The organism is Lentzea atacamensis (assembly GCF_003269295.1).
Lineage (GTDB): Bacteria > Actinomycetota > Actinomycetes > Mycobacteriales > Pseudonocardiaceae > Lentzea > Lentzea atacamensis.
On record NZ_QLTT01000001.1, the window covers coordinates 577,789 to 1,039,161 of the forward strand.

The following is a 461,373-nucleotide window of genomic DNA, read 5'->3' on the forward strand; positions in this document are numbered from 1 at the left end:
CTGGCGGTGTACAGCCACACCACGCTCGGGCTGCGCGAGTTCGAGGCGGCGCGGCTGCGGATCGCGCAGATCAACGGGTGCATGTTCTGCATGGACTGGCGGACCGAGCGCGACGGGCAGAAGGTCGAGGAGGGGTTCCTCGACGCGGTGACCCAGTGGCGCACCACCGACACCTTCGACGACCGCACCAGGCTGGCCGCGGAGTACGCCGAGCGGTACGCACTGGATCACCACGGTCTCGACGAGGAGTTCTGGTCCCGCATGACCGCGCACTACAGTCAGGTGGAGATCGCGGAGCTGAGCATGTGCATCGGCTCGTGGCTCGCGTTCGGCAGGTTGAACCACGTGCTGGGCCTCGACGCCATGTGCGTGCTGCCCAAGTTCTGAGTCCTCCGCACCGGACTCACAGATCAGTCGCGATGATCTTCTCGATGTTCCGCTCGGCCAGCGCGGTGATGGTGACGAACGGGTTCACGGTGGTGTTGCCGGGAATCAGCGCACCGTCCATCACGTACAGACCGCTGTAGCCGTGCAGGCGGCCGTGGTTGTCGGTGGCCTTGTTCAGCACGGCGCCGCCGAGCGGGTGGTACGTCAGGTGGTCGCCCCAGACCTTGTAGACGCCGAAGAGGTCGGTCCGGTAGATCGTCCCCTCCTTCGCGTTGATCTTGTCGAAGATGGTCTTGGCGGCGTTGATGGACGTCTGCTTCCACGCGGTCTGCCAGTTGAGGTCGACCCTGCCCGCGGCGGCGTTCCACGAGAACTCGGCGCGGCTCGGCGTCCTGGTGATGGACAGGTAGAACGAGGCGTACGTCTCGATCCCCGTCGGCAGCGGGGCCACCTCCGCGAACGTGCCGCCCGCAGCCCAGTTGTCGATGCCCGCGGTGGGGATGGACGACTGCAGTGAGCCGGTCGGGTCCCACATGTGGTTGGCACGGCCGCACATGACGTTGCCGTTGTCGCCCCAGCCCTTGCCGATCTCGCCGTTGAGGTTCGGCAGCGCTCCGGTGGACTTGAGCTTCACCAGCAGCTTGCTCGTCCCGACGCTGCCCGCCGCGAAGAACACCTTGGCCGCCGTGACGCTCTTGGTCGCGACCGTGGCACCGGTGGTGTTGATCTGTTCGATGGTGACGGTGTAGCCGCCACCGGACGCGGGTGCGACCGACGTGACCTTGTGCAGCGGGGAGATCGTGACCCGGCCGGTCGCCCTGATCTTGCGCAGGTAGGTCTGCTGCAGGGACTTCTTGCCGTGGTTGTTGCCGTAGAGGATCTCGCCGGCCAGCGCCGACTTCGGGACGGTGCCGGCCGCCTCCTGCTTCATGTAGTTCCAGTCGTACACGTTGGGCACGTAGACGAACGGGAAACCGGACCGCTGGGCGTGTTTGCGGCCGACCCTGGCGTACTGGTAGCACGCGGTGGTGTCGAACCAGGCCGGGTCGATCATCGTGACCCCGAGCTCGGCGTTGGCGCGCGGGTAGTAGACGTTGTACATCTCGTCCGGGTTGACCGTCGGCAGGACCTCGCCGAAGTACTCACGGCGTGGCGTGACGGCCATGCCGCCGTTGACGAGCGACCCGCCACCGACACCGCGTCCCTGGTAGACGGTGATGCCGCCGAACTCCTCCGCGTCCAGGATCCCGGTGTAGCGCGGGACGTCCTTGTCGATCGGGAAGCCCAGGAAGTTGCTGATCGGCTGTTTCGTCCTGGTCCGCAACCAGTACGACCGCTGGTCCGGTGTCGTGGTGTTGGCGAAGATCTTGCCGTCCGCACCGGGCGTGTCCCACGCCAGACCCATTTCGATCATGTGGACGTCGACACCGGCCTGCGCGAGACGCAGGGCCGTCACGCAGCCGGCGTAACCGGTACCGATGACCAGAGCGGGCACGACGGCGGCGTCGGAGATGGTCGCGGAAGCGGAGGCTCGTGCCGCGGGACTCAGGCCGCCGAGGGCCACCGCTCCAAGAATAGAACCGGTTCCTGCGATGAACGTGCGTCGAGAGGGACCCTTGAAACCGTTGTCACACCTCATTGTGTGGGCCATGTGATCTTCCTCACTCTTGCCGTATGAGAACAAGTTATACCTGTGGTTCGGGGGCAAGTCACTACCTCGCCGTTCCGGTTCTCTGCGCCCATGAGGTGAAGGTCGGCCACCCTCGGCCGGATGCCGGACTCCCGGTTGATCCACTCTCGTGAGGTCTTTGCGCGGCAAGGAACCTCGGAGTGCCGCATTGGAGACTTCTCGCCGAGCGCCTGCACCGCCGGGGAAGCCCCCGCATGGCCGGGGCGAGCTGCTGGTGGCGTGCGCCGCGCCGTCCCGCTTCGCCCGGCGTGTCCGGCGGTCCTCGCTGAGGACACCCCGCCCGGCATCGAGACACTCGCGACCGTCGTAGGTGGACGAATTGAGCACTGTGCTGAACGAGTGATGGATGCGAACATGTGTTCGTGAGCCTCACGCCGATCCTGCACGCCGACCTGGACGCGTTCTACGCCGCCGTCGAGCAGCGGGACGACCCGCGCCTGCGCGGCCGCCCGGTGATCGTGGGCGGCGGCGTGGTGCTGGCGGCGAGCTACGAGGCCAAGGCGTTCGGCATCCGCACCGCGATGGGCGGCGCACGTGCACTGCGCCTCTGCCCTCACGCCGTCGTCGTGCCGCCGCGCATGTCCGCGTACTCCGCGGCGAGCAAGGCGGTCTTCGAGGTGTTCCGCGACACCACCCCGCTGGTGGAGGGCCTGTCGATCGACGAGGCGTTCCTCGACGTCGGCGGCCTGCACAGGATCGTCGGGCCACCGGAACTGATCGCCAGCCGGCTGCGTGAGCGCGTGCTCGGCGAGGTCGGCCTGCCCATCACCGTCGGGGTGGCCCGCACGAAGTTCCTCGCCAAGGTCGCGAGCGCCGTGGCCAAACCCGACGGCCTGCTGGTCGTGCCGGCCGACCGCGAGCTCGACTTCCTGCACCCGCTCCCGGTGCAGCGGCTGTGGGGCGTGGGCAAGGTGACCGCAGCCAAGCTGCACGACCTGGGCATCCGCACGGTCGGCCAGGTGGCCCGCCTCGACGAGACGGACCTGGTCTCGATCCTGGGCAAGGCGGCGGGCCGGCACCTGCACGCGTTGGCGCACAACCGCGACCCGCGCCCGGTCCTGGCCGGACGCCGCCGCCGCTCGATCGGCTCCCAGCGCGCCCTGGGCCGCGCGCCGCACGACCTCGACGCCATTCTCACCTCGCTCGTCGACGGCATCACACGACGGCTGCGCAACGCCCATCGCGCCTGCAGAACCGTCGTGCTGCGCCTGCGTTTCGCGGACTTCACCAGGGCGACGCGCTCGCACACGCTGATCCACCCGACAGCGGAGACCGGCCTCCTGCTGACCGCCGCACGGCTGCTTCTCACCGCCGCCCTGCCGGAAATCGCGAGCCGCGGCATCACGTTGCTCGGCGTGTCCCTGACCAACCTGAGCGACGAGGACACGATTCAGTTGATGCTGCCGTTCGACGACCACTCGCCCGGCGCGCTCGACTCCACATTGGACCGGCTGAAGGACCGGTTCGGCTCATCGTCGGTGACGCGGGCCGCGATGCTCGGCCGCGATCCCGGCATCTCGGTGCCGCTGCTACCGGACTAGTCGAACCTTCCCGGGATCGGCGCCAGCGGGTACTGGCGCCAGAAGAACGCGTCGGCGGCGTGCTGGTCGGCGGCGAAGTTCACCGCCTCCACGATCTTGCCGCCACGGATCCGGTACGCCAGCGTCCACGTGATGTCCAGACCCGCAGGCGTCGTGCTCCCGAGCGGAACGTGCTGCGGGTCGGGTTCACCGCCACCGGTGGTGGCACTTTCGCGCGCAACGCCCGAGAGGTGTTCAAGGAACGGTTTCCGGGCGTGACCGTTGAGCCGAAACGGTTCGACTGGGGCGGTGAGCCCCAGGCGCTGCGGGACGGCTTGGCGGACGTCGCTTTCGTGTGGTTGCCCGCGAACCTCCGGAAGTTGCACTCGGTGGTCGTCGCGACCGAACCGCGGTGGGTGGCCGTGCGCAAGACACATCCGTTGGCGGAAAAGGAGGAAGTCGGTATCGGCGACCTCCGGGACGAGCCCCTCATGTGGACGAAGCTGGCGCCGCGGGAGTGGGTGGACTGGTGGGCGGTCAACCCGCGGCCGGACGGGTCGGCGCCGGTGTGGGGGCCGGAGAACGAAAACGTCGAGGAGATGCTGGAGCACGTCGCCACCACGTCCGGGGTGTGCATCGGGCCGGAGTCGATGAAGAGCTTCTACGTGCACCCGGACCTCACCTGGCGGCCGATCGTCGGCGTCGAACCGCTGCGGATCGCGCTGGCCTGGCCGGAGCAGTCGGCCAACCCGCTGGTCCGGGAGTTCGTCGGCGTTGTGCGCCGACTGGAGTCTTGATCGCTCCACACCGTCAGGCCAAGGTGAGGGAAGTTCAGGTACCTGAACACCTCGGAAGCCGACGGCGTCAGACGAGGAGCACGGATGCGGAAACGCGCGACAGTCGCCCCCCTGCTGGCCCTGCTGGGGCTGGTCCTTCCCACTCCGGCAGCGGCCCAGCCGACCAACACGGTCGTGTCCGGGCAGGCCAGGTTCCAGGTCCTCTCCCCCACCCTCGTGCGCAGTGAGTACGCGGGAGACCGCAGGTTTGAGAACGCGCCCACTTACAACGTTGTAAATCGCACCGGCTTTCCCCGAACCCCCTATCGCACGCGGGTCGAAGACGGCTGGCTGATCATCACCACCTCGGCTCTGACCTTGCGTTATCGCGTGGACTCCGGGCCGTTCCGCGCGGACAACCTCGAACTGACGACCAACGGCACGACCGCGTCCCCGTGGCGGCGGGTGGTCTGTGCGACCGGTCAGCTCTGCGAGGCTGAAGACCAGCAACGAGAGGGCATGCTGGTCGCGCGGGAGCATCCCGGCCACACCGGCGCGGGCTTCGTGGCGGGTTTCTCCTACGCCAACAACGGGATCACTGCGACGGTCAGAGCCGCCGCCCCGGGAAAGCACCGGATCGCCGTCAAGTACGCGAACGGGCGTGGCGGTGACGGCAGGCACGAGAACCGCACGCTCAGCCTCAGCGTCGACGGCCGGTTCTCGCGGCAGATCACCTTGCCGGCGACAGCGGACTGGCGCGACTGGAAGCCGGCCGAGGCCGAGGTCGACCTGCCGGCGGGCGAACACCGCGTCTCGCTGACGAAGAACCTCACCGACTCGGGCAATGTCAACGTTGACAGCCTCGCGCTGCTCGGACTCGGCCAGCCGTACCCGGCCACACCGGACCGGGCGCTGGACGACTGCCGGTTCGGCACCACGTGCGAGGCCGAGAACGGCGCGCTCACCGGCGCGGCCGCCATCGCCGACGAGCACGCCGGCCACACCGGCACCGGGTTCGTCGCCGAGCTGGTCGGCGGGACCAAGCTCAGCCAGCGGGTGAGCGGTGTTCCGGCGGCGGGCACCTACACCGTGAACCTGCGCTACGCCAACGGTGTCGGCGGCGACGGCAAGCACGAGCCGCGAACCGTGCTGCTCAACGGGCAGGCGATCACGTTGCCCACGACGGCGAACTGGGCCACGTGGGCCACCACAGCCGCGCGGATCCCTTTGCCGGCAGGCACTTCCGACCTCGCCGTCACGTGTCCGGACACCGGCTGCCACGTCAACCTCGACACCATCGGCGTCAACGCCACCCAGCAGCACCTGGCCCTCGGCGGCTACCGGCGCTCGCTCGACGGCTACACCGGCAACAGCGGTGCCCCGCAGCTCTACCCCGGCCTGTTGTACCGCGACGGCTGGTACCTGCTGGACGACACGGGTTCCGCCTACGCCAACGGCACGCCGCGACCGGACCGTGGAGCGCAGCCGTACCAGGACGGCTACGTGTTCGGATATGGCCAGGACCACAAGGCGGCACTGGGTGACCTCGCGCGGCTGACCGGCGGGCCGAAGCTGTTGCCGCGCTGGGCTTTCGGCGTCTGGTACTCCGAGTACATCGACCGGACCGCCGCCGACTACCGCGACCGGATCCTGCCCGCGTTCCGGCAGCACGGCGTGCCGCTGGACGTGCTGGTGGTGGACACCGACTTCAAGGCGCACAACACGTGGAACGGCTGGCGCGTCGACACGAACAAGTTCCCCGACCCGCAAGGCTTCCTGGACTGGGTGCACGGCGAAGGGCTGCACAGCACGCTCAACATCCACCCGAGCATCCAGGGCAACGATCCGGACTTCCCGCAGGCTCAGGCCACCGCCAAGGGCAAGCTCGCGAAGGGGCAGGGTTGCACGGACTGTTACGTCTTCGACTGGGGCGACCCGGACCAGCTGCGCGCGTACATCGAACTGCACCAGAAGATGCCGACGGACTTCTGGTGGCTCGACTGGTGCTGCGACGGTTCGGGATCGTCGTTGCGCGGGGTCACGCCGGACTCGTGGATCAACGAGCAGTACGCGAAGCTCGGCGGGTTCGCGTTCTCGCGCGGCTTCGGGTCGTTGCAGGCGGGCGGCTACAGCGGATCCGGGCCGCTGCCGACCGGACCGTGGGCGGAGAAGCGCACCACCCTGCACTTCACCGGCGACACCTCGTCGACGTGGGGCGCGCTCAAGGCGACCATCGGCTACACCTCGGCCGAGGGGGTGTCGACCGGGATGTCCGCGATCAGCCACGACATCGGCGGGCACAACGACACCACCGGGCTACGCGGCTCGGAGACGTACCTCGACAACGGTCAGCTCCGCTACACCACCAAGCTGCCGGACGATCTCTACGCGCGGTGGGTGCAGCTCGGCGCGTTCCAGCCGATCACGCGGCTGCACAGCAACCACGGTGATCGCCTGCCGTGGCAGTACGGTCCGGCCGCGCAGGCGTCGGCGACCAAGTTCCTGAACCTGCGCGAACGCCTGGTGCCGTACCTCTACACGCTGGCGGAGCAGGCCAGCCGCACCGGAGTTCCCATGGTGCGCCCGGCTTTCATCGACCACCCCGGCAGCCCGGAGGCGTACTCCACCGTGGACACCCAGTTCCTGCTCGGCCCGGACGTGCTGGTCGCGCCCATCACGACGCCCGGAGACACCGGTGAGACGCGGGTGTGGTTTCCCCCGGGCCAGTGGACCGACTACTTCACCGGCCGCGTGTACCAGGGCAACACGTGGGCGACCGTCAGCGCGGGCTGGGACACCATGCCGGTGTTCCTGCGCGCCGGCGGAATGCTGGTCGAACGCACGAACAACGTCACCAACGACGTGCAGAACCCGACCGACGCGCTCACGGTGCACGTGACCGCCGGAGCGACGGGCGAGTTCACGTTGTACGAGGACAAGGGCCGCACCCGGATCACCCAGCACAAGGGCGTGATCACGGTGCAGCAGAGCAAGGTGTCCAAACGGGACTGGACGGTCGTCGTGCACAACGCCGACGGGTTGAGTCGTGTCGTCCGGGCGCCGGGAGTGCGTCAGCTGGCGGTGATCGACATCCGCTGATCAGTCCTCCGGCACCCAGTCCAGCAACCGCACCTTCGCGACCGTGCGGACGTGCTTGCGCATGGCGGCCGCCGCCTTCTTCGGATCGCCCGCGGCGATGGCCTCGTAGATCGCCGTGTGCTGCGCCAGCGAACGGGACGGGCGACCCGGCTGGCGCAGCGACTCGGTGCGGCTCTCGGTGATCTGGCCGGCGATGGTCTTCATGAAGTCGGCGAGCAACGAGCTGTGCGCGGCGGCGGTGACGGCGGCGTGGAAGCGGCGATCTCCTTCCACGCCGAAGTCACCGCCGGCGATCTCGTCGCGCATGAAGTCCAGGGCCTGGCGGATGTCCTCGAGCTCGGCGTCCGTGCGGCGTTCCGCGGCGAGCTCGGCGAGCTTCGTCTCCAGCGCCTCGCGCGCCTCCAGCACCTCCGGGAGGCGCTTGCGGCGTTCGACGAGCTGCTCGACCGGTTCGACGTCGAGGGTGTCGCGGACGAGGTAGGTGCCGCCGCCGTGACGTGCTTCGACGAGGCCCTGAACCTCCAGCACCACGATCGCCTGCTTCACCGACGCGCGGCTCACTCCGAGGCTCGCGGCGAGCTCGCGCTCGGCGGGCAGCTTGTCGCCCGCGCTCAGGCCCGCTTCGGCCACGTACGCGCGCAGGCGTTCGAGCACCTGCTCGTACAGGCGGGACTTGACCATGGGCCGCAGTGCCTCCGACATCGGTCCAGGATATCCGCTGAAGTGGCTCAGCCACTAGGCCACCTCTTGACAGCCGGTGGAGCGTGGGCGGAAAGTGGCTCAGCCACTTAGCCACCTCTGGGAGAGCCCAACGACGGGAGCCCTGCATGTCCGCCGAACTGATCTCCATACTCGTGCTGGTCGTGGTCTTCGTCATCGCCACGACCAGGTCGATCAACATGGGCGCGCTCGCGTTCGCCGCCGCGTTCGGCGTCGGCACGCTGGTCGCGGACATGAAGACCGACGACATCTTCAAGGGCTTCCCCGGCTCGTTGTTCGTCGTGCTGGTCGGGGTGACGTTCCTGTTCGCCATCGCGCGGGCCAACGGCACCACGGACTGGCTGGTGCACCTGGCGATCCGGCTGGTGGGCGGGCGGATCGCCCTGATGCCGTGGGTGATGTTCGCGATCACCGGCGTCCTCACCGCGATCGGCGCGGTGAGCCCGGCGGCGGTCGCCATCGTCGCGCCGATCGCGATGGGCTTCGCCGCGAAGTACAAGATCAGTCCGCTGCTGATGGGCGTGATGGTGGTGCACGGCGCGCAGGCCGGCGGCTTCTCCCCCATCAGCATCTACGGCACGATCGTCAACGGCATCGTGGCCAAGGAAGGCTTACCGGGCAACGAGATCGTGCTGTTCCTGGCGAGCCTCGTGGTGAACCTGCTGATCTCCTCCGTGGTGTTCGTGGTGTGCGGCGGCATGAAGCTGGCCCGGCACCCCGTCGCGGCACCCGCGCTCGTCCACGCGGGCGGTGGAGGAACCGCGGACGACGCCGAGGACCCGATCACGCTGACCGCGCCGCGCATCGCCACCCTCGTGGGGCTGGCCGCGCTCGTCGTGGCGGCGCTGGTGTTCGACCTCGACGTCGGCCTCGCCGCGATCACGGTGGCGGTGCTGCTCAGCGTGGTGTGGCCGGAGACCTCCAAGCAGGCGATCACCCAGATCACCTGGCCGACCGTGCTGCTGATCTGCGGCATCCTCACCTACGTCGCCGTGCTGCAGACGATGGGCACGATCAAGTGGGCCGGCGACTCGGTCGCGGGCGTCGGTGCTCCCCTGCTCGCCGCCCTGCTGATCTGCTACATCGGCGCGATCGTGTCCGCGTTCGCCTCGTCGGTCGGCATCATGGGCGCGCTGATCCCGCTCGCCGTGCCGTTCCTGCTGCAGGGTGAGGTCAGCGCGGTCGGGCTGATCGCGGCGCTCGCGGTGTCGGCGACCGTGGTCGACGTGAGCCCGTTCTCCACGAACGGAGCGCTGGTGCTGGCCGGTGCGCAGGACGTCGACCGCGACAAGTTCTTCAAGCAGCTCATGGTTTACGGCGGGATCATGGTCGCGGCAGCGCCGCCGCTGGTCTGGCTCGCCCTCGTCGTCCCCGGAATCTGGTGAGCCCGTGATGTTCCCCTTGTCCTCCGACCGCGTCGCGCTCCGCTTCGGCGACCGCACCCTCACCCACACCGAGCTCGCGTCCTGCGCGGGAGCCCTGGCACGCGAGTTGTCCGGGCTGCCCCGCGTGGCGATCTGGGCCACGCCGTCGATCGAGACGTGCGTCGCCGTCGTCGCGGCTCTGCTCGCCGGGGTGCCCGCCGTGCCGCTCAACCCGAAGGTGGGCGAACGCGAACTGGCGCACATCGTGGCGGACAGCGCGCCCGCCAACGTGCTCGCAGCACCGGGAGCGCGGTTGCCCGAAGGACTGCAGTCGGTGCCGCGGCGGGACGTCACGCTCGACGTCTCGTCGGACGAGCCGTTCGCGGAGCCGGATCCCTCCTCGCCCGCGCTGATCGTCTACACCTCGGGCACCACGGGAGCGCCCAAGGGCGTCGTGCTGCCCCGCCGGGCGATCGTGTCCACACTGGACGCCGTGGCCGAAGCGTGGGAGTGGACCTCCTCGGACGTGCTGGTGCACGCGCTGCCGCTGTTCCACGTGCACGGCCTGATCCTCGGCGTGCTCGGCCCATTGCGGCGCGGTGGCACGCTGCACCACCTGGGCAAGTTCTCGACGACCGCGTTGACCGAGGCGCTGGACGGCGACGGCACGATGATGTTCGGCGTGCCGACGATGTACCACCGCATCGCGGAGGAGGTCGGCTCGAATCCCGGCCTCGCTCGCGCGCTGCGCTCGGCACGGCTGCTGGTGTCGGGCTCGGCCGCGTTGCCCGTGCGCGACCACGAGCGGATCGCGGCGGCGACCGGCCAGCGGGTGGTCGAGCGCTACGGCATGACAGAGACGCTGATGAACACCAGCGTGCGCGCCGACGGCGACCGCCGTCCCGGTACCGTCGGCGTGCCGCTGCCGGGGGTCGAGGCCCGGCTCGTCGACGACAACGGCCAGACCCTGGAAGAAGCCGGTGCGGTGGGCGAGATCCAGGTCCGCGGGCCGAACCTCTTCACCGAGTACCTGAACCGCCCGGACGCCACCGCCGAGGCGTTCGCGGACGGCTGGTTCCGCACCGGCGACGTCGGCACGCGCGACCCCGACGGCTACTACCGGATCGTCGGGCGCAAGGCCACGGACATCATCAAGAGCGGCGGCTACAAGATCGGCGCGGGCGAGATCGAGAACGCCCTGCTGGAACACCCGGGAGTCGCCGAGGTGGCGGTGACCGGCGAACCCGACGACGACCTGGGCGAGCGGATCATCGCCTGGGTCGTGCCCGCCGGCCCCGCGCCCGACGAACGGGAGCTCGCCGACCACGTGGCCCGCCTGCTCACCCCGCACAAGCGGCCGCGGCTCGTCCGGTTCGTGGAGTCGTTGCCGCGCAACGACATGGGCAAGGTCGTGAAGCGTGCGCTCCGGGCCTGAGCCCGCCCGCGCGCTGATCGGGCGGCTGGCGTCGGTGTTCACCGAGCTGCCTGATCCGGAGGTGGCCTCGGGATCGGGCAGGCTCGGGTGGGGCGACGTGCCGGCCGCCGCCGGGTGCTCGAGTGGCGGTCCTCTTGACCGCGCCGGTCACGACGACACCTCAACCACCGCCACCACCACACACGACCGCTCCAGCCACACCGACACACCCACCACCGCGCACGACGGCCCCCTCGGCTGGCCCGGCTACGACGACCAGCTGGCCCAGGCCACCGAGCGAACCGGCGAACGCGAGTCCGTCGTGTGCGGCATCGCGGAAATCGGCCGCGTCACCGCGATGGTCGTGGCATTCGAGTTCGGCTTCTTCGGCGGCTCGCTGGGAACCCGCACCGGCGCACGCATCGAGCAGGCGTTCGAGCGGGCCCGCGCGCTGCGGCTGCCGGTGGTGTCGCTGGTCAGGACCGGAGGCAGCCGGATGCAGGAGGGCACGCCCGCCTTGCTGCAGCTGCAACGCATCGCGCGCCAGCTCGTCCTGACGCGTGAGGCGGGGCTGCCGCACATCGCCGTGCTGCGCGACCCCACCACCGGTGGCGGCTGGGCGACGCTCGGGGCCGGCGCCGACGTCGCGCTGGGCCTTCGCGGTGCCCAGGTCGGGTTCGCCGGGTCACGGGTGCGGCCGCCGGGATACTCGGTGACCCAGCAGTTCGCGGCCGGTCTGGTCGATCAGCTCGTGCCGCCGGACGAGCTGCGGGTCCGGCTGGAACGCTGGCTGCGGCTGCTCACCCCGGCCGAGCTCGAGCCCGCTGCCGTGCCGGCGGCGCTGGGATGTGCGGAGTTGCCGGACACCGGCTGGGACGCGGTGCAACGCGCCCGTGCACCGGACCGGCCGCGTGCCGCCGCTTACCTCGCGGCCTACTTCGACTGGCACGAGCCGGTCAGCGGAGACCGTTGCGGCGGCGTCGATTCCGGTGTGCTGTGCGGGTTCGGGCAGCGTTCCGGCACGACGATCGCGTACGCCGCGCAGTGCGGCACGGCCACGCGGCCGGCCGGGTTTCGCACGGCGGCGCGCCTGGTGCGGCTGGCCGACCGGCTCGGGATCCCGGTGCTGACGCTCGTGGACACGCCCGGCGCGGCCAACGACGCGGCCGCCGAGAAGGCGGGTGTCGGAGCGGCCATCGCGGACATGTTCACCGCGGTCGCGGCCGCTCAGGTGCCGGTGACGACGCTGCTGATCGGCGAAGGCGGGTCCGGTGGAGCACTCGCGTTCGCGGCGCCCGGCCGGTTGTGGGTCACGCCGGACAGCTACCTCGCGGTGATCTCGCCCGAGCTCGCGGCGGCGATCCTGAAGCGCGATCCGTCGCGGGTGCGGGACACCGCCGACCAGTTGCGGCTGCGGCCGCAGGACCTGGTCGAGCTCGGGATCGCGCGCGGAGTCGCTAGGCCGCGGGAACGGTGAACACCCGCAGGAACGTGTCGAGCAGCTTGCGGCGGCAGCTCACGTCGACCCGCCCGCTCTTCGCCGCCCGCACGATCGCGCGGTAGGAGGCCAGCTCGTCGTCGGCGAGGTTGGCCGTGATGACCAGATCCGGCTTGCCGGGGTGCGGACCGACACCGGTCTCGAGCTTGCCGTCGGTCAGCACGGCGTGCAGCGCGAAGTCGCGCGCGTGGATCTCCCAGCTCGCGGCCACGGCAACGGGTTTCGGCGTGGTCACCGCGGTCGTCGGCCTGTCCGGTGCGGTCCTCACCGTCCGCGAGCGGTGACCCACCTGCCCGGCCTGGGCGACAGCACGGGCATGGTCATAGCCGCCCTGGGGCAGGCCGATGCGATCCGGGGCACGGCAGTCCCGCGGATGACGAACATCGGCTGCTGCGCGTCCTCAGCGAATGACCGCCACCTTCTCCGACCACGGCAGCGCTTCCTCCAGCTGGGCCGCGAGCCGGATCAGCAGCGACTCGCCCGCGAGCGGCGCGACGAACTGCACGCCCAGCGGCAACCCGTCCGCCGTCCAGTGCAGCGGCAACGAGATCGCCGGACGCCCCGTCAGGTTCGCGAGCTGCGTGTACGGGACCCAGCCGAGGTTGTCGGAGATCATGTCGTCGAGGATCTTCGTGTAACGCAGGAGATGGGCCGTGCGGGTCTTGAGCAGCACGTCGGTCGCCCGCCGCAACGACTGCGGCAGGTCGAACGCGCCGACCTCGGGAGGCGGGGTGGCGAGCGTCGGCGTGAGCAGCAGGTCGTAGGACTCGAAGAACACGCTGAGTCTGCGGGTGTGCTCGTGCCGCCGGTGGACGGCGTCCACGTAGTCGACGGGGCTCGTTGCCCGTCCCAGCGCGGCCATGAGCAGTGTGTCGCGCTCGAACGCGATGTCCGGCGCCTTGGACACCCGCTTGGCGTCGGCGACCTTCCAGGCGAGGTTCACGAACCACTGCAGCAGGAAGTCGCGGGCGAGCGCGGCGTCGTCGAACGGCGCCTCCGGCAGTTCCTCGACCTGGTGGCCGAGATCGGTCAGCACCCGCACGGCGTTCTCGACGGCCGCGTACGCCTCGGCGTGCGGCTTCGGGGTGATCGCGGACGGCACCCGCACGCCGATCCGCAGCTTGCCCGGACTCTCGCCGACGCACGACGCGAACGACGCTTCCGGCATAGCGGGCGAGAACGGCCCGAACGGCTCGCCGCCGCAGATGACGTCGAGCATCGCGGCCGTGTCCCGCACGGTCCGCGACACGACACCCTGCACCGCCGCGCCGTGCATCATCTCTGCGGTCTCCGGGCCGAACGGGGTGAGCCCGCGGCCCGGCTTCAGCCCGACGAGCCCGCAGCACGCCGCGGGAATCCTGATCGAGCCGCCACCGTCGTTCGCGCCGGCGCACGGCACGATCCCCGCGGCGACCGCGGCCGCCGATCCGCCCGACGACCCGCCGGGCGTCCGCTCCAGGTCCCACGGGTTGCGCGCGGGTCCCCAGGCGAGCGACTCGCTGATCGCCTTCGCGCCGAACTCCGGCAGGTTGGTCTTGCCGAAGATCACCAGGCCCGCGTCGAGCCAGCGCTGGACGACGGTCGAGTGCTCGGCGGCCGGATGCGCCTTCAGCGACCGGGACCCGTTCGACGACGGCAGGCCCGCGTAGTCCTGGCCGAGGTCCTTGATCAGGAACGGCACCCCGGCGAACGGGCCGGTGAGGTCGTCCGACGGCTCGGCGGGAACGTCCCTGACGATCGCGTTGATCCGCGGGTTGACCGCGGCGGCACGGTCCCGCGCCGCCGTCAGCAGTTCAGCCGCGGACACCTGCCGGTCCGCGACCAGCCGGGCCAGCCCGGTGGCGTCGTACTTCCGGTACTCGTCGAAGTCCACGCGATCAAAGTAACCGCTATCGGGGCTCCAGGACGCAGGTCGCCAGTTCGTTCATCGCTGCCCGGTCGCCGGTGTCGACGACGGCGCGCAACACGTCGGGACGTCGTTCGGTGCGGCCGACGCGCAGGCTGCCGAGGGGCGGGCGGATCTGCAGGCACGCGGGATGCGACGCGAGCAGGTCCTCCTCCTCGAGGCGGATCTCCAGGTGACGCAGCCAGGTCTGCGCGACTCCCGGCGCGTGGCGGGCGAACCACCGCGTCAGCACGATCCGTTCGCCGCGGGACGGGGCGGACGGGATCTCGTCGCTCCGGCGCGTGCGCAGGGCGACGATGTGCGTGGCCTTCTGGGCGAGTGCCGTCCGCACGCCGAACGACTCGCTCAGGCCCGCGTCGACGTACGGGCGGCCTTCGATCACGACGGGCCTGCCGGTGAGCAGCGGCATCGCGGTCGACGCCCTCAGCGCGGCCTGCAGGCTCGGGATGTCGTGGATCAGCGGGTGCAGGTCGGCCGGCTCACCGGTGCGGGCGTCGGTGGCGATCGGGTGGAACTCGACGGGGTTGTCGAGGATGTCCTGGAAGCCCATCGGCATGACCCGGGTGTAGACGGTGTGGATGAGGTGCTGGGTGTCCACGACCGGTTGCCGGCGGAAGGCGCGCATCGGGTTGATCGTCGTCCGCATGACTCTCGGGTCCCACCACGCGTGTTTGGTGCTCTCGGCACGGCCGCACAACAGCCACGCGCCGTTCAGGGAACCCGCCGAGCTGCCGTAGACCGCGTCGAACGTCGGCAACAGGCCGAGTCGCTCGATGGCGACGGTCATGCCGCTCGAGTAGGCACCGCGTGAGCTTCCACCTTCGATCAGCAGCACCAGGCGCGCGTCGTCGGTTCGCTGTCCTGGAGTGCTTCGGTGCTGCACGCGGTCGCGCAGCAGCTGTAGAACGGCGTCGGACACCTGTCCCCCTTCGTGCGAGTGCGAGCAGTACCAGTGTCCCCCGCCGAATTGCGCGGTGCTGCTAACGTGGAAGAGAGATCAACGCCTCGACGAGGAGCTCGACGTGCTGCTGGTGGGTGAAGACGACATCTCAGGGTGAGCCCGAGATGTGACAGGCCATCGCTCGTGATGGCCGTTTCGTCGTCCCCTTTTCCACTCGCGCGATCGGTTCGCGCGCAGCACATCCCGAGGTTTCACCCATGCCCGACGCAGGCATCGTCGTGTCCGCCCTGTCCTTCGCCTGGCCCGACGACACCCCGGTGTTCGACGGCCTCTCCGTCACGGTGCCCAGCGGCCGCACCGGTCTCGTCGCCCCGAACGGCGCGGGGAAGTCGACACTGCTCAAGCTCATCGCGGGAACGCTGACGCCCACCGGTGGCAGCGTGTCCGTCGACGGCGTGCTCGGCCACCTGCCGCAGGACCTCCCGCTGACCGCGGAGCTGACCGTCGCCGAGGTGCTCGGCGTGGCGGACGTGCTGCGGGCGATCGCGGCCGTCGAGTCCGGTGACGTCGACGAGGAGCACTTCACCGTCATCGGCACCGACTGGGACCTGGAGGAACGCACCCGCGCCCAGCTCGACCGGCTCGGGCTCGGCGACCTCGCGCTCGACCGCAGGCTCGGCACGCTGAGCGGCGGGCAGATCATCTCGCTCGGGCTCGCGGCCCAGCTGCTCAGGCAGCCGGACGTGCTGCTGCTCGACGAGCCGACCAACAACCTCGACCTGGAGGCCCGGCACCGGCTGTACGACGTCCTGGACGACTGGCGCGGGTGCCTGCTCGTGGTGAGTCACGACCGCGCGCTGCTCGACCGGATGGACCGGATCGCGGAGCTCGACGGCGGCGAGATCCGGTTCTACGGCGGCAACTTCAGCGAGTACGAGGAGGCCGTCGCCGCCGAACGCGAGGTCGCGGAGAAGAACATCCGCAGCGCCGAGCAGGAGGTCAGGCGCGAGAAGCGGGAGATGCAGCAGGCTCGCGAACGCGCGGCCAGGCGGGCGAGCAACGCGCAGCGCAACCTCTCCAGCGCCGGTCTGCCGCGGATCTTCGCCGGCAACATGAAGCGCAACGCCGAGGTGACCGCGGCCAAGGCCGACGGCACGCACGCGGCGCGGCTCAGTGCCGCCAGGACGCGGCTGGACCAGGCCGAACGGGCGTTGAGGGACGAGCAGAAGATCAGCCTGGAGCTGCCGCAGACCGCCGTGCCGGCCGGCCGCACGCTGTTCCTCGGCACGGGTCTCCGCGTCCGTGACCTGTTCGACGGTGTGGACCTGGCGATCCGGGGTCCGGAACGCATCGCGCTGGCCGCCCCGAACGGTGCGGGCAAGTCGACGCTGCTGCGCGTCGTCCACGGGTCGCTCGCACCGGACAGCGGCGAGGTGAAGCGCGCCGACGGCCGCGTCGCCTACCTGTCGCAACGGCTGGACCTGCTCGACGACGCCCGCACGGTGGCCGAGAACCTCGCCGCGTTCGCCCCGGCCCTGCCACCGGCGGAACGGATGAACCTGCTGGCGCGCTTCCTCTTCCGCGGCCCGCGGGCCCACCTGCCGGTCGGCGTGCTGTCCGGCGGCGAACGGCTGCGGGCCACGCTGGCGTGCGTCCTGTTCGCCGAGCCCGCGCCGCAGCTGCTGTTGCTCGACGAGCCCACCAACAACCTCGACCTGATCAGCGCAGGTCAGCTGGAAAGCGCGCTTAACGCGTACCAGGGCGCGTTCGTCGTCGTGAGCCACGACGAACGGTTCCTGAACGAGGTGAGGATCGACCGCCGGCTGCGCCTGGACAACGGCAAGCTGCTGGAGGCCGGCAATGGCTGAGGCCGCGCTGGTCGCCTCCGAGCTGGTGCGCGTCTTCGGCGACCGGCGGGTGCTCGACGGGGTGTCGCTGACCGCGGCACCCGGCAGGCGGATCGGGCTGATCGGGGAGAACGGTGCCGGCAAGTCGACGCTGCTGCGGCTGCTCGCGGGCACCGACCAGCCCGACGGTGGCACCGTGACCCGCCCGCACGATCTGGGTTTCCTGCACCAGGAGATGCCTTACGCGGAGTCCGCCACGGTCGCCGACGTCGTCGACGACGCGCTCGCGGAGGCACGGGCGGACCTCGCCGAGCTGGACCGCCTCGCATCGTTGCTCGCCACCGAAGACGTTTCAGCCGCCTACGCGGAACGACTCGAACTGGCGCAGCGGCACGAGGCCTGGGACGCGGACCGCCGGGCCGGGATCGTCCTCGCCGGCCTCGGTCTCGCCGACGTGGCGTGGGAACGCCGGCTCGGTTCGCTCTCCGGTGGCGAGCGCCGCCGGCTCGCGGTCGCCGCGCTCGTGGTCCGCAGGCCGTCGGCGTTGCTGCTCGACGAACCGACGAACCACCTCGACGACGCCGGGGCCGAGTTCCTCGCGGAGCGGCTGCGGGAGCTGCCCGGCACCGTCGTGCTGGCGAGCCACGACCGGGCGTTCCTCGACGCGGTGTGCACGGACCTCGTCGACCTCGACCCCGCGGTGGACGGCCCGGTCCGGTTCGGCGGCACCTACAGCGAGTACGTGCGGCACAAACGCGCCGAGCGCGGGCGCTGGGAACGCCGTCACCTCGAAGAGCAGGAAGAGCTCGCCGAGCTGCGCGAGTCGCTCGGCATCACCGCGCACCGGGTAGCGCCGAACCGCGCGCCGCGGGACAGCGAGAAGATGGGCTACGGCGTCCGCGCCAACCGCGTGCAGAGCCAGATCTCCCGCCGGGTCCGCAACACCACGCGCCGCATCGAGGACCTGCAACGCCGCCGCGTGCCCGCTCCCCCGCACCCGCTGAGCTTCACCCCCGACGCGCTGACGTCGTTCGCCGAGGACGAGCTTCTGGTGTCACTGCGACAAGTCCACGTGTCCGGACGCCTCGAGCTCGACCACCTCGACGTGCGCGACGGCACGCGGCTGCTCGTGACCGGCCCCAACGGCGCGGGCAAGTCGACCCTGCTGCTGGTGCTCGCCGGTCAGCTCCAGCCGCCGGGCGTGCTGCGGCATCCTCGGCTCCGCGTCGGCCTGCTCGCCCAGGACACCGAGTTCGCCAACCCGCGCCTCACCCCGCGCGGCACCTACGGCCGGGCGCTCGGCGCCGAACGGGTCGCGCGGGTGCCGCTGGAGTCGTTGGGGTTGCTGCACAAGCGGGACCTGGGCAAACCGGTCGGCGCGCTGTCGGCGGGCCAGCGACGCAGGCTCGCGCTCGCGCTGCTCGTAGCTGATCCACCGCACCTGCTGCTGCTCGACGAGCCCACCAACCACCTGTCGCCGACGCTGTGCGACGAGCTGGAGGACGCGCTGGGGGCGGGGCCGGGCGCGATCGTGCTCGCGAGCCACGACCGGTGGTTGCGGCGGCGGTGGGAAGGCAGGGAGATCAGCCTCTGACCGGCCACAGTGGACAGTCGCGCACCGGCGGGAGCTGTGCCAAGCTGCGAGACGTGACCGAGCCCGAAGAGCCGCCCACCCACCGCAACGAGATGAGCGGATCGGCTCAGAACGTGGTGCAGGCCGGCACGGTTCACGGCGGGATCCACGTCTACGGGTCGAGCACACCTCCCCGCCCGCCAGACTCCGGTGACGCGTTCACGGCCGTCGTCAACGCGCTGCTGGAGGTGCCTTCGGTGCGTGACGAGTCGAGCCGCAAGCTTGTCCTGGCGAGATTGCGACGGGAGATCGCCGAGGCGGTGCCGCACCACCAGCGCGCCCGGCTGCACGTGATCGAGCTGGTGCGCACCTGCCAGGACTACGACGGCGGTCTCGACGATCTGCTGCGTGTGCTGCGGGAATTGGAAGGCGAGTCCAATCCGGTGCGCCGTTCGGAGGAAGCCGTGCGCGCACTGGTGGACGACAGTCCGCGAATTTGATTGCGGTCTGTAATACACGACGGTGACAAACCGACACCCTGAGGGCGGGCGATCGCTGCCATACTCCGAACACCGACCTCGACCGGGGAGGCCAGGATGGTGTGGGCGGAGGAGAGTGCTGAACGCGGTACTCTGTGGCCTCTTGTCGACGCCATGCGGAAAATCACCTGTCTGGCGGATCGCAGTGGCCGCAACCTGGTAGCCCGGATGGTGTGTGACGAACTGCGCGAGCAATTGCCGTTCGAGGAGCACAAACAGGCGGTCGGACACCTGTACAGCCTGGCAGAGGTGTGCACGCAACACCCGAAAGGGCTGACCGCGTTGCAGCGCGTGCTCGAACGGATTGAGCAGGGCTCGAAGCCGATGGCAGCGCTGCGGGCAATCGTTGCGGAGATGACAGCACTCGAAATCCTTCCGGCGGAGGAAACCAAGAGGCTGTTCACGTTGCTGCACGGCGTCGTGGTGGCCGACATCGCCGATATTTACGAGACCATCGCGGGTCCGGCGGCGCCCCGGCTCCGCGAGCAAACGACCTATCTCGAGGTGTTCCGCGCACTTGAGACCATGAATTCCGATCCGAGCGGAATACCGAAACCGCTGCTGCTCGTCGAGCACATCGCGGCCAGGGTGCGACCGGAGCTCGCGATCGAGCTGCGCCGGTGGGTGGAGCACCAGGCCATCCGGATGGATCTCGCGCACGAGCTCAAAGCCGTGCGGGACAACGCCCCGGACACGCCGGACCTGCTGGCGCCCCCGCCCCGCTCCGCGGCCTATCTGTTGCTGCAGCTGCAACGCGAGGGCGCCACGGGCGACCGGTACCGCCTGTCGCACTGGCGGCAGCTCGACCTGTCCCAGGGCTGGTCGCCGCACCGCGGCCGGGACCTGGTCGACGATCTCGAGGCGATGAAGGAACACGTCGCCGCGCTCATCGAAGAGGTCGAGGAGAACTGGGGGCAGTACCGCCCCGACATCCACATCGAGATCATCCTGCCCAGCGAGATCATCTCGCTGGACGTGGACCAGTGGCCGTGGGAGACCGACAGCCTGATTCCGGAACCGATCGGCTGCCGGTACCCGTTGGTGGTGCGCAGCCTCGACCGGATGGTGCGGCGCAAGTGGCACCGGTCCTGGCACGCCCGCTGGGAAGTGCTGGTGACGCAGCTCAAGATCAGCCATGCGATCAAACGCGACTCCGCGTGCTGGAGCCGTGCCTCCACGGGCGACGGGTTGCGCGAGCTGATGTCGAACTTCGAGCGCAAGCCGAAGCTCGTGTCGCTGGTGCTGAGCGCGCCGCCCCAGGTCGAGAAGGCGGGCCAGGACGAGGTCGCGGTCGGGCTGAGGGCGGGCGTGCCGCTCATCGTGTGGCATCGGGAGAAGTGCGACTCGACCGAGTTCGTCGCGATGGTCGAGGAACTCCTGCACGGCGAGGACGATCCCCATCACCTGCTCGAACGGGTCCGCTTGGCACGTGCGACAGCCTTCCAGGAGGGCTCGGCGGCGAGGCACGTCTGCGAGAAGTTGACGATCTTGTTCGATGACCCGGCAAGGGTGGTGGTGCCGGTCCCGCCGGCAGCGCCAGAAGGGGTGTCGGTGGCCTGAGTATGAGCGAGCAGCTCGATCCGTCCGGATGGCACGTGTACCGCGGCACCGGGGATGCCGCCGAGTCACCCATCGCCGAACTGCCCGAGCCGCCGCCGTGGCGCAGGTTCACGGGCACCGGCGAGGTCACCCGTCCTCCCGACGACGGGTCCGAGGTCCACCGCCGGATCGGCGCGTTGCTGCGGACGCCGCGCAAGCCGCAGCCGCTCGAGGTGCTCATGGTCAACGCGGCGATCTACCTGCGCAGGCCGTTGCTGGTGACGGGAAATCCGGGTACGGGCAAGTCGTCGCTGGCGTACCTGATCGCCAGAGAGCTCGGACTGGGTCCAACGTTGCGGTGGCCAGTCACGAGTCGCACGGTGCTCAAGGACGGCCTGTACCTGTACGACGCGATCGGACGCGTGCAGGCCGCGGCGAGCCAGGGGCCCGGCAGCGAGTCCGACATCGGCGACTACGTCCACCTGGGTCCGCTCGGCACCGCGCTGCTGCCGTTCGACCTGCCGCGGGTACTGCTGATCGACGAGCTGGACAAGGGCGACATCGACCTGCCCAACGACCTGCTGAACGTCTTCGAGGAAGGCGAGTACGACATCCCGGAACTCGTCCGGCTGGCGAGGAGGCAGCCGGACGTCTCCGTGTTCACCGCCGATCGCGGCGGCTCGGCGGTGGTGCGCAACGGTGTCGTGCAGTGCAGGCAGTTCCCCATCGTCATCATCACCAGCAACGGCGAACGCGAGTTCCCGCCCGCGTTCCTGCGCCGATGCCTGAAACTCCACTTCGAGGCACCCGACTTCGACCAGCTCGGCGGCATGATCGCCGCTCATCTCGGCGAGGCGGAGGGTGTCGACGTCGCCCTGCTCATCGCCGACTTCCTCGAGCGCAGCGCGCAGCTCGGCGGGCTCGCCTCCGACCAGCTGCTCAACGCCGTGCACCTGGCGACCCAGCTCGCCACGTCCGGCTCGTACCAGCTGGACCAGGACTGGAACAAACTGCTGACCGCGATCTGGCACCCGTTGTCGTCGGAGGTGGGATGAGCCGGCTGCCCAGGGACGAACGGACCCCGGTCGACGCGTCGACCGGGTTTGACGCTGTTGTCCTGCAACAGTTCGTTCAGACAGGCGGCCAGGACCAACCACTGTCCACATCGGACCTGACCTACCGCGAGGTGCGGGACGCGCTCTGGCTCGCCCGGCAGCTGCACCGGCCGGAACCGGCGACGCCACCGGCCCCGCCGGACGACCCGGTTCCTCCCGCGGCAACCGAGCAGGACGAGCCGGACCGGGAAAGCCCGGCGGCGGCGGAAGAAAACAAACCGGAACCCCGCGACATCACCACCGCACCCGCTCCGCCCGAACCTCCGAAACTCGCCGAGGAGGAGAACTGGACACCGGGACCGGCCAACGTTTTCCCGATCCCGGTCGGCGATGGCGCCACGACGAACGGCGACTCCGCGCTCGCCTGGCCCACGGTGCCCGCGCTGTCGGAACCCCGCCGGATCGCGGGCGCGCTGCGGCCGTTCATGCGGCCGGCGCCGTCGCCGTGGCGCCGGGTCCTGGACGAGGAGGCCACGGCGGTGCGCGCGGCGCAGGAAGGCCTGTGGCTGCCCGAGTGGCGACCGGCGCCCTCGCGCCAGTTCGACGTGGTGCTGGTCGCCGACACCGCGCCGTCGATGGAGATCTGGCGGCAGACGGTCCAGGACTTCTTGGTCCTGTTGCAACGCCAGGGAGCGTTCCGCGACGTGAGGCTGCTGCGTCTCGACTGTTCCAAGGCCTCGCTCGCGGACCTCGTGCTGCGACCGGAAGGCCAGCAGGAGCGCGGACATCACTGGTCTGACCTCGTCGATCCGACGGGCCGCCGGATCGTCCTGGTGATGACGGACGCCATCGGCCGCGCGTGGCACGAAGGCGCGGCGAGCGAGCTGCTGTTCCGGTGGGGACGGGTGATGCCGACCGCCGTCGTGCACGTGCTGGAGCAACGATTGTGGCGGTGGGGCGGTATCGCGACCCGCCGCGTCCGGCTGTGCGCGCCTGCACCGGGATCGGCCAACAAGGACCTGCGCGTGCGCGTGGTCGAGCCGGACCTCGCACTCGACGTCGGCGATCCCGCCGCGATCCCGGTGCCCGTCCTCGGGCTGTCGGCCGAGTGGTTCGCCGGCTGGTCGCGGCTGCTCACCGCGCCGGGCTCGGAATGGGTCGAGACCACGGCGGCGATGGTGCAGCCACGCCCGGACGAACCCGTGGTGAGCACACCGGAAGAGCCTGCCGAGAAACTGACGGCACGCACCAGGGTCATGCGCTTCCGGACGCAGGCGTCGGTGCAGGCGTTCCACCTCGCGGGTCTGCTGGCCGCGACACCGCTGAGCCTGCCGCTGATCAAGCTCGTCCAGCGGATCATGCTGCCGGGCGCGAGCCTCTCCGTCCTCGCCGAGGTCGTGCTCGGCGGGCTGCTGAAGAGCGTGCCCGCCAAAGGATCCTCGCCGGATCCGACCCGCGTGGCCTACGAGTTCCACGACGGCGTTCGTGAGGAATTGCTCTCGGGAGTGCGCCGGTCGGACACGATCCGGGTCGCGCGAATGGTCGGCCAGTACGCCGATCGCATCAACGCGACATTGCGAAATTTCGCCGCCGCACTCGATGCGCCGAACGACACCGCCGATCCCACGCCGAACGCCGAAAACCTTCCGTACATCCGGGTGCAGGAGGCGGTGTTCCGCGCACTCTCCGGCCCGTACAGCAGGCGAGCAAAGCGTCTTGCGACCTCTAGACTTCGCTTGGAATACGACGTTCCTGTATCGATACAGCAGCTTGAACGGCAAGCGGAGCAGGAGAAATCCAGCGTGCAGCTGACCGAACCCCCGAACGTGACCGCTTCGACCGGCGGCGCGTTCTCGGCCGAGGGAGAAGACGTGACCGCCCCAGAATTCCCTCTTTCGGTGGAACAACGACGCGAAGGTATGAGCAAACCTCAGGTGTGGGGCTCGGTTCCGCTGCGAAATCCCGACTTCGTCGGCAGGAAACAGCTGCTGGAAAGCCTCCGCCAGCGCCTGCTCGAACCCGGCGCCACTGCCGTTCTTCCCGAAGCACTGCACGGCATGGGCGGTGTCGGCAAGTCCCAGACGGTCGTCGAATACATCTACCAGCACGCTGCCGAGTACGACATCGTCTGGTGGATCTCGGCCGAGCACCCGGCACAGATCACGGCCAGCCTGGTCGAGCTGGCGAAGAAGATGGGCCTGCCCACGGCGGCGACCGCGGACACCGCGATTCCCGCCGTGCTGGACGCGCTGCGGCGCGGCGAGGAGCCCTACTCCCGCTGGATCCTGGTGTTCGACAACGCGGACCGCCCCGAGACCGTCCGTCAGTTCTTCCCCGCGGGTTCCGGTCATGTCGTGGTCACGTCGCGCAACTCCGAGTGGGGCAACATCGCGCGGCCGGTCGAGGTCGACCTGTTCACCCGCGCCGAGAGCAAGCAGCTGCTGAACCGGCGCGGTGGTGAGCTGACCGACGCCGACGCCGACCGGCTGGCCGAGGCACTGGGCGACCTGCCGCTGGCCATCGAGCAGGCGGCCGCCTGGCGGTCGCAGACCGGCATGCAGGTCTCGGAGTACCTCGACCTCCTCGAGCAGAACCGCATCGAGCTGCTGGAGGCCGGTACGTCGAGCGACTACCAGCTGCCGGTCGCCGCGGCGTGGAACGTTCCGCTGAACCGGTTGAAGCAGGAGCACCGCGCGGCTCTGCAACTCCTGCAGGTCTGCGCCTTCTTCGGCCCGGAACCCATTTCCCGCAAGCTGTTCAGCGGCGCACGCGGCACGCCCGTGCCCGAGGCGCTCGCCAAGGCGTTCGCCGACCCGATCAAGCTCAACCGCGCGGTGCGCGAGATCAGCCGGTACAGCCTCGCCAAGATCGACCACAGGAACAACACGTTGCAGCTGCACCGGCTCGTCCAGACCGTGCTGAAGAACCGCCTGAACGCCGACGAGCAGGACGTCATGCGGCACGCCGTGCACGAGCTGCTGGTCAAGGGCGATCCCGGCGACCCCGACAGCGCGGCCAACTGGCCGCAGTACGCCGCACTCCTTCCGCACGCGACCATGTCGAAGGCGGTGAACTGTCATGACGACTGGGTGCGCGAGCTGATGATCAATCTCGTTCGCTACCTGCTCGCCAGCGGTGACTACGGCGGCGCGCTCGACTTCTCCGAGCAGTGCATCTCCGTCTGGCGGGACAACCTCGGCGAGACCAACCTGGGCACGCTGAAGATGTCCCGCTGGCACGCCATCGCACTGCGCAGGCTCGGCAAGATCGACCAGGCGATGGAGCTCAACGAGAAGACCCTCGGCCTGCTGCGCAGCGAGGTCGGCGAGGACAACGACGCCTTCCTCAGCATGCTCGACACCGTCGCGGCCGACCGGCGCACGAAGGGCAGGTTCACCGAGGAACTGGAACTGCAGCAGCAGGTGTACGAGCGGTCCAAGATCATCCTCGGCGAGACCGAACCGGACACGCTCTACTACGCGGCCAACCTCGCGAGCTGCTTCCGGATCATGGGTGACTTCTTCCGCGCACGTGAGCTCGACCAGGAAACGCTGAGCCGCCGGAGCGTCGTGCTGGGCGAGGACCACATCCTCACGTACCGCTCCCGCAACGCGCTCGCCATGGACATCCGCGAGTCCGGGGACTACGTCGCCGCGGGCAAGCTGCAGGAGGAGACGCTCGAGAAGCAGAAGGAGCTCTTCGGCGAGGACCACCCGTTCACCATCGGCGCCATGCGCAACCTGGCGGTCGCCCTGCGCAAGGCGGGTGACCACGAAGGCGCGCGGCAGCAGTCCGAGCAGTGCGTGGCCCTCTACAGCCGCCGTCACGGCGAGAAGCACATCGACACCGTGACGTCGTTGATGTGTCTGTCCGCGGACCTGCGGCTCATACCCGACCTGGCGAGGTCGCTCGAACTGGCGGCGCAGAGCCACCGCCTGTTCAAGGACATTCGCGGCGAGGACCACCCGTACACCCAGATCGCGGCCACGAACCTCGCGGTGACGTGCCGGCTCGCCGGTGACCCCGGCAGGGCCCGTGCGCTCAACGAGGAGGCCGTGGCGAAACTGCGGGAGTTGTTCCACAACGACCACCCGTTCACGATGGTCGCGGCGACGAACCTCGCCAGTGACCTCGCGGCGCTCGGCGAGCACGAGAACGCCATGACGCTCGACGAGGACCTGCTGGCCCGGTCGACCGAGGTGCTCGGCGCAGAGCACCCGTCGACGCTCGCCGTGGCGCTGAACCTGTCGATCGACCTGACGAACGTGGGCCGGGCGGAGGACGCGGCGATCCTGCACTCGACCACGATGGCCGGATTCCGCAGGGCGCTCGGCGACAACCACCCGGCCACGTTGGCGGCGAGCCAGTCGGTGCGGGCGAACTGCGACTCGGACACGATGGAGCTCTGAGGGATCAGCTCGCCGTCATCCAGGCGGCGAGCTCTTCGGGTGCAGGCGGTGCACCGGTGCGTGCTGTTACGCACGCGTGCACCGCACGCACAGTCGCGGGCTGATCGAGCAATGCGGCGACCTGAGAGGCGAGACCCAACCCGATCCAGGCGTCCACGTCACGCGGATCCCTCCGCACCCGGCGCGCGTACGCCGCTGCCGCACTGCCGCGCTCCCCGCGGGCGAACATGGCTTCCGCCGACTCCAGCGACACCGCCCGTTCGAACCGATCCGGCGCCAGTGCCCGCATCTCCAGCAGCACACTTCTCGGCCTGGCAGCGGTGGTACCGCCCGGCACGACCTCACTGCGCGCCCGGCCAGGACACGGCGCATCCCGCATCCAGGCGTCCGCCAGCACCACGACGTCGGCGGGTTCCGGCCGCAGGTGGTGCATCCGCCACACCGCGCGGTGCTCTGCCAGCAGATCGGCGACGGTCCCGGCCAGGTCGTCCGGCACGGGCGCCGTCTCGCACACCGACACCCGCACCGAGGCCGCCGCGACGAACGCACGTCCCAGATCGGTGAGTCTCGTGTTGCCGCGCAACGAGTCGACGGCAGCACGTACCTGAGCGCGCCGCAGCGCGAAGGAGAACCAGGCGCGGCGGGCCTCGGCGGGAGGGACGAGGTCGCGCTGCACGTGCCAGAACTCGACCACGGCCGTGAACGCGTAGATCCCGTGCAGCAGGCCGACGAGCCCGCGCGGATCGTCACGCCACGGCGCGTACACCCAGCCCGGCTCGGTCGTGGTCAGGTCGACGAGGTCGACCAGCGCGTTGAGCTTCGAGTGCTGGATCTCGTGCACCAGCGCCTCGGCGAGCTGGGTCGCCGTCGCCTTGGCGGACATGGCGATCCCGCCGAACGCGTTCGACGACGACGCGGCGAACACCGAGGTGCCGGCACCGAGCGGGATCAACGCGCGCAGGCCCGCCGCAAGCTCGTCCGCGCACCCCGGGTGCCACCGCGTCAGCAGGTGCCAGGCCTCGTCGAGCAGCTTCGCCCACTCCTCCCGCTCGACCGCGTCGAGCGGGGCGGGAGCAACGGGCGTGGTGAACTCGCGATGCGGGTCCAGGTCCTCGAACGTGATCGCCAGCGTCCGGCCGCCCGCCGAGACCCGGTGATCCCTGGCGCGCAGGAAGGTGCCGCCGTGCGCCACCGCGACCTCACCGCCTCCGATGCTCAACTCGGCCTGTCCGGCGGGGAACCCGGTGGACGGCAGCTGCCACTGCCCCACGGTCGGCAGCATCACCGCGCCGTGCACGACGGGGACCGAGATGGCGCACTCCAGTCCACTTCGGACGGCTGCCGCGGCGGCGACCGTGTGCAGCACCCCGGCTTCCCGCCAGGACGGTGCCGCACCGGCGATGTCGTGCAACGCCTTCGCCAGACGGACGCCCACGGTCGGATACATCACCACGTCTTCAACCACGGCTGGCGCGATGTTTTCGGCGTCAGCGAGCAAATTCCACGCGTGCTCGACATCGTGCAACGCCCCGACGGATGCCTCGAACAACGACTTCAGCATCAACCTCCGAATGCTGTACTGGCCTTTTCGCAACGCCGCCGTGCTTTCGGCGTCGATTTGCCCGGCGCAGATCTGTTCGAAGACCGAACGCGGTAGCCGGAGTGTGGCCGGGGTGCCACCACTCAACGTTGTTCCTGGACGGCGTCGCCAGGAGTACAGCTACGGGCGTTCGACATCATCCGCGCAATCGCGTCGTCGAGCTCCGGTCCCCGGAAATTGCGAAGCGCCGAGAGGGGAATCCCGGTCAGATCCATCTGGTGGGTCAAGAGATCCGGTCGCGAATCCATCGTTGGCCCTCCCTCGCCCCGACAGCAATTCCATCATGCCCGCCAGGAGACGGTATGGGGAGCGCCCAGCGCGGCGAATTCCTCTCGTCCGAACGGATTCGTCACCCGTGCGGGGCGGCCGCCCTGGCGAGAACGCGCCGCCGCCCGTCGGAGGCCGCCGGCACCCGCCGCGAGCACCGCGTCGACGGAGGCCGTGCCGAGCCCGATGTCCGTGAGCTCACCGACCCCGAACTCGGTGGGATCGCCAGCTCCACAGCGCGCTGCCGGGCCTGGTCGATCGCGACGGCGGAGAAGTCCACGCCCATGAGCCGGCAGCCGGTGCGCCGGACGATCTCCAGGCCGTGGCCGCTGCGGCCGCACGCGAGATCCAGCAGGACCTGGCCGGGCGCGGGTCGAGGATCGCCACGACCTCGTCCAGCCCCGGCCGGCTCAACAGGCTCGTGGACTGCAGATCGGGAGGAAGAGCGAGCATGCGCCGTACGAGCTCGTCGGCCACCGGAGACTCGACCCGGTCGGCGTACCAGTGGTCGAAGTCCTCAGCACTCCTCACACCTCGACCATGCCACAGCCGGCCAATTCGGTTGATCTCCCCAGGCGGCCACCGGTCCACTGTGGCGGGTGAAGATCCGTTCCACCGCCGGCATCACCACCGTGGGGGTGCTGCCCACGCACCGCCGTCAGGGCGTGCTGACCGAGATGATGCGGTTCCAGCTCGCTGACCTGCGCGAACGTGGCGAGTTCTTCGCCGTGCTGCTGGCGGCCGAGGGGCAGATCCACGGCAGGTTCGGCTACGGGCCGGCTACGTTCGCACTCGACCACGACCTGGTGACCGAGGTCGCGTTCAAGCACTTCCCCACCGACCATCCGCTGCGCTGGCGGCTCGCGGACGTCAACGCCGGTCAGCTGAGCGGTGAGATGGACTGGCTGTGGGTGCGACTGCTGGACGTTTCGCGGGCACTCGCGACGCGTGGCTACCGCACCGGCGGTGACCTGGTGCTGGAGGTGCACGACCCGTTCCTCGGCGAACACGACCGCTACCTGCTGAGCGTCCGCGGCGGCGAGGCGGAGTGCGTGGGGACGGACCGCGAGCCGGACCTGTCGCTCGACGTGCGCGACCTCGCCTCGATCTACCTCACGCGAGCAGCGCGCAGGCGTCCGCGAGGGCCGACGTACTCTTCGGCGCAGCACATGCGCCGCACTGCCCGCAGTGGTTCTGATCGATCTCTGGCCCAAAGTATGACGGCGCGTTAGGCCCAGGTATGACGACGTGTGATCGGCGTCGTCGTTATTGTCCGTTCCGGTGGCGACCAGGCGCCACGAAGACCCTTTCCGCCGAAGGGACAGCCACCTCATGAGGGAAGTTCTGCAGTCAGCGACGGACATGCGTTCGCGGGTGACCGGATGGATGAGCAAGCGGCTGCTCGCTCACCTCAGCCGGACCGGCTTCGACCTCGAGTCGTCGTGGTTCGTGCCGTCGCGCGTGCTGGCACCACTGCGGCGCAACGGGCTGAACCCGGTGCCCGAGCTGGCGCGGATGCAGGCACAGGGGCCGATCACGCGTTTGCCGCTGCCGGTGACGGTGTGGCTCGTGACCGGCTACGAGGCGTCGAAGCGCGTCCTGGTGGACGTCGAGTCGTTCAGCAACGACTTCGGCCACTTCAAGGAGCTGGGGCTGTTCGCGGAGGAGGCACCCGGCGGGCTCGGGTTCAGCGACCCGCCGGAGCACACGCGGCTGCGCAAGGTGCTGACGCCGGAGTTCACCATGCGGCGGCTGTCCCGGCTCATCCCGCGCATCGAGGCCATCGTCGCCGACCAGCTGGACCTGATGTCCATGAAGGACGGCCCGGTCGACCTCGTCGAGGACTTCGCCATGCCAGTGCCGGCGCTCACGATCTGCGAGCTGCTGGGCGTGCCCGCGAGCGAGCGCGAGGAGTTCCAGCGGCGCAGCGTCGCCCGGTTCGACCTGGGTGGTGCCGCGACGGCGTCGTTGTCCGCGGTGTCGGAGTCGGTCGTCTACTTCCGGGAGCTGGTGCGTGCCCAGCGGCTCGCGCCCACCGACGGGCTGCTCGGCGAGCTCATCCGCAAGCACGGTGACGAGCTGGAGGACGACGAGCTCGCGGGCCTGGCCGACGGGCTGCTCACCGGCGGGTTCGAGACGACCGCGAGCATGATCTCGCTCGGCACGCTCGCGATGCTGCGGTCCCCCGGCCTGTTCGGCCGGGTCCGCGACGACGACGAGGCCGTGGGCGGCGTGGTCGACGAACTGCTGCGCCACCAGTCCGTCGTGCAGGTGGCGTTCCTCCGCGTCGCGCGCAAGGACGTCGACGTCGCGGGAACGAAGGTGCGGGCGGGTGACATCGTCGCGTGCTCGCTGTCGCAGGCCAACCGCGACCCGGGCGTCTACGCCTCGCCGGACGACATCCAGCCGGACAGGGCCGCCGGCCAGCACCTCGCGTTCGGCTACGGCGCGCACCGCTGCATCGGCGCCGAGCTCGCGAAGATGGAGCTGCGGATCGCGTACCCGGCGCTCGTCCGCCGGTTCCCCGAGATGCGGCTGGCGGTGGACCCCGCGGCGCTGTCGTTCCGCAAGCTCTCCATCGTCTACGGGCTGCACTCGCTGCCGATCCACCTCGGCAAGCACGCCAGCCCGATCCATCCGGATCTTTGACAGAGGCGGGTGGGGGATGGCCTGATACACCCAACTTTTGCAGATCGGGGTTGAGGGTTCATCCCTCATGCCTTCGTGTTCGCGATCCAAGAGTCTTTACCTACCAACGCAAACCGCGACCGGAAGGTAAAGACAATGATCCGCAAGGCCATCATCGCCGCCGCCACCCTCTCGACCATCGCGCTCCCGGCCGTCGCCGCCGCCGACCCGGTCATCGGCCAGCCGACGCCGTGCGTGAAGGTCACCGACCTGGTGGGTCCCGACTTCTCCGTGAAGCAGTGCGGGATCAGCGACGTCGACCAGCACCGCGCGGGTCTGGAGAGCAACGGTGGCGCGTACTGCGGCCCGGCTTCGCTCTACAACGTGCTGCACTACTGGGCGCACGAGAAGAACGCGCCGGTCGGCTGGCTGACCACGAAGGTCAAGGAGCTCGACCCGCAGGACCAGACCGACTACAACGTCATCACCAACTCGATCTGGCGAATCGGCGTGGACGCCAAGTACGACGGCGGCACCAGGATGAGCAACCTGCGCAACGCCTGGATGATCGCCACCAAGCCTGCCCGTGACGCCGGTTGGGCCGCGGTCACCGCGGGGGTGGACAGCAACGGCGCCGCGGACTTCGGCGGCGACCTGGCGAAGAAGCTGGCCCGCGGACCCGTGCAGATGGTCTACGGCCGCTACTCGGAGGGCCCGCAGAACAGCCTGCAGCGCGGCGGTGGCCACATCGTCACGCTGGTCTCCGTCGACGGTTCCTTCGGCGGCAACACCCTGCAGGTCCGCTACATGGACCCGGGCCGCGCCTCCGACCACGGCGTGGGCGACTACCTGAAGACCCAGTCCGACTACGCGACGCTCAACGCGACGCTGACCAAGAAGGCCGTCTACGAGTACATCCCGGTCAAGGACAACCCGGACACCGCGATGGACGAGAGCCTCACGCCGGGCACCTACCGCTGGGTGACTCGCTGGCAGCTCACGACGCCGGGCTCGACCGCGCCGACCACGCAGCTGGTCGAGGGCTACAACTGGTTCGACATGGCGCCGCCGGTCGGCTGATCACCGCGACGAGGCCACCCCGGACTCGGGGTGGCCTTTCGGCGTTCACTCACGGACACCGATCGTGTGGATGGGTGTGGGGCGCAACGACAAGCGGGTGGACACCGCGATCGACACGGCGCCCAGCAGGGCCGCTCCGGCGAGCACGCCGAGGTAGACCCAGATCGAGCCGCTCGGCAGCGGGACACCGGTGAAGCCGATCGCCAGCAGGGTGAGGGGCAGTGCGGCCACCGCCGTGCCGAGCACCGCGGCGAGACCGACTGTCACCAGCGCCTCCGCCCGCATCATCCGCACGATCTGCCGGCGTCCGGTGCCGACCAGGCGCAGCAGGGCGAACTCACGCCGCCGTGCCGCCGTGGACATCACGAGCGTGTTGGACACCGAGATCGCGAAGTCCGAGGATGACGCCGACGGCGACCAGGTTGAGCAGGAACTGGGTCCGCTGGTCGCCCTGGTCCTGCGCCGCCACCCGCTCGGTCACCGTCAGCCCCGGATAGCGGCTGACCAGGTCCTTCAGCGCGGAGGCGGTGCCGGACCTCACGGGCACCGCGCTGTCCAGGCCGGCGCTGGTGTGGGCGCGGGCGTCGGCGGCGGACAGCACGTGATCGCCGAACCCGGGCGTCCGGAACGATCACGCAGGCTGCCCGGACCGAGGTAGAGCCTGCTCCACCCCGGCGCGAGTTCGTCGGCACGGACAGATCCGGCCACCCGGATTCGTCGGCTACGACGAGGTGACCGCGGGGGCGCCGGACCTAACGTTGGCATGATCGTGGAAGAGGGTGCGGCCGAACTGACGAGGGGACCCGGATCGTGACCACCATCGAAGACCTGTACGGCCACGCGCTGCCCGAGCAGCCCGCGGTGTCGCCGGACGGCACCGAGATCGTCTACGTCCTGCGCACCACCGACCGCGAGGGCGATCGCGACGTGCGCGCGCTGTGGCGAGTCTCCGGTGGCAGCACGAAACAGCTGACCAGAGGCACGTCCGACACGTCTCCCGCGTGGTCGCCGAACGGCAGCCGCATCGCGTTCCTGCGCGCCCAGGACGGGCCGGCGCAGGTGTGGCTGCTGCCCGCGCACGGCGGCGAGCCCGAGCAGCTGACGTCACTGCCGCTCGGCGCCGGCGCACCGGTGTGGAGCGCGGACGGCAAGCACCTCGCGTTCCCGGCGCCGGTCGACGTCGCGGACGCCTCTGCACCGGTCGTCGCGAGCCGGCTCGACTACAAGTCCGACGGCTCCGGCTTTCTCCGCGGCATCCGCACTCATCTGCACGTGCTCGACGTGGAAAGCCGTGAGGTCCGGCAGATCACCGACGGCGACTGGCACGCCGGTGCGCCCGCGTGGTCACCGGACGGCACCAGCCTCGCGTTCCCGGCGTCCCGTGACGAGGACGCCGACCTGACGTTCCGCGTGGCGGTGCACGTCGTCGAGGTCTCCGGACGTGCGGAACCGAAGCTGGCCGGGCTCGCCGAGGGCCAGGCCGCGACGGTCACGTGGACGGAGGACGGCCTGCTCGTCACCGGACGGACCACCGCCGGAGCCGGACACCTCAGCCTGCTGCACCTCTCGCTCGACGGCCAGGTGCGCGACCTGTCCGCACCGCTGGACCGCAACGTGATGCCCGGTGAGGCCGGCTACCCCGGCGGACCACCAGCGCTGAACGGAAACGCGGTGCTGTTCTGCGCTCGCGACCGCGGATGCACGCAGCTCTACTCGGTGGACCTCGGCGGCGGCACGCCTCAGCTCGTCGTCGGCGGAGATTCCCGAGTCGTCGCAGGGCTTTCGGTCGGCAGCGGGATCGCGGCGATCGTGCTCGGCACGCCGACCTCGTACGGTGAGGTCGCCACCGTCGACCTGACGACCGGCGAGCTGACCGTCCACACCGAACACAACAGGACCGATCTCTTCGTCCGCGAGGAGCGCGAGTTCACCATCTCCGACGGCACGGTCGTGCACGGCTGGCTGGTGCGCGACCCGTCCCGCACCGGTCCGCGACCGCTCCTGCTGGACGTCCACGGCGGCCCGCACAACGCGTGGAACGGCGCCGCCGACCCGGTGCACCTCTACCACCAGGTCCTCGCGCGGCAGGGCTGGACGATCCTGGTCCTCAACCCGCGCGGCAGCGACGGCTACGGCGAAGCCTTCTACACCGCCGCGATCGGCGCCTGGGGCAAGGCCGACGCCCGGGACCTCCTGGAGCCGATCGACCAGCTGGTGGCCGAGAACCTCGCCGACCCGGCGAAGCTCGCCGTCACCGGATACAGCTACGGCGGCTACCTGACCTGCTATCTGACCAGCCGCGACACCAGGTTCGCCGCGGCCGTCGCCGGTGGTGTGGTGAGCGACCTGAGCAGCATGGCGGGCACGTCCGACGGCGGGCGTTACCTGACCGAGCTGGAGCTGGGCGGTCCCGGTGAGCACATCGCCGAGCTCTCCCCGTTCACGCTCGTCGACGAGGTCCGCACGCCCACGCTGATCTATCACGGCGCGAGTGACGACCGGTGTCCCGCCGGTCAGGCCGAGCAGTGGTTCAGCGCGCTGCGCCAGAACGGTGTGCCGAGCAAGCTGGTGCTCTACCCCGGCGAGTCGCACCTGTTCATCCTCGACGGCAAGCCGTCGCACCGCGAGGACTTCAACCGCCGGGTCGTGGACTGGGTGCGCGAACACGCCGAGAAACGCGTCCCGCTCGACGCGAAGCACTGGCAGCGCAGGCTTTCCGCGCTCGCGAAGAAGCACGGCGTCCCCGGCGCGGCACTCGGCATCCTCCGGGACGACGAGATCGTCCAGGCGCACCACGGCGTGCTGAACACCGCGACCGGGGTTGAGGTCACCGACGACTCGATGTTCCAGATCGGCTCCATCAGCAAGGTGTGGACGACCACCGTCGTCATGCAGCTCGTCGACGAGGGACTGCTCGACCTCGACGCGCCGATCATCGACGTGCTGCCCGAGCTGAAGCTCACGGATCCCGTGGCGGAGCGGAAGGTGACGATGCGGCACCTGCTCACGCACACCAGTGGCATCGACGGCGACGTCTTCACCGACACCGGCCGCGGCGACGACTGCCTGGAGCGCTACACGGAGCTGCTCGCGGACGCCGCCCAGAACCACCCGCTCGGAGCCACGTTCTCCTACTGCAACTCGGGTTTCGCGCTGGCGGGCCGGGTGGTCGAGAAGCTCACCGGCCGGACGTGGGACGCGGCGGTGAGGGAGAGGCTCTTCGCACCGCTCGGCCTCACCCGCACCGGCACCCTGCCGGAGGAGGCACTGCTGCACCGCGCCGCCGTCGGTCACGTCACCGAGGACGGCAGGACCGAACCGGTGTCGGTGTGGGCGCTGCCGCGCTCGGTCGGCCCGGCCGGGACGATCTTCGCGACGGCCGCCGACGTGCTGGCGTTCGCGCGAATGCACCTCGGCGGCGGGATCACGCGGGACGGCACACGGGTGCTGACGGGGACGGCGGCCAAGGCGATGACCGAGAAGCAGACCGGCCTGCCCGACCCGAACGCGCTGGCCGACTCGTGGGGTCTCGGCTGGATCCGGTTCGGCTGGGACGGCCAGCGGCTGGTCGGCCACGACGGCAACACGATCGGCCAGTCCGCGTTCCTGCGGCTGTTGCCGGAGCAGGGCCTGGCGGTCACGTTGCTGACCAACGGCGGCCACACGCGCGAGCTGTACCTGGACCTGTACCGGGAGATCTTCGCCGAGCTGGCAGGTGTCGCCATGCCCCGTCCGCCGGAGCCCGCCGAGGCACCTCCCGCCGTGGACCACGCGCGGTACGCCGGCCGGTACGAGCGTGCTTCCGTGCGCTTCGACATCACCGAGGGCGAACACGGGCTGCGGCTGAAGACGACGGTGACGGGGTCGTTGGCCGGACTCCTCCCGGAGCCGCCGGAGGTCGACCTCGTGCCGATCGGCGACTCGACGTTCCTGTGCCGGGACTCCGAGGACGAGAGCTGGAGGTCCGTCGTGTTCTACGAGCTGCCCACCGGTGAGCGGTACGTGCACGCCGGTCTCCGCGCCACTCCGAAGGTGTCCTGACATGAACCTGCTCCACGACGTCGAACGGCTCGTGTCCTGCGAGTCGCCGTCCACCGACCTCGCGGCGGTCGCCCGCAGCGCGGACGTCACCGCCGAGGTGGGCTCCGCGCTGCTCGGCGCACCCGCGGAACGGATCGTGCTCGACGGTCACACGCATCTGCGGTGGCGGCTGGGTTCCGGGCCGCGCAGGGTGTTGCTGCTCGGCCACCACGACACGGTGTGGCCGATCGGGACCCTGGAACGGATTCCGTTCGAGGTGCGCGACGGCGTGCTGCGCGGGCCGGGCTGCTTCGACATGAAGACGGGACTCGCGATGATCTTCCACGCGGTGGCGGCACTGGGTTCTCCCGACGGCGTCACGGTTCTGGTCACCGGCGACGAGGAGATCGGATCGCCGTCGTCGCGCGGGCTGATCGAGGCCGAGGCACGGGAGCACCGGGCCGTGCTGGTCACCGAGGGATCGGCGGACGGCGGCGCGCTGAAGACCGAGCGCAAGGGCACGTCGATGTACGAGGTCACCTTGCACGGCCGGGCCGCGCACGCCGGTCTCGAACCCGAACGCGGTGTCAGCGCGACGATCGAAGCCGCGCACCAGGTCCTGGCCGTCGCGCGGCTGGCGGATCCCGCTGCCGGCACCACCGTTGTGCCGACCGTGCTTTCGGCGGGCACGACTGCGAACACCGTGCCCGCGCAAGGGAAGTTCATGGTCGACGTGCGCGTGCGGGACCTCGCCGAGCAACTTCGCGTGGACGAGGCGATGCGCGCGCTGCAGCCGGTGGTCGACGGGGCGAAGATCGAGGTGACCGGTGGCCCGAACCGCGCGCCGATGGAGCTCTCGGCCTCCGCGGGACTGTTCGCACTGGCGTCCAGGCTCCTTCCGGGGATCACCCAGGCCGCGGTCGGCGGTGCGTCCGACGGCAACTTCACCGCAGGCGTGGGGGTTCCGACGCTCGACGGACTTGGTGCCGTCGGTGGTGGCGCACACGCCGAGAGCGAGCACGTCCTGGTGTCCGAGCTCGTCCCGCGCACCACGCTGCTCACCGCACTCGTGAGGGAGCTGACATGATCATCCGGCAACTCTCCGAGCACAAAGAACTCCTTGCCGCGCAACGGTTGTACGAGTCGATCTGGCGTTCTGCCACTCCCCCGATGACCGCCGAGCTGATGCGCGCGCTGCTCAAGTCCGGCAACTACGTGGCCGGCGCCTTCGACGGCGAGGACCTCGTCGGTGCGTGCGCGGCGTTCTGCTCGCCACCCGCAGAGAGCTCGTTGCACAGCCACATCGCCGGGGTTGCGCCGGGCATGCGCGGACGCGACATCGGGTACGCGTTGAAGCTGGACCAGCGGGAGTGGGCACTGGCACGCGGGATCAAGACGATCACCTGGACGTTCGACCCGCTCGTGCGCCGCAACGCCCACTTCAACCTCGCCAAGCTCGGCGCGGACGCCACCGACTACGTGCCCGACCTGTACGGCCCCATGTCCGACGACATCAACAGCGGCGGGGAGAGCGATCGGCTCCTCGTCACCTGGGACCTGACAGCCAACCGGCCGCGCGGCGTCAGCGCGGCCGGCGTGGTCGGGCTGGGGATCTCCGCGGACGGCCTGCCGGTGCCGGGCACCACCGCGGGCCACACCGTGCTGGTCGCGGTGCCGCCGGACATCGAGACGGTGCGGGCCACGAACCCGGCCGCGGCGAACGAATGGCGTCACGCCGTGCGCGACGTGCTCGGCGGGCTGCTCGCCGCGGGCGCCCGCGTCACCGGGTTCGACAGGTCCGGGTGGTACGTCGTCGAAAGGAACGATGCGTCATGAAGCTCACCGGTGTGGAGCTCCGCTGGGTCGAGATGCCCTTGAAATCACCGTTCCGGACGTCGTTCGGCACGCAGACCGTGCGCTCGTTGCTGCTGCTGCGTGCCGTCACCGACGAGGGCGAGGGCTGGGGCGAGTGCGTCGCGATGGCCGACCCGGTCTATTCGCCGGAGTACACCGAGGGCAGCGCCGACGTGCTGCGCCGGTTCCTGGTCCCGGCTTTGACAGGACCTGTCGACGGGGTGTCGGTCGCTCCCCGGCTGGCCAGGTTCCACGGGCACCGGATGGCCAAGGGCGCGCTGGAGATGGCGGTGCTCGACGCCGAGCTGCGCGCGCGTGGGGTGTCGTTCGGCCGTGAGCTGGGCGCTGTCCGCGACCGCGTGCCGTGCGGGGTGTCGGTCGGGATCATGAACTCGATCCCGGAGCTGCTCGACGCCGTCGGCGGTCACGTCGACGAGGGGTACGCCCGGATCAAGCTGAAAATCGAACCGGGCTGGGACGTCGAGCCGGTGCGCGCGGTCCGCGAGCGGTTCGGCGACGTGCTGCTGCAGGTCGACGCGAACACCGCCTACACGCTCGCCGACGCCCGCCACCTCGCCCGGCTCGACCCGTTCGACCTGCTGCTGATCGAGCAGCCGCTGCCGGAGGAGGAGATCCTCGCCCACGCCGAGCTCGCGAAGATCGTGCGCACGCCGATCTGCCTGGACGAGTCGATCACCTCGGCCCGTTCCGCCGCCGACGCCATCAGGCTCGGCGCCTGCCAGGTCGTCAACATCAAGCCGGGCAGGGTCGGCGGCTACCTGGAGGCCCGCCGCATCCACGACGTCTGCGCGGCGCACGGCGTCGCGGTGTGGTGCGGTGGCATGCTCGAAACGGGCATCGGCCGTGCCGCGAACGTGGCGCTGGCGGCGTTGCCCGGCTGCACGCTGCCGGGTGACACCTCCGCGTCGGACCGCTACTACCAGGTGGACGTCACCGAGCCGTTCGTGCTCGACGAGGGCCACCTGACCGTGCCGACCGGACCGGGCCTCGGTGTGACGCCGTTGCCGGACGTGCTCGACGCCGTCACCGTGAAGACGGAGTGGATTCCTCTGTAGACGGTTGGCAGGGTGTCGGTATGAGTCCTCGAACAGGCCTCGCCCGTGTGCTGGACGACCTCGGCACCACGCTGATCGACCTGGTCCGTGGTGACCCGGACCGGGCGACGGACATCAGTGGCGTGGTGATCCACGACCCGCACGACGACCAGGTGCTGCCGCCATCCGCGCTGGTGCTCGGAGTCGGCGTGCGGGAACCGGCGGAGATCCTCGGCCTGTTGAGCGAGCACGGTGCCGCGGCGCTCGTCGTCCGAGGCCCGGTCGACCTGACCGAGGAGATCATCGAGGCCGTCGACCGGTCCGGCGTGGCGCTGCTCGGCCTCGCGCCGGGTGCGTCCTGGACGCAGCTCGCGGCCATGCTCCGGTCGCTGCTGGCCGAGGGCGAGGTGGACCCGTCCGGAACGCTCGGCGGGGTGCCGGCCGGTGACCTGTTCGCCCTGGCCAACGCCGTGGCGTCGCTGATCGGCGCCCCGGTGACGATCGAGGACCGCAGCTCGCGCGTGCTCGCGTTCTCGGGGCGCCAGGACGAGGCCGACTCGTCCCGCGTCGAGACGATCCTGGGCAGGCAGGTCCCCACGCGCTACTCGCAGGTGCTGGAGGCGCGCGGGGTCTTCCAGCAGCTCTACCGCAGCGACGAGCCCGTGTACGTCGACGGCCTGCCCGCCGACGACGGCAGCCTGTGCCTGCCCCGCGTCGCCGTGGCGGTCCGCGCGGGCGACGAGTTCCTCGGCTCGATCTGGGCCGCCGTTCGCTCGCCGCTGCCCGCCGACCGGTCGCAGGCGTTCCGCGACGCGGCCAAGCTCGTGGCGTTGCACCTGATGCGCCAGCGGGCGGGTGCCGACGTCGAGCGGCGGCTGCGGGCGGACCTCGTGTCCACCGCGGTGGAAGGCGGACCGGGTGCGGCCGAGGCGGTGCGCCGGCTGGGGCTGGCGGACCAGGCGTGCGTCGTGCTCGCCCTGGCGCTGACCCACCCGCACGGCGACGATCCCGCCGAGCACGCCCGCCTGCTCGCCGAACGGCAGCAGATCGCCGACGCGTTCGCGATGCACCTGACCGCGGTCCATCCGCGCGCCGCCGCCGCGTTGATCAATGACGTCGCCTACGCGATCCTGCCGGCGGAGTCGGAGGACCGGGCGCTGCGCATCGCCACGGACTTCCGCGGCCGCATCGGGAACCGTGTCGTCGTGGGGGTCGGTCCGGTGGCCGATGGCAGGTCGCTGTCCCGGTCTCGTGCGGGTGCCGACTTCGTGCTGCGGGTGTTGCGCGCCGGGCGGGCACCTCACTCGGTGGCGCGAGAGTCCGATGTGCACAGTGAGGGACTGCTGCTGGAACTGTCCGACCTGATCGCCTCGCGCGGTGACACGGTGAGCGGGCCCCTCGCGCGGCTGATCGAGTACGACCGCAAGCACAGCGCCTGCCTGGTCGAGACGCTCAGCGCGTGGCTGGACGCGTTCGGCGACGTGACGGCCGCGTCCGCCGCTGTCTTCGTGCACCCCAACACCTTTCGCTACCGGCTGCGGCGGCTGGCCGAGGTCGGCGAGATGGATCTCGGCGATCCCGGTGTGCGGTTCGCGGCGATGCTGCAGTTGCGGTTGTGGCGGCCGGACCGCTGAACGGGGCAATGCCAGCACACCTCGGATGACCTCGGCCCCTCCGCAGCGCATCACAGCGACTGCAGCCGTGCCTGAGGGACATAGATCGGACCACTGCTACCGTATGCCTGGGCGCAAGGACTACTAAACCTTATTTAGTATTTATTCTTGACTCGATCGGGCGGCCACCGCATGCTGTGGCCCTCGACGAGGAGAGGTACGGGTATGCCCAGAACCTTGCTGACCGTGGCCACCATCGCGCTCGCCCTGCTGGCGCCCACCGCCGCCGCGGCCGCCCCGCCCCCGATAGAACACGCTGGCGCCGACCAGGGCGCTCCCACCTACTACGACTCCGGCCTCGCCCGCACCCCGTACATGGGGTGGAACTCCTACTTCGCCGTGGGTGCGGCGTCTGAGGAGAAGGTGCTCGGGGTCGCCGACTTCCTCGTCAGCAGCGGGCTCGCCGAGGCCGGCTACGACATCGTGTGGATCGACGGCGGGTGGAACGCGAGCCCGCCGCGCAACGACCAGGGCAAGCTGCTGCCCGACCCCGTGCGGTTCCCGTCCGGGTTCACGAGCCTCGTGGACACGTTGCACGGCAAGGGTCTCCGTGCCGGCATCTACACCGACGCCGGTGCGTGGGACGGCAAGAACTGCGCGGCCGGCAGCGGTGGCGGCTACTACGAGGCGGACGCCAGGCAGTTCGCCGCGTGGGAGTTCGACGCCATCAAGATCGACTTCCTGTGCGGCATCGCGCAGAACATGGACCCGGCGGTCGCCTTCACGCAGTTCAGCGCCGCGGTGCAGAAGGCGGGGCGCAAGATGATCCTCAACCTCTGCAACCCCGTGACCGACGAGTGGAGCGTCCCGCACCGGTGGGACCAGACCGCTTACGTGGCCTACACCTACGGGCCGCGCGTGGGTGACTCGTGGCGCACGAGCACCGACGTCGCGTTCGGCACGCCGTACGAGGGCATCTGGCGTGACGTGTTGCGGAACATGGACCGGAATTTGTACCGGCCCGGCGCGCAGGGGCCCGGCCACTACAACGATCCCGACTACCTGATTCCGATGCGCAAGACGGAACAGGGGACGTACGAGCTCAACGAGGAGGAGTCGACCTCGCAGCTCGTCATGTGGTCGGTCATGGCCTCGCCGCTGATCATCGGGTCGGACCCGCGCACGCTGCCGCCGTCGATGATCGAGACGCTGAAGAACCCCGAGATCATCGCGGTCGACCAGGACCCGCTCGCCATCCAGGGTGTCCGGGTCGCGGGCGCGAACAACGTCGACGTGTACAGCAAGGTGTTGTCCGGCAAGGGTGAGCGCGCCGTCGCGGTGCTCAACCGCAACGACCAGCCGGCCGAGTTCACGGTGAGCTTCGCCGACGCCGGACTGAAGGGTGCCGTGCAGATCCGCGACCTGCGGGCCCGCGCCGATCGCGGCACGGCCACCGGGACGTACACCGTCACGGTTCCCGCGCACGGCACCGCGTTCCTCAAGCTGCGCGGCGAGACGGCTGTGCCCGGCACCGACCTCGGCGGCGACGTCTCCGCCAGCCCGGCGCTCGTGCGGCACGACGACCAGAACATGGCGGTGTTCGCGCGGGACAGGTCCGGACGGCTCCAGCAGCGTTCGATGACCGGCGGCACGTGGCGTGGCTGGGTCACGCTCGGCGGCCCGAAGAACGGCCGGATCCTCGGCCAGCCGTCCGCGTTCGCGAGCCCGGGTGGCCGGATCGACCTGTTCGTCCGCGGCACCGACAACGTTGCCTACCAACGGACCTACTCGGGTGGCCGATGGGGCGCCTGGATCTCGCTCGGCGGCACGCTGACCGACTCCGTGTCGGTGGCGTTCACCGGGCCGGACAGCTGGAGCCTCTTCGGCCGCGGTGCCGACGGTCGCGTGTGGACGCGCGACCAGAGCAGCGGCTGGACCTCCGTCGGCTCGCCCGGCAACCAGCAGATCTACGGCAGGCCGGGTGCCGCGACGGTGTCCGCCGGCACGTTCGTCACGGTCCGGCTGCAGGACGACTCCGCGTGGTACCGCAAGCGCACCGCCAACGGCTGGTCGGCGTGGACCTCGCTCGGCGGCGTGATCAGCGGCAGCCCGACGGCGCTGGCGAACGGCGACAGGGTCAACGTCTTCGTGCGCGGCAGCGACTACACGGTGTGGCAGCAGGATCTCGTCGACGGCGCGGGCACCTGGTGGTTCAAGCGCGACCAGTTCCCGAGCAACGCGCTCACCGGCGCGGCCGGTGCGGCCGCGGGTGCGGACGGGTCGTCGTGGGTCGCTGTTCGCGGCCCTGACAACGCCGTGCACGTCGCCCACCTGTCCTGACCCGCCTCTTCGAGGAGCACCACGATGACGACTCGTCGCGCCTTCCTGAAGGCCTCCGGCGCGCTGGGCCTGGGCGCACTCGTCCTGCCCGCCTTCACCGCCCACGCGGAACCCCGGCGGCCCACCTGGAATCCGCTCAACACCAACCCCACGACCCTCTGGTACCCCGCTCCCGCCGACGAGGCGATGATCATCGAGCAGGGTCTGCCGATCGGCAACGGGCGCCTCGGCGCGCTCGTCGGCGGCAGCGTCGAGAAGGACTTCCTGTACCTGACCGACGTGACGATGTGGACCGGAGAGCTCAACGACGCGCTCGACGGCGACGGCCAGTTCCCGTACGACCCGACGCACTTCGGCACGTTCTCGTTGCTGGCCAAGCTGTACGTCGAGATGCCGGCCCACGCGGGCGCCACCGGGTACCGCCGCGCACTCGACCTGAGCAACGGCATCGTCACCACCACGTACACCCACGGCGGCAAGCAGTACCGCCGTGAGGTCTACGCGAGCCACCCCGACGACGTGGTGATCGTCCGGCTCACCGGCCCGAGCCAGACCGGCACGATCACGCTGGCCGGCGCCCACGGCGAACCGTCCGTCGGCGACGCGCCGCACACCGCCGCCGTGTTCACCGGCTCGTTCCAGAACCGGTTGGCGTACAGCGGGGTCGTGACCGCCTACAGTCCTGATGGGACAGTCGCGGTCGACGGCGCGAAGCTCGCGTTCACCGGCTGTTCGGACCTGGTGATCGTGTTCTCCGGCGGCACGAACTACGTTCCGGACGCCTCGAAGGGCTTCCTCGACCCGTTCGTGGAACCCGCCGCCATCGCGCTGGGCAAGGCGGCCGTCCGCGCGTCCGGCAGCGCTCTGCTGCGCACCCACGTCGCCGACTACCGCAAGCGCTACGACCGGCAGAAGGTCGATCTGGGCCGGTCGACCGACGCCCAGCGCGCCATGGACACCTGGACCCGGCTCAGGGCGCGGGCGTCGAGCGGCACGCCGGACCCGGAGCTGGAGGCGAGCTACCTGCAGTTCGGCCGCTATCTCACGATCACGGGGTCGCGCGACAACCTGCCGATCAACCTGCAGGGCCTGTGGCTCGCGAACAACAACCCGGACTGGTACAGCGACTACCACTCCGACATCAACATCCAGATGAACTACTGGCTCGCGGACCGGGCCGCGCTGCCGGACAGCTTCGACGCGCTCGCCGACTACTGCCTCGCCCAGCTGCCGGCGTGGACGAACTCCACTCAGGCGTTGTTCCAGGACCCGCGCAACAGGTTCCGCAACACCAACAACCGCGTCGCCGGGTGGGCGATCGCCTTCTCCACCAACATCTACGGCGGCAGCGGCTGGTGGTGGCACCCCGGCGGCAACGCGTGGCTGTGCATGTCGCTGTTCGAGCACTACGAGTACACGCTCGACCGCGACTACCTGGCCAAGATCTACCCGTTGCTCAAGGGCGCCTGCGAGTTCTGGGAAGCCCGCCTGGTCGAGACCCCGCAGGGCCTGGTCGACGACCACGACTGGTCACCGGAGCACGGCCCGCAGGACGCACGCGGCCTCACCTACGCACAAGAGCTGGTGCACAACCTGTTCGGCAAGTACCGGATCGCGACCGACGTGCTGCGGCGCGACCAGTCCTACGGCCGCAGGATGTCGGCGTTGCGCGATCGCCTGTACCTGCCGGAGGTCAGTCAGAAGACCGGCATGCTGCAGGAGTGGATGTCACCGGACGACCTCGGCGAGACCACGCACCGGCACCTGTCACCGCTGGTCGGCTTCTTCCCCGGTGACCGAATCAACCACGACGACTCCCCCGCCGCACTGATCGAGGGCGTGAAGCAGCTGCTGATCACCCGCGGCATGGAGAGCTTCGGCTGGGGCCTCGCGTGGCGGGTGGCGTGCTGGGCGCGGCTGAAGGACGCCGACCGCGCCTACGAGTTGTTCCTGAAGGTGATCCGGCCGTCGATCAGCTTCTCGAACGGCACGGCGCCGAACTTCTTCGACATGTACAGCTTCGGCGACCGGTCGATCTTCCAGATCGACGCGAACCTCGGCGCGCCCGCCGCGATGCTGGAGATGCTGCTGTACGCGCGGCCCGGCGTGATCGAGCTGCTGCCGGCACTGCCGCCGGCGTGGAAGTCCGGCTCTGTCACCGGAATCGGCGCACGTGGCGGCTTCAGCGTCGACCTGGTGTGGCGGGACGGTGAGGTCACCAGCGTGACGGTGCGCAGCGTCGGCGGCACCGAGACCGAGGTGCGCGCCGGTCGGTGGTCGAAGCGGATCAAGCTGAGGAAGGGGCAGTCGGTGACGCTGCGGCCGTAGAGCCGCGGACCACCAGGGTGGTCGCGAGCTCGATGTGCAACGCCTCGGGCTCGTGACCGTCCAGCACCCGCATCAGCTGCGTGACCGCGATCCTCCCCATCTCCTGCAACGGTTGCCGCACGGTCGTCAACGGCGGATCCGTCGCCTCCGCGAGGTCGATGTCGTCGAAGCCCGCCACCGACACGTCTTCCGGCACCCGCAGCCCGCGTTCCCGCGCCGCCTGCAACGTGCCCACGGCGACCTTGTCGTTGAAGCACACGATCGCCGTCGGGCGGGGCGAGAGGTCCAGCAACTCCGCCGCGGCGCGCTTGCCCTGCGCGGTCGTGGGTTCGACGTGCCGCAACCGGTCCGCCGTCAGCAGAACGCCCGCTTTCGCCAGAGCGGCCCGGTGACCGGCCAGCCTCGCGTCGCCCGCCAGCCACTCCTCTGGCCCGGCGATCACGGCGATGTCGCGGTGGCCGAGGCCGATCAGGTGGTCCGCGACAGCCCGTGCCCCTGAGGAATGCGCGGCAGAAACCGCGGCGATGTCCGGTGGCGGCGGGGTGCGGGGATCGACCACGACGAACGGGAAGCCCGCCTGCGACAACGCGACCAGCTCGTCGCCCTCCTCCGGCGGCAGGATCAGGATCGCGGCGTCGACGTCGTCCTGGCCCGGCAGGCCGCGCAGCGCGCCGGTGTGTTGGCCGGACTCCCCCGCGTCCAGCAGCAGGCGCAGGCCGTGCAGCTTCAGCGTCTCCGCGATCGAGGAGACGATCAGGCCGAAGTAGTCGGTGAGCACGTACGGGCAGCGCACGTAGACGGTCCTCGTGGGCGTCTCCTGCTTTCGCCGTTCCACGGCCTGAAGGACCAGGTCACGGGTCCGCGGAGCCACGTTGACGTGGTCGTTGAGCACGCGGGAGACAGTCGCGACCGAGACGCCGGTCTCCGCAGCGATGTCTCGGAGGCTGGCGCGCTGTTTCACGTTCCCGATCTTGCGTTCCACCAGGTCAATGTACCGGAACTCGTCCACACCGTTGACCTGCGCCACGGCCGGGTGTTTCATCCTGAAAAGCTGCTGTTTCACAGTGATGAACGGGTGTTACATGCGACGAACCGCGATCGTGGCCCTGGTGCTCGGCCTCACCGCCGTGCCGACCGCTGAGGCGTCCAACGCCCCGGAAGCGCGCGTGTGGGTGACCACGCCGGACCGGGCGGAACTGCTGCACGAACGCCCGCGCGTCACGTTCGGCACGACGCCGTCGACCCACCCGACGATCGTGGTCGACCCCGATCGCACCTATCAGTCGATGGACGGGTTCGGCGCGTCCATCACCGACTCGTCTGCCGAGCTGCTCGCGAGCCTCGCGCCCGCCGTGCGCGCCGAGACGATGCGCAAGCTGTTCGACCCGGTGCGCGGCATCGGGGTGAGCTTCCTGCGTCAGCCGGTCGGTTCGTCCGACTTCACGGCCGCGCGGGAGCACTACACCTACGACGACGTCCCCGCCGGGCAGACCGACTTCGGGCTGAGGCACTTCAGCATCAGGCACGACGAGGCGAAGATCCTTCCGTTGCTGCGCGAGGCGAAACGGCTCAACCCGCGGCTGAAGGTCATGGCCACGCCGTGGAGCCCGCCCGCGTGGATGAAGACCAACGACTCGCTGATCGGCGGCCAGCTCAAGGACGACCCGGAGATCTACGACGCCTACGCGCGCTACCTCGTGAAGTTCGTGCAGGCGTACACGGCCGCGGGCGTGCCGATCGACTTCCTGTCGGTGCAGAACGAGCCGCAGAACCGCAAGCCGGACGCCTACCCCGGCACGGACCTCCCCGTCGCGGCGCAGCTCGAGGTGATCGACGCGCTCGGGCCGAAACTGCGAACGGCCAGCCCGCGCACCAAGATCCTGAGCTACGACCACAACTGGGCCACGCATCCCAACGACGGCACAGCGGAAGCCGACTACCCGTTCCAGATCCTCAGGTCCAAGGCCGCGAAGTGGATCGCGGGCACCGCGTACCACTGCTACCACGGCGACCCGAGTGCGCAGACCGCGCTGCACAACGCCTTCCCGGACAAGGGGATCTGGTTCACCGAGTGCTCGGGCTCCAAGGGCGTCACCGACCCGCCGGCCAAGGTCTTCCGCGACACCCTGACGTGGCACGCCCGCAACGTCGTCCTCGGCACCACCCGCAACTGGGCCCGCAGCGCGGTGAACTGGAACATCGCGCTCGACAGCACCGGCGGCCCGCACCTCGGCGGCTGCGGCACGTGCACCGGCCTCGTCACGGTGCAGCCGGACGGTTCGGTGACGACCGACGCCGAGTACTACACCATCGGCCACCTGGCGAAGTTCGTGCGGCCCGGCGCGCGCCGGATCGCCAGCACGTCGTTCGGCACCACCGGCTGGAACGGCCAGATCATGGACGCCGCGTTCCGCAACCCGGACGGCTCCACAGCTCTGGTGGTGCACAACGAGAACGACGACCCGCGCACGTTCGCGGTCAACGCCGGCGACCGCACCTTCGAGTACACCCTGCCCGGTGGCGCGCTCGCGACGTTCACGTGGACCGCCGATCTCCGCACCAAGCTGGACTTCGTGCCTCTCACCGGTGCCACCTCCGATGCCGCGCTCGCGATCGACGACGACGCCTCAACCTGCTGGTCCAGCGGCGGCGCGCAGGTTCCCGGCCAGTTCGTGCAGGTGGATCTGGGGCGGCGCAAGCGCTTCCGCCGGGTTGCCGTCGACAGCGGCGGCCACCTCGGCGACTACGCCCGCAGCTGGGAGCTGTCGGTCAGCGACGACGGCACGACCTGGCGCACGCTCGCATCGGGTGCCGGTGCCGGCCAGCTGACCAACATCGACGTGCGCCGTACCAGCGCGCGACACCTGCGCATCACGTCCACCGGTGCCGCGAGCAACTGGTGGAGCATCGCCGATCTCCGTCTCTACAACTGAAAATCCCTGGGCGCCCAAACCCCTGCAAGGAGCGCTTATGTCAACGACGACACAACGCTGGCGCGGCATCGCGGTGATCTCCGCCGTCGTGATGGCGGGGCTCGCCACCCCGTCCGCGACCGCGGCGACGAACGCGAACGTGTGGCTCACCACCGCCGACCGCTCGAACCTGTTGCGGCAGCAGGCGGACGTGACGTTCGGCTCGGGCGGCAGCGGTCCGACGATCACCGTGAACCCGAACACCACCTACCAGTCCGTGGTCGGCTTCGGCGCGTCGTTCACCGACTCCGCGGCGTGGAACATCTTCAACTCGCCACGCCGTGACGAGATCATGACCAACCTGTTCAGCAGGAGCAGCGGCATCGGCCTGAGCTTCCTCCGCCAGCCGATCGGCTCGACCGACTTCTCGCGCAGCTTCTACACCTACAACGACGGCGCGCCGGACCCGACTCTCTCGCGGTTCTCCATCACCCACGACAACGCCTACATCCTGCCGCTGGTCCGGCAGGCGAAGTCGTTGAACCCCCAGCTCTCGATCATGGCGACGCCGTGGAGCGCGCCGGCGTGGATGAAGAACAACAACAGCCTCATCCGGGGTTCGCTGAACGACAGCCAGATCGGCGTGTACGCCGACTACCTGGTCAAGTTCACCCAGGCCTACCAGGCGGCGGGCGCGCCGATCGACTACCTGAGCGTGCAGAACGAGCCGAACTTCGAGCCGCCGGGCTACCCCGGCATGCGAATGCCGGCGCAGCAGCAGGTGAACGTCATCAACAACCTGGTGCCGAAGCTGCGCGCTGTCGGCCAGAACGCGCGCCTGCTGGGTTACGACCACAACTGGGACGACACGACCTACGCGCAGGTTGTGAACAACGGTGCGGGCAACAACGTCGTCGGATCTGCGTGGCACTGCTACGGCGGCAACCCGAGTGGGCAGTCCGTCGTCCGCAACGCCCAGCCCACCAAGGAGATCTTCTTCACCGAGTGCTCCGGCACGTCGTCGGGCGACGACGCCGCGACGTTCCGCGACACGTTGCGGTGGCAGGGCATCAACCTCGCGATCGGCGCCACCCGCAACTGGGCACGCACCGTCGCGATCTGGAACATGGCCCTGGACGCGAGCCACGGCCCGGTCATCGGCAGCTGCACCAACTGCATGGGTGTCGTGACGACCAACGGCGGCAGCGTCAGCTACAACGCCGAGTACTACGTGCTGGGCCACCTGGCGAAGTTCGTGCAGCCCGGCGCGGTCCGCGTCGACTCGACCGGCTACGGCGAGGGCGGCATCCAGAACGTCGCCTTCCGCAACCCGGACGGCCGGATCGTGCTCGTCGCCCTCAACTCCGGCGGCCAGCAGAGCTTCCGCGTCTCCTACGCGGGCCAGACGTTCGGCTACACCCTGCCCGCGGGTGCGATGGCGACGTTCACCTGGCCCGGCACGCTCGACCCCGGCCAGCCCGGCCGCACGGGCGCCATCACGGGCCTGGGCGGCAAGTGCCTCGACGTCACGAACGGCTCCACGGCGAACGGCAACCAGCCGCAGATGTGGACCTGCTACCCAGGCCCGAACCAGACGTGGACGCTCGCGTCCGACGGCACCGTGCGCGGGCTCGGCAAGTGCCTCGACGTCACCGGCAACGGCACCGCCGACGGCACACCGGTCCAGCTCTGGGACTGCTTCGGCGGCGGGAACCAGCGCTGGACCGCGGCGAACGGCACGCTGGTGAACGTGGGCAGCAACAAGTGCCTGGACGTGATCGGCAACAACACCGCCGATGGCGCGAGACTGCAGATCTGGTCCTGCACGGGCGGCGCCAACCAGAGGTGGACCGTTCCGGCGTAGCCGGTGATGGCCGGTGCCCGCGGGCACCGGCCATCAGCTCGTCAGAGCTGGAAGACCGCGCGCACGCAGCCGTCTTCCTTCTTCTTGAACAACTCGTAGCCGCGCGCACCTTCGCTCAGCGGCATGATGTGCGTCGCCAGGTGGTTGGTGACGAGCTCGCCGGACGCGATGCGGTCCAGCAGCATCGGGATGTAGCGCTGCCCGTGCTGCTGGGCACCGCGCACGGTCAGGCCCTTGTTCATCAAGGCGCCCAACGGGAACTTGTCCACCAGGCCGGTGAAGACACCGAGCACGAACACCGATCCGCCCTTGCGGCAGTTGTAGATCGCCTCCCGCACCGCGATCGGGCGGTCCGTCTCCAGCTTGAGCTTGCTCTTCACCTGGTCGTAGGCGTACTGCGGGCCGGTGGAGTGCGCCTCGCAGCCGACCGCCTCGATGCACACGTCCGGACCGCGGCCACCGGTGGCCTCCAGGAGCGCGTCACCGACCGACGTACCGGCGTAGTTGATCGTCTCGACGCCGAAGGCCTGTGCCGCCTGCCGCAGCCGGTAGTCGAAGCGGTCGATCACGAGCACCCGCTCGGCACCGAGCAGCTGTGCCGCGCGTGCCGCCATCTGGCCCACCGCACCAGAACCCCACACGGCGACCACGTCACCCGGTTTGACGCCACCCAGATCGGCGCCCATCCAGCCGGTCGGCACCGAGTCGGAGGCGAAGAGGGCGCTCAGGTCGTCCACGCCCTCGGGAATCGGGATGGCCGTGTGGTCGGCGAACGGCACGCGCACGTACTCCGCGTGGCTGCCGCGGAACCCGCCCATCGCGTGCGAGTAGCCGAAGATGCCGCCGGGGTCGGCACCCCACAGCTGCTGCGTGATCGCCGGGTTGGTGTTCGTGTTGTCGCACAACGAGTACAGCTCGTTGCGGCAGTACCAGCAGCGCCCGCAGACGATGAAGGAGCACACCACCACGCGGTCACCCGGCCGGTGCCTGGTGACGCCGGGCCCGACTTCGGCCACCTCGCCCATGAACTCGTGGCCGATCACGTCACCCGCCTGCATGAACGGGATGTGCCCCGTGAGCAGGTGCAGGTCCGAGCCGCACACGGTGCTCAGCCGGACCTTGACGATCATGTCCTGGTCGTTCAGCAACTGGGGATCGGGCACGTCCTGCACCCGCACGTCGTTGATCCCCTCCCAGCACAACGCCTTCACAGCCGGCCACCGCCTCCGGCCCGGCTCGTCACGAGCCGCAGCGCCTTGCCCATCGGCCCCGGATGGGTCGGCGCCGTGTCGGACTGCACCACCTCACCTGCCTCCAGCACCGCCTTCGCCCTGCGCAGCGCGAGCCTGAGCTCGTGCCGCGACACCTGCTCGGACGGCTGCACCGACAGTTCGGTGCCCTTGTCCCCCGCCGCCGGCCGGATGCGGATCTCGACCCGGTCCCGCCACCGCGCCAGGTCCTCCGGCAGTGACGACTGCACCTCGTCCGGCGCGCGGTTCACCGTCACCGCCAGGTATCGGTCCCGCTCGTCCGGAGCGCGCCTTCTGCGCCTGGCCACCGCCGCGACGGTCACCGCACCTGCGGCGAGAAGCACTTTTCCTGCTGTGTTCATCGTTTCGGCCTCTCTCGGAGCACGAACACCCGGGATACCCGTGCTGGTGAAGAACAACCGGGGCCGGGTTCGGGACGATCTGCGCGGGTACCTCGTACGTGCCGACAACCACGGGAGGTAGCGATGGCAACCGGTGAGACCGGCTTCGACGACGTCACGTACGACCTGATCTCCGTGCAGTACCACGCGCTCAAGGCCGGGCACGACTACGGCCAGTACGTGCGCGACGCGGACAACGCGGGCCGTCAGGACATCGCCGACTTCTTCCGGCGGGTCATGGAGGAGGACTCCGGCCGCGCCAAGCAGTGCCACGAGTTCCTCAAGGAACTTTCGGGCTCCGAGGAGTCCGGTCCGGCGGTCAGCTGACCGCGTGCTTCGGTGCCGTGCCGTCCGGGTAACCGGGCGGCATGACCGATCCGCTCAACCCCGAAGCACCGCACTCACCGGGCACCCCCAGCCTCGACGACCTCGAGACCGAGGAACCAGAGGTGCCGCAGGACGTCACCGACGAGGACACGTCCGAGCCGCCGGACTGACTCACGCCCCGGTTATGATCAGCAACGCGACGTCCACGACCGCCACCGCGAGCAGCGCGTTGAAGTTCGCCCGCGACCCGGCTCGTCGTCCGCGCAGCCTGCCGACCGCCAGGATCACCACCGACAACGGCACCGCCACCACTCCCGCCGCCGTGACGGGACCAGGCGGGCCGACCGCGAGGACCACTCCGGTGATCACCACCAGCGCGGCGGCCGCGCCCGCGCTGGCGGCCTTGCCCAAGCGGTGCGGCAGTCCGAGCACACCGGTGGCGGTGTCGTCCTCCAGATCAGGAATGACATTGGCGAAATGCGCGGCGCTGCCCAGCAGGGCGGCCGCCGCGATGAGCCACGGCGGCGGCCAGTGCCCGTCCGGAGCGCCGAGCGTGACGAACGCGGGCAGCAGCCCGAACGACACCGCGTACGGCACGACGGAGAACGCCGTCGCTTTGAGCCCGAAGTCGTACGCCCACGCGGAGCACAGCGTGACGACGTGCACGAGAGTGGCGTCCGCACCGGACAGCAACGACAGACCAACAGCGGTGGCCGCGGCGGCGATCGTCGCGATGAGCACGAGTTTCCGGGACACGACACCGGCGGCGACCGGTTTGTCCTTGCGGCCGACGCTCGCGTCCCTGCCGGCGTCGAGCAGGTCGTTGAGCCAGCCCACGGACAGCTGACCCGCCAGCACCGCCGCCCCCACGGCGACCAGTCCACCCGGTGACCTGCCGGTGGTCACGGCCAGCGCGGTGGCGACCACGGTGACCGCGAGGGAAGGCAGCGGATGACAGGAACGCGCGAGCGCTTCGATGCGGCCCATGGATCTCCACTGTGCCAGCCCGCAGGCCGGCCGCATCTCGAGCCGAATGATCCAGAGCTGTACGAACGGCTCGCCGACCAGTGGTGGATGCCGCGCGGCCGGTTCGTCATGCTGCACTGGCTCGCCGCCGCACGCGCCCAGCTGATCCCCCGGCCGCGGCCGGGGGCGGTCCTGGTCGACCTGGGCTGTGGCGCGGGACTGCTCGCCCCGCACATCCGCGGCTACCACCACGTCGGTGTCGACCTCTCGCACGAAGCCCTGCGCCAGGCCGCGAAGCACGGCGTGCAACCGATTCGCGCGGACGTGCTCGCCGTACCGTTGCCGAACGGGTGCGCGGACGTCGTGGTCGCGGGCGAGATCCTCGAACACGTCGCCGATCTGCCCCGAGCGGTCGCCGAGGCGTGCCGGCTGCTCCGCCCCGGCGGGCTGCTGGTGCTCGACACGCTGGCCGACACCGCGCTGTGCCGCCTGGTCGCGGTCGGCGTAGCGGAACGCCTTCTCGGACTCGCGCCGCGGGGGGTGCACGATCCCTCGTTGTTCGTCGACCGCAAGGCGCTGGTGCGTGAATGCGCCCGGCACGGTGTGCGCCTGGCGTTGCGGGGTATCCGCCCGGCACTGCTCGATCTGCTCGCATGGTCGGCGCGCCTCAGGCCTTCCGTCCGCATGGTGCCCACCGCGACCACGGCGGTGCTCTTCCAGGGTGCCGGCCGCAAGAAGGGATGAGCCTTGGACCTGCACTCCCTGGCCGACCGCCTGTCCGGACGGGCGTCGAAGTACGACGTGTCCGGCGATTTCCCCGAAGAGGACTTCGACGACCTGCGCGAGGCGGGCCTGATGGGCCTGATGGTGCCGCACCGGCTCGGCGGCGCGGGCGCGACGTTCGCCGAGTACACCGACGTGGCGATGCGGCTGGGCAGCGGCGCGGGTGCCACCGCGCTGGTCTTCAACATGCACGCGTCGGTCACCGGCGCGCTCGCGCACACGCCCGACGAGCTGGTGCGGCAGTTCGGCGCGCCGGAGAGTTTCTTCGCCTCACGCGATCGCGTGCTGGCCGCCGCGGCCAAGGGTGCCCTGTACGCCGTGGCGATGAGCGAACGCGGCATCGGATCGCGGCTGTCACAGGTGCGGACCTCCTACGAGCGCACGGGTTCCGGCTTCCGGATCACGGGCGCCAAGACGTTCGTCTCCGGTGCGGGCCACGCCGACGCCTACCTCGTCGCCGCCAGGGACAGCTCGGCGGCGGAACCGAGGGTGTCCTACTTCCTCGTTCCCGCCGGCCCCGGCGTGGAGGTCCAGCCTGCCTGGGACTCGCTCGGCATGCGCGCCACCGCGAGCCACGACCTGCGGCTGGACGTGGAGGTCGACGAGGACGCGCTCGTGGGCGGCATCGAAGGCGCCGCGCTGCTGCTGGCCCAGGTGATGCCGCAGTGGCTGGTCGCGTCCTACGCCGCGGTCTACGTCGGCGTCGCCCAGGCCGTGCTGCGGCACGGTGTGGAACACCTGCGCGAGCGCGGGCTGCACACCCTCCCGCTGGTCCGCGCCCGCCTGGGGCGTGCCGACTCGCAGGTCGCCGCAGCCGAGCTCGTCGTGCGGAGAGCCGCCCGGCAGGTCACCGACGATCCCGGCAGCCAGGAGACGAACCGGTGGGTCTGGCGGGCGAAGCTGATCGCCGGTGACACGGCCGCCGACGTGGCGTTCTCCGTGCTGGAAGCCGCGGGCGCGTCGGCCACCCGCCGCGGCCACCCGCTGGAACGGCTCTACCGCGACGCACGGTGCGGCGCGCTGCAACCGGCCACGTCCGACGTCTGTGCCGACTGGCTCGGAGCCTGCGCGCTCGGCGACGATCCGGACGAGGTGGCGCGCTGGTGACCGCGCACATCGCCGCGATCGGGACCGCCCTGCCTCCCGTCGTCGAGCAGAGCGACCTGTGGGACGACCACTTCCGCGCCCGGCTGAACGGGAGCAGGGCGGCCGGGCGGATCTTCGCGGGGGCCGGCGTGCGGCGCAGGCACGCCGTCGTCAGTCCACTGGACCACGACGTCTCGGAGTGCACGACCGGCGAGCGGATGCGCCTGTACGACCAGAACGCGCGGCCGCTGGGGCATGCGGCGGTGACGGCCGCTCTGTCCTCCGCCGGGCTCGAACCGGCCGAAGTCGGTCAGCTCACCGTGGTGTCCTGCACCGGGTACGCCGCCCCGGGACTGGACGTGCAGCTGGCCGCGTCGCTCGACCTCGCTCCCGACGCGCAACGACTGCTCGTCGGGCACATGGGCTGCTACGCCGCACTGCCGGCGCTCGCCACCGTCACCGACTTCGTCACCGCCCATCGGCGTCCAGCCGTGTTGCTGTGCCTGGAACTGACGTCACTGCACGTCCAGCCGTCCACAATGGATGTCGAGCAGATCGTGTCGCACGCGCTGTTCGGCGATGCCGCCACCGCACTGGTCGTGCGCCCGGACGAGGGCAGCCTGCAGGTCGTCGCCACCAGCGCCGTCACCGATCCGGCCAGTGCCGGCCACATGACCTGGACCGTGACCGACCACGGCTTCCGGATGACGCTGTCGCGGCAGGTGCCGGAGGTGCTGGGCAAGCACCTCCGGCACGCCGTCGAACGCCTGCTCGCGGACAACGGCCTGACCGTGCCCGAGGTGCGCGGCTGGGCGGTGCATCCCGGCGGGCCGCGCATTCTCGACACCGTCGGCCACGAGCTCGGGCTACCGTCCCGTGCGCTCGAACCGTCCCGGCACGTGCTGCGCGAACACGGCAACTGCTCGTCGGCGACCGTCGTGCTGGTGCTCGACGAACTGCTGCGCAGCACCGCGCTGCGACCAGGTGATCCGGTGGTGGCCATGGCTTTCGGTCCAGGACTGACCCTGTACGTCACGCTCTTCCGCCACCATCTCCAGGCGAGGTGATCATGCGATCCGTGGCAGGCACCGTTGTTCTCGTCACCGGAGGGTCGGCCGGCATCGGCCGGCTCACCGCCCGGCGGCTGGCCCGGCAAGGCGCGCAGGTCGCGATCTGCGGCCGCGACCAGGACCGGCTCGACGCCGCGCTGCGCGAGATGCCCGGCGCGTGGGGCGTCCGTTGCGACGTCACCGATCCGGACGATCGCGCGCTGCTCGTGCGCGCTGTCGCCGAACGGTTCGGCCGCATCGACGCGCTGGTGAACAACGCCGGGCAGGGCCGGATCGGCAAGCTCGCCGATCTCCGCCACGAGCAGGTGGAAAGCCTCGTCGCGGTCAACTTCACCGCGGTCGCGGAACTCACCCGGCTGGTGCTGCCGCTGTTCGGCACGCGCGGCGGACACGTGGTGATGATGTCGTCGATCGGCGCCTGGGTACCGGTACCACCGTTGTCGCTGTACTCGGCGACGAAGGCGGGCGTGCTGGGTCTCGCCATCGGGCTGCGCCGGGAGGTGCCGCGCGGGGTACGGGTGCACGCGGTGTGCCCGGGACCGATTCGCACCGAGTGGCTGACGCGCGACATCGACGGCAGGCCTTCCGAGCAGTCCGCGCCACGCCGGCTGTCCGCGGGTGCCGATCCCGAACGGGTGGCCCGCGCGGTCGAGAAGTGCCTGACCGCGCGGACGTCCCGCACCATGGCCGTGCCGCGCTGGTGGGGAATCGCGCGGCTCGGCGCCTTCGCCCCGGTGAGCCGGGTGCTCGATGTCGTGGTCGCGCCGGTCTCGACCGCGATCGTCCGGGTCACCAGGCGCTACGGCAGCCGGTTATCGTCCTGACGCGGCCACGCCGCTCAGCGAGCTGGACGCGTCGGGGTGAGCTCCTTCCTCGACACTGATGCCGAGCCGTTCCACGAGTTCGCCGCCGAGCCAGCCACCGAGCCCGCCCCCGAGCACGCCCAGCCAGGCCGCGACCAGGGCGGGCCAGGCAGGCGCCCAGCCGGTCTCGGCCAGGCGCAGCGCCCAGCTCACCGCGAACAACACCAGCACCACGGCGTTCACCAGCCCGTGCAGCAGCCCGATCCGGCGGGCGCGGGTGCCCCGCGGGGTGACGAGAAACCAGTCCAGCCACCCGGTGGCGGCGGTGACCACCCCCATCAGCACACCGGCGGCGATGAGGTGGGCCGCGGTGAAGGCGAAGCTGGTGCGATCGGTGATCAGGTACAGCACGTCGAAGCCGACCGCCGTGGTCAGCAGGCCCAGCGGGAACACGATGAGGATCGGGTGGACGGCGTGGCCCGCGGCGCGCACACGACTGCGCATGAGGTGCTCCTTCCCAAAGGCAGCTGTCACCGAGAACAGCTGCCACAGGCGTACCCAGCGGCGCAGCGGATACCCCTCTGGCATGAACACCGAGGAAGTGCGGAAATTCGTGCTCGAGCGGCTCGACGAGGACGAGGTGCGCCTGGCCGAGGGGAAGCTGCCGCTCCTCGACGAAGCCGAGGGCCGGGGCAGGCTGCGGATCATCGCCTCGGACGACGGTTCCGGGCTGCTCCTGCTGCCCGGCCCGATCCAGGCGGCCGAGGAACGGGTGCCGGTGCCGTTCCCGGAGAAGTACGCCCTGCTGCGGACCGAGGTCGAGCAGACCCGTGACGAGGCCCTGCTGAGACTGCTGGCCGCCGCCTACGACACCCACCACGGCTGGCAGGAGGAGTGGCGATGACCAAGCCGGAGCCCGACCGCGTGACCGCCGAGAGCGAGCTGGAGGACGCCGACATCGGCTCCGAGCACACGCGACCGACCTACGCCGACGAGAACCCCGGCGGCCCGCACCGCGGACCTGACGAGTCCGAGCCCGAGGACGAGGGCGGCCTGTAGGTCACTCCTCGACGCGTTGCGTCACGACACCGCGCACGAAGTACCGCTGTGCCACCAGGAACAGCAGGATCATCGGCACGGTGGCGACGACGCTCGCCGCCATCACCAGCTCCCACTGGGCCTCGCCGCCCTGCCCGAACCGGTCGAGCACCGCCTTCAGCCCGCGCGGCAGCGTGTACAGCTCCGGTTCGCGCAGGTAGATCAACGGCCTGATGAGGTCGGTCCAGGCCGCCTTCAGCTCGAACACGAACACCACGATCAGGCCCGGCCTGGCGAGCGGCAGCGCGATCGAGGTGAACTGCCGCCACGGCCCGGCGCCGTCGACCCGTGCCGCGTCGAACACCTCCGCGGGCAGGCCGAGGAAGAACTGGCGCAGCAGGAAGACGTAGAACGCCGAACCGAAGAGGTTGCCGGCCCACAACGGGACCTGCGTCGTCGCGAGCCCCACCGCGTGCCACTCCAGGTACACCGGCACCATGGTCACGGCGGCGGGCAGCATCATCGTGGCGAGCACGAGTCCGAAGAGGACGGTGCGGCCGCGGAACCGGAACCGCGCGAAGCCGAACGCCACGACCGCGCTCGACACGGTGGCGGCGACCGCGGCGGCGACACCGACGGCCACGCTGTTGCCCACCCATGCGAGCAACGGCACCGCACGCCAGACCTCGGTGTAGTTCTGCGGGTTCACCGGTGACGGCAGCAGGGCGTTGTCGAAAACGTGCGACCGGTCCTTCAGCGACGCGCTCAGCAGCCACCAGAACGGGTACGCGAACAGCACACCGACCGCGACGAGGGCGAACAGGACGGGCGCGCGGCGGGTCATGCCCGGTCCTCGTAGTGCACGTAGTCGCGCGACAGCCGCACCTGCAGCGCCGTGATCGCGGCGATCACCAGGAACAGCACCCACGCCAGCGCGGACGCGTAACCCATCCGCAGCGAACCGAACGCCTCCTGGAACAGGTAGATCACGTAGAACAGCGCCGCGTCACCCTCCGCCGGCGTGGACGGCCGGGCGCCGAAGAACATCGTGTAGGCCTCGGTGAACACCTGCAATGACGCGATGGTGTTGACGATCAGCGTGAAGTACACGGTGCCGCTGATGCCGGGCAGCGTGACGTGCCAGAACTGCCGCCACGGCGAAGCCCCGTCCAGCCGCGCCGCCTCGTACCGCTCCCCCGGCACCCTGGTCAGCGCCGCCAGGTACAGCACGGCGGTGCTGCCGGCCGTCCAGAGGCTCATCAGCACCAGGCCGGGTTTGATCCACGCGGGGTCGGTCGTCCACTGCGGCCCGGTGAACCCGAACCAGCCCAGCATCGCGTTGATCGCGCCGTTCTGCCCGTTGAGCAGCAACAGGAACAACGCCGCGAGGGCGACCGGCGGGGTCATCGTCGGCAGGAACAGCACGGTGCGGAAGAAGCCGGCCGACCGTCCCGCGCGACGCAGCAGTGACGCGAGGCCGAGCGCGAGCACGATCTGCAGCGGGACGTGCAGCAGCGTGAAGAACACGGTGTTCCACAACGCTTTGGCGGCGCGTTCGTCCTGCAGCATCTCGCGGTAGTTGCTCATGCCCGCGAACCGCGCCGGCTTGAGCAGGTCGTAGTGCGTGAACGACAGGAACAGGCTGTAGAGCATCGGACCGGCCGTGAGCAGCAGGAACCCGGCGACCCACGGCAGCACGAACAACCAGCCGGCCCGTGCCTCGCGCGCACTCGCCATCAACGGCCTCCCACGCGGGTGATCGCCCGATCGGCCTCACGTCGCGCCTGCGCCATCGACTCCTCCGGGCTCTGCTGACCGAGCAGCACCCTCGTCACCGCCGACTCCCACGAGCGCACGAGATCACTGGCCGCCGGGTTCGGCGGCAGGGCGAAGGCCTTGTCCTGCACGGACTGCAACACCCGCACACCCTGTTCGAGCACGCGGATGCCACGCGGGTCGTACACCTCGCTGAAGATCTTCTCGTCGGCCGCGCGGTTCCCGGTGAACGTGCCGCTGTAGGGCTTGCCCTTCTCGGCGAGCGCGTCGCGGCGTGCCTTCGCAGCGGTGACCCAGGTGTCCGCCGCGGTCATCGTCGCGATGAACTCGCACGCCAGCTCGGGGTGCCGGGCGCCCTGCGGAATGGCCCACGCCTGCCCGCCGGCCTCGGTGAGCGGGTTGCCCTGCCGGTCGGTGAAGGGCGCGACCGTGACGTCGGCGTCCGGCGAGTTGGCCGCGATCGTGTTGACGTACCACGAGTCCATCGCCATGGCGGCGACCTGCCCCGTGACGAACTCGTTGTTCGCACCGAAGGAGTCGAAGGTGTCGCGGAACGCCTTGAACGCCGCCCAGCCGCCCTGCGCGCGCACCAGGCCGGTGGTGTAGCGGACGGCTTCGACCACGCGCGGGTCGTCCAGGTGCGGCTCGTCGCCGATCAGGTCGGCGCCGTTCGCCTTGGCCCACAGCGCGACGAACTCCGGCACCCGCGGATCGAACCCGATCCGCCGGAGCCTGCCGTCCTCGGTGCGCGCGAGCTTCGCCGTCGTCTCGGCGAGGCGCTGCCAGTCCGTTGTGGACAGTGTGGCCGGGTCCACGCCTGCCTCGCGCAGCACCGGGTTGTTGAGAATGAGCACGCGGACGCTGAAGAAGTCGGGCACCCCGTAGACCGTGCCGGCGTAGGTCACCTGCCGCACCGCCGCCTCGCGGAAGACCTTCAGGTCGACCTGGTGCCGCCGCAGACAGGGCCCGAGGTCCTGCACCGCTCCCCTGGCCGCGTAGCCGCCGAGCTTGCGCCGGTCCGCGTACACCAGGTCCGGAGGATCATCGGCCGCCACCGCCGAGAGGAACTGCTGCTCGTCCAGCGCCCCCTCGTTGACCCGGAGATCGACCTCGGGACGGCGGTCCCTGAACACCTTCACCCGTGCGGTGGCGTGTTCGTCCGGCAGCCCGAACCCCATGGTGGTGAGTGTGTTGGGCTGATCCGCGACGCTCGGGCCGAGACCTCCGCACCCCGCGACGAGCAGCAGTGCGACCAGCCACCGGGTCATGCGCGTGCGGCGACCACGGCCCTGCGACCGGGCAGGAACCGGCGCGCCGCGGTCAGCAACGCGCGTGCCTCCATCACCTCGCCGAGCTCGAGGTGCTCGTCGGCCGCCGCGATGTGCTCCAGCGCCCGGCGGGGCGCGTCCGGCGCGTCCATCACCGCCCTGCTCAGGCACCTGCGCGCCTGTTCCGCCTGCAGGGCGAGATCCGCGCCCGAGGTGAGGCGGATGAGGACGAGAGCATCGCAGATCGCCTGATCGAGTTCGTTGTGCCGCACCATGATTGCCGCCTTCGGGACAGCCGGGGGTGGCAGCGCCGACTGCTTGACGCTGGTCCCGGCTACCCGGGTCACCGACCCCTCAAACGATCTGCCCGCCGCTGTGTCCGGGGCCGTGCGGCCGCGGCGCACCGCCGGCACATCGCCATCACCGGTGCGCCCGCGGTGTCGTTGATCCAGAGCGCGTCGATCCACAGCACGTGCGGGAACCGGTCGAGTCGCGCCCGGCTCAGCGGCACACCGCACAGCGTCTGGTTCTGGCCCGGCCACCAGGCGTGGACGTCACCCGACGGCATGCGGATGTCCTCGTCGTCCCGCCAGCCGCTCGACGCGGCCACCGCGGGCGTCGCCGCCACCGGTCAGCCTCCCCGGTTGTCCTCGGCGGCGGCGAGCGTCGCGGCCGCCTCGTCGAGATCGCGCTCGGTCACCGGCCACCCGCCGACGCGCTCGAGCAGTTCGTCCCGCGTGACCACGGGCAGTGCGCCGCGCAACGCCGTGGTGGCGAGCTCGTCGCGGCCCGCCACCACGTAGCTGCCCGCGACGAGCACGAGCGCCGCCTCCGGCCGGGTCGACTGGAGCAGCAGTTTCAGGTCTTCCACTCGCACTGGCATGACCCGGTTCCGATCAACCGTCGTCGCCGAGGCGACCGCCACCGTCCAGGCCCGCGCCCTGCGCCGGCGGACGCTCGTCCGCCTCTTCCTCTGTCGGGGTCAGCGGTGCACCGCTCTGCTCCTCGGCCGCACCGCGTTCCACGTCGTCGTGCTCGGGTTCGGTCACAGCGCTCTCCCGTCCTCGCTGAACTGGTGTCTGCGGCATACCCGGTGACGCACCGCCGAACCGTCACAGCGGCAGCGTCTCTCCTCGCGCCACCACGTGCACGTCGAGACCAGCCGCACGCCGCGAGATCTCCGCGGTGAAGTCGGCCAGCGGTGACTTCATGACGCCGTACTCCTCGTAGTGCACGGGCACGGTGGTGCGCGGTCCGAGCAGGTGCATCAGGTCGGCGCCCTGCTTTCCGTCCATCGTGAGCAGGACACCCAGCACCTTGGTGCCGCCGAGGTGCAGCACCGCGAGGTCGATGCCGTCGAAGCGTTCGCGGATCCGGCGCAGCTCGGGGTGCACCAGTGTGTCGCCACTGAGGTAGACGCGGAACGGGAGCACGCCTGCCGCCTCCCGGTACTCGATCATCGTGCCCATGACGGGAGGCAGCAGACGGCCCACCGGCCCCAGCCCGTGCCTGCCCGGCAGTGAGGTCACGGTCAGCTTCGCCGCGCCGCGGGACAGCGTGACCGTCTCCCACGTCCGCAGCGGCGCGGCTTCGACGAATCCCCTGCGGGACAGCCGTTTCGCCGCGTGCGGTGTGGTGAGGACGGGCAGGTCGCGGGCGAGCTCCCGGCTCGCAACCCGGTCGAAGTGGTCGCCGTGCAGGTGGGACAGCACCACGGCGTCCAGCTCGGGCAGATCCGCGATCTCGATCGCCGGATCCGTGAGTCTCCGTGACACCACGCCCTGACCGATGTGCGTCCACTGTCCTCTGTGGAGGAAGTTGGGATCGGTCAGCAGCGTGAACGGCCCGAGCCGGAGCACCGTGGTGGCGTTGCCCACGAAGTACAGCGAACCGGTCATGTCTGCCCGGACACCCGCTGGCCGGACTCGCGGGCGTGGCCGCCGACGTCCTGTGCCGCTTCCCTCGTGTGTTCGGCCGTGGTCTGCGCCGCGTCGGTGGCCACCTGCTTGACCTCACCCGCCGCGTCGCTCACCGAGGTCTTCACGTCCTCCTTGATGTGCTGCGCCGACTCGGCCATCGCCTCCTTGGCCGGTTCCACGACGTCGCCGAAGCTGTCGGACAGCTGCTGCACCGCCTGTTGTTCGGCGTCGGTGCGCGGCAGCACCGCGGCCAGCAGCAGGCCGCTGCCGAACGCGATCAGGCCGGCCGCGAGCGGGCTTCCCTGCGTCTGCCGGGCGACCCGCTGCGGTGCGTCCTGCACCGCCTGCACGGCCTGCTCCGCCCGTTCGGCGACGGCGTGCCCGGTGTCCCGTCCCTGCTCCCTGACCGCGGTCGTGGCCTGTGCGGTGGTACCCATCACTCGCTCCTTCATCGCCGTCAGCCCTCGCCGCACGCCGCGGACGCGCCGCTGGGCGATGCTTCGCGGGCTCGCGTGGTCGACCAGCCGGTTGGCGTCGGTCCGCAGCTCAGCGCGGGTCACTTCGATGTCACGCCTTATCTGGTCGGGTGTTTCGCCCATTCCGCGTCCTCCTTCAGCGTTTCGACGGTGCGTTCGGGTTTCGGGTTGACGGTGCGCAGCTTGGCGCGTCCGCTGGAGTACAGGACGGCGCCCGTGACGCCCCACAGCGCGGCGACGATCAGCGCGGCCCAGCCCAGCGGCATGACCGCGCCGAGCGCGAACACCAGCGCGAGGCTGAGCAGCACCGTGGTGAGGTAGCCGGCGAACCCGGCGGCCGCGAGCATCCCGGTCGCCTTGCCCGCCTTCGCGGCCTCCTGCCGGATCTCCGCCTTGGCGAGCTCCAGCTCCTGCCGCATGAGCTTGGACAGGTCACCGGTCAGCTCGCTGACGAGATCGCCCAGCGACTCCCCGGAAGTGTCCGTTCGCGACGGTGGTGGTGCCTCAGGGCTCGACATGCGGCACCCCCGGCGTGGAAGCCGGGCTCTGCGGCAGCGGCGTGCCGTACGGCGGCGTCGGGGCCTGGCTCTGCTGCGACGGCAGCGGAGCGCTGTGTTCCGGTGCCACGTCGGGACGTTCCGCCGCCACCGGCACAACCTCGCCCTGCTGCTGTTGCCCCTGTCCGCCACCGGTCGCGCTCTTCGCGACGCGGCCGACGAGGAACCCCGCCACGGCGGCACCCAGCAGGAAGGTGCCGGGCTTGCGCCGCGCGTAGTCCCGCGCCGAGTCGAGCAGACCCTGCGCTCCCCGTTCGTCGAGGAACCGGGCGGCCTGCCTGCTCGTGTCGGCGGCACTGCGGATCGCCCCCGCCGACATGGAGTCGGGCGGTGCGGAGCGGGCCATCTCACCCAGCTCGTCGGCGATCCGGCCGAGCTGCTTCGACACCCGCTGTGCCTGCGACTCCGCTTCTGCCGCAACACGTTCCCGCACGTCCCTCACGACGTGCCGGGCCTGGTCCGCGGTTTCCCGCCGCACCTGCGCCGCCTGCTCCGCGACGGTGGTGCCCACCTGTCCGGCGGCCTCCCTGGCGTGCTGTGCGACCTCCACGCCCTCGTCGCGGGCCGCCGTGCGCACTCCGCCCATCTGGTTCTCGGTCACGGCTGACTCCTCAGCTCGTAGTCGTCTCCTGGACTACGAGCTACCCTGGGGGCCACACCGCAAACGGGGCCGTTTTGCCCTAATCACACCAGTTTCGTCGAACCACGTGCCTCAGCCCGCGTCCGGGTCGTCGGAGGCCGAGTAGTCGGACAGACCGACGTTGCCGGTCGGATTCGGTTCCGGGTGAGTGGAGCCGGAACCGCTGCGGCCGGGCACCGTGTCGTCCTCGCCGGTGCCGGACTCCTCCAGCGACGCGCGGCTCGCGTCGTCGTACTCCTGCTCTCGCCGCCGTTCAGTGCTCATGCCGATCGGCTACCCCGATCGGGCACCCGTGAACGTCACGAGAAGTCGTTGACCCGCAGCGACGGCACGAACGCCGCGAAGTCGCGGTTCGACCGGTCCCGCGCGCGCTCGCGGCGGAACAGCCCCTGCACCCAGCGCACCACCGCGCCGGGCGACGGCTCGGGGTCACCGCCCAGCCGCGCGATCTCCACCAGTTCACCACGGCGATCCTCGACGGCGGCCGACCAGCCGCTCAGCTCGTCCCACAGCAGGGCCACGTCGTGGTCGGGGAAGTCTTGCAGCCGCCCGTCCAGCGCCACGTACGCTCCCACGCGCGGTTCCGTCTCCACGAACGAGCTGTCACCGCGCAGCCCGAGTCCCGCGACGACCTCGCTCACGTAGCGCCGCACCCGGCGCGCCGCAGAGTCGTCGAAGTCGATGTCGAAGTCGATGATCACGTCGCGGTCCATGCCAGCGCGCCTCCGTCGGCCGTACTACCCCCTGTGGTGCAACGGCCGAATACCCCTGCGGGGTGTGGGCAAAACCCTGGTCAGGTCGCCTCCCGCAGCACCAGGCCGCGGATCGACAGCACGGTCGACTCCGGTGCGTCGGGGAGCACGAAGAAGATCTCGCCGGCCGGCTCGACATCACGGCCGGACCCGGACCAAGGCACCGGGGAGCGGGTCGTCAGCTCGACCTTGCCGCCGGGCTGCGCCACCGTCGCCGTCAGCGCCTCGCCGTCCTGCTCCAGCAGCACGGTGCCGCCGTCCTCCGGCCCGCCCGCGTCCGGCAGCTCGGCGACCAGCCGCATCCCGGAAAGCCGCACCGAGTCGCCCGCCCGCTCGACCCGGCACTCGCCGTGGAAGTCCAGCACCATCGTCTTGGACCGCAGCGTGACCTCGGCACGGGCGCTGCTCGCAGTGTTGGCCATGCGGTCCGCTTACCCGTGACCACGGCGCGGGAAACACCGCGGTCACGGGAAGCCGGGCATCATCCCCCGTAGGGGTTCGCGGCCTTGCGTGCCGCGTACAACAACATCGGCTTGACCTTCGCCCAGTGCCCGTCCTGGCACGAGTAGGCGGGCAGGAAGCCGGCGCAGTCGCCCTGCCAGTTGCCGATCTCCCAGGTGTAGTGCGGAACACCGAGCTCGCCGTACACCCAGTCGTCGATCGAACCGCCCGCGGTGTAGAGCAGCTCACCGGGCTGCCCGTACTCCCAGCCACCCGCGAGCTGGGCCATGTCCTTGGCCATCGCCCGCAGCTTGGCGTCGTTCGGCGAGGGCTGCGTGGTGTAACCCCACGGCAGCAGCACGACGTTCAGCGCGGCGTGCATCGTGACGACCATGCCGCGCGTGTCCGGCGCGGCGGGGTCGTTCAGGCCGGAACCGCGCTTGTCCGGGAAGAGCGACCGGAACAGCTTCTCGACCGCCTTGGTCTCCACCTCGGAGTCGGCCTGCGGACCGCGGTAGACCTGGCTGCACGGGTCGGCCGACGTGCCGTTGTCGCCCCACTGCGCGTTGAAGTTGCGGTTGAGGTCGATACCGATCTGCGCGTTCGGGTCCTGGGTGGTGGGACATTCCTTCGGACCGTTGGTGTAGTTGGCGTTCTTGCGCTGGAGCTTCGGCGAGTCGCCGCCCGACTGCACGATCTGCACGCCGTCGGGGTTCGCGATCGGCACGACCCAGATCTCGGTCGTGTCCAGCAGCGACGTCACCTCGGCGTCCTTGCCGTAGCCGGTGGTGAGGTGGTCGATCCAGCGCCACGCCATGTCACCGGTGGTGATCTCGCGGGCATGGATCTGAGCCGAGACGAAGAGACGCGGCTTGCGCGCGTCCGGCGTCAGCCGGCAGTCGCCGGGAGACCTCTTGGTGAGGCAGACGGCTTTCAGGTCGTGGCCGCCCGCGCCCTGGGTCTTGCGCCACGAGTCGCCGTAGTCGACGAGGGTGGCGAGGCGCGGGTACCGCCACGCGACCTGGTCGAGGTGCGCGTAGTGCGCTTTGACCGTCCGGTAGCCGCCGTAGTAGGTCTCCTTGACGCCGGTGCCCTGGGTCTTCAGCTCGGCCAGGGGCGGCGCCATGACCGACTCGACCGTGCCGGTGTAGCCCGCCTCGGCGAGCTTGGCGTGCACGTCCTTCGAGCCCAGCACGAACAGGTCGTCGCCGTCCCGCTGCTCCAGCACGTCGAAGCCGCGCGCGAGCAGGTCCTGCGCCTTCTGCCCGAGCGGGGCGGGCACGCGGTAGACGTACGTCGGCCCGTCCTGCGCCGGCGCCGGGGGTGGTGGTGCGGCCACCGACGTCCCGACGAGGAAAGCCACGCTGGCGACGCCCGCCAGGACGAGGCTCAACCGTTGCCTCATGCTCAAGAAACCCCCTGTGCGTGAAACGCTCTCAGCAGGACAAGGATGTTTGCCCCCTGCCGACACCGTAGCGAGGGTGATCACAGGGGGAGGCGATTTGAGACGCCCGGAACCTCAACCGGCACCAACGGGTCGCACAGCCTTCGGTCGTGCTCACTCCGGCGGCAGCTTCTTCTCGCCTGCTCGGCCGCGACGACGAGATTCGTTGCCTGGACGGGCTGATCGACGCGGCCCGGGACGGCTGCGGTGGTGCGATCGTCCTGCGCGGTGAGGCGGGCATCGGCAAGAGCGCACTGCTGGAACACGTGCGGGAGAAGGCATCCGGGTTCAGGGTGCTGACCGCGTCCGGGTCGGAGTTCGAGACCGAGCTGCCGTTCGCGGCGCTGCACCAGTTGTGCTTGCCGCTGTTGGATCGCCTCACGGAGCTGCCTCCCGGACGCCGGGCGGCACTGGAGGTGGCCTTCGGGCTGGACAGCGATCGGCCGATTACGCAGACCGCTGAGCGAGCGTCCGCACCGCCACCGTGATCCACGCGAGCACCAGGGTGCCGTACAGCACGATCGAAACGCAGGTGAACATCGGCGACGGGACGTGTTTCGCGAGTGCGCTCGTGCCGGTCACCAACGTGCCCAGCGGGAAGACGAAGCTCCACCACGTCAGCGCGAACGGCAGCCCGCGGCGCGCCGTTCGCACGGTCGCGGTCGCCGCGATCGCCACCCACAGCAGGGCGAAGCCCCACGTGGTCGTGCCGTAGAGGACGCCGAACGCGGTCTGGCCCGGCAGCACGTGCACGCCGGCGAGGAGGTTGGCTGCGGTGATCGACTGGCCCAGCGGGCCGAGCACGATCCACAGCGTCGGCACGGTGGAGGCGGCGCCCAGGCCGTGCTGGACGAGCCGCTGCCAGATCTGCGGCACGATCATCAGCGTCGCGAACAGGCTGACGCCGAACAGCGCGTAGCAGCCGAGCACCATCGCCTGGCGGAACTGGCCCTCCGGCAGGTGCTGGGCGAGCAGAGCGCCGGAGGCGGCGGACACCATCGGCGGCACCACGGGCATCAGCCAGCCGCCGAACGCGCGCTCGCCGCTTCCGATCATCCGCAGCGGCACCAGTACCGAGGTCATCAGCCCCAGCGCGGTGCCGAGAGTCCACAGTGTCCAGTCGATCGCCAGCGCGGCGGTCAGGCCGATCCAGTCGGAGCCGAGCAGCAGTGTGCCCGTGCCGACGGTCATCAGCGCCATCGGTGGCGCGCCCCAGAACTGGGCCATCACCGGGTCCGCCAGCTGGTCCCGCACGGTCGCCCACGTCCAGCGGCGGAGAGCCGCGACGACCAGGAACGCCAGCAGTGCGGCGTCCAGCGCCCAGACGACGGTGACGGGCGTGCGCAGGCCGGGCATCGCGGCGCCGGCCGTGGCGACGATGCCGGTGCCCATGACGGAGGCGAAGAGGTTCGGGCCGAAGGGCGCCGCTCGTCGCACCTCGGGGGCACGGTGTGGGTGAGGTGCGAGAGCGGTCACGACACGACAATCCTCGCGCGCCGGGGATCCCGGTAGGCGGCAATCACCGATGGGCACATAGGCTGTCCCTATGCCTCTGCCGTCCAGGGTCAGCGACCTGACCAGCTTCGACCTGCTGCTGAGCGTGGCCGAGCTGGGCAGCATCGGCCGGGCGGCCAAGGCGCACGGCATGTCCCAGCCCTCGGCCAGCGAACGGCTGCGGACGCTCGAAGGCCGCGTCGGGGTGGCGCTGCTCGAACGCACCTCACGCGGCGCGCGCCTCACCACGGCCGGTCAGCTCGTGGCCGGGTGGGCGGCGCCGGTGCTCGCGCGGGCACTGGATCTCGACGCCGGCATCACCAGCCTGCGCGCCGACCGCCACAGCCAGCTCAGGATCGCCGCGAGCCTCACCGTGGCCGAGTACCTGCTGCCCGCGTGGCTCATCGCGCTGCGGACGGTCAGCCCGGACACCGCGACCGTGCTGACGGCGGGCAACTCGGTCCACGTCGCCGAGCAGGTGCTGGCCGGGCGCGCCGACCTGGGGTTCATCGAGTCGACCGACGTGCCCGCCGGGCTGACCAGCCGGGTGGTGGCCGAGGACGAGCTGGTGGTCGTCGTCGCGCCAGGGCATCCGTGGGCCAGGCGTCGCCGGGTCACCGCCGTGAAAGCCGCCGCGACCCCGCTCGTGAGCAGGGAGTCCGGTTCCGGCACGCGCCAGGCGTGGGAGCACGCGCTGGGCACCGCCGGAATCGGCGAGTCGGCGGAACCGTTGCTGGAGATGTCGTCGACCACCGCGATCAAGGCGGCGGCCATCGGCGGCATCGGGCCGGCAGTGCTGAGCATCCACGCCGTGCGGGCCGATCTCGCGACCCGCACGCTGGTCCGCGTCGAGGTGAGCGATCTCGATCTGCACCGGGCGTTGCGCGCGGTGTGGCCGGCGGGCAGGACACCCCGGGGGCCGGCCTCCGACCTGTTGACCATCGCGACGCGTAGTGTCACCCACCGTGCCGACCGGCGGTAGCAAACAGGTTCGCGCGGCCCGCAAGCGCAAGAAGCGCATGGCGCGGGTCGTCCACGACCTCACCGACGTGCAGTGGGACGCGCTCAGGACGTCCTGGGGCGGGTGCGCCTACTGCGGAACGCCCGCGACCTCGTTGCAGAAGGACTGCGTGCAGGCGATCTCGCGCGGTGGGCGCTACACGCTCGGCAACGTCGTGCCCGCGTGCGGGTCGTGCAACGCCAGCAAGTGCAACGCCGAGGTGACCGGCTGGCTGCGGCGAAAGAAGCTCGACGAACGCTTGTTCCTGGTGCGGCACTACGTGATCTCGAACGAACTCACCGCCAGGTTCGGCCCGCAGCCGTCCTGACTACGCCGTGGGAAACACCACCGGTGGTTCGGTGGCGGGCGCCGGCACGATCTTGCCGCTCGTCTCGACCTTGAACGACATCGCCGGGTAGTACTCCTCCAGCCACTGCCGGAGGTCGGCCGGCGCCTCCGTCACCCCGATCCGCACACCGGACCCGTCCACCTCCGGCCCCGCCGACACGATCTGCGCGCCGCGGCCCTTCCAGTGCTCGCTGTCGTCCATGACGCGACGGACGTGCTCCGCCATCGCGACCCGTGCGTACCTGGCGTCGCGGAACTCGATCCGCACGTCCGGCGCGGCCTCGCGAACCTCCGCGTCGAGCCTCGGATCTGGCTTGCGGTACACCACCAGCATCGGCACGTCGTTGCGCACCTCCAGACCGGCGTAGGTGCTCGCGAACCCCGACTCCAGCAGCGGCTGCACCACGTCGGCCGCCTCGGTCAGCGCCGGGACGTCGAGGTCGGGCGTGGTACCTGGCGCGATGGTCGCCGGACCACCGCCGCTCTGGTTCATGCCGCAGGAGGCCACCGCGACCAGCAGCAGCACCAGCAGGACGACTCTTCGCATGGTTCTCCCCCGATCTCCGTTCCCCGTTCAGTACGGAGCCGGGCGCCTCAGAGGTTGCTCGCCCGCCGGAACGCGAGGCCCTGCCCCACCGCCACGGCCAGGTTCGCCGCGGCCAGTGCCGCCCACAACCCGGTCAGGCCGTGCTGGGCCGCCGGGACCGCGATGACCGCCAGCACGCCGTAGCAGCCCGAGAAGATGACGAAGCTCGGCGTCGTGCGCTTCAGCCCGGCGAGGCCGAACCCCAGCACCGCCTGCAGACCGTCCGCGAGGACGACCACCACGAGCAACGCCAGGAGGCCTGCAACTGCGGCACGCACCTCGGGATCGTCGGTGAAGAGCCGTTCGGCACCGCCCAGGACGATGACCGCGCAGATGGCCGCCAACGTCGCCACGGTGATCGTCAGGCCGGCGATCACCGCACGCCGTACGCCTTCGGTGCGCGTGCTCACCAGCGGCACCACGGCCTGCCCGATCGCCACCGCCGCGGTGAACGTCAGGCCGGCCAGGCCCGTGGCGATGTTGTGCGCCGCCACCGCCGTCGTGCTCACCCGCGCCGCGGCCACGGTCAGCACGCCGAGCACCGCGAACTTGACCAGCACCGTGCCCGCCATCGGGATGCCGACCTTCGCGAGCTCCCTGATCTGTCCGAAGTGGATGGTCCGGCCCAGCCGGCCGGGCAGTCGCCCGCGCAGCCCGGAAACCGTGATCAGGCAGCTGACGAGGTTCGCGGTGCACAGTGCGATACCCGCGCCGTTGAGGCCGAGTTTCCAGACCAGCAAAGGCGAGAGGACCGCAGTGGACGCCGCGCCTGCCAAGCCGGCGCGCATCACGACCTTGCTCCGTCCCAGCCCGACGAGGCAGGACGTGGCCGTCGAACCGAAGCCGCCGACGAGCATCGCCGCCGCCATCAGCAGCGGGAACGGCCCGAGCTGCGCCACGGTCGCCGCGGGCACGCCACCGGCCCGCGCGATCACCCCGGCACCGGCGACCGCGAGTGCGGCGGGCACACCGACGAACACCGCGAGCCACGTGCCGTTGCGCACCACGCGCAGCAGCTCTGGCGGATCGTCCGCCTTCGCTGCCACGAACGGCATCACGCCGCGCACGGCACCGGCGACCGCTGCCGTCGCGGGGAAGTACACGGCCGTGGTCACCGCGAAGGCCGCCAGCGCCTCCGTGCCGTACCGGCCGAGCGCCGCGGTGTTGACCAGCGCGCCCAGCGACACCGCCACCATCGACAGGTACAGCGGCAGCGCGACGCGCCCGATGCTCCTGGCGTCGCTAAGCAGCATTCCGCAGCGCGTTGTAGCTCTGGTAGAGCTCCTCCCACGCCTTGTCACACCGGGCGTCGAGCTGCCCGTCGGCACTCACCCCGCCCGCCGCGAACCACGGCTCGCACGGCGCGATGTCGGCGAGCGCCTTGCGCACCTGGTCGATGGCGGAGCGTCCGGCGGGAGGCAGTTTGGCCGCCTGCTTCCCGGCCTCGTCGACCACGCCCGTCACGTCCGGCATGAGGTGGGCGCAGTTGTCCATCCTGTCGACGGGCTCGCCCCGCAGCCTCGGGATGCAGGCGGTCAGCAGGACCCCGACCGCGTCGAGCCGGGGTTGCAGCTCCGGCAGCGGCGAGGCGGACGAGGAGGTGGGCGCCGGGACGATGGTGGGCAGCGACGTCGTCTCGGAACCACACCCGACGAGAAGGAACACCAGCGCAATGGCGGAAGAGCGCATGGCTCGGAGCCTATCGCCGCCACCTCGTGCTGCCTGATCGGGTGACACGCAGGGTCGGTGGCTGTCGCTGGACCCGCCTTGCCGAAGTCCACTTCGGACTCATCAGCGGACTGCGTTCCGGCCGCCACGACGACGGCACGGCCGCCTGGAGCCGCCCGGTACCGTTGGGGACGTGAGCATCAGCCTGAGCAGCGACTTCGCTCGTGCCGTCCCGGAGATGGCGGTCTCCTGGGAAGCGGTACCGGTCCCCGAACCGGTCCTGCTCGTCCTCAACGAGCCGCTGGCGAAGGAACTCGGCCTCGATCCCGCCTGGCTGCGCTCCGACGGCCTGCCGTTCCTCGTGGGCAACGAGGCACCCGGCGTCGCACAGGCCTACGCCGGGCACCAGTTCGGCGGCTACTCGCCCAGGCTCGGCGACGGCCGCGCGCTGCTCCTCGGCGAGCTGACCCACGCCGACGGCACCCTGCGCGACCTGCACCTGAAGGGCTCCGGCCGCACTCCGTTCGCCCGCGGCGGCGACGGCCTGGCCGCGGTCGGCCCGATGCTGCGCGAGTACGTGCTGAGCGAGGCGATGCACGCCCTCGGCATCCCGACGACCCGCTCGCTGGCGGTGGTGGCGACCGGCGCCGTCGTGCACCGCGAGCTGCCGCTGCCGGGAGCCGTGCTGGCGCGGGTGGCGTCCTCGCACCTGCGGGTCGGCAGCTTCCAGTACGCCCGCAACACCGGCGACCACGACCTGCTGCGCCGCCTCGCCGACCACGCCATCGCCCGCCACCACCCCGGCAGCACCTACCTGGAGCTGTTCGAGCGGGTGGTGGCCGCCCAGGCGGAGCTGGTCGCCCGGTGGATGCTCGTCGGCTTCATCCACGGCGTCATGAACACCGACAACATGACGATCTCCGGCGAGACCATCGACTACGGCCCGTGCGCGTTCATGGAGGCCTACGACCCGACGACGGTCTACAGCTCCATCGACCACGGCGGCCGTTACGCCTACGGCAACCAGCCGATCGTCGCCGAGTGGAACCTCGCCCGGCTCGCCGAAGCCCTGTTGCCGTTGTTCGCCGATGACGAGGACCGGGCGGTTTCGCTGGCTCTCGAAGCGCTCGGCACGTTCGACGGGCACTTCGAACGCGCCTGGATCGGCGGCCTGCGGGCGAAGCTGGGCGTGACCGGGGACGTTCAGCCGCTGCTGAAGGACCTGCTCACGTTGCTGCACGCGAACCACGTCGACTTCACGTCGTTCTTCCACCGGCTGGCCGCGGCCGCGCGCGGCGACGCCGAGCCGGCGCGGTCGCTGTTCCTCGACCTGGCGGGGATCGACGACTGGATCGCGCGGTGGCGGTCGCTCGGACCCGACGCCGACGCCGTGGAACGGGTCAACCCGGTGTACATCCCGCGCAACCACCTCGTGGAGGAAGCGCTGGCGGCGGGGTCCGCCGGAGACCTCGGCCCGCTGGAACGGCTCCTGGACGCGGTGACCTCGCCGTACGGTGAACGTCCCGGTCTGGAACACTTCGCGGCACCTGCGCCGCAGGACTTCAGCGCCACCTACCGGACCTTCTGCGGGACCTGATGAAACTGCAGCCGATCGGCCACGTCGAGTCGCCCCTCACCGACCGCGCCTCCGCGCCCGAGCAGGGCGACGAGGGCGCGCCGGAGTCCTGGCTCGTCTTCGCCCCGGAGTACGCGCGGGCCATGCGCGAGCTCACCGCCGGGCAGGAAGTCCTGGTGCTGACCTGGCTCGACCGCGCGGACCGTTCCGTGCTGGCCGTCCACCCGCGCGGCGACACGACCCGGCAGGAGACCGGTGTGTTCTCCACCCGGTCGCCGGACCGGCCGAACCCCATCGGGCTGCACCGCGTGCGGATCCACGCCGTGGACGGGCTGAAGGTGCTGGTCGCCGATCTGGAGGCGCTCGACGGCACGCCCGTGGTCGACGTGAAGCCGGTGCTGGGTTCCGAACGTTAGATCCAGTCGGTCGGGCCGGCCCGAATTCGCGGCCGGACGGAATTCGGGCTGGTGAGAGCGGGTTTCAGGGTGGGTACCCGGCGGGCATGAGCCAGCCAGTACCGCCTCCAGAACCGCTGCCGCCCACGCCGGGGCCGGACCAGCCCCGGCCGCCGGGGCCGGACCCGGATCCGCTGCCGCCGATGCCAGAGCCGACCTAGACCCCGGGCCCGGCTCCGCCAGCACCGGAGCCGGATCCAGACCACTCACGCCCTACCTCTTCACGAGCTGCCGCGCCGCCTCCGCCACGGCCTCGGCATCGATGTGCGCGGCGTGCAGCAACTCCCCGGGCTTCCCGGACACCGGCATCGCACTGACCGCGAGCTTGCGCACCGGCGGCCGATCCGGACAAGCGGCCAGCGCGTCCAGCACGGCATCCCCGAGCCCGCCCTCGGGCCAGTGATCCTCGACGGTGAGCACCGCGCGTGTCTGCGAAGCCGCCTGCACCAACGTGTTCCCGTCGATGGGCTTGATCGAGTAGCAGTCGATCACCCGAGCCCTGATGCCCTCGGCATCGAGCACCTCGGCCGCCTTCTCCGCCTCCCCGACGGTGATGCCGCAGGCCACGATCGTCAGATCGTCGTGGTCGCTGTTCCGCAGCACCCTGCTGCCACCGACCCGGATGTTCTCGTCCGGCGACGTCCGCACCGGCGTCTTCCCGCGCAGCGTCCGCAGGTACGAAATCCCGGGCAACGTGGCCATTTCGGCGACGAGAGCAGCAGCCTGGTTCGCGTCGGACGGGTGCAGCACCGTGCTGCCGTGAACGGCGCGGAACATCGCGATGTCCTCCAGCGCCATCTGCGACGGCCCGTCCTCACCGATCGACACCCCGGCGTGCGAACCGCACAGGCGAAGGTCCGCGCGCGAGATCGCGGCCATGCGGATGAAGTCGTGGGCGCGGGTCAGGAACGCGCCGAACGTCGACGCGAACGGCACCCAGTTGCGGGCCTGCAGGCCCACGGCGGCGGCGATCATCTGCTGCTCGGCGATGAACATCTCGAAGTAGCGGTCGGGATGCGCCTTGGCGAACAGCTCGGACATCGTCGAGTTCGAGACCTCGCCGTCCAGGGCCACGACGTCCCCGCGCAGTTCGCCCAACGCGGTGAGCGCCTGCCCGTACGCCTGCCGGGTCGCCACTTCCTCACCGATCTCCCAGCGGGGCAGCGCGCCGCCGGTGGTGGCGAAGCGGTGCGGGCTGCCGGGTGTGGGCGTCTTGACCGTCACGGCCAGCGAACGCGCGCCGCCGAGCTCCTCGACGGCTTCCTCTGGCTCCTCCAACAGCTTGCCGTGCTTGCCGGGCTGGTCCTCGACGGCCTTCACGCCGCGGCCCTTGTGGGTCCGCGCGAGGATCGCGGTCGGCCGGTCGGTCACGGACGTGGCCTGTGCCAGAGCGGCGTCGATGGCGTCCAGGTCGTGGCCGTCGATCGCGATGGCCTTCCAGCCGAACGCCTCGGCGCGGGCGGCGTAGCCGTCGACGTCCCAGCCGAGCATCGTCTCGCGGGTCTGGCCGAGGCGGTTCACGTCGACGATCGCGGTGAGGTTGTCGAGACCCGCCCAGCCCGCGTGCTGGAACGCCTCCCACATCGAGCCCTCTGCCATCTCCGAGTCACCGCACAGCACCCACACGCGGTAGGGCAACCGGTCGAGCCGTTTGCCGGCGAGCGCCAGGCCGACGCCGACCGGCAGGCCCTGGCCGAGCGAGCCGGTGGCCACGTCGGTCGGCGGGATGCGGGGTGTGGGGTGGCCTTCCAGCCTGCTGCCGAACGTGCGGAAGCTCAGCAGTTCCTCGTCGGTGATGGCGCCTGCCGCCTTGAGCATCGCGTAGTACAGCGGTGAGGCGTGGCCCTTGGAGAACACCAGGTGGTCGTTGACCGGGTTGTCCGGGTTGGCGTAGTCGAGCTTCAGGTAGCCGTCGAGCAGGACGGCCATCAGGTCGGCCGCGGACATCGACGACGTCGGGTGACCGGAACCGCCCGCGGCGCTCGCGCGGACCGAGTCGACGCGCAGCTGCTGGGCGAGTTCGTGGCGGAAGTCGTTGTTGGGCAAGGGTCACCTCCGTGCTGGTTGGGCGGTCAGGCCGTCGAGGAGCTGCCGGTAGGAGTCGGCGAACTTCCGCACGCCCTCGCGTTCGAGCGTGTCGGTGACGGCGCGGTAGCTGATCCCGATCTCCGCGAACCGGTCGAGGACGCGCCGGGCTCCCTCGACGTCGCGGGTCAGGGTGTCGGCGACGCGGCCGTGGTCCTGGAAGGCCTCGATCGTCTTGCGCGGCATGGTGGTCACCGTCTCGGGGCCGATCAGCTCCTCGACGTAGCGCGTGTCGCGGAACGCCGGGTTCTTGGTCGACGTGGACGCCCACAGGCACCACTGCGGCGTGGCGCCGGCCTTGGCCAGCTCCTCCCACGCCCTGCCGGAGAAGATCTCCAGGTACTGCTGGTAGGCGAGCTTGGCGTTGGCGATCGCGAGCGTGCCCTTCAGCACCTCGTGCCGTCGCAACGCGTCCAGCCGCTTGTCCGCCTCGGTGTCCACTCTGGACACGAAGAACGACGCCACCGAGGCAACCTTGCCGAGGTCGCCGCCGTTCGAGCGCAGTCTGTGCAGCCCGCGGAGGTACGCCTGGGCGGCCGCGCGGTGCCGGTCGAGTGAGAACAGCAGCGTCACGTTGACCGGGATGCCGTTCGCGATCGACTCCTCGATGGCGGGCAGGCCCTCCGAAGTGCCGGGGATCTTCACGAACAGGTTCGGCCGGTCGATCAGCGCGTGCAGGCGCCGGGCTTCGTCGATCGTCGCCTGCGTGTCGTGGGCGAACCCGGGGTCCACCTCCATCGACACCCAGCCGTCGCGCGGCGAGGTGCCCTTCCCCACCAGCAGGTCGCAGGCCTTGCGGATGTCCTCGGCGGCGAGCGCGAGGAAGATCTCCTTGGGGTCGTGCTCGTGCAGTTCGCGTTTCTGGGCGTCGTAGGCGGTGCCGCTGCTCATGGCGTCCTGGAAGATCGTCGGGTTCGACGTCACGCCCAGCACGCCGTCATCGATCAGAGCGGCCAGATCGCCTCCGCGGAGCAGGTCTCGGGACAGCTGGTCCAGCCACGGGCTCTGGCCGTGCTCGGCCAGGCCGTGCAATGCGGTGCGCATGGCAGGTCCTCTCTCATGGCCGTTTCCGGGTACCCGTGGCCGGGGTAGCCACACCCATGACCGCCCTGAGGCCGACGCCGGTCGTGCCGCATCCGGGGGCTGCGCGCCGCCGTCCCAAAGGCGCCGTGCTCCTCGGGCTGCTGCGCACCACGGACCCCAAGCAGATCGGCATCCTCTACCTGGTCACGTCGTTCGCCTTCTTCATGGCGGGCGGCGTGATGGCGCTGCTCATCCGCGCCGAACTCGCCCGTCCCGGCCTGCAGTTCCTGTCGAACGAGCAGTACAACCAGCTGTTCACCATGCACGGCACGGTCATGCTGCTGCTGTACGCGACGCCCATTCTGTTCGGGTTCGCAAACTTCGTGCTGCCGCTGCAGATCGGCTCGCCGGACGTGGCGTTCCCGCGCCTCAACGCGTTCTCGTACTGGTTGTTCCTGTTCGGCGGCCTGATCGTGATGAGCAGCTTCGTGACGCCCGGTGGCGCCGCCGACTTCGGCTGGACGGGCTACACCCCGCTGTCCAGCGCCACGCACGCCCCGGGAATCGGCCCCGACCTCTGGATCATGGGCCTGGCGGTCTCCGGTCTCGGCACGATCCTGGGCGCGGTCAACATGATCACGACGGTCGTGTGCCTGCGGGCCCCCGGCATGACCATGTTCCGGATGCCGATCTTCACCTGGAACATCCTGGTGACGTCCGTGCTGATCCTGCTGGCGTTCCCGATCCTGACCGCCGCGCTGATGGGCCTGGCCGCCGACCGGCATCTGGGCGCGCACGTGTTCGACCCGGCCAACGGTGGGGTCATCCTCTGGCAGCACCTGTTCTGGTTCTTCGGCCATCCCGAGGTCTACATCGTCGCCCTGCCGTTCTTCGGCATCATCACCGAGGTCCTGCCGGTGTTCAGCCGCAAACCGCTGTTCGGCTACAAGGGCCTGGTGTTCGCGACGTTCGCGATCGCCATGCTGTCGGTCGCGGTGTGGGCGCACCACATGTTCGCGACCGGCGCGGTGCTGCTGCCGTTCTTCTCTTTGATGACGTTCCTGATCGCGGTGCCGACCGGGATCAAGTTCTTCAACTGGGCCGGCACGATGTGGAAGGGGCAGCTGACGTTCGAGACGCCGATGCTGTTCTCGATCGGGTTCCTGGTGACGTTCCTGCTCGGCGGCCTGACCGGGATCATCCTGGCCTCACCGCCGCTGGACTTCCACGTCACCGACACCTACTTCGTCGTCGCGCACTTCCACTACGTGCTGTTCGGCACGATCGTGTTCGCCACGTACGCCGGCATCTACTTCTGGTTCCCGAAGATGACGGGCCGCATGCTCAACGAGCCGCTGGGCAAGCTGCACTTCTGGACCACGTTCCTCGGCTTCCACGGCACGTTCCTGGTCCAGCACTGGCTCGGCAACCAGGGATTCCCGCGCCGGTACGCCGACTACCTGCCCAGCGACGGGTTCACGTTGCTCAACACGATCTCGAGCATCAGCGCGTTCGTGCTCGGCGCGTCGGTGCTGCCGTTCCTCTACAACATCGTGCGCAGCTACCGGTACGGCGAACCGGCCGGGCACGACGATCCCTGGGGCTACGGGAACTCACTGGAGTGGGCCACGACCTCTCCCCCGCCGCGGCACAACTTCAAGGAACTGCCGCGGATCCGGTCCGAGCGGCCCGCGTTCGAGCTGCACTACCCGCACATGGTCGACCGCATGCGCGACGAAGCGCATTTCTCGATCCTCCGGCGCGGCCGCCACACCACGCCCGACCAGCCGACCGAGGACGCCCTCGCCGCTACCGACCGCGAGAGCTGAGCCATTCGCGCACGGTCTTGGCACCCGGCACGATCGCCCGCGTCTCCGCCGGGTCCACCTCGACCGGATGGTCGTGCAGCCAGCGCCACATCACCAGCAGGTCGTCGCCGACGAACCGCTCGAACAGCCAGGCAGGCATCGGGAAACGCCGTGGCGGGCGCCCGAACTCCGCACGCCAGATCTCCCGGCACTCGTCGATGCTCCGCGCGTCGGAGGTGAGCGGGAGGTCCGCGCCCGCGAACCGGTCCGGCTCGGCGAACGCGCGTGCCGCGACCGCGCCGAGGTCGTCCGCGCACAGCCACACCAGCGGGCGGTCACCACCGATCAGCTTCGGCATCAGGTGCCACATCGACACCTGCGGGTAGAAGTCCTTGTCGGTCATCAGTTCCATGAACGCCATCGGCCGCAACACCGTCAACGGCAGGCCCAGCGACTCCAAGTGGGCCTTGATGACCACCTTGGACTCCCACTGCCGGACCCCGGTGCCGGACCGCGCGACGCCGGCCGACCCGTACACCACGTGCCGCACGCCGGCCGCCGCCGCTACGTCACCCACGTTGCGTCCCTGCACGATCTCGGCGTCGTGCCCGCTGATCATCGGGTTCTGCACGCTGAACACGCCGTGTGCCCCGGCGAACGCGGGCCGCAGGGTGGCGGGGTCGGCCATGTCCGCCCGCACCACCTCCGCGCCGGCGTCCGCCAGGCGCCTCGCCTTCTCGGACGACGGGTCGCGGGTCAGCGCCCGCACCCGCCAGCCGCCCGCGAGCAGGTGCCGGGCGACCGCACCGCCCTGGCGGCCCGTCGCACCGGTGACCGCCACCAACCCGGGATCGTCCATCGCAGGCCTCCTGGCCTGCTTATCGCCAGAAATTCCACGTCATTACGACGCTTCTCCTCACCGGGCCGGATCGCGGTGCCCACGCCGGTCGGCCTGGCTCTGATGCGGTCCTGGCCGCGTGCACGGTGATCTGCTTCGCCGCACCGGCACTCACCGCCCTCGTGCCGTCGTCACGCGACTTCGGGCCGCACGTCAGTGCGGACCGTCCGCTTCCGGACGGTCCGCACTGACCGGGCACGGCTCAGGATCCGGAGCCGGCCTTCTGCATCTCGCGCTGCAGCTCGGACTTGCTCATCGACGAGGCGTTCTGCAGGCCGAGGTTGCGCGCCTGCGCGAGCAGCTCCTCCCGGCTCGCCTGACCGGGGATGTCGCCGAGGTGGTCGGCGCGGACGTGCGCGAACTTCTCGCCGAGCTCGTGGCGGCGCTCGTCGCTCAGGCGGCTCTTCATGCCCGGCAGGACGGTCTTCTCCTCTTCCTCGACGTGGTGGGTGACCGCGTCGACGACCTCGCGCAGCTTGGCGTCGTACTGCGGCGAGTCGTACTCGCAGTCGAGCAGCTCGGCGAGCAGGCGCTCCGCCTGGGCGTGCTCCTCCTGGCTGTGCTCGACCTCGTCGGACTCGCCGGCCTCCTGCTTGGCCACCGGGTAGACCTCGGTCTCCTCCGCCCGGCTGTGGGCGACGAGCAGGCCGCACAGCACCGGGGTGAGCAGCGGCCGTTTCTCCGGGTGGTTCTTCAGCTCCTCGAACAGGCGCTCGACCTCGCGGTGGTCCTGCATGATGAGATCGACGACGTCGTACTTCACGGTGGTTCTCCTTCAGTTCGGGTTGTTGCGCGGATAGCGCGTGGTGATGGGCGCGACGCCGCGCCGTCCGATCCGGCCGAGCGCCACGCCGAACGCGCTGATCACGATCAGGGCGACGACAGCGCCGATGACGATCGACCACGTCACGCCGGCGCCGAGCAGACCGCAGGCCGCGCCGGCGGTGGCACCCGCGACGAGGCCGTTGACGAGGTTCACGAGACCGGACACGCCGAGGGCGGTGCCGACCAGCCGCGGCCGCCTCGCCTTGCGCCAGCCGGTCTGGCCCGCGTCAGCCTCGACGCCGGCCGTGTCGTCGTGCATCTGCCGGACGAAGACGTCCCTTGTGGACGGCTCGAGGTCGCCGTACACGTGCCTGATGCGGTTGATCCCCAGGCCGGCCTGCACGTCTTCGATCGTGAGCTCGACCGTGCGGAACAGCGTGGCGAGCCCGATCAGGAACAGGCCGGTGAAGATCACCAGCATCAGCGTCAGGAGCACCCGCGGCGACACGACCTGGGCGACGAACCCGAGGGCGATCATGGACGCGGAGATGGTGGTGAGCAGGTGTCCGGCCCTGCTCGACGCGTCGGTGATCGTCGCGGTGCGCGCCATCTGCAACGTGTAGTGCTCGGCGGTGAGGATCGTCAGCGCCGAGGTCTTGTCCACGTCCGGGCTCAGTTCCTGCACGTCAGCGTCCGAGGGCGTTGGCGAGCTCCTTCTTCGTCATGGTGGAGCGGCCCCTGATGTTCTTCTTCTTGGCCTCGTTGTAGAGCTGCTCCTTGGTCAGGCCCTTCGGCCTGTTGGTGCCCGAGCGCTCGCCGCCGCGCTGCTGTGGCGACTTGTCCTTCGTGGACGACTTGCTCGCGGTCTTGGACTCGCCGGACTGGGCGCGGTTCTTGTTCACCGTGCGCGCGGCGAGTTCTTTCGCCCGTTTGGGTGAGGCGCCACGGCTGCGTGCGGAGTCCTTGATGTGTTCGTACTGGCGTTCACGTTTCGCGTTCGATCCCGCTGGCATCACGACCTCCTGGTTCGAGCTGGTCCGCGAATACCCCCGGTCAGGGCGGTTCACACTCGGGTGACGCAGTGCGCGGTAGTCGGCCTTCGCCCCGTGTCCGGCGGTCAGACGGCCGCGAGGTGGCCCGCTGAGCGGTGAAGACGCGGCGGAGGTTGGCTGCCGCGGCACCGGGGGTAGCCGATGGGCATGGCGATCTCTTCACGACTCGACACCGCCCGCACGTTCGCGACGGTGTTGCTCCCCACGCTCGCGAAGGGCGTCATCGTCCGCAGGCCGGGCGTGATGGCCCTGTCCGAGAAGCTGCAGTCCGACGGCACCGCGATCGACACCATGCGGCACCTGCGCGACCGGTACGGCCCGGAACCGGTGCGGTTGCGCGTCACCGGACGCAGCATCGCGATCCTCGTGGACCCCACCGACGTCAGCCGGTTGCTCGCCGAGTCGCCGGAGCCGTTCGCGCTGGCCACCAAGGAGAAGAAGGCCGCGCTGAAGCACTTCCAGCCGCACGGCGTGCTGATCTCGGAAGGCATGATCCGGGAGAAGCGCCGGGAGCTGAACGAACGCGTGCTGCGGCCGGAGAACGTGCCCGTCGACGCGATCGTGCGCGACGAGGCCGACCTGCTCACCCGGCACGTGATGAGCACCGGCGAGCTGACCTGGGACGCCTTCGCCCAGGCGTGGTGGCGCGTCGTGCGCAGGATCGTGCTGGGCGACCGCGCCCGCGACGACGACCAGCTGACGGACGACCTGAAGGAGCTGCGGGAGAACGCCAACTGGGCATTTCTGCACCCCAGGCAGCGCGATCTGCGGGAACGGTTCCAGCGCAGGCTCGACGAGTACCTCGACCGCGCGGAGGAGGGCAGCCTGGCCGCCCAGCCCGGCGACCTGTCCGGCCAGGTGCCGCACTGGCTGTTCGCGTTCGACGCGGCCGGAATCGTCACCATGCGGGCACTCGCGATCGGCGCCCGCGGCACGAACGGCATCCTCGAGTCGGCCCGGCTGTGGCCGACGACCCCGGTGATCCTGCGGGAGAGCACGAAGCCCACCCGCTGGCACGGCACGTGGCTGCCGAAGAACACCGAGTTCGTCGTGTTCACACCGTTCTTCCACCGTGACCCGGACCGGCTGCCGTACGCCGACGAGTACGCGCCGGAGATCTGGGACGGGCCGCGCGACCCGGCGATCGTGCCGTTCAGCGGCGGTCCCGGCGTGTGCCCCGGCCGCGATCTCGTGCTGGCCACCGGCAGCGCGATGCTGGACGCGCTGAGCGATCACCTCGCGTTCCCGAAGCTCAGCGCACCGCTGCCGAGGACGCTGAACCACTTCGGGCTGCGAATGCACGCCACCCCGACGGGTACACGCGTGTCATGAACGCACCTATGTACGCCGTCGTGACGGGCTCGGATTCCGGCATCGGCAAAGCTGTCGCCGTAGCGCTGGCGGGTGGCGGCGTGGACGTGGGCATCACGTACCACGAGGACGCCGACGGAGCCGCGAAGACCGCCGAGGAGGTACGAGAGGCGGGCGCGCGTTGTGCCGTGCGGCAGCTCGACCTCACCAACCTGCCGACAGCAGCGGCCGTGGTCGACGAACTGGCCGAGGAACTGGGCGGCGTGGACATCCTGGTGAACTGCGCCGGTACCGGTAGCAGCCAGAAGGTCATGGACATGCCGTTCGAGACCTGGCGCGAGGTGATCTCGGTCGACCTGGACGGCGCGTTCCTGTGCTGCCAGCGCGCGGCCAAGCACATGATCGCCGCCGGGCGCGGTGGCCGGATCATCAACATCACCTCGGTGCACGAGCACCTGCCGCGGGTGGGTGCGGCGCCCTACTGCGCCGCGAAGGCGGGACTCGGCGCGCTGACCGAGGTGCTCGCGCTCGAACTGTCCGAGCACGGCATCACGGTGAACTCCGTGGCACCCGGTGAGATCTCGACGCCGATGACGGGCCAGGAGGACGTCGACCCGCGCACCCAGCCGCGGCCGGGCGTGCCGCTCGGCAGGCCGGGTCATGCCGCGGAGGTCGCGGCCGTGGTGGCGTTCCTGGCCACTCCCGCCGCCGGTTACGTGACCGGAGCGTCCTTCGTCGTGGACGGCGGGATGTCCCTGATGGGACCGCAGGCCAGCGGAATGCTCGCCGACGAGAAGTGGAGGCAGCCCTGATGCGTGCCGTGGTGCTGAACTGCACCCTGAAGAAGTCCCCCGACCAGTCCAACACCGACCTGCTCGCCCAGGTGGTGATCGACGAGCTGACCAAGAAGGACGTCGACGTCACCACCTACCGGCTCGCGGACCACAACATCCCGCCGGGTGTCACGACCGACCTGGGGCCCGGCGACGAGTGGCCGCGGATCCACGCCTCGTTGCTGGAGTCGGAGATCCTGGTGATCGCGACGCCGACGTGGGTCGGGCACCCGTCCTCGCTCGCGCAACGGGCGCTGGAGCGGATGGACGCGATGATCTCGGAGACCGACGACGAGGACCGGCCGGTGGCGTACAACCGCGTGGCGGGTGTCGTGGTGACCGGCAACGAGGACGGCGCGCACCACGTGATCAGCGAAATCGCCGGCGGGCTCGGCGACATCGGCTACACGATCCCCGGCCAGGCCTGGACGTACTGGAACCGCGGTCCGGGGCCGGGCCCGAGCTTCTCCGAGACCGGTGAGGGTCACGAGTGGTCGGAGAACACCGGCCGCACCATGGCCACCAACCTCCACGCCGTCGCCCTGGCCCTGGCGGAGCGCCCGATCCCGGCCTGAGCCAGCGCGACCGCCGCGCCGATCAGCAGTCCTCCCAGGACGTCCGTGGGCCAGTGCACACGGGTTCGCAGACGGCTGTGGGCGACCAGAAGCACCAGCGGCGTCACGAAAACAGCGGCCTCACGGTCCTCCAGCGCGGTGGCGGTGCCGAACGCGGCAGCCGTCACCGCGGGCTTCGACGGGAACGACGACGAGTCCGGGTGTTCCGGTAATGCCAGTCTGGCGGGCATGTTCGCGACCGACGGTCTGCGGCGGTGCACGACCAGGCTGATCAGGTGCCCGACCGGCATCGCCACCGCCGCCGCGGTCAACGCGCGTTTCGCCGCTTTTCTCTTGCCCGCCAACGCCATCAGGCCGGCGACGGGAACCCACAGCACGCCACCCCGAGCGGTGACGCTCGCGGCGATGATGATCGGATCCGGACGTCCGGACGGCAGCGCGTCGCTGTCGTGCAAGGACTCCTCGTCCAGTTCCTCGAACTCGTCGTCACCGATCATGCCGCACGGCGTACCCGGAAACGCCGTTTTCAATCACGGCCAGGACGGTTCCTCGCTGTGCGCGATCACGAGCTCCCTGATCTCGCAGTCGGGCGGCTGGCCGAGGGCGAACAGGATCGCGGCCGCCACCCGGTCCGGCGGGTTGAGCTTCTCCAGGTCCTTCGGCCGGTACTGCTCGGTGCGGTCGTCGAAGAAGTTCGTCCGCATCCCGCCGGGCACGACCAGCGTGACGCCGATCCGTCCCGCGGTCTCCGCGGCCAGTGCCCGCGTGAACCCGACGACGCCGAACTTCGAGGCGCAGTAGGCCGTCGCGTCGCTGACCGCCCGCAGGCCGAGCGTGGACGCGACCGTGACGACCCGCCCGTTCTCCAGGTACGGCAACGCCGCCCTGATCACAGCCGCCGTGCCGAACAGGTTGACCCGGACCACGTTCTCCCACTCCTCGGCCGGTACTTCGGCGAGAGTGCCGCACCGGTCGATGCCCGCCGCGGTGACGACACCGCTGAAGGCACCGTGCCGTTCCGCGAGTTCGTGCACGGCTGCTTCTGCCGCCCGGCCGTCCGACAGGTCGACCAGCTCGAAGTCACCCACCGACGGCGCCGACTTGTCCAGCACCAGCGGGGTTCCCCCGGTTTCGCGCACCGCGTCGGCCACGGCGGCGCCGAGCCCGCCCGCTCCTCCGGTCACCAGCACGTTGCCCAGCATCAAGCCCTCCTCGACAGGATCTCGGTCGTCGAATGACCCCGGTGGTACGGCACGACGACGGTCCGGCCGCCCCAGCGCCGCACCACCGCGGCTTCCGGCAGCAGGTCGGCGTTGTAGTCGCCGCCCTTCACCCACACGTCCGGCTTCAACCGGCCCAGCACGTGTTCGGGGGTGTCCTCACCGAACACGATCACGTCGTCCACGGATTCCAGGGCGAGCAACACCTCGATGCGCTCGTTCTGGCCGTTGACCGGCCGTCCGTCACCTTTCAAGCGCCGCACCGAGAGGTCCGAGTTGAGGCACACCACCAGACAGTCCCCCAGCGCCCGTGCCGCCGCCAGCATTCGCACGTGCCCGGGGTGCAGGACGTCGAAACACCCTCCGGTGGCGACGACGGTCCCGCCGCGCCTGCGCACCTCGTCCACTGTGGACGGCAACGGTGCCCGCAGGCCCGAAACCCCGCCGTGTGCGAGGAACTCGGCCGCAGCGGACACGGCATCGGCCACCGCGTCGTCCGGAGCGGCACCGCCGGCCAGCCGCAGGGCCGCCGTCACGGCGAACCGATCGCCCGCACCGCACGGGTCCGCCACAGGAACGGCCGGTGCGGGCACCGCGACCGGCGTCCCTCCACAGTGGAGCACCGCGCCGGCACTGCCCATCGTCACCACGACGGCTCGCGCCTTCCACTCGGCCAGCAGCCGGGCCGCTGCCTGGTCCGGATCGGCCGTGCCGCTGAACGCGGTGGCCTCCGGCAGGTTCGGGGTCGCGAGCCGCACTCCCGGCACCGGGGCCGGTCCACGCGGATGCGGGTCCCAGACCATCGGGACGCGCGTGAGCACCGAGCGCAGCCTGTCGTCGCGGAGCAGTCCTCGTCCGTAGTCCGACGCCAGCACGAAGTCCGCCGACAGCACGACGTCGAGCATGTCGTCGGTGACCTGCGGCGGCGCGGAGCCGCCACCTCTGTCCATCCGGGCCAAAGACGTGCCACCACACCGCAACCGGGTCTTCACCGGCACGGAGTCGGCGCGGCCGAACACCCCGGGAACCTCGATCAGGGGCCGCAGCCGCTCCCCCGCCTCGTCGTCGGACAGCGCGCTGACCAGCGTCACGTCCACGCCGTCCCGCGCGGCCATCGTCGCCGCCAGCGCCGCACCGCCGGCCCGCGGGTGCTCGGCGGTGACGTCCAGCACGGGGGCGGGAGCGTCCGGGCAGAGCCTGCTGACGGTTCCCTCCACGTCGACGTCGAGCAGTGCGTCTCCCACCACGACCAGCCTCACGACGCCCTCCGGTACGCCGAGGGCAACGCCGCCTCGAAGGCCTCGCACAACGCGTGCACGACCACGAGCTGCGCCTCCTGCACGTGGCAGGGATCGCCGGGCAGCGCCAGGGTGTCGTCGGCCAGCGAGGCCAGCGGGTTCGGCAACGGCCCGGTCAGCGCCCAGACGGTCGCCCCCGCCAGCCGGCCGGCGTGAGCCGCCTCCAGCAGGTTCGGGCTGCGCCCGCTGGTCGACAGCAGCACGACGATGTCGCCTGGCCGCGCGTGCGCGGTCACCTGACGCGCGAACACCTGGTCGTAGCCGTAGTCGTTGGCGATCGCCGTGACACTGGAGGTCTCTGCGCACAACGCCAGTGCGGAGAACGCGGCGCGGTCGTGCCGGTACCGCCCGACCAGCTCGGCGGTCAGGTGCTGCGCTTCCGCCGCCGATCCGCCGTTGCCGGCGGCGAGCAGCCTGCCGCCGTCGGTGAGCAGTCCGGCGAGCAACGCGCCCCAGCGGTTGATCCGCGACGCCTGCGCACGCAGACCGGTCAGCGTGTCGGCCAGTCCGGCGAGATGGCTTTCGACGGTCACCGGGCCACCGCCAAGCCCTCGTTCGAGCACACCCGGCGGTACACGAGCTCGGCACGGGCCGCGACCCCGTCCCACGTGTACCTGGCGTCCACCCGGTCCTGTCCCGCGATGCCGAAAGCCATGCGGCGCGAGCGATCCGCGAGCAGCCTGCGCAGCACCCGTCCCAGTGCCTTCGGATCACGTGGAGGGGTCAGCACGCCGGTGACGCCGTGGACCACGGTGTCGGTCAGGCCACCGACGGCAGACGCGACCACTGGTACGCCACAAGCCATCGCCTCCAACGGCACTATTCCGAACGGTTCGTACCACGGCACACACGCCACCACGTCCGCGGAACGCAGCAACGCGGGCATGTCCGTGCGCGCGACATGTCCGATGAGATGCACGCGGTCCGCAACACCGCGAGCCTCCGCGAACGCGAGCAGCCGTTGTGCCTCGGGATCGGCCTGGAGATCGGGAGGCCCGCCCGCGATCACCAGCTCGGTGTCCGGCACCAGCGCCAGCGCGGCGATCAGGTCGTCGAAACCCTTGCGCGGCACCAATCTGCCGACCGACACGATCCGGTTCGGCGGCGTCCGCGCGGCCACCGGGCCGACCGACTCGAACAGCTTCGTGTCCACCCCGCACGGCACCACCGTGATCTTGCTCCGCTTCAGCCCCATCACCATCAGCTCTTCGACCTCGTCGTCACACGTGGCCGCGATGGCGGCCACCTCCTGACCGATGAGCCGTTCCACAGCGATCCGGTTCGCGGGACTCGTGTCCCGCGCGCCCTGGTAGCGACGCTTCACCGTGCCCAGCGCGTGGTAGGTGTGCACGACCGGGACCTGGTGACGCCGCGTCGCCAGCACCGAGGCCAGACCGGACATCCAGAAGTGGCTGTGCACCACGTCCGGCCGCCACGCCTGCCAGTCGTGCATCAGAGACCGGGAGAAGTCGGTGATGTGCGGCAGCAGGTCGTCCTTCGGAATCTGCTCCGCCGGTCCCGCGGGCACGTGCACGACCTCGTAGCCGTCCGAAGTGTCGACGCGCTGCGGCAGTGCGGGAGCGTCGCGCCGGGTGTAAACCGCGATCTCATGACCACGTCGCACCAGAGCCGCCGCCAGCGCGGCCACGTGGACGTTCTGCCCTCCCACATCGGTCCCGCCCAGAGCCGCGAGCGGGCTTGCGTGCTCCGACACCATCGCGATCCTCATCCGATCACCTCCTTCAGCAGTGCGTCCCAGTTGCGCAGGAACGCATCGAGCCCGTACCTGGCCAGCACGAACTCGCGGGCCCGTTTCCCCTTCTCCTGCGCGAGATCCGGATCGGCGACCAGGTCCCGCGCGGCACTCGCCAGCTCCTCCACGTTCGTCGAGATCGCGCCCACCTCGGCGGGCACGGCCCGGACGGCCTCCGTCGACGCCAGCGCGACGACCGGCATGCCGATGTGCATCGCCTCCAGCAGCGACAACCCCAGCGAGGTCCAGCGCGCCGGGTGCACGTAGACCCGGCGGCGGGCCAGTTCCCGGTGCAGCACCGGAAGTTCGTGGTCGCCCAGACCGCCGATCTGCTCGGTTCTCATGCCGAACACGTCGATCGGCTCGAACCGCGGCAGCAGATCGGTGCCGACGATCCGGCCGCGGCGCACCGGGTCGTTGATCACCGCGGCCGCACGCGGGAGCTCGCCGGTGTAGAGCGGCCCCGGGTCGGCGACGCCGTGCTCGATCACGACGGTCCTCGTGCTGCCGCAGTCCCACATGAGATCGTTGAAGTGTGTGACGTGGACGATCGTGCCGTCCCAGCCGGCAAGCGGATGTTCCTGCGCCGGCGCGGCCGGCGTGTTGTGCTCCAGGTACACCACCGGAATCCCGACCGGCACCCGAGAGAGCTCCTCAACCCGTTGCACGATCGCGATGTCGGCGCCGGAGGCGTCCACTTCGGACAACCGGACCTCACTGGCCGCCCAGGGCCGCCCGGCGAGCCCGATGCCGTCGGGCGGGCCGGGGATCAGGTAGTCGTGACCACCTTGGACGAAGGAGTGCGTCCACGAACCGTGCACGTGCCACAGCAGAATCCTCATGCCGTCACCTCCGCCACCGCCGCGACGACCTCGGCAGGGTCGATCAGGTCGAGGCACGGGTGGCCGGGCACAGGACACTCGCGCGCCCTGGTACCGCGGCACGGCGCGTTCTGGTCGCCGAGCAGCACGTGCCTGCCGTGCGGTGCCCACCTGGCCGCCGGGACGACCGGGGAGAACAGCGACACGACCGGCGTGCCGACCGCGGCCGCGAGGTGGGCGGGCCCGGTGTTGCCGACGACGACCGCGTCGGCACCGGCCAGGACCCCGGCCAGCTCGCGGAAGCTGGTGCGCCCGCCCAGATCGGTTCCGCACGCACCCGCGACGTGCTCGGTCAGCCCGGCCTCCGCCGGTCCTCCGGTCACGACGACGCGGTACCCGGCCGCGGTCAGCGCGACCACGGCCTTCGCCCACCGGTCGGGCGACCAGGTGCGGGCGGGCGCCGTCGCACCGGGGTGCACCACCACGTACGGATGGCTCAGTTCCGTCTTCGGCGGCTCGACGACCGCGAGACGGCTGTCGGACGAGGTGAAACCGGCGGCGCGGGCGACCTCCAGCGCTCGTTCCGCTTCCGGGAGGTCCGGGTCGTCACGCAGCCGAACGTCCAGCAGCGAGCCGGCGTAGTCGACCGAGCGCGCGACGATCTTCGGCACACCCGCCAGCCGCAGCACGAGGGCCAGCGGCAACGGGCTCTGGTGGAACGACGTCAGGATCAATGCCACGTCCGCGCGAATACCGCGCAGCAACGCCGTTATCGCCTCGATGTCGAACGCGCGGACGTCCGGCGCGGGGTTCGCGATCCACGGGCACTCCCACTCGACGATCCGGGTGACGCCGGGCAGCAGTTCCGCCGCCTGCACCCCGGCGGGACCGCACAGGAAGACGACCTCGCCCGCCGCCGCGGCCGCGCGCACAGCCGGTCCGGAGAGCAGCACGTCGCCGTCGCTGTCGAGTCGTGCGATGAGCGTCCTCACCGGATCATCCCCAGCACGGCGTGCAGGTCAGGGGCGGTACGCGGCGCGCGTTCGACTTCTTCCGGCCGCGTGACGTCGGTGGGCACCAGGACGGGCACCGCACCGGCGGCAACCGCTGCGTCCACATCGGCTCCGATGTCACCCACGACGAGCGTGCGTTCCGGGCGGACGCCGAGCGCCGCACAAGCGGAAAGCACCAGGCCGGGCGCAGGTTTGCGGCACTGGCAACCGTCGTCGGGACGGTGCGGGCAGATCTGCCAGGTGCCGAACCGGCCCAGCAGCTCCTCGACCCGCGCGTTCACCGCGGCGACCTGCGCTTCGGTGAGCAGGCCGCGGCCGATGCCGGACTGGTTGCTCACCACACCGGTGCGCAGCCCGTGTGTGCGCAGGTCCCGCAGGATCTCGCGGGCGCCGGGCATGATTGTCACGCGGTTGGGGTCTCCGTTGTACGGAACGTCCCGGATGAGGGTGCCGTCCCGGTCGAACAGCACCGCCTCGAAGCCCTGGTCCATAGAGGAGATTTAGCCGCGAGAAAGCGGCTTGAAACGCTACTCCGCGAAGCGATTCACAGCACCGGGCTGGCCTGCACGTGTCTGCCTTCCCCGATGCCGCGAACCAGCGATCGAAGCGTTTCCCGCGCGTCGTGCACCGGCTTCCAGCCGAGTTCCGTCCTGGCCCTGGTCGCGTCCAGCAACGGCGCTGTCAGCCCCAGATCCACCCAACCCGGCGGTGTGGGCTGCAGGCGCAGTCGCCAGGTGACGTTCGCGAGCACGCGCAACAGCCGCGGTGGGATCGGCAGGTGCCTGCCACCGAGGAGCTCGGCGAGGACACGGGGAGTGACGACGGGCTCGGCGACGAGGTTCACCGGTCCGTGGAGACGCTGCTGGAGGATGAGTGCGATTGCCTCGGCGACGTCGTCCGAATGGACGAACTGCAGCACGAGGTCCTTCGGCAGCGGCAGGATCGGGATCCTGTGCCGGAACAGTGCTTTCGGCACGAGGCTGCCCAGGAAGTAGTCGCGGATCTCGGATCCCGCGTCGGGCTGCAGGATCAGGCCGGGCCTCGGCCGGGAGATCAGCATGCTGGTCTCGTACTGGTTCAGCATGTGTTCCACCGCGGCTTTGTGCCTGCTGTAGAACGAGGACGTCACGCCGTTGACCGGCCACGACTCGTCGACGCGGTGATCCTTGTGGGTCGGCGCGTACGCGCCGACCGACGACATGTGGACGAGGTGCGGCACGCCGGCTTCGGCCGCGGCGGTGAACACGCGCGACGATCCGGCGACGTTCGTCCGGTACAGCTGGCGCTCGTCGCGGGACGGCTGGATGAGCCAGGCGAGGTGGACCACCGCGTCGGCGTTTTCGAAGGCGATGCCGAGCAGCTCCTCCGCGCCGGGCTGACCGATGTCGACCGGCGTCCAGTCGAGGCCCTGGTAGGGCGGCGCGTCCGACGGTGGGCGGCGGGAGATGCCGTGAACCCGCACGTCCGGCTCTTCCGCGAGCCTGCGCAGCAGCGCGGTGCCGACGTTGCCGGTGGCCCCCGTGACGACGACCTTCACGATCGTGCCCGCGCGGTCTCGCGGTTGTTCGCCTTCTCGATGGCGTCGACGAGCTCGTCCTTCGTCATCTGCGACCGGCCCTCGATCTTCAGCCGCTTCGCGATGTCGTAGAGGTGCTGCTTGCTGGCGTTCGCGTCCACGCCACCGGCCGTCTCGCCCCGGGCCGGTGTGCTGCGCTCCGCCTGTGCGTCGGACGGCCCCTTCTCGGCCTTGGCCTCCCAGTGGTCGCCGACCTTCTCGAAGCTGTGCTTCAGCGCCGAGAAGGCGGTGCGGTGCGCCCGTTCGCCCTCGCCGTACGTCTCAACGGCGGAATCGTGCGCCTTGATCCACGTCCGCTGTGCCTTCTTCGACGAACGTGCCACCGTGCTGGGCAGTTCCTCGCGTCCGGGCATGGCTCCTCCAAGGTTTCGACCTGCGCCAACGGGTACCCGCGAGCCATGACCGCCATGCACGCCATTGATGTCCACAGTCCCCTCGACGACCAACTGGTCGGCTGGCTGCCGGCCGCACGGGAGGACGACGTGACCGCCGCGCTGGCGGCGGCTCGCACCGCCTGGCCGCAATGGGCGGCGACGCCCGCGGCGGAACGCGGAGCGGTGGTCCGGGCGGCCGCCGCCGCGGTGCGGGAACGGGCGAACGACCTCGCGACCGTGATCGAGACCGAGACCGGGCGGCCGTTCGCGTCGGCTCGTGAGGGTGTGCTGGCCGGTGCCGGGACGCTGGAGCAGTACGCCGAGCTCGGTCCAGTCCATCGTGGACGGTCGCTGCTCGGCTCTGCCGTCGACTTCATGGTTCCCGAACCACGCGGAGTCGTCGTGGCCCTCACGCCCTGGAACGACCCGATCGCGGTCGCGTGCGGTCTGCTCGGAGCCGCCCTGGTGACCGGGAACGTCGTGGTGCACAAGCCGAGTGAACGCAGCCCGCACACCGGTTTGCTGCTGGCCACCGTCCTGCGGCCGTGCTTCCCCGACGGCGTGCTGCAGACGCTGGTCGGCGACGGAGAGGTGGGTGCAGCTCTGGTGCGTTCGTCCGACGTCGACGTGGTCGCCCATGTCGGCAGCACCGCCACCGGTCGCGCGATCGCGCAGGTCTCCTCGGCGAAGCTGTTGCTGGAGAACGGGGGCAACGACCCGTTGCTCGTCGACGACGACGTGGACCCGTCGTGGGCGGCGGGACAGGCTGCTCTGGGTGCCTTCACCAACGCGGGCCAGCTGTGCACGTCCGTCGAACGCATCTACCTGCACAAGACGATCGCCGCGCCGTTCCTGGAAGCCCTGTGCGCCAAGGCCCGCGCGTGGAACGAGAAGCCGCAGCCGCTGGTCGACACCCGGCACCGCGAGTTCGTGCACTCGCAGGTGACCGACGCGGTGGGTTCAGGCGCCTCCGCGCTGGTCGGCGGCTCGATTCCGGAGGGCCGCGGCGCCTACTACCCCGCGACCGTGCTGGCCGACTGCTCGTCGGCGATGCGGATCATGTGTGAGGAGACGTTCGGCCCGGTCGCGCCCGTACAGCTGGTGTCGTCGTTCGACGAGGGCCTGGCCGAGGCGTGTTCCGGTGACTACGGCCTGGCCGCGACCGTGCTGACCAGCTCGATGGAACACGCCCAGCGCGCCTGGCGCGCCCTTCCCGTCGGCACGGTGAAGGTCAACGCGGTGTTCGGTGGTGCCCCCGGAGGTGCCGCACAGCCGCGCGGCGCGTCCGGCACCGGTTTCGGTTACGGCCCTGAGCTTCTGGACGAGATGACCACGACCAAGGTGGTCCACCTCGGCGTTCCTAACGTCCGGTCCTGATCAGCCGGAAGCCTGCTTCCCGGACCTTGTCCCCCGGCACCACGTTGCGGGTGTCGTAGAGGCGCGGGTCCGCCATCCGCTCGGCCAGCTCCGGCCAGTCCAGCTCGGCGAACTCCGGCCACTCCGTCAGCACCACCAGCATGTCCGCGCCGGCTGCCACATCTGCCGCGCGGTGGGCGATCCTCATGTTCGGCCGGTCCTCGTGGACGCACGGATCGAAGGCCGTGAGCTCGGCACCTTCCTGCACCAGCAGCCGGGCGACCACGAGCGCGGGTGAGTCGCGCAGGTCGTTCGTGCCGGCCTTGAACGTGAGCCCGAGCAGCCCGATCCTGGCGCCGTCGAGCGTCCTGAGCTCCTCGCGGATCCGGTCGGCGACCCGGTGGGGCTGGTGGCGGTTGGTGCTGACGGCCGCTTCGAGGGTGGCGAAGTCGACTCCCGCGGCCCTCGCGGTGGCGAGGAGGGCGAGGGTGTCCTTGGGCAGACAGGATCCGCCCCACCCCGGGCCCGGCTGCAGGCACGACGCCCCGATCCGGTCGTCGAGCCGCATGCCCTCGGTGACGCCGTCGATGTCGGCGTCGACGTGCTCGCACAACTCCGCCAACGTGTTGACGTACGACAGCTTCAGCGCCAGAAAGCAGTTGCTCGCGTACTTCACCAGCTCGGCGCTCGTGTTGTCGGTGAGCACCGTCGGTGCCTTGGTCGGCGCGTACAACGCGGCCACCTCGTGGGCCTGCCGCTCGTCCTGCGCACCGACCACGATCCGTTGCGGGCGCAGGAAGTCCTCGACGGCATGGCCTTCCCTGAGGAACTCCGGGTTGGACACGACACCGGGGTGCTTGGCCGCGGTCCCGACCGGGACCGTCGACTTCAGCACCACGCGGGTCGTCGGCGGAGCCTCGCTCAGCACCTGGTCGACCGCCGACAGGTCGGCCGCGCCGTCGGGCCCGGTCGGTGTCGGCACGCAGACGAAGGCGAAGTCCACGTCCGACAGGGCTCGCGCGTTGTCCGTGACGAACTCGAGCCGCTCGCGGTTGTCCTCGACCAGCTCGCGCAGTCCCGGTTCGTGCAGGGTGATCTCACCGGCGTTGAGCGCCTCGATCTTGGCCGTGTCCGCGTCCGCGCAGATCACCCGGTGCCCGAGGTGCGCGAAGCACGCGGCCGTGGTCAGACCGACGTAGCCCGCGCCGACGACACCGATTCGCTTCGCTCGCACAGCACACCTCCTACCGCGTCCAGCACTTCCTCGACCGTGATCTTGAGCAGGCCCGGCGACGGGTCGTCGGCGAACGTGTCACCCGGCTCGCCGTGCCAGAGCACCCGGTGCGGGCCGCGCAGGGGACCCCAGAGCTGGGGTGAGACGGGGCCGAACAGCAGGACCGACGGCGTGCCGTAGGCGGTGGCGACGTGGGCCACGCCGGTGTCGCCGCAGATGACCAGGCGGGCGGTGGCGACGAGGTCCATGAGCTCTGCGAGGCTGCCGGACACCGGGTCGGCGACGATGCGACGGGCCAGATCCCCCTCGCCCGGCCCGGCGGTCACGACGAGGGCGAGCGGGTCTGGTGACGCCTCCGCCCTCAACTCCCTGGCAACGGCCGCGTATCTGTCGACCGGCCACCTCCTGGCACCGGTGCTGGCACCCGGATGAATCACGATCCGGCCGGTCCGGTGGCCGACGGGGTGCAGCCTGAAGTCCTCCGGATCACACCTGATCCCGTTCCGTTGCAACAGATCGCACCACTTCAGAATCTCGTGCCGTTCACCCGGCCACGCGGAGACGGCCATCCGGGTCTCACCGCTCCGCGCCCCGTCCCCGTACGTGATCAGGGCGCGCGGCTTCGTCGCCAGCAGCCGGTCGATGCTTTGCGGCCCTTTGCCGTGCAGGTTCACCGCGAGGTCCGGCCGCTCGAACCCGATCGGCGCCAGCTCCTCCGTCGGCAGCAGCCGGTCCACCGCCTCGATCCGCTCCACCGCGTCGCGCAGCCACTCCGGAGCCGCCAGCGTGATCTCCGCGCGCGGGAAGGCCGCCCGCAGTCCCCTGAGCGCCGGCACGGCCGTCAACAGGTCACCCAGGCCGAGTGCTCTCAACACCAGGATCTTCATGCTCTCACCCGCCGGTACCGCACCTCGCCGAGCAGCCGGTGCGCACAGGCGGCCGGCGGGATGAGGGCGCTGGTCACCACCATCCGCACGATCTCGTCCGGCGTCCGCGGCCCGGGAGCGATCCGGACCGCCGCGAACCATCCGGTCAGCGCGGCCCACACCACGCCCAGTGCCGCCGCCGGACGCCGCCACCCGAAGAGTCCACAGAGGACAGATCCGGCCCCGGCCACCGTGGCCGCCACGTGCGACCGCAGCCGTCCTCGCTGCCCGCCGATCCGGGACCGCCAGCGTGAGCCCACCAACCGCCGCATCAACGCGTCGTCGGCGTTGCCACGCTGCTGGTCCACACTCGTCAGGAACGTCGCGGGCTTGACGGGGTGGGTCGTCACCCGCCTGCCCCGCACGATCCGGTAGCCGAGGGACTGCACGCGCAATGCCAGCTCGGCGTCCTCGCGGTAGGCACGCCGGAACCGTTCGTCGAAGCCGCCCGCAAGCGCCAGCGCCTCGCGCCTGTACGCCATGTCGGCGGTGATCCAGCGGGCGGTGGCCAGACCGGCCGTGCCGCGTTCGGCGTCGGTCGGGCGCCGGTCATCGGGTAGCGGCACGACGATCCTGGCCTGGCTCGCGCCCACGTCGTCCGGCAGGTCCGCCAGGTCCGCGCACAGCTGCGCTTTCCAGTCGGGCGGGATCACCACGTCGTCGTCGAGGAACGCCACCCAGTCGCCACGGGCCTCGCGCCAGCCGGTGTTGCGCGCGGCTGCCGGACCCAGACCGGACTCGCTGTCGTCGACCACGATGATCTCGCACGGTTCCGGACCCGAGCCCTCGACCAGCGCGTCCAGCAGGTCGTTGAGGTTCGGGCGGCCCACGGTCGGAATCACGACGGAGTAGTTCATCGGCGCACCACGTACGGTCCGATGGCGAGCAGGTCGATCGGGGACGAGCCGAAGCACTCCAGTGCGTCGCGCGGGCTGTCGACCATGGGGCGGCCCGCCGTGTTGAGGCTCGTGTTCACCACGACCGGGACACCGGTCCGCGCGTCGAACTCGCGCAGCATGCGTTCGAGCAGCGGGTCGCCGGCCACGGTCTGCGCACGTGCGGTGCCGTCCACGTGCACCACCGCCGGGATCCGATCAGTCCACTCCGGACGGACGTCGTGCACGAAGAGCATGTAGGGGCTGGGAAGCGGACCGCGGGTGAACACCTCGGCCGCCCGCTCGGCCAGCACCATCGGGGCCACCGGGCGGAACTGCTCGCGGCCCTTGACGTCGTTCAGCCGGGTCAGGTTCTCGGCGAAGCACGGGTTCGCGAACAGCGACCGGCGGCCGAGCGCGCGCGGGCCGTACTCGCTGCGCCCCTGGAACCACGCCACGATCTTGTTCGCGGCCAGTGCCTCCGCCACCTCCACCGCGACGTCCGCGGGCTTCGAGAACGGCACCGCGGCCGTGCGCAGCACCGACTCGATCTCGTCGTCCGAGAAGCCGCGGCCGAGGTCGGCACCGGGCATCGCCGACACGCGGTCCGACACGTGCAACGCCGCGCCGAGAGCCGTTCCGGCGTCCCCCGCCGCCGGCTGGACCCAGACCTCGTCGAACGGTCCCTCGGCGAAGATCCGGGTGTTGGCCACGCAGTTCAGCGCGACCCCGCCGGCCATCGTCAGGCGGCGTTCACCGGTGCGGTCGTGCAGCCACCGCACCAGCTCCAGCAGCACCTCCTCCAGCCGCACCTGCACGCTCGCCGCCAGTTCGGCGTGCTCCTGGGTGATCTCCTCGTCCTTCGCGCGCTGCTTGGCCAGGGCGTTCCAGTCGAGCGGCCGGATCTCGAAGCCGCCGTCGCGCACCAGCACGTGCTCGCGCATCAGGTCGAGGTGCACCGGCTTCGCGTGGGAGGCCAGTGCCATGACCTTGTACTCGTCACTGGATCGCAGAAAGCCCAGGTGTTCGGTCAGTTCCTCGTACATCAGCCCCAGCGAGTGCGGCAGCCGTTGCGACGCGAAGGTGGTCAGCGCCCCGTCGACGTAGCGTCCGGCGAGGTGGGAGCCGCACTCGCCGCGACCGTCCGCGACCAGCACCGCGCAGTTCCCGTCGAACGGCGCGGCGAGGCCGGTGGACGCGGCGTGGGCGACGTGGTGCGGCACGAACCTCACGATGTCGGGGTCGAGGCCCGGCAACGAGGTCGCCAGGAACTGCGGCGCCTTGCGGGCATAGGTCGTGCGCAAGTCCTCCCACGGCGCGTACTCCGCGTCCACCAGTGACGGGTCGTACGAGTACGCCACGGCGTCGAGGTCGGCGGCGCTGAGCCCGGCCTGGTAAAGGCACCAGCGCGCTGAGAGCTCCGGCTGCTCCCACGCCGAGAACGGCACGGGGCGTTTGCCGTGCTTGCGGCGGGAGAACCGTTCTTCTTCCGCTGCCGCGACAATCGAACCGTCGACCACCAGTGCTGCGGCCGGGTCGTGGAACACCGCGTTGATCCCGAGAACTCGCATGAAGGGCGGCTACCCGGCGAATGTCCGGGCAAACGAGCGAAGTCCTTCCTCCAGCGGAACCGTCGGCTGCCAGTGCAACACCTCTCGCGCGAGGCTGATGTCCGGCCGCCGCCGCCGCGGGTCGTCCGTCATCGACTCGACGTGCCGGACCACCGAGGAACTGCCGGTCACCTCGATCGTCTTGCGGGCGACGTCCAGCACGGTGACCTCGGTGGGGTTGCCGAGGTTGATCGGACCGGGGTGGCCGCTGCGGGCCATCGCGAGCAATCCGCGCACCAGATCGTCCACGTAGCACAACGATCTGGTCTGCAGGCCGTCGCCGTGCACCGTCAGCGGCTCACCGGCCAGGGCCTGTCTCAGGAAGGTCGGGATCATCCGCCCGTCGTGCGCACGCATCCGGGGACCGTAGGTGTTGAAGATCCGCACGATCCCCGCGTCGACGCCGTGTTCCGCCCGGAACGCCGTGGTCATGGCCTCGCCGAACCGCTTCGCCTCGTCGTAGACGCTGCGCGGCCCGATCGGGTTCACGTGCCCCCAGTACGACTCCCGCTGCGGGTGCTCCTCCGGGTCGCCGTACACCTCGCTGGTGGACGCGACGACCACGCGAGCGCCCTTGCGGCGGGCCAGCTCCAGCACGTGGTACGTGCCGAACCCACCGGCCCGCAACGTGTCCACCGGCATCCGCAGGTAGTCGGCCGGCGAGGCCGGGCACGCCAGGTGCAGGATCAGGTCGACGGGTCCGAGCAGGTCGAGCGGGCGGGACACGTCGGCGGTGACGACTCCCACGCCGTCCGGCACGTTGCCGCGTGAGCCGGTGCGGAAGTCGTCGACGCACACGACCTGTGCGCCGCCGGCCAGCAGCGCCTCGCAGACGTGCGAGCCGAGGAAGCCTGCGCCACCGGTGACGACGACCCGCTCAGGCGACATCGAGCACCGTCTTCAGCCAGCCGTCCTCGCGCAGGTCGAACGACCGGTAGGCGTCGATCGCGGACGTGGGCTTCTCGTGCCGGGTGATGAACGCGGTCGGGTCCATCGAGCCGGTCAGCACCATGTTCAGCAGGCGCGGCAGGTAGCGGCGGTGGTTGCAGTTGCCCATGCGCAGCGTCAGGTTCTTGTTCATCGCCTGGCCGATCGGGAAGTCGTCGAAGCCCGGCGGGTAGACACCGATGATGCCGATGGAGCCCGCCTTCGCGGCCAGCTCGACCGCCCAGTCCAGCGCGAGCCGCGGCGCGTCGCCGGGTTTCCACTGTTCGGAAGTCCGTTCGCCCGGCTGCTCCGCGTCGACACCGACCGCCTCGATCACGCGGTCGGGGCCGATCCCGCCGGTGAGCTCCCGGACGATCTCGACGGGGTCCTCCTCGTTGAAGTTCACGGTCTCGGCGTTCTGCGCGCGGGCCTTGTCCAGCCTCGACGCGATCCCGTCCACGACGATCACCCGTCCGGCACCCTGCCGCTTCGCCGACGCGATCGCGAACTGCCCGACCACGCCCGCACCCAGGACGAGCACGGTGTCGCCGGAGCCGACCTCGGCGAGCCTGGCGCCGAACCACGCGGTCGGGAAGATGTCCGACAGCAGGATCGCCTGGTCGTCGCTGACCCCGTCCGGCACCCGCACCAGCGTCGTCATCGCGTGCGGAATCCGCGCGAACTCGGCCTGCAGGCCGTTGATCGGACCGGTCGGCCTCGGTCCGCCGAAGAAGCAGGTCCCGGCCGCGGGCCCGTTCGGGTTCGCGGTGTCGCATTGGGCGAAGTACCCCGCACGACAGTACGAGCAGGTGCCGCAGCCGATCGTCGACGTCACCACGACGCGGTCGCCGGGGGTGAACCCGCGGACCGCGGAGCCGACCTCCTCGACGACACCGACCGCCTCGTGGCCGAGCACCGTGCCCTCGACCATGTCCGGCATGGTGCCGCGCTCCATGTGCAGGTCGGTGCCGCAGATGGCGCTGCGGGTGATCCGGATGACCGCGTCCGTCGGCTCCTGCACGCGCGGGTCGTCCACCTCGTCCAGGCGGATGTCTCCCACGTCGTGCCACACGACAGCCTTCACGTCTCTTCTCCTCCCGTTTCTCGGCTGGTTCCCCACTGCGGGCAGCGCAAACACGGACAAAACGGGCGAAGAGGCGGCGTGCGTGTTGTGCAGGCTGTGCTGGTTGCAGGTGCTCAGCGCGTCGCGGTGCTGACCCTGAGCACTCCACCGCGCTGCACGAACTGCTCGGGCAGCCACGGAGTCGTTTGCCTGCGGCCGTTCCACCTGATGTCGTCGACGTGGATGCCCGGCGCGCCCGGCGCGAGGATCGTGATGCCGCGCTGGGCGATGCGGGCCTTCGGGAACATCGGGCTGGACACGTGCAGTTCCGCGCTGCTCGGCGTCCTCGGGTACAGGCCCAGCGCGGCGAAGACGTACCAGGCGGACATCGTGCCGAGGTCGTCGTTGCCCGGCAGGCCGTTCGGGCCGGTGCGGTAGACCAGCTTCGCCATGGCCCGCACGGTCTCCTGGGTCTGGTGCGGGCGGCCGAGCTCGTTGTAGAGCCACGGGGTGTGGATGCCCGGCTCGTTCGTCGGGTCGTACCGCAGCGGGTCGCCGCCGGTCGCCCACGAGCCGTCCGGGCGGTGGAAGAAGGCGTCGAGCCTGGCGGCGGCGATGTCCTTGCCGCCCATGGCTTCCGCGAGGCCCTGGGCGTCGTGCGGCACCATCCACGTGTAGGTGGCGCTGCTGCCCTGTGCGAAGCCCTGGTCCGAGGCGGGGTTGAACGGGGTCACCCAGCTGCCGTCCGCCCTGCGCGCCTGCTGGTGGCCGGTTGCCGGGTTGAACGTGTTGCGCCACCAGCCGGCGCGTTTCCGCAGCTCCTCGCTCGGGAGACCGAGACGGGCGGCCAGGTCGGCCAGCGCGTGGTCGGCAACCGCGTCTTCGAGCGTCTCGGCGGCGCCGCCCCAGCAGTGGCAGGTGTCGTGCGGCGCGTAGCCGAGGCGGAGGTGCTCGGCGAGGTTCGGGCGCTGGCCCTCGCACTGGCCGGGGCATCCCTTGTCCGACAGGCCGTCCGGGTGCGGGACGGTCGCCTGGTGCAGCAACGAGTCGTAGGCCGCCCGCACGTCGAAGTCCGTGGCGCCCATGGCGTACATGCCCGCGATGGCCGGGGCGGACGGATCGCCGGTCATGACGTGCGTCGGGCCGGTGATGTGCACCCAGCGGTCCCACACGCCGCCGTTCTTGCGGGCGATGTCCAGCAGGGACTGGGCGTACGTGCTCGCGACGCCGGGTGCGAGCAACGCCAGGAGCTGGGTCTGGGCGCGGTACTGGTCCCAGCCGGAGAAGTTGCCGTACCGCAGCTCGCGACCGGCGTCACTGATCACGTTGGGCTGCAGGAACGTGTGGTAGAGCGCGGTGTAGAAGATCGTGCGCTCGTCGGCGGTGCCGCCGTCGACCTCCACCGCGCGGAGCTGCTTCGCCCAGGCCTTCCTGGCTTCCTCCGCGATCTGCGCGACGGTCGCACGCTTCGGGATCTCCGCCGCCAGGTTGCGTTCGGCGGCTTCCGCGCTGGTGTAGGAGATGCCGACCCGCGTGGTCACCTTGTTGTCCGCAAAGGACACGTAGCCGCCGGACCCCTTGCCCGCGCGGGCGTTTCCGGTCAGGTAGCCTTCGCCGCCGCTTGCGGTCGTCGTGCCCGGCCTCAGCTCGCTGTTGACCCACGTGCCGTACGCGGCGATCGGGCGGTCGAAGCTCGCCGTGAAGTACAAGCGGTAGTAGGTCTTCTGGTTGTTCACGCCGCCGTTGGCGCGCCTGCCGCAGAACGCGCCGGTCAAGACCGAGCCCGAGACCGTGTTGGCCACCGGGTCGATGGTGACCTCGGCGTCCTCGCTGCCGTTGAGCGAGTTCGACACGCGGAAGAGCAGCGAACCCTCTGCCGGGAACGTGAACTCACCGATGCCCGCGCGGGTGGTCACCGACAGATCCGCTGTGGCGCCGGACTTCAGGCCCACCCGGTAGCGGCCCGGTTCGGCGATCTCGTCGGCGTGCGTGAAGTCGCTGGCGTAGACCTGGTCCCCGGTGTCGGCCGTCGGTGACGACGTGATCGCGCCGGCGTGCGGCATGATCGGCACGTCCCCGGCCGCGCCGGGATGGCAGCCGGCGCCGTTGACGTGGGTGAGGCTGAAGCCGCGGACTCTCGTGACGTCGTAGGCGTACCCGTTGGCGGCGCCCGTGTTCGTCTGGTCGCCTCGGGTCGAGGTCGGGCTCCACGAGATCATGCCGAACGGCCGCACGGCGCCCGGATAGGTGTTACCGCCTCCCGCCGAGCCGATCAACGGGTCGACGTAGCGCGTGTCGTCCCTGACCGCCGCGCTCACGGGAGTCACCAGCGCGGCCGTCAGGACGAGGCTCAAGCCTGCAGAGAGCGCTCTCACGCTCGGACCCTACCGGTTTCACAGTAAACGCAGGGTGGCCGATAGCCGTCGATCCGCAGGCTCCGGAACTCCAGGTCGTTCGGCGTCTTGCCGACGAAGACCAGCCCGCGGGCGTCGTCGAGCGCCTCGCTCAGCGGATAGGCCGGCTTGCCGAGCTCCGGCAGGGTCGTCCAGTTCTTCTCGTTGAAGCTGAAGAACTTCTTCACCAGCTCGCCGCGGGTCGACGGGATCTTGGTGACCCACTTGTCGCCGCCGCTCCAGTGCGACGCCGGGCGCAGCTGGACGTGGAGGTCGTCGGTCGCGCGGTAGGTCATCCAGAACCCGCGCGAGTGCGTGAGGTCGGCCTGGGCCTCGAACTTGTTGCCGAGCCACACGACCATGACGTGCCAGTCGTCGGCGAGGAACTTGATCTTCGCCGTGTAGTCGTGCCGGTTCCCGGGCACGAGGATGCTGCCGGTCGCGGGCTCGGTGGCACCTTCGCCGCTGGCGAGCCACTGTTGCAGCCGGTCGATGGACGGGGTGGCACACTCTCCGCCGTGTGCGGCGTTGGCGGTCGCCGTGGAGCCGAGCGTGAACAGCGCGATCACCGTGATGCGGCCGAGCGTCGAATTCAAGCGCATCTCGCCGACCGTAGCGGAAATTGGTTGAACCATTCTCCGTTCACGGTTGACCGCATCAACCTGGACAGCGGATTGTGAGGGCACGTCACGACGGCTCACAGTTGCGGCGTGCGCCCTGCCAGATGGCTTGGATTCATAAGTGTCGTAACGATTTTCTGCGCCCAGCTGACGTCTCCGGCCACCGCCACGCGCGACTGCCCAGCCGTCGTGGACGACCGCAGGTTTCCCTCGGCGGCCACCCTGCGAGACCTGAACGCCCAGGTAGCCGGGTTCGGCGTGCGGGCCACCGGCAGCCCGGCGCACCACCGGCTCGTCTCCTGGCTGGAACGCCAGGTCTCCCGCCTCCCCGGCATGTCGGTGCGTTCGGAACGATTCCCCGTCCACCGCTGGCAACCACGCCCCGGCTTCCTCCTGTCCGGCGGCGTGGTGCCCGTCGCCGCCCCGATCCCCTACTCCGCCCCGGGCCTGCGCTCCGGCGAGCTGATCCACCTGCCCACCGCCGAGCCCATCACCGCCGCCAACGCCCGCGGCAAGGTGGTCCTGCGCGACTTCCCCGCCGTGGACCGCGGCTATCACGCCGAACCCCAGCTGCACCGCGACATGATCGACGCGGGCCTGGCCGCAGCCGCGGGCGTCATCGTCGCTCTTCCGTTCCCGCACGAGCAGGCCCGCGGCTACTGGGACCCCCACACCGGCACGCACTACCGCGTGCCGGGCGTGTTCGTCGGCTCCGACGCGGCCCTGAAACTCAAAGCAGGCACCCGCACGACCATCGGCGTCCTGGCCGGCCGCGCCCCCGCCGTGACACGCTCACTCATCGCGACGCTGCCCGGCCAGAGCCGCGAACGCATCGTCATCGACACCAACACCGACGGCGTCGGCTGGGTGCAGGAGAACGGAACCGTCGCCCTGCTCGCCCTCGCCGAGCACTTCGCCCGTCTCCCACCGCGCTGCCGCCCGCGCACCCTGGAGTTCGTCTTCGCCACCGGCCACCTGCACCGCCCCGCCGAGGGCAGCGAGTTCCGCGCCCGCGCGCTCGACGCCGAGTACGACTCGGGGTCCGTCGCGTTCGCGTTCGTCCTCGAACACCTCGGCACACGGGAGTTCCTGCCCAGCGCGGGTTCCCTGCGGCCGACAGGAGCAGCGGAGCTGTCGGGCTGGTTCGCGGGCAGTCCCGTGCTCGCGCGAACAGCCGCAACAGCGTTGGCCGGACGGCAGGTCGACCGCACCTTCGTGTTGCCCGGCATCGACGTTCCGGTGCCGGGCAGGGCGCCGCCGCAGTGCTCGTTCGGCGGCATCGGCACGCACTTCCACTCGCACCTGGTGCCTGCGATGGCGATGATCTCCGGACCGTGGACGCTCTGGGCGCCCTCGTTCGGCGCCGAAGCCGTCGATCACGAGCGGATGCGGCGCCAGACCCTGGCCGCGGGCGACGCCGTGCTGGCGCTCGGGCCGGTACCGCGCGAGCAGATCGCCGGGCCGTACCTCGACCTCCGCCGGGCTCGGGCGGCAGGCGCGGCGACCTGTTCGCACGACCTGCCACCCGAGTGGGCGCCGGGCCCGCCCTGAGCACAGGACGGGCCCGGTTCTACGCCGGCGCGTAACCGGTCGGGCGTGCGGTGAAGGTGCCGCGGCCCTGCGTCCGGCTGCGCAACCTCGTCACGTAGCCGAACATCTCGGCCAGCGGCACCGACGCCGTCACCACCGTCGAGCCGGTCCTGACCTCGGAGCCGAGGATCCGGCCCCGGCGCGCGGCCAGGTCACCGAGCACGCCGCCGAGGTGGTCGCCCGGCACGGTGACCGTGACCTCGGCGATCGGTTCGAGCAACGTCATCGCGCCCGCCTTCAGGGCCTCGCGCAGACCCAGGCGACCGGCGGTGCGGAACGCCAGGTCCGTCGAGTCCTTGACATGCGTGGACCCGTCGGTGAGCGTCACGCGCAGGCCCGTCACCGGGTGGCCGAGCGGTCCCTCGGCCAGCGCGTCGCGGCAGCCCTGTTCGACCGCGCGCACGAACTCCTGCGGCACACGCCCGCCGGTGACCGCCGAGCGGAACTCGAAGCCGGTCGCCAGCGGCTCGGTGTCGATGACGATGTGCGCGAACTGGCCCGCCCCTCCGTCCTGCTTCACGTGCCGGTAGACGAATCCCGTGACGCCGCTCGCCACGGTCTCCCGATAGGCCACCCGAGGACGGCCCATCGCGATCTCGATGCGGTGGTTCGTGCGCGCCTTCTCCACCGCGACCTCCAGGTGCAGCTCACCCAGCCCCGACAACACCGTCTGGCCGGTCTCCGGGTCCGTCCTCACCTGCAGCGACGGGTCCTCCTCGACCAGGTGCGCCAGAGCCTCGGCCAGCCGTCCGTTGTCCGCGCTGGTCTTCGCCTCCACCGACACCGACACGACCGGATCAGCCGACACGGGCGGTTCCAGCAGCAGCGGAGCCGCCGGAGCGCACAGGGTCGTACCGGTGCGAGCCGACTTCAGGCCCACCACGGCCACGATGTCGCCCGCTACGGCCGTGTCGACCGGCGTGTGCCGATCGGCCTGCACCCGCAGGATCCTGCCGATGCGTTCGGCCCGGCCACCCACCAGCACGGTCTGTCCTTTGTGGAGTTTGCCCGAGTACACGCGGACGTACGTCAACCGCCCGGTGGCGGTGGCGTTCACCTTGAACACCAACGCCGAGAACGGCGCGTCCGGATCCGCCTGCCGCTCCTCACCGCCGACGCCCCGCACCGGCGGAACGTCCACAGGGGAAGGCAGATACGCGATCACCGCGTCCAGCAACGGTTCGACGCCGCGGTTCCGGTACGCCGAACCGCACAGCACGACGGTTCCAGTGCCGTCGCGCGTTATGTCGCGCAACGCTTCCCTGAGCGTCTGCTCGGTCAACGTGCCTTGCGCATAGAACTCCTCCAAAGCCTTGAGATGCAGTTCCGCCACCGTCTCCTCCAGCAGGCGACGACGCCGTTGTGCTTCTGCCAGCAACGTTTCCGGCACAGGTCCTTCGACAACGTCCGGATCCCAGGTCAGCGCACGCATGCGGACCAGGTCGACCACACCGACGAACTCGTCCTCGACCCCGATCGGCAGCTGCACGACCAGAGGCACGGTGTGCAACCGCGTTCTCAGCGACTCCACGGCCCGGTCGAGGTCCGCGCCCGCCCGGTCGAGCTTGTTGACGAACGCGATCCGCGGCACGCCGTGCCGATCCGCCTGCCGCCACACGGACTCGCTCTGCGGCTCGACGCCGGCGACCCCGTCGAACACCGCGACAGCCCCGTCCAGCACGCGCAGCGACCGTTCGACCTCGTCGGAGAAGTCGACGTGCCCCGGCGTGTCGATGAGGTTGACGCGATGCCCGTCCCACGTGCAGCTCACGGCCGCGGCGAAGATCGTGATGCCGCGATCGCGCTCCTGCGGGTCGAAGTCCGTGACGGTGGTGCCGTCGTGGACCTCACCGCGCTTGTAGGTGCTGCCGGTGGCGAACAGGACGCGTTCGGTGAGCGTGGTCTTGCCCGCGTCGACGTGGGCGAGGATGCCCAGGTTGCGGACAGCGTTCAACGTGGTGGTGCGCATGGCTCAGTGCCTTTTCGGTGCGAAAGGACTACAGGTCAGCGCGATGAGCCGACGAACGACCGAACGGGTTCGTCAGACACTCCGGTGCCCGGCGCGCAGCGGGCAGCCGGGGTGCGGAGACACGAGGATCACGTCGAAACGGGACGGGGGAACGACGACGGCGGTACGCACGGCCGGTCTCCCCTCGTCACTCGGTGATGTTGATCGTGGAGTGTAGACGGACAGGCGCGGCCGTGAAACGGGTTTTAGCGACTGAGCAACGAAACGACCTTGCCCGCGACCGCACGCACGACCGGCCACAGAGGGTTCCGCGCCCAGTTGGCGGCACCACCCGCCTCGATGGTGTCCAGCAGTTCGCGCAGCTCGGCGACCGCGTCGACTTCCTGCCGGTCGCGGAAGACCACACCGATCTCGAGCGACACCGCCGGCGACATGACCTCGCGGATGGCGTACTCGCTCTCCCCCGCCCGCAACAGCCGCACGCCGTGGAAGAAGTCCACTCGCCGCGACGGTTGCCGCACCCCGGCCTGGACCGTCGCGTCGAGAGCCCAGCTGACGACGACTTCCTCGGCCTCCTCGCGGGACTCCCACTGCCGCAGTGTGCCCCACTCCTTCCACTCCCCGGTGAGCTCACGACGAACCGCGGGCTGGTAGATCCCGCGGACCCGGAAGTTCGTGAGGTGCACCCGCGGCACGACCATCCGCACCAGCCGCCCACGAGTGCCGCGGTGCGCTCCCACCACGAAGACGTCCTGCCCACCATCACCCCACTGCGGCGGCAGGACCCACATCTTCGCTCCGGGTGCGAAGTGCTTCAGACCGGAGCGCGCCTCCACGCCGCCCTCGCCGTGAAACGTCTCGGCGGCGACGTTCGCGACCACGCACCACCCCAGCAGCTCGTCCACCCGCACGGTCTTACGCCCTGTGAGCTGGGCCCGCGCGGGATTTACGCGGGAACACCGCTGATCCACCTGCCGTTGAACAAGACATGCGTCTGCGTCTGCTCGGCGACTCCATCGCCGCGGGTGTCGGCAGCACACGTCGCGAAGACACCCTCGGCCCATTGCTCGCCGCCCGTCTGCGCGCGACCGGGCACGACGTCGATCTGCGCGTGCACGCCGTACCGGGTGCCCGTTCGGCCGACCTGCGCGCGCAGGTGCGGGCCGCGGTGGCGAGCGGGGTGGACATCGCCGTGGTGGTGGTCGGGGCCAACGACCTTACGAGGTTCGTCCCCGCGCACGTCGGTGCGCAGGAGCTGCACGACGCCGTCGCAAAACTGCGGCGAGCCGGTGCCGGAGTCGTCGTCGCCACGGCGCCCGACCTCAGCGTCGTCGCGCACGTGCCGCCCGCGTTGCGCGACGTCGTGTCGGCCGTGAGCCGTGACTACGCCCAGGCGCAGCTGCAGGCCGTCATCCGGGCGGGTGGCGTGGTCGCCCACGTCGAACGCGTCGTCACGCCGCAGTTCGCCGCCGATCCCGCGCTCTTCGCCGCAGACCGCTTCCACCCGTCCGCCGCCGGCTACCGCGCGATCGCCGCGGCACTCGCGCCCGCGGTCGAGGCGGTCGCCGCGGAACACCGCGCCTGAGCGATTGCGATCTCGGGCCCGGCGTCGTACTGTCCGCACTAAGTTCAAGCATTGAACGAATGAGGTGGATCATGACCACGCCCACTCCGGCGGACAAGTTCTCCTTCGGTCTCTGGACCGTGGGCTGGCCGGGCCGCGACCCGTTCGGCGAAGCCACGCGGCCCGAGCTCGACGTCGTCGAGGCCGTGCACCGGCTGGCCGAGCTCGGCGCCTACGGGTTGTCGTTCCACGACGACGACCTGTTCGGGTTCGCGGCCACCGAGCGTGAAAAGCAGATCGGTCGACTTCAGGGCGCTCTGCAGGAAACCGGGATGGTCATCCCGATGGTGACGACGAACCTGTTCAACCACCCCGTGTTCAAGGACGGCGGCTTCACCAGCAACGACCGCGGCGTGCGGCGGTTCGCGCTGCGCAAGGTGCTGCGCAACATCGAGCTGGCCGCCGAGCTGGGCGCCAAGGTCTTCGTGCTGTGGGGCGGGAGGGAGGGCTCCGAGTACGACACCGCCAAGGACGTGCGGGCCGCGCTCGACCGGTACCGCGAGGGCATGAACCTGCTGACCCAGTTCGTCACGGACCGGGGCTACGACCTGCGGTTCGCGCTCGAGCCGAAGCCGAACGAGCCGCGCGGCGACATCCTGCTGCCGACGATCGGGCACGCGCTCGCGTTCATCACGACGCTGGACAGGCCAGAGCTGGTCGGCCTCAACCCCGAGGTCGGGCACGAGCAGATGGCGGGCCTCAACTTCGTGCACGGCATCGCGCAGGCGTTGTGGCACGACAAGCTCTTCCACATCGACCTCAACGGCCAGCGCAGCATCAAGTACGACCAGGACCTCGTGTTCGGGCACGGCGACCTCATGAACGCGTTCGCGCTGGTCGACCTGCTGGAGAACGCCGGTTACGACGGGCCGCGGCACTTCGACTACAAGCCGTCGCGCACCGAGGACATCACGGGCGTCTGGGACTCCGCCAAGGCCAACATGCGGACCTACCTGCTGCTCAAGGAACGCGCCAAGGCGTTCCGGGCGGACCCCGAGGTGCAGGAGGCGCTGCAGATCGCGGGGGTCGACGAGCTCGGAAAACCCACGCTCAACGCCGGCGAGTCCTACGAGGACCTGATGAACGACGACAGCTTCGACCCCGAGAAGGCTGCCGAGCGCGGCTTCGGGTTCGTTCGGCTCAACCAGCTCGCGCTCGAGCACCTCGCCGGGGCGCGCTGACATGACGCTCGTCGCGGGCGTCGACTCCTCGACGCAGTCGTGCAAGGTCGTGGTGCGCGAGGCGGAGACCGGCAGGCTCGTCCGGGAGGGCCGCGCGGCTCACCCGGACGGCACCGAGGTCCACCCGGACCACTGGTGGACGGCGCTCCAGGCGGCGATCGAACAGGCCGGCGGGCTCGACGACGTCGACGCGCTGAGCGTTGCCGGGCAGCAGCACGGCATGGTGTGCCTCGACGAGGACGGCAACGTCGTCCGTGAAGCCTTGCTGTGGAACGACACGAGGTCCGCGGCTGCGGCCGCGGACCTCACCGCCGAGCTGGGTGCCGAGCAGTGGGCGCACCGGATCGGGCTTGTGCCGGTCGCGTCGTTCACGATCACCAAGCTGCGCTGGCTCGCCCAGCACGAGCCGGCCAACGCCAAGCGCACCGCCGCCGTCTGCCTGCCGCACGACTGGCTGACGTGGCGGCTGCGCGGCACCGGCCACCTCGCCGACCTCGTCACCGACCGGTCGGACGCCTCCGGCACCGGCTACTTCGACTCGACGGCGAACGTGTACGTGCCGGACCTGCTCGAGCGCGGGTTCGGCCGCGCGGACGTGCTGTTGCCGCGCGTGCTCGGTCCCGCCGAGTCGGTCGAGGGACCTCTGCGGCTCGGTGCGGGCGCGGGTGACAACGCGGCGGCGATCCTCGGCGTCGGGGCGGGCACCGAGGTCCTGGTGTCGCTCGGGACCTCCGGTGTCGTCACGGCGACCAGCGAGGTGCGCGCGGCGGACGCTTCCGGCATCGTGGCGGGCTTCGCGGACGCCACCGGCCGCTACCTGCCGCTGGCGTGCACGCTCAACGCCGCCCGCGTGCTGGACGCGACCGCCCGGATGCTGGGCGTCGATCTGGCGAAGCTCAGCGACCTCGCGCTGTCCGCGAAGCCCGGCGCGGAAGGCGTCGTGCTGGTGCCGTACCTGGAAGGCGAACGGACGCCGAACCTGCCGGACGCCACGGGGGCGCTGCACGGCCTGACGCTCACGAACGCCACGCCTGCCAACATCGCGCGCGCCGCGGTGGAAGGCATGCTGTGCGGGCTCGCGGTGGGCCTCGACGCTCTCGCCGAGCAGGGCGCGGACGTCACCGGTGTCCGGCTCGTGGGCGGGGCGGCTGCCTCGCCGGCGGTGCGGGAGATCGCGCCGACGGTGTTCGGCGTGCCGGTGACGGTGCCCGCGCCGGGTGAGTACGTGGCCGATGGCGCGGCGCGACAGGCGGCGTGGACGCTCACGGACGGGACGACGCCACCGGAGTGGGCGGGGTCGGAGAGCAGCCGGTACGCGGCGGACGCGGTACCGGAGATCCGGGCGAGGTACGGCGAAGCGGCGCAGCGATACTTGAGCCGATGACCACCGTCGACCACCTGCGCCAGGTTCGCCTCGGCAACCTGCGGACGGTCCTGCTCGCCCTCGTCGACCGCCCCGGTTCGCGGGCCGATCTCGCGGCCCGCACCGGGCTGACGAAGGCGACTCTGTCGAACCTCACGGAACCGTTGCTGGCCAACGGGATCCTCGTCGAGGAACCCGCCACGCTCGCCGGGATGGGCAGGCCGTCCAAGCCGTTGCGGTTCCACCCCGGCGGCCCGGTGGCGGTCGGCGCGGAGATCAACGTCAGCCATCTCGCCGTCGAGACCCTCGGCCTCGACGGCGAGACCATCCGCCGTCACCTCGTGCCGGCCGACATCCGCGACTCGACGCCGGACGAGGTGCTCGACCGTGTCGCCGAGCTGATCCGCGACATCACCCCGGCCCGGCCGCTGCTCGGCGTCGGCCTCGCCGTGCCGGGCGTCGTGCACGACGGCGTCCTGGTCAGAGCCCCCAACCTCCCGAAACTCGTCGGCTCACCCCTGGCGGACGACCTGCGCCGGCGCCTGGACCTCGACGTCGAGCTGGACAACGAGGCGAACCTCGCCGCACTGGCCCACCTCTGGCCCCGCCACCTCGCGGGTGAGGACTTCGTGCACGTCTCCGCGGACGTCGGCATCGGCGCGGGCGTGGTGATCAACGGCGAGGTCTACCGCGGTGTCAGCGGTTTCGCGGGCGAGCTCGGGCACGTGGTGATCGAACGCGACGGCGTGCGCTGCACGTGCGGCGGCCGCGGCTGCGTCGAGCGGTACGCGGGCCTCGACGTGATCCTGCGCGAGGCCGGGCGGCGCCGGCTCGACTCACTCGCGAAGGCACTCGAAGCAGGCGATCCCAAGGCGCTCGCCGCGGTCGGGGCCGCCGGAGCGGCGCTCGGGGTCGGCCTGGCCACGCTGATGAACCTCTTCGACGTGCCGACCGTCGTGCTAGGCGGCAGCTACGCCGTGCTGCACGAGCACCTCAGCACCGCTGTTCAGTCCGAAATGGACGCCAGGGTGCTCGCGGGCGGCGAGCGGCACACCAGCCTGGTCGCCTCACCGCTCGGCGAGTTCGCCGTCGTGCGAGGCGCGGCGGGGCTCATCACCCGGCGCGCCGTGCACCAGCCCGAGCGCCTTTTCGCATAGCCAGACCCCCGAGCACCGCGGCCACCACACCCAGCACCAGCGAGATGTAGCCGCCGACGATGCCGTAGCCGGTGCCGGGACCGCCCTTGGCCATCACGACGACCAGCACACCGATCAGCGCTCCGGCGACTCCGCAGGCCACGGCCACCACTCCACGGCGTCGCGCGAACACGCCGATGCCGATCCCCACCAGACCCAGTGCGGCGCCCACCAGAGACCAGGTGCGCCCCGCGGTCATCTCGTACGTTTCAGCGGCAATCTGTGAAAGAGACATGGCATGAGCTTGTCCGCCGTACTGCCGTACGTCGTCGTGCGCGCGTAGACACCATCTACTACGGGCGCGGTAGGCCCGATCTCATCCCAGCGCACGATCTACCAGTGCGAACACGGGTTTAAGGTGCACGCATGGACAAGCGCTGGCTGGACTGGGTGATCGCCATCGGGGTGGCGGCGAGCCTCGTCGTGGCCGGACACCCGGCGAGCCTTCCGGGTTACGTGCTGCTGGCCGCGGGAGGCTTGGCGCTCGTGGCGCGCCGGACCGCGCCGATCGCCGTGCTGGCCGCGACCGGCCTCACGGCTCTGGGCTACCAGGCACTCGGCCACGACGTGCCGGTGATCGCCTTCCTGTTCGCGGTCTACTCGACGATGAGGGCGGGCCACCGCGTCGTCACCGTCGCCGGTTCGGTGCTGATGGTCGGCGCACTCCCCCTCGCGGCGCTCGTCTCACCGCTCGGCCTCACGACGTCCGAGGCGTTCGCCCAGTCCCGCGACGTCCTCCAGATCGCCTGGCTCATCGCCGCCGCGGCCGCGGGCGAGGCCCTCCGGCAGGCCGAACGCCGCGCCGACGAAGCCGAACGCACTCGCGAGGAGACCGCGCTGCGGCGTGCCAACGAGGAACGCCTGCACATCGCACGCGAGCTGCACGACTCCCTCACCCACCAGATCTCGGTGATCAAGCTCCAGGCCGAGGTCGCCGTCCACCTGGCCCAGAAGCGGGGCGAGGACGTTCCCGAGTCGCTGCTGGCGATCCGCGACGCCGGGCGAGAAGCCGCCAGGGAGCTCCGCGCGACCCTGGAAGCCCTCCGCGACGACGACAAGAACCCGCCCCGCGGCATCGGCGACGTCCCCGCGCTGGTCCAGCGAGCGAGATCGTCCGGTCTGGACGCGGAGCTGACGATCGAGGGCGAGCGCGACGACGTGCCCGCCGCCGTGGAGCGGACGGCGTACCGGATCGTCCAGGAGTCGCTGACCAACATCGCCAGGCACGCCGCCGCGGCGACCGCGCAGATCCGCATCGACTACCGGCCGGACGCGCTCGTCATCCGAGTCGACGACGACGGCACGGCAACCCCTGACACAGCACCAGGACCCGGCGTGGGGCTGCTCGGCATGCGCGAACGCGTCACGGCGCTCGGCGGCAGGCTCGACGCGGCGCCGCGCACCGGAGGCGGCTTCACCGTCCACGCCGAACTCCCGGTGGCGCAACCGTGATCCGCGTCCTGCTGGTCGACGACCAGCCGCTCATCCGCAGCGGTTTCCGCGCGCTGCTCGCCGCCGAGGACGACATCGAGGTCGTCGCCGAAGCCGCGGACGGCGCGGAAGGCCTGCGGCTCGCCCGGCAGCACCTGCCGGACATCGCCCTGGTCGACGTCCAGATGCCGGTCCTGGACGGCATCGAGGCGACCAGGCGCATCGCCGCGGACCCGGCGCTCGCCGGGGTCCACGTCGTGATCCTGACCAACTACGGCCTCGACGAGTACGTGTTCAACGCCCTCAAAGCCGGTGCGGCGGGGTTCCTCGTCAAGGACATCCAGCCGGAGGACTTCCTGCACGCCGTCCGGGTGGCAGCCCGCGGCGACGCGCTGCTCGCGCCGTCGATCACCCGCAGGCTGATCGACCAGTACGTCAGCCGCCCGCCGCACCCGAACGGCGACGTCACCGGGCTCACCAACCGCGAACGCGAGGCCGTCGTCCTGGTCGCCCGCGGCCTGTCGAACGACGAGATCGCCGACCACATGGTGATCAGCCCGCTCACGGCGAAGACCCATGTCAACCGCGCCATGACGAAGCTGCACGCCCGTGACCGCGCCCAGCTCGTGGTGATCGCCTACGAGTCCGGCCTGGTCGTCGCGCAGGCGTGAGGCACGGGACTGTCGGGGCAGCCTGCGGCCAGTCGCAGGTGCTCGCGTATGCGGTATCGATCAGCTCACGCGCCCCGCCGAAGTCACCGGGTGACACCCGCAGCGGCCAGAGCGACGGCGCCACCCGGAGGTCGACCAGGTCCCGGTAGCGTTCGACGTCCACCGCCAGCCGGTGGTTGACCTGCAACGTCAGCGCCTGCAACGCGATACCGACAGCACTCCGCGGCGGCGAGGTCAGCCACACGCGTAGCCGGTCGGCAGCACCCACACCAGGTCGGCGCCGAGCTCGACCGCGTGGGACACCGGGTTGTTGTTCACCGCGCCGCCGTCCATCAGGTAGCGCCCGTCGAGGTGCAGCGGAGGGAACACCGCTGGGATCGCGGTCGAAGTCAGCACCGCATCGAGCGCCGATCCCTTCGACAGCAGGACTTCCGCGCCGGTGAGCACGTCCGTCGCACCGACGTGCACCGGAATCCCGGTGCCGGTCAGGTCGATCTCGCCGAGCCAACGTTTCAGCAGCCGCCGCAATCCGGAGTTCGGCACGAGGTGATCACGGAATCCCAGCAGGCCGAGCAGACCCCGCACCGGCCGGGCCGGGAGGACGTCCGTGCGACGCAACGAGAGCCACAGCGAAGCCAAAGAGTCCACATCGGACGAATGAAGCACGAACCACACCGCGTTGGCAGCGCCCACCGAGGTGCCGACCATCAAGTTCGGGCGGACGTCGGTCTCGGTGAGCGCGGCCAGCACGCCGACCTCCGTCGCACCCAATCCACAATGGCCACTCATGTCGTCCACACCCACCACGCCCGCGCGTCACAGGCCCGCAAGCTCGTGGAACCGCTGTTGTCAGGCGAACTTCCGGCGCTCGCGGCACCGACGATCGTGGACGGCTGGCTGCTGGAGGCAGTGCTGGTCGACCGCTCCGGGGACCAGCGCCGAGCACACGAGGCTCTCACGGAGGCGCTGGCCGCCGCGGAACCGTACGGCGCGCTGCGCCCGTGCTTCAACGCGGGCAAGCCCGTCCGCGACCTGCTGGCTCGCGGCGCGGGCCGCTTCGGCAGGCTGGAGTCGTTCGCCACCACCACGATGACCGCGCTGCCCGCCGCGTCCACCGCCCCCGTCGACGTGCTGACGATCCGCGAACGCGACCTGCTCCTCGAACTGCCGTCGATGCGCACCACCGAGGAGATAGCCGACTCGCTGTTCGTCTCGGTCAACAAGGTGAAGACCCACCTGCGCGGCACCTACCGCAAGCTCGGCGTGAACCAGCGCCGCGACGCCGTGCTCGCAGCACGCCGGCCAGGCCTGATCCAGGGCCTGCTCCAGCCGCGATTTGGCCCCTTGGTCCTGCTCGGCGCGAGCGCCACACTTGATCCACGCGAGCCCGCCGACACGATCGCCCGGCTCGTCTCACTCGCCACCGGCGAGCCAATTCCGCGCCAACGGCACCCCCGGCCGTGCGTTGCACCAGGCTGCGCACGGCCGGGTGGGGTGCCTCCACTTGCGCACAGGCTTCTGCGTGGTGAGCGACCACACAGATCATTGGGAAACACCCGGCACGCCGTCGCCGTTGTACGAAGCGGTCGGTGCGGTTCGTGTCCCCCGGGCCTCACCCAAAACGCCTTCGCGGAAGACCGTTCGGCTGGTACCGCGTCGTGCCCTCGCCGAGAGGTGACCGCCGCACCGACCACCACACGCGTTTTCCTTGCAGAACAACAACTATCGACGGTGAGCGACCACACACGTCATCCGGAAACACACGGCATGCCGTTGCCGTTGAAGGGGATGGTCGGTCGAGCTCCGCTGAGCCCCACCGCCGATCGCAAGCTCGCCCCAGGCCGTCGTACTCCCCCCAGGCGACGGTCTGAGGGCCTCCCGCAAGCCCGCCCTCAGGCCGCTGTACCCCCAGCTGCGGCCTGAGGGCTTCCTGCAGCCATCACACCGGTGCGCGAACCTCCTGGAGACGTCCGCCACCGACCCGAGCTTGCCCTCAGACCGTCGCGTTCTCCCCCGACGACGGCCTGGGGGCATCCACACCCGGCACCGCTTTCCTTGCAACAAAACAAGTTCCCCAGGGTGAGCGACCCCACAGGCCCACCGGGAAACACCAGACACCACGACACCGTTGAACACAGTGGCTGGTGCGGCCCAGGTCCCCCGGGCCTCACCCAAATCGCCTTCGCGGAACACCGTCCGGCTGGTACCGCGTCGAGCCCACCGCCGAGAGGCGACCACCGCACCGGCCATCACCAGACTCGCCCTCAGGCCGTCAACTCTCCCCGACGGCGGCCTGGGGGCGTCCTGCCGCACAGCCCTCAGGCGACGCCGGCCTCGATCAGCACCGTCCAGATCTCGCTCTGGTCGACCACCTCGACGCCGAGCTTCTCGGCCTTCGTCAGCTTGCTCGCGCCCACGCCGGCTCCGGTGATGAGCATGTCCGTGGTGGACGACACCGAGGACGCGGCGGTGGCGCCGGCGCGTTCGCACATCTTCTGGAACGTCGGGCGGGTCACCTTCTCGCCCGAGCGCGGGTCGCTGATCGAGCCCGTGATGACGACCGACTTGCCCGCGAGGGGTGCGCCGGCCACCACCTTCGGCGGCAGGTCCTCCTCGCGCACGTCCAGGTTGACGCCTCGCTCGCGGAGGCGTTCGATCTCCGGGCGCAGGCGGGCCAGGTGGTGGGTCAGGGACTCGGCGACCTTCTGGCCGATGTCCTCCACGGCCACGAGCTTCTCGACGCCCGCGTCGGCCACCTCTTCCAGGGTGCCGAAGCCCGCACGGCACAGGCGGGCCGCGGTGCCTTCGGAGGCCATCGGGATGGAGAGGCCGATCAGGGCTCGGCGCAGACCGACCGAGCGGCTGCGGTCGATCGACTCGATCATGCGGGTCGCGGAGACCTCGCCGACGCGGTCGAACTCCAGGAGCCGTTCCCTGGTGAGGGTGTAGAAGTCCGACGGGTTCACCAGGTCGCCGGTTTCGGCGAGGCGTTCGATCCACACCTGGCCGATGGCGTCGATGTCGGCTCCTGCGCGGGACGACCAGTGGATCAGGCGGCGCACGGTCTGGGCGGGGCAGGCGCCGTTGGTGCAGAACAGCTCGCGGCTGTTGCCCTGCTCGGTCAGCGGCTGGGCGCAGGACGGGCACACCGACGGCGGGACGATCTCGCGCTCGGCGCCGGTGCGCTTGGAGGCGTCGAGCACGCCGGCCACGAACGGGATCACGTCGCCCGCGCGGCGGACCAGGACCGTGTCGCCGATCTTGATGCCACGGGAGCGGATGACCTCCTGGTTGGCCAGGGTGGCGCGGGTGACGGTGGTGCCGCCGACGAAGACCGGTTCCAGCCAGGCGACCGGGGCGATCTTGCCGGTCTTGCCGACGTCCCAGACGACGTCGGTCAGGACCGTCGTCTTCTCCTCGGCGGCGAACTTGTAGGCGATGGCGCCGCGCGGGGAGCTCGAGCGGGTGCCGGCGGCGGCGTACGCGTCGCGGTTGGCCAGGCGCAGGACGGCGCCGTCGAGGTCGTAGTCGAGGTTGTTGCGCTGCCGCTCGATCGCGCCGATGAGCTCCTGCGCTTCGGCCGCGGTGGAGCAGTGGCGCATCTCGGCGACGCTGAAGCCGAGCTTGCGCAGGCCCGCGTCCAGGTCGGAGTCGGCGCTCTCGGGTTCCGTGGTCAGGTCGAACGCGAAGAACTGCATGCGGCGGCCCTCGACGGCCTTCGGGTCCTTGGCGCGCAGGGTGCCCGCCGCGGCGTTGCGGGGGTTGATCAGCGGCTTGTCGGGGTTCTTGGCGTTGTAGGCGTTGAACGTGGAGCGCAGCATCACGCACTCGCCGCGCACCTCGACCCTGCCCGGCGCGTCGACCGCGTCCGGCACGCCGTCGCACAATGCGCGCGTGAGGAACGTGACGTCGTCGCCCGTCGTGCCATCGCCACGCGTGACCGCGCGCGCGAGCCTGCCGTTCTCGTAGACCAGGGCCAGCGACAGACCGTCCAGTTTGGGCATGACGACCACGGGCTGGCCGGGGAAGCGGGTGAAGAACGCCTCGACCTGCTCCGGCTTGTTCGCCTTCTCCAGCGACAGCATCGGCCGCGAGTGCCGCACCGGCGCGTGCAGCACCGACGGCGCGCCCACGTGGTCCAGCGGGTTGTCCTCCGGCGTCAGCTCCGGGTGCGCGGCGATCAACGCGCGCAGCTCGTCCTCCACCGCGTCGTACTCGGCGTCGGCCACCAGCGGCGCACCCTGGTAGTACGCGTCGCGCAGCTCCGTGACCCGCGCGGCGAGCTCCTGAATCCGGTCCCCAGCACTCATGGGATGGACGGTACCGGCCGGTACCGACAATTCCGTGCAGTCGGGCTCAAGCCCTGTTCAAGCGCTCGTAGAGCCACCCGAACCGGTCAATTCGCCACAGCTGCGCGACCACGGCGAGTACCGCTCCGAACACCGTCGGCCACACCTCCGGGCCCACCACGCCGGGCATGATCAACCCGAAGCCCGCCGATCCCGCTAGTCCCGCGGCCCTCTCAGCGTCAGAACCACCCGCAGCACGTGCTCGACCGCGGCCGGGAACAGGGCGCCCCGCAGCTCGTCGCGGTGCGCGAGCGTCTGGCCCGCGAACTCGACCATGCGCTCCGGCCCCATCCTGCGGACCACCAGTGCCGCGACCTCCTCCAGGTCGAGGCCGGGGTTGTCGAGGCGGGTCAGCGCGAACTCGACGATCAGCTCCTCATCGGTCACAGGCACCTCCTCCCCAGAGATTCGTCGGATTCTTCCACCGATACAGATCGAGAACATGCGCTGGACCGACGATCGGCGCCACCGCACGCTGGTGCTCATGAAGTTCATGCGGCCAGACGCCCGCGCCTGGAGGTGCCCGCCCGCACCCACCGGCGTGCGGGACTTCCACGCGCGACTTCCCGGCTACGCGCCCACACCCCTGACCGAGCTCCCCGCCCTCGCGACGGAACTCCGCGCCGACCGGCTGTTCGTCAAGGACGAATCCTCCCGGCTGGGGCTGCCCGCTTTCAAGGCTCTCGGCGCATCGTGGGCCGTTCACCGCGTTCTGGCAGACCAAACGGAACAGGTCACGCTCACCACGGCAACCGACGGCAACCACGGCCGCGCAGTGGCCCGCATGGCGCGCCTGTTCCACCAACGCGCGCACATCTTCGTGCCGCACAACGTCCACCCGCACGCCATCGAAGCCATCAAGGCCGAACAGGCTGAGGTCACGGTCGTCCGGGGAACGTACGACGACGCGGTCCGGATGGCCGCCGAAGCCGACGGAATCCTCGTCCAGGACATGGGATGGCCCGGCTACGAGCAGATCCCTGCCTGGATCGTCGAGGGCTACGGCACGCTGTGCGCCGAGATCGACGAGCAACTGCCGGACGAACCCGACCTCGTCGTCATCCCGGTAGGCGTGGGTTCGTTCGCCCAGGCCGTGATCACCCACTACCGCAGCCGCGACTCGCGCACGAGACTCCTGGCCGTCGAACCGGACCAGGCCGCCTGCGTCCTGGCAAGCCTCATCGCAGGCGAGCTCAGGACCGTTCCCACGAGCGACACGATCATGGCCGGGCTCAACTGCGGCACACCCTCGGCCACCGCGTGGCCGTTCCTGCACAACGGCCTGGACGCCGCCGTGGCCATCTCCGACGCCGAATGCGCCCTGGCCGTCCGGGATCTCCACGCCCTGAACGTCCACTCCGGACCCTGCGGCGCCGCATCACTGGCCGGGCTCCGCGCCGTCCGCGACGACCTCGGAGACCTCGGCACGGTCGTCCTCATCAGCACCGAAGGCAGCGCCGCCAACCCGTGGGGAGACTCCGGTGAATCCGCGTGACCTGCTCGCCGAACTGATCGCCATCGACTCGGTCAACCCGGACCTCGTCCCCGGCGGCAACGGCGAGACAGCCATCGCCGACCACTGCACCGATCGGTTCAAGCACAACAACTTCGAGGTCCATCGCCTGGAGCAATGCCGGGGCAGGCCGTCGCTCGTCGCCGTCAGGAGAGGAACCGGCGGCGGCAAGTCGTTGATGCTCAACGGCCACATCGACACGGTCGGCACGTCCGGTTACGACGGCGACCCGCTCGCGCCGGAGACAACGATCACCGGCTTCTGCGGCTGGCGGGGTAGGGTCCTGCCAGGTGAAGCGCTGCCAGATCTACTCCAGGCGCGACGATCTGCTCGTCGTGGCACAGGCGAGGACCGGCACCGGCTTGTGGATCTCCTGGCCACCGTTCACCAAGGTGCCGCTGGACGCGCCCGCCGAGGACATCGGGGCGCTCTTGCTGTCCGCCCTGGACAAGACCACGTACGACGTCCCGGCGCCGAACTTCCGCACCGATCCGATGCCCATCACACCGGTTCTCGCACTCGCCGGGGTGAAGACGTGGGGCGCGTTCGTCAAGGGCACCGAACTCGTCGGAGCCGAACTGGACGACGGGCGGCTCTCGCTCGTTCCCAGGGTGAACAGGGGCAGCCGTCGGGGCTTCGACCACCCGGACGCCGAGCAGATCGTGCGCGCCGCGGAGCTCGATCCGGCCACGATCGGGCAGCTGCTCAAGGACCTGTTCGGAGCGCCCGTTCGTCCGGGCGGCTCATCGACGTCCTGACCAGAACGATCACCGGCTTCTGCGGCTGATGGTGTATGGATGTGTTCGGGAGGGCGGGATGCGTGATGAAGACATCGTGGCCGCGGCGCGCACGATCCGGACGGATCCGATGATCGGTTCGGTCGCTGAGCCGCTCGACGACCTGCTCGCACGCGCCGACGCCGGGGAACGCGTGGCCGACGACATTCTGGAGCTGCTGACTGCCGAGCCCGCGCTGCGCGAGGAGATGCGCCGCCGTCTGCCGCAGGAACAGGACACCAGCCGCACGGCCGACCAGCTCGGGTCGTATCAGGCTCTGCCGGGACACGGGGCCCCGTCGGCGGAGATCCTCTACCGGTGTTCGACCTGCGACTACGAATACCCGATCTTCGAGGTCGGTGAGCCCGTCCCGGACAGCTGCCCGCGAGGGCACGGCCGGCTCGACCGGATTCGGTGACGCCGGATGCTCAGTGCACTCGGGGCCGGCCTCGGGACCAAGGTCGCCGAGCGGTGGGCCGGTCTGCTCGGCTCCCCCGCGCTGGTGTTCTGGATCGGCGGCCTGCTGGCGTGGACGTGGGGACACGGCGGGTTCGCCGGTCCGAACTCGGGCTGGCGAGAGCTCGAACGCTGGTGGGCAAGGTCCTTCGGCACCACGTCCGTAGCCGTGCAGGCTTTCGTCGCCGTGCTGTTGTTGCTCCTGGTGGCGGGGTCGGCGCGGCTGGGCGAGTCGCTGATCTTCGGTGTGCTGCGGTTGCTGGAGGGCTACTGGCCGCGCTGGGCCCGGCCGCTCAGAGTCGTGATGGTCGCGTTGCGAGGAAGGGTCGTTCGTCGCCGTGCCGAGCGCTGGCGGGCGTTCGCCCGGCGTCGCGAGGAGCTCACGACCGCGGAACGCGCCGAGTACGCCTCCCTGAACCGGTGGCGGGCGGGTGTGCCGGCCGATCCCGGCGATCGGATGCCCACCAAGCTCGGTGACGTGCTGAGGGCGGCGGAATCCCGGTCCCGGCACCGGTACGGTCTGGACGCGGTCGTCTGCTGGCCGCCGCTGTGGCTCGCCATGCCGGACACCGCTCGCGCAGAGGTTTCCGCCGCCCGCACCCAGCTGGACGACGGCGCGAGGTTGTGGTTGTGGAGCCTGCTTTTCTGCGTGTGGACGCCTTTCACGTGGTGGGCTCTGGGCGTCGCGCTGCTCGGCATGATCGTCGGCTACCGCGTGGCGCTGGCCGGATCCGCCACCTACGGCCGGCTCGTTCAGACGTGCTACGACCTGTACCGCAAGGACCTTTACGCCGCGTTGGGGCATGAAATGCCCACCGACCCGCAACTGGAGATCGAGGCAGGCCGGCGGCTGACGGCACACCTGGAGCGCGGTCCCGGACTCACGAGCGCGGCGGGAGAGGCAGGGTGAACGGGCGGCGTGCGGAGGAGCAGCTGGGGTGGCAGCCGATCCCCGACGTGCCTCGCCGCTTCCAGCGTCTGCTCGCGAAAGCCGGAAGTCACCTCGACCGCTGTGTGGTGGAGGGAGACCTGTCGCACCAGATCCTGGTGGCCGAGACGCTCGACCGAGTGGTGGCGGACAGGAAGTTCGCCGCGAGTCCCGTCGCGTTCCGGGTCGCGGTGCTGAACCGCGCCGGAATCGCGCACAACTGGTGCGGCATCAACGAGTCCAGCATCCCGGACCTGGAGGCGGCGGCGAGGTTGTTCGCCGCGGGCCTGCACCTGGTGCCGGCCGGGAGCCTCGAGCAGGTCCGGCTGGACTGCAACCTCGCCGGCACGCTTCGTCACCTTCACGACTGGACCGGTGACCGGACCAGGCTCGACGACGGCATCAGGCATGCTCGACGTGCCGCTGCGCACGTCGAGGAGGGGACCCCGCTGGCAGCTTTGTGCGACAGCGCGCTCGCTCTCCTGTTGCGGAGGAAGTTCCTGCTCGGCGACCTGGACGTGCTGGACGAGGCGATTCGCCACGCGGAGCGCGCCGCGTCCGTGCCCAGCCTCGTAGAACTCCGGGACACCCTCGCCGACCTGCTGTCCGACCGGTACGAGGCGCGTGGCGGTCTCGACGACCTCAGCCGCGCGATCGAGTTCTACCGGCAGATCCTCGCGGGCGGCAGGCCGACTGCCCCCGCGTCACCGACGGGGCTGCCCGCCCGGCTCGGAAACCTTCTGCGCGACCGGTATCTCCGCACCCGTGACCCCTCCGACATCGAAGAAGCTGTTCGGCTGCTGACTGAAACAGTCAACGCGAACCGGCCCTTCGGGGCGACGTTGAGCAACCTCGGCAGCGCCCTGCTGACCCGCTACCACGCCAACGGTGACATGGCCGATCTGTGGTCCGCGGTCGACCTGCAGACGAGGGCACTCGCCGCAACTGCGGACATGGAGCCTGACGCGAACATGGCCGGCAGCCACAACAATCTCGCCAACGCGCTCACGGAAGCCGCCCGTGCCAACTCCGATCCGGCACTCGGCGAGCAGGCGATCGAGCACTACCGGACGGCGCTCCGTCTCACTCCCGAAGGTGACGTCGGCCGATCGTCGCGGGAGTACAACCTCGGCCGCGCCCTGCAGGCGCAGAGCAAACTCACCAACGACGACACGCTGGTCGACAGTGCGGTGGCCGCCTACCGGCAGGCCGTTCACCACGGCTTCAGCGCCTCACTGGAGTGGGCGCTGTCCGCCGCACGCCTGTGGGGCGACTGGGCGGCCGAACGCGGCGCCTGGCCGGAAGCGGCCGAGGCGTACGGCTACGCGCTCGAGGCCACCCAGCGGCTGTTCCGCACGCAGTTGCTGCGCGAGGACAAGGAAACCTGGCTGGCCGACTCGCAGGGCCTGCCCGCCGAGGCCGCCTACGCCATGTTCCGAGCCGGCCGCTCCGAGGACGCGGTCGTCGCCCTCGAAGCCGGACGCGGCCAGCAGCTGGCGGAAGCACTCGAACGCGACCGCGCCGAGCTCGACCACCTGGCCGGCACGGAACACGCCGAGCTGGCCGGCCGGTACCGCGTCGCGGCCGCGGCGTTGGACAGCGCGACGCGGAAGGGAGCCGGACCAGCCGAACTGCACGGTCATCGAGACGCTCTCGATCAGGCGATCAACGCCATCCGGGGGATCGACGGCTACGAACGCTTCCTCCTCGCCCCCACGATCTCCGACGTCCACCGCGCCGTCCCACCCGGCTCCGTGATCGTCTACCTCGCCGCGGCACAACCGGCAGGACTCGCGTTGACGGTGCACCCGGACGACCAGATCCGAGGCGTGGAGCTGCCCTCGGCAACCGCCGCCGCCGTGGGAAACCGGGCCCGCGCGCTGCTCGACGCACGCCACTCGGCGTCCACGGGACCCGGACGCTGGCAAGGCACGCTGGACGCGGTGACCCGCTGGGCCTGGCAGGCGATCACGGCACCGGCACTCACGACCACCGGAGGCGCCGACCGGATCATCGTCGTGCCTTCCGGCATGCTCGCCATGCTCCCCGTGCACGCGGCCTGGAAGCCGGACCACGACACGTCGAGCACCCGCCGCTACCTCCTCGACGACATCACGGTCACCTACGCCCCGAACGCCCGCAGTCTCGAGATCACCGGCCGCATCGCGGCACGAACCCCCGCCGAGCGACTCGCCGTGGTCGTCGATCCCCGGCCCACGTCCCGCCAGCCGATCGGCTACGCCCGCGCCGAGGCCGCCTGGGTCACGCACTGGTTCCCGCGCACGACCTCCCTCGAAGGCGAGCAGGCCGACCACGCGAACGTGGCCGCCGCCGCGGTGGATGCCGAGGTCCTCCACTTCATCACGCACGGCCACGCCAACCCGGACAGTCCCCTCGACAGCGCCCTGATCCTGGCTGGCGACCACGAGCTCACGCTCCGCGAGATCCTCGAGCTACGACCCGAAACCCCCGGCCGCGGTCACGAAGCACGTCTGGCGGTGCTGTCCGCGTGTGACACCGACCGTCCCGGCACGACCCTGCCCGACGAGGTCGTCAGCCTTCCCAGCGGTCTGATCCAGGCCGGGTTCGCCGGCGTCGTCGCCACCCAATGGGCGATCCGCAGCGAGGCCGTCAGCCTCCTCATGGCCCGCTTCTACCAGCTCTGGAAGGACGAGCGGTGCCCGCCGGCGGCAGCGCTGCGCGCGTCCCAGAAGTGGCTGAGGGACACCACCAACGCGCAGAAGATCCAGGCCCTCAGCGGCGTGGCTGCCCGATCCTCCGATCACGACCTGCTCAGCCTCGTCCGCAACCTGCAACTGCGCGACCCGGACGCGCGCCCCTACCTCCACCCGTCGGACTGGGCCGGCTTGAGCTACCACGGCTCCTGACGAAGCGCGGACCAACCTAGGTGGCGAGTGCCTGCTTGAACTCGGGACACTCGACCAACGGCTCATGCGGGCAGGCCGAGGCGTGCTGCAGGCTGTGCCGCATGCGTTGCAGCCGGGCGATGTCCTCGTCCAGCTCCGCGACCTTCTCGGCCATCCTGGCTCGCACGGCGGCGTCGGCGGGAGTCGCGCCCAGGAACCGGCGGATCTCCGCGATCGAGAACCCCGCCCGGCGCGCGCAGTTGATCAGCTCCAGCCGGTGCAGCACCTCTGGCTCGTAGGTGCGGCGCAGGCCGTTGCGGCCGCTCGAGGCGAGCAGCCCCTTCTTCTCGTAGAACCGCAGAGCCGACGGGGCGAGCCCCGTCTTCTCGGCGACCTCGGCGATGTCCAACACCCGTTCGAGGCTAATCGCGATCTTGCCATTCTTCGAACAGCTCAAGAAGGGGTGGCTGGAGCTGGGGAACGGCCACCTCGCCGCATGACCGGTTCCTCCACGTAACGCCAGCTGAGCGCCGCCGCCACGATCGTGAGCACCGCCGCGATCGGCCCGGCGGCGCCGCCCAGCTCCGGTCGCAGCCACAGGGTCAGCGGGTAGTTCCACAGGTAGGCGCCGTAGGAGAGCACTCCCAGCGCCACCAGCGGGCGGATCGGCGTCGCCACCCGTTCCCACTTCGACCAGGACAGCAGCAACACCGCGGTGCAGGCCGCGATCGCCGGACCCGCCACCAGGTACGTCAGCGCGTGGCCCCGCAACGGGACCACCGACAACACCGCCAGGCCGGTGAGCGCGACCGGCACCGCCCAGCGCGGCACCGCAGACCCCCTGAGCCTCGTCGCCGCGCCGACCACGAAGCACACGAACCACGACGTCGGCAGCGCGTAGGCGTTGTCGGCGTGCGGCCACAGCCAGACGAGGGTCGCTGTGCAGGCCGCGAGCGCCGCCAGTGCCGTGACGGCCAGCGCCGCGCCGACCTTGTTGCGCGCCCACGCGAACGCCAGCAAAGCAGGCCACAGCAGGTAGAACTGCTCCTCGGTGGCGAGCGTCCAGCTGTGGAACGCCGCCGGGCTCACCCCGCTGATCGGCAGGTTGCCGGTGAACGTGACCAGCACGATCGCCGTCTTGAGCAGCTTGTCACGTTCGCCCAGCGGGTCGAACACGAGCGTGACCAGCACGAACACCCCCAGCAGAGCGAGCAGTGCCGGCAGCAGCCTGCGCGCGCGGCGCAGGTAGAACCGCTTGAAGTCGACGCGTCCCCTGGTGCCGAGCTCGCGGCTCAGCACGCCGGTGATCAGGTAGCCGCTCACCGTGAAGAACACGACCACGCCGACCACACCGGCACCGGGGAACACGTCCGGGAACGCGTGCCTCAGCATCACGAGCAGAATCGCGATGCCGCGCAACACGTCCAACCCGGCGATGCGCTTCACCGCATCGCTCCCCTGACGAGCTTGTCCAGCAGGTCCGAATAGGACAGTCCGGCGGCCGCGAACATCTTGGGCACCTGCGACTCCGCCGTCATGCCGGGCATGGTGTTGACCTCGTTGAGCACCAGGCCGTCGTTCGTCAGGAAGAAGTCGACCCGAGCCAGCCCGCGGCACCCGAGCGCCTCGTAGACCCGCAACGCGGAGTCCTCCAGGGCCTTGAGCTCCGTGTCGTCCAGCGGAGCCGGGATCACGAACGTCGCGCTGCCGTCGTACTTCACCGTGGTGTCGAAGAGACCCGGCACCGCGATCTCCAGCGGTGGCCCGGTCCGGCGGCCCTCGTCCGGGTCGTCGAGCACCGCGATGTCGATCTCGCGGCCCTCCAGCACCTCCTCGACGAGCACCCGGTCGTCCAGCTCCAGCGCCTGGCGGACGGCGGGTTCGAGGTCCGCCTCGTGCTCGACGAGCCGCACCCCGAAACTCGACCCCGCCGCCACCGGCTTCACCACGACAGGACCGGTGAAGTCCACAGTGGACGCATCCGTGACCAGCCTGCCCCTCGCCGTGCGCACCCCGACCGCCTCGGCGACGAGCTTGGTGGCCCACTTGTCCATCGCGAGCGCACCGGCCCGCAGCGGTGAGCCCACGTAAGGCACCCCGGCCAGTTCACACAGGCCGGCCAGTGTGCCGTCCTCACCCAATGGTCCGTGGATCAGCGGCAACACGACGTCGCACGTCGCCAGCACGTCGAGCGAGCCGGCGAGGCTGCGCGAGTTCAGCGTGCCGAGCACCTGACCGTCCGGCCCGGACCACCTGCCGTCCCGGCCGATGGTGAGCGGCACGGCCTCGTACCTCGCCGGATCCAACGCCGCCCGCACGGACGCCGCCGACGCCACCGACACGTCGTGCTCGCAGTTCTGTCCGCCGCCGATGACGGCGACCCTGATTCTCCTCAACGCCACAACACCTCAGACTTGGTTTTTGTCGACACTGAAGCTATAGAGACAGTCAACGAACGTTTCGCCGCACCCGCGCCCCGATGCCGGTCACGATTTCGTGCGGGATCGTCCCCGCCCACCGAGCCCAGTCCTCCACCGTCGGCTCGCCGTCGTTCCCCGCCCCGAACACCACCGCCTCGTCGCCGGGCGCCACGGCGTCGTCCCCGACGTCGACCACGACCTGGTCCATCGAGATCACTCCGGCGACCGGCCTCCTGCGCCCGCCCAGAAACACCTCGGCCCGCCCGGAAGCCGCCCGCGGGAGCCCGTCCGCGTACCCGACGGGCAGCAGCGCCAGCGTGGTCGCGCGCTCGGTCACGTACGAATGCCCGTACCCCACCCCGGAACCGGCCTCGACCCGCCGCACCTGCACCACCGGCGCCGTGAGCCGCAACGCGGACCGCAGCCGGGTGGTCCCGGACGGATCGATCCCCACCAGACCCGCGCCGATCCGGACCACGTCCAGGTGAGAGCTGGGATCCGTCAACGCGGCGCTCGTGGCGGCCAGGTGCCGGACCGCAGGCCGCAACCCCGCCTGACGGGCCATCTCCACGCCACGCAGCAACGCCCGCCGGCCGGTCGCGTTGGCCCCCGGCGTGTCCGCGCACGGCAGGTGCCCCATCACCCCGACGACCGAGATCTTCCCGGCCAGTTCCGCGCGCCGGGCCGCGGACATCAACGCCAGCCACGAGTCCGGCGAGGCGCCGTCGCGTGCCATGCCGGTGTCGAGCTGCAGGTGCACCCGGACCGGCCCGGCCTGCTCGATCACCGCCAGGTGGTGCAGGCTCGGCACGCTCAGGTCGATCCCGTACCGCACCGCCGTGCGGACGTCGGCGTCCACCGGGTTCAGCCAGCTCAGCACCGGAACGTCCACACCGGACTCCCGCACCGCCACCGCCTCGGCCAGCGACGTGACGCCGATCCACGTCGCGCCGGCCGCGACCGCCGTCCGCGCGACGTCACCGAGCCCGTGCCCGAACCCGTCCGCCTTGACCACGGCCATGACCTCGCCGCGCGCCAGCGACACGAACCGCCGGGTGTTGGCCGCGACCGCCCCCAGGTCCACCGACAGCGACGGCTCGGCGGCGGCCTGGCGGAGGCTCGTCACGAGCGCGCCCACGCCGGCACCTCCACTGGTCCGTAGACGGCGTGGTCGGCCCCGGTCAGCAGGGCCCAGTAGCGGTCGCCGTAGGACCAGTGCCACCACTCGGTCGGATAGTTGACCAGGCCCGCACCGCTCAACGCGTCGGCCAGCACGGTCCGGTTGCGCCGTGCCTCCGGGTCCACCTCGGCGTTGAAGAAGCACGCGCCGCCGCTCTGCTCCGGCGTGGCGTCGATCTCGGTGCCCATCCACAGCTCGTCGCCCCACGAGTCGACCAGCGTCAGGTCCACGGCCGCGCCCGCGACGTGCGGCGCGACGGCCAGCGGTGCCACGAACCGGCTCGACAGCCGGCTCAGCTCGACGGCATCGGCCGACGGGTGGAGCTCCCGCAGCTCGTCGGTGTACCGCTCGATGATCGCGTTCTGGTCGGCGACGCTGCGGTGCCCCTCGACCACCCGCAGGTCCACACCGGACGGCAGCGCGTTGCGCGCCTCGACGAGCCGCAGCGCGAGCCCCTGCCTCACCAGCACGTCAGGCGCGAAGATCAGTGGTACCAACGGATCACCGTTGTCGAGCACGCGAACGGCGCGCACGACCGGATCAGCTAGCAGGATGGTCATGTGGCCAAACCTAGGAACGCGCGACCACTCCGGACTCCTCCTCAAGGTCATCCCCGCACGCCGATCGGCCGGTTCGGCAGCGTCCACATCAGCCGATCGGCCGAGGCCTTGACTTGAACCGCGGTTCAAGTCGCAAGCTCGACCCCATGAAGATCCACCACCTGAACTGCGGTTCCGTCCGCGAGATCGATCCCACCTGCGAAGGCCTGCCGAGCACTCCGGCGGTGAACCACTGTCTGCTGGTAGAGACCGACAACGAGCTGGTTCTCGTCGAAACCGGACTCGGCCTGGACGACGTCCGCCGGCCGCACGAGACCCTCGACCCGGCGTGGGTGGAGATGGCCGCGCCGGCGTTGAACGAGGACGAAACGGCCATCCGGCAGGTGGAGCGCCTCGGCTTCTCACCGTCCGACGTCAGGCACGTCCTCGTCACGCACCTCGACGTCGACCACTGCGGAGGCCTGCCGGACTTCCCCGACGCCACGGTCCACCTGCTGGAGGCCGAACTCCGTGCGGCCATGGGGGAAGCCCCGAGCCGGCGCTACCGCCCTGCCCATTGGGCCCACGGTCCACAGTGGCGCACCTACGAGTCCACAGGCGACCCGTGGTTCGGCTTCACGGCGATCCAGCCGACCGGTCTCCCGCCGGAGATCAAGCTCGTCCCGATGGGCGGCCACACCGCCGGGCACGCGGGCATCGCCGTGCACGACGGCAGCAAGTGGCTCCTGCACTGCGGCGACGCCTACTACTACCACCGCGAACTGGACGAAAACCCCGAACCACACCCCTTGCTCGACATCGTGCAGACCAGCTCCGAGGTCGATCACGACAAGAGGATCGACACGCAGGCCCGGCTGAGGATCCTCGCGCGCGACCACGCCGACGAGGTCACGCTCTTCAGCGCACACGACCCGTGGGAATTCGGCAAACTGGCGTCGTGACCTCATCGAGGAAGTGCTGACGTGCACGCCGCCGGCCTGGTGCTGCACCCGCAACGAGACTCCGCCGCCGCCGTCGAGGCGGTCCTCGGCTGGGCGGCCAAGCGCGGCGTCGAGATCCTCGGCATCTCCGACGAGATCCAGCGACTGCGCTGCGAGGCCACCCCGGTCTCCGCGGAGGAGCTGGGCCGCCGCGCCGACCTGGTCGTGAGCCTCGGCGGCGACGGCACGATGCTGCGGGCGATGCGCCTGGCCGACGGCGAGCGCGCCCCGGTCCTGGGCGTCAACCTGGGCAAACTCGGTTTCCTGGCCGAGGTGGACATCCCCGACCTGCCCGCGGCGCTGAGCGCGATCGACGCCCGCGAGTTCACCGTCGAGCCCCGCCTGGCCGTCGACGCGGTGTTCAGCGGCGGCAAGGTCACGGCGTTCAACGACATCGCCGTCGTCCGCATCCCCGGCGAGGGCAGCGCGCGGGTGGCGGTGCGCGTGGCGGGTCAGCCGTTCGTCAGCTACGCGGCGGACGCGGTCATCGTGGCCACCCCGACCGGCTCGACCGCGTACAGCTTCTCCGCGGGCGGTCCGATCACGAGCCCGTCCGTCGAGGCGGTGCTGGTCACCCCGGCCGCACCGCACTCCGCCTACAGCCGCGGGGTGGTGCTGTCGGTGCACGACGACGTGGACCTCGACCTGCTGCCGTCCAGCGGGCGGCTGGCCGTCGAGGTGGACGGGATGGTCGCGGGCTACGTCGAGCCGGGCGAGCGCGTGTCGTTGAAGGCCAGGCCCGGTGCCGCGCGGGTGGTGCGGCTCGGGATGACGACGTTCTACCAGCGGGCGCGGCGCAAGCTGCGGCTGACGGACTCGGCGGAGCTCGGATGAGGCTGCGCGAGTGGACCGTCGACGACGCGGCCTGGTACGCGGAAGCCACCAGGGATCCGGAGGTCCAGCGCTACACCACCGATCCGCCGACGATCACCGCGGCACAGGTCGCCGCGGCGATCGAAGGGCTGCGGACCAACCCCGCCACCGCGTCGTTCTGCGTCGAGGACGCGGGTGAGCGCTGCGGCAACGTCGCGGTCGACCTCGCGGACGGCGTCGGCCACGTGTCCTACCTGATCGCGGCGCAGGCACGCGGACGCGGACTGGCCACCAGGGCACTCGCGGAGTTCGTCGCGTGGATCTTCGCGAACCACCCGGTCGACGAGCTGCGGTTGTGGACGCACCGCGACAACACCGGATCCCGCAAGGTCGCCGAACGCGCCGGCTTCGTCCGCGACCCGGCACGCGACGACGACCGCGAGGTCAAAGGGACGAACTGGCCAACTGTGGCCTACCGGCTCTGTCGATGAACCGGACATCTCGGCCTAGTCTCTACGCGCGCTCGGCGAGCGCCGGGCGCGGTAGATGGGGGTACCGAGATGTCAGAGTTGAACAGACGCAGTGTGTTCGCCTTAGGCGCGGGCATCGCCGCGTTGAGTGCCACGGGTGTCGCGTCCGCCGAGAGCAACCACGAAGCGGACCTGCCGGGATTCCGGCACAACTACGCCCAGGTCAACGGAGTGCGCCTGCATTACGTGACGGGCGGGCGCGGTGAGCCCCTCGTGCTGCTGCCCGGCTGGCCGCAGACGTGGTGGGAGTACCACAAGATCATGCCTGCGCTGGCCACGAAGTTCCGGGTCATCGCGGTCGACCTGCGGGGCATGGGCGGGTCGGAGAAGCCCCAGGGCGGCTACGACAAGAAGACCATGGCGGCCGACATCCACGAGCTCGTGAAGAAGCTCGGGTACGAGAAGGCGAACATCGCCGGGCACGACATCGGGAGCCAGGTCGCGTTCAGCCTCACGGCCAACTTCCCCGACGCCGTGCGCAAGGTGGCGTTGCTGGACGTGTTGCACCCCGACGAGAGCTATTACCACATCCCGATGCTGCCGCCGCCCGGCCAGTTCAGCCTGTGGTGGTTCGCGTTCAACCAGGTGCAGACGTTGCCGGAACAGTTGCTCGCCGGACGGTTCCGGTACCTGATCGACTGGATGTTCGAGAACACCTCGTTCAACCCCGCGGCGATCGACGAGCGGTCCAGGGCGATCTACGCGCGGGCGTACAACTCGCCGGAGGCCATCCGGGCGAGCAACGGCTGGTACAAGGCGTTCCACCAGGACATCGCGGACGGCAAGGCGTACGCCAAGCTGACGCCGCCCGTGCTCGGGCTCGCGTCCGTCCTGTCGTACGAGCAGATGGTCGCCGCGCTGCCGAACGTCGCGGTCGACTCCAAGGTGGTCGCGGTCGAAGGCGCCGGACATTGGCTCGCGGAGGAGCAGCCCGACGCCGTCGCCCGTGCGCTCACGGAGTTCTTCGGCTGAGCCGAGGGATGCACGCCGCGACCGCGCACGCCAGCAGCGCGGTCGCGGCGCCCAGGCCCATGATCAGGCGGAAGCTGAACGGGATCGTCACCCGCGTCAGCACCACACCGGCCACCGCGCTGGAGATCGACGTGCCGATCGCGCGCATCAACGTGTTGAGGCTGTTGGCCGCGGCGGTGTCCGATGCCGGCACGGCCGCCATGATCAGCGCGGGCATCGCGCCGTACGCGAGACCGGTACCGGCACCGATCATCGCTGACACCACGACTAGCTGCCACACCGCGGACATCAGGAAAATCCCGGCGCCATAACCAGAAGCGACCACGACGGCGCCCAGCATCAGCGTCGCGCGCGGGCCGCGCGTGTTCGAGATCCGTGCCGACACCGGCGCCATCGCCATCATGACCAGCCCGGACGGCACCAGCACCGGTGACGAGCAGCGACTGCCCGAGCCCGTGGCCGGTGGACGAGGGCAGCTGCAGGATCTGCGGCAGCACCAGCGACTGCGCGAACATCGAGAACGCGAACACCGCCGAAGCGACGTTGGTCAGCAAGACCTGGCGACGGGCCGCGGTGCGCAAGTCCCCCAACGGCTGGGATGACCGCAGTTCCCACCAACCCCACAGCAGCAGCACGACACCGGCCGCGACGAACAGTCCCGCGGTCGTGCCACCACTCAGCTCGGACGCCTTCGAGACGCCGAGCAGCAGGCACACGAGCGCGACCGAAAGCCCGGCCGCGCCAACGAGGTCGAAGCGGCCACCGGTGCGGACGGCGGCCACCGGCACGAACACCAGCACCGAAGATCCACGTACACGGCTTCATCGGCCCCGAGGTCTCCGTTGTGGAGGGAAGCCTGGCCGAACGTCGTTTCGTGGCACGCTTTCATCGCGACGGCGAGCTGACCGGTGTGCTGGGCTGGAACATGCCCGAGCAGGCCAGGCAGCACCGCCGGGAGCTCACTCCGGGTTGTCCCGCAACCGCCGCAACATCAACGCCAGGTACAGCCTGAACCGCCCGTACGCCGAGTCGAGCTCGAACCCGAGCATCGACTCGGCACGGGCGAACCGTGCGGTCATCGTGCTGTGATGCCGGTGCACCGCGGCCGCCGCCTTGCGCACCGACCCGGTCGCGCTGAGCGCTTCCAGTGCCGTGATCAGGTCCGGCTCGGCACCGAGCCGGTCGAGCACCTGCACGTCGTGCAGCGCCGCGATGTCAGGGGGCTCCAGCTGTTCGGCCAGAATCGCGAGGCTGCCCAGCCGCTCCCACCACATGACCGGTGCGCTGTCCGAGGTGAACCTCAACGCCGTCCGCGCGGCCCGCCACGACTTGACGGCGTCGACGGCGGGCAGCAGCGGCCCCACCCCGAGCCGCCCGTCGACCTGGGGGACCTCGGTGGCCAGCACCGCCCGCACCGTGCCCAGCAACGCCGACCGCCCGCCGATCTCACCCGTCGCGGCGAGCACCCGCAACGGGCTCGTCGACGCGATGCCGAGCAGGTGCAGCGCACGGGACCGTTCCGCGGTGCCGACGCTTTCCGAGAGCACCAGTTCGACGAGCGCGGGATCACCCAGCTCGGGCAGCGGGACGCTGGAGTGCTCGAGCAGAACCGCCGCGGCGATCGCGAAGCGCTCCAGCAGCATGTCGTCCAACGGCGCGGGCTCGCCCTCGCGCGCGACCCACACCTCCACGCCGTCTTCGAGCGACCGCACCACCGCCTTGGCGGGCACCGGCCCCGCGGTGACGGCGGCGCCGGAGTCGGCCCGCAGCGAGAGCCCCTTCCCGGGCGCGTGCAGGCCGGCCGGGCACCCGGCGAGCTCGGCCGTGTTGCGCACCAGGATGTCGAGGCCCGCGCGCTCGGTGATCAGCCGATCGAAGAACCCGATCACCCGCACCGCGTTCTCGGCGTCGGCGTCCAGCGCGGACAACCTCAGCAGCAGGCCTCTCATCCCGCCACCATAACCTCCGGCAGGTCACTGTCAGACCGCCAGAACGGCCCCGCCACCTGGCGTGCCGGACACCCCGATTGCCCGCCACGTGTCGGCTGCCCGCGCCGCCGCCCCGAGCCGAGGATCGTCGCATGAGCTACGCCATCGACCCCGAACTGCTGCCCTGGCTCGACATGCTGCCGGCGGTCGCGTTGACCGACTACGAGTCCCTCGTGGCCGCGAGGGACCAGCGGTCGCGGCTGAACGACCTCCTGCCGTCCTACGAGCCCGTCAACCCGATCGACGTCCGCGACACCGCGGTGCCCGGTCCCTCCGACGCTCCGGACGTGCCGGTGCGCGTCTACAGCCCGGCCGGGCGCACGGAGGCGGTGCCGGGGCTGGTCTACATCCACGGCGGCGGCTTCGTCCTCGGCGACCTCGACATGTTCCACGCGATCGTGCTGCGGCTGGTGGACGAGCTGGGCATCGTCATCGTGTCGGTGGACTACCGCCTCGCGCCCGAGCACCCGTTCCCGGCGCCGGTCGAGGACTGCTACGCCGCCCTGAAGTGGGTGGCGGCCAAGGCCGACGAGCTGGGCGTCGACCCCCAGCGGATCGGCGTCGGCGGGGAGAGCGCGGGCGGCGGGCTCAGCGCCGGCACCGCCCTGCTGGCCCGTGACCGCGGCGGTCCCGAGCTCTGCTTCCAGTACCTCGGCATTCCCGAGCTGGACGACCGGCTGGACACGGACTCGATGCGCGACTACGTCGACACCCCGTTGTGGAACCGGCCCAACGCCATCTTCAGCTGGGCCAGCTACCTCGGTACCGAACCGGGCGGCGACGACGTCTCGCCGTACGCGGCGCCCGCCCGCGCCACCGACCTGGCGGGCCTGCCGCCCGCGTTCGTGACGACCTGCCAGTACGACCCGCTGCGCGACGAGGGCATCGAATACGCCCGCCGCCTCGCGCACGCCGGTGTGCCGACCGAGCTGCGCCACTACCCCGCCACCTTCCACGGCTCCGCGTTCATCGAGAGCGCGGCCATCACGCGCCGGATGTTCGCCGACGAGGTCGACGCACTGCGCCGGGGACTGCGGCTCTGACTTCCGGCTGCCGAACCCGCGCGTCCGCAGGGGCGCGCGGGTTTCGTTTTGTTCGACAGTCGATTCGACAAACCAATTCCGTCCCAAATGAAGATTTTCCCGCACAGGTCTCAATACGACCGAACCCGCGCCGGAGCCGAGGTGTCCAACGATCCCGGAATCGCCCTGATCGGATGACATAGCCGCAGTTCACCGGATTGAGGACGAGGTGGACGGGTTGCGTTGAAACTCTGCCGAAGGGAGCCTGGCCCCGCCCGCGCAAAGTCTTCCAGCCGCCGGGTCGAACGCGCTCCGGTGCACCGAAGGGTGATCAGTTGAAAGCTTGACCACCTCCCGCGATCAGCCCTACCGTCAGCACGGAAAACACTTTCTGAGGTCCTACAAATAACCGCCGCCGAAGAAAGGAGCGCCGGAATGCCTTTTGACAGACGAAAGGTCCGCGGCATCTCGCTCGCCGTCCTGCTGACGGTCGCCACGTCCGTCACCGGCCTGACGAACCAGGCGGCGGCGGACACGATGACCCAGCTGAACGCGGCACGCATCGTCGCCGACATGGGCGCGGGCTGGAACCTGGGCAACCAGATGGAGGCCAACTCCAACGGGATTCCCAGCGAGACCGCCTGGGGCCAGCCGACCATCACGCAGGCCCTCGTCGACAAGGTGAAGGCGGCCGGGTTCAAGACCATCCGGATCCCCGTCTCCTACCTCGGCCACATCGGCCCCGGCCCGAACTACACGATCAACTCCGCCTGGCTCAACCGGATCCAGCAAGTCGTCAACTACGCCTACAACCGCGGCATGCAGGTGCTGATCAACATGCACGGCGACGGCTACAAGACCATCAACGGCGCCTGGCTGATCTGCGACGCGGCGAACCAGACGGCGATCAGGGACAAGTACCAGAAGGTCTGGCAGCAGATCGCGACCCGGTTCGCGAACTACGACCAGCGCCTGATCCTCGAGTCGATGAACGAGAACTTCGACGGGCAGTGGGGCGCGCCGACCCAGCCGTGCTACTCGAACATCAACAGCTACAACCAGATCTTCGTGGACACCGTGCGCAGGGCGGGCGGCAACAACCCGTCCCGGTGGCTGCTCGTGCCGGGCTGGAACACGAACATCGACTACACGGCCGGCAACTACGGGTTCGTGGTGCCCACCGACCGGTACCGCTCCCCGTCCATCCCCGGCAACGAGAAGCGCATCATGATCTCCGTCCACTACTACGACCCGTGGGACTTCGCCGGCGAGGAGAACACGAGGATCACGCAGTGGGGCCGGGCGTCGACGAACCCGGCGAAGAAGTCGACCTGGGGCCAGGAGGACCATCTCGACCGGCAGTTGAAGAAGATGTACGACAAGTTCGTCACGCAGGGATACCCCGTGGTCGTCGGTGAGTACGGCGCGATCGACAAGGCGTTCGCCGACTCCGCGAACCCCAGGTACCGCGCGGACTACGTGCGCGCCGTCGCGGCCACCGCCAAGAAGTACGGCGCGGCCGCCGTCTACTGGGACAACGGCTACACCGGCCAGTACGGGTTCGGGATGATCGACCGGCGGACGCTCGCGGTGACCCAGCAGGGCATGATCAACGCCATCATGAGCGGTACCGCCGGGTGACCAGGCGACTGCTCTGGGCCGCCGCGGCTGGTGCCGCGGCGGCCCTCACCAGCAGGAACCCCGCCAAGCCGCAGGTGGGACCGATCCAAGTCTGTGAGCGCTAACATCAATTTGGTTTCGGAGTTAACAAGACCTTGACGAGCAGGTTGTTAGCGATAACACTCGCCGCCTATGAGGTTCCCGCAGATCGCCGCCGCCGCGCTGGTGCTCACCCTCTCGGCCTGCGGTTCGGCACAGAAGACGATCGACCAGCAGAGCGGGTCGAGTGAGGGCGCGCTCGTGGGCGTCACCATGCCGACCCGGTCGTCGGAACGATGGATCCACGACGGCGACAACATCAAGAAGGCCCTGGAAGCCAAGGGTTACAAGGTCGACCTCCAGTACGCGGAGAACGACATCCCCACGCAGGCGAACCAGATCGAGAACCAGATCACCAAGGGCGCCAAGCTCCTGATCGTGGCCTCGATCGACGGCACCGCGATCACGTCGCAGCTGCAGCAGGCAGCGGACGCCAAGATCCCGGTGATCGCCTACGACCGGCTGATCAGGCAGAGCCCGAACGTCGACTACTACGCGACGTTCGACAACTTCAAGGTCGGCGTGGAGCAGGCGAACTCGCTCCTGGCCGGGCTGAAGACGCGTGGTGAAGGACCGTTCAACATCGAGCTCTTCGCCGGCTCGCCGGACGACAACAACGCCACCTTCTTCTTCAACGGTGCCATGTCCGTCCTGCAGCCGCTCATCGACCAGGGCAAGCTCGTCGTGAAGTCCGGCCAGAAGGACTTCAAGACGGTCGCGATCCTGCGCTGGGACCCGGCCACCGCGCAGAAGCGCATGGAGGACCTGCTCACCTCGACCTACGGCGGTGCCAAGGTCGACGGCGTGCTGTCCCCCTACGACGGCATCTCGATCGGCATCCTGTCGGCGCTCAAGAGCAGCGGCTACGGCACGGCCGGCCAGCCCTACCCGATCGTGACGGGACAGGACGCCGAGGTCGCGTCGGTGAAGTCGATCATCGCCGGTGAGCAGTACTCGACGATCCACAAGGACACCCGCAAGCTCGCCGAGGTCACCGTGACGATGGCAGACGCCGTGCTCAAGGGTGGCAAGCCCGAGGTGAACAACACCAAGGACTACGACAACGGCGTCAAGGTCGTGCCGTCGTTCCTGCTGCAGCCGGTTCCGGTCGACAAGGCGAACTACCAGAAAGAGCTGATCGACTCCGGCTACTACACCGCCGACCAGCTCAGGTAAGAACCGTGTCTGACGAAATCCTGGTGATGCGCGGCATCACCAAGAGGTTCGCGGGTGTCACCGCGCTGCACGACGTCTCGTTGAGCGTGCGGCGCGGTGAGATCCACGCGATCTGCGGAGAGAACGGCGCCGGCAAGTCCACGCTGATGAAGGTGCTGTCCGGGGTTCACCCGCACGGCACGTACGACGGCGAAATCGTCTTCGACGGCGAGCCGTGCGTCTTCCACGGCGTGCGCGACAGCGAGCGGCGCGGCATCGTGATCATCCACCAGGAGCTGGCGCTGTGCGGGCAGCTCTCGGTGGCGGAGAACCTCTTCCTGGGCAACGAAAGAGCGCGGCGCGGGTTCATCGACTGGAACCGCACCAACCACGAGGCCCAGGCGCTGCTCGACCGCGTCGGCCTGCGGGAGAACCCGACGACGCCGGTCAACGACCTCGGTGTCGGCAAGCAGCAGCTGGTCGAGATCGCGAAGGCACTGTCCAAAGAGGTCAGCCTGCTGATCCTGGACGAGCCGACGGCGGCGCTCAACGACGACGACTCGCAGCACCTGCTCGACCTGCTCGACGGGCTGCGGGACGAAGGCATCACCTCGGTGATCATCTCGCACAAGCTCAACGAGGTCACCAGGATCGCCGACAGCGTCACGGTGCTGCGCGACGGCAAGACCATCGAGACGCTGCCCGCCAAGGGACTCAGCGAGGAGCGGATCATCTCGGGCATGGTCGGCCGCGACCTGGAGCACCGGTTCCCGCCGCGCACCCCGGACATCGGTGACGAGGTGCTGCGCATCGAGGACTGGACCGTGCACAGCCCGGCCCAGCCCGACCGCGTCCTCGTCGACCGCGCCACGATCTCGTTGCGGCGCGGTGAGATCGTCGGTCTCGCCGGGCTGATGGGCGCGGGCCGCACCGAGCTCGCGATGAGCGTGTTCGGCCGCTCGTACGGTGTCGGCGTCTCCGGCCGGGTCGTGAAGGACGGCGTGGAGATCGACACCCGGACCGTGCAGGCCGCCATCCGCAACGGGCTCGCGTACGTCAGCGAGGACCGCAAGCGCTACGGGCTCAACCTGATCGAGGGCGTGCAGCGCAACGTCTCCGCGGCGGCGCTGGGCAAGCTCTCGAAGAACGGCTGGGTGAACGAGAACGAGGAGTTCTCGGTCGCGGAACGGTTCCGCCGCTCGATGGGCATCCGCACGCCCGCGGTCTCGACCCAGGTCGGCACGCTCTCCGGTGGCAACCAGCAGAAGGTCGTGCTGGCGAAGTGGATGTTCACCGACCCGGACGTCCTCATCCTCGACGAGCCGACGCGCGGCATCGACGTAGGCGCGAAGTACGAGATCTACTCGATCATCAACGACCTCGCCGCGCAGGGCAGGGCCGTGCTCGTGATCTCCTCCGAGCTGCCGGAGCTGCTGGGCCTGTGCGACCGGATCTACGCGTTGTCCGAGGGCCGGATCACCGGAGAGGTGAACCGTGCGGAGGCAACGCAGGAACGCCTGATGCAGTACATGACGCGAGGACAGAACTCATGACCACGAAGACCGCGACCACAGCGGCCACCGCACCGACGGCTCCCCAGAGCCGGCTCTCCATCAACCTGCGGCAGTCCGGCATCTACGTCGCGTTCGCACTGATCGTCGTTCTCTTCGCGGTGCTGACGGACGGCGCGCTGCTGCAGCCGCAGAACATCTCGAACATCATCGTCCAGAACTCCTACGTGCTGATCCTGGCGATCGGCATGATCCTGGTGATCATCGGCGGGCACATCGACCTGTCGGTCGGCTCGACGGTGGCGCTGACCGGCGCGATCTGCGCGGTGCTGACCGTCCAATGGGGACTGCCGTGGCCGGTCGCCGTGCTGCTGACGCTCCTCGCGGGCGCGATCATCGGTGCGGCGCAGGGCTACTGGATCGCGTACTTCGGCATTCCCGCGTTCATCGTGACGCTGGCGGGCATGCTCGTGTTCCGCGCGCTGACCCTGACCACGCTGGGCAACCAGGGCATCGGGCCGTTCCCGGACGAGATCCGCTCGCTGGCCAACGGTTTCACCGGCGGCTACCTCGGCAACATCGGCCTCGGCCCGCTCGGCGGCGCCGACCTGGTCAGCCTGCTGGCCGGCCTGCTGTTCGTGGCCGGGTTCGCGTTGTCGCAGTGGCGCAAGCGGGCGGCCCGGCTCGGCTACGGCCAGGCCGTCGAACCGATGCCGCTGTTCGTGCTCAAGATCGTCGGTGTCGGCGTCGTCGTGATGGCCGTCGTCGTGCAGCTCGCGCGGTTCCGCAACCTGCCCTGGGTGCTGGTGCTGCTCGCGGCGCTCGCGCTCGGCTACTCCTTGATGGCCAACAACTCCGTGTTCGGACGGCACATCTACTCGATCGGCGGCAACCTGCAGGCCGCCACGTTGTCCGGCGTGAAGGTCAAGGCCGTCACGTTCTGGGTGTTCGTGAACATGGGCGCGCTGGCCGCGCTCGCGGGCGTCATCTTCGCCGGACGGCTCAACCAGGCAGGTCCGACCGCGGGCACGGCGTTCGAGCTCGACGCCATCGCGGCGGCGTTCATCGGTGGCGCGGCCGTCCAGGGCGGTGTCGGCAAGGTCGTCGGCGCCATCACCGGCGGCCTGATCATGGGCGTGATCAACAACGGGATGTCGCTGATCGGCGCTCCCAGTGAGCAAGTGATGCTCGTGAAGGGACTGGTCCTGCTCGCGGCGGTTGCCTACGACGTGTGGACCAAGAGAAGGGCCTGACCCCCTGCAAATCGGAAGGCAGACAACAAAGATGTTGTTATCCCTGCGTCGCCTCGGCGTCGTTCTGGCGGTGACGGCCGCGCTGGTACCCCTCCCTGCCAACGCGGCCGAGTCCGTGGTGAAGAGCGCCGCCGAGGCGTTGTCCGTGCCGAACATCGACGACGTTCGCGGACACCTGACCCTGCCCACCACCGGCACCGGCGACACCACCGTCACGTGGACGTCGTCGGACCGGTCCGTGATCACCCCGACCGGCGAGGTCACCCGCCCGGCCACCGGAGCCAAGCCGGCCAAGGTCGTGCTGACGGCGAAGGTGAGCCGCGGGTACCAAAGCACGACGAGGAAGCTGACGGCCACGGTCGCCCCGCTGCCGGCCAAGGAACCGCTGGCGGGCTACAGCTTCTTCTATTTCACCGGCGAGGGCAGCCCGATCGGCGAGCAGATCTACGCCGCCGCCAGCAAGGGCAACAACCCGCTGGACTGGACCGAGGTCAACAACGGCCAGCCGATCCTCAAGTCCACCCTCGGTGAGCTGGGCGTGCGCGACCCGTTCATCCTCCGCTCCCCCGAGGGCGACAAGTTCTTCCTGCTGGCCACCGACCTGAAGATCAACGGTGGCCGCGGCTGGGACGCGGCGCAGCGCAGCGGCAGCCGGTCGATCATGGTCTGGGAGTCGACGGACCTCAGGAACTGGTCGCGTCAGCGCAGTGTCGAGGTGTCGCCGCCGACCGCGGGCAACACGTGGGCGCCGGAAGCCTTCTGGGACGCCAAGCGCGGCACCTACGTCGTCTACTGGGCCTCGAAGCTCTACGCGGAGAACGACCCCGGTCACACCGGCGACAGCTACAACCGCATGATGTACGCGACGACGCGTGACTTCGTGACGTTCAGCGCGCCGAAGGTGTGGATCGACCCCGGTTACTCCGTGATCGACTCGACGATCATCGAGGACAAGGGCACGTACTACCGGTACACCAAGGACGAGCGGAACAACACGTCGACCACGCCGTGCAGCAAGTTCATCACCGCGGAGAAGTCGACCGACCTCCTCGACCCCTCGTACGACTTCGTGGCGGAGTGCATCGGCAAGGCCACCCCGACCAGCCCGGGACTCTCGGCGGGTGAGGGGCCGACGGGCTTCAAGTCCAACACCGAGGACAAGTGGTACCTGTTCATCGACGAGTTCGGCGGCCGCGGCTACGTGCCGTTCGAGACGACCGACCTCGCGTCCGGCAAGTGGACGATGTCGACCGGTGCCAGGCTGCCCGCCTCCCCGCGCCACGGCACGGTTCTCCCGGTGACGCAGGCCGAGCTGAACCGGCTGACCGCTCCCCCGGCGCCGGTCAAGGCCGACGCGAAGGGCCTCGTCGCGCACTGGCCGCTCAACGCCACGTCCGGGCAGGTCGCCAAGGACGCCACCGGGCACGGCTACGACGGCGTGCTCGCGGGCAAGACGTCGTGGTCCGGTGGAGCGCTGTCGCTGTCCGGCGGGTACGTCCAGCTGCCGAACAACATGCTGACCGGAGCTTCGGCGGTCACGATGTCCGCGGACGTCCTCGTGGATCCCGGGCAGCAGACGCCGTACTTCCTCTACGGGTTCGGCAACACCGCACCGGACGGGGTCGGCAACGGATACCTGTTCAGCACCGGCGACTCGTATCGCGGCGCGATCGCGAGCGGGAACTGGACCACCGAACAGGTGGCGAACTCCGGCCGGGCGTTGCCGCGCGGTGTCTGGAAGAACGTGACGCTGACCGTCGGCAACGGGGCCGAGGTGCTCTACCTCGACGGTGCCGAGGTCGCGCGCAACACCAACGTCACGATCAAGCCGTCGGACATCGGCGGTGGCGTGACGGCAGCGAACTACCTGGGCCGCTCGGTCTACTCCGCGGACAAGACCCTCGTGGGCAGGATGAAGGACGTCCGGCTCTACAACCGCGCCCTGTCGGGTGCGGAGGTCGCCGCGCTGCCGTCGAACAGCACGATGATCAGCTCCGTCGAGCTGGCCTCGCTCAAGGTGCCCGCGGTGATCGACTCCGCGGCGAACACGGTCGTGCTGCCGGTCAAGCCCGGCACCGACCTGCGCAGGCTCGCGCCGAAGTTCGGTCTCGCCCCCGGCTCGAAGATCACTCCGTCCGGGACGGTCGACCTGCGCAAGCCCAAGAAGTTCATGGTGACCAACGCCTCGGGCGATCGTCGTGTGTGGACGGTCGAGGCACACCACATGCGCAGTCCTGTGCTGCCGGGCCTGAACGCCGACCCGAACATCATCACGTTCGGGGACACCTACTACATCTACGCGACGACGGACGGTTTCGACGGCTGGAGCGGCACGAAGTTCTCCGCGTGGTCGTCGAAGAACCTCGTCGACTGGAAGGACGAGGGCGTCATCCTCGACCTCGGCCCCGACGTCAGCTGGGCCGACAGGAACGCGTGGGCTCCGACGATCGCCGAACGCGACGGCAAGTACTACTTCTACTTCTGCGCAGAGGCGAAGATCGGTGTCGCGGTGTCCGACTCGCCGACCGGGCCGTTCGTCGACTCCGGCAAGCCGCTGGTGGCGAAGAACCCCAACGGTGGCCAGGCGATCGACCCGGCGGTGTTCATCGACAAGTCCGGCCAGCCGTACCTCTACTGGGGCAACGGTGAGGCCTACGTCGTGCCGCTGAACCCCGACATGGTCTCGTACGACCCGGCGAAGATCACCCGGCTGACCGGGCTCGACGGGTTCCGCGAGGGCCTGTTCATGGTGGAGCGCAAGGGAACCTACTACCTGAGCTGGTCGATCGACGACACCCGCAGCGAGGACTACCGCGTCGGGTACGCGACCGCGCCGAGCCCGCTCGGGCCGTTCACCAACCGCGGACTGATCCTCAGCAAGGACCCGAAGCTCGGCGTCCTCGGCACCGGCCACAGCTCGATGGTGCAGGTGCCGGGCACGGACGACTGGTACATCGTGTACCACCGCTTCGCGATTCCCGGCGGTGACGGCATGCACCGCGAGACCACGATCGACAGGATGCGGTTCAACCGCGACGGCACCATCGCGCCGGTCGTGCCGACCCTGGAAAGCGTGGCACCGCAGAAGATCCGGCCGCAGCACTGCCGGGCGCAGTACAACTGATCACCTGATGTCCCAGTGCCATTCGACGCCGTTCGACTCGAACGGCGTCGAATGGCACGTTTCATTGTCACGAAGTGGCCTTCGCAAGCGGGAAAGCGCTTCCCGACGTCCGCCGGCGCGTCGTACGCTGCGCCTCCAGCCGCCACTGGAACAGGGCGTGACCAGTACCGCACCGGGGGATTCGTGAGACTGTTCGACCACCACCGGCCGATCCTGTACACGCCGGTCGCCGTCCTCCTGGTGGCCACCGCGTGTGCGACGAGCTCCGCCCACACCCCTGCAACGTCGACCGTGTCGACCTCGCCCCAGCACGTCACCGTTCTGCCGCCACCGCCGGAGACGGTCGAGGATGTCGTCGACGCCAGAACCGTGGTGCTGTCCAACGGGGTGAAGGCGCGGCTGCTCGGACTCGCCGCACCGGGAGAGTGCTGGTCGGCCGGCGCGCTGAAGTTCGCGAAGGAAACCCTGATCGGCAAGCCGGTGCGCTACAGCCGCGCCTCGGAGTCCGCCATCACGTTGCGGCTGGCCAACGACACCAGCAGCGATTACGCCACCCTCGCGGTGAGCCGGGGCGCCGCGCGGGCGGAGAAGGACGACCCGGTCCTCACCGAGCCGGAGCAGACCGCGGCGAAGGCGGGCCTGGGCCTGTGGGGCCCGCCGTGCAAGGGACAGGACACCACCCCGACGGCCGCTCCCCCACCGCCGCCGCCTCCACCCGCCGGCGGCACCACCACGACCACCACACCGCCGGCCGAGAAGAAGGGCTGCGCCGTCACCTACCGCGTGGCCAAGGAGTGGCCGGGCGGGTTCCACGCCGAACTGGTCGTCCGCAACAACACCGACAAGCCGATCGCGCAGTGGAAGCTGTTCTGGAAGTTCCCGAGCGGTCAGCACATCCGGGAGACGTGGGGCATGACCGCCTACCAGTACGGCGACGGCGTCCTCGCGATGAGCCAGGACCCCAACGGTTCGATCAGTGCCGGAGGGCAGGTGTCGTTGCGGTTCAACGCCGCCACCACCGGCCCGAACGTGGCGCCGACCGCCTTCATGCTCAGCGGCGTGGCCTGCTCAGCCGGCTAGGGTATCGGCGAGCACGGCGATGGCGCCCGGACCGGTCCGGCAGCACCCGCCGACCAGCCTGGCACCACGCCCGGTCCACTCCCCCGCCAGCGCGCCGAACCCGGTGCCGTCGCCGCGCCACGCGCGTTCCCGGGCGTCCCACTGCTCGCCGCTGTTCGGGTAGACCACCACGGGCAGCCCGGTCTTGCCCGCGACGGTGACCGCGTTCGCGACGTCCTCCGGCGGGCAGCAGTTCACGCCGACGGCGATCACCTCGTCGATCCCCGCGGCGACCGCGAACGCCTCCTCCAGCGGCTGCCCGGCACAGGTCCGATCGCCGCGAACGCTGTAGGAGAGCCAGGTCGGCACGCCGCTGCCGCGCACGACCTCGAGCACCGCCTCGGCCTCGGCGACGTCGGGAATCGTCTCGACGGCGAGCACGTCCGGTCCGGCCTGGACCAGCGTCTCGATGCGAGGCCGGTGGAAGTCCGCGAGCTCCTGCTTGGTGAGCCCGTAGTTGCCGCGGTACTCCGATCCGTCGGCGAGCATCGCCCCGTACGGGCCGACGGACGCCGCGACCCAGCGTTCTCCGTCCACATCGGAGGCAGCTGACCGGGCGAGCGAGACACTGGCGTGCAGCAGACGCGCGGTCTCCTCGGCGCTGACGCCGTGCCGGGCAAACCCCTCGAAGGTCACCTGGTAGCTCGCGGTGATGGCCACCTCGGCACCGGCCCGGTAGAACGCCAGGTGCGCGTCGCGCACGGCATCGGGATCGGAGAGGAGAAGCCTGCCGGACCACAGCGCGTCGGACAGGTCGTGCCCGGCCTGCTCCAGTGCCGTCGACATGCCGCCGTCCAGCACGACGACCCTGTGCGCCAAGGCGTTCGCGAGTTCCACCAGGCGATCCTACGTCCGCGCCCCGGCAACGACGGCTGAAGCACGGCCAGATCGAAGCGCCGTCAGCCCGAGGAGGCCGCCCCGAAGCGGGCGGAGGCCAGTTCCGGGGTGCTCACCCTGCGGGACAACCGGGGTGGCAGCAACAGCAGCGGTGGCACCGCCCTGCCCTCCAGCTTGCCGACCAGGAGCTCCACCGCGTGCCGGCCGAGCTCCTCCACCGGCAGCCGCACCGACGTGAGCGGTGGCGACACCTGTTCGGCGAGCTCGTCGGGGCAGATCGCGACCACGGCGACGTCACCGGGCACCTTCCGCCCGGACGCGCGCAGGCAGGAGCTCACCCAGGCGAGCGCCGCGTCGTTGTGCACGACCAGCGCCGTCATCGCCGGGTGTGCGCGGATCAGTGCCTGGACGGACCTGAGCACCGACTCGTAGTCCTCTTCCGCGGGCATGGCCGTGGTGGCGATGCCGCGGCGCATGGCCGCCGCGCTGAAGCCGGCCATCGCCCGGTGCGCGAAACCCGTGTTGCGGCGGTAGACCGCGCTGGGCGCGCCGAGGAAACCGATCGAGCGGTGACCGAGGTCGGCGAGGTGGTCGACGCACTTGGCGCCCGCGGCCTCGAAGTCGAGGTCCACGCAGGTGAGGCCCTTCGTGGCCGCCGGGTGTCCGATGAGGACGGACGGCTTCGCGAGCTCCCGCAGCACGGGGACGCGGTCGTCCTCCATCTCCACGTCCAGCACCAGGAAACCGTCGGCCTGGGCGCTGTCCGCGGCCCTGCGCAGGCCCGGCGCGCCGTCCTCGGCGGTCATCAGCAGCACGTCCATCTCGTGCCTGCGCGCGGCCGTCACGGCGGCCGTGACGAACCGCATCATCACCGGCAGGTGCAGGCCAGCGCGCAACGGCAGCACCAGCCCGATCACGTTGGCACGGCTGGCGCTCAGCGCCCGCTCGCCCGTGTGCGGCTGGTAGCCGAGCGCCCGGATGCTCTCGCGCACCCTCGACTTGGTGTCCGCAGAGATCGACCGCTTTCCCGTGAGCACGTAGGAAACCGTGCTCGGCGCGACACCCGCGTGCCGAGCGACGTCCGCGATGGTGACCACACCGACCCCTCTCGCGAACCCACTACACCCGCTGTAGTCCCGACACGATAGGGAGCGCGCTCAGGTGAACTCAAGGGTGATGTTCGCGTTAACATTGTTCGAGACTCGTGGTCCAGACGAATTGTGCTGTCTGGAAACTTCCAGAACAAAAGCTTGTAGCAGCTCAGGACGTCCGCACCGTCCACTCCGCGCTGTACATCGGCCCGACACGGCGAGTGGGCACGTTCACATCAAGGGGCCAGCTGAGACGGCGTCGCGACGTCACCAGCGCGAAACAGGGGGCGCCCGCCGCCGCGCGAACGCCCCCTGGTCCCGTCAGCCGCGACCGGCTCCGGCACCGGCCGTGACCACGCTCTTCACACTGCTCGCGCTGTCGAGCGGGTAGGAGTAGGGAATGCTCTTCACCGAGCCGCCCTGGTCACCCGAACCCGAGTTGACGAAGTGGTTGTTGCGCGCGACCAGCGCGCCGCCGGGCGAGCTGCCCTCGCCGCGGTGGAACGGGTCCTCGGTGTTCTCGAAGTAGTTGCCCTCGACCAGGACACCGGCTTCCACCGTGGACGCGACGCCGTAGTCGACGACGCCGCCGTAGTAGTTGTTGTAGACGTGCACCGGGTTGCCGAACCGCACACGCGGGTGGCGCTGCTTGGTGCCGGCGAACCAGTTGTGGTGGTAGGTCACCCGCAGCTTGCCCCGGTCCTCGGAACCGTTGCCGTCGCTGTGACCCAGCAGCATCGTCTTGTCGTGGCTGGAGAACTTGTTCCACGACACCGTGACGTAGTCGGACGCACGCTTGACGTCGACCGCCCCGTCGTAGCCGCTCGAGAAACTGTTGTGATCAACCCACACGCGGGTGGAGTACTGGACGTTGATCGCGTCGTCACCCCAGTTGCGGAAGTTCAGGTTGCGCACGATCACGTTCGAGGCATTGGAGATGTTCAGGCCCTGCCCGGTGATCGTCGCGGTCGAGCCGACACCTTCGACGGTCTTGTTGGACGCGACCTTCGTCATGCTCGACAGCGAGATCGTGCCGGACACCCGCACCACCGCGGGGCTCGACGAACCCACCGCGGCGGCGAACGCGGACGCCGTGGTGACGGTGATGGGCGTGGCGTTGCCCCCACCGCTCGTGCCGCCGCCCTGAGTGGCCCAGCCGACGAGCCCGAACGGCGCGGCGACCGACTGCGGAACACAAACAGCACCGGCGGCCAGCGCGACCGCGGAAATCAATGCCGCACGTTTAAGAAACATTCCACGCTCTCCCAACGAGTGAGCGGCGGTGAACCGAAGGTAGCGAATCCCGAACAAACCGGTCAACCATTCGACAATATTCGAATCGAACAGTCGACAATAGTTGACAGAAATCCCGGTCGCCCTACCATCGAAATACCGCCGCGCATCCCCTGCAAGCGGAGCGCACATGAAGAAACTGGCAACAATGGTGTTGGCCGCGGCGCTGACCGCGTTTCTCGTACCCCAGGCACAGGCCGCGGGCAGCACTTTCCCCACCCCGACCGGTCAGAAACCGACCGGCGCGACCATCAAGGTGCCGGCAGGCACCCCGTACGACGGTGGCATGAAGCGGTTCTACGGCACCGGCAACCTCGGTTCCGGCGGCCAGAACGAGGGCCAGGACCCGATCTTCCAGCTCGCCGACGGCGCGACGCTGAAGAACGTGGTGCTGGGGGCGCCCGCCGCGGACGGAGTGCACTGCCTCGGCACGTGCACGCTGACCAACGTGTGGTGGGAGGACGTCGGCGAGGACGCGGCCACGTTCAAGGGTTCGTCGTCATCGCAGACCATGACCATCAACGGTGGTGGCGCGCGCAAGGCGTCCGACAAGGTGTTCCAGCACAACGGACCGGGCACGATGATCATCCGCAACTTCCAGGTGGACGACTTCGGCAAGCTCTACCGGTCCTGCGGCAACTGCAAGACCCAGCACAAACGCCACGTCGTGCTGGAGAACATCACCGCGTTCTCGCCGGGCAAGTCACTGGTGGGCATCAACACCAACTACGGCGACACGGCGCGGTTCTCCAAGATCACGATCGTGGGCGACAGCAGCAAGAAGATCGCGATCTGCGAGAAGTACAAGGGCGTCACGAGCGGTGAGCCGACGAAGATCGGCAGCGGCCCGGACAACACGAACTGCCTCTACAAAACGTCAGACGTGACGTATCGATAGCGAAATGGCCCCGGGGTTCACCCGGGGCCATTTTCGTCACCACGTTTCGACGGTGTGCGAACCGATGTGCTCGAAATTCCAGTCGTCACCGATTCCGGGCAGCACCGGCAGCGGCACCTCCCCGTTCTCGTCGAGCGGATCGGCAATCGAGTTCCGGTGCGGAGGTACCCGGTCGAAGTCGACGTGCGGGTGCAGCAGACCGCGTTCGTACCACCGGCCGGCGTCCGTCGCCCCGAGCACGACGAGGCTCGCCGTCCCGTTGCCGTGGATCTCGCATTCCAGGTTGAACGACTCCGCGAGATGCACGGTTTTCAGCACCGGCGTGATGCCGCCGGCTCCGGCCGGGCCCGCACGCAGGATGTCGCACGCCCCGGCGGTGACCCACTCGGCGCGCGTCAGGTGCTTGCCCCACGCCACCTCCGGGCCGATCACCGGGATCGCCAGCTGGTCGGCGAGCCACCGGTAGGAGCTGATGGACGCCTCCTCCATCGGTTCCTCGAACCAGTAGTAGCCCAGCTCCTCCAGCGCCCTGCCGAGCCGCAGCGCGTCGAGCCTCGAGTACCAGTGGCTCGCGTCGAGCATCAGCTCGACGTCCGGCCCGACCGCCTCGCGGACGGCCCGGCACGCCTCGATGTCGCGCGAGACGCTCGGCGCGCCCGGCACCGGAGGCATCCAGGTGTGCAGCTTGATCGCCCGGTACCCGATCGACACCAGGTGCTTGGCGAAGTCCGCGTAGTCGCCCGGTGTCGCCAGCCCGTCCGTGTCGCCGCACATCGTGCTGCCGTACGCGGGAATCCGGTCGCGAGCACCACCGGCGAGCTTCCACGCGGGCAGCCCGGCCTTGCGCGCGACCAGATCCCACAGTGCCGTGTCGACGAACCCGAGCGCGCGGTCGGTGAACCCGCCGCCCGATCCCCGTTGCCGCCGTGCCATCAGCCGCCACAGGCGTTCGCGGTCCCACGGGTCCTGCCCGCGCAGCACCGGCCACACGTGCTTGTCCAGCACGGCGGGACGGAGGTGGTCGGGCTGGATCTGGCAGTACCCGGTGACGCCGTCGGAATCGGTGATCTCCAGCAGTGCCTCGGTCACCTCGTGCTCGGGCGCGGGGTGCCGGTGTCCCTCGGGGTCCACGGCCGTGCACGCCGTCGTGGTGAACGTGCGCACCGCAACGCGTTCGATCACTTCCGCTTCTCCCACTCCTGCTGGGCGGTCGTGAGCTTGGCCGCGAGCTGGTCGAGGAACTCCTGCGCGGACATCTGGCCGAGCAGCACCTTCTGGTAGAGCGGCTCGGTGTCGGTCTTGGTGATCGACGAGTACTCGGGCAGGTAGACCGGCGCGGGCACGATCACGGTCGCCGGGTCCTCCAGCACGCCCAGCGCCATCTTCACGGCCGGGTTCTTCTGGATCCACTCGGCACCGCGCACGTCGGTGTTGGCCGGGATCTGGCCGACCTTCTCGTTCCAGTACCCGTTGCTCTCCGCCGAGGTCAGGAACTCGACGAACTTCCACGCCGCGTCACGGTTCTTGCTGCCCTTGAACACCGCGAAGCCGTCGGTCGGGTTCGGCACGACGGTCCGCTTGCCCGACGGGCCCTTCGGCAACGGCATGGCGCTGACGCGTTCCGGGCCGAGCGCCTTCATCACGTCCGCGGTCGAGCCGAGGTTGTGGTGCATCATCGCCACCGTGCCGCCGGTGAACTGCGCGACCATCTGCGTGTAGCTGTTGTTGACGTCCGCTTCCGGTGTGGCCTTCTTGTACAGCTCGGCGACCTTGCGCACGAGCTCGGCGTTGCGCGGGTCGGACACCGTGCTCTTGCCACCGTCGTAGAACTTCTCGATGCCCGAGTACGAGTAGGCCTCGGACAGCAGCTGGAAGACCGACCCCGCGCCGCCGCGGATCGTGAAGCCGTACTGGTTCTCCGCCGGCTTCGTCAGCTGCGTCGCCGCCTTGACCAGGTCGTCCCACGTGGACGGTTCGGAGATCCTGGCCTCCGCGAACCGGTCCGACCGGTACCAGATGACGTCGAGGTTGCCCGACGCCGGCACCGCGTAGAGCTTGCCGTCAGGCGCGGTCTGCCGCACGGTCTCCAGCAGGCCGGACAGCAGCTTTCCCTTGAGCGGGCCGCCTTCCACCCGGTCGTCGGCCGGTTCGAGCGCGTCCTGGCCCACCAGGTGGGCGAGGTACGAGGTCGTGACGCCACCGACGTCCGGTGTCGACCCGCCCGCGATGGCCGTGTCGTACTTCTGCTGCACCGATGAGCTCGGGATGCCGACGTACTCGACCTTGATGTCCGGGTTCGCCGCCTCGAACCGTTTGATCAGCTCCTGGTAGATGGGCGTGCGGCCGGGGCCACCGTTGTTGTCCCAGAACGTGATCGTCGTGGGTCCGTCCTGCCCGGCGGAGCAGGCGCTCAGCACGAGCGCCAGTGCGACCAGCAGTGTCCTCATGCTTGTCTCCCTATCCCTTGACCGCGCCCGCACTCAGTCCCTGCACCAGGAACCGCTGCACGACGGCGAAAACCAGCACGACCGGCACCGCGGCGACCACTCCGCCCGCCGCGAGCGCCCCGAAGTCGGTGTTGAACTCCCCCAGCGCGTAGCTCAGGCCGACCGGGAGCGTGAACTTGTCCTGCTTGCTCGCGAACATCAGCGCGAACAGGAAGTTGTTCCAGGCGCCGATGAACGCGAACGACCCGACGGCCACCAGCGCCGGGCGGAGCTGGGGCAGCGTCACCGCGAAGAACGCCCGCAGCCGCGAGCAGCCGTCGACCATCGCGGCCTCTTCGAGCTCGACGGGCACGTTGCGCACGAACCCGCTCATCAGGATCAGCGCCAGCGGCAGCTGGAACGCCGTGTCCGCGATGATCAGCCCGGTGAGGCTGTTCAGCAGCCCGGCGCTCTTGAAGATCACGAACAGCGGGATCAGCATCATCGCGCCGGGGATGAACTGCGTGCACAGCAACGCCAGCAGGAACACCCGCTGGCCGCGGAACTTGAACCGCGCCAGCGCGTAGCCGCCCATCAGCGCGAACACGGTGACCGTGACCAGCGTGCCGAGCGCGATGATCAGGCTGTTCTGGAAGAACAACCCGAAGCCGATGCCGTTCCACACGGTGTCGAAGTGCTCGAACGTGATCGGCCACGGCACCAGCGCGGTCTCCCCCGCGGGCCTCAGCGCGAAGACGAGCATCCAGTAGAACGGGATCAGCGTGAACAGCAGGTAGAGCACCAACGGCAGGTGCAGGCGGAAGAACCGGCTGGGGTCGCGGTGCTTCTTGCGCCGCGGTGGTGCCGGTGGCGGCGGCACGATCGTTTCCGGGCGGGTGAGGGTTTGCGTCATGCCCGGCTCCCGAACTTGGACAGCCTCAGGTAGAGGATCGAGAAGAACAGCAGGATCACGAAGCCGGCCATCGTCAGCGCGGAGCCGTAGCCGAAGTCGTGCGAGTCCACGGCTTTGCGCGCCACGTACAACGGCAGCGTCGTGGTCTGGTTCGCCGGACCACCGCCGGTGAGCGTGTAGATCAGGTCGACGTTGTTGAACTCCCACACCGCGCGCAGCAGCGTCGACAGCACGATCGCGTCGCGCAGGTGCGGCAGGGTGACGCTGATGAACCGGCGCCAGCGTCCTGCGCCGTCGACCGACGCGGCCTCGTACAGGTCGTTGGGGATGGTCTGCAGGTCGGCGAGCAGCAGGATCGCGAAGAACGGCACGCCCCGCCACAGTTCGGTGACGACGGTGGCGGGGAAGACCGTCGCCGGGTCACCGAGCACCGACGTGCCGGGATCGCCGATGCCCCACTGCGCGAGCTGCTGGAAGACGCCGGTGGACGGGTTGTAGAGCAGGATCCAGATGCCGGTGGTCAGCACACCGGAGACCGCCCACGGCGAGAACACCAGCGACCGTGCCACCGCGCGGCCGATGAACGTCTCGTTGACGATCAGCGCGAGGATCAGGCCCAGCACCAGCTGCAGGCCGACCTCGACGAAGACCCATTTGGCGCTGAACACGAGGCTCTGCCAGAACAACGGGTCGTCGAACAGCATCCGGCGGAAGTTCTCGAACCCGATGAAGCCGTTCTTCCAGGGCTGGGTGACCGTGTGCTGGCGGAGGCTGAACCAGCCGACCGACGCGATCGGGTACACCAGGAACACCGCCATGAGCAGCAGTGTCGGAGCGATGAGCGCGTACGGCGCCCAGGTGCGAGTCCTCACGCGGGGTTCCACCCGCCCAGGTAGGCGCTCTTGGTGTACCGCTTCGCCTGGTCGTCGGTCAGCTGCGGCCGGTCGGCGCCCTGGCCGGCACCCGGTCCGGTGTTGCGGTACTCCGCGAACCTCGCCTCACGCCACGGGAACCCGGACATGTCCGTCCACGGCGCTGGCTTGATCGCGGCGGGCAGCACGGTGTCGCGGATCACGACCTGCGCGATCGCCTCCGGGTCACCGCCGGGGTGCCACGGCCTGCCGAGGAAGTACGTGCCCGCGGGTGCGTCGCTGCGGATCTTCGAGTTCACGATCAGGAAGCCGTACGGGTTGGCGCGCTGGGTGCTGGCGGCGGTGACGTAGCCGTTCGGGTCGCTGCCGCGGGTGAGGGCGGTGATCGTGGCCCGGTCGAAGACGGCGGTGGCGCGGCCGAAGATGAAGTCGACGTCACCGGTGATCGCGCAGTCCCGGTAGTACTGGCGGGAACGCGTGGTCACGTTCGGGCTGTCGGCGTACAGGGTGTCCTGGTGGCCCTCGAAGTGGACCCGGTCGAAGAACATCCGGTCGCCGGTGGCCTTCACCGCGACGGCCTGCGTGTTCGTGATCTCCGGGTGTTTCTTGCGGTCGAACGAGTTGCGGAACGTGAGGTCGCGCGCCTTGAAGTCGTCCGCGGCGATGGTCGCGGTGGCGCTGCCGGACGTGCCGTAGGTGGTGCCGTCGGGCTTCTTCGTGCCGTTGGCGTTGTCGTAGTCGATCACTACATCCTGGGCGCGTCCGGTGGCGCCGCGCAGGGTCAGGCCGCGCTTGCTCGCCGGGATCTTGACGACCTCGCGGTACACACCCTTCGGCAGGGTGATCACGGCGCCGGCCGGGGCGGCGTCGATCGCGGACTGCACGGTCGGGAAGCCGTGGCCCACCACGAGGTGGTGGCCCGCGGGTTGGGCGCCCGCCTTCAGGTGCCTGATCCGGTGCGCGGGTTCGAGGCCGCGGTTCAGCGTGGGGGTCCACCCTGCGTCCGTGCCGAGCGCCTTGTCGGGGAACGCGGCGTTGTGCGCGCCTACCAGGCTGGTGAGCCGGCCGTCGACCAGGTTGCCGGTGTCGGTGATCGCCGTGCCGCCCCAGTTGTAGACGACCTTCTCCGGTGCGATGCCGCGGATGAAGTTGTTCTGGGCGTAGATCTGCGACTGCACGCCGACGCCCCAGCTGTAGACCTGCGCGCCTTCGTAGAGGTTGTTGTAGACGTGCACCTGGCCGAACCGGACTCGCGGCGCGCGTTCCTGGGTGTTGCGGAAGACGTTGTGGTGCACCGAGACCCGCAGCTTGCCGGGGTCGGTCGTCGAGGTGTTGGACCCGCCGATCAGCATGGTCTTGCCGTGGTCTGCGAAGACGTTGCGCGACACGGTGACCAGGTCGGAGGCCGCGGTGATGTCGAGCTGGCCGTCGTGCACCTGGTAGGGCCGGTTGAAGTAGAGGGGCTGGGTGCTGTCGACGTTCGGCTCGTCGGTGAACGTGTTGTGGTCGACCCACACGTTCTCGGACTTCTGCAACGACACCGAGTCCCAGAGCGAGTTCCAGTTGCCGGGAGGGGCGCCGGGGCTGTTGTCGGTCGGGTCCCAGGCGGGGAAGCAGTCGCGGGTGTCGCGGAAGGTCAGGTTGCGCACGATCACGTTGCGCGCGCCGTGGATGCGCAGGCTGCCGCCGGTGATCCCGGCACCGGGAGTGGCTCCGATGATCGTCGTGTCGGAACCGACCTCGAACCCGATCACCGCCAGCTGGTTGCGCGCGGAAGCCGCCCGTGCGTCTTCGAGAGGTCCTTGTGGCTTGCGGTCACGCCCCCACACGGCCGGGTCGTAGGCGGCGAGGTACGCGGGCAGCGTGTAGCCGCCGGTCGCGTAGTCCGTGCACGCCAGCGGTTTCCCGTCGGGGCCGGTGTTCGCGTCGATCACGCCCTTGACGCGGATGATCCGCGGGGCGGGCGCGGCCAGTGCGGCGACGAGCTCGGCGCGGGTGCGCACGGTGTGCACGTGATCGGCGGGCGCGGCCGCGCCACCGGTCGTACCCGGCCCGCTCGACGCCCAGCCGTCCCCCGCGGGCAGCACCTGTCTGGCCGGGTCGTGGCCGGCGTGCGCGGGTGCGCCGGCCAGCCCCGCGCAGGCACACGCCAGCACAAGCGCACGTACGAACAATCGCATGGCGCAATACCCTTCGAATGGTTTGTTCATATCCATGAACGCCGTCCACGAGCGTGAACCGGATATTACGAACGTGCGCGCCAGGCGTCAATGAAATGAATGCGTTCGACAATTCGACCCTGGATTCGACAAAGATTCGAGTCGAACGCCTCGAAATGGCCCTGCAGCCCGTTTTTGCACGTGCCAGGTGACGTGCTCATCACGATCTGTCAAGTCGTCGAACACGCATGCAACACCGTCACCAGGCTGTTCGACGAGATTCGACGGCCAGATCGTCGAACGGAACCCATCAGTCTCGTATTGACCGTACCTGCCAACTGGTCTAACTTTTCGGGCCATTGCCCAGTCCCACTCGTACTACCGCAGTACCGGGGGAAAAATGAGTTCCAGATCCGCCATCTCGGCGGTGGCGGCGATATTCCTCGCCACGGGGTGCACCGGTTCGCCCGCTCCGGTCACGTCCGCGCCTCCGACCACCCACCGCCTCATCGCGCCGCCGACCATCGCGAACACCCTGACCGTCCACGGGGTGGAGGACGGCCGCACCGTCCTGCTGTCGGACGGCACGCGGATCCGCGTGGCCGGGCTCGCCGCGCCGGAGGAGTGCTGGGCGGGCGCCGCCACCGCGTTCGCCAAGGCGTTCCTGCTCGACAAGCCGGTCAAGGTCGATCCCGGCGATCCGGCCATCGTCGACGAGGCGCCGCTGTGGCTCGACGACGGCACCGAGTACGCGCTGCTCGCCGTCAGCCAGGGGGTGCTGCGCGGCGACTCACCGCACGACCCCGCGTTCCGCGACGCGGAGGCCGCCGCGACCAAAGCCGGGCTCGGGCTCTGGGGTGCGCCCTGCCGCGGCCAGGCCAAGGGACCCACCAGCACCACACCGCCGCCGCCACCACCCACTGCCGCCCCGGCACCGAAACCGGCACCGACGACCACCACAACTCCCGCACCCGTGTTCGGCTGTGCCGTGAACTACCGCGTCACCTACCGCTGGAACGGCGGGTACAACGCCGACGTGACGATCACCAACACGGGGAACACGCCGATCTCCGGCTGGACGCTGCGCTGGACGTTCACCCGCGGCCAGATCATGACGGACATCTGGAACGCCACCGGCCAGCAGTCCGGCTCGAACGTGACCGCCACGAACGTCTCCTACTCCGCCAACATCCCGGTGGGTGGTACACAGGTGGTCGGGTACACCGGGAACCACCGGGCCGAAAACCCGGACCCGATCGGCTTCTCGCTGAACAACCACCCGTGCCAGATCCGGTAATGTCCTTTTAAGACGGACATGTTTCTCGGAGGGGTGCTCTGTGCTGGAGATCAGCGGACTGACGTGGGCGGTCACGATCGGGTTGATCGTGCTGCTGCTGGCGGTCGACCTCGTGCTCGCGGCGTGGCGGCCCCACCGGATCGGCTTCCGCGAAGCCAGTCTGTGGTCGGTGTTCTACATCCTCGTCGCCATCGGGTTCGGCGTGTGGTTCGCGAGCGCGCACGGCGGCGGGTTCGGTGCGGAGTACTTCGCCGGCTACATCGTCGAGAAGAGCCTGTCGGTCGACAACCTCTTCGTCTTCGTGATCATCATGACGACGTTCCTGGTGCCGGAGGAGCACCAGCACAAGGTGCTGACGTTCGGCATCGTGCTGGCGCTGATCATGCGCGCGATCTTCATCGCGGTCGGCGCGACGCTGCTCGCGTTGTTCTCGTTCATGTTCCTGCTGTTCGGCCTGCTGCTGATCTACACGGCCGTGCAGCTGTTCCGGCACCGCAACGAGGACCCCGACGTCGAGAACAACGTCGTGGTGAAGACCGCGCGCAAGCTCCTGCCCGTCACCGACGACTACGTCGGCGGCAAGATCTTCACGCGCATCGACGGCAAGCGCACGGCCACTCCCCTGTTCGTCGTGCTGGTCGCGATCGGCGGCGTCGACCTGCTGTTCGCGCTCGACTCGATCCCCGCGGTGTTCGGCGTGACCGAGCAGCCCTACATCGTGTTCACCGCCAACGCGTTCGCGCTGCTCGGCCTGCGCGCGTTGTTCTTCCTCGTCAAGGGTCTGCTCGACCGGCTGGTGTACCTGTCGGCCGGGCTCGCGATCATCCTCGCGTTCATCGGCGTGAAGCTGATCCTGCACTGGGGCCACGTCGACATCTCCCCGAGCATCCCCGAGGTGCCGACGCCGCTCAGCCTCGGCGTGATCATCGCGATCCTGGTGATCGTGACGGTCGCGAGCCTGATCAAGACCCGCAACGACCCGACCGCCAAGGCGCACCCCGGTTCGCTGCGAGGGCACCGGGACGAGCACCCCGGATCGCACTGATCCGCGTCGGCGGCTGTGGGATCCTGCCCGCACGCGAACCGCCGATCTCGGAGGTGCACCTTGGGTGCCGGCACGTACGGAGACGCCGCCTACCGCTTCCTCGTTCCCGACGCGCCGCACCACAAGCGCACCGACCGGGACCTGTTCCCCGCCTTCGACTCCACGCGTGCCGCCACGCTGAACGTGTTCCGCGCCAGGCCGGGCGTCCAGCGCCCGAGCCTGGTGTCGTCGTGGTCGGGGTCGATCGACAGGCTGCTGCTCTCGTTCCCCTCCTACGGGGTCCACGCCGCCGAACTGGCGGCGGGCTATCGCTCGGTGATCGACGCGATGCGCGTGGGGACCCGGTTCGTCGTGGTCCACCACGAGAGCGACAGGCAGACCGTCGAGGAGTGGTTCAGCGGGCATCCCGCCGGGAACGTGTCGTACGTGCCGATGCCCGACTACGTCGACTTCACCGACTGGGCGGAGGACGGCTACCTCGCCCTCGTCGACACCGCCGACGCCGAGGACGCCGAGGACGCCGAGGACGCCGACGAGGGCAGGACCTATCTGCTGGAGCCGTGGTCGTTCCCACGCTCTGGCGACTCGCTGATCGCGGACAACGTCGAGGAGCACACCTCGGTGCGGGCGAGCCAGGCCCCGCTGGTGTTCCAGGGCGGGAACTGCCTCATCGGCGATGACTTCTGGCTGCTGGGCACCGACTACTTCCTCGACACGCTGGAGCTGATCCGCAGCGGCGAGCTGCCCGTCAGCGTGCCGGAGGGCCGCACGGAGGTCGAGTTCGTGCGCGAGCTGTTCAGCCGCCACGTCGACAGCGCGCGTGAACTCCAGCTCGTGGGCACGAAACGCCCGCTGGGCCTCAAGAAGTACTACGCGACCGCGGACGCCGGGGAGTTCTTCCTCGACCTGCCCGGTGGCGGCACCGGCGACCTCCAGCCGATCTTCCACATCGACATGTTCGTGACGCTGGCCGGTCCGGCGGACGACGGCCGGTTCCGCGTGCTCGTGGGCAGCCCGCGGCTCGCCGACGAGGTGCTCGGCACGAAGTCGCCGTACGCCCTGCAGAACGCCTACGACGAGATCGCGGCCGAGTTCGACCGGCGCGGCTTCGCCGTTCAGCGCAACCCGCTCGTCCACCGGCCGCAGATCACCCAGCAGCTCACGTTCGCGGCGCTGCGGGACTTCGCGGGCACCGCGGACGGCGCCGAGCTGCGCGAGGTCGTGGCCGAGTTCACGGCGGCGGGCGCACAGCCGGGGTCCACGATCCAGGTGCGGTCGTGGCACCACATCACCTGGAACAACTGCTTGGTGGAGAACAGTTCCAGCGTGGGCAGGACCGTCTACCTGCCCACGTTCGGGCACGGCGGGCAGGCCGACCTGGCCGTGATCGATGACGAGATGGACCGGCTGTGGACGGGCCTGGGCTTCAAGGTGGTCCGGCTCGCCGACTTCAACGCGTTCGCCAGCCGTCTGGGTGTCGTGCACTGCATCAAGAAGTACCTCGGACGGGGTGCGTGAGCGTGCGGATCGACCATCTCATCTACGCCGCGCCGGACCTGGACGCCGCGGTGGACGCGGTAGAGGAACGGTTCGGCGTGCGGGCCGCGGGTGGTGGCCGGCACGTCGGCCTGGGGACGCACAACAGGTTGCTCGCGCTCGGCCCCCACACGTACCTGGAGATCATCGCCCCGGATCCGCGGCAGCCGGAGCCGGCTGCGCACCGGCCGTTCGGCGTGGACGGCGTGACGGAGCCGGGCCTGGTCGGCTGGGCCGTGGCGTGCGACGACATCGACCGGGCGCGGGACGAGGCCGTCGCCGCGGGCTTCGACCCCGGTGAGGTGATCGACGGGCAGCGACGGACGGCCTCGGGCGACGTCGTGCGGTGGCGGCTCACGAGCAACGCTCTCGCCGGTGGCGTGGTGCCGTTCCTGATCAGCTGGGGCGGCACACCCTCTCCGGCGATCTCCGCGCCCGCCGGCCTCGTCCTGGAGTCGCTGCACGTCGAGCACCCCGATCCCGCCCTGATCACGCCACGTCTGCGCGCCGTCGGAGCGGACGCCGAGGTGCGGCTCGCCGCGGCGCCCGGTCTCGTGGCCCAGCTCGCCGGACCGACCGGACGCCACCTCCTGAGATAAGTAACACTTGACTACTTAGTAACAGGTGTGCACGATCTCCGGCATGGATCTGCACGAGGACGAGCCCGCACGCGACCCGCGGGTGCGCCGCACCCGCGCCGCCGTGCTGAAGGCGGCGTTCGACCTCCTCACCGAGCGCGGCACGACGGCGGTCACGGTGTCCGAGATCGCCGAGGCCGCGGACGTCAGCCGCCGCGTTGTCTACCAGCACTTCGGTGACCTCGACACGGTGCTGCTGGAGACAGGGCTCGACCTCGCCCGGCGTGAGCTGCTCCCCCGCCTCACCGACTTCCGGGAGGTCGTGGACGGGCGGGCGGAAACCGTCGTCATGGCCCAGCACTTCGCCGACCACAAGGTGTTCTACCGCGCGCTGCTGACCGGCTCCTGCGCCTACGCGCTCGACCGAGGGCTGATCAGCCTCCTCCTGCCGGTCAACCGGCAGGGCATCGAGCGCCTGTACGGCGACCGGCTCAGCGCGCGGGCCGTCGACGACCTCGCCGCCTTCATCACCGGCGGCGCGGGGTCGTTCGTCACCGCCTGGGTGATCGAGGGCGCGCACGATCCGGAGGCGTTCACCGACCGGTTGATCGCCGTGATCTCCGCACTGATGGAGGTTCGATGATCAGCCATCTCGTCCAGCGCATGATGAAGCTCTCGCCGCCGCCGACCCGCGACGTCGTGGTGCAGAAGGACTTGCGGGTACCGATGCCCGACGGCGTCGAGCTGCTGGCGGACCGGTGGACGCCGCGCTCCGGCGGCGACGGGCGGCCGACCGCGTTGATCCGCTCCCCGTACGGCCGGCGCATGTTCGGCCAGCTCCTGGCGCGGCCGCTCGCCGAACGCGGGTACCAGGTGGTGATCCAGAGCGTGCGAGGCGGCTTCGGTTCCGGCGGCACGTTCGATCCCATGACCCAGGAACGGGCAGACGGGCTCGCGACCCTCGACTGGCTGGTGTCGCAGCCGTGGAGCGATGCGATCGTGCTGTACGGGGTGAGCTACCTCGGGCACGTGCAGTGGACGGTCGCCGACCAGCTGCCGCCACAGGTCAAGGCGATGATCCCGGTCGTGACCGAGTCGGCGCTCACGCTCGAGTTCCTGCGCTCCGACGGCATGTCGCTGGAGACGCCGTTCGGGTGGGGCGTGCTGGTCGGCACCCAGGAACTCCCGCTGGCGATGCTGCGCAAGCCGTTCCAGGACAAGAAGACCGCGCGAGCGCTGCGGACGCTGCCGCTGGCCGAGGCCGACATCGCCGCGCTGGGTTCGCGCTCCGCCTACATCCAGGACGTTCTCACCCACGACGCGGATTCGCCGCGGTGGGAGGGGGTCGACCACAGCCACCGGGTCGCGAACGTCACCGTGCCGGTCAGCTCGATCGGTGGCTGGTACGACATCTTCCTGCCCGGCCAGCTGCGCGACTTCCAGGTGCTGCAGGACAACGGCCGTGCCGCCCGGCTCACCGTCGGGCCGTGGACGCACGCGGAGTTCACCTCCACGCCGATCGACGAGGCCGTGGAGTTCGGTCTCGCCCACGCGCGCGGCGAGCAGCCGCCGGACCGCGCACCGGTGCGGCTGTACGTGATGGGTGAGGAAGCCTGGCGCTCGTTCGACTCGTGGCCACCCGCCGGGTACTCACCGACGCGGTTCCACCTCGGCTCCGGCGGTTCGCTGACCACGGAGGCACCGGCCGAGTCCGCTGTGGACTCCTACCGCTACGACCCGGCGGATCCCACGCCGGCGGTGGGCGGTGTGCGTTTGGTGCAGGACTGCGGGCGCGTCGACAACACCGCGCTGGAGGCCAGGCCGGACGTCCTCACCTACACGACGCCCGTGCTGGAGTCCGACGTCGAGGTGATCGGCGACGTGAGCGCCGAGATCTGGTTCTCCTCGAGCCTTTCCCACGCCGACGTGTTCGTGCGGCTCTGCGACGTCGACCCCGGGGGCCGGTCGTGGAACGTGTGCGACGGCCTGGTGAGTCTGTCCGACGCCACCGAAAAGCAGAGCGCCGTCGTCCGGTTGTGGCCGACGGCGCACCGCTTCCAGCGTGGGCACCGGATCCGCGTGCAGGTCTCCAGCGGCGCTTTCCCGCGCTACGCCCGCAATCCCGGTACCGGTGAACCACGCGCGACCGCCACGAAGCTGCTCGCGGCCGACCAGATGGTCCACTTCGGACCCGATCAGCCGTCCGCGATCACGCTTCCCGTGCGCTGAACGTCACAGCACGCGGACGGAGACCGCCTGCGGGCCCTTGGGCCCCTGGGTGATCTCGAACTCGACGGCCTGGTTGTCCGGGATGCCGTGGAAGTTGTAGCCGGCGACCTCGGACTGGTGCACGAAGAGGTCGGCGCCGCCGCCTTCGGGTGCGATGAAGCCGAAGCCCTTGCTGCCGCTGAACCACTTGATGGTGCCCTGAGTCATTCGCGTGCTCCTTCGGTGGACCGGAACACACTGAGCGCATCCGGAGTGAGAGAGTTCGTGCGCGGGTTCGTGAGCCCGAGCATCAGGAGGAGTTCCCGGCAGTCGCCCGCGTCGTGGGAGTGTTCTGCCACTCTGCGGGCTGCCGCGCGCTGCTGAACGGCTTCTGCCTGCTCGGCGGCGACCCTCGCCTCAGCGAAGGCGACCGCGGCACCGCGTGCGTGGCCAGACGATCTCGTTGACATCATCCGGGCATCAGCCGCACAGATGAACGCCGAAATCCGTCGGCGGGGAAGAACTGGGGAGGAACGAGGTAGAGCTGATGATCCGGCGGCAAGCCGGTGCTCCTGTCCCCGGCCGGATGTCCACCGGGCCGGACTGGATCGGGGAGCCGCGACGGCGGGCTGCCGACAACTCCGAACCCCGACCGGCCCGACTGTACAGCAGAAGCGCGGCCGGTGCGCCGCGCAGTACTGTCTGTGCATGTCGGAAGAACAGGGCGGCCCCGCGATAGGCCCCACGCTGTCGGAGTGGCGCAAGGCGCGCGCGGAGACCGAACGGCACCTCGCCGCGGGCGCCACACCACCCGTCGACGCCGTCTGGGTGCAGCGGCTCGCGGATCTGCTGGCCACCGAGCGGTCCTGGCAGGACCAGTACACCGAGCTGCTCGCCCTGGGCAGCAGCGGAGGCCAGTTCCCGTCGTCCAACCGGTGACGCCTCAGGGCCGTCCCTTGCCCTTGCCGTTCCCGGTGCCCTTGCCGGACTTGCCCTTCCCGCTGCTGACGTTCCCCTTGTCGCCCTGAACCGGTGGTGGTGGCACGACGGCCGGCTGCTCCACGGCCGGCTGCTCCACGACCGGCGCGGGAGCCGGCTGCGTCGCCGCGGGCGGGGTGGTGACCGGCGGTGCCGACTCCGCCGGCGCGCTGCGGTGCTGCACGACGAGCCCGGTGCCGACAGCGGCGGCCAGCACCACGACGGACGCGGCGGCGAGCAGTCCGCGTGAACGCCGGGGAATCGGCGCGACGAGAGTCGGTGGGCCCGAACCGCGCAGTGTGTCGGCGCACTCGCGCGCGGTAGGACGGCGCCCCGCGGACAAGGACGTCATCAAAGCCAGCAGCCGCGCGAGGTCGAAAGGCAGATCGTCCGGGACGACCGGCGGCCGGTGCAGGCGGGCGACAGCGGCCTCGATCTCGGCGCCCTCGTACTCCCGGTGCCCGGTCAGGCACTCCAGCAGCACCAGCCCCAGCGCGTACACGTCCACCGCCGAGGTGATCTTCCCGCCGCGCACCTGTTCCGGCGCCAGATAGGCCGCCGTGCCGACGACCTGGTCCGCCCGCGTCATCCTGGCGCCGTCCGCCAGGCGCGCGAGACCGAAGTCGGCCAGGCGCGGCACGTCGTCATCACCGAGCAGGATGTTGGACGGCTTGACGTCGCGGTGGATGTACCCGTGATCGTGCACGTGAGCCAGGGCGTCGGCCAATGCCGCCCCGAGCCGGCGCACCTCGCCGACGTCCACCGGCCCCTGCGCGACGCGATCCCGCAAGGTGCGGCCGTCGACCAGTTCCAGCACCATGAACGGCGTTTCACCGGACGTGCCCGCGTCGTACACGCTCACGAGTCCCGGATGCGACAACATGGCGAGCGTGCGGATCTCGTTGTCGAACCGCCGCACGTCGGTCGCGTCCCGGCCCCGCCGGAACAGCTTGACCGCGACGTCCCGCGCCAGCACGACATCCCTGGCGCGGCGCACCTCCGCCATACCGCCCGTGCCCAGCACCTCGCCCAACCGGTAGCGGTCCGCGAGGAGACGCGTGTCCGACATACCAGAAGGTTCCCCCCGTACGGGTGATCTAACCCTGGGGCGGGGACTGCTCCATCCGGTGCACGGCCTCAGTCGGCGATCGCGAACGCGGCCTCCAGCGGCGGCAGCGCGGCACGGGCGTCGGCGCCCGCGAACCACATTCCCACCACGAACGCCGACATCGCCTCCAGGTACCGGGCCCTGTTCAGCCCACCCGCGCGGACGGGCTCGGCCTTCAGGTCACGGACCAGTTCCTCGACCCGCGCCAGCGCATCCGCGTCATCACCGCACAACGGCACTGCCAGCCGGTGCCCGTCGAAGACCCGCTCGTCCGCCGCCCACACCTCGGCCGCACACAGGTTGAACGCCTTCACCACCCGCGCTCCCGGCGCCAGTGCCGCCACCCGTTCGGCGACCGCGTCCTCGCCCAGCACCATCGTGCCGTCGTCCGGCTCGAAGGCGTTGGTGCAGTCGATCAGCGTCTGGCCGTCGAAGCTCCCTTCTCCCAACACTTCCGTCAGTGCCGGCACAGGCACGGCGAGCAACGTGACGTCGCCGAACTCCGCGGCGGCGCGGACATCCCCGCGCCGGCCGTACCGGATGTCGTGGCCTGCCGCGGCCCAGCCGTTGCCCAGTGCCCGTGCCATCTGTCCCGCACCGATGATTCCGATTCGCATGCCGCAGACGGTAGGAATCCCGAAAGGCACCTGCGGGTGCGCAACGGCGCTGGCAGGCTGAACGCCGTGACGATCGAACAAACCGACCTCGGGCCGTACGGCGACTTCGAGGCCGACTGCCCGGCCAGGATCGCGGTCGACCTCTTCGGCAACTCCTGGCTGACGGTGATCGTCTACACGTTGCGCGACGGCCCGATGCGCCCCGGTGAACTGCGCGCGACCATCGGTCACATCAGCCAGAAGATGCTCACGCAGACGTTGCGCCGCATGGAGAACATGGCGCTCGTGGAGCGCCGCCGTTACGCCGAGGCCCCGCCGCGGGTCGAGTACGAGCTGACCGAGGCGGGACGGGACCTGCTGGTGCCGATCTTCGCGCTCGGCGAGTGGGCCGACCGGCACGGTGACACCGTCCGCACCGCGATGCTGGGGTCGCCCGACGACTGGTGAGCCGCTATCCGCACTGGCGCCGACAGCGCTCGACCAGTTCCACGAACGAGCCCGGCGAACGGTCCAGCCACGCCGGGCTGATGCCGACGTCGAACCCGTACGTCTCCCGGTTCCACCGCAGCTCGTCCGCCTGCCCCTGCACGGCGGCGTACCGGCGCATGCTCGGAATCATGCGGAAGAAATGCGCGAACGGCTTGAGGAACCGGATCGTGCGTTTGGCCTCCCGCGTGCCGTCCGCGGTCTGCGATGCCAGGTACCGGTCGTAGCTGTGCAGCCGCAGCGCGACCATCGTGGTCGGATGCTTCACCACCCCGACGGATTCCACGTCGGCCCACGGGATCGTCCCGCCGATGTCGATGCCTTCCGGGGTGAGGGTCAGCCGGCGCGTCCTCGCGTTGACGATCACGAGAACGAGCAAGCCACCGAAGAACGCGACCGACAGCGCTCCGGCGACGAACGCCCCGGCATCGCCGGACGACATCAACCACACGCCGGCCACGACGAACACCACGGCGCCGAGCAGGTACAGCGCGAGCTTCCACGGCCTGGGCCGCACCACGAGTCGATCTGCACACGTCGTCACCAAACCCGGATACCCGCGCGTGTTCACCTTTTAACAAATGGACCCGCACATTTGGCCCCTCGCCCGTTTGATCACGCCGTGACTAATGTCGGCTTGCGCCTTACAAGACGCAACCGCCAACAACAACGAGGTGAAAAACGTGCGCGCTATTTCGACGTTCGTGCTGACCGCCGCCGCAATTGTGGCCACGGCGTTGCCGGCCGCGGCACAGGTCGAGGCCGCTGTCGCCATTCAGTCGCAGGGCCGGCTGGAGGCGCGTGGCGCGGCTGTGACCGTGCCGACGCGGGTGATGTGCCAGAGCGGCGCCACCGGGTCGTTGTGGGTGCAGGTCACGCAGAACGTCCGCGGTGAGCTCGCCATCGGTGAGAAATACACGCCGAGCGTTCCGTGCACCGGTCAGTACCACAAGGTCGACGTGACCGTGGTGTCCCGCACGAAGGCGTTCCAGCGGGGCGTCGCATTCACGTCGGCGTCGCTGAACGTGTATCTCCCGCCGGACAAGTCGACCGTTGTCGAGGACGACCGGGAAATGCTGCTCGTCCGGTAGTTCACCGTTTCACGGCACTCGACGCCCTGACCACGAGCTCCGGCTGGAACTTCACGTGCCGGTGCTCGTGGTCCGGTTCGTTCTCGGTGAGCAGCAGCTGGGCGGCGGTGCGGCCCAGCTGCTCGCGCGGCTGGCGCACCGACGTCAGCGGAACGGCGGCGGCCGCGGCGAAGTCGATGTCGTCGTACCCCACCACGGCGAGGTCGTCCGGCACGCGCAGACCCTGCTGCGTCATCGACTGGAGCAGGCCGAGCGCGAGCAGGTCGTTCGCGCAGAACGCCGCCGTGGGACGGCGGGACGACGGCAGGCCCACCAGCCGCTCCCCCGCGCCGCGACCCTCCGCCACCTGCAGGTCCTTCGTCTCCAGCAACGTCAGCGCGTCCGGCGGCAGGCCCGCGCCGGCCAGCGCGCGCAACGCTCCCTCGTGACGGTCGCGCACCTGCTGGATCGACAGCGGGCCGCCGATCATGGCGATGCGCGTGTGGCCGGCCTCGATCAGGTGGGTCACCGCGAGCTCGCCGCCCAGCACGTCGTCGACGGCGACCGAGCAGCGCGTCCCGTCCGTGGACTCGCGGTCGACCAGCACCAGCGGCGTGCCGCGTTCGGCGAACTGCGCGCTGGCACCGTCGACCGGGGTGATCAGGATGCCCTCGACGCGCTGCTCGTGCAGCAGCTCCAAGTACTCGCGTTCGCGGCTGTCGTCGGAGGCGCTGTTGCACAGGAACAGCGCGAGCCCCGCCTCCCGTGCCGCGTCCTCCACGCCGCGCGCCACGTCGGTGAAGAACGGGTTCGCCGCGTCGAGCACGACGTAGGCGATCACCCGGCTGCGACCGGCGCGGAGCTGGCGCGCGGACTCGTTGCGCACGAAGCCCAGCTCGGCGATGGCGGCCAGGACCCGTTGCCGCGTGGCCGGGGCGACGACGTCCGGCCGGTTCAGCACGTTCGAGACGGTCGCGTTCGACACGCCGGCGTGCTGCGCGACGTCGCGGATGCCCACTGACGGCTTCACGGGCGGCTCCTTTGTTGAAACGTGACAACGAATCGTACCCCGTGTCCCTTGACACAGGGCCTCGGCGCACCCAGAGTGCACGTAACTCAGCCGTTAAAACGTTTCAACATGGAGGAGACGGAAACGTGGACCGACCTCCCGTGGTGGCGCTGGACGAGGTGAGCAAGTCCTTCGGTGCCGTGCGCGCGTTGTCCGGGGTGTCGCTGCGGCTGCTGCCCGGCGAGGCCCACGCGCTGCTCGGGGAGAACGGCGCCGGCAAGTCGACGCTGATCAAGACGCTCGCCGGGGTGCACCGGCCGGACGCGGGCCAGGTGCTCGTCGACGGGTCCGCGCAGAGGTTCTCCGGCCCCGCCGACGCGCTGGCCGCGGGCATCGCGATCATCTACCAGGAGCCGACGCTCTTCGGTGACCTGTCGGTGGCCGAGAACGTCTTCATGGGCCGCCAGCCGCTCGGCTTCGGCCGCCGCATCGACGTCGCCGAGATGCACGCCCGCACCTCGGAGTTGTTCTCCCGTCTGGGCGTCCGGCTCGACCCGGCCCGTCCGGCGCGTGGACTGTCCATTGCGGACCAGCAGCTGGTGGAGATCGCCAAGGCGTTGTCGTTCGACGCCCGCGTGATCGTGATGGACGAGCCGACAGCGGCTCTGTCCGCCCACGAGGTGCAGCGCCTCTTCGGTGTGGTGCGGGCACTTCGCGACCAGGACGCCGCGGTGCTGTTCGTGTCGCACCGGCTCGACGAGGTGTTCGCGTTGTGCCAGCGGGCCACAGTGCTGCGCGACGGCGGGTTCGTCTGGTCCGGCTCACTGGAGGGTGAGACCCCGGACTCCCTGGTGCGCCGCATGGTCGGCCGCGACCTGTCGCAACTGTTCCCCAAGGAGGACACGACCGCGGGCGACGTGCTGCTGTCGGTGCAACGGCTCACCCGCGAAGGCGTGTTCACCGACGTGTCGTTCGACGTCAGGGCGGGCGAGATCGTCGCGCTGTCCGGCCTGGTCGGCGCCGGGCGCAGCGAGGTCGCGCGGGCGGTGTTCGGCATCGACCGGCCCGACGGCGGTGCCGTCGTCGTGCGCGGCCGGAAGCTGAAGTACGGCTCCCCCACCGCCGCGATGGCCGCGGGCATCGGGTTCGTGCCGGAGGACCGCCGCCAGCAGGGCCTCGTGATGGACGCGTCGATCGAACGCAACACCGCGCTCGCGTCGCTGGGCCGGCTCTCGACCTTCGGATTGCTGCGGAGGCGTTCCGAACGCGCGCTGGCCCAGGACTGGGCGGTGAAGCTGCGGCTGAAGTTCGCACGGCTGAGCGACCCGGTCGGAGTGCTGTCCGGCGGCAACCAGCAGAAGGTGGTGCTGGCGAAGTGGCTGGCGCGCAAGCCTTCCGTGCTGATCGTCGACGAGCCGACCCGCGGGATCGACGTCGGGACGAAGGCGGAGGTGCACCGGTTGCTGTCGGAGCTCGCCGGGCAGGGCGTCGCGGTGCTCATGATCTCGTCGGAGCTGCCGGAGGTGCTCGGGATGGCCGACCGCGTGCTGGTGATGCACGAAGGCCGGTTGGCGGAGGAGCTTTCACGGGCCGAGGCGACGGAAGAGCGGGTCGCGATGGCGGCCGCCGGACAGGCGGTGACGCGATGACTGCTCAACTCGACACCGCGACCGCCCCACCCTCCGCACGCCGCACCGCAGCCCGCCGCCTCTCCACCCGAGTGGGGCGCGTCCGCGAGCTCGGCATCGTCGTCGCCCTCGCCCTGGTGGTCATCCCCACCGCGATCGTGAACCCGAGGTTCATCCAGGCACAGAGCCTGCGCGACCTCCTCCTCAACGCCTCGATCGTCGCACTCCTCGCGGTGGGCCAAACCCTGGTGGTGGTGACCAGGAACGTCGACCTGTCCGTGGGTTCGGTCCTCGGCCTGTCCGCCTTCCTGACCGCGCAGCAGTTCGCCGACCACCCCGGCACCCCGCTCCTCGCGGGCATCGGGCTCGGTGTCGCGATCGGCCTGGCGTGCGGCCTGCTCAACGGTCTGCTGGTGGCACTCGGCAACGTCCCCAGCCTCGTCGTCACCCTCGGCACGCTCTACGTGTTCCGCGGCATCGACTACGCGCTGGCCCAGGGCAGGCAGGTCAACGCCGCCAACCTGCCCGACGCGCTCCTGGACCTCGGCAGCAGCCGCGTCCTCGGCATCCCGGTCCTCGTGCTGATCACCGTCGTGGTCATCGCGGTCGCCGCGGTCTACCTCCGCTCCTACCGGTCCGGCCGCGAGCTCTACGCGATCGGCTCCAACCCGGAGGCCGCCACCCTGGCGGGCATTCCGGTCGCCAGGCGCACGCTCACCACGTTCGTCCTCTCCGGACTGATCGCGGGACTCGCCGGCGCGCTCTGGGTCGCCAGGTACGGCACGGTCGACGCGGCCGCGGGCACCGGACTGGAGCTCCAGGTCGTCGCGGCGGTGGTCGTCGGCGGTGTCGCGATCTTCGGCGGATCCGGGACCGTGGCCGGTGCCGCGCTCGGCGCGCTCCTGCTGGGCACGATCACCAGCTGCCTGGTGGTGCTGCAGATCCCCGCCTTCTGGCAGCAGGCGATCGCGGGCGCGCTCCTGCTGAGCGCCATCACCGTCGACCGGCTGCTCGCACTGCGACTCGCGAAGGCCTTGCGCACCTCGGAAGGGACCAGCCATGCGTAACCTCCTGCGGTGGGAGACCGCGCTGGTGTTCCTGCTGATCGTCGTGGCGCTGACCGGCCAGGTCAGCACGGACGGGTCGTTCCTGTCCGGCGGCAACCTCTTCTACCTCGGCCTCGACATCGGCGAGATCGCGCTCATCGCGCTGCCGCTGACGCTGGTGATCGTCGCGGGCGAGATCGACCTGTCCGTCGCCTCCGTGCTCGGCCTGTCCAGCGCGTTGATCGGCTGGCTGTGGAACGCGGGCTGGCCGCTCGAGACGATCCTGCCGACGGTCGTCGTGGCCGGCGCGCTCTGCGGGGCGTTCAACGGGTTGCTCATCACGAGGCTCGGCCTGCCCAGCCTCGCCGTCACCATCGGCACGCTCGCCCTCTACCGGGGCCTCGCGCTGGTGGTGCTCGGTGACACGGCGGTCGCGGACTTCCCGGCGAGCTACACGGCGTTCGGCACGACGCCGGTGCCCGGCACGAACATCCCGTACCCGATCGTGCTCGCGGCCGTCCTCGCCGTCCTGTTCGGGATCGCGTTGCACGCCAGCTCGTTCGGCCGGTCCGTGTACGCGATCGGCGCCAACGAGGAGGGCGCGCGCTTCTCCGGCATCCGGGTGAAGCGGATCAAGCTGACCCTCTTCGTGCTCGCCGGCGCGGTGGCCGCGATCGCGGGCATCGTCTACACGTTCCGCTTCTCCAGCGCCCGCGCGGACAACGGCGTCGGGCTCGAGCTCGCCGTCGTCGCCGCCGTCCTGCTCGGTGGCGTGTCCATCTTCGGCGGCAAGGGATCGCTCTTCGGCGTGCTCGCGGGCGTGCTGCTGCTGGGCGGTCTGCGCAACCTGCTCATCCTGCAGGACACCTCCACGGAGGTGCTCACCATCGTCACCGGCCTTCTGCTGCTGGTGAGCGTTCTCGCTCCATCCGTCACCCGTCGCGTCGGAAGTCTGAGGAAGGCAACGCCATGAACACACGTCTAGTGCTCGCCCTGGTGGTGTCCGGGGCCGTCGCGCTCACCGCCTGCGGTGGTACCACGAAGGACAGCGCGGGCCAGCAGACCGGCGGCGCCACCAACGCCGCGAAGGCCGACCCGAACGCGGCGCTCAAGGAAGGGCTCAAGATCACCTTCCTGCCCAAGCAGGTCAACAACCCGTACTTCACCGTGGCGCAGAAGGGCGCGGAGAGCGCGGGCACCGCGATCAAGGCAGAGGTCAAGGCGACGGGCCCGTCCGACGCCGCCGCGAGCTCGCAGGTCACCTACATCAACACCGCCGCGCAGCAGAAGCAGGACGCGCTGGTGATCTCCGCGAACGACGCCAACGCCGTCGCGCCCGCGCTCAAGTCGGCGCGCGGTCAGGGCCTCAAGGTCGTCACGTTCGACTCCGACGCGGCGCCCGACGCCCGTGACGTCTTCATCAACCAGGCCACCTCGCAGGAGATCGCGGCCGGCCAGGTGAAGCTGATCTCCCAGGCGATCGGCGGCAGCGGCGAGATCGCGATCCTGTCGGCGACCCCGAACGCCACCAACCAGAACGCGTGGATCGAGGTCATGAAGGCCGAGCTCGCCAAGCCCGAGTACTCCGGCCTCAAGCTGGTGGAGACCGCCTACGGCAACGACGAGGACCAGACGTCGTTCCAGAAGACCCAGGGCCTGCTGCAGGCGCACCCGAACCTCAAGGGCATCGTCTCGCCCACCACCGTCGGCGTGGCCGCCGCGGCTCGCTACCTCAGCTCGTCGGAGTACAAGGGCAAGGTCCAGCTGACCGGTCTCGGCACGCCGAACCAGATGCGCAAGTTCGTGCAGGACGGCACGGTCAAGGACTTCATGCTGTGGGACCCGAGCAAGCTCGGCCACCTCGCCGCCTACGCCGCGGCCGCGCTCGCGTCCGGGCAGATCACCGGTGCCCAGGGCGAGAAGTTCAAGGCGGGTGACCTCGGCGAGTACACGATCGGCGCCAAGGGTGAGATCGTGCTCGGCCCGCCGACCGTGTTCAACAAGGACAACATCGAGAAGTTCGACTTCTGACATGCGGATCTGCTTCACCCTGCGGGTCCGGCCCGACCGGATCGACGAGTACAAGGCACGGCACCGCGAGGTGTGGCCCGAGATGCGGGCCGCCCTCAGCGAGGCGGGATGGCACAACTACTCCCTCTTCCTCGCAGAGGACGGCCTGCTGATCGGCTACCTGGAGTGCGACGACTTCGACGCGGTGCTCGCCGAGATGGCGCGCACCGAGGTCAACGCGCGGTGGCAGGCCGAGATGGCCGGGTTCTTCGTCGGTGACGGCAACGCCGACGAACGGATGCGGCCGCTGGACGAGGTCTTCCACCTCGATTGAGCTTTTGGGGAGAACAGTGATGAGTGTGAAGGCCGCTCTGCGCGAGCAACGGATCGAAACCCCCTCCTGGGCCTACGGGAACTCGGGGACGAGGTTCAAGGTGTTCGCGCAGCAGGGAGTTCCGCGCACGCCGTACGAGAAGATCGACGACGCGGCGGTGGTGCACCGGCTCACCGGTGTCGCGCCGACCGTCGCGTTGCACATCCCGTGGGACAGGGTCGACGACTACGGCAAGCTGGCCGAGTACGCGCGGGACCGCGGGGTCGCGCTCGGTGCCATCAACTCGAACGTCTTCCAGGACGACGACTACAAGCTCGGCAGCGTCTGCCATCCGGACGCCGCCGTGCGGCGCAAGGCGATCGAGCACCTGCTCGAGTGCGTCGACATCATGGACCAGACGGGCTCGCAGGATCTGAAGCTCTGGTTCGCGGACGGTCTCAACTACCCCGGCCAGGACAACATCCGCGCCCGCCAGGACCGGCTCGCCGAAGCGCTGCGACAAACCTACGCGCGGCTCGGCGATCACCAGCGGATGCTGCTGGAGTACAAGTTCTTCGAACCCGCCTTCTACACGACCGACGTGCCGGACTGGGGCACGGCGTACGCGCACTGCCAGCAGCTCGGCGAGAAGGCCCAGGTCGTGATCGACACAGGGCACCACGCACCGGGCACGAACATCGAGTTCATCGTGTCGTTCCTGTTGCGCGCGAACAAGCTCGGCGCGTTCGACTTCAACTCCCGTTTCTACGCCGACGACGACCTGATGGTGGGCGCGGCGGACCCGTTCCAGCTGTTCCGGATCATGCACGAGATCGTGCTGGCCGACGCGCTGAAGCCGGCCGCCGGCATCGCGTTCATGCTCGACCAGTGCCACAACCTGGAACCGAAGATCCCGGCGATCATCCGCTCGGTGCTCAACGTCCAGGAGGCCACGGCGAAGGCTCTGCTGGTCGACCACGAGGCTCTCGCGCAGGCACAGCAGGCCGGTGACGTGCTCGGCGCGAACGGCACGTTGATGGACGCCTACAACACCGATGTCCGCCCGCTCCTGCGCGAACTGCGTGAGGAGATGGGCCTCGACCCCGACCCGATGGCCGCGTACCGGCGGTCCGGGTACGCCGAGCAGATCGTCCGTGAACGAGTCGGCGGCGAGGCCGCCGGATGGGGTGCGTGATGGACCAGGTCGAAGCGCTGTTGGGGCGGAGCAACCGGCTGGGAGCCGATCCGCGCAACACCAACTACGCGGGCGGCAACACGTCGGCCAAGGGCGAGGAGCTCGACCCGGTCACCGGGCAGCCGGTGAAGCTGGTGTGGGTCAAGGGATCCGGCGGTGATCTCGGCACGCTGACCGCGTCCGGGCTCGCGGTGCTGCGCCTGGACCGGCTCCGGGCGCTCACCGAGGTGTATCCGGGGGTCGAGCGCGAGGACGAGATGGTCGCCGCGTTCGACTTCTGCCTGCACGGCAAGGGCGGCGCGGCGCCGTCGATCGACACGGCCATGCACGGCCTGGTCGACGCGGCTCACGTCGACCACCTGCACCCGGACGCGGGCATCGCCCTCGCGACGGCCGCCGACGGCGAGGCGCTGGTGAAGGCCTGCTTCGGCGACCGCGTGGTGTGGGTGCCGTGGCGCCGGCCCGGTTTCCAGCTGGGGCTGGACATCGCCGCGGTCAAGCGGGACAACCCGCAGGCCATCGGCGTGATCCTGGGCGGGCACGGCATCACGGCGTGGGGCGCGACGAGCGAGGAGTGCGAGGCGAACTCCCTGGAGATCATCAACACCGCCCAGCGCTACCTCGACGAGCACGGGCGCGCCGAACCCTTCGGCCCGGTCGTCCACGAACCGCTGCCCGAGGAGGAACGCCGGTTGCGGGCCGCCGAGCTCGCGCCCGTGATCCGGGGTCTCGCGTCCACGGACTCCCCGCAGGTAGGCCACTTCACCGACAGCGACGTGGTGCTCGACTTCCTGGCCCGCGAACGGCATCCCGAGCTGGCCGCGCTCGGCACGTCGTGCCCGGACCACTTCCTGCGCACCAAGGTCAGGCCGCTGGTGGTCGACCTGCCACCGACGGCACCGCTCGAAGATGTCGTGGCACGGCTGGAACAGCTGCACGAGGCCTACCGCGAGGACTACAAGTCCTACTACGAGCGGCACGCCGAGCCGGACAGCCCGCCGATGCGCGGCGCGGACCCGGCCGTCGTCCTCGTGCCGGGCATCGGCATGTTCAGCTTCGGCAGGAACAAGCAGACCGCGCGCGTCGCGGGCGAGTTCTACGTCAACGCCATCAACGTGATGCGCGGTGCCGAGTCGGTCTCCCGGTACGCGCCGATCCAGGAGAGCGAGAAGTTCCGCATCGAGTACTGGGCGCTCGAAGAGGCCAAGCTGCAGCGGATGCCGAAGCCCAAGCCGCTCGCCACCCGCGTCGCGCTCGTCACCGGTGGCGGATCGGGCATCGGCAGGGCCATCGCGCAACGGCTGGCCGCCGAGGGTGCGTGCGTGGTGGTCGCCGACCGCAACGGTGACGCCGCACGTGAGGTCGCGGAAGGCATCGGAAACACGGACGTCGCGGTGCCCGTGACCGTCGACGTCACCGACAGCGCGGGCATCGCCGCGGCGTTCCGGGAGGCGTCGCTCGCCTTCGGCGGCGTCGACCTGGTGGTCAACAACGCCGGGCTGTCGATCTCCAAGTCGCTCGAGGCGACCACAGAGGCGGACTGGGACCTGCAGCACGACGTGATGGCCAAGGGCTCGTTCCTGGTCTCCCAGCAGGCGGCGAAGGTCATGCGCGCCCAGGCGATGGGCGGCGACATCGTCTACATCTCCAGCAAGAACTCGGTCTTCGCCGGCCCGAACAACGTGGCCTACGGCGCGGCGAAGGCAGACCAGGCGCACCAGGTCCGGTTGCTGGCGGCGGAGCTCGGTGAGGACGGCATCCGCGTCAACGGCGTCAACCCGGACGGCGTGGTCCGCGGCTCCGGCATCTTCGCGGGCGGCTGGGGTGCCCAGCGCGCGGCCGTCTACGGCGTGCCCGAGGAGAAGCTCGGCGAGTTCTACGCCCAGCGCACACTGCTCAAGCGCGAGGTGCTGCCAGAGCACGTGGCCGCGGCGGTGTTCGCGCTGACCGCGGGCGAGCTGTCGCTCACCACAGGGCTGCACGTGCCGGTCGACGCCGGTGTGGCCGCGGCGTTCCTGCGATGACCGCCACGGTCGCCGCCGTCGACCTGGGCGCCTCCAGCGGCCGCGTGCTGCTGGGCCGCGTCGGCGACGGCAAGCTGCACACCGAGGAGGTGCACCGGTTCCCGAACGGTCCGGTGCACCTGCTCGGCACCCTGCACTGGGACGTCCTGGCGCTGTACCGGGAGGTGCTCACCGGCCTGCGCCTCGCCGCCGAGCTGGACTCCGTCGGCATCGACAGCATCGGCATCGACAGCTGGGCGGTCGACTACGGCCTGCTCGACGCTCGCGGCGCGTTGCTGGGCAATCCGGTGCACTACCGCGACTCCCGCACCGGGGGCATCACACCACCGGACGGCCTGTACGAGATCAACGGCCTGCAGTTCCAGCCGTTCAACACGATGTTCCAGCTGATGGCCGAACCGCTGCTGGCGCACGCGAAACAGCTCCTGCTCATCCCGGACCTGTTCTCCTACTGGCTGACCGGCGAGCGCGGCGCCGAGTACACCAACGCCACCACGACCGGCCTGATCGACGTCCGAAGTGGACGGTGGTCGGCCGAGCTGACGCGCGACCTGCCCGCTGGCCTGCTGCCGGACCTGCGTCATCCCGGCGATCCCGCGGGCACGCACGAGGGCGTGCCGGTCACCGCGGTCGGGTCGCACGACACCGCGTCCGCGGTGGTCGCCGTACCCGCCGAGACCGAACGGTTCGCCTACATCTCGTGCGGCACGTGGTCGCTGGTCGGTGTCGAGCTCGGCTCCCCCGTGCTCACCGAGGAGAGCCGCGCCGCCAACTTCACCAACGAGGGCGGCGTCGACGGCACGATCCGCTACCTGCGCAACGTGATGGGCCTGTGGCTGCTGCAGGAATGCCTGCGGACCTGGGACACCGGCCTGGAGCCGTTGCTGCGGGAGGCCGCCGGCGCGCGAGGGGCGGTGTTCGACCCGAACGACCCGGTGTTCCTGCCACCCGGTGACATGCCAGCACGGATCCAGCGGCAGTGCGGGAAGACCATGACCAGGCCCGAGATCGTGCGATCCGTCCTGGACAGCCTGGCGCTGGCCCACCGCGACGCCATCGCGGACGCCCAGCGGTTGTCCGGCATGGAGGTCGAGGTCGTGCACATCGTCGGCGGTGGCTCGCACAACGAGCTTCTGTGCCAGCTCACCGCCGACGCGTGCGGTCTCCCGGTGGTCGCGGGACCCGCCGAGGCGACCGCGCTGGGCAACGTCCTGGTGCAGGCGCGTGCCGTGGGCGCGGTGCACGGCACGCTGGCCGACCTCAGGACGCTGGTGCGGAAGTCCCAGCCGCTGCGGCGGTATCTCCCCCGCTGAGCAACAGGTAGGCGCTGGCCGTCCACGTGTAGGCGCGGTCGCGCAGGCCCTGGCCGGTGAGCGCGTCGAAGTTCTCGGCGAACCCGGACTTCTCGCACGTGGCCCGGAACCGCGCGCTCACCTCGCCGGCCAGCTCCACCGCGCCACCCCGGCGCAGCCCGTCCTCGATCAGCACGGTGGCCGGGGCCCACACCGGGCCCCGCCAGTAGCCGTCCGCCTCGTAGTAGGGCGAGCTGGGCAGCTCCGTGGCCGGTCCGACCGACGTCAGGTGCTCTGCGACGCCCTGACACAGGCGGTCGAAGATCTCCCGCGGCAGATGCTCCCCCAGCACGACCGGCATGAGGTCGAGCAGGCTCGCCGTGGCCCTCAGCTCACCGGACACCACACCCCGGCTGACGAACCGGTCGCCGTCCCACAGCTCCTCCAGCAGCGCGGCCAGCATCTCGTCGGCCCGCTCCGCCCAGGGAGCGGTGTCACCGAGCTCGGTGGCGAGCACGGCCAGTTCCTTCATCTGCAGCACGAGGAACGCGGCGAGGTCGGCCGACTCCACGAGCCGATCGGCGGCGAACACCGTCGAGTTGTCCCAGCCGCTGTCGTTGCCGTGCTCGTAGTACGGCAGCCGTCGGCCGGGCGCCCGCCGGTGATCGAGCCAGAACGCCGTCCACTCGGACAGCTGGCGGTAGGCCAGTGCGGGGTCGGGCAGCCCGCCGGGCAGCCGTTCCCGCAGACGGCTGAGGGTCCAGCCGTGCACCGGTGGCTTCACGAAGTTGCGCAGCACCTCGGAATGCGTGATCGAGTCGGGTAGCGCGCCGTGCGGGTCCTGGTGGTCGAACACCACCTGGAACTGGTGCCACGCCAGCTCCGGCGCGCCGGGCGCGAGGGCCAGCGCGTTGAAGCAGTGGTCCCAGCTCCACACCTTGTTCATCCAGTGCTTGGACATGAGCACCGCAGGGCGCGTGACGAAGCCGGCCGGATCCACGGTGGCGGACCAGATCACGTAGCAGGCGAGTTCCGCGGCAGGGGCACGCGCCGGTGCCACGGCATCGGTGAACCGGCCGAACGCCTCGCGTGCGGCACTCACCGCGTCGGTGAAGCCGGTGCTGGAACGGAACGGTGGCAGCGCGGTGGTGATCTCCTCGATCACCACCTCCCACGGTTCCTCTCCCAGGACGACCGCGCGGTCAGCGGTCGCGAGCTCCTCGGCGCCGACGTGCTCCGCTTGTCCGGAAAGGACCGTGAGGCGGAACCTGTGCCCGGTCTCGTACGACGTGAACACCGCGCCACCCGAAGGTTCAGCGAAGAAGTAGGTGCCCGTGAACGGGGTCAACGTCCGTTCGGCGGCAGCGATGCGCATCCCCAGGCCGCTGCCGGAGATCCGGAGCGTGTCGGGCGAGGCGAAGACGGCCCGGATCTGCGACTCGCCGCTGCGCCACGTGAGCACGGCCGGCTCGGCGATGATCTCGACGGGCCGCGCGGGTGTCAGGGACAGCACGGCGTGCATGCCGTTGCGGTGCGAGACCACGTGCACGTCCTGCGCGTATCTGGCCAGTCCCACCACCGGCGACAGGCCGAACCACGCGCCGGCACGGCTGAACGGGATCTCCCGCACGGAGAACTCGGTGGCCACGGGTTTCCTTTCAGTCCTTGACGGCACCCGAGGTGACGCCGGCGGCGACGAACCGCTGGGCGACCACGATGAGCACCGTCGCGGGCACGGACGCGACCACGGCGGTGGCCATGATCGAGTTCCACTCCTGGTTGTTGTTGCCGATGTAGCGGTAGATGCCGAGGGTGAGCGGCTGCAGCCGGCCACCCGAGTCGAGCGTGGCCGCGAAGAGGAAGTCCGACCATGCCCACAGGAACGCGAACAGGGCCGCGGTGACGACACCGTTGCGGCTCGCGGGCAGCACGATCGACACGAACGACCGCCACGGCCCCGCGCCGTCGATCGTGGCCGCCTGCAGCACCTCGTCGGGCACGGACGCCATGAACGAGGTGAGGATCAGCACGGCGAACGGCACCGCGATCGTCGAGTCCGCGAGAATCAGGCCCCACACCGTGTTCGTGATGCCGAGCTTGACGTAGATGCCGTAGAAGCCGAGCGCCATGATGATTCCCGGAATCATCTGCGCGACCAGCAGCACGAACCCGAGCGCTCGCCGCCCGGCGGGGCGGAGCTTGGCCAGCGAGTACGCGGCCGGCGCCGCCAGTACCAGGGTCAGCACGACCGTGCCGGCTGCGACGAGCAGGCTGGTGCCCAGATACGGCACCTGCTCGCGCAGCACCCGTTCGTAGCCCTCGGTCGTCGGGTTGACCGGGATCAGGCTGGGCGGCTTGCGCATGTCGCTCATCGGTGTGAGCGACACGTTGATCATCCAGTAGACGGGGAACAGCATCACGGCGGTGAGCAGCACGCCGACCGGTGTGCGCCAGGACGTCATGAGAGCTCCTGCCTGCGCTGCACGCGGATGTACAGCAGCCCGGCCACCACGGCGATCAGGATCAGCACGTTGCCGACGGCGGCGCTGGGCCCGAAGCGCGGCAGCACGTTGCCGAACCCGAGTTCGTAGGACCAGGTGGCGAGCGTGGTGGACGAGCCGCTCGGCCCGCCCTTCGTCATGATCCAGATGACGTCGAACACCTTCAGTGTGTAGACCAGCCCGAGCAGCAGGGTGATCGCGGAGACCGGGCGCAGCAACGGGAACGTGACGTGCCAGAACGTCTGCCAGCCGCTCGCACCGTCCAATGCGGACGCCTCGTACACGTCGCGGGAGATGTTCTGCAGACCGCTGTAGAGCACGACGAGGTTGAACGGGATGCCGATCCAGATGTTCGCGATCGTCACCGACACCAGCGACCACTCCGGCGACGTCAGCCAGTTGACCGGACCGAGGCCCACGACCTTCAGCGCCGCGTTGACCAGCCCCGACTCGCTGTTGAGCAGCCACGCCCACGTCGAGGCCGACACGATCAGCGGCAGCAGCCACGGCACGAGGAACAACGCGCGCAGCGTCGCGGACAACCGGAAGCCGCGGGCGAAGAACAGCGCCGCGGCGAGGCCGATCGTGTACTGGAAGAACAGCGAGATCACGGTGAACAGCACGGTGTTGAGCAGCGCCGTGCGGAAGGTCGGGTCGCCGAACACGGTGGCGTAGTTGGCGAACCCGACCAGCGGGGCACCGCCGCTCACGAACGAGCGGACGGTGTACCCGCGGATGCTCAGGTCGACGTTGGTGAACAGCGGGTACGCGTAGCACACCGCCAGGTACGCCACGAGCGGGACGAGGAACGCCCAGCCCGCGAGCCTGGACCGCACTCGCACCTACTTCACCGACGCCTGGGCGTCCCGCAACGCCGCTTCCGGCGCCTTGGCACCGGTGAGCGCGGCCTGCACGGCACCCCACAGCGGCTGCGAGATCCTGGGGTAGCGCGTGCCGAGGTTGTCGCCGGTGCGTCCCTTGGCGTTCTTGACCGCCTCGACCCACACGGCGAGCTCCGGCTGGGCGGAGACCTGTTGCTGCTGCACCGAAGGCACGGCCGAGATGTAGGTCAGCGCGGTGTCGGCGGCCAGCACCTTGTCCGGTGCGGTGAGACACGAGGCGATGCGCCCGGCCTTGGCCTCGGTGTCCTTGTTGTCCTGCACCGGCACGGTGACGAACTCGCCACCCGTCGGCGCGGGCGCGGTCCCGCCGGTGCGGCCTGGGATCGGGATGACGCCGTACTCGAAACCGGCCTTCTTCGCGTTGCCCAGCTGCCAGGTGCCGTTCTCGGCGAACGCGTACTCGCCGGTGGCGAACTCCTGCCAGCTGGTCGTCTGGGTGTTGCCGACGACCGAGTTCGGCGCGTACCCGTTGTCCAGCCAGGACTTCCACAGCTCCAGCGCGGCCCTGCCCGACGGCAGGTCGGTCAGCGACGCGCCGGCGCCCCAGAACCACGGCAGGAACTGGAAGCTGCCCTCCTCGGTGCCGATCGCGGAGAAGGTGATGCCCTTCTTGCCGGCGGCCTTCACCTTGGCCAGCGCCGCGTTCAGCGACTCCCAGTCCTTGACCGACGCCGGGTCGACGCCCGCGCCGGCCAGCACCGCCTTGTTGTAGTAGAGCGCCAGGGTGTTCGCGCCGATCGGCACGCCGTAGGTCTGACCGTCGACGGTTCCGGCGGCCACCAGGTTCGGTGAGACCTGCCCGGCGTCGAGACCGGCCTCGGAGTTCGGCTTGAGGACCCCCGCCTCGACGAGCGTGGACACCACCGGGTTGTCGACCACCAGCACGTGCGGCGCGGTGCGCTGCTGGGCCGCGAGCAGGACCTTGCTGGTCAGGTCGGTGGTGTCGTAGGCCTGGCGCTGGATCTTCACGCCGGCCTCGGCGCCGCACTTCTCGATCGTCCTCACCCACTCGGACTCGGCGGTGAACTGCGGGTACGGGTCCCAGACCGAGAAGGTGTCCGGGGTGCCGGCGGTGGGCGCGGACGAGCACGCCGCCACGGACACGACCAGGCCTACCGCGGCCAGCAGACGTGTGGGTACAGGTGCGGGGAACATGGGGGTCCTTCCTGGCGGCTGCGCTGACGACAAGAGGTCGAACCGGTTCGATGCCGAGAAGCGGCGCCAACGTAAACCCCCGAGATGATGTCTTGCAAGAGGGAAAGTTCTACGATGACGGGCAGTCGAACCGGTTCTCAGCAACGGGCCGGAGACAGGAAGCGCGCATGAACATCGGAGAGATCGCCAAGCGGGCCGGGGTGTCCCGCAGCACCGTGTCGTACGCGTTGAGCGGGAAACGGCCGGTGTCCGCGGCGACCGCCCAGCGGATCAACGACGTGATCGACGAGCTCGGCTACCGGCCCAACGCCAGCGCCCGCGCGCTCGCCGAGGGACGCACCCGCACGTTCGGGCTGGTGATACCGCCCGCGAGCACCCGGCTCACCGACGTGCAGCTCGCGTTCGTCGCGAGCGTCGTGGAGGCCGCCGCCGTCCACGACCACGACGTGCTGCTCTCCCCCAGCGGCGGCGACCACGACAGGTCGTTCGAGCGGATCGTCACCGGCCGGCGCGTCGACGGCGTGATCCTGATGGAGATCCTCCTGCAGGACCCGAGGGTCGAGCGCCTGACCAGCGCCGGGCTGCCGTTCGTGACGATCGGCCACGTCGAGGACCCTGCCGCGTCGTGGTGGGTCGACGTCGACTACGCGGGCCTGATCAGCCGCTGCGTCCGCCACCTCGCCGACCTGGGCCACTCCGACGTCGTGCTGATCAACCGGTCCGACGAGCTGGTCGCGGCGGGCTACGGCCCGGCTCTGCGCGCGACGACGGCGTTCGCCGGGACCGCGCGGGAGTGCGGCATCACCGCGCACACGGTGTGCTGCCCGGACGATCCCGCCGCCGGTGTCGCGTGCTTCGAGGAGATCAGGACCCGCTGGCCGGAGGTGACCGCGGCGGTGACGATCAACGAGGCGGCGCTGCCCGGTGTGCAACGCGCCCTGCACCGCGCCGGGCTCGACGTGCCGCAGGACTTCTCCCTCACCGGCGTGATCGCCGACCGGCTCGCCGAGGACTTCCACCCGCCGCTGACCGCCGCGGACGTGCCCGCCGGTGACATGGCCCGGCTGGCCGTCGACCTGCTGCTGGAGCAGATCGGGGACCCGTCCGCGACGCCCCGGCACAGCATGCTGGCGCCGCCGATCACGCTGCGCTCGAGCACCGGGGCGCGCCGCAGGGCGTGAGGCTTGCGAACCGGTTCGACACGCTCAATCCTTGCTTTGTCTGGATGAGCACGCGTACGTTCTCGATCTGATCGAACCGGTTCGAGCCTCCGTGTCCCTGTTCTCGTTCGGAGTCCCCCATGGTTCAACGGCGAACTGTGCTCGCGCTCGCCGCGACACTCGTCTCGGCCACGCTGATTCCCAGCACGAGCGCCGCTGCCACCAGCACGCTCACCATCGACCTCGGCGCCAGCACCGGAGCGTTCCACGGCGGCGCCGCGGGTTCGCTCTACGGCGTGTACGGCCCCGGCGTGCCGAGCAACGCGGCGCTCGCCGGCTTCTACCCGAAGACGCTCGCCACCAAGGCCCAGGACGGTCCCCAGCACCCCGGCGCGGACGCGCTCGAGGTGGCCGGGCCGTGGGTGGCCAACGGCGGCGGCGACGTCTACATCTACATGACGGACATCTACCGGGGCTTTCCCTACCAGCGCGCACAGGGTCAGGCCGGCCGGGACGACTTCCGCGCCAAAGTCCAGTCACAGGTGCGTCAGGTGCTCGACTCCGGCCACCGCGACCACATCGTCTACGTGCCGTTCAACGAGCCGGAAGGCAACTGGTACGGCACCGGCCAGTACAGCTACAACAACATCAGCTGGCTGAACGACCCGAAGTACTTCTTCGAGGAGTACAAGCAGATCCACGACCTCATCAAGAGCATGGACCCGAAGGCGCGCATCGCCGGGCCCAACACCTCCCTGCTCTACGACCAGGTCAAGGGCTTCCTCCAGTACTGCAAGGCGAACAGCTGCCTGCCAGAGGTGATGACCTGGCACGAGCTGTCGTCGCCGGACGTGGTGCGCAAGAGCGTGGCGAAGTACCGGGGCTGGGAACGCGAGCTCGGCATCGCGCCCCTGCCGATCAACATCGACGAGTACGCCTACCGCTACCACCTCTCCGTGCCCGGCCAGATGATCCAGTGGATGTCCGCGATCGAGGAGTCCAAAGTGGATGCCGATCTCGCGTACTGGAACATCGACGGCAACCTCAACGACTCGACCGTCGAGGCCAACAAGGGCAACGGCCAGTGGTGGCTCTTCAACGCCTACGGCCAGATGACAGGTGACACGGTGCGCGTCACGCCCCCGTCGCCCGGGCAGCAGTACACGTTGCAGGGCATCGCCACGCTCGACAAGGCCAAGCGCCAGTCCCGCGCCATCTTCGGCGGTGCGAACGGGGCAGCCGACGTGAGGTTCACCAACGTGGACCCCGCCGTGTTCGGCAGGACCGTGCACGCCAGCGTGCGCGAGATCCCGTGGACCGGTCAGGTCGGTGACTCTCCCGAACCGCGCCCGTTGCTGGACACCAGGCTCGCGGTCGCGGCCGACGGCAGCGTGGTGCTCCCGTTCACCGGCATGAAGGAGATGTCGGTCTACCAGGTGATCCTGAGCCCCGGTGCCAGCGGCAGCACGACGGCCGTCTCCGTGCCGTGGAGCCGTACCTACGAGGCCGAGAACGCCCGGCACACCGGCGATGGCTGGAGCCTCAACGGTCCCGAGGGCAGCCCGCAGAACGTCAGCAAGTTCGCCACCTCAGGCAACTACAACGTCGGCGGCCTGCGCACGGGCTCGAACGTCGTGCTGTCGTTCGACGTGGAAGTTCCGCACACCGGCGTCTACGACCTGAGCGTCTTCTCCAGCACGCACAACAAGTACGCCAGTGTCGTACCGCAGGGCCCGACCAACGTCTTCATGCGCATTGACGGCCAGCAGCCGCAGGAGCTGCGTCTGCCGGTGTCGTACGCGTGGGTGGTGTGGGATCACACGGACACCCGTGTGCAGTTGAGCGCAGGCAAGCACACCATCACGCTCGCCGCGTCCGACCCGCTGGGCACCACTCGCGGTGACGCGATCATCGACAAGATCGACCTCACCGCCGTCGACGCGAACACCGACGGACGGTCGGTCTACGAGGCCGAGTACGCGGACCTCAGGAAGGCCAAGCCCCAGTACACCGTCTCGGACTCCTCGGGGCCCGGTGTGGCGGCCATCGGCATGGGCGCGTCCGCGACGTTCTGGGTCCACTCGGACCGAGACGGCTACTCGACGGTGTCCTTCGACCACGCCGGCGGCGGTCTCGGGTCGGTGAAGCTCAACGGGCGCAACGTGGACGGCGTTGTCGTCGGCGCGGGAACCCGGTCTGTGCCGTTGTTCCTCTCCGCAGGCATCAACCAGCTCACGGTCACCGGCACCATCGGCAGCCTCCGGCTCGACCGCGTCCGCACCTCCGCCGCGTTGCAGCCCGCACCGGTGAAGGTCGAGGCGGAGAGCGGAACGGTCACCGGCGCGGCCAGGATCAGCACCGGCTTCTCGTTCGCCTCCGGCGGCGTGGCGACCGGTGTCGGCGACGGCCCGGCCAACGCGCTCACGGTCAACGTCAGTGCCAGGCGGCCGGGACAGCACATGCTCGTGGTCCGGTACGCCAATGCGCAGGAATCCATTCCCACGCATTACAACCCGGATCCGGTGACCCGGCACGCGGACGTCTCCGTCAACGGGATGACACCGAAGCGCGTCGATTTCCCGAACACGTTTCACGGCAACCAGTTCCGCGACCTGGCCGTGCCGGTGTGGCTGAACGCCGGGGTGAACACGATCAGGTTCACCTCGAAGGAACTGCCCAACTGGGACGGCAGGAGGTACAACGAGTACGGCCAGCGCTCGAAGTACGCCCCGGAAATCGACTACGTGACGGTCGCTCCGGTGGTGGGCCGCTCCTGATCAGCGGCGGTTTCGAAAAGTTTCCACGCGTTTCGAAAATGAATTCGAAAACGCCGGCGATTGACGCTCCTTCACGCATGCTCCTACGTTGATCTTTCAACTCCCGTTCCGAGAGGACGTGGAAGATGCGCAGGCGTTTGTTCCTCGGCCTGGCCGCCACCGGCGTGCTCACCCCCGCTGTGGCCCAGGCCGAGGCGACCGGGCGAACCGGCTGGGCCGGTACCTGGACGTCGATGCCACAGCTGTGCGAACCGCACAACATGCCGCCTCCCCCGTTCACCCAGGACGGCCTGGTGCTGGCCGATGCCACGCTGCGCCAGACCGTCCGGGTGACGGTGGGAGGACGGCGGATGCGGTTGCGCTTCTCCAACGCGTTCGGCGGCGCGGTGCTGCCGATCACCGCGGTCACCGTCGCGCTGCCGAAGGACGGCCGCGCGGGTGTCAGCGCGATCCAGCCGAGCACCGTGCGGCGGGTGACGTTCAACGGGCGGTCCTCTGTGGACGTTCCGAAGGGCGCGCTGATGGTGTCCGATCCGCTGGACTTCCCGCTGAAGCCCGGCATGAACCTCACGGTGACCGCCTATCTCGCGCGCGGGCAGGCGTCCAATGACATCACCTCGCACCCCGGTTCCCGCACCACCTCCCACCTGCTGGCGGGCAACCACGTCGAGTCAGCGGACCTCGTGGGCTCCACACCGACCGACCACTGGTACTTCCTCAGCGGCATCGAGGTGCTCTCGACCGCCTCTGCCGTCGTGATGATCGGCGACTCGCTGACCGACGGCCGGGGCTCCACCACCAACGGCAACGACCGCTGGCCCGACCAGCTCCTGGACCGCATGCCGCCCGGTGTCGCGGTGCTGAACCAGGCCGCGGGCGGCAACCGCGTGCTCAACGACGGTCTGGGGCCGAGCGTGCTGGCGCGCCTGGACCGCGATCTGCTGGCACAGAGCGCAGTCCGGTGGTCGATCCTCTTCGAGGGCGTCAACGACATCGGCACGGCCGCGACGACGGAAGCCGCCCAGAAGCAGGTGGCCGACGACCTGATCGCCGGCTACCAGCAGATCGTCGACCGGGCGCACGCGCGCGACATCAAGGTGTACGGCGCGACGCTGACCCCGTTCGGAGCCAGCTTCTACGACGAGGGCTTCCGCGAGGAGGCAAGGCAGACCGTGAACCGGTGGATCCGCACCAGCCGCCGCTTCGACGCGGTCATCGACTTCGACGCCGCTGTCCGCGACCCGGCCAACCCGCGGCAGCTCGTCGCCGCCGCGGATGTCGGCGACCACCTGCATCTCAACCCGACGGGCTACCGGATGCTCGCCGAAGCAGTTCCCCTGCGGCTGTTCCGTTAGGACGGCCATGCGAGTCGTCGTCGTTGGCGGAAGCGGGCACATCGGCACGTTCCTCGTGCCCCGGCTGGTGCGAGCCGGCCACGAAGTGATCAACATCAGCCGCGGCGTCCGCGGCGCCCACCTCGACGCGCCCGAGTGGGAGCAGGTGCGTCGCGTCGTCGCCGACCGGCAGCGGGAAGACGAGGAAGGCACCTTCGGCGACCGGGTGGCCGGCCTGGCGCCGGACGTCGTCGTCGACCTGGTCTGCTTCACGCTCGACTCGGCCACCGCTCTGGTCGACAGCCTTCGCCGCCGGGCCGGACACCTGCTGCACTGCGGCTCGATCTGGCGCCACGGCCCCAGTCACCACGGGCCGATCTCCGAGACCTCCGGCACCCGCTCCGGTCGGCGAGTACGGCATCCAGAAGGACCGCATCGCCCGGATGCTGAAGGAGGAGACCGCCTCCCTACCCCTGGGCACATCGTCGGTCCCGGCTGGCCACCGATCGGTCCGCTGGGAAACCTCGACCCCGCGGTCTGGCACGCGCTGTCGGCCGGGCACCCGTTGCGGATACCCGGCATCGGCGCCGAGCTGATGCACCACGTCCACGCCGACGACGTCGCACACGCCTTCGAACAAGCCGTGGCGCACAGGGACACGGCGGCGGGCGAGGACTTCAACATCGTCGCCCCCCACCGCGCTGAACGTCCGCGGGTACGCCCACGCGGCCGCGGGCTGGTTCGGGCAGACCGCGTCGCTGGAGCCGGTGAGCTGGGAGGAGTTCCTCCGGACCACGACGCCGGAGCACGCGGCGACCAGCTGGGAGCACCTCTACCGCAGCCACTGCATCAGCATCGAGAAGGCCAAAGCCCTGCTCGGCTGCGCACCGCGCTACGAACCCGGTCCGGCCGTGCTCGAATCAGTCCGCTGGCTGATCGAACACGACGAGCTGGAGGTGGCCCGGCCGCTCGTCGTCTGACGGAACACCTCATGCCTTCCCGGTGAACGTCCACCTTCCGTGCGGCGCCGACACCACCGGCTTGCCGGGCACGTGCACCTCGGCGGTGGAGCCCACCGGCACGTCGACGGTCAGCCGCAGCACGCCGTCGACCTTGGCCCATGCCACACCGATGCGTCCGCGCACGCTCTCGAACTCCAGCCGTGCCCAGGAAATGGTGGTGGCGTTGGGCTTGACGGTGAACGTCCGGTAGCCCGCGTCACCCGGCACCAGCCCGGCGACGTGCTCGTAAAGCCATTGCGCCACAGTGCCTTTGAAGTAGTGGTTGCGAGAGCGGGTGCCGGTGTCCCACATCTCCCACATGGTGTCGGCTCCGTTCGCGAACCAGTGTCCCCAGCTCGGGTACGACCGTTCGGTGGCCATGGCGTGCGCGACGTCGGCGTGTCCGTTGTCGCTCAACGCCTTCAGCAGCACGCTCGCGCCGAGGCAGCCGACGTTGACGTGGTTGCCGCCGGCCTTCACCTCGGCCGCGAGCCGGTCCGCGACGGCCTGGACCGAACCGGCGGGCACCATGCCGAACGCGAGCGGGATGGCGTTGGACGTCTGCCGGTAGTCAGGATCCCTGGCCGTGCGGTAGTAGCCGCTCGGATCGAGGAAGGTCCTGTTGAACACCGACAGCAGGCTCGCGGCGACTTCCCGGTACTGCGGCACGGGTTTGCCGATCACGTCACCGAGCTCGGCGGCGTGCAGCAGAGCGCGGTACAGGTACGCCGTCGCGGTCAGCCTCGTGTCCTCCGGCGGCAGGCCACCGGATCCGGGCGGCAGGAAGTCGCCGAGCGCGGTGACGGCGAGCCCGTCCCTGAGCCTGCCGATCTCCCAGTCGAGGTAGCGGGTGAGCACCGGCCAGTGCTGCGCGGGCAGCCGGTCGTCGCCGTAGATCCGGTACATCTCCCGCAGCACGAACGGGTACACGGTCGTCCACTCCGGCGCCGGCGCGAGCTCGCGGTAGCCCCAGCCGCCGCTCGGCACGATCACCGGCAGCTGGCCGGCCGCGTCCTGGCTGTCCGCGAGGTCGCCGAGCCACTTGGTGAAGAACTTCGCCATGCCGAACTCGGCGAGCATCGACGGCGCGCCTACCTGCGCGTCTCCGGTCCAGCCGTTCTTCTCGTAGGTCGGAGTGTCGGTCGGGATGCCGTGCAGGTTGTTGAGGACCGTGCGGCGCATCGCGGCGTCGTACTGCTCGAACAGCGGCTCCGAGCACCGGAACGTGCTCGCTCGCGGCACGTCCGAATGCACGACCCGGCCGACCAGTCGTGGTGCGGCGATCAGGCCGGTGACCTCGACGTACCGGAAGCCCTTGTAGGAGAACTTCGGTTCCCACGTCTCCTCGCGCCCCGCGCAGACGTACTCGTCGAGCTGGATGCGGTTGCCGGTCACGTGACCGTTCTCCATCCGCACCGTGCCGTCGGGGTTGAGCGTCTCGCCGTGCTTGAGCCGGACCGTCGTGCCCGCGGGCGCGTTCACGGTGAGCTGCGTCCAGCCGGACATCGTGCGGCCCATGTCGGCGACGAACACGCCGGGCCTCGGGGACGTGATGGCCGGCGTGACCGACTCGATCACGCGGATCGGTTCGTGTTCCTGGGCTTTCAGCGTGCCCTTCGGAGCGCGCCTGACCGGTGCGGACTGCCAGGCGCGGTCGTCGAAGCCGGGCTTGGCCCAGTCTTTCGGGGCCAGGCGGGCGTCGTAGGTCTCGCCGGTGTAGAGCGAGTTCGACACCGTGGGACCGTCGGTGAGCCGCCACGACTCGTCCGAGGCGATGATCGTGCGCGTGCCGTCCGGGTGCTCGATCTCCAGCTGTGCCAGCAGTTTCGGCTCGTCGTGCCACGGCGGCTTCTCCCACCGCCACACGTTCGGCGTCTTCATGCCGTAGAACCCGCGCCCCAGCGTCACACCGATCGCGTTGCGACCGGGCCGGACGAGCGCAGTGACGTCGTGCGTCGCGTACAGCACGGTGTTGTCATAGTCGGTGAAGCCGGGATCGAGCACCCTGTCACCGACGCGCCGGCCGTTGATCTCGGTCTCGTGGTAGGCCAGCCCGCTGACGTACAACCTCGCGCGCCTGACCGGCTTGCCGAGGCTGAACTCCTTGCGCAGCAACGGGGCGGGCTGCTCCTTGACCGTCACGTTCGAACCCCACGGCCCTTGCCCGTAAGGGTCGAGCACGGTCGCCGGGGTCCACGCGCTGTCGTCGAAGTCCGGTGCCTGCCAACCGGTTTGCTCGGTGTCGGCCACCTTCCAGCCGGGCCCGGTGACGATCTCGCGCTGCCCGTCCGGCAGGTCCACGATCAACCGCACCAGCAGTCCAGCCGGCCCAGCCGACCGGTTCGTGGCGCGCACGGCGAGCACGATTCGCCGGCCTTGGACCAGCCGCGTGACGTCGGCGCGTTGGCCGACCTTCCACACGTCCGTCTGCTCCGGCACGTGCAGCGCCTCGGACCCGTTGACGTACAACGTGAAGTCGTCGTCCGCGGTAGCGACAAGCCTCGCCCTGACCGCGTCGGCGGGCAGGTCGACGCGGGTGCGGAACCACCGGCTCTGCGGCGGCGTGGTGGCCGACCAGATCCACGAGGCACCCGTGAAACCGATCGAGGTGTCCGGCGCGCCGATCCACCGCGCCTGCCACGGCGTGCCGAGCAGCGCGGTCTCCCACCAGCTGTCCGTGCTCCACGCAGAGGGCCTGCCGGCACCGTCCCACACCCGCACCCGCCAGTGGTAACGCGTGCGTGGCCTGAGCGCCTTGCCGCCACAGGGAATCCCGGTGGTGCGGTCGGAGCTGACCTTCCCGGACTGCCACACGTCGGCACGACCGGGCGCGGTGCCGACCTCGACCTGGTAGGCCGTCTGCCGCGCACCGGTGCCACCCGCCTCGAGCACCCAGCCCAGCCGCGGCGCCGTGACATCCGTGCCCAGCAAGGTCTCCGCGTACTCGACGGTGGTGCGCACGACCCGCAACCCGCTTGCCTTCTCCTCCTCGGCCTGCGCCACCCCGACCGGCAGCGCCGTCGCGGAAAGCCCCGCCGCCGATGTCTTCAGGAACACCCGTCGCCGCACGTCGTCTCCACCTTCGTCGCTGGATGAAACGTTTCAATTCCTGAGGTGCCAGCCAGGGTCGTTGGGTTTGGCGGAGCGCGTCAAGACGTTCGGTGCAAGCCTGTCCACAACTGGACAGCCGGGTTGAAACGCTTCAATAGCCGTTGCGAGCGGGCATGCGAAGCAGGCTGCGGCGGTTGCGTTCGCACCGTCGGTTGCGATTTCCAGCGGAGGGTCGCCGGGTATGCGGGACGTCACCTTGCGCGGGCGGTGACGGGCCGGGTCATTTCATCGCCGCTTCGCGACGATTGCGATTGGGGCTTGACTTCGGGGCCGTTGCGAGGCGCTGGTCGGCCTGTAAAAGCCGGGCATGTAAAGCGCCTGGCCGATCCGAACACGGATAGCGCCTCGCACCCAAAGTCAAGCGCCAATCGCCAGCGTACGTGGGCACGTTTGTCGGGTCGGGTTGCGCCCTTACCGGTTGCACGACAGCGCATTGCCCTTTACGGCTCGCTCCGCTTCGCCGCGAGGCGGGGAAGATCATCGCCCAGCGTCGTGCACTACTCCTGACGCCCGCCGGTGGAGGTCTCCTCACCGCGAGTGCGTCGGATCCGTGAAGATGATGTGCTGGTCCGGCAGGGCGTCGTTGAGCGCCCACAGCCAAGAACACCGACGAGATGGAGGCGAATCATCACCAACTCCACTGTGGACGGTGTGCTGGCCGCGGTGTTCGCGTTGCTGGTGATCATCGTGATCGCCGACGCGATGCGGGTGTGGCGCAACGCCCTGCTCGGCCGCACGTCGCCGACCACCGAGACGCCGTACGTGGCGTCGGCTCTGCCGGCACCGTCCGAGCTGGCCGGTCTCGGCTCACGGTGACGGTTCGGTGCGCCGGGTCTCCGACGGTGAGGCCCGGCGCGATGCCGGCAGCTCGACCACGCCGAGCCGACGGTGGATCGTCCTGGCCGCGTCCCGGTGGGCCGCGGCCGGCTCCGCGTCGGGCAGCAGCTCCGAGATCACCAGGTGGAACAGCGCCACGTGCCGGAAATCCCTGACCTCCTCTGCCAGGCGCAGACCGTCCTCGAAGGTCCGCAACGCCGACGAGAACCGGCCGGTGGCCCGCAGCACCGATCCCACCGTGTACAGCGCGGCGACCTGTGCGGCGGACAACGGCAGGCTCGCGTGCAGCGCCAGCGCCTCCCTCGCCGGCGCCAGGGCCTCTGCCGCCTTGTTCTGGCACAGCAACGCGTTCGCCAGCCGGTCGAGCACCGCGGCCTGGGCGCGGAGATCACCTGTCGCACGGGTGATCTCCAGCGCCTCCTGGATCCGTTCCCTCGCGTCGGTGAAGTTGCCGGTCGCGGCGAGGCAGTAGCCGAGGTTCGCCCTCGCCCTGCCCTCTACCTCACCGCGGGCCAGCCGCACGGCGCGCTGCGTCTCCCGGACGGCGGCCTCCAGCTCTCCGAGGTCGGCGAGCGCGGCTCCCTCGCTCGTGAGCAGCCGCGCCTCCGCCTCGACGTCACCGCGGGCGGCCGAGAGGCCCGCGCGGCACACCTTCACCCGGTCGACGACGTTGCCGTTCTGCGCGTAGAACGCGTCGAGGCACAGGGCCAGCTGCCACGTGCGCCACTGGTGACCGGCCTCCAGCAGCAGGCGCAGGTTGTGCTCCTCCAGCTCGAACCACTCCATCGCCGACCGGTAGGAGGTGAGCTCGGGGAAGCTCGCCGGACGGTGCACCGGCGTCGCGACCGGCTCCGGCTGGTCGGACAGCAGCGCACGGGCGGCGTCCGCCACGTGGAGGTAGTAATCGGACAGCCGCTCGACGCTCACGCTGTTGTCCTCGCCGGCGACGAGCTGCCGGGTGAACAGGCGCACCAGGTCGTGCCACACGTAGCGGTCCGGTGTGGACTCGTGCAGCAGGCTCGCCGACGCGACGGTGCGCAGGTGGGTGCGCGCGGTCACCACGTTCACGTCCAGCAGGGCCGCCGCGGCGTAGCTGTCGATGTCGGTGCCGGGGTGCAGGCCGAGGCCGCGGAACGTCCGCGCCGCGCCTTCCGGCAGCTCCCGGTAGCTCACCGCGAGCGCCGACTGCACACCCCGGCCCTGTTCGGGCAGGGTGAACGCGGCGAGCCTGCTCTGCTCGTCGCGCAGCTCGTCGACCAGCGCCTGGATCGTCCACCTGGGACGGGACGCCAGGCGCGCGCTCACGATCCGCAACGCGAGCGGGAGGCCGTCGCACAGGTCGATCAGCTCGGTGGCCGCCGCGGGCTCCGGCTCGGTCCGATGCCGGCCGAGACCCGCGGTCAGCAGCTCCGCCGCCGTGTGGTCGTCGAGCGTGCCGACGCCGAGCACGGCGGCGCCCTCGGTCACGACGAGGTCGTCGAGGCCGTGCCTGCTCGTGACGAGCACCAGGCAGCGCGGCGAGCCCGGCAGCAGCGGCCGCACCTGCTCGACCGACCTGGCGTTGTCCAGCACCACGAGCACACGCCGGTGCGCCAGCAGTGACCGGTACTGGGCGGCCAGTGCGTCCAGGCCACCGGACAGGCGCACGTTCTCCACCCCGAGCGCCCGCAGGAAGCCGACGAGCGCGGTCTTCGCCTCCAGCGGTTTGCGCTCGGCGAACCCGCGCAGGTCGATGAACAGCTGGCCGTCGGGGAACCGGTCCGCCACCCGGTGCGCCCAGCGCAGGGCGAGTGCGGTCTTGCCGACGCCGGGCGGACCGGCCAGCAGGCCGATGCCCGCGTCCCCGAGCAGGCCGTCGAGCTGGGACAGTTCGGCGTCGCGGCCGACGAACCCGCGATGCTCGTGCGGCAGCTGCGCCGGAACCTGGACGGGTGGCCTGGCCGGGCGCGGCGACGGATCGACGTCCGTCAGCACGGCCTGGTGCGCGGCCCGCAGCTCGGGACCGGGATCGACGCCCAGTTCGTCCGCGAGCTGCGTGCGGGTGCGGCCGAAGAAGTCCAGCGCCTCCGCCTGGCGGCCCGTGCGGTGCAGTGCCAGCACCAGCCGCGCGACGAGCGGCTCGCGCAACGGGTGGTCGGCCACCTCCGCGCGCAGGCTCGTCACCGCCTCCGCAGCCCGCCCGAGCTCGATCAGCCGCGCGCCCAGCTGCTCGACGGCGGCGAGCCGCAGTTCGTCGAGCCGGCCCTCGTACGCCTCGTGCAGCCGCCTGCCCGGCACGTCCGCCAGGAACGGTCCGCGCCACAGCTGCAGCGCCGAGGTCAGCCTCTCGGCCGCGGTCGCGTCGTCGGCCTGCCACGCGCTGGTCACCAGGTCCTCGAAGCGGAACACGTCGACCGCGTGCCGGTCGCCCACGAGCGCGTAGCCGGGCGCGCGGGTCACCAGGTCCAACGTGGACCCGAGCAGCTTGCGCAGCTGGGCGACGTGGCCCTGCAGCGCCGCCTTCGCCTGCGGTGGCGGGGCGCCGTCCCACACGAGCGACAGCAGCCGGTCACCCGAGACGACCCTGTTGAGCTCGAGTGCCAGCGCGGCGAGGACCGCCCGCCGCTTCGACGCGGCGAGCGGCACGGGCTCTTCGTCCCCGGCCACCAGCTCGACCGTCCCGAGAAGGTTGACGCGCATCTGAAGTGAACTTCCGTCAGCAACATTGGTGGCACGTTGGCCGGGCGTTGGCGGGTGCGCCAATGCTCGGGCCATGTACCTCGTGGACTCGCAGTCGCCGCCGCCTGCCGATGGAAAGGCCGTCGCTCTTAATAACAGCGTCACCTCCGGGCGGGTTACGCTCGATCCGGCGACCGGTGAGGACCTGCGCAAAACCCTCCGCGAGCAGATCGACCAGGTCGACTCCTGGCTCGAGCGCGCAGGCAGGCTCGCACGGCCCGCACCGTTGGGTGCCAATCCTGTCGGCCAGGCGATGACGTACAAGTTCGAACACCGCGCTGACGGCGAAGTTCACTCGTTCGTGAGCGTGATGACGGCCTATCGCACAGTTCTGGAACAGACGCACGAAGCGGTCAGCACGGCGATCCGCAACTACCACCAGGTCGACGCCGACGCTTCCGCCGACATCACCAAGCACTGCTGAGAGGCTTGTCATGGGCCCGGAGAACGACCTGGTGCTGCGCGACTCCCAGAACTGGGCGTCGCGTTCCCACCGCGAGCTGTACGACTCGGTCCACCACAACAACGACCCCGGCCAGGCGGGCGAGCTCGGCTCCGAGTGGGCCCAGTTCGGCGCGGAACTCACCGAGTCGGCGCAGCTCATCGCGAAGCGCGTCGCCGCGAGCGAGTCGGGGTGGACCGGTGAGGCGGCCGAGGGCGCGCGAGCTGCCATCCGCGGGCTGGCCGAGTGGATCACGCTCACCGCGCGGACCGCCGTCGAGGTCGGCAACCGGGTCGCCACCCAGGGCCGGATCATGGAGACCGCCAGGGCGAACATGCCGGAGCCGCCCGCGTTCAACCTGGACAGCGCGGTGCGCGGCCAGGCCGACCCCGGGCTAGCCGGGTTCACCGCGTCGGCGGCCGATCTCCAGGCCGAGAGCGAGAAGGCACGCGCGGCGCACGAGCAGGCCGTGGCCGTGATGGAGACGATGGAGAAGCAGTCGCACGAGATCGACGCGACCACGCCCGTCTTCACCGCTCCGTACAACCCGGTGACGGGCAAATCCGAGGAACCCCCGCAGCCGATGATGCTGCGGTCGTCCGGCGCGCCTTCGCTCAGCGGCGCCTCCGCACCGCCACCGGTCGGCCTGCAGTCCGTTCCGGGCACCAGTTCCCCGGTGCCGTCGCCCGGCGGTGCGCCGGTCGCTCCCGCGGCGTACTCCGGTCCTCCCGGGATCGACGCGCCGGTGCAGTCGCCGCAGGGGCCTTCGTACCAACCGGCCGCCTACCAGCCTCCCGCCGACGGCACGGCCGTGGCCGCCGCGTCGGGGTACCAGCCGCAGTCCGGTGGCTACGGCGCGACGGGCGTGAGCGGCTATCAGGCGCCGGCGGAGCACCGGCCGCAGCAGTACGGGGCGCCGGTTCCGTACTCGGCTCAGCAGAACGCGCCGCGCACCGGCGACCCTCGGCACGTCTCGCGCACGACGGGCAGTACCGATCCTCGCAACCCGTCGCGCACTGCTGATCCCCGGAACCTTCCGCGCACGGCGGGAACCGCCACGACCGGTGGGCCGAACCCCGCCGACCCGCGATCGGCGGTGCGCCCGCCCGCGGGTCCCGACGGTGCGGGCAGGTTCGGCGGCGGCGGTACGGGTGGTGCCGGCGGGTTCGGCGGTACCGGTGCGGCACGCGGTGGCTTCCCCCCGGGCCAGTTCGCGGCGGGCGGCTCAGGCGGCCCGCAGATGCAGCCGGGTGGCGCCGCGGGCGTCACCTCGCCCAGCCGCGGTCCCGTGCCCGCCGGAGGGGTCGGGCTCGGTGCCGCGGCGGCGGCCGGCATGAGTCCGGCGGGCGGCCCCATGGGCGGTCCCGCGACCGGCAAGGGTGAAGAGGACAAGGAGCACCGCGCGGCGTCGTACCTGATTGGCGGTGACCTGTTCGAGGTGCCGGGCGAGAACCTGCCGCCTTCGGTGATCGGTGCCGCCAAGCCGAAGAAGAAGCAACCGCCCGCCCCGGAGCCGACAACGTGATCACGCCGGACTTCGTGCTGACCCAGGCCGAGCTGGCCGTGCTGTGGCAGCACCACGAGCTGGGCAGGCTGCCCTACCCGCTGGACGTGCCGTCGTTCGGCGCCACCGAGTCCGAACGCAGGGACATCGAGCACGACGTGCGCGACGACCTCGCGAGCAGGGGCCTCATCTACGACCACCGGCTGGTCGGCCTGCTGCACCTGCTGGCGGAGCACGACGTCGCGGTGGACGCCGTCGGCTACTTCGACCGCACGGTGCGGGCACTGGCCGTGTCGAACGGCGAAGACGCGGCGATGGTGATCATCGACGGTGACCAGGTCGGCGTGCTGGAGATCCGGCCGACCGGCCTGGCCCGATCCATCGTGGACGTGCTGCCCGACGGCGCGGCCGGTCCGGGCGCCGGGTTGTCGGTGCCGCTGGACGCGTTGCAGATGGCCGTGCGGTTGCACGAGGAGGCGCCGGAGTCCGAGGACCCGTGGGGCGGCGACGACCTCGACGAACGACAGGCGCTGGAGCAGGCGGGCCTGTCGGGCCAGGACGCCGCCGCCGTCGCGGAGCTCGCGGCCGGGCGGGTCCGAGGTGGCCAGTTCGGGGTCAGCCGCGTGAGCACGCACCTGACCGCCGACCGGTCGCACATCGTGATCAACTGGTTCGACACGGTGCAGGGCCGCTATCTCATGGTCAGCGAGAGCGGGTGGCTGAGCCTCGCCCCCACCGACAACGAACGCCTCGCCCACCGCATCGACTCCGTGCTCACCACCGTCTGAGACGGTGGTGAGCACGGCGATCTGACGATCAGGAGCACTTGCGCCCTTCGTTCACGCACTTCACGATCTGCGCCATCGTCTGCTCGGAGTTGACGTTGACGTAGTCGTTGTGGTCGGAGAACGGGTTGTGGTTCTCCTCCGGGAACGCGTCGAGCTGGTACTGGCCCTTCTCCTGCACGTCCCGCGGGATGTTGTAGGAGATGCTGATCCGCAGCTGCGGGATGGCCTTGGTGCCGCTCGGGCACTTGCCGGAGTTCTTGTCCGCGAACTTGACGTGGTCGCGGTGGTTGGCGCTGTCGGTGTTCTTGCCGTCCCAGCAGCTGGCGAAGTCGTGCACGCGCATGACCTTGCTGCCGTTCGGGCAGATCACGTACTTGTCCGACAGCCGGTCCTCGAACCCGCTGCAGGTCCAGGTGGCACGGGCGTTGGCGGGGCCGCGGCTGGTCGGCTTCGCGTCACCGACGATCATCTTCAGGAACTTCGGCATGGCGGTGACCTTGCTGGCCGCGTTGCCCCGGTACTCGATCTTCACCTGGGCCGGCCGTTCGATCTTGCCGTTGTTGCCGACGAGCTCCAGGTTCGGGCCAGAGGGAACCGCTAGGGCCGCGTCGCCGCCGCCGTTGTTGTTACCCCCGTTGTTGCCGTTGTTGCCACCGTTGTTGTTGCCGCCGTTGTTGTTACCACCGTTGTTGTTGCCGCCGTTGTCGTTGCTGAGCTTGCACGGCGCCAGGCGCTCCAAGCCCTGCGGCTTCTGGCCGTTGCGGCCGATCGCGATGGCCATCCGGTCGATCGTGGCGACCCGCTTGTCCTTCAGCGGCCCCAGAATGGCGTTGTTGATGAAGTTCGGGCCGCCCTGCCCCTTGCTGGTCACGATCCGCTGGTTGGCCTCGGCGATCTGCTTGTCCAGCAACGCGAGGTTGCGGTCCACCTCCGCGATCGCCTGGTCCGGCACGGCACCCAGCTCGCCGCGCACCGACGGGCACTTCACAGTCGGCGTCGCATCGTCGCCGTTGCCGCCCGGCTGGCCGGCGAACTTGCGCGGAGCCTGGCCGTGGTCGCCGTGCTGGCCGTGGCCCTCCGAGCCGCCCTGCTGACCGCTGAACTTGCGCGGCGCCTGGCCGTTGCCGCCGTGTCCGGCGCCGAAGAACATCTCGCAGTCGGCGAGCGAGGTCAGGTTCGGCTTGGGCGCGCTGCGGCCGATCGCGATCGCCATGCGGTCCAGCGTGGCCACGCGCTTGTCGCGCAGCGGGCCGAGGATCGCGTTGTTGACGAAGTTCGGGTCACCGGGGTTCTCGTTGCGCGCCACCCGGTCGTTGGCCTCCTTGAGCTGCTTGTCCAGCAGCTCGAGGTTGCGGTCCACCTCGCCGCGCGCCTGCTGTGGCACGGCGGGCAGCCGGTCCTTGACCGACGGACAGGCGATGTGGGGTGCGCCCGCCTCCTTGACCTTGTCCGGCCCGGACCCCGACGAGTTCACGTTCGCCTTGGGGTTGATCCGCACGACCGGCCAGAAGTACGACGACTTGTCACCGTTCTTGCAGGTCGTCTCGGAGTCCGCGAGGCTCTCGTCGCTCGAGTCGGCGCTGATCGACAGGTTGCCGACGAAGTCGTGGACGTGCTGGGCACCGTGGGGCAGCCCTGGCTGGGCGACCGGGTTGTCGGCACTGAACTTGCCGCTCTCGTTCGTGCCGCAGTCGACGGTGAACACGCCACTGGCACCGTTTTGCTGCACCTTCGGCGTGACGACGTTCTTGGCGACCTGCTCAATGCGCACGAACGCGCCGACTGGCGCCGGCTCGCCGTCCTTGGCGGCCAGCGCCACGGTAGCGGTGCCCGCGGCCACGACGGCGACCGCCGACAACGAGGCGATCAGGCGGAACTTCCGTCTATCGGCTTCGCGGTGTGTCATTCGTCCTCCTCGCTCATGCCGTGCATGATCGGGAGTACGTGCCAGGAGCCCTTCCGGATCAATCGGAAGTGCTGCGTCACAAGTCGATTGAGAACTCAGGCCTCGTTCGGGTAGAAAGCGCTTTCCGGCTACCGCGGTGTGAACGTCACTCTGACAGCACCAGGTGGTAACTTAAGGTGACCGTCCACGCCCTCACCGGTGAGCAGTTCGGTCCCCGTGGCCGGGATCAGTTCCGTCTCGTCCGTGTGGTTGATCGCGAACAGGTACCGCCCCTGCTCCCCCTCCCGTTCGACCACCTCGACGTCGCGGGGCAGGTCGCGCGAGGAGATCCCGGCCTCCGCGCTCGCGGCGACCAGCACGGCGTCGAGCCCGTCCTCCCCCAGACACGTCGACACGTACCAGGCGCTGCCCTTCCCGAACGGATGCCGGGTGACGGCGGGCAGGCCGGCGGCAGGGCCGTCCACGTAGGACCACACCGGCAGGGCGCCGCGCAACGTCACGACCTCGGACCACACGTCACCCGTCATCCCGCTGTCGAGGCGCACCCGCTCACCGGCGCGCAGCGGCGTGAACTCCTCCACCGTCAGGCCGAGCACGTCCCGCAACGCGCCGGGGTGCGGACCGTCGTGGATGGTGTCGTGCTCGTCCACGATCCCGGAGAAGCACGACACGACCAGGACGCCGCCGTTCTCGGCGTACCGGCGCAGGTTGGCCGACGCGGCCTCCGTCATCGCGTACAGCGCTGGCACCACGACCAGCGGATAGCCGCTCAGGTCGGCTTCCGGGTGCGCGAAGTCGGCGGTGAGGTGCAGGTCGTACGTGGCGGCGTACCAGGCTTCCGCCCGCTCGCGGGCGTCGAGGTCGGCGCTGGGCCGCCACTCCTGCCGCTGCGCCCACCACGACTGCCAGTCCCACAGCAGCGCGATGTCCGCGACCACGCGGCTGCCGCGCAGTGCGGCGAGCGCGCCCAGGTCCTCGCCGAGGCGCACGACCTCCCGCCAGATCCGGCTCTCCGTGCCGGCGTGCGGCAGCATCGCCGAGTGGAACTTCTCGGCGCCGAACCGGGAAGCCCGCCACTGGAAGAACATCGCGCCGTCAGAGCCGCGGGCGACGTGCGCGAGACTGTTGCGCGCCATCTCCCCGCGACTCTTGGCGATGTTGCGGCGTTGCCAGTTCACCGCGCTGGTGGAGTGCTCCAGCAGCAGCCACGGCCGGCCGCCGGCCAGCGAACGCGTCAGGTCGGCGGTCATCGCGAGGTTCACGTGCGCGCGCTCGTTCTCGGCGATCAGGTAGTGGTCGTTGGTGACGACGTCCACCTCGCGCGCCCAGGACCAGTAGTCGATCGACTGGCACTGGGACAGCGCGGCGTGGAAGTTCGTGGTGATGGGGACGCCGGGTGACGCCTCGCGCAGGACGTCCCTCTCCCGCTTGAAGTTCGCGAGCATCGCGTCGTTGGTGAACCGCTCCCAGTCGAGCTGCTGGGCGGGGTTGCCGGCGGTCGGGGTGAGGCGTGGCGGCTGCACCTGTTCCCAGCGGTTGTAGGTCTGGCCCCAGAACGTGGTGCCCCACGCCTCGTTGAGCTCCTTGACCGTCGTGTAGCGGTCGGTGAGCCAGCGGCGGAACGCGGCCGCCGCGAGGTCGCAGTAGCAGGCGCTCACCGGTGCGCCGTACTCGTTGTGAACGTGCCACATCGCGAGGGCGGGGTGCTCGCCGTAGCGACGCCCGAGCTGCCGGGTGATCGACACCGTGGCCTGCTGGTAGGCGGGCGCGTGGTGGCAGATCGTGCCCCGGCCGCCGAACGCGTACCGCACGCCCTCGCGGGACACCGGCAGCGCCATCGGGAACTTCTCGTAGAACCAGGCGGGCGGCACGACCGTCGGCGTGCCGAGGTCGACGCGGATCCCGTTGTCGTGCAACAGGTCCATCAGCCCGTCCAGCCAGCCGAAGTGGTACTGGCCCGGCTCGGGTTCCAGCTGGGCCCAGGTGAAGATGCCGATGCTGACCATCGTCACCCCGGCCTCGCGCATGAGGCGGACGTCCTCCTGCCACACCGGTTCCGGCCACTGCTCGGGGCTGTAGTCACCGCCGTACGCCATGGCCTCCAACCCGATCGGCCAGTGCCGCCGCTCCATTCGCACCCCTGTCTCTGTGATCGTGCACAGCGAAGGAACCCGCCCAAGAACGTGCTCCAACCGTACATTTCGCCTATTGCCCGTGTCGAGGACGCGTCTCTACTGTGAACGTGCACAGTCCACCAGCCTCCCACCCGACATCGGAGGAACGGATGCAGCGCCGCACCGCCCTCGCAGTCATCGCACTCGCCGGCTCCCTCGCCCTCACCGGATGTGACGGCGGAGCCCCTGCCGCGACCGGCCCGGTCGAACTGACCATGTGGTCCTGGGCAAGCCTGCAGAAGGTCGCGGAAATGTGGAACGCCGACCATCCCGACATCAAGGTCACCGTGCAGGAGCAGGGAGGTGGCGACGAACTCGTCACCAAGGTCATCACCGCCGCGAAGGCGGGCGACGGACCGGATCTGGTGCAGGCGGAGTACCAGATGATCCCGACTCTGGTGTCCAACGACGTGCTCACCGACGTCGCGGAGTTCGCCGGTGGCGCCGAGGACTCGTTCTCGGAAAGCGTCTGGAAGCAGGTGACCCTGGGCTCCCCCGCGGTCTACGCGATTCCGCAGGACACCGCTCCCCTCGCACTCTTCTACCGCGAGGACCTCTTCACGCAGTTCGGCCTCGCGGTGCCGAAGACGTGGACCGAGTTCGCCGAGACGGCTCGTCAGCTCAAGCAGAAGGACCCTAACCGCGCACTGACCACCTTCTCCAGCAATGACGCGGGACTTTTCGCCGGACTCTCCCAGCAGGCGGGAGCGACCTGGTGGCAAACGTCCGGCGACACCTGGAAAGTCGGCGTCGACGACGAGTCCTCGCGCAAGGTCGCCGACTTCTGGGGCGGCCTGGTGAAGGACGGAGTCATTGATAACCAACCGATGTACACGCCCGCGTGGAACAAGGCGCTGAACGACGGCACGCAGATCGCCTGGGTGAGCGCGGTCTGGGCGCCGGGCACGCTGACCACCAGCGCACCGGACACCAAGGGGAAGTGGAAGATGGCGCCACTGCCGCAGTGGACCGCAGGTGCGGCCAAGACCGGCAGCTGGGGCGGGTCGGCCACCGGAATCACCGGCAAGGCGGCCAAGGACGGCAAGGCGCAGGCCGCCGCGAAGTTCGCCACCTGGCTCAACACCGACCCCAAGGCCATTGCCGCGCTGGTGAAGGAAGCGGGTGTCTACCCGGCCGCCACCGCCGCGCAGAGCAGCGGCGCGCTCACCACCCCGGAGTTCTTCCCGAACCAGCCCGACTTCTACGCGCTCGCGGCCGACATCGCGAAGGGCACCGCGGCGGCCGGATGGGGACCGAACGTGAACGTCGCCTACAACACCTTCAAGGACGCGTTCGGCAAGGCGGCCACCGAGAAGTCGTCGTTCCCCGCCGCGCTCAGGACGGTGCACGAGACGACTGTCGCGGACATGAAGAAAAACGGCTTCAAGATCGAGGGCTGAGATGGCTCACACCAGGCGGCTCGTGCCGCACGGCTTCCTCGCGCCCGCGATCGTCCTGTTCGGACTGTTCTTCGCACTGCCGATCGGCTACGCCGCCCACCTGAGCCTGCACTCGATGCAGGTCAAGGGACTGGGACTCGGCCGCAACGCCCGTGAGGAGGTGTGGGTCGGGCTGGACAACTACGCCACCGCGCTGGCCGACCCGGAGCTCCTCGCGGGCGCGGGCCGGGTCCTGCGGTACGGGGCGATGCTCGTGCCCACGATGCTCGGTCTCGCGCTGCTGTTCGCGTTGTTGCTGGACCTGCCGCGCACGAGGTTCCGAGCGTTCTCCCGGCTCGCGATCTTCCTGCCCTACGCGGTGCCCGGCATCATCGCCTCGCTGCTGTGGGGGTTCCTCTACCTGCCGAGCGTCAGCCCCGGCTACTTCCTGCTGAACGCGGCCGGGTGGAGCGGTCCCGACCTGCTGCACGGCGACGGGTTGTTCCTGGCGCTCACCAACATCTCGGTGTGGGGTGGCACGGGCTTCAACATGATCGTGATCTACACCGCGCTGCGTGCCGTCCCGCCCGAGCTGTACGAGTCGGCACGGCTGGACGGCTGTTCCGAGGCGCAGATCGCGTGGCGGATCAAGATCCCGCTGATCAGGCCGTCGCTCGTGCTGACGTTCTTCTTCTCCACCATCGCCACGCTGCAGGTGTTCGCGGAACCGATGACGCTGCGACCGCTGACCAACTCGCTGACCTTCACCTGGAGCCCGTACATGAAGGTCTACCGGGACGCTTTCGTGCAGGGCGGCCTTCACTCCGCCGCCGCGACGGCCGTGGTGATCGCGGCGGTCACGCTGCTGCTCTCGTTCAGCTTTCTCAAGCTGGTCAACAGACGGGCCGCGTCGTGAAGCGCCGCACGTCGTGGGTGCCGACGCTCGTGTTGCTGCTGGGCGCGGTGTACTGCCTGATCCCCGTGCTGTGGGTGCTGATGGCGGCGACGAAGAGCCGCAGCGAGCTGTTCAGCACCTTCACGTTCCTGCCCGGCAGCGGGCTGTGGTCGAACCTCGCCGAGCTCACCGCCTACCGCGACGGGGTGTACTGGCTGTGGATGCTCAACTCGGCGCTGTACGCCGGGGTGGGCGCGCTGCTGTCCGCCGTGGTGTCGGCGGTGAGCGGGTACGCGCTGGCCAAGTTCGACTTCCGCGGCCGCGGCGTCATCTTCACCGTGATCCTCACCGGTGTGCTGATGCCGCCGATCACGCTGGCCGTGCCGCAGTACCTCCTGCTGGCGAAGGTCGACCTGGCCGGGACGTACTGGTCGGTGCTGCTGCCCAGCATCCTCAGCCCGTACGGCATCTACCTGGCCCGCGTGTACGCCGCCGCCGCCGTGCCGGACGAGGTGCTGGAGGCCGCCAGGATGGACGGGGCCCGTGAGCTGCGGCTCTTCACCTCGATCGCCTGGCCGATGATGCTGCCGGGGCTGGTGACGATCTTCCTGTTCCAGTTCGTCGCGATCTGGAACAACTTCCTGCTGCCCTACGTCATGCTCGCCGACGACGGCACGTTCCCGGTCACGGTCGGTCTCTACAGCCTGCTGCAGCAGGGCGCGAGCAGACCCGCCCTCTACACCCTCGTGATCACCGGCGCACTGCTGTCGATCATTCCCCTGATCGCGCTGTTCCTCGGCTTGCAGCGCTACTGGCGGGTCGATCTGCTGTCGGGAGTCGTAAAGTCGTGACCACCAACCGGAGCAGATGAGGGCCGATGACGGACACAGCGCCACGACGGCGGGCACGCGCTCAGCGGCCGCCGACGATCATCGACGTCGCCGAGCACGCCGGTGTCTCCCGTGGCACGGTGTCACGCGTTCTGCAGGGCGGGCACAACGTGAGCCCCGCCGCCAGGGAGGCCGTCGACGCCGCGATCCGCAAGCTCGGCTACGTGGTGAACCGCGCGGCCCGCAGCCTCGTGACCCAGCGGGCCGGTTCGGTCGCGTTCCTGCTGTCGGAGACCCAGGACCGGCTGTTCGCCGACCCCAACTTCACCACGCTGCTCACCGGGTGCACCACCGCCCTGGGCGAGCACGACATCCCGCTCATCCTGATCACCGCGGGCACCGACGCCGAACGCCGCCGCATCCTGCCGTTCCTGTCGGCGCACCACGTCGACGGAGTGCTGCTGATCTCCTCGCACCGCGGCAACCCGATGATCGAGCACCTGCGCCGGGCGAACCTGCCGTTCGTGTGCTGCGGCAAGCCGCTCGGCGAGCGCGGCACGCTGTCCTACGTCGCGTCCGACGACCTGGAGGGCGCCAGGACGATGGTCCGCCACCTGATCGAGTCCGGCCGCAGGCGCGTCGCGACCATCGCCGGCCCGCAGGACATGCCCGGCGGGCTCGAACGGCTGCAGGGCTACCGCGAGATGCTCGCCGAGCACGGCATCGCCTACGACAAGCGGCTGGTCACGACCGGCGACTACAGCCGGGCGAGCGGTGAGGCGTGCATGCAGCAGCTGCTCGCCACGGCGAAGGACATCGACGCGGTGTTCGTCGCGTCCGACCTGATGGCCGACGGAGCGCTGGCGGCGATCGAGCGGGCGGGTCTGCGTGTGCCCGATGACATCGCTGTCGGCGGTTTCGACGACTCACCGGCCGCGACGGCCGTCCATCCCCCGCTCACGACGATCCGCCAGCCGTGGAGCCGGATCAGCGAGATGATGGTGCGCCAGCTGCTCGCACAGATCGCCGGCGAGGGACCCGCGACGGTCATCCTGCCCACCGAGCTGGTGGTCCGCGAGTCCGCTTGACCTTTCTCGACGAATTGGGACGCATTCGACTGAATTCGACTGTGCACGTTCACATCATTCGACATTCTCACTCTTGAATAGATCTTTCAATTGCGGTTCTATCAAGATAGATGCCGCGCATGAACACTGTGCACGTTCACAGGACTCAAAGGAGAGATCTCATGACCGCGCACGGCACCAGCCGCGCGGGAAGAGCCGCCGTTTTCCTGTCGGTGCTGGCACTTTCCGCGACGCTGCCGGCCCCTGCCGCCTCCGCTGCGTCGCTGACCATGCGCGGCGCCGACGTCTCGACCGTCCAAAGGGCATTGGAGCTCGGGGCGAGGTACTACGACGCGAACGGCACCGCCAGGGATCCGCTCGACGTCCTCCAGGGTGTCGGCGTCAACTACGTCCGCCTGCGCATCTGGAACAACCCGCGCAGCGGCTACAACAACAAGGCCAAGGTCCTGCAGTACGCGAAGACCGTGAAGGCCAAGGGCCTCAAGCTGCTCGTCGACTTCCACTACTCCGACACGTGGGCGGACCCCGGCAAGCAGGCCAAACCCGCGGCGTGGGCGAACCACGGCATCAGCCAGTTGCAAACGGACGTCTACAACTACACCTACGACGTCTGCAACAGCCTCAAGGCACAGGGAACCGCGCCGGACAGCGTGCAGATCGGCAACGAGATCAACACCGGCATGCTGTGGGACGACGGCAGAGTCGTCAACAGCAACTTCACGAACCTCGGCCGTCTGCTCAAGGCCGGTTACAACGCCACGAAAGCGTGCAACCAGAGCACCCAGGTGATCATCCACACCGCGAACGTCCGCACCGGTCCACGCTGGTTCTACGACGGCATTCGCGCCCAGGGCGTCCAGTGGGACATCACCGCCCTGTCGTACTACTGCTACTGGCACGGCAGCATGTCCGCGATGGCCGGCGTGGTGGCCGACGTGCGGTCGCGGTACGGCAAGCCGGTCGTCCTCGCCGAGACCGCTTACCCGTACACCACGGCGAACCACGACGGCACGGCGAACGTGATCAGCGCCGCGCAGCCGTGCGCGGGCTATCCGGCGACGCCCGCCGGGCAGGCGGCCAACTTCACCGCCGTGCAGAACACGGCCCGCAACGCCGGTGCGATCGGCGTCTTCTACTGGGAGCCCACCTGGCACGCCGTGCGCGGCAACGGCTGGGACCCCGCCGACATCGCCAACTCCGGCAACGGCTGGGAGAACCAGGCCGTGTTCGACCGCACCGGGCGCCTGCTGCCCGGCATCCGCTGGACGTCCTGACAACGATCTTCCTAGCTCCGAGTTCTCTTTCGCCGCCCCTGCCAAGGAAGAGGTACCTCGTCATGCCCGGAATCCGTCTGCTGCGCCGAGCGGCGATCGCCTGCGCGGCCGCCGTCCTCGCGTCCACCGTCGCCGCGGTTCCGGCGGCCGCCGCCGACAACCCCTACGAACGCGGGCCGAACCCGACCCGCGAGAGCGTCGCCGCCAGCCGCGGCACCTTCGCCACGGCCGAGACGAGCGTGGGCGGCGGCAACGGCTTCGCCGCGGCGAAGATCTACTACCCGACGGACACCAGCCAGGGGAAGTTCGGCGCGATCGCTGTCGTGCCCGGCTACACGGCGACGTGGGCGGCAGAAGGCGCGTGGATGGGGCATTGGCCGGCCTCGTTCGGGTTCGTCGTGATCGGCATCGACACGCTCAGCCGCAACGACTGGGACGTCGCGCGCGGCACCCAGTTGCTGGCTGCGCTCGACTACCTGACCCAGCGCAGCTCGGTGCGCGACCGGGTCGACGCGACCCGGCTCGCGGTGATGGGCCACTCGATGGGCGGTGGCGGCGCCATCTCCGCCGCCCTGCGCCGGCCGTCGCTGAAGACCGCGATCGGCAACGCGCCGTTCAGCGCCTCGCAGAACCTGAACAACATGCAGATCCCCACCGCGCTGCTGGCGGGTCAGCGGGACGGGACGACCACCCCCTCGTCGATCTCCGGCTACTACAACCAGATCCCCGCGGGCGTCGAGAAGATGTACCTCGAGCTCACCGGCGCCGGACACGGTTTCCCCACCTCGAACAACCCGGTGATGACGCGCAAGGTCATCCCGTGGATGAAGATCTTCATCGACAACGACACGCGCTACCACCAGTTCCTGTGCCCGTTGATGGACAACACCGGGATCTCGGCCTACCGCAGCACCTGCCCGCTGATTCCGGTGACCCGACGCCTCCCGCGGACACCTACAGCCTGGTGGGCGCCGCCTCTGGCAAGTGCGCGGACGTCGAGGGCGTGTCCCAGGCGAACGGCGCCAGGCTGCTCCTGTGGACCTGCAACGGTCAGGTCAACCAGCGGTGGACCCGGACGGCCGCCGGTGAGCTGCGTGTCTACGACAACCCGAAGTGCATGGACGCGGGCGCTTCCGCTCAGGGCACGCGGGTGACGATCAACGCCTGCAACGGCGGCAACAGTCAGAGGTGGACGGTCAACGCCAACGGCACGGTCACGAACGCCGCTTCCGGGCGTTGCCTCGACGCCGGCGGCACGGCCGACAACTCGCCGGTCGTGGTGAACACCTGCACCGGTGGCTCCAGCCAGAACTGGAGCAAGCGGTCATGAGCGGCACCTCTCCGTTCACCGGCTACAACCTCGTCAACATGTGACAGGAGAACCGTGTACCTCAAGCGTCTGGCGCTCCTCACGGCCGCACTGAACGCGGCCGTGCTGGCGCCGATCCCCGCGTCGGCCGCACTGCCACCGCAGTGCTCAGGCACCGCGCCGATCAGGTGCAGCTTCAACCTCGCCCCCGGCAACTACGACGTCACCGTGGAACTGGGAAGCACCAGCAAGGCCGCCAACACCTCCATGTCCGTGGAGGCACGCAGGCAGATCCTCAACCCCGTCTCCACCACCTCCGGCCAGCTCGTCCGCACCAGGGCGACGGTCAACGTCCGCAGCCCGGAGGGGCAACCCACCGGGCAGGGCGGTACGGGCACGTCCGGCCTGCAGATCACGTTCAGCGGCACCGCACCCGCGGTCAACTCGCTGACCGTGGCCCCCGCGCAGGCTCCCCTGGTGGCGTACCTCGCCGGCGACTCGACCGTCTGCGACCAGCCGACCGCGCCCTACACCGGCTGGGGTCAGTACCTGCCGTCGCGGATCCGTGAAGGCGCGGTGGTCGCCAACTACGGCGACTCCGGCGAGAGCTCGGGCAGCTTCCTGTCCAACCGCGCGCTGTTCCCCACGATGAAGCCGCTGATCAAGAGCAAGGACCTGGTGTTCATCCAGCTCGGGCACAACGACAAGACCACGAGCGCGACCACGTTCCGCGACAACCTCGCCAAGTTGGTCAGCGGCGTCCGGGAGCGCGGCGGCGTCCCGGTGCTGATGACCCCGCCGGTGCGCAGGTTGTTCAGCGGCGACCGGCTCACCGGTGCCGCGCTGCACGTCAACAGCGTGGGCGTCGACCTGCCCGCGGTGATCAGGGCGCTGGGCCGCAGCGCGAACGTGCCGGTGATCGACCTGACCGCGAAGAGCAAGGCCCTGGTCGAGTCGATGGGACCGTCGGCGTCCCAAGCCCTCTACCTCACGAGGGAGGCGGGCGACAACACTCACTTCTCCGCGCGAGGCGGCGCGGAGATGGCTGGACTCGTCGTGCAAGGCGTGCGTGAGCTGAACCTGCCGTTGGTCAGCTACCTGCGCTGAGCCCATCCAGCCGCTGGCCCTGGCGTGGCGGCGCCAGGGCCAGTTTCCAAGTCCGTCCTTCCCCGAAAGGAGGCGCCATGCCACGACTGTCCGCGGTCGCCCTGCTGGTGAGCGCGCTTCTCGCCGTCCCCCTCAGCGCTTCGGCCGCACCGGTGACGGTGACCAACGGAACCCAGTTCACCGACACGTCCGGCAACGTCGTGCACGCCCACGGCGGCGGCATGATCAAAGTCGGTGCGCACTACTACTGGTTCGGTGAGAACCGCAACCCCGACAACACCTTCAAGGCGGTGTCGGTCTACCGCTCGACGGACCTGAAGACGTGGGAGTTCCGCAACAACGTCCTCACCAACTCGTCAGCCGCCGAGCTGCGTCTGGCGAACATCGAACGACCGAAGGTGATCTACAACAGCACCACCCGTCAGTTCGTCATGTGGATGCACAAGGAGAACGGCCGGGACTACAGCGAGGCCCGCGCCGCCGTCGCCACCTCGTCCACGGTGGACGGCAACTACACGTGGCGCGGCAGCTTCCGCCCGTTCGGTCACATGTCCCGCGACATCACGTTGTTCAAGGACGACGACGGGACCGCCTACATGGCCTCCGCCGCACGCAACAACGCCGACCTCCACCTGTACCGGCTCAACGCCGACTACACCCAGGTCAGCACGCTGGTGCGAGTGCTGTGGCGAGGCGTCTCCCGCGAATCTCCCGCCTTCTTCAAACGGAACGGCATCTACTTCCTGGTCACCTCCGGCGCCACCAACTGGAACCCCAACCAGCAGAAGTACGCGACCGCGACCAGCATGACCGGAACGTGGAGCGGGCTCGCGAACGTCGGTGACTCCACCGCCTACCGCAGCCAGACCGCGTTCGTACTGCCCGTGCAGGGCACGCAGACCACCTCGTACATCTACCTCGGCGATCGCTGGGCGGGCGCGTGGAACCGCCCGGTCAACGAGTCCCAGTACGTATGGCTGCCGCTGACGTTCCCAACGTCCCGCACCATCACCATGAGGTGGCACCAGAGGATCAGCATCGACACCGCCACCGGAGTCGTGCAGGGCCTCTGACCCGAGTTCGCGCACGGACCGGCCCTGGTGACGGCGAGGTCACCAGGGCCGGCGTGACCACCGGGCGGGCGTGCTGACTTCGGGGTCGCGCCCGCACCGGCGGCCGATCAGGAGGTCGTGCAGGTGTTGCCGTTGAGCGTGAACGAGGCCGGCGCCGGGTTCGACCCGTTGTACGTGCCGTTGAACCCGATGCTCGCCGACGCGTTCGGTGCCAGCGTGCGGTTCCAGGTCAGGTTCGTGGCGGTGACGTCGGCGCCGGACTGGGTGAACGTGGCACCCCAGCCGGGCAGCGTGACCCGCTGGCCGTTGGCGTAGCTGAACGCCAGGGTCCAGCCGTCGATCGCGCTGGTGCCCGTGTTCGTGATGGACACGCTCGCGGTGAACCCGTTGCCGCCGCCCCAGTTCTGGGCCGAGTAGCCGACCTTGCACGTGCCGGTGCCGCCGCCCGTGCCGGTCGTCGCCGTCGCGATGCCGGAGTTCGCCGAGACGTTGCCGGCCGCGTCCCTCGCCCGCACCTGGTACCGGTACGTGGTCGACGGGGTCAGGCCGCTGTCGGTGAAGGTCGCCGACGCGACCGAGCCGACGAGGGTGAACGACCCGCTGCCGACCGCGCGGAACACGTCGTACCCGGTGACGCCGACGTTGTCGGTCGACGCGGCCCAGGTCAGCGTGAGGCCGGTCGAGGTGACGCCCGACGCGGCCGGAGTGCCCGGGGTGGACGGTGGCTCGGTGTCACCGGGGCCTCCGCCGCCGAAGATGGTGGCTTCCTTCGAGGTCTGGCGGACACCGTTGGCGCCGTTGAGGAAACGCTCACCCCACGGCGTGAGACTCGCCGGGTTGAAGGAGTTGGTCATGTCGAGGTAGCCGACATCGCTGCTGTTGCCGCTCCACGACCAGCCGATGTAGCCGAGTCCGCGGGCCTGGGCCTGCGCCATGATCGTGTTCTCGTCCGGGTCGCCGTCGCTGTGGTTGTGCCCGAACTCGCCCACCACCAGCGGAAGGCCGGCGGTCTGGAACGCGTTGAAGTAGGCGTTGATCTCGGCCGCGGTGTCGTACACGCCGTACATGTGGACGGAGAACACCGTGTTGCGCAGCGGGTCGGCGTTGAAGACCGACGCCGCGTTGTCGCGCATGATGTTCTGCCAGTCCTGGCCCCACATCGGCGCGTCGGCCATGATGAGGTGCTGCAGACCGGCGCCGCGCAGGCGGCTGATCGCGCTGCTCGTCGCACTCGCCCAGGTGGCGCTCACGGACGCGTTGTTGCCGAACGGCTCGTTGCCCAGGTTGACGATGACGTAGTTCTCCTGGCCCTTCAGCACGTTCGCCACGCTGAGCCAGTACGTCGCCGCCTGGTCCAGGGACGCGGCGCCGCTCTGCTCGCCGTAACCCGTGGTGTCGTGGACTTCCAGCACGCAGATCATCTTGTTCTGCTTGCACAGCGAGATGACGTTGGCGACCTCGGTGGCCGGCGTCGGACCCCACCGCTGACCGCTGCCGAGCACGACGCGAACAGTGTTGGTGCCGAAGGACTTCATGTCCGCGAAAGCCCTGTTCTGGGTCGGGTACCAGACGTAGGCGTGGTTCACGCCGCGCATCACGAACGGCGTGCCGTTGGCCTCGACGACCCGCGTGCCCTCGACGTGCAGCCCGACTGCCGGCGTGGGACCGCCGCCCAGCGCCGCGACCACGGCCGGGTACCACCGGCTTTCGATCTTCTGGATGCCGGTGGTGCTGTTGGGGTGGACGCCGTCGGTCGTGTCCGTCGCGGTGCTGAAGCCGGTCCACTGGTCGACGACGGTGATCGGCGAGGCGGCGGTGCTGTTCGCCTGCGCCCAGCCGGGGATCGCGTTGTTCAGGTCGACCACCCGCTGCCCGCACGCTGAACAGCCGGACGGGTTCATCGGGATGAACTTGGCGACGATCAGCTTGATCGCGGGGTTGCTCGCCCGCATCTGGCCGAGCATCGTGGTGTAGGCGTTGAGGATCGTCTGCGCTGAGATGTTGTTCCAGACGTCGTTGGTGCCCAAGTGCATCAGCACGATGTCCGGGCGCGCCGACGACAGCCAGCCGGGAAGCTGGTTGTCCCGCACGATGTTCGTGGCGAGGATCCCGCCGTGGCCCTCGTTCTCGCCGTCGTAGGGGAACCCGCAGCCCGGCGCAGGGAGTGAGCCGACGAAGTCGACGTCGGTGTGCCCGGTGTCCTGCAGGTGTTTCCACAGCAGTGCCCGCCAGCAGCCCGGCGAGCCGGTGATGGAGTCGCCGAGTGCCATGATCCGCGTGGGCGCGGCGGCACCGGCCGGGGCCGGAGCGATGACCGCGCAGGCCGCCAGGAGCAGGCCGGCCACCACCGCTCGGAGAAATCGCCAGGTCAAAACGACCTCCTGGGGGATGTGCGACAGGGGAAGGTCCGATTTCCGGGAGCGCTCCCAGAAATCGGACTGTAACCACGGGGAAATCCGGTGCCACACCGCCGAGTGGCCCACCGGCACAGCCTGTCCGTTTGCGGACAACCCGTTGACATCGGCTTGTCCGGCAGGACAGATCTCAGCCGTAGATCGTGGCTTGCTTCGAGGTCTGCCTGACCCCGTTGGCACCGTTGAGGAACCGCTGTCCCCACGGCGTCAGCCGCGACGGGTTGAACGAATGGACCATGTCGAGGTACGCCACATCGCTGCTGTTGCCGCTCCAGGACCACCCGAGGTAGCCGAGTCCGCGGGTCTGGGCCTGCGCCATGATCGTGTTCTCGTCCGGGTCGCCGTCGCTGTGCCGGTCACCGAGCTCGCCCACCACCAGCGGCAGCCCCGCCGACCGGAACGCGTCGAAGTAGGCGTTGACCTTCGCCGCGGTGTTGTAGACGCCGTACATGTGCACGGAGAACACGGTGTTGCGCTGCGGGTCGGAGTTGAACACCGAGGCGGCGTTGTTCCGCATGATGTTGTTCCAGTCCTGGCCCCACATCGGCGCGTCGGCCATCAGCAGGTGCTGCAGACCGGCACTGCGCAGCTTCCTGATCGCGCCGGTCGTCGAGCTCGCCCACCGAGAGCTGACCGACGCGTTGTTGCCGAACGGCTCGTTGCCCAGGTTGATGACGACGTAGTTCTCCTGACCCTTCAACGTGTTGGCGATGCCGACCCAGTAGTTCGCCGCCTGGTCCAGGGTCGCCGCACCGCCCTGGTCGCCGTACCCCGTGGTGTCGTGCACTTCCAGCACGCAGATCAACCTGTTCTGCTTGCACAGCCCGATGATCCGCGAGACCTCGGCCGCGGGCGTCGCGCTCCACCGCTGCCCGCTGCCCGCTGCCCAGCACGACCCTGACCGTGTTGGCGCCGAAGGACCTGATGTTCGCGAACGAGCTCGTCTGGCTCGGATACCAGGCGTACGCGTGGTTCACGCCGCGCATCACGAACGTGGCACCGTTCGCCTCGACGATCCGCGGGCCGTTGACCCGCAGACCGACCGCCGCGGCCGCGGGGGTGCCGGCGGAGACAGCGGGAGCGGCGATCACCCCCGTGGCCAGCAGCAGGCAGGCCACCACCGCACGAAGAAATCGCCAAGCCATCAGAGCCTCCCGTAGACAACGTTGTCAGACGTTCGCGAGGCCAAGGCTCGTGAACGTGCACAGCGAGGAAATCGGCGACAGCTCAGATGGAACAGCACATCAGAGATCGAAGCAAGCCTTCAAGTTTCCAGCGCTGTGCACGTACACAGTCCTCTAGCGCCGCAGAGCGGCGATCTCCTGTGTGGTCAGCACCCGGTTCCACACCGTCAACCTGCGCATCTTGCCCTTGAGGTACCGGCCGGCGGAGTTCGACGTGTCACGCGAATTCACTGTCACACCGTCGAATCTCGCGAATTCGACGGCATTGTCGAACAAACGCGCGGTGCCGTTCGACAAGGTGCAGGTGATGGTGTGCCAATTGCCGCGCGGCAAAGCTTGTTCGCCGCCGACGTCGAGCTCGCCGAGATCCCACAGCGAATAGGGCGTCCGCTGAGCGCTGTCGATCCACACCTGCGCGGACACGGTCAGGCCGTCGAGTCCGGTCGTGAGGTTGTCCGGCAGCTGCAGCTGACCATCCGTGCCGCCGAAGACGAGCCCGGCAGGAGAGCGGCCGACGTCACCGCGGATCGTCGCCGTACGGCCGTTTCCGGACTGGTCCGCGATGGCCGAGCCGGTTCCGCCGGTCAGGTCGTAGTCGGCCACGACGCCCTTCTTGTTGCCGCGCACCGGTGGCGGGCCCTGCCGCAGCCGTTCGAGCTCCGTCTTCGACACCGGCAGCACCGTGCCGTGACGCGGTTTCGCGGGCAGCTGGTAGTCCGCCGGGATCGACCAGTTCGGGTTCTCCAGCGAGTCGGTGACGAACGGGAGGTAGCCGCGGCGCGGTGTCTCGTCCATGAAGACGTAGAACTTGCTGCCGTCGTTGGACTTGAACGCCGTCGGCCCCTCGACCCAGTCGGTGCCGAGCCGGGTGCGGACGCAGTCGTCGACGAGCTCCCAGTTGCGGGGCCCGGTTCCCGGCAGGTCCACCGCCCGCAGGTCCTTCGACCGCTCCAGCACGATGTCCCGCGTGCACGACCCGATGACCTTCTCGTCCGTCGTGAAGCGGTAGTAGTACTCGCCTTCCTTGAGGACGGTGGAGTCGATCACGCCACTGCCGGGGTCGTTCCAGACCTGCGGGGTGGTGAACGTGCGGAAGTCGCGGGTCGTGGAGTACATCATCCGCGGGTACGTCGAGCCGGTGTGGCCGGGGTCCGCCGCCGAGTACACGTTGGACGCCCAGTAGACGACGTAGGCGCCGATCAACGGGTCGTAGGTCGCCTCAGGGGCCCACGTCATACCGGCCGTCGCGTCCGACACCAGGACGTGCCGTTGTTCCGACCACGTGACGAGATCCGTCGACTCCCAGATCTCCAGGTACCTGCTGCCGTGCCGCATCGCGGCGTCCCAGCCGCGCCCGTCGTGGATCTGCAGGTCGGTCGCGACGAGGAAGAACCTGTCGCCCTCCGGACTGCGGATGATGAACGGGTCGCGCACGCCGGTCTCACCGTGCTTCGACCTCAGCACAGGGCGGCCGCCGTTGAGCTCGTCCCAGTGCAACGGGTCGTTGCCCCTGCTGACCGCGAAGTGCACCTGTTCGGTGTCCTCGCTGGCTTCACCGGTGAAGTACGCGAACATGTACCCCTCCATCGCCGCCTTCCTGGGCAGCGGGAGGACCGTGAGCGTGAAGTAGCGGGTGCTGGTCGTGTACCCCTTGGTCGCCTTGACCGAGAGGCGAGCGGGGCGCGGGCGGGATCCGGCCGGCGGCCTGGTGACCTCACCTGTGGCGGTGACGACACCGGGATCGCTGCTCTGCCAGGTGAACTTGACGTCGCGGGCACCCTTGGCGGGCAACGTGATGTTGCCGCGGATCGCGTCCTCGTCGTGGATCACGATGGCTTTCAACGCGTTGTCGACCTTCTGCCGGTCGGTGATGTCCTCCAGCACTGTCACGGCGAAGTCGCGCGTGGCCGTGTAGCCGGCGTAGGTGGCCGTCGCTGTGAGCGTCAACGTCACATCACCGGTCCGCGGCGCGGGCCGGGTGACGACGCCGGTCGCCGACATCACCGAGGGCCTGCTCGACTCCCAGGAGATCACCGAGCCACCCGGGGTTCTGGTGGGGAGCGTGAGGTTCTCCGTCACGGCCGACGTGTTTCCCAGGTTGAGAGCCGCGACGTCGGCGGCAGGCCGGCCCGCCGCCGTTCCCTTCCCCAGTTCACGTGCTTCGCCCGCGCTGAGCGCCCGGCCGTAGAGGCGGAAGTCGCGGATCTTGCCCTTGAGGTGCTGATCCAGCGGGTAGACCGAGCGGCCGAGGTGGTTGGCCGTCGTGGTGCCGCCGCCGATGGAGCCGGGAGTGATGGTCACGCCGGTCTTCCTGGCGACCGCGACGCCGTCCTCGTAGAGGATCGCGGTACCGCTGCCCAGCGTGTAGGTGATCGTGCGCCAGCTTCCGCGCGCGAGGTTCCGTCCACTGTCGACGGTCTGCTCGGTCGACCAGTTGCCGGTCGCGATCGAGGCGCGGAACTGGTCGCCCGTGGCGAACAGGTAGCCGTTCCCGCTGTTGTCCAGGGTGTTGCCGAGGCCCCAGAGGAAGTACGGGACCGGCTGGTCGGCCGCGATCTCGACCTGAACCGAGACAGTGACGTCGGTCAGGCCGCGAAGCACGTTGTCGGGCAGGCGGACGTGGCCGCTCGTGCCACCGAGCCGGAGGCCTTCCGCGCCCAGCCAGGCGGTGTCACCGCTGACCGTGCCGTCGCGGCCGAAGCCGGACGTGTCGGGCACCGTCGTGCCGCTGGCCTGAGTGAGGTCGTAGTGCACCACGAGACCGTCGTCGAGCGTTGCGGCCGAGCTGGTCGTGACCGAGATCGCGAGCCCGGCCGCGGTGAGGGCGACGGCGACGAGCGCCGACGTGAAAGTGAGATGACGAAAGGACATGCCGGCCTTTCCCGACGGGCGCGCGAAGGCGCCCGGAACAGGCTGAAAAGGGGAACACGCGGACAGTCCCTGAAGTGAGCGCCAACATAGCTGGCACTCGATAGATCGTCAATGAACCTGGCGGGCGGGGCGGGAGAGGCCCCGCCCGCCGGGCGGTCACTTGCCCATGGTCTCGAGCGACCGCTGGGCGGCTGCCAGGCCGTCCTTCGGCGTGACGACACCGTCGCAGATCTCGCCGATGATCGTTCCGAACGCCTTCTGCATGCCGCCCCACTCCGGCGTCATCGGTGGTGTGAACGCGAACTCCGCGGACTCCTTGAACGCCGACATGTTGATGTCCGAGATGGCCCACGCCGGACGCAGGAAGTCCTCACTGTCCTGCACCTCCTTGTTGGCCGGTGCGTCCTGCCCGCTGGTGGCGATGGGTTTCTGCCCCTCGGCACTGGTCAGGAACTCGAGCACCTTGAACGCGAGCTCGGGACGCTTGCTGGACTTGGTGATCGCGAGGCCGCTCTGGAACGAGATCGTCGCCTGCTTGGTGTTCTTGAACAGCGGCGAGATGCCCCACCGCACCTGCGGGGTCTCCTTGAGCGAGGCGATGTTCCAGAAGCCGGTCATGATCATCGCGGCGTTGCCCTGGGCGAAGAGCTTGTCCGGGCTGGAGACCTTCAGCGCCTCGTAGTCCTTTTTGGACGGCGCGACGCGGTGCTTGTGCACCAGGTCGGCGTAGAACTGCATCGCCTTGACGTTCTCCGGCGAGTTGATCACCGGCTTGCCCGCGTCGTCGAGGACCCTGCCGCCGTTCTGCAACATGAACGCCATCCACCACGGCCACCAGTCGCCCGCGGCGAAACCGTACCGCATGGTCTTGTCGCCTTCCCTGACCGTCAGCTTCTGCGCGGCAGCCAGGAAGTCCGGCCACTTCCAGTCGGCGGTCGGGTAGGCGACACCGTCCTTGTCGAAGAGATCTTTGTTGTAGTACAGGACCATTGGCCCGTTGCGGTCCGGCAGCGCCCAGGTCTTGCCCTCGCGGTCGTAGGAGCGCGCGGCCCGCTCACCGAACCTCCCGACGAGGTCCAGCCTCGCGGTCTCGATGAAGGGGTTCAACGGCAGCAGCTGGTTGTTGCTGCTGTAGCTGTGCACGGACTCGGCGACCTGGATGATGTCCGGCGGGTTGCCCTCCGACATCATCTTCTGGATCGCCGAGCCGTAGTCCTTGGGGAGGTGCATCAGCTTGACGTTCACCCCGTCCACGCGCTCACTGGCGAGGTCGACCCGCTGCTGGTAGGTCTTCGCGTCCTGGTCACCGCCCCAGACCGCGACCGTCATCTCGGGGTCGGGCGCGGCTGCCGGCGCGCCGGTGGTGGTACACGCGGTCGCGACGAGGCACGCCACGACTGCGGACATGGCTCTGAACGGGCGGAGTTGCCCCATGAATTCGGATCCCCTCGGAAGTTCAGTCGAGCAGGTGGGTTTCGAAGGCGAGCACGGCCATGCCGAGGGACACCGGGTTGTCCAGGTGCCTGCCCAGCACGGTGGTCGCCGCTTCGAAAGCGGTTGCGAGCGCGTACTCCTTGATCACCGGGGTGACCGCCGACACGAGCGGCTCTCCGAGCGCGGCGCTGACCCATCCGCCGAACACGATCAACCCGGGGTTGAGCACGTTCACGGCGTTGGCGAGCGCCAGGCCGAGCGGACGGGCGTACCGGGCGAGCGTCTCCAGCGCCGCGGAGTCGCCCCGCCGCACGGCTCCCGCGAGCCGTGCCACCGTCGCCTCCAGGTCACCAGGAGGGCCGTCCCCGGCAAGGCGCACCAACGCGCCCGCTCCGACGTAGGCCTCCACACACCCGCGGCCCCCACACCGGCACGGTTCCCCACCGTCGTGAAGGACGGTGTGGCCCCACTCCCCCGCGCTGTTGGTCGCACCGCGCAGCAACCGGCCGTCGGCGAGCACTCCCAAGCCGACACCGGTCCCCAGGCTGACCACGATCACGTCGTCCTGGTCGCGCGCCGCACCGAACATCTGCTCGGCCAGCGTGATCGCCTTCAGCGGATGATCCAGCACCACCGGCACGTCACAGCGCCGTTCGAGCAACGCCCGCAACCGCGGCTCCGGCACGCCGACCCCGATCGCACGGATCGGCGCCTCGTACACCTGCTGCCGCACGGCGGCCACAGCGGTGAGAACGTGCTCGACCACGGCTTCCGGCGCGTTCTCCTCCACTGGCACCCGTTTCCGGGCCAGTCGCGCCATGGCTTGGTCGAACAACTCGGCCGTCACGTGTGTTTCCGCGACGTCCACTCCCACCACCAACGAACCGCCGCCGCGCAACGTCAGCTGCGTGGCAGGCCGCCCACCGGTGCGCGGTCCAGCCGTTTCCTTCAGGAATCCGGCTTTCGCCAGCTCACCGACGATGGTGCCTATCGTGGCGACGGACAGGCCGAGCTGGTTCGCCAGCTCCAGCCGGGTCCGGGGTTCGCCACCGTAGAAGCTCCGCATGACCTCGACGCGGTGTGCCCGCCTCAGATCACCCGAATGCTTCAGTCGCATGAACCTGTTCCTCGTACTGCGCTCCGATCGGGCACAGTACGTGATCTTCATTCAATTTTGAAGAGGTTCTTTCAACGGTCAGCAGAAGTGTGATCGCCTCGCCACCAGGATGTTTGCGCGATCAAGCTTCATCCGGACCGCTAACGGTTCGCAACGCTACGTGTGCGGCCGGTAGGTGGCCTGGCCGTTCACGACGACCAGGTCGACCTCCACGGAGCTCGGGCTGTGCCCGCCCAGCGGCGCGAGCACGACCGGCGGCCCGCCCTGGTGGATCACCACGTTCACACCGAGGTGACTCGCGATGAGGTGCCCGAGCAGGTCGCGCGCGTTGCCCGCACTCGTGTTCTCGTTCTCGCTGGGCCGCAGACTCCAGTTGAGGTTCTCGACCAGCGCGCCGTTGAGGTGTCCCGGCAGCATCGGCCTGCCGGCAGCGAAGTCTGTCGCGGCCCTCGCCACGTTCGGATCGTTGGCGGCCTTGTTCACCACGTGCTTGCGCAACGTCGCCGCGTCGCCGCGCGTGACGTACGCGACGGCGGCATACAGCCCGTTGGGAGTGACCGGTGGCGGAGCGGGTCGTGCGAGGACGTCGTTGGCGAGGTACCGCAGGGTGTCGGCGGTGGGGTCGGGTGGCGCGGGCGGGGAAGCCGGCGCGCTGTCCATGTCGTCGTCGAGCATCACCATGTCGACGAGCTCCTGCCGCAGATCGGCGATCCGCTGCTCGTCCAGCCGCCCGAGGCCGGGTTCGAGCTCGGCGCGATGCCGCCGCACCAGCTCGGTGAACCCGCTCGCGGTGTCCGTGCCGTCGGCGGCGATGAGCCCCGCGGTGGAGAACACCTGGTACACCCACGCGGCCTGGTCCGCCGTGTCACCGGCCGGCGCCGGCCGTTCTGCGATGGCGTCGGAGAGCGGCGGCGGACCCGTGATCGCCGCCAGCGCGACCTGCTGGGCGAAGTTCGTGGCGCGGTTGTACCCCTTGTCGTGGTTGAAGATCTCCCCCGCGAGCACCTCAGCGTCCTGGGTCAGCTGCGGGGTGTTGTTGATCGTGTCCCACAACTGGTGCGCCCAGCTGCCGAACGCCGCCCGGCCGGCGTCCGAGTCGAGGTCCGCGAACGCCTCCCGTTGCGCCGTCTCGATGATCGGGCGCTCGAACTGTTGGATGAACGCGTCGGCCACGGCGTCCACACCGAGCTCGCGGATCAAACCAGCGACCTCATCAGTCCTGGTGTCCAGCACCACCGACGCCCGCAGCAGGTGCAGTCCGGCCTCGTGATGGACATACTGCTGAGGATTCGACCACAGAGCACTCTCCACCGACCTCATCAACGGCGAAGCGTGCTCCATCGCACTCGACGCCAACTCCGCCAGCTGATCGGTCGCAGAGACCGGCACGTCCTCGTCGACCATCCCGTACGACTGCAGCTCCTCACGGAGCTCCGCGGTCAGCCGGTCGGTCAGCTCAACACCGATCCCCGCCGCCAGTTCGGCCCGATTGTCGTTGACAGCGGCCGTGAACTGCTCCGGGCTGACACTCGCGTCCGCAGGGATCAGCTTCGCGTCCGCCAGCACCTGGAACAACCACATCGCCTGGGCGGACGGGTCGTTGTCCGGGCGGCCGCGGCCGGCGACCGCTTCCGCGAGCGGCGGGGGTGGGATGAGGGTTTCGAGGATGCGGGCCTGCGCGAAGTTGGTGGCGCGGTTGTAGCCCTTGTCGTGGTGGAAGACGTGGTCGGCGAGCGCGTCGGGGTCCGCCGCGAGCTGCGGCTGGTTCTCGATGGTGTCCCACAGCTGGTGCGCCCAGGTGGTGAAGGCGTTGCGCGCGGGTTCGGTGCTCAGGTCGGCGAACGCCTCGCGCTGGGCCGTTTCGATGATCGGGCGTTCGAACTGGCGGATGAACGCGTCGGCCACCGCGTCGGCGCCGTGCCGGTCGATGAGGTCGCCGACCTCGGCGGTTCTGGTGTGCAGCACCACGGATGCCCGGAGCAGGTGCAGGGCCGCCGCGGAGTTGACGAACCTGCGCGGGTCCGACGCGAGCACGTCGTGCACAGACCTCATCAGCGGTGAGGCGTCTTCCATCGCTGTCGTGACCAGTTCCGAGAGCTGGTCATCTGCTGTGGCGGCGTGGTTCACGGGGGCGAGGTTCACGTGGAGATCGGCGGCATTGGGCCGCCCCGGTGCCACCGTGATGTCGACCGCGATCTCACGGGAGAGCAGCTCGGCGACGCGCGCGGCGTGGTCGCCGGTGATCTCGACGACCGGTGCCGGGAGGCCCTCGGCCGCGCGGGCCGCCTGCAGCCCGGCGAGCCGTTCGGCCATCCTTTCCAGCTCCACCAGCTGGTGGAACGTCAGGGACGTGCTGCCCGCGGGCAGCTCCAGCGACAGGTCGGGCAGCGAGGCAGCGGGCACCGGCGGTGGCTCGGCCTCGGGTGACGAAGGTTCAGGCGAGGCCGGTACCGCGTTGAAGCGGCCGACCTCCTGATCGACGACCTCCTTGGCCTGCCACCACGCCTGCTGCGCCCGTGCCGCCTCCGCCCGAGTCCGTTCCACCTCCGCCTCGGCTCGCACGATCTCCGCTCGCAGGTCCTGCTCGGCGCGCACCGCCTCCGAATGCCTGGCTCGCGCGGTGTCCCTGGCCAGCGAGGCCTGCCGCAGTCCCTCCTCGGCAACGCGCAGCGCCCCCTCGGACGCCTCCGCACGAGCCTGCGCGGTACCGAGGTCGACGACGGCCTCGCTGTGAAGGTCCCTGGCTCTGGCAGCCAGCTCGGCGGTGCGCGCTGCCGTGGCCATGGCGGCCTGGTGTTCCCGCACCGCCTCCTGACGCGCCTCCGCAGCATCACGGATCTCCGACTGATCGGAATCGGCACGCGCAGCCTGCTCACGGGCCGTTGCCTGGTCCACGTCGAGCCGCGCGGCCAGCGCCATCTGCTCGGCGAGGGTGGCGTTGAGCTCGTTGGAGCGCAAGAGGTCCGCCGCCTCGTCCACCGCGGATTCCGCCCGTGCCAACGCCTGCACTGCCTCGTCGCGCTGCTGCCGCGCGGCGCCGAGCCTGGTCGTCGCGTCCGTGACGTTCTGTTCGGCGATGGCGAGTTCAGCCGCGCGCGTGGTCACGTCGGTGGTGGCCTGCGCGAGCTGCGGGGCGAGATCGTTGATGGTCGTCTGGGCGGCGTGCCGGGCCTCGTCGGCGGTGACTTCCGCTTCACGCCAAGCCTTCGCGGCCTCGTGCACGCCGGTCTGCGCCGCGTCGAGATCGTCGGGCAACGTCCGGCCCAGGACGGTTTCCGCGTCGGCCGCGTGCATGCGGACCTGCGCCGAACCCGGCACCTTCAGCTCGACGACGCCGGTGCGGCCCTTGCCGAGGTCGGCCACGACGCGGTATTCGACGTCGTAGCCGACGAGACCCGTGCGGCCCTCGGTCTTGAGGGTCGTCGCCGGGTTGTGCGTGGTGCCGGCCGACACCGCCGCGCTGTCCTCGGACGCGTGCCGGATCTCCGCACCGGCTGCGGAGAACCCGATGTCGGGCTTCTTCGACGTCACGCCACCAGGCGCCAGCGCCACTGTCACGTCGTGGGACTCAGTCCGCTTGGCCTCGCTCGACGTGGCTCCCACGGTCGAGCGGGCTTCGGACACCGCTACGCCGTCGCTCAACGCCTCCAGCCGGGGGTTCACCAGCCTCGCGTACACCTTCACCCGCGCGTGCTGGCTCGTCGTCAGCGACGCCTCGCGCAGGCCGGGCACCTCGAACGCGCCGTCCAGCATTCCCGGGAGGTTGGGCTGCAACGACTCCAGCGCCAGCCCCGACCGCAAGGCGTTCATCGCCCCCGTGCCCTTGCCGGTGATGCCGGTGTTCGCGCCCGCGCCTCGCAGCGCGCGGACGGCCGCGTCCTGCAGGAGCTGAGCCCCGCGCAGGTTCTCGACCGAGGCGAACGGGGGCAGCTTCGCCGACGTCTCCTGCCATTCGCGTGCGCTCGCGGGGGTACCGTCCTCGGCGGGCCGGGTCGTGGCGTGCGAGGTCAACGGCACCGGATCCGCCGTGGTCTTCTGGTTGTCGGCGTGCACGCGGACGGCCATGCCGACCTGGCCGCTGGTTGCCCGTCCGATCTCCTTGCTGCCCTTCTCGACCACGAGCTCGAACGTCACGGGCACCGTGTAGCGGGCAGCGGGACCAGAGGCGGCGCGGGTCTGGCCGAGCTGCTTCGTCGTCGACTCGGTCGACGAGTACGACTGGGCCTGGCCCACGTTCACCGCCGCCGCCCCGCCGACCGTGGCGGACACGTTGGCGTCACCGGTCTTGGGCAGGCCCGAACCGGGCACCTTCAGGCCGGCGCCCCAGCCGGTTCCTCCACCGCTGGTCTTCGTGACGACCTGCGTGCCCGTTGAGGTGTGCTCGATGTCGACACCGTCGTTGACCGCGCCCTGGAACACCGGTTCACCAGGAGTCGCCTTCAGCGTGACCTGGTAGGTGTCCTTGCCGAACACGCCCGGATCGTGCACCAGCAACGGGATGCCGCCGTCCAAAGCGCTGTCCACCAACGCCTTCACGCTCGCGTCCGACGTGAGATCGGTGAGCCGCCGCAGGTTGTTCATGGAGTCGTCGAGAACCGACTTCGGCAACAGGTTCTTGCCGAGCTTGCCCAGCTTCTCCCTCAGCTGCGGCACCAGGTCCGACAGGTCCGGCGCCTGTTCCACCAGGCCGAGTCCCAGCGCGGAGGACTCACCCGGCCGCAGCGTGGACGGTGGCGCCATCGTGCCCTGCTCCACCGGTGCAACCGCAGCCTCGACCGGCGGCAGCACACCCATGTCCCGCGCGACGTCCTCGCTGACCCGGACGAACACACCGCCCGGCAACGTGACGACGGAACCGGCGACGCTCGTGGAGCCCTTGCGGACGGTGTTGCTCGCGCGGCTCTCACCGACGACGGTGACCTCGGCGTCGAGCTGGACCAGCACGGTCCGGCCCGTGGCGGGCATGACCCTGTTGCGGTCGACGCTGCCGGTGGCCTCGGTGCCCGTCGTCTTCGTCTTGGACCACGGCGTCCACTTCGCGGTGGCGCCCAACGCCGTCGACCCCACGGCGCCCTTCGTCGGCCGCATCGGCGTGTTCAACCCGGCCGTCACGTCGACCGAGCGCGAGTCCGTTCTGCTCTCCCCCGCCTTGAACCCACCCGCGTGCGCGGCTTCCACGCCGACGTCGTCCGAAATCGACACGAGCTTCGGGTTGCTCAGCCCGACGGCCATACCTACTGCACCCACCCGGTCGGCCACGCGCCGGCCGTACTTGAGGCCGCCCTCGGTCATCCCCTTGCCGACCAGCGTGGGCAGGTTCGCCTTGATGCTCTCCGGGCTGAACAGCTTGTCGATCCGGTTGCGCGCCTCGGTTCCGGGGACCGTCAACGCCGTGTCCCCGCTCGCGTTGAGCGCCGCGATCGCCGCATCCCGCACCGCCTCCGTGTTCGCCACGGCCTCCACGTGCAGCGACGGCCACGCCCGCGGCTTCGGCGCGGTGAGCAGCTGCTGGATCGTCGGCGGGTCCGGGATCGCCACCGGCGCGGACGGCGTCCCCGGTGCGAATGCCGCGGGATCCGTCGACAGCGTCGAGCCGTCCGACACCCACAGGTTCACCTGACCGCTGATCTCCCGCAGGTTCACCCCGGTCTTCGCGATCGTCTTCGGCTCCGGCACCTTCAGCCACGGCGATCCCGGCGTGAGTCGCTTGACCCACGCGCGGTTGCGGCTGAACCTCGTGACCTCGACGTCGAACGTCACGTCGTGCTGGAACAGCTGCGCGTTCGGGCTTCCCCCGGTCGACCTGGTCGCGCCCACTGTCGGGCCCGCCGAGGTCTTCACCGCGGTCGTGCTGGTGTACTTCGCGCCCACCGACGGCGTCGGCGTCGCCGTCGTCCGCTTGTCGCCGGACGGAATGACGACCTTGGCCTCGACCCCGGCGCTCCAGCCCTTCTGGGTGGTCGTCGCGCTGTCCAGCTTCGGACCGGTGCTCGCCGAACCGCGCACGTTGCGTTGCTCCGCCTGGCCCAGGTGGACGGGGTTGGTCAGCCGCGCCTTCACCGTGACGTTGATGAAGTCGTTGGTGGCCATGCCCTGACGCTTCAGCTGCACCTGCACACCGGCACCGAGCAGACTGTCCATTTGCGACTGCAGTGCCGCCGGCGACAGCTCGGTCGTCAGCTTGCGCAGGTTCTCCGCCTGGTCGGCGAGATCCTGCATGTTCCTGCCCGCCTTGCGCGGATCACTCGCGGCGTCGGCGAACGACGGCAGGAACTTCTCGAAACCGGGGATGCCCCGCAGCGCGCCTTCGACCTGGCTCTGCACTTCGGCCGCGGGTTCGAACGACCCGACCTTCACCGCACCGGCGGCGGCCGCGCTCGTGAGGTACGGAGGCGGGAACTTCGGCTCCGGGGTCGGAACCACGAGGTCGGTCGTGGCGTCCGCCGGCACCGGCAGGTTCGCGGCGCCCGCCTCCGGCAGGCCCGCACGCAGGTAGCCCGTCGCCGTGACCGGAATCGTGGTGCCGTGCGGAGTCTGGAACTCCAGCCGCATCTTCGTCCGGTACAGGCCCAGCTCACCCTTGACCTGGATGCCGGTCTTCACCGACGCGCTGGTGCCCGCGCTCGACGATTCCGTGGTTCGCGCGGAATAGCCGACGGTGGCGGTGGCCGAGCCGCCGACCTTGCCCTTTGCCGTGGCACCGCCGCCGACCGTGACGCTGGCGTCGAAACCGCTCTTCGTCGCCGCACTCAACCCGGTGCTGATGGCCGCGGACTCGTGCACCCGCAGGTTGGCCGAGGACGTGGTGCCGACGAGCTCGACACTCACCGGCACCGCTCGCATCCGGACCACGCCACCACGACTGCCGTGCGGGCTGCTCAGATCCGGCGACACGACCCAGCCGTTCAACGCCGCACCCAGGTTGTCCCGAATCGCCGACGGCGACAGGAACTCCTGCAACGCCGTCCGACCCGGCGCACCCAGCTTCGTCACACTCGGATGCAACTGCCGCGCGATGTCCTCGAACGCCTTCGCGGAGTCGAGATCGGTGACGGCCTCCGGCGCCGCGTGTTCCGGCGTCCTGGTCCAGGGCGTCTCGGACAGGCCCGGATCCGCTGGGGTGATGGCGATCAGGTCGCCGGGGATCTGGAGACCCACCTCCTGCGTCACCTCGACGTGCGCGCCGACCTGGTTGCCTCGCGCGTCGGTCAGCGTGACCCGGTACGTGACCGGCACCTGCGCGCCGAACGCCTCGTCGGTGGAGCGGATCGCCCGCTGATCGGTGGTGGAGGTGCCCGTCGTCGCGCTCGTGACCGGCCGGGCCAGTGCTGCCTTGCCCGCCACCGTGCCCGTCGCACCGACCGCCATGCCGAGGGTGACGGCACCGCCCACATCCCCTGCCGTGCCGATGGTTCCGGTCTGTGTCGTGGTGTTGCCGCTCTGCGCGGTGAAGTCGACCTTCGTCTTCGGGGTGAGGTCGGTCGTCGTGCTCGTGCCCAGCGTCGCCGTGACGTTGGCTTCGAACCAGTCCTTGCCGACCTTGATCTGGAAGTTGCGGCCGTTGCCCAGGAACGACTCGAAGTTCTGGCTCAACGCGGGCGCGATCTGGTCCACGCCGCGCGGGGTGACGCCCACGCGCTGCGGGAGCAGGCCGGCAACCGCCTGCTCGATCTGCGGGCCGCCGTTCACCTCGACGGCGGCGATGGTGCCGAGCGCCGCGCTGTCCTGGAAGAACGAGGGGAGCTGGCCTGCCACCGACGCGTCGGTGGCAGGCACGAAGTCCTCGTCGCTGAGCGAGGCGTCGTCAGCGGGCAGGAAGTCCGCCGAGGAGTCAGATCGGGCGGGGCTCACCGGCGGAGAGGACGGTTCGGGCTGGGCCGACGTGCTGGGCTCGGCCGATGTCGCAGGCGGTGCGGGAGGAGCAGGTGGGGCGGGCCTCGACGGCGTCGCAGCGGCGTCCGGTGCAGTCCGAGGTGCCGGGGCGGTTCCCGGCGGGTCCAGCCGGGTGTCCGGGACCATCACCTGGCTGTTGGCGATGCGTTCGATCAGCCACAGGTGCCTGGGCAGCAGAGCGGGGTCGGGCAGGTAGAGGTCGGTCCCCATCATGCCGCCGTCGTCGGTGTGCATGCTGGACCGCGACTCGCGCGCCAGGAACACTCTCGTCGCGTCGACGTACTCGTCCGGCGCGCCCAGGTAGTGCAGCATCTCGTGCGCGTACACGCCGGGGGTGGCGGTGGGGTTCCACTCCAGCTGGTTCGAGTGGACGTCCTTCACCTCGACCGTCGTGTGGGTGTCAGCCGCGTTGTCGGTGAACTCGACGTTGAGGTGGAACTGGTCGCCGCTGGGCAGCCGGTAACCCCGGTTCAGCAAGGAGTTCACGCCGTCGTGGGTGTTGGCGCGCACCTGGTCCAGCACGGCGGGGTCAACGCCGGCCCCCGGCTTCAGGTGGACCTTGACCGTGTACTCCTGGACGAACTCCCCCGGGCGGACCTCGATCCGGCGCAGGTCGTAGTTGACCAGCGTGCGGTACATCGAGATGTTCGACGGCGTGCTGTACGTGGTGACCCCGGCGATCTCCGTGTCCACGGTGCGCGCGTGAGCGCTCTCGCGAAGGTTCTGCCACATGTCCGGCGACGCCGGATCGTGGGGGGCGAACCAGTCCGCCGTCGCCGCCGAGCTGTGCCGCCACGACTCGTCGTCGATGACCTTCCGCGCCGGCGACGGCGTCCGGGCCGGCGGTGGCGACGTCTTGCCGTCCGGCCGTTTGAGCTCCCAGTCCACCCGGACGTCGGCACCTGTCTGCCGCCCGGCCACCACCTGGACGTCGACCAGTCCGCCCAGCTGTGCCGTGAGCAGCTGGCTGACCGTCCGCGCGTGCGGGCCGGACACCTCGGCCTTCGGCGGCAGGTAACCCAGGTCCGCGCGTGTGGTCGCCGCGTCCACGAGGCTGCCGGCCAGCGTGCGGACCTGGGCCGACTGCTCGGCGGTCAGGCTGGTCGCGCCCGGCTCGAAGTCGAACGACAGCTCCACCGGTGCCGTCCGCGGGGCGGGTGCGCTGGTGTTCCCGAGGCGTGCCCGGTGTTCCCGGATGGTCGCCGGGTCGCGGAACATGTCCGACAGCGCCGCCATCTTCGCCGCGGCGTCGCTGACCCTGCCATCCTTGGTGTACTCGAAGTGCCTGCCGTCCGGGGTCTTCGTGATCCCGTCAGGACCTGTCTCGAACCGGTTGGTGAACGAGTTCGGACCATGGTGGTCGACGCCCTTGCGGTCGACGTACGTGCTGTGCGTGGTGTAGGAGGAGAAGTCCGCCTGGTAGTACTGATGGAACTCCTCAAACAGCTTCTTCGCGTTCTCCGGCCGGGCATCCGGGTCGATCTTGACGGTGAGGTCGTTCAGGAACTTGAAGGTCTCGTCCGCGGTGATCTTGTTGCGCAGGTAGAAGCCGAACGGGTCGGAGTCGACGATCGCCCTGGCGGCCTTGAACTCCCTGTCGTTGTTCCACAGGCCGCGGTAGCGGTCCATCATCTCGACGGCGAGCTTGTGCTCGGGTTCGCGATCGTGCCGGCCCTGGCCGTCGCCGAACTGGTTCTTGGCGTTGACCTTCTCGATGTCGTGGAACAGGATCGCCTTCGCCAGCGCGTCGACGGGCAGGAACCGCGTGTCCGGGTTCTCGTTCGCGGTGAGGTCGAGGAACTGCCCGAGCACCATCTGCGAGTGCTCGTAGAACGTGTAGACGCCCTTGGCTCCCGGCTCCCGGAAGGGCTTGTCCTGCACCTGGGTGGCGACCTCGTCGAACTTCGGGCCCAGCTCCGGGAACTGGCCGATCAGCTCCTTGACCGCGGTCTCCGGGTTCCGCGTGCCGGCGATGGTCCTGCTCAGCTGGTCGCCGGCCTGCCGCTGGCGGGCGAGCTCCGCGGGACGCTGCTGGTTCCACTCGTGGAAGGAGTTCGGGAACGGTGTCTCACCGTACTTGCGGGTGTTGAAGTCGATGGCCATCCGATCGGAGTCGGCTGACATCAGCGCACCGATCTCGGCCTGGGTGGCGATACCGGGCACCTTGGCCATCAGCGCGTCGACCGCGGCCGGGTCGACCGGGTCGAACTCGAACCCGGCCAGTTTCCGCTCCGCACGCGTCTTCGCGTCGTGTGCGACGGCGTCGGCCACGTCGTCGCGGAAGTTCTGGTCGACGAGCGCCAGCGCCGGGTCGTTCTTCAGCGCCGCGCTGGTCGCGGTCTCGAGCTCCGGCAGCACCTCGTCACGCACCACGGCCCGCAGTTCGTCGGGCTGCGTGGCGGCGAGATCCTTGCCGGTGAACGAGTTCAGCGCCTTGGTGGTCACCTTGGCGAGCACCTGCTTCTCGGCCACGTCGGCAACCAGGTTCTTGTCGATGCGCGGCGAGGTCGACGGGAGCTCTCCGTGAGCGATGCGCGCGCCGATGAGCTTGCCGAACGCGTTCACCCTGTTACCGCCGAGCCAGCTCGCCTTCCTGCCGCCGCCCTCGGCCGCCGCGACCGCGACGAGCGGACCGAGTTCCTGCTTCAGCGTCTCCAGCTGCTGACTGTCGATCTTGTCCGGCACCTTGCGGCGGTTGAGCTCGCCGAGCACGTCGGTGAGCTCGCCGAACTGCCGGCCCAGTTCGTCGCGCATCCGGTTGCCCAGAGCCCGTGCCACCTCGCTGCGACTGTCGTGGTCGAGCAGCGCGAGGTCCGGATGGTTCGCGACCCCGGCCTCGAACTCGGCGGCAACCGGCCCGATGACCTCGTCCGCGAACACCTTGAGCTTGCTGTTCTTCGGCCGGTACCCGTTCTTCATCAGTGAATGGAAGTCCGCCCTGGAGGACAGGCCGGACGACCTGATGTTCTTGACGGCGCCGTCGATCTTCTTCGCCGCGTCCGCCGCCGCCTTCGGCACAACGTTCTCACGCAGGACCTTCTCGAACGCCTCCTGGTTCACGGCGGGCGCGTCCGTGCGGGCGAGGTGGTCGCGCAGTGCCGGGCCACCCGTCGACAGCACGTCGGTGGTCACCTTGCTGACGTTGGTGGCCGCAGGGCCCACCTCGTTGAGGAACTGGTTGAGCCGCTCCACCCGTGCCTCGAACCCGGTGTCCTTCGGCGGCGGCGCGTCCCGCCGTGCCGTGGGGAAGGTGTCGGCGTCCGGTTCGATGAGGGCGAGGGGCACGCGGCCAGCAGGGTCCTGTTTGGACTGCATCCACGTCAGGTGGTGCTCCCGCAGCTGGGTCGCCATGTCGTGCAACTTGGTGGCGTTGTTGAGGAAGCCCACCTTCCACGCCCCGCCGTCCTTCTCCCACTGCAACCACGGGTCGTAAGCCTTGCCCAGGACGTCACTGCGGAAGTCGGGGTCCAGGCCCAGCCGCTGGTAGAGCTCCGAAACGGGCACGATCCGCCCCGCCTGGTCCGGGAAGTCGAACGGCAGGGCCGAGTCGGCCGGATAAGTGGTCAGCGAGCCGGGCTCGGCATGCTCCATCAGCTGGTTGTAATGCTCACCGCCGATGCCGAACTGGTTCGACTCCCCTCTCACGTCGACGTTCATCGAAGGTGCTTCACCTTGTCCGAGCTCGATCGTCGCACCACTCGTGATCTTGTTGTAGACGTCCAGCGGCACCAGGTACGACCGCAGCACCGGCCGCAGCGGTGCTGACGACGGGTCCTTCGGGTTGGAGGGCTTGCCGCCATCGGTCGCTGCGTACTTGGCGAGCCACTGCACCGCTCGCAGCGGACGACCGGCCCCCGCCCACAGGTACGATCCCTTGCCCTTGGCGAACTTCAGCTCGCCGCTCCGCGGATCCTGCTGGATGTCCTTGAAAGCCGTGTCTCCGCTGAGATCCACGGGGTTCACCACGGCGGTGTAGAGACGCACGTGGTGACGACCCGCGATAGTCTCGATCTCGAACTCGCCGCGGTGCAGCGTGTGCCACGCGCCGTTGAGCTCGAGCTTGGTGGGCCCTGGATACGACACCCCGGGCCGTCCGATGTGGACACTCTCCCTGGTGGCCGCGTACCGGGTGCTGCCATCGGGCGCTTCGCTCGCCACGAGGTGCACCGGCCGTCCGGTGACCGGTCCGAAGGAGGTGAACTTCCCGTCCACGCCGAGCGCGTGCACCCGCGCGTCGGCGGCCCGCGCGATGTCGTCCGGCGTGCCCCTGACCTGGTTCACCAGCGCCTGCCGCGCGTCGGGGTCGGCGGGGTGCAGCGTCATGGCGATCGCGTTGGCGAGGCTGGTTCGCTCGTCGGCGCCGGGAACCGGCACCGCCTCGAGGCCGTGCAAGTCCAGCATCTGCTCCACCGGGTCGGATGGTGCGGGCGCCGCTTCGCTTTCGGTGTTCGAGGGTTCGGGTTTCGTCTTCGGGGTGACGTTGCGTGGTGCGGCCGGGGCCGGGAACGCGGCCAGTGCCGCGGGTGCGGCGGGCTGGGAAGGGATCGGTGGTGCGGTCGGCTTGGCTGGTTGTGGCGCGTCCGCCGGCACACCGGGCTTCGTCTGCTGCGGCACGGCAGCCGGTGCTGCGCTCGGCTGTCCAGTCACGCCGTGCACCGCGGCGGCCGGTTTCGGCGTCTGCCCGGAGGTCGGCGGGGTGGCGCTCGGCTGAGGCCCGCCACCCGGGTTCACCGCGGACGGCTGCGGCGCGCCTGTCGCGGGAGTCGTGCCCGGCTGCGCGCCAACGCCAGGCGCCGCAACCGCCCCAGGCTGACGTGAGGGGCCCGCCCCAGGCGTGCCGGTGCCCGGCTTCGTCCCGGCGTCCGGCGGAGTGCCAAGGGCCTGGACACCGGGTTTGGCCGACGGCTGTGCCGCGACACCTGACGCGGCCGAGCCGGGTGGCACCCCGGTGGCGCTGTCAGGTGCGAACGGCTTGCCCGTGGTCTGCGGACCGGCCGCCGGCGATGCGCTGTGGACGTCCGGGGTCGACGGCCTGCCGGGAACCGCGGGTGCAGCCCTGAGGCCGCCGCCGGCGACCGCACCTGACGTCCGTCCAGGCGCAGCGGGTCCGGTGGCCGGATCGGCCTTCGCACCAGGCGCGACCGCACCCGGAACCGACGAAGACACCCCAGGCACACCCGATGCCCGACCCGGCACAGCAGGACCAGCAGCCGGATCAGCCTTCACACCAGGCGCAACCGCACCCGGAACGGACGGGGACACCGCGGGCCCACTCGAGCCGGCCCGGCTGCCTGGCGTTCCCGCGGAACCGCCGGGCGTCGCTCCTGCCGCAAGCCCACCGGGCTGCGTGGGCTTACCGCCGGGGACCCCGGCCGGGCTGCCGACGGCCCGGTCAGCCGCCGGGCCGCTCGTCCGGGCGTCGGGTCCGGCCAGGCCGCCGGGCGCCGAACCGGGACCGACGCCACCGGGTGAAGTGCCGGGTCGCGTCCCGGGTCCGTTCGTGCCGGTGGGAGTGGCAGGTGCCGCGAGACCACCCGGACCAGCGGGGCTCCCGAGTCCTGCCGGCTTGCCACCGGGTTTCGCATCTGTGGTTGCCGGACTGCTGGTGCCCGACGGGCCGCCCCTGACCGCGCTCGGGGTGTCCGGCCGGTTCTGAACGCCGGAACCACCCGCGGACGCGGAGGGATCGGAGCCCTTGCCAGCGCTCGCGGCCGCCGGAGTGTTCACCGCCCCCAAGCCGCCGGGCGCCGTGGTTCGGGCCGGTCCGCCCGGTACCTGGGGCGCTCCTGCGGGTGTGGCACTCCGGGTGCCGGATCCGCCTGGGCCGCCCGCACCTGTCGGAGTGGGTGAGGCGGCCGAGGAGGCAGGTGCCGGTCCACCAGCGGCGGCGTCTTTGCCAGTGCCGACAGCAGGTGCACCGACGCTCAGCCCCGCCGGGCCTGCGGGGACCGGTCCCTTTCCGCCCGTCGCTGACGGTGTCGGCGAGACCGTCGGGCCACCAGCAGCCGCAGCCCTCCCAGGACTCACGCCAGGCCCACCGGCAGCGGCCGGCACCCCGGGGCCACCCGCAGCCGCCGCCTTGCCAGGCCCGGCACCAGCATCGCCCTTGACCACAGGTGCCCGGCCAACCGCCGGACCACCAGCGGACGCCGCCTTCCCGGGTGCTGTGCCAGGCCCACCCGCGACCGTCGGTGCCTGCGACGCCGCCGGAGCGGGCGCAACCGCAGGCTTGCCCGGCACAGACCCAGGCCCGCCCTTGACCGTCGGAGCCTGCGATACGGCCGGACCGCCAGCAGCCGCCGCCTTCCCAGGCCCGGCGCCAGGCCCGCCTGCAACCGTCGGCACCGAAGGCCCAGCCGACGCGGCCGCCTTGCTCGGCGCGGCACCAGTTCCGCCCTTGACCGTCGGAACCTGCGCCACCCCGGGGCCAGCAGCAGCCGCCGGCTTCGCCGCACCCGCTCCCGCCCCGCCCGCGATCGTGCCCGGTTTCGACACAGCCGGCCCACTCGACCCAGCAGCCTTCGCCGGCCCCGCACCAGCCCCACCAGCAATCGACCCGGGCTTGGACACAACCGCACCACCCGGCCCAGCAGCCCGCCCCGGCCCAGCTCCAGGCCCACCAGGCGGCGGCTTGACGTTGGTCGTGGGATCGAGGGCCTTCAGCGAGGAGGCGTTGTGGGCGTCGGCGTTGACGGTGGTGGCGGTGGTGGCCTTGAGTCCGGATTGGACGTTGCCGAACGCCTTGGCGCCCGCATCGGCCTGCGCGACCGCCTGGTCGTTCGAGGCGTTCAGGGCCGGGACGGCGAACAGGCCGATCGGGCCCAGGGAGTTCGCGCCCAGGTTGAGGCCGCGCAGGCCGCTCGAGATCGAGGACAGCCGCGACTGCAGGTCTCCCGCGTTGCTCTGGAGGCGCTGCATCGAAGAGTCGTTCATGGAGAAGCCGGAGTTGCCGGTGGGGCCCGCGCTTCCCGTGGGTGGCGGGGGCGGGGCAGGCTGGGACGGCGCCGGATTCGTGGAAACGGACGGGTTGGGGTTGACGTGCCCCTTGGCCATTGCCGGTTCTCCAGGAGACGACTAGTGCTTCACGGGCGGGCTGGACGTGTCCGGGGTGCCGGGAGCGGCATCGGGGGCATTGGAGTCGCCGAAGGCGCCGAAGAACTCGTCGCCCTTCACCGCGTCCCCGTAGCCCGTGCTCGCGTTCACCTTGCGGGCGTGCTCCAGAGGATCGGTCGGCTCCGCGGCGGGGGCACCGCCTGGCCGCCCAGCGGCCGCCTCCCCCGCCGTCCTGGCCTCGGCCGCCCTGTCCTCCAGCGTCTTGCCCGCCGACTGGGCCTCGCGCGAGGCCTGTTCGGCTGCCTTGATGTCCGCTTCGGTGCCGGACGCGAACGCCTTGGCGTTGGCCTCGGCCGCGGCCGCGTTCTTGGCCATGAAGTCGGTGTTCGCCTTCTCGTAGGCCTCGTTGGCGGCCTTGGCGGCGTCGTTCTTCGCGGTCAGTTCGGGGTCGGCCTTGCCGCCGGTCTCCTTCAGGTACTCCTCGTACGCCTTCGCCGAGGCCTCGTCCGCCGGCTTGCCGTCCTGGAGCGCGCTGTAGCTGGCCTGAGCCGCATCACTCAGCTCACGCGACTCGCGGGCCACGTTCGCCGCCGCGTCCACGGCCTTCGCCTTCGCGGCGTCGTACTTCGCGTCGGCGGCGTCGTACTTCTGCTTGGCCGCGTCGTACTCGGTCCTGGCGGCGTCCGACTTCGCCTTGGCCGCGTCGAACTTCCTCCTCGCGGAGTCGTAAGCGGACTGGTCGCCGGACTTGGCGGCGCGGTTGACCGCTTCGGCCGCGCGGTTGGTTTCCTCGGACGTGCGGTTCAGCTCACCGGTCGCGCGGTTCAGGTCGCCGGCTGTGCGGGTCACGTCGGTGGCCGCGGCCTTGGTGTCGGTGGTCGCCGCGGACAGGTCGGCGTTGGCCTTCGAGACGTCGTCGGCCTGCCTCGACTCGGCGTCCTTCGCGGCCTGGTACCTGGCCGACGCCTCCTCGCTCTTGTCGTGGACCGCGTCGAGCTTGTCCTGCGCGGCGGCCTGCTGCCGAGCCTTGTCGATCGTCTCGTCGACGCCCTGGTAGGCCTGGCCGACGGCGTAGGTGATCTCGGCGGCGTCGGCGGCGTTGTCGAAGCGGTCCCAGCCCTTGCCGACCTTCGCCATCACGCCGTCGAGATCGCCGACGCAGCCCATCAGCTTGGCCAGCGCGGCGATGACGCGCTTGACCTTCGAGCCGAGCGTGAGGGCCAGCTCGGCGGCCTCGCGGGCGATCTGGATGCCGGCGTAGGCCAGCGACCCGCCGAACGTGAAGATCGCGCCGGCGAGCCCGATCGCCGCGTTCGCGGTCACGGAGCCGATGAACTGGGCGATCGCGTCACGGATGATGTCGCGCAGGACCGAGACGATCGTGCCCATCATCGCCACGACCTTGGCCTTGCCCTCGACCGCGCCGGCCAGGCTGTCGAGCTCCTTGCCCATCGTGTCCATGCTCGTCTGGAACTTCTCCGACGCGGCACCGGTCCAGCCGTCGAAGGTCGCCAGCGAACTGCGGTGGTCCTCCGCCAGCACACGCAGCTCCGCGGCCTTCGCCTTGGTCGCCTCGACGTTGGCCTGGATGTCCTCCGGATCGCCCAGCACCTCGTCGAGCAGTTCCTTCAGGATGCTGATGTGCTCCATCATCCAGCCGAAGGCGGAGCCCAGCAGCGAGCCGAACGGGTCGACGACGAGCGAGACCGTCGAGGCCACAGCGCCGATCGCGTTGAACGCGAGGTCCAGTTCGCTCTGCGCCTGTCCGGTGATCGAGTCGATCAAGCTGTCGTAGGACTCGATGAAGAGGGTGCCCTTGTACTTGTCCTTCTCGTCCATGTTGACCAGCAGCGGGTTGTCGCTCATCGCTGGATTCCCTTCACCACGGCTGGTTCTCGTCGTCGTCCTCGTCGTCCGCCGGGCGACGGCCACGCACCGGAGGCGCCTGGGCGGGCGCCGGTTTGGTCTCGGCGACCGGCTCGTCGTCTTCTTCGATCTGCTCGAGGGCGTGCGTCTCGTCCGGCTCCGCGTCCTCGTTCGCCTCGATGACGTCCGTGATCATCTGCATCGTCTCTGTGCCCTCACCGATCGGCCGGAACACCTCGACCACCTGCGCCGACGCGTTCTTCTGGGCCTGCCGCGCGGTCTCCAGGATCAGCGCGGTGAGCCGGGGAGCGCCGAGCTCGACCGCCCTGTGTCCCAGCTGGAGGTTCGTCAGGCCGCCGTTGGGTCCGACGGTGACCGTGACCGCACCGTCCTTGCTGGACGCGGTTCCCGACACGGCCGCGAGGTTCTCCTGCGCCTCAGCGGCCTTCCGCTGCAGCTCGGCTGCTCGGGCTTCGAAGTCGTTGACCCACGCGTACGGATCCAAGGCAGCCTCCTGTGGCGACACACCAGTGCACCGTGGAGTCCACTTGATCTCGCCAACGGCAGCCCAACGTCACACCAACGCGGGCCTCACGGCGCGGTGCGGCGCTCGGTCACCCAGGCCGCGAGCTGCGTGCGCGACCCGAAACCGAGCTTCTGCAGGATGCGTTCGACGTGCCCTTCCGCGGTCCGGCGGGCGATCACCAGGCGGGCCGCGATCTCCTTGTTGGACAGTCCGTCCGCGACCAGCTCGGCGACCTGCCGCTCACGCCGGGTGAGCGGGGTCGGCGGCGCCGCGGGCGGTGGCGTGGCGTCCCGCTGCTCCTCGAACGCGAAGGCGAGCACTTCGTCCAGCGTGAGGCTCCGGCCGGAGGCGAAGGCCTCGGCGAACGCCTCGTCACCGATCGCCTCGCGGATCCGGCGGGCACACGCGTCGTGATGAACGACCAGGTGCCGGTAGGAGGCGATGGAGGCACCGATGTCGGCCCAGCGCGCGGTCGCGGCACCCAGCAGCGTGCCGGCCCGGCGGTGACGCCGCTGACCGGCGGTGATCCAGGCCAGCAGCTCCAGGCACAGCGCCGTGCCGTACCGGTCGTCGGCGCCGCAGCCCTGTTTGAGCCGAAGGCACTCGAGAGCCCGCTCGGCGGCCTGACGCAGGTCCTCGCGGAGCCAGGCGCCGAGGGCGACCTGCCAGATCACGAACGACCGGTCGAGACCCGACTCCCGCGACTCGACGATCGACATCATCTCCTGCACGCAGGCATCGGCGCGGTCGAGGTCACCGGACAGCGCGGCCGCCGGCCCCAGCGTGAGCAGGACGTTCAGCGGCAGGTCCAGGTCGGGTTCGAGGTCCGGCAGCACGGCCACGGCCGCCTGGGCGCTGGTGAGAGCCGCGACGGCGAGCTGCAGGTCGTTGGCGTGCAGCGCGGCCAGCCCGCGCAGGAAGGCGGCGCAGGCCAGGACGACCGGAGCGCCAGCCTCCCGAGCCAGTTCCTCGCTCCGTTCCACCAGCCGCATCCCGCTGACGGTGTCGCCCTGCCAGAACGCGAGCTGACCTGCGACCACGAGCGCCCGCGCCCTCAGCACGGTCCGCCCACTGGTCTGGGCGAGCGCGCGGTCCAGCCAGCGCCTGCCTTCGGTGAGCACGCCCCCGGCCCGCCAGTGCAGGCGCGGCACGGTGACCGCGAGCCGCAGCGCGGCCTCGGACTCGCCCGGTTCGGTCAGGCAGAACTCCATCGCCACCCGCAGGTCGGGCTGCTCACGGCAGAGGCGGGCGAGCCAGTACCCGTGCTGGTCGGTGATCGCCTCGCCGCGCGCCCGGTCCAGCAGGCCCTGGTACCAGTCGCGGTGCCGCCGTCGCAGCAGCGCCTCCTCGCCGGACGCGCGCACCCTGTCCTGGCCGTAGCCGCGGATCGTCTGCAACATCCGGTACCGCGCCGCCGCGCCTGACGCGTCGTCGCGCACCAGAACCGACTTGTCCACCAGCGCGGCCACCAGCTCCGGCAGGTCCGCCTCCGGCACGTGCTCGTCCGTGCAGACGCCCTCGGCCGCGTCGAGCTCGAACCCGCCCGCGAACACCGACAGCCGGCTCCACAGGATCCGTTCCGGTTTGGAACACAGGTCGAACGACCAGTCCATGCAGGCCCGCAGCGTCTGCTGGCGCTCCGGCGCGGTGCGGCTCCCCCGCGACAGCAGGGCGAACCGGTCGGTCATCCGCTCGAGAATCTGCTGCGGGGTGAACACGCGCAGGCGCGCGGCGGCCAGCTCGATCGCGAGCGGCAGCCCGTCGAGCACCTCGCACACCTCCGCGACCGCGCGGTGGTTGTCGGCGGTCAGCTCGAAACCGGGCACCGCGGCCGCGCCCCGCGCCACGAACAGCGCCACCGACTCGCACCGGACCAGCTCCGCCCGGCTCGTACCGGAGTCCGGGACGGGCAGCGGCGGCACCCCGTACACCACCTCGCCGAAGATCCCGAACGGTTCCCGGCTGGTCACGAGCAACCGCATCTCCTGGCAGCCCCGCAGCAGCGCGTCGGCGACGATCGCACAGCACGGGATCAGGTGCTCGCAGTTGTCCAGGATGAGCAGCAGGTGCCGGCCCCGCAGCCACTCCACCAGCGCGTCCAGCGGCGACCCGTTGCCCGGCTCCGGCTGCTGCAGGGCCGAGCCCACGAGGTACGCGAGCACCTCGGGCCCCTGGATCTCCCGGGTGAGCAGCCTGGTGTCGCGCAGCTGCGTCATGTCGACGAACCACACCCCGTCGGGGAACGCCCGCCGCAACGCCGTGCCCGCCCGCAGCGCCAGCCTGGTCTTGCCGGTACCGCCGACGCCGGTGAGCGTGACCAGCCGTGACTCGCCGAACAGCCGCTTGACCTCGTCGAGCTCGCGCCGCCGGCCCACGAAGCTCGTCAGCTCGGCGGGAAGGTTCCCGGTGGTGGTCCGCCCGGTCGTCCGCATCGTCCCACCTCGCCCCGTCGCGAGCCGCCGTCGAGCCCATGAGACCGGAGCGAGGCGAGCCGGTCAACGGGCTCTGGACCACCGATCTCATTGACACGCAACACTTTTGGCCCAATGTGGCGAACCGGTCTGTCCGAGCGGCCGATGCTGTGGAAGCATCCGAGGGTTGGGCTGCATCCGCGGTGCGGATCTCGGGCGTCAACGAGACGACGACCGCGTCGGCGGCGCCAACACCGATGCCTGCGCGACCGACCACAACGGACCACGGGGGCGCGACTGCCCGGCCTTCAACGCGTTCGATAACAGGCAATTTGTGAGCGATCCGATCTCTTGATCCGATCCCGCGCACACCACCACGCTGGGGTGATCACCGAAGAGTCGCCCGTCCTGCCGACGAGGAGCCAGCTGTGGCGAGCAGATCGACATCCGCGAAAGTCTCCCGCCGGTCGTTCGTCGCCGGCACCGCGGCCGCCGCGATGGCCGGCGCCACGACCGGTCGGGCTGAAGCAGACCCCGAGGCCGAACAGACCGCCCAGGCCGGCCTCACCCTCTGGTACACCGAACCCGCGGCCAACTGGGAGTCGGAGTCGCTGCCCATCGGCAACGGCGCGCTCGGCGGGAGCGTCTTCGGCGGCGTGGCGAGCGAACTGCTGCAGTTCAACGAGAAGACGCTGTGGACAGGCGGCCCTGGCTCGCCGGGGTACGACTTCGGCAACTGGAAAGCCCCGCGGCCCGGCGCCGTCGAGGAGGTCCAGCGCCGGATCGACGCCGACGGCAGCGCCGACCCGGAGTGGGTGGCGGGCAAACTCGGTCAGGCGAAGACAGGGTTCGGCGCCTACCAGTCCTTCGGTGACCTCGTGCTGACGCTCCTACCGGCCCCCGGCACGGTGAGCTCGTACCGGCGGCACCTCGACATCGCCGAAGCCGTCGCCGGGGTGCGCTACACCTCCGGCGGCGTGCGGTACACGCGCGAGTACTTCGCCACCGCACCGGACAACGTGATCGTGGCGCGGCTGACCGCGGACCGGCCGGGCCGGATCGGTTTCACCACGGCGGTGCGCACGCCGTCGAACCGCACGGCGACGATCACCTCGCGGGCCGGTCGCATCACCCTGACCGGACGTCTCACCGACAACGGGTTGAGGTTCGAGTCGCAGGTCCAGGTGATCAACCAGGGCGGTACCCGCACCGACAACGCGGACGGGTCCGTGACCGTGCGCGGTGCCAACTCCGTGGTGCTGGTGCTGGCCGCCGGCACCGACTACGCCACCCGCCATCCGGTCTACCGCTCCGGTGTGCACCCGCACAACGCGGTCACCCGGCGAACGGACCGGGCAGTCGCGAAGGGGTACGAGCGGCTGCGTGCCGACCACGTCTCCGACCACCGGAAGCTGTTCGACCGGGTGCGCCTCGACGTGGGTCAGCAGATGCCGGACATCCCGACCGACGAACTGCTGCGCCGCTACCGCGACGCGAACACCCCGGCCGCACACCGGAAGGCGTTGGAGGCGTTGCACTTCCAGTACGGCCGCTACCTGCTGGTGGCGTCCTCCCGGGGCGGGTCGCTGCCCGCGAACCTGCAGGGCGTGTGGAACAACTCGACGTCGCCGCCGTGGAGCGCGGACTACCACGTGAACATCAACCTGCAGATGAACTACTGGCCGGCGGAGACCACGAACCTCGCGGAGACCACGGCACCGCTGTTCGACTACGTGGACTCGCTCGTGCCACCCGGTGAGGTGACCGCGCGGCAGATGTTCGGCAACCGCGGTTGGGTGGTGCACAACGAGACCACGCCGTTCGGGTTCACCGGCGTGCACGACTGGGCGACGGCGTTCTGGTTCCCGGAGGCGGGCGCCTGGCTGGCCCAGCACTACTACGAGCACTACCTGTTCACCCGGGACGAGTGGTTCCTGCGGGTGCGGGCCTACCCGATGCTCAGGTCGCTCGCCCTGTTCTGGATGGACGAACTGGTGGCCGACCCGCGGGACGGCGCGCTGGTGGTGAACCCGAGCTACTCCCCTGAGCAGGGCCCGTTCTCCGCGGGCGCGTCGATGTCGCAGCAGATCGTGTGGGACCTGCTGACCAACACCGCCGAGGCCGCCACCGCGCTCGGCGACCACGAGTTCGCGGCCCAGGTCAAGTCCACCGTGGACCGTCTCGACCCCGGACTGAGGGTCGGCTCGTGGGGCCAGCTGCAGGAGTGGAAGAAGGACTGGGACGACCCGAACAACACCCACCGGCACGTGTCCCACCTGTTCGCGCTGCACCCCGGACGGCAGATCACGCCGCAGGACGACCCGGCACTGGTCGCCGCGGCACGGGTGTCGCTCACCGCGCGCGGCGACGGCGGCACCGGGTGGAGCAAGGCCTGGAAGATCAACTTCTGGGCACGGCTGCTGGACGGCGACCACTCCCACAAGATGCTGTCCGAACTGCTCGCGACCAGCACGCTGGACAACCTGTGGGACACCCACCCACCGTTCCAGATCGACGGCAACTTCGGCGCCACCGCGGGCGTGGCGGAGATGCTCCTGCAGAGCCACCGCGGCGTGCTGGACCTGTTGCCCGCGCTGCCGAAGTTCTGGGACACCGGCTCGGTCACCGGGCTGCGGGCACGCGGCGACGTGACGGTGGACATCCGATGGGTGAACGGAAAACCGGTCCGCGTCCAGCTCACCGCGGGCCGGAGCGGACCGTTGACGGTGTCGAGCACGTTGTTCGAGAACCGCTACGAGGTGCTCGACGCGCGCACCGGCCGCAAGGTCGAGGTCCGGGGTGAGGGCGGTGTCATCACCATCGACGCCACCTCCGGAACCACCTACCTGGTACGCGCACTGGCCTGAGCGGTGAACAACGCGCCAACTCCGTCGATTCGACGTCGATTTCGACAACGGTCGGGGAACGGACGCTGTGTTAGCGCTCACAAATCGTGGATCATCGTGCCGCGTTCCCGTGTTGCGGACGCTCCAACCCTGCGAGGAGCAGCATGCGACGATCCACCCTGCTCGCCATCCCCGTCGTGCTCGCGACGCTGGTGCCGCCGACGGCCACCGCCGCGACCGGCGGCAGCTTCGAGGTGCTGACCTACAACGTGGCCGGGTTGCCGGAGGGCCTTTCCTCCGGCAACCCGGCCGTGAACACCCCGTTGATCAGCCCGCGACTGGCGCCCTACCACGTCGTCAACGTCCAGGAGGACTTCAACTACCACGCGGCCCTGTACGCGGGCGACAACCACGCGCACCGCACGCCGACGAGCGGCGGAGTGCCGTTCGGCAGCGGCCTGAACACCTTGTCCCACCTGCCCTACAGCGACCTCGCGCGCACGAAGTGGTCCTCTTGCAACGGCACGGACTGCCTGACTCCCAAGGGCTTCACGTACAAGCGGGTCAAGCTGGCCGACGGCGTGCACGTCGACGTCTACAACCTGCACCCGAACGCGGGCGTGGAGAACGCCGACCTCGCCGCGCGCCGGTCGAACATCACCCAGCTGTCGCAGTACATCGCCGCGAACTCCGCGGGCAACGCGGTCATCGTCATGGGTGACACCAACACCCGGTACACCCGCGAGGCCGACAACATCCGCGAACTGGTCACGACCAACGGCCTGACCGACGCGTGGGTGCAGCTGGAACGCGGTGGCCAGGCACCGGCGGCGGGCAGCCCGGCGCTGGTGTGCGACCCGGCGGTGGTCACCGACTCGTGCGAGGTGGTCGACAAGATCCTCTACCGGGGTAACCGGCAGATCACCCTGACCGCGCGGGACTACCGCAACGACAACACGAAGTTCCAGGACGCCCAGGGCAAACCGCTGTCCGACCACTACCCGATCGCCACCCGGTTCGACTGGGCCGCCGACGACGGCATCCGGCTCAGCCCCGAACTCGGTGGCCCGCACGGCACGCCGTTCACCGACCTCGCCGCCGTCGACCTGGGCGCCGTGCGCTCGCTGACCCTGCGCGGTGGCAGCAGGCTGGACCAGGTGTCGCTCACTCTGGCGAACGGCAGGACGTTCACCCACGGCGGCAACGGCGGTACGGCAACGACGCTCACTCTCGAACCGGGTGAGCACCTCGTGTCCGCGAAACTGAGCCAGGGCAAGTACAACGACCACACGCGGGTCTTCTCGGCCGCGTTCACCACCAGCCGGGGACGCACGCTCTCCGCCGGTCAGCCGACCGGTGAGACGATCACCGTCACCGCGCCGGCCGGATGGCGCATCGCCGGGTTCACCGGCCGGTCGGGCACCGAGGTCGACCGGCTCGGCGCGATCTTCGTGCCGGCCTCGTGACACCTACCTGATCGGTGCGTTGCGGGCCGTGCGGATGACACGGTCGTGGTCGGCGACGGACATCAGGCCGTCGCCGACCCACCGCCGCGCCACGGCCGTCACCCGGTCCAGGAACACGCTCCTGGAGGAGAACGGCGCGGCCACCCACACCTCGTCGAGGAACGTGGCCCCGTCCGCGCGCACGGGGTTCGCGACGCCGGAGTCCACGCCCGCGAACACGATCTTCGGCTCCACGCGGCGGAAGTACGAGTGGAAGGCGTCCTCGGTGCCCTCGAAGAACGGGGCCAGCGCGACCTCACCGAGCCGGAAGTGCAGCGGACTGCCCGCGATCGGCTGCAGGTTGCCCGCCAGGTCGCCGGACAACGCCGCGCGCCCGTACAGCCCGAGCTCCAGGAAGTCACGCCGCGCATCACGCGCAACCAGGTGGATCGGGCCGTACATCAGCGACTGCACGAGAGGCTGGTCAGGAGTGCGCTCGGCCCGCAACGCGAACGGCATGCGCACGCGCACAACGTCTCCGTCGCGCCACGACCGGGACAGCGTCACGTAGGTGCCGGGCAGGGCGTCCAGCCGCTGCCGCACGCCGTTGACCGTCACGGTGAACTCCCCCGCCCACGCGGGCACGCGCAGGCTCAGGTCGAACCGGGCGCGGCCGGTGATCCGCAGCGTCGTGCCCTGCTCGACCGGGAAGCCGGTGGTCTGGGTGACGGTGACGCCCTTCCACTTCAGCACGGACGGGCTGTAGAGGTTCACGTACAGCCGCGAGTCGTCGGCCGCGCGGAAGTACACCGAATCCTGGTACTTCGTCGCGCTCTCCATGCCGGTGCCCTCGCAGCACGTCGTGCCCTGCTTGGGGGTGAAGTCGCGGACGGCACCCGGAGTGAGGCCGATGAAGTAGGTCATCAGCGGCAGCTCGGCGTCGGCACGGTCCTGTTTGGAACCGAGGATCTGGTTGTAGAGCGCGCGTTCGTAGTAGTCGAAGTACTTCGGCGACTGCTCGTGCAGGAACAGCTGGCGGCTGAGCTTGAGCAGGTTGTGCGCGCAGCAGGTCTCCGCCGACGTGTCGCTCAACCCGCCGGCGACGATGTTGCGCGCCCGCCAGAACTCGTCTGTGCTGGTACCGCCGATGCTGAACATCCTGGGCGGGACGACCATGCCCCAGAAGTTCCTGGCCGCCAGCCAGTACCGCTGCTCACCGGTGGCCTCGTAGAGCCGCAGGAGGCCGGTGAAGATCGGGATGTGCTGGTTGGCGTGCAGGCCTTCGAGCACGTCGCGGTTCTCGGCGCACGCGGTGATCAGCGAGTCGAGGTCGAAGAGCCTGGCCAGCTCCAGGTGCTTGCCGGTGATCGCGTGCAGGTCGACGATGGCCTCCACGAGGCCGCCGTACTCGCCGCTGGAGAAGATGCCCCACATCCGCTGACGCACCTCTGCGGGCAGCTTGCTCAGCCGCGAGAACATCCAGTCGCACAAGCCGTCCGCGAGGTCGAGGGCCCGCGTGTCCTGGGTGTTGTGGTAGGCGTCGACCAGGCCTTTGAGGATCTTGTGCGCGGTGTAGTAGGGCGCCCACACCACCTGGTAGTCCGGGCGCGTCATGGTTTCCAGCGTGATGAACTGCGTTTCCGGGTACGCGGCGAGGAAGCCCGGGTGGCTCGGACCGCCCCAGGTGCGGCGCAGCGTGGCGTGGCGGTCGCGTCCGGACGCGTCGGCGAACGTCCCGCCGGTCGTCTCGTCGAACGCGTAGGAGCTCAGATCTCCCTTGAGGGACGCGGTGATCTCGTCCGCGCCCAGTGCCCGGGAGAAGAGGTTCACGTCGTCGAGGGCGCCGGCGAACACCGGGTCGCCACCGAAGTGGGACCGCCCCAGCCAGTGGTGCGCGAGGGTGCCGAGTGCCGCCGGGTTGACCGACATCGCGGTGTTCGTGCCGGCCTGGACGCCGTTCACGTACAGCGTGCCGGTGGTGCCCGCGATCGTCACCGCGACGTGGCTCCACTCGTTCAACGGCAGCGGTGCGGTGCCGTTGATGCCCTGTTCGGCACCTGGGCCGTTCAGGGTGATGGCGAACCGCGGCACACCGTTGCCGTTGCGAGCAGCCAGGTACAGGTAGCGGGTGGTGTCGTTGCCGAAGTCGAAGATCCGCGTCCAGTTCGCGTCGTGCGACGGCCGGACCCAGGCCGTGAACGTGAACGTCGCGGGCAGCGGTTCGGCCGGAAGGTCGATGTACTGGTACGAGCCGCGCACCTGCTCCACCGCGCGGCCGGACTTCCCCGGCACGCTCAGCACCTGGGGATCACGGCGCAGCGCGGCCCGGCACTCGCTGAGCGCGCCCAGCATCGTGCGGATCTTCTCGAGGTACGCGGTGTCGCCGGTGCTGCCGTACGCCTGGGCCAGCATCGACAGGAAGTGCCCGGTGTAGTGGCCGCGCAGGTTGCCGTTCGCCTCGCCGTCGAGACCTTCCCAGCCACCGGGCGCGACGGCGCCCAGTGTGTCCAGGCCCGCGTTGGCGCGGAACACCTGGAGCAGCCGGTTGACGTCGTAGCCGCGCGCGTAGGCGAGGACGAGGTCGCGCTTCTTCGAGAAAACGCCTTCGGTCAGCGCCACTTCGGACAGTTCGAAGGGACGCAGGCCACCCGGCGCGACAGCTTCCGGTGCCGCCATCGCCTCTCCCGCCGCCACGCCGAGCAACGGCGCGGCGGCGGTCAAGGACGCGGCCCTGAGGAAGTCCCGCCGCGCGAACCCGTTCACCATGCGCCCACTCCTCACGCGAAAATGTGAGCGCTAACATAGGCGGCCTGCCCACAGGCGTCAACGGTTGCAGCGATCAGCGCTCCAGCCGGGAGACACTCGTGCGGTAACCGGAGTCGCCGACGTACGGCACCCGGCAGCCGATGCCGATGCCGATGCCGATGCCGATGGTCACGGTGACGTCCTTCCCGGCGATGTCACCGGTCGGGGAAGTACCGGCTCGGGATCAACCCGCCTGGGCACCAGCTGCGCGGGTTGCCGGCGGTGTTGTTGCGGAAGATCCCGGGGTTGCCGTCCGGGCCGTACTGCTCCAGGCTCACGCAGTCCACCGCGGTGGAGAACGACCCGACCCTGTTGCCGTTCACCGACACGGTGACGGTGGTGTTGGAGCACTCCTCGCCGCCCGCCGCCGAGCCGTAGCCGGCGATCACCAGCGCGATGTCACCGCGGTTGCCCGTCGCGGTGTGCGCGACCGGGCCCGCAGTGATCGAGTTGGTGGTCTCGCGGACGCCGGAGATCATCCCGGCGACGTCGGAGAAGGCGCTGATCGGCGACGACCTGCGGGTGCGGGTGAGCTATCACGCGCAGTGCGACAACTACGACCGCATCGGCACGGTGTTCTACGTCGCCGTGCCGAAGGGTGCCACGCCGACCGCGGCCAGGCCGAGGGTGACCCTGCAGGACTTCATCACCCCGTTCCGCAACTACTGGCGAGGTGTCAAGGCGAACTGCACGTTCCCGGACGCCGACCTCGGTCCGTACGCGGGTGCGCTGGCGGATCCGGGCAAGGACGTGCACCTCGGCATCGGCGGCGGCTCCAACCGCGTCGGTCAGCTTCCCCGCGAACTCGGTGCCCCGGTTCCACGTCAGCACGCCCGCGGGCGGGTGTAGCCGACCGGGTCACCGCTGGTGTAGACGCCGAACTGCGGGATGCGGTCGAACACCGGGATGACGCCGCCGCCGGGGGGTGCCGTACACCTCGAACTCGTAGATCCGCGCGGCCGGGCCGGCGGTCCGGGTCGCCGCGGTGACGACGTGTTTGGCGTAGCGGGCACTGGCCGCGGTGATCGGATGCGTCGTGGTGCTCGCGGTGTTGTCCGTGACGGACACCGCCGTCGTCCACGTGCTGCCGTCGGAGGACAGCTGAACGGCGAACGCCTTGGTGTTGTACGTGGCCGCCTCACCACCGGCGCCCGCGTGCTCGACGGTGAAACCGGTGATCGACGCAGGCACGCCGAGGTCGACCTGGAGGTACTTGACGCTTGCCGTCGAGCACCACCTGTCGCTGTTGCCACCGGCGACGCTGCCGTTGACGGCCTTCTCCGGCCCTTCGGCGCCCGCGCACGCGAGGGAGCCGGTGGCCGGCTTGTTCAAGGCCAGTTGATGTCCGCAGCGAACGCGGCCGGGGCACTGACGAGCAGGGATGGTTGTCGCACGCCCACATATGTGAACGCTCACCACACCTCTGATCGAACATTCGACAAACCTTGCCAGGCAAGAAAAAGTTGAGTTACGGTGCGTTGATAACGTTCACATTCACTGTCGGCTCCGGAGTCCGGGAGCGCGAGATCGGCGCACAGCAACACCTGTTAGCGCTAACAGCCATCGGTTGCCAACGGAGGCATCCATGTCGATCGCTCGAGTCACCGCACTCGCCGCCGTAGCCGCACTGGTCGTCGCGCCGTCCGCGTCGGCGGCCGCGTATCCGGACCCCGCCCGCGTCACCGGCGACATCCGCGTGCACGACCCAGCGGTGGTCAAGCGGCCCGACGGCAGCTATCTGCTGGCGCACACCGGCGACAACCTGGCGCTGAAGACCTCCCGCGACCGCGTGACGTTCCGCAACGCGGGCACGGTGTTCCCCGGCGGCGCGCCGTGGACCACGGCCTACACCGGCGGTGGCAGGAACCTGTGGGCCCCGGACCTCTCCCATCTCAACGGCCGCTACCACCTGTACTACTCGGCGTCGACGTTCGGATCCAACCGCTCGGCGATCTTCCTGGCCACCAGCCCCACCGGTGACTCGGGCAGCTGGACGCACCGCGGCCTGGTGATCGAGTCGCGCAGCTCCGACGACTTCAACGCCATCGACCCGAACCTCGTGGTGGACGACCAGGGCCGCTGGTGGCTGAGCTTCGGCTCGTTCTGGTCGGGCATCAAGATGATCCAGCTCGATCCCGCCACCGGCCTGCGGCTCGGCAGCGGCATCACCGCCATCGCCGGACGCGGTGGCGGCGCGATCGAGGCGCCGTTCATCGTGAAGCGCGGCCAGTACTTCTACCAGTACGTCTCGTTCGACTTCTGCTGCCGCGGCGCGTCGAGCACCTACCGGGTGATGGTGGGGCGGTCCTCCAGCGTCACCGGCCCCTACCTCGACCGCAACGGTGTGCCCCTGAACTCCGGTGGAGGCACGGAAGTGCTGGCTGGCCACGGCAGCGTGCACGGGCCTGGACATCAGGCCGTGCTCGCCGACACCGGCGGCGACTTGCTCATCTATCACTACTACGCCGACAACGGCACGTCGCTGCTGGGCATCAACCGCCTGACCTACGACTCAGCCGGCTGGCCCCGCGTGCTCTGAGAGGTTCGTCCCTCTGTTCCAAGGAGAAGGTCCATGCGTTCGTCCCTGCCGCGCGCCGCGCGTTCCATCCGGCGGTACGTGCTGATCGCCGTCACGGCTGCCCTCGCCGCGGCCGGCGCTGTCTCCGGCTCGTCGACGGCATCGGCCGCCGGTCCCGTGCCGCACTACCTGATGACCGCGTTCACCAACAGCAGCGAGTCGAACATGTACGTGTACGACTCGGCGAACGCGACCGGCTTCACGCAGGTCAGAGCCAACGCGTACACGCCTCCGACAGGCCTCATTCGCGATCCCAGCGTCATCCGGCACACCGACGGCTACTACTACATCGTCTACACGACGAACTGGACGGGCGACACGATCGGTTTCGCCCGCAGCGCGGACTACGTGTCCTGGACGTTCGTGCGCAACGTCCGCGTCGGCCTCAACGGGGCCACCGGCAGCACGTGGGCGCCGGAGTGGTTCAAGGACTCCGACGGCAGCGTCCACGTGATCTTCTCCGCGTCCACGACGGGCACGGCGGGACAGTTCCGTCCATTCCGGATCACCGCGACGAACCCGGACCTGTCCGCGTGGACCAGCCCCGTGGCACTGGGCATCCCGGCCAACTACATCGACAGCTTCGTGGTCAAGGCCGGCGGCACCTACCACAACTTCCTCAAGAACGAGACGACGAAGTACATCGAGCACGCCACCGCCACGTCGCTGAACGGTCCCTGGACATTCGTCGGCACCGGCAACTGGGCGGGCTGGGGCGCGGGGCTCGAAGGTCCCGCGATCACGCGGCTGCCGGACGGCCGGTGGCGGATCTACTTCGACCAGTACGGCCAGCGGCGCTACTTCTACGCCGACAGCGCGAACCTGACCACCTTCGGCGCCAAGGTCGAGCTGCCCGGTCTGTCCGGCACCGCCCGGCACTTCACCGTGCTGCGCGAGGACTCCGGTGACGGCACGGCGGTGGCGACGGGCAACCGGTCGCTGCGGTCGGTCAACTTCCCCGACCGCCACGTCCGGCACCGCGACAACCTGGCCTACGTCGACCCGGTGAGCTCGTCCAGTGACATCACGGTCCGGAGGGACGCGACCTTCACCATCGTGCCGGGCCTCGCGAACGCCGCCTGCTACTCGTTCCGGTCGGTGAACCACCCGGACCGCTACCTGCGGCACTACGCCTTCCGCGTCCGGCTGGACACGAACACCGGTGACTCGGTGTTCGCCCGCGACGCCACGTTCTGCGGGCGCGCCGGTCTCGCGGGCAACGGCAGCACGTCGTTCGAGTCCTACGCCCAACCCGGCCGGTACCTGCGCCACTACGGCTTCGAGGTGCGCGTCGACTGGCGCACGTCCGACGCGGCGTTCGCCGGCGACTCGTCGTTCACCGTCTCCTCACCACTGGCCTGAAAGGACAGTCGATGAAGACAGCCCTGCACCGCGTGGCCGTACTGGTGCTCGCCGCCGTCACCTGCGTCGCCGGCCTGCCCGTGCCGCACGCGTCGGCCTCGCCCGCCGTGCGGTACACGAACCCAATCGCGGAGCGGCGTGCCGATCCGCACATCGTCAAGCACACCGACGGCTTCTACTACTTCACCGCGACCGTGCCGGAGTACGACCGGATCGTCCTGCGCCGTGCCACCACGATCCAGGGCCTGGCCTCGGCACCGGAGACCGTGATCTGGCGCAAGCACTCGAGCGGTGAGATGGCCGCCCACATCTGGGCGCCGGAGATCCACTTCATCAACGGCAAGTGGTACGTCTACTTCGCCGCGGGGCGCAGTGACGACATCTGGCGCATCCGGATGTACGTGCTGGAGAGCTCGAGTGCGAACCCGTTGACCGGACCGTGGACCGAACGCGGCCGCATCACGACCCCGTGGGACACGTTCTCACTGGACGCGTCCACGTTCGTCAACAACGGTGTGCGCTACCTGACCTGGGCGCAGCAGGAACCCGGTATCTCCACCAACTCCAACCTCTACATCGCCCGCATGGGTGCGAACCCGTGGACGATCACCGGCACGGTGACGAGGCTGACGGTGCCGACGCTGGCCTGGGAGACCCGCGGGTTCAAGGTGGCAGAAGGGCCGGCGGTCCTGCAGCGCAACGGAAGGATCTTCCTGACCTACTCGGCCAGCGCCACCGACGCGAACTACTGCCTCGGCCTGCTGACCGCGTCGGCGTCGGCGGACCTGCTCAACCCGGCGTCGTGGACCAAGAGCCAGAACCCGGTGTTCGCGAGCAACGCCGCGACCGGCCAGTACGGGCCCGGCCACAACTCGTTCACGGTGTCCGAGGACGGCCGCAGCGACGTCATGGTCTACCACGACCGCAACTACCGCGACATCAGCGGCGACCCGCTCAACGACCCGAACCGCCGCACGCGGGTGCAGAAGGTCTACTACAAGGCTGACGGCACACCGGACTTCGGCATCCCGGTACCCGATGGCCCCACCCCGGTGCGGCTCAAGGCGTACGACTCCGAGCGGTTCGTCCGGCACTGGGAGTACCGCGCGAAGCTCGAAGCGAACGTGTCACCGCTGGCCGACTCGCAGTTCAAGGTGGTGACGGGGCTGACCGGCTCCGGCACGGTGTCGCTCGAGTCGACCAACTTCCCCGGCTACTACCTGCGCCACCGCAACAACGAGCTCTGGGTCGAGCGCAGCGACGGCAGCACGCTGTTCCGCAACGACGCCAGCTTCTCCCAGCGCGCGGGACTCGCGGCGAGCTCCGCGGCGTCGTTCGAGTCGCTCAACTTCCCCGGCCGCTACATCCGGCACAGCAACGGGCTGGTCAACCTGCAAACGGTGAGCGATGCGCAGGGACGCACCGACGCGACGTTCGTACTGGAGTAGAAGATGACAATCCGCACGACCGCCCTGCTCGCTTCCGCCGTGCTGCTCGGCGCAACCGTGGTGGCGTCGCCGGCAGTGGCGGCCACAGTGGACACCAACGCGTACTACGTCCTCGTCAACCGCAACAGCGGCAAAGCCTTGGACGTGTACAACCTGGCCACGAACGACAACGCGCCGATCGTGCAGTGGTCGCGCAACGACGGCGCGTGGCAGCAGTGGCGGTTCGTCGACTCCGGCGGCGGCTACTACCGGCTGAAGTCCCGGCACAGCGGCAAGGTGCTGGACTTCTCGTCCACCGCGGACAGGACCGGTCTCGTGCAGACGACCGACGCCGGCCGCACCGGCCAGCAGTTCCGCCTGGCCGACTCCGACGGCGGCCACGTCCGCCTGATCAACCGGGCCAGCGCCAAGGCCGTCGACGTGCTGGACTTCTCGACCGCGGACGGTGCCCAGATCATCCAGTGGCCGGACACGCAGGGACGAAACCAGCAGTGGCAACTGGTCCGGGTGGGGGCACCCGGCACGTTCACCAACCCGATCAAACGCAACGGCCCCGACCCGTGGCTGCAGTACTACAACGGCTACTACTACCTGGCAACGACGACGTGGAACTCCACGATCACGATGCGCCGCTCCCGCACGCTCGCCGGTCTGGCGAGCGCCGCGGAGACCGTGGTGTTCAACCTGTCCGGCCGGCCCAACGGGTGCTGCAACATGTGGGCGCCGGAGTTCCACCTGCTCAACGGCCGCTGGTACCTCTACTACGTGGCCGGGCAGAACGTGCCGGACTACAACCCCACGCAACGTCTGCACGTGCTGGAGAGCGCGGGCACCGACCCGATGGGCCCGTACACGTTCAAGGCGGATCTGGGCAGCACCTGGGAGCTCGACCCGAGCATCCTGCAGCACAACGGCAGGCTCTACCTGATGGGCAGTGCGATCGACGGCACTCAGAGCCTGACCATCACCCCGCTGTCCAACCCGTACACGATCAGCGGAGCGCGGCGCACCATCTCCCAGCCGACGCTGGCGTGGGAACGGCAGACGGGAGCGGTCAACGAAGGTGCGGAACCGTTGTACCGCGACGGCCGCGTCATGATCGTCTACTCGGCCAGCGCCTGCTGGGGCCCGGACTACAAGCTCGGACTGCTCACCCTGACCGGAACCGACCCCCTCAACCGGTCGCACTGGACGAAGTCGCCCGACCCGGTGTTCCAGCGCAACGACGGCAACGGCGTGTTCGCCCCCGGCCACAACGGGTTCTTCAAGTCCCCCGACGGCACCGAGGACTGGATCGTCTACCACGCCAACGACAGCGCCTCGGGTGGCTGCGACATGAACCGCTCCACCCGTGCGCAGAAGTTCACGTGGAACGCCGACGGAACGCCGAACTTCGGCACTCCGGTCCGCCTCGGCACCCAGCTCGCCGCGCCGTCAGGTGAGCCAGTCGGTTGAGCCGAGCCGCTCGTCGAGCATCAGCAGCAAGTCGGGCCGCACCGTCACCTCGGCGGTGCGGCCCCGGTACGTCAGGGTGACGGTCTTCTCGGCGCCGTGCCCGCGCAGCCCGACCGCGCGCAACTCGCCCTCGTCCCACCACAGGTCGACGGCCACGCCACCCCGTGCACGCAGGCCGCGCACCACTCCCGTGGGCCACGCCGACGGCAGCGCGGGCAGCAGCCTCAGCTCACCGGTGTGGCTCTGCAGCAACATCTCCGCGATCGCCGCGGTGGCCCCGAGGTTGCCGTCGAGCTGGCACGGCCCCGCGCACAGCAGGTTGCCGTGCACCCCGTCACTCAGCAACGTCGACAGCAGCGTGTGCGCGCGATCGCCGTCACCGAGCCGGGCCCACAGCGCGGCTTTCCACGCCAGTGACCACCCGGTGCCCCCGTCCCCCATTGCCACCAACGCGCGTTCGGCCTCGTCCGCCAGCTCCGGGGTGCGCACGCGATCAATCTGGTCGCCGGGATAGAGCCCGAACAGGTGCGGCCGGTCGGCCTCGGGCAGCTCGATCCCCCGGACACCGTCCACGACGTCGTCGCGGATTCCGAGGACGCCGGCCGCCAGAAGCAGGTTCGAGAACAGCTCCGCCGTCAACGCCAGGTCCATCGCGGAGGCGAGTTCGCCGTTCGACCCCAGCCAGTGCAGGAAGAACTCGGCGGCACCCCGCAGCACCGGCCAGGCGTGGTCGCGCAGCCAGCCGTCGTCACCGGAGAACGCGTAGTGCTCCCAGAGGTGCCGGGACAGCCACGCGGCCGCCATCGGCCACGCCGGATCGCCGCCCTCCCCGGCCGGGGTGGTGAGGCACCAGGGGTCGCTGTTGTGGTGTGCCACCCAGCCCGGCGCACCGTGCAGAGCTTTCGCCGTGGCCGCACCGAAGCCGGACAGCTTGGCGACGAACTCCAGCAGCGGCTCGTGGCACTCCGGCAGCGCGGCGGCCTCGGCCGGCCAGTAGGTCATCCGCAGCGTGTCACCGGCGTGCGGCACGGAATCGGTGTGCGGGTTCCAGATCCCCTGCGGGGTGGCGGGCAGCGTGCCCGGCCGCGAGCCGGTGATCAGCAGGTAGCGGCCGTACTGGAACAGCAGGGCGGCGAGGGTCCGGTCGGGCCGCGCAAGCCGTTCGCCGGTCGGCAGGTCCGGCACCGGGCCCAGCTGCAGGCTCACCCGGTCGAACAGCGCCTGATGACTCCGGACGGCCTCGTCGCGGAACGACGCCCAGCCCAGCCTGCGCGCCCACTCGACCCGTGCGAGGGCCAGGCGGGAGCATTCGGCGGGGTCGTCCACCGGTTCCGTGCCCGGCCCGCGATAGCCGGCCTCCGTGGTGACGAAGACCGTGTCGCCGTCCACCGCGGCGACCACCGCCCAGGCCATCCCCTGCGGCACCCGGCCGCGCACCCCGACGACACGGCCGGACGACGTGAAGTGCTCGCCGGGCAACGCACCGCGCAGCAGCAGGCCGACCTGGGCACCGGTCACGCGCAGCGCCAGGACGTGCAGACCGCCGTGGCACACCGCCTCCCGCCGCACCTCCGCCGAACCCGTCCGGTACGCCATCGTGTAGACGCCCGTGCGCAGATCCAGCTCACGCCGGTAGGAATCGGCCCGCGCGGGCCCGCCGACGAGCATGAGGTTCGCCAGCGGCAGGTACTTCGCGGAATCGGGCTCCACGTCACCGGACGGCGGTGGCAGCGGCGACCCCGTCCACAGCCGATCGTCGTTGAGCTGCACCAGTTCGGTGTCGACGCCGCCGAAGCACAGCGCGCCGAGCCGTCCAGAGCCCAGCGGCAGCGCCTCCTCCCGCGCGCCGGCGGGAGCGGTGAACCACAGCCGGGTCACCGCAGCACCCGCACGCCGTAGCGCGGCAGCTCCGTGACACCGCTGACCCGCTCGCCGCTGAGCAGGTCGAGCTTGATGCCGTCGACCTCGACCTCGGTGGGCTCCGGCCGGTGGTTGATCACGAACAGCAGATCGCCGCGCCGCACCACCTCCACGCCCTCCGGCTGCGGCGACGAGGTGACACCCGCCTGCGAGGCCACGTGCGCGAGCAGGGCCCGCATCGCCGCGGGTTCCGGCCTGGTCGCCACGTACCAGGCGGTGCCCTCACCGAAGCTGTTGCGCAGCACCACCGGCATACCGCCGAGCTCGCCCTTGGTCACGGCCGCGACCACCTCCGCCGTCGTGGGCGAGAGGTCGTCGGCCCAGAAGTCGGCGGTGAACTCGCCGAGCAGCTCGGAGGAACAAGTCAGGGAGTCGCGCTGGGGCAGGAACTCGTCGATCCGCAGCCCCATCACGTCGGCCAGCAGCGCCGGATAGCCGCCCACCCGGACGTGGTCGTGCTCGTCCACGATCCCGGAGAAGAATCCCATCACGAACGTGCCGCCTTCGTCCACATAGGACGTGATGCGGTCGGCGTCGCAGGCGGTGAGCAGGTAGAGGTTCGGCGCGAGCACGACCGGGTACTTCGACAGGTCGTCGCAGGGCCGCACGAAGTCGGCGACGACCCCCAGCCGCCACAGCGGTTCGTAGAAGTCGTGCAGCCGCGCCAGGAGGTCGATCTCGGCCGGCAGGTGCGCGCCGCTGACCGCCCACCAGTTGTCCCAGTCCATGAGGATCGCGACCTGGGCGGGAACCGGTTCGCCCGCCACCTCCGACAGCTCGACGAGGTCCCTGCCGAGCGCGGCGACCTCGCGGAAGACGCGGCTGTGCGGGCCCCGGTGCGGCACCATGCCGGAGTGGAACTTCTCCGCGCCCGCGCGGGACGCCCGCCACTGGAAGAAGCACACCGAGTCCGAGCCGCGCGCGATCGCCTGCAGCGACTGGGTGCGCAGATGCCCTGGCGGCCTGCGCACGCCGTGTGAGCCGCTCGCGGACTGTTCCATCAGGAACCACGGTTTGCGCCCGGCCAGCCCGCGCATGAGGTCGTAGCTCATGGCCGTCCGCACGTGGGCGGCAGGGTCCGTGAGGTCCGGATACCAGTCGTGCGACACGAAGTCCTGCTCCGCCGCGGCCTGCCAGTAGTCGAGGGGCGCGAACAGGCCCATGAAGTTCGAGGTGACCGGCACGAACGGCGTGGTGTTGTGCAGGATCTCGCGTTCGGCCCGCAGGCACTGCAGCAACGCCTCCGAGCAGAACCTCTTGAAATCGAGCACCTGGGTGGGGTTGCGCAGGTACGGCGCCGCGCGTGGCGGCAGGATCTCCGCCCACTCCCCGTAGTGCTGGCTCCAGAACGCCGTCGCCCACGCCTCGTTCAGCGCGCCGAGCGTCTCGTACTTCTCCCGCAGCCAGCGGCGGAAGTGCTGCGCGGTCCGGTCGCAGTGGCAGACCTCGCAGTACTCGTTGTTGATGTGCCACGACCTCAGCGCGGGGTGCTCGGCGTAGCGGCGGGCCATCGCCGTGACGATGGCCCGCGCGTACTGCCGGTAGACCGGCGACGAGGGGCAGTAGTGGTTGCGGGAACCGTGCGACATCCGGACGCCGTCCGCCGTCACCATCAGCGTCTCCGGGTGGCGCAGGCTCATCCACGGCGGCGGCGAGGCCGTCGGGGTCGCGAGGCTGACGCCGATCCCGTTCTCGTGCAACAGGTCCAGCACGCGGTCGAGCCAGCCGAAGTCGTACGCACCCGGCGTCGGTTCCAGCCTGCCCCACGAGAACACGCCGACGGTGACCAGGTTGACCCCGGCCTCCCGCATGAGCAGGACGTCCTCGTGCCACACCGCCTCCGGCCACTGCTCCGGGTTGTAGTCACCTCCGTAGGTCAAGCGGCCGCGCGTGACGTCGGACAGGTTCCGCATGCCTCATCCCCATGATTGCGAACATCTCCTCATGCGCGGCGCAGGCGCGGGGCCGTGCTCGCGCGACCGGACAGCTTCGGCGGCAGGAGCGTCACCGGTGCCGCCGGGTGCCCGTTCAGCCTGGCGACGAGCAGTTCCATCGCCTGCCGCCCCAGTTCCTCCGCCGGCAGCTGCACCGAGGTCAGCTGCATCTGTTCCGCGAGCTCGTCCGGGCAGATCGCCACGACCGCCACGTCGTCGGGCACCCTGCGGCCCAGCGCGCGCAGACTTCCCGCAACCCAGCCGAGCGCCGCCTCGTTGTGCACGACGAGGGCGGTCATCGCCGGTTGCGTGCGCAGCAACGAGCGCACGGACGCCAGCACCGACTCGTAGTCGTCCTCGGCGGGAAGTGCCGTCGACGCGATGCCCCGCCGCATGGCCGCCGCGCCGAACCCCGCCATCGTGCGCTGCGCGTAGCCGGTGTTGCGCTGGTACACGACGCTCGGGGCGCCGAGGAACCCGATGTAGCGGTGGCCGAGGTCGGCGAGGTGGTCGACGCAGCGCGCCCCGGCGGCCTCGAAGTCGAGGTCCACACAGGTGAGTCCCTTGACCGCCGCCGGGCGTCCGATCAGGACGGACGGCTGGGCGATCTGCCGCAGCAGCGGGACGCGGTCGTCGTCGAGTTCCACGTCCATCACCAGGAAGCCGTCGACCTGGGCGCTGCCCGCGACCCTGCGCAGGCCCTGCGCGCCCTGGTCCGCCGTCACCAGCAGGACGTCCATGTCGTGTCTGCGGGCGGTCGTGACCGCCGCCGTCACGAACCGCATCACCACGGGCAGGTGCACGCCGTGACGCAGCGGCAGCACCAGCGCCACCACGTTCGCCCTGCTCGTCGCGAGCGCCCTGGCCCCGGCGTGCGGGTGGTACCCCAGCAGCCGGATGCTCTCCCTGACCTTGGTGCGGGTCTGCGGCGAGATCGACCGCTTGCCCGTGAGCACGTAGGAGACGGTGCTCGGCGCGACGCCGGCATGCCTCGCCACATCCGCGATGGTGACCACGTCGGCACCTCCGAGTTGAAGCGTTTCGACAACATTACGGGCGGATGATGACTTCCGTTCACCGCCGAAGGTGGGAACGTTCACATTGACGATTGACAGTCGAACTCCAAGCGGGCCAGTCGCATGCCCGGCGCGGTGAACACGGCGAACAGATCATGCGCCCCCAGCTCCGAGTGCACGGGCGTACTGATCTCGTGCCAAGAGTGTGGATCAGAATCCTCAGGGACTGTGAACGTGCACAGCAATCGTCCGCGAGCGTGATCGCCGATCCGCACCACGACCTCACCGGCCCGGCCGGCGACCCGTGCGGTGCAGTGGACGACGTTCTCGCCGATCCGCCCGTCGCCGAGCAGGACCCAGCCACCGGCCTCGGTGGACTCGACGGCGGTGCCGCGTTCCCGCGTCTCGTCCACCAGTGTGACGCCGGAGCAGTCGTCGAAGTCCTCAGGGCGGAGGACGGGGCCGCGCAGGGCGATCCCCTCCCCGATCACCAGCACCTCGCCGCGCGACCTGCGAACCGTGGACGTGCCCACCCACAGACCGTGCACGGACGTCTCGACGACCGGGCGGCCGCTCACGACGTCCCAGTGCCAGAAGTCCCTGCCGCGCAACGGGAACCGGACCACCCGGCTCTCCCCCGGCTCCAGCCGCACGCGGTGGAAGGCGAGCAGCTTGCGCAGCGGCTGGACCACCCGCGACTCCCGTTGCGTGCCGTAGAGCTGCACCACCTCCGCGCCGGGCCGGTCGCCCGCGTTGGCGACCTCGACCGAGACCTCGAACTCCTCGTGCTGCCACACCGATGCCGCGGAGACGGTCAGCGGGCCGTAGGAGAACCTGGTGTAGCTCAGTCCGTGACCGAACTCGTAGAGCGGGTCGCCCTCGAAGTACAGGTACGTGCCGCGCGACTTGATGATGTCGTAGTCGAACAGGTCCGGGAGTGATTCGACGCCGCGGTACCAGGTCTGGGTGAGCCTGCCGGACGGCGAGACCTCGCCGGACAACACCTCCGCGAGCGCGCGGCCGAGCTCCTGGCCTCCGTGCGACGACCACAGGATCGCCGGGACGTGCTCGTTCTCGCGCACCAGCGCGTACGGGTAGCTGCTGACCACGACCAGCACGGTGCGCGGGTTGACCTGCCGCACCGCCCGGATCAGCTCCGCCTGCCTCGGCGGCAGGTCGAGGTCCTCGCGGTCCTGCGTCTCACGCCCGTTGACGTGCGGGTCGTTGCCCGCCACGACGATCGCGACGTCCGCCGCCGCGGCGTGGGCGATGGCCTGGGCCAGGCCCGAGCGGTCGACCTCCAGCCGCCACCGCGCCGCCTCGCCCCGCGCGTCGACGAACCTGATGCCGTCACCGCGTGCGGCCACGTACTGGTTGAGCACCGTGTTGCGGAGCAGGCACGTGTCGCCGCCGAGCGGGACCAGTTCGAACAGTTCCATGACGTCCCAGCCGCCCGGCATCGTGCGTTCCGTGACGAGCTCGCCGTCCCGCGTCGACGCCACGTACCTGCCTGTCAGGACGCTGCGCAGGGTGACCACGTCCTGACCCCATTCGAACAGGTCGAACGCGGCCGCGTCGCTCCAGTGGTCCTCCAGGACGGCCCGGCCTTCTGGCGAGAAGGCGAGGAAGCGGCCGTTCCCGGTCGTCAGCGAGATCCGGTCGACGCCCTCGGTGAACGTCGTCTCACCACTGTGGAGCTGTGTGATTCCCTCCAGCGGTGTCACCGCGTACGGCAGCGTGCCGCAGTACCAGTCCTCGAACACGGTGCCCGCGGGCGCGCCGATGACGGCGATCTTCCGGTTGTCGCTCGGGTCGAGCGGCAGCAGTCCGTCGTTCTTGAGCAGCACGATCGACTGGCGTGCCGCCTCCAGCGCGAGTGCGCGGTGTTCGGGAGCGTCGATCACGTCCTCGGTGATCGACGCGTACGGGTTGAGCTCCGGCGGGTCGAGCTCGCCGAGCCTCGCGCGCAGGGTCAGCAGGCGGGTGACGGCCCGGTCCACGTGTTCCTCGGTGATCAGCCCTCGCTCCAGCGCCTCGGTCACGTTCGCGATCGTGGTCGCCGGATCGGCGTCGTGGTCGGTGAAGCTGTCGAGGCCCGCGCGCAGCATCGCGGCGTGCCCGGCGACGTCGTCCTCGTGGTAGGCCTGCAGACCGGCCACGTTGGACGGTGCCCAGGCGTCGCTGATGACCGCGATCTCGCTGTCGGTCCAGCTCCGCAGGTGGTCGTCGAGGTACGGCGTCAGGTGCGCCGGCCTGCCGTTGACCAGGTTGTACGACGGCATGACGGCCACCGCCGCACCCGCCGCGACCGGGCCGCGGAAACACGGGAACTCGTACTCGTGCAGCACGCGGGCCCGCAGCACCGACGACGTCGTGCACCTGTCGGTCTCGTGGTTGTAGCCCAGGAAGTGCTTCAGCGTCGGCGCGGTCTTGAGGTACACCGGGTGATCACCGCGCAGGCCGGCGGCATAGGCCGTGCCCATCACCGACGTGAGCAGCGGATCCTCGGAGTAGCCCTCCTCGTTGCGGCCCCAGCGCGGGTCGCGCAGCGGGTTCACCACCGGCGCCCACACGTTGAGCCCGTGCGCGACCGGATCCTTGTGGTGGAAACCGCGCACCTCGGTCCCGGTCGCGTCACCGATCGCTCGCACGAGGTCCGGGTTCCACGTGCTGGCCAGGCCGATCGGCTGCGGGAAGACGGTCGCGCGCCCCAGCCACGCGACGCCGTGCAGCGCCTCGGTGCCGGTGCGGAAGGCGCCGAGGCCGAGCCGCGGCACCGCGGGCTGCCACTGGTGCAGCAGCGCGATCTTCTCGGCGGTCGTCAGCCGTCCGAGCAGGTCGGCGACCCGCTCGGGCAGCGGCAGCTCCCGATTCCGGAACGGTGGTTCCCCGGTGGGGGTCTCGATGCTCAAGGCACGCCCTTCTTGGTCATCGAGTCTGAATCGAATCGCTTCGACTGTACGCCGTGAAAGTGGCACAGCTCACAGCACATCGTCAAGAGCGGCGGTGTCGTTCGATTCATTCGACATGCGTTCTGTCGAACGGTGCACCCGATTCGACGATTCTGAGCGGAAAACGCTTTCCACGTTATGCCACAACACATTTGCACCTTGCGTCACGTACCGAGACGGGTCATCGTTGCCGCCGTGGATCTGCGACGAAGCGTTCTGCTCCCGCTGGTGGTCACGGCCGTCCTCGCCGGGCAGCTGCCCGCGTCCGCGCGTTCCTCGCCCGGCGAACACCTCGATCGCGGCCTCGTCGCGGCGACCACGTCCGGTGGCGTGCACCTGAGCTGGCGCCTGCTCGGGCGGGAGGCCACCGGCGCGACCGCGACCGGGCTCGCCGGGCCTGACTTCGCGGTGTACCGCAACGGCAAGCGCATCGCCACCGTGACCGACAGCACGACCTTCGTCGACCCGGAAGCGATGCCTGGTGCGCGGTACCAGGTCGCTCCCCTGCGTCGCGGCATCGCGCTGGGGCGCAGCAAACCGGTGACCGCGTGGACGGCGTCTCATCACGACCTGCCGCTGCGCAAGCCCGCCGACGGCGTGACGCCCGCGGGCGAGCGCTACACCTACTCCGCCAACGACGTCAGCGTCGGCGACGTGGACGGCGACGGGCGGTACGAGTACGTCGTCAAGTGGGATCCGACCAACTCCAAGGACGTCTCGCAGGTCGGCTACACCGGACCGGTGTACCTCGACACGTACCGTCTCGACGGCACGCTGCTGCACCGGATCGACCTCGGCGTGAACATCCGGGCGGGCGCGCACTACACCCAGTTCCTCGTCTACGACTTCGACGGTGACGGCCGCGCGGAGCTGATGACGAAGACCGCGCCGGGCACCCGTGACGGCCGCGAGCGGTTCATCACGATGCCGCGCGAGGACGTCCGGGCCGGCTACTCGCACAGCGACGACTACCGGCTCAGCCCCGACGGGTACCGCAAGCACGTCATCGGCATGTTCCGCGGCTGGCACGCGCATCCGGAGGTGGTCGCCGGCCGCTGGCCCGCGACGCTGGAACAGGCGTTCGGCATCGAGAAGCGGTACACCTACCCGTTGTCCGAACCGGACGCCACCGCGCTGGCCGACCACTTCATCGACGTGTACGCGCCTTCCCGCAGTGCCAACAACAAGCTGCGCCAGTTCGCCGGGTTCATCGTCGACGGCCCGGAGTACCTGACCGTGTTCGACGGCCGCACCGGCCGGGAGCTGCAGACGGTCCGCTACGAGCCGGGCCGTGGCGACGACGGTCTCCTGTGGGGCGACTACGCGATGCCGCGCATCGAGCCGGGCAACCGCGTCGACCGGTTCCTGTCCGGAGTGGCCTATCTGGACGGCAAACGGCCTTCCGCGATCTTCGCCCGCGGCTACTACACCCGGTCCACCGTCGCGACCTACGACTGGGACGGCAGGCGCCTGAAGAAGCGCTGGCTCGTCGACAGCGGCCACGTCCCGATGACCAACCCCTTCCTCGACACCCCGCACGACCGCGACGGCTCGAACCCGAGCCACGCGAAGATGACCACTCAGGGCGCGCACTCGCTGAGCGTCGCTGACGTGGACGGCGATGGCAGGCAGGAGATCGTCTACGGCGGCGCGACGCTGGACGACGACGGATCGCTTCTCTACAGCTCCACCGGCGTGCTGCCACCGGGCAGCGTCCGCCCGGGAGACACGGCTCGGGTCGGTCACGGTGACGCCCTGCATGTCACCGACATCGACCCGAGCCGCCCCGGCCTCGAGATCTACATGGTGCACGAGGGAGGGCGGTACGCCCCTTACGGCTACGCGATGCGCGACGCCCGGACCGGAAAGACGATCTACGGCGCGTACTCCGGCAGGGACACCGGCCGCGGCATGATCGGCGACGTCCGGCCCGACGTGCCCGGCATCGAGACGTGGGCCTCCATGCCGAACGGTTCCGAGTCCGCGGGAATCTGGAGCGCGGACGGCCGGCGGCTCGAGGACCGTTCTCCCGGAACGAACATGAGCATCCGCTGGGCCGGCGACCTGACGACCCAGATCGTCAACGGCGCCCAGGACGTGACGCCGACGATCGACGACTGGCGGCGCGGCACCCTGCTCACCGCCACCGGAACCCGCACCAACAACGGCACCAAGGGAAATCCGTCGCTCGTCGCCGACGTGTTCGGCGACTGGCGAGAAGAGCTCGTCGTGCGCACGCAGGACAGCACGGCGTTGCGGTTCTACATCAGCACGGAACCGACGAACCACAAGATGTACACGCTCATGCACGACCGCCAGTACCGCGTCGAGGTCGCCCGCCAGCAGACCACTTACAACCAGCCGTCCTACCCGAGCTTCTACCTCGCGTCGGACGTCGACTGGTCGCGCGTTCCCCTGCCCTCGCACCGATTGGCCGGAAAATGATCAAGAAGCTTCTCGTCACGGCGGTGGTGCTCGCGAGCACCGTCGCCGTGGCCCCGGCGGCCTCCGCCGCCGTCACGAGCACACCCACCGACCCGAACGTCAGGTACTTCGGCCGCTGGAACACGAGCTCGTCGAGCGCCTACGTCTCCGAGTGGGCCGGCGCCTACCTCGTCGTCGGCTTCACCGGACGCACGGTGAAGCTCAAGCAGCGCCGCGCGATCGATTTCTTCGTGAGCATCGACGGCGGCCCCGACGTGTCGTACAAGAACGTGAGCGGCACGGTGAACCTCACCCCGACGCCGCTGGCCGCGGGCAACCACACCCTCCGCGTCTCCTACCGCCCGATCGCGGGTTCGTACAAGGGCGACGCGGTGTACCAGGGCATCGAGATCGACACCGGCGCACGGACCTTCGCACCCACCGTGCCGTCGAAGATCATCGAGTTCGTCGGTGACTCGATCACCGTCGGCCAGCAGTCCTCGAAGCAGGCTCTGACCGCGTACGGCTGGCTGACCGGCGAGAAGCTGAAGACGGGCCACACCCAGATCGCGGTGGGCGGCGCGTGCCTGCACCCGGCTGCCGACGGCTGCCTGAGCATGCGGGAAGGGTTCCTGCGCACCGGCCTCGCGCTGAACGCCCCCGCGTGGAACTTCGGCCGGTACCGCGCGAACGCCGTCGTGATCAACCTCGGCACCAACGACGTCGGGCACAGCGTCACCAAGGAGCAGTTCCGCTCCTCCTACGTCACGCTGCTGCGACGCGCGCGGGAGAAGTACCCGACCGCGGCGATCTTCGCCATGGGCACGTTCCGCAAGCGGTACCTGCCCGAGACCCAGGCCGCCGTGAAAACGCTCAACGACGGCGGCGACCACAACGTGCACTTCGTCAACACCCTGGGCTGGATCAACGAGGCCACCGACACGACCGACAACGTCCACCCCAACGACCAGGGACACCGCAAGATCGCCGACCGCCTGGCACCGATCGTCGCAGCCAAGATCTAGTGGCGTGGCCCGGGACGCCGGCTGGGTGATTCACTGAGCAGGGCGCCTCGCACCCGCCTGACCGTGAATCCGCCCGGCACCGTTCCGGGCCACACCTGCAGGAGCCCGCGTGCCCGTCGTCGACATGCCTGAGGAAGACCTGCTCCGGCACCGCGTCACCACCCCGGAGCCGGCCGACCTCGACGAGTGGTGGGCCACCCGGCTCGCCGAGACGACGGCCGCGGCCACCCCCGTCGTGCTCACGCCGCACGAGCCGGAGCTGTACCGGCCGTTGTCGGTGTACGACGTGGAGTTCTCCGGCGCGCACGGCCACCGCGTCCGCGGCTGGTACCTGCGCCCGCCCGGTGACGGCCCGCTGCCGGTGGTCGTGACGTACATCGGCTACGGCGGCGGGCGCGGCCTGCCCGCGCAGCACACGCTGCTGCCGACTCTGGGCTTCGCGACGTTCGTGATGGACAGCCGCGGGCAGGGCGGCCGGTGGTCGGTCGGCGCCACGGCCGACGCGGGCGCGGGCACGGGTCCCGAGCACCCCGGCGTGATGACCAGGGGCATCGCGAGCCCGGACGACTACTACTTCACCCGGCTCTACCTCGACGCGGCGCGAGCGGTGGACGTCGCGGCGGAACTGCCCGGCGCCGACCCCGGCCGCATCGCCGTCACCGGCGGCAGCCAGGGCGGGGCGCTCGCCCTGGCCGCCGCGGCGTTGCGCGGCGACCGGGTGCGGGTGTGCCACTCGGACGTGCCGTTCCTGTGCGACCTGCACCGCGCGGTGCGGATCGGCACCACCACGCCGTACACCGAGATCAGCGACTTCCTCGCGCAGCACGACGCGCTCGTGCCGGCCGCGCTCGAGACGCTGCGGTACGTGGACTGCGCGCTGCTGGCCCGCCGGATCAGCGCTCACACCCTCTTCAGCGTCGGGCTGATGGACGAGACGTGCCCGCCGTCCACCGTGTACGCGGCGTACCACGAGGTCCGCGCACCCAAGGAGATCACGGTGTCGCCGTTCGGCAAGCACACCACGCCCACCAGCCACGTCGAGACGCAACTGCGCCACCTGAGGGAGAACCTCTAGAGCGTCACCGGCTTGCCGCCGAGGGTCACCCGCAGCTTGCCGTCCGAGGCGAACGACCAGCCGAGGGCACCCGTGTAGCCAGCACACCGCGAGCCGTTGGCGCCCGTCCAGAACTGGTTCGAGCTGTCCGCGCTGCCGACGGTCTTGTCGTTGCTGCCCTTGCTGCTGCGACAGGACGTGTTGCCGCGGAACACCGAACTGCCCGCGTCGAACGAGAAGTTGCGCTCGTCGTTGTCGATGCTGAGGTTGCTCGACACCGCCATCGCGCCGGGGTTGCGGTTGTAGGTGAAGCCGTGCTTGCCGTTGTCGAACGCGATCGTGCGGCGGATCGTGTGGTTCACGGCGATGTCCTCGCCGCCCAGCTTGAAGCCGTTGCGGTCGCCGTTGCCGGCCTGGCCGCCGTTGCTGAGCGTGCCGTTCTTGTACGCCAGCGAGTCCTCGATGGTCACCGTGCCGATCGCGCCCGTGTCGGACTTGGTGTAGAGGTCCCAGCCGTCGTCGATGTTGTTGTGCGCCACGGCGTACCGGAAGACGTTGCCGGAACCGACGGTCAGCTTCGCGGCGAACCCGTCGGCGTCCTCGCCGTCGGAGTCGCGGTTGTCGTGCGACTCCGCGCTCAGCACCAGGTTGTTGGCCGGCCACTGGCTCTTCGGCGTGCTGGACGCCATGCGCGAGAGCTGCAGGCCCGTGTCGCGGTTGAAGCGGGTGATGGTGCGTTCGAAGATGTTGTTGCTGCCACCGACGAAAATGCCGTTGTCGCCGGCGCGTTCGACGGTGATGCCGTGGACGTGCCAGTACGACCCGTTCACGGCGAGGCCCCGGTTGGCCGGATCCTCGGACTGCGCCGAGAAGTTCAGCACCGGCTTCTCGGACTGGTAGGCCGTCAGCTTCTTGCGGGCGCTCGCCGTGCCGTTGTTGGTCGGCGGAATGGTCACCGTCTGGGCGAGGCTGTACGTGCCGCCGCGCAGGTGGATCGTGCCGCCAGCCGCGATCCGGGAGATCGCCGCAGTCAGCGTGGTCGGGTCCGAGATCGTGCCGGTCGCGCCGTCACGGCCGGACGGCGACACGTACAGGACGCTGTCGGCGGCGGACGCGGGTAACGGCAACGCCAGGACCACGGCCAAGGCCACGCCGATGGACTTCGTTTTCATCACGGGTTCTCCCCAGGTGCGAAAGGGCAATTCTGGGAGCGCTCTCAAGCAAGCTAACGCACCTACTTTCCGAACCGCAATGAAGCGCCAGAAGATTCACAACGGTGAAAAGCGTGCAATTCACGGACATGAATTCGCCGACCATTGTGAACGCACACCGAGTCCGCGCACGGTGAACCCGTCCGCGGACTCGGTGTTCAGTTGTCCCGCGAAGGAATCAGGGAGTCGCGAAGCTCGGGTGCGGCGGCTGGTTGTAGGCGGTGTTCTGCCAGGCCACGGCCTCCCGGTACTGCCGGTCCTCCATCAGCGACGGCCGCCGGATCGACGTCGGCTCGGTGGTCGAGTAGATGCGCAGCGCCCTGCTGTCGGAGGTGCGCCAGATGACCTCCTCGCGCCAGTCGCCGAGGATGTCCGCCTGCAACGCCGGCGTGGACTTGGTGCCGTTGTTGGAGGCCACGCCCGATCCGGTGAGCAGTCGCGTGTCACCGTTGGGGCCGTACTTGTCGATCGTGGTGCCGTTCAGCAGCTCGCGCTGCGCGTCACCGTCCCACCAGATCACGAAGTTGATCGAACCCGGCTTGCGCGCCGCGACCTGGCCGCCCGTGGTGGCGCTGCGCAGCCCGCCGACCGACGCGGACCACGCCTCGGCACCGGGGTTGCCCGCCCAGATGTCCGCGGCGACCGCGCGGCCGTTGTCACAGCCGCACGACGGCGCGCTCCACAGGATCTGGCCGGTCCGCGCGTCGCCCATCCAGTGCGTGACCTCGTTCGTCCACTCCGACGGCTTGAAGACCTCCAGGCCGGGACGGGACGGGATGAAGTCGCCGACGTGGAGCGCGTCGCCGTGGTGGGTGTTGTTCTGCCACAGACCGCGGCCGTTGTCGTCGATCGCCATCGAGCCGTAGATGATCTCGTCGCGGCCGTCGCCGTCCACGTCGGCCACGGACAGCTGGTGGTTGCCCTTGCCCTCCCAGGCCGAGCGGTTGGACTGCGCGTTCGAGTCGAACGTCCACCGGTGGGTGAGCTGCCCGTTGCGGAAGTCCCACGCCGCGATCACGGCACGGGTGTAGTAGCCGCGCGCCATGATGATGCTCGGCCGCGCACCGTCCACATAGGCCGTTCCCGCGAGGAACCGGTCGACCCGGTTGCCGTAGCTGTCACCCCACGACGAGACGTTTCCGCGTGGTGGCACGTAGTTCTCGGTGTCGAGCACCGCGCCGTCCGTGCCGCGGAACACCGAGAGGAACTCCGGCCCGGTCAGGATGTAACCGTCGGCGTTGCGGTGGTCGGCGTTCGCGTTGCCGATCACCTGCCCGGTGCCGGACCGGGTGCCGTCCGCGGTCTTCACGGCGATCTCGGCCTTGCCGTCACCGTCGTAGTCGAAGACCTGGAACTGCGTGTAGTGGGCGCCCGCGCGGATGTTGCGGCCGAGGTCGATGCGCCACAGCCGGGTGCCGTTGAGCTTGTACGCGTCCAGGTACACGTTGCCCGTGCGGCCCTTCTGCGCGTTGTCCTTGGCGTCGGCGGGATCCCACTTGAGGACGATCTCCCACTCTCCGTCGCCGTCCAGGTCGCCGACCGACGCGTCGTTCGCCACGTAGCCGGAGCCCGGGATCTGCAGGGGAACGTCCCGGCTCGTCGCCAGCGTGCCCACGGAACGCGTGGCCGCCGATTCCACGCCTCCGCTCACCTGACGCACCGAGTAGGACGCGTTCGCGGGCGCACCCGCGTCGAGATAGCTCGTCGCTGTCGTCACCGGCGCGCGGTTGACCTTCACGCCGTCGCGGTAGACGTTGAACGCCACATCAGCGGCGTCAGAGCCGAGCAGCCGCCACGACACGAAGTTGCCGTTGCCGTGGACCGACCGGATGCTGACGAGCCCGCGATCGGAGGAGATCGCCGGTTCACCTGCGAGCGCGGGCACGCCGCTCGCGACGAGAACCGCCGCCAGCAGTGCCGACATCGTTGTCAGCCTCATCGTGTTCTCACCCGCCCGAAACCGAGTAGCTGTTGGTCCTGAAGGTCTTGCCACCGCTCGACGACGTGATCTCGTAGCCGAACTGGACCTCGCCGACCGTGACGTCACCCCACCAGCCACGCGCGCGGATCCAGTTCATGACGGCCTTGAGGTCGACCGTGCCGGACGAGGTGTTGGACGTGCGCAGGAACGAGAACACCGCGTTGTGGCCGTTGGAGCCGCGGTACACGTCCCAGGTGTGGCCGCCGACGGTGAACGTGCCCTGCCGTGATCCGATGGCACCGACCGGGCCTGTCCTGTTCATCCACACCATGACCTCGTAGGCGTTGTTGTTCGCCCAGATGTCATAGGTGGTGGCGTAAGCGCCGGAACCCGGCACGCTCACGTTGAAGCTGCTCCTGAGCGAACCGATCGCACTGAGCCGCTTGTTCAACGCTTTTCCGGCGTGCGGGTACGACTTCACCCCACCGGTGTTCGGGTGATTGGCGAAGACATTCCACTTGCTGTAGGAATCCGCCGAGATCGTCTGCGAACCGTGGCCACTGCCCCAGATGTTGTTGCGCACGATGTAGCCACCGTTGTTCCAGGTGCCCCACCGGTCCGAGGACGACCAGACCGCCGCCGCCGCGGTCGGGGCGCCCAGTGAGAACGCGAGAGTCGCGGCGAGCGCTGTCACCAGCGCCCGCGTCAACGTGTTCATGGAACCTTCCTTCCCGGGGAAATTGAAACGTTTCACCCGGAGGAAACATTAGCGTCGAATAAATCGAATGCGCTGCATCTGATTTTTCGACCCCGCATTCGACGGCGGTACACGGGCGTGACGCGCCCACCGCTAAGGTTGCGTGTACAAGCACTCGCGCGGGAGGCCGGTTGATCACCATCAAGGACGTCGCCAGGCACGCCGGCGTGTCCGTCAGCACGGTGTCCTACGTGCTCAGCGGCAAGAGACGGATCTCCAGCGAGACGTCGCAGCGGGTGCGCAGCAGCATCCTCGAGCTGGGCTTCCACCCCAACGCCGGAGCCAGGGCACTAGCGAGCAGCCGCACGAACGTCCTCGCGCTCGTCGTTCCACTGCGGACGGACCTCAACCTCCCGGTGATCATGCAGTTCGTGTCGGCGATCGTCACCACGGCCCGTGAGCACGACTACGACGTGTTGTTGCTGACCAAGGAGTCCGGCTCCGACGAGGTGCACCGGGTGGTCGCGTCCGCGCGGGCCGACGCGGTGATCGTGATGGACGTCGAGGCACGCGACCCCCGCATCCCCGCGCTGCGCGAGCTGGACGTCCCGGTGGTGCTGGTCGGTGTTCCCGCCGATCCCGCCGGGCTCGGCTGCGTCGACCTCGACTTCGCCACGAGCGGCGCGCGGGCCGTGTCGCACCTGGCCGATCTCGGGCACCGCTCGATCGGGCTCGTCGGCTCCCCACCGGCGGTCTACGAACGCAAAACCGGCTATGCGACGCGGTTCCTGACCGGAGTCACCGAGCGCGCACAGCAGCGCGGCGTGGCCGTTCACGTACATCCGTGCGCGCCCTCGTACACCGCGCTCAACGCGTGCCTGGACGATCTGCTGCTGCCCGAGCGCGGCGTCACGGCCCTGGTGGTGCACAACGAGGCCGTGCTCACGGACGTGGCGCTGGAGCTGCGGCGCCGGGACAAGCGGGTGCCGGAGGACATCTCGGTGATCGCGCTGTGCCCGGACGCCATCGCCGCCATCCAGCCGGTGCCGCTCACGTCGATCGCGATCCCCTCCGACGACGTGGGCAAGATCGCGGTGGAGATGCTGATGCGCGGCCTGGCGGGCGAGCAGCCGGCCGAAGTCCGGCTGCTCGGCCCTCACCTGACTGATCGGGGCAGCACGATCACGGCACCGCGCACGGCCGGTCGTTCAGTGTGAACGACACCGGTTTCGCGTTGGTGCCCGTCCAGCTCCCGGTGAACCCGAAGCCGGTGGTGGCGTTCGGTTTGATCTCCCTGTTGTAGCCCTGGTCCGTCACGGACACCGCGGCACCGGTCTGGGTGACCTTGCCGTTCCACAGCTGGTTGATCACCTGGCCGTTGGCGAACGACCACTTGAGCGTCCATCCGCTGACGGCCGCGGAGCCGGTGTTGGTGATCATGACGGCGGCCTGGAAGCCACCAGGCCACTGGTTCTCCACGGTGTACTTCACCGCGCAGCCGGTGCCCGGTGGCGGGCCCGTGGTCGTCGTCGTGGTGGTCGTCGTGGTCGTGGTCGTCGTGGTGGTCGTCGTGGTGGGCGGGGTTCCGGTCATCTCGCCGAGCACGACACCGCGCCCGTTGGTGCCGAGGTAGACGCGGCCGTACACCCGCGGGTCGCCCGTGATGGCGTCCCCGATGTTGCCGTACTGGTGGCGGTCGTCGTTGATCCGCACCCAGCTCGCGCCCGTGTCGTCGGACCGGAAGACGCCTTTGACCCCTCCGGTTTCGCCGATCAGGTACAGCGCGGGGTAGGTCCGCCCGGAGGCCGCCTTGCCGAAGCCGATGTTGAGCGAGCCCGCCACGCCGGGCACCTTCGCGAACGTCGCACCGGAGTCCGTCGAACGCCACAGCCCGCCCGTGCCCGTGAGCCAGACGTCGCCTTCGCGGCCCGCCACCGCCTTGAACCGCGCGGACTCCGGCAGCCCGGTCGCGGCCGTCGCGGTGAACGAGGCGCCGCCGTTGGTGCTCACGTAGAATTTCCCGGCGGCGAACCCGTAGAACTTCATCGGGTTCACCCGGTCCGACTCGACGACCGCGCCCGCCGGGATGCCGGTCGACGCCGACCACGAGTTGCCGAAGCCGGTCGCGTGGTGCACGCCGGTTCCGGCGGGGCTCCAGACGAACCTGCTGCCGTCGGCCGCCGCCGCCACGGTGCCGCCGCCGGTGACACCGCCCGGTTCCTGGCCCTGGAACCAGTTCGCGCCGCCATCGGTGGAGAACGCCACCCTGTTGTCGTTGGGCCTGCTGGTCTTGTCGAAGTCACCAGCGCGCACCATCGTCGCGGGGGTGAGCTCGGCGAAGTCCAGGCTGCGGGTGGAGGTGAAGTAGGGCTGGGTGAACATCCTGGCCGGCACCGCGTCCAGCCGGTCGTGCCGGAACCCTCCGATGTCGCCCAGGGCGCTGACCAGCGGCGGCCCGGACGGCGGGCTGATGAGGTCGAGCACCGCGGTCTCCTCCAGCCCGGCGGCCACCGGCCGGATCGTGAACTGGGTGCCGCGGTCCCACGCGGTGAGGTCGGTGGTGCCGTAGATCGTGGCGCCGGTGCCGTACATCATCCGGTCGGAGTTGAACGGGTCGATCTCCATCGACTCGGTCATCCAGCCGAGCTTCGGTGACGTCTCCGGCGGAGCGGGGTTCGCGCCGAGGTCGAGCCACGGCGAAGCGCTGATGTCCATCTTGTAGCGGAAGCTGCGGTTGGGATAGCTCGTCCAGTCCCAGACTCGCGTCCAGGTGGCGCCGTAGTCGGTGCTGCGGAAGAACACCACGTCCGGCCACCACATGATCTGCGTGGCGACCATGAGCGTGCCGGGCTTCTTGCGGTCGACGGTCAGGCCGCTGTAGCCGAACGTGTTGTCAGCGCTGCTCGACGGCACGGGACTGATCTGCGTCCACGCGCCGGTCGCGGTGTTGAGCTTCCAGACGTCACCCTTGGCGCCGTCGTAGGGACCGCCGGTGTCGCTCGTCGCGAGGTAGAGCGTGTCGCCCTGGAGAACTCCCTTGTGCGGCAGGAAACCCGTCGGCTGCCCCGCGACGCGTTCCCACGTCGTACCGCCGTTCGTGCTGCGGTAGACGTTGTTCTGCTTGTCGGCCACGCCCACGTAGATGGTCTGCGTCGCCGAGCCTGCGGATCCGGTGCGCGGGTCGAACGTCACCCACAGCACGCCTTGGTTGTCGTTGAGATAGCCGTTGGGGTCGCTGGGATCCTGGACGTAGTTGCCGGGGTTCGGGAACGCCGTGACCTTGCCCCACGTGGCACCGAAGTCCGTGCTGCGCCACAGGCCGTTGCCGCTCGGGGCGGCGAAGTACAGCACGCTGTTGCGGTTCGGGTCGATCGCGAGCCGCTCCCCCATCCCGCGGCCCGGCATGTTGCCGCCGACCTTGAACGGAAGCGGCGTGGCCTGCCACGTGCTGCCGCGGTCGGAGGAACGCAGAATCGCGCCGTTGTTGGGATCCCAGCTGTTGGTGTACATGCCGGCGGCGACGTACACCCGGTTCGGGTCGACGGCGTCGGTCGCGAGGCTTGCGACGCCGTTGAGGCCCCAGTTGTCGAGGCCGACGTGGTCGAGCAGCGGAATCCACCTGCTGGTCTGCTGGTTCCACCGGTACGCGCCGCCGATGTCGGTGCGCGCGTAGATCAGGTTCGGTTCACTCTGGTTGAACACGATGCCGGGCACGAAGCCGCCACCGGCTATCTCGACGTTCCCCCACGAATAGGTCTCCGCCGCGGCCGCGGAGTGACCCGCGCTCGTCGTGTGCGCCACCACGACGAGCGCGGCTGTCGTCACCGCTGCCAGTGCGCCTGCCAGGACTCTCCGCATCGAGAATTCCCTTCTCGGCTATTTTCGCGAAGTGTGCGGCGGCGCACTCCTCAGTTCAAAGGGCACTTTCGCTTTCGACTCGAATCGACCGGTCTCCCAGGTCGAATTCCGCGGAATTCACGGAGTCGGCGCCTTCGCCAGCACCTCGATCTCACCGAGGGTGAGGTATCCGGACGGCCGTGCGGTGAGGACCACCCGGACCGCGGTCGCCGGTGGTGACGGGTTCAGCGCGACGTCCGTCCGCACTCCGGTGACCTCGACCTCGCCGCTCGCGTCGGCCCACGTGCCGTCGGCCGTGCGCACCTGAACCTTGAGGCTCTTGGCGATACCGCCGTCACCGTCGCGATAGGAGTGCACGGCGACGCGGGTGAGATCACGTGCCTTCGGGAAGGTGAAGGTGATCGTGTCGGCCGGGTTCTTGGTGCCGGACCTCCAGTTCGACCACGCCTTCTCGTCGGTGACGCCGTTGCGCAGGCGTTCCGCGGAATAGCCGGACTCGGTGTAGGTCGCGGCGACCGCCACCGCCGGATCCGGTGCCGCGTTCACCTCGACGGGTTCGGTGACCTCCACGACCGCCGTCGCGGCGACCGTGCTGCCGTCGACGACCTGGGCGCGGCCGGTGACCGTCACGGTCCCGAGCTCGTCGAACACCGCCGGGTCCCACGTGACGGGGAGCTCGGCCCGGCCGCCTCGCCTGCCGATTCCCGTGACGGTGGCGGGAAGATCCGGCCGTCCGCCGACGTACGTCCTGGCGCGGGCGGGAAGCGTCGAGGCGATCGTGTCGACGGTGACCACGGCCAGCGCGGGCAGCTTGCGCCCGAGCGCGTCCGTCGCCGTGCCGCGCACCCGGACGGTGCCGGGCTGGTTCCACCGCGAGTCGGGCGGGAGGTCCCACACCACCGGCAGAGCGCCTCGCGCACCGTCGCGGTACACCGGCGTCACGGTGTGCGGCAGCACGGGCCGCACTTCGGGAACCGTGAACACGGTGGCGTCCTGGGTCCGCAGCACCGTTTCGTCCGCCACGGTCCAGCGCTGGCTCGCGCCCGACGTCGGGGTCTTCGCCGACACGGTCTCGCCGTTCGAGTCGATCAACGCGCCGGTTGCCGCGTTGACGAACGTCCAGGTGCCGTCACCGGTCGTGGACATGATCCACTGCGCGGCGGTGCCGCCGGCCGACTGCAGCACGACGGCGTCACCCGCAGCGGCGAGCCGGGTGCCGGACACCGCGTTGACGAGCTCGTAGCGCTCGCGGTTCCCGTTGCCGTTGCCGAGCTTGCGCACCGACCACAGCTGCCGCGCGCTCGTGGCGTCGGTCGTGCGGGCCACGGCCTGAGTCCAGTCGTCGGACGGCTGCAGCGACCTCCCGCCCATGGCCAGCCGGTACACGTGGTCCGGCTGGACCAGGGCGGCATCGCGGGCCACCCCGGACACGCCGTCCACGACGAACGTCGTGACCGACTTCCCCGGCACCGCGAGCGTCGCCGACCCGTCGGTGATCCGAACGGGCTTGCCACGCACCAGAGCACCGTCCGCGCTCGTCACCACCGGGGTCACGGTCCCCGAAGCGTCGCGGAACCGGGAGAGGTCGAGGGTGACCGCGCGGGCGGCCGTGCCGTTGTTCACGTGCACGACGTTGGCGCCCAGGCCGAACCGCTTCACGGCCGCGACGGTCGACGGGTCGTCGGTCTTGACGAACCTGTCGCCGGGCCGGACGAAGTGGGTGAAGTTGCGGATGGTGTGGAACTTGGAGTTCGTCCTGATCGGACAGGACTCCAGGGTGTCGGTCGCCTTGCAGTTGAACGGGATGTGCACGCTGCCCCAGTTCTTGCCTGCGGCCTGCTGCGGGATCGAGTCCTCGATCGGCTGCCAGAACACCCATGCCGACGGTTCGAGCTCGCGGATGTCCTCGAGCATCCTGGTCGCCATGCCCAGGCCCGGTTCCATGCCCGTGTAGTCGGTGGTGCCGTTGCCCCAGGTGCCCTCGACCTCGCTCATCCACAGCTTCTCGCCGGCGCCCTTGGCGATGTCGCGCGCGCTGGTGCGCTGGCCGGTGCCGTAGGTGTGCACGTTGAGCTGGTCGATCACCTCGCGGGCCGGGCCGTAACCGTTCCAGTTGCGCACGAACGTGCCGGGGTTGGTCTCGTCCATCGCGGACACCTTGACCGGCGACTTCAGCTTGTCGAGCGCGCGTCGCGTCGCGAGCAGAACCTCCTGCTGCAGCTCGGGTCCGGCGTGCGCGCCCTCCTGCCGGCCGCCGGTCGGCTGGCCGTCAGGACCGATCTGGGTGCCCCAGTAGTTCGTGTTGGGCTCGTTCAACGGAGCGAGGGTGTCGAACTTGATGCCGTGCGCGCGTTCCAGCTCCTGCGTCACACGGGCCAGGTACGTGGCGAAGTCGTCGACGCGGTCCCGGCGGATCTGGTCGGTGTTCGCGTCGAAGCCGCCGGAGACGTAGCCGCTGACCGTCTGGAACCACGGCGGCGAGTTGCTGAACGACTCCCACTTCGTGACCTTGCGCTTGATCTGGTCGACCCACCAGCGCTGGTTGGCGTCCGCGGCGAAGTTCCAGTGGTCGGGGTTGTCGGGCCGCCACCAGTCCATGTCCGCGCGCGTGGTGCCGGGAGGTGCTTTCCAGAAGCCCTCCATCGTCGCGCCGACCTTCATGTAGTCCTTGCGGACGTCCGGGGCGTTGCCGCCGCCGATGTTGTAGCGCGCGATGTTCAGGCGCAGGCCGTCCTGGCCGAACAGCAGGTCCACGAGCTTGCGGCGGATGGGCTCCGGGTAGCCGCCGGTGATGTTGGCGAACCACACGAGGCTCGTCCCCCAGCCCTCGAACTCCGGTTGCTGGTAGGACGGGTCGACCCGGACCGTCACCCCGTTCCGCGGCAACGGATCCGCCGCCGCCGTGCCCGTGGTGAGGCCGGCGAACACCAGGACGAGAACCAGCAGAAGTCTTGCCATGTCAGGCCCCCAGCCGGAAGTCGGCAACACGGATCGGAGACGGCGTCGTGCCGGTCGAGACCTGCTGGTACTGCACCGACAGGATCCCCTGCGACACCACGCGGGACGCGTCGACGTTGACCTCGCCGAACGCCTGCAGCGACGGCCGGTCGAACAACGTCGTCCAGTCGGTCCAGCCGCTGGCCTTGCTCGCCGCCACGATCTTGCCGCGCGGCATCACCAGGTAGGCGTTGTCACCGCGATCGAACACGATCTTCGTGCGCTGGGTGTGGCCGGGAGGGACCGGGACCTCCCTCTTCGTCCACTTCCCGTCCGCGCCGCGGAAGACGTGGAACGTGCGGCCGTACTGGGCACGCTGCTGCGCGTAGTTCGACACGCACTGGGTGAACCGGCCGGGCACGTAGCTGATCACCACGTGCGGGCGGCCGTCGGCGTCCACCGCCTGGCTCTCCTGGTTCATCAGCCCGTGGTTCGGGTCGAGCGGGTCGACCACGAGACCCGGCGCGTTGACGGCCACCGGTGTGCCGCCCGTCGTGCCCACGACGGTTCCGGCGCCGTTGCGCCACGTCCGGCCGCGGTCGTCGCTGTAGACGTAGCCGGTGTCGTGGTTGGTGAGCCCGCCTGAGTTGCACAGCACCCCGGTGTTGCCCTCACGCCAGGTGAAAGCGGCGTGCAACCGTCCACTTCGGTCATACGTCAGGCCGTGCAGGTACATGTTGCGAGTGGTCGACACGACGCCGTTCGGGCCGGTGTAGGACCCCGTCGCGGACGACCAGCGGCCGAGCTTGCGCCACGTCCCGCCGGAGTACTCCGCCAACTCGTTGACGCCGTTGCCGGACCCGCCGGTGCGGTAGCTGAACTGCAGCCTGCCCTCGGGCGTCACCACGAACTGCGGATACGTCATCGAGCCGAGCTCTACGCCGCTGAGCGTGCGCTGCACCTCACCGAACGCGGCGGCGTTCCACTGCTGCGCGCCGATCGCGAGGCCGGGCTTGGACTTCAGGTAGAACAAGCGGGTGTTGTGCGTGTCCATCGCAACGTGGATCGTGTTGTCCTGCGGGGAAATCCCCAGCGAGATCACGTTGTGCGAGTCGTTCACGCTGAGCTGGTGCGGCAGGACCACGGACTCCCACCGCGTGCTGCCCACGTTCCGGCGCGCGACCACGACGTTGCGGCTCGCCGTGTACCAGGTGGCGTACTGCCGTCCCTGGTAGGTCACGATCGCGTCCTGCTGGAACGAGTTGTTGTTCACCACCCCGTCGTACGAGACGAAGTACAGCGCCGACGCGTCCAGCAGCGTGTCACCGACGAGACTGACCTTCGGTGACGCCGCCACCGCCGTGCCCGGTGCGCCCAGCGACGCCAGCAGCACCGCGGCCACCAGCACGACCGGCGCCGTTCTGCGTTTCATCTTCCACGTCCTCTTCGTCGAGGGATCAGCGAACGTCCAGGCGGCCGTTGAACGCGATGATCGGCAGCGTGATGTCGAACAAAATCGAACGCAAGAGTCTGGTCGTTCGATAACAGCGCCCGTCGCTGTGAACGGCGTGGACCTCGCGGCCCCTTGTCGCGCCCGACGCCGAACTGTTCACTTGTGTTCATTTCTGTCTGAACATGGAGGTTCAGCGTGCGGCGCGCGATTGTTCTTGCAACAGTCATGTTGGTTGCGGCGGGTTCGATGACACCGGTTGCCGCCGCCGTCGATCCCCCTCCTGACGTGCACACCTACCTCGAAGATCCGCGCAGGATCGCCGAGGGGCAGGAGCCGCACCACGCGTTCCTGGTGCCGCAGGCCGACGTGGCCTCTGCGGTGCGCGGGGACGAGCGCACGCCGTTCACGCAGTCGCTCGACGGCAAGTGGCGCATCGCCATGGCGGACAAGCCGGCCGACGTGCCCGCGCGCTTCTACGCCGAGGACTACGACACGTCCGGCTGGCGCACGGTGACCGTGCCGCACACCTGGCAGACCGACGGCCTGGACCACCCGATCTTCCGCAACATCGCGACCGAGGTGCAGCCGGACGACCCGCCCCGCATCCCCCGCGACGTCAACCCGACCGGCGCGTACGTCCGCGACTTCGACGTACCCGCCGACTGGACGAAGCGGGAGACGTTCCTGCGCTTCGAAGGCGTGACGTCGGGCTACTTCGTCTGGGTCAACGGCAAGTACATCGGCTACGACCAGGGCGGCTACACGCCCGCCGAGTTCGACATCTCCCCCGCGTTGCGACCGGGCCGCAACAAGGTCGCCGTCCAGGTGCACCGCTGGAGCGCCGGTTCCTACCTGGAGGACTACGACCAGTGGCGGTACTCGGGCATCTTCCGCTCGGTGTCGCTGTACTCGACGCCGGCCACGTTCATCCAGGACGTCACGCTGAAGACCGACCTCGACGCCACCTACACCGACGCGACGCTCACCGCGGACGTCGAGCTCGGCCAGAAGCCCGGTGGCACCACCGGAACGCACCGCGTCACGGCCAGCCTGCGTGATGCCAAGGGCGCGGAAGTCGCTACGGCGAGCCAGGAAACCGACGGCAGCACGGCACGGCTGACCATGCCCGTGCGCAACCCGGCCAAGTGGACCGACGAGACCCCGAACGTCTACACCGTGGTGCTGACGCTCACCGCGCCGGACGGCAAGGTCACGCACATCACCAGTGACACCACCGGGTTCCGCAAGATCGAGATCCGCAACAGGACTTTGCTGGTCAACGGCAAGCGCGTGCTGTTCAAGGGCGTCAACCGCGCCGAGACCGATCCCGAGCACGGCCGGCACGTGCCGCGGAAGGCGCAGGAACGCGACGTGGCGCTGATGGAGCAGCTCAACGTCAACGCCGTGCGCACCTCGCACTACCCGAGCGACCCGTACTTCTACGACCTGGCCGACAAGCACGGCATCTGGATCGACGACGAGGTCGACATCGAGACGCACAACCACGAGAACTGCTCGCGGTGGTGCCAGGCGAACCAGCCGGAGTGGCGCGACACCTTCATGGACCGCCTGATCGGCATGGTCGAGCGGGACAAGAACCACCCCAGCGTCTTCATGTGGGACACCGGCAACGAGGCCGGCCTCGGCGCGCACCACTACGAGATGGCCCAGTGGCTCAAGGCCAACGACCCATCCCGCCCGATCTACCACCAGTCCAACAACCCCGACGGTGACGCACCCTTCGCCGACGTGTGGGGTCCGCGCTACCCGTCGCCGGAGCGGTTCGCCGAGCAGGCGAAGAGCACGACCAAGCCGCTGATCTTCGGTGAGTACGCGCACGCGATGGGCAACAGCCTCGGCAACTTCCGCGAGTTCTGGGACATCATCCGCGCCAACCCGCAGACCCAGGGCGGTTTCATCTGGGACTGGGCCGAGCAGAACATCAAGCAGAAGACCCGCATCGCGCCCGACACGTCCGGCAACAACATCACCGCCATGCTCGCCGGCGCGCCGAAGCTCGTCGACGGTCACCGCGGCAAGGCGCTGTCGTTGTCCGGCCTGGACGACTGGGTCGAGGTCTACCGCGACCGCAAGCTCGACATCACGGGCACCGCGCTGACGCTCGACGCGTGGGTCAAGCCCGGCAAGTGGACGGGGCAGTTCCCGATCATCGCCAAGGGCGACCACCAGTGGACCCTCAAGATGAAGAACGAGACCACGCTCGAGTTCTTCATCCACAGCGGTACCTGGCGGGCTGTGCAGGCGAAGGTGCCGGCCGACTTCTACGGCAAGTGGCACCGCGTCAGCGGTACGTACGACGGCACCGCGCTGCGCCTGTACATCGACGGCGTCGAGGTGGGCAACCTGCCGTTCACCGGCACGATCGACTATTCGGCGGCAGATGTGAACATCGGCCGTGACTTCGAGATGTCGTGGAACGACCCGTCGACCGTGAGCTGGCTGTCCCGCGGCGACGTCGACGACGTGCGCATCTACGACCGGGCGCTGCCGGCCGCCGAGCTCGGCGTGTCCACCGCCCCGGCCGCCGGTGCCGTGCTGGCGCTGGACTTCGACAGCCTGCAGGAGCGCGGCACGCACTTCGCGTACGGGTCGACGCTGTCCGGTGTGGACGGCCTGATCAACACCGACCGCTCGCTGCAGCCCGAGACCCTGCAGATGGCGTGGGCGCACCAGCCGATCAGGTACGCCTACTCCGGTGGCGTGCTGTCCGTGACCAACGAACGCCAGTTCACCGGCACCGACGACCTCACCCTGCGCTGGCGGGTCACCGAAGGGTCCACGACGGTCAAGAGCGGCGAACAGCCGTTGCGGGTGAACGCCGCCTCGACCGCGCAGATCTCATTGCCGGTACCCGTCAACGACGCCGACCGCGAACGGTTCCTCACCGTCGAGGCGGTGACGTCCGGGCACGTCCTGGCGCACGACCAGTTCTCGCTGGGCGGCAGCCGCGTGCCGGGGCTGGACAGGACGCAGCCGGACTGGGGTGTCGTGTTCACCCAGGAGGACGCGAACAAGGTCACCGCTTCCGCCGCCGGCGCCACCTACACGGTCGACAAGAAGACCGGTGCGCTGACGTCGATCAAGTCGTGGGGCCGCGAGCTGCTCACGAGCGGGCCGAAGCTCGACGCGTGGCGCGCACCGATCAGCAACGAGACCTACACGTGGGGCCGCGCGGAGGGCGAGGACTGGCGCAAGGCGGGCCTCGACCGGCTGGAGACCACCGTGTCCGGCGTCCGGGTGGAGAAGGACGGCCACAAGGTCGTGCGGGTCCTCGTCGACAGCAAGGTGGCCGCACCCGGTGTAACCGGGGCGTGGTTCGACCAGACGATGGTCTACGCGGTGGACTCGTCGGGCGTGCTGCGGCTCGGCCACCGGGTGACGCCGCAGGGCTCCATGCGGACGTTGCCGTACCTGCCGCGCATCGGTGTCCAGCTGTCCGTTCCGGACCGTTACTCCACGTTCTCCTGGTACGGCCGCAAGGCGGAGAGCTACGTCGACCGCAAGGACGGCACACCGATCGGGGTGCACACCAGCTCGGTGGCCGACCAGTACGTCGAGTACCACCGCCCGCAGGACCACGGCAACCACACCGACACCAGGTGGGCGTTGCTCACCGACGGACGCACGTCCGGTCTGCTGGTGTCCGGTGCGCGCGAGGTCAGCGTGACGCAGTACGACGACATCGAGCGGGCCGCGTACCCGTTCATGTTGCAGCGCAACAAGGGCTACTTCACGCTGCACGCCGACCACGCCGTGACCGGTGTCGGTGACACGCCGAACCCGGTGCGGCAGCGCAGCCAGGTGCGCCCGGACAGCACCTACGAGTACACCATCACGATGCGGCCGCTGACGCCGCACGAGGCCTGGTCGGGCCGACCGGCGGGCGCCTGATCGGAGCACGGGACGGCCCCGGTCGTGCGCCGGGGCCATCCTCCGTTTCATGCCCTCGTCCGTCCGATGTAGACATTGCGCGCCCGGTAGACCGTGTCCGCGGTCGGGCCAGGACTGCCGGACGAGCCTTCCATCTGCAGGTTGATGATCACCCACAGTGGTTTGCCCACGAAGTTCTTGCCGGTGTGCTTGGCGATCCATTTGCCGTCGAGGTAGTAGTGGATGTCCACGTCGGTGTTGTTGACCTTGGTGACCCACGCCCGATACGTGTGCCACGCGCCTGGCGACGATACGCTGATGACAGAGCTCGACACGTCGCTGGACGTCCGGAAGGTGTTGAACCAGTTCCGGTTGTCCCCCTTGAACTCCAGGATGTCGCTTTCGGGTGGCCAGCTGTTGACCCCGGTCAGCCAGAACGCGGGCCACGTGCCGCGGGCGGACGGGGCCTGGAACTCGCCCTTCACCTCCCAGTTGGGGAACTGACCTGACGCGACGACGTGCTCCCTGGCGTGGATGGCGCCGGAGTGGTAGCGGATGGGCAGGTACGGGCTCGCGCTGCTGTTGCCCTCGTTCCACGAGATCCGTGTCGCCTTCAGCGTGAGCACGCCGCCGGACAGCGAGACGTGGTTGTGATCGCTGGCGCTCGCGTACATCCTGGCCGTGCCGTTGTGGTCGGATCCCCACGGGTAGCGGTAGTTCCACTCCGACTGCAACGCGCCGTAGCCGCCGAAGGAGCCGGTGCCGATCACCTCCTCCCACGCCGCCGCGTGCGCGCCGGGCGTGAGCGCGGACAGGAGGACGAACACGAAAGTGCTTGCTGCGATTCTCATCTTTCCACTGTCCAGCAGGAACTCGCTGCCCCACAACGCGTTCGACGATTCGACAGCCGGCTCGATTCGACATGAACGATGTGAGGGTGTGTCTCGTTCAAAACGGGTGACCGCGCTTCACTCCTGGAAGGGCACCCTGCAGTGAAAGCCGAGTTCCACGATTCCGCCCTGCGCGACCTGCCACTGCTGGACCGCGCGTTGTTCCAGTCGTTCGGCGCCGGGCCGATCCGGATTCCGCCGTTCCACCACATCCACCACGCGGTCGGGCAACAGGCCGCCCGACACCCCGACCTGACCGCCGTCGAGCACCTCGGCGAGTCGATCACCTACGCCGAGCTCGACCGCAGAGCGGAGCTGCTCGCGGAGTTCCTGACCCGCGCGGGTGTGCGTCCCGGTGATCGGGTGGGGCTGTTCCTCACCCGGTCGATCCCGATGGTCGTAGGCATTCTCGGTATTCTCAAAGCAGGTGCGGCCTATGTGCCGCAGGATGTCCGCATCGCACCCGCCGTCCACTTGCGACACATCGTCCGCACCGCAAGCATCAACTTCGTGCTCACCACGAGCGAGCACCGGTCCGCGCTGCCGGACAACCTCGCCACGGTCATCGCGATCGACGAGGTGCCCGACACCACCCGGTTCTGCCGCACGTTCACCGAGGACTCCGACATCGCGGCCGTCATCTTCACCTCCGGTACCACCGGACGTCCCAACGGTGTGCGGGTTTCGCACGCCAACCTGTGCAACGTGCTGCTGACCGCACCCGGATGCCTCGGCGTAGCACCGGGAACGAGGGTGTCGCAGCTGCTGAACATCGCCTTCGACATGGCGATGTGGGAGATCCTGGGCACGCTGGCGCACGGCGGCACGCTCGTCATCCGCGGCAGCGACATCGAGCGGACGGCGAGCACCGTGGACGTCGTCATCGCCACGCCCAGCGTGCTCGCGTCGCTGGATCCCGCCGTGTGCCGGCGGGTCCGGACGGTCGCGGTGGCCGGCGAGAGGTGCCCGCAGGCACTGGCCGACGCCTGGTCGCGGCACGCCGTCTTCCACAACTCGTGCGGGCCCACAGAGGTCACCATCGTCAACACGGTGCAGCGCTACGAGCCCGGTGGTCCGCTGACCATCGGCCGGCCGGTGCCGAACACGACCGTCTACGTGCTCGACGACGACCTGCGGCCGTGCCGCATCGGTGAGATCGGCGAGATGTGGGCGGGTGGGGAGTGCGTCACCGCGGGCTATCTGGGTGATCCCGAGCTGACCGCCGCACGGTATCTGCCCGACCCGTTTCTGGGTGGAGACCGCCTGATGTTCCGCACCCGGGACCTCGGGCGGTGGACGCACGACGGCCAGCTGGAGCACCACGGCCGCACCGACGACCAGGTCAAGGTTCGCGGGTTTCGGGTGGAACTGGACGCCGTGACGTCGGCGCTGGAAAGCGCGACCGACTGCAGCAGGGCCACGACACTGCTGCACAACGGCTCGCTCGTCGGGTTCATCAGCCCTGCCAGCGCGGCGCCGGAGGAGGCACGCAGAGCGGTGGAGGAACTGCTGCCCTACTACTGCGTGCCCACGTTGATCGTGCCGGTCGACACGCTGCCGACCACCGATCGCGGCAAGGTGGACCGCAGAGCGCTTCTGTCGCGTTTGGACGGAGAGAAGGAAACGGTGGCATGACCTCGGTTCACGAAGTCCAGCTACCGCCCGCCGACCGCTCCTGGCGCACGATCCTGCGCCGCAGACCCTTCACCCACCACAACCGGCTCGTGGCCGCCGTCGTGCTGGTCAACCTCTGCTTCACGGGTTGGTGGGACGACGCCGGCCGGGTGACCGCGCTGGTCGTCGCCAACCTCGCGGTGGCCGCCCTCATCCGCCAGCAGCTCGTGATCAACCTGCTGTTCTGGCTCGCCACCAGCGCGCCCAGGCACTGGCCTTTGCGGGTGCGCTGGACGCTCGGCAAGGTCTACCACTTCGGCGGGATCCACGTCGGTGCCGCGACCTGCGCGACTGCCTGGTTCCTCGTGCTCACCGCCGTCACGACGATCCAGGGCGCACCGCCGTTCACCCTCGCGCTGACCTGGACGATCATGGCCGTCCTCGGCACGCTCTTCGTGCTCGCGCTGCCCGGTCTCCGCGCCAAGCACCACGACCTGTTCGAGCGCTCGCACCGGTTCGGCGGGTGGACGGTGCTCGTGCTGTTCGGCGTGCTGGCCGCGGTGTCGAACCCCGTCTTCCTCTGGCCCCTCGCCCTCGTGGTGGTCAGCGTGGCGTTGCCGTGGCTGCGGCTGCGGCGGGTTCCCGTGCACATCGTCAGCCCGTCACCGCACGTCGCGCTGGTCTCGTTCGACCACGGCGTCACGCCGTTCGCGGGCTCGTCGACGACGGTGAGCCGCAACCCGTTGCTGGAGTGGCACTCCTTCGCCAACGTCCCGGCGCCGGGCCGCAGCGGCTTCCGGCTCACGATCTCGCGCGCGGGCGACTGGACGGCGAAGTTCATCGCCGACCAGCCGAGCCACGTGTGGGTCAAGGGCATTCCGACGGCGGGCGTCGGCAACATCGACAAGTTGTTCACCAGGGTGGTGTGGGTCGCGACCGGCAGCGGCATCGGTCCCTGCCTGCCTCACCTGCTCGCCGGCGACACGCCGTCGGTCCTCGTGTGGTCGACCCGCAACCCGCGCCGCACCTACGGGGACGAGCTGGTCGAGGAGATCCTCGGCGTGCAGCCCGACGCCGTCGTCTGGGACACCGAGAGCCAGGGCAAACCCGACCTCGTCGCGCTCGCGTACGACGCCTGCCGGCGCTCCGGCGCGGAAGCGGTCATCTGCATCTCCAACAAACCCACCACCTGGAAGGTTGTCGAAGAACTGGAGGCCAGGGGAATCCCTGCCTACGGCGCGATCTGGGACTCGTGAGGAGACCACAGTGGACTATCAGACACTCCTACTCGACGAGCATGACGGCGTCCTCACCGTGACGGTGCACCGACCACCGGCGCGCAACGCGCTGTCCCAGCGGACACTCACCGAACTGCGCCACCTCCTCACCCATCTCTCCGGCCCGCGCGCGGTCCTGCTCACCGGTTCGGAAGGGCCGGCGTTCATCGCGGGCGCGGACATCCGGGAGATGGCGACGATGACACCGGACGAGGGCGAGGCGTTCGGCGCCCTGGGCCAGGAGGTGACCACGCTCCTCGAGCAGCTCCCGGTCCCGGTGATCGCCTGCGTCGACGGCTACGCGCTCGGCGGCGGCTGCGAGATGGCCATGGCGTGCGACTTCATCTACGCCACCCGCAAAGCCGTGTTCGGCCAGCCTGAGGTGCTGCTGGGCCTCATCCCCGGCTTCGGCGGCTGCGTCCGGCTGTTCCGCCGGGTCGGCGTGGCCAAGGCGCGCGAGCTGATCTACTCCGGCCGTCGCGTAGACGCGATGGAAGCGCACCGCCTCGGGCTCGTGAACGAGGTGTTCGACAACCGTGAGGAGATGTTCGCCGCCGCACGGCTCGTGCTCGCCGACATCGCCGCGAACTCACCCGCAGCGGTGTCGGCCTGCAAGTCGGTGATCAACACCGTGGACGGCCTGGGCGTCCACGAGGGTCTGCGGGCAGAGCTCGAAGCGTTCCGGCAGGCCTTCACCACCGACGACATGCGCGAGGGGACTGCCGCGTTCCTCGCCAAGCGCAGTCCCGAGTTCCGGACCTAGGGGTGCACCATCAACGATGATCACAGCACTCTGTTGCGCGCACTGCACGACGGCCACGCCGAGGCGCTCTGGCGGTACGCCCTCCGCCTCACCGGCGACGAGCAGCTCGCCGAGGACGTCGTCCAGGAGGCGCTGCTGCGGGCGTGGCGCAACCCCGGCATCCTCGAGCAGGGCACCGCTGCGTCGAAGGCGTGGATCTACGCCGTGGCGCGGAACTTCGCGATCGACGAGCGCCGCAGCGCCCGCGCCCGCTGGGAGGTCGGCTCCGCCCGGCTGCCGGACCGCCCGCGCGCGGACCACACCGACCGCACGCTGGACGCCTGGCTCATCGCGGACGCCCTGTCCCAGCTCAAACCCGAGCACAGGGTGGTCATCGTGCGGGCCTACTACCGGGGAGAGTCGGTCCCCGAGCTGGCCGAGGCGCTCGACGTGCCACCGGGAACGGTGAAGTCGCGGCTGCACTACGGCCTGCGCGCGCTGCGGCTCGCGTTGGAGGAGAACGGGGTGACGGGGCGGTGACGTGCCCGTTCCAGGAGTGGGACGTGGCCTACGTGCTCGGGTCGCTGTCCCCCGGCGACCGGCTGGCCTACGAACGCCACCTGAGCGCCTGCCCGCCGTGTGAACACGAGGTGTGCCTGCTGGCGGGCACGGCGGGTCTCCTGTCCCGCGTGCCCGCCGAGTGGGCGGTGGACTCGCTCACCACCGCGCCGCCGCTCCCGGTCACGGTTCTGCCGGGCCTCGCGCAGGCGGAACTGGCCGTGCGCCGGCGCCGTCTCGCCATCACGGTGGTGGCGATCCTCCTGGCGGCCACCGTCGGCGCGGTGCTCGCGCACTTCCTGTGTCCCTGAACGGGAGAAGGGCCCGAGCCGCCGGCTCGGGCCCTTCCCGGCTCCCTCTCCTGAAAAGAGCCAGGCCTGTCAGTCGTGCGGTGATCGGCCCTCGGCGGGGTCGTGGACGTCGAGCCGGCCGCACATGCCGAACCGTTGCGGGCCCTCCGCGCGCATCACGTGGATGTCGGCCTCGGCGAGGTGGCCGATGTCCCCTTCCCGCAGCAGGTCCAGGTGTTCACCGGTGCGTTCGGCCGACGCCAGCGCACCGGCCCGCCACCGCTCCTCCCAGTCGGGCAGGAGGCCCTGCTTCAAGCTCACGGCGGAGCGGTAGAAGTCGTCCAGTGCCGCGTGATCACCATCGGTGACCCGCTGCCGCAGCTCCAGGAACCCTTCGAGAGCCAGGTCCCTGCGGCGCCTGGCGGACTCCTCGTCGCCGGCCCGGGTGTGCGCGGCGTACTTCTCCGCGTCGGCCAGAACCTCTGCCGGGAACGTGAGCACCGCGTCACCGGCCTCCGGCAGGCCGCTGTTCTGCATCACGACGAGGATCCGCAGGTCGCCGTCGTTGACCAGGCGGTGGATCGTGCCGGGCGTGAACCACGCGACGGTGCCCTCGCGCAGCGGGGTCTCGGCGAACCCGCGGCGGGTCAGGGTCTGCACGCTGCCCCGCCCGCCGATCACGTAGTAGCACTCGGCGCAGGTGAGGTGGACGTGCGGCGACCCTCCGCACACGCCGTCCACCGTCGGCCAGTCGTACACCCGCAGGCCGGAGATGCCGATGGCGCCGGGAAACTGGATCACCAAGGGTGCTTCTCCACATAGGACTCCACGTGCTCGCGGCCCCATTCGCCGTTGGCGATGACGAGCCGGTAGCGCAGGGTCAGTGACTCGCCGGACGGCAGCTCCACGGTGTCGAAGAAGGCGAACGACGGGTTGACCGCGGCGAACAGCGTGGTGCGGACGAACCAGGTGGTGTTCTTGTTGGCCGGGTGGTCCACGAACAGCATGGTCGACGTGCGGTCCACCTCGTCGTGCTGACCGATGTAGGCGAGCCACCGCGCGGACTTGCCCATCATCTCCTCTCCGGATCCGCCGTCGGCCGCGATGACCGTGCCGTCGGTGAACGACCGCGGGCCGCGCCAGAAGAACCCGGTGTAACCCGCGAGCTCACGGCCGTTGGTGGTCGGGCTGCCGAAGACCAGCGGCTCCGCCCGCACGTTCGTCAGCGTGGTCGCGAACTCCAGCGTCCACGAATCCTCCTCGACGTCGCGCACGGTGAACTGGCGCGTCTCGTGGATCCAGTGCTGGCCGGCCTCGGTGAACCAGGACAGCATCTCACCGACGTGCACCTCGTCACCGGTCTCGGTGATGGTGAAGTCCTCGTGCCGCATCGTGCCGACGTTCGGCAGCGCCACATACCCTTGGTCGCGCACGTACGACACGCCGCCCCAGAAGTTCTCCCCCGACACGTCGGTCGCGGTCATCTGCACGCCCTTGTGCCAGCGGTGGTCGTGCGGCCGGAACGCCGTGACGACGTCACCGGCGAGCGTGCGCACCGGGTGCAGGTACGGCTTCGGTCCCTCGAACGCCGGTGTCGACGGCCGGTGGACGTAGGTGAAGAGCTCGACGTCGCCGACCGACACCACGAGCACCTCGTCGTCCTGCCGAGTGATCACCGGGCGTTCGCCCATGGGGCACCGATTCCTTCCATCGTCGCGTAGAACGGGTTGTCCGGGCCGATCTGGCCGGCCTTCACCGCGGTGCCGGTGAACGCCGAGGCGTAGAGGGCCGCGATGAACTCCATGGTGTTCCTCGTGTCCGCCATCGTCACCGGTGGCGTCTCACCACTGTCCAGGGCGTCGAGGAACACCGCCAGTTGACATTTGTGGCCGCTCACGATCCCGGACTGCTCTTCGCGCCACCGGGTCGCGACGTCGTCGTGGCCAGGAGCAGGGGTCACGGTCCAGTGCGCGTCGGTGTAGCCGTAGAGGTGCTCGACCTCGACCGTGGCGTGCTCGAAGTCGAACCTCAGCTCAGAGGTCTCCCTGGGCGACAGCACGGAGTTGATCACCGAGGCAACCGTGCCGTCGGCGAAGGTCACCAGCGCCATCGAAACGTCCTCGGTCGCGACGTCCCGTGCCTGCCGGGCCGCGAGAGCACGGATCTCCTGCCACGGGCCCAGCACGGACAGCATCAGGTCGAACTGGTGGATGCCGTGCCCCATCGTCGGGCCGCCGCCCTCGCTGTCCCACGAGCCACGCCACGGCACGTCGAAGTACGCACCGTCGCGGTACCAGAGGGTGTCGCTCTTGGCCACCAGCGACCGGCCGAGGACACCGTCGGCGATCATGCGCCGCAACCGGATCGCGGCAGGGCCGAAGCGGTGCTGGAACACCGTCGCGACCCGGCCTGCCGAAGCGCGTTCGGCCGCGATCAGCGTGTCGATCTCGCTCAGCGACAACGCGGGCGGCTTCTCCACGAGCACGTTCACGTTCGCGGCGAGGCATTCGAGCGCCAACGGCACGTGGGAGCGCGGCGGCGTGCACACGTGCACCACGTCCAGATCTTCCACGTCGAGCAGCGTGGCGAGCCGCGGGTGCACCCGCGGCACACCCCACTCCTGCGCGAACGCGGCCGCGCGGTCGGCGTCCACATCCACCACCGCGACCAGCTCGATGCGATCACCCGCCGCTCGCAACGCCTCGGCGTGGGCGGCGGCGATCGCACCCGTGCCGACGATGGCGGCGCGCCTCACTTCGCCGCGTCCACTTCGGACTGGACTTCCTTGATGAACGACGCGGCCGCGGCCTCTGGCGTGGTCCGGCCGAACAGCACGTCCTCGGTGTGCCTCTTGAGGATCGCGTCGACGGTGCTGGCACCGTTCGGCGTGATCCTGGGCGGGTCGCTGACCGGCACGGTGTCGAGGTACTCCTTCGCGGCCTTGTCGGTTTCCTTGAGCTGGCCCGCGATCGCCTCGCGGATCTTCTGGTTGGCGGGCACGCCGCGTTCGGTCAGCAGGATCTTGGCCGCTTCCTCGTCGTTGGCGAGGAAGCTCACGAACGCCGCCGCCTCGGCGGGGTGCTTGGACCGCGACGACACCGACCAGAACATCGACGGCTTGTAGTAGGCGCCGACCTTCCCCTGCGACTCACCCGGCAGCCGCAGCAGCTTGAGCTTGGCGCCACTCGCGGCGGTCAGCGCGGTCAGCTGGGTGTTCCACCAGAACCCGAACACCGCGGTGTTGGTGGCCGTCGCGGACTGGTTCAGCCCGGCGGAGGCCTTCTCGACGGTCACCGACGGCGGCGGCGCGATCCCGGCCTTGGCGAGATCGGCGATGTAGGTCCAGTACTGGGTCGCGACCTCGGGCGGCAGGACGACCTTGCCCTGCGCGTCGAACATCGCCTTGCCCTGCTGCCGCGCCCGGATGCTCAGGCCCGCCGTGTCGTTGATGCCCGGCGACTGCACGCCGAACACCTGGCCACCGCCGGCCTTCGAGACCTGTTCACCGATCTTCTTCAGGTCGTCCCACGACCACTTCGTGTCGTCGGGCACCGGAATGTTGTACTTCGCGAGCAGGTCGGTGTTGGCCATGATCGAGTACATGCCGAGGCCGACCGGGAGCCCGTACTGCTTGCCGTCGACCGCGCCGGTGGCGAGCGCCTTCTGGTCGAAGTTCGACGTGTCGAGGTGCTTCTTGGCCTCGTTCAGGTCCAGCAGCGCACCACGCTCGGCGTACGACGCGATGTACAGCTCGTCCATCTGCATGATGTCCGGCGCGTCGTTGGCCGCCATCGTGGTGGCGAGGCTGTCCCAGTAGCCGTTCCACTCCTTGAACTCACCCTTGATCGTGATGTTCGGGTGCTTCTTCTGGAACATCTCGATGACCTGCTGGGTCCGCTTGTGCCGGTCGTCCGCGCCCCACCAGCTGAAGCGCAGCGTGACCGGCTCCGCGGTGAGGTCACCACCCGCCTCGGAACCGGAACCGCAGGCCGCGAGCAGCGACGCGGTCAGCGACATCAGGACCGTTAACGCGGTGCGGCGGCGAACACCTCTGGACATGTCCGTTCCTTTCGGCTACTTGCCACCGGTCGTGGCGATCCCCTTGACGAGGTACCGCTGGCCGATGAGGAAGGCGAGGAAGATCGGGATGATCGACACGACGCTCATCGCGAACTGCGAGCCCCACGACGTGGCGACGGTCGAGTCGACGAACGAGCGCAGGGCGACGGGAACCGTGTACATGTCCGGATCCGTCAGGTAGATCAGCTGGGTGAAGAAGTCGTTCCAGGTCCAGATGAACGTGAAGATCGTCGTGGTGGCGAGAGCCGGTTTCATCAGCGGCAGGATGATCTGAGCGAAGATCCGCGGGTGACCGCAGCCGTCGATGCGCGCCGCCTCGTCCAGCTCACGCGGCAGGCCCCGGATGAACTGCACCATCAGGAACACGAAGAACGCGTCCGTGGCGAGGATCTTCGGCACGATCAGCGGCAGGAACGTGTTCACCCAGCCGACCTGGGAGAACAGCACGTACTGCGGCACGATGATCACGTGGACCGGCAGCATGATCGTGCCGAGCATGATGCCGAACCACCAGCGCTTGCCGCTGAAGTGCAGGCGCGCGAACGCGTAGGCCGCCATCGAGCACGACACCAGGTTGCCGATGATGCAGCCCAGCACCAGGACCGCCGAGTTGAGCAGGTACGTCCCGAACGACGGGGTGAGCGCGTACCAGCCCTCCACGTAGTTCTCGGTCCTGAGGCTGTCGAGGATCAGGCCGGGACTGCGGAAGATCTCGTCGCCCGGCCGCAGCGAGCTCACGACCATCCACAGCACCGGGTACAGCATCACGAACCCGATGAGGATCAGGCCGAGGTGCTTGGCCGGCACGATCAGGCGCCGCCACACCGAGGTGCGGGCGGCCGGTGGCGGTGTCGCCGGTGGCGCGGAACGCGGGGGCGTCGGGGCCCGGCGCAGGTCAGTCGTCATAGAACACCCAGTACTTCGCCGCCCAGAAGTTGATCGCGGTGAACGCCGCGATGATCAGGAGCAGGAACCACGCCAGCGCCGACGCGTAACCCATGTCGAACCGGCTGAAGCCTTGCTGGTACAGGTAGAGCGTGTAGAACATGGTCGAGTCGGACGGTCCGCCCGTGCCGCCGGAGACGACGAACGCCTGTGTGAACGACTGGAACGCGTGGATGATCTGCAGCACCAGGTTGAAGAACAGGATCGGCGAGAGCAGCGGCAGGGTGATCCGCCAGAACTGCGACCACTTGCTCGCCCCGTCGATCGCGGCGGCCTCGTAGTAGACCGCGGGGATCTGCCGCAACCCGGCCAGAAAGATGATCATCGGTGAACCGAAGGTCCACACGTTCAGCACGATGAGCGTCGACAGCGCGGTGTCCGGGTCGGAGATCCAGCCCTTGCCCTCGACGCCGAAGAAGCCCAGCACGCGGTTCAGCAGACCCTCGGCACCGAAGATCTGCGTCCACAGCACCGCGATCGCCACGCTCGATCCGAGCAGCGAGGGCAGGTAGAACGCCGAGCGGTAGAACGCGAGCCCCCGCAGCCCGCGGTCGAGCAGCAGCGCCACCCCCAGCGCGCAGGCGAGCTGCAGCGGCACCGACACGAGCACGTAGGTGAACGTGACACCCAGCGCGTTGTGCAACCGCTCGTCGGTGAAGATGCGGGCGAAGTTGTCGAATCCGATGAACTTCGGCGGCTGGATGAGGTTGTACTTGGTGAACCCCAGGCCGAAGGACGCGAGCACTGGACCGATCGTGATGAAGACCAGTCCGGCGAACCAGGGCGCAAGGAACCAGAATGCGGCTTTGTTGTCGCGCTTGCGCACCTGGACGCCACCGTGGCGCAGCTGACGCAGTTCGTCTAACGCGCTCATGAACTCCTGACCCCGTCGGCTGGAAAACGCTTTCCGGAGTCTGCATCGGGGCATCACGAGCGTCAAGCAAGGCAGTCGAACGGCGTCGAACGGCGTTGTCGAACGGAGACCTCCCCGTTCGACAACGGTCCACTGTGGACTAATCGAGAACGCGCACCGAGAGCCCGCCGGTACGGTACTGCGGCTGCACCCGGCGTGCGCCGCCGGACACCGTGACGCGAGCGAACCTGCCGAACAGCACCGGTGCGGAGATGACCGGCACCACCGCGCCCGCGGGCACGTCGTCCAGCGAGATCACCAGCGTGCAGCCGGTGCCGAGGGAGAGCGGGCGCCCGGAGGTCAGCGCGGCGCAGTCGCCCCGTCGCACGGTCACCTCCAGCGTGGTCCCCGAGCTCTGCCGGTAACCGCGCACGCGGAGCTCTCCGGTCAGCCGGAGGGTTCCCGCGCGCAGTTGCACCTCCCCCTTGCCGAGCGCCGACGGCGAGGCCGCCACCAGCGTGCCGCCCTCGATCCGGGTGTCGCCGGTGTAGCTGTTGGCACCGGTCAGCGTCAGCGTGCCGGTACCGCGCTTGACCAGCCCGCCACGACCGCCGATCGCGTTGTGCCAGGTGTCGGCCGCGTGGAAGCCGCCGCGGTTGGCGTCCAGGTCGACGCGCACGTCCGAGTCGAACGCGCCGAAGCCGTCGGCCGCGGCGAAGAGGTTCAGCCTGCCCCAGTGCTCCGGCCCGTCGAGCAGCGCGTGCCCGGACGGCAGAGCGGTGGTGCGCAGGACCTCGCGGCGCTGGTTCGCGGTCAGGTACGGCTGCCGGGTCTCCAACAGCACCTCCGCGCCCTTGGGCACGCTCATCGCGATCCGCCGCCCGGTCCTGGGCAGCCCGTACGTCAGCCGCGGGGTCACGAGGCGGGCGTTCGCCTCGCGGTCGGCGTACGGGTCGGTGGAGGTGCCCGCGGAGTGCGCGTACTCGAAGACGTCGACGCCGACGTGCTGTCGGAAGTACTCGGCCGCCTGCGCCCTGGCGGCGGCCTTCAGCGTGGCGTTCGCCGGGTCGGCGAGGGTCGCGGCGGCCAGCGCGGTCGCCAGGATCCGGCCGCCGATGACGTCCGCCGGCGAGTGCATGCCCGCCACGATTCGCATGTCGGCCAGGTCGAACGCCCTGGTCACGAGCTCCTGGAACCGTTCGGGGATCGCGTGGGCGAGCGCGAGGCACGCCAGGTGCAGCGCGTTGGTGTGACCGCTCGGGTAGCCGCCGTCCTCGGCCGGCTTCAGGCTGCGCTGGCGCAGCAGTTGCGGGGCCACCACGACGTCGGTGCGATAGACCGGATAGCCGAACTCGTCGGTCTCACCGGTCGGCACCACCGTGCTCTCCGAGCTCAGCCGCCACGGACGCGGATACTGGTAGGCGAACTTCGACGGGTTGCCAGAGGCGAACGGCCCGCGCACCGTGTTGACCAGGGTGACGACCTGCCCCAGCGCGGAGTCCGGTGAACCCGCGCCGAGCGCCGAGCCCGCCGGCGCGTCCGGCGGCAGCTTCTCGTCCACAGTGGACGGTGGCGTGCCGTCCGGCGCCGACGTGATGCCGGTGACGGCCTTGGCTCCCGCCTTGTACAGCTCGGCCAGCGGGCCGAGCCCTCCGATGGCGCTGTAGCTCTGGTGCTGACGGTCCACGATGAACGCTCGCTTGGCCTGGTCGGCGGTCCGCGACCCGGTGATCCGCGCGACGTGGCGGACGTTGGCCTCGAGCACGTTCCGGTTGAGCACGACTCCGTTGTCCCAGGTGCTGCCGGTGCGCCAGAGGTCCTGCATTCCCGACAGGACACGCACAGCCGCGTTGGTCTCGGGTGTCAGGTTGGCGAGCACGTTGGTGCGGTAGGAGTCGACGAACGGCGCCGCGCCCGTGGGCAGCTCGGCGGCGTTCGCTTCGAGGGCCCGGTCGAGCGCGGTCGGGCCGATCAGCAGGCCGGCGGACAGCATCGCCGAACGCCGCAGCAGTGTCCTGCGGTCGAACTCTTCGGCAATGGTCATGTTAACGCTCCCAACAGTCCTTCACGGACGCGTGTGGCGGCACGGGGATTGTGGTGCAGAATACGCAACGAAACGGGACCGTACTCGATACTGGGATGGTGTGAGCGTTAACAGTTCACGATGCGGCGATGCGCAGCACCGGCTCACCGCCCACGTCGCCCGCCGGGTGGCCGACGATCGCCGAGAAGAACGGGGTGCGCACGCGCACGCCGTCCGGGGCCTCCTCGGCCGCCACGTCGAGCGCGACCGGTTCCGGCCCGTAGCAGAGGACGAAGACGGCTCGCCCGTGCGGCGTGGCGGCGATCGGCCCGGCCAGGACGTGGTTGGTTGCGACAACGCGCCGCCAGCCCGCGTCCGGGTCGCCGTAACCCCTCGGGTCGTCGCCGAGCCAGAACGACAGCTGTTCCTGGGTCATGTCCGCGGTGCGCGGGCTGTTGAAGTACGCCGGGCCGTCCGGCGGGTTCTCCACGCGCAGTCCGGCGGCCGCGCTGAGCGCGAGCCCGCCCGCGAGCAGCGTTCCGCCGGTGCTGAGAGCGCGCCAGGCGTCACCGAGGTCGAGCTCACCACCGCCCGGCTCGCTCACCGTCCGGATGCGACGCTGGCGGGAGCCTTCCGCGGTCGCGTAGGGAAGGCCGGCGAGGAAGGCCAGCTCGGCGTTGACCGGCAGCGTGGCGCGGTCCAGCACCGCGACCAGGAAGAGACGTTCACCGTCGGTGACGTACAGCTGCTGCGCGGAGAGCATGACCTGGTCCCAGGTCACCACGGCCTTGGTCACCAGCTTGGCACCCAGCCCGCCCTCGGCGGCGTCGCGCACCCGGACGGGGCCGAGCGGCCGCGTGAGCAGCATCGTCCTGCCGTCGGCGTACTGCACCACCGGCCCGATCCCGTGCTGGTGGTCCACGACGGACTCGATCACCGCGGTCCCGGCGGCATCGATCAAGTAGGGCGTCAGCCGCGCGGTGAGCGAGACCGAGACCTGTCCGTGCCGCAGCGAGTAGCGGGTGTGCACAGGGGTCTGCGCCGGCTCGCGGTACCACCGGTTGCCGTCGAGGAAGAACCACACCGTGGCGAAGGCGAAGTGCCCGCTCGGGACGCCCGGCGTCGAAGCGCAGAAGTAGGCCACCCGCCGGTCGCCGAGGTAGCGGCCCAGCTCGGCCTGGACGCGGCCGCTGAAGAACCGCAGGCCGAGCATGCCCTCACAGCCGCAGTGCTGCTCGCTGTAGCGGGGCCCGCCGTAGTCGAAGCCGCGGGCCGACAGCCTGGTCTCGAGGTGCCGCGCGATCTCCTCGCCGTCGTCGAGGAAGCACTGCTCGCCGCTCACCTGGTAGGCCCTCGCCAGGAACGTCAGCGAGATCGGCAGGTAGTTCTGGTCGTGCCCGGCGCCGTGCTCGACCGGCAGGCGCAGCTCGCGATCGACGACGCGGTTCGCCCTGACCTCGCTGTGGTAGAGGAACATCGCATCGTCCACGATGGACTTTTCGGACAACAGCCGCCCCAGCGTCAAACCGGCCACCACGGCACCGATCGCCTGGTTGGCGGTCTGCTGGGGGTTGAACATGCTCGCTTCGGTCAGCCAGCGCCAGAAGCCGGTCGCCACCTCGGCGAGCCGGGTCCACTGCGTCTCGGTGATCACCTCACGGCCGAACTCCAGCACGTTCACCGCGTGCAGCAGCGCCCACACGGTGCTCGGCCAGTCTCCGAACGGGTGTTCGCCGGCTTCGAGCACGTAGCGGGCGTACGGCAGGCCGCTGTCCCGCACGAGCAGGAACGGCTCACCGGGGTTGTCGGTGCGGAAGACCCGTTCGGCCAGCACGAAGTCCAGGCCGCGCCGGACGGCGTCCACCAGCTCGTGGTCGCGCCGGTCGTCACGGTGCCAGGCGAGGCACAGCAGCGACACGACACCCAGCGCCATGTCACCGATGTCATCGACAGCGGCGGGGTCTTCCAGGTTGCCGTCCGGACGCTGGCGCGCGAGCACGGCGGACACGGCCCTGTCGAGCACCCTCCGCAGTTCGTCGTGGTGGTCGGGCAGGTCGTGCACGCTGGCGTGCTGGCTCGGCAGGTACACCGCGGCGGCGGTCATCGGTACTCCTCGCGGGGCGCTCGCCCAAGATCGTCAGCTGTGGTGGGCGTGCGTGGCCGGAGTGCTTTCCCTCCCCTTCGTTCTCGTGTGCGACGCGGCTGGGACCCGCCTAGTTGGTTAAAACGTAAACTTGTTCACCCGGTCGGCGTCAAGGCACAACTTGAGCCGATTCCTTGGGGAACAAGGTTTCCAGAAGTTGTTCTTGACAGGCGGACAACCGGTTCCTACAGTCCCGGAAAGCGCTTTCCAGCTCCCTGGGACGGACCACTGGAACTGCGCCGTGCGTGGCATCGGCAACCCGGCCCAACGGTCCAGCGATGACGTCCCAGGAGTGGCACAGAATGTCGGAGAACAGCGGCACCGCCGTGCTCGACCCGCCGGTCACCGAACCGCAGGCGGCACCGGTGCGGCGCAAACGCAAGCGGCACAAGCACAACCTCGCGGGCTACGGCTTTCTCGCGCCCTGGCTGATCGGCCTGTTCGCGTTCACGCTGATCCCGATGGTGTACTCGCTGTACCTGTCGCTGACGAAGTTCAACCTGCTCACGGCTCCACAGTGGATCGGCGTGGAAAACTACACGCGGTTGTTCTCCGACGAGCGGTACCTGCAGTCCATCAAGGTCACGCTGCTGTACGTGGTGACTTCTGTACCGCTCAAGCTCGCCGCCGCGCTGCTGGTCGCCGTCGCGCTCAACCGCGGGCTGAAGGCGCTCGGCTTCTACCGGGCGACGTTCTACCTGCCGTCACTGCTGGGCGCGAGCGTCGCGGTCTCGGTGATGTGGCGGCAGATCTTCTCCCGCGACGGCCTGGTCAACCAGTTCCTCGGGCTGTTCGGCATCCAGGGAGCCGACTGGATCGGTGATCCGCGCTACGCGATGTGGACGCTGGTGCTGTTGTCCGGCTGGCAGTTCGGCACGCCGATGCTGATCTTCCTGGCCGGGCTCAAGCAGCTGCCGCAGGACCTCTACGAGGCCGCGGCCATCGACGGCGCCGGGCGGTTCACGGTGTTCTTCAAGATCACGCTGCCGCTGCTGTCGCCCATGGTCTTCTTCAACCTCGTGCTGGAGACGATCAACGCGTTCCAGACGTTCACGCCGGCGTACGTCATCTCCAACGGCCTGGGTGGCCCGATCGACTCCACGCTCCTGTACACGCTTTACCTGTACCTCAAGGGATTCGGCAGCATGCAGATGGGCTACGCCTCCGCGATGGCGTGGGTTTTGTTCGCCGTGATCGGACTGTTCACGGCGGTCTACTTCTGGTCGGCCCGCCGGTGGGTGAACTATGCCGACTGAAAAGCATCAGAGCCACTGGCGGGCACACGCCCTGCTGCTCGTCGTGCTGGTGGCGATGATCTACCCGATGGTCTGGCTCGTCGGCGCGTCGTTCAAGCCCGAGAACCAGATCTTCAGCACCATGAACCCGCTGCCGCTGGTCTTCACGTTCGCCAACTACGTCAGCGGCTGGACGGCGACCGGCACGTCGTTCACCGTCTACCTCGCCAACTCGATGACGGTCTCGATCTGCACCGTCATCGCGAACGTGGCGTCCTGCTCGGTGGCGGCCTATGCGTTTGCGCGCCTGGACTTCGCGTTCCGCAGGTTCTGGTTCGCCGTGATGCTCGGCACGATGATGCTGCCGTTCCAGGCGACGCTGATCCCGCAGTACGCGATCTTCTACCAGCTGAACTGGATCAACACGTTCCTGCCGCTGGTGGTGCCGTACCTGCTCGCCTACGACGCCTTCTTCATCTTCCTGATGGTGCAGTTCATCCGCGGCATCCCGCGTGAGCTGGACGAGGCGGCGGCACTGGACGGCGCCGGGCACGTTCGGGTGTTCTTCAGCGTCATCCTGCCGCTGCTGAGGCCGGCGCTGCTCACCACGACGATCCTCACGTTCATCTGGACGTTCAACGACTTCCTGCGTCAGCTGGTCTACCTGTCCGACCACTCGCGCTACACCGCGCCGCTCGGCCTCAACGCGTTCGTCGACCGGGCGAGCGGGTCGAGCTACGGCGGCATGCTGGCGATGTCCGTGGTCACGCTCGTGCCCACCGTCGCCGTCTTCCTGATCTCGCAACGCCGCCTCGTCGAGGGCGTCGCGACCACCGGCATCAAGTAACGCCTTTCACCGCCAAGAAAGGAAACACATGTCCATTTCCAGGAGAGGTCTCTTCGGCCTGGCCGGTGGTCTCGCCGCGGCCTCGGTCGCCGGCTGCGGCTTCGCGCCGACCAACAGCGGTGGCGCGGCGAACAACTCGCTCACCTTCCGCTGGTGGGGTGGCGAGGCGCGCAACAAGGCGTACCAGAACGCTCTGCAGATCTTCACGCAGAAGACCGGTACGAAGGTCGACGCCCAGTACTCCGGCTACGACGGCTACTTCAACAAGCTCAACACCGAGTTCGCGGGCGGCAACCCGCCGGACCTGTTCCAGATGGACACCGCGCTGGTGAGCACCTACGCGGCCCAGGGCGTGCTGACCGACCTCTCGTCGTTCATCCCCAGCACCATCCACCTCGACACGCTGTACCCGGCGGTGCGGCAGGCGGGCGCGGTGGACGGCAAGACCTACGGCGTGCCGTCCGGCTCCGGTTTCGCGCCGATCCTCTACGACAAGACCATCTTCGAGCAGGCGAAGATCCCCGTCCCGCCCGACACCTGGACGTGGGACGACTTCGGCCGCATCGCCGGTGAGCTGTCGAAGGCCATGGGGCAGGGCAAGTACGGCGCTCTGGACGCCTCCAAGGACGACTCCGGCGCGTTGCAGCCGTGGCTGCGGCAGCGGGGCAAGGACCTCTACAACGCCGAGGGCAAGCTCGCGTTCACCAAGGACGATCTCGCCGAGTGGTTCGCGCTGTGGGACAAGTTGCGCAAGGCCGGCGCGATCTGCCCGCCGGAGATGCTCTCCAGCACCGACTCGGCGACGGGCAATCACCCGTTGATCTCGGGTTCGATCGCGATGACGACCGGCTGGGGGCTCGCGCAGATGGCGCCGCTCACCCAGCACACGCTCGACATCGTCGTGGTACCGCGCGGCAGCAACGGCAAGACCGGGCAGGCGCTCAGCGGCGGTGTGCTGCTGTGCATCCCGGTCAAGAGCAAGAACCCCGAGGCCGCCGCCAAGCTGATCGACCTGTTCGTCAGCGACGTCGAGGCGATCAAGGCGATGGCCATGACGCGCGGGATCCCGCCGTCGAGCAAGGCTTTGGAGGCCCTGACACCCACGCTGACGGCGTCCGACAAGCGGGACGTGACCTACGCGCAGTACGTCGCGGACGAGGTGGCGAAGGACGGTCTGCCGCCCGCCCCGACCGCTCCGCCCGGTTACAACGACGCGAAGACGGCACTGGACGCGGCGGCCAAGCAGGTCGCGTTCGGCAAGATGTCCATTCCCGACGCGGTCGCGCAGTACTTCCGCGACGCCGAGGCAGCACTGAACGGGGCCAAGTAACACCGTGCCAGCACAAACCGGGGTGGCCGTCGAGAGCACGGACCTGTTCACCGGGCCGGTTTCCGCTCCACGTCAGCTGATTCGGGTCGGCGTGGCGGTGCCGCGCCCCGAACCGGCGTGGGTGCGGATCACCGGGCCGTTGATCCGCACACCGGAGCCCGTGCGGGTGGCGGCGGGTCCTGGCGAGGTCGTGGCCGAGGTCGGCGTGGTCTTCTCCGCGCCGACCACCCCCGGCACCGCCTATCCGGCGACCGTGGTCGTCGCGCCGGTCAGCGGTGCCCCGCCGTTCGCGTGGGACGTCACCGTGACCGTGGCGGAGACCGGCTGGACGATGTGGATGGTCTCGCACTTCCACTACGACCCGGTGTGGTGGAACACCCAGGCGGGCTTCACCGAGACGTGGCTCGACCTGCCGGGCGCGCAGGCCAAGCGGATGCCGTTCCAGCTCTCCGCGTTCGACCTGGTGCGAGCCCACCTCGACGCGGCGAGGCAGGACGAGGACTACCGGTTCGTGCTCGCCGAGGTCGACTACCTCAAGCCGCACTGGGACGCGTTCCCCGGTGACCGGCACGACCTGCGGCGGTTCCTGCGCGAGGGCAGGATCGAGATCGTCGGCGGCAACTACAACGAGGCCAACACCAACCTGACGCACCCGGAGTCGACCGTCCGCAACGCGGTCTACGGCGTCGGTTTCCAGCGCGACGTGCTGGGTGCGGATCCGCAGACCGCGTGGATGCTCGACGTGTTCGGGCACGACCCGTCGTATCCGGGGCTGATGGCGGACGCCGGTTTGTCGTCGAGCGTGTGGGCGCGCGGACCGTGGCACCACGTCGGGGCCAAGCGGCACACCGGTGACATCACCAGGATGCAGTTCCCGTCCGAGTTCGAGTGGATCTCGCCGAGCGGCCGCGGTGTGCTCACCGCGTATCTCGCCGATCACTACGTGGCCGGGTGGGACATCGAACGCAAGTCCACTCTGGACGAGGCCATGGCCGAGGCGTACCGGCAGTTCAGCACCCTGCGCAAGGTCGCTGCCACGCGCAACGTGATGCTGCCGGTGGGACACGACCACAACGTGCCGTCCCGGTTCTGCACCGAGATCCACCGCGCGTGGAACGAGAAGTACGTCTGGCCGCGTTTCGTGGTCGGGCTGCCCCGCGACTTCTTCGCCGCCGTGCGCGCGGACGCCTCGGCGCGGTCGGTGACGTTCAGCCCGCAGACCAGGGACATGAATCCCGTCTACACCGGCAAGGACGTCTCGTACATCGACACGAAGCAGGCCCAGCGCGCCGCCGAGGTGGCGGTGCTCGACGGCGAGCGGCTGGCGGCGCTGACGACGTTGCTGGGGGCGGGTTATCCGGCTCTCGCACTGGACAAGGCCTGGCGCCAGCTGGTGTACGGCGCGCACCACGACGCCATCACCGGCACCGAGTCCGACCAGGTCTACATCGACCTGCTCACCGGCTGGCGGGAGGCGGACGAGCTCGGCCGTTCCGTGCTGACCGGCGCGATCTCGCACCTGGCGTCCCGTGCCGACACGACCGGCGCCGGCGAGGCCGTGATCGTCGTCAACGCGCTGGCCTTCGAGCGTGATGCCGTCGCCACCGTGACGCTGCTCCTGCCCGGTTACCGGGGTGCTCGCGTCACGGATGCCGATGGCCAGGAGATCCCCGCGGTGACCGAGGCCCTGGTCCGGCACCTGGACCGCACTCTCGAAGTGACGCTGACGTTCGTGGCACGGCAGCTCCCGGCGACCGGCTACCGGGTGTACCGCGTGGTCGACGCCCCGTCGGTCCCGCCGTTCTGGATGTCGAAGACCGGCACCACCGTGTCCTCGTCGTCGTTCATCGCCGAGGCCGATCCCGAACGCGGCGGTGCGTTGTCCCGCCTGTACGACGTCGCCGCCGAGCGTGAACTGCTGCGACCTGACGGTCTCGCGGCGGAACTTCTGGTGCAGGAGGAACACCCTGGACATCCGGTGTGGGGCGAGGGGCCGTGGCACCTGCTGCCCAAGGGCCCGGGGACGACCGCCGGCGAGGCCGACGTGAACGTCCAGACGAGCCCTGTCGGTGAACGCCTCGTGAGCCGCACCGCGCTCGGCGATCTTCGGATCACCCAGCACGTGACGCTCTGGCACGACCTGCCGCGCGTCGACATCCGGTCCTTCGTGGACGGTTCGATCGGCCAGGACCGGTTGCTGCGCAGCCGGTTCGCCTTCGACCTGCCCGGCGCGCTGCCGGTCGCCGAGGTCGGTTTCGCCGCCGTCGGGCGCTCGTTCGGCTTCCCGGACGTCGACGCCGCCGAGAACCTGTGGACGCTGGACAGCCCCGCACACACCTGGGCCGGCCTGTCCGCTCCCGTGCGGCTGCGGCTGCCGGACGGTGTTCTGCACGCCATCGGGGTCGCGGAGGTCGTCGCCGAAGACGGCCGGGACCTGCTGGCCGCGCTCGCCGCCAAGGGTGTCACCGCCACCTGCACCCGTCCTGCCGGCCCGCGGTACGGCGCGCTCGACGTCGACTCCAACCTGCCCGACGTGCGGATCGTGGTGGGGGACAACGAGTTCACGGGCGCAGTGCTCGACAACGCGCCCGAGTTCCGTGCCGCGCTCGAGGCCACCGGCAGGGTGTTCGTGCCCGCCTCCCGTCCGCGAGCAGAGCAGTGGGTGCCGGACGCCGACCTGCGCGGCCCGCGCGACCTGCCGGTGCTGATCGTCACCGATGTCGGCGCCTTGATCGACGACCTCGCCGACGCGTGCGTCGAGGTGGCGGGGCCGGGTGGCACCACCGATCCCGTGACCGACTACTCGGTGGCGGTCGTCAACCGCGGCACGCCGGGGTTCGTCGTGGCACCCGACGGCACGCTGCACGTGTCGCTGATGCGCTCGTGCAGCGGCTGGCCGGCCGAGGTCTGGATCGACGGCGACCGCCGCACGGTGCCGGACGGGTCCAGCTTCGCCTGGCAGCACTGGTCCCACACCTTCGAGCTGAGCGTGGTGGCCGGTGCCGGAGACTGGCGCCAGGCCGGGTTCGCCCGCGCAGGGCAGGACGTCAACCACCCGGTGCACGCCCGCCAGGTCCCTTCGACGGAGGGCTGTCTGCCCACCGAGCTGAGCCTGCTCGCCGTGTCACCGCCCAGCGTGCTGCTGACGGCGGTCAAGTCCCGCGGCAACCCGCTCGCGTCCTGCGGCGACGAGCACAGCTCCGACCTCGCGGTGCGGTTGTACGAGTCGGCGGGGACACCGGTGACCGCTTCGGTTTCCCTGTACGGAGGCATCAACGCGGCACAGCGCACGGATCTGCTGGAGGAGCGGGAGCTCGGACCGCTGAAAGTCCAATCAGGACTGGCCGAGATCGCACTCGGCGCTGCCGACGTGGCCACTCTGCGGCTCACGCCGGAGTCCGCGCTTCCCCACACCTCCGCCGAATCGGTGGAGCCGGTGCAACCGATCGCCACGAAGTACTGGCGCCACAACGCGGGCCCGGCCCCGATCGGCAACCTGCCGGTCACCGTGCACGTCACACCGTCCTTCATGCGCCTGCCCCCCGGTGCCGGCGGCCAGGCGAGCATCACCGTCAGCTGCAGCGGCACCCCGGCCAAGGGACGCCTGGAGTTCACCGGCGGCCAGTCGTGGGACTACGACCTCGCCGCCGGCGAGTTCGCCGAGTTCACCGCGACCGTGAAGTCTCGGCCGGGACGGCACCTGCACGCCGCGCGCATCCGCGACCACCTCGGCCAGGTGCTGGAGGACACCATCGAGGTGGTGTCCGGCCACACCACCGACCGGGACCTGGTCGACGTCCTGCTCAGGGCGGGCGCGCTCCTGCTCGCCCCCGGTGAGCACTCGCTGCTGCCGGTCACGCTGCAGAACCGGGTGCAGAGCGAGGTGCACGGCGAGGTCACCGTGGTCAGCCCGTTCGGCACCTGGGGCGACGATCTCGTCATCGGCCCGCGCACCCAGCCGTTCGTGATCCCGCCGGGAGGCAAGGTCACCGTCCCCGTCACGGCCACCGCGGCACCCACCGCTCGCCGCGGCGCGCACTGGTGGACGATGGTGCGCGTCGCGGCCCACGGCAGGCTGTACTACTCCCCCGCGATTCCCGTGAACGTGCGGTGACGGCACAGTTGAACGCCGGAACCCTACGACCGACCCTTAATTGAGACGACACGCGTTGCTATCGTCGCGACACTGATCATCTACGAGATTTTCCTGGGGAATTCGGAGATTTCATCGTGCGCGTCCCTGTACCTGTCCCGCCCGGAACGAGGCTGCCCGCGTGGCGGACGATCACCGCGCTGGGAGTCAGCGCGCTCGTGGTCGCCGGGCTGACCGCGTCGACCGCGAGCGCGGAGGACAGCACCCTGCGCAGCGACCAGGCCGTCGCGCGCTCGTGTTTCGCAAAGGCGCTGGCGAAGGGCGACCGCGGTGTCGCCCTTCGCCACGTCACCTCCACAGTGGACGGACTCGTGCAGGCGCGACTCCGCCCGCACGGCAGCGGGTCCGGCGACTGGGACGTCGCCGTGTTCGACAAGGCGACCGGCAAGGTCGTGGCGGCCTCCGCCGCGCTGCGCAGCGCCGAGCTGGCCGAGAGCTTCGTGAAGCAGGGCCAGCAGCTCGTCGTGCAGGCCTGCCGCCTCTCCGGTTCCTCCCGCACCGTCACCCTCGGCGTGGACTTCCTCGCCGTCGCGCCGCGGCCGGCCGACCAGCAGGCCGAGATCGTGCGCGTGGAAACGCCCACCAGGAAGCAGAAGGACCAGCTGTTCGCGCTCGGTCTCGACGTCACCGAGAAGGCCGACGCCACCGGCGTCGAAGTCGTCCTGGCCGGCGCGGAGGACCGCAAGAGGCTGGCCGAGAGCGGCATGCGCTCGACCGTCGTGCAGCCGAACCTCTCGGCGAAGTCCATCGAGAACGCGAAGGCGGACGTCGAGTACGACGCCCGCACCGAGAAGTCCGCGCTGCCGTCGGGCCGGACCTCCTACCGGCACCTCTACGAGTACGAGTACGAGCTCAAGGAGCTGGCCCGCCGCAACCCCGGTCTGGTCAGGGCCTTCACCCTGCCGGAACCGACCTGGGAGGGCCGCGACGTCGTCGGCGTGGAGATCGCCACCCCGGTCGGCAAGGCCGGCGACGGCAAGCCCGTCAACTTCACCATGGGCGTGCACCACGCGCGGGAGTGGCCGGCCGGTGAGCACGCCGTCGAGTGGGCGTACGAACTGGTGAAGGGTCACCGGGAGGGCGGAGAGCTCAAGTCGCTGGTGCAGAAGACGCGCAACATCGTGGTGCCGATCGTGAACCCGGACGGGTTCAGCGTCTCCCGCGAGGCAGAGCCCAAGGGCGACTTCAGCCAGTTCGACTACGAGATGAAGCGCAAGAACTGCAACGTGTCCGACTCGCCTGAGGAACTGCGCACCGGTGCCTGCGGGGCGAACCCGGCCGGTCGGCTGCGCGGTACCGACCCCAACCGCAACTACGCGGGTTTCTGGGGCGGTCCCGGCGCGTCGACCCAGTGGGCCAGTGACACCTACCGCGGTTCCGGGCCGTTCTCCGAGCCGGAGACCCGCAACGTCCGCTCGATCATCGCCAACCACGCGGTGACGAACCTGATCACCCTGCACACCTACTCGAACCTGGTGCTGCGCGTGCCGGGTGTCGCGGAGGCCCGGCCGCCGCTGGAGGAGCCGGCCTACCAGGCGCTGGGTGAGAAGCTGGCTTCCCGCAACGGGTACAAGAACCAGCCGTCGTGGCAGCTGTACGACACGACCGGTGGCCTGGAGGACTGGTCGTACTACGCGACCGGCGGCTGGGCGTTCACCTTCGAGGTCGGCCCGGACGAGTTCCACCCGCAGTTCAGCAAGGTCGTCGCCGAGTACGCGGGCCTGGCTCCCGCGGCGGGCGAGGGCAAGGGCGGCAACCGGCAGGCGTTCGTCGACATGCTGGCGAGCACCGCGAGCCAGTCCGCGCACGCCACGCTCGTCGGCTCGGCTCCCAAGGGCTACAAGCTCCAGGTGCGCAAGGCTTTCAGCACGCCGACCTCGCGGGTGATCCAGCCCGGCGGCACGACCACCGACCCCATCCAGTGGGCAGACGTGATCAAGTCCGACCTGGTCAGCACCGGCGGGAAGTTCAGCTGGGCGGTCAACCCGTCGACCCGTCCGTACGTCGCAGGCCGCTACGGCCGCGACCCGCAGGGCCCGGCGCAGGGCAAGATCACGCTCGCGAACCCGGACGGCATTCCCGCCGCCAACACCGAGTTCCCGGATAACCCGGTCGCCGAGCGCATCCCGTTCCGGGTCGAGGGCACGCCCACCGCGGACAACGGCAAGATGGAGGTCAGCGTCGGCTGGGGAACGGCCGGCACCGACTGGGACCTCTACGTGTTCGACTCGGCCGGCAACGTGGTCGCGTCGTCGGCGTCCGGCGGCACCAACTCGGAGAAGGCCCGGCTGTTCGACCCGCCCGCCGGTGACTACACCGCCGTGCTGGTCAACTACTCCCAGGCCGACCCGGCGAAGCCGGACGACTGGTCGAACCTGACCGTCGAGTTCTCCTCGCCGCTGCCCATGACCTACGGCCCCAAGGAGCCGTACACCCTCACGTGCAGCGACTCGCGCGGCCGCCTGGTCGGGCTCGCGGAGATCTACGTCGACCGCGGTCAGACGGCCGATGTCGGCGATGTCTGCACCCGCTCGGCCCGTACCGCCAAGGAACGCAGGTAGTCACGTGCGGCGGCGGCCACTGCGATTGGTCGGTGGCCGCCGCCGCGCTTCACCGCGGTGCTTCTCCGAGAGCGCGGTAGGTGAAGCTGTCGAAGTCGGCCCACGTGTCGCTCGGCGCGCCGTCGCCGGTCGCGTACAGTCCGATGTGGACACCGGTGAACCCGCCCGCGACCGGCGTGCTGAGCACCCGCCCGTCGAACGACTCACCCAGCAGCTGCCACTCCCCCGAGCCCGACGCGACCAGCGCCTGGTGGTCTTGGCCCACGGCCTCGAAGCCCAGCCGCACGGTTCCTTCCGCGACCTGGGTCTTGCCGAGCACCTCCTCGCGCCCACCGGCCCGGCGCACGAGGGTGACCTCACGCCCCGCGCCGAGCAGCAGCCGGAAGTGGTTGTCGTTGTTCTGCAGCAACACCATCCCCGCGGCCTCGGTCGGTCCCGCCGGCTCGAACTCCAGCACGCACGACGCGTGGAAGTTCTGGTGCTGCTGACGCCGCACCACGACGCTCGGCGTGACGAGCTCGGTGATCGACTCCGGCCGGACGCGCAGCCGGAGGTGGCCCGGTCGTTCGGTCAGCGACCAGAACTCCTCCTCCGGGGTGCGGAGGAACATCCAGGCCGCGTCGAGCTCCGGTGCGTCGAAGTCGTCGGTCTGCAACGGCTCCGACCACGGGTGCACGAGCAGATCGGGCACGGGGTAACTGCTTTCGAGGCGCCCGGTGCCGGGACTGAAGACCGGCCCGCCGTTCTCCCACGACACCGGCACGAGGAAGGTCTCGCGCCCCAGGTTGTAGTAGTAGCCGCCGTACGGACGGGTCGCCAGCAGCACCGCGTACCACTGGCCGTGCTGCGTGCACACGAGATCCGCGTGCCCCGTCGCCGCGACGGGGTACGACCGGCCGAGGTGGCGATGGGTCAGCACCGGGTTCAGCTTCGAACCGCGGTACGGGCCGGTGACCTCGTCGGCGAACGCCACGACCACGGAGTGTTCGAAGTCCGTGCCGCCTTCCGCGCACAGCAGCACGTACCTGCCGTCCACTTTGTACAGATGTGGCGCTTCGGCCCAGACGGCGTCGTGCATCGCGCCGCGGAACAGCACGTGCTCCTCGCCGACCAGCGAGAGTGACCGGACGTCGAACTCGCGCAGGTAGACCTCGGTCCGGCCATCGCGGACCTCACGGGTCGCGGTCCACCAGGCGCGGCCGTCGTCGTCGAAGAACAGCGACGGGTCGAACCCCGGGGCTTCCGGCAACCAGTGCGGCTCCGACCAGGGACCCTCCGGATCCGTGGCCGTCACGACGAAGTTGCCGCTCTCCCGCGTGCCGCCGACGAGCGTGCACACCACGTAGAAGACGCCGTCGTGGTGGCGGATCGTAGGCGCGTACAGGCCGCCGGAGGCGCTGACGCCCTGCAACGGCAGCTGCGAGGGCCGGTCCAGCACGTGCCCGGCCGGCCGCCAGTGCACCAGGTCCCGGCTGTGGTAGATCGGCAGGCCGGGGAAGTACTCGAAGGTGGAGGTGACGAGGTAGTAGTCCGGTCCCGCCCGGCACACCGAGGGATCGGGGTGCGAGCCGGGCAGGACCGGGTTCCGGAACTGTGTCAAGTGGACTCTCCCGCTAGGGGTTGATCCGGGTGTAGGCGGGCTTCGGCCTCAGGTTCGAGTCGAAGAGGCAGGCCGCGCCCTCACCGGGGAACGTGCCCGGTACCCAGGAGTGACGATCGGTGTAGCCCCACGTCGTGAACTCCACGCACCGCGGGACCGCGTGGCAGTCGTCCCAGATCCGCTTGTACATGGTCGCCTGCTGGTTCAGCTTGTTCTGGTCGACCGGCAGCTGAATGCGCACGTCGGCCTCGGTGATCGCGATGTCGACGCCGAGAGCGGCGAGCCGCTCGAGGTTCTGCCGGAAGCCCGACGGGTAGCCGTACCGGGTCGCCAGGTGCGTCTGGATGCCCACACCGTCGATCGGAACGCCCTGCTGCTTGAGCGTGCGCACGAGGTTGTAGACCGCGTTGCTCTTGGCGTTCATGCCTTCGGTGTTGTAGTCGTTGATGTACAGCTTCGCCGACGGGTCGGCGGCGCGGGCGGCGCGGAACGCCTCGGCGACGAAGCCGTCACCCAGCCGCTGCTGGAAGATCGACTGCCGGCGCGAGCCGTTCTCCTCGAAGATCTCGTTGACGACGTCCCACGCGCGGATCTTGCCGCGGTAGCGGCCCATCTCGGTGTTGATGTGCTCCCTGACCACGTTGCGCAGCTCGCCGCCACCGAGGTTGTTGAGCCAGTTCGGATACTGGCTGTGCCACACGAGCGTGTGCCCGCGCACGGACTTCCCGTTCTGCTGGGCGTAGTTGACGATCGCGTCCGCACCGGACCAGTTGAACTGGTTGCGGTTCGGTTCGACCACGGCCCACTTCATCTCGTTCTCGGGTGTGACGCTGTCGAACTCACGGGTCAGCACCGAGCGGTAGTCCTGCTGGCTGCCCAGAGGTCCCGCCGCCACCGCGCTGCCGACCCAGCGGTTGGTGATGTCCTTCAACGGTCCCGCCGCCGACGCGGGAACCGCCTGACCCGCCGCGATCGCGGCCGCCGCCACCGCGATCGCGAGGATCCGAGTGCCAAGGGGTAAGTGCAACTTCATCGTCGCTCCTTGAGGGTTCTGCTTACAACCGCTTGCTCTCCGGCGGTCCGAGGTAGCTCGGTCGCAGGCCGCCGGTGTCCACGACCAGCTTCTGCACCACGACGGTGGGATCGACCATCCACAGCCTGAGCACGTGCGGGCCGGGTGTGCCGATCACGTGCCGCGTGGCGGTGAGATTGACGTTGTCGGAGGTCAGGCGCTCCCACTGCCGGTTCATCCCGGTGTGGTCGGCGCCCGTCGCCTGGATGACGTCGACGACCTGCGGGGCCGCGTCGTCGAACGAGACCGCGTAACGAAGCCCCGGTGCCGGCAGCACACCGGCGCGGGGCGAGAGGTACGCCCACACGGTGACCTCGCCGGGAGTCAGCAGCGTCATCCGGTAATCGAGCCGCGGGCCGCGACCGGGTTCCTGGCGCGCGGCCGTCGCCGGGAACGGCTTCATGCCCGCGCCGGTCCGCCCGATACCGGGGATGCGCCGCCACTTCACGTCTCCGGCGGCGATGTTCGCGCTGAAGTGCTCGGCCTCCATCGACACGTAGCCGTTGGCCTCGATGAAACCCTCACGCCACGCGCGCGGCACGTCGGGACTGCTCACCACGGCCTCGACGGTCACCGTGCGCCCCGCGCCGGACACCACGATCGGGACGCGCGTCCTGCCTCGCGGCGCCCGCGACCAGTCGACGCGCAGCTCTGCCCGCAGCTGCTTCTCGACCCTGCCCCTGGCCGGCTCCACCAGCAGCCACGGCACACCGGCGCGGATCGTGCAGTCGAACGGTTGCGAGCCGCGGTTGAACACGTCGACGTACTGCGCGGGCTGACTCTGGAACGGGCTGAACTCCGGCAGCACCGGTGTGTCCGAAGAGGACGGCCACCACTGCTCGGACCCGTCGATCGCGACACCCATCTCGGCACCGGCGGCCGGGCTGATCCGTTGCACCGGCGGGAAGATCTCGTCGGGCAACGCGACGTGGTCCTTCTCCGGCTGCTGCCATCCCGCGTCCGGGCCGTAGCGCTCCACGTCGCCGTACCCGATGTGGGGCTGGGTCTGGAAGCCGTTCCACTTGCCGCCCGCGACCACGGTGTTGAACCTCTCGGCCAGCGCGAGGTCGTCGGCGAACCGCGCCTCCGTCGTCGCGGCGAGGTCGTTGGCCAGCGCCCTGCCCTGCTTGGCGTAGAAGATGTTCGTGAACTCCGCGCGGCGCAGCTCGTACAGGTTCGCGGTCGCCTTCACCTGGTACAGCACCAGCTCGAAGAACGCGTCCCGGTACGGCTCGGGCAGCCGTGCGGCGATCCGCTCGGCGCGTTCGCCGAGCTTGCGCCACTCCTCCGTCACGCGGTCGAGCTCGTGGTAGTGGACGAGGCTGAACGGCGTCGCCTTGTCGTCGTAGACGATCGTGGTGCCGTCCAGCGTGATCTTGCGGTTGAGCAGCTCCGGTTTGCGCCGCGCCTGGAGTTTTCCGTAGGTGTTCAGCACCGCGGCGATGGACACGGCCGTGCGCCTGCCGAAGTTCTGCTCGGCGTAGTCGCGCTCCCACACCGGCAGCCGCTCCAGCGGCATCGGCTGCCAGGCCTGGTCGAGGAAGAACTGCGCCGGCAGCTCGTTGCCCTTGAAGTCGCCGACGTTGGCCACCCACAGCTGGGAGACGCCGTACGCGGCGGCCTGGTCGAGCTGCTCCCACACGTTCGCGAGCGGGCAGGTGTCGACCCACTTGTAGTTGCGGCCCGCGCCGACGTAGTCGAAGTGGTAGTACAGGCCGTAACCACCGGCGCGCGGCGGCAGCGACCGGTCCGGCAGCTTGCAGAGGTTGCCCCAGTTGTCGTCGGGGAACACGACGGTCACGTGGTCGGGCGGGCGCAGGCCCTTCTCCCAGTACCGCATGACCTCCTTGTAGAGCGTCCACACCTGCGGGATCGAGGCCGGGTCCCTTCCGGTGACGGAGGCCAGGACCTCCTGCTCCGCCGCGATGATCGACCGCATCAGCTCGATGCTGTCGCCGTCGGGCAGCCGGGTGTCGCCGTTGCCGCGCATGCCGACCGTGACGACGCCTTCGAAGTCCTCGTCCACCATGCGTCGGATGCCGTCGGCCCAGTAGGCCTTGATGGCCTCGGGGTTGCGGCGGAAGCTCCACTCGCCCGTGCCGCCGTACGGGTCGTGGCCGGGCTTGACGATGTTGCCGTCGGCGTCGCGCACCGCGGCCACGGCGTGCCGGTTCCACTCCTCGATGCCGCGCATCATCGGTGCCTCGTGCGAGGTGCCCATGACGATGCCGTAGCGCTTGGCGGTGGCGTGGTTGAGCGGGTCGTCCTCGGCGAACGCCCGGCCCCACACGGCGGGCCAGACGTAGTTGCCCTTCAGCCGCAGGACGGTTTCGAAGATCTTTTCCCAGAAGCGGTGGTTGAAGCCGCCGGGATGGCCGGGTGCGTGGCCGGGGCCGAAGTACCGGGGCGCCCACGTGCCCAGCGCCGGGTTCTCGTCGTTGATGAAGATGCCGCGGTACTTGACGAACGGCGTGCCGAGGCTGTGCCTCCCGGCGTCCACGTGCAGCTCGTCGCGGTGCTCCGCGGGCACGTCGTCCCACCAGTACCAGGGCGAGACGCCGATGCGCTTCGAGATGTCGTAGGCGCCGTAGATCGTGCCGCGCGGATCGCTGCCGGTGATCACCAACGCACGTGCGCGTCCGGTGCGCACCACCTGGGTGAGGGAGGTCTCCCACTTGCCCGCGATGCCCGTGACGTCGAGCTTTCCCGCCGCCACCAGGTCGTCCACCAGGCGGCTGCGGCCGAGCGAGCCGATCAGCACCACGTCGCCCTGTGCCGGGATCGTGTCGACGGCCAGCACCGGTCTGATCCCGGTGACGCGTTCGATGTCGGCCTGCAGGTCGCCTGCCACCCGCACGACACCGGGATGATCAGCGCCGCTGACCACGAGCGTGGCCGCTCTCCCTTTCGACACCAGCGGGAAGCGGCCGGAGCCGCCCTGGTTCGTCACGTACTCGGCCGCGACCGCCGTGGTCCCGGTCGTGCCGACCGCGGTCAAGGCCGCGAAGAGTTGCAGAAAATGTCGTCGGGCGAGGTCCGAGGTCATCGTCGAACTCCTCCGGAAGCAGGGATCAGCCCTTCACCGAACCGGTGAGACCGCCGACCATGCGGCGTTCCGCGAGCACGAAGAACGTGAGCGCGGGGATCATGGACAGCGCGGTGAACGCGAGGATCTTCGCGGTGTCCTGGCTGTGCTCGGACTGGAACATCGCCACGCCGAGCGGGAGCGTGAAGTTGGTGGAGTCGTTGAACACGAGCAGCGGCAACAGGAAGAAGTTCCAGCTGCTGACGAACGCGAGGATGGACACGGTCGCCAGGGCGGGCCTCGACAGCGGCAACAGGATGCGCCAGAAGAAGCCGAGCCTGGCCGCACCGTCGAGCAGTGCGGCGTCCTCCAGTTCGACGGGGATCGCGTTCATGAACGGCCGCAGGATCACGATCGTGATCGGCAGGGAGAACGCCGCCTCGGGGATGGCGACGCCGAGCGGGTTCTCCAGCAGCCCGAGCTGGCGCAGCCACAGGTACAACGGCAGCGTCGCCACCCCGAGCGGGAACAGCAGACCGAGCGTGAACAGCGTGTAGAACGCCTCCCGGCCCCGGAAGACGTAGCGGGACAAGGCGAACGCCGCCATCGAACCGAAGCCGACCGCCAGCGTCGTCGCGATCACCGCGATCAGCGCGCTGTTGCCGAGCAACCGCCAGAACTGCGCCGACCCGAGCACCTCGGCGTAGTTGTCCCACACCCACGGACCGGGCAGCCCGGCCGGCGCGCGGTTGATCTGCGCCGTCGTGCGGAATCCGCCCAGCACGACGAACAGCAGCGGCACCACCGTGATGCCGACGACGGCGAACGCGGCGAGATAGCCGACGGTGTTGCGACGTGGCATCTCAGCTCACCGCCCTGGTCAACGCGCCGTCGGTGTCCCGGCGCAACGCGAACCTCTGGTACAGCAACGCGAACGTGAAGCAGATGATGAAGAGGATCACCGCGACCGCGCTGCCGAAGCCGAACTCGTAGCGCTTGAAGCCGTGGTCGATCAGGTAGGTCGCCATGGTCGTGGACGCGTTGGCCGGTCCGCCCAGCGTCATGATCCAGACCAGGTCGAACAGCTGCAGCGATCCGATCACCGACAGGAAGATCCACACCCGGATCGTCGGTCCCAGCAACGGGAGCACGACGTGCCGGGTGGCCTGCCAGCTCGTCGCGCCGTCGAGCGCCGCGGCCTCCCGCAGCTCTGCCGGGATGCCCTGGAGCCCGGCCAGCAGCAGGATCACGCCGAACCCGATGTACTTCCACGTGATCACGACGAACAGCGTGTAGAGCACGATCTTCGGGTCGGCGAGCCACTGCCGCACGAGCCAGCCGAGGCCGGCCCCGCGCAGCACCTGGTCGACGAACCCGCCCGGCTGCAGCATCAGCAGCCAGATCACCGCGGTCACGGCCTCGGACAGCACGTACGGCGCGAAGACCACCATCCGCAGGAACGTCCGGCCGCGCAGCTTCCGGTTCAGCAGCAACGCGAGGCTGATGCTGAGCGGAAGCTGCACGACGATCGAGAGCCCCGCGATGATCAGGTTGTGCCCGATGGCACCCCGGAACACCTCGCCGGAGAACGCGTCGACGTAGTTGTCCAGGCCGACGAAGTCGGTCAACGGGCCGAAGCCGTTCCACGCGTACAGGCTGTAGAACCCGGCCACGCCGATCGGCACCAGCACGAACCCCGCGAACAGCAGCAGCGCCGGTGCCAGCAGCAGGGTGAGCTCGAGACGGGTTCTCGTACGGGACCGCCGCCGGGTGCCCCCAGCCCGCGGCGCGTGCGAGCTGGGGGCGGTCATCGGCCGCGCGCTGGTCGCGGTGCTCATCACTTGTTCCCGGCAGCTGCCTTGGTCACCGACTGCACGATGGTGTCCGGACCACCCTGGCCGGCGAAGAAGTTCGCGATGGCGTCGTTCAGGGCCTGTCCGACGTTGGTCGGGAAGGCGATGTCGAGGTAGAACTGCAGGTGCGGCGCCTTCGCCGTGTACTCGGCGATCTGCTTGTGCGTCTCGGTCTTCAGCGACGCCACCGCGGCCGGGTGCACCGGCAGGCCGGACCCCGTCGCGGCGAGCTTCTTCTGCACCTCTTCACCCACCAGGTAGCCCATGAAGTCCGCGCACGCCTTGGCCGCTCGCGAGGTGCAGGAGAAACCGTCACCGCCACCGAGCACCGCGGCCGGGTCACCCTGCCCGCCCGGCACCGACGGGAACGGGAACCAGCCGATCTTCGAGTCCAGGTCCTTGTCCTCGGACAGGGCCTGCATCACGTCCGGGTTCCAGTCGCCCTGCAGCTCCATGGCGGCCTGGCCGTTGGCGAGCATGCCGGCCGAGCTGCCGGCGCCCTGCTGGGCCGGTGTGCCGACGAACCCGTCCTGGAACGGCTTGGTGTCCAGGAACGCCTTGAGGTTCTCCCCCGCCTTGGTGAAGCACGGGTCGGCGAGCTCGGTCTTCTCGACGGCCTTCTTCAGCGCGTCGACCGAGCACTGCCGGATCGCGAAGTAGTTGTAGTAGAACGCGTCCGGCCAGCGGTCCTTGCCGCCGACCGCGATCGGCACCAGCTTCGCGGCCTTCAGCTTGGTCACCGCGGCGTTCAGCTCGTCCAAAGTGGACGGCGGGCTGGTGACGCCGGCCGTGGCGAAGAGGTCCTTGCGGTACCAGAACCCGACGGCGTGCATCTGGTACGGCACACCGTACTGCTTGCCGTCGACCTGCCAGCCCTTCGCCGACTGGCCGAGCGGGCCGATCCAGCTCGACGACGCCTGCGTGATGTCGGCGATCTTGCCGGAGCTGAGCTGCGACTTGAGCGAGCCGCCGCCCCACTGCTGGAAGATGTCCGGCGGCGTGCTGCCCTGCAACGCGAGTGGCATCTTGGTCTGGAACTGCTCGTTCTGCAGCGGTTCGATCGTGAACGAGACGTCCGGATGACTCTTGTGGAAGTCGTCGGCGATCTGCTGCCAGATCGTCTTCATCGGTTCGGTGGTCCGGTTGTGCCACCAGGTGAGCGTGACCGGACCGTTGGCTGATGCGTCGCCGCCGGAGCCGCTGCACGCGGCGAGCACGAGCGTCGCTGCGGCGGCGAGAGCGACGGACATCTTGTGCACAGAACGCATTGGGTCCACTCCTGACGACGTCGGCCGAGTTGGACGGAGAGAAATGGTGCGTGCGACGGCAGTGAGAATTCCGCTTCGATCTCGCTGTGTCAATCGTTGTCGATAACGTTTTACACGGCTAGTCTCAGCCCCGTGCCCCCACGCTCCCGCGTCACCATCCGTGATGTCGCCGCTCAGGCAGGCGTCTCGGTCGCCACCGTCTCCAAGGTCCTCAACCAGCGCTACGGCGTCTCCGCGGACACGTTCGCGCGGGTGCAGGCCGTGATCAAGGAGCTCGGGTACGAGGCGAGCCTGGTCGCGCAGAGCCTGCGCAACCACCGCACGAACGTCATCGGGATCCTGGTCGCCGACATCGAGCCGTTCAGCACCGAACTGCTCAAGGGCGCGGCGGATGCCATCCGCGGCACCGGTTTCGAGCTGGTCGTGTACTCGGCGGGCGGGCGCGTCGGTGATCCACAAGGCTGGGAGCACCGCTACCTGACCCGGCTCAGCGGCACCCTGGTCGACGGCGCCGTGCTGGTCACGCCGGCCGTCGACCTCGAAGGCCTGCCCGGCACCCCGGTCGTCGCGGTCGACCCGCACACCGGGCGCTCACCGCTGCCGACCGTCGACTCCGACAACCTGCACGGCGGACAGCTCGCGACCGAGCACCTGCTCGCGCTGGGCCACCGCCGGATCGCGCTGCTCACCGGCCGTGAGGACCTGAAGTCGGCCCAGCAACGCGAAACCGGCTACCGCAGGGCACTCGCGGGCGCGGGAGTCATGGTGGACGAGAGCCTGATCCGGCGCGGCGACTACGACCACGACGTGGCCGCGGCGTCCGCCCGCGAGCTGCTCAGCGAGCCGAACCGGCCGACGGCCGTGTTCGCCGCCAACGACATCACCGCGATCGCGACCATCGAGTCGGCGGCCGAGCTCGGCCTGCGGGTGCCGGAGGACCTGTCGGTGGTCGGTTTCGACAACATCCCCGAGTCCGCGCTGTGCACCCCCGCGCTGACCACGGTGCAGCAGCCGATCCGAGAGATGGGCCGCCGCGCGATCACGTTGCTGGTGCGGCTCATCAACGGCGACACCCCGGACGACACGCACATCACGCTCGGCACGGAGCTGATCGAACGGCACTCCACCCGCGCGCTGCCCGCCTGACTCCAGGAGATCATGTGACGACCGAAGCCATCACCTCGGGCGAACTCTGGCGCGACCCGAGCGTCGCCATCGCCGACCGCGTCCGCGATCTCATGGCGCGGATGACCGTGCGCGAGAAGGTCGCGCAGCTCTACGGCGTCTGGGTCGGCATCGACTCCGCCGGTGAAGTCGCGCCGCACCAGCACGATCTGATCGTGGAGCCGCCGAGCCTCGACGACCTGAGCCGGCACGGCATCGGCCAGCTCACCCGCGTCTTCGGCACCCGGCCGATCGCGCCGGACGTGGGCGCGCACAGCCTCGCCCGCACCCAGCGGCAGATCATCGCCGGCAACCGGTTCGGGATTCCCGCGATGGTGCACGAGGAGTGCCTCACCGGCCTGGCGGCGTGGCAGGCCACCGTCTACCCGTCGCCGCTGTGCTGGGGCGCGACGTTCGAGCCGGACCTGGTGCGGCGGATGGGCGAGCACATCGGCCGTTCGATGCGCCGGCTCGGCGTGCACCAGGGCCTCGCCCCCGTGCTCGACGTGGCGCGGGACCTGCGGTGGGGCCGGGTCGAGGAGAGCATCGGCGAGGATCCGCACCTCGTCGGCACCATCGGCGCCGCCTACGTCGCCGGGGTCGAGTCCGCGGGTGTCGTGGCGACGCTGAAGCATTTCGCGGGATACTCCCTCTCCAGGGCGGGGCGCAACATGGCGCCGGTGTCGATCGGGTCGCGCGAGCTCGCGGACGTGATCCTGCCGCCGTTCGAGATGGCCTTGCGGGCGGGCGCTCGTTCGGTGATGAACTCCTACACCTCCAACGACGGGGTGCCGGTCGCGGCCGATCCCGCGATGCTGACCGACCTGCTGCGCGGTGAGTACGGCTTCACCGGCACGGTCGTCGCGGACTACTTCGCCGTGGCGTTCCTGTACCGGTTGCACGGCGTGGCCGCGGGCCGCGAGGGCTCCGCCGCGCAGGCGCTGGCGGCGGGCATCGACGTCGAACTGCCCACTGTGGACTGTTACGGCGAGCCACTGCTGGCGGAGATCGACGCCGGCCGGGTCGACCTGGCGCTGGTGGACCGGGCGCTGGAACGCGTGCTGCGGCAGAAGTGCGAGCTCGGGCTGCTCGACCCGGACTTCTCCCCCGAGCCCGACACCGACGTCAACCTCGACGATCCCGCCTCCCGGGCGATGGCCCGCGAGGTCGCCGAGCGGTCGGTCGTGTTGCTGCGCAACGAGGGCGTGCTGCCGCTGACCGGCAAGCGCCGGATCGCGGTCGTCGGGCCGCGGGCGGACGATCCCGCCGCCATGATGGGCTGCTACGCGTTCCCGTTGCACGTCGGCGTGCACCACCCGGACGTGCCGATCGGCGTCGAGGCGCCGACGGTGGTGGAGGCGTTGCGCGCCGACCACGACGTCGAGTTCGCACTGGGCTGCCCGGTGCAGGGCGGTACCGACGACGACATCGCTCTCGCGGTCGAGGCTGCCCGGCAGGCCGAGGTCTGCGTCGCCGTGCTCGGAGACCAGGCCGGGTTGTTCGGCGGTGGCACGTCCGGAGAGGGCTGCGACGTCACCGACCTGGTGCTGCCGGGCAGGCAGGAAGAGCTGCTCGAAGCGCTCATCGCGACGGGTACCCCCGTGGTGCTGGTGCTGCTGTCCGGCCGCCCGTACGAGCTGTTCCGCCAGATCGACCGGCTCGCCGCCGTGGTGTGCGGTTTCTACCCCGGCGAGGAGGGTGCCGCCGCGCTCGCCGGAGTCCTCAGTGGACGGATCAACCCCTCCGGCAGGCTCCCGGTGAGCTTCCCCGGCGCCGGTTCCGCCCAGCCGTCGACCTACCTCACCGCACCGCTCGGTGCACGCAGCGAGGTCAGCAGCGTCGACCCGACGCCGCTCTTCTCGTTCGGCCACGGGCTCTCCTACGCGCCCGTGACGTGGGTGGCCGTCGAAGCCGACGCGGCCGAGTGGCCGGCCGACGGCACGTGCCGCCTGGTCACCACGCTGCGAAACGACAACGAGATCAGCACCACCGAGGTCGTCCAGATCTACCTCCACGACCCGGTCGCCGAGGTCGCGCGGCCGGTGCAGCAGCTGATCGGCGCGGTCAAGGTCGACCTCGCGCCCGGTCAGACCCGCACCGTGACCGCGGTGCTGCACGCCGATCTCACGTCCTACACCGGACGGGCGGGCCATCGTCAGGTCGATCTCGGCGAGGTGGAGCTCCGCGTCGGCCGATCGAGCGCTGATGTTCACGCCACCGTTGCCCTGACGTTGACCGGGTCTGCAAGGCGGGTCGGGTTCGATCGCACGCTCGTCCCGGAGTTCGAGATCGGTTCGTGACAACGCGCTCCGCGACGATATGATCACCACCAGTCGTCGAAGGGGAGTTCGTGAAGCTGGTCGTCGTCGCGATCGTGCTGGCCCTGATCGGGGTGCTCACCCCGGTCGGCGGCGCGATCGCCGACTACGCGACCACGCCGCGCAAGGGCTCGTCCCAGGGCCACGACCCGGTCAAGCAGGAATCCAAGAAGGAAGACCTGCCGCGCAAGACCGGTGACAAGAAGGAAGCTCTGCGCCAGGTGCCCGTGCGGCGCGTGGCACAGCAGCGTTCCGAGCGGCCGCAGACGCGCGTCGCGCCGCCCGCTCGCACCATCGGCCTCACACCGGGCCCCGACGACCTCCTCCGCGTCGAGCACCTCCGTCTGCTCTCGAGACCCGCTGTGCTGCAGGTGTTCCGGAACTGATCGGCGGACCACGCCGACAACCGAACACTTTCCAAGCACAGTGAGGAATTCATGGACTTCCGTCGCTTGATCGAGCGCGCCCGCGAACACGCCACCACCCGCCCGAAGTCCGTCGGGCAACGGCTCGCGTCCGGTCAGCAGCCCACCGTCCTGTTCATCACCTGCGCGGACTCGCGCATCGTGACCTCCCACATCACGGGTGCGGAGCCGGGCAGCGTCTTCGAGCTGCGCACCGCGGGCAACGTCATTCCCTCCTACCGCCTCGATGCACCGTCCAGCGAGATGGCGACCATCGAGTTCGCCGTGGTCCAGCTCGGCGTGTCCGAGGTGATCGTGTGCGGCCACTCCCACTGCGGCGCCGTGAGCGCGTTGCACGGCGCGGACATCGGCCACCTGCCCACGATGCGCGGCTGGCTGACCCGGCACGCCCGCACCGGCGAGGCCGCCGCGGACCCGGCGTTGCGCGAGGAGGGCCGCCGGCACGTGCTGGAGCAGTTGCGGAACCTGGAGACGTACCCGTTCGTGCGCGACCGTCAGCAGAACGGCGGTCTGCGTGTGCACGGCTGGTTCTACGACATCGAGACAGGCGAGGTGCAAACGTCGGTGGCCACGGCGTTCCAGCCGCTGTGAGGCCGGAGATGATCACCTTGACCCGTCCCACCGAGCGCGCCTCCCGACCTGGTTGGCGGCAGACGTTCGGCAACGACCTCGGCGCTTCACTCGTCGTCTTCCTCGTCGCGCTGCCGTTGTGCGTCGGTGTCGCGGTCGCCTCCGGTGTCCCCGCGGAGCTCGGCATCGTCACCGGCGTGGTCGGCGGCATCGTCGTCGGCCTGCTTCCCGGCAGCACCATGCAGGTCAGCGGACCCGCCGCCGGACTCACCGTCCTCGTCGCGGACACCGTTGCCCAGCACGGCATCGCCGCCCTCGGCGTCATCGTGCTCGGCGCCGGCCTGCTGCAGATCCTGCTCGGCGCCCTGCGCTGCGGCACGTGGTTCCGCGCCATCTCCCCCGCTGTGGTGCAGGGCATGCTCGCGGGCATCGGCCTCGTGCTGATCCTCGGCCAGCTCTACCCGCTCATGGGCGCCACGCAGCCGAGCGGCACCTGGGCGAAGGTCAGCGGCTTACCCGAACTGCTCGTGCGGGCCTCCACCACCACCGCGGGACTGACCGCGCTCGGCGTCGGCGTCCTCACCATCGTCGTCACGGTGTTGTGGCAACGAACTCCGCCGCGCGTGCGAGTGGTGCCGGGCGTCCTCGTCGGCGTGGTCGTGGCCACCGGGGTGTCCGTCGCGGCAGGACTCGACCTGCACCGCATCGAGGTCGGCAACCTGGCGGACGAGCTGCACCTGCCGGACTTCTCGCTCATCAACGCGGGAGTGCTCGGCGCGATGGTGGTGTTCGCCTTGGTGTCGTCGGCGGAAAGCCTGTTCAGCGCCGCCGCCGTGGACCGCATGCACAGCGGTCCACGAACCAGGTACAACACCGAGCTCATCGCGCAAGGCGCGGGCAACACGGTCTGCGGCCTGCTCGGCGCGCTGCCGATGACCGCGGTGATCGTGCGCAGTGCGGCCAACGTGCAGGCCGGCGCGCGCACTCGAGCGTCACGCGTCCTGCACGGCGTGTGGCTGCTGCTGTTCGTCGTCGCGTTGCCCGGCGTGCTCGGACTCATCCCCAGCGCGGTGCTCGCCGCACTGCTCGTGCACTCCGGCTGGAAGCTGCTCGGCCTCAAGGGCGTGGCCGGCATGCTCAGGGCGGATCGCGCCGAAGCCGCGATCCTCGTGCTCACCGCCGGCCTGATCGTCGCCACCGACCTGCTCACCGGCACCGTCGCCGGCCTGCTCGCCGCAGTGATCAAAACGGCGTGGGACGTCTCCCACCTCTCGGTGACCGTGACTCCGCAGGGCGATGACGACGAAGTCGTCGTCCTGCGCGGCAACGCGACGTTCCTGCGGCTGCCGCGACTGCTCGCGGTGCTGGAAGGACTGCCGCTGACCAAACACGTGCGGCTCGACCTCACCGGGCTGCGGCACCTCGACCAGGCCTGCCAGCAGGCCATCGACAACTGGGCCACCCGGCACCGCGACGCCGGGCTGGACGTCGACGTCGTACGGTCGTCCTGACGTGACCGCCCCCGAGGCCGCGGCCTCGGGGGCTCCGGTCAGTCCTCGTGCGGGACCAGCGACCCGTCCGGTGCCATCCGCATCCGGGTGGGTCCGCCCGCGACCATCTCGGCCACGACGGCGGCGAACGCGGCATCACGCTCGGCCTGGTCCGGGCGGGTCACGCGGAAGCCGTGCACGACGACCTCGTCCGGCGCGCTTTCGGCGGTGAACCCGAACATCTCCCTGGCAACGGAGTCGGCGAGCTCGTACTGGTCGTCGGCCTCGGCGTCGTGCGACCGGATCAACGCGCCGTTCGCGTCGAACTCCGCGAAGGCGAGCCATCCCGATCCTGAGTGCTGGCCGAACACCACCATCGGACGTCCGGCGGCGAACTCCAGCACGTGCGCGGCCGGTGGCACGACCGCGAGTTCCTGGTCGCACACGATCGTGGCGTCCGGCAGCACGGCCACGTACTCGAACCCGTCGCCGGGGTAGATGTCCTCCTGCAGTGTGCTGTCCTCGGCGGCCTCGACCGCGCAGCCCGGCCGCAACGCGCGGATCACCGCCTCCGCCGCGGCCCGGTCCGGCTCGCCGCCGCCCCGCAACGCCGCCCGCACATCACCGAACGCCACCAGTGCGGCCTCCACTCCCATCGTTTCCTCCTCGATCGCGCGAGGACCCTGACCTGCGAGACGCCGAATCCTGCGCGATCATCGCCCCGTGCCCGAGATGATCGACACCCGCAGGCGGAACCTGGTCGTCGCGGCCGTCCTGCTCGCCATGCTCCTGGCCGCGCTGGACCAGACCATCGTGTCCACCGCACTGCCCACGATGGTCGCCGAGCTGGGCGGCGGCGCGCACCTGTCGTGGGTGGTGACGTCGTACCTGCTCGCCGAGACGATCATGACGGTGCTGATCGGCAAGTTCGGCGACCTCTACGGGCGCAAGAAGACGTTCCTGGTCAGCGTCGCACTGTTCCTGGTCGGATCGTTCTTCGCGGGCTGGTCGGAGTCGATGGGCATGCTCATCGCGTTCCGCGCGGTCCAGGGCCTCGGCGCGGGCGGGCTCATGGTCACCTCGACTGCGATCATCGCGGACGTCGTGCCGTTGCGGGAACGCGGCAAGTTCCAGGGGTTCGCGGGCGCGGTGTTCGGCATCGCCACGGTGGCGGGGCCGCTCCTCGGCGGGTTGTTCGTGGACCACCTCAGCTGGCGGTGGGCGTTCTACGTCAACATCCCGCTCGGCGTCGCCGTGGTGCTGGTCGCGATCGCGGCGCTGCCCACGATCAAGGCCGGCGGCCACCCGAGGATCGACTACGCCGGCATCGCCCTGATCGCGCTGGCGGCGACGGGGTTGACGCTGGTCACGAGCTGGGGCGGCACCGAGTACCCGTGGAGCTCGCCGACGATCCTGTGGATGGCGGCGGGCTCGGTCGTTCTGCTCGTCGCGTTCGTGTTCGTCGAGCAACGCGCCGCCGAGCCGATGCTGCCGATGAGGTTGTTCCGCAGCAGGGTGTTCACGGTGTCGGGCATCCTGAGCTTCGTCGTCGGGTTCGCGATGCTCGGCGGCATCACCTACCTGCCGACCTACCTGCAGTACGTGCGCGGCGAGTCGGCCACCGCGTCCGGCCTCTGGATGCTGCCGCTCATCGCCGGGCTGATGTCCACGGCACTGGTCACCGGCAACGTGATCAGCCGCACCGGCAGGTACCGGGCCTTCCCGCTCGCCGGTTCCGCCGGGCTCGCCCTCGGCCTCCTCCTGCTGTCCTGTTTGGACGCGGACACCAGCCACTGGGTCATGGGCGCGTTCATGGCCGTGCTGGGCGCGGGCATCGGCCTGGTCATGCAGGTGCCGGTGATCGTCGTGCAGAGCACCACCAGCTACTCCGACCTCGGCGTCGCCACCTCGGGCATCAGCTTCCTGCGCACGATGGGCAGCTCGTTCGGTGTCGCGATCTTCGGCACGATCTACGCGAACCAGCTGCCGGAGCACCTCGTGGTGCCGCAGGGCGTCGACCCGCGCGCCATCGCGAGCCCTGCCGCCGTGCACGCGCTGCCCGACGCCATCAGGGCACCGATCGTCGCCGGGTACGCCGAGACGGTGCAGACGATGTTCCTCATCGCCGCGCCGATCGGCCTGATCGCGCTGGCCGTCGCGTTCTTCCTGCCGCAGGTCCAGCTGCGGGACACGAGCCGTGCCGCCGCGACCGGCAACGGCGGTGTGGGCGAGAGCTTCGCCGCGCCGCCGTCGAACTCCTACGACGAGCTGCGCAAGCTCGTGTCCACAGTGGTCGCGAAGTCCGAGGAGGACCCCGGCCTGGCGGTGCTGCGCAGGTCCGGTGTCGACCTGCCGCTGGAGCAGGCGTGGCTGCTCGGCCGGGTCTACCGGGCGGCGGCGGACGACGGCGTCGCGACGCTCGACGAGATCGCCGAGATGACCGAGGTTCCCGGCGGCATCTTCGCCCCGACCGCGCGAGCACTGGTCGAGTCCGGGCACCTGGCGGCGCACGACGACGGCTACCGGTTCACCGGCCTGGGCGCGGACGTGTTCGCGCAGCTCGTCCGCGCGTGGCGGCGCTGGCTGCTCGACCAGCTGGAGGACTGGCACGAGCCGGACCAGCGAGAGTTCGCCGAGGCTCTCGACTCGTTCACCGACGAGCTGATCGAGACCGGCCGCCGGCTGAGCCGAGTTTAGCCACCACGGCGGCAGCTTCCGAGGCGCGGCCCTGCCGCTCGTACAGCTCCAGCGCACGCGTCCACTGCTCACGCGCCTCGGCGTCGTTCCCCGCCGCGGCGAGCACGTCACCGAGGTGATCCAGCACGGTGGCCTCCTCCGCGGAGTTGTCCACCTCCCGGTACAGCGCCAGTGCCTGGCGGTAGTGCGCGACGGCGTCGTCGTGCCTGCCGTCGTGGGAGGCGATGTGCGCGAGACTGTCCAAAGTGGCCGCCGCGCCCTCGGTGTGGCCGAGCTTCTCGTTGAGCAGCATGGCATCCTCACAACAGGTGCGCGCCTCGGCGTACCGGCCCAGGCAGGCGTACCGCCAGCCGACCTCGTTCAGCGACTCCGCCTCGCGGATCTCCGTCCCGGCCGCGCGGAACATCTCCAGTGCCCGCAACGAGTGCTCCAGCGCCTTCTCCAGGTCGCCCTCGAACTCGGCCGCCCACGCCATCGCCCGGTGTGCGCTGCCGTGCGCCGCGTGGTCGCCGGACCGCGCGAACAGCTCCAGGCTGCGCTCGAAGTGCTGATGCCCCAGCGACGACTGGCCCAGCTCGACGTAGTCCGTGCCGAGACAGAAGTGCGCGTTCGCCTGCTTCGTCTCGTCCCCCAGCGCCTCGGCGGCCCGCAACGCGCCGAGCCACACCTCCACGTCGTCGAGCGTGCGGCCGCGCCGGACGTGGTAGTTGTTCAGCGTCCGCCCGATCATCCACGCCACGCCGAAAGCACCACACGCCAACGCCTGCCGTTGCTCTGCCATCAGACAACCGTGCTCCGCGTCGAACCACGCCATCGCCGCGGCGTTGTCCAGGAACGACAGAGCATGCCCGCTTTCGTGGTCCGGCAACGGTTTGTGGGGCTCCAGCGTGAGCGCGGCGGCTCTTGCGGTGGCCGCGTAGAAGTCGGCCAGCCGCGATCCGGCGTCCGCCTCCAGGTCGGCCGCGTACAGCCCGACGAGGTCGTGCATCCGATACCGGCCGGGTACGTGCTGCTGCAGCAGATGCGCGTTCTCCAGCTCCCGCAACACCATCCGCGTCCGCGCGGCGGGCCGGTCGAGCAGCGCCGCCACCGCCGGGAGCGACACGTCCGCCGTGCCCACGGTCCCGAGCAGCCCGAACGCCCGCGCCGCCTCTGCCGACAGCGCGGCCACGGACCACGAGAACACCGAGCGCAGGTTCGTGCCGATCTCCCCCGCGTCCAGCGCGTCGAGCGGCTGCTCCCGCAGCTCCTGCGCGAACACCGCGAGCGGGAAGTCCGGTTCCATCGCGGCCCGCGCGGCCACGATCGACAACGCCAGCGGTAGCCCGTCGCACCAGCTCACCAGGTCCGCGACCACGCCGGGTTCGGCAGCCACCCGCTCGGCGCCGAGCCTCACCTCCAGGAACGCTCGCGCGTCGGCGTGGTGCAGCACGTCCAGCGACACCGACCTGGCGCCGTGCGCGGCCACCAGTCCCGCGAGCTTGAGCCGGCTCGTGACCAGCACGGTCGCATCCGGACCCGGCAGCAGCGGCACGACCTGCTCGGTGGAGCGGGCGTTGTCGAGCACCACCAATATCCGCCTGCCCGCCATCAGGCCGCGGTAACGCGCGGCCCTGGCGTCCAGCCCGGCGGGGATCGCCTCCTCCCCCAACGCCTCCAGGAACTCCCGCAGCACCGCCTCCGGTGGCGTCGGCTCGGCGGACGGGTCGAAGCCGCGCAGGTTCACGTACAGCTGGCCGTCGGGGAAGTCGCCGAGGTGCAGGTGCGCCCAGTGCAGTGCCAGCGCGGTCTTGCCGATGCCACCCGTCCCGCCGATCGCGGTGATCACGGCCGTCCCCGGCGGTGCGAGCGCGGCCAGCTCCTGCTCACGGCCGGTGAACCACGGGGGCGGCGCGGGCAGCTGCCGGGGCTCGGGCTCCACGTGGCTCAGGGCCGAGTCGCCGGCCAGAATCCGCTGATGCAGGTCCTGCAACGGTTTGCTCGGATCCGCGCCGAGCTCGTCGGCGAGCTCGCGGCGCACGGTCTCGTAGTGCCGCAACGCCTCCGCGTCGTTGCCCGACCGGTGCAGGGCCAGCATCAGTTGCGCGGCAACGCGTTCGTCGTGCGGCCGGTCAGCGGCCAGGAGCCGCAACGAGGGCAGCAGCGCGGCGTGCCGCCCGTCGGCGAGCGCGACGTCGTTGCGATCCAGTTCGGCGGCGACGCGTTCGGCGTGCAGGCTTTCCCGCAGCGCGTCGAACCACGGCGACTCGAGTCCTTCCACCGCCTGCCCGCGCCACAGCCCCAGTGCCTCGTCGAGAGCGCCCTGCCGCACGAGTGCGCGGAAGCGGAACAGGTCGACCTGGTCCGGCGCCACGGTCAGCCGATAGCCCGCTGGTGAGCGCTCGATGTCGAGCTCGAGCAGTTTGCGGAGCTTCGACACGTACCCGTAGAGCGTCTCGCGGGCTCTCAGCGGTGCTCGTTCGCCCCAGACGCGGTCGAGCAGCCGGTCGACCGGCACCGGCCGCCCCTCCTCGACCAGCAGCGCGACCAGCACCGACTGTTGCCGGACGTGGCCGACGTCGACCAGTGCGCCGGAGTCGCGCACCTCCACGGCACCGAGCAGCCCGAACTCCAAGATCACCCCTCAGCAGCGGATTCAAGGTTCATCCTAGGTTCGTACCTGATCAAACGGCCAACGTTGCTGGTGGCGGGCCGAACGGCTCGCTGGGACATCTCCCGGATCTGTATCGAGGGGTATTCGTGAAGTCTCGCAACCTGTTCCTGGCCGCCGCTGGTCTCGGTCTCGCACTCAGCGGGGGCCTCCCGGCGGTCGCCACCGCGGAGACCTCCGGCGACGTGTCCGTCCAGGACGTGCACCGCAAGTCGGCGAAGTGCCGCACGCCGGAAGGCCAGAAGATCAACATCTCCTGGGGAGACGGCAGCGTCACCACGACCGTCTACTACAACAACCACTGCAACCAGGCTCGCGCGATCGAGCTGGAGTTCGTGAAGGAGAGCGGCGAGCGCTTCAACAAGTGCTTCGTCGCGCCGGCGCGCACGCAGGGCAGCAAGAAGATCGGCAACGGCAACCCGAACAAGGTGTCGATCCTCGGCGCCAGCCGCTGCCCGTGATCGCGGGCCGCTAGACCTGGAAGGCCCCGGGACGCAGTCGAACCGGCAGCCCAGCCGCCGGGGCCTTCCAGTTCCACCTCAGCTCAAAGATCACCCGACCAGACCAGGGCGGACCCGTATATCCACATGCGACCCTGGAACTGATGAGCACCACGCGAATCGGGTCGTTCAACGTGGAGAACATGTTCGAGCGCCCCAAAGTGATGGGCCGCGGCGCCACCAGGCACGCGGCTCCGATCCTGGCCGCCCACGCCCGGTTCAACGAGCTCATCGCCGCCGAGAGCTACACCCCGGAAGTCAAGGAAGAGCTCAAGGAACACCTGGCGACGCTCGAGCTGCTGCGAGGTGACCGGAGCAAGTACGCGATCCTGCGGCGCATCCGCGGCAGGTTCCTCGCCCGCCACCGGACCGGCGAAACCTCGGTCGTGGCAAGCGGTCGCGAGTCCTGGGTCGGCTGGGTTGAGCTCACCACCGAACCCATCAGCGAGCTCGCCACCCGCCACACCGCCCAGGTGATGCGCGACGTCGGCGCCCATGTGCTCGGCGTGGTCGAGGCAGAGTCGCGCGAGCTGCTGCACATGTTCTCCGCCAGCATGCTCAAGAGCGTCGGCTGGACCCCGTACGAGGAGGTCCACCTCATCGACGGCAACGACGAGCGCGGCATCAACGTGGGCCTGCTGACGCGCGACGCGCACCAGGTCATCACCATCAGGACGCACGTGTACGCCAAGGACAACACCGGCGTGATCTTCTCCAGGGACTGCGCGGAGTACCACGTCCGCACACCCGCGGGCCCCGAGGTCGTCCTGCTGGTGAACCACCTGAAGTCCAAGGGTTACGGCGCTCCCGGCGACCCGATCGGCGCGCGCCGCCGGTTCCGGCAGGCCGTGCGCATCGCCCGCATCGTGAACCGGCTGCGCGACGAGGGCCACGAGCACATCGCGGTCGTCGGCGACCTCAACGACACCCCGGACAGCGAAGCGTTGCGCCCCTTGTTCCAGCGCACCGGTCTGCGCGACATCAGCGAGCACGAGAACTTCGACTGGAACCACCGGTTCGGCACGTATCGCGGTGTCAACGAGAAGGGCAAGATCGACTACGTCCTGCTGACCCCGGAGCTGTTCGCGAAGGCCACCGGCGGCGGCGTCTTCCGCAAGGGCGTGTGGCGCGGACCGCGGACCAAGAACCGTTGGGACGTCTACGAAACCATGACCGACGAGGTGCACGCGGCGAGCGACCACGCCGCGATCTACGCCGACATCGACTGGTCCCGCTAGACGACCTCGACGGTCACCTCGACGACATCGCCCGGCCCCACACCGTTCTTCTTCCGCACGGCTGCCTTGATGGGCAGCACGTAACAGCCGGACTCCTTGTCCGGGAACACCGACGTCGACCAGCTGCTCGCACCGACGCCCGCGCGGACCTTCACGGAGCCGAAGCCGCGGCCGGGCGTGGCCAGCTCGCGAATCTGGTCCGAAACGTCCTCCGGCAGCGTCACGAACGTCCACGTGTCCATGCGCCGGGCGTCCCACAACCACAATTCCGCGTCGAAAACGAACATGCTCACATTATGGGGCCAAACAGGTGATGTGTCCGGCATCGCATCACGTAATGGCAACTCGGACTTGTCGCAAGCTTAGGTTAGCTTTACCTTGTCGACACCCTATCTGACCTGGGGATTGATCGAGGAGGACTGCCGGTGAGGCGTCGTGCACTGACCGTGACGATGGCAGTGGCACTGCTGGCGTCGACGGTGACCGCCTGCAGTTCCGCGAACGACCTGATCATTTACTCCGGCCGCAACGAACAATTGGTCGGCTCGCTTCTCGACCAGCTCGAGGACGCCGTCGGAATCGATGTCGAGGTCCGCTACGGCGGCAGCGGTGAAATGGCCGCGCAGTTGCTGGAGGAGGGTCAGGGCACCGAGGCGGACGTGTTCTTCTCCCAGGACGCGGGGGCTCTCGGCGCGGTGGGCGAGCAGGGCCGGCTGGCCGAGCTGCCCGCGGACGTGCTGAGCATGGTCCCGTCGAGCTACCAGGCGCGCGACAAGCGCTGGGTGGCCACGAGCGCGCGGGCGCGGGTGATCGCGTACGACCCGCGCGTGGTGCAGGAGAGCGAGCTGCCCAAGACGATCGAGGAGGTCGTCGACCCGAAGTGGAAGGGCAAGATCGGCTACGCGCCCACCAACGGGTCGTGGCAGGCGTTCGTGACGTCGGTGCGCGTGCTCAAGGGTGAGGACTTCGCCAAGGAGTGGCTGAAGAAGTTCGCCGCCAACGAGCCGAAGCGCTACGACAACAACATCAGCATCCTCAAGGCCGTCGACGAGGGCCAGCTCCCCTTTGGACTGATCAACCACTACTACTGGTACGCCTCGGCCGCCGAGAAGGGCGGTGAGGCCAACATGAAGGCCAAGCTGCACCGCGTCGGCGGCGGTGATCCGCTCGCGCTGGTGAACGTGGCCGGCGTCGGGATCATCCAGGGCACCAACCAGAGCGAGGCCGCGCAGAAGGCCGTGCGGTTCCTGCTGTCCGAGCAGGCGCAGCGGCACTTCGCCGACCAGACCGCGGAGTACCCGGCGAACCCCGGTGTGAAGTCGAGCAAGCACCAGCTGCCGCCGATCACGGACCTCCAGGCACCCGACATCGACCTCTCCAAGCTGTCGTCGCTGCAGGAGACGGTGAAGCTGTTGCAGGAAGCGGGGTTGTCCTGAGGCCCGCCCACCGGGCCGCACCGACACTCACCACCCTCTCGCTCCTCGTCGCCGCCGCCGCGGTGCTGCCGCTGGCGTATCTGGCGGTGCGTTCGTTCGAACGCGGCGGGGGCGTCGTGTGGGACGTCCTGGCGCGGACCCGGACCGCGGAACTGGCACTGCGGAGCCTCTCGCTCGCGGTGACGGTGACGGCCGCGTGCCTGGTGCTCGGCGTGCTGAGCGCGTGGCTCGTGGTGCGGTCCGACCTGCCGGGCCGGCGGGTTCTCGGCGTGCTGCTGGTGCTGCCGCTGGCGGTGCCGTCGTACGTCGCCGGGTTCACCTGGATCTCGGTGGTGCCGGACCTGTCGGGGTTCGCCGGGGCGTTCGTGGTGCTGACGCTGGTGTCGTACCCGTACGTGCTGCTGCCGGTCAGCGCCGCGTTGCGGACGGCCGATCCGGCGGTCGAGGAGGTGGCGCGCTCGCTCGGGCGGACGAGCCGCCAGGTGTTCTTCTCCGTGACGCTGCGGCAGATCCGGCCGGCGGCGCTCGCGGGCGGGTTGCTGGTGGCGCTGTACGTGCTGAGCGACTTCGGCGCTGTGTCGCTGATGCGGTACGAGGCGTTCACGCTCGGCATCTACACGAGCTACCGCGCGACGTTCGACCGCACGCCGGCCGCGATCCTCGGGCTCGTCCTGGTGTTGCTGGCGATCGCGCTGACGCTGGGCGAACGACGTGCGCGGGGCCTGGTCGCGCATCGTGGCCGCCGCCGCCCGCTGACCGTGCCGCTGGGACGGGCTCGCGTGCCCGCCTTCTCGGGAACTCTGGTGTTGATCGTGCTGACGCTCGGGGTTCCGGTGATCAGCCTGGTGTGGTGGCTCATCGCCGGTACGTCGACGTTCTCGGTCACCGATGTGCTGGCCACGACCGGGAACACCGTCGCGGTGTCGGCGTTCGGCGCGTTGCTGACGCTCGCGCTGGCGTTGCCGGTGGGGATTCTGGCCGCGAGGTATCAGGGCCGGCTCGCACGAGGGGTCGAGCTGGCCAGCTTCGCCGGGCACGCGCTGCCGGGCATCACGGTCGGTCTGGCGCTGGTGTTCTTCGGGATCCGGTTCGCTCCGGCGCTGTACCAGACGACACCGATGCTCGCTTTCGCTTACGCGGTGCTGTTTCTGCCGCTGGCCGTCGGAGCCGTCCGCACGGGTGTGGCACACGCACCGCCGGTTCTGGAGGACGTGTCGCGGTCGCTCGGCCGGGGACGGTGGGAGACCGGGCTGCGGGTGACGGTGCCGCTGGCCGCGCCGGGGATTCTCGCCGGTACCGCGCTCGTGTTCCTCACGTGTGCCAAGGAGTTGCCGGCGACGTTGATGCTGAGGCCGACCGGGATGGACACCCTGGCGACCGAGCTGTGGACCCGTACCGAGGTCGCCGCGTACGCCGCAGCGGCGCCCTACGCAGCGGTTCTGCTGGTGGTGGCGGCGATTCCGGCGGTCGTGCTCGACCGGTTCCTGAGCCAGACCGATGCGGGAGGTGAGCGATGAGCGGCTTGACGGTGAAGCGGCTGGTCGCCGGGTACGGCGGGGAACCGGTGCTGCGCGAGGTCGACTTCGAGGTGCCGGAGGGCGGGCTGCTCGCGGTGCTCGGGCCTTCCGGCTGCGGCAAGACGACACTGCTGCGCGTGCTGGCCGGGTTCCACCCCGTGGCGTCGGGTGAGGTGTGGCTGGGCGGGCGGCTGCTGACCTCCGAGGTGCCGCCGGAGAAGCGCGGAATCGGGATCGTGCCGCAGGAAGGCGCGTTGTTCCCGCACCTCAGCGTGGCCGGGAACGTCGGGTTCGGGCTGAGCCGCGAGGAACGCCGCGGCGGGCGGGTCGAGGAGCTGCTCGACCTGGTGGGACTGTCCGGGTTCGGCGCGCGGATGCCGGGCCAGCTCTCCGGCGGCCAGGCGCAGCGTGTCGCGCTGGCCCGTGCGTTGGCACCTCGCCCCGGTGTCGTGCTGCTGGACGAGCCGTTCTCCGCGCTGGACGCCGGTCTGCGCGAGGAGCTCCGTGCCGACGTGCGGGCGACTCTGCGCGCGGCGGGGGCGACGGCGTTGCTCGTGACGCACGACCAGGAGGAGGCGTTGGGGATCGCCGATCTCGTCGCGGTGCTTCGGGATGGAGTGGTGGCGCAGCTGGCGCGGCCGCAGACCGTCTACACCTCGCCCGCCGATCTCGGGGTGGCGTTGTTCGTGGGCGAGGCGATGACGTTCCCCGGTGTCGCGCGTGGCGGTTCGGTGGAGACTCCGCTCGGCGTCCTGCCGACGTCCGGTGAGGGGTTCGGCACGGTGCTGCTGCGGCCCGAGCAGCTCGTGCTCGGCGCTCACGGTGTTCCGTCCACTGTGGACGACGTGTTGTTCCACGGGCACGACGCGACCGTGTTGCTTCGGCTTCCCGACGGCACCTCCGTGCGGTCGCGGGTGCAGGGCAAGATCCCGGTGCGGGCCGGGGACTCCGTCTCTTTGTCGGTGCGAGGTTCCGCGTTGTTCTTCGGGAGCACGCCGTGACGGCCACGGCGGACCTCGGGTTCGCTGATCGTCTCGCCACTTTCGGCGATCGGCTCGCACTGGTCGCTCCCGGAACCTCGCTCTCGTACCGCGATCTCGACCTGCGGGTCTCCGAGATGGCCTCCCAGCTGGGGTCCACGCGGCGCCTGGTGTTGCTGGCCGCGGAGAACGACGTCGACTCCGTGGTCGCGTACCTGGCGGCGTTGCGCGGCAAGCATCCGGTGATCCTGGCCGCCGCATCGCAGGTGCCTGCGCTGACGTCGGTGTACGACCCGGATGTGGTGATCTCGGGTTCCTTCCTCGAACGCCACGAGGGAACCGTGCACTCCCTGCACCCGGAGCTCGCCCTGCTGCTCTCGACGTCCGGCACGACCGGATCGCCGAAGCTGGTGCGTCTGAGCGCCGACAACCTGGCCGCGAACGCCGCCTCCATCGGCTCGTACCTCGACATCCTCCCGACCGATCGCGCCATCACGTCGTTGCCGTTGCACTACTGCTACGGCCTGTCTGTCGTGAACAGCAACCTCGCGCGCGGCGCTGGCCTCGTGCTGACCGGACGTTCGGTGATCGACCCGGAATTCTGGGACCTGGTGCGCACGCACGGCGTGACAAGCCTGCACGGCGTGCCGCACACGTTCGGCCTGCTAGACACCATCGGCTTCGAATCCTTGGACCTGCCGAGTCTGCGCTATGTGACGCAGGCGGGCGGACGCATGGCTCCTGCTGATGTGGTCCGCTACGCCACGATGGGCGCAGAGCGAGGCTGGCGCTTCTTCGTGATGTACGGCCAGACCGAGGCCACCGCGCGCATGGCCTACCTACCGCCCGACCTGGCCGCCACACACCCGTCCGCCATCGGCGTAGCGATCCCCGGCGGACGTCTCCACCTCGACGACGGCGAGCTCGTCTACCGCGGCCCCAACGTGATGCTCGGCTACGCCCACACACCCGCCGACCTGGCGTTGGGCCGCACGACGTTCGAGCTCCGCACAGGCGACCTCGGCTCGTTCGCCGACGGCGTGTTCTCGGTGACGGGCCGCAAAAGCCGTTTCGTGAAGCCCTTCGGCCTGCGCGTGGACCTCGACCAGGTGGAACGCTCCCTGGCCGCCGACGGCCTGCGCGTGGCGTGCACCGGCGACGACACCGGCCTCGTGGTAGCAGTCCTGGGCGACGTCGACCGCGCGGTAGCCCTGATCCGCGCCCGAACCGGCCTGCCGCCCTCCGCCATCCGCGCTCGTGCAGTGACGTCCATCCCGTTGCTGTCCAACGGAAAAGTCGACTATCGCGCCGTAGCAGCTTCCCCCGACCGCTCACTGACGTCCGTGCGCGAGGTGTTCTCCTCCGTCCTCGGCGTACGCACCGTGCCCCCGCACGCAACGTTCAACTCCCTAGGCGGCGACTCCCTGCGATACGTGCAGATGACCGTCCAGCTGCAACGCCTGCTGGGCGACCTGCCACCCTCATGGCCGACGATGCCCGTGTCCTCGCTCGAAGAACTCCGCGGCCGCCAACGCCGGGCGCCGCTGATCGACACCACCATCGTGTTGCGCGCCTTGTCGATCCTGCTCATCGTCGGCTCCCACGTGAGCTTCTTCAAACTCCTGGGCGGCGCCCACCTGCTGTTGGTCGTGGCAGGCTGGAACCTGGCCCGCTTCCTGCTTCCCGCCCGCCCACTCCGAATCCTGCGCGCCGCGGCGTACATCGCGGTCCCGACCTCGCTCTGGCTCGTCTACCGAGTAGCCGCGACCGACGACGTGACCATCGACAACGTCCTGCTGGTCAACAACTTCACCCGCGTGGGCGCGGCCGGCTACTGGTTCGTCGAGGTGGTCGTCCACCTGCTTGTGTTGTGCGCCTTGGTCTTCGCGATCCCTGCCCTACGCCGCACGGAGCAGCGCCACCCCTACTTCTTCGCCCTGACCGCGCTGGCCCTGTGCCTGCTGGCCCGCTTCGCCGTCGAGGGCGACTTCTTCGCCCGCAACATGACCACCCTCGGCGCCGCGTGGTTCGTGACCCTGGGCTGGCTGGCCCACCGCTCTCCCGCGCTGTGGCAGAAGTGCCTCGTCGTGGTGGTGCTCGTGGCGATGGTCCCCGGCCGCATGGAAGACCTCTCGCGCGAGATCGTCGTCATCGCCGGCGTGATCCTCCTGCTGTCACTGCCCCGCGTACCGGTGCCGCGCCGCCTGCTGCCCGCGGTGAGCCTGCTGGCCAGCGCCTCGCTGGCCATCTACCTCACGCACTACGCGGTGTTCCCCCACCTGCAACCGGAGGTGCCCGCGGCCCTCGTGTTCGCGGCGTGCGTCGCGGTCGGCGTCGCGGCGTGGCTCGGCCTCACCAAGGCGTTCGGCTCGACGACCTGGCTCAGGCTCCCCAAGGCGGTCAAAGTGGCGCGCTGATGTGGAAGTGCTCGTCGAACAGGTCCGCGAGCCGCTCCCCCATCCCGTACGGCGCCCACTCCCGCACCAGCTCCAGGAATCCCAGCAGATCCTGCCGCACCGCCGCGAGATGCCCTGGCAGCTCCGCAATCCCGACCTCGCAAGCAGGTCCGCCGGTGTCGCGCGAGTCCGGCCACAGCCGTGCGACCCCGGCCCCGAGCTGCACCCCGTCCCCGAACCGGACCTCGGGCCGCAGGTCGTGCCCGAGCCACGGCGTGCGCCCGTCCAGCAGGTACCGCCAATCCCGCCAAGTCTCCAGCCCCACGCAGCAGCCGGGTTCGATCTCCACCCCGGTCTCGGTGTCCCGCACCAGCAGTCCGCCCGATGCGATCACATCCTTGTCCAGCAACACCCCGAGCGTCGACGGCCCGTCCGCCTCGTGCTGGCCCTCGTTGTTGTACTCGGCAATCGAGGCGAGCACCGTGCCCACGTCCTCCCGGGACATGCGGCCCGACAACACCACGTCGCCGTCCGAGTACGGGCCGGTCGGCCAGTCCGGGAACCTGACGAGGTGGTGGGCGGCGACGACGGCGGACATCTCGATCACCACGACATTGTGTGTGACGAGCCCGCAGCGGCATGGGGACTCGGCGAGCGTCGTCGAACTTTGGCGCCACGCACCAGCATTCCAGCCCACTTGATGACGTTCCACACCCCTTCCGATCACTTGGGTCGCCGCCGCATCCTGCCGACCACTTGCACGCCGCCGCACCCTTCCAACTACTTGCGCCGCCGCACACCCCTCCCAACCGCTCCCGCCGCGCGCTTCCTTCTATCGCGATGAAGATGACCATGTTTTCGGGACATGAACTAGACGACGCCAGGCGCGAATCAGGACAAACACCACCCGCCCGAGTGACAGCCACCCCAACCCGTCACCCCCAGCGGAGAAGCACGCCCAACAAACGGGCGCACCAAAACACCACCCCCCGTTCGAGTGACGAAGCACACCGACCGTTTCGGTCGGTTTACCTACCGAACTGGTCGGTAAACGCCGTAAAGTCGGCGGCGTGCCACGACAGCCAAGGACCGGTTTCGACGAGAAGATCCTCGACACCGCCGCCGCCCTCTTCGCGCGGCACGGCTTCGAGCAGACGTCGCTCAAGGCGCTCGCCGACGCCGTCGGCCTGTCCAAGGCCGGTCTGCTCCACCACTTCCCGAGCAAAGACGCTCTCTTCGAAGCGGCCTGGGAGCACAGCCGCGTGCTGAGCCGGCACGTCGTCGAGCTGGTGTCGCCGATGCCCGCGGGGCCGGCGAGGGAGAAGCGGGCACTGGAGCTTCTCACCGACATCGCGCTCGACCGGCCCGGCCTGGTCTCGCTGCTGTTCCGGTCGATGACCGCGCCGGGCGAGGACCCCCAGCAGGCCCAGGACGAGCTGTTGCTGAACGAGATGTTCGTCGTCGACCCCCAGGTCGAGCTCGAACGCGCGGTTCGCATCGTCGGCGCGCTCAGCGCAATGGCTGTGCTGACCCTCCTGGCCAACCAGGAGGGTGACAAGACCACGTGGCGCCCACTGATCCTCGCAACCTGCACTGACGCACTCGGGCACCGGGAGGCCTGACCAACATGGCGAAACTGCTCTACAGACTGGGAATGGGTGCTCATCGGCACCGGTTGCCCGTCGTCCTGATCTGGCTGCTCGTGCTGATCGGCTCCGGTGCCGGTGCCTACGCGCTGGGCGGGGAGACGTCCAACGCGATGTCCATCCCCGGCCAGGAGTCGACCACCGCGCTCGAGCGCATCGACCAGAAGTTCGGGTCCGGCGAGAGTGCGTCGGCGAGGGTTGTCGTGAAGGCGCCCGAGGGGCAGAAGCTGCCGCAGCACGCCCAGGCGATCACCGCGCTGGTGGCCGACGAGGCCGCGCTCAAGGGGGTTCGCTCGGCGACCAACCCGCTCGACCCCGCCGCGCCGAGTGTGAACCGCGACCTCAACGTCGGGTACAGCACCGTCACCTACGACGTGAAGCCCGGTGAGGTCACCGCCGAGCAGCGGTCGGAGCTGCTCAAGGCGGTCGACAAGGCGAGGGCCGGCGGGCTGACCGTCGAGGTCACCGGCACCGCGATGCAGGAGACGCCGCACGTCGGCGGGCCGACCGAAGCCATCGGTGTCGTGCTGGCGCTCGTCGTGCTCGCGCTGACCTACGGGTCGCTCGTCACCGCCGGTATGAACCTGGTGACCGCCGCGATCGGCGTCGGCATCGGCACGCTCGGCATCACCATCGCGACCGGGTTCATGGACCTGCAGTCGACCACGCCGATCCTCGCCTCGATGCTGGGGCTCGCGGTCGGCATCGACTACGCGTTGTTCATCATCAACCGGTACCGCCAGGAACTGCGCAAGGGCTCCGGCGTCGGGCACGCCGTGGCGACCGCGGTGGGCACCGCCGGTTCCGCCGTCGTCACCGCGGGACTCACCGTCGTGATCGCGTTGGTCGGACTGGTGATCGCGGGCATTCCGTTCCTCACGCAGATGGGCGTCGCGGCCGCCGCGACGATCGTCGTGTCGGTGCTCATCGCCGTCACGCTGGTGCCCGCGGTGCTGAGCATGCTCGGCCGCCGCGTGCTGACCCGCAAGGAACGCGCGCAGGAGAACAGCGAGCCCGCCGACCGCGGTGTCATCCGCGGCTGGGCGGGGGCGATCACCCGCAACCGGGTCGTCGCGCTGCTGCTCTCGGTCGTGGCGCTCGGCATCGTCGCGATCCCGGTGGCCTCCATGGACACCACGCTGATCCAGAAGCCGCCGGCGAACTCCACGCAGGAACGGGCCGACCAGATCCTGGCGCAGGGCTTCGGTGAGGGCTTCAACGGGCCGATCATCGTGCTCGTCGAGGGCAACGGTGCCGCCGCGACCGCCACCAAGGCCGCGGAGCCGATCGCGAAGATGGCCGACGTCGCACTGGTGACGCCGGCCCAGCCGAGCCCGGACGGCTCCGCCGCGCTGCTCACGGTGATCCCGAAGTCCGGCCCGGACAGCGCCGCCACCGAGCAGCTCGTCGCGGACCTGCGCGCCGAACTGTCCGGTGTGGACGGTGGCAGGGCCTACGTCACCGGCGCCACCGCGGTGAGCGTCGACGTGGCCACGTCACTGGACCGCGCGCTGCCGATCTACCTGGCCGTCGTCGTCGGCCTGGCGCTCGTCCTGCTGATCCTGGTGTTCCGCTCGCTGCTCGTGCCGCTCGTGGGTGTGCTCGGCTTCCTGCTGACCATCGGCGCGTCGCTCGGTGCCACCGTGGCGGTGTTCCAGTGGGGCTGGCTCGGCGACGCGGTGAACCTCGACAGCGCCGGCCCGCTGATCAGCCTCACCCCGATCCTGGTGATCGGCATCCTGTTCGGCCTGGCCATGGACTACCAGATCTTCCTGGTGTCCCGGATGCACGAGGCGCACCACCGCGGCGCCAAGCCGATCGAGGCCATCACCACGGGCTTCCACCAGGCGGCACCGGTGGTCGTGGCCGCCGCGCTGATCATGTTCTCGGTGTTCGCGGGCTTCGTCCCCGCAGGCGAGGCGACCGTGAAGTCGATCGCGTTCGCCCTGGCCGTGGGCATCTTCGTGGATGCGTTCGTCGTCCGCATGGTGATCGTGCCGGCCGCGCTCGCTCTGATCGGTGAGCGCGCCTGGTGGCTGCCGAAGTGGCTGCGCTGGCTGCCGGAGCTCGACGTCGAGGGCACCGCGCTGGACTCGGACGAGCGCGAAGAACCGAAGCCCGTCGCTGTCAGCTAGCCCGCCTGTTTGATCAGTGGCCGGTCCACCCGTTCGGCGGGGACCGGCCACTGGCCTGACAGCAGCCTGCCCGCCCACCGCGCCACGGTGCGCGGCGGAGGCTCGACCGCGCCACGCAGCCTGGCCACCACGGTCAGCTCGGTGCCGCCGGGCTCCTCGACGGCGATCTCCCAGCCCTGGCCGTCCGTCCAGAGCAGGGCAACGTCGCGGCCGGGGTGTCCCGGCAGCTCGCCGTCCACGGCGACGTACACCCGCAGCGGTCGCTCCGCGTCCACGCATGATGACTCGCCGCTCAGCCCGAGCTCCGCGGACACCCGGCGCGCATACTCCCGTACCGCGGTGGTGAACACGTCAACGCCCTTTCGCCCCAACGGTGCAACAGCGCCGACTGCTTGACGTATCGGCCGTTTACCCCGTTGAGGGCGATTCCACCCTCTGTTCCGATCCAGAGGATCCGTCGGTTTTGCCGACGTCAGGTGGAAAGACAGGTCATTCGCCGAAGTCGCCGAAGTCCTCGAACGCGTCGTCGATCATCTCGCCCATCACCATGCCGCCGACGACACCGGCGGCACCCGCCGCGACGACCGTGCCCATGCCCATGCCGCGACCGTGGTGACCGCCGTGGTGACCGTGCTGCTCGTAGCCGTGCATGGCGCCGCCACGCTCGGCGATCTGAGCCAGCCAGCCGTTGATGGACGACGCCCAGTCGGCCACCTGGGCCTCCTGGTGCGACAGCCGGAAGTGGCCGAACGCGTCACCGCCCGACGAGAACATCCCGCCGCGCTTGTCGGCTTCGAGGATCACGTACAGCTCGTGCGGTGAGGCCACGAACGTGAGCTCCACCTGCTGGATCCGGCCCGCGAACTGCGCCGGCGGGAAGAACTCGATCTCCTGGTAGAAGCCGAGCTCCTGCGGCACGCCGCGCAGCCGGCCCGCCTCGACGTCGGCGCTGCGGAACGAGAACCCGAGCTGCCCGAACGCGTTCAGCACCGCGTCCTGCGAGGGCAGCGGGTGCACCAGCACGGGGTCGAGGTCGCCCTTGTCCGGCGCGCCCGCGATGACCAGCTCGGTCCGCACGCCCACGGTCATGCCGGGCAGCTGCGCGCCGCCGACCGCCGTGATCGGAGTCTCCCACGGGATCGGCAGCTGGAACGGGATCGACACGAGCTGGCCGGCCGTGACCCGCACGTTCTGTTGCACGACGACGCGCAGGAACTCGGACACGCCACCGTACTCGTGGTCACCGTGCTCGACCTCGACTCGGGTGACGAGCGACAGCACGACCTGGCCGATCTCGGCGTCCGCGCTGCCGCCCTGGATGCGCACCTGCCCGGTGACGAGCTGGCCGGGCGCGGCGTGCGGCGAGTCCAGCACGGTGTCGACCGACGGGCCGCCGACGCCGAAGGCGCTGAGCATCCGTTTGAACATTGACGTTTCCTCTCGGAGGGAAACTCCGGTCAGCGGGCGCCGACCGGACGGGTGTCGGTTTCATCCTCGAAGTCGCCGATCAGCTCTTCGAGGAGGTCTTCCAAGGCGGCGATGCCCACGACCTCGCCGTCCTCGACCAGAGCCAGCTGGGCCCTGGAGTCGCGCATCTCGGTCACGGCCCTGGCCACCGGCATCGACGCGGGCAACGTCAGCACCGGGCCCATCAGCTCGCGCGCCGGAGGGTTCTCGCCTCGTGCGGTGGCCCGCATGGCCTCGCGGATGTGCACCAGGCCGACGTAACGGCCGCGCAGGTCGGTGACCGGGAAGCGCGACCGTCCACACTGGAGGCTGCGCCGCTCGATCGCCCTCGCCGTGGTGTGCAGGGTGACCGAGGAAACCCGGCCGATCGGCACCATCACCTCGCGCACGGTGGTCCGCTGCACCTGCAGCATCCGGGTCAGCAGCCGTTGCTGGCCCTCGGGGATGAGGCCGTGCTCGGCGGACTGCCGCAGCAGCATCCGCAGGTCGTCCGGCCGGTGCGCCTGCGCCAGCTCGTCCTGCGGCTCGACCTTCATCAGCCGCAGCAGGCCGTTCGTCACCGAGTTCAGTCCACTGAGGACCCAGCGGACCGAGCGGGCGAACGCGCGGAACGGCAGGGCCAGGATCAGCGCGGACCGTTCGGGGTGCGCGATGGCCCACGACTTCGGCGCCATCTCGCCCACGACCATGTGCAGGAACACCACCAGCACCAGGCTGATCGCGAACGCGACACCGTAGGCGAACGCGTCGGGAAGTCCGGTCCACATCAACGCCGGCTGCAGCAGATCGGCGACGGCCGGTTTGGCCAGCGCGCCGAGACCCAGCGTGCACAGCGTGATGCCGAGCTGGGCACCCGCGAGCATCAGCGACAGCTCACGCACGCCCGCCACGGCGGCGCGCGCCGCCCGTGACGTCTCGGCTGCCTGCTCCAGGCGGTGCCGCTTGGCCGCGATCAACGCGAACTCGGCGGCGACGAAGAAGCCGTTCAAAGCCAGCAGCACCAAGGAGATCACGATGCTCATCGGGACAGCACCACCGTGTCCGGCACGTTGCGCGCGACCGCGGTGACCACGAGCCGCACGCCGTCCATCTCGACCTCGTCGCCGGTCTCGGCCACGCGGCCCAGCTGGTGCAGCACCAGGCCGGACACCGTGTCGTACGCGTCGTCGGCGGGCAGTTCCACGCCGGTGACGTCCTCGACCTCGTCCAGCCTCATGCGGCCGGGCACGCGCCAGTCGGATCCGACCTTCTCGATCATGTCGGCGACCAGGTCGTCCTCGTCGTGGATCTCGCCGACCAGCTCCTCCGCCAGGTCCTCCAGCGAGATCACGCCCGCGAACCCGCCGAACTCGTCGACCACGCACGCGAGCTGGCGGCGTTCAGCCCGCAGCCGCTCCAGCACGGCGGGCAACGGCAGCGTCGCGGGCACCACCAGAGCGGGCGCGGCGATCTTCCCGATCGCGACCGCCGAACGCTCCTGCGGCGTCAGCGTCAGCACCTCGGACAGGCCGACGACACCGCGCAGGTCGTCGAGGTCCTCACCGACCACGGGGAATCGCGAGTTCCCGGTGTCCAGCAACGACACCACGCGCGCGGCGGGCTCGTCGAACCGCACGGTGTGGACGTTCACGCGCGGCGTCATCGCCTGCTCCGCGACGAGCTCGCGGAACCCGATGCCGTGCTCCAGCAGCCGCGTCAGCTCGGGGTCGAGGTGGCCCTGCTCCCCCGCGTCCTCGACGATCTGCTTGAGGTCCTCCGGCGTCGCGCCCTGCGGCAGTTCCTCGACCGGCTCGATGCCGATCGCACGCAGCAGGCGGTTCGCGGCCGCGTCGAAGAGCCGGATCACCGGTCCCGCGATCTTCAGGTAGGCGAGCGTCGACGCGCTCAGCGCGAGCGCCAGCCGTTCCGGCCGGGCGATCGCGAGGTTCTTCGGCAGCAGCTCACCGAGCACCATCTGCACGAACGTCGCGAAGACCAGCGCGATCACCATCGAGAACGGCACACCCAGACCGGTACCGAGCAGCGGCTCGGCCACGTATCCCACGAGCAGCGCCGTCACCGTGATGCCGAACTGGGCACCGGACAGCATGAACGAGAGCTTCTGAGTCACTCGGAGGGCGCGGTCCGCGGCCTTGGAACCGGCCTCGGCCAGCTGCTGCAGACGGCCGCGATCGACCGCCATGTAGGCGAACTCCTGAGCGACGAAATACCCCGTGGCGATCGTCAGCACCACGATGGCGAGCAAGCCGGACGCGATCAACACGTCGCACCCGGCCACGTACTACAGCCGTCTGCATCGGCTTCTTCAGGCATACTCCAACAGTAGCACGTAGCACTGTACGGTTTCCGGAAGGAGGTGGCCCGATTTGTCCGAATCGCTGCTGCGGATCGGCGAGCTGGCCGCCCGCGCCGGAGTCAGCATCCGCACCGTCGACTACTACACGACCCTCGGCCTGATCAGCCCCGCTCAGCGCACCGCGAGCAACTACCGCCTCTACCGCTGCGGCGACGTGGACCGCATCCACCTCGTGCAACGCCTGGAGGTCCACGGTCTGCCGCTCGAGGACATCGCGAAGGCGTTCACGGCCAAGCCCGCCGACACGGCCGCGCTGCTCGGCCAGATCGACACCGACCTGCGCACGCTGCAGGAAGCCGCCGACGCCGCGTCCCCGGAGATGCACGGCCTGCTGACGGTGATCGCGAACCGCGTCCATTCGCTCATCACCATCGCCCTCGAACTGCCTCTCTGACCGCCGAAATTTCGGGATTTGTCCTGGTCCCGCCCGTCACGACAAGGTGAACGAGCCGCCTCCGCCGCGTCCCACCCCCGGCAGGAAGTGAGCGCATGGAGTTCCCGGACCACCCCACCACCGTCAGCCGCCGCTGCTTCATCGGTGGCTGCGCCGCGGCCGCCACCGTGATCACCACCGGTACCGCCGCGGCGGCTGACACCGAAACTGACACCGGCGCCCAGCCGTGCGGCAAGCTCCCGCCCGGCACGGTCCTCGCGAAGAAGGCGGACGTGCCGCTCAACGGCGGTGTCGTCGTCTACTTCGACGACGAGACGTCCGTTGTCGTGGCACAGCCGAAGAAGGGCACGTACACGGCATTCGACGCCAAGTGCACCCACGCCGGCTGCATGTGCAGCGAGGTCGACAACAACCTGATCATCTGCTGGTGCCACGACAGCCGGTTCAGCTCCGTGGACGGCAAGCGCAGGTCCGGGCCGGCCAAGAAGCCGTTGCCGCAGATCAAGACGAAGATCAAGGGCGAGAACATCGTCGTGGCCTGACCTGCGCGGGCGGATCCGGAGAGTGGTGCTGTCCGGATCCGCCGCACGAGCAGGACTGGTCGGCTGAACTTCCAGGACGACGTGCTGTCGTTGCACGGTGACCCCGCCTACGCGTGCGTGGTCCACCGTCACGGCAGTCCCCTCGACGAACGATCAAAGGCTACTGTCGAGACGTTCTGATAGGAGGTGCCGTGGGGCTGCGCAGCGAGCAGTGGTACGCAGGTCAGGACCGCAACGCCTACATCCACCGTGCCTGGATGCGCCGCGGCGCGCCAGACGACGCCTTCACCAGACCGCAGATCGCGATCGCCAACACCGCCTCCGACCTCACCCCGTGCAACGCGCACCTGAACGAAGTCGCCGCCTCCGTCTCGAACGGCGTGTACGAGGCAGGCGGCATCCCGCTCAACCTGCCCGTCGTGTCGCTCGGCGAGACCAACGTCCGCCCGACCGCGATGCTCTGGCGCAACATGGCGGCGATGGCCGCCGAGGAGATGCTGCGCGCCAACCCCGTCGACGGCGTGGTGCTGCTCGGCGGTTGTGACAAGACGATTCCCGCGCTGCTGATGGCCGCCGCGTCCGTCGACATCCCGGCGGTCGTGGTGCCCGGCGGCCCGATGCTGACCGGCACGTTCCGGGGCGTGCCCCTGGGCTGCGGCACGGACGTCTGGCGGCTGTCCGAGGAGGTCCGCGCCGGGACGCTGTCTCAGGAGGCGTTCAACCGCTCCGAGTCCGCGATGATCCGCAGCCGCGGCCACTGCAACACGATGGGCACCGCCTCGACCATGGCCCTGGTCGCGGAAGCGCTCGGCACCGTCGTCCCCGGCGTGGCGGGCACTCCGGCACCGGACAGCAGGCTTCTGGAAGCCTCACACGGCACCGGCCGCCTGATCGTCGAGCTGATCGAGAAGGGCCGCCGCCCCAGCACGTTCCTCTCGAAGGCCTCCTTCCACAACGCGATCGTCGCCCTGGCCGCGATCGGCGGCTCGACGAACGCCGTCGTCCACCTCCTCGCGATCGCCGGACGCCTCGGTGTCGACCTGACGCTGGACGACTTCGACCGCATCGGCTCCGGCGTTCCCCTGCTCGTGGACCTCCAGCCGGCGGGCCGGTTCCTGATGGAGGACTTCCACCACGCGGGCGGGCTTCTGGCCGTGCTGCGGGAAGTCCGCGACCTGCTGGACCCGGAAGGCCTGACGGTCACCGGACGGCCGCTCGTCGACCACCTCGACGACGCCCCGATCTGGGACCCCGAGGTCATCCGCAGCCGGTCTCAACCGATCATCGCCGAGGGCGGGATCGCGGTGCTGCGCGGCAACCTCGCCCCGTCCGGCGCGCTGGTCAAACCGGCCGCGGCGTCCCCGAACCTGTTGCAGCACCGCGGAAGGGCCGTGGTGTTCGACAGCATCGAGGACTTCCACGCCCGCATCGACGACCCCGATCTGGACGTGGACGCGGACTCCGTGCTGGTGCTGCGAGGCTGCGGACCGCGCGGCTATCCCGGCATGCCGGAGGTGTCGAACATGCCGCTGCCCAAGAAGCTCCTCGAACAGGGCGTGCGCGACATGGTCCGCGTCTGCGACGGACGCATGAGCGGCACCGCGTACGGCACGGTCGTCCTGCACGTGGCACCGGAAGCCGCGGCGGGAGGGCCGCTCGGACTGGTCCGCACCGGCGACGTCATCGTGCTGGACGTGGAGAACCGCCGGATCGACGTGGAGGCGCCGGACTTCCTCTCCCGCACGCCCAGCGAGGCGATGACGGCGGCGTTCGCGGCACCGAAGCGCGGCTGGGAGCGTCTCTACATCGACCACGTCCTGGGTGCCGACACCGGAGCCGACCTGGACTTCCTGGTCGGCTCCAGCGGCAGCGAGGTCACCCGCGAGTCGCACTGAGGCGATCTACGACCTGCGCCTCGTACAGCGACTCGGGCACCAGCGGCCCGGTCTTGATCTCGATGCTCCCCCACGGTCCGGGGAAGTACGGCTGCGACCGCCGCGTGCCCTCGTTGGACACGGCGTAGTTCTGCGCGGTCGGCGGCTTCTGGACGACGATCTCCTTGTTGTAGTCCCAGATCACCGAGTGGGCGGCGCCCCAGCCGTGCGACGTGCCGTAGTCGCCGCGGTTGATCAGCTTGGCCTGGTTGCCGCGGTTGCCGATCTCGCGGATGTTGTCGAACAGCAGGCCCTGGCTCCACCGCCGGTGCGCCTCGGCGTCCCCACCGTCCACAGTGGCCCGGTGCCACACGACGCCCGCCACCGAGTTCGCGCCGTTGCTGACGAAGGCGTGCCGCGCCTTGGACGCGTGCAGGCCGGTGAACAGGACCAGGTGCGAGTTGGTGTTGGCGGCGAAGTTGTACATGCGGCCGCCGGTGCGGATCGCGACCGGGTCCGTGGCCTGTGCGTCCTTCACCGTGATCCGCACGGATCGTTCGGTGACCACGCCCGCATGGCCGAAGTAGCGGGTCTTCACGTTGCGGACCCAGCTGTTGTCCGCGCCGAACACGCCGATGGCGTTCCACGCGTGGTTCTCGTCCTCGCCGCCCTTGGTCTCGATGTCGACCCGCAGACTTTCCACCCCGGACTCGGTGACGAGGTTGCGCGAGGTCACCCGCGCGACCGTGGAGATCGCGAGCGACCGGTCGAGGTGGTTGTAGATCGGTGCGTCGAACGTGAGCCGGCGCCCGTCGATCGCCCTGATCCGGCGCACCCAGTGGAGGTCCATGGACCCGGGCGTCCACTTCGCGTCCTGCACGACGCCGCCACCGCCGACCACGTCGATCCACTTCTTCGACGACGGGTGTCTGACGACCACCTCCTGGCCGGCCTTGAACCGCGAGGCGTCCGCCACCTCCAGGCTCAGGGACCCGACCTGCACGAACGGTGTGGTCACCTCGGTGGCGGCGCCGGTCGTCCACGGCGTCCTGGCGTCGCTGCCGAGCACGACCACGGTGCGCTGGTGCGGTGTGTCGCCGCAGCCGGACAACGTGGTGGTGTCACCGGATCCGCGCAGCACCACGCCGTTGTGCCTGATCCGCACGGTGCCGTGGATCTCGTACCGGCCGGCCGCGAGCTTCACCGCGCCGCGATGCCCGTTCGCGTCGGGCGTGCGGGCGCCGACCTGGTCGATCGCCCTTTGCAGGTGCGCGGTGTTGTCGCCGGTGACCGGGCTGATCGTGACCGCGTCCGGCACGGTGGGCAACGGCTTCTCGCCGTGGCGGTAACCGACGTAGCTGAAGTCCGGCACGCGGTTGCCCGCCTGGTCGGAGGCGTATTTCAGCTTGCCGTTCGTGCCGTACGAGACGTGCGCGGACGACCACTGGCCCGGCTGGTGCGCGGGCGGGTACTTGCCGCAGAACTCCTGCCAGCACGCCGGTGCCGCGTCTGCTGCCGGGGTAAGGCTGCCCAGAAGCACCAGCGTGGCGAGGACTTCGACCATTCGAGACACTTGCTCTGCTCCTGCCGCGTCAACGAGAAGGCGGCAGCGCGCAAGCCCAGCCCGTCAGACGGCGTCCAGGGACGGCCACCGATTTTTCGCCCCCGCCCAGAGGACGAACCCCCGCGACGAGCACCTCCAAGACGCCGTACACGCCGATCTGCACGTCCGCCCTCGCGCTTTCTTCGACCGGCAACGACACGACGTGCCCGATCCCCTTCGCGGCGAGCATCCCGAGGATGAAACCGAGCGCTCCCAGCCGGAGCCGCTGGACGAAGTCCGTCGTGAAGGTCATGCCGCCGCACCAGACGCCGAACGTGGCCAGGCCAGGGATGAGACCCCACTCCTCGAAGCCCTCGGGCAACGACACGTCCCAGCCCTCGAGGTGCACCGCGGCGATCGACGCCCGAAGGACAGTGCGAGCACGGCGGAAACCCGCAGCACGATCCTGGCGACCACGTGTCCCTCCCCCACGACAGCGGAAGGGGACTTCAACTCGTCTCAGCCGTGCGAGTGCTCGTGTTCCTCCAGGTGACCTGCGTCGTGGACGTGGGTGTGCGAGTGCGTTTCGCCGCCGTGCGTGTGGGTGTGTTCGTGCTCGACGTGGTCGTGCGCGTGCGACCCGTGCGGATGCGTGTGGGTCGTGTCGCCGTGGCTGTGCTCGTGGCTGTGGACACCATTGGTCATGCATCGGATGCTGGCACGGGCTCCGGCGGGCTGCAGTTGTTGCAACCTTCTGGCTGTCAGGTCTTCAGCACCGCTTCCACGATGACGTTGTCGCGGTAGCTGCCAGCGACGCGGTCGAAGTCGCCTCCGCAGGTCACCAGGCGCAGCTCGGACAGCGGTGTCGGGCCGTAGACGACGGCGGTCGGGAACGCGGTCTTCTCGGTCGAGTAGGTGTGGTTCACGACGAACGTGAGCTTGCTGCCGTCCTCGCGCTCCACCAGGACCTCGGCACCGGGCCGCAGCTCGGGCAGCCGGTAGAACACGCCGGGCCCGGTCTTCGAGTCGACGTGGCCCGCGATCACGGCGGGACCGGCGTCGCCCGGCGCGACACCCTTGGCGTACCAGCCGGCCTTGTCGGCCCGCGTCGGCGGCTCCAGCACGCCCGCCGAGTCCACCTTGAGAGCTTCCAGCGAGGTCTCGACGCCGATCGACGGGATCCGCACCGTCACCGGCTCCGGCACCTCGTCGGCGCCGGGGCCCTTGACGACGTAGATCAGCGTGACCACGATGGCCGCGCCCATCACGAGCTTGCCCTTGCTCATCTCAGCCGAACCGGAAGAGCCTGCCGCGCACCGAGAACATCGCGACGCCCACGATGAGCGCGATGACCAGCGCGGTCACCCAGTCCCAGCCACCCGCCATGCCGCCGAAGCCCGTCTCCTGGCCGCCGCCCGGCACAACCGCTGCGCCCTTCGCGTCGGTGCGCAGCTCGATGCGCAGCGCGCTGACCAGCAACGTGTAGACCGCGCCGGATTCGATCGTGGCCTCGAGCCGCGTGGAGTCCTTGCCGCGCGGCAGCACCTGCAGGGCGTTCGAGCCGGGCTGCAGGAGCGCATAGCCGGTCGTGGAGTTCGCCTGGACGTTGCGGTGCACGAACCCTCCGTCGCGCACCAGGTCCATCTCGGCGTCACCGGCGTTGATCACGCGCAGGCGGGCCTGGCCGCTGGGCGGCAGGCTGACGTCGTCCTCCAGCACCTTCATCGCCGAGGCGATGTCGATCACCGTGTACGCCCTGCCCGCGCCCGCCCGCACCCCCACGGACCTCAGCACCGGCGACCCCGGATCGGAGCCCGCGATCCTGAACTCGATGACGTGGTCGCCCTGCTCGACCCGGCGGTAGTCGTAGAGCTGGGCCTGGTCGAGGGTGCCGAGCCGGACGCCGTCCAGGGTGGCGTCGACACGGGCGTGGTCCGCCGAGAAGTGTCCGAGGCGCACGTACGTGCCTGTCGCGGCGTGCGCGGGAGCGGCAGAGAGCAGCAGGAGCACCACGACAGCGAGCACTCGCACGCAGACCTCCCCTCATCGGACGCAACAACGATAACGCTCCTGATCAGCATCCGGTGAGGTCCGGCCGTCCACCTGGGCGCGTGACGGTGTCCCCGGAGGCCTTCACCGCGAGCCTGGCGGCGTCCGCGGGCCCGTCCCCACGGCTGAGCGCGAAGGTCAGCGCCGCCACGAACGCGTCGCCGCCCCCGGTCGTGTCCACCACCTCGACGTCCCCCAGCGGCACCACGAGCTCACCGTCGTCCCACGCGAACACGTTGCCCACGTCGTCCACGGCGAACGCCACGAACCCAGGGCCGCGCTCCATCACCTCACGCGCCGCCAGCACCGCATCGTCCGCGGCGGTGATCTTCCGGCCGGACAGCAGCTCGGCCTCCTGGTGGTCGGCGCGCACCACGTCCGCACACGCCAGCAGTTCGTCTCGCAGCCGTTCCGGCGACCCGTCGAGAACGACGCGCCCCCGCGCAGCCCGTGCCGCCTTCAGCGCCACCTCCGGCGGCTGCTGCAGCTGCAGGACGACGGCCCCGGCCTGAGCCATCACGTCCGGGTCGATGTCGCTCTCGGTGAGCAGGACGCCGTCCGGGAGGTCTTCGAGGTACCGCCACCCGCCGGCCACCACGTCGACGATCAGCCCGGTCGCACAGTCCGGCCGCCGCACGACGGAGCCGGTGTCGATCCCGTCCGCCGCCGCCCGCGCGATCAGCCGCTCGCCGACGTCGTCGTCGCCGACCACGCCCACGAGCCGCACCGGCGCGCCGAGCTGGGCCAGGCCGACCGCGATGTTCGCGCCCTTGCCGCCGAGCATCTCGCGGCGCTCGCGAACCGGCGCCGTGCCACCTGGGCCCGGCACCTCGTCGACGACGAGGACCAGGTCCCGCGCTATCTGTCCCACCACGACGATCTCGTCCATCGCGGTGGAGTACCCCGAATCGCCGGACGAGACCTCAGCCCGGTGTGCACCGATCGGTGACGTCCTGTCCGTCCGGCAGCACCGCGAACAGGTCCACCGGCGTGCGCATCGACACCATCTCCGTGCGGTGCAAGCGTTTCAGGCGATCCCGGGCGACGACGACCTCCTGGCTGGAGGCGGTGAGCACGAGCACCGGCACGGCGCCCAGCTCGACGTGGGCGGCGACGCGGTGCGAGTTGCCGCGCCCGAACTTGAGCACCTTCCCGTACCGCACCAGGTAGAGCAGGTTCTCCTCGCCGCGCGAGTGCCTGAGCAGCGCCACCTCGCCGGTCTCCGCGTTGCGCCCCCAGGTCCCGTGGGACTTCGTGAGCCACCGGAAGCCGGTCCACGGCAGGCCGTGCACATCGGTCGCGAGCACGGTCCAGCCCGGCTGGAAGTACTTCGCGAGCCTGATCTTCACGGTCGTCGCGGCGATGAACTCCGAGTTCTCCCGCCAGGTTCCGTCGAGCTCGAGCCGGCGCGCGATCTTCTGCACGGCCGGGTCCGGCACCGACCTGTCGTCCAGGCACACCTGGCACCGCGTCCGCCAGCCGACGCCGCACGAGCGTGCGACACCGCACCAGCCGCACCGGTAGATCTGCACGGCGGCGCCACCTGGCCGGTCGTGCACCAGCTTCATCTGATCCGACACGACCCGCAGGCACGGCGCGCACAAGGCGCACCACGCGACCTCGGTGACCTCCTTGCGCGGCAACCTGGTCATGCAGTTGATGCACTGCTTCACTTCGCCCCTCCCCCGCAGGGAAGCCTATTCCAACGCCCTTCGCAGGCGCGAGGAGACAAGAGCGTGACGGGGATCGGTGACCGGGAGCATCAGGTGCAGCCGTTCGAGCACCTCGGCGTCCTCCGCGCTGTCCGCGAACGACAGCAGCGAGTCGACGTCTCCGGTGTCCAGCACGCCTCTTCGCACCGCGGCGGCGAGATCTGCCCGTTCCTCCCGCACGACCGGCGCGTCCGAACGGGGCAGCAGATCGCCGCTGTAGTGCCGGGTGGCCCGCCGCGCGTCGCCTGATCTCAGCGCCGTGCGCACGTCGAGGAAGTCGCCTCTGACCACCGCGTCCAGCCGGTACGGTCTGGTCAGCAGCACACCACCGAGCTGAGCGCGCAACCTGTGCAGCTCGGCGCGGACCGTGGTCGGGTTCCCGCGTTCACCGTAGAGCAGCAAGGCGAGTTGTTCGGCGGTGAGCCCCTTGGGATGCAACGCGAGCGCCGTCAGCACCTCCGCGTTGCGCAGCGTCAGGACCAGCGGCCGCCCGTCCAGGTCGGCGTGCGGCCCGCCGAGGAAGTTCAGCGTCAGCACGTGCTCGCGCCGCACCAGGTGCTGCCGCAGGTGGTGCTCGGCCAGCGTGGCGGCGGCCGACACGAGCTGCGCGACGGCCGGGTGCATGGTCCTGAGCGGCCCGCTCACGTCGACCACGCCCAGCAGCAGTCCGCTGTGGGGGTCGTGGACGGGGCTCGCCGCGCACGTCCAGCCGTGGTAGGTCCGCACGAGGTGCTCGCGCGAGTGCACCGTGACGGGTTTGCCGGTGGCGAGGGCCGTGCCCATCGCGTTGGTGCCGATGGCGTCCTCGCTCCAGCGCGACCCCTCGGTGAGGTGGACGCGTTCGGCCTTGTGCCGCACCCCGTTGTCGCCCTCGCACCACAGGATGTGCCCGCGGGTGTCGGTGACGATCATGATCGTGTCGTCCATCGACAGGGTGTGCCGCAGCAGCGGCACCGTCGTCGCCAGCGGGTGCGTGCCGCGCAGGTCCGCGATCTCGTCGGGCGCGTAGACCACCGGCGCCTCGTGCCGGTCGGGGTCGACGCGCGCCGCGAGGGACCGCCGCCACGACTCGGCGATCACCGGCCGCGTTGCTTCGCCGAGGTCCGTCACCACTCCAGGATGACGGGCCTTCTGCGCCAAGCCGTTACTCCTTTCGGATGCAACGTGCGTGAAACGTTGCACTACCTAGCGTCGCCGTCAGTTCGCAACGATGCGGGAGGCGAGACGATGGGCAAGTACGCGGCTCCAGGACAACCCGGCAGCGTGGTGACGTACCGCGACCGGTACGACCACTTCATCGGAGGCGAGCACGTGCCGCCCGCCAAGGGCGAGTACTTCGCCAACCCCACCCCGGTCACCGGTGAGGAGTTCACCGAGATCGCCCGCGGCACCGCGGAGGACGTCGACCGCGCGCTCGACGCGGCCCACGGCGCCGCCCGCGCGTGGGGCAGGACCTCCCCCGCCGACCGCGCCAACGTGCTCAACAAGGTCGCCGACCGCATCGAGGCCAACCTCGAGGCCCTGGCCGTCGCCGAGACGTGGGAGAACGGCAAGCCGATCCGCGAGACGCTGGCCGCCGACCTGCCGCTCGCGGTCGACCACTTCCGCTACTTCGCGGGCGTCATCCGCGCGCAGGAGGGCGGCATCTCGCAGATCGACGAAGACCTGGTGGCGTACCACTTCCAGGAGCCGCTCGGCGTCGTCGGCCAGATCATCCCGTGGAACTTCCCGTTGCTCATGGCGGTCTGGAAGCTCGCGCCGGCGCTCGCCGCGGGCAACGCGGTGGTCCTGAAGCCCGCCGAGCAGACGCCGGCGTCGATCCACGTGCTGATGGACCTGATCGCCGACCTGCTGCCACCGGGCGTCGTGAACGTGGTCAACGGTTTCGGCGTCGAGGCGGGCAAACCGCTGGCGTCCTCGCGGCGTGTGGCGAAGGTGGCGTTCACCGGCGAGACGACCACCGGCCGGTTGATCATGCAGTACGCCAGCGAGAACATCATCCCGGTCACGCTGGAGCTCGGCGGCAAGTCGCCGAACCTGTTCTTCTCCGACGTGGCGGCGCAGCGGGATGCCTTCTACGACAAGGCCCTCGAAGGCTTCACGATGTTCGCGCTGAACCAGGGTGAGGTCTGCACGTGCCCGTCGCGCGCGCTGATCCAGAGCGAGATCTACGACCAGTTCCTGGGCGACGCCCTGGAACGCACCCGCGCGATCAAGCAGGGCAACCCGCTCGACACCGAGACGATGATCGGCGCGCAGGCGTCCAACGACCAGCTCGAGAAGATCCTTTCGTACATCGACATCGGCAAGCAGGAGGGCGCCCGCGTGCTGACGGGCGGCGAGCGCGCGGATCTCGGCGGCGAGCTGTCCGGCGGCTACTACGTGACGCCGACCGTCTTCGAGGGCCACAACAAGATGCGGATCTTCCAGGAGGAGATCTTCGGCCCGGTCGTCGCCGTCACGTCGTTCTCCGACTACGACGACGCCCTGAAAACCGCGAACGACACCCTCTACGGCCTCGGCGCTGGCGTGTGGTCCCGCGACGGCTCCGTCGCCTACCGCGCGGGCCGCGACATCCAGGCGGGCCGCGTGTGGGTGAACAACTATCACGCCTACCCGGCACACGCGGCGTTCGGCGGCTACAAGCAGTCCGGCATCGGCCGCGAGAACCACCGAGTGATGCTCGACCACTACCAGCAGACCAAGAACCTGCTCGTCAGCTACTCCCCGAACGCCCTGGGCTTCTTCTGATGCCCCGCGTGGCACTGACCCGGGAGGCGGCGGACGTGCTCCGCCGCCTCCTGGCGGACCACGGCGACCTGATGTTCCACCAGTCCGGCGGCTGCTGCGACGGTTCCGCGCCCATGTGCTACCCCGCCGGGGAGTTCCGGACCGGTTCGTCGGACGTGCACCTCGGGGATCTCGCGGTGGACTCGTCGGTCGTTCCTGTGTGGATGTCCGCGGCGCAGTTCGAGTACTGGAGCCACACGCATCTGACGATCGACGTGGTGCCGGGTCGTGGGAGCGGGTTCTCCTTGGAGGCGCCACTTGGAATGCGTTTCTTGGTGCGTTCACGACTTCTTGATGAGGTTGAGCTCTAGCATTCCCGCATGACCGTCCAATGCGGATGCTGCGGAGCCGAGATCACGACCACGGGCCGCATCGACTACCGGTTGAACCGCCCGGAGCAGCTGATCGGCGTGCCGGCTGAGCAACTCGGCGCGCCGACCGGTGGCCTGCTGGTCGGACCGGGCGGTGACTCGTACCTCCGTTGCCTGCTCCCCGTTCGGCTGACCGGCGGAACCGAACTGGTGTTCGGCGCGTGGATGCAGATCAGCAAGGTCGACGCCATGTACGCGCATGCGGTGTGGGACAACGACAGTGAGTACGCGAACCTGCGCGTCGCCGGCACGTTCGCGAACTTCATCGCGCCGTGGGACCTGCTCGGCACCCCGGTCGAGGCGGCGGTCCTCAACGCCGACGAGCTGCCGTACTACACCTCGCACCCGCTGCTGGAGCGGGAATGGGACCGCGACGAGGTGCTGAGCTGCATCCGGCAGCCGCTGCCGATCCCCGTCCGCGAGACGCTGGGCGAGGTGTGGACCATCGAGCGGACCGCGGGCATGCGCTGCACGGTCGAAAACCTCACGGTGCACTTCACGAGCCCCGGCCGCCGGGTCAGCCTCGACGTCTACGCCGACCGCACCGGGGGCAGCTCGAGCGACTTCCTGGGCGCGGTTCTGGAGGGCTACCCCGCGAGCGCCGAGCACTCCGTCGAGCACATCGGTACGGAGCTGCGGCACGCGTTCTGGCTCAGCGAGGTCATCGACGGCCACGAGGAGCAGGTGTTCCACGGGCACGTCGTCCGTCCCGGCACGATGCTGTCCGTGCGCATCGTCCACCGCTTCCCGGCTGACCGGGCGTGGGCACAGCACGTGCTCAACAGCGTCCAGTACGTCGGGGCTACGAGGCCTGCCCGAAGGTGAGCCGCATGTCCCGCGTCGCGAAGCTGACCAGCGGCGTGCGGCCGGTGAGGTAGCCGAGCGGCCCGCCGGCCGGGAACATCCACGCGGCCCGCACCAGCCGGTACCGCCCGGACAGGCGCATCCTCGCGCGGACGTCGCGGCCGTCCAGCCGCTGTGCCGTCCAGCCCGCCGTGCTCCAGGTGCCGGGCAATGCCACGCCACCGGTCGCGGCCACGCACGCGATCGACGAGCCTTCACCGAACCGGGCGAGCTGCTTCGGGATCGCCCACAGCTCGCGGCCGCCCTGCCTGGACGCCTCGCTGTCGACCCAGATCTGCGGCACCGACACGGCCACTCCACCACGGTCCCACACCGGCGTGGCCACCAGCAGCTCGTCGTAGGTGAGCGCGCTGCCCGGCTCGTACGACACGAACGCCACGGCCACGAACGCGTTGCCCGCCAAGGTGATCATCCGCGCACCCTCGGGCAGGTGGACATCGGGCACCAGCTCGCGCGGCACCCGGAAGACGGAGATCACGAGAGAGCCCCGCATGTGCCACGGTTCGGCTGGATACTGCACACCGACGACCGTACCGGGTCAGGCGGCGGCCCACCTGAGCCAGCGGGACCCAACGTCAGGGCAATCCCAAGTTTGCGGGCGTGACCTGGACCACTAGTAGAGCCGGGCTCACGATTCCCGCCATGAACGTCCTGCTGGCATTCGCACTGGCCGCGAGCGTCACGACGCCCGCGCATCTGCCGCCAACGGCACCGTGCCCGGCGAACGTCCCCGCCGGCACCACCTGTTACGAGGGCAGGGACGCCAACGGCGCGTACTACACGATCGCCGTGCCGAAGAAGTGGAACAAGACGCTGGTCGTGCACTCGCACGGCGGTCCTGACCTGGGCGATCCCACGCCCGAGCGCACGCGTGACGACCTGAACCGCTGGGCCGTCATGGTCAAGGAGGGCTACGCCTGGGCGGGCACCTCGTACCGGCGCGGCGGTTACGGCACGCGGATGGCTGCGGAGGACACCGACAACCTGCGCAAGATGGTCAGCACGATGCTCAAGCCGCACAAGGTCTACCTCCACGGCCAGTCGTGGGGCGGCAACGTCGCGGCCAAGACCATCGAGCTGTACCAGGGCTACGACGCCGCACTGCTCACCAACGGCGTCATGGCGGGCGGCACCCGCGGCTACGACTACCGCGTCGACCTGCGCGTGGTCTACCAGTACTACTGCGGCAACCACCCGCGCCCGACCGAGGTGCAGTACCCGCTGTGGCTGGGCCTGCGCGCCGGCTCCACGATGACCACGGCCGGGTTGCGCAGCCGCATCGAGGAATGCCTTGGCACAGCGGGCAACCGCACGCCCGAGCAGCAGCAGAAGCTCACCGACGTCCTGACGGTGACGAAGATTCCCGAGGAGACGCTGAACTCGCACCTGAACTTCGCGACGTTCACGTTCCGCGACATCGTCCACAACCGCCTGGGCGGCAAGAACCCGTGGAGCAACACCGGCGTGACGTACCAGGGCTCGCACGACGACGCGGCCCTGAACGCCGGCGTGGAACGGTTCGCCGCCGACCCCGAGGCACGCGCCGCGCTCGCCCACGACAGCGACCTCACCGGGAAGATCGAGATTCCGGTGCTGTCGCTGCACGCGATCGGCGACCCCACGGCGTTCGTGGAGCACGAGTCCGCCTACCGGGACACGGTGCGCAAGGCCGGGCGGTGGTGGAACCTCGTGCAGACGTTCACGAACGAGGCCACGCACAGCACCCTCAGCGACTCCGAGTACGCCACGGCCATGCAGGCGTTGCAGGCGTGGGAGAAGTGGGGGCTGCGCGCCAACCCCTACCTGATCGCGGCCGCCTGTCCGCGCCACGACGGCAAGTACGGCACGGGCTGCTACTTCAACCCCGGCTACAAGCCCGCACCGTACGAGTCACGGGTGCTGCCCAGGGCTTGAGCGCAGGAAGCTCCGCACGAGATCGAGCACCGGGCCGGGCGCGTCGAGCTGCACGAGGTGCCCGGCACCCGGCACCAGGTGCAGACCGGCCCCGGGAATCGCGCCGGCCAGCTGCTCACCCCTGGCCGGCGGGATCCACTCGTCGTCCGCACCCCAGCACACGGTCACCGGGATCGTGATGTCGCCGTACCGGGGTTCGATCTCGTCGGTGTACCGCTGGTCGGCCTGCGCGATCTGGCGGTAGAAGGCGGGCTGCCCCGCCGCGCCGGTCCACGGCGTCACCAGTCCGTCGAGCACCTCGGGGGCGATCCCGGGACTGCTGGCCGAGCGCACGTACTCACGCACCAACGCCTCGTGCAGGTTGCCCGGCAACCGTTCGAACACCGCGGCGTGCTCCTGCACCAGCCGGAAGAACGGCGATCCCCACGGCGCCACGGCGACCGGGTCGAGCAACGCGAGCGCGGCGTATTCGGCGCCGTGCAACAGATGTGCGCGCAGGGCGACCGCGCCGCCGAAGTCGTGGGCCACCACGTGCGGCCGGGCGAGCCCCCACTCGGTCAGCAGATCGGCGAAGATCCGGCCCTGGGCCCGCAACGAGACGTCCTGTCCCTGTCTCATCTCCGAGCGGCCGTAACCGAGCATGTCCCAGACGAACACCTCGTGGTCGGCGGCCAGGTCCGCGGCCACGTCCCGCCACACGAACGAACTGAACGGCGTGCCGTGCAGGAGCACCACCGGCCGCCCCGCGCCGATCCTGGCCCAGCGCACCACGCCGTCCGGGGTGACGAACTCCTCTGGCAGGTTCCAGTTCATCAGCCCGATCCTACCCAAGATCGCCCGGTGGCGCGAAGGTCACCGGAAAACCCTTGACCTCTACCAAAGTCGAGGTACGACGATCTTGGGCATGACCGACACCGCGGAAATCGAGAAGCTCGTCGCCACCGTCCAGCACGCCCAGCAGAACGAGCTCCCTGAAGAGTTCATCGGCCTCTTCAGAGAGGACGCGATCTGGACCACCGCGCACGGCAAGCGGCTCACGGGCCGCGACGAGATCGCCTCCTTCACCCGCAAGGTCCTGCCCGGCGCGATGAGGGAAGCGCTCGCCACCTACGAGGTGACGCACGTGCTGTTCATCCGGCCCGACGTCGCGGCGGTGAAGATCCGCCAGCGTCCGGTCAAGCTGGACGGCACGCCCATCACCGACCAGAACGAGGGATCGCCGCTCTACGTCCTGTCCAAAGAGGATGGTGGGTGGAAGATCGCCGCCGGGCAGAACACCGTTGTGCTCTAGCGGTTCTGCAGGCGCTTCACGTTGTCACCGAACGTCCAGCTCTTCGAACCGTCCCAGTTGATCGACCAGGTCATCAGGCCCTTGAGCTGGCCGCCGAAGCTGTTCCACGCCTGCCCGACCAGCGAGGGGCTCATGTAGCCGCCACCGGCACCCGGCTGCGCGGGCAGGCCCGGCACCTGCTTGTCGTAGGGCACCCTGATCGTGGTGCCCTGCACGACCAGGCCGCGGTTGAGGCACTGGGTCTGGGCGACGAAGCCCTGCACGGTGCCCGCCTGGTAGCTGTCGCCGGAACAGCCGTACATGGAACCGTTGTAGTACTGCATGTTCAGCCACCAGAGACGGCCGTTGTCCGCGTACTTCTTGATGATCGGCAGATACGCGCCCCAGATGGAGCCGTAGACGATGCTGCCACCCGTCACGTACGCGGTCTCCGGCGCCATCGTCAGGCCGAAGCCCGGCGGCATCGCGGCGAGGACACCGTCGATGATGCGGATCAGGTTGGCCTGCGAGGCGGACAGCTGGCTGATGTTGCCACTGCCCACCAGGCCCGTCTCGATGTCGATGTCGATGCCGTCGAAGTTGTACTTCTTCAGGATCGGCACGACCGTGGCGACGAACCGGTTGGCCACCGTGGCCGAGCTCAGGTCGATACCCGCCGTCGCGCCACCGATCGACAGCAGGATCGTCGCGCCCGCCGCCTTCGCCGCGCACATCTCGGCGGGCGTCGCGACCTTGACGCCGGTGTCCATGCCGTCCTCCCACAGCACGGTGCCGTCGGAGCGGATGACGGGGAACGCCGCGTTGATCACGTTGTAGCCGTGCTGCTTGATGCGGCTGTCGGTGATCGGGGTCCAGCCGAACGGCGGGTGGACCCCGTTCGCCGCGCCGTCCCAGTTCTCCCAGTACCCGTGCAGGACCTTGCCCGCCGGGCGGGGCTTGGGCGCGCACGTGTCGGCGGCCTGCGCGGCAGACGGGACGAGCACGACGGAAATGAGCAGAAGCAGGGCTGTCAGTGCCGATCGGGCAGACATTCGCTCACCTTTCGCGTTCAGGCGGCGACCCGATGTCATTGAAGCACGAAATGGTCCAGACCTCTAGCCGTCGCCTGTGACGGAACGTGGCCGAGTGACGACTCTCCTGGCATGCATCGCGAACGGGGGCGCCCGGCAAGCCGGCGGAGGCGGTCACGATCACCGTCGACGGCCACCGGACCACAGCGCTCCCCGTGTACGCGGTCGCTCGGTGCCGCGCTCAGACTCGCCCTGTTGTTCGCGGTCGCCTCCTCCGTGACAGCGGAGGTGATCGGTCTGACGCTCAACGGCGCTTTCTCGATCAAAAGCACGGGACCGACCACGGTGCAGATGCTCGTCGGCACGCTCATCGCGTACGCGCTCGCCCTGGCTGTCACCGCCGGGTTTCTCCGGTACGCCCGGCGCCACTCGCTCTACCCGTTCGCCGCCTACCTGCTGGTGCTCGGCGGGCTCGTGGTCGCCGCGGTCGCGACGGGCGTCCTGTCGGCCTCCTGACCAGCTCCACCACGCGTGGAAGCCGGGCCTCAGAACCCGAGGGCCTCCTCCGAGACCTTCCACAGCTGGGCCGCGGACTCCGGGTCCTGGGCGTACGGCGCCACGCCGGAGAGCACGCCACCGGTGTGCGGCAGCGCCTCGTTGCAGTCCTCGAAGTACTTGCCGGACAAGCCCTCCAGCAGCGGCGTGGTCGCTACCACCAGGGTGGTGGCGGCGCCCTGCTCCGGCGTCTTCACCCGGCGCCTGGTCTCGGCGTCGTTCCGGCGGATGATCTCCTGCAGCTGTTCCGCGGTGAGGTGGCGCTGCAGGTTGGTGGCGATGCTGCCGGGCATCAGCGCGTTCATCGTGACGCCCTCGGAGGCCCAGCGCCGGCCGGCCTCGACGCCGAACAGGATGTTCGCCGTCTTGGACTGGCCGTACGCCTGCCAGCGGTCGTACTCGCGGTGCTCGTAGTGGATGTCCTCGAACACGACGTCGCCCATGAGGTGTGCGGACGAGCTCACGTTGACCACGCGGGCGCCCTCGGCGCGCAGGGAGTTGAACAGGCCCAGGGTCAGCGTGAAGTGGCCGAAGTGGTTCGTGGCGAACTGGAGCTCCCAGCCCTCCGGCGTGCGGGTCAACGGGGTGGCCATGACTCCCGCGTTGTTGACCAGCAGGTGCAGCGGGCCGTCCCAGGTGCGCACGAACGCCTTCACCGACTCCTGCGACGCCAGGTCGAGGCGTGCGACCGAGATCTTCTTGTTGCCCGTGGCGGTGGTCAGCGACGACGCCACGCGCTGGCCCGCGTCGATGTCGCGCGCCGCGATGGTGACCTCGGCGCCCGCCGTGGCGAGCGCGCGGACGGTCTCGACGCCGATGCCCGACGCCCCGCCGGTGACGACGGCGCGGCGGCCGGAGAGGTCGACTCCCTCCACCACGTCCAGCGCGGTGGTCTCGAAGCCGTAGCCGGTGGTGATCATGCCTGTTCCCCGATCTTGAGCGTTTCCTCGGAGACCTGCCACAGCTGGGCCGCGGCCTCCTGGTCGTGTGCGTAGGCGGCGAGGCCGTTGGGCATGCCCTCGGTGTGGGGCAGCGCCTCCTCGCAGTCTTCGAAGTAGAGGCCGGAACGGCCCTCGACGAGCGGGGAGACGGCGAGCACCAGCGTGGTGGCCGCGCCCTGCTCGGGCGTCTTGAGCTGCATCGGCTTGCCGGCGGCGCCACGCAGCCGGCGGCGCTCCTCGAGGTCCTCCCGCGTGATGTGCCGCTGCAGAGCCGTCAGGATCCCGCCCGGCATCAGCGCGTTCATCGTGATGCCCTCGCCGGCCCAGCGCTTGCCCGCCTCGACGCCGAACAGGACGTTCGCGGTCTTGGACTGGCCGTACGCCTGCCAGCGGTCGTACTCGCGGCGCTCGAAGTGGATGTCGTCGAACACCACGGGGCTCGACAGGTGAGCGGCCGAGCTGACGTTCACGACGCGGGCTCCCTCGGCGCGCAGCGCGCCGAACAGGCCCAGCGTCAGGGCGAAGTGGCCGAAGTGGTTCGTGGCGAACTGGAGCTCCCAGCCCTCCGGGGTGCGGGTCAGCGGCGTGGCCATGACGCCCGCGTTGTTGATCAGCAGGTGCAGCGGGCCGTCCCACGAGCGGACGAACTCCTGCACCGAGTCCTGCGAGGTCAGCTCCAGCGGAGCGACGAAGATCCGGTCGTTGCCGGTGGCGGCGGACAGTTCCGCGGCGACCTTCCGGCCCGCCTCGGCGTTGCGCGCCGCGATGGTGACCTCGGCGCCCGCGGCGGCCAGCGCCCGCACGGTCTCGACGCCGATGCCCGACGCCCCACCGGTGACCACGGCGCGACGGCCCGAGAGGTCGACGCCCTCGACGACCTCGAGAGCGGTGGTCTCGAAACCGAACGGGGTGGTGATGCGCTCACTCATCGAATTCCCCAACCTGTGTCGTACACTGAAACGGAGGTTCCTCCGGTTCGAGTTCCACAGTAAACGGAGGAGCCTCCGGTTAGCAAGTGGCGTGACCCACAGGAGTTGAAAAGTGCGTGCTGACGCTGTCCGCAACCGCGAGTTGCTGCTCGAGGTGGCGCTCGACGCGTTCACCCACGAGAAGGACGTGACGCTCGGCGCCATCGCCAAGAAGGCCGGCGTCGGCATCGGCACGCTCTACCGGCACTTCCCCACCCGCGAGGCGCTGATCGAGGCCGTCTACCGCACCGAGCTGGAAAAACTCTGCGACGCAGCCCCCGAGCTGCTGGAAACCCTCGGCCCGGAGGCGGCGCTGCGCGAGTGGATGGACCGCTTCATCGCCTACGCCGCAACGAAGCGCGACCTCAAGGAAGCGTTGCAGGCCGTGATCGCGCTGGGCATCAACCCGTTCGAGCAGAGCCGCGCGAAGATGACGGAGGCGGTGTCACTGTTGCTGAAACCGCTGGGCGCCACGACGGATCCCATGGACCTGTTGGCGCTGCTCGTCGGCGTCGCCCAGAACGGCGACCAGGATCAGGCCAGGCGAATGCTGGACCTGATCATGGCCGGGGTCCTGCACGGCGCTGCTCGAACCGCTCGATGAGCGACGGCACCTCGCCCAGCAGGAACTCGTAGAAGTCCCGCATGTAGATCAACCGCTCACGCGCCGGCCCCGGTTCGACCGTCGCGACGCCCCGCGCCACGGCCGACAGGATGTCGTCGATCGGGGCGTGCTGCCTGCCGTAGAGCGTGGTCCACGCGCGATCGCGCATCCGGTAGTGCTCACGACGGCTGCCCGGTGCCGCCACCCGCTCGATCAGTCCCATTTGCATGACCGTCTTGACGGCACCGGACACGGACCCCGCGCTCGCGCCGAGCTCCGCGACCAGGTCACCCGCGGTCAGCGACGGCTCGTCGGTGAACAGGAACGCCGCCAGCACCCGCGCCGCCATCCGCTGCATCCCCGCACCGGCCAGGGTGAGCGCCAGGTGCTCCGCGGCGTCCTTGCGGGCCGCCCGCTTCCGCTCTGTCTCGCCCGTCACACCAAACCTGTCTGTCTTCAGAAATTTCTGAACGTTCGCTAGCCTCAATCCTAGGGGGAAGGGGCTGGACATGGCCACAGCACTCGTGGTGGGCGCCGGAATCGCGGGCCTCGCGACCGCGCTCCGGCTGACCCGCAGCGCATGGGACGTCGTCGTGCTCGACCACGGCAAACATCACGACCCCGTGCCGCTGCGAGGCCCGGACCGGCACGCCGCCCGCCGGTTGGCCGCCCTGCCCTATCCGCTGCACTACGAGACGCGCCACAGCACCGTCATCGCGCTGCAGCCCGACCGGTTCGGCGTCACGGTCGCGTTCAACGACCACGACGACGAGTGGTTCGACATCGTCGTGTGCGCCCAGCCCTGCTGCCAGGCCGACCGATTACCCGGACTGCGCCTCGAGTCCTGGTCCCGCGACCACGTGGCACTGCTCTACCGGGCCGTGCGCGACACCGGAATCCCGCTGTCCGCGGCCGAGCTGCTCGCCGACGCGTTCGACCTCCACCACGACGACCACGCGGCGCTTTCTTGGTGGGAGACCACCTTGAGGCCACACGCGATTAGGCGGGCCTTTACCGGCGTTCGGTAGATCTGCTGGTCATGACCACGTTACGGAGACGTACCTTCATCGTGGGCGGCCTCGCGGGAGCGAGCGCTGGAGTCCTCGTTCCCAGGCTGGCCAACGCGATCAGCTACCCCTTCACGCTGGGTGTCGCGTCCGGCGAGCCGGCTGCCGACGGGTTCGTGATCTGGACCCGCCTCGCCCCCAACCCGTTGAACGCCGACGGCCTGGGCGGCATGCCGAACACCAACACCGCCGTCGACTGGCAGGTCGCCACCGACGAACGCTTCACGAGCATCGCCCGCACCGGCACGTTCACGACGACACAGGCGAGTGCCCACTCCGTCCACGTCACCCTCACCGGCCTGGAACCGGGCCGCGAGTACTGGTACCGCTTCCGCACCGGTGGCCACATCTCCCCCGTCGGCCGCGCCCTCACCGCACCGGCCGTCGGCACCTCGCCCGAGCTGAGCATGCTCTTCGCCTCGTGCTCGCACTACGAGGAGGGCTACTTCACCGCCTACCGCAGGATGGCGGAAGAGCACCCCGACCTGATCCTGCACCTCGGCGACTACATCTACGAGGGCGCCGCCACGACCACGAAGGTCCGCGAGTTCGCGCCCGCCGCCGAGATCAGCACGCTGGCCAACTACCGCGTCCGCCACGCCCAGTACAAGACCGACCCGGACCTGCAGGCCGCGCACGCCACCGCGCCCTGGCTGGTCGTCTGGGACGACCACGAGGTCGAGAACAACTACGCCAACCTGATCCGCAACGACACCAACCCCGCAGGCGACTTCAAGGCCCGCCGCGCGGCCGCGTACAAGGCCTACTACGAGCACATGCCGCTGCGCAGCGCACAGGCCCCCACCGCGGAGAACATGTTGCTGCACCGCAGGGTCCGCTGGGGCAGCCTCGCCACGTTCCACATGCTCGACACCCGCCAGTACCGCACCGACCAGGCGTGCGGTGACGGCTCGAAGGTCTGCCCGGAAGCCGACAATCCCTCACGAACCCTCACCGGCACCTCGCAGGAGACGTGGCTGATCGACGGCCTCCGCCAGAAGCTCGGCACCTGGGACTTCCTGGGCCAGCAGGTGTTCTTCGCCCAGAGGCTCAACAGCGCTGACGGCGCGAGGAGCATGGACGCGTGGGACGGCTACACCGCCAACCGCACCCGCATCCAGAACGCGTGGGACACCAACGGCAACAAGGGCACCGTCGTGCTCACCGGCGACGTGCACCGCAGCTGGGCCGCGAACCTCATGCAGAACTACGGCACGCAGAACCGGATCATCGGCACCGAGCTCGTCACCACGTCGATCACGTCCGGCGGTGACGGCAACGCGGCCGACAACAGCCTCAACCCGACGCTGAACCCGCACGTGAAGTACTTCAAGAACCTGCGCGGCTACGTCCGCACCCGCACCACCTCCACGCAGATGAACGTGGACTTCCGCGCCGTCGACAAGGTCACCGTCCGCGACTACCCGGTGAAGACGGTCGGCAGCTACATCGTCGAAGCCACCAACCCCGGATTGCAGGCGCCGTGAAGACACTGCTGATCGCGAGCCTCCTGCTCGCCCCCGCGCCCATCACGTGGTCCACGGTCAACAGCGAGTCGAGCGGCGACCAGGACAACGCGTCCGTCTCGGCCACCCGCAACGGCTACACGGCCGTCGTGTGGGAGGACGACCGCGACTCCACCAACCCCGAGGACCCGATCCACTCCGACATCTGGATCCGCCTCTACAAGGAGGGCACCTCCCTCTACGAGAAGAAGCTGAGCACCGGCGGCACCGGCAACTGGCGTCACTGGCAGCCCGACGTGTCGCTGCACGAGAACGGCACCGCCGTCGTCGTGTGGTCGGAAGACCCGGACGGCAACGGTTACTACAACATCGCGGTCCGCTCGGTCAGCGCCGGCGGCACCGTGTCGGGCTCCGGCACGGCCAACGCGAGCTCCGACGGCCAGCAGCACTTCCCCAGCGTCGCGGCCGACCCGGACACCGGCGGCTTCGCGGTGACGTGGGAGGACAAGCAGGGCACCAACCCGCCCACCGTGCGCGTGAGCGGGTTCGCGTCCATCTCGTCCAAGACCTACGAGGCCCAGGTCAACAACGCGGGCGGCACCCACGCCAAGCCCCAGGTGGCCATGGGCGCCGCGGGCAACGCGATCGTGGTGTGGGAGGCCGACGCCAACGTCGCCCGCAAGATCCTCACCCCGTCCGGCGGCGTGAAGCAGGCGCAGACCACGACGGGGCAAGGCAGGCGCCCCGCCGTGGCGGCCAACTTCAACGGCGACTTCGCGGTCGCCTGGGAGCAGTCCGGTGTCCGCACCCAGTCCTTCACCGCGGCCGGGGCATCGCGTGGCGCCGTCGCCCAGACCACCGGCACCGACCCGCAGATCGGCATCGACGACCAGCTCGGCGTCGCGGTGACCACGGCGGAGGCACAGGACGTCTACACCCACGTCTACAACCCCGACGGCACCACCACCGGCCGCCCCGCGCGGCAGCTCACCGTCTCGAACGCCACCGGCAGGCAGGACGAGCCCGCCGTCGGCGTCGATCCGTGGGGCCGAGTCAGCATCGTCTACACCGACGACAACGACGGCAACGGGCACGACCAGATCTACCTCGGCACCGGCCTGACCACCCAGGCCTGGTAGCTCAGCGCAGACAGTTCAGCGCTGGTCGAGTGGCCGGCGTCGCTGGTGGACATCCGCCAGCGACGCCGGCTTCCACCACCCCTGCACGTCGTAGGTGTCCACGCCCGGCGGCACGATCTCGTCGATCCGGTCCAGCACGTCGTCTGTCAGCACCAGCGAAGCGCCCTCCAGCAACGACTCCAGCTGCTCCATCGTGCGCGGCCCGGTGATCGCCGAGGTCACCGCCGGATGCGTGGTCGCGAACGCGATCGCCAGCGCAGGCAGCGACACCCCCATCTCGTCGGCGAGCTTCGCGAACTGCTCCACCGCGTCGAACTTCGCCGCGTTCTCCGGCAACGTCTCGTCGAACCGCCGCGGGTGCAACGTGGACCGGAACGCCTCAGCCGCCGCGCCACGCCGGTGCTTGCCCGTCAGGAACCCACCCGCCAGCGGGCTCCACACCAGCACCCCCATCCCGAGTCGCCGGCACGTCGGCAGCACAGACCGCTCGATCCCTCTCGCCAGCAACGAGTACGGCGGCTGCTCGGTCCGGAACCGCAGGAACCCGCGGTTCATCGACACGTGGTACGCCTCGACGATCTCCTCCGCCGGGAACGTCGAACACCCGAACGCCCGGATCTTCCCGTCCCGCACCAGATCCGTCAGCACCGACAGCGTTTCCTCGATGTCGGTCGTGTAGTCCGGCCGGTGCACCTGGTACAGGTCGATCCAGTCGGTGCCGAGCCGGCGCAGGCTGTCCTCGACGGCCCTGACGACGTACCGGCGCGAGTTGCCGCTGCGGTTGCGGCCTTCACCCAGCGGGAAGTGCACCTTGGTGGCGAGCACGACGTCGTCCCTGCGGTCCTTCAACGCCTTGCCGACGATCTCCTCGGACTCCCCGGCCGAGTACATGTCGGCGGTGTCGACGAAGTTGATGCCGGCGTCGAGTGCGCGGTGGATGATCCGCACGCCCTCGTCGTGGTCCTTGTTGGCGACATCTCCGAACATCATGGCACCGAGGCAGTGGTGGCTGACCTCGATGCCGGTTCCCCCGAGTACGCGATAACGCATGGTCATGCCGCAAAACCTAGGAACTAGAGTCGCCTCTAGGTCAAGAACCTATGCTCGGGGCATGAGCTTGAGCATAGGGCAGGTGGCCGAACGCACCGGGCTGAGCGTGCACGCGCTGCGGTTCTACGAGAAGGAGGGCATCCTCGCCAACGAGGTCCACAGAGGACCGGGCGGGCGCCGGGTCTACACGCAACAGGACGTCGACTGGCTGCGCATGTGCATCATGCTGCGGATGTCCGGAATGCCGGTGCCGGAGATCCGCCGCTACACCGAGCTGGTCCGCCAGGGCGACGGCAACGAGCTGCAGCGCCTCGAGATCCTCAAGGAACACCAGGAGCGCGTGCGTCAGCAGATGGCGCAGCTCCAGGAGTGCATGGACCTGATCACCTACAAGGTGGGCATCTACGAGGATTACGTCAATTCGATCGCCACCAGAGCGGTCGGCCAATAATCTCGGGCGCATGCCCGTCGTGCTCTCGCTGAACATCGCCCAGAAGACGATCCCGGTCGACTACGCCAAGAAGGGCGCGACCGCGATCGACAAACGCCCGGTGGACGGGCCGCTGGAGGTGAGCCCGCCCGGACCGAAGGGCACAGCGGGCAGCGGCGTCCAGGGCGATCAGATCGGCGACTGGAACCACCACGGCGGCGACTACCAGGCCGTTTACGGCTACGCCCGTGAAGACCTCGACTTCTGGCAGGCAGAGCTGGGCGTCGGCCTCCACAACGGCCAGTTCGGCGAGAACCTGACGACGCAGGGCATCGACCACACGCACGCCCTCGTGGGCGAGCGGTGGCGGGTCGGCACCGCGTTGCTGGAGGTCTCCGCGCCACGCGTGCCGTGCCGCACGTTCGCGGGCTTTCTCGGGCAGAGCGGCTGGGTGAAGCGGTTCACGCAGGAGGCGCGGCCCGGCGCGTACTTCCGCGTGATCGAGGCGGGACTGATTGCGCCAGGCGACGAGATCACCGTCGTCCACCGGCCCGGCCACGACGTCACGGTCGAGATGTTCTTCCGCGCCGTCACCACGGACGCGGACCTGCTCCCCCGCCTTCTGGAGGCGGGTGACTCGGTGCCGCCCGACGTGATCGAGCTGGTGCACAGGCGCAGGGTCGTCGAGCTCGACTCCTGACGACCGGATGTGGGCACCGCTCCGCGAAAGGAACGGCGCCCCCGAGCACTACTGGACGGGGAAGCGCCTCACCCACCGCTTCTGCCACGGTGTTTCCACCGCGCGCCGGTGGTAGTTCGCGCGTGTCCACGCCACGGCTTCGTCCGCCGGCACGCCCGCCAGGACGGCGAGGCACGAGATGACCGTGCCGGTGCGTCCGACGCCACCGCTGCAGGCGACCTCGACGCGTTCGCCGGACAGTGCGCGGGCGTGCAGGGCGCGAATCACCCTGATCGCGGCGTCGTGATCACGCGGAAGACGGAAGTCCGGCCAGTCGATCCAGTCGTGCGGCCACGGCATGTCGACAGGTCGTGGCTGCAGGTACACCCCGTACTGGGGATGCGGGTCCACGATCTTGCCGTCGCGCAGGCCACGCCCGGTGATCACGGCCCCGTCGGGCAGTTCGACGATCTTCACGAACAGTTCCCCCAAACAGTCTTCGTTTCGTGAAGTGTAGGAAAGCCCGTCAGACGGACAGCAGCACGACCAGCGGCGGGACACCTTCCGCCGCCACGCCTCCCCACGCCTGGTTGCGCGGCCTGCTCATCGCCAGCTGATCGGCCACCGCCAGCACGACGCTGCCCAGCAGCATGAACCACGACACGTAGATCACCAGCGTGCGCCCGACCAGCTCGTGCCCCGAATGCACGGCGATGAGCCCGGCGATCAGGCCACCGGCCAGGAACAGGTTGTAGAACCCCACCCCGAACGCCCACAGCCGGATCGCCGGCACGTCCTGCGCGGGCTGCCGGAACACCGAGTAGTGCACGCGGTGGATCAGAAACGCCTCCCACACCCACACGACCAGGTGCACGAGCACGGCCACCCCCGCCGCGACCTGCGCCACGACGCTCATTGCGTCACCCCGTGGCGTCCCAAAGCCTCCAGCCCGTGCGAAGACAGGTCGCGGAAGAACGCGCTCATCACGTCACCCACGGCGAACGCCAGGAACTGCACCGAGGGCGTGTGCACGGTGAACGTGTGCGGTGCGTTGGGTGGGATGACGATGGCGGAGCCCGGCGAAAGGTCGTGCAGCTCGCCGTCGAGCAACACGGCCATGCGCCCGTGCACCACGTAGTAGGCCTTGGGCCACGGCGTGCGGTGCGGTGGCGCGGCCTCGCCTCGCGGCGCGTCCACCTCGAACAGCTCGAACGCGCCGCCGGTGTGCTTCCCGGAGATCCGGACGGTGATCGTCGCGTCGGGCGAGGTCAGTTCCTCGCCCTCGCCTGCGGTGCTCACAACACGGGTGCTCATCATGCCGAGCAGCGTCCGTCTCCCCGGGCAACCCCGGACATCCCGCAAATCTGGGATGCCCGGACCACACGACGGCGGCGCATACTGCGAACCATGTGGGAAGGCCGGGCGCAGGGCGTGCGGCGCGAGGTGACAGCGCTGGCGAGCGCCGGGCTGGACGTCGCGCAGCTGCACGCGGCGGCCATCGCCCTGGTCGACCGGGTGGTTCCGTGCGAGCTCGCCTGCTGGGCCTCCATGGACCCCGACTCGGGCGCGATCAGCTCGATGACCAGCGGCGCCAACCGCATCCCGCAGCAGTACGAGCCACTCCTCGCGAGCGTCGAGCACACACCGGGCGAGCCGCACACGTTCGCGGCCCTCGCCCAGCGCGGCGACACCGTGGCAAGGCTGGGGGACAAGCGCTCGACGCGGCTCAACGAGGTCTGGCGCCCGCTCGGGCTCAGCCACGAGCTGCGCGCGCTGTTCCGCGCCGACGACACGTGCTGGGGAGCGGCGGGCATGGTGCGCACGAGCGACTTCAGCGAGCGCGAGCTGGAGTTCATCGCGTCGGTGGCACCCGCGCTGGGATCGGCGACCAGGGTCGCAGCGCGAACAGCGGCCAGACGGGACGGCGCACCCGCCATCGTCGTCGTGGCGGAGGACGGCACGATCCGCGCGACGACCGCCTCCGCGACACGGTGGCGCGAAGAGCTGGAGGAGATCGCGCCGGGCAGGTTCGCCGTGATGATGCGCGCCGCCGCGGCCGGCACCCGCGCCGGGACGTTCAAGGCGCGAGTCCGCGACGCGCACGGCGGCTGGATCCTCCTCGAGGCCAGCGAGCTCGTCAGCACCGACGGCGTGGAGGCCGCGGTGACGATCAGCCGGGCGTCCGGCACGGAGCTGACCGGGTTGCTGCTGAAGGCCCACGGGGTGACCGCGCGCGAGCGGGACATCTGCCACGAGGTGCTGGCCGGCCAGTCGACGGCGGAGATAGCGGCACGGCTCGCCATCTCGCCGTACACCGTCCAGGACCATCTCAAATCGGTCTTCGCGAAGTTCGGCGTGCGCAGCCGGGCAGAGCTCGTCGCGAAGCTGTCGTAGCAGCTGCCGGGAGGCTCTCAGAGGGGACCTTCGGGGGATCGATCCGGGAGCCGCGCTCTGCCAGCATGAGCGCCATGTACTCCGACCGCGCCCTAGTCATCGGCGCCGGCTTCGCGGGACTGCTGGCGGCCAGGGTGTTGTCCGAGTCGTACGGCGACGTCGTGCTCGTGGAGCGCGATCAGATCACCGTGGACACCGAACACCGCGCAGGCATCCCGCAGGCCCACCACCCGCACGCGCTGCTGGCCCGCGGCGCCGAGGCGCTGGAAGCTCTCTTCCCCAAGCTGGGCGCGGAACTCGCGGCCGCGGGCGCGGTCGAGGCCGACCTCGGCAGCGACTTCATGAGCCGCGCCCCCGCCGGGTGGGCACCGCGCGACCCCATCGGCCTGAAGGTCCACTCGATGACACGGGTGACGATCGAACAGATCATCCGGCGCAGGGTGCTCAAGCTGCCCAACGTGTCCCTTGTGGACGGTGTCACGATCGACGGCCTGCTGCACGACCGCGGCACGGTCACCGGCGTGCACGGCAGGCGGGCCGACGAGTCCTACACCGACTACGCGGACCTCGTGGTCGACGCGTCCGGCCGCACCAGCAAGCTCGTCTCGTGGCTCGCGGAGTTCGGCGTGCACTGCCCGGCGCCGATGATCGTGAACGGCCACCTCGCCTACACCTCACGCCTCTACCACGTGAACCACGACCTCAAGCTCGACTGGAAGACCGCCTACGAGATCACGCACGCCCCCACCACCAGACGCGGCGGCGCGGTGTCCACAGTGGACGGCGGTCTGTGGTTCGTGACCCTGTTCGGCGCGGGCGGCGACGCCGCCCCGACCGACGAGGACGGCTTCCTCGCCTACGCCACCACGCTTGAGTGCCAGGACATCGCCGAGATCATCAAGACGGCGACCCCGGCGTCAGCGATCCACCACGCCCCCAACCTGCGCAGCCGCTGGAACCGCTTTCACAAGGTCCCGAACTGGCCGCGCGGCCTGCTCGCCCTCGGTGACTCGGTCGTCTCGCTCAACCCCGTCTACGGCCACGGCATGACCCTCGCCGCCCTCAACTGCACCGACCTGCGAAACCTGCTCGAGGACCACGACCTGGCCCACGAGCCGCTCGTCTTCCAGCGCGCGGTCGCCAAGTCCGCCCAGATCCCGTGGACCTCCGCGACCACCACCGACCTCGGCTGGAGCCAGCGGAAACTGCCGCGGAGCACGCGGTTCACGCAGTGGTACGCCCGCCACCTGTTCGAGGTCATCCCCGGCAACCCGCAGGTCTACCGCGCCTTCATCCGCGTCTCGCAGATGGTCGACCACCCGGCGGCACTCTTCCGGCCCGCCGTTCTGCGCCGAGTGCTGTGGAGCGCCCTCAGCGGATCGCGCCCTCGGGCCAGAGAACGGTGACCGGCACACCTCGCGACCGCGCATAGGCGACCACATCAGCAGTGCCACCGGGTCCGCGGCCGGGCTGCCCGTCCCACACGGCCAGCAACGCGTCGGACTCGTCGACCATCCGTTTGCCCGCCTCCATGTACGCGTGCGGGTCGGGCGTGACGAACGGCAGTTGCACGACCTTGGCCGCCTGCGCGAGCAACCTGTCGTAGACGGGCCGGTAATCCTCAGGCAGCGACTCGCGATACCTCACCGCGGGCAGCACGGCAACGAGCGCACCGCCGGCGTCCAGCACAGCCTGCGCGAACACGGCGTCGGCGCCGTCTGCCAGGCACGACACACCACCGACATCGCCGCTCTCGGCCACGGCGGCACGGATCATCCGATCAATCTCCGCCTCCAGCTCGGCCGAGAGGCCGCGATGTCCTGTGATGGCGAGCTGCGTCATCTGGGCAGGATAGGCGGCCACCACGAGATCAGGCCGCCGGACACAGCGCACTTGGCGGCTGAGCCTCTCAGCCGCGCTTCCGCTCTGCGAATTCCTTTGCGACAGCCGTGTAGTGGACGTTCGTCATGATCCCGAGGATGTTCCCGAACGGGTCCACGACGGACGCCGTCACGTACCCCTCACCGCGCACCCGCGGCTCGTCGTGCGTCTTCGCACCGAGCTCGTGCAGCCGGGCGAACGTCGCCTCGAGATCGTCGACCGCCCAGAACAGGATCGCACCGGCCGGACCGTCCGACGGCGTCACCTCGAACTTCCGCTGTGCCAGCCCCAGCTCGGCCAGGTAGTCGCCGAGACGGAACTCGACGTACCCGAGCTCCCCCTCCGGCGTGCGCCCCTCGAAGTAGGCCTCGATCCCGAGGAACGACGTGTACCAGGCGCGCGCCGCCTCCAGGTCGTCGGCGTAGTAGGTCACAGTCGACATGCCTCGCAACATCGCGAATCCCTCCAGAAAAAACTTCGGTGTCGGGATTCACCCTCCGCCGTAAAGTGCTCATCTAGTGAGCACTTTGATGAGGAACCTCGGAACATGCGCGCAGACCGTCTCGTCGCCACGTTGCTGCTGATGCAGGCCAGAGGCCGCATCACCGCCGCTGAGCTGGCAAAAGAGCTCGAAGTGTCCACCGCCACCGCCCGCCGCGACCTCGAGGCGCTGTCCACCGCGGGTGTCCCCGTGTACCCCCAGCCAGGTCGCGGCGGCGGCTGGTCGCTCATCGGCGGGGCCCGCACCGACCTGAGCGGGCTGACCGCGGCGGAGGCGCAGGCGTTGTTCCTGATCGCCGGACCGGCCGCTTCCGTCGCGCCGCAGGTGAAATCCGCACTGAGGAAGCTGGTGCGCGCACTGCCGCAGACGTTCCGCGCCGAAGCGGAAGCCGCGGCGTCCGCCGTCGTCGTCGACACCGCGGGCTGGGGCGACGACACGAAGGACCGGCCGGCGCTGGTGTCGGTGCTGCAACAGGCCGTGGTGCAGCAGATCAAGGTCCGCCTGACCTACCAGAAGCGCGGCTCGGCACCCACCGGGCGCGTGGTCGACCCGTGGGGACTCGTCGACAAGGACGGCATCTGGTACTTCGTCGCCGGCACCCCGCACGGCCAGCGGACGTTCCGGATCGACCGGATCCTCGGTGCGACCCTGACCGGCACGCCGTCGACGAAGCCGCCGGACTTCGAGCTGACGAAGGCGTGGGACTCGGTCGTCACGGAGGTCGAGCAACGCCGTTCGGAGACCGCGGCGATCATGCTGGTGCCCGCCCGGTTCGTGAAGATCTTCCAGCACATGCACGGCCGCCACTGCACGGTGCTCGCGAACATCGGCGAGCACGTCCGGGTGCAGCTGACCGCACCGCGCCCGCTCGACATCGCCCGCAACGTCGCCGGGTGGGGCGGCCTGATCACCGTCGAGTCACCGGACTCGGTGCAGGAGCACCTCGCACGCATCGGCGCCGAGCTGGTCAGCCGATACCCACCTGCTTCTCCAGCCGGTCCAGCCGAGTCATGATCATCTGCAGCACCTTGGCCGCGTCCGGCGCGGCCTGCTGCTGCTTCTTCAGGTGCACGATGCCGGCGAGCGCGGTCTGCACGGCACGGCGCGTGCCCTTGAGGTCGGCGCCGTGCTCGCGGAGCACCTCGCCGCCCTTGCCGTCGGGTTCGGCGATGATGCCGAGCAGAAGGTGCTCGCAGCCCACGTAGTTGTGCCCCAGCGACATCGCCTCGACCACGGCAAGTTCCAGCGCGTTGACCGCGTCCTGGGCGAAGCCGGTCCCCTCGCCGGGCGAGGACGGAAAACGCAGCGTCCGCGGGTCGATGTCGATCGCGCGCAGCACGTCCAGACCGAGGTTGGCGCCCTCCTCGACGAGCGCCCGCCCCAGCTCAGCGGTGGTCACCACGGGCGACTCGGCCGCGCGACGGATCACCGTGCGCAGCCGCTCGGTGAGCTGCGAGCCCCGGTCGCCGTCGAGATCCGCGACCGTGAGCCCGCGCACCGAGGTGAGCCGCTTGACCGACACCTCGAGCGCGCGCTGACAGATCGCCGAGACCGGAATGTTCAGTTCCTTCACCGTTTCGGCCAGGTCATCGGGCAGGTACACGTTGATTTTCGGCATAACCCTATATGTACCCCCATGTAGGGTTACAGTCAATGGCAAACGCGGCAACCGTCACACTTGCGGGTGATCAAAGGTGACGGGAGCGCGGGCGTGGAGGAGAAGAGCAGGCTCATCGGGAGCCGCTACCGGTTGCAGGAGAAGATCGGTCAGGGGGCGATGGGAGTCGTCTGGCAGGCCTACGACGAGCAACTGCATCGCGTGGTCGCGGCAAAGGAGCTGCTCGCGCTCGACGGCCTCGACGACGCCAAGATCGAACGCGCCAAGGCCAGGGCCATGCGCGAGGCCCGGCTGGCCGCGCGGCTCGAACACCCGAACGCCATCCGCGTCTACGACGTCGTGGAGGAGGACGGTCAGCCCTGGCTGATCATGGAGTACCTCCCCTCCCGCAGCCTCGCCGCCGTGATCGCCGAACAGGGCTCGCTGCCGCCCCGCGAGGTCGCCCGCATCGGCTGCTACACCGCCGCCGCCCTCGCCGCCGCGCACCGCCACGGCATCCAGCACCGCGACGTGAAGCCCGGCAACGTCCTGATCGGCGACCAGGAAGTCAAGATCACGGACTTCGGCATCTCCCGCGCCACCGACGACGGCACCGCCACCGCGACCGGCACCGTCGGCACGCCCGCCTTCTTCTCCCCCGAGGTCGCCCGCGGCGACGACGCCGGTTTCCCCTCCGACGTCTTCTCGCTCGGCGCCACGCTCTACAACGCCGTCGAGGGCGCCCCTCCGTTCGGCGCCGCCGACAACCACATCGCGATGCTCCACCGGGTGGCGAGCGGTTCGTTCATGCCGCCGGCCAGTGCCGGGCCGCTGCTGTCCCCCGTGCTGTTCCGGCTGCTGGCCAACGACCCGGAGCGGCGGCCGACCATGGAGGAGGCCGTGCACCTGCTGGCCGCCGTGGTGAACGAGTCGCCGCAGGTGTCCGAGGCGACCGCCGTCATTCCGGCCACGGTCGAGCTTCCGGTCGAGGCCCAGCCGGAGGAGAAGGCCAAGCAGGAGGCGAGCGCGGCCGCCGCCGGGCTGGTGGCCGGAGCCGCTGCCGCCGAGGCCGCCAAGCTCACGGCGCCCGAGCCGCAACCAGAGCCGGAGCCCGAGCCCGAGCCGCAGCCGGAACCCGAGCCCGAGCCCGCGGTGGCAGCACCCGTAGAACCTGTTGCCACACAAGAGGAACCGGCACCCGTCACCCCGGTCCCCGCCCAGCCGGAACCCGAGGAGAAGCGGCGCAGGTTCCCGCTGGTCCCCATCGCGATCGTGATCCTCGTGCTGGCCGTGGGCATCGGCTCGTTCCTGTTGTGGCCCAAGGGCGGCAGCCAGAACAACGCGGCCAACCCGCCGACCTCCGGCACCTCGAACGCGCCCACCACGAGCCAGTCCCAGCCGCAGTCGCCGACGGAAACGCCGGCACGGCCCACGACCCAGCCCCAGTCGAACCCTCAGACAGCCACCCCGAACCCCGGCCAGACGCCCCCGCCGGCCCCGCAGACCGCACAGCAGGCGATCGAGGCGTACTACGCGCTGATCCCCAACGACCTGCAGACCGGCTGGTCGCTGCTCACCGAGAGCTTCAAGGCCAGCCGCCGCAACCTGACCTTCGAGGGCTACCAGTCGTTCTGGCGCCAGTACACGGGCGTCCAGGTGTCGAACCCGGAACCGCAGGGCGACAACGTCGTGACGGTGACAGTGCAGTACATGCAAGGCGGCAGTGTCGCCATGACCGAGCGCCACACGTACACGCTCGTTCAGCAGAACGGCAAGTGGATGATCGACAGGCAGGTGCCATGACCCGGCACGCACTCGTCACCGGAGCCTCGCGCGGCATCGGTGCCGCCATCGCCCACGCCCTCGCGGACAAGGGCCACCGGATCGCCGTCCACTTCCGGTCCGACCCGGCCGCGGCGGAAGCAGTCGCCGCGAACCTGCCAGGAGACGGTCACGTCACCGTGCAGGGCGATCTCGGTGCCGGCCAGGCCGAGCAGATCGTCGGCGAGACGGTCGAGAAGCTCGGCGGGCTCGACGTCCTGGTCAACAACGCGGGCATCTACTTCCACCACCCGATCACGACGACCAGCTTCGGCGAATGGCAGGAAGCCTGGCGCCGCACCATCGAGCTCAACCTGTTCGGCCCCGCCGACCTCGCCTGGCACGCGGTCCGGCACATGACCGAGGGCGGCCGGATCATCAACATCGGCTCCAGGGGCGCCTACCGCGGCGAACCCGACGCCCCGGCGTACGGGGCGGCGAAGGCCGGGCTGCACGCGATGACCCAGTCGCTCGCGCAATCCCTTGCGCCGCAGGGCATCGCGGTCGCCGGTGTCGCGCCGGGCTTCGTCCGCACCGAGATGGTCACCGATTTCCTCGCCGGTCCCGAGGGCGACGCGATCCGGGCGCAGAGCCCGTTCCACCGCGTCGCCGAGCCCGAGGAGGTGGCCTCGGCGGTCGCGTGGCTCGCGCAACCGGAAGCGGTGTGGGCCAGCGGCACGATCATCGACGTGAACGGCGCGTCCTACCTCCGCTGATTCCCCGGAAGGCGACCGGAACTGGTTCCGGTCGCTTGTTGATCTTCCCCGCAACCGGTCTAGACCACTAACGTCGCGGTGGGCGCACGACGAAGTGGAAGGCAACCCCTGCAATGCGTTCACTCCGATCTCGCCTCGGCGCCGTCAGCCTCGCGCTGGCCGCGACCGCGGCGACACTGACGGTCATCGCGCCGGCCGCGCAGGCCGCGTATCCCCCGGGTTTCAAGAGCGTCGGCTACCAGCCGTCGTGGTCCAGCAACGTCAGCACCATCCCGTACAACAAGCTCACGCACATCAACTACGCGTTCGTGCTGCCGAACGCGAACGGCACGCTCCAGGGCGTCCCTGAGCCCGGCAGGCTGCAGCAGCTGGTGAGCCTCGGCCACCAGAACGGCGTGAAGGTCTCGATCGCCGTCGGCGGGTGGAACAACGGCAACGACGACAACTTCGAGATCCTGGCCGCCAACGCGAACAGCCGCACCACGTTCGTGAACGCCCTGATCAACGTCGTCAACCAGTACAACCTCGACGGCGTCGACATGGACTGGGAGTACCCGGACCCCGGCGTCGAGGGCGACAACTTCACCCTGCTGATGCGGCAGCTGGGCGACGCACTGCACAGCAGGGGCAAGCTGCTCACGGCCGCGGTCGTCAGCGAGGGCTCCGTGGCGAACGGTGTGCAGCCCGCGGTGTTCGGCATCGTCGACTGGCTGAACATCATGGCCTACGACGGCGGCAGCCCGCACGCGAACTACGACTGGTCGATCAACAGCGTCAACTTCTGGAAGAACCGCGGTCTGCCGGCGAGCAAGGCGGTTCTGGGCGTGCCCTTCTACAGCCGTCCGACCTACATCTCCTACCGCGACCTCGTCGCGCAGGACCCGGCCAACGCCAACCGCGACTGCTACAACGGCAACTGCTACAACGGCCTGCCGACGATCCGCCGCAAGACCACGTGGGCGATGTCGAACGCGGGCGGCGTCATGAACTGGGAGCTCTCCCAGGACACCACGAACAGCACCAGCCTGCTCAACGCCATCTGGGAAACCGCGTCCGGCGGCAACCCGAACCCGCCCACCGGCGGCACGATCACCGGCTACGGCGGCAAGTGCGTCGACGTGGCGGGCGCGAACTCCGCCAACGGCACCGCGGTTCAGCTCTGGACGTGCAACGGCACCAACGCCCAGCAGTGGACCCGCAACGGCAACACGGTGCGCGCCCTGGGCAAGTGCCTCGACGCGTCCGGCACGGCCAACGGCGCCGTGACACAGATCTGGGACTGCACCGGCGCGCCGAACCAGCAGTGGACCTCCGAGGCCAACGGCCAGCTGCGCAACGTGGGGTCGGGCAGATGCCTCGACGCCACCGGCCCCAGCTCGGCGGACGGCACCAGGCTCCAGCTCTGGGACTGCGCCGGCACCGCCAACCAGCAGTGGCGCTTCAACTGAGTCTCCGGCCCGATGACGCGGGCGATGATCCCTCACCGGGATCATCGCCCGCCGTACGATCTGTGCCGTGGCACCCAGCCTGGAAAACCTGCTGGTCGTGGGCATCGCGTCGAGCGCGCTGTTCGACCTCTCCGCGTCCGACGCCGTCTTCCACTCCGAAGGCGAGCACGCCTACCGCGCCTACCAGGAAGCGCACCTCGACGAGCCGTTCGCGCCGGGGGTCGCGTTCCCGTTCATCCGCCGGCTGCTGCAGCTCAACTCGCTGGGACCGCTGGTCGAGGTCATCGTGCTGTCGCGCAACTCCCCCGACACGGGCCTGCGCATCCTCCGCTCGGCCGCCCACCACGGGCTCACGATCACGCGCGCGATCTTCACCGAGGGACGCGCACCTCACGAGTTCATGCCGGCGCTGAACATGTCGCTGTTCCTGTCCGCTCACGAGGACGACGTCCGCAAGGCGACGCTGGCCGGCATGCCCGCCGGTCAGGTCCTCAAGTCGTCGTTCAAGGACGACGACGACCCGGCGTTGAGGATCGCGTTCGACTTCGACGGCGTGCTGGCGGACGACGCGGCGGAGCGGGTCTACCAGAGCGGCGGGCTCGACCAGTTCCAGGAACACGAGGCCACGAACGTCGTCACGCCGCTCGATCCCGGTCCACTGAGGAACTTCCTCGCCGGCATCAACCGGATCCAGCGGCAGGCCGAGAACCGGATCCGCGTCTCGGTGGTCACGGCCAGGTCGGCACCGGCACACGAGCGCGCGATCAACAGCCTCAAGGCGTGGGGGCTGACGGTGAACGACGCGTTCTTCCTGGGAGGCCTCAGGAAGGCCCCGATCCTCGACGTCCTCAAGCCGCACATCTTCTTCGACGACCAGCGCGGGCACCTGATCCAGACCGTGCCGTGCGTGCACATCCCCTTCGGGGTCACCAACGAAACGTGACCTCGACATGAGTAGCTGTACTCATGACAGTCCGGGTGTGACGCAGGACTCTCAGGATCATGACTACTTCCACGCCCCCGCACACGCCGACGACCGGTGCCTTCTACATGCAGGCGGTCCTCTCGTTCGGGCTCTCGCTGACCGCCGTCGGCATCGGAGTCGTCTTCCTGCCCGTCGACGGATGGGTGCGCGCGTTCCTGGGAATCGCGATGCTCTACACGGTCACGTCGGCGTTCACGCTGGCCAAGGTGATCAGGGACCGGCAGGAGGACACCTACATCACGAGCCGGGTGGACAGAGCGCGGCTGGACAAGCTGCTGGCCGAGCACGACCCGTTCAAACTCGACGCGGCTTGATTGATGGGCGCCCGTTCGCGCTGGCGAGCAGACCAGAGGAACAGGCCTTCATCAAGAAGACCTCCCGAGCGAGACCGTCCTCGATCGCGCCGGGCTGTGCACCCGGTCGAACTCGGCGCCGACGCGGCCTGATCAGAGGAGGCCCAGCGGGCCGGGAGCGGGGAGGCCGAACTGCCCGGCGAAGTCCACGCCGAACGACAGCTGCTCACGCAACGGCACCGCGCTGCGAGTGGTGCCGGCGATGTTCTCCGCCCCCTCCTTCGAGAACAGCGGCGGCCACATGGTGATCGCGTCGCGGAGGCCGAGCTCCGCCACCTCCGCGCGCCAGGACGGCCAGAACACGCTGGCGTAGTAGTTCTCCAGGCCACCGTCCAGCATCCACATCAGCCACTGGCCGTGCGGACCGTCGAACGTCTCCCACTCCAGCGAGTCCGGTGCGAAGTAGACGACCTGGCCCGGCTCCCCGGGCCGGCCGCGTCGCGCGCAGTCCATGCCGTTCAACGCGAACACGCCGCCCAGCACGTCGTGCGCGAGGACCAGCCCCGCTTCGGGCGCCCACGAGGGATCGAACGAGGCGGGGAACCCGTTCACCTCGGCCAGACTCGGCAACGCACCACCGGATCCGCCGTACACGCGCAACCAGCCGTGGTGCAGCAGCATCCCGCCGCTGTTCAGCACGACCGCGCCCAGCAGAGACCGCGCTGTCACCTGCAGCTGCAGCAGCGTCGCACGACACGCCGAACTGTCCGGCGGCAGCACCACGCACTCGGTGGCGCCTTCGGCGATGGCGTCCGCGATCACCGGCCAACCGGGATCGGTGACGTCGACGAGTTCGGCGATGTCTCGCACAGATCCCCCAGGAAACGTAGAAGGGCCCGGCCACACCGCGACCGGGCCCCATCCAACCACCAATTCCGCGACAGCCAGCCTTCGCCGCGTCTTCGACGCTCAGCGGGCCACCTCGCGGCACCGGTCCCGCGCCCCCGGTACAACCAGTACAGGGACGCGGGGCCGGCACCACGATGCGGCCGTCTGACCGCCGAACACGGGGCAAAGGCCGACTGCCACGGCACTAGCGAGCGAGACCGTCCTCGATCGCCTTGATGATCGCCGGCCTCAGCTCGGCAGCCGAGATGATCGCGTCGACCGACCCGACCTCGACCGCGCGCTGCACGCTGTGCACCCGGTCGAACTCGGCGGCCATCTCGTTCAGCTTCTCCGTCCGCACCGACTGACGCGTCGCCGTCAGCTCGGCGGTCAGGGCCGCGCGCTCGGCACCGGTGGCCTCGGCGACCGAGGCCTCCAGCTTCTTCACGCGCGGGTCGTTGGCGGTGCGGCCGTCGACCTCGCGGGCGAACACCACGGCCGCGGCGGGTGCGCCGCCGATGACCGAGGCGTACGAGCCCTCGACCGCGAGCACCGTCATGGACGGGTTCAGGGCCTTGGAGAAGACCACGAACGCGCCGCCGTGGTAGCGCGAGATCACGCAGAACACGATCGGGCCGACGAAGTTGACGATCGCGCGGCCGATCTCCGCGCCGTACTCCAGCTGGAGTTCGCGCATCGACTCCGGGGAGCCGTCGAAGCCGGACAGGTTCGCGAGCACCACGAGCGGCCGGTTGCCCGAGGCCGCGTTGATCGCGCGGGCCGCCTTCTTCGACGACTTCGGGAACAGCGTGCCGGCGGTGTAGGTGTCCGGGCCGTCGGTGGGCGGGAAGCCGGTGCGGGGCACGCCGCGCGACTCGATGCCCAGCAGCGTCACGGCAATGCCGCCGAGGTGCACGTCCTGGACGACCGCGGTGTCGGCCTCCGCCATGCCCGCCCAGCGCTCCAGCACGTCATGGTCCTGGTCGGACAGCGCGCGCATGACCGTGCGGATGTCGAACGGCTTCTTGCGGTCCGGGTTCGCCTCGATCGAGAAGATCTCGCCGACCGTCGCGAAAGGACTGTCACCGACGACGTGCGGGTAGGAGGAGACGTCACGGGAAACGGGGTCCGAAGTCGGCACCCGGCGCGGGCCCGGCTCGCCCGGCGCGATGTAGCTGTGCTCGTAGTGAGCCAGCAGCACGTCGAACGCGGCGCGGAGGTTCGGTGCCCAGTACTGCGCCTGGCCGTTCGGGCCCATGACGCGGTCGTAGCCGCCGATGCCGTAGTTGTCCTCGGCCGAGACACCGCCGGAGAAGTCCAGCGCCTGCTTGCCGGTCAGCACCATGGCCGAGTCCGGAGTCATGACGAGGATGCCCTTGGTGTGCATGAGCATCGTGGCCTCGGCGTTCCAGTACGGCTGGGCGCCGACGTTGATGCCGTTGACCACCACGTTGATCTCGCCACCGGCCTGGGTGAACTCGACGATCCGCTTCAGAGCGGCGGCGACCCAGTCCATGTTCTCGACGCCGGAGCTCATCGAGATCTTGGCGCCGGAGGACAGCGAGAACCACTCCAGCGGAACGGAGAGCTCCGAGGCCAGGTCCAGGGCGTGGATCACGCGGGTGCACTCGGGCTCGGCCAGCGCACCCAGCGACTTGGTCGGGTCGCCGAGCAGCACGACGCGCTTCATGCCTTCTGGGTAAGCGGGGGTGGGCGTCGTCACCACACCGACGACGATGCCCGCCTTGTTGCCGCCGCGCGGGCGGTCGACCGGCACGAGAGCGCCGTCGACGAGGTCGTGCTCCACGAAGGACCCGCCGTCGCCGGCGAGCATGTCGACCAGCTCGTACGGGTAGATCGTGCCGCGCGACTGGGCGCGCAGGACGTTCTGGCGGTAGTCGTCGAGCGGCTGGATCGGCTCGGCCGGCGGCTGCACGAACGAGAACGACACACCGGCGCCCGCGTCGTTGGCGATGCGCACTCCGATGTCGGTGAGCTCACCGGAGACGGGATCCTTGCGGCGCGCCAGGAACAGGACCTCTTCCAGGTCCAGGCCCGTGGTCGTCGGCAGCACGCGCGAGCCGACCGCGTCGAGGTCCTTCGAGGACAGGTCGGTCGGCGGCCACGCGTACAGCACGACCCGGTTGGTGGCCAGGCGAGTCCGGCCACCCGCCTGCGCACGAGCGCGCCTGATTCCGTCGAGACACGTGGCCAGCACGTCCTCGGCGGCGGGCAGAGCCACGATCCGGCCGTCGTCGTCCCGCAGCGGCGTGAGGTCGCGCACCTGGCCCAGAGCGACGAGCCGCTCGTCGGACTTGTTCGCCTTGGCGACCGCGCGGAACAGGTAGACGTCCTCGTCCAGCGACGGCAGGCGGGTGAGGTCGAACTCCCGCAACCGCTCCAGCTGCATGCGTTCGGCGATGCGCGGGTGCAGCCCGCGCACCAGCCTCTCCTCGGCGAACCCGTTGGAAGACGGGCGGAACGTGAAGTGGTGGTGCATCGACTCGCCACGGCGGCCCGCCACCGTGGTGGTGATGCGGGTGATCGTCGGCGGGAGCTGGTGCGCGGCCAGCGCCGCGCCCAGGCCGGCGGCCATCTCGTCCTGGTCGGTCGGGCCGTCGGGCCAGTTGACGTAGAGGTCGGCGACGACGGGGCGTCCGTCGGCGTGCTTCACCACGTCGCCGATGGCCTCCGACAGCGCGGGGAACTCCACGGCGGACGAGACGAGGCGGGTCTGCTCCGGCTCGTTCTCCGCGATGAAGAACGCGCCGTTCACGCGCGGGTTCTCCAGCGCCTTCTTGGTGTAGTAGCGGCGCGCCAGCACCTCCAGCAACGGGGTGTTGTCCGCGCCGGGCTTGCCGATGCGCTGGCCGAGCAGGCGCACCAGCGGTTCCGCGGACGCCACCATCGCCGCGATCCGCTCCTCGCGGTCGGCGGCCTGGGGCTGCGCGTCGAGGTGGATCAGGTGCCTGCGGACCTCGCTGTGCACGCGGGCGCGGTTGCGGCGCACCAGCGGCTGCGCGAACCACGTGAACACGACGCTGCGGGCCAGGTCGGCCACGGCCGGGTAGCGGACCTGCGTCGCGGCGACGATGTGCTCCAGCACCAGGCCGACCTGCACCCGCTCGGACTCGACCGGCGGCGCCTCCTGCACCCACTGGCGCAGCAGGGTCGTCGCGACGGCCGCGTCGAACACACCGCGGCGCAGCGCCACGAAGATGCGGAAGACGGCCTGCTCCAGCTCCGGCGTGCGCTCCAGCTCGGCGATGCCGTAGTGGCCGAGCACGTTCCGCAGCCGGGCGCGGAAGCTCTCCGGCAGCGCGGCGCGGTCGGCGTCCAGCGTCTTCAGGTACGTGTGGAAGTGCTCGCGCGGCGAGTGGATGTGGTTCTCCGGCTTGCTCTCCTCGCCGGCCGGGCGGTTGCGCGAGAGGTCGCACAGGTCGGCGAAGATGCCGAGCAGCTTGGCCTCGGCGACGAGCGGCCGCTCCGGCAGGTCGTGCCGCGCGCCCATGTAGTCCGCCAGCACGCGCTCGGTGTCGGCGGCCGTGGTGTCGAAGCCCAGCAACAGGTTGCGCAGGTCTTCGAGACCGCGCGCGGCGAGCTCCTCCGGCTGGACGTCGGTGCGCGGGGCGGGCAGCTCCAGCTCGACGGAGGACTCGGACTTCTGCACCTCGACGGCGCCGTCCGCGTCCTCGATCTCCTCCAGCTTCAGCAGCGCGCCACCGGCGGGCACCTGGGTGCCGACGACGACGTTGAGCTCCTTGAGGCGGGCGCGGAACGGCGCGCGCAGCACCGTCTCCATCTTCATCGCCTCGAGCACCAGAACCGGTGCGCCGGCCTCGACCTCGGCACCGACCTCCAGCGGGGTCGCGACGACCAGCGCGGGCATCGGCGAGCGGAGCACACCGCCCTCGTCGCGGGTGACGCGGTGCGTGACACCGTCGACCTCGACCTGGTGGACCGGGCCCGAAGTGCCGGTGACGACACGGAATCGCGTGCCGTTCACGGTGATCTGGCCGACGTGGTGGTCGAAGCGCTCGACGTCGACGTCACCGGTCAGCACGGCATCGGAGTCCGCGGCGGACACACCCACGCGGTACTTGGTGGCACCGATGCGGGCGACCCGCACCACGTACGGCTGGCCGCGCAGCACGAACTCCAGCTTGCGCGCGCCCTCGTGGTTCGTGCGCGGCTGGCCACCGTGCGCGGACGCCAGCAGCTCGGTGCGGTTGATCTGCTCCTCGTCCTCGTACACCTCGATGCCAGCCGCCGCGAGGGCGATCGCGGAGTGGCGGTGCGAGATCAGGCCGCCGTCGGCGCGGACGCGGTCGATCCAGGAGGTGTCGGCGGAGCCGTCGATCACGGCGGGCTCGTCGAGCAGGTCCAGCACGAAGCTCTTGTTGGTCGTGCCGCCCTCGATGATGACGGTCGTCTCGGCCATGGCGCGGCGCAGCTTGCCGAGCGCCTCGTCGCGGTTGCGGCCGTACGCGATGATCTTCGCGATCATCGAGTCGAAGTCGGCGGGGATCTGCGAGCCCTCCGCGACACCGGTGTCGACGCGGATGCCGGGACCCGCGGGCAGCTCGAGACGGACGATCTTGCCGGGGCACGGCGCGAAGTCGCGGTCCGGGTCCTCCGCGTTCAGCCGGGCCTCGACGGCGTGGCCGAGCTCGGCCGGCTTGGCGCCTTCGAGCCTGCCGCCGCCCGCGACGTGCAGCTGTGCCTTGACCAGGTCGAAGCCCGTGGTGATCTCGGTGATCGGGTGCTCGACCTGCAGGCGGGTGTTGACCTCCAGGAACGCGAAGAGCTTCTCACCGGGGTGGTAGAGGAACTCGACGGTGCAGGCGCCGCGGTAGCCGACCGCGTTCGCGAGCCGCTCCGCGGACGCCTTGAGGTCCTCGACCTGCTGCGGCTCCAGCACGCAGGACGCCGACTCCTCGATGATCTTCTGGTTGCGCCGCTGCACCGAGCAGTCGCGGACGCCGAGCGCCCACGCCGTGCCCCGGCCGTCGGCGATGACCTGTACCTCGACGTGGCGGGCGCCGGTGACGAGGCGCTCCAGGAACATCACGCCGGAGCCGAACGCGCGCTCGGCCTCCATGCTGGTGCGGTCGAAGTTCTCCTCGAGCTCCTCCGGCGAGGTGATCTTGCGGATGCCTCGGCCGCCACCACCGGCGGTCGCCTTCAGCATCAACGGGTAGGTGACCTCCTCGGCCACCTTCAGGGCGTGCTCGAGGTTCTCGACGGCACCGCGGCTCCACGGCGCGACGGGAACGCCGACCTCCTCGGCGATCAGCTTCGAGCCGATCTTGTCACCGAGCTTGCGCATGGCCTCGGCCGACGGGCCGACGAACGTGACGCCGACCTTCTCGCACAGCTCGGCGAACTCCGGGATCTCTGCGACGAAGCCCCAGCCGACCCACGCGGCGTCGGCCTTCGTCTCGACGAGCGCGGTCTCCAGCACCTTCAGGTTGAGGTACGGACGGTCCGCCGCCAGGCCGAGGTTGTAGGCGAGGTCGGCTTCCCTCACGAAGGGCGCCGACTTGTCGACATCGGTGTACAGGGCGACGGTCTCGATCCGTTCCCCTGACTCGGCGGCGAGCTCACGGACGGCGTGGATCAGCCGCATTGCGGCTTCCCCGCGGTTGACGATCGCTACACGACTGAACAACGACTTGACTCCTCGCGGACGCACAAACCTCAGCGGCAGTCGCCGCCCAATCGATGTACACACTCTCGTCTACTACCCGGTAGGAAAACCGCTGGATCGAAGCGAGTTGAGCAGCGTGCTTTGTATGAAACCAACAAGCAACCAGGTCCTCGGCACAGGATCACTTGAGTCCGTGTCCCAGCTCACGGTCCGGTCCCGCCTTCACCTTCGACCACCCGACCCCGGCGGCGAACACGAGCGGTAACGCCGTGATCACCAGGGCGGCCTGCACCGACCACGCGTCGGCCAGCACTCCCCCGGCCAGCGCACCGGTCGGCTGCCCCACCCCGAAGGTCACCATGCGTCCCACCAGGTTGACCCTGCCCTGCAGGTGATCAGGGGTCGCGAGCTGGCGCACCGTCAGCCCGTTGACGATGACGACCGTCGAGGTCAGTCCCCACAACGCGGTGCCGGCGACCGCGAGCCACCACTGATCCACCCCCACCAGCAACGCCATGACACCCGCGCCGGCGGACAGCCCGATCGTCGTGACGTGCCGGGGCTCGCAGGCGTCACTGATCCTCGGCATGAGGACGATCGCGGCGAACGACCCGGCGGCCAGGGCGCTGAACAACACCCCGATCCGCGCGTCGGTGCCGGGCACGCCGAAGACCCGGAAGGCGTAGACGACGATGAGCCCGGACACCGCGCCGCCCGCGATCGCCTGACCGATCCCCAGGGCGGTGAAGAGCCGGACTGTGGGTTCCCTCCACAGGAACTCGAGCCCTTCTCTGATGTCGGCCCAGAGCGTGCTCCGCGGTTTCCCGGTTTTGCTGAGAGGTCTCAGAATCATTCGGACGAGCGCCGCGGACACGGCGAAGCTGACGGCGTCGAGCGCCATGGCTCCCGCCGGTCCGATGACGACGATCAGCACGCCGGCCGCCGACGGCGCGACGATGTGCACGGCGGTGGCGGCACTCCAGATCGCGCTGTTGGCACGGACGAGGTTGCGGCAGCCGACGAGCGCGGGCACGGCCCCGAAGTTGGCCGCGTCGAACCACACCCCGACGCTCGCCACGCCCGCGGCGACCAGCAGCAGGTGCAGCGGGGTCAGCGCGTCCAGAGCGGCCACCACCGGCACGCTCGCGAGGAGCCCGGCGCTGACGAGGTCCGTGCAGACCATGACCGTGCGCCGGTCCGTCCGGTCGACGAGGGCACCCGCGAACAGACCGAACACGAGGTAGGGCGCGGCCGTGAGAGCCGCCAGCGCACCCGTGTACACGGCGCTGCCGGTGAGCGAGTACATGAGGACGGGCAGCGCGACGCCCGACACCGCGGACCCCGCGGTCGAGATCACCCTGGCGAGCCAGAGCTTCCCGAACTCGCGGTCGGCCCACAGCGTCAACCGGTCAGGCTTGCGGAACTCGGATCACGCTCCCCGGATGGATCACGTTGGGGTCCGTGATGACGTGCGGGTTGGCGCGCACCAGCCGCGTGTAGAGGTTGCCGGAGCCGTAGAACTGCGTGGCGATCCCCCACAGGGTGTCGCCCGGCTGGATCGCGTACTCCTGGTAGACGCGGTACCCCGGCACGATCCGCGGCCCGTAGACGACGGGCACGATCACCTTGTCGAGCTCCGCACCGTCCTTCGGCGACACCCAGAACACCTCGACGAAGAGCCGGTCGAGCGCGAACGAGGCGCCCGACACGTCCACACTCACCTGGAACTGGCCGTGGCCACCGGTCCCGTCACCGGCCATGAACCCGCCGACGACCTCGTCGTGCCCCTCGTGAATCCGGTAGTTGAACTGCGCCTCGAACGCCCCGCCGGCGGTACCGGCGATCTGGACGTGGCTCCCGACCAGGCCGAGGGGCCGTGGCTGCTGGACATCGATCGACATCGCTGTTCCCCCTTCCTCTCCCCTGGTAAGTCGCGGGGAGGAAGGGGGTCGTTGCCAGGGGTCACCCCGGTGGCGCAACGGCTGGTGGTGGAGGACGGAGTCGAACCGCCTTTGCCGGAGCTCCCGTTTTACAGACGGGCGGGGCTCCACAGCCCCATCTCCACCATTGTGCAATTCTATTTTCTGACCGCCTGAGCTGCGCAGACACTGATATCTTGACGTCACCCGCCAGGCTCATCAACCTGTTTTCACGAAACGAGTTCCGACACGGGCGCGATATCCGGGACGTGAAGGTGGTGGGACGCGGCCGCGAGCTCGCGCTGGTGAGGTCGTGGCTGGCGGCGGAGACGGGCGGGCTGGTGCTGTGCGGCGGTGAGCCCGGCATCGGCAAGACCCGGCTGGCCCAGGAGCTCGCCGGGCACGCGCTCGCGCTGGGCCGTGAGGTCGTGTGGGGACACTGCGTCGAAACCGAAGGCGCACCGGCGTTCTGGCCGTGGCGGCAGGTCCTGAAGGCGGCGGGCGCCGGCCCGGACGACGTGCTCGCCCACGACGCCGATGTGCCGCAGGACAGGTTCCGCGTGTTCGACGCGAGCGCGACCGCGCTGGACCGCGACGGCCTCGTGATCATCGTCGAGGACGTCCACTGGGCCGACCAGGCGTCGCTGCTGGCGCTCGCCCACCTCGCCACACAGCTCCGCACCGTGCTGATCTTCGCGACGTTCCGCGATCCGCGCCCGGCCGTCGCGGACCTCATGCGCTTCGCCGTCCGCATCGACCTGCACGCGGCCCGCTACGCCTGCCAGACCGACGAGGAGTTCCGGGTCATCGCCGTCTGGCAGTCCAAGGAGCACGCCGACCGCTTCTTCCGCGAGGTGCTGGGCCCCGTCCTCGCCCGCGTGCTCGGCCCGGAACCCGCCGGCGCGCACAGCGTCACCGGCATGGAGGTGCTGAGGGAGTTCATCCCGGCCAACGCGGGGTAACCGCCCTGCATGCGACCAGTACAAAAGGCTGCGGCAGTGGTCGGCGCGGCGTTTCTGCTCGTCGGAGTGCTCGGGTTCATTCCGGGCATCACCTCGGACTACGACGAGATGAGCTTCGCCGGCCATTCCGGCGCCCTTCTCCTCGGCGTCTTCGCCGTCTCCGTGCTGCACAACCTCGTGCACCTGCTGTTCGGCGTCCTCGGCCTGCTCTCGGCAAAGCTCCGCGGCACGGCGAGGCTGTTCCTGATGGCCGGCGGCGGCCTCTACGTGCTGCTGTGGGTGTGGGGTTCGGCGATCGGCGAGCACACGCGCGCGAACTTCCTGCCGGTCAACACCGCCGACAACTGGCTGCACCTCGGCCTCGGCGCCGGGATGATCCTGCTCGGCATCGCGGTGACCGCGACCGAACGCGCCCGCAGCGACTCACCCGTCAATTGAGCGTGGCGATCGAGATGTTCAAGGCCCCCGCGAAGCTCACCCACGCCAGGTAGGGCACCAGCAGCAGCGCGGCGGCCTTGCTGCGCCACCAGAACACGACCACCAACGACACGATCGACAGCCACAGCACCACGATCTCGGCGAACGCGGCCTCGTACCAGCCGAGCCCGAAGAACAACGGCGTCCACGCCGCGTTCAGCACCAGCTGCACACCGAACAGCGTCAGTTCGGCCTTCGTGGCACCACGCCGCCACGCCAGCCAGCCGGACAACGCGATCAGCCCGTACAGCACCGTCCACACCGGACCGAACAACGACGCGGGCGGTGCCCACGACGGCCGGCGCAGCGCCAGGTACTCCGCTCCCGCCGACACCGAGAACAACGACCCGACCACGGCGGTCACGACGACCGCCGCGAGGAACACGAGCAGCACCCGCACAGGGTGATGGCGCAACGGCAACGCGGTCATGGGAACTCCCGGCAGACAGGGCGCGGACAACGGCGAGCACCGCGGTCGGCGAGGCCCATGCCCGGAGTCTATATTCGATTCAAAATCGTTTCAACAGCGGTGCTGAGCGTGTCCACCCGCTGGACGCCGTCCGGCAGCGGCACACCGTCCCACCCCGGCCCGCCGACCAGCACACCGGACAGCTCCGCCAACGGCACCTGCTCCGCGTACGCCCGGACGTGCGCCCACACGAGCACGACCCGCGGCTGCACCCGGTTCGCCGCGCTCACCAGCGCGGTGGCCGGAACGCGGGCACCGAGGTTGCGGGACACGCACCCCTGTTCGGCGAGCGCCGCCGCGAGCACGTCCAGCGGCAGGCTGTGCTGCTCGTCAGGCGCACACGCCAGCAACACCGCCGGCTTCCCCAGCGCCACCCCGGACACCCGCATCGCGTCGGAGATGCTGCTGCTGGCGACGTGTTCGACCTCGATCCCGCAGGCGGTCGACGAGATCTCGTCGCCGAGCGCGATCAGGAACGGCATCAGCACCGCGTCCCACGTGTGCACGACGCCGTGGCGGGCGATCAGGCCGACCGCGACCCTGCGCATCCGCGCCGCGTCGAGCAGATCCGCGGCAGCCTCGAAGTCCAGGTCCCCCGACGGCAGCACCGAGGCGGCCGCCGACGCGGGAGCGACCCCGGACGCGGTCAGCTCGACCATGCGCTTCAGGCGCTCGACGTCGTCCTCGCTGTAGCGGCGGTGCTTCCCCTCGTGCCGCGTGCTGGGCCCGAGGCCGTACCGACGGTCCCACGTGCGCAGGGTCGTCGGCGAGATGCCGAGCATCCGCGCGACCGCGCCCGCACTCCACTCCACCGCTCACCTCCACCGCATCGATTTTGAATCGTATGCGGGCGGGAGTCAGTTCGTGGCGGCAGGTAGGGCCGCGTCGTCGCGCCGCTGCCGCCGTCGTCGAGGAACCGGTCGTTCCCCCAGAACGAGCCTCGGACCGCCCGATGTGGACGGTCCAAGGCGGACGGTGCTACTTCTTCTTGCCGGAGAACAGCTCCTTGAGCTGCGTGCCGCGGCGGCGCAGGCCCCACTTCGTCACGCGGATCAGCGCCTCGCGGACGATGTTGCCGCTCATCTTCGACTCGCCGAACTCCCGCTCCTGGAACGTGATCGGCACCTCGCGCACCCGGAAGCCGAGCTCCAGCGTCCGCCACAGCAGGTCGATCTGGAAGCAGTACCCGGCAGACGCGACCGAGGCGAGGTTCAGCTTGCGCAGGGTGTCCGCGCGGAACGCCCGGTAGCCGCCCGTCATGTCGCGGATGCTCGCGCCCAGCGCCAGCCGCGAGTAGAGCGAGCCGCCCAGCGACAGCAGCTTGCGCTGCGTCGGCCAGTTCACGACCTCGCCACCGGGCACCCAGCGCGAGCCGAGCACCAGGTCGGCCTGCGGCAGCGCGTCCAGCAGCCGGTGCAGCTGCTCCGGCGCGTGCGAGCCGTCAGCGTCCATTTCGCACACAACGCCGTAGTCGCGTTCGAGCGCCCACTGGAAGCCCGCGACGTAGGCGGCGCCCAGTCCGGCCTTCTCGGTGCGGTGCATGACGTGGACGCGCTCGTCGGCGGCCGCCATCTCGTCGGCGAGCTGGCCGGTGCCATCGGGGCTGCCGTCGTCGACCACCAGCACGTGCACGTCGGGCAGTGCCGTGTGCAGTCTCTTGACGATCTTTCCGATGTTGTCCCGTTCGTTGTACGTCGGGATCACCACCAGCACCTGCCCGAGTTCCTGGTCAGGCTGCTGCGCCATTCGAGTCCTTCCGTCGTCGTGTGAAGCCCAGCGCCAACGCGACAAGGCCCGCAGCGGTCAGCACCCACTCGGGCCAGGCTCCTAGCCAAGTCGCCAGCGTAGTCTGTGACCGGAGCGGCAGTGTCGCGACCAGGGCACCCGGCTCGAAAAGCCCAGTCTTCTGAGTGACGGAACCGTCAGGTTCGACGATGGCGCTGACCCCAGAGGTGGCCGCCACGACGACCGCCCGTCCGTGCTCCACCGCACGCACGCGTGACATGGAAAGCTGCTGGTAGGTCATCTCCGTGTAGCCGAACGTGGCGTTGTTCGTCGGGATCGCGATGATCGTCGCGCCGGCCGTCACCGTGTCGCGCACCACTGAGTCGAACGCCACTTCGTAACACGTGTCAATCGCGACCTTCGCGGGTCCCATGACGAAACCGTCCGGGTCCGAACCGGGCTGGAACACCCCCGCGCGGTCGACCGTGGACGTGAACAGCCGGAAGAACGACCGCATCGGCATCGTCTCGCCGAACGGCTGCAGCTTGCGCTTCGTGTAGGTGTCCGTCGGCCCCTTGCCGGGCTCCCACAGCACCACGGTGTTGCGCGGCAGCCCGTCGCCCCGGTCGACCACCACGGCACCCACCGCGATCGGCGCCTTGATCGCGTCCGCCGCGGCGTCGATCACCGCGGCGGCGTCGCGGTTGCGGAACGGGTCGATGTCGGACGAGTTCTCCGGCCAGATCACGATGTCGGGCTGCTTCACCTTGCCGGCGGCGACGTCGTCCGCGAGCTGCAGCGTCCTCTTCACGTGGTTGTCGAGCACGGCGCGGCGCTGGGCGTTGAAGTCGAGCCCGGCGCGCGGCACGTTGCCCTGGATCGCGGCGACGGTCACCGTCCCGGCGGACGGGTCGACCCCCACCGGCACCACGAAACCGATCAGCAGCGGCGCCACGACCAGCGGGAGCCCGAGCTTCCAGTTCTTCAAGATCCAGAACAGCCCGAACCCGGTCAGCACCACCGCGAACGACACCAGCGGCGCCCCGCCCAGTGACGCCAGCGGCAGGAACCAGCCCTCCGGCTGCCCGAACGCGACCTTGCCCCAGGTGAAGCCGCCGAACGGGAACACCCCGCGCAACGCCTCGTCCGCCACCCACAGGCACGCCGCCCACAACGGCCACCCCGGCACACGCGAGACGGCGGCCATCGCGGTCGTGCCGATGGAGATCATCAGCGCGCACGCCAGCGCCAGCGGCAGCCAGGCGATCAGCCCGACGAACTCGCCGGTCCACCGCAGCAGCGGCACCATGAACCCGAGCCCGAACAGCACGCCGTAGCCGAACCCGGCCCGCGCCCGTCGTTCGAACACCACCTGTGCCAGCAGCGCGAACCCGACCGGCGCCAGGAACCACAGCGGCCGCGGCGGGAAGCTCAGGTAGACCAGCACGCCACCGGCGACGGCGAGTGCCATGCGCAACAGCACCGGACGGCTCAGGCGCCGCCTGCGGGCGGGCAGTTCCGGCGATTCCGGCGCGACGGGGGGTGCGACCACCCGATCAGCCTACGAGGCGACGCTGTGCACAGGACGTGCTGGGCGCGCTTCACCAGCCCGGAAGCGTCACGATCGGGCCTCCGCGCCCTCTGATGAAGATGAGAGAGACCGACAAGCGCAAGCTCCGCTCCCCGTTTCGGTAAGGTTCGGAGTAATCAGGAGGTGACGGATGCCCCGTCCAAGCGTGGAAGCCGAACGCAAGGCGCAGATCCTCGCGTCCACCTGCAAGGTCATCGCGGCCGAGGGCTTCCGCCACCTCCGGGTGTCCGACGTCGCCAAGGACGCGGGCGTCTCAGGTGGCACGGTCCACTACTACTTCGAGACCAAGCGCGAGCTGACCGACGCCGCGTTCGAACACTGCTTCGAACAGTCGGTCTCACGCCGCCGGTGGATCCTCGAGTCCGACGAGCCGCCGCTCTCGCGCCTGCGCATGGTCGTCGAGTCCTACCTGCCGGAAGGCGCCGAGACCGTCGAGGCGTGGAAGGTCTGGGCCGAGCTGTGGGTCGAGGCCATCCGCAACCCCGAGCTGCAGGAGCTCAACGAGCGCTTCTACGGCGAGTGGCGCGACATCGTGGCGAGCATCTTCCGCGACGGCCAGGAGTCCGGCGACATCCACGCCCCCGGCGACCCGGTCGAGCTGGCGAACATGATGGTGAGCATGCTCGACGGCCTCGCGCTTCAGGTGCTGGCCGGCTCGAAGGCGATGACCGTCGACGTGATGCGCACGACCTGCCTGAGGTTCGTCGACCAGCTCTCCACGGCGTCCGTCGGATAGCTCAACCCGCTCGCCAGCACGCAGAGAGCGATCAGCAACGCCACCGGCGTGCGCGTGAACCCGAGGAACAGCAACCCCTTCGGCACGGGCACGGTCTCGGCGAACCGCTGCGCCTCGCTCAACAGCAACCCTGCGAACATCAGGAACACCACCGCCAACGGCAACGAGCGCCCCATCGCGCCCACCGTGACGAGCGACGCCGCGGACACCGTCACGATCCCGGCCGTGAACCACCAGTGATGCGGCGTGTGCCAGGGCCCCTTGGCGCTGCGAGCCATCAGCCAGTCGCCGAACAACACCGAGACCCCGCACAGAACCAGCACCCGCATCGCCGTCAACGTGTTCTGCCCGTCGTACGCCATGGGCAGGTATGCCGCGACGAGCGCGCACAGCGGCGCAACCGCAAGCCCGCGCGCCACCCGCATCACCGCGGGCCGCTGCTCCTGGCTGGGCCTCATCGCGGACCGGGCTCTGATCCGGTCGGCCTCACCGAGCTTGCTCTTCGCCGCCTCCGTGTCCTCCAGTTCCCAGACCACCCACACCAGCCCGAGCAACACGACCAGCCCGAGCACCACCGCGTACGCCGTCAGCTCCCGAGGCCCGTAAACCCACCCGACGACCCCGACCAGAACGCACAGCGCCAGCCTGATGAGCGCCCCCAGCTCCGGCCGCGAGCTGCGCCAGGTCTTCTGCGGCCACGACGTCAGCACCAGCCTGCGCGCGACGAACCAGACGCTGGCTCCCAGCGCGAGGGTCGCGACCCACATCGCCAGCCCGATCCCGGCGTCTCGCAACGACCTCGTGTCGCCGAACAACAACATCGCCGCGACGAGCGCCACCACCACGACCGGAACCCTGAGGCGCCCCAACGCCCACAGGTGCTGCCGCACCCACCGGTCCCGGTTGCGCCAGGCCGACTCCACGGCAACGAGCGCCAGAAACCCGATCGAGATGAACCCGACCGGGTTGCCCGCGAGATGCGCCACCGCGAGGACCGTGATCGGCACCGCGCGCGGGTAAGGGCTCTCGGCCAGCGTGAGGCTTCTGAGCGGCGACGGCGGCCCCTGGCGCTCTTTCGTGCGCAGCCACTGCCAGGCGTGCCACAGCAGCGGCGCGTAGACCGCGATGAACACCGTGTCGACGAGAAAATCAACGCGCATCTCGGCTCCCCAAGGTTCGGGACAACCGTGACGTCGCAGGTCAGAGGCTCGGGGTTACGTGCTGTAACTCGTCCGGGTGAAATCAGGGTTCATCCCCGATGCAACAGATGGACTATCGCGGGCATTCTGGGTATATGACCACGACAGTTGCTTTGAGCAGGCCCAGGACCAACCGGATGATCGCGGGTGTCTGCGCGGGGCTCGCCCAGCGCTGGGGATGGAAGCCGGGCACCGTCCGCCTTCTGTTCCTGCTGTCCTGCCTTCTGCCGGGACCGCAGTTCGTCGTCTACCTCGTGCTCTGGGTGATCATGCCCGACCGCGGTTACTGACAAACCGCAGGAACGCCTCCCACGCTGCCGGCTCGACCGGCACGTGGGCGGCGGGCGTTTTCGAAGCAGCTCGTGGAGTTGCCCGGCCAGCACGTCGGCGCCACCCACCGGCGAGTACAGCACAGGTTCGTAGATGTAGAAGACGAACTTCTTGTGCCCCGCCACGATGCCTCGACGGTCGATCCGAGCAGAGACCCACTCACCGATGTTCTCGTCCTTGACGAAGGGCGAGTCCTCAGCCTGCTCCACACCCGAACAGGCCGGACCGGATCCCGAGTACCCGCCACAGTCCTGTGTGGACGCCCAGAACCGTCGAGGTCACGTCCCGGCAGCGCAGAACAACGGCCACCGCATGTCGTGGACCGACGTGGACAACGACCCGAGAACGTTCAACTCCTCCCCGCCACGCTCGCCCTCCCCGACAAGGCCGCGATCGCCTACGCCGAACTGGGCTGGGCCTGCAGCGCGACCTGCCACCACGCCGCAGAACCGCCCGGCAAGCCCCAGGGCCCGGTCACCCTCAACGGCACGGGCGTCAGCGCTGACCGGTTCGTCATCGACAGCGATCTCTCCGACACCGAAGCCAGGCACCAAGAGCGCGAAGCTGGCGTTCAAACGGACCGAGGACGCCTACCTCGTCCAGAACATCGCGTGGTCGTTCCCACTGCCCGAACTCACCCTGGCCGTTGACCCGGAACATCCCACGGCGTACCAGAAGGCCACCGTCACCCAAACCGCGACCGTCACCAACGCCGGCGACGCCCCAGCGGCGAACGTGTCGGTGTGCGGCCAGAAAATCGGCACAATTCCCCCACGCGCGAAAGCCACCCGCGCCTGCACGACACAAGCGGCGGACGACTACCAGACCACGGTCACCGCAAACGGCATCAGCGAAGCCGGCGACCCGCTCGCTGCACAGAAGACCGCACGGGTCGACGTGCTTCATCCGGCATTGCGCGCAACCACGGCAACACAGCCGATGACCGCCCTCCCCGGACAAAAAGTCAAATTCTCAACAACTGTCACGAACACCGGCGATACACCGTTGTTCGACCTAACGCGCGCACAACAACTGACGGCTGCAACGCCATGCAAGGCCAGCTCGACCCCGGCGCCACCGCCACCGTGGACTGCGCAACGCAGGCGGGCGACGAATCCGGCACGCTCACGTCGACCGTCACCGCCACCGACAAGCTCGGCAAGAAGGTGGAAACCAGCGCCTCGGTGCAGGTCAAGGTGATCAACCCCCGGGCTGACCATCACCGCGCCCTGGTCGAAGGACCGCGTGGAGGACGGCGGGCTGGTCACGATCACCGTCACGGTCGGGAACCCGTCCGCCCAGCCGATCAGCGACGTCGAAGTGGCAGGTGAGCCGCCGCGTGCCGCCGGACGTCGCCCGTCCCGCAGCCCCGCGAGCGCCTCACCTGCACGTGCCGGGCGGCTGCCCCGGTGAGTTCCCGGTTGACGGTGTCCGGCGCGGGCGCGGGCAACGTCATCGGTGAAAGCGCCGTCGTTCGAATCGAATCGAATCGACCACCACGCCGCTGCCGCCGAAACCCGCTTCCACAGATTCGCCGCGTGACGAACTGCCGTGGCCGTGCCCCGTCGCACACGTGCAGCAAGTGTCGAACCGGCGGTAGGTGGCGTCGCGGCGGTAATGGGCGTCATCGGCATGGCGATCGTCGCGAGCGCGTTTTCCGGGCTGGGCAAACGGCAGGCCTGGTGAACGATTGCAATTCGGTTGTTGAGACAGACGTGTTCCCAGGGCCCGGAATGCGGTAGAAGGAACTTCATGGAGATCACCGCCTTCCTGGATCGCAAGCTGGCCCGCCGGTTCCGGACGTACGACTCCGACGGTGACGGTTTCATCGAGCGCGAGGACTTCACACAGGCGGGCGAGCGGACCACGAAGGCGTTCGGGCTGGCGGACGACGATCCGAAGGCCGTCCGGTTCCACAGCATGCTGATCGGGCTCTGGGAGCAGCTCTCGTCCGTCGCCGACCAGGACCACAGCGGGCGCATCAGCATCGACGAGTACAAGAAGGCGTTCGCGAACGGGCTGCTGGAGACGCCGGAGTCGTTCGAGGAGGGCTACGTGCCGTTCCTGGACGCGGTGATGGCGATCGCGGACGAGGACGGCGACGGCAAGCTGACCGTCGAGGAGCACGTCGCGTGGACGGGCGCGCTGATGAACCTGTCGGAGGCGGACGCTCGGATGATCCACGACATCCTGTCCGGAGACGACGAGCTGATGCCCGCCGATGCGCTGCTGGAGGCGATCCGGGAGTTCTACTTCTCCGAGGATCCCGCGGCGGCCGGCAACTGGCTGCTGGGGTCGTTGGACTGACGTGCTGCTCAGGACGCTCCAGGAGCACGCGGCACGCGCCCAGCCCGCCGCACACGTGCAAGAAGAAGGTGGCTGGTGGTTGCGCCACTCCCCCGGTGACGCCTGGTGGGTGAGCGCCGTGCTGCCGCACGACCGCGAGGACCGGGTCGCCCGCGCCGAGGAGTTCTGCGCCGAACGCGGGTCCGGGGTGCGGTTCCAGATCACGCCGGGCGTGTGCGCGGACGATCTCGACGCGCGGCTGGACGGCCGGGGCTACGCGCGGGGGCACGACATGTCCCTGCAGATCGCCTCGACCGCGGAGGTCATCCGGCAGGCCCACGCCGACGCCGGCGAGGTGACCGCGCGTCCCACCGACGAGTGGCTCGCGGCGTGGCAGGCGGTGACCACGCGGGACGTGAGCGCCGAACGCGACCTCCTCAGCCGCGTCGAGCACCCGAGCGCGTACGCGTACGCCGAGGTCGACGGCCAGGTGGTGGCGGTCGGGCGGGCCGTGGCCGAGCAGGGCTGGGCCGGCGTGTTCGGGATGGCGACGTTGCCCCACGCACGAGGTCAGGGCGCCGCACGGTCCGTGCTCGCGGCACTGGCCTCGTGGGCGGCCGCGCGCGAGGCGAACCACATGTACCTGCAGATGGAGAAGGCGAACAGCTCGGCGTTCCGGCTGTACGAGCGGACGGGGTTCCGCGAGGTCTGCACCTACCACTACCGGATCCGTCCACAACCAATCAGGAATCAAGAAGGCACGAGCGGGGGCGCGGAGTTAGGTTTTGCGCCATGACCAGGACAGCAGCCGCGGCGCACGAGGCCGACACCCACGATCTGATCCGCGTGCAGGGCGCGCGGGTGAACAACCTTCGCGACGTCGACGTCGAGATCCCCAAGCGGCGTCTGACTGTCTTCACCGGAGTCTCCGGTTCCGGCAAGAGCTCGCTGGTGTTCGGCACGATCGCCGCGGAGTCGCAGCGGCTGATCAACGAGACGTACAGCGCGTTCATCCAGGGCTTCATGCCGACGCTGCCGCGCCCCGAGGTGTACCTCCTGGAGGGCATCACCACGGCGATCCTCGTCGACCAGCAGCGGATGGGCGCCGACCCGCGCTCGACCGTCGGCACCGCGACCGACGTGAACGCGATGCTGCGGATCCTGTTCAGCAGACTCGGCACACCGCACATCGGTGGCCCGCAGGCGTTCTCGTTCAACGTCGCCTCGATCTCCGGCGCGGGTGCCGTGACGATCGAGAAGGGCGGCCAGAAGGTCAAGGAGCGCCGGGAGTTCTCCATCACCGGCGGCATGTGCCCGCGGTGCGAGGGCCGCGGCCAGGTCTCCGACATCGACCTCACCGAGGTCTTCGACGACTCGAAGTCGATCCTCGAGGGCGCGATCAAGGTGCCCGGCTACAACGTCGACAACCAGTGGACCGTGCAGACGTTCGCGCAGTCCGGTTTCATCGACCCGGCGAAGCCGATCCGCAAGTACACCAAGCGGGAACTGCACGACTTCCTGTACAAGGACCCGGTCAAGATCAAGGTCAACGGCATCAACCTGACCTACGAGGGCCTGATCCCGAAGCTGCAGAAGTCCATGCTGTCCAAGGACCGCGAGGCGCTGCAGCCGCACATCCGGGCGTTCGTGGACCGCGCGGCGACGTTCGGCACCTGCCCCGAGTGCGACGGCACGCGCCTGACCGAGGCCGCCAGGTCGTCGAAGATCAAGGGCCTCTCGATCGCGGACCTGTGCGACATGCAGATCACCGATCTCGCCGACTGGATCCGCGGCCTGAAGGAGAAGTCCGTCGCGCCGCTGCTGGACAAGCTCGCGCACACGCTGGACTCGTTCGTGGAGATCGGTCTCGGCTACCTGTCGCTGAACCGTCCCGCCGGGACGTTGTCCGGTGGTGAGGCGCAGCGCGTGAAGATGATCCGGCACCTCGGATCGGCCCTGACCGACGTGACATACGTGTTCGACGAGCCGACGATCGGGCTGCACCCGCATGACATCCAGCGGATGAACAACCTGCTGCTCCGACTGCGCGACAAGGGGAACACCGTCCTCGTCGTCGAGCACAAGCCGGAGACGATCGCGATCGCCGACCACATCGTCGACCTCGGTCCTGGCGCCGGCCGCAACGGCGGCACGATCTGCTTCGAGGGCACCCTCGCCGAGCTGCGCAAGAGCGACACGGTGACCGGGCGGCACCTGGACGACCGGGCGTCGCTGAAGGACTCCGTGCGTTCGAATACCGGTGTCCTGGAAATCCGCGGCGCTTCGGCGAACAACCTGCGCGACGTGGACGTCGACATCCCGCTCGGTGTGCTGACCGTGGTCACGGGTGTGGCGGGTTCCGGCAAGTCGTCGCTGATCCACCAGTCGATGCCGCGCGACGCCGGCGCGATCGTGGTCGACCAGACCCCGATCAAGGGCTCGCGGCGGTCCAACCCCGCGACCTACACCGGTCTGCTGGAGCCGATCCGCAAGGCGTTCGCCAAGGCCAACGGCGTGAAGCCGGCGTTGTTCAGCGCGAACTCCGAGGGCGCGTGCCCGAACTGCAACGGCGCGGGCGTGGTGTTCACCGACCTCGGGATCATGGCGACGATCGAGTCTCCGTGCGACGTCTGTGAGGGCAAGCGGTTCGACCAGGCCGTGCTGGAGTTCAAGTTCGGCGGCAAGGACATCTCCGAGGTGCTGGCGATGCCGGTGTCCGAGGCCGTCGAGTTCTTCGGCGCCGGTGAGGCCAAAACGCCTGCCGCACACGCGATCCTGGCGCGCCTGGCCGACGTCGGCCTCGGCTACCTGTCGCTGGGCCAGCCCCTGACCACTTTGTCCGGTGGCGAGCGCCAGCGCCTGAAGCTGGCCACGCACATGGCGGACAAGGGCGGCATCTACGTCCTCGACGAGCCGACCACGGGTCTGCACCTGGCCGACGTCGAGCAGCTGCTGGGCCTGCTGGACCGGCTGGTCGACTCGGGCAAGTCGGTCATCGTGATCGAGCACCACCAGGCCGTGATGGCCCACGCCGACTGGATCATCGACCTGGGCCCCGGCGCCGGCCACGACGGCGGCAAGATCGTGTTCGAGGGCACGCCCGCCGACCTGGTGGCCGACCGGTCGACGCTGACCGGCGAGCACCTGGCCGACTACGTGGGCGCGCCCTCGAAGCGCAAGAAGCGCTGACCGCCGATCACGAAGGCGAAGTCGGCGCGAACCCTCGCGTCGACCGCCATCGGCAGCCGGATCCGGCCTGAGTCGACCGCGTTCCTCACCGCGGACCGGCTCAGGCCGAGTCCGGCCATCAGCAGTTTCCCGACCCGGATCGGCGCCGGGAGCTCAAACCTGACGATGACGTCCAATGGTTCGAGATCTTTCTCGATCTCGTAGAACGGCATGTCGGTCTCCAGCGCCCACGTGCCGGTCCAATCGAGACGGTGCCCGGCCCTGCCCGCGAGAGCCGCGTCCATGGCCAGCTCCCGCACGACGGCCGGATCGTTGGTCTCGAACATCACCAGCCGGTCGTGGTCGAGCGTCTGCACGTGAACGCGTTCGTGGACGGGGATCTTCGACGTGCGGCCGCACCGCTCGCAGCCGATCAGCAGCCAGACGTCGAGGATCTTGCCGTTCGCGTTCACCCGGACCTTGCCGGTCGGATGGTGCCGCGTTGTCCTGCACGAGACACAGGTTTTGACGATGGCCGGCAGTCCGAGCTCGCGGACCAGCCACAGTGATTTGCGGTCGACAAGTTCAGCCTTGCGATTCAACGATGCCCCAGGGGTCAGTGGCGTACGGAAGAACCCGCACCGTCCCCACGGTGCGGGTCAGCTGTTGGGTACGCTCATGACCACATGATCGTCACAATGACGAACGACCGGTCCGCCTCGCAACGCATTTTCCTGGCTGTCCGCTGATCACCGGTCCACACACACGACCCGTGCGATCGCGTACCAGTCGTGGGCGAAGCCGTCGTCGTCCTCCCACGCCTGCAGTTCGAACCACGACGTCCCGGACCCCCAGATGGTCGGCAGCACCTGACCGGCCGGTGACACGCCAGCCGTTCCGATGAACGACCAGCCCGCCGACAGCCGCCGCTGGTCCGACTCGCAACGCACGTCGAACAGCTTGTCCGACCGGTCCACCACCGACGTGGCCGTGCGCATCTCCTGGCCCGGCAACGGATCCGAGCACACCGCGTAGGTGGTCAGCCGCCAGTCCCGCGCGTACCCGTCCGGGTCCTCCATGCCGGTCACCGCCACCGAGGCCAGGTCCGCTGACTGAGCGATCTGGTTGACGTGGACCTGACCGGCCCCCTGGGTGTTCCACCCGGCCGTGAGGAGCTTCTTGCCGGGCGGACACGTGGCGCGCACCTGCTTGTTCGAGGAAGTCGTGTCCGAGGAGGCGGTGACGATCATGTGACCCGGCACAGGCAGTGCGCACACGGCTTCCACGATCAGGCCCCACTCGTCGTCGGTGCCGTCCTCGTCCTCGCTGGCCATCGCCACGACCGAGGTCGCCGACGGGATGAGCGCGGTGACCAGGACGTCCCGTCTGTTGCCGCGCGGGTAGGCGAAGGCGCCGATCACCTGCTTGCCCGCCGGGCAGGACACCGAGCCGATCCGGTTGTGGTAGGACGTCCAGCCACCGCTCGACACGATCAGCTCGTCGCCGGGGACGGCGGCGGACGCCGGTGGTGCGACGGCCAGGACTGTGGCAGCGGCCAGGAGCAGGGACAGCTTGGGGCGCAACGGCATCGTGAACCTCACAGGGCGACGGCGGGCGGCTACATCGTCGGAGACGCCTCATCGCCGCGCAGGTTGCGCTAGAACTTCTGCTCGATCTCCTTCACCGCATCGGCAGCGATCTGCGCGGCCGCCCGGCGCGGCGACCCGGCGTCGACGATCTTCGCGACCAACCTGCGCATGTTCGTGCCGATCTTGGCGAACGCGGACTCCGCGGTGGCCTCGATGTCGCCGAACAGCGTCCACCACCACCAGGAGTTCGTGGCGGAGTTCGCGACGACGTCCGGGATGATCAGTGCGTCGATGACCTCTTCCGCCTCCCTGGTCACCGGCATGTTCGCGGCCTCGACGATCAGCTTGGCACGCACGGACTTCGCGTTGCTCGCGTTGATCGCGTAGCTCGTGGCGGCCGGCACGAGCACGTCCGCCTCGACGTCGAGCCACTTGCCGCCGCCGAGCTGGACGTCGGCCTCGCGGAGTTTCGTCCGATCGATGCCGCCGTGCGAATCCCTGGACAACAAGAGGGTTTCCACGTCGAGCCCTGCGGGGTTGGCCACGACACCGTGGACGTCAGCGAGCCCGACGATCGTGACGCCCGCCTTGGCGAGGTAACGGGCCGTGGCGCCGCCCATCGAACCGAAGCCCTGGATCATCGCGGTGGGATTGCCCAGCTGGAGGTGTTCGATGCCGGCGAGCGCCGCTTCCGCGACGCCGTAGCCGCCGACCAGTTCGTCGAGGCTGACGCCGTCGACGGTGACGTTGAAGGCGTCCGCGAGGCGTTGGCGCGCCTTCTGCTCGTCGTCCAGCAGCGGGTACACGGCCTGGATGGACGACTGCAGGCCGATCTTCGCGATGGCTTTGTCGATCGTGGACTGCCGGAGCCCGAGGTCCTCCCCCATCGTCCAGAACCGCTCGATGTAGGGCGACATGGCGTACAGGTACGCCGTGAGAACCTCTTCCGCCTTCGGGTCGTAGGGGTCGAAGTCGATGCCGCCCTTGGCGCCTCCGAGCGGCACGTAGCGCGCCTCGGGGTCGTAGTTGAGGGCCTCCTTGGCGGTCATCCCCTCGGCCAGCCCGCGCACCTCGTCGAGCGTGCAGCCCGCCCGCATCCGCAGTCCGCCGCTGCTCACCCCGCGCACCAGCCGGTCGATGACGAGGTAGCCGCGCGCGCCCGTGGCCGGATCGGTCCAGGTGACCTGGAGATAACTCATCGAACACACCCCTTGACTTCAGCGTATGACCGCGGTCACATGGTCCGTCCAAATAACTGACTGACGGATCAGTTAACCATCTGGAGGGTCCCGTGGGCGAGGTACAGCCTCTCAGCGGCAACTGGCTGGGTGAACGAACCCACCTGCGCAAGTCGCTCCGCCGGGTGGACGTGACGTTCTACCTGCTCTGCACCCTCGTCGGCCTCGACACGATCGGCAGCGTCGCTGCCAACGGTCCCCAGGGCCTCGTCTGGATGGTGATCCTGGCGGTGGTGTTCTTCCTGCCGTACGGGTTCCTGACCACGGAGCTGGGCACGGCGTTCCCGATCGAGGGCGGCCCGTACGTGTGGACCAAGCTCGCGTTCGGGCGCCTCGCCGCCGGCGTGAACCAGGTCCTGTACTGGCTGTCCAACCCGCTGTGGATGGGCGGCACGCTGGCGATCATCGCCGTGACCACGTTCGAGACCTTCTTCCTGCCGCTGGGCATGGCGGGCAAGCACATCGCGGGTCTGGCGTTCATCTGGGTCGGCGTTCTCGCCGTCGCGGCGTCGTTGCGGATCGGCAAGTGGGTGCCCATCGCGGGTGCGTTCGCGCGGATCGTGCTGCTGGGCTTCTTCACGGTGTCCGTGGTCGTCTACGCGGTGAAGAACGGCGTACAACCTTTGGCCGGCGGGGACTTCGTGCCCACGTGGGCCGGGTTTGTGGCGCTGGTGCCGGTGCTGATCTTCAACTACGTCGGCTTCGAGCTGCCGTCGACCGCGACCGAGGAGATGACCGACCCGCAGCGCACCGTGCCGTTCGCGATCCTGCGCGCCGGCTGCGCGGCCTTCTTGTTGTACGGCGGGCCGATTCTCGGGATTCTGCTGGTGGTTCCCGCTTCGCAGATCCAGGGCCTTGGCGGGTTCATCGACGCCGCCAAGCAGGTCCTGACCGTGTACGGCGGCTCCGTGGCACCTGATGGGACGGTGACGCTGACCGGCGCGGGCGCGGTTCTCGGAACTGTCTGCGCGGCCGGCCTGATCATCGGCGTGCTGACTTCCGGGGTCTCCTGGGCGATCGGGGCGCACCGAGCGCAGGCGGTCGCCTGTGCCGACGGCGCCGGACCCGCGTACCTGGGCCGGTTGTCCTCGCGTCACGGCACGCCGATCCGCGTGAACGTCCTTTCCGGACTGCTGGCTTCCGTCGTCCTGGTGACGGCGTTGAACCTCACCGGCGGCAACTCCGAGAAGTACTTCACCGCCGGGCTCGCCCTGGTGATCTCGACGACGTTCATCAGCTACCTGCTCACGTTCCCGTCGATGCTGGTGCTGCGCCGCCGCCTGCCAGACGCTCCACGCCCGTTCCGCGCGCCTTTCGCCTTGCTGACAACGGTTCTGACGACCGGACTGGTCGCTTTCACCGTGGTCGTGCTGATCTGGCCGCTGGAGCTGCCTTCCGCGTTCGCCGGCGAGCGAACCGCTTACACGCTGTCGCAGGTGCTGCCGCTGCTGATCGTGATCGGCATCGGTTTCCTCTTCTACGCGCTGGGTGCGCCCACCCGTGCGCTGGACCGGGAACCGCGGCACGACTTCATTTCGACATCTGGATGAGGAACTCGGCGTTGCTCCGGGTCTTGCGCAGTCCTTCGAGAAGCACGTCGATGTCGCGCTCCGCCATGGCCCGGCGCACCGCGTCGGTGATGGCGAGTTCTTGTGCCCCGACCAGAAGCTCCGCCTTGCGCGTGCTGGACTGGTGCAGGTCGACCGCCGGGTAGACGCGCTTCTGCGCGGCCCTGCGGTCGAGCTTGAGCTCGGCGTTGCCCGTGCTCTTGAGCTCTTCGAAGATCACCGTGTCCGCCGTGGAGCCCGTCTCGACGAGCGCGGTGGCGAAGATCGTGAGCGAGCCACCTTCCTCGATGTTCCTGGCGGCACCGAGGAACTTCTTCGGCGGCGTGAGGGCTGTCGCGTCCACGCCACCGCTGAGGATGCGGCCACCGTTGGGCGCGGCGAGGTTGTAGGCACGGCCGAGGCGCGTGAGGGAATCCAGCAGGATCACGACGTCCTGCCCGTCCTCGACGAGCCGCTTGGCCCTCTCCACCGCGAGCTCGGCCACGGCGATGTGCTCCTTGGGGTGCTCGTCGAACGTCGAGGTGAACATCTCGCCGGGGATGGTGGTCCGCATGTCCGTGACCTCCTCCGGCCGTTCGCCGACGAGCGCGACGATCAGGTGGACCTCCGGGTTGTTCTTGGCGATCGCCTGCGCGAGGTGCTGCAGCACCATCGTCTTGCCGGCCTTGGGAGGCGCCACGACGAGCGCCCGCTGCCCCTTGCCGACCGGCATGACCAGGTCGATCACGCGGCTGGTCAGCTCCTCGGGGTCGTGTTCGAGCCTCAGCCGCTCGTTGGGGTACAGCGGCGTCAGGTCCTCGAACCTGAGCCTGGGGTGCGGCTTCTGCCCGTTGACGGTGTCGACGGTGACGAGCTTGTCGTTCTCCGCCTGCCCGCTGATCTGGTCGCCGCGACGCAGGTCGTGCTGCCGCACGAGGTGCTGCGGAACCTGCGGCCCGTCAACGAGGAATGCCTTGTTGTTACGTATGTCGAGTACACCGATGTGCATCGGGTCTGTCCTTTCAGGAGGGTTGTTTGAGATGCGCCTCATCGGCTCCACACACGACGGGCTCGTGCCCGTGCTCGTGCCGGAGGGAAGCGCCGCAGATGCTCTTGCGGAGGCATCTGATGTAGGGCCGCCAGCGTGAGAAACTGGGGGTCGTCGCTGCGGATCGGAGAGCGTCCAGCAGCTGGTCGGAACTTACGTGCGCTGACCGCGCACCGCCGGTTGCAAACGAACTCTAGCAGACAACGCCAGAAGCGCGCTTGTTATTCCGCGCACTTCTTCCACGACAGCCGGAACGTGGTGCTCACGGCCGAGTCGGTCGAGTCCATGGTCATGAAGCTGGTGTTCCCCTTGCCGGTGACCTTGAGCTCGGCCTCGATCGTCAACGGCTTGCGATCCTTGCACGGCCCGTGCGCCACCCCGTCGGGCCTGTCGGTGACCTGCCAGTTGTCACTCATCGGACTCTGATACGTGTGCATCCGGTTCCGCGTGGGAAACCCCGGAAAGTGGTAGCTGTTGCGCACAACGCCGCGCGCCCCGTCCGTCAGATGAGCGAACCCGCGGTAATCCGTGGCCGCGATGCCGTACGTGTACCCCTGCGCGTGGTTCAGCTTGAGCGCGATCGTGCAGCTCTTCTTGGCCTCTTTACCGTTGCCCTGCACCAGGAAGTCGCTGTAGGTCACCGTGAACGCCTCGTTGTCCTGCGACATGGCGACGGTCGTCGAACCCTTCGGACAGCCCGAGCCGCCGACGCTCACCACCTCGACGGTGACCGGGCCGGGAGGTGGGACGAGCGAAGCAGCCAGCAGTGCCACCACGGCGAACATCGAGGCCTCCTCACATCGCTGTGGGACAACCTATCGACCCGCACAATCACGCAAACGGACGAGCAGTTCCCGCGCGGCTGCACGGCACTCGTCACTCCACTCGGCGAGACAACCCGCCACCACCACCCTCACGTGCCGCGATACTTCCGGATCGGTGGCGATCTCGCGCGCCACCACCGCGGCACGGCTTCGTTGGTCACGTCGCAACGAAAGGAGGCAGCCGGCGGCTCTCATCCGGACCAGAGCGCCTGTCCGTGTTCGTCGAGCTTCGGCGTGGCCGGTTGGTCCGCCGGTGCCTCGTCGAGATCGCTGCCCACGTCCTGGCGCACGTAGACGGTGCCCAGCGACGGCCTGCGAGCGCCGGGAAGTCTGGTACGGCAGGAGACCCGCGGCCTGTTCCTGGGCCCACAGCAGGTCCTTGATCTCGGTGGGCAGCGCTCTGACCGACGTCCATCCGTTCCGGGGTGACTCGTGGGACTCCACCCTGCCGCGGGCTTGGATGGTGATCTTCAGGTCATCCTCCGCCATCGGGGGATGGTCCACGTCACAGCGGCCCATTTTGTGCCCGATCAAGGACTCATGCGCCCGCCAGGTCGCCCACCACGTGGAGCACCGTAGGCCGGTCGGCGGTGAAGGCCTTGCGCAGGGCCGCGGCGAACCTGTCCTCGTCGTCCACGGTCAGCCCGTGGCAGTTGAGGCCCTTGGCGACCATGGCGAAGTCGACGCCGGGGAGGTTCACGCCGTGCACGGGTTCGCTGCGGTCGACCATCTCCCGGCGGATCTCGCCGTAGCCGCCGTTGTCGCAGATGATCACGGGCAGGGGCAGGCGTTCCTGGGCTGCGGTGGCCAGCTCGGGGAGCGTGAACATCACGCCACCATCGCCGTGCAGGGCAACGACTTGACGGTCCGGGGCGCCCATCTTGGCGCCGATGGCCGCGGGAAGGCCGTAGCCGAGGGTGCCGAACCCCGTGGGATACAGGAAGCTTGCCGGGCCTTCGAGCGGGAGGTTGGACAAAGTGCCGTAGTAGCAGGCCATTGCACTGTCGCCGGCGATGACGGCGCCTGGCGCGAGGACTTCCTTCATGGCCTCGACCAGGGGAAGCCAGGCAGCGCCCTGAGTCCTGGCGTGTTTGCGGAAGAGCTTTTGCCAGCGTTGGGCGCGTTTTGCGGCTTCCTGACTCGCGTGAGCCTTGCCGAGGCGTTGGTTCAGGGCGGTGACGGTGGCCTGGGCGTCGCCCACCAGGCAGTAGTCCGGGAGGGCATTGGTGATCATCTGGGCCGGGTCGACGTCGATGCGGATCAGGTCGCCGGGGAACTTCAGCGGGCCGCTCCAGAGGTCGGTGGAGGCGAGCTCGGTGCCGATGGCGAGGACCACGTCGCATTCGGCGACGAACTCGGCCGCGGCCTTGTGGTGCAGGCCCGCGCCTATGGAGAGCTGGTGGTGTTCGGAGAAGGTGCCCTTGCCGTTGGCGGTGGCGACCACCGGGGCGCCCAGGCGCTCGGCCAGCGCGGTGATCTCCTCGGCGGCTCCCCTGGCGCCGCCGCCGATGATCAGGCCGGGGCGCGTGGCCGCGTTGAGGCGGCCGGCTGCCGCGGCGATGGTGACGGCGTCGGCCGGTGCGTGGGCGACGACGACCGGGGCGACCTCGTTGACCTTGTCGACGGCGTCGATCAGGTCCAGCGGGATTTCGAGGTGGGCGGGCGGGGGCGGCCGGAAGTCATGTGGGCGAACGCTTGCGCCACGGCCAGCGGGATCTCGGCGACGCTGTGGACGCGGTTCGAGTAGCCGATGGCGGCTTCCAGGGCGGCGCTCTGGTTGCGGACCTCGTGGAGGGTGCCGTTGCCCCGGCCGGGGTGGCGCAGGGGCATGCCCGGGGAGATCAGGAGGACTGGGACCGAGTCGGAGTACGACTGCGTCACGGCGGTCAGCGCGTTGAGCACGGCCGGGCCGCTCGTGGTGAGGCAGACGCCCGGTTTGCCGGTGACGCGGGCGTAGCCGTCGGCGGCGAACCCCGCGCCCTGCTCGTGGCGGGGTGTTACGTGGTTGACGTCGTGCTCGGCCAGGTGGCGGTAGATGCCGAGGTTGTGGGTGCCAGGGATGCCGAACACCAGCTCGGTGCCGTGCGCGACGAGTGCGCGCACCAGCGCGTCACCCCCGCTGATACGAGGAACGGTCATGCTCATGCCACGCGCTGTCCGCTCGTATCGTTCAACGTGTCCCCCGAGGGATGATCAGCGCGTCCACGGCCAGCACGCCGTCCGGGCCCACGCGCACGGGGTTCAGCTCGATCTCCGCCAGGTCCGGTCTGGCCGCGAGCGTTTCGGAGACCTGGGCTATGACCTCGGCCAACGCTGCCAGGTCGGCCGGTTCCGCGCCGCGCCAGCCGGACAGGAGCGGAGCCGAGGCGAGGCGGGCCAGCATGTCCCGCGCGGTGGCCGGAGTCACCGGGGCCAGCTCGATCGCGGTGTCCTTGAACAACTCTGCGTGAGTGCCGCCCGCGCCGACGAGCACCACTGGGCCGAACGAGTGGTCCCGTTTGGCGCCGATGATCAGTTCCACGGTGTTCTCGCGCGTGTCCATCTCTTCGAGCACGTAGGTGCCGGGGCCCAGACTGGCTTCCATCTCGTCGAAGGCGGTGGCCGGGTCGGTCAGGTTGATCCGGACGCCGCCGTGCTCGCTCTTGTGGGGCAGCCAGTCGGCTTTGAGCGCGTACGGGCCTTCGAGGGTGGTGGCCTTGACCTCGGCCACGCTCGTCACGGCGTGGGCCTTGGGGAACCTGAGGAAGCTGAGCAACTCGCGGGCGGCGAGGTAGCCGGGCTGGTACGGCAGGCTCGCGCAGAGGTCCCCCCTGAAGGGGTCCCCTGATTCAATTCTCCCAGCCGGCACCGACAGTCCCGCGCCGCTCACAGCACCAACGGACCGTTGATCAAGCGCCCCTAAACGAGCCGCGTCACCCACCGCAGCCACAACTCGCTCGATCGTGTGCTGCACCGGCACCCCGTCCGCACGCAACGCGCGTACCGCCGCGGAGTCCGCGCACATGCTGTGCACCGCCACAGGCACACCGGTTTCCCTTGCCAGGAACCCGATCCGAGACGCCACCGCCACCTCGGCGGCTTCCAGCGACGGCGTGTCCGCGCCGTAACTGCCGAAGTAACCGGACAACACGACGGTGTCGACCTCGCCGGAACGCACGAGCACCTCGACCGCGCGGGCGTAGTTCCACAGGTCCCGCTCCCCCGCGCCGGCGAGGTCGATCGGGTTCCGCGAGGACGCGCCCGCCGGAAGTCCGTCCACAGAGGACAGAGCAGGCACCGACAACCCGGCCGCCGAAGCCAGATCCGCCGCGATCGCCCCCTGCCCACCGGAGTCCGAGATGATGCCGATCCGACGTCCGCGCGGCACACCGGACGACACGACAGTCGCCAGATCGACCAGCGCGGCGGGCGTCGCCACCCGCACCGCCCCGGCACGACGACAGGCCGCGTCCACAACGTCCGAAGTGGACGTCAACGCTCCGGTGTGCGAACGAGCGGCTTCGCGAGCCGCCGTCGACGACCCCACCGTCAGCAGCACAACGGGTTTCCCCGCCGCACGCAGTTCCGACATCGCCGAAACGATCCCCGGCCCGAAGCTCTCCAGATAGACCCCGACAACCTTGGTCATGTCGTGGGACACCAAGTCCAGCAACGCTTCCGTCGCCGTCACGTCCGCCTGGTTGCCGACCGAGACGAACCGCGACACCCCGATCCCCGACGCCGCCAGCCCGGCGATCTCCAGACCCACCTGCCCGCTCTGCGACACCACACCGAGCGAACCGGGCTGGAACCGTCCCCAGGCGAGGTGCAACGACGTCGCCGCGTCGAACACGCCCAGGCAGTTCGGGCCGAGCAGTCGCGCGCCCGCCGAACGAATTCGGTTGATCACCCCGTCGTCGATGCCCGACGGGATGCCGACGAACCCGCGCACGCCCACCGCGAGCGCCTCGTCGACGACCGCGGGCACGTGCGCGGCAGGTACGGCCAGCACCACCAGTTCCGGCGCTTCGGACAACTCCGAGAGAGACCGCACGGTCGGTTCCGACAGCACGGAGCCGCCGCCGCGGTTCACCAGGTGCACGGCGCGACGGTCACGGCCGACCAGGGCACCGCGCGCGAGCCAGTGGCCCCACTTCGCGGGGTCGTCGCTGGCACCCACCACCGCGACGGACGCGGGATCGGAGAAGATCATCTCGCACCGAGACCGCGGGAGATGATGAGGCGCTGGATGTCCGAGGTGCCTTCCTCGATCTCCTCCAGCTTGGCATCACGCATCCAGCGCTCCACGGGATACTCGCGTGAATAGCCGTAGCCGCCCAACGTCTGCACGGCGGCGTGTGTGCACCACATGGCGTTCTCCGAGCCGACGAGCTTGGCCATGGCCGACTCCTGCGCCACGGCGTGCCCCGCGTCGTACAGCGTCGCCGCGCGCACGGTCAGCAGGTGCGACGTGTCGACGCGCGTGGCCATGTCCGCGAGCCGGAACGCCACCGCCTGGTGCTGGATGATCGGCACACCGAACTGCACCCGTTGCCGCGCGTAGTCGGCCGCGAAGTCCAGTGCAGCCCGCGCAAGGCCCGTCGTGGCGGCGCCGATGAGGATGCGCGAGGCGTCGAACGTGCGCATCAGACCCGCGAAGCCCTGACCTTCGTCGCCGAGCCGGTTCTCGACAGGCACGCGCACGTCGTCGAGGAACACCTCCGCGTTGACGATCGCGCGCTGCCCCATCTTCTGGAACGGCGGCCCGACCGTGAGGCCCGCGGCGTCACGCGGCACCACGAACGCGGTGACCCCGCGGGAGCGCCGAGTGGGATCCACGGTCGCGAAGATCACGAACTGCGAGGCGTAAGGAGCGTTGGAGATCCAGGTCTTCTGTCCGTTGAGGACATAGGAGTCGCCATCACGCCGAGCCGACGTCTGGATGCTCGCCGCGTCCGACCCGCTGCCGGGTTCGGTGACCGCGACGGCGGTGAGCGGCGGCCGCTCGGTCGTGAGCGGACCGAGGAAGCGCTCCTGCTGCTCAGGCGTGCCGAGGTGCTCGACGGGCGCGCTGAAGAAGCCGTTGGACGTGATCAGGTTGCCGATGCCGATGTCGCCGTGGCAGAGCTCCTGCTGGACGAGCACCTGGGTGAGCAGGTCGGTGACGCCGCCGCCACCGAGCTTCTCGGGAATCATGAACGAGGTCAGCCCGAGCCGGGAGGCCTTCTCCCACACGTCGAGCGGCGACTCGGTATCCGCCTCGTCGACGGCACGCGCGCGCGGGCGGATCTCCTCAGCGGCGAACTCCGCGGCCAGTGAGACGAACTGCTCCTGTTCGGCCGTGAGCCGCAGGCCGTCCCTGACGGTCCGCCCCATCTCGCACCCCTAAATTGACTGACTAATCAGTTATTCACGATCCATCGGGCAGCCTAGCTGTGTCAAGACGCATCAGGAGGTGCGCGAACGGGTGACTGATGGGGAAACGCGGCGGTTGACGTATCGAGCCGCCCCGTGGTCATTCTTGATCAGTGCCGGTCCGCGTCGGAGGGAGTCGCGTGAGCCCCTAGCGAGGACTTCACCCGTTCGGGGTTGAGGATGCCGCGGTGTTCCACGGGCGCGAGCGGATGGCCGGCGAGCTCAGAGCGGCGGCCGCGGGACCGGGGCTGCTGGTCCTCGTCGGCCGCGGCCGAGCTCGTGGTCGTCGACCGGCTGGAAGAGCTGTTCACGCTCGACCTGCCCGCACGCGAACAGCATCGACCTCACCGAACCGCGAGCCCTGCCGAGCTGTGGCGCAAACCGCTGCCGGCCGGGCTCACCACCGATTTCGCCTACAGCCCAGACGGATCGCTCTTCGCAGCGTTCGACAGCACGCAGACGCTGCGCCTGTGGCGGGTGCGGGACCGCAAGCCCGCAGGTGATCCGGTGAAAGCCGCCGTGGGTGGCCGGAACGCGAACGGCAAGATGGCGTTCAGCCCGGACGGCAAGCGCATCGCGTTGACCGCCGTGGAGCGACGCGGGTCGGACTTCGTCACCCGCCCGGAGATCTGGGACGTCTCCGACCCCGACACCCCGTCCAGCAGTTCTACCTGCCGGGCGGCGACTCGTCGTCCTTCTACGACCTCGACTTCAGCCAGGACGGGAGCACGCTCGCGATCGTCCGTGCCTCCGCCGGAGTCGACCTGTGGGACACCGACCAGGAGCGGATCGTCGCCGGCCTCTGCGACGCACCCGGCGATCCGATCACCGAGCAGCAGTGGCAGCGTTGTCTGCCCGGCAAGGACTACCGGCCACCTTGTGGCTGAGCCTCGGCCGAGATCCGCGACAACCGGTCCAACGCCGAGTTCGCCTCCGACGCGGCGTTCGTGAGCTCCTCCAGTGACCGCAGCAACAGCCGATCCGGCCCCGTCTCCAACGCGGCCAGGCAGTTGGCGCTGCCCCGGTTCGCCAGTGCCGTGAAACGACTCCAGTGCTGCTGCGCCACCTCGTCCGGGATGCGGAAGTACCGTTGCGCATCCCGTGCGATCTGCCCGAACTCCGCGCAGCTGGTCCTCAGCGGCGAGAAGTCGACCGGACCGGTGGCGGACCCGAGAGTCTGCAACGTTTCCGAATGGCGCGTCATGGTGTCGAGGAGGCGCTGGTTCAGGTCGAACCCACCGAAACGCTTCCACGCGGCCTGCTGGGCGGCGCGCGTGCGGGCCGGGAGCTGCGGGACCACGGGACGTGCGAACATTTGCGCCACCTTGTCGTCGGACGCCTCGCCTCTCGACTGGTCCCACAACGCCAGCCCGGAGGCGGAGACCGCGACCCCGGCCACGCAGAGAACCGCGACCACCCGACGGCGTACCGCCGGCCTGCCCGGTGCCCGTGCGGGAACCGCGGGTGCGCGCCGGACGATCGCCACGACACCCGCGGCGGCGAAGGCCGCGATCGCGGCGACCACGAACACCGGAGCGAGCAAGGTCAGCAGCGCCAGACCGGACATGGTGAAGTGCGGACCGCAGGTCGACTCCATCACCCGCAACGACTCCACACAGCCGTCGGCGGACATCGCCGTCAACGCCAGCGCGAAACCCAGCATCGCCGCCGTCTGCGCGGCGACCAGGGCGACCGGCAACGGGTAGCGCCCGGCCCACCCGGCTGCGACGAACGCGGCCACCACCGTCGCGGCGACGACCACCGCGAACGTGCCGGTCTGGTACGTCAGCGCGAACAGCGCGCCCGATCCCGGAGGCAGCGGGCGCCACGTGTGCAGGTAGGCCTGCAACCCCACCACGGCGGCACCCGCCACGACACCGCCGATCAGGCCGGGCAGCAGCGCCCGGCGCAGCGGCGGCAAGGGTGGCGCGCTGACGACGACCGCACCCGAGTCGTCGAGAGCCGGCCGCAGCCGGCGCGGCGTGCCGTCCGCCGGGCGCACGATCCAGGCCGGGAGGGGCACGATCCACAGCGCGATCATCGACGCGACGGACAGCGCCGGGATCGACATGCCGTGCATCAGGGGAAAGAAGGAGGCGAAGGCGGACAGCACCAGCGCGTGGTCCGCGGCAGGCCCGCCCAGGCCGTGCGCGAGCACCTCCCGGACCCGGTCGGTGTCGACCATCGTGCCGAGCGTGTACAACGTGCCGTCGCTCTGCCACCAGATGAACCACGACGACAACGCCAGCCAGGCCGCGCCCAGTACGGCGGCCATCACCGGCAGGGTCGTACGTCCCGCGGTGGCCCAGAGGTGCGCGCATTGGCCGATCCACCAGGCGATCGCCGTGCCCGCGAGCACGACGAGCAGCAGGAACTCGGGGTGCGGCGGCAGCCATTCCAGAACCGCCACCCGGTTCAGGAACAGCTCCCCCGCGGCGAGGCCGAACCCGAGCCACAGGCCGGCACGCCACGCCGGCGGCACGGGCCGTGACGTCCGCACCCCGTGCACCACGGCCCTCCACAGCGCGATCCCGACCACGCCGACGACGAGGCCGGACGGGACCAGCGTCAGCGCCTGACTCATCCACTCGCGGAGCAGGCCGTCCCTGACCAGATAGGCCTGCACGGGCTCGCGCACCTGCGCGTTCACCAGGGTCGCGGCCACACCGGTGAGGAACATCGGCAGTGCCCGCAACCCGAACAGCTCCCCGGTACCCGCCACCGCCGCCCGGCGCAGATCCAGCCGCGGATGGGTGCGCCACAACTCTGCGAACGCCGACCACCGCCGCGCTGGTGCCGCGGCGGCCCAGATGTGCGGGGACGCGCCCCACCTGACCGCGGCGAGATCAGCGCACACCTCCCGGCTGCGCAGCACGTCCGCTCGCGCCAGGTAGACCAGCAGCACGAGCAGCACGAGCAGGAGAACCCGGCGCACCTGGCTCGGCTCGTCACCCGACCACCAGGACGGCTGGACCAGCGACACGACCGCCCACACCGCGTACGGCGTCAGGACCGCGGCGAGGAACATGCGCCACAGCGCGGTGGTGACGTAGTACAGCGTGACGTCACCGTTGCGGATGTGCGCCAGCTCGTGGAGCACCACGCCCCGGAAGCGCTCGGGATCGGTGGTGGCGCTGTGCAGCAGGTCGGCGCTCAGCCGCAGGGTGGGCCGCCTGTTGCTGCCGTAGACGACCACGCTCGCGGTCGGATCGACCACCACTCGCGGCGGCCTGGCCAGTCCCGCGGTCGCCGCCGCCTCGGCGACCAGCCGGTGCGCGTCGTGAGTGCTGTCGAGTGGTGACGCCCAGCGCGCCCGCCTGCGCCATCGGGGTATCGCCCGGAACAGGACGGCGGCGCCGAGCAGCACGACGACCGGCCAGCCCAGCACCACCCACCACGGCGGCCCCGGTTGATGACGGGCCATGCACTCGTCGAACGCCGATCTCTGCTGGAGCAGCACCAGCTGAACCTGGAGGGTGCTCGCGTCGGGGTCGGCACCGGCCGCCAGCTGGCACCCCACGCCGTTCGCACCCGAGATACCGCTGGCGACATCGCGCATCATCGAGCCGCTGGCCACGAACAACAGCACCATCAGCAGGACGAAGCGAACCGTGGTACCTGCGCCGATCACCCGTTCGTCCACGCGTGGCGGGACCGGCTCCACCGTCACACTCGCCCCCCGCGATCAGTCACCTGCGAGTCAGTGTGCGGGCCGCGCGACGCCGACGAGCTCGTTCGGGGCCAGAACACCCGGATGGATCAGATCCCTCGCAACGCCGCGCGGACGATCTCCAGGGCTTCCTGCGACGAGAGGCCCAGGTCCGCGGACATCGACGCGTACTGCGCCGCCGCCGCACGGACGCGCTCGCGGTTGTTGTCGCCGTTCGCGCTCACCACGGTGCCCGCGCGGCCCCGCGTCTCGACGAGGCCGGCTTCCTCGAGCTCGCGGTAGGCGCGGGCCACCGTGTTGACCGCCAGACCCAGGTCTTTCGCCAGCGCGCGCACGGTGGGCAGCTTGGCGCCCACCGGCAGTTCGCGGTTCGAAATCGCGTGCGCGTAGTGCACCCGCACCTGCTCGTACGGCGGTGTGTCCCCGTGGTGGTCGATCTTCACTGCGCCCCATCCCTCCCCGACATGTAACTACCTCTGTATTGACCAACGGAGGAGTGGGGCGGAGGTTGCGGTCGATTCAGCGGATATTGGTCTGGTCCGCGCCCATCTGCACGTAGAGCTTGCGCCATCCCTGGTCTGCCGCCGTGGCTTCTTTGCCGTCACAGTAGGGCTTTGAGCCGTTCGAGGTGTAGTAGCGCAGGATCGACAACGAGACGACCGTGTCCCAGTTGCCTTCGTCGAAGTACTCCTCCCCCGGTGTCTGCTCCTGGTGCTTCATGCAGGAGACGTCGGACTGACCCTCGTCGTCGAACTGGGCGGTGGCCGCCGGTTCCGCCGAGCACGCGGCCAGCGCGAGCACCGCCAGCACGATGAGCTTCTTCATGACTCCTTCTTCCAGCTAACCGGCCAGCGCACGCGTGGCCAGACCGACTCCGACGAGCATCACCAGCGCCGCGGTGCCCAGCGGCGTGATGTCCGCGAACTTGCGGAAGCGGGCCAGGCGCGGGCCAAGGCGGTCCCGCAGCGAGACCAGCAGCAGCCCCGCGGCGGTCAGCGTCACCGCCATGCCGAGGCCGTACGCCAGCACCAGGACCACGCCGAACCACGTCCGGCCCAGTCCGATCGCCCCGAGCAGGACGACCAGCGCGGACGGCGACGGCACCAGGCCGCCCGCGACTCCCATTCCGACGAGCCCCGCCCGGCGGTGCCCATGACCGTGTCCGTGGCCATGTCCGTGGTCGTGCCGCATACGACCCCGGTTCCGCACCGCCGAGCGGAGCAGCACCCCTCCGATCACCGCGACCAGCAGACCGCTCACCACGCCGAGCCAGCGCAGAACCGACTCGCCGGCGATCACGCTGGACACGCTGAGCAGCAGCCCCAGCACCAAGACCCCCGCCGTGTGGGTGATGGTGACCGTGGCGCCGACGAGGAGTGCGTCGCGGCGGGTTCCCCTCGAACCCGCCAGGTAGGCGGCCATCACGGTCTTGCCGTGGCCGGGCAGCGCCGCATGTGACGCGCCCAGCACCAGAGACAGCAGGACCGCACCGATCCCGACCACCGGGGTGAGATCACCCACCAGGCCGACGGCCGCCTTCGTGGCCTCTCCCAACGCTCCAGGCGGGGTGACAGCGCTTCCCTCACCTGGTTGTGCGACGAACCGCACCGCCCGCACGTCCAGAGGAGAGGACAGCAGGTCTTCCGGATAGCTGCGCAGCTCGTTGGTGATCGACTCCGCCGGCGCACCCGACACCGCGACGTCGACACCGACGACGGTGATCTCGCGCCACCCCGGCTTCTCGCCGAGGTAGGAGTCGCTGAACGTCACCTCGACCTCGCCGCGCACCTGCAGTGAAACCGTGTACTCGCAGGTCAAACGCATGGTCGGCAGGCCTGCCTCACCGGGAGGGCGCACGACCTCCGCGTCGCGCACCTCGAACTGGAGCTCCCGCTCGTCCGCCATGGCGTCCAGCGACTTCGCCCGTTCCGCGCACCGCTTGCGCGCGTCGACGAACTCGCGGTCCTGCAGGGTCGGGATCTCCGCACTGTCCACAACGGACCTCAGCTCGATCCGGTCGGGGAACACGCGCAGCCCGTCGTAGTGGTTCACGCTGAGGTTGCTCAACGGGTGTGCTTGAGCGACTCCGCCCATCAGCAGCAGTCCGAACAACGTGAGCAGCAGGACTCTCATCGCAGACTCCCCAGAATCGCCTCGCGGTGCCGGAGAACCTCCGGATCCCGCCAGCCCAGCGCGACGGCCTTGTCCGAGTACGGCAACGCCTCCGCGGAACGCTCGTTGACGTGCAGAGCCCACGCCATCGCGTCCGCGGTGAACGCGCTCTGCCTCTTCGCCCATTCCTTCTCGGCGAACCGCAACGCCTCCGCGGGGTCACCGTGGTCGGCCGCGATCAGGGCGGCGGTGAGGTCGTCTCCGCCCAGAGCACGTGACTGCCGCAGCGCGAGGTCGTACTGCGCCCGCGCTTCCTGCGGCTTGCCCACCTTGTCCAGTGCCCTGCCGTACCTGACGAGGTGCTCCGGCGACGGCACCCTCGACACGAGCTCGAGATAGGTCTTCAGTTCCTCCTCGTCGGTCCGCCCCTTCAGCTCATCCAGCTGGAAGCGGCAGAACGCGGCCGCCTCGGGCGAGGAAGCGGACTCCAGCGCCCGGTCCAGAGCCACGCGCGCCTCGTCCAGACGGCCGTGCAGCTCGAAGTGGTGGGCAGCGCGGGTGAACGACGCGACACCCGGCTGCAGGTCCAGCATGCGTTGCAGCGCAACGGAAGCACCAGCGTCGTCGCCGAGCTGCGTCAGCGCGTCGACCACGACTCCCTGAGCCTGCGCGGAGTGCGGAAGTGCCGCGACCGCGCGCTGGCCCCAGTCACGGGCAGCAGCGAAGTCGTGACGAGCGTTGGCGAGCGCACCGCGGCCGATGTACGCCTCACCGTTGCCCTCAGGCTTGAGGCGCAACGACTCTGTCAGCGCACGCTCGGCACGCGGGTAATGCTGCGGATCGAAGGTGACGCGGGCGAGCTCGACGTGCGTGGCACCGAGCTGTGCCCAGGCGGCGGGGTCATCGGGGGTTCCGCGGAGCTTGGCCTGCAACGACTCGGCGTTGCGCTGCAGGGAAGAGGTCTGCGTGGCGGCGGGTGTTGCCGCCTGCGGGGAGGCGCAGGCGGCAACGGCGAGCGCGGCTGCCAGCAGCGGAATGGTTTTCCACATGTCAGGCACCCTCACTCAGCGGGAGTTGACCGCCCGGTTGCTCGGCAGGCCGACGTACGGGAAGCGGTCGCCGAAGCGGACGTCGTTGGCGTTCACCCGGTCGCCCTTGGCGAGCGCCGGCACGAGCTTGCCGGTCTGCGCCGCGCCGACCACGGCCTGGATCTCGATGTCCACGACGTCGTCGGTGAGCCTGCGGCCGTTCGGGAACCCCTGCAGGTCACCGCCGAGGACGCCGAGCCGGTTCGGGTTCTTCGCCACCGGCGTGGACATGTTGAGCCGCAGCATCTCCGACGGTGCGAACCTCTTCGGGTCCACGTCGGCGTTGTTCAGCTGCGAGTTGAGATCGGCCTTGATCGGGCCGCCCGCCTTCGTGGTGATCCCGGTCAGGAAGATCTCCACCAGGTCGGCCCGCGGTGTCTTCGGTGCCGGGATGCCGTAGATCGCCTGGATGAGCCGGGCGAGCTCCGGGTCGTTCACCCGGTCCAGCAACGCCTGGACCGACGCATCGCCAACGGGTTCGAGCCCGTTGAACGCGTCCTTGATGGCCGCCGACGACACGACCTCGTTCACCAGCGGGTTGCCCAGCCGCGACACCTGCACGAACGGGCCCTGCGGGGTCGCCTTGCCGGGGTCGAGCCTCAGCGTGCGGCGCTCGGTGTCGCTCCACACGCCGATCACGGGGTTGCGCTTCGGGTCGCCTTTGAGGGCCAGCATCGTCTTGGGCACCTGGATGGCGATGGTGTTGACGTTGTAGCCCATCAGGGTGTCCTGGTTGACCTCTTTCAGATTTCCGCCGTAGAGGAGGTCGAACACCCTCAGGTCCAGGAAGAACGAGTCCTCCGACGGTCCGACGTAGACCTGACCGCCACCGGGGATCTTCACCGTCGCCTGGTCGCGGATCGCCGCGAAGTCCGGGAACGACGCGGCTCCGGTGTTGGACGGCGCCGCCCTCCCGTTGCGCACCAGGGTCGTGCTCTTGCCCGGCTCCATGAGCTCGAGGCTGTAGTTCTGCCGGAACAACAGGTTGTCGTCGTTGATCGAGGTGACGGGCCCGTTGTTGTAGAGAAAGGTGTTCTTGCCGCGCCGGTCGTCGGTGCTGAACGTGAACCGGAACGTCTTGTCCGGCACCGCGTCCCCGTCGGCGTCGATGTTGAGGTCGTACCTCGCGTCCGTGGCCCACGGGTAGAAGTTGGGGCCACCGTTGGGTTCCTGCAGCCCGAACCAGTTCGCGACGAGCGTGACGGTGTCGGGCTTGTCAGGGCTCGTGAAGGCGTAGACGTCGGTGTTGTCGACCGCCGGGTCCGCCGCGATCAGCGGTGCCTCGCGGTGGCTGGACGCTTCCGCTGCCGGGATCGCCGCGGCCGCCGCGACCACGGCCGCGGCGATCGCACCCCGGCGTAATCGCTGTTCGTTGCTGGTTGGCATGGTCCTGCTCCCTTCCCACGGCGGGGATTCGGAAGCAGGACGCCTGCCGGTTCGAACTCATTCAGCGGATTTTGGCGCTACAACCGTTCCGCGGGCACGCGTTACGACGATCGGCTCAGCGAGCACGTCCGCCGCCGAAGGTCCGCGACCGGGCGCCGACCGGCACACCACGCGCGCCTCGAACTCGATCTCACGCGAGCGCTTTCCTATGCGCACCAACGTTGCCGTGGCCTCGATGACGTCACCGGCCTGGATCGGCGCCGCGAACTCGACCGAGCTGTACCCCGCGAACAGCCCTTCGTCGGAGTCCGTGTGGATGAGCAGTTCGGTGGCGACGTCACCGAACATGCCCAGCCCGTACGCGCCGTCGACGAGGTTGCCCCCGTAATGCGCGTGCGAGTGCGGCACGTACCGGCGGTGCGTCACCGAGAAGCCTTCGACCAAAGCCCCGCTCACGCGGCGACCCCCTTCTTTGCCTGCATCGCGTGCACCAGATAGCTCGCGACCTCACCCGGAGTGGTCCCCCGGGAGAACACTCGATCCACGCCCAGCTCCGCCGCCATCAGCGGATCGAACCGCGGACCGCCGGCGACGAGCAGTGGCCGCTTGTCCCCCATCGCCTCGCGGAACGCCGCGGACATCTCCTGCGTGTTGAGGATGTGCGCGTCCCGCTGCGTGACGACCTGGGAGATCAGCACCGCGTCGGCCTTCTCGGTCCGCGCGCGCCGCACCAGTTCCGGAACGCTCACCTGCGCGCCGAGGTTCACGACCTTCAGCTCGCGGTAGTACTCCAGACCCTTCTCGCCCGCAAAGCCCTTGATGTTGAGGATCGCGTCGATGCCGACGGTGTGCGCGTCCGTGCCGATGCAGCCGCCGACCACGACCAGCTTGCGCCGCAACACCTTCTTGAGCGTCGTGTTCACCTCCGCCGGCGACAGCAACGGGTACTCGCGCTCGACGACCTTGACCTCGTCGAGGTCCACGAGGTGCTTCACCGAGCCGTAGACGACGAAGAACGTGAAGTCGTCGCCGATCGGGTGCGAGTGGACCACCATCGCGGGGTCCATGCCCATCTTGTTCGCGAGCTGCTGCGCCGCGCCGTCCGCCTTGGGACCGAAGGGGATCGGCAGCGTGAACGACGTCTGGATCATGCCGTCGCCGGTGGTGTCGCCGTACGGCCTCACATACCTCTTGGAGTCAGTCATTCGAGGCCTCCAGCATCTCGCTCGCGGGGTTGAAGTACGCCTCCGCCTTCTCGACGACGCCGTCCGCGCCCTTGCCCTGGTCCGCGGGGCGCTTCATCAGGCCGAAGGTGCCGTCCGCGATCGCGTTGAGCAGGCCGTCGTCGACGATGCGCTCCAGCAGGTCCACGGCCTCGCCGAGCACCTGGTGGGCGCGCTTGACGATGAGCCCGTCCGGCGCGGGCCGGAAGTCCTCCGCGAGGTTGCCCGCGGCGTTGAGCACGTACCTGACGTTCTGCAGGGCGAGGTCGCGGTCGGACAGGAACGGCGTCACGACGGCTTCCGTCATCATGCCGACGAGCAGAATGGACTGTCCGGTCAGGACACCGGCGAGGTTGAAGAACCCATCCAGCAGATAGCCGTTGAAGACGTCGCCGGTCATGTGCTTGGTGGGCGGCATCCACTTCAGCGGCGCGTCGGGGAACAGCTCGCGCGCGAGGAGCGCGTGGGCGAGCTCCAGGCGGAACGAGTCGGGCACCTTCGGGTTGATCTCGAAGGCGTGGCCGAGGCCCAGCAGGTGGTCGGGCAGTCCCGCCTCGTGGGCGAAGTGCTCGTTGAGGAGCTGGGAGACCGTGACCGTGTGCGCGGCGTCGACGGCGTCCGCGGTGGTGAGGTAGTTGTCCTCGCCGGTGTTGATGATGATTCCCGCGCGTGCGTGGACCTGGCGGGAGAAGCGCTGGTCGACGAACGTGCGGATGGGGTTGATGTCGCGGAACAGGATGCCGTACATCGAGTCGTTCAGCATCATGTCGAGTCGCTGCAGGCCCGCCAGCACCGCGATCTCCGGCATGCACAGGCCGGACGCGTAGTTGGTCAGCCGCACGTACCGGCCGACCTCCTTCGACACGTCGTCCAGCGCCGCCCGCATGATCCGGAAGTTCTCCTGGGTGGCGTAGGTGCCCGCGAACCCGTGGTGGGTGGCGCCTTCTGGCACGTAGTCGAGGAGCGACTGCCCGGTCGAGCGGATCACCGCGATGATGTCGGCACCTGCGCGGGCCGCGTTCTGGGCCTGGACGACGTCCTCGTCGATGTCACCGGTCGCGACGATCAGGTAGATCCATGGCCGCTGCGCGGGGTCGCCGAGCCTGGTGATCAGCTTGTCGCGCTGGGCCCGGTTGCGGTCCACCGTCCTGATGCCCCTGGCGACGGCCGACGTGGCTGCTTTCCTGGCCGCCGTCAGGTCCTTGCCGGTGGGGACCTTGAACTGGATCTGGCCCGCCGCGGTGGCCTCCGCGAGCTCGGTGAGGGTGCCGAGGTTGTGTTGTTTCAGGGCGTGGAACGCCGGGAGCACCACGCCGTGCTCCAGCCCGCACTGCTCGCGCACCGTGTCGATGACGCGGTTGACCCACGGCACGTCACCGGCGCGGTGGGTGGAGTCCGCGCCGGTGATGCCGGCCAGGCGAAGTGTGGCGCGCTCGACGGCAACGGTGGTGTGCGCCTTCGCGATGGACACCACCGGTTCGGCCGCCCGCGCCGCGAGTTCGCGCGCGGTGGCGACGACCTTGGGGTCGAGGTCGAGCAACGCCATGAGTCACTTCCTCTCGTAGATAGTCCGGCCGTTCAGCACGGTCCGCACGCAGACGGGCGCGGGACCGGTGAGATCAGGCAGTCCGGGCACGCCGGAACGGGGATCGGTGGACCACCGCTGCACCCGCGAGTCGCTCCCGGCGACCACGAGGTCGCCGGTCTCCCACACGGCGTAGGTCGCGGGCGCGCCGGGCTGCAACGTGCCGGTCAGCCCGTCGTCCACGCCCGCAGCACGCCAGCCACCACGCGTGTGGGCCGTGAACGCCGCTCGTGGGGAGATACCGTGACCATCGGTCTTGTGGTGCACCGCGGCGCGCACGGCAGCCCACGGGTCGATGGCGGTCACCGGGGTGTCCGAGCCGAACGCGAGCACGACCCCTGCCGCGGCCAGGCGTGAGAAGGGGTTGAGTCCCACTCCGCGCTCGGCCCCGAGGCGCTGGACGTACATTCCGGCCGATCCGCCCCACTCGGCGTCGAAAAGCGGCTGAACAGAGGCGATGACGCCCCACCCCGCCAGCTTCTGGGCCTGCTCGGCGCTGACCATCTCGACGTGCTCGAGGCGGTGGCGCGCGGAGGCGAGAGCGGGCGTGCCGAGGGCCTTCTCGGCGATCTCGAAGCCCTCGATCACGGCGGCCATGGCGGCGTCGCCGATGACGTGGAAGCCCGCCTGCACGTCCAGTTCGGTGCACTTGATCAGGTGGTCGGCGATCTGCTGGCCGTCCAGGTAGAGCGCGCCGGACGTGTCCGCGTCGGTGTAGGGCTCGGTCAGCGCGGCGGTGCGGGAGCCGAGCGCGCCGTCCACGAAGTGGTCCCCGGCGAGGCCGCGGACGGGGACGTCCGGCAGGTCGTGGTCGCCCCAGTAGGCCACCACCTCTGGGCCCTCGGTGTGCGCGAGGAGTTCTCGCAGGTCGTCCTCGCCGGAGATGTCCGGGCCGGCGCACTCGTGCACCGACGCGATGCCCATCGAGGCGGCGTGTCGGAGGAAGGCCAGCTGGGCGGCCTGGCGTTGCGCCGGCGTGATGGCGGACTTGGCGGCGCCGCGCACGTGGTGGTGGGCGGCGCGAGAGAGAGGGCCGTCGGCCGAGTAGCCGTCGGCCTCGCGGGCCTCGTCGGTGATCAGGTTCGAGGAGACGAGCGCCGAATGCACGTCGATGCGCGACAGGTAGACCGTCTTGCCCGCAGCTGCGTCGTCGATCTCCGCGCGCGTGGGCGGGCGGTTCTCCGGCCAGCGCGTCTCGTCCCACCCGTGTCCCCACACGAGCGGGCCCTCGGCGTCACGCACCTGTCGCAACAAGTCGTCCACAGAGGACGTGCGGGTCAGGTCGAGACCGGTCAGCAGCAGACCGGCGCTCGTGGCGTGGACGTGGGCGTCGACGAACGCGGGCGCGACGAAGGCGCCGTGCAGCTCGATGACCTCGGCGTCGGGGTGCAGCGCACGGCCGACCGAGTCCTGTCCGATCCACACGACGACGCCGTCCGTGACGGCCATGGCCGTCGCATCCGGTGCGTAGATGCGTCCGCCGACCAAAAGTTGCGTACTCACGTCACGCAGTCTGCCGTTGCTCGAACAGCGCCCGCACACCCGGCTGCGTCCGGACCAGGTCCAAGGCGAACGCGGCGTGACCGGGCACATAACCGTTGCCGACCAGCATCTCCACGTCCGCGGCGAGTCCTTCAGCTCCGAGTGCCGCGGCGCTGAACGACGTGGCCATCGAGAAGAAGATCACGGTGCCGCCGTCCCCGGTCGCGAGGATGGCGCCGTGCTCGCACCCCGGCACGTCCACACACACGACCGTGACATCGACCTGCTTGCCGACCGCCTCAGCCACAGCCACCGGGTTGCGCGCGTCCGCGATGACGACCTCGTCCGCGAGACCGGCCTTGCGAACCTGTTCCGCCTCACGCTCGGTCGGCACCAACGCGACGAGGCGCGACGCACCGGCCTGACGTGCGGCCGCGAGAGAAAGCGACCCGGACTTGCCGCCACCCCCGAGCACCAGCACCGACCCACCGGGGTGCTTCCGCACCACGCGGTCGGTCAGCGCCGGAGCACCACACACGTCGAGAACGGACAGCGCCAGCTCGTCGGACATGTCGTCGGGCAGCACGGCCGCGATGGACCGCCCGAACAGCACCGCGGTCCCCCGGCACGGCACCTGCTCGTCCTCGCCGTCCCAGTCCTGCAGGCCGTCGTTGATCTTCAGCGGCGTGAGGGTGAGGCTGACCAGCGTCGCGATCCGGTCGCCCGCCTTCAGGCCGAGCGGCGACTCCGGTCCGACCTCCAGCACCGTGCCGAGCAGCATGCCGCCGGAGCCGGTGACGGGGTTCTGCATCTTGCCGCGCTCTTCGACGATGTCCAGCACCGCCTGCCGGACCGCCGCGCCGCTGCCGTGCTGCTCCCTGAGCTGCCGGAACGACGCCGCGTCCAGGTTGAGCCGCTCGACCGCGACGATCACCTCGTCGGGGGCGGGGACGGGCTCCGCGTCCAGCCGCCACGCCTGCTGGGGCAGGACACCCTGCGGCTCGAGGACACGGTGCAGTCCGTACGCGCTCACCTGAAAATCCTTCGGTCGACGACGCTGTCTCGACAATATCTTCACGTAGCGCGTAAAGATCCCGCAAGCTTCACTTGTCAGTCAGACGGAACCACCGGCAGTCGTACGGGCCCAGCTCCAGCTTCGCGTCGCACCCGTCGCCGGTCAGGACGTCGGTGAGCACGCCCTTCACCTTCAGCTCCACCGGGACCGCGCGGTCGGCGAAGTTGTGCACGGCGATGACCGTGCCACCGTCGCAGTCAGCGCGGTGGGCGAACACGCACGGGTCACCGACGTCCAGCACCTGGTAGGTGCCCCACGCCAGTTCGGGGCACTCCCGGTAGCTCTCGATCAGCCGGCGCATCCAGGTGAGCAGCGAGTCGGGAGAGTGGCGTTGCCGGCCGGCCGCCTCCCAGTCCATCGGCACCCGGACCGCGAGCCTTCCTTCCAGCGACAGGTCCTCGACCAGGCCGATCTCCTCGCCGTAGAACAGGACGGGCGTGCCCGGCAGGCTGAAGAGCAGGCTGTAGACCATGCGGATGCGGCGGTAGTCGTCGTTCAGCGTCGACGGCAGGCGGCGGCGCAGGCCACGGCCGTAGAGCTGCATCGACGGGTCGGGACCGAAGGCGTCGAACACCTCCTGGCGCTCGTCCTCGGGCAGCTTGTCGAGGGTCAGCTCGTCGTGGTTGCGCACAAACGTCGCCCAATGGCCGTCCCGTGGCGGCTGCGGGCGTTCCTGCAGGGCCTTGACCAGCGGACCGCTCGACTGCCGCGCCAACGCCAGGTACATCGCCTGCATGCCCACGAAGTCGAAGCACATCGTCAGCTCGTCGCCGACTCCCTGGCCGTAGTAGGCCATCGTGTCCTTGTACGGCAGGTTCACCTCGCCCAGCAGCACGCCTTCGCCGTTGCGGCGGTTGATGAACGCGCGGAGGTCAGTCAGGTAGTCGTGCGGGTTGGGCAGCGACATGGCGTCCGTGGCGTCGTTGTGCTCCAGCAGGAACGGGACGGCGTCCACGCGGAAGCCGCTCAGGCCCAGCTCCATCCAGAACCCCATGATCCGGGCGATCTCGTCGCGCACCTCGGGGTTGGAGACGTTGAGGTCGGGCTGGTGCTTGTAGAAGCGGTGCAGGTAGTACTTGCCGACCTCCTCCGAATACTCCCAGAGGCTGTTCTCCTTGTCCGGGAAGGTGATGCCCTGCGGGCCGTCGGTCTGCGGTTCGTCGGCCCAGACGTACCAGTCCCGTTTGGTCGGGTCGTGGAACCACGGGTGCTGGTCGGACGTGTGGTTGACGACGAGGTCGGCGATCACCCGCATGCCCCGGTCGCGGGCGGAGCGGACGAACTCGACGAAGTCGCCCAGCGAGCCCAGCCGCGGGTCCACCGCGTAGAAGTCGGTGATGTCGTAGCCGTCGTCGCGTTCCGGGGTCGGGTAGAACGGCATCAGCCAGACGCAGGTGACGCCCAGGGCGTGGAGGTGGTCGATGCGTTCGGTGCAGCCGCGGAAACCCTTGTCGGAGAAGGTCTCCACGTCCAGGCAGTAGAGGACGGCGTTCTTCCACCAGACGTCCGACGTGCGGATCACCTCGCCACCTCCGGCAGCACGTGCTCGCCGAACGCGTCGACGAACGGGATCAGGTCCTGGCCCACGTGGTGCAGATAGATCTCCTCGAAGCCGAGCGACGCGTAGGTGTGCAGGTTCTCGACGTGCCACTTGAGGTCCGAGGACACGTTGACGACCTCGGCGACCTGCTCCGGCGTGACGCGCTCGGCGACGACGTCGAAGTGCTCGGCGAGCTCCAGGTCCCAGCAGACGGGCGGTCGGAACACGTTGGTGCGCCACTGTTCGTGCGCGATCCTGAGTGCGGTGTCGTCGTCCTGCGCCCAGCTCAGGTGCACCTGCAGGTGCAGCTTGCCCCGGCCACCCGCGTCGCGATAGGCGTCGGCCACCTCGCGCAACCGGTCGGGCGGGGCGCTCACGGTGATCAGCCCGTCGGCCCACTCGGCGCACCAGCGGGCGGTCTGGGGGCTCACGGCGGCGCCGATCAGCAACGGCACCTCCTGCGGTCTCGTCCACAGTCTCGCGCGGTCAACCCGGACCAGGCCGTCGTGGCTGACCTCGTCACCCTGGAGCAGCGCGCGGATCACGTCCACGCACTCGCGCAGACGGGCGTTGCGGACGTCCTTGCGCGGCCAGCCGTCGCCGGTGATGTGCTCGTTGCTGGCCTCGCCGGTGCCCAGCGCCGCCCAGAACCGGCCGGGGTACATCGCGGCGAGGGTGCTGATCGCCTGGGCGGTGATCGCCGGGTGGTAGCGCTGGCCCGGGGCCGTGACCACGCCGAACGGCAGGGTCGTCGCCTGCAGCGCGGCGCCGAGCCACGACCAGGCGAACCCCGAGTGGCCCTGGCGCGAACTCCACGGTGAGAAGTGGTCGGAACTCATCGCCGCGGCGAAGCCGGCCTCCTCGGCCCTGCGCACTGCGGTCAACAGGTCGGTGGGGTGGAGCTGCTCGTGCGACGCGTGGATGCCGTAGACGGTCATGCGACTTCAGGTACCCAGCGAGCAGTTTGAGAATGCGTTGAACCGATCCCGAACGGCATCCGTGTGGATGACAGCACCCTCGGAGCGGAGGAGGAACGGCGATGTTCAACGAGACGCGCGTCGGGACCGTAACTGTCGTTGAGTTCATTCGGCCGGATGGCACTGTCGAGCCGATGAACGTCGATCTCCAATACCGCTCAGACGATCCGCACGCCGTCACGCTGCGGTTTCAGGCCAGGGACCAGGAGTCGACCTGGCTCGTCGGGCGGGAGCTGCTGGCGGACGGACTGCTGTCGCCCGCGGGGATCGGCGACGTGCGGTTGCGGCCCGGCCACCGCGACGTGCTGGTGCTGGAGCTCTTCACCGAGGACTCGCACGCCGTGTTCCACCTGTCGGCCGATGACCTGCAGCGGTTCCTCGACTCCACCTACGCGGCCGTGCCTGCGGGGCGTGAGGTCGTCGACTTCGACCTGCTGCTGAAGGACCTGCTCGCCTAAAGGCGCAGGCCCAGGACCAGCTTGTCCGCGGAGTCGACCACGCGAAAGCCGATGTGCTCCCAGAAGCCGACCGCGTGTGTGTTGTGGTGCCGCACGTGCACGTGAACGCCCTTCTCAAGGCGTTCGAGCACCGTGCGGACGAGCCTGCCGCCGTAGCCCTTGCCCTTCGCGCGCGGCAGCAGGTTGGCGTGCATGTGCGCCGGATAGTCCAGGGCCAGCCGGTGGTCGACCCGCGCCGGATGGTGGATGTGCTGCACCACGCGGTTCGGGTCGTCGGTGAGCGGGTAGCGAATGCGCAGGTCAGGCCACCAGTCGTGCTCCAGGCGGTCTTCGAAGGCCTCGCTGTCCGACGCCGCGATCACGTAGCCGCAGATCCCCTCGTCGTCCTCCACGACGAACGCCAGATCCGGTTCGAACGCCACGTACGGCCCCACGTAGGCGTGACCGAGCAGGCGCGGGTCGTCGAACAGGTGCCGCGCGCCCCGGCCACCGTCGCCGGTGTCGAGGCAGATGTCGTAGAGCGCGTCCAGGTCAGCGGGCCGGTACGCGCGGATCACGTCAGCTCGCGCCGATCCGTGATCACCACCGGGTCGACGTCGACAACTTCCCCTTCGACGACCTGACCGGGCCCGAAGCGACGGTCGTGCTCGAACTTCAGCGCGGCCGCCTCGGCCTTGCGCGCGATCCGCCGGCTGACGAGCCTGCGCGTCGGCGGGAACAGCAGGAACAACGCCGCCACGTCGCTGATGAAGCCAGGCACCATGATCAACGCGCCGGCCGCGGCGATCAGCACGCCGTCGGCCATCTCCTGGTGCGGCTGTTGCCGCTTCCAGACGGCCTCGGAGAACGCGGCCATCGTCTGCGCCCCCTGCCTGCGCACCAGCTGCAGACCGACGAGGGTGCCGACCAGCAGCAGCGCGATCATCCACAGCCCGCCGATGGCGTTGCCAACGGCGATCATGACCGCGATCTCGGCGAACATCCCCAAGAGCACCAGGGCGAAGACAGGCATACCCCCTCAACGCACGAGCTCGCCCAATTGCTCCCACACCCTCCTCCACCAGGCGTTGATCTGAAATATTTACGGCGAGCTAGCGGTGTGACAGGATATCTTTACGCGACCTCGACGCTGAGGAGTACGGATGACTGCGCTGCACGACGCCCCCACGGCGCTGGAGCGACTGGACCGCCAGCCGTACACGTACGTCCGCCGTGAGCTGGTCGAACCCGACTGGCGACGCTTCCCCGGCTGGGCGCACGTGACCGAGGCGCAGTGGCGCGACGCCCAGTGGCAGCGGGTGAACTGCGTCAAGAACGTCAAGCAGCTCCGCAAGGTCACCGGCGACCTGCTGAGCGAGAAGTTCTACGACGACCTGGCCGCGGACCAGGAAACCTTCGCGACCATGTCGATGCTGATCCCACCCCAGATGCTCAACACGATGGCGGTGGACGCGGCACCCGCGGAGTTCACCGACGCCTTCCTGGCCGACCCGGTCCGCCGTTACATGCTGCCGGTGAAGTCCGACCGCGACCCGCGGTGGCCGTCGCACCCGCACTCCCAGCGCGACTCGCTGCACGAGGCCGAGATGTGGGTCGTCGAGGGGCTGACCCACCGCTACCCGACCAAGGTCCTGGCCGAAATGGTCTCGACCTGCCCGCAGTACTGCGGCCACTGCACCCGCATGGACCTGGTGGGCAACTCGACCCCGCTCATCGACAAGCACAAGCTGTCTCTGAAGCCGGTCGACCGCCAGGACCAGATGATCGACTACCTGAAGAAGACCCCTGGCGTCCGCGACGTCGTCGTCTCGGGCGGCGACGTGGCCAACGTCCCGTGGCCCCAGCTCGAGTCGTTCCTGATGCGCCTGCTGGACATCGAGACCGTCCGCGACATCCGCCTGGCCACCAAGGCCCTGGCCGGCCTGCCCCAGCACTGGCTCCAGCCGCGCGTCGTCGAGGGCCTGGAGCGAGTCGCCCGCACGGCCTCGCGCCGCGGCGTGAACCTGGCGATCCACACCCATGTGAACCACGCCCAGTCGGTGACACCTCTCGTCGCCGAGGCGGCGCGGACGGCGCTGGAGGTCGGCGTCCGCGACGTCCGCAACCAGGGCGTGCTGATGAAGGGCGTCAACGCCACGTCGGACGACCTGCTGGACCTTTGCTTTGCGCTGCAAGGGGAAGCGAACATCCTGCCGTACTACTTCTACATGTGCGACATGATCCCCAACGCGGAGCACTGGCGGGTGGCCGTGTGGGAGGCGCAGGAGCTGCAGCACGCGATCATGGGCTATCTGCCCGGATATGCGACGCCGCGGATCGTGTGCGACGTGCCGTACGTCGGGAAGCGGTGGGTGCACCAGCTCGCCGAGTACGACCGTGAGCTGGGGATTTCGTACTGGACGAAGAACTACCGGACCGGGATCGAGCTCGAGGATCCGGAGGCGCTGGACCGCCGCTACCCCTACTACGACCCGATCTCCACCCTGGGCGAGGCCGGCCAGAAGTGGTGGTCCGACCAGACCTGACACACCACGACGGGGCCGTTTTCGGGACATCTTCCGAAGGCGGCCCCAACGGCATGTTTTGCCTGGTCAGCACCCATAGAGTCTCATTAGGTCTCAACGTCAAGGGGCCCAGAAGGGGCCCAGAAAGTCCAAAGTGGATGACACTTTGCATCCTCAGTGGACACCCGTGTCAGGCATTGGTACAGCATCGAGTAGACACTCGCCTTTACGACCGGACTGGGCCATCGCCCCTCCTGCGACCCGATCTCCACCTTCGGCGAAACCACTCAGGCGTCAATGACCATTGCTACCGCCCACGGCGCAACTGCAGAAAAATCGCACCGCTGAACGACACGGAGTCCAGTGGAATCATAACCGTGATAAACAAGTTCAGCGACGTGCTGCACCGATTTAGCGCCGGATCTAGCACGCTCATGCTTTCGACAAACGACATCCGCAGATTCGGCGCGATGGCGTCAACGAGATCTCACGCCGAGTTGGTCAAGGTCGACCGAGCGGGGCGACGGGCTCAGCAACATGACGCCGAGCGTCTTCGCCCTGACCAGGAGAGCGGCCAGCGAGACATGCCACTTGGCCTTCAGGCGAAGCAGCGCCGGCCAATCGAGACGAGCAGGTAGCTCGTGCGCGATGTCTTCGGCCGGCATGAGGAACGCGGCGGCGAACTCGTTGGCCTGCGACTCGGTCGCCTTGTCGGCTATTGGGCCGTCGGCGCCAAGCAGAACGAGGTGGCCCAACTCGTGTGCCGCGTCGAAGCGTGAACGGTCGCGAAGACCCTTGTCCGCCCCGAGCGCCACCACCGGCCGGAAACCCGCGTTGAACGCGTTCGAGCTCGCCTTCGACGGCCGCCTGGCCGCCGGACGCAAATAACCCTTCTTCAACCAGAGTTACACCGCTCGTTTGACAGCATGTGAGTCCGCCCTGGCGTGCGGACGTGGTGAACGGACAAAATCGGTGTGGGCCGGGCTGGGTGACGCCGAGGGTCCGTGGTCGAACGCGCCCCCGCCACGCTGGCCGAAATGGCCAAGGGCCGGCTGCGGGCGAAGATCCCGCAGCTGCGGGAGGCGTTGCAGATCGCCCGGTTCAGCGACGCCTCGGCGTTCATGATCGGCCGCCTACGCGGTCAAGATCGAGCAGGCGATGCGCCCTTTCGCGCGAGCCAAGGAACTGCTGATGACCATCCCTGGGATCTCTGACCGGATCGCCTGCGGCATCATCGGTTCTATCGGCATCGACATGACCGTCTTCCCCGCTCCTGGTCATCTCGCGTCCTGGGCCGGGGTCTGCCCAGGCAACAACCGCTCCGCGGGCCGCGAGCTGTCCTCGGCCACCACCCACGGAGATCCCTACCTGCGGGGCTGGCTCGGGATCGCCGCCGGCATCATCGCCCAGACCCGCAGCCGCCCCAACTACTTGAAGAGCTACTACCACCGGCTGCGCAAACGCCGCGGCCCGCTACGCGCTCAAGTCGCCGTCCAGCACAAGATCCTGACCGCTGTCTGGCACATGCTCACTTGCGACGTCGCCTACCACGACCTCGGACCCGACTACTTCGACCACAAACCCCGCTCGCTCCAATATCAGGCACAACGCGCCCGCCGGCTCATCGCCGAGCTGATCGAGCAGGGCTACGACGTCTCCCAGCTGATCCCCGAACACTCCGCCTGACCACACGGACATCAGAAGCCGCGCTGGGGCAATTTAGGGAACAGACCCCGGCGAGGCGTACCAGCTCGCGCTGTCGGGTCAGGGCATCGTCGTCGTGCAGGCGTCGGAAGGTCACCCCGCACCGGCCACGCCGTGACGATCGGACAGAAGCGGCGCGTTTCGCACGTTTCACGGCGCGCCGCTTTCGTTCGGGTGGCTGGGCTCCTCCGGATTCTCCTCGCGGGAGAACCCGCGCGGAGTTCGCGGAGGAGCGAAGAGGGTCGACAGTCCGGTTCCCGCGGCTCTCGCGGACCAGCTTCGCGGGCGACCCGTCAAATGCCGATGGTGAGGCTTCCCGCAGCGGTCAGCTGGGAGACTCCCGTTGTGCTGCAGGCGGCCGGGTTGGGTTGCGCCCCGACGCCGACTGATTTCGCGGGATCCGGGGTGAAGGTGCCGGAGCTGATCGATCCGACGGCGACGACCTGGATGTCGCCGCCGACCCGGTTGGTGGTCCTGTTGTAGGAGAACGTGCTGGGTGCGATCGCGGTGTTGGTCCACTTGAAGACTCTCGTCCCGCTGCCTGCAGAGAGAACGCTGGTGCACGTCGCGTTCGGTGCGGTGCCCGTCTCGGCGTAGCTTCCGGTGGGGGCAGAACTGCTCGTGTAGTTGAACAGCTGGCCGCTGACGCTAAATGTCACCGTCTGCGGGGTGTCGGTCAGTGGCGGACTGTAGGTGACGACTTCGTTGAGAGCGCAGAACTGGTCGACTGCGGCATGAGCGGACGGGGTAATGAACAGCGACATGACGGCCGCGACAGTCAAATGAACCGCAGCGATTCTGGCGCTTCTCACCATGAACCCTTCCGTCGGCGTCGGCCTCGAAGGCGCGGTTCACGGCAGACGACGTCACGTACCCGGACCGCACCACAAGGGGGTAAGCATCTCGAAGCCCTGTCCCCCTCGGAACCAGCGACCGAGGGACATGGCGTCTGCCAACCAGGTGACATGCCGTCGGCACGGCCGCGCAAGATGGGCGCAAACACCACGCGGGTCGACTACGGCCACGCGGACACGACGCATGCGAGCACGGGAGAATTCCCGCACGTACCCGCGAGGTTCTGACGCGTGCGTTGACCGCGGTGTCTTTGGCGGGGGTCGCGGCGATCACCGCGGTGCCTGCTGCTTCCGCGGTGGTCATCTACAACAAGCGGTACACCTCCGAGCGGCTCTGCCATTCCAACGCCAGGCAGATCGCGTTGCAGGGCGCGACGATCCTGGTGAACTGCCGGTACGAGGGCGCGCCGGCGTGGTCAGGGTCCACCAGCCACGCCAGAGCCTGCTACGCCATCCGGGAAAGCCGGATCGACGAAGCCTGCACCTACCTGGGAGGTTGATATCCATCGTCCCAGGCCCTGACCGTGAGTTCAGACGAGTTGGCCTGTGAGGTGCTCGATCTCGTCCAGGAAGGCCGACACGACGCCCGCGGGATCGGCGCTGCGGGTGATCGAGCTGCCGGCGACGATGGCGAAGAGGCTGTCGTCGGTCGCGTACTGGCGCAGTTCGACTACGTTGCCGGGTTTGAGGCCGCCCATGGCGATGATCTTGGCCTGGGTGCCGTGCAGGGCATGGTGTACCTGTGGCAGGAGCGCGTCGGCGGTCTTGCCCTGTGCCTGCTCGCTCCAGCCGACGTGGCAGCTGACCAGCTCGGCGCCCATGCCGGCGAGTTTGCGGGCGCGACGGGCCTTGGCGCGGTCGTCCTGGTGGGACATCAGGTCGAAGGCGACCAGTTTCCCCTCGGCGCGTGCGCCGTCGACCGCTTCGATGATCGCCTCGTCCGGCGCGGTAGCCATCACGGTCACCAGGTCGGCGCCCGCGGCGTAGTAGAACGTGCCTTCGGCCACGTAGGGCACGTCGTATCCCTTGAAGTCGGCGACCAGCAGCTGGCCGTTGTCCAGCCGGTCGCGGAACTCTCGGACGATGGGGACGCCGGCCAGGGCGGCGTTCAGGATCGTCGGCCGCCCGATCTCGTGAATGATCTCCTGTTCCGGGTGCGCGGCCAGTACAGTGTCGAGCATGTCGAGGCATTCGCTCGGCGAGGTGAAGTCGTAGGCGATCCATAGACGTGGGCTTCGCATGACGTGTGCTCCTTTGTCATTCCAGGTTGGCGTGCGCGGCCCACAGGACCTCTGACGTCTTGCCGAGATCACGCGACAACGCGTGGAAAAGGGCGTCGAACAACAACAAAGTGGATTGCTCGAACAGAGACCCGGCGAACTGGGCCGAGCTCTCCGAGTCGTGATCGTGTTTGCTCGCCGCGGGGATCGCGACGACCAGTTCGGCGATGGCGGCCAGCGGTGAGGACGGTGTCGTCGTCAGCGCCGCAATCTGCCCGCCGGCCGCCCTCACCTGCTCCGCCACCAGGACGACGCCTGGTGTGCCGCCCGACCCGGACACCGCGATGAGCACGTCACCGCGGCTCAATGGCGGTGTGGTGGTCTCGCCGACGACGTGTACCTGGAGCCCGAGGTGCATGAGCCGCATCGCCGCCATGCGCACGGCCAGGCCGCTACGACCCTCACCGAGCACGAAGACGCGGTCGGCTCCCGAGATCAGAGTGACCAGCTTCGTGACCGCGCGCCAGCTGACGTCGTTCAGCGCGCGCCGGTTCTCCGACAGAACCAGGTTCGCCGCGTGTTCGAGATGTCCGGGCATCCCCGATCTTGAACTCGTGCCGGGCTTTCTGTCAGGGTGGGGCCCATTTTCCGGGGACTCGTCGTCTTGCGGCGGTCTCGGCGGACCCGGCACGGTCACGCTCGTTTCGACTACCATCTGAAGCCAACTCCAATGCGGTTGAGCGTGTGCGAACTTGCTTTCGCCCACACTTCCTTTGCACGACAGCAGGGCCGCGGTGAGATGCGACAAACACTCCGAGTGCGCAGACGTGAGAATCTGACGGACCGCACAGTGACGACGACAACGCTGTCGTGTCCCGAACTTCGCGGTGGTCGTCCGCAGAGAATTTACTCTAGAGCTGTGCCACGGGTGAGCCGCAATCACCCAAGCCGGGCGCACGCAAAAACGGACAGTGATATCTCCTGCACCCCGTTACGCCGATCACGGGGACTTACGTCCCGATACCGGGGAATCTGTGCCACAGGCCTCAAGCTTTCGCGGTGCCGGGCGGGCCGCACGACGCGGCTCCAGAAGGCACAACCGCGGAGCCGCCGACTCGCGGGATCCACCGATCGCGCGGTTCACCGCCGGGTCGCGGAAGACGTCCGCAGGCAGTCGGGAATTGAGTCTCACACTCCGCAACCAATGGCAGCACCCGGCTGCCATCTTCGCCGGGCCGCCCAGCGCGGCCGCCTGCAGGTGCACCGGTAGTTCATCCACCCCGTCCGCCACGATCATAACTCGGCCCTGGGCCACCAGCCGGGCGGCAGCGTCCGGACCATACGCGATCGCGTCCGTTCGACGACCGCTCAAGATTCACTCCATCGCCGCCGCACGTCGCCACGTAACACCCGCAGGACCGCTGGAATCCCTTTCAGGTGCATGCCGAGCGCGAGAACTGTTTGATCTGGGCGAGCAGATCGCGGGGCGCGGCATCGAGGTCTGGCGGGTACTCGGTGATTGTGATGCCGGTGTGCGGATCGTCCGCGGCGCCGAGCCGCCGGTCGAGGAACGACGCGGTGCCGGCGGGCGTGGCGATGCTGTCCCAGGTCGCTCGAACCGCGAATCCGGCGTTCGGCCGTTTCGCATGCCGGGCCTCAGAGGCGCTGATACCACCCGCGCAGGCCGGGTTCCGTGGGTATAACTCGAACTGATGAATCGAGCGACAGCCTGTTGACGACGCTCGCAGGCAAGCGCACTCTAATTATGGAATGCCGCTCTGGGCCGATACAGACTGAAGGGTCTCAGTCCATGGTTGTTCAGCTCCAGGATCTTTCCATGGAGGCTGTCGGCGAATTTGTCCAGCAACGTTGGGGTGAGTTGTTGGACGAAGTCGGCGCCGGAGCGGCTGAGCGGTACGCGGCGGGAGAGGCCTTTCCCAGAAAGTATTTGATCCAGGCCGCTCAGAAGAGTCTGCACGGCCTGGCGCTGCCGAGGGAGATCGGTGGCGAGGGAATGGGTTCGAATGTGTGGGGCCGCGTTCTGGAGGAAATGACCTTCCGATGTGATGAGTCAGCATTTTCACTGGTGGTGAGCATGACTACCAGCATCGCGTTCACCCTGTATCAATCCGGGGACGCCCGTTTGATCGATAACTATGTGCGGCCGTTCATGTCCGGAGAACTGGCCGCGACCCTTGCCTTTACCGAGGACGCCGACTTTTGGTCATGGGGGACAACGCTGACCCGTGACGGTGACGGCGGGGTGTTGTCCGGCAGGAAGAGCTACGTGACCGGAGGACTGATCTCCGACGTCTTCCTGACCTACGCCGCCGCGGAACCGGGCCGTCTGGCCGCCTGTCTGGTCCATCGGGACGACCCAGGGGTGCGGCTGATCCCCGCGGAAGGGATGGGTTTCCAGTCCGCGGGAATGGCCGTACTGGAGTTCATCGACGTTGAACTCGGCCCGGAACGGATACTGACCTGGACCGACGGGCTGGATCATTCCCAGCTGTATTTGAACGAGCGCCGGAGCATGCAGGCATCCTGGACCGTTGGCAGGATGCGCGGGCTCGTGGCTCGCTGCGCGGCCAGGCTTCGCACCACGACACGGCAGGGCCAGCCCGTCCTTGACTACGCCAACGTGGCTGGTGCGCTCGGCCGGATGCACATGCTCACCGACGTGGCCCAGACCATGACGCACGACGTGCTGGACCGCCAGGCCCGCGGGGAGACGGATCTGGTCTACGACGCGAAGATCTCAGCGGCCAAGCATTTCTCGGCCGAACAGGCGATGAACCTCGCTCACCAGGCTCTCCGGGCGTTGGGCGGCCATGCCTACTACGGGGACGAATACTACGGAAGGTATGTGCGGGACTGCGCGGGCCTGATTCCCGCGGGAGGTACCCAGGATTCCCTGGAGATCACCATCGGCGCCCTTGTGGCGAAGAACCTGCTCTGACAAAGGAGAGTTTCTCATGGAGGTTCGTTTCTCCGGGCTGCTGCTCCGGTTCACCGGCTACGAGCGCACCGTCACGGTGAAGGCCAACACAGTCGGCAAGGCGCTCGAGTCCTTGCGCCAACAGTTTCCGCAACTGGGTCCTGTCCTGTGGGACGGCACGGGCAAGCTCCAGCGCGTTCACCGCCTCATCCTCAACGGAGAAGTCATCTCATCCAACGATCGCAGAGCGCTGCGCGACACAGATCGGCTGGAGTTCCTGACCGCGGTGGCCGGGGGGTGACATGCCCCCGCGAGATCGACTACACCGAGCCTGTCGTCACCACCATGTTCAGCCCTCTTCAGCTGCGGCCGCGAACACTGCTCGGTCTGGTGTCACCATGTCTCGCGCGCTGGTTGGCCGAGTACGTCACGACTTTCCCCGCGATGGTGGAGACCTACCGCAGCGCGGTGGTGGTCTCCTCACTACGGATCGACTACGCCACTCCCTACCTGCGCTTCACCGACGCACCGTGGCTGACCGTCCGCTCAGGACTGCGCATCGACCAGCGCGGGGAATGGCTTCAGGTGGACATCGACTGCGTCGCCGACGATCGCTCCGTCGCACGGGTCACCGCCACGATGCGCGTTCTCACGGTGACCGACGCCAGCAGCCTGGCCGCGAGTCCCGGTGTTCTGCACCCCGATCTCCTGAAGCGGTTCACCCCAGCCGAGACCATGACCGCCGTCCCGCCGCCCCACTCGCGGCCCACACTCCCGGCGCCCGTGCTTGCTCCCCAGCACTGGCAGACGTTCATCAGCCGCAGCCACGCCGAGGTCGCCGACCAGTGGTCGTTCGTCGAGATGGTGGAACTGGCCACACAGGCCCGCGAGCGCCTGTACGTCGAGAACCTTCACGATCCGCTGCCGTCCTGCCACGTCGTCGGCACACCGACACAGATCCTGCGCGCGGTCTTCCTGCGCCCGATGTTCGTCTACGACCCGTGCCAGGTCATCAGCTCCGCCCATCTCGATCCGGACACGTCGACGCTGTGCTTCCGTCACCAGATCGGACATCCCAGTGCCCCGCGGCCTCACCTGACTGTCTGGGAAACCCTAGATGTCGCCGGATAGTCCTTAGCGGAGGTGTTTCAGTGCGATCACCAATCGTATTCCTCTTTCCGGGCCAAGGGGCTTACCTCCCCGGCGCGTTTCGACACCTGGCCGAAGAGCCGATCATCACTGAATTGTTGTCCGAGGTCGACGAGGTGGCGACCAGCCTGGGGGCGGCACCTGTCACCACACTGCTCATGAGGGAGGACGCCCCGTCACTGGATGATCTCCTCAGCCGTTCACCGGCTCAACTGCACGTGGCGATCTTCGCCGCCGAGCTGGCGCTGTACCGGTTGCTCACCCGGCGCCACGGCATACAGCCGGACGTACTGTTGGGGCACAGTTTCGGCGAACTCACCGCGCTCACCGCGGCAGGCGTGTTCGACCTGCGACAGGGCCTGCGGCTGGTCATCGCCCGTGACGCCGCGTTCGCTGACTGTCCTCCTGAGCCGGGTGCGATGGTGGCCCTGGGTACGTCGGCGGATCGAGCGCGACACGTGATCGGAGCCGTTGGCCGGTGGGACCTGTGTCTCGCGGCCGACAACGGTCCTCAGCAAACCGTCGTCTCAGGCCCGGAGGAGGACCTCGGCCAACTCATGCGGGTAGCAGAAACGCTGGGCATCACAGCCAGAAGGCTGTCCGTGCCGTACTCGTTCCACAACCCTCGGCTGGCCGGCGTCGCGGAGCGGTTCATCGAGCGCATCCGCGAGCTGACTCCCCGTGTGCCGGTGCGGAGAGTCCATTCCGCCGTCCTCAGCCGAGACGTGTGCGACTCGACCGACGTGGCCGCCCTGGTCGCCGCACACCTCGTTCGGCCGACCTACTTTCTCGGCGCTGTTCGCGCGTTGCGTGCCGAAGGGGTCGAGATCTTCCTGGAGTGCGGTCCGCGCGGGACGCTCAGTGACCTCATCGCCGGCTTCCTACCCGACACCACGGTCATCGCGCCGCTGAGACGCCGTGTCACCGGGCCGGATCTCGACCGCCTGCTGGAACCCGTGCCACACCACCAGGCCAGCATCCCCGACCAGCGCGGCACGACCACTGTCGCCGAACCAGCACCGGTCCGTGGCAGGGAAGAGCTCATCAGCGACCTGCGCACCATCTACGCCGAGACGCTCGGCTACCCCGTCGAGATGCTCACCGCCGACGCCGATCTCGAAGCGGACCTGGGCATCGACTCGATCACCCAGACCGAACTGTTCGCCAAGGCCGTCACGGCCAGCAGCCGATCCCTGCCGGCGGACGACAGTGACGTCCGTCCGACCAGCTTCACCACGCTGAGGGCGTTGAGCGACTTCCTCCTGACGCTTCCCGTCGGCAACAGCGTGACTCGATGAGTCCGGCTGACTTCGCCGGAAGAACGGTTCTGGTCACCGGCGGCGGCAAAGGCGTCGGCCGGGCGATCAGCCGTGCCTTCGCCCGGCGCGGGGCGCACGTGATCATCAACTACTTCCACTCCGGGGAGTCCGCCGCACACACCCTCGAGGCGATCGTCGCCGAAGGCGGCTCAGCCGAGCTCATCCGTGCCAGCGTCAGCAAACCTGACGCCATCACCGAGATGTTCGGTGCCGTCGACCGTGCGCACGGCGGGCTTGACGTCCTCGTGAACAACGCCGCCCGCGGGGTGCTCGGTCCTTGCGAGACGCTCACCGAACAGGACTGGCAACGTGGCTTCGACACCAACGTGCACGGTGCACGGCGGTGCGCCCTCGCCGCGGCACCGCTCATGCGGCGCCGCGGGGGTGGCGCCATAGTCAACGTCTCCTCCATCGGCGCCGGTATGGCCCTGGCCAACTACATGCTCGTCGGTGTCAGCAAGGCGGCGTTGGAGGGCCTGACCCGATATCTGGCCGCGGATCTGGGACCAGGGGGAATCCGGGTCAACACCGCCTCCGCCGGTGTCCTGGACAATCCCACCGCCCACCTGTTTCCGGGGGCGCGGGCACTGCATGAGACCTGCTCGGCCGCGGCCCCGCTGGCTGACCGTCTTGGTTCGGAGGAGGAACTGGCCGATCTGGTCGTCTTCCTCGCTTCCGATCAGGCCAGTTGGGTCACCGGGCAGGTGCTCCTGGCCGACGGTGGCCTGTCCCTCGGCCGGGCGATGCTGGCCCCTGGCACACCCCGTCCGGAGCCGCGTGCCCCGCGAGCACCCCAGGCCCCCGGTCACCAGGAGGACGCCACCATCGCGATCGTGGGCATGGGCCTGCGCGTGCCGGGAGCGGCCGACCCCGAGGAGTTCTGGAACCTTCTCCTCCAGGACACTCCGGTGTTCAGCGAACCAGGTGACCGGTTCGACCTGGACACCTTCTGGTCCACCGACCCCCGTGCCGACGGGAAGACCTACAGCAGGGTCGCCGGATACATCACGGCGCACGACGACCACCTCAACGACGGCGACTACCTGTCCTGCTGGCTGCGCCACAGTCTGCTGCAGGCACGCGCACACCACGTCATCCGGCCCACGGAAAGAGTCGGCTGTTTCATCGGCGCCTACTGCGAAGGCAGCCAGCATGTCGAGCAGTCCCTGCTGGTCGCCGCCGCGACCCACGGGATCGCCGAACACTGGCCAACTCCGGTCACCCCGGAACTGCGGGCGTCGCTGAACCAGGCACTGCGCGCCCGATACCGGCATGCCACCGGCTCCCTGCAACAGCACCTGCCCTATGCGGCGGCACGAGCCGCACTGCCGCAGGACTGCCTGCTCCAGATCGTGGACACCGCGTGCTCATCCTCGTTGTACGCAGTGGACCTCGGCGTGAAGAGTCTGGTGGCCGGCGAGTGTGACGTCGCATTCTGCGGCGGCGCGTTCTCGCTCGGTCCCCATTACCAGGTGCTGTTCGCCAGGCTCGGGGGTCTGAGTCACCGTGGTGCTGTCCGGTCCTTCGACCGCGACGCGGACGGCGTTCTGTTCTCCGACGGCGCGGGACTGGTCATGCTCAAAAGACTTGACCGGGCTCGTGCCGACGGAGACCGGGTCCTGGCGGTGCTCGCCGGGTTCGGCGGCGCCTCCGACGGCCGGGGTAAAGCGATCTACGCACCCAACCCTGCCGGCCACCTGCGGGCTGTCCACCGCGCCCGTGCCGTCAGTTCTGTGCCACCTGAGCACATCGACTGGATCGTCGCCCATGGCACCGGCACCAGAGCCGGTGACGAGGCCGAGCTGCGGACCCTCGGGGAGTCGACGTCCGATGGCGAATACCCGTGCACATCGAACAAGTCGTTGATCGGGCACACCGGGTGGGCAGCCGGGGTGGTGTCGCTCATCCACGCCGTTCAGGGCCTTCAACACAGCAAGATCTCCGCACAACGCTGTTTCCAGGAAGCGAGCCGTTCGGGATCGCACATCCCCACTTGTGATCTCCCACTGCCGGAGCGGCCGGACCGCCCGCGCACAGTGGGCATCTCGGCGCTGGGTTTCGGCGGCACCAACGCCCATCTGCTCGTGCAGGACGCTCCCAAGCCGGGTATGTCCCCGCCCCGGTCCACACCACGGCCGGCCACCGACCCGGTGGTCGTGGTCGGATGGAGCGCGCACCTACCCGGCGGATGCGACCGGGCCGAGGTAGCTCGTCGATTGGCCAACGGACTCGCACCCGCGGTGGAGCGTTCCTTCAGTGAGCCTTATCCGCCACCGTCGCACGACGAGGTGCCGCTACCGCCGGCCACGATCTCCATGATCGACCGCAGCCAACTGATGGCCATGCAGGTCGCCCGCCGGTTCATCGACGAGAACGGAGAGCTGTGGGTCAACGTCAGAGAGACAACCGGCGTCATCGCGGCGCACACCGCGGTGCCGGCGGGCTCCGCGGACCGCACGGTCCGCACCTACGCCGCCGACCTCACGGCCTTCGCCAGCACCTGCGACACGCTTCCGACTGCGCGGTTGTCCACAGCCGTCAAAGGTTTCCTCGACGAGGTACAAGCGCGTTGTGCGCCGGCCAGCGAGAACACACTCGCCGGCCAGATGCCCAACGTGATTCCAGCCAGAATCGCCAACATCCACGACCTGCACGGTCCCACCATGGTGATCGACACAGGCATCACGTCGGGCCGTGACGCCATCACGGTCGCGTCGCGCTACCTGGGCACGGCCGAGCTGGATCTCGCACTCGTGCTGGGCGTAAACAGCGGAAGCGACCCACTGTTCGCAGACGCCTTCAGCCCGCCCGGCCGCGCTCCGGCTCAGGGCGCGTTTCTCATCGGGCTCGCCCGAGAGTCCGTGGCTCGCCGCGAATCATGGCCGATCCTCGCCCCACTGCCCGACCTTCCCGCCACACCGTCGAGCGAGCCGGGCGGCACCACCTATCTCGCCGCGGATGATGTGGTGGAACTGTTGCGGCAGATAACGCGGACCAACACCCTCGTGATCCCGACGGCCACCACGACCAGTCGCCACGTGCCCAGGTGGCGAGTCAGCGCCCCGGTGCGGTCCACCACACCGCTCGACGCCGACCCTCGACACACGGTGGTGATCACGACAGGCGCCGACGCGCCGCTGTTGGAACCCGCGGTACAGGCAGCCGGTTCCCGCTTGCTGGTCGTCCGCCCTGACCAAGCCCCCGAGGAGACCGTCCGGCCTCTGCACGACGAACCTGTTCACCACCTCCGGGTTGTCGGTTCACTGCACCACGCACCGGCATGGCCGGCACTCGCGGAACCGGAACTGTTGGCACTTCAGGAAACCACCTTTCTCGCCGTTCGAGATCACCGGGACACGCTGGACACGGGCGGCAGCCTCGGCGTCGTCGTTCGCGCGCCCTTCCACCGAGAGGCACCGCACCCGCACACCGCCCTGTTCGGTGGTCTGGTCAAGAGCATGGTGTGGGAGCTTCCCGGCTGTCGGTCCACAATGGTCATCACCGATGACGACGATGCCATGTCCGCATGGCGGATCCTGGCCGACGAAATGAACATCGAACAGGGCATGCCCGTGGTCGCGCACCGCGGTGGTCGCCGCTACGTCCAACACCTCCACCCCGCGACGGCCACTGCCGGCGAACTTCCGCTGAAACCAGGAGCTGTGGTCGTCGCCACCGGCGGAGCCCGCGGCATCACCTCGGCCGTGGTCACCAGCCTGGCCCGGCGGGCGCCGCTTCGTCTGTGGCTGCTGGGCTCCAGTCACCTCGACTCCGTGCCTGAGGAACTACTGCGGGCTCGTGAGGACGAACTGCCATCTCACCGAGCCGCCTACCTCGCCGGACAACGGGAACAGGGCAGGACCGCATCGGTCCGCGAACTCAACAGGCGGTTCGACACGCTGCTACACGCCAGGGAGTCGTTGCTCACCCTGAATACCCTCAGAGACCTGTGCGGCCCGGACAACGTCCACTTCATCACGTGTGACGTGACCGACCGCACGGCCGTCCACCACGCCGCCGCCGAGGTCTACTCGGCCGCCGGAGAAGTACACCTGCTGATCAACGGCGCGGGTGTGCACCACGCCGGCCGCATCGAACGCAAGAGCCTGACCGGCGCGCGCCGAATCCGTGACGTGAAACTCCTGGGATATCACCACCTGCGCGAGGCATTCACCAACCCGGCTCCCCGCTTGTGGTGCAACTTCGGCTCGATCGCCGGCCTCGTGGGACTGCCGGGAGAAAGCGACTACGGCCCGGCCAACGACTTCCTCAGCGCGGCAGCCTCTGCTTCGGAGCCGGGCACCGGAGAGTTCACCATCTGCTGGCCCATCTGGGACACGACCGGTCTCGGGGCGGCGTCCGGGATCGGAGGCCACACCGCAGGCGGCCGACTGAGCCGTATCAGCACACGAGAAGGCGTCGACCATTTCCTCACCGAACTCTCGGCGCGACAAAGGGCACCGGTATCAAGCCTTCTCGGGCACGCCGAACATCGTTCGATTCGAGAACAGTTCCCTGGCCACCTCGTCGCCGAAGCGTCTGTCGGTCACTTCCTCGGTACTCCGGACACACGGCGACCCGACCGCATGACATGGCCGTTGGTCCTCGACCTGGGACACAAACCATACCTACGGAACCACACCGTCCACGGCAGACCGACCGTGCCCGGCATGATGCTCACCGAAATCGCGGTCGAAGCAGCGACCATGCTCCTGCCCGGCCATCCCCTCCGTGCGCTACGGGACATTCGCTTCTCCGCGTTCGTCACAGCCCGAACCGGCCCGGTCGTCTATGAGGTAACAGCGACCCATGTCACCTCGAACGTCGTCACGGTCACGGTGTGCTCACACATCGCAGCACCAGATGGTCAGCGCCACCTCCGCGACAGAGAACACTTCCGGGCGACCGTGCAGTTGGGCGATTCCCCTGCTCCGCCAGCCACTCCGCCAGCACCCACCGGACAACTGATGCCCGATCCGTTCTCCAGCAACGACTCCACCGTGCGCGTTACAGGAATCTTCGATACCACACGCGACTGGCGACAGGACGACACGGGACTCCACGCCAGATGGCACCCGTCACTTGACGGCCATGAGGAACTCGACTCCCTGGCAATCCCCTCGCTTCTACTCGACGGGCTCATCAGAACAGCGGCGGTGCGACCGACACGAAGCGGCCTGAGGAACACCGCCGTGCCAGTCAGCGTCGAACAACTCACCGTGTACACAACACACAACGACCGGAACCTCGCGCAGGCCAATCCGACCGGCATCAACCTCAGCTATCAGAACGCTGATGACAGCTGCACCGCATACACTCCTGCAGGCCTCGTCCTCGCGCGTTTGGACGGCGTCCGGGTAGCCGAAACAACCCCAGCCTGAAGGACCGCGCTGGTCGACCGGATCGTCATTGCTCCGCAGCCTTACCGCCCTACTGGACCTTAGATTCAACCGGTCGGAGCAACAGTGCTGGTTGAGAGTGGGCGTGCGTGGTGAGGTTGGGTCGGCCAGGGATGTCGGATGAGATGAAGGCCGATCTGTGGCGGCGGTGGCGGGCCGGGGAGTCGATCAGCGTCATCTCCGGACAGATCGGCAAGCCGCCCGGTTCGGTGTTCACTGTCCTCAAACACCACGGCGGGATCGCTCCCGAGCCCCGCAAAGAACGCGCCGGAAGTCTGACCATGGCCGAGCGGGAGGAGATCTCACGCCGGCTCTGCGCCGGTGATTCCTACAACGCGATCGCGGCGCTGCTGGGGCGTGCGGTGTCGACGATCAGCCGTGAGGTCAACAAGAACGGTGGCCGCGACGCCTACCGTGCGACCGTGGCGCAGGAACGGGCGTTTGACCGTGCTCGACGGCCGAAGCAGTGCCTGCTCGCCCGCAGGCCCTCGTTGAGGGAGACCGTTCTGGCCCTGCTGAAGGAGGAGTGGTCGCCGGAACAGATCGTCGGTCACCTGCGCCTGAACCACGGTGACGACCCGGCGATGAGGGTAAGTCACGAGACGATCTATCGGTCGGTCTACGTCACGCGCTGGAAGGTGGTGCCTCGTGAGCTGTCCAAGCGGCTGCGGACGAGCCGCCCGATCCGGAAGAACAGGCGGCACACGGTAAAAGGCCAGTGGCGTTCCCAGATCACTGACGCCCGTCCGATCGAGGAACGGCCCCTGGCGGCGGAGGACCGCAGCGAGTTCGGTCACCTGGAGGGCGATCTGGTGATCGGGTCGAACAACAGTCAGGTCGCCACCCTGGTCGACCGGAAGTCGCGGTTCCTCACGGTCGTAAAGCTCGCCAGCCGCCACACCACCGTGGTCGTCCCCGCCCTGGCCGAGGCATACACCCGCATGGATCCCCGACTGCACGGCACGTTGACCTGGGATCGAGGTATGGAATTGGCTTCCCACAAGCGTTTCACCGCCGATTCCGGTGTTGACGTGTTCTTCGCCGCGCCGCGTAGTCCGTGACAACGCGGCACGAATGAGAACACGAACAAGCTGCTGCGGCAGTATCTGCCCAAGGGGACGAACCTGTCGACGTTCAGCCAGGACGACCTCGACACCATCGCCGCGAAACTCAACAATCGGCCCCGCAAGTGCCTGGGATTTCACACACCGGCCGAGAGTGTTGCCTTGACCGGATGAATCTAAGTAGCGCGGGATCGCAGGCGCGGGCTCGACGCCCCACAGGCGGCGAGCGACACCAGCGACGGTGGTGTCGGCTGCGGCGCGATCATCGGGGTCAGTCATGCACCAATACCTGTACCGAGTCGAAAAGCATGATACCGCCACGGCCCGACCGACGGCGGGGAACCCGAGCCGTCAAGGTGCCCAGACCGGCCTGTGGCCCTTGCCAGGCCATGGCAGGGGACCTCACAGCTGGTGCCGGAGAAGCGGACCGGCGCAGGGGTCACACGTACGGCACTGTCGTCAACACCGAACGCGCCGGCGTCGCGGTGTTGTGCGCTGACGCAACGGCGATGGCCCGCGGGCTCGTCACTCCGCCCGAGGGCATCAAAAACGAGGCGGTTGGCGGGTAACTCCCGCACACTCGCGCACGAGGGCGGCGGCGGGCTGTACTTCACCCGCGACGAGCTGGAACTTCTGCAGCTATCCACGCCGGTGTCACGCGGGGCGTTCCCGCTCTGGACGTCGTTGCCGCCGTTGCCCGGATCACTACGCTGGCCGCGGCACCCCACCAGCTCACGCCTGCGAACAACGGCCACCACACCGACTCGGTGACAGCGAGCAGCACGTTGCCCACCGCGCAGGACAGCAGCACGAGCACCGACAAGCCGAGCACCGCCTGTGCTCCGCCGCTCGTCAGGTCCCGCTCCGTCATGACGGTTCCTCGCATTCCTCCTGGTGTGGGTGTATCGCCCGCCGATCCGCTCTGTTACCGAAGGAGGTGAGGGTGCAACTTCCGCACATCGTGACCATGCTGATCCCCTGGAGGTCGAAGACCAGTACCGCAACCCCGCCCCCGAACTCGGTTGCGGCCCCGGTGCACCCCGCCGCGACGTGTGCGGCTACATGCAGCCGCACACCTCGACCGCGCCCGTGGCGCGGCGGAGTGTTCCGCGTCGACGGCGTGCCGGAGATGTGGTGAGGCGGCGTTCGGCCGGACGGTACCCGTACTGCGACCCGATCTCGACGCTTGGCGAGGCCGGCCAGAAGTGGTGGGCCGGCCAGAAGTGGTGGGCCGGCCAGAAGTGGTGGGCCGGCCAGAAGTGGTGGGCCGGCCAGAAGTGGTGGGCCGGCCAGACCTGATGGGCCGCGATGGCATGTTTTGCCGGTTCTCCTGTGACAGGCGATCGCGCCAAGGGCGAAGCAGACGCCGGAGATCTCCTTGACGATCACCGGGTGCCGGGTTCGGTGAGTCGAGGCCCGCAGCTGCGCCGTGCGGCCGCGGCACCTGCCGCCCGCCGTCTCCAGCCGGTCGTCGCACCGCACCGCTGACCCGCCCTGCCTGCGTGAACAGCTCCGTGATGAACACGGCCCGAAACGTGTGATATTGGGGGTGACCGCGGGTGATGCGAGCGTGCGAACTGGACAAATGGCTGCGGGGAGTGGCGGGAAATTCACTCTTTCAGTACTGCGAAGGGCTGGTATCGGCGCCTTGCCGAAGAAACGCTGACAGAGGGTGAAAATGCGGCCGATGGTGCGCGTGGCGCGAATTCTATTCAGTAGTCACGATGGCACATGTGAGGGGGGCACATCCGATAGGAGTGCAAACATGTTCACAGGATTCACGAGGGCCGTCACGGCGATTGTCGCCGGTAGCATGCTCATGCTGTCGGGGGCGACCATGGCGACCGCGGATGCCGCTTCGCAAGCGCGACATGCCGCAGCGAAAGTGCAGATGAAGCATGATCAGCTGCAGAGGGCCCTCGAGTCTGAGGACTTCCGCACCATCTCTGTTCGCCTCGACCAGTTGCGCCCGATCCTGGACAGCATTGCAGGTCAGAGCGGGTTCGACAGCTCCATGGACGAGCTGCGGGAAGCGAGGCTGGCCTCCGCCGAGCTGGACGCGAAGATCGAGCAGGCGGAGCTGGCGATGCTGTCCAATCCGATCGAGATGATCATGGGCCTGGTGCAGAGCCTGCTGAAAACCCTGCTCGGGCTGGTCACCAGCCTGCTCGGTGGCGGGCTGCCGCTGCCGGTGGGCGTTTCGCGCACCTGAAAGTTATTTGGTCCGGAATCTCTCGTTGTTCCGCATTTCGCGGTGCTTTTCACCGGATCGGACCGCCGACAAGAAGGTGTTGGCGCAGGCGGTGAGGCCGGAGTCCGGGTTCTCGCCGTCTGCGCCGACCTTGCTCAAAGTTTCGGCAGCCTGACCAACCCGGGGTCTGCCGGGAATACGAGTTTGTCGACTATTAGTCGGTCCAGTTCGAGCAAGACGCCCTCCTCTACAGCAGCTTGTCCTGCGTGATCGGCAGGTCTCGGACGCGCCGGCCGGTGGCGTGGTAGATCGCGTTGCCGATGGCGGCGGGTACGCCCGTGATCGGCGTCTCGCCGAAGCCACGTGCGCCCAGCGCGGTGCTTCCGGGATCGGGCTCGTCGACGAACAGCGCTTCCAGTGCGGGAGGAGCGTCCGCGCACACCGGCACCAGGTAGGTCGACAGGTTGGGGTTGACCACCCTGCCGCTGTTCCGGTCGTAGACCGTGTGTTCCATCAACGCGTGGCCGATTCCCCATGTGACGCCACCGATCACCTGCCCGCGCGCGGTGCGGCGGTTCATCACCCTGCCGATGTCGTGGGCTGTGACGACCCGCGTCACGCGGACCGAGCCCAGTCGCGCGTGGACGCGGACTTCCACGAACACCACGCCGTAGGACAGGCCTGGGAGGTTGGGCCCACTGCCGGTCGCCTCAACCGGCTCACCGGCCCTGCTCACCACAGCGCGGTAGCTGTCCCGGCGTTGGTGGTTCCGGGAGTGGATCAGGTGACCGTGCCTGGTTTCGACCTCGTCCGCCGGGACCCCGAACAACGGGGATCGCTCGTCGGCCACAGCGAGTCCCACCACCGCGTCCCGCGCGGCTCTGGCCGCTCGGTCCACCGGGCCGCTGACGCTGGCGATCGTGGCCGAAGCGGCCGACAGACCGGCGACGGGCAGGGCTGTGTCGCCGATGTGCGCCTGGATGACGTCGAGTGGCACGCCCATGGCGTCAGCGACGATCTGGCTGATGATCGTGTACGTGCCGGTGCCGATGTCCTGGGTGGCTGTGCGGAGCACGACTTTGCCGTCGACACCGACCGTGACCGAGGCATTGGACGGCATGGCGCCGAAGGTGTGCATCTCGGTGGCCATACCCCACCCGACGTACTCGTCGCCGTCCTTCGTCGCGCCCGGCTTGCGCTTGCGCTGCGACCAGCCGAACGCCTGGGAGGCCATGTCGTAGCACTTGAGCAGGTGCTTGCTGCCGAATCGCTGGCCGGTCTCCTGGTTGAACTCGGTGTGGTTGCGCCTGCGCAGTTCCACCGGGTCCATGTCCAGCGCCCAGCTGAGTTCGTCGAGAGCGGTTTCCAGTCCGAAGTGGGCTGTCGTCTCCGGCGAACGCATGTAGCTGGAAGTGGCGACGTCGAGCCGCACGCCCTCCTGCCTGACGTGCACGTTCGGGCAGTCGTAGAGCAAACGTGCCGATTCGCTGGCGTTGAAGATCGCCTCGTCGGTGTTGCTCAGCTGAGCGGTTGTCGTGTCGAGGATGGCGGTCAGCTTCCCCGCTCGGGTGGCACCGAGCCGAATGTGCTGACGGAACTCCGAACGGTGACCAGCCATCGTGTACATCTGGGCGCGACTGAGCACCAGCCGGATCGGGCGGCGCAAGACCCGCGCTGCCGCGGCGTTGATGATGGTGTGTGACCAGAGGGGCCCCTTCGCACCGAAGCCGCCGCCCAGATACGGGGCCACCACCCTGACGTTCTCGACCGGCAGCGCGAAGACGGCGGCGATCGTTCCCTTGGTGAGGTTCACGCCCTGCGCAGTCTCGTGCAGCGTCAACCGGTCGCCGTCCCACTGCGCAGTGGTGGCGTGCGGCTCGATCGGGTTGTGATGCCGGGTGGCGCTCGAACAGCGGGCTTCCACGCGGACCTCAGCCCGCGCCAGCGCGGCTGCCGCGTCACCGCGCTTGATCTCGTTGGGCCGGTTGCGGAACGGTGGTGGCAGGTGCGGTGGTCCAGCCGCGTCGTCGATCACCACTCGTGGCCGCTCCGCGCGGTAGCGGACGGCTACCAGGGCGGCGGCCTCGTGCGCCTGCTCGACCGTGTTCGCGACCACGATCGCCACGGGCTGACCGACGTGGTGAATCGCCGTGTCCTGCATCGGGATGAACCCTTTGAGGTAGGGGAACGGCGGCACGGTCAGCCGCGGCATGTCGCGATGCGTCAGCACGGCGACCACACCCGGATGAGCCAGCGCGGCCGACGTGTCGATGTCCGTCACCTCGCCCTTCGCGACCTCACTCGTGACCAGGAACCCGTGCAGGGCACCGGGAACCGGGTCGTCCGCCGGGTACCGGGCGGCACCGGTCACCTTGACCCTGCCGTCGACCCGCGCGACCGGGCGTCCCACCAGACCCGTCATCGCAGACCTCCCAGATCGAGCAACAGCTCGGCCAGCGCACGCTGCACCAGTTCGACTTTGAACTCGTTGCCCTGCCTGGGCACGGCCTCACGTACGAGCACGCGTCCGGCCTGTTCGACCGTCGCCACCGTCAGGTTCTTCCCCCGCAGTTCCGCTTCGGCCTCGGCGGAACGCCAGGGTTTGGTCGCGATCCCGCCGAAGGCCAGCCTGATGTCGCGCACGAAGTGCCCGCGGAGGTCCAGCGCGGCCGCGACCGAGACCACGGCGAACTCGAACGTGGCGCGGTCGCGCAACTTGAGATACCGCGACCTCCTCGCAGTCGGGTGCCGCGGCACCTCGACCGCGGTGATGAGCTCAGCGGGCCGCAGAGATGTTTCGACCTGAGGCGTGTCGCCGGGAAGGCGGTAGAACTCACCGACGGGAATCCGGCGCGCACCACCTGGTCCGAGCACGTGGACCGCCGCGTCCAGAGCCGTCAGAGCCACCGCGAGGTCGGACGGGTGGGTGGCGATGCAACTTTCGCTGCCGCCCAGCACCGCGTGCCCTCGATTCCACCCCTGCAAGGCGGGGCACCCGCTGCCGGGCACGCGCTTGTTGCACGCCGACCCGGTGTCGCGGAAGTAACCGCACCTCGTGCGTTGCAACAGGTTTCCGCCCATCGTGGCCATGTTGCGCACCTGCGGCGACGCGGATGCCAGCAGTGCCTCAGCGAGCACGGGGAAACGAGCGCGGACCGCGTGGTGTTCGGCCACCTGCCTCATCCTGGCCAGCCCGCCGATGCGCAGGCCGCTCGCGGACTCGGTGACGCGAGCCAGGTCGAGCTTGTTGACGTCGATCAGATGCTGGTGGTGCTGCACCCCGTCCTTCATCAGGTTCAGCAGATCGGTACCGCCCGCGATGAACGCCGCTCCAGGTGTCCGGCCCGCCAGACGGACGGCTTCGGCGGAGTCACGTGCCGAGGCGTAGCTGAAGGACCTCATCCGCGTACCTCCCGTGCCGCGTCGGCCACCGCGGCGACGATGTTCTGGTAGCAGGCGCAGCGACAGATGTTGCCGCTCATCCACTGCCGGATCTCTTCCTCCGACCCGGTGTGGCCTTCCCGGATGCACGCGACCGCGGACATGATCTGTCCGGGTGTGCAACCACCGCACTGGAACGCGTCGCGGCGGATGAACGCCTCTTGCACGGGATGCAGGCGGTCGCCGTCAGCGAGTCCCTCAACAGTCGTGATGGCGCTGCCTTGGCGCATCACCGCCAGCGTCAGGCACGACTTGATGCGCTCGCCGTCGACGAGAACTGTGCACGCGCCACACTCCCCGCGGTCGCAGCCCTTCTTCGTACCGGTCAGCGCGAGACGCTCACGAAGCGCGTCCAGCAGCGTGACCCTCGGCTCGACCGTGACGGCGTGCTTGCGCCCGTTGACCGACAGGGTGATCTCCATGGCCTCCGCCACGCCCCCGGCCGTCGTCGGTGCGGCTGCCGGCACGGATGAGGCCGCGACCGCGGGCGCAGGCACGAGCGTGGCGCCGGCAGCGGCCACAGCCGTGGACTTCAGCACGGTCCGGCGCGTGTGGGTCGTCGCAGGGTGAGGTGACTCGGGCACCGCTCCTCCTCGACTGGATTGATGTAACAGCGGTACAAGAAGTTGGGTAACGCCGCTAGCGTAACCCGCCGATCTAACGTCGACAAGCCCGCGCTGTAACATCGCTACATGGCGAGTTCGACTCGAGAGCACATCCTCGAGGTGACGACAGCGCTGCTCAGCGACGTCGGCGCTGCAGCGGTGTCCGTTCGTGACGTGTGCCAGGCCGCAGGCGTCACGGCACCCACGCTGTACCACCACTTCGGAGACAAACAGGGCCTGCTGGAAGCGGTTGCCGCACAAGGCTTCGAGCGCTACCTCGCCACCAAACAGGGCCATGGGCCGTCGGCTGATCCGCTGGCCGACCTGCGAGCGGGCTGGGATCGGCACGTCGAGTTCGGCCTGACGCACCCGGCGTTCTACCAGCTCATGTACGGCCCCACCGGCAGCCGCACACACGCCGCCGAGCAGCAGGGACTGCAGATCCTGCACGCCATGCTGGTTCGCCTCGCGGAACAGGGACGCCTGTCCATGACACCCGACGAAGCGGTTCCGGTCATTCACGCCGCGTGCGTCGGAACGACGTTGACGATGCTGTCCAACCCCGACAGCCCCTCACACCGAGGACTGTCGGAGCGAGTGCGTGACGCCATCTTCGCCGCGGTCGTCACGCACCAGTACTCCGACGACGATCCGGCCACGACGCTGTCAGCGCAGGCAGGCACTTTGCTCGCGACGCTCGCCGGTCAGCACGACCTGGACCTGTCACCGGGCGAGCGGCTTCTCCTCACGGAGTTGCTGACCCGCTGGGTCCGTTGACCCGCACGCGGCAGTTGCCTAGTGGCGGTTGCCGACAGCGTCGAACCAGTTCAGCGTCCTGCGCCAGGCCTCCGTCGCGCCGTGTGGGTTGAACCGGGCTCCGGTGTCGTTGAAGAAGGCGTGATCGGCCTGGGTGAAGGTGAGGAGTTCGTATTTCAGCCTCGCTGCTTCCAGAGCTGCTTTGGCCGCCGGCCGGGTCGCGTTGACCCTGGCGTCGAGTCCGCCGTACACCCCGAGCACCGCGGCGCGGGAGCCTCGGAAGTTCCCGCCTTCCGGGAACGGCCCGTAGTAGGCGGCACCCGCTGCCAGGCGTGGCTCGTCCGAGGTGAGCAGGCGCCACACCATGTTGCCGCCGAAGCAATAGCCGACCGCACACAGTTTCTTGTCGCGCACGCGCCGCTTGAGCTCGGTCAGGGCGGCTTTCATGTCCGCCACGAAACGTTCCGGCGGGATCCGCGACAGCGCGGCCGCCACCTCGGCTTCACCGGGGAACGCCCCGGTGCCGCCCTCCTCGGACAGCAGGTCGAGCGCCAGTGCGGAGTACCCGCTGGCGGCGAATCGCCCGGCGACCGTGCGGATGTGCTCGTTCAGCCCGCGGTTCTCGTGGATGACCAGCACGCCACCACGGGGCTTTTCGGCAGCCGCCCAAGCAGCCATCAGCGGCACGCGGGGTCCCTCGAACGTGATCGGCTGATGAGGGACGGGAGCCCAACTCGTCTCGGACGAGGAACGTTTGCCACGCTCCGGCTCGGCTGCCGCCGCGGTACCGGAAGCGAACGCGGACAGCAGCCCACTCGCTGCCGCACCGGTGATCCCGAGCAGCCCGAGGCGGCGTACCGCTTCCCTCCGGTTGATGATGCCGTCGACGAGGTCTTCCGCGACCTCTTCTGCGAGATACCGCTGAATCTCCGTCATGGCTACTCCCAACAGACTCTGCGAGAGTGGCACCGGCGTGGGCCGGCAGCCCACGGTGTCCGGACGAGAATAGACCTCACAGACAGGTGCTGGCAGTCCGCAGCGCTACCGTTCCTGCTCGTTTGGCTTCTCCGTCCGCGCATCGGCTCGTGTCACAGCAACGCCCGACTGGACGTCAACACCGGAGGTCGCCGTCCACCGCGAGCCACCCCGGCACAGACTGCGCTGGCATGGCTGCTGACCCGCGGCGACGACATCGCCCCCATCTCCGGAACCCGCCGGGTCGCGCGCGTCGAAGACAACACCGCCGCCGACAGCGTTGAGCTCAGCGCCGCTCAGCTCGACCGCCTGAACAACCTCACCCCGGCCGCAGGCGAGCGCCACGACGAGGCGAACATGGCCAGCATCGACCGCTGAAGAACTTCGTCCACTGGTACAGCCGTTACCTGGCGGCCGAGTTCGGGGAGCGCGGGTCGTTTCCGTCTCTCCGCAGAGCTTCGACGCCGCGATGGGGAGCCTGGAGGAGAACCACGGCGCCGGCGAGCCGGTGAACGAGTGCTCTGAAAGGGCTCATTGACCGAGACCGCGCAGATCACTCGACGTTGTGCGACCTGATCCCAACGCGAAGCACTGGCGGGTGTCGGCGTGTGAGGCGCAGGAGCTGCAGCACGCGATCATGGGCTGTCCAGGACTGACGCTGCGGGGTGTTTGCGCTTTCCTTCGAGTGTGCTCGGTTCCCCGGCGCTCGAGCAGGTTGTCCAGGCGGCTCGTTCACAGCTCGCGACCGGTGCCGGACACGACGAGGTGATCGGCCTGCTCAGGCAACGCGGGCTGCGCAAGATCGACTGCATCAGGGTCGTCCAGGTGGCAATCGGTCTTTCGCACGGAGAGGCGAAACGGCTCGTTCACCACAGCCCGGTGTGGGCCGACCGTCGTGAGGCCGACGAAGCGGTTGAGGAGATGTTCTGGCGCGCGCTGTTCATCAGCGCACTGGTCGGGGAGGCAGAGGTCACCGCGCCCGCCGAGGATGTGGCCGAGTGTCATGAGCGTCAGCAGCGGGCCAGAACCCAACTGCACCAGGCGGCCGCCGGCCTGCCCGATGAACTGTTGACCCGCTACCGCGAGTCGATGGCCGAGAACTTGCACGGCCGGGCGTTCGCGGCGCCAGTGGCGGTGTGGTCCCCCTGGTCAGCTGCGGCCGTCCCACTCGGGTCACGGGAGGACGATCGCGAGGACGTAGCGGGCCGGGTCGTCGCCGCGACAGCGCCACCGTGAGCTGCCCCAGAGCCGGAAGCGCAGGCAGTCCCCGGCCCGGGCCTCGTGCAGCGCGCCGTCGGCGGTGACCTCCAGTGCGCCGTCCAGGACCCAGACGTGGTGTTCCAGGCCTGGTACGGGTGAGCCGTCGTAGGCGATGTCGGCGCCGGGTCGCAGAGTGACTTCGAGGACCTCGCCGCGCAGTCCGGCCGACGGCGGCGACACGGACCTGCGGGTGATCCCGGCGTCGTCGTCCCGCCACACGGTCTGCCGGTCGGCGCGCACCAAGGGCGACGGTGCCGGTTCCACCTCGGCCAGCAGTCGTGACATCGTCAGCTCGTAGGTCGCGCACAGCTTGCTCAGCAGCGCCGTTGTGGGACTGACCTCCGCGCGTTCCAGCCGCGACAGCGTCGATCGGCTGACTCCCGAGCGTTGGGCGAGGTCTTCCAGCGACCACGCCCGTTCGGTGCGAAGCTCGGCGAGCCGGGCGGCCAGGCGCAGCTCCAGCTGGTCTTCGTGGTCAGCACCACCTTCTGGGTGTCCCATATCGGGGATACTATCCCGCATATGGGACACCAGGATGCAGACACGTTGACGATCGAACCCGACGACCTCACCCGCCAGCCGGTTCGGGACCTGATCAGCGAGCACCTCGCCGACATGTACGCGACCTCGCCCGCCGAGAGCGTGCACGCCCTGAGCCACGCGGACCTGCGTGAGGCCGGGGTGTCGTTCTGGACCTCGTGGAGCGAGGGAGTGCTGCTCGGGTGCGCCGCGCTGAAGGAACTCTCCCCGATCGAGGGGGAGATCAAGACGATGCGCACCCGGCCGGAGGCCCGCGGTCGAGGCGTGGCCGCGCACATGCTCGCCTTCCTGATCGAGGAGTCCCGCAGGCGCGGCTATCGCAGGATCAGCCTGGAGACGGGCAGTCAGGACTTCTTCGCGCCGGCCCGACGCCTCTACGCCCGGCACGGATTCGTGTCGTGCCCGCCGTTCGCCGACTACCGTCCGGATCCGACCAGTGTGTTCATGACGCTCCGCCTCACGACTGCCCCTGCAGGTCGCTGACGTCCCAGTCGATCGGGCGCGGTGCCGGTGTTCCACCGGGAATGCGAGCGGCGTGGAAAATGTTGATCGTGGACATGGCAGACGAGACCGTCGAGCTCAGCCCCTCCGACTGGGTGCAGAACCAGACCAAGAAGATCCTGGAAACCGGGACCACCGAAGGCGTCCTCGTCCTCGGGAGGCCGATCGTGCTGCTGACCGTGCGCGGCGCGAAGAGCGGCAAGCTGCGCTACACGCCCGTCATGCGCGTCGAGCACGACGGGCGTTACGCGGTAGTGGCGTCCAAGGGTGGCGCGCCCGAGCACCCCACCTGGTACCACAACATCAAGGCGCATCCGGAGATCGCGTTGCAGGACGGCACGGTCACGAAGAACTACGTCGCCCACGAGGCCGACGGCGCCGAACGGGCCGAGTGGTGGGAGCGGGCTGTCGCGGCCTACCCGGCCTACGCCGAGTACCAGGAGAAGACCGACAGGCAGATCCCGGTCTTCGTCCTCGAACCGAAGTGACGGGCGGGCCGCGGGAGCTCAGCCGATCCTGACCGGCGCCGCCACGCTCGGGGTGCCCGCCTGGTCGAGCGCGAACAGCAGGTAGTTGCCGGGTGGTGCGGTGCCGGCGTCGGACGGGATCGCGGCGCGGTACGAGGTGGCCGACACGGCGGTCGAGGACAGCGGGATCCGGCGCTGGTCGTTGTCCACCGAGTGGGTCGCCGCGCTGATCCGCATCAGCGCGAACCCCTCGACAGCCCGGTCGGTGCCGATGGTGACCGCGGACCCGTATGCCGCGGTCGGGGGCGCTGAGGTGATGGCCGGGCGCGGCTTGCGTGACCCGTCCGGGTTCAGCAGGTAGGGCGGTACGAAGATCTGCCCGTCCGGGTGGTTGGTGGCGCACTTGCCGCACATCCCGCCACCACCGGAGAACACCGTGCCGTCGGGCAGCAGGTTCGCCACGCTGTGGTAGTTCCGCGGGGTGGCCATCGGGGCGAGCTTGGTGAACCGGCCGGTCGCCGGGTTCCAGAGTTCCGGCTCCAGCACGGAGGTCTGGTCGCTGAACGGCACGGGGCGGCCCTGCCCGCCGACCACCACCACCGTGCCGTCCGGCAGTACGACGCTGTTCACGTACGCGCGTGCCTCCGCCATGTCGGCGACCCGGCGCACTGCCGGCGTGCTGCCGTTGATGTCCACTGTGTACGCGGCCTTCGTCGCATCGGCGTTCTCGTACGCGGGCGCCCCGCCGAGGGTGAGGATCTTGCCGACGTCGTACATGACCGCGTTGCCGTTCATCGCGTCCTCGCCCCTGGTGCCCGCGGCGGTGACCTTCCCCCGGCCCGCGGTGTCGATCCAGTGCATCCTCGCGCTCGGCCCCGCGTGGAACACCCGGCCGCCGCTCGCGGCGAAGAGCCACGCGTGGTTGTCCGCGCGGAAGGCACCCGCCGGGTCGGCCGTCAGGAACGGCTCCGGCCGCACGTCCGGCAACGACCGCCAGCGGTTGTCCTTCGGTGAACACCTCACCGGCCTTGCCACCGCGTCCCCCCGACCACGAACCGCCGACGGTGAAGGCCTCGCCCGTCGACAACGTCGTCTGGCCCTGATAGCCGCGGCTGATGTTCATGTCCGGCGCACTGGTCCACGCGTCCGTGCGTGGGTCGTAGACGCTCACCTTCTTCGCGTTGCTGCCGCCGGTGACGAGGATGCGGCCGTCGGCGAGCATCGACGTGCCGGGGCAGAACATGTCGTGGCCGGTGTTCGCGACCCGGCGGCCGCTGACCTGCCCGGTGGTGAGGTCCATGATCGCCGTCTGCGTGTAACCGTTGGCACCGCCGAAGTTGTCGGCCGCATAGGCCGACCACGTGAGCAGCTTGTTGTTGGGCAGCACCGCCGAAGCAGCCGGCACGATGGGGAATCCCAGGGTCGGTCCCCACGTGCCCGCGGCACTCGGATCACCCTGTGCCGGTGGCCGCGGTCCGGGATCGCCCAGCAGGTCGATCTCCGCGGCACTCGCCCAGGCGCCGCGCTCCCCCGCCTCCGACAACGCGGTGAGCCGCACGTAGCGTGCCGTGCTCACGGCGAAACCGATCGTCTTGACCGCGGCGTCGTCGGCCAGTGTGCCGTTCACGACGGGCTCGCCCCAGGTGGCGCCGTCCGCGCTCAGGTGGATCTGGTAGCGGCCGATCCTGCCGTTCGCCCGGCCGGTACGCGGTGTGTAGACGAGCCCGGACACGCGCTGGGCGGTCCGCAGGTCGACCGTCAGCCAGTGCGGGAACGGCGTGGCCGTCCGCCACCGGCTGTGCCAGATCGTCGCCGGGTCACCGTCCAGCACGTTCGCGGCCGGGTCACCGGCGGTCTCCTCACTGCTGGCCGTCGCGACCCATCCGGTCCTCGGCAGCTTCTCCGCGGCCGGGATCATGGCAGCGGCAGCGATCTTCACGTGCTGATGGTGGTCGTGCGCTCCGGTTTCGCCTTGCTGCGCAACATGGACGTACGGCAGGACCGCAGTCGCGATCAACACGAGGTGGACCGGTCTCACCGCTGTTCTTCGCTTCACTCCTCGAGCGCCGCGTCCACAATGGACCTGAACCCGTTCGGTCCTGCCGTGGGCACCGTCGGCGCGTTGCCTCGGCCGTTGCACGGCGGCCCCCACAGGCCGAGTTTCTCCCGCGCTGCCGCCGTTTCGGCCTCGGCGAGCGGACCGGCCGCGCCCTGAGCACGCAGGATGCCCTGCCGCACGGCGAGCATCGCGTAGTCCGTGCCGTCCGGGAGCTCCAGGTTGGCCTCACCGGGCGTGATGCTGGAGAACCGCACCGGCTGGTTCAGCAACGTCTTCTTCGCGAAGTCGAGCGCGGCCGCCGCCCAGCAGGCCGCGGGTGGGGCGAGCATCGAGATCCGGACCCGCACGCCGTTCGCGAACTCGACCGTGCGGCCGTCGACAACGCCTCGCACCGGCACGCCCTTAGGCCGTTGCTCGGTCCGGGGTGCCGGCCGCAGCGGGGATCGGTCGACAGGCTCCGGCTCCGGCGCCGGGGCGGCGCAGGCGGTGGCGAGCAGAATCATGAGCACCATCAAGTGCTTTCGCGCCACCAGCCACTCACTTCCACGGTAATTGAAACTTTGACTACCGTATCCGGAACCAGCGCGTGTTCAATCAGCCGTTCGGAGTTGATCTAGTGGGCGAAGCGGTCCAGTGGAGTCGGCCGGAATCCACAAAGGAGCGCAATCACGGGCACGGGTTGGTCAGAGTGCGCGCAACCTGGCCGCACGCAGCATGAGATAGCGCTGTTCTGGCAGGCTGGCGGTCATCCTTGCCGCGCGCGAGTACGACT

393 protein-coding genes, 1 tRNA gene and 7 pseudogenes (2 of these 401 cut by a window edge) are annotated in these 461,373 nt (G+C 69.6%); 192 read left to right on the top strand and 209 right to left on the bottom strand.

The genetic code is table 11. The features are described 5' to 3' along the window. Positions 1 to 387, top strand: the 3' portion of a protein-coding gene (locus tag C8D87_RS02980) for a carboxymuconolactone decarboxylase family protein (RefSeq protein WP_112225435.1). Its footprint begins 93 nt before the window's first position; the window shows 387 of its 480 coding nt (coding positions 94–480); the start codon falls outside the window, past its left edge; it ends in the stop codon at positions 385 to 387. Positions 388 to 403: 16 nt separating this feature from the next. On the opposite strand, the gene C8D87_RS02985 is transcribed toward C8D87_RS02980, so the two are convergent. Next, entirely contained in the window at positions 404 to 1,951 is a 1,548-nt protein-coding gene (locus C8D87_RS02985; RefSeq protein ID WP_459178190.1) for an FAD-dependent oxidoreductase, read from the bottom strand. Positions 1,952 to 2,433: 482 nt separating this feature from the next. Between C8D87_RS02985 and dinB the strand changes: the two genes are divergently transcribed. From dinB to C8D87_RS03005, 3 genes are all read left to right on the top strand, one after another. Next, positions 2,434 to 3,618: a DNA polymerase IV gene (gene dinB / locus C8D87_RS02990; protein ID WP_112225437.1), complete on the top strand. Its 1,185-nt coding sequence runs from the start codon at positions 2,434 to 2,436 to the stop codon at positions 3,616 to 3,618. A gap of 170 nt (positions 3,619 to 3,788) precedes the next feature. Further along, positions 3,789 to 4,394 (top strand): LysR family substrate-binding domain-containing protein, encoded by a 606-nt coding sequence (locus C8D87_RS03000; protein WP_170166254.1) that lies wholly within the window; start codon positions 3,789 to 3,791, stop codon positions 4,392 to 4,394. A gap of 84 nt (positions 4,395 to 4,478) precedes the next feature. Further along, positions 4,479 to 7,472 carry a TIM-barrel domain-containing protein gene (locus C8D87_RS03005; RefSeq protein ID WP_112225439.1) on the top strand — a complete coding sequence of 998 codons (2,994 nt, stop codon included), beginning with the start codon at positions 4,479 to 4,481 and terminating at the stop codon, positions 7,470 to 7,472. On the opposite strand, the gene C8D87_RS03010 is transcribed toward C8D87_RS03005, so the two are convergent. Continuing rightward, positions 7,473 to 8,174 carry a FadR/GntR family transcriptional regulator gene (locus tag C8D87_RS03010; RefSeq protein ID WP_112225440.1) on the bottom strand — a complete coding sequence of 234 codons (702 nt, stop codon included), beginning with the start codon at positions 8,172 to 8,174 and terminating at the stop codon, positions 7,473 to 7,475. It abuts the gene before it with no gap. A gap of 125 nt (positions 8,175 to 8,299) precedes the next feature. On the opposite strand from C8D87_RS03010, the gene C8D87_RS03015 reads away from it, so the two are divergent. The 3 genes from C8D87_RS03015 to C8D87_RS03025 are packed head-to-tail and all read left to right on the top strand — an operon-like array spanning position 8,300 to position 12,447. After that, positions 8,300 to 9,577 (top strand): SLC13 family permease, encoded by a 1,278-nt coding sequence (locus C8D87_RS03015; protein WP_112225441.1) that lies wholly within the window; start codon positions 8,300 to 8,302, stop codon positions 9,575 to 9,577. Between the two features lie 7 nt (positions 9,578 to 9,584). Beyond that, entirely contained in the window at positions 9,585 to 10,991 is a 1,407-nt protein-coding gene (locus C8D87_RS03020) for an acyl-CoA synthetase (RefSeq protein ID WP_112225442.1), read from the top strand. After that, a complete protein-coding gene (locus tag C8D87_RS03025) occupies positions 10,975 to 12,447 on the top strand; it encodes a carboxyl transferase domain-containing protein (protein ID WP_233441874.1) in 1,473 nt (490 codons plus the stop codon). The genes C8D87_RS03020 and C8D87_RS03025 overlap by 17 nt, the downstream gene beginning before the upstream one ends. Here C8D87_RS03025 and C8D87_RS03030 read toward each other — a convergent pair. From C8D87_RS03030 to C8D87_RS03040, 3 genes are all read right to left on the bottom strand, one after another. Then, the gene (locus C8D87_RS03030; RefSeq protein WP_146771608.1) at positions 12,428 to 12,736 is read right to left on the bottom strand and encodes a hypothetical protein; all 309 of its coding nucleotides are present in this window, start codon (positions 12,734 to 12,736) and stop codon (positions 12,428 to 12,430) included. The two genes, C8D87_RS03025 and C8D87_RS03030, sit on opposite strands and share 20 nt — an antisense overlap. Before the next feature lie 132 nt (positions 12,737 to 12,868). Further along, the gene (locus C8D87_RS03035; RefSeq protein WP_112225444.1) at positions 12,869 to 14,341 is read right to left on the bottom strand and encodes an amidase; all 1,473 of its coding nucleotides are present in this window, start codon (positions 14,339 to 14,341) and stop codon (positions 12,869 to 12,871) included. Positions 14,342 to 14,357: 16 nt separating this feature from the next. Next, on the bottom strand, positions 14,358 to 15,293 hold the full coding sequence (locus tag C8D87_RS03040) for a patatin-like phospholipase family protein (protein WP_112225445.1): 936 nt from the start codon (positions 15,291 to 15,293) through the stop codon (positions 14,358 to 14,360). A 239-nt stretch (positions 15,294 to 15,532) separates the two neighbouring features. Here C8D87_RS03040 and C8D87_RS03045 point away from each other — a divergent pair, with 239 nt between their 5' ends. The 6 genes from C8D87_RS03045 to fxsT all read left to right on the top strand — a co-directional run bounded on the left by C8D87_RS03045 (position 15,533) and on the right by fxsT (position 26,237). Next, a complete protein-coding gene (locus C8D87_RS03045) occupies positions 15,533 to 17,143 on the top strand; it encodes an ABC-F family ATP-binding cassette domain-containing protein (protein ID WP_112225446.1) in 1,611 nt (536 codons plus the stop codon). Beyond that, the gene (locus tag C8D87_RS03050; RefSeq protein WP_112225447.1) at positions 17,136 to 18,716 is read left to right on the top strand and encodes an ABC-F family ATP-binding cassette domain-containing protein; all 1,581 of its coding nucleotides are present in this window, start codon (positions 17,136 to 17,138) and stop codon (positions 18,714 to 18,716) included. The genes C8D87_RS03045 and C8D87_RS03050 overlap by 8 nt, the downstream gene beginning before the upstream one ends. 53 nt (positions 18,717 to 18,769) lie before the next feature. Beyond that, positions 18,770 to 19,195, top strand: a complete 426-nt coding sequence (locus C8D87_RS03055; protein WP_112225448.1) for an effector-associated domain 2-containing protein — start codon at positions 18,770 to 18,772, stop codon at positions 19,193 to 19,195. A 153-nt stretch (positions 19,196 to 19,348) separates the two neighbouring features. Next, entirely contained in the window at positions 19,349 to 20,794 is a 1,446-nt protein-coding gene (locus tag C8D87_RS03060) for a VMAP-C domain-containing protein (RefSeq protein WP_146771609.1), read from the top strand. A gap of 2 nt (positions 20,795 to 20,796) precedes the next feature. Then, positions 20,797 to 21,828 carry an AAA family ATPase gene (locus C8D87_RS03065; RefSeq protein WP_112225450.1) on the top strand — a complete coding sequence of 344 codons (1,032 nt, stop codon included), beginning with the start codon at positions 20,797 to 20,799 and terminating at the stop codon, positions 21,826 to 21,828. After that, positions 21,825 to 26,237, top strand: coding sequence for an FxSxx-COOH system tetratricopeptide repeat protein (gene fxsT, locus C8D87_RS03070; RefSeq protein ID WP_112225451.1), 4,413 nt, complete (start codon positions 21,825 to 21,827; stop codon positions 26,235 to 26,237). Before C8D87_RS03065 ends, fxsT begins: the two co-directional genes overlap by 4 nt. 4 nt (positions 26,238 to 26,241) lie before the next feature. Here the strand turns inward: fxsT and C8D87_RS03075 are convergent, their stop codons facing one another. Together C8D87_RS03075 and C8D87_RS03080 are read right to left on the bottom strand one after the other, a co-directional pair. Next, positions 26,242 to 27,798, bottom strand: a complete 1,557-nt coding sequence (locus C8D87_RS03075) for an HEXXH motif domain-containing protein (protein WP_233441875.1) — start codon at positions 27,796 to 27,798, stop codon at positions 26,242 to 26,244. A 388-nt stretch (positions 27,799 to 28,186) separates the two neighbouring features. Beyond that, entirely contained in the window at positions 28,187 to 28,609 is a 423-nt protein-coding gene (locus C8D87_RS03080) for a class I SAM-dependent methyltransferase (RefSeq protein ID WP_112225453.1), read from the bottom strand. 94 nt (positions 28,610 to 28,703) lie between these two features. On the opposite strand from C8D87_RS03080, the gene C8D87_RS03085 reads away from it, so the two are divergent. From C8D87_RS03085 to C8D87_RS03095, 3 genes are all read left to right on the top strand, one after another. Further along, positions 28,704 to 29,336, top strand: a complete 633-nt coding sequence (locus tag C8D87_RS03085) for a GNAT family N-acetyltransferase (RefSeq protein WP_325049615.1) — start codon at positions 28,704 to 28,706, stop codon at positions 29,334 to 29,336. 100 nt (positions 29,337 to 29,436) lie between these two features. Then, a complete protein-coding gene (locus C8D87_RS03090; RefSeq protein WP_233440017.1) occupies positions 29,437 to 30,753 on the top strand; it encodes a cytochrome P450 in 1,317 nt (438 codons plus the stop codon). Positions 30,754 to 30,888: 135 nt separating this feature from the next. After that, positions 30,889 to 31,812: a hypothetical protein gene (locus tag C8D87_RS03095; protein ID WP_109639466.1), complete on the top strand. Its 924-nt coding sequence runs from the start codon at positions 30,889 to 30,891 to the stop codon at positions 31,810 to 31,812. Between the two features lie 45 nt (positions 31,813 to 31,857). Here the strand turns inward: C8D87_RS03095 and C8D87_RS45625 are convergent, their stop codons facing one another. Further along, positions 31,858 to 32,175, bottom strand: coding sequence for an FtsX-like permease family protein (locus C8D87_RS45625; protein WP_170166292.1), 318 nt, complete (start codon positions 32,173 to 32,175; stop codon positions 31,858 to 31,860). Then, positions 32,150 to 32,413, bottom strand: coding sequence for a hypothetical protein (locus tag C8D87_RS45630; protein WP_170166293.1), 264 nt, complete (start codon positions 32,411 to 32,413; stop codon positions 32,150 to 32,152). Before C8D87_RS45630 ends, C8D87_RS45625 begins: the two co-directional genes overlap by 26 nt. Before the next feature lie 209 nt (positions 32,414 to 32,622). On the opposite strand from C8D87_RS45630, the gene C8D87_RS03105 reads away from it, so the two are divergent. The 7 genes from C8D87_RS03105 to C8D87_RS03135 all read left to right on the top strand — a co-directional run bounded on the left by C8D87_RS03105 (position 32,623) and on the right by C8D87_RS03135 (position 45,022). After that, entirely contained in the window at positions 32,623 to 35,853 is a 3,231-nt protein-coding gene (locus C8D87_RS03105) for a serine hydrolase (protein ID WP_233441877.1), read from the top strand. Position 35,854: 1 nt separating this feature from the next. Beyond that, complete coding sequence (locus tag C8D87_RS03110) at positions 35,855 to 36,919, top strand: M20 family metallopeptidase (RefSeq protein WP_112225455.1); 1,065 nt, start codon at positions 35,855 to 35,857, stop codon at positions 36,917 to 36,919. Continuing rightward, on the top strand, positions 36,916 to 37,668 hold the full coding sequence (locus C8D87_RS03115) for a GNAT family N-acetyltransferase (protein WP_112225456.1): 753 nt from the start codon (positions 36,916 to 36,918) through the stop codon (positions 37,666 to 37,668). The genes C8D87_RS03110 and C8D87_RS03115 overlap by 4 nt, the downstream gene beginning before the upstream one ends. Then, positions 37,665 to 38,762, top strand: coding sequence for an o-succinylbenzoate synthase (menC, locus tag C8D87_RS03120; protein ID WP_112225457.1), 1,098 nt, complete (start codon positions 37,665 to 37,667; stop codon positions 38,760 to 38,762). The genes C8D87_RS03115 and menC overlap by 4 nt, the downstream gene beginning before the upstream one ends. Before the next feature lie 20 nt (positions 38,763 to 38,782). Beyond that, positions 38,783 to 40,375 carry a PucR family transcriptional regulator gene (locus C8D87_RS03125; RefSeq protein WP_112225458.1) on the top strand — a complete coding sequence of 531 codons (1,593 nt, stop codon included), beginning with the start codon at positions 38,783 to 38,785 and terminating at the stop codon, positions 40,373 to 40,375. A gap of 204 nt (positions 40,376 to 40,579) precedes the next feature. After that, positions 40,580 to 42,694 (top strand): glycoside hydrolase family 27 protein, encoded by a 2,115-nt coding sequence (locus C8D87_RS03130; protein ID WP_112225459.1) that lies wholly within the window; start codon positions 40,580 to 40,582, stop codon positions 42,692 to 42,694. 24 nt (positions 42,695 to 42,718) lie between these two features. Further along, positions 42,719 to 45,022: a glycoside hydrolase family 95 protein gene (locus C8D87_RS03135; RefSeq protein ID WP_112225460.1), complete on the top strand. Its 2,304-nt coding sequence runs from the start codon at positions 42,719 to 42,721 to the stop codon at positions 45,020 to 45,022. On the opposite strand, the gene C8D87_RS03140 is transcribed toward C8D87_RS03135, so the two are convergent. Continuing rightward, the gene (locus C8D87_RS03140) at positions 44,982 to 46,064 is read right to left on the bottom strand and encodes a LacI family DNA-binding transcriptional regulator (RefSeq protein ID WP_112226236.1); all 1,083 of its coding nucleotides are present in this window, start codon (positions 46,062 to 46,064) and stop codon (positions 44,982 to 44,984) included. The genes C8D87_RS03135 and C8D87_RS03140 overlap by 41 nt on opposite strands. A 40-nt stretch (positions 46,065 to 46,104) precedes the next feature. On the opposite strand from C8D87_RS03140, the gene C8D87_RS03145 reads away from it, so the two are divergent. Continuing rightward, complete coding sequence (locus tag C8D87_RS03145) at positions 46,105 to 47,955, top strand: discoidin domain-containing protein (protein WP_109639474.1); 1,851 nt, start codon at positions 46,105 to 46,107, stop codon at positions 47,953 to 47,955. A gap of 37 nt (positions 47,956 to 47,992) precedes the next feature. Further along, positions 47,993 to 49,798 carry a ricin-type beta-trefoil lectin domain protein gene (locus C8D87_RS03150; RefSeq protein ID WP_109639475.1) on the top strand — a complete coding sequence of 602 codons (1,806 nt, stop codon included), beginning with the start codon at positions 47,993 to 47,995 and terminating at the stop codon, positions 49,796 to 49,798. A 41-nt stretch (positions 49,799 to 49,839) separates the two neighbouring features. Here the strand turns inward: C8D87_RS03150 and C8D87_RS03155 are convergent, their stop codons facing one another. Together C8D87_RS03155 and C8D87_RS03160 are read right to left on the bottom strand one after the other, a co-directional pair. Then, positions 49,840 to 51,009: a zinc-dependent alcohol dehydrogenase gene (locus tag C8D87_RS03155; RefSeq protein WP_112225461.1), complete on the bottom strand. Its 1,170-nt coding sequence runs from the start codon at positions 51,007 to 51,009 to the stop codon at positions 49,840 to 49,842. After that, positions 51,006 to 51,410, bottom strand: coding sequence for a hypothetical protein (locus C8D87_RS03160; RefSeq protein ID WP_146231730.1), 405 nt, complete (start codon positions 51,408 to 51,410; stop codon positions 51,006 to 51,008). Before C8D87_RS03160 ends, C8D87_RS03155 begins: the two co-directional genes overlap by 4 nt. Positions 51,411 to 51,533: 123 nt before the next feature. Between C8D87_RS03160 and C8D87_RS03165 the strand changes: the two genes are divergently transcribed. Both C8D87_RS03165 and C8D87_RS48475 read left to right on the top strand, forming a co-directional pair. Next, on the top strand, positions 51,534 to 51,776 hold the full coding sequence (locus tag C8D87_RS03165; protein WP_109639478.1) for an acyl carrier protein: 243 nt from the start codon (positions 51,534 to 51,536) through the stop codon (positions 51,774 to 51,776). 41 nt (positions 51,777 to 51,817) lie between these two features. Continuing rightward, the gene (locus tag C8D87_RS48475) at positions 51,818 to 51,946 is read left to right on the top strand and encodes a hypothetical protein (protein WP_267899825.1); all 129 of its coding nucleotides are present in this window, start codon (positions 51,818 to 51,820) and stop codon (positions 51,944 to 51,946) included. Position 51,947: 1 nt separating this feature from the next. Here C8D87_RS48475 and C8D87_RS03170 read toward each other — a convergent pair whose 3' ends face one another. Beyond that, positions 51,948 to 52,763: a UbiA family prenyltransferase gene (locus C8D87_RS03170; RefSeq protein WP_112225462.1), complete on the bottom strand. Its 816-nt coding sequence runs from the start codon at positions 52,761 to 52,763 to the stop codon at positions 51,948 to 51,950. Between C8D87_RS03170 and C8D87_RS03175 the strand changes: the two genes are divergently transcribed. From C8D87_RS03175 to C8D87_RS03190, 4 genes are read left to right on the top strand one after another with little or no spacing between them, the layout of a single operon-like run. Continuing rightward, positions 52,728 to 53,486, top strand: a complete 759-nt coding sequence (locus tag C8D87_RS03175; protein WP_112225463.1) for a methyltransferase domain-containing protein — start codon at positions 52,728 to 52,730, stop codon at positions 53,484 to 53,486. The genes C8D87_RS03170 and C8D87_RS03175 overlap by 36 nt on opposite strands. Positions 53,487 to 53,489: 3 nt before the next feature. Further along, positions 53,490 to 54,632, top strand: a complete 1,143-nt coding sequence (locus tag C8D87_RS03180; protein ID WP_211337551.1) for an acyl-CoA dehydrogenase family protein — start codon at positions 53,490 to 53,492, stop codon at positions 54,630 to 54,632. Beyond that, positions 54,629 to 55,678 (top strand): type III polyketide synthase, encoded by a 1,050-nt coding sequence (locus tag C8D87_RS03185; RefSeq protein ID WP_109639481.1) that lies wholly within the window; start codon positions 54,629 to 54,631, stop codon positions 55,676 to 55,678. Before C8D87_RS03180 ends, C8D87_RS03185 begins: the two co-directional genes overlap by 4 nt. 11 nt (positions 55,679 to 55,689) lie before the next feature. After that, positions 55,690 to 56,505, top strand: a complete 816-nt coding sequence (locus C8D87_RS03190; RefSeq protein ID WP_211337552.1) for an SDR family NAD(P)-dependent oxidoreductase — start codon at positions 55,690 to 55,692, stop codon at positions 56,503 to 56,505. Here C8D87_RS03190 and C8D87_RS03195 read toward each other — a convergent pair. After that, positions 56,494 to 56,988, bottom strand: coding sequence for a DUF2231 domain-containing protein (locus tag C8D87_RS03195; protein ID WP_112225464.1), 495 nt, complete (start codon positions 56,986 to 56,988; stop codon positions 56,494 to 56,496). The two genes, C8D87_RS03190 and C8D87_RS03195, sit on opposite strands and share 12 nt — an antisense overlap. Before the next feature lie 82 nt (positions 56,989 to 57,070). Between C8D87_RS03195 and C8D87_RS03200 the strand changes: the two genes are divergently transcribed. Both C8D87_RS03200 and C8D87_RS45635 read left to right on the top strand, forming a co-directional pair. Then, entirely contained in the window at positions 57,071 to 57,388 is a 318-nt protein-coding gene (locus C8D87_RS03200; RefSeq protein ID WP_112225465.1) for a hypothetical protein, read from the top strand. Continuing rightward, positions 57,385 to 57,543 carry a hypothetical protein gene (locus C8D87_RS45635; RefSeq protein ID WP_170155150.1) on the top strand — a complete coding sequence of 53 codons (159 nt, stop codon included), beginning with the start codon at positions 57,385 to 57,387 and terminating at the stop codon, positions 57,541 to 57,543. Before C8D87_RS03200 ends, C8D87_RS45635 begins: the two co-directional genes overlap by 4 nt. Position 57,544: 1 nt before the next feature. Here C8D87_RS45635 and C8D87_RS03205 read toward each other — a convergent pair whose 3' ends face one another. From C8D87_RS03205 to C8D87_RS03270, 15 genes are all read right to left on the bottom strand, one after another. Beyond that, positions 57,545 to 58,366, bottom strand: a complete 822-nt coding sequence (locus tag C8D87_RS03205; RefSeq protein WP_109639485.1) for a carbohydrate ABC transporter permease — start codon at positions 58,364 to 58,366, stop codon at positions 57,545 to 57,547. Beyond that, positions 58,363 to 59,259, bottom strand: a complete 897-nt coding sequence (locus C8D87_RS03210) for a carbohydrate ABC transporter permease (RefSeq protein WP_109639486.1) — start codon at positions 59,257 to 59,259, stop codon at positions 58,363 to 58,365. The genes C8D87_RS03205 and C8D87_RS03210 overlap by 4 nt, the downstream gene beginning before the upstream one ends. Further along, on the bottom strand, positions 59,259 to 60,566 hold the full coding sequence (locus C8D87_RS03215) for an extracellular solute-binding protein (RefSeq protein WP_109639487.1): 1,308 nt from the start codon (positions 60,564 to 60,566) through the stop codon (positions 59,259 to 59,261). Before C8D87_RS03215 ends, C8D87_RS03210 begins: the two co-directional genes overlap by 1 nt. After that, positions 60,563 to 60,913 carry a hypothetical protein gene (locus C8D87_RS03220; protein WP_109639488.1) on the bottom strand — a complete coding sequence of 117 codons (351 nt, stop codon included), beginning with the start codon at positions 60,911 to 60,913 and terminating at the stop codon, positions 60,563 to 60,565. The genes C8D87_RS03215 and C8D87_RS03220 overlap by 4 nt, the downstream gene beginning before the upstream one ends. Further along, a complete protein-coding gene (locus C8D87_RS03225) occupies positions 60,910 to 61,194 on the bottom strand; it encodes a hypothetical protein (protein ID WP_109639489.1) in 285 nt (94 codons plus the stop codon). Before C8D87_RS03225 ends, C8D87_RS03220 begins: the two co-directional genes overlap by 4 nt. Positions 61,195 to 61,197: 3 nt before the next feature. Further along, a complete protein-coding gene (locus tag C8D87_RS03230) occupies positions 61,198 to 61,449 on the bottom strand; it encodes a hypothetical protein (RefSeq protein ID WP_146231731.1) in 252 nt (83 codons plus the stop codon). Between the two features lie 13 nt (positions 61,450 to 61,462). Beyond that, positions 61,463 to 61,615: a hypothetical protein gene (locus tag C8D87_RS45640; protein WP_170155151.1), complete on the bottom strand. Its 153-nt coding sequence runs from the start codon at positions 61,613 to 61,615 to the stop codon at positions 61,463 to 61,465. Positions 61,616 to 61,678: 63 nt separating this feature from the next. Further along, positions 61,679 to 62,464 carry an MBL fold metallo-hydrolase gene (locus tag C8D87_RS03235; RefSeq protein WP_109639491.1) on the bottom strand — a complete coding sequence of 262 codons (786 nt, stop codon included), beginning with the start codon at positions 62,462 to 62,464 and terminating at the stop codon, positions 61,679 to 61,681. After that, complete coding sequence (locus tag C8D87_RS03240) at positions 62,461 to 63,084, bottom strand: DUF3618 domain-containing protein (protein WP_109639492.1); 624 nt, start codon at positions 63,082 to 63,084, stop codon at positions 62,461 to 62,463. Before C8D87_RS03240 ends, C8D87_RS03235 begins: the two co-directional genes overlap by 4 nt. Then, entirely contained in the window at positions 63,060 to 63,479 is a 420-nt protein-coding gene (locus C8D87_RS03245) for a phage holin family protein (protein WP_109639493.1), read from the bottom strand. Before C8D87_RS03245 ends, C8D87_RS03240 begins: the two co-directional genes overlap by 25 nt. Further along, the gene (locus tag C8D87_RS03250; RefSeq protein WP_109639494.1) at positions 63,466 to 64,119 is read right to left on the bottom strand and encodes a hypothetical protein; all 654 of its coding nucleotides are present in this window, start codon (positions 64,117 to 64,119) and stop codon (positions 63,466 to 63,468) included. Before C8D87_RS03250 ends, C8D87_RS03245 begins: the two co-directional genes overlap by 14 nt. 111 nt (positions 64,120 to 64,230) lie before the next feature. Next, complete coding sequence (locus tag C8D87_RS03255) at positions 64,231 to 64,422, bottom strand: hypothetical protein (protein ID WP_109639495.1); 192 nt, start codon at positions 64,420 to 64,422, stop codon at positions 64,231 to 64,233. Between the two features lie 35 nt (positions 64,423 to 64,457). Beyond that, positions 64,458 to 64,871, bottom strand: a complete 414-nt coding sequence (locus tag C8D87_RS03260) for a DUF6292 family protein (protein ID WP_112225467.1) — start codon at positions 64,869 to 64,871, stop codon at positions 64,458 to 64,460. Between the two features lie 80 nt (positions 64,872 to 64,951). Continuing rightward, entirely contained in the window at positions 64,952 to 65,332 is a 381-nt protein-coding gene (locus C8D87_RS03265; RefSeq protein ID WP_112225468.1) for a hypothetical protein, read from the bottom strand. Between the two features lie 59 nt (positions 65,333 to 65,391). After that, a complete protein-coding gene (locus C8D87_RS03270; protein ID WP_112225469.1) occupies positions 65,392 to 66,756 on the bottom strand; it encodes a M14 family zinc carboxypeptidase in 1,365 nt (454 codons plus the stop codon). Positions 66,757 to 66,905: 149 nt separating this feature from the next. Here C8D87_RS03270 and C8D87_RS03275 point away from each other — a divergent pair, with 149 nt between their 5' ends. Then, a complete protein-coding gene (locus C8D87_RS03275; RefSeq protein WP_112225470.1) occupies positions 66,906 to 67,283 on the top strand; it encodes an AAA family ATPase in 378 nt (125 codons plus the stop codon). Here the strand turns inward: C8D87_RS03275 and C8D87_RS03280 are convergent. Continuing rightward, positions 67,243 to 68,232, bottom strand: a complete 990-nt coding sequence (locus C8D87_RS03280) for a TDT family transporter (protein WP_233441878.1) — start codon at positions 68,230 to 68,232, stop codon at positions 67,243 to 67,245. The genes C8D87_RS03275 and C8D87_RS03280 overlap by 41 nt on opposite strands. A 109-nt stretch (positions 68,233 to 68,341) precedes the next feature. Here C8D87_RS03280 and C8D87_RS03285 point away from each other — a divergent pair, with 109 nt between their 5' ends. Next, positions 68,342 to 69,271 (top strand): LysR family transcriptional regulator, encoded by a 930-nt coding sequence (locus C8D87_RS03285; RefSeq protein ID WP_112226238.1) that lies wholly within the window; start codon positions 68,342 to 68,344, stop codon positions 69,269 to 69,271. After that, positions 69,255 to 69,617 carry an HNH endonuclease gene (locus C8D87_RS03290; protein WP_215732145.1) on the top strand — a complete coding sequence of 121 codons (363 nt, stop codon included), beginning with the start codon at positions 69,255 to 69,257 and terminating at the stop codon, positions 69,615 to 69,617. Before C8D87_RS03285 ends, C8D87_RS03290 begins: the two co-directional genes overlap by 17 nt. Here the strand turns inward: C8D87_RS03290 and C8D87_RS03295 are convergent, their stop codons facing one another. Genes C8D87_RS03295 through C8D87_RS03305 form a run of 3 tightly spaced genes read right to left on the bottom strand, consistent with a single transcriptional unit; the run spans position 69,618 to position 71,912 of the window. After that, positions 69,618 to 70,184, bottom strand: a complete 567-nt coding sequence (locus tag C8D87_RS03295) for a hypothetical protein (protein WP_109639500.1) — start codon at positions 70,182 to 70,184, stop codon at positions 69,618 to 69,620. 47 nt (positions 70,185 to 70,231) lie between these two features. Continuing rightward, positions 70,232 to 71,476 carry an MATE family efflux transporter gene (locus C8D87_RS03300; protein ID WP_211337554.1) on the bottom strand — a complete coding sequence of 415 codons (1,245 nt, stop codon included), beginning with the start codon at positions 71,474 to 71,476 and terminating at the stop codon, positions 70,232 to 70,234. Next, a complete protein-coding gene (locus tag C8D87_RS03305; protein WP_109639501.1) occupies positions 71,466 to 71,912 on the bottom strand; it encodes a hypothetical protein in 447 nt (148 codons plus the stop codon). The genes C8D87_RS03300 and C8D87_RS03305 overlap by 11 nt, the downstream gene beginning before the upstream one ends. A 172-nt stretch (positions 71,913 to 72,084) precedes the next feature. On the opposite strand from C8D87_RS03305, the gene C8D87_RS03310 reads away from it, so the two are divergent. Both C8D87_RS03310 and tsaA read left to right on the top strand, forming a co-directional pair. Further along, positions 72,085 to 73,488: a protein adenylyltransferase SelO gene (locus C8D87_RS03310; RefSeq protein WP_233440022.1), complete on the top strand. Its 1,404-nt coding sequence runs from the start codon at positions 72,085 to 72,087 to the stop codon at positions 73,486 to 73,488. After that, complete coding sequence (gene tsaA, locus C8D87_RS03315; RefSeq protein WP_112225471.1) at positions 73,488 to 73,883, top strand: tRNA (N6-threonylcarbamoyladenosine(37)-N6)-methyltransferase TrmO; 396 nt, start codon at positions 73,488 to 73,490, stop codon at positions 73,881 to 73,883. The genes C8D87_RS03310 and tsaA overlap by 1 nt, the downstream gene beginning before the upstream one ends. A 252-nt stretch (positions 73,884 to 74,135) precedes the next feature. Here the strand turns inward: tsaA and C8D87_RS03320 are convergent, their stop codons facing one another. Further along, the gene (locus C8D87_RS03320) at positions 74,136 to 75,968 is read right to left on the bottom strand and encodes a transketolase (RefSeq protein ID WP_112225472.1); all 1,833 of its coding nucleotides are present in this window, start codon (positions 75,966 to 75,968) and stop codon (positions 74,136 to 74,138) included. A 3-nt stretch (positions 75,969 to 75,971) separates the two neighbouring features. Next, positions 75,972 to 77,051, bottom strand: a complete 1,080-nt coding sequence (gene tal / locus C8D87_RS03325; protein ID WP_109639504.1) for a transaldolase — start codon at positions 77,049 to 77,051, stop codon at positions 75,972 to 75,974. Between the two features lie 56 nt (positions 77,052 to 77,107). Here tal and ctaD point away from each other — a divergent pair, with 56 nt between their 5' ends. Further along, a complete protein-coding gene (gene ctaD, locus C8D87_RS03330; protein WP_109639505.1) occupies positions 77,108 to 78,859 on the top strand; it encodes an aa3-type cytochrome oxidase subunit I in 1,752 nt (583 codons plus the stop codon). On the opposite strand, the gene C8D87_RS03335 is transcribed toward ctaD, so the two are convergent. The 4 genes from C8D87_RS03335 to C8D87_RS03350 form a co-directional block, all read right to left on the bottom strand. Then, positions 78,840 to 79,697 (bottom strand): NmrA/HSCARG family protein, encoded by an 858-nt coding sequence (locus C8D87_RS03335; RefSeq protein WP_109639506.1) that lies wholly within the window; start codon positions 79,695 to 79,697, stop codon positions 78,840 to 78,842. The two genes, ctaD and C8D87_RS03335, sit on opposite strands and share 20 nt — an antisense overlap. A 241-nt stretch (positions 79,698 to 79,938) precedes the next feature. Continuing rightward, positions 79,939 to 80,499, bottom strand: coding sequence for a hemerythrin domain-containing protein (locus C8D87_RS03340; protein ID WP_109639507.1), 561 nt, complete (start codon positions 80,497 to 80,499; stop codon positions 79,939 to 79,941). A gap of 12 nt (positions 80,500 to 80,511) precedes the next feature. Then, positions 80,512 to 81,186 (bottom strand): hypothetical protein, encoded by a 675-nt coding sequence (locus C8D87_RS03345; protein ID WP_109639508.1) that lies wholly within the window; start codon positions 81,184 to 81,186, stop codon positions 80,512 to 80,514. Position 81,187: 1 nt separating this feature from the next. Continuing rightward, entirely contained in the window at positions 81,188 to 81,514 is a 327-nt protein-coding gene (locus C8D87_RS03350) for a plasmid stabilization protein (protein ID WP_109639509.1), read from the bottom strand. A gap of 186 nt (positions 81,515 to 81,700) precedes the next feature. Between C8D87_RS03350 and C8D87_RS03355 the strand changes: the two genes are divergently transcribed. Genes C8D87_RS03355 through C8D87_RS03365 form a run of 3 tightly spaced genes read left to right on the top strand, consistent with a single transcriptional unit; the run spans position 81,701 to position 84,272 of the window. Next, a complete protein-coding gene (locus C8D87_RS03355; protein ID WP_112226240.1) occupies positions 81,701 to 82,885 on the top strand; it encodes a cytochrome P450 in 1,185 nt (394 codons plus the stop codon). Beyond that, positions 82,882 to 83,676, top strand: coding sequence for an SDR family oxidoreductase (locus tag C8D87_RS03360; RefSeq protein ID WP_112225473.1), 795 nt, complete (start codon positions 82,882 to 82,884; stop codon positions 83,674 to 83,676). Before C8D87_RS03355 ends, C8D87_RS03360 begins: the two co-directional genes overlap by 4 nt. After that, complete coding sequence (locus C8D87_RS03365; protein WP_109639696.1) at positions 83,676 to 84,272, top strand: flavodoxin family protein; 597 nt, start codon at positions 83,676 to 83,678, stop codon at positions 84,270 to 84,272. Before C8D87_RS03360 ends, C8D87_RS03365 begins: the two co-directional genes overlap by 1 nt. On the opposite strand, the gene C8D87_RS03370 is transcribed toward C8D87_RS03365, so the two are convergent. Genes C8D87_RS03370 through C8D87_RS03415 form a run of 10 tightly spaced genes read right to left on the bottom strand, consistent with a single transcriptional unit; the run spans position 84,182 to position 92,306 of the window. Then, positions 84,182 to 84,769, bottom strand: coding sequence for a phosphatase PAP2 family protein (locus C8D87_RS03370; protein ID WP_112225474.1), 588 nt, complete (start codon positions 84,767 to 84,769; stop codon positions 84,182 to 84,184). The two genes, C8D87_RS03365 and C8D87_RS03370, sit on opposite strands and share 91 nt — an antisense overlap. A gap of 33 nt (positions 84,770 to 84,802) precedes the next feature. Beyond that, a complete protein-coding gene (locus tag C8D87_RS03375) occupies positions 84,803 to 85,474 on the bottom strand; it encodes an SDR family oxidoreductase (protein ID WP_112225475.1) in 672 nt (223 codons plus the stop codon). After that, a complete protein-coding gene (gene rfaE2, locus C8D87_RS03380; RefSeq protein WP_112225476.1) occupies positions 85,474 to 86,751 on the bottom strand; it encodes a D-glycero-beta-D-manno-heptose 1-phosphate adenylyltransferase in 1,278 nt (425 codons plus the stop codon). Before rfaE2 ends, C8D87_RS03375 begins: the two co-directional genes overlap by 1 nt. Next, positions 86,748 to 87,323 (bottom strand): D-sedoheptulose-7-phosphate isomerase, encoded by a 576-nt coding sequence (locus C8D87_RS03385; protein WP_112225477.1) that lies wholly within the window; start codon positions 87,321 to 87,323, stop codon positions 86,748 to 86,750. The genes rfaE2 and C8D87_RS03385 overlap by 4 nt, the downstream gene beginning before the upstream one ends. Then, on the bottom strand, positions 87,320 to 88,519 hold the full coding sequence (locus tag C8D87_RS03390; protein ID WP_112225478.1) for a glycosyltransferase: 1,200 nt from the start codon (positions 88,517 to 88,519) through the stop codon (positions 87,320 to 87,322). Before C8D87_RS03390 ends, C8D87_RS03385 begins: the two co-directional genes overlap by 4 nt. Further along, complete coding sequence (locus C8D87_RS03395) at positions 88,516 to 89,385, bottom strand: glycosyltransferase (RefSeq protein WP_112225479.1); 870 nt, start codon at positions 89,383 to 89,385, stop codon at positions 88,516 to 88,518. The genes C8D87_RS03390 and C8D87_RS03395 overlap by 4 nt, the downstream gene beginning before the upstream one ends. Further along, on the bottom strand, positions 89,382 to 90,356 hold the full coding sequence (locus tag C8D87_RS03400) for a glycosyltransferase family 9 protein (protein ID WP_112225480.1): 975 nt from the start codon (positions 90,354 to 90,356) through the stop codon (positions 89,382 to 89,384). Before C8D87_RS03400 ends, C8D87_RS03395 begins: the two co-directional genes overlap by 4 nt. After that, positions 90,353 to 90,868 (bottom strand): D-glycero-alpha-D-manno-heptose-1,7-bisphosphate 7-phosphatase, encoded by a 516-nt coding sequence (locus C8D87_RS03405; RefSeq protein WP_112225481.1) that lies wholly within the window; start codon positions 90,866 to 90,868, stop codon positions 90,353 to 90,355. The genes C8D87_RS03400 and C8D87_RS03405 overlap by 4 nt, the downstream gene beginning before the upstream one ends. Positions 90,869 to 90,921: 53 nt before the next feature. After that, positions 90,922 to 91,914 carry an NAD-dependent epimerase/dehydratase family protein gene (locus C8D87_RS03410; protein ID WP_112225482.1) on the bottom strand — a complete coding sequence of 331 codons (993 nt, stop codon included), beginning with the start codon at positions 91,912 to 91,914 and terminating at the stop codon, positions 90,922 to 90,924. Continuing rightward, complete coding sequence (locus C8D87_RS03415; RefSeq protein ID WP_112225483.1) at positions 91,911 to 92,306, bottom strand: ChaB family protein; 396 nt, start codon at positions 92,304 to 92,306, stop codon at positions 91,911 to 91,913. The genes C8D87_RS03410 and C8D87_RS03415 overlap by 4 nt, the downstream gene beginning before the upstream one ends. Before the next feature lie 45 nt (positions 92,307 to 92,351). Between C8D87_RS03415 and C8D87_RS03420 the strand changes: the two genes are divergently transcribed. Beyond that, entirely contained in the window at positions 92,352 to 93,704 is a 1,353-nt protein-coding gene (locus C8D87_RS03420; protein ID WP_112225484.1) for an aldehyde dehydrogenase family protein, read from the top strand. Here C8D87_RS03420 and C8D87_RS03425 read toward each other — a convergent pair. From C8D87_RS03425 to C8D87_RS03460, 8 genes are all read right to left on the bottom strand, one after another. Then, the gene (locus C8D87_RS03425) at positions 93,688 to 94,917 is read right to left on the bottom strand and encodes a UDP-glucose dehydrogenase family protein (RefSeq protein WP_112225485.1); all 1,230 of its coding nucleotides are present in this window, start codon (positions 94,915 to 94,917) and stop codon (positions 93,688 to 93,690) included. The two genes, C8D87_RS03420 and C8D87_RS03425, sit on opposite strands and share 17 nt — an antisense overlap. Continuing rightward, positions 94,869 to 95,804, bottom strand: coding sequence for a glycosyltransferase family 9 protein (locus tag C8D87_RS03430; RefSeq protein ID WP_112225486.1), 936 nt, complete (start codon positions 95,802 to 95,804; stop codon positions 94,869 to 94,871). Before C8D87_RS03430 ends, C8D87_RS03425 begins: the two co-directional genes overlap by 49 nt. Beyond that, positions 95,801 to 96,700 (bottom strand): glycosyltransferase, encoded by a 900-nt coding sequence (locus C8D87_RS03435; protein WP_112225487.1) that lies wholly within the window; start codon positions 96,698 to 96,700, stop codon positions 95,801 to 95,803. Before C8D87_RS03435 ends, C8D87_RS03430 begins: the two co-directional genes overlap by 4 nt. Next, positions 96,697 to 98,289 (bottom strand): carbamoyltransferase family protein, encoded by a 1,593-nt coding sequence (locus tag C8D87_RS03440; RefSeq protein ID WP_112225488.1) that lies wholly within the window; start codon positions 98,287 to 98,289, stop codon positions 96,697 to 96,699. The genes C8D87_RS03435 and C8D87_RS03440 overlap by 4 nt, the downstream gene beginning before the upstream one ends. A gap of 9 nt (positions 98,290 to 98,298) precedes the next feature. Next, the gene (locus C8D87_RS03445; RefSeq protein ID WP_112225489.1) at positions 98,299 to 99,216 is read right to left on the bottom strand and encodes an NAD-dependent epimerase/dehydratase family protein; all 918 of its coding nucleotides are present in this window, start codon (positions 99,214 to 99,216) and stop codon (positions 98,299 to 98,301) included. Continuing rightward, on the bottom strand, positions 99,206 to 100,339 hold the full coding sequence (locus tag C8D87_RS03450; RefSeq protein WP_112225490.1) for a zinc-dependent alcohol dehydrogenase: 1,134 nt from the start codon (positions 100,337 to 100,339) through the stop codon (positions 99,206 to 99,208). Before C8D87_RS03450 ends, C8D87_RS03445 begins: the two co-directional genes overlap by 11 nt. 113 nt (positions 100,340 to 100,452) lie before the next feature. Then, positions 100,453 to 102,693 carry a GH92 family glycosyl hydrolase gene (locus C8D87_RS03455; RefSeq protein ID WP_112225491.1) on the bottom strand — a complete coding sequence of 747 codons (2,241 nt, stop codon included), beginning with the start codon at positions 102,691 to 102,693 and terminating at the stop codon, positions 100,453 to 100,455. Beyond that, a complete protein-coding gene (locus tag C8D87_RS03460; protein WP_215732146.1) occupies positions 102,690 to 103,313 on the bottom strand; it encodes a hypothetical protein in 624 nt (207 codons plus the stop codon). The genes C8D87_RS03455 and C8D87_RS03460 overlap by 4 nt, the downstream gene beginning before the upstream one ends. A gap of 207 nt (positions 103,314 to 103,520) precedes the next feature. On the opposite strand from C8D87_RS03460, the gene C8D87_RS03465 reads away from it, so the two are divergent. After that, on the top strand, positions 103,521 to 104,882 hold the full coding sequence (locus C8D87_RS03465; RefSeq protein WP_112225492.1) for a hypothetical protein: 1,362 nt from the start codon (positions 103,521 to 103,523) through the stop codon (positions 104,880 to 104,882). A 19-nt stretch (positions 104,883 to 104,901) separates the two neighbouring features. Here C8D87_RS03465 and fusA read toward each other — a convergent pair whose 3' ends face one another. Continuing rightward, entirely contained in the window at positions 104,902 to 106,890 is a 1,989-nt protein-coding gene (fusA, locus tag C8D87_RS03470; RefSeq protein ID WP_112225493.1) for an elongation factor G, read from the bottom strand. A 245-nt stretch (positions 106,891 to 107,135) separates the two neighbouring features. Continuing rightward, positions 107,136 to 107,795 (bottom strand): P-loop NTPase family protein, encoded by a 660-nt coding sequence (locus C8D87_RS03475; RefSeq protein WP_146771610.1) that lies wholly within the window; start codon positions 107,793 to 107,795, stop codon positions 107,136 to 107,138. 83 nt (positions 107,796 to 107,878) lie between these two features. Here C8D87_RS03475 and C8D87_RS03480 point away from each other — a divergent pair, with 83 nt between their 5' ends. The 4 genes from C8D87_RS03480 to C8D87_RS03495 all read left to right on the top strand — a co-directional run bounded on the left by C8D87_RS03480 (position 107,879) and on the right by C8D87_RS03495 (position 112,215). Beyond that, positions 107,879 to 108,475 carry an SGNH/GDSL hydrolase family protein gene (locus C8D87_RS03480; RefSeq protein ID WP_112225495.1) on the top strand — a complete coding sequence of 199 codons (597 nt, stop codon included), beginning with the start codon at positions 107,879 to 107,881 and terminating at the stop codon, positions 108,473 to 108,475. A gap of 71 nt (positions 108,476 to 108,546) precedes the next feature. Then, positions 108,547 to 109,695 carry a xylose isomerase gene (gene xylA, locus C8D87_RS03485; protein WP_233441879.1) on the top strand — a complete coding sequence of 383 codons (1,149 nt, stop codon included), beginning with the start codon at positions 108,547 to 108,549 and terminating at the stop codon, positions 109,693 to 109,695. 1 nt (position 109,696) lies between these two features. Beyond that, positions 109,697 to 111,079 (top strand): xylulokinase, encoded by a 1,383-nt coding sequence (gene xylB, locus C8D87_RS03490; RefSeq protein WP_112225496.1) that lies wholly within the window; start codon positions 109,697 to 109,699, stop codon positions 111,077 to 111,079. Continuing rightward, entirely contained in the window at positions 111,076 to 112,215 is a 1,140-nt protein-coding gene (locus tag C8D87_RS03495; protein ID WP_112225497.1) for an ROK family protein, read from the top strand. Before xylB ends, C8D87_RS03495 begins: the two co-directional genes overlap by 4 nt. On the opposite strand, the gene C8D87_RS03500 is transcribed toward C8D87_RS03495, so the two are convergent. Then, positions 112,172 to 112,489, bottom strand: a complete 318-nt coding sequence (locus C8D87_RS03500; RefSeq protein ID WP_112225498.1) for a DUF6223 family protein — start codon at positions 112,487 to 112,489, stop codon at positions 112,172 to 112,174. The two genes, C8D87_RS03495 and C8D87_RS03500, sit on opposite strands and share 44 nt — an antisense overlap. Before the next feature lie 131 nt (positions 112,490 to 112,620). Between C8D87_RS03500 and C8D87_RS03505 the strand changes: the two genes are divergently transcribed. Together C8D87_RS03505 and C8D87_RS03510 are read left to right on the top strand one after the other, a co-directional pair. Then, complete coding sequence (locus tag C8D87_RS03505; RefSeq protein ID WP_112225499.1) at positions 112,621 to 113,706, top strand: sensor histidine kinase; 1,086 nt, start codon at positions 112,621 to 112,623, stop codon at positions 113,704 to 113,706. Next, positions 113,703 to 114,356, top strand: coding sequence for a response regulator (locus C8D87_RS03510; protein ID WP_109639538.1), 654 nt, complete (start codon positions 113,703 to 113,705; stop codon positions 114,354 to 114,356). Before C8D87_RS03505 ends, C8D87_RS03510 begins: the two co-directional genes overlap by 4 nt. A 234-nt stretch (positions 114,357 to 114,590) precedes the next feature. Here C8D87_RS03510 and C8D87_RS46725 read toward each other — a convergent pair whose 3' ends face one another. Continuing rightward, positions 114,591 to 115,127 (bottom strand): patatin-like phospholipase family protein, encoded by a 537-nt coding sequence (locus tag C8D87_RS46725; RefSeq protein WP_215732148.1) that lies wholly within the window; start codon positions 115,125 to 115,127, stop codon positions 114,591 to 114,593. A gap of 6 nt (positions 115,128 to 115,133) precedes the next feature. Between C8D87_RS46725 and C8D87_RS03520 the strand changes: the two genes are divergently transcribed. Continuing rightward, the gene (locus tag C8D87_RS03520; RefSeq protein ID WP_112225500.1) at positions 115,134 to 116,279 is read left to right on the top strand and encodes a helix-turn-helix transcriptional regulator; all 1,146 of its coding nucleotides are present in this window, start codon (positions 115,134 to 115,136) and stop codon (positions 116,277 to 116,279) included. Between the two features lie 395 nt (positions 116,280 to 116,674). On the opposite strand, the gene ligA is transcribed toward C8D87_RS03520, so the two are convergent. Genes ligA through C8D87_RS03530 form a run of 3 tightly spaced genes read right to left on the bottom strand, consistent with a single transcriptional unit; the run spans position 116,675 to position 119,092 of the window. Beyond that, complete coding sequence (gene ligA, locus C8D87_RS03525; RefSeq protein WP_112225501.1) at positions 116,675 to 118,666, bottom strand: NAD-dependent DNA ligase LigA; 1,992 nt, start codon at positions 118,664 to 118,666, stop codon at positions 116,675 to 116,677. A 46-nt stretch (positions 118,667 to 118,712) separates the two neighbouring features. Further along, the gene (locus tag C8D87_RS48480; protein ID WP_267899827.1) at positions 118,713 to 118,835 is read right to left on the bottom strand and encodes a hypothetical protein; all 123 of its coding nucleotides are present in this window, start codon (positions 118,833 to 118,835) and stop codon (positions 118,713 to 118,715) included. A gap of 26 nt (positions 118,836 to 118,861) precedes the next feature. Further along, positions 118,862 to 119,092, bottom strand: coding sequence for a hypothetical protein (locus C8D87_RS03530; RefSeq protein ID WP_109639541.1), 231 nt, complete (start codon positions 119,090 to 119,092; stop codon positions 118,862 to 118,864). 55 nt (positions 119,093 to 119,147) lie between these two features. On the opposite strand from C8D87_RS03530, the gene C8D87_RS03535 reads away from it, so the two are divergent. The 5 genes from C8D87_RS03535 (at position 119,148) to C8D87_RS03555 (ending at position 125,266) form a co-directional block, all read left to right on the top strand. Next, positions 119,148 to 120,200, top strand: a complete 1,053-nt coding sequence (locus C8D87_RS03535) for a pyridoxal-phosphate dependent enzyme (protein WP_112225502.1) — start codon at positions 119,148 to 119,150, stop codon at positions 120,198 to 120,200. A 308-nt stretch (positions 120,201 to 120,508) separates the two neighbouring features. Further along, positions 120,509 to 120,976, top strand: a complete 468-nt coding sequence (locus tag C8D87_RS45645) for a hypothetical protein (RefSeq protein WP_170166294.1) — start codon at positions 120,509 to 120,511, stop codon at positions 120,974 to 120,976. 58 nt (positions 120,977 to 121,034) lie between these two features. Further along, positions 121,035 to 121,412: a hypothetical protein gene (locus C8D87_RS03545; RefSeq protein ID WP_112225503.1), complete on the top strand. Its 378-nt coding sequence runs from the start codon at positions 121,035 to 121,037 to the stop codon at positions 121,410 to 121,412. Between the two features lie 6 nt (positions 121,413 to 121,418). Next, positions 121,419 to 122,360 carry a hypothetical protein gene (locus C8D87_RS03550; RefSeq protein ID WP_112225504.1) on the top strand — a complete coding sequence of 314 codons (942 nt, stop codon included), beginning with the start codon at positions 121,419 to 121,421 and terminating at the stop codon, positions 122,358 to 122,360. After that, complete coding sequence (locus C8D87_RS03555; RefSeq protein WP_112225505.1) at positions 122,357 to 125,266, top strand: CHAT domain-containing protein; 2,910 nt, start codon at positions 122,357 to 122,359, stop codon at positions 125,264 to 125,266. The genes C8D87_RS03550 and C8D87_RS03555 overlap by 4 nt, the downstream gene beginning before the upstream one ends. A 16-nt stretch (positions 125,267 to 125,282) precedes the next feature. Here C8D87_RS03555 and C8D87_RS03560 read toward each other — a convergent pair whose 3' ends face one another. The 5 genes from C8D87_RS03560 to C8D87_RS03580 are packed head-to-tail and all read right to left on the bottom strand — an operon-like array spanning position 125,283 to position 129,405. Then, positions 125,283 to 125,657, bottom strand: a complete 375-nt coding sequence (locus tag C8D87_RS03560; protein ID WP_112225506.1) for a MerR family transcriptional regulator — start codon at positions 125,655 to 125,657, stop codon at positions 125,283 to 125,285. A gap of 41 nt (positions 125,658 to 125,698) precedes the next feature. Next, positions 125,699 to 126,691, bottom strand: coding sequence for an acyltransferase family protein (locus C8D87_RS03565; RefSeq protein ID WP_215732149.1), 993 nt, complete (start codon positions 126,689 to 126,691; stop codon positions 125,699 to 125,701). After that, entirely contained in the window at positions 126,688 to 127,641 is a 954-nt protein-coding gene (locus C8D87_RS03570) for a D-alanine--D-alanine ligase family protein (RefSeq protein ID WP_233441880.1), read from the bottom strand. The genes C8D87_RS03565 and C8D87_RS03570 overlap by 4 nt, the downstream gene beginning before the upstream one ends. Before the next feature lie 52 nt (positions 127,642 to 127,693). Beyond that, complete coding sequence (gene alr / locus C8D87_RS03575; protein WP_233441881.1) at positions 127,694 to 128,803, bottom strand: alanine racemase; 1,110 nt, start codon at positions 128,801 to 128,803, stop codon at positions 127,694 to 127,696. Continuing rightward, on the bottom strand, positions 128,788 to 129,405 hold the full coding sequence (locus tag C8D87_RS03580) for a M15 family metallopeptidase (RefSeq protein ID WP_112225508.1): 618 nt from the start codon (positions 129,403 to 129,405) through the stop codon (positions 128,788 to 128,790). The genes alr and C8D87_RS03580 overlap by 16 nt, the downstream gene beginning before the upstream one ends. A 146-nt stretch (positions 129,406 to 129,551) precedes the next feature. On the opposite strand from C8D87_RS03580, the gene C8D87_RS03585 reads away from it, so the two are divergent. The 4 genes from C8D87_RS03585 to C8D87_RS03600 all read left to right on the top strand — a co-directional run bounded on the left by C8D87_RS03585 (position 129,552) and on the right by C8D87_RS03600 (position 132,700). After that, positions 129,552 to 130,346, top strand: coding sequence for an MBL fold metallo-hydrolase (locus C8D87_RS03585; RefSeq protein WP_112225509.1), 795 nt, complete (start codon positions 129,552 to 129,554; stop codon positions 130,344 to 130,346). A gap of 21 nt (positions 130,347 to 130,367) precedes the next feature. After that, a complete protein-coding gene (locus C8D87_RS03590; protein ID WP_112225510.1) occupies positions 130,368 to 131,219 on the top strand; it encodes an NAD(+)/NADH kinase in 852 nt (283 codons plus the stop codon). Continuing rightward, the gene (locus C8D87_RS03595; protein WP_112225511.1) at positions 131,216 to 131,689 is read left to right on the top strand and encodes a GNAT family N-acetyltransferase; all 474 of its coding nucleotides are present in this window, start codon (positions 131,216 to 131,218) and stop codon (positions 131,687 to 131,689) included. Before C8D87_RS03590 ends, C8D87_RS03595 begins: the two co-directional genes overlap by 4 nt. Positions 131,690 to 131,758: 69 nt before the next feature. Then, positions 131,759 to 132,700: an alpha/beta fold hydrolase gene (locus C8D87_RS03600; RefSeq protein ID WP_112225512.1), complete on the top strand. Its 942-nt coding sequence runs from the start codon at positions 131,759 to 131,761 to the stop codon at positions 132,698 to 132,700. Here the strand turns inward: C8D87_RS03600 and C8D87_RS48825 are convergent. Next, positions 132,681 to 133,127, bottom strand: coding sequence for an MFS transporter (locus tag C8D87_RS48825; RefSeq protein WP_325049617.1), 447 nt, complete (start codon positions 133,125 to 133,127; stop codon positions 132,681 to 132,683). The two genes, C8D87_RS03600 and C8D87_RS48825, sit on opposite strands and share 20 nt — an antisense overlap. 532 nt (positions 133,128 to 133,659) lie before the next feature. Further along, positions 133,660 to 134,649 (bottom strand): helix-turn-helix domain-containing protein, encoded by a 990-nt coding sequence (locus C8D87_RS03610; protein WP_112225513.1) that lies wholly within the window; start codon positions 134,647 to 134,649, stop codon positions 133,660 to 133,662. 131 nt (positions 134,650 to 134,780) lie between these two features. Here C8D87_RS03610 and C8D87_RS03615 point away from each other — a divergent pair, with 131 nt between their 5' ends. From C8D87_RS03615 to C8D87_RS03645, 7 genes are all read left to right on the top strand, one after another. Next, positions 134,781 to 135,731 (top strand): alpha/beta hydrolase, encoded by a 951-nt coding sequence (locus tag C8D87_RS03615; RefSeq protein ID WP_112225514.1) that lies wholly within the window; start codon positions 134,781 to 134,783, stop codon positions 135,729 to 135,731. 414 nt (positions 135,732 to 136,145) lie between these two features. Continuing rightward, positions 136,146 to 137,351, top strand: a complete 1,206-nt coding sequence (locus tag C8D87_RS03620) for a glycoside hydrolase family 5 protein (protein ID WP_112225515.1) — start codon at positions 136,146 to 136,148, stop codon at positions 137,349 to 137,351. 171 nt (positions 137,352 to 137,522) lie between these two features. Beyond that, positions 137,523 to 138,605, top strand: a complete 1,083-nt coding sequence (gene chvE, locus C8D87_RS03625; RefSeq protein ID WP_109639558.1) for a multiple monosaccharide ABC transporter substrate-binding protein — start codon at positions 137,523 to 137,525, stop codon at positions 138,603 to 138,605. 26 nt (positions 138,606 to 138,631) lie between these two features. Further along, positions 138,632 to 140,137, top strand: a complete 1,506-nt coding sequence (gene mmsA / locus C8D87_RS03630; RefSeq protein ID WP_112226245.1) for a multiple monosaccharide ABC transporter ATP-binding protein — start codon at positions 138,632 to 138,634, stop codon at positions 140,135 to 140,137. Further along, complete coding sequence (gene mmsB, locus C8D87_RS03635; RefSeq protein WP_112225516.1) at positions 140,134 to 141,348, top strand: multiple monosaccharide ABC transporter permease; 1,215 nt, start codon at positions 140,134 to 140,136, stop codon at positions 141,346 to 141,348. The genes mmsA and mmsB overlap by 4 nt, the downstream gene beginning before the upstream one ends. 31 nt (positions 141,349 to 141,379) lie before the next feature. Then, positions 141,380 to 144,472, top strand: a complete 3,093-nt coding sequence (locus C8D87_RS03640) for a family 43 glycosylhydrolase (protein ID WP_109639560.1) — start codon at positions 141,380 to 141,382, stop codon at positions 144,470 to 144,472. A 183-nt stretch (positions 144,473 to 144,655) separates the two neighbouring features. Further along, positions 144,656 to 145,552 carry a cellulose binding domain-containing protein gene (locus C8D87_RS03645; protein WP_112225517.1) on the top strand — a complete coding sequence of 299 codons (897 nt, stop codon included), beginning with the start codon at positions 144,656 to 144,658 and terminating at the stop codon, positions 145,550 to 145,552. Here the strand turns inward: C8D87_RS03645 and mmuM are convergent. From mmuM to C8D87_RS03660, 3 genes are all read right to left on the bottom strand, one after another. After that, positions 145,541 to 146,428, bottom strand: coding sequence for a homocysteine S-methyltransferase (gene mmuM, locus C8D87_RS03650; protein ID WP_267899828.1), 888 nt, complete (start codon positions 146,426 to 146,428; stop codon positions 145,541 to 145,543). The two genes, C8D87_RS03645 and mmuM, sit on opposite strands and share 12 nt — an antisense overlap. 62 nt (positions 146,429 to 146,490) lie before the next feature. Continuing rightward, positions 146,491 to 147,525 carry a LacI family DNA-binding transcriptional regulator gene (locus C8D87_RS03655; protein ID WP_112225518.1) on the bottom strand — a complete coding sequence of 345 codons (1,035 nt, stop codon included), beginning with the start codon at positions 147,523 to 147,525 and terminating at the stop codon, positions 146,491 to 146,493. Positions 147,526 to 147,840: 315 nt separating this feature from the next. Further along, the gene (locus tag C8D87_RS03660) at positions 147,841 to 148,752 is read right to left on the bottom strand and encodes a pectate lyase family protein (protein ID WP_233440026.1); all 912 of its coding nucleotides are present in this window, start codon (positions 148,750 to 148,752) and stop codon (positions 147,841 to 147,843) included. A gap of 190 nt (positions 148,753 to 148,942) precedes the next feature. On the opposite strand from C8D87_RS03660, the gene C8D87_RS03665 reads away from it, so the two are divergent. Further along, positions 148,943 to 149,710 carry a pectate lyase gene (locus C8D87_RS03665; RefSeq protein ID WP_112225519.1) on the top strand — a complete coding sequence of 256 codons (768 nt, stop codon included), beginning with the start codon at positions 148,943 to 148,945 and terminating at the stop codon, positions 149,708 to 149,710. Between the two features lie 36 nt (positions 149,711 to 149,746). Here C8D87_RS03665 and C8D87_RS03670 read toward each other — a convergent pair whose 3' ends face one another. The 5 genes from C8D87_RS03670 to C8D87_RS47390 are packed head-to-tail and all read right to left on the bottom strand — an operon-like array spanning position 149,747 to position 156,101. Continuing rightward, on the bottom strand, positions 149,747 to 150,892 hold the full coding sequence (locus C8D87_RS03670) for an enolase C-terminal domain-like protein (protein WP_112225520.1): 1,146 nt from the start codon (positions 150,890 to 150,892) through the stop codon (positions 149,747 to 149,749). Then, on the bottom strand, positions 150,889 to 152,157 hold the full coding sequence (locus C8D87_RS03675; protein ID WP_112225521.1) for an ABC transporter substrate-binding protein: 1,269 nt from the start codon (positions 152,155 to 152,157) through the stop codon (positions 150,889 to 150,891). Before C8D87_RS03675 ends, C8D87_RS03670 begins: the two co-directional genes overlap by 4 nt. A 10-nt stretch (positions 152,158 to 152,167) precedes the next feature. Next, complete coding sequence (locus C8D87_RS03680; RefSeq protein ID WP_109639567.1) at positions 152,168 to 153,049, bottom strand: carbohydrate ABC transporter permease; 882 nt, start codon at positions 153,047 to 153,049, stop codon at positions 152,168 to 152,170. Then, on the bottom strand, positions 153,046 to 153,921 hold the full coding sequence (locus tag C8D87_RS03685) for a carbohydrate ABC transporter permease (RefSeq protein WP_211337558.1): 876 nt from the start codon (positions 153,919 to 153,921) through the stop codon (positions 153,046 to 153,048). Before C8D87_RS03685 ends, C8D87_RS03680 begins: the two co-directional genes overlap by 4 nt. Next, the gene (locus C8D87_RS47390) at positions 153,918 to 156,101 is read right to left on the bottom strand and encodes a pectinesterase family protein (protein WP_233441883.1); all 2,184 of its coding nucleotides are present in this window, start codon (positions 156,099 to 156,101) and stop codon (positions 153,918 to 153,920) included. Before C8D87_RS47390 ends, C8D87_RS03685 begins: the two co-directional genes overlap by 4 nt. Before the next feature lie 379 nt (positions 156,102 to 156,480). On the opposite strand from C8D87_RS47390, the gene C8D87_RS03695 reads away from it, so the two are divergent. From C8D87_RS03695 to C8D87_RS03720, 6 genes are read left to right on the top strand one after another with little or no spacing between them, the layout of a single operon-like run. Next, complete coding sequence (locus C8D87_RS03695) at positions 156,481 to 157,377, top strand: cellulose binding domain-containing protein (RefSeq protein ID WP_112225522.1); 897 nt, start codon at positions 156,481 to 156,483, stop codon at positions 157,375 to 157,377. A 40-nt stretch (positions 157,378 to 157,417) separates the two neighbouring features. Continuing rightward, positions 157,418 to 158,422, top strand: a complete 1,005-nt coding sequence (locus tag C8D87_RS03700) for a TerC/Alx family metal homeostasis membrane protein (protein WP_112225523.1) — start codon at positions 157,418 to 157,420, stop codon at positions 158,420 to 158,422. Between the two features lie 60 nt (positions 158,423 to 158,482). Then, on the top strand, positions 158,483 to 159,940 hold the full coding sequence (locus C8D87_RS03705; protein WP_112225524.1) for a hypothetical protein: 1,458 nt from the start codon (positions 158,483 to 158,485) through the stop codon (positions 159,938 to 159,940). Positions 159,941 to 159,942: 2 nt separating this feature from the next. After that, on the top strand, positions 159,943 to 160,557 hold the full coding sequence (locus C8D87_RS03710) for a VOC family protein (RefSeq protein ID WP_170166295.1): 615 nt from the start codon (positions 159,943 to 159,945) through the stop codon (positions 160,555 to 160,557). Between the two features lie 43 nt (positions 160,558 to 160,600). Then, the gene (locus tag C8D87_RS03715) at positions 160,601 to 161,179 is read left to right on the top strand and encodes a TetR/AcrR family transcriptional regulator (RefSeq protein ID WP_112226247.1); all 579 of its coding nucleotides are present in this window, start codon (positions 160,601 to 160,603) and stop codon (positions 161,177 to 161,179) included. Next, positions 161,176 to 162,765 (top strand): CocE/NonD family hydrolase, encoded by a 1,590-nt coding sequence (locus C8D87_RS03720; RefSeq protein WP_112225526.1) that lies wholly within the window; start codon positions 161,176 to 161,178, stop codon positions 162,763 to 162,765. The genes C8D87_RS03715 and C8D87_RS03720 overlap by 4 nt, the downstream gene beginning before the upstream one ends. Before the next feature lie 3 nt (positions 162,766 to 162,768). Here C8D87_RS03720 and C8D87_RS03725 read toward each other — a convergent pair whose 3' ends face one another. Further along, a complete protein-coding gene (locus C8D87_RS03725; RefSeq protein ID WP_109639574.1) occupies positions 162,769 to 162,972 on the bottom strand; it encodes a cold-shock protein in 204 nt (67 codons plus the stop codon). 480 nt (positions 162,973 to 163,452) lie between these two features. Between C8D87_RS03725 and C8D87_RS03735 the strand changes: the two genes are divergently transcribed. Next, positions 163,453 to 163,683: a hypothetical protein gene (locus C8D87_RS03735; RefSeq protein WP_112225528.1), complete on the top strand. Its 231-nt coding sequence runs from the start codon at positions 163,453 to 163,455 to the stop codon at positions 163,681 to 163,683. Positions 163,684 to 163,687: 4 nt separating this feature from the next. Here C8D87_RS03735 and C8D87_RS03740 read toward each other — a convergent pair whose 3' ends face one another. Both C8D87_RS03740 and C8D87_RS03745 read right to left on the bottom strand, forming a co-directional pair. Continuing rightward, a complete protein-coding gene (locus C8D87_RS03740) occupies positions 163,688 to 164,791 on the bottom strand; it encodes a serine/threonine-protein kinase (RefSeq protein WP_112225529.1) in 1,104 nt (367 codons plus the stop codon). A gap of 68 nt (positions 164,792 to 164,859) precedes the next feature. Next, the gene (locus C8D87_RS03745; protein WP_112225530.1) at positions 164,860 to 165,447 is read right to left on the bottom strand and encodes an NADPH-dependent F420 reductase; all 588 of its coding nucleotides are present in this window, start codon (positions 165,445 to 165,447) and stop codon (positions 164,860 to 164,862) included. Positions 165,448 to 165,513: 66 nt separating this feature from the next. Between C8D87_RS03745 and C8D87_RS03750 the strand changes: the two genes are divergently transcribed. Continuing rightward, a complete protein-coding gene (locus tag C8D87_RS03750; protein ID WP_112226248.1) occupies positions 165,514 to 165,894 on the top strand; it encodes a winged helix-turn-helix transcriptional regulator in 381 nt (126 codons plus the stop codon). A gap of 4 nt (positions 165,895 to 165,898) precedes the next feature. Here C8D87_RS03750 and C8D87_RS03755 read toward each other — a convergent pair whose 3' ends face one another. Beyond that, a complete protein-coding gene (locus C8D87_RS03755) occupies positions 165,899 to 166,477 on the bottom strand; it encodes an STM3941 family protein (protein WP_146771611.1) in 579 nt (192 codons plus the stop codon). A gap of 139 nt (positions 166,478 to 166,616) precedes the next feature. Here C8D87_RS03755 and C8D87_RS03760 point away from each other — a divergent pair, with 139 nt between their 5' ends. Beyond that, on the top strand, positions 166,617 to 167,024 hold the full coding sequence (locus tag C8D87_RS03760; RefSeq protein WP_146771612.1) for a hypothetical protein: 408 nt from the start codon (positions 166,617 to 166,619) through the stop codon (positions 167,022 to 167,024). Position 167,025: 1 nt separating this feature from the next. Here C8D87_RS03760 and C8D87_RS03765 read toward each other — a convergent pair whose 3' ends face one another. Beyond that, positions 167,026 to 168,033, bottom strand: a complete 1,008-nt coding sequence (locus C8D87_RS03765) for a LacI family DNA-binding transcriptional regulator (RefSeq protein WP_233441884.1) — start codon at positions 168,031 to 168,033, stop codon at positions 167,026 to 167,028. Positions 168,034 to 168,158: 125 nt separating this feature from the next. Here C8D87_RS03765 and C8D87_RS03770 point away from each other — a divergent pair, with 125 nt between their 5' ends. Genes C8D87_RS03770 through C8D87_RS03805 form a run of 8 tightly spaced genes read left to right on the top strand, consistent with a single transcriptional unit; the run spans position 168,159 to position 177,541 of the window. Then, complete coding sequence (locus C8D87_RS03770) at positions 168,159 to 169,661, top strand: sugar ABC transporter ATP-binding protein (protein ID WP_112225533.1); 1,503 nt, start codon at positions 168,159 to 168,161, stop codon at positions 169,659 to 169,661. Beyond that, on the top strand, positions 169,658 to 170,707 hold the full coding sequence (locus tag C8D87_RS03775) for an ABC transporter permease (RefSeq protein ID WP_112225534.1): 1,050 nt from the start codon (positions 169,658 to 169,660) through the stop codon (positions 170,705 to 170,707). Before C8D87_RS03770 ends, C8D87_RS03775 begins: the two co-directional genes overlap by 4 nt. Continuing rightward, positions 170,700 to 171,659: an ABC transporter permease gene (locus C8D87_RS03780; protein ID WP_109639583.1), complete on the top strand. Its 960-nt coding sequence runs from the start codon at positions 170,700 to 170,702 to the stop codon at positions 171,657 to 171,659. The genes C8D87_RS03775 and C8D87_RS03780 overlap by 8 nt, the downstream gene beginning before the upstream one ends. Next, entirely contained in the window at positions 171,656 to 172,717 is a 1,062-nt protein-coding gene (gene rhaS / locus C8D87_RS03785; protein ID WP_112225535.1) for a rhamnose ABC transporter substrate-binding protein, read from the top strand. Before C8D87_RS03780 ends, rhaS begins: the two co-directional genes overlap by 4 nt. A 1-nt stretch (position 172,718) precedes the next feature. Further along, complete coding sequence (locus C8D87_RS03790; RefSeq protein ID WP_112225536.1) at positions 172,719 to 173,030, top strand: L-rhamnose mutarotase; 312 nt, start codon at positions 172,719 to 172,721, stop codon at positions 173,028 to 173,030. 19 nt (positions 173,031 to 173,049) lie between these two features. Then, positions 173,050 to 174,204, top strand: coding sequence for an L-rhamnose isomerase (gene rhaI / locus C8D87_RS03795; RefSeq protein WP_112225537.1), 1,155 nt, complete (start codon positions 173,050 to 173,052; stop codon positions 174,202 to 174,204). Next, positions 174,204 to 176,228: a bifunctional aldolase/short-chain dehydrogenase gene (locus tag C8D87_RS03800; RefSeq protein ID WP_112225538.1), complete on the top strand. Its 2,025-nt coding sequence runs from the start codon at positions 174,204 to 174,206 to the stop codon at positions 176,226 to 176,228. The genes rhaI and C8D87_RS03800 overlap by 1 nt, the downstream gene beginning before the upstream one ends. Further along, positions 176,225 to 177,541, top strand: coding sequence for a rhamnulokinase (locus C8D87_RS03805; protein ID WP_112225539.1), 1,317 nt, complete (start codon positions 176,225 to 176,227; stop codon positions 177,539 to 177,541). Before C8D87_RS03800 ends, C8D87_RS03805 begins: the two co-directional genes overlap by 4 nt. Here C8D87_RS03805 and C8D87_RS03810 read toward each other — a convergent pair. Genes C8D87_RS03810 through C8D87_RS47400 form a run of 4 tightly spaced genes read right to left on the bottom strand, consistent with a single transcriptional unit; the run spans position 177,489 to position 182,078 of the window. Next, complete coding sequence (locus C8D87_RS03810) at positions 177,489 to 179,168, bottom strand: amylo-alpha-1,6-glucosidase (protein ID WP_112225540.1); 1,680 nt, start codon at positions 179,166 to 179,168, stop codon at positions 177,489 to 177,491. The two genes, C8D87_RS03805 and C8D87_RS03810, sit on opposite strands and share 53 nt — an antisense overlap. Before the next feature lie 10 nt (positions 179,169 to 179,178). Next, positions 179,179 to 179,982 carry a carbohydrate ABC transporter permease gene (locus C8D87_RS03815; protein WP_112225541.1) on the bottom strand — a complete coding sequence of 268 codons (804 nt, stop codon included), beginning with the start codon at positions 179,980 to 179,982 and terminating at the stop codon, positions 179,179 to 179,181. After that, the gene (locus C8D87_RS47395) at positions 179,979 to 180,863 is read right to left on the bottom strand and encodes a carbohydrate ABC transporter permease (RefSeq protein ID WP_170166296.1); all 885 of its coding nucleotides are present in this window, start codon (positions 180,861 to 180,863) and stop codon (positions 179,979 to 179,981) included. Before C8D87_RS47395 ends, C8D87_RS03815 begins: the two co-directional genes overlap by 4 nt. Then, complete coding sequence (locus C8D87_RS47400; protein WP_170166297.1) at positions 180,864 to 182,078, bottom strand: sugar ABC transporter substrate-binding protein; 1,215 nt, start codon at positions 182,076 to 182,078, stop codon at positions 180,864 to 180,866. Positions 182,079 to 182,128: 50 nt separating this feature from the next. On the opposite strand from C8D87_RS47400, the gene C8D87_RS03825 reads away from it, so the two are divergent. The 5 genes and pseudogenes from C8D87_RS03825 to C8D87_RS47410 all read left to right on the top strand — a co-directional run bounded on the left by C8D87_RS03825 (position 182,129) and on the right by C8D87_RS47410 (position 188,329). Next, positions 182,129 to 183,259: a LacI family DNA-binding transcriptional regulator gene (locus C8D87_RS03825; protein ID WP_267899829.1), complete on the top strand. Its 1,131-nt coding sequence runs from the start codon at positions 182,129 to 182,131 to the stop codon at positions 183,257 to 183,259. 119 nt (positions 183,260 to 183,378) lie between these two features. Beyond that, on the top strand, positions 183,379 to 186,015 hold the full coding sequence (locus tag C8D87_RS03830; protein ID WP_215732151.1) for a carbohydrate-binding protein: 2,637 nt from the start codon (positions 183,379 to 183,381) through the stop codon (positions 186,013 to 186,015). Positions 186,016 to 186,140: 125 nt separating this feature from the next. Continuing rightward, positions 186,141 to 187,370, top strand: coding sequence for an SGNH/GDSL hydrolase family protein (locus C8D87_RS03835; protein ID WP_112225543.1), 1,230 nt, complete (start codon positions 186,141 to 186,143; stop codon positions 187,368 to 187,370). 7 nt (positions 187,371 to 187,377) lie between these two features. Next, a pseudogene (locus C8D87_RS49080) lies at positions 187,378 to 187,479 on the top strand (NAD-dependent epimerase/dehydratase family protein); the annotation flags it as partial. Positions 187,480 to 188,116: 637 nt separating this feature from the next. After that, the gene (locus C8D87_RS47410) at positions 188,117 to 188,329 is read left to right on the top strand and encodes a hypothetical protein (RefSeq protein ID WP_233441886.1); all 213 of its coding nucleotides are present in this window, start codon (positions 188,117 to 188,119) and stop codon (positions 188,327 to 188,329) included. Between the two features lie 9 nt (positions 188,330 to 188,338). Here the strand turns inward: C8D87_RS47410 and C8D87_RS03845 are convergent, their stop codons facing one another. Beyond that, positions 188,339 to 191,419 (bottom strand): family 78 glycoside hydrolase catalytic domain, encoded by a 3,081-nt coding sequence (locus C8D87_RS03845; RefSeq protein ID WP_112225544.1) that lies wholly within the window; start codon positions 191,417 to 191,419, stop codon positions 188,339 to 188,341. A gap of 684 nt (positions 191,420 to 192,103) precedes the next feature. Here C8D87_RS03845 and C8D87_RS45660 point away from each other — a divergent pair. Further along, positions 192,104 to 192,277: a hypothetical protein gene (locus C8D87_RS45660; protein ID WP_170166298.1), complete on the top strand. Its 174-nt coding sequence runs from the start codon at positions 192,104 to 192,106 to the stop codon at positions 192,275 to 192,277. On the opposite strand, the gene C8D87_RS03850 is transcribed toward C8D87_RS45660, so the two are convergent. Beyond that, positions 192,269 to 194,977, bottom strand: a complete 2,709-nt coding sequence (locus C8D87_RS03850) for an AfsR/SARP family transcriptional regulator (protein ID WP_112225545.1) — start codon at positions 194,975 to 194,977, stop codon at positions 192,269 to 192,271. The genes C8D87_RS45660 and C8D87_RS03850 overlap by 9 nt on opposite strands. A gap of 73 nt (positions 194,978 to 195,050) precedes the next feature. Here C8D87_RS03850 and C8D87_RS03855 point away from each other — a divergent pair, with 73 nt between their 5' ends. Genes C8D87_RS03855 through C8D87_RS03865 form a run of 3 tightly spaced genes read left to right on the top strand, consistent with a single transcriptional unit; the run spans position 195,051 to position 197,750 of the window. Continuing rightward, complete coding sequence (locus tag C8D87_RS03855; protein WP_233441887.1) at positions 195,051 to 195,440, top strand: RidA family protein; 390 nt, start codon at positions 195,051 to 195,053, stop codon at positions 195,438 to 195,440. Positions 195,441 to 195,450: 10 nt separating this feature from the next. Continuing rightward, on the top strand, positions 195,451 to 196,983 hold the full coding sequence (locus C8D87_RS03860) for a PPE domain-containing protein (protein ID WP_112225546.1): 1,533 nt from the start codon (positions 195,451 to 195,453) through the stop codon (positions 196,981 to 196,983). Beyond that, positions 196,980 to 197,750 (top strand): ESX secretion-associated protein EspG, encoded by a 771-nt coding sequence (locus C8D87_RS03865; RefSeq protein ID WP_112225547.1) that lies wholly within the window; start codon positions 196,980 to 196,982, stop codon positions 197,748 to 197,750. The genes C8D87_RS03860 and C8D87_RS03865 overlap by 4 nt, the downstream gene beginning before the upstream one ends. A 28-nt stretch (positions 197,751 to 197,778) precedes the next feature. On the opposite strand, the gene C8D87_RS03870 is transcribed toward C8D87_RS03865, so the two are convergent. Both C8D87_RS03870 and C8D87_RS03875 read right to left on the bottom strand, forming a co-directional pair. Continuing rightward, positions 197,779 to 199,656, bottom strand: coding sequence for a DUF1996 domain-containing protein (locus tag C8D87_RS03870; protein WP_112225548.1), 1,878 nt, complete (start codon positions 199,654 to 199,656; stop codon positions 197,779 to 197,781). A 128-nt stretch (positions 199,657 to 199,784) separates the two neighbouring features. Beyond that, positions 199,785 to 201,788 (bottom strand): beta-galactosidase, encoded by a 2,004-nt coding sequence (locus C8D87_RS03875; RefSeq protein ID WP_112225549.1) that lies wholly within the window; start codon positions 201,786 to 201,788, stop codon positions 199,785 to 199,787. Positions 201,789 to 201,940: 152 nt separating this feature from the next. Here C8D87_RS03875 and C8D87_RS03880 point away from each other — a divergent pair, with 152 nt between their 5' ends. From C8D87_RS03880 to C8D87_RS03915, 9 genes and pseudogenes are all read left to right on the top strand, one after another. After that, entirely contained in the window at positions 201,941 to 203,230 is a 1,290-nt protein-coding gene (locus C8D87_RS03880) for an ABC transporter substrate-binding protein (RefSeq protein WP_112225550.1), read from the top strand. Between the two features lies 1 nt (position 203,231). Beyond that, positions 203,232 to 204,125: a carbohydrate ABC transporter permease gene (locus C8D87_RS03885; protein WP_112225551.1), complete on the top strand. Its 894-nt coding sequence runs from the start codon at positions 203,232 to 203,234 to the stop codon at positions 204,123 to 204,125. Continuing rightward, positions 204,122 to 204,955 carry a carbohydrate ABC transporter permease gene (locus tag C8D87_RS03890; RefSeq protein ID WP_233440030.1) on the top strand — a complete coding sequence of 278 codons (834 nt, stop codon included), beginning with the start codon at positions 204,122 to 204,124 and terminating at the stop codon, positions 204,953 to 204,955. Before C8D87_RS03885 ends, C8D87_RS03890 begins: the two co-directional genes overlap by 4 nt. Positions 204,956 to 204,981: 26 nt before the next feature. Then, positions 204,982 to 206,022, top strand: coding sequence for a LacI family DNA-binding transcriptional regulator (locus C8D87_RS03895; RefSeq protein WP_109639598.1), 1,041 nt, complete (start codon positions 204,982 to 204,984; stop codon positions 206,020 to 206,022). Positions 206,023 to 206,183: 161 nt separating this feature from the next. Beyond that, entirely contained in the window at positions 206,184 to 207,296 is a 1,113-nt protein-coding gene (locus C8D87_RS03900; protein WP_112225552.1) for a glycoside hydrolase family 53 protein, read from the top strand. Positions 207,297 to 207,358: 62 nt separating this feature from the next. Continuing rightward, positions 207,359 to 208,156, top strand: a pseudogene (locus C8D87_RS49400) (alpha/beta hydrolase family protein); the annotation flags it as partial. 143 nt (positions 208,157 to 208,299) lie between these two features. Beyond that, positions 208,300 to 208,626 carry an RICIN domain-containing protein gene (locus C8D87_RS47415; protein ID WP_233441888.1) on the top strand — a complete coding sequence of 109 codons (327 nt, stop codon included), beginning with the start codon at positions 208,300 to 208,302 and terminating at the stop codon, positions 208,624 to 208,626. 54 nt (positions 208,627 to 208,680) lie between these two features. Continuing rightward, complete coding sequence (locus C8D87_RS03910) at positions 208,681 to 209,712, top strand: rhamnogalacturonan acetylesterase (RefSeq protein ID WP_112225553.1); 1,032 nt, start codon at positions 208,681 to 208,683, stop codon at positions 209,710 to 209,712. Positions 209,713 to 209,789: 77 nt separating this feature from the next. Beyond that, a complete protein-coding gene (locus C8D87_RS03915; protein WP_112225554.1) occupies positions 209,790 to 210,785 on the top strand; it encodes a family 43 glycosylhydrolase in 996 nt (331 codons plus the stop codon). Positions 210,786 to 210,892: 107 nt separating this feature from the next. On the opposite strand, the gene C8D87_RS03920 is transcribed toward C8D87_RS03915, so the two are convergent. The 6 genes from C8D87_RS03920 to C8D87_RS03945 form a co-directional block, all read right to left on the bottom strand. After that, a complete protein-coding gene (locus C8D87_RS03920; RefSeq protein WP_112225555.1) occupies positions 210,893 to 213,157 on the bottom strand; it encodes a cellulase family glycosylhydrolase in 2,265 nt (754 codons plus the stop codon). 172 nt (positions 213,158 to 213,329) lie between these two features. Continuing rightward, on the bottom strand, positions 213,330 to 214,154 hold the full coding sequence (locus tag C8D87_RS03925; protein WP_325049639.1) for a glycoside hydrolase family 5 protein: 825 nt from the start codon (positions 214,152 to 214,154) through the stop codon (positions 213,330 to 213,332). A gap of 343 nt (positions 214,155 to 214,497) precedes the next feature. Then, a complete protein-coding gene (locus C8D87_RS03930) occupies positions 214,498 to 217,254 on the bottom strand; it encodes an immunoglobulin-like domain-containing protein (protein WP_112225556.1) in 2,757 nt (918 codons plus the stop codon). 156 nt (positions 217,255 to 217,410) lie between these two features. Continuing rightward, positions 217,411 to 218,661 carry an ABC transporter substrate-binding protein gene (locus C8D87_RS03935; protein ID WP_170166299.1) on the bottom strand — a complete coding sequence of 417 codons (1,251 nt, stop codon included), beginning with the start codon at positions 218,659 to 218,661 and terminating at the stop codon, positions 217,411 to 217,413. 49 nt (positions 218,662 to 218,710) lie between these two features. Then, the gene (locus C8D87_RS03940) at positions 218,711 to 219,805 is read right to left on the bottom strand and encodes an ROK family transcriptional regulator (protein ID WP_170166300.1); all 1,095 of its coding nucleotides are present in this window, start codon (positions 219,803 to 219,805) and stop codon (positions 218,711 to 218,713) included. A gap of 156 nt (positions 219,806 to 219,961) precedes the next feature. Continuing rightward, positions 219,962 to 232,864, bottom strand: coding sequence for a coiled-coil domain-containing protein (locus C8D87_RS03945; protein ID WP_146771613.1), 12,903 nt, complete (start codon positions 232,862 to 232,864; stop codon positions 219,962 to 219,964). A 1,465-nt stretch (positions 232,865 to 234,329) separates the two neighbouring features. On the opposite strand from C8D87_RS03945, the gene C8D87_RS03950 reads away from it, so the two are divergent. Then, entirely contained in the window at positions 234,330 to 234,776 is a 447-nt protein-coding gene (locus tag C8D87_RS03950) for a hypothetical protein (RefSeq protein WP_146771614.1), read from the top strand. On the opposite strand, the gene C8D87_RS03955 is transcribed toward C8D87_RS03950, so the two are convergent. From C8D87_RS03955 to C8D87_RS03965, 3 genes are all read right to left on the bottom strand, one after another. Then, positions 234,773 to 236,617, bottom strand: a complete 1,845-nt coding sequence (locus C8D87_RS03955) for a WXG100 family type VII secretion target (RefSeq protein WP_112225561.1) — start codon at positions 236,615 to 236,617, stop codon at positions 234,773 to 234,775. The two genes, C8D87_RS03950 and C8D87_RS03955, sit on opposite strands and share 4 nt — an antisense overlap. A 13-nt stretch (positions 236,618 to 236,630) precedes the next feature. Then, complete coding sequence (locus tag C8D87_RS03960; protein ID WP_109639611.1) at positions 236,631 to 237,122, bottom strand: YbaB/EbfC family nucleoid-associated protein; 492 nt, start codon at positions 237,120 to 237,122, stop codon at positions 236,631 to 236,633. Between the two features lie 86 nt (positions 237,123 to 237,208). Then, positions 237,209 to 239,575 (bottom strand): ATP-binding protein, encoded by a 2,367-nt coding sequence (locus C8D87_RS03965; RefSeq protein WP_112225562.1) that lies wholly within the window; start codon positions 239,573 to 239,575, stop codon positions 237,209 to 237,211. Positions 239,576 to 239,982: 407 nt separating this feature from the next. Between C8D87_RS03965 and C8D87_RS03970 the strand changes: the two genes are divergently transcribed. Next, the gene (locus C8D87_RS03970; RefSeq protein ID WP_233441891.1) at positions 239,983 to 242,421 is read left to right on the top strand and encodes a glycoside hydrolase family 95 protein; all 2,439 of its coding nucleotides are present in this window, start codon (positions 239,983 to 239,985) and stop codon (positions 242,419 to 242,421) included. 143 nt (positions 242,422 to 242,564) lie between these two features. Further along, on the top strand, positions 242,565 to 243,866 hold the full coding sequence (locus C8D87_RS03975; protein ID WP_112225563.1) for a jacalin-like lectin: 1,302 nt from the start codon (positions 242,565 to 242,567) through the stop codon (positions 243,864 to 243,866). Positions 243,867 to 243,869: 3 nt separating this feature from the next. Here C8D87_RS03975 and C8D87_RS03980 read toward each other — a convergent pair whose 3' ends face one another. After that, positions 243,870 to 246,611: a beta-L-arabinofuranosidase domain-containing protein gene (locus C8D87_RS03980; protein ID WP_112225564.1), complete on the bottom strand. Its 2,742-nt coding sequence runs from the start codon at positions 246,609 to 246,611 to the stop codon at positions 243,870 to 243,872. 194 nt (positions 246,612 to 246,805) lie between these two features. After that, positions 246,806 to 247,129 (bottom strand): peptide-N-glycosidase F-related protein, encoded by a 324-nt coding sequence (locus C8D87_RS03985; RefSeq protein WP_112225565.1) that lies wholly within the window; start codon positions 247,127 to 247,129, stop codon positions 246,806 to 246,808. On the opposite strand from C8D87_RS03985, the gene C8D87_RS03990 reads away from it, so the two are divergent. Further along, positions 247,092 to 247,499, top strand: a complete 408-nt coding sequence (locus tag C8D87_RS03990; protein ID WP_146771615.1) for a hypothetical protein — start codon at positions 247,092 to 247,094, stop codon at positions 247,497 to 247,499. The two genes, C8D87_RS03985 and C8D87_RS03990, sit on opposite strands and share 38 nt — an antisense overlap. A 9-nt stretch (positions 247,500 to 247,508) precedes the next feature. Here the strand turns inward: C8D87_RS03990 and C8D87_RS03995 are convergent, their stop codons facing one another. Continuing rightward, the gene (locus tag C8D87_RS03995) at positions 247,509 to 247,982 is read right to left on the bottom strand and encodes a discoidin domain-containing protein (RefSeq protein WP_215732152.1); all 474 of its coding nucleotides are present in this window, start codon (positions 247,980 to 247,982) and stop codon (positions 247,509 to 247,511) included. A gap of 253 nt (positions 247,983 to 248,235) precedes the next feature. Here C8D87_RS03995 and C8D87_RS04000 point away from each other — a divergent pair, with 253 nt between their 5' ends. Genes C8D87_RS04000 through C8D87_RS04015 form a run of 4 tightly spaced genes read left to right on the top strand, consistent with a single transcriptional unit; the run spans position 248,236 to position 253,493 of the window. Next, entirely contained in the window at positions 248,236 to 249,189 is a 954-nt protein-coding gene (locus C8D87_RS04000) for an arabinan endo-1,5-alpha-L-arabinosidase (RefSeq protein WP_112225568.1), read from the top strand. 33 nt (positions 249,190 to 249,222) lie between these two features. After that, a complete protein-coding gene (locus C8D87_RS04005; protein WP_112225569.1) occupies positions 249,223 to 250,590 on the top strand; it encodes a glycoside hydrolase family 43 protein in 1,368 nt (455 codons plus the stop codon). 11 nt (positions 250,591 to 250,601) lie between these two features. Next, a complete protein-coding gene (locus tag C8D87_RS04010; protein ID WP_112225570.1) occupies positions 250,602 to 252,038 on the top strand; it encodes a family 43 glycosylhydrolase in 1,437 nt (478 codons plus the stop codon). 3 nt (positions 252,039 to 252,041) lie between these two features. Continuing rightward, a complete protein-coding gene (locus tag C8D87_RS04015; protein WP_112225571.1) occupies positions 252,042 to 253,493 on the top strand; it encodes a family 43 glycosylhydrolase in 1,452 nt (483 codons plus the stop codon). Here the strand turns inward: C8D87_RS04015 and C8D87_RS04020 are convergent. From C8D87_RS04020 to C8D87_RS04035, 4 genes are all read right to left on the bottom strand, one after another. Beyond that, the gene (locus tag C8D87_RS04020; protein ID WP_112225572.1) at positions 253,473 to 255,371 is read right to left on the bottom strand and encodes a glycosyl hydrolase family 95 catalytic domain-containing protein; all 1,899 of its coding nucleotides are present in this window, start codon (positions 255,369 to 255,371) and stop codon (positions 253,473 to 253,475) included. The genes C8D87_RS04015 and C8D87_RS04020 overlap by 21 nt on opposite strands. After that, positions 255,368 to 257,326 carry a beta-galactosidase gene (locus C8D87_RS04025; protein ID WP_112225573.1) on the bottom strand — a complete coding sequence of 653 codons (1,959 nt, stop codon included), beginning with the start codon at positions 257,324 to 257,326 and terminating at the stop codon, positions 255,368 to 255,370. Before C8D87_RS04025 ends, C8D87_RS04020 begins: the two co-directional genes overlap by 4 nt. Before the next feature lie 29 nt (positions 257,327 to 257,355). Further along, positions 257,356 to 258,363, bottom strand: a complete 1,008-nt coding sequence (locus C8D87_RS04030; RefSeq protein WP_109639637.1) for a LacI family DNA-binding transcriptional regulator — start codon at positions 258,361 to 258,363, stop codon at positions 257,356 to 257,358. Between the two features lie 80 nt (positions 258,364 to 258,443). Then, a complete protein-coding gene (locus C8D87_RS04035) occupies positions 258,444 to 261,275 on the bottom strand; it encodes a glycoside hydrolase family 3 C-terminal domain-containing protein (RefSeq protein WP_215732153.1) in 2,832 nt (943 codons plus the stop codon). 234 nt (positions 261,276 to 261,509) lie between these two features. Here C8D87_RS04035 and C8D87_RS04040 point away from each other — a divergent pair, with 234 nt between their 5' ends. The 3 genes from C8D87_RS04040 to C8D87_RS04050 all read left to right on the top strand — a co-directional run bounded on the left by C8D87_RS04040 (position 261,510) and on the right by C8D87_RS04050 (position 265,838). Then, positions 261,510 to 263,759, top strand: coding sequence for a rhamnogalacturonan lyase (locus C8D87_RS04040; protein WP_215732154.1), 2,250 nt, complete (start codon positions 261,510 to 261,512; stop codon positions 263,757 to 263,759). Beyond that, positions 263,756 to 264,763: an SGNH/GDSL hydrolase family protein gene (locus C8D87_RS04045; RefSeq protein WP_112225575.1), complete on the top strand. Its 1,008-nt coding sequence runs from the start codon at positions 263,756 to 263,758 to the stop codon at positions 264,761 to 264,763. Before C8D87_RS04040 ends, C8D87_RS04045 begins: the two co-directional genes overlap by 4 nt. 109 nt (positions 264,764 to 264,872) lie before the next feature. Continuing rightward, a complete protein-coding gene (locus C8D87_RS04050; RefSeq protein WP_112225576.1) occupies positions 264,873 to 265,838 on the top strand; it encodes an acetylxylan esterase in 966 nt (321 codons plus the stop codon). On the opposite strand, the gene C8D87_RS04055 is transcribed toward C8D87_RS04050, so the two are convergent. From C8D87_RS04055 to C8D87_RS04065, 3 genes are all read right to left on the bottom strand, one after another. Then, entirely contained in the window at positions 265,835 to 266,989 is a 1,155-nt protein-coding gene (locus C8D87_RS04055) for a right-handed parallel beta-helix repeat-containing protein (RefSeq protein ID WP_112225577.1), read from the bottom strand. The two genes, C8D87_RS04050 and C8D87_RS04055, sit on opposite strands and share 4 nt — an antisense overlap. Before the next feature lie 217 nt (positions 266,990 to 267,206). Continuing rightward, positions 267,207 to 268,967: a rhamnogalacturonan lyase gene (locus C8D87_RS04060; RefSeq protein ID WP_112225578.1), complete on the bottom strand. Its 1,761-nt coding sequence runs from the start codon at positions 268,965 to 268,967 to the stop codon at positions 267,207 to 267,209. A 7-nt stretch (positions 268,968 to 268,974) separates the two neighbouring features. After that, positions 268,975 to 269,667: a glycoside hydrolase family 12 protein gene (locus tag C8D87_RS04065; RefSeq protein WP_109641295.1), complete on the bottom strand. Its 693-nt coding sequence runs from the start codon at positions 269,665 to 269,667 to the stop codon at positions 268,975 to 268,977. A gap of 170 nt (positions 269,668 to 269,837) precedes the next feature. Between C8D87_RS04065 and C8D87_RS04070 the strand changes: the two genes are divergently transcribed. Beyond that, on the top strand, positions 269,838 to 270,863 hold the full coding sequence (locus C8D87_RS04070; RefSeq protein WP_112225579.1) for a LacI family DNA-binding transcriptional regulator: 1,026 nt from the start codon (positions 269,838 to 269,840) through the stop codon (positions 270,861 to 270,863). Here the strand turns inward: C8D87_RS04070 and C8D87_RS04075 are convergent. The 3 genes from C8D87_RS04075 to C8D87_RS04085 all read right to left on the bottom strand — a co-directional run bounded on the left by C8D87_RS04075 (position 270,829) and on the right by C8D87_RS04085 (position 277,873). Beyond that, the gene (locus C8D87_RS04075; RefSeq protein WP_112225580.1) at positions 270,829 to 273,504 is read right to left on the bottom strand and encodes a cellulose binding domain-containing protein; all 2,676 of its coding nucleotides are present in this window, start codon (positions 273,502 to 273,504) and stop codon (positions 270,829 to 270,831) included. The two genes, C8D87_RS04070 and C8D87_RS04075, sit on opposite strands and share 35 nt — an antisense overlap. Positions 273,505 to 273,621: 117 nt before the next feature. After that, the gene (locus tag C8D87_RS04080) at positions 273,622 to 276,462 is read right to left on the bottom strand and encodes an Ig-like domain-containing protein (RefSeq protein WP_112225581.1); all 2,841 of its coding nucleotides are present in this window, start codon (positions 276,460 to 276,462) and stop codon (positions 273,622 to 273,624) included. 1 nt (position 276,463) lies between these two features. Next, complete coding sequence (locus C8D87_RS04085; protein ID WP_112225582.1) at positions 276,464 to 277,873, bottom strand: BNR repeat-containing protein; 1,410 nt, start codon at positions 277,871 to 277,873, stop codon at positions 276,464 to 276,466. Between the two features lie 267 nt (positions 277,874 to 278,140). On the opposite strand from C8D87_RS04085, the gene C8D87_RS04090 reads away from it, so the two are divergent. Then, positions 278,141 to 281,806 carry a glycoside hydrolase family 2 TIM barrel-domain containing protein gene (locus C8D87_RS04090; protein ID WP_233441892.1) on the top strand — a complete coding sequence of 1,222 codons (3,666 nt, stop codon included), beginning with the start codon at positions 278,141 to 278,143 and terminating at the stop codon, positions 281,804 to 281,806. A 47-nt stretch (positions 281,807 to 281,853) separates the two neighbouring features. Here C8D87_RS04090 and C8D87_RS04095 read toward each other — a convergent pair whose 3' ends face one another. Continuing rightward, positions 281,854 to 282,636 (bottom strand): glycoside hydrolase family 16 protein, encoded by a 783-nt coding sequence (locus C8D87_RS04095; protein ID WP_112226254.1) that lies wholly within the window; start codon positions 282,634 to 282,636, stop codon positions 281,854 to 281,856. A 141-nt stretch (positions 282,637 to 282,777) separates the two neighbouring features. Between C8D87_RS04095 and C8D87_RS04100 the strand changes: the two genes are divergently transcribed. From C8D87_RS04100 to C8D87_RS04120, 5 genes are read left to right on the top strand one after another with little or no spacing between them, the layout of a single operon-like run. Next, entirely contained in the window at positions 282,778 to 284,310 is a 1,533-nt protein-coding gene (locus C8D87_RS04100) for an amino acid adenylation domain-containing protein (protein WP_112225584.1), read from the top strand. Continuing rightward, entirely contained in the window at positions 284,307 to 285,545 is a 1,239-nt protein-coding gene (locus C8D87_RS04105) for a ferredoxin reductase domain-containing protein (RefSeq protein WP_112225585.1), read from the top strand. The genes C8D87_RS04100 and C8D87_RS04105 overlap by 4 nt, the downstream gene beginning before the upstream one ends. A gap of 10 nt (positions 285,546 to 285,555) precedes the next feature. Beyond that, complete coding sequence (locus tag C8D87_RS04110; RefSeq protein ID WP_112225586.1) at positions 285,556 to 286,329, top strand: enoyl-CoA hydratase/isomerase family protein; 774 nt, start codon at positions 285,556 to 285,558, stop codon at positions 286,327 to 286,329. A gap of 9 nt (positions 286,330 to 286,338) precedes the next feature. Beyond that, on the top strand, positions 286,339 to 286,848 hold the full coding sequence (locus tag C8D87_RS04115) for a sigma-70 family RNA polymerase sigma factor (protein WP_109641305.1): 510 nt from the start codon (positions 286,339 to 286,341) through the stop codon (positions 286,846 to 286,848). After that, the gene (locus C8D87_RS04120) at positions 286,845 to 287,177 is read left to right on the top strand and encodes an anti-sigma factor family protein (RefSeq protein WP_109641306.1); all 333 of its coding nucleotides are present in this window, start codon (positions 286,845 to 286,847) and stop codon (positions 287,175 to 287,177) included. The genes C8D87_RS04115 and C8D87_RS04120 overlap by 4 nt, the downstream gene beginning before the upstream one ends. Before the next feature lie 69 nt (positions 287,178 to 287,246). Here C8D87_RS04120 and C8D87_RS04125 read toward each other — a convergent pair whose 3' ends face one another. From C8D87_RS04125 to C8D87_RS04160, 8 genes are all read right to left on the bottom strand, one after another. Further along, complete coding sequence (locus C8D87_RS04125; RefSeq protein ID WP_215732155.1) at positions 287,247 to 287,957, bottom strand: cupin domain-containing protein; 711 nt, start codon at positions 287,955 to 287,957, stop codon at positions 287,247 to 287,249. Further along, entirely contained in the window at positions 287,954 to 288,847 is an 894-nt protein-coding gene (locus C8D87_RS04130) for a DUF6807 domain-containing protein (RefSeq protein WP_112225588.1), read from the bottom strand. The genes C8D87_RS04125 and C8D87_RS04130 overlap by 4 nt, the downstream gene beginning before the upstream one ends. After that, a complete protein-coding gene (locus tag C8D87_RS04135) occupies positions 288,829 to 289,911 on the bottom strand; it encodes a Gfo/Idh/MocA family protein (RefSeq protein WP_112225589.1) in 1,083 nt (360 codons plus the stop codon). Before C8D87_RS04135 ends, C8D87_RS04130 begins: the two co-directional genes overlap by 19 nt. Beyond that, positions 289,908 to 291,215: an ABC transporter substrate-binding protein gene (locus tag C8D87_RS04140; RefSeq protein ID WP_112225590.1), complete on the bottom strand. Its 1,308-nt coding sequence runs from the start codon at positions 291,213 to 291,215 to the stop codon at positions 289,908 to 289,910. The genes C8D87_RS04135 and C8D87_RS04140 overlap by 4 nt, the downstream gene beginning before the upstream one ends. Positions 291,216 to 291,230: 15 nt before the next feature. Then, complete coding sequence (locus C8D87_RS04145) at positions 291,231 to 292,142, bottom strand: carbohydrate ABC transporter permease (RefSeq protein ID WP_112225591.1); 912 nt, start codon at positions 292,140 to 292,142, stop codon at positions 291,231 to 291,233. After that, on the bottom strand, positions 292,132 to 293,055 hold the full coding sequence (locus tag C8D87_RS04150; protein WP_109641312.1) for a carbohydrate ABC transporter permease: 924 nt from the start codon (positions 293,053 to 293,055) through the stop codon (positions 292,132 to 292,134). Before C8D87_RS04150 ends, C8D87_RS04145 begins: the two co-directional genes overlap by 11 nt. Before the next feature lie 139 nt (positions 293,056 to 293,194). Further along, complete coding sequence (locus C8D87_RS04155; RefSeq protein WP_112225592.1) at positions 293,195 to 295,078, bottom strand: phosphatase PAP2 family protein; 1,884 nt, start codon at positions 295,076 to 295,078, stop codon at positions 293,195 to 293,197. 115 nt (positions 295,079 to 295,193) lie between these two features. Beyond that, positions 295,194 to 297,161 (bottom strand): hypothetical protein, encoded by a 1,968-nt coding sequence (locus C8D87_RS04160; RefSeq protein WP_112225593.1) that lies wholly within the window; start codon positions 297,159 to 297,161, stop codon positions 295,194 to 295,196. A 341-nt stretch (positions 297,162 to 297,502) separates the two neighbouring features. Between C8D87_RS04160 and C8D87_RS04165 the strand changes: the two genes are divergently transcribed. The 5 genes from C8D87_RS04165 (at position 297,503) to C8D87_RS04185 (ending at position 307,326) form a co-directional block, all read left to right on the top strand. Continuing rightward, positions 297,503 to 298,456: a carbohydrate ABC transporter permease gene (locus C8D87_RS04165; protein WP_109641314.1), complete on the top strand. Its 954-nt coding sequence runs from the start codon at positions 297,503 to 297,505 to the stop codon at positions 298,454 to 298,456. After that, positions 298,446 to 299,282: a carbohydrate ABC transporter permease gene (locus tag C8D87_RS04170; protein WP_109641315.1), complete on the top strand. Its 837-nt coding sequence runs from the start codon at positions 298,446 to 298,448 to the stop codon at positions 299,280 to 299,282. Before C8D87_RS04165 ends, C8D87_RS04170 begins: the two co-directional genes overlap by 11 nt. 28 nt (positions 299,283 to 299,310) lie before the next feature. After that, the gene (locus C8D87_RS04175; RefSeq protein ID WP_109641316.1) at positions 299,311 to 300,612 is read left to right on the top strand and encodes an ABC transporter substrate-binding protein; all 1,302 of its coding nucleotides are present in this window, start codon (positions 299,311 to 299,313) and stop codon (positions 300,610 to 300,612) included. Between the two features lie 4 nt (positions 300,613 to 300,616). Next, positions 300,617 to 304,726 (top strand): glycoside hydrolase family 38 N-terminal domain-containing protein, encoded by a 4,110-nt coding sequence (locus tag C8D87_RS04180; protein ID WP_215732156.1) that lies wholly within the window; start codon positions 300,617 to 300,619, stop codon positions 304,724 to 304,726. A 179-nt stretch (positions 304,727 to 304,905) separates the two neighbouring features. Next, entirely contained in the window at positions 304,906 to 307,326 is a 2,421-nt protein-coding gene (locus C8D87_RS04185) for a M14 family zinc carboxypeptidase (protein ID WP_112226255.1), read from the top strand. Between the two features lie 49 nt (positions 307,327 to 307,375). Here the strand turns inward: C8D87_RS04185 and C8D87_RS04190 are convergent, their stop codons facing one another. Genes C8D87_RS04190 through C8D87_RS04215 form a run of 6 tightly spaced genes read right to left on the bottom strand, consistent with a single transcriptional unit; the run spans position 307,376 to position 316,144 of the window. Beyond that, on the bottom strand, positions 307,376 to 308,926 hold the full coding sequence (locus C8D87_RS04190; protein ID WP_112225595.1) for a glycoside hydrolase family 43 protein: 1,551 nt from the start codon (positions 308,924 to 308,926) through the stop codon (positions 307,376 to 307,378). A gap of 13 nt (positions 308,927 to 308,939) precedes the next feature. Continuing rightward, positions 308,940 to 309,959 carry an endo-1,4-beta-xylanase gene (locus C8D87_RS04195; RefSeq protein WP_112225596.1) on the bottom strand — a complete coding sequence of 340 codons (1,020 nt, stop codon included), beginning with the start codon at positions 309,957 to 309,959 and terminating at the stop codon, positions 308,940 to 308,942. Between the two features lie 22 nt (positions 309,960 to 309,981). Next, positions 309,982 to 313,044 carry a glycosyl hydrolase 115 family protein gene (locus tag C8D87_RS04200; protein WP_112225597.1) on the bottom strand — a complete coding sequence of 1,021 codons (3,063 nt, stop codon included), beginning with the start codon at positions 313,042 to 313,044 and terminating at the stop codon, positions 309,982 to 309,984. A 25-nt stretch (positions 313,045 to 313,069) separates the two neighbouring features. Further along, a complete protein-coding gene (locus C8D87_RS04205; protein WP_109641321.1) occupies positions 313,070 to 313,885 on the bottom strand; it encodes a carbohydrate ABC transporter permease in 816 nt (271 codons plus the stop codon). Between the two features lies 1 nt (position 313,886). Beyond that, entirely contained in the window at positions 313,887 to 314,861 is a 975-nt protein-coding gene (locus tag C8D87_RS04210) for a carbohydrate ABC transporter permease (RefSeq protein WP_233441893.1), read from the bottom strand. Next, positions 314,861 to 316,144 carry an ABC transporter substrate-binding protein gene (locus C8D87_RS04215; RefSeq protein ID WP_109641322.1) on the bottom strand — a complete coding sequence of 428 codons (1,284 nt, stop codon included), beginning with the start codon at positions 316,142 to 316,144 and terminating at the stop codon, positions 314,861 to 314,863. The genes C8D87_RS04210 and C8D87_RS04215 overlap by 1 nt, the downstream gene beginning before the upstream one ends. Before the next feature lie 132 nt (positions 316,145 to 316,276). Here C8D87_RS04215 and C8D87_RS04220 point away from each other — a divergent pair, with 132 nt between their 5' ends. Genes C8D87_RS04220 through C8D87_RS04240 form a run of 5 tightly spaced genes read left to right on the top strand, consistent with a single transcriptional unit; the run spans position 316,277 to position 322,132 of the window. Further along, positions 316,277 to 317,290: a LacI family DNA-binding transcriptional regulator gene (locus C8D87_RS04220; protein WP_109641323.1), complete on the top strand. Its 1,014-nt coding sequence runs from the start codon at positions 316,277 to 316,279 to the stop codon at positions 317,288 to 317,290. A 14-nt stretch (positions 317,291 to 317,304) separates the two neighbouring features. Further along, the gene (locus tag C8D87_RS04225; RefSeq protein ID WP_112225598.1) at positions 317,305 to 319,608 is read left to right on the top strand and encodes a beta-xylosidase/alpha-l-arabinosidase; all 2,304 of its coding nucleotides are present in this window, start codon (positions 317,305 to 317,307) and stop codon (positions 319,606 to 319,608) included. Positions 319,609 to 319,658: 50 nt separating this feature from the next. Beyond that, the gene (locus C8D87_RS04230; protein ID WP_112225599.1) at positions 319,659 to 320,012 is read left to right on the top strand and encodes a hypothetical protein; all 354 of its coding nucleotides are present in this window, start codon (positions 319,659 to 319,661) and stop codon (positions 320,010 to 320,012) included. A 51-nt stretch (positions 320,013 to 320,063) separates the two neighbouring features. Next, positions 320,064 to 320,642: a carbonic anhydrase gene (locus C8D87_RS04235; protein ID WP_112225600.1), complete on the top strand. Its 579-nt coding sequence runs from the start codon at positions 320,064 to 320,066 to the stop codon at positions 320,640 to 320,642. Between the two features lie 8 nt (positions 320,643 to 320,650). Then, positions 320,651 to 322,132 (top strand): SulP family inorganic anion transporter, encoded by a 1,482-nt coding sequence (locus C8D87_RS04240; protein WP_112226257.1) that lies wholly within the window; start codon positions 320,651 to 320,653, stop codon positions 322,130 to 322,132. Between the two features lie 38 nt (positions 322,133 to 322,170). Here the strand turns inward: C8D87_RS04240 and C8D87_RS04245 are convergent, their stop codons facing one another. After that, entirely contained in the window at positions 322,171 to 322,767 is a 597-nt protein-coding gene (locus C8D87_RS04245) for a DUF6928 family protein (protein ID WP_146771616.1), read from the bottom strand. A 76-nt stretch (positions 322,768 to 322,843) separates the two neighbouring features. Here C8D87_RS04245 and C8D87_RS04250 point away from each other — a divergent pair, with 76 nt between their 5' ends. Further along, positions 322,844 to 324,808, top strand: coding sequence for an MDR family MFS transporter (locus tag C8D87_RS04250; protein WP_112226258.1), 1,965 nt, complete (start codon positions 322,844 to 322,846; stop codon positions 324,806 to 324,808). On the opposite strand, the gene C8D87_RS04255 is transcribed toward C8D87_RS04250, so the two are convergent. Next, a complete protein-coding gene (locus C8D87_RS04255; protein ID WP_112225602.1) occupies positions 324,762 to 327,428 on the bottom strand; it encodes an AfsR/SARP family transcriptional regulator in 2,667 nt (888 codons plus the stop codon). The genes C8D87_RS04250 and C8D87_RS04255 overlap by 47 nt on opposite strands. A 119-nt stretch (positions 327,429 to 327,547) precedes the next feature. Here C8D87_RS04255 and C8D87_RS04260 point away from each other — a divergent pair, with 119 nt between their 5' ends. Both C8D87_RS04260 and C8D87_RS04265 read left to right on the top strand, forming a co-directional pair. Then, positions 327,548 to 327,919 carry a hypothetical protein gene (locus C8D87_RS04260; RefSeq protein WP_112225603.1) on the top strand — a complete coding sequence of 124 codons (372 nt, stop codon included), beginning with the start codon at positions 327,548 to 327,550 and terminating at the stop codon, positions 327,917 to 327,919. A gap of 143 nt (positions 327,920 to 328,062) precedes the next feature. Further along, positions 328,063 to 329,196: an endonuclease/exonuclease/phosphatase family protein gene (locus C8D87_RS04265; protein WP_109641331.1), complete on the top strand. Its 1,134-nt coding sequence runs from the start codon at positions 328,063 to 328,065 to the stop codon at positions 329,194 to 329,196. Here C8D87_RS04265 and C8D87_RS04270 read toward each other — a convergent pair. Beyond that, positions 329,193 to 329,483 carry a DUF1905 domain-containing protein gene (locus C8D87_RS04270; RefSeq protein WP_109641332.1) on the bottom strand — a complete coding sequence of 97 codons (291 nt, stop codon included), beginning with the start codon at positions 329,481 to 329,483 and terminating at the stop codon, positions 329,193 to 329,195. The genes C8D87_RS04265 and C8D87_RS04270 overlap by 4 nt on opposite strands. A 138-nt stretch (positions 329,484 to 329,621) precedes the next feature. Here C8D87_RS04270 and C8D87_RS04275 point away from each other — a divergent pair, with 138 nt between their 5' ends. The 4 genes from C8D87_RS04275 (at position 329,622) to C8D87_RS04290 (ending at position 335,546) form a co-directional block, all read left to right on the top strand. Next, positions 329,622 to 330,632, top strand: a complete 1,011-nt coding sequence (locus C8D87_RS04275) for an iron ABC transporter substrate-binding protein (protein ID WP_233440174.1) — start codon at positions 329,622 to 329,624, stop codon at positions 330,630 to 330,632. A gap of 86 nt (positions 330,633 to 330,718) precedes the next feature. Then, positions 330,719 to 332,149 carry an ABC transporter permease gene (locus C8D87_RS04280; RefSeq protein WP_233441894.1) on the top strand — a complete coding sequence of 477 codons (1,431 nt, stop codon included), beginning with the start codon at positions 330,719 to 330,721 and terminating at the stop codon, positions 332,147 to 332,149. Beyond that, a complete protein-coding gene (locus C8D87_RS04285; RefSeq protein WP_112225604.1) occupies positions 332,146 to 333,150 on the top strand; it encodes an ABC transporter ATP-binding protein in 1,005 nt (334 codons plus the stop codon). Before C8D87_RS04280 ends, C8D87_RS04285 begins: the two co-directional genes overlap by 4 nt. Next, the gene (locus C8D87_RS04290; protein WP_112225605.1) at positions 333,147 to 335,546 is read left to right on the top strand and encodes a non-ribosomal peptide synthetase; all 2,400 of its coding nucleotides are present in this window, start codon (positions 333,147 to 333,149) and stop codon (positions 335,544 to 335,546) included. Before C8D87_RS04285 ends, C8D87_RS04290 begins: the two co-directional genes overlap by 4 nt. On the opposite strand, the gene C8D87_RS04295 is transcribed toward C8D87_RS04290, so the two are convergent. After that, a complete protein-coding gene (locus C8D87_RS04295) occupies positions 335,530 to 336,132 on the bottom strand; it encodes a hypothetical protein (RefSeq protein WP_146771617.1) in 603 nt (200 codons plus the stop codon). The two genes, C8D87_RS04290 and C8D87_RS04295, sit on opposite strands and share 17 nt — an antisense overlap. A 463-nt stretch (positions 336,133 to 336,595) precedes the next feature. On the opposite strand from C8D87_RS04295, the gene C8D87_RS04300 reads away from it, so the two are divergent. Continuing rightward, complete coding sequence (locus C8D87_RS04300) at positions 336,596 to 337,147, top strand: TetR/AcrR family transcriptional regulator (protein ID WP_109641337.1); 552 nt, start codon at positions 336,596 to 336,598, stop codon at positions 337,145 to 337,147. Positions 337,148 to 337,152: 5 nt separating this feature from the next. Further along, positions 337,153 to 339,306: an MMPL family transporter gene (locus C8D87_RS04305; protein WP_112225607.1), complete on the top strand. Its 2,154-nt coding sequence runs from the start codon at positions 337,153 to 337,155 to the stop codon at positions 339,304 to 339,306. On the opposite strand, the gene C8D87_RS04310 is transcribed toward C8D87_RS04305, so the two are convergent. The 4 genes from C8D87_RS04310 to C8D87_RS04325 form a co-directional block, all read right to left on the bottom strand. Then, positions 339,303 to 339,656 (bottom strand): DUF6292 family protein, encoded by a 354-nt coding sequence (locus C8D87_RS04310; protein ID WP_109641339.1) that lies wholly within the window; start codon positions 339,654 to 339,656, stop codon positions 339,303 to 339,305. The two genes, C8D87_RS04305 and C8D87_RS04310, sit on opposite strands and share 4 nt — an antisense overlap. Before the next feature lie 139 nt (positions 339,657 to 339,795). Further along, positions 339,796 to 340,734, bottom strand: a complete 939-nt coding sequence (locus C8D87_RS04315) for a sporulation protein (protein ID WP_112225608.1) — start codon at positions 340,732 to 340,734, stop codon at positions 339,796 to 339,798. Between the two features lie 29 nt (positions 340,735 to 340,763). Continuing rightward, entirely contained in the window at positions 340,764 to 341,795 is a 1,032-nt protein-coding gene (locus C8D87_RS04320) for a hemolysin family protein (protein WP_112225609.1), read from the bottom strand. After that, a complete protein-coding gene (locus C8D87_RS04325) occupies positions 341,792 to 343,036 on the bottom strand; it encodes a hemolysin family protein (RefSeq protein WP_112226260.1) in 1,245 nt (414 codons plus the stop codon). Before C8D87_RS04325 ends, C8D87_RS04320 begins: the two co-directional genes overlap by 4 nt. A 103-nt stretch (positions 343,037 to 343,139) precedes the next feature. Between C8D87_RS04325 and C8D87_RS04330 the strand changes: the two genes are divergently transcribed. From C8D87_RS04330 to C8D87_RS04340, 3 genes are all read left to right on the top strand, one after another. Further along, a complete protein-coding gene (locus C8D87_RS04330; protein ID WP_109641342.1) occupies positions 343,140 to 343,523 on the top strand; it encodes a MerR family transcriptional regulator in 384 nt (127 codons plus the stop codon). Between the two features lie 95 nt (positions 343,524 to 343,618). After that, the gene (locus C8D87_RS04335) at positions 343,619 to 344,065 is read left to right on the top strand and encodes a Rieske (2Fe-2S) protein (protein ID WP_112225610.1); all 447 of its coding nucleotides are present in this window, start codon (positions 343,619 to 343,621) and stop codon (positions 344,063 to 344,065) included. Between the two features lie 191 nt (positions 344,066 to 344,256). Further along, a complete protein-coding gene (locus C8D87_RS04340; RefSeq protein WP_112225611.1) occupies positions 344,257 to 345,960 on the top strand; it encodes a dihydroxy-acid dehydratase in 1,704 nt (567 codons plus the stop codon). On the opposite strand, the gene C8D87_RS04345 is transcribed toward C8D87_RS04340, so the two are convergent. From C8D87_RS04345 to C8D87_RS04380, 8 genes are all read right to left on the bottom strand, one after another. Then, the gene (locus C8D87_RS04345; RefSeq protein ID WP_146771618.1) at positions 345,941 to 347,512 is read right to left on the bottom strand and encodes a peptidoglycan-binding protein; all 1,572 of its coding nucleotides are present in this window, start codon (positions 347,510 to 347,512) and stop codon (positions 345,941 to 345,943) included. The two genes, C8D87_RS04340 and C8D87_RS04345, sit on opposite strands and share 20 nt — an antisense overlap. Positions 347,513 to 347,531: 19 nt before the next feature. Further along, positions 347,532 to 347,891, bottom strand: coding sequence for a hypothetical protein (locus C8D87_RS04350; protein WP_112225613.1), 360 nt, complete (start codon positions 347,889 to 347,891; stop codon positions 347,532 to 347,534). A 110-nt stretch (positions 347,892 to 348,001) separates the two neighbouring features. Then, positions 348,002 to 348,187: a zinc transporter Slc39a7 gene (locus C8D87_RS04355; RefSeq protein WP_112225614.1), complete on the bottom strand. Its 186-nt coding sequence runs from the start codon at positions 348,185 to 348,187 to the stop codon at positions 348,002 to 348,004. Between the two features lie 56 nt (positions 348,188 to 348,243). Further along, a complete protein-coding gene (locus C8D87_RS04360) occupies positions 348,244 to 348,768 on the bottom strand; it encodes a class F sortase (RefSeq protein WP_112225615.1) in 525 nt (174 codons plus the stop codon). A 1-nt stretch (position 348,769) separates the two neighbouring features. Further along, the gene (locus C8D87_RS04365; protein WP_109641349.1) at positions 348,770 to 349,513 is read right to left on the bottom strand and encodes a DUF4397 domain-containing protein; all 744 of its coding nucleotides are present in this window, start codon (positions 349,511 to 349,513) and stop codon (positions 348,770 to 348,772) included. Positions 349,514 to 349,556: 43 nt separating this feature from the next. After that, positions 349,557 to 350,420, bottom strand: a complete 864-nt coding sequence (locus tag C8D87_RS04370) for a PfkB family carbohydrate kinase (RefSeq protein ID WP_112225616.1) — start codon at positions 350,418 to 350,420, stop codon at positions 349,557 to 349,559. Positions 350,421 to 350,454: 34 nt separating this feature from the next. Next, positions 350,455 to 351,204: a hypothetical protein gene (locus tag C8D87_RS04375; protein WP_112225617.1), complete on the bottom strand. Its 750-nt coding sequence runs from the start codon at positions 351,202 to 351,204 to the stop codon at positions 350,455 to 350,457. 24 nt (positions 351,205 to 351,228) lie between these two features. Beyond that, on the bottom strand, positions 351,229 to 352,383 hold the full coding sequence (locus C8D87_RS04380; RefSeq protein ID WP_112225618.1) for a GAF domain-containing protein: 1,155 nt from the start codon (positions 352,381 to 352,383) through the stop codon (positions 351,229 to 351,231). Between the two features lie 87 nt (positions 352,384 to 352,470). On the opposite strand from C8D87_RS04380, the gene adh reads away from it, so the two are divergent. From adh to C8D87_RS04395, 3 genes are read left to right on the top strand one after another with little or no spacing between them, the layout of a single operon-like run. Beyond that, a complete protein-coding gene (gene adh, locus C8D87_RS04385) occupies positions 352,471 to 353,994 on the top strand; it encodes an aldehyde dehydrogenase (protein ID WP_109641353.1) in 1,524 nt (507 codons plus the stop codon). Next, positions 353,994 to 354,344, top strand: a complete 351-nt coding sequence (locus tag C8D87_RS04390) for a DUF779 domain-containing protein (RefSeq protein WP_170166301.1) — start codon at positions 353,994 to 353,996, stop codon at positions 354,342 to 354,344. The genes adh and C8D87_RS04390 overlap by 1 nt, the downstream gene beginning before the upstream one ends. 9 nt (positions 354,345 to 354,353) lie before the next feature. After that, positions 354,354 to 355,229: a hypothetical protein gene (locus C8D87_RS04395; RefSeq protein ID WP_112225619.1), complete on the top strand. Its 876-nt coding sequence runs from the start codon at positions 354,354 to 354,356 to the stop codon at positions 355,227 to 355,229. Here the strand turns inward: C8D87_RS04395 and C8D87_RS04400 are convergent. Continuing rightward, a complete protein-coding gene (locus C8D87_RS04400; RefSeq protein WP_146771619.1) occupies positions 355,207 to 355,788 on the bottom strand; it encodes an acetoacetate decarboxylase family protein in 582 nt (193 codons plus the stop codon). The two genes, C8D87_RS04395 and C8D87_RS04400, sit on opposite strands and share 23 nt — an antisense overlap. 122 nt (positions 355,789 to 355,910) lie before the next feature. On the opposite strand from C8D87_RS04400, the gene C8D87_RS04405 reads away from it, so the two are divergent. Further along, positions 355,911 to 357,182, top strand: coding sequence for an alpha/beta hydrolase (locus C8D87_RS04405; protein WP_112225621.1), 1,272 nt, complete (start codon positions 355,911 to 355,913; stop codon positions 357,180 to 357,182). On the opposite strand, the gene C8D87_RS04410 is transcribed toward C8D87_RS04405, so the two are convergent. Further along, positions 357,159 to 357,995, bottom strand: a complete 837-nt coding sequence (locus C8D87_RS04410; protein WP_112225622.1) for an alpha/beta fold hydrolase — start codon at positions 357,993 to 357,995, stop codon at positions 357,159 to 357,161. The two genes, C8D87_RS04405 and C8D87_RS04410, sit on opposite strands and share 24 nt — an antisense overlap. 91 nt (positions 357,996 to 358,086) lie before the next feature. On the opposite strand from C8D87_RS04410, the gene C8D87_RS04415 reads away from it, so the two are divergent. Beyond that, positions 358,087 to 358,473: an SgcJ/EcaC family oxidoreductase gene (locus tag C8D87_RS04415; protein WP_109641358.1), complete on the top strand. Its 387-nt coding sequence runs from the start codon at positions 358,087 to 358,089 to the stop codon at positions 358,471 to 358,473. On the opposite strand, the gene C8D87_RS04420 is transcribed toward C8D87_RS04415, so the two are convergent. Further along, positions 358,470 to 359,504, bottom strand: coding sequence for a chitinase (locus C8D87_RS04420; RefSeq protein WP_109641359.1), 1,035 nt, complete (start codon positions 359,502 to 359,504; stop codon positions 358,470 to 358,472). The two genes, C8D87_RS04415 and C8D87_RS04420, sit on opposite strands and share 4 nt — an antisense overlap. Positions 359,505 to 359,615: 111 nt before the next feature. Here C8D87_RS04420 and C8D87_RS04425 point away from each other — a divergent pair, with 111 nt between their 5' ends. Next, positions 359,616 to 359,999 (top strand): undecaprenyl-diphosphate phosphatase, encoded by a 384-nt coding sequence (locus C8D87_RS04425; protein ID WP_112225623.1) that lies wholly within the window; start codon positions 359,616 to 359,618, stop codon positions 359,997 to 359,999. A 29-nt stretch (positions 360,000 to 360,028) separates the two neighbouring features. Here the strand turns inward: C8D87_RS04425 and C8D87_RS04430 are convergent, their stop codons facing one another. Then, entirely contained in the window at positions 360,029 to 360,958 is a 930-nt protein-coding gene (locus C8D87_RS04430) for an SDR family NAD(P)-dependent oxidoreductase (RefSeq protein ID WP_112225624.1), read from the bottom strand. After that, on the bottom strand, positions 360,955 to 361,908 hold the full coding sequence (locus C8D87_RS04435) for an SDR family NAD(P)-dependent oxidoreductase (RefSeq protein WP_109641362.1): 954 nt from the start codon (positions 361,906 to 361,908) through the stop codon (positions 360,955 to 360,957). The genes C8D87_RS04430 and C8D87_RS04435 overlap by 4 nt, the downstream gene beginning before the upstream one ends. Before the next feature lie 112 nt (positions 361,909 to 362,020). On the opposite strand from C8D87_RS04435, the gene C8D87_RS04440 reads away from it, so the two are divergent. Next, entirely contained in the window at positions 362,021 to 362,551 is a 531-nt protein-coding gene (locus C8D87_RS04440; RefSeq protein ID WP_109641363.1) for a TetR/AcrR family transcriptional regulator, read from the top strand. Here C8D87_RS04440 and C8D87_RS04445 read toward each other — a convergent pair. Then, the gene (locus C8D87_RS04445; protein WP_233440178.1) at positions 362,508 to 362,990 is read right to left on the bottom strand and encodes a GbsR/MarR family transcriptional regulator; all 483 of its coding nucleotides are present in this window, start codon (positions 362,988 to 362,990) and stop codon (positions 362,508 to 362,510) included. The genes C8D87_RS04440 and C8D87_RS04445 overlap by 44 nt on opposite strands. Before the next feature lie 70 nt (positions 362,991 to 363,060). Here C8D87_RS04445 and C8D87_RS04450 point away from each other — a divergent pair, with 70 nt between their 5' ends. The 3 genes from C8D87_RS04450 to C8D87_RS04460 are packed head-to-tail and all read left to right on the top strand — an operon-like array spanning position 363,061 to position 366,223. After that, positions 363,061 to 363,579 carry an FAD-dependent oxidoreductase gene (locus C8D87_RS04450; protein WP_109641364.1) on the top strand — a complete coding sequence of 173 codons (519 nt, stop codon included), beginning with the start codon at positions 363,061 to 363,063 and terminating at the stop codon, positions 363,577 to 363,579. Positions 363,580 to 363,590: 11 nt separating this feature from the next. Beyond that, positions 363,591 to 365,105, top strand: a complete 1,515-nt coding sequence (locus C8D87_RS04455; protein WP_112225625.1) for an alkaline phosphatase D family protein — start codon at positions 363,591 to 363,593, stop codon at positions 365,103 to 365,105. Beyond that, entirely contained in the window at positions 365,102 to 366,223 is a 1,122-nt protein-coding gene (locus C8D87_RS04460; protein WP_233440179.1) for a hypothetical protein, read from the top strand. Before C8D87_RS04455 ends, C8D87_RS04460 begins: the two co-directional genes overlap by 4 nt. A 15-nt stretch (positions 366,224 to 366,238) precedes the next feature. Here the strand turns inward: C8D87_RS04460 and C8D87_RS04465 are convergent, their stop codons facing one another. Then, the gene (locus tag C8D87_RS04465) at positions 366,239 to 367,273 is read right to left on the bottom strand and encodes an aldo/keto reductase (protein ID WP_112226262.1); all 1,035 of its coding nucleotides are present in this window, start codon (positions 367,271 to 367,273) and stop codon (positions 366,239 to 366,241) included. A 61-nt stretch (positions 367,274 to 367,334) separates the two neighbouring features. Here C8D87_RS04465 and C8D87_RS04470 point away from each other — a divergent pair, with 61 nt between their 5' ends. Continuing rightward, complete coding sequence (locus C8D87_RS04470) at positions 367,335 to 367,724, top strand: MerR family transcriptional regulator (RefSeq protein ID WP_109641367.1); 390 nt, start codon at positions 367,335 to 367,337, stop codon at positions 367,722 to 367,724. Positions 367,725 to 367,734: 10 nt separating this feature from the next. Beyond that, complete coding sequence (locus C8D87_RS04475) at positions 367,735 to 368,403, top strand: MOSC domain-containing protein (protein WP_112225626.1); 669 nt, start codon at positions 367,735 to 367,737, stop codon at positions 368,401 to 368,403. Positions 368,404 to 368,451: 48 nt separating this feature from the next. Here C8D87_RS04475 and C8D87_RS04480 read toward each other — a convergent pair whose 3' ends face one another. From C8D87_RS04480 to C8D87_RS04490, 3 genes are read right to left on the bottom strand one after another with little or no spacing between them, the layout of a single operon-like run. Next, positions 368,452 to 368,853: a protein-tyrosine phosphatase family protein gene (locus C8D87_RS04480; protein ID WP_215732242.1), complete on the bottom strand. Its 402-nt coding sequence runs from the start codon at positions 368,851 to 368,853 to the stop codon at positions 368,452 to 368,454. 55 nt (positions 368,854 to 368,908) lie between these two features. Next, positions 368,909 to 369,298 (bottom strand): DUF1304 family protein, encoded by a 390-nt coding sequence (locus tag C8D87_RS04485; protein WP_112225628.1) that lies wholly within the window; start codon positions 369,296 to 369,298, stop codon positions 368,909 to 368,911. Further along, the gene (locus C8D87_RS04490; RefSeq protein WP_170166302.1) at positions 369,295 to 369,699 is read right to left on the bottom strand and encodes a cupin domain-containing protein; all 405 of its coding nucleotides are present in this window, start codon (positions 369,697 to 369,699) and stop codon (positions 369,295 to 369,297) included. Before C8D87_RS04490 ends, C8D87_RS04485 begins: the two co-directional genes overlap by 4 nt. Before the next feature lie 90 nt (positions 369,700 to 369,789). Here C8D87_RS04490 and C8D87_RS04495 point away from each other — a divergent pair, with 90 nt between their 5' ends. Beyond that, a complete protein-coding gene (locus tag C8D87_RS04495) occupies positions 369,790 to 370,776 on the top strand; it encodes a response regulator transcription factor (RefSeq protein ID WP_112225629.1) in 987 nt (328 codons plus the stop codon). 74 nt (positions 370,777 to 370,850) lie between these two features. Continuing rightward, entirely contained in the window at positions 370,851 to 372,182 is a 1,332-nt protein-coding gene (locus C8D87_RS04500) for an FAD-dependent oxidoreductase (protein WP_170166303.1), read from the top strand. Here C8D87_RS04500 and C8D87_RS04505 read toward each other — a convergent pair. Together C8D87_RS04505 and C8D87_RS04510 are read right to left on the bottom strand one after the other, a co-directional pair. After that, on the bottom strand, positions 372,148 to 372,618 hold the full coding sequence (locus C8D87_RS04505; protein ID WP_112225631.1) for a hypothetical protein: 471 nt from the start codon (positions 372,616 to 372,618) through the stop codon (positions 372,148 to 372,150). The genes C8D87_RS04500 and C8D87_RS04505 overlap by 35 nt on opposite strands. Before the next feature lie 67 nt (positions 372,619 to 372,685). After that, complete coding sequence (locus C8D87_RS04510; RefSeq protein WP_233441895.1) at positions 372,686 to 373,099, bottom strand: VOC family protein; 414 nt, start codon at positions 373,097 to 373,099, stop codon at positions 372,686 to 372,688. A gap of 105 nt (positions 373,100 to 373,204) precedes the next feature. On the opposite strand from C8D87_RS04510, the gene C8D87_RS04515 reads away from it, so the two are divergent. Next, positions 373,205 to 374,173, top strand: coding sequence for a helix-turn-helix transcriptional regulator (locus C8D87_RS04515; protein WP_109641375.1), 969 nt, complete (start codon positions 373,205 to 373,207; stop codon positions 374,171 to 374,173). On the opposite strand, the gene C8D87_RS04520 is transcribed toward C8D87_RS04515, so the two are convergent. Then, entirely contained in the window at positions 374,127 to 374,777 is a 651-nt protein-coding gene (locus C8D87_RS04520) for a Clp protease N-terminal domain-containing protein (protein WP_109641376.1), read from the bottom strand. The genes C8D87_RS04515 and C8D87_RS04520 overlap by 47 nt on opposite strands. A gap of 93 nt (positions 374,778 to 374,870) precedes the next feature. On the opposite strand from C8D87_RS04520, the gene C8D87_RS46740 reads away from it, so the two are divergent. The 5 genes from C8D87_RS46740 (at position 374,871) to C8D87_RS04545 (ending at position 380,040) form a co-directional block, all read left to right on the top strand. Then, a complete protein-coding gene (locus tag C8D87_RS46740) occupies positions 374,871 to 376,559 on the top strand; it encodes a protein kinase domain-containing protein (protein ID WP_215732158.1) in 1,689 nt (562 codons plus the stop codon). Next, complete coding sequence (locus C8D87_RS04530; RefSeq protein WP_109641377.1) at positions 376,556 to 377,293, top strand: SDR family NAD(P)-dependent oxidoreductase; 738 nt, start codon at positions 376,556 to 376,558, stop codon at positions 377,291 to 377,293. The genes C8D87_RS46740 and C8D87_RS04530 overlap by 4 nt, the downstream gene beginning before the upstream one ends. A 113-nt stretch (positions 377,294 to 377,406) precedes the next feature. Next, positions 377,407 to 378,741: a glycosyl hydrolase family 18 protein gene (locus C8D87_RS04535; protein WP_109641378.1), complete on the top strand. Its 1,335-nt coding sequence runs from the start codon at positions 377,407 to 377,409 to the stop codon at positions 378,739 to 378,741. A gap of 67 nt (positions 378,742 to 378,808) precedes the next feature. After that, a complete protein-coding gene (locus tag C8D87_RS04540) occupies positions 378,809 to 379,684 on the top strand; it encodes a 5'-nucleotidase (RefSeq protein WP_112225633.1) in 876 nt (291 codons plus the stop codon). A gap of 59 nt (positions 379,685 to 379,743) precedes the next feature. Beyond that, on the top strand, positions 379,744 to 380,040 hold the full coding sequence (locus C8D87_RS04545; protein WP_109641380.1) for a YiaA/YiaB family inner membrane protein: 297 nt from the start codon (positions 379,744 to 379,746) through the stop codon (positions 380,038 to 380,040). 132 nt (positions 380,041 to 380,172) lie between these two features. Here the strand turns inward: C8D87_RS04545 and C8D87_RS04550 are convergent, their stop codons facing one another. The 5 genes from C8D87_RS04550 to C8D87_RS45665 all read right to left on the bottom strand — a co-directional run bounded on the left by C8D87_RS04550 (position 380,173) and on the right by C8D87_RS45665 (position 388,623). After that, positions 380,173 to 380,889 carry a DUF2625 family protein gene (locus C8D87_RS04550; protein WP_112225634.1) on the bottom strand — a complete coding sequence of 239 codons (717 nt, stop codon included), beginning with the start codon at positions 380,887 to 380,889 and terminating at the stop codon, positions 380,173 to 380,175. Between the two features lie 223 nt (positions 380,890 to 381,112). After that, the gene (locus C8D87_RS04555; protein ID WP_112225635.1) at positions 381,113 to 386,578 is read right to left on the bottom strand and encodes an ATP-binding protein; all 5,466 of its coding nucleotides are present in this window, start codon (positions 386,576 to 386,578) and stop codon (positions 381,113 to 381,115) included. Positions 386,579 to 386,738: 160 nt separating this feature from the next. Then, positions 386,739 to 387,962 (bottom strand): MFS transporter, encoded by a 1,224-nt coding sequence (locus C8D87_RS04560; protein WP_112225636.1) that lies wholly within the window; start codon positions 387,960 to 387,962, stop codon positions 386,739 to 386,741. A gap of 4 nt (positions 387,963 to 387,966) precedes the next feature. Further along, a complete protein-coding gene (locus tag C8D87_RS04565; RefSeq protein WP_112225637.1) occupies positions 387,967 to 388,458 on the bottom strand; it encodes a Gmad2 immunoglobulin-like domain-containing protein in 492 nt (163 codons plus the stop codon). An 82-nt stretch (positions 388,459 to 388,540) separates the two neighbouring features. Next, positions 388,541 to 388,623, bottom strand: a tRNA-Tyr gene (locus tag C8D87_RS45665). Between the two features lie 122 nt (positions 388,624 to 388,745). Here C8D87_RS45665 and C8D87_RS04570 point away from each other — a divergent pair. Next, the gene (locus tag C8D87_RS04570) at positions 388,746 to 389,438 is read left to right on the top strand and encodes an ATP-binding protein (RefSeq protein ID WP_215732159.1); all 693 of its coding nucleotides are present in this window, start codon (positions 388,746 to 388,748) and stop codon (positions 389,436 to 389,438) included. 9 nt (positions 389,439 to 389,447) lie between these two features. Beyond that, entirely contained in the window at positions 389,448 to 389,876 is a 429-nt protein-coding gene (locus C8D87_RS04575; RefSeq protein WP_112225638.1) for a DUF4383 domain-containing protein, read from the top strand. Here the strand turns inward: C8D87_RS04575 and C8D87_RS04580 are convergent. The 4 genes from C8D87_RS04580 to lnt form a co-directional block, all read right to left on the bottom strand. After that, positions 389,869 to 390,345, bottom strand: a complete 477-nt coding sequence (locus C8D87_RS04580) for a TspO/MBR family protein (protein ID WP_112225639.1) — start codon at positions 390,343 to 390,345, stop codon at positions 389,869 to 389,871. The genes C8D87_RS04575 and C8D87_RS04580 overlap by 8 nt on opposite strands. Before the next feature lie 68 nt (positions 390,346 to 390,413). Beyond that, positions 390,414 to 391,196, bottom strand: a complete 783-nt coding sequence (locus C8D87_RS04585; RefSeq protein ID WP_215732160.1) for a MerR family transcriptional regulator — start codon at positions 391,194 to 391,196, stop codon at positions 390,414 to 390,416. Between the two features lie 166 nt (positions 391,197 to 391,362). Further along, complete coding sequence (locus C8D87_RS04590; protein ID WP_109641388.1) at positions 391,363 to 392,130, bottom strand: polyprenol monophosphomannose synthase; 768 nt, start codon at positions 392,128 to 392,130, stop codon at positions 391,363 to 391,365. Beyond that, positions 392,114 to 393,661 (bottom strand): apolipoprotein N-acyltransferase, encoded by a 1,548-nt coding sequence (gene lnt, locus C8D87_RS04595; protein WP_233441896.1) that lies wholly within the window; start codon positions 393,659 to 393,661, stop codon positions 392,114 to 392,116. Before lnt ends, C8D87_RS04590 begins: the two co-directional genes overlap by 17 nt. A gap of 169 nt (positions 393,662 to 393,830) precedes the next feature. Here lnt and C8D87_RS04600 point away from each other — a divergent pair, with 169 nt between their 5' ends. Then, positions 393,831 to 394,436: a TetR/AcrR family transcriptional regulator gene (locus tag C8D87_RS04600; RefSeq protein ID WP_112225640.1), complete on the top strand. Its 606-nt coding sequence runs from the start codon at positions 393,831 to 393,833 to the stop codon at positions 394,434 to 394,436. Here C8D87_RS04600 and C8D87_RS45010 read toward each other — a convergent pair. Next, entirely contained in the window at positions 394,340 to 395,596 is a 1,257-nt protein-coding gene (locus C8D87_RS45010) for a hypothetical protein (protein WP_146771620.1), read from the bottom strand. The two genes, C8D87_RS04600 and C8D87_RS45010, sit on opposite strands and share 97 nt — an antisense overlap. 134 nt (positions 395,597 to 395,730) lie before the next feature. Here C8D87_RS45010 and C8D87_RS04620 point away from each other — a divergent pair, with 134 nt between their 5' ends. Next, positions 395,731 to 395,925, top strand: a complete 195-nt coding sequence (locus tag C8D87_RS04620) for a PspC domain-containing protein (protein ID WP_109641433.1) — start codon at positions 395,731 to 395,733, stop codon at positions 395,923 to 395,925. 72 nt (positions 395,926 to 395,997) lie between these two features. On the opposite strand, the pseudogene C8D87_RS49085 reads toward C8D87_RS04620, so the two are convergent. Together C8D87_RS49085 and C8D87_RS45015 are read right to left on the bottom strand one after the other, a co-directional pair. Continuing rightward, a pseudogene (locus C8D87_RS49085) lies at positions 395,998 to 396,174 on the bottom strand (Scr1 family TA system antitoxin-like transcriptional regulator); the annotation flags it as partial. A 693-nt stretch (positions 396,175 to 396,867) separates the two neighbouring features. Further along, a complete protein-coding gene (locus C8D87_RS45015; protein ID WP_146771621.1) occupies positions 396,868 to 397,719 on the bottom strand; it encodes a hypothetical protein in 852 nt (283 codons plus the stop codon). Between C8D87_RS45015 and C8D87_RS04640 the strand changes: the two genes are divergently transcribed. Genes C8D87_RS04640 through C8D87_RS04650 form a run of 3 tightly spaced genes read left to right on the top strand, consistent with a single transcriptional unit; the run spans position 397,718 to position 401,440 of the window. After that, the gene (locus tag C8D87_RS04640; RefSeq protein ID WP_112225647.1) at positions 397,718 to 398,272 is read left to right on the top strand and encodes an EF-hand domain-containing protein; all 555 of its coding nucleotides are present in this window, start codon (positions 397,718 to 397,720) and stop codon (positions 398,270 to 398,272) included. The two genes, C8D87_RS45015 and C8D87_RS04640, sit on opposite strands and share 2 nt — an antisense overlap. Before the next feature lies 1 nt (position 398,273). Further along, positions 398,274 to 399,047: a GNAT family N-acetyltransferase gene (locus C8D87_RS04645; RefSeq protein WP_233441897.1), complete on the top strand. Its 774-nt coding sequence runs from the start codon at positions 398,274 to 398,276 to the stop codon at positions 399,045 to 399,047. Beyond that, positions 399,044 to 401,440, top strand: a complete 2,397-nt coding sequence (locus C8D87_RS04650; RefSeq protein ID WP_112225649.1) for an ATP-binding cassette domain-containing protein — start codon at positions 399,044 to 399,046, stop codon at positions 401,438 to 401,440. Before C8D87_RS04645 ends, C8D87_RS04650 begins: the two co-directional genes overlap by 4 nt. Here the strand turns inward: C8D87_RS04650 and C8D87_RS04655 are convergent. The 3 genes from C8D87_RS04655 to C8D87_RS04665 all read right to left on the bottom strand — a co-directional run bounded on the left by C8D87_RS04655 (position 401,404) and on the right by C8D87_RS04665 (position 404,207). Beyond that, the gene (locus tag C8D87_RS04655) at positions 401,404 to 402,021 is read right to left on the bottom strand and encodes a DUF1062 domain-containing protein (protein ID WP_233441898.1); all 618 of its coding nucleotides are present in this window, start codon (positions 402,019 to 402,021) and stop codon (positions 401,404 to 401,406) included. The genes C8D87_RS04650 and C8D87_RS04655 overlap by 37 nt on opposite strands. Before the next feature lie 147 nt (positions 402,022 to 402,168). Beyond that, positions 402,169 to 403,020, bottom strand: a complete 852-nt coding sequence (locus C8D87_RS04660) for a hypothetical protein (RefSeq protein ID WP_109641399.1) — start codon at positions 403,018 to 403,020, stop codon at positions 402,169 to 402,171. Positions 403,021 to 403,076: 56 nt separating this feature from the next. Then, entirely contained in the window at positions 403,077 to 404,207 is a 1,131-nt protein-coding gene (locus C8D87_RS04665) for a Glu/Leu/Phe/Val dehydrogenase dimerization domain-containing protein (protein WP_233441899.1), read from the bottom strand. A gap of 92 nt (positions 404,208 to 404,299) precedes the next feature. Here C8D87_RS04665 and C8D87_RS04670 point away from each other — a divergent pair, with 92 nt between their 5' ends. Next, positions 404,300 to 405,796: an APC family permease gene (locus C8D87_RS04670; RefSeq protein ID WP_215732161.1), complete on the top strand. Its 1,497-nt coding sequence runs from the start codon at positions 404,300 to 404,302 to the stop codon at positions 405,794 to 405,796. On the opposite strand, the pseudogene rho reads toward C8D87_RS04670, so the two are convergent. From rho to C8D87_RS04760, 20 genes and pseudogenes are all read right to left on the bottom strand, one after another. Beyond that, positions 405,777 to 406,793: pseudogene (rho, locus tag C8D87_RS04675) on the bottom strand (transcription termination factor Rho); the annotation flags it as partial. The gene C8D87_RS04670 and the pseudogene rho overlap by 20 nt on opposite strands. 269 nt (positions 406,794 to 407,062) lie before the next feature. Beyond that, positions 407,063 to 407,626, bottom strand: coding sequence for a DUF4360 domain-containing protein (locus C8D87_RS04680; RefSeq protein ID WP_112225652.1), 564 nt, complete (start codon positions 407,624 to 407,626; stop codon positions 407,063 to 407,065). Between the two features lie 577 nt (positions 407,627 to 408,203). Next, positions 408,204 to 409,313 carry a thiamine pyrophosphate-binding protein gene (locus C8D87_RS46745; RefSeq protein ID WP_325049640.1) on the bottom strand — a complete coding sequence of 370 codons (1,110 nt, stop codon included), beginning with the start codon at positions 409,311 to 409,313 and terminating at the stop codon, positions 408,204 to 408,206. Next, entirely contained in the window at positions 409,298 to 409,804 is a 507-nt protein-coding gene (locus tag C8D87_RS46750; protein WP_215732163.1) for a thiamine pyrophosphate-binding protein, read from the bottom strand. Before C8D87_RS46750 ends, C8D87_RS46745 begins: the two co-directional genes overlap by 16 nt. Before the next feature lie 31 nt (positions 409,805 to 409,835). Further along, positions 409,836 to 411,857, bottom strand: coding sequence for an acetate--CoA ligase family protein (locus C8D87_RS04690; protein WP_112225653.1), 2,022 nt, complete (start codon positions 411,855 to 411,857; stop codon positions 409,836 to 409,838). Further along, entirely contained in the window at positions 411,854 to 413,020 is a 1,167-nt protein-coding gene (locus C8D87_RS04695; RefSeq protein WP_112225654.1) for an acyl-CoA dehydrogenase family protein, read from the bottom strand. Before C8D87_RS04695 ends, C8D87_RS04690 begins: the two co-directional genes overlap by 4 nt. Before the next feature lie 149 nt (positions 413,021 to 413,169). Beyond that, positions 413,170 to 413,370, bottom strand: a complete 201-nt coding sequence (locus C8D87_RS45020; protein WP_146771622.1) for a hypothetical protein — start codon at positions 413,368 to 413,370, stop codon at positions 413,170 to 413,172. Positions 413,371 to 413,924: 554 nt separating this feature from the next. After that, a complete protein-coding gene (locus tag C8D87_RS04705) occupies positions 413,925 to 416,729 on the bottom strand; it encodes a M48 family metalloprotease (RefSeq protein ID WP_112225656.1) in 2,805 nt (934 codons plus the stop codon). Between the two features lie 89 nt (positions 416,730 to 416,818). Continuing rightward, positions 416,819 to 417,172, bottom strand: a complete 354-nt coding sequence (locus C8D87_RS04710) for a GntR family transcriptional regulator (protein ID WP_112225657.1) — start codon at positions 417,170 to 417,172, stop codon at positions 416,819 to 416,821. Positions 417,173 to 417,248: 76 nt separating this feature from the next. Beyond that, positions 417,249 to 417,554 carry a hypothetical protein gene (locus C8D87_RS04715; RefSeq protein ID WP_109641407.1) on the bottom strand — a complete coding sequence of 102 codons (306 nt, stop codon included), beginning with the start codon at positions 417,552 to 417,554 and terminating at the stop codon, positions 417,249 to 417,251. A 15-nt stretch (positions 417,555 to 417,569) separates the two neighbouring features. After that, positions 417,570 to 418,862 (bottom strand): nickel/cobalt transporter, encoded by a 1,293-nt coding sequence (locus C8D87_RS04720; protein ID WP_112225658.1) that lies wholly within the window; start codon positions 418,860 to 418,862, stop codon positions 417,570 to 417,572. Then, entirely contained in the window at positions 418,859 to 419,890 is a 1,032-nt protein-coding gene (locus tag C8D87_RS45670; RefSeq protein ID WP_170166304.1) for a tetratricopeptide repeat protein, read from the bottom strand. Before C8D87_RS45670 ends, C8D87_RS04720 begins: the two co-directional genes overlap by 4 nt. A gap of 15 nt (positions 419,891 to 419,905) precedes the next feature. After that, positions 419,906 to 421,315 (bottom strand): DUF4331 domain-containing protein, encoded by a 1,410-nt coding sequence (locus C8D87_RS45675; protein ID WP_170166305.1) that lies wholly within the window; start codon positions 421,313 to 421,315, stop codon positions 419,906 to 419,908. 57 nt (positions 421,316 to 421,372) lie between these two features. Beyond that, a complete protein-coding gene (gene kal, locus C8D87_RS04730) occupies positions 421,373 to 421,771 on the bottom strand; it encodes a 3-aminobutyryl-CoA ammonia lyase (RefSeq protein WP_112225659.1) in 399 nt (132 codons plus the stop codon). Then, a complete protein-coding gene (kamE, locus tag C8D87_RS04735) occupies positions 421,768 to 422,520 on the bottom strand; it encodes a lysine 5,6-aminomutase subunit beta (protein ID WP_112225660.1) in 753 nt (250 codons plus the stop codon). Before kamE ends, kal begins: the two co-directional genes overlap by 4 nt. Further along, positions 422,513 to 424,084, bottom strand: a complete 1,572-nt coding sequence (gene kamD, locus C8D87_RS04740; RefSeq protein ID WP_112225661.1) for a lysine 5,6-aminomutase subunit alpha — start codon at positions 424,082 to 424,084, stop codon at positions 422,513 to 422,515. The genes kamE and kamD overlap by 8 nt, the downstream gene beginning before the upstream one ends. Before the next feature lie 3 nt (positions 424,085 to 424,087). Continuing rightward, positions 424,088 to 425,635: an amidohydrolase gene (locus C8D87_RS04745; protein ID WP_215732243.1), complete on the bottom strand. Its 1,548-nt coding sequence runs from the start codon at positions 425,633 to 425,635 to the stop codon at positions 424,088 to 424,090. Next, entirely contained in the window at positions 425,628 to 426,638 is a 1,011-nt protein-coding gene (gene kdd / locus C8D87_RS04750) for an L-erythro-3,5-diaminohexanoate dehydrogenase (protein WP_109641413.1), read from the bottom strand. The genes C8D87_RS04745 and kdd overlap by 8 nt, the downstream gene beginning before the upstream one ends. Positions 426,639 to 426,708: 70 nt before the next feature. Beyond that, the gene (locus tag C8D87_RS04755; protein ID WP_112225663.1) at positions 426,709 to 428,202 is read right to left on the bottom strand and encodes an alpha-amylase family protein; all 1,494 of its coding nucleotides are present in this window, start codon (positions 428,200 to 428,202) and stop codon (positions 426,709 to 426,711) included. Next, positions 428,199 to 429,158, bottom strand: a complete 960-nt coding sequence (locus C8D87_RS04760; protein ID WP_112225664.1) for a TIGR03885 family FMN-dependent LLM class oxidoreductase — start codon at positions 429,156 to 429,158, stop codon at positions 428,199 to 428,201. Before C8D87_RS04760 ends, C8D87_RS04755 begins: the two co-directional genes overlap by 4 nt. A 173-nt stretch (positions 429,159 to 429,331) precedes the next feature. On the opposite strand from C8D87_RS04760, the gene C8D87_RS04765 reads away from it, so the two are divergent. Beyond that, positions 429,332 to 429,655, top strand: coding sequence for an SsgA family sporulation/cell division regulator (locus C8D87_RS04765; protein ID WP_170166306.1), 324 nt, complete (start codon positions 429,332 to 429,334; stop codon positions 429,653 to 429,655). Here C8D87_RS04765 and C8D87_RS04770 read toward each other — a convergent pair. Continuing rightward, on the bottom strand, positions 429,652 to 430,212 hold the full coding sequence (locus tag C8D87_RS04770) for a GNAT family N-acetyltransferase (protein ID WP_112225666.1): 561 nt from the start codon (positions 430,210 to 430,212) through the stop codon (positions 429,652 to 429,654). The genes C8D87_RS04765 and C8D87_RS04770 overlap by 4 nt on opposite strands. Next, the gene (locus C8D87_RS04775; protein WP_109641418.1) at positions 430,209 to 430,667 is read right to left on the bottom strand and encodes an FxsA family protein; all 459 of its coding nucleotides are present in this window, start codon (positions 430,665 to 430,667) and stop codon (positions 430,209 to 430,211) included. The genes C8D87_RS04770 and C8D87_RS04775 overlap by 4 nt, the downstream gene beginning before the upstream one ends. A 130-nt stretch (positions 430,668 to 430,797) precedes the next feature. Here C8D87_RS04775 and C8D87_RS04780 point away from each other — a divergent pair, with 130 nt between their 5' ends. Continuing rightward, entirely contained in the window at positions 430,798 to 432,180 is a 1,383-nt protein-coding gene (locus tag C8D87_RS04780; RefSeq protein WP_109641419.1) for a KamA family radical SAM protein, read from the top strand. 455 nt (positions 432,181 to 432,635) lie between these two features. Here C8D87_RS04780 and C8D87_RS04785 read toward each other — a convergent pair whose 3' ends face one another. Further along, positions 432,636 to 433,043, bottom strand: coding sequence for an ImmA/IrrE family metallo-endopeptidase (locus tag C8D87_RS04785; RefSeq protein WP_233441900.1), 408 nt, complete (start codon positions 433,041 to 433,043; stop codon positions 432,636 to 432,638). Positions 433,044 to 433,163: 120 nt separating this feature from the next. Between C8D87_RS04785 and C8D87_RS45025 the strand changes: the two genes are divergently transcribed. Both C8D87_RS45025 and C8D87_RS04790 read left to right on the top strand, forming a co-directional pair. Continuing rightward, positions 433,164 to 433,373, top strand: coding sequence for a hypothetical protein (locus tag C8D87_RS45025; RefSeq protein ID WP_109641420.1), 210 nt, complete (start codon positions 433,164 to 433,166; stop codon positions 433,371 to 433,373). Then, positions 433,351 to 433,845: a transposase gene (locus C8D87_RS04790; RefSeq protein WP_170166307.1), complete on the top strand. Its 495-nt coding sequence runs from the start codon at positions 433,351 to 433,353 to the stop codon at positions 433,843 to 433,845. The genes C8D87_RS45025 and C8D87_RS04790 overlap by 23 nt, the downstream gene beginning before the upstream one ends. A gap of 311 nt (positions 433,846 to 434,156) precedes the next feature. Here the strand turns inward: C8D87_RS04790 and C8D87_RS04800 are convergent, their stop codons facing one another. After that, positions 434,157 to 434,678, bottom strand: a complete 522-nt coding sequence (locus tag C8D87_RS04800; protein WP_146771623.1) for a hypothetical protein — start codon at positions 434,676 to 434,678, stop codon at positions 434,157 to 434,159. A 284-nt stretch (positions 434,679 to 434,962) separates the two neighbouring features. Between C8D87_RS04800 and C8D87_RS04805 the strand changes: the two genes are divergently transcribed. Beyond that, on the top strand, positions 434,963 to 435,217 hold the full coding sequence (locus C8D87_RS04805; protein ID WP_146231864.1) for a hypothetical protein: 255 nt from the start codon (positions 434,963 to 434,965) through the stop codon (positions 435,215 to 435,217). Between the two features lie 30 nt (positions 435,218 to 435,247). Here C8D87_RS04805 and C8D87_RS04810 read toward each other — a convergent pair whose 3' ends face one another. Then, entirely contained in the window at positions 435,248 to 435,958 is a 711-nt protein-coding gene (locus C8D87_RS04810; protein ID WP_109641545.1) for an orotidine 5'-phosphate decarboxylase / HUMPS family protein, read from the bottom strand. A 16-nt stretch (positions 435,959 to 435,974) separates the two neighbouring features. After that, positions 435,975 to 436,535, bottom strand: a complete 561-nt coding sequence (hxlB, locus tag C8D87_RS04815; RefSeq protein ID WP_112225670.1) for a 6-phospho-3-hexuloisomerase — start codon at positions 436,533 to 436,535, stop codon at positions 435,975 to 435,977. Between the two features lie 1,212 nt (positions 436,536 to 437,747). Here hxlB and C8D87_RS04820 point away from each other — a divergent pair. From C8D87_RS04820 to C8D87_RS04840, 7 genes and pseudogenes are all read left to right on the top strand, one after another. Beyond that, positions 437,748 to 438,896 carry an acyl-CoA dehydrogenase family protein gene (locus C8D87_RS04820; RefSeq protein WP_170166308.1) on the top strand — a complete coding sequence of 383 codons (1,149 nt, stop codon included), beginning with the start codon at positions 437,748 to 437,750 and terminating at the stop codon, positions 438,894 to 438,896. A gap of 16 nt (positions 438,897 to 438,912) precedes the next feature. Continuing rightward, the gene (locus tag C8D87_RS04825; RefSeq protein WP_109641548.1) at positions 438,913 to 439,176 is read left to right on the top strand and encodes a MoaD/ThiS family protein; all 264 of its coding nucleotides are present in this window, start codon (positions 438,913 to 438,915) and stop codon (positions 439,174 to 439,176) included. Next, complete coding sequence (locus C8D87_RS46755; protein WP_215732164.1) at positions 439,173 to 440,006, top strand: hypothetical protein; 834 nt, start codon at positions 439,173 to 439,175, stop codon at positions 440,004 to 440,006. Before C8D87_RS04825 ends, C8D87_RS46755 begins: the two co-directional genes overlap by 4 nt. 20 nt (positions 440,007 to 440,026) lie before the next feature. Further along, positions 440,027 to 441,322 (top strand): acyltransferase domain-containing protein, encoded by a 1,296-nt coding sequence (locus C8D87_RS04830; RefSeq protein ID WP_211337729.1) that lies wholly within the window; start codon positions 440,027 to 440,029, stop codon positions 441,320 to 441,322. After that, a pseudogene (locus C8D87_RS49090) lies at positions 441,319 to 442,062 on the top strand (SDR family oxidoreductase); the annotation flags it as partial. The gene C8D87_RS04830 and the pseudogene C8D87_RS49090, both read left to right, overlap by 4 nt. A 114-nt stretch (positions 442,063 to 442,176) precedes the next feature. Then, positions 442,177 to 446,724, top strand: a complete 4,548-nt coding sequence (locus C8D87_RS04835; protein WP_267899830.1) for an SDR family NAD(P)-dependent oxidoreductase — start codon at positions 442,177 to 442,179, stop codon at positions 446,722 to 446,724. A 107-nt stretch (positions 446,725 to 446,831) separates the two neighbouring features. Next, a pseudogene (locus C8D87_RS04840) lies at positions 446,832 to 447,980 on the top strand (IS30 family transposase). A 436-nt stretch (positions 447,981 to 448,416) separates the two neighbouring features. Here C8D87_RS04840 and C8D87_RS45030 read toward each other — a convergent pair. Then, positions 448,417 to 448,677 (bottom strand): hypothetical protein, encoded by a 261-nt coding sequence (locus tag C8D87_RS45030; RefSeq protein WP_146771624.1) that lies wholly within the window; start codon positions 448,675 to 448,677, stop codon positions 448,417 to 448,419. Positions 448,678 to 448,940: 263 nt separating this feature from the next. Between C8D87_RS45030 and C8D87_RS45680 the strand changes: the two genes are divergently transcribed. Together C8D87_RS45680 and C8D87_RS04845 are read left to right on the top strand one after the other, a co-directional pair. Further along, positions 448,941 to 449,105, top strand: coding sequence for a hypothetical protein (locus tag C8D87_RS45680; RefSeq protein ID WP_170166309.1), 165 nt, complete (start codon positions 448,941 to 448,943; stop codon positions 449,103 to 449,105). 466 nt (positions 449,106 to 449,571) lie between these two features. Continuing rightward, positions 449,572 to 450,018: a hypothetical protein gene (locus C8D87_RS04845; protein ID WP_112225673.1), complete on the top strand. Its 447-nt coding sequence runs from the start codon at positions 449,572 to 449,574 to the stop codon at positions 450,016 to 450,018. A 226-nt stretch (positions 450,019 to 450,244) separates the two neighbouring features. On the opposite strand, the gene C8D87_RS04850 is transcribed toward C8D87_RS04845, so the two are convergent. Genes C8D87_RS04850 through C8D87_RS47425 form a run of 3 tightly spaced genes read right to left on the bottom strand, consistent with a single transcriptional unit; the run spans position 450,245 to position 454,022 of the window. After that, positions 450,245 to 452,419 carry a xanthine dehydrogenase family protein molybdopterin-binding subunit gene (locus C8D87_RS04850; RefSeq protein ID WP_112225674.1) on the bottom strand — a complete coding sequence of 725 codons (2,175 nt, stop codon included), beginning with the start codon at positions 452,417 to 452,419 and terminating at the stop codon, positions 450,245 to 450,247. Beyond that, complete coding sequence (locus C8D87_RS04855) at positions 452,416 to 453,399, bottom strand: FAD binding domain-containing protein (RefSeq protein WP_112225675.1); 984 nt, start codon at positions 453,397 to 453,399, stop codon at positions 452,416 to 452,418. Before C8D87_RS04855 ends, C8D87_RS04850 begins: the two co-directional genes overlap by 4 nt. After that, a complete protein-coding gene (locus tag C8D87_RS47425; RefSeq protein ID WP_325049620.1) occupies positions 453,396 to 454,022 on the bottom strand; it encodes a (2Fe-2S)-binding protein in 627 nt (208 codons plus the stop codon). The genes C8D87_RS04855 and C8D87_RS47425 overlap by 4 nt, the downstream gene beginning before the upstream one ends. A gap of 108 nt (positions 454,023 to 454,130) precedes the next feature. On the opposite strand from C8D87_RS47425, the gene C8D87_RS04865 reads away from it, so the two are divergent. After that, on the top strand, positions 454,131 to 454,820 hold the full coding sequence (locus C8D87_RS04865; protein WP_112225676.1) for a TetR/AcrR family transcriptional regulator: 690 nt from the start codon (positions 454,131 to 454,133) through the stop codon (positions 454,818 to 454,820). Positions 454,821 to 454,838: 18 nt separating this feature from the next. On the opposite strand, the gene C8D87_RS04870 is transcribed toward C8D87_RS04865, so the two are convergent. Then, positions 454,839 to 455,735, bottom strand: coding sequence for a dienelactone hydrolase family protein (locus C8D87_RS04870; protein WP_112225677.1), 897 nt, complete (start codon positions 455,733 to 455,735; stop codon positions 454,839 to 454,841). Between the two features lie 168 nt (positions 455,736 to 455,903). Here C8D87_RS04870 and C8D87_RS48830 point away from each other — a divergent pair, with 168 nt between their 5' ends. Next, positions 455,904 to 456,152 (top strand): aldo/keto reductase, encoded by a 249-nt coding sequence (locus C8D87_RS48830; RefSeq protein ID WP_325049641.1) that lies wholly within the window; start codon positions 455,904 to 455,906, stop codon positions 456,150 to 456,152. 309 nt (positions 456,153 to 456,461) lie between these two features. Beyond that, complete coding sequence (locus tag C8D87_RS45690; RefSeq protein WP_170166255.1) at positions 456,462 to 457,010, top strand: hypothetical protein; 549 nt, start codon at positions 456,462 to 456,464, stop codon at positions 457,008 to 457,010. On the opposite strand, the gene C8D87_RS04890 is transcribed toward C8D87_RS45690, so the two are convergent. Then, positions 456,948 to 457,535 carry a helix-turn-helix domain-containing protein gene (locus tag C8D87_RS04890; protein WP_112225680.1) on the bottom strand — a complete coding sequence of 196 codons (588 nt, stop codon included), beginning with the start codon at positions 457,533 to 457,535 and terminating at the stop codon, positions 456,948 to 456,950. The genes C8D87_RS45690 and C8D87_RS04890 overlap by 63 nt on opposite strands. Before the next feature lie 21 nt (positions 457,536 to 457,556). Between C8D87_RS04890 and C8D87_RS04895 the strand changes: the two genes are divergently transcribed. Next, a complete protein-coding gene (locus C8D87_RS04895; protein WP_112225681.1) occupies positions 457,557 to 458,057 on the top strand; it encodes a GNAT family N-acetyltransferase in 501 nt (166 codons plus the stop codon). 74 nt (positions 458,058 to 458,131) lie between these two features. After that, positions 458,132 to 458,563: a nitroreductase family deazaflavin-dependent oxidoreductase gene (locus C8D87_RS04900; RefSeq protein ID WP_112226269.1), complete on the top strand. Its 432-nt coding sequence runs from the start codon at positions 458,132 to 458,134 to the stop codon at positions 458,561 to 458,563. An 18-nt stretch (positions 458,564 to 458,581) separates the two neighbouring features. Here C8D87_RS04900 and C8D87_RS46765 read toward each other — a convergent pair whose 3' ends face one another. Further along, a complete protein-coding gene (locus C8D87_RS46765; RefSeq protein ID WP_215732168.1) occupies positions 458,582 to 459,565 on the bottom strand; it encodes a galactose oxidase early set domain-containing protein in 984 nt (327 codons plus the stop codon). A gap of 338 nt (positions 459,566 to 459,903) precedes the next feature. On the opposite strand from C8D87_RS46765, the gene C8D87_RS46775 reads away from it, so the two are divergent. Continuing rightward, positions 459,904 to 460,104 (top strand): hypothetical protein, encoded by a 201-nt coding sequence (locus tag C8D87_RS46775; RefSeq protein ID WP_215732169.1) that lies wholly within the window; start codon positions 459,904 to 459,906, stop codon positions 460,102 to 460,104. On the opposite strand, the pseudogene C8D87_RS49095 reads toward C8D87_RS46775, so the two are convergent. Beyond that, positions 460,098 to 460,373: pseudogene (locus tag C8D87_RS49095) on the bottom strand (discoidin domain-containing protein); the annotation flags it as partial. The gene C8D87_RS46775 and the pseudogene C8D87_RS49095 overlap by 7 nt on opposite strands. On the opposite strand from C8D87_RS49095, the gene C8D87_RS47435 reads away from it, so the two are divergent. Then, positions 460,321 to 460,488 carry a hypothetical protein gene (locus tag C8D87_RS47435; RefSeq protein ID WP_233441902.1) on the top strand — a complete coding sequence of 56 codons (168 nt, stop codon included), beginning with the start codon at positions 460,321 to 460,323 and terminating at the stop codon, positions 460,486 to 460,488. The pseudogene C8D87_RS49095 and the gene C8D87_RS47435 overlap by 53 nt on opposite strands. 106 nt (positions 460,489 to 460,594) lie before the next feature. On the opposite strand, the gene C8D87_RS04910 is transcribed toward C8D87_RS47435, so the two are convergent. Beyond that, positions 460,595 to 461,131, bottom strand: a complete 537-nt coding sequence (locus C8D87_RS04910) for a hypothetical protein (RefSeq protein ID WP_146771626.1) — start codon at positions 461,129 to 461,131, stop codon at positions 460,595 to 460,597. Between the two features lie 153 nt (positions 461,132 to 461,284). Further along, positions 461,285 to 461,373, bottom strand: the 3' portion of a protein-coding gene (locus C8D87_RS04915) for an RNA polymerase sigma factor (protein WP_112225683.1). Its footprint extends 1,135 nt past the window's final position; the window shows 89 of its 1,224 coding nt (coding positions 1,136–1,224); its start codon lies off the right edge, out of view; the stop codon is at positions 461,285 to 461,287.

What these genes read in the sequence shown, in the direction of transcription:
- C8D87_RS45635 (WP_170155150.1), top strand. Translation starts at nt 57,385, where the DNA reads ATGACCAAGCCGGAGCCCGACCGCGTGACCGCCGAGAGCGAGCTGGAG.
- C8D87_RS03285 (WP_112226238.1), top strand. Translation starts at nt 68,342, where the DNA reads ATGCCTCTGCCGTCCAGGGTCAGCGACCTGACCAGCTTCGACCTGCTG.
- C8D87_RS03165 (WP_109639478.1), top strand. Translation starts at nt 51,534, where the DNA reads ATGGCAACCGGTGAGACCGGCTTCGACGACGTCACGTACGACCTGATC.
- C8D87_RS04420 (WP_109641359.1), bottom strand. Translation starts at nt 359,504, where the DNA reads ATGTCTGCCCGATCGGCACTGACAGCCCTGCTTCTGCTCATTTCCGTC.
- C8D87_RS03420 (WP_112225484.1), top strand. Translation starts at nt 92,352, where the DNA reads ATGACCGCCATGCACGCCATTGATGTCCACAGTCCCCTCGACGACCAA.
- C8D87_RS03520 (WP_112225500.1), top strand. Translation starts at nt 115,134, where the DNA reads ATGGCCACTCATGTCGTCCACACCCACCACGCCCGCGCGTCACAGGCC.
- C8D87_RS03985 (WP_112225565.1), bottom strand. Translation starts at nt 247,129, where the DNA reads ATGATCTCCGGCGTCCGCGAGACCACCAACTCGATCACTGCGGGCCCG.
- C8D87_RS04640 (WP_112225647.1), top strand. Translation starts at nt 397,718, where the DNA reads ATGGAGATCACCGCCTTCCTGGATCGCAAGCTGGCCCGCCGGTTCCGG.
- C8D87_RS04090 (WP_233441892.1), top strand. Translation starts at nt 278,141, where the DNA reads ATGACACCGGTTGCCGCCGCCGTCGATCCCCCTCCTGACGTGCACACC.
- C8D87_RS03305 (WP_109639501.1), bottom strand. Translation starts at nt 71,912, where the DNA reads ATGCGCTCTTCCGCCATTGCGCTGGTGTTCCTTCTCGTCGGGTGTGGT.
- C8D87_RS04530 (WP_109641377.1), top strand. Translation starts at nt 376,556, where the DNA reads ATGACCCGGCACGCACTCGTCACCGGAGCCTCGCGCGGCATCGGTGCC.
- C8D87_RS04850 (WP_112225674.1), bottom strand. Translation starts at nt 452,419, where the DNA reads ATGACGGGTCTGGTGGGACGCCCGGTCGCGCGGGTCGACGGCAGGGTC.
- C8D87_RS03825 (WP_267899829.1), top strand. Translation starts at nt 182,129, where the DNA reads ATGCCGAGAAGCGGCGCCAACGTAAACCCCCGAGATGATGTCTTGCAA.
- C8D87_RS03870 (WP_112225548.1), bottom strand. Translation starts at nt 199,656, where the DNA reads ATGACACACCGCGAAGCCGATAGACGGAAGTTCCGCCTGATCGCCTCG.
- C8D87_RS03915 (WP_112225554.1), top strand. Translation starts at nt 209,790, where the DNA reads ATGCCACGACTGTCCGCGGTCGCCCTGCTGGTGAGCGCGCTTCTCGCC.
- C8D87_RS03695 (WP_112225522.1), top strand. Translation starts at nt 156,481, where the DNA reads ATGAGTTCCAGATCCGCCATCTCGGCGGTGGCGGCGATATTCCTCGCC.
- C8D87_RS04235 (WP_112225600.1), top strand. Translation starts at nt 320,064, where the DNA reads ATGGACTTCCGTCGCTTGATCGAGCGCGCCCGCGAACACGCCACCACC.
- C8D87_RS04355 (WP_112225614.1), bottom strand. Translation starts at nt 348,187, where the DNA reads ATGACCAATGGTGTCCACAGCCACGAGCACAGCCACGGCGACACGACC.
- C8D87_RS03020 (WP_112225442.1), top strand. Translation starts at nt 9,585, where the DNA reads ATGTTCCCCTTGTCCTCCGACCGCGTCGCGCTCCGCTTCGGCGACCGC.
- C8D87_RS04060 (WP_112225578.1), bottom strand. Translation starts at nt 268,967, where the DNA reads ATGAGGCTGACAACGATGTCGGCACTGCTGGCGGCGGTTCTCGTCGCG.
- C8D87_RS03550 (WP_112225504.1), top strand. Translation starts at nt 121,419, where the DNA reads ATGCTCAGTGCACTCGGGGCCGGCCTCGGGACCAAGGTCGCCGAGCGG.
- C8D87_RS04165 (WP_109641314.1), top strand. Translation starts at nt 297,503, where the DNA reads ATGTCGGAGAACAGCGGCACCGCCGTGCTCGACCCGCCGGTCACCGAA.
- C8D87_RS04205 (WP_109641321.1), bottom strand. Translation starts at nt 313,885, where the DNA reads ATGCCACGTCGCAACACCGTCGGCTATCTCGCCGCGTTCGCCGTCGTC.
- C8D87_RS04245 (WP_146771616.1), bottom strand. Translation starts at nt 322,767, where the DNA reads ATGGGAGTGGAGGCCGCACTGGTGGCGTTCGGTGATGTGCGGGCGGCG.
- C8D87_RS04335 (WP_112225610.1), top strand. Translation starts at nt 343,619, where the DNA reads ATGGAGTTCCCGGACCACCCCACCACCGTCAGCCGCCGCTGCTTCATC.
- C8D87_RS04720 (WP_112225658.1), bottom strand. Translation starts at nt 418,862, where the DNA reads ATGAGAGTCCTGCTGCTCACGTTGTTCGGACTGCTGCTGATGGGCGGA.
- C8D87_RS04845 (WP_112225673.1), top strand. Translation starts at nt 449,572, where the DNA reads ATGTTCACAGGATTCACGAGGGCCGTCACGGCGATTGTCGCCGGTAGC.
- C8D87_RS04085 (WP_112225582.1), bottom strand. Translation starts at nt 277,873, where the DNA reads ATGAAACGCAGAACGGCGCCGGTCGTGCTGGTGGCCGCGGTGCTGCTG.
- C8D87_RS04320 (WP_112225609.1), bottom strand. Translation starts at nt 341,795, where the DNA reads ATGAGCATCGTGATCTCCTTGGTGCTGCTGGCTTTGAACGGCTTCTTC.
- C8D87_RS04430 (WP_112225624.1), bottom strand. Translation starts at nt 360,958, where the DNA reads ATGATCACCACCGGCTACGGCTTCGAGACCACCGCGCTGGACGTGGTG.
- mmsA (WP_112226245.1), top strand. Translation starts at nt 138,632, where the DNA reads ATGCGCGGCATCACCAAGAGGTTCGCGGGTGTCACCGCGCTGCACGAC.
- C8D87_RS03365 (WP_109639696.1), top strand. Translation starts at nt 83,676, where the DNA reads ATGCGTGCCGTGGTGCTGAACTGCACCCTGAAGAAGTCCCCCGACCAG.
- C8D87_RS03875 (WP_112225549.1), bottom strand. Translation starts at nt 201,788, where the DNA reads ATGGAGCGGCGGCACTGGCCGATCGGGTTGGAGGCCATGGCGTACGGC.
- C8D87_RS03720 (WP_112225526.1), top strand. Translation starts at nt 161,176, where the DNA reads ATGATCAGCCATCTCGTCCAGCGCATGATGAAGCTCTCGCCGCCGCCG.
- C8D87_RS04600 (WP_112225640.1), top strand. Translation starts at nt 393,831, where the DNA reads ATGCCCCGTCCAAGCGTGGAAGCCGAACGCAAGGCGCAGATCCTCGCG.
- C8D87_RS03790 (WP_112225536.1), top strand. Translation starts at nt 172,719, where the DNA reads ATGCGGATCTGCTTCACCCTGCGGGTCCGGCCCGACCGGATCGACGAG.
- chvE (WP_109639558.1), top strand. Translation starts at nt 137,523, where the DNA reads ATGAGGTTCCCGCAGATCGCCGCCGCCGCGCTGGTGCTCACCCTCTCG.
- C8D87_RS04015 (WP_112225571.1), top strand. Translation starts at nt 252,042, where the DNA reads ATGACAATCCGCACGACCGCCCTGCTCGCTTCCGCCGTGCTGCTCGGC.
- C8D87_RS04200 (WP_112225597.1), bottom strand. Translation starts at nt 313,044, where the DNA reads ATGACCTCGGACCTCGCCCGACGACATTTTCTGCAACTCTTCGCGGCC.
- C8D87_RS03295 (WP_109639500.1), bottom strand. Translation starts at nt 70,184, where the DNA reads ATGCGAAGAGTCGTCCTGCTGGTGCTGCTGCTGGTCGCGGTGGCCTCC.
- C8D87_RS04405 (WP_112225621.1), top strand. Translation starts at nt 355,911, where the DNA reads ATGAACGTCCTGCTGGCATTCGCACTGGCCGCGAGCGTCACGACGCCC.
- C8D87_RS04095 (WP_112226254.1), bottom strand. Translation starts at nt 282,636, where the DNA reads ATGAGAATCGCAGCAAGCACTTTCGTGTTCGTCCTCCTGTCCGCGCTC.
- C8D87_RS04855 (WP_112225675.1), bottom strand. Translation starts at nt 453,399, where the DNA reads ATGAGGTCCTTCAGCTACGCCTCGGCACGTGACTCCGCCGAAGCCGTC.
- C8D87_RS03445 (WP_112225489.1), bottom strand. Translation starts at nt 99,216, where the DNA reads ATGTCGCCTGAGCGGGTCGTCGTCACCGGTGGCGCAGGCTTCCTCGGC.
- C8D87_RS03900 (WP_112225552.1), top strand. Translation starts at nt 206,184, where the DNA reads ATGACCGCGCACGGCACCAGCCGCGCGGGAAGAGCCGCCGTTTTCCTG.
- C8D87_RS04620 (WP_109641433.1), top strand. Translation starts at nt 395,731, where the DNA reads ATGACCACGACAGTTGCTTTGAGCAGGCCCAGGACCAACCGGATGATC.
- C8D87_RS03595 (WP_112225511.1), top strand. Translation starts at nt 131,216, where the DNA reads ATGAGGCTGCGCGAGTGGACCGTCGACGACGCGGCCTGGTACGCGGAA.
- C8D87_RS04265 (WP_109641331.1), top strand. Translation starts at nt 328,063, where the DNA reads ATGAGCACCACGCGAATCGGGTCGTTCAACGTGGAGAACATGTTCGAG.
- C8D87_RS03150 (WP_109639475.1), top strand. Translation starts at nt 47,993, where the DNA reads ATGTCAACGACGACACAACGCTGGCGCGGCATCGCGGTGATCTCCGCC.
- C8D87_RS04080 (WP_112225581.1), bottom strand. Translation starts at nt 276,462, where the DNA reads ATGGCAAGACTTCTGCTGGTTCTCGTCCTGGTGTTCGCCGGCCTCACC.
- C8D87_RS04780 (WP_109641419.1), top strand. Translation starts at nt 430,798, where the DNA reads ATGACTGCGCTGCACGACGCCCCCACGGCGCTGGAGCGACTGGACCGC.
- ctaD (WP_109639505.1), top strand. Translation starts at nt 77,108, where the DNA reads ATGACCGCCCTGAGGCCGACGCCGGTCGTGCCGCATCCGGGGGCTGCG.
- C8D87_RS04895 (WP_112225681.1), top strand. Translation starts at nt 457,557, where the DNA reads ATGGGACACCAGGATGCAGACACGTTGACGATCGAACCCGACGACCTC.
- C8D87_RS03735 (WP_112225528.1), top strand. Translation starts at nt 163,453, where the DNA reads ATGTCGGAAGAACAGGGCGGCCCCGCGATAGGCCCCACGCTGTCGGAG.
- C8D87_RS04395 (WP_112225619.1), top strand. Translation starts at nt 354,354, where the DNA reads ATGACCGTCCAATGCGGATGCTGCGGAGCCGAGATCACGACCACGGGC.
- C8D87_RS03010 (WP_112225440.1), bottom strand. Translation starts at nt 8,174, where the DNA reads ATGTCGGAGGCACTGCGGCCCATGGTCAAGTCCCGCCTGTACGAGCAG.
- C8D87_RS04315 (WP_112225608.1), bottom strand. Translation starts at nt 340,734, where the DNA reads ATGTTCAAACGGATGCTCAGCGCCTTCGGCGTCGGCGGCCCGTCGGTC.
- C8D87_RS03140 (WP_112226236.1), bottom strand. Translation starts at nt 46,064, where the DNA reads ATGAAACACCCGGCCGTGGCGCAGGTCAACGGTGTGGACGAGTTCCGG.
- C8D87_RS45670 (WP_170166304.1), bottom strand. Translation starts at nt 419,890, where the DNA reads ATGTGGAAAACCATTCCGCTGCTGGCAGCCGCGCTCGCCGTTGCCGCC.
- C8D87_RS03065 (WP_112225450.1), top strand. Translation starts at nt 20,797, where the DNA reads ATGAGCGAGCAGCTCGATCCGTCCGGATGGCACGTGTACCGCGGCACC.
- C8D87_RS03135 (WP_112225460.1), top strand. Translation starts at nt 42,719, where the DNA reads ATGACGACTCGTCGCGCCTTCCTGAAGGCCTCCGGCGCGCTGGGCCTG.
- C8D87_RS04270 (WP_109641332.1), bottom strand. Translation starts at nt 329,483, where the DNA reads ATGTTCGTTTTCGACGCGGAATTGTGGTTGTGGGACGCCCGGCGCATG.
- C8D87_RS03235 (WP_109639491.1), bottom strand. Translation starts at nt 62,464, where the DNA reads ATGACCGGTTCGCTGTACTTCGTGGGCAACGCCACCACGGTGCTCCGG.
- C8D87_RS03335 (WP_109639506.1), bottom strand. Translation starts at nt 79,697, where the DNA reads ATGGACGATCCCGGGTTGGTGGCGGTCACCGGTGCGACGGGCCGCCAG.
- C8D87_RS03130 (WP_112225459.1), top strand. Translation starts at nt 40,580, where the DNA reads ATGCCCAGAACCTTGCTGACCGTGGCCACCATCGCGCTCGCCCTGCTG.
- C8D87_RS03095 (WP_109639466.1), top strand. Translation starts at nt 30,889, where the DNA reads ATGATCCGCAAGGCCATCATCGCCGCCGCCACCCTCTCGACCATCGCG.
- C8D87_RS04390 (WP_170166301.1), top strand. Translation starts at nt 353,994, where the DNA reads ATGCCCCGCGTGGCACTGACCCGGGAGGCGGCGGACGTGCTCCGCCGC.
- xylB (WP_112225496.1), top strand. Translation starts at nt 109,697, where the DNA reads ATGACGCTCGTCGCGGGCGTCGACTCCTCGACGCAGTCGTGCAAGGTC.
- C8D87_RS03505 (WP_112225499.1), top strand. Translation starts at nt 112,621, where the DNA reads ATGGACAAGCGCTGGCTGGACTGGGTGATCGCCATCGGGGTGGCGGCG.
- rhaI (WP_112225537.1), top strand. Translation starts at nt 173,050, where the DNA reads ATGAGTGTGAAGGCCGCTCTGCGCGAGCAACGGATCGAAACCCCCTCC.
- C8D87_RS03895 (WP_109639598.1), top strand. Translation starts at nt 204,982, where the DNA reads ATGACGGACACAGCGCCACGACGGCGGGCACGCGCTCAGCGGCCGCCG.
- C8D87_RS04680 (WP_112225652.1), bottom strand. Translation starts at nt 407,626, where the DNA reads ATGTTCGCCGTGGTGGCACTGCTGGCTGCTTCGCTCGTCCCACCTCCC.
- C8D87_RS03170 (WP_112225462.1), bottom strand. Translation starts at nt 52,763, where the DNA reads ATGGGCCGCATCGAAGCGCTCGCGCGTTCCTGTCATCCGCTGCCTTCC.
- C8D87_RS04810 (WP_109641545.1), bottom strand. Translation starts at nt 435,958, where the DNA reads ATGCGAAGCCCACGTCTATGGATCGCCTACGACTTCACCTCGCCGAGC.
- C8D87_RS04505 (WP_112225631.1), bottom strand. Translation starts at nt 372,618, where the DNA reads ATGACGCAGCTCGCCATCACAGGACATCGCGGCCTCTCGGCCGAGCTG.
- tsaA (WP_112225471.1), top strand. Translation starts at nt 73,488, where the DNA reads ATGAAACTGCAGCCGATCGGCCACGTCGAGTCGCCCCTCACCGACCGC.
- C8D87_RS04000 (WP_112225568.1), top strand. Translation starts at nt 248,236, where the DNA reads ATGTCGATCGCTCGAGTCACCGCACTCGCCGCCGTAGCCGCACTGGTC.
- C8D87_RS04495 (WP_112225629.1), top strand. Translation starts at nt 369,790, where the DNA reads ATGTGGGAAGGCCGGGCGCAGGGCGTGCGGCGCGAGGTGACAGCGCTG.
- C8D87_RS03580 (WP_112225508.1), bottom strand. Translation starts at nt 129,405, where the DNA reads ATGACCATCCTGCTAGCTGATCCGGTCGTGCGCGCCGTTCGCGTGCTC.
- C8D87_RS03260 (WP_112225467.1), bottom strand. Translation starts at nt 64,871, where the DNA reads ATGGACCGCGACGTGATCATCGACTTCGACATCGACTTCGACGACTCT.
- C8D87_RS45675 (WP_170166305.1), bottom strand. Translation starts at nt 421,315, where the DNA reads ATGCCAACCAGCAACGAACAGCGATTACGCCGGGGTGCGATCGCCGCG.
- C8D87_RS03725 (WP_109639574.1), bottom strand. Translation starts at nt 162,972, where the DNA reads ATGACTCAGGGCACCATCAAGTGGTTCAGCGGCAGCAAGGGCTTCGGC.
- C8D87_RS03390 (WP_112225478.1), bottom strand. Translation starts at nt 88,519, where the DNA reads ATGAGGATCGCGATGGTGTCGGAGCACGCAAGCCCGCTCGCGGCTCTG.
- C8D87_RS03230 (WP_146231731.1), bottom strand. Translation starts at nt 61,449, where the DNA reads ATGCCAGTGCGAGTGGAAGACCTGAAACTGCTGCTCCAGTCGACCCGG.
- C8D87_RS04470 (WP_109641367.1), top strand. Translation starts at nt 367,335, where the DNA reads ATGAGCTTGAGCATAGGGCAGGTGGCCGAACGCACCGGGCTGAGCGTG.
- C8D87_RS04565 (WP_112225637.1), bottom strand. Translation starts at nt 388,458, where the DNA reads ATGTCGATCGATGTCCAGCAGCCACGGCCCCTCGGCCTGGTCGGGAGC.
- C8D87_RS03940 (WP_170166300.1), bottom strand. Translation starts at nt 219,805, where the DNA reads ATGCGACTGAAGCATTCGGGTGATCTGAGGCGGGCACACCGCGTCGAG.
- C8D87_RS04005 (WP_112225569.1), top strand. Translation starts at nt 249,223, where the DNA reads ATGCGTTCGTCCCTGCCGCGCGCCGCGCGTTCCATCCGGCGGTACGTG.
- C8D87_RS04105 (WP_112225585.1), top strand. Translation starts at nt 284,307, where the DNA reads ATGACCTCGGTTCACGAAGTCCAGCTACCGCCCGCCGACCGCTCCTGG.
- mmsB (WP_112225516.1), top strand. Translation starts at nt 140,134, where the DNA reads ATGACCACGAAGACCGCGACCACAGCGGCCACCGCACCGACGGCTCCC.
- C8D87_RS03115 (WP_112225456.1), top strand. Translation starts at nt 36,916, where the DNA reads ATGATCATCCGGCAACTCTCCGAGCACAAAGAACTCCTTGCCGCGCAA.
- C8D87_RS04665 (WP_233441899.1), bottom strand. Translation starts at nt 404,207, where the DNA reads ATGAGTTATCTCCAGGTCACCTGGACCGATCCGGCCACGGGCGCGCGC.
- C8D87_RS03610 (WP_112225513.1), bottom strand. Translation starts at nt 134,649, where the DNA reads ATGAGAGGCCTGCTGCTGAGGTTGTCCGCGCTGGACGCCGACGCCGAG.
- C8D87_RS04455 (WP_112225625.1), top strand. Translation starts at nt 363,591, where the DNA reads ATGACCACGTTACGGAGACGTACCTTCATCGTGGGCGGCCTCGCGGGA.
- C8D87_RS04065 (WP_109641295.1), bottom strand. Translation starts at nt 269,667, where the DNA reads ATGAACACGTTGACGCGGGCGCTGGTGACAGCGCTCGCCGCGACTCTC.
- C8D87_RS04500 (WP_170166303.1), top strand. Translation starts at nt 370,851, where the DNA reads ATGTACTCCGACCGCGCCCTAGTCATCGGCGCCGGCTTCGCGGGACTG.
- C8D87_RS46750 (WP_215732163.1), bottom strand. Translation starts at nt 409,804, where the DNA reads ATGACCGTTCCTCGTATCAGCGGGGGTGACGCGCTGGTGCGCGCACTC.
- C8D87_RS03585 (WP_112225509.1), top strand. Translation starts at nt 129,552, where the DNA reads ATGAAGATCCACCACCTGAACTGCGGTTCCGTCCGCGAGATCGATCCC.
- C8D87_RS45625 (WP_170166292.1), bottom strand. Translation starts at nt 32,175, where the DNA reads ATGTCCACGGCGGCACGGCGGCGTGAGTTCGCCCTGCTGCGCCTGGTC.
- C8D87_RS04435 (WP_109641362.1), bottom strand. Translation starts at nt 361,908, where the DNA reads ATGAGTGAGCGCATCACCACCCCGTTCGGTTTCGAGACCACCGCTCTC.
- C8D87_RS04465 (WP_112226262.1), bottom strand. Translation starts at nt 367,273, where the DNA reads ATGCGTTATCGCGTACTCGGGGGAACCGGCATCGAGGTCAGCCACCAC.
- C8D87_RS03640 (WP_109639560.1), top strand. Translation starts at nt 141,380, where the DNA reads ATGTTGTTATCCCTGCGTCGCCTCGGCGTCGTTCTGGCGGTGACGGCC.
- C8D87_RS03600 (WP_112225512.1), top strand. Translation starts at nt 131,759, where the DNA reads ATGTCAGAGTTGAACAGACGCAGTGTGTTCGCCTTAGGCGCGGGCATC.
- C8D87_RS03205 (WP_109639485.1), bottom strand. Translation starts at nt 58,366, where the DNA reads ATGACCCGCCGCGCGCCCGTCCTGTTCGCCCTCGTCGCGGTCGGTGTG.
- C8D87_RS04575 (WP_112225638.1), top strand. Translation starts at nt 389,448, where the DNA reads ATGCGACCAGTACAAAAGGCTGCGGCAGTGGTCGGCGCGGCGTTTCTG.
- C8D87_RS03415 (WP_112225483.1), bottom strand. Translation starts at nt 92,306, where the DNA reads ATGCCCGGACGCGAGGAACTGCCCAGCACGGTGGCACGTTCGTCGAAG.
- C8D87_RS03980 (WP_112225564.1), bottom strand. Translation starts at nt 246,611, where the DNA reads ATGGTGAACGGGTTCGCGCGGCGGGACTTCCTCAGGGCCGCGTCCTTG.
- C8D87_RS03545 (WP_112225503.1), top strand. Translation starts at nt 121,035, where the DNA reads ATGCGTGATGAAGACATCGTGGCCGCGGCGCGCACGATCCGGACGGAT.
- C8D87_RS04765 (WP_170166306.1), top strand. Translation starts at nt 429,332, where the DNA reads ATGAACGTCGATCTCCAATACCGCTCAGACGATCCGCACGCCGTCACG.
- C8D87_RS04820 (WP_170166308.1), top strand. Translation starts at nt 437,748, where the DNA reads ATGGTTGTTCAGCTCCAGGATCTTTCCATGGAGGCTGTCGGCGAATTT.
- hxlB (WP_112225670.1), bottom strand. Translation starts at nt 436,535, where the DNA reads ATGCCCGGACATCTCGAACACGCGGCGAACCTGGTTCTGTCGGAGAAC.
- C8D87_RS03265 (WP_112225468.1), bottom strand. Translation starts at nt 65,332, where the DNA reads ATGGCCAACACTGCGAGCAGCGCCCGTGCCGAGGTCACGCTGCGGTCC.
- C8D87_RS03125 (WP_112225458.1), top strand. Translation starts at nt 38,783, where the DNA reads ATGAGTCCTCGAACAGGCCTCGCCCGTGTGCTGGACGACCTCGGCACC.
- C8D87_RS03160 (WP_146231730.1), bottom strand. Translation starts at nt 51,410, where the DNA reads ATGAACACAGCAGGAAAAGTGCTTCTCGCCGCAGGTGCGGTGACCGTC.
- C8D87_RS03110 (WP_112225455.1), top strand. Translation starts at nt 35,855, where the DNA reads ATGAACCTGCTCCACGACGTCGAACGGCTCGTGTCCTGCGAGTCGCCG.
- C8D87_RS03060 (WP_146771609.1), top strand. Translation starts at nt 19,349, where the DNA reads ATGCGGAAAATCACCTGTCTGGCGGATCGCAGTGGCCGCAACCTGGTA.
- C8D87_RS03370 (WP_112225474.1), bottom strand. Translation starts at nt 84,769, where the DNA reads ATGATCGGTGACGACGAGTTCGAGGAACTGGACGAGGAGTCCTTGCAC.
- C8D87_RS03075 (WP_233441875.1), bottom strand. Translation starts at nt 27,798, where the DNA reads ATGCTGAAGTCGTTGTTCGAGGCATCCGTCGGGGCGTTGCACGATGTC.
- C8D87_RS04170 (WP_109641315.1), top strand. Translation starts at nt 298,446, where the DNA reads ATGCCGACTGAAAAGCATCAGAGCCACTGGCGGGCACACGCCCTGCTG.
- C8D87_RS04360 (WP_112225615.1), bottom strand. Translation starts at nt 348,768, where the DNA reads ATGAGCAAGGGCAAGCTCGTGATGGGCGCGGCCATCGTGGTCACGCTG.
- C8D87_RS04025 (WP_112225573.1), bottom strand. Translation starts at nt 257,326, where the DNA reads ATGCGGAACCTGTCCGACGTCACGCGCGGCCGCTTGACCTACGGAGGT.
- C8D87_RS03050 (WP_112225447.1), top strand. Translation starts at nt 17,136, where the DNA reads ATGGCTGAGGCCGCGCTGGTCGCCTCCGAGCTGGTGCGCGTCTTCGGC.
- C8D87_RS48480 (WP_267899827.1), bottom strand. Translation starts at nt 118,835, where the DNA reads ATGCCCGGCGTGGTGGGCCCGGAGGTGTGGCCGACGGTGTTCGGAGCG.
- C8D87_RS04520 (WP_109641376.1), bottom strand. Translation starts at nt 374,777, where the DNA reads ATGCCGAAAATCAACGTGTACCTGCCCGATGACCTGGCCGAAACGGTG.
- fxsT (WP_112225451.1), top strand. Translation starts at nt 21,825, where the DNA reads ATGAGCCGGCTGCCCAGGGACGAACGGACCCCGGTCGACGCGTCGACC.
- C8D87_RS04130 (WP_112225588.1), bottom strand. Translation starts at nt 288,847, where the DNA reads ATGGGCGAACGCCCGGTGATCACTCGGCAGGACGACGAGGTGCTCGTG.
- C8D87_RS03245 (WP_109639493.1), bottom strand. Translation starts at nt 63,479, where the DNA reads ATGTCGAGCCCTGAGGCACCACCACCGTCGCGAACGGACACTTCCGGG.
- C8D87_RS03805 (WP_112225539.1), top strand. Translation starts at nt 176,225, where the DNA reads ATGACCGCCACGGTCGCCGCCGTCGACCTGGGCGCCTCCAGCGGCCGC.
- C8D87_RS03355 (WP_112226240.1), top strand. Translation starts at nt 81,701, where the DNA reads ATGGCGATCTCTTCACGACTCGACACCGCCCGCACGTTCGCGACGGTG.
- adh (WP_109641353.1), top strand. Translation starts at nt 352,471, where the DNA reads ATGGGCAAGTACGCGGCTCCAGGACAACCCGGCAGCGTGGTGACGTAC.
- C8D87_RS03680 (WP_109639567.1), bottom strand. Translation starts at nt 153,049, where the DNA reads ATGACGCAAACCCTCACCCGCCCGGAAACGATCGTGCCGCCGCCACCG.
- C8D87_RS04160 (WP_112225593.1), bottom strand. Translation starts at nt 297,161, where the DNA reads ATGACCGCCGCCGCGGTGTACCTGCCGAGCCAGCACGCCAGCGTGCAC.
- C8D87_RS03855 (WP_233441887.1), top strand. Translation starts at nt 195,051, where the DNA reads ATGTACCTCGTGGACTCGCAGTCGCCGCCGCCTGCCGATGGAAAGGCC.
- C8D87_RS03350 (WP_109639509.1), bottom strand. Translation starts at nt 81,514, where the DNA reads ATGCCAGCGGGATCGAACGCGAAACGTGAACGCCAGTACGAACACATC.
- C8D87_RS03860 (WP_112225546.1), top strand. Translation starts at nt 195,451, where the DNA reads ATGGGCCCGGAGAACGACCTGGTGCTGCGCGACTCCCAGAACTGGGCG.
- xylA (WP_233441879.1), top strand. Translation starts at nt 108,547, where the DNA reads ATGACCACGCCCACTCCGGCGGACAAGTTCTCCTTCGGTCTCTGGACC.
- C8D87_RS04145 (WP_112225591.1), bottom strand. Translation starts at nt 292,142, where the DNA reads ATGACGACTGACCTGCGCCGGGCCCCGACGCCCCCGCGTTCCGCGCCA.
- C8D87_RS04475 (WP_112225626.1), top strand. Translation starts at nt 367,735, where the DNA reads ATGCCCGTCGTGCTCTCGCTGAACATCGCCCAGAAGACGATCCCGGTC.
- C8D87_RS04155 (WP_112225592.1), bottom strand. Translation starts at nt 295,078, where the DNA reads ATGACCATTGCCGAAGAGTTCGACCGCAGGACACTGCTGCGGCGTTCG.
- C8D87_RS04210 (WP_233441893.1), bottom strand. Translation starts at nt 314,861, where the DNA reads ATGAGCACCGCGACCAGCGCGCGGCCGATGACCGCCCCCAGCTCGCAC.
- C8D87_RS04415 (WP_109641358.1), top strand. Translation starts at nt 358,087, where the DNA reads ATGACCGACACCGCGGAAATCGAGAAGCTCGTCGCCACCGTCCAGCAC.
- C8D87_RS03800 (WP_112225538.1), top strand. Translation starts at nt 174,204, where the DNA reads ATGGACCAGGTCGAAGCGCTGTTGGGGCGGAGCAACCGGCTGGGAGCC.
- C8D87_RS03665 (WP_112225519.1), top strand. Translation starts at nt 148,943, where the DNA reads ATGAAGAAACTGGCAACAATGGTGTTGGCCGCGGCGCTGACCGCGTTT.
- C8D87_RS03850 (WP_112225545.1), bottom strand. Translation starts at nt 194,977, where the DNA reads ATGCGCGTCAACCTTCTCGGGACGGTCGAGCTGGTGGCCGGGGACGAA.
- C8D87_RS03255 (WP_109639495.1), bottom strand. Translation starts at nt 64,422, where the DNA reads ATGAGCACTGAACGGCGGCGAGAGCAGGAGTACGACGACGCGAGCCGC.
- C8D87_RS04485 (WP_112225628.1), bottom strand. Translation starts at nt 369,298, where the DNA reads ATGAGCGTCGTGGCGCAGGTCGCGGCGGGGGTGGCCGTGCTCGTGCAC.
- C8D87_RS04075 (WP_112225580.1), bottom strand. Translation starts at nt 273,504, where the DNA reads ATGCGGAGAGTCCTGGCAGGCGCACTGGCAGCGGTGACGACAGCCGCG.
- C8D87_RS04240 (WP_112226257.1), top strand. Translation starts at nt 320,651, where the DNA reads ATGATCACCTTGACCCGTCCCACCGAGCGCGCCTCCCGACCTGGTTGG.
- C8D87_RS03270 (WP_112225469.1), bottom strand. Translation starts at nt 66,756, where the DNA reads ATGAGGCAACGGTTGAGCCTCGTCCTGGCGGGCGTCGCCAGCGTGGCT.
- C8D87_RS03360 (WP_112225473.1), top strand. Translation starts at nt 82,882, where the DNA reads ATGAACGCACCTATGTACGCCGTCGTGACGGGCTCGGATTCCGGCATC.
- C8D87_RS03175 (WP_112225463.1), top strand. Translation starts at nt 52,728, where the DNA reads ATGACAGGAACGCGCGAGCGCTTCGATGCGGCCCATGGATCTCCACTG.
- C8D87_RS04900 (WP_112226269.1), top strand. Translation starts at nt 458,132, where the DNA reads ATGGCAGACGAGACCGTCGAGCTCAGCCCCTCCGACTGGGTGCAGAAC.
- C8D87_RS04790 (WP_170166307.1), top strand. Translation starts at nt 433,351, where the DNA reads ATGACCATCCCTGGGATCTCTGACCGGATCGCCTGCGGCATCATCGGT.
- C8D87_RS03935 (WP_170166299.1), bottom strand. Translation starts at nt 218,661, where the DNA reads ATGTCCGCAGTCGTGGCGTGCCTCGTCGCGACCGCGTGTACCACCACC.
- C8D87_RS45015 (WP_146771621.1), bottom strand. Translation starts at nt 397,719, where the DNA reads ATGAAGTTCCTTCTACCGCATTCCGGGCCCTGGGAACACGTCTGTCTC.
- C8D87_RS04870 (WP_112225677.1), bottom strand. Translation starts at nt 455,735, where the DNA reads ATGACGGAGATTCAGCGGTATCTCGCAGAAGAGGTCGCGGAAGACCTC.
- C8D87_RS03480 (WP_112225495.1), top strand. Translation starts at nt 107,879, where the DNA reads ATGCGTCTGCGTCTGCTCGGCGACTCCATCGCCGCGGGTGTCGGCAGC.
- C8D87_RS04370 (WP_112225616.1), bottom strand. Translation starts at nt 350,420, where the DNA reads ATGGACGAGATCGTCGTGGTGGGACAGATAGCGCGGGACCTGGTCCTC.
- C8D87_RS03210 (WP_109639486.1), bottom strand. Translation starts at nt 59,259, where the DNA reads ATGGCGAGTGCGCGCGAGGCACGGGCCGGCTGGTTGTTCGTGCTGCCG.
- C8D87_RS04865 (WP_112225676.1), top strand. Translation starts at nt 454,131, where the DNA reads ATGGCGAGTTCGACTCGAGAGCACATCCTCGAGGTGACGACAGCGCTG.
- C8D87_RS04825 (WP_109641548.1), top strand. Translation starts at nt 438,913, where the DNA reads ATGGAGGTTCGTTTCTCCGGGCTGCTGCTCCGGTTCACCGGCTACGAG.
- ligA (WP_112225501.1), bottom strand. Translation starts at nt 118,666, where the DNA reads ATGAGTGCTGGGGACCGGATTCAGGAGCTCGCCGCGCGGGTCACGGAG.
- kamE (WP_112225660.1), bottom strand. Translation starts at nt 422,520, where the DNA reads ATGACTGACTCCAAGAGGTATGTGAGGCCGTACGGCGACACCACCGGC.
- C8D87_RS03200 (WP_112225465.1), top strand. Translation starts at nt 57,071, where the DNA reads ATGAACACCGAGGAAGTGCGGAAATTCGTGCTCGAGCGGCTCGACGAG.
- C8D87_RS03975 (WP_112225563.1), top strand. Translation starts at nt 242,565, where the DNA reads ATGCGACGATCCACCCTGCTCGCCATCCCCGTCGTGCTCGCGACGCTG.
- C8D87_RS03715 (WP_112226247.1), top strand. Translation starts at nt 160,601, where the DNA reads ATGGATCTGCACGAGGACGAGCCCGCACGCGACCCGCGGGTGCGCCGC.
- C8D87_RS03375 (WP_112225475.1), bottom strand. Translation starts at nt 85,474, where the DNA reads ATGCTGGGCAACGTGCTGGTGACCGGAGGAGCGGGCGGGCTCGGCGCC.
- C8D87_RS03745 (WP_112225530.1), bottom strand. Translation starts at nt 165,447, where the DNA reads ATGCGAATCGGAATCATCGGTGCGGGACAGATGGCACGGGCACTGGGC.
- C8D87_RS04695 (WP_112225654.1), bottom strand. Translation starts at nt 413,020, where the DNA reads ATGGGGCGGACCGTCAGGGACGGCCTGCGGCTCACGGCCGAACAGGAG.
- C8D87_RS03675 (WP_112225521.1), bottom strand. Translation starts at nt 152,157, where the DNA reads ATGAGGACACTGCTGGTCGCACTGGCGCTCGTGCTGAGCGCCTGCTCC.
- C8D87_RS03430 (WP_112225486.1), bottom strand. Translation starts at nt 95,804, where the DNA reads ATGAAGATCCTGGTGTTGAGAGCACTCGGCCTGGGTGACCTGTTGACG.
- C8D87_RS03620 (WP_112225515.1), top strand. Translation starts at nt 136,146, where the DNA reads ATGCCTTTTGACAGACGAAAGGTCCGCGGCATCTCGCTCGCCGTCCTG.
- C8D87_RS04590 (WP_109641388.1), bottom strand. Translation starts at nt 392,130, where the DNA reads ATGGCGCAGCAGCCTGACCAGGAACTCGGGCAGGTGCTGGTGGTGATC.
- C8D87_RS03015 (WP_112225441.1), top strand. Translation starts at nt 8,300, where the DNA reads ATGTCCGCCGAACTGATCTCCATACTCGTGCTGGTCGTGGTCTTCGTC.
- C8D87_RS04175 (WP_109641316.1), top strand. Translation starts at nt 299,311, where the DNA reads ATGTCCATTTCCAGGAGAGGTCTCTTCGGCCTGGCCGGTGGTCTCGCC.
- C8D87_RS03815 (WP_112225541.1), bottom strand. Translation starts at nt 179,982, where the DNA reads ATGACGTCCTGGCGCACACCGGTCGGCGTGCTGCTCACCGCCGTGATG.
- C8D87_RS03930 (WP_112225556.1), bottom strand. Translation starts at nt 217,254, where the DNA reads ATGTCCTTTCGTCATCTCACTTTCACGTCGGCGCTCGTCGCCGTCGCC.
- C8D87_RS03405 (WP_112225481.1), bottom strand. Translation starts at nt 90,868, where the DNA reads ATGGACCAGGGCTTCGAGGCGGTGCTGTTCGACCGGGACGGCACCCTC.
- C8D87_RS04515 (WP_109641375.1), top strand. Translation starts at nt 373,205, where the DNA reads ATGCGCGCAGACCGTCTCGTCGCCACGTTGCTGCTGATGCAGGCCAGA.
- C8D87_RS04545 (WP_109641380.1), top strand. Translation starts at nt 379,744, where the DNA reads ATGACTACTTCCACGCCCCCGCACACGCCGACGACCGGTGCCTTCTAC.
- C8D87_RS03215 (WP_109639487.1), bottom strand. Translation starts at nt 60,566, where the DNA reads ATGACCCGGTGGCTGGTCGCACTGCTGCTCGTCGCGGGGTGCGGAGGT.
- C8D87_RS03835 (WP_112225543.1), top strand. Translation starts at nt 186,141, where the DNA reads ATGCGCAGGCGTTTGTTCCTCGGCCTGGCCGCCACCGGCGTGCTCACC.
- fusA (WP_112225493.1), bottom strand. Translation starts at nt 106,890, where the DNA reads ATGCGCACCACCACGTTGAACGCTGTCCGCAACCTGGGCATCCTCGCC.
- C8D87_RS03955 (WP_112225561.1), bottom strand. Translation starts at nt 236,617, where the DNA reads ATGAGCGACAACCCGCTGCTGGTCAACATGGACGAGAAGGACAAGTAC.
- C8D87_RS03615 (WP_112225514.1), top strand. Translation starts at nt 134,781, where the DNA reads ATGAGCTACGCCATCGACCCCGAACTGCTGCCCTGGCTCGACATGCTG.
- C8D87_RS04535 (WP_109641378.1), top strand. Translation starts at nt 377,407, where the DNA reads ATGCGTTCACTCCGATCTCGCCTCGGCGCCGTCAGCCTCGCGCTGGCC.
- C8D87_RS04010 (WP_112225570.1), top strand. Translation starts at nt 250,602, where the DNA reads ATGAAGACAGCCCTGCACCGCGTGGCCGTACTGGTGCTCGCCGCCGTC.
- C8D87_RS03440 (WP_112225488.1), bottom strand. Translation starts at nt 98,289, where the DNA reads ATGCGAGTTCTCGGGATCAACGCGGTGTTCCACGACCCGGCCGCAGCA.
- C8D87_RS03395 (WP_112225479.1), bottom strand. Translation starts at nt 89,385, where the DNA reads ATGAGGATTCTGCTGTGGCACGTGCACGGTTCGTGGACGCACTCCTTC.
- C8D87_RS03145 (WP_109639474.1), top strand. Translation starts at nt 46,105, where the DNA reads ATGCGACGAACCGCGATCGTGGCCCTGGTGCTCGGCCTCACCGCCGTG.
- C8D87_RS04510 (WP_233441895.1), bottom strand. Translation starts at nt 373,099, where the DNA reads ATGTCGACTGTGACCTACTACGCCGACGACCTGGAGGCGGCGCGCGCC.
- C8D87_RS48475 (WP_267899825.1), top strand. Translation starts at nt 51,818, where the DNA reads ATGACCGATCCGCTCAACCCCGAAGCACCGCACTCACCGGGCACCCCC.
- C8D87_RS03090 (WP_233440017.1), top strand. Translation starts at nt 29,437, where the DNA reads ATGAGGGAAGTTCTGCAGTCAGCGACGGACATGCGTTCGCGGGTGACC.
- C8D87_RS03780 (WP_109639583.1), top strand. Translation starts at nt 170,700, where the DNA reads ATGCGTAACCTCCTGCGGTGGGAGACCGCGCTGGTGTTCCTGCTGATC.
- C8D87_RS04580 (WP_112225639.1), bottom strand. Translation starts at nt 390,345, where the DNA reads ATGACCGCGTTGCCGTTGCGCCATCACCCTGTGCGGGTGCTGCTCGTG.
- C8D87_RS03495 (WP_112225497.1), top strand. Translation starts at nt 111,076, where the DNA reads ATGACCACCGTCGACCACCTGCGCCAGGTTCGCCTCGGCAACCTGCGG.
- C8D87_RS04285 (WP_112225604.1), top strand. Translation starts at nt 332,146, where the DNA reads ATGAGCGGCTTGACGGTGAAGCGGCTGGTCGCCGGGTACGGCGGGGAA.
- C8D87_RS45010 (WP_146771620.1), bottom strand. Translation starts at nt 395,596, where the DNA reads ATGCGCGTTGATTTTCTCGTCGACACGGTGTTCATCGCGGTCTACGCG.
- C8D87_RS03830 (WP_215732151.1), top strand. Translation starts at nt 183,379, where the DNA reads ATGGTTCAACGGCGAACTGTGCTCGCGCTCGCCGCGACACTCGTCTCG.
- C8D87_RS03885 (WP_112225551.1), top strand. Translation starts at nt 203,232, where the DNA reads ATGGCTCACACCAGGCGGCTCGTGCCGCACGGCTTCCTCGCGCCCGCG.
- C8D87_RS03460 (WP_215732146.1), bottom strand. Translation starts at nt 103,313, where the DNA reads ATGCGCTTGAATTCGACGCTCGGCCGCATCACGGTGATCGCGCTGTTC.
- C8D87_RS04650 (WP_112225649.1), top strand. Translation starts at nt 399,044, where the DNA reads ATGACCAGGACAGCAGCCGCGGCGCACGAGGCCGACACCCACGATCTG.
- C8D87_RS45030 (WP_146771624.1), bottom strand. Translation starts at nt 448,677, where the DNA reads ATGACGGAGCGGGACCTGACGAGCGGCGGAGCACAGGCGGTGCTCGGC.
- C8D87_RS03880 (WP_112225550.1), top strand. Translation starts at nt 201,941, where the DNA reads ATGCAGCGCCGCACCGCCCTCGCAGTCATCGCACTCGCCGGCTCCCTC.
- C8D87_RS03435 (WP_112225487.1), bottom strand. Translation starts at nt 96,700, where the DNA reads ATGAACTACTCCGTCGTGATTCCGACCGTGGGCCGCCCGAACCTCAAC.
- C8D87_RS04195 (WP_112225596.1), bottom strand. Translation starts at nt 309,959, where the DNA reads ATGAAGTTGCACTTACCCCTTGGCACTCGGATCCTCGCGATCGCGGTG.
- C8D87_RS04410 (WP_112225622.1), bottom strand. Translation starts at nt 357,995, where the DNA reads ATGAACTGGAACCTGCCAGAGGAGTTCGTCACCCCGGACGGCGTGGTG.
- C8D87_RS03005 (WP_112225439.1), top strand. Translation starts at nt 4,479, where the DNA reads ATGCGGAAACGCGCGACAGTCGCCCCCCTGCTGGCCCTGCTGGGGCTG.
- C8D87_RS04490 (WP_170166302.1), bottom strand. Translation starts at nt 369,699, where the DNA reads ATGATGAGCACCCGTGTTGTGAGCACCGCAGGCGAGGGCGAGGAACTG.
- C8D87_RS47390 (WP_233441883.1), bottom strand. Translation starts at nt 156,101, where the DNA reads ATGCGATTGTTCGTACGTGCGCTTGTGCTGGCGTGTGCCTGCGCGGGG.
- C8D87_RS04760 (WP_112225664.1), bottom strand. Translation starts at nt 429,158, where the DNA reads ATGACCGTCTACGGCATCCACGCGTCGCACGAGCAGCTCCACCCCACC.
- C8D87_RS03240 (WP_109639492.1), bottom strand. Translation starts at nt 63,084, where the DNA reads ATGGGCGAAACACCCGACCAGATAAGGCGTGACATCGAAGTGACCCGC.
- C8D87_RS03965 (WP_112225562.1), bottom strand. Translation starts at nt 239,575, where the DNA reads ATGCGGACGACCGGGCGGACCACCACCGGGAACCTTCCCGCCGAGCTG.
- menC (WP_112225457.1), top strand. Translation starts at nt 37,665, where the DNA reads ATGAAGCTCACCGGTGTGGAGCTCCGCTGGGTCGAGATGCCCTTGAAA.
- tal (WP_109639504.1), bottom strand. Translation starts at nt 77,051, where the DNA reads ATGCGCACCGCATTGCACGGCCTGGCCGAGCACGGCCAGAGCCCGTGG.
- C8D87_RS04250 (WP_112226258.1), top strand. Translation starts at nt 322,844, where the DNA reads ATGATCGACACCCGCAGGCGGAACCTGGTCGTCGCGGCCGTCCTGCTC.
- C8D87_RS04450 (WP_109641364.1), top strand. Translation starts at nt 363,061, where the DNA reads ATGGCCACAGCACTCGTGGTGGGCGCCGGAATCGCGGGCCTCGCGACC.
- C8D87_RS04890 (WP_112225680.1), bottom strand. Translation starts at nt 457,535, where the DNA reads ATGGGACACCCAGAAGGTGGTGCTGACCACGAAGACCAGCTGGAGCTG.
- C8D87_RS04425 (WP_112225623.1), top strand. Translation starts at nt 359,616, where the DNA reads ATGCATCGCGAACGGGGGCGCCCGGCAAGCCGGCGGAGGCGGTCACGA.
- C8D87_RS03300 (WP_211337554.1), bottom strand. Translation starts at nt 71,476, where the DNA reads ATGCTGCTTAGCGACGCCAGGAGCATCGGGCGCGTCGCGCTGCCGCTG.
- kamD (WP_112225661.1), bottom strand. Translation starts at nt 424,084, where the DNA reads ATGGCGTTGCTCGACCTCGACCCCAAGGTCGTCGCCACCGCGCGCGAA.
- C8D87_RS03195 (WP_112225464.1), bottom strand. Translation starts at nt 56,988, where the DNA reads ATGCGCAGTCGTGTGCGCGCCGCGGGCCACGCCGTCCACCCGATCCTC.
- C8D87_RS04715 (WP_109641407.1), bottom strand. Translation starts at nt 417,554, where the DNA reads ATGAAGAAGCTCATCGTGCTGGCGGTGCTCGCGCTGGCCGCGTGCTCG.
- C8D87_RS04775 (WP_109641418.1), bottom strand. Translation starts at nt 430,667, where the DNA reads ATGCCTGTCTTCGCCCTGGTGCTCTTGGGGATGTTCGCCGAGATCGCG.
- C8D87_RS03045 (WP_112225446.1), top strand. Translation starts at nt 15,533, where the DNA reads ATGCCCGACGCAGGCATCGTCGTGTCCGCCCTGTCCTTCGCCTGGCCC.
- C8D87_RS04305 (WP_112225607.1), top strand. Translation starts at nt 337,153, where the DNA reads ATGGCGAAACTGCTCTACAGACTGGGAATGGGTGCTCATCGGCACCGG.
- C8D87_RS03535 (WP_112225502.1), top strand. Translation starts at nt 119,148, where the DNA reads ATGCGCTGGACCGACGATCGGCGCCACCGCACGCTGGTGCTCATGAAG.
- C8D87_RS04690 (WP_112225653.1), bottom strand. Translation starts at nt 411,857, where the DNA reads ATGATCTTCTCCGATCCCGCGTCCGTCGCGGTGGTGGGTGCCAGCGAC.
- rhaS (WP_112225535.1), top strand. Translation starts at nt 171,656, where the DNA reads ATGAACACACGTCTAGTGCTCGCCCTGGTGGTGTCCGGGGCCGTCGCG.
- C8D87_RS04800 (WP_146771623.1), bottom strand. Translation starts at nt 434,678, where the DNA reads ATGGTGAGAAGCGCCAGAATCGCTGCGGTTCATTTGACTGTCGCGGCC.
- C8D87_RS04150 (WP_109641312.1), bottom strand. Translation starts at nt 293,055, where the DNA reads ATGAGCGCGTTAGACGAACTGCGTCAGCTGCGCCACGGTGGCGTCCAG.
- C8D87_RS03775 (WP_112225534.1), top strand. Translation starts at nt 169,658, where the DNA reads ATGACTGCTCAACTCGACACCGCGACCGCCCCACCCTCCGCACGCCGC.
- C8D87_RS04215 (WP_109641322.1), bottom strand. Translation starts at nt 316,144, where the DNA reads ATGCGTTCTGTGCACAAGATGTCCGTCGCTCTCGCCGCCGCAGCGACG.
- C8D87_RS03740 (WP_112225529.1), bottom strand. Translation starts at nt 164,791, where the DNA reads ATGTCGGACACGCGTCTCCTCGCGGACCGCTACCGGTTGGGCGAGGTG.
- C8D87_RS47400 (WP_170166297.1), bottom strand. Translation starts at nt 182,078, where the DNA reads ATGTTCCCCGCACCTGTACCCACACGTCTGCTGGCCGCGGTAGGCCTG.
- C8D87_RS04055 (WP_112225577.1), bottom strand. Translation starts at nt 266,989, where the DNA reads ATGAAAACGAAGTCCATCGGCGTGGCCTTGGCCGTGGTCCTGGCGTTG.
- C8D87_RS04045 (WP_112225575.1), top strand. Translation starts at nt 263,756, where the DNA reads ATGATCAAGAAGCTTCTCGTCACGGCGGTGGTGCTCGCGAGCACCGTC.
- C8D87_RS04140 (WP_112225590.1), bottom strand. Translation starts at nt 291,215, where the DNA reads ATGTCCAGAGGTGTTCGCCGCCGCACCGCGTTAACGGTCCTGATGTCG.
- C8D87_RS03500 (WP_112225498.1), bottom strand. Translation starts at nt 112,489, where the DNA reads ATGTCTCTTTCACAGATTGCCGCTGAAACGTACGAGATGACCGCGGGG.